The sequence below is a fragment of the Janthinobacterium sp. 1_2014MBL_MicDiv genome, assembly GCF_001865675.1.
Taxonomy (GTDB): Bacteria; Pseudomonadota; Gammaproteobacteria; order Burkholderiales; family Burkholderiaceae_D; genus Janthinobacterium.
On sequence record NZ_CP011319.1, the window covers coordinates 1,540,472 to 1,992,601 of the forward strand.

Below are 452,130 nucleotides of genomic sequence, written 5' to 3' on the forward strand. Positions count from 1 at the left end.
TCGCGCGCCTCCGCCTCGCTGGGCTGGCTGACGAAGGCGCCCTTGTCGGGCACCATGCGTATCAGTTTGTCTTTCGACAGGATCAGCAGGGCGGCGCGGATCTTCGTGCGGCTGACGCCATACAGCCGGCACAGCGCCTCTTCGCGCAGCCGGGTGCCGGGCGGCAGCTGGCGCGCCACGATGGCCGCCGCGATATGCCCGGCGATCTCGGGCGAGCTGTCGCCGCTGCCGGGCTTGTCCATTGCGGGTGCGCTTGATTCGTCGGTCATGTCAGGTGAGAACAGTCGGCCAGGGACAAGGATGAACCTTGCAAGCGCATGCCAGCGCGGCAGCGTGGATCAGGCCCCAGCCGCCGGCATGCCGTTCAGCGCCTTCCGTGCTGCGAAGGCCAGGCTATTCTACTATCTTGCGTCGCGGTGCGCAGACGACCCCGGCAGTGGCCCGGCCGTGTTGCGCACGCTTGCTCCGATGCTTGCTCCGTATGGCGTAAGCGTGCCGCGCCAGCACACCGTGCAGGCGCAGCTTGAGGGCGGGTGCGGATATGCCGGCCACCGTTTTTCCGCCGTTTTTCAACTCCTTTTCGGCTGCTTTTCAGCTGTTTTCCCGCAGCTGCCTCGCCGCCGTCACTTTTCCGCAGCCCTTATCCAGCCGTTGATCCTGGCGCCCCTGACGCTTTACCTCACCGTCATTTTGCCGATCCGCCGCCTTCCAGCCGCATTCTGGCCTTTGCCCGCTGCGGGGGTATTTGCTTGCCTGGGGCTGGGTCTTCGCCGCCAGAGTCCGATGGCTGCTCGCTGCCGGACGCGCTGCCGCCATGCCCGGCGTGCGGCGGGCGTGGCGGAACCTGCCGTGCTCTGGGCGCCGCTGGCGCCATGTTTTTTGCCAGCATGCCGATTGCAACTAGACATGGGAAATTTTGACGTATATAATTCGGCCTCCTTTCCCTGATAGCTCAGTTGGTAGAGCGACGGACTGTTAATCCGCAGGTCCCTGGTTCGAGTCCAGGTCGGGGAGCCAGAACAAGCAGTAGCAAAGGGCCACGTGGCAACACGTGGCCCTTTTGTCATGTGCGCACGGTTTCCCGTTCACGCAGTCCATCCCTTCAATGCATGACGACTACGCGATGCCTGTCTGCCTGCCGGCGGCCGGGACTCGCTGCATGCTTCCCGGATCAGGGATCGACAAACACGTCGAAACGGATCTTGAGCGGGCTGCCCCACGAGATATCCACCCAGGCACGGAAGCCGCCGTTATACGGGGCGATGTTGTACACGGCCATGCGGGCTGCACCGATAAAACGGTCTTGCGCATTCGCTGCATACTCGCTGATATTGAGGAAGACGCGCGAATTGGCCTTCACGTTGGCATTGGCGAAGTTGACCGAAGGATGCACGCCATTGGCGGTCCACGTGTAGTAGGTGGTGAAGGCGGCGGGGCTCAGGTTGAGATCCTGTGCTGCCGCGCCTTTTGCACTCTTGCCTTCCTGCTCCGTCGGCGCATCGGTTTCTTCCAGTGCCAGGTTGCTGCCGGTGCGGTGTTCTACTTTCATTTCCATGATGTACTCCTGATCGATAGTTTGGACGCCGCGCCTGTCGTTGCGCGGCCGGACGCCGTATCTGCTGCCGTGACGGCCAGTGTCACGTCCTGGCTGATAAGGTAGCCGCCTGCTCCATGCTGTTGGAGTTATCCATTTTAGGCGTGCGCACAGAGACTAAGGGCTGCTGGCGACGAGAAAAACAGCGTGAACTTGTGCTGGCGCAAAGACCTTGCAGGCAGTTCCCGATGTCTTTTCTTGCAGGCTATTTTTATGCGGGCCGCAGGCGTGCCGGACAGGACGATGGCACAATAGTCCAGCTTGTCCTGTCATGCGTAAACCGTTGCGAGCCTAGCCTATGCCGATACTGAACCTGAACACCGAAGACGATGTCTACTATGAGCTGATCGATGGCGACCCTGCCAAGCCCTGCCTGGTCTTCCTGCACGAGGGACTCGGTTGCTGCGCGATGTGGAAGGATTTTCCGGCGCAGCTGTGCCAGGCCACGGGCTGCCGCGGCTTGCTGTATGACCGCCTCGGCTACGGACAGTCGTCGCCGCTGACCTTGCGCCGCCAGATCCATTATTTGCACGACTATGCGCTGCGCGAGTTGCCGCAGGTGCTGGCCGCCCTGATTCCGGGACAGGATCATTTCCTCATCGGCCACTCCGATGGCGGCAGCATCGCCCTGATCTATGCGGCGCAGCAGCCGCCACGCTTGCGCGGCATCATCACCGAGGCGGCGCACGTGTTCGTCGAAGGCATGACGCTCGACGGTATCCGCACGGCCGACGCGGCGTTCGGCGCCGGCAAGCTGCGCGCGCTGGCGAAATACCACGGGGACAAGACGGAGACCATCTTCAAGGCCTGGTCCGAGACTTGGCTCAGCTATGGTTTCCAGTTCTGGAACATCGAATACCTGCTGCCGTCCGTCGAGTGCCCGGCGCTGGTGGTACAGGGCAGTGAAGACCAGTATGGCAGCGCGGCCCAGGTCGACGCCATCGTGGCGCAGGCGCTGAACGCCATGCCGGCCATGGTCGAGCAGTGCGGCCACACGCCGCACCAGGAGCAGCCGCAAGCGCTGCTGGCGCTGATGGAAGGCTTTTTGCGTGGCCGCCTGGAGGCGTCCCATCACCCGAGGACATGATGATTTCCCACCTGGACCACCTGGTACTGACGACCCGCGACAAGGCGGCGTGCATCGATTTCTATACGCGCGTGCTGGGCATGCGGCTGGAAACCTTTGGCGCCGGGCGCCACGCGTTCAAGTTCGGCGCGCAGAAAATCAACCTGCACGAAGCGGGCAGGGAATTCCTGCCCAAGGCGGAACTGCCGACGCCCGGCGCGCTGGACCTGTGCTTCATCGCCGCCGTGCCGCTCGATGCCTTCATCGCCCACCTGGCCAGCCTGGGCGTGGCCATCGAGGAGGGCCCGGTGGCCCGCACGGGCGCCAACTGGCCCATCCGTTCCGTCTACCTGCGCGACCCCGACGGCAACCTGATCGAAGTGTCCGAACGCGCCTGAGAGCGCCTGTGCGACGGCTGGCGCGGCGACAGCGCCATCGCCGTCAATGGCAGGCGGGATCGCTGTCCCAGCGCCCCGAGCAGATGCGCGAGCGGCACAGCATGCCCTCGATCATGCCCAGCTGCTTGCAGCGCTGCAGCAAGCCTGCCGTTCCCCCGTCCTCGCCACGCAGCACCACGTCGCGCGCCGCCGTTGGCGTGCCTGCCTGCCGGTGCGCATGGGCCACCATGGCCGTCAGCAAGGCGACATCGCTGTCGCCCGGTGCGGTTGCCGCAGGCCGGGACGCTGGCTGGCGCGTGGCGGCCGGCGCCTTGCGCGGCGCGCTCGCGGCAGGGGACGCCGCCACGGCCAGCGGCGGTATCGTCGGCAGCGTCAGCATCGCTTCATTGACGATGGTGGCGGCCTGCGGCGCGGCCGCTTGCTGCACCGCAGGCGGGGGCAGGGAAGGCGCGCCGGCGACCGCCGTCGCCACGGCCGGCGCGGACACCGGGCGTACGGGCGGACTGACGGGCTCATGCGCGAGCGCGGCCAGGAGGAGGAGCGTCGCGCCGGCGCCGGCACCGGCCCAGTAGCGCCAGCCGGGATGCCAGCGCGCAGCGGGCACGGTCGTGGCGGCACCCCCATGTTCGAGCCGGGACAGGATGCGGTTGTCTCCGGCTTGCGTGGCGGGCGTACCGCCCTCGGCCAGCAGCCTGGGTCCGCGCGCCGTGCCGTCCCCGGTTTTCAGTAAAGACAAAATATCACCTCCGAATTGGATCGAACTTGATGTAAACCGCGCTCATGCGGGCCGCGGGCGCATACGATCTAGCGATACCGCCGGGCAATGCTGTCCGGTCCCTCGCCGATGCCTGTCACGGAGCGCCCCATGTTCGTCGCCCTGGTCCTGATGTATTTCCTGCTGGCTTGCTTCGCCTGCTGGCTGCTGCTGTTTCCCGGCGGCCGCGCTATCGTGCTGCACGCCGTGGTCAACCTGGGCTGGCGCGTGCAGCGACGCGCGCAACGCCTGAACCGTGGTGGCGGGGCGCAATGGCAGCGCCTGCAGCGGCACACGGGGTCCGGGCTGGCCGGTGGCTGGCAGCTGCTGTCGCGCCACCGCTGGCTGTCGCTGGCGGGCGGCCTGCTGATCGTCGCGCCGCCGCTGCTGGCCTGGCTGTCCAGCGAGCGCATCGTCCTGCGCGGCTATGCGGACAGGCAACACGCCATCAACGACCAGGTCAGCGACTTGCTCAGGGGCGAGCAGCTGGTGCCGCCGCCCACCTTGCCGCCGCTGCTGTTTTCCACGGCGGAGGTGACGCAGCTGCGTCCGCTGCTCGGCGGCGCCAGCCGCAACTGGCAGCTGCTCGACCACGACTATGCGCAGCGCCTGCTGCTGGTCTTCAAGATCATGAAGGACGTGCATGGCTACGATATGGTCTTGCTGGAAGGCTACCGCAGCCCGGCGCGCCAGGACCAGCTGGCGGCGGCCGGCCCGCACGTGACGAATGCCCGTGCGTTTCAAAGCTATCACCAGTACGGCCTGGCTGCCGATTGCGCGTTCATGCATGAAGGAAAGCTCATCATTTCTGAAAAAAATGCCTGGGCCATGCGCGGCTATCGCCTGTATGGCGTGACGGCCGAATCGGTGGGCCTGCGCTGGGGCGGGCGCTGGACCATGATGGATTTCGGTCATACGGAATTACCGCAGCCCCGCGTGCTGGGCAAGTAGGCGGCGCAGCCATTCTAGCGCCGCGCGCAGGCCGAGATTTCACAGGCGTAAGCATGCTTGCGCAGCATCAAGGGCGCCGCGCCATGCACCGCTGGCGGCCTGCCGATACTTGTCCTTTATCAACAAAGTCCGGCACCATTGCTGTCAGCATGGTTCGGGTCCGCCTGGTTTCGCGGCGGCGCCATTTCCGCTGTGCGACCTCACCCTGGGCTCACCATGCCGCGACGCATCTGGTATTTCCTCACCGACAGCCGCAATCTGACCATCCTCGGTTTCGTGGCGCTGGCCGCCTTCCTGTACCTGGGCGCCGAGGTACTGGAAGTGGCGCTGGTCTGGGCCCTGGCCTTGCTGTTGCTGACGGCGCTGGCCTGGCTGGGCGCCTGGCTGTGGCGCCGCCGGCGCGCGCGGCGCGATGCGCAGGCGCTGGGCCAGGCCATCCTCAACCAGGCCGAGATCGCCGCCGCCGAGGCTGCTACGGCGACCAGTCCGCAAAATGGCGAACTCGACGCCGTGCGCACGGGCATGCTGGCCGCCATCGACACCATCAAGAGTTCCAGGCTGGGGCTCAAGTCGGGCGCCGCCGCCCTGTATGAATTGCCGTGGTACATGATCATCGGCAATCCGGCCGCCGGCAAGAGCAGCGCCATCCTGCATTCGGGCCTGCAATTTCCTTTCGCCGACGGCAAGATCGTGCAAGGCGTGGGCGGCACCCGCAACTGCGACTGGTTTTTCACCACCGATGGCATCGTGCTCGACACGGCCGGCCGCTACTCTGTCGTCGACGAGCACCGCGGCGAGTGGTTCGGCTTTCTCGACCTGCTGAAAAAATACCGGCGCAAGGCGCCCGTCAACGGCATCCTCATCGCCGTCAGCATCGCCGAGCTGGGCGGCGATCCCGATGTCGGCATGCAGCTGGCGCGCAGCCTGCGCAAGCGCGTGCAGGACGTCATCGAGCGCCTGGAAGTATTCGCGCCCCTGTACATCGTGTTTACCAAGGCGGACCTGATCGCCGGCTTCGGCGAATTTTTCGCCGAAGCCGAACGCAGCGAGCGCGAGCGCGTCTGGGGCGCCACCATGCCCTACCGGCGCAAGTTGCCGACCTCGGAATTGCTGAGCTTTTTCGACCAGAGTTTCGATGAATTGCACGATGGCTTGACGGAACTGAGCCTGGCCAACATGGCGCACCGGCAGCGCAAGGCGATGGCGCCCGGGGTGTTTACTTTTCCGCTCGAGTTCGCCGCCATCAAGCCGGCCTTGCGCGCCTTCATCGCCACCCTGTTCGAGGAAAATCCCTTCCAGTTCCAGCCCGTGTTCCGCGGCTTTTATTTGACCAGCGCGCTGCAGGAGGGCGAACCCGTCAGCGCCTCGCGGCAGCGGGTGGCGCGCCGCTTCGACCTGGCCTTCACGCCGGCCCCGGCCGCGGCGCCATCGGGCGCGCGCCAGCATGGCTATTTCCTGCTCGACCTGTTCCGCAAGGTGATCTTTGCCGACAAGCACCTGGTGGCCAACTATGCGAGCCGCGCCAGGCTGCGTTTCAAGTATGCCGTGTTCTTCACGGCCACCGTCACCCTGGGTGCCTGCCTGGGGGGCTGGAGCTGGTCTTACCTGGGCAACCGGCAACTGGTGGTCAATGTCGAGGCCGATTTAAACAAAGTGCTGAAGCTGCAGGAGCAGCGGCTGGACCTGCAATCGCGCCTCGAGGCGCTCGACATCTTGCAGGACCGCATCGAGCAGCTGGAAGCATACCGCACGCAGCGGCCGTGGTCCCTGCGCATGGGCCTGTACCAGGGCGAGCTGCTCGAGCGCAAGCTGCGCGAAGAGTATTTCGCCGGCGCGCGCCACGTCATGCTGGCGCCGGTGACGGCCGGCCTGGAAGCCTTGCTGGCGGAGATGAACGCCAGCGCCGACCAGCTGCAGCCGGCCGCGCGCACGCCGCAAACGCCGGCCGCCATGCCGCCGGCCGCAACGGCTGCCGCGCCGCGCGGCGTCCAGTACCAGGCGGCCAGCGCGACGAACGTGGAAGACGCCTATAACGCGCTGAAAACCTATCTGATGCTGGCCGATAAGACGCATGCGGAAAGCAGTCACCTGAACGACCAGATGACGCGCTTCTGGCGCGGCTGGCTGGAAGGCAACCGGGGCGCCATGCCGCGCGAGCAGATGATACGCAGCGCCGAGCGGCTGCTGACGTTTTACCTGGCGCAGATCGGCGACCCGTCGTGGCCGCGCATCGAGCAAAAGCTGGCGCTGGTTGACCAGGCGCGCGAGAACCTGCGCCGCGTCGTGCGCGGCATGCCGGCGCGCGAGCGCGTGTATGCCGACATTCGCGCACGCGCCGCGACGCGCTTTCCCGGCATGACGGTGGCGCGCATCGTCGGCGAGCAGGACCAGGCGCTGCTGGCTGGCAGCCATGCGGTGTCGGGCGCCTACACGCGCCAGGCGTGGGAAAAGTTCGTCGAGGGCGCGTTCCGCGACGCCGCCAACCGTGAGCTGCAAAGCGCGGACTGGGTGCTGAAGAGCGCCTCCACCGACGACCTGACGCTGGAAGGCAGTCCGGAACAGATCGAGAAAAACCTCGTGGCGCTGTACAAGGCCGACTACGCGCGCGAGTGGCAAAAGTTCGTGCAGGGCGTGGCCGTCGCCGACCTGAAAGGCTTCGATGGCGCCGTGCAGGCCATGAACCGCCTGGGCGACCCGCAGGCGTCGCCGATCGCCAGGCTGCTGACGACCATTTACGATGAAACCTCGTGGGACAATCCGACCCTGCAGAATGCGCAGCTGCGCACGGCCGAGCGGGGCATCATCGCCTGGTTCAAGGAGACCGTGCTGCGCCGCGCGCCATCGCAGCTGACGTCGAACCCTGGCCTGAACGCGCAGGCTGACCCGGCCCGCCTGGACAAGCCGATGGGGCCCGTGGGGCGCGAATTTGCCGGCGTCGCCAAGCTTGTGGCGGCCAGGGACAGCAATGCCTCGCTGATGCGCGCCTACCTGGAGGCGCTGTCGAAACTGCGCAGCCGCTTGAACCTGCTGAAGAACCAGGGCGACGCCGGGCCGGGCGCGCGCCAGTTCATGCAGCAGACGCTCGAGGGCGGCGGCTCCGAGCTGGCCGACGCGCTGAAACTGGTCGACGAGCAGATGCTCACGGGGATGAGCGATGCGCAAAAGCAGGCCATCCGCCCCATCCTCGTGCACCCGCTGATGCAGACCTTCGCCGTCATCGTGGCGCCGGCCGAACTGGACCTCAACAAGACCTGGGTGGCGCAGGTGTATGAACCGTTCCAGAAGTCGCTGGCCCACAAGTATCCATTCGCGCCCGCCGCGCGCATCGAGGCGAGCAGCCTGGAGATCGGCCAGTTCTTCGGCCCGGAAGGGCTGGTGGCGAAATTCGTCACGACTTCCATGGGGCCGCTGGTGGTGCGGCGCGGCGACGTGCTGGCGCCGCGCACCTGGGCCGACATGGGCATCAGCCTGTCGCCGCAGGTGGTGGCGCGCTTCCCCGGCTGGATCGCGCCGCTGGGCGCGGGCGGCGTGGCGGCCACGTCGACGGCGGCGCAGACCGTGTTCCAGATCCAGCCGTCGCCGGCGCCGGGCACGCTGGAATACACGCTGGAGATCGACGGCCAGCAGCTGCGCTACCGCAATACGCCGGCGCAGTGGACCAACATGGTGCATCCCGGCCCGCAGGGCGCGGCGGGCACGCAGGGAGCGCGCATCACGGCCGTCACCTTCGACGGGCGCACGGTGGAACTGTTCAACGAGCCGGGCCAGTTCGGCCTGAAGCGCATGATCGACGCGGCAGCCAAGAAGCGCAAGGACGGCGGCGTGTTCGAGCTGCGCTGGACGCGCGGCGACGTCGCCGTGGCGCTCGACCTGAAAATCACCAGCAGCGCCGAGACGACAGGGGCGGGCGCGAACAGCGGGCCGCAGGAGCAGGGCTTTCGCGGCATGCAGCTGCCCGAGACCATCGTCGGGGCTGCGGCCCCTCCGGTAGTCCTTCCTGTGGCCCCGCCTGTGGCGGCGCAGGCCATCGCCGCGGCCGACGTGCCCGCGGTGGCAAGCGGGGTGGCGCCATGAGGCGCGGGCCGCAGCAGGTGCGCCTCGGCTACTTTGGCAAGATCCCCGCGCGCGGCGACTTTATCAAGGCCTGCGACAACCACGCGCTGGTGCAGCTGCTCGACGACTGGCTGGCGCAGGTGATGAACGCGCTGACGGCCGCGCCGCGCTGGAAGCTCAATTACGACGCCTTGCCGCCGCTGCGCTTTGCCTTTGTCGGCACGCGCAGCCGGCGCGCCATCGCCGGGCGCCTGGAAGCGAGCAGCGACCAGTCGCAGCGGCGCTTTCCCTTCATGGCCATGGGCGCGCTGGAGGTCGACGACGCCGACGCCTTCGTCGCCTGCAGTCCGCTGGTGCTGGCGCCGTTGTGGCAGCGCGTCGAGCAGCTGTCGCAGGGCATCGTGGCCAGCGCCGAACCGGCATCGGCGCTGCTGGCGCTGGCCGGCGATGTGGTGGATGTCGAGACGGCCGCCGCCGGTCATGCGGCGCAATTGTCGGCCTTCCTGCAGGCGCAGACCCTGCACGGGCTGCAAGCCATGCTGGCCTCGCCCGCGTTTCCCGTGACGGTGCGCGAACTGCTGCTGGGCCTGGGCCTGCTGCTGCAGCCGGTACGACACAGCAGCGGGCCGCGCCTGGAAAAAAGCCTGGTGCTGCCGCTGCCGCAGGCGGTGCGTGAGCGCGAACTGGTGGCCAGCTTCTGGCTGCACCTGGTCGCCCCCTTCCTGCGCCACGGCGACTTCGAACTGGCGCTGTTCTTCGCCCATCTCGACGAGGTGCCCGTGCTGGTGATCGGTTTTGGCGGCGCCGACCCGCATGGCTTGCATGCACTGATCGACCCGCAGGCGGCCAGCGAGCGGCTGGTGGTGTTCGACCAGCTGGACTGGGTCGAGGAGCAGCTGGAGCAGGACCCGGCGCTGCGCCAGCTATCCGCCTGCCTGCAGCAGGAGCAGCTGTCGCTGCGCTCGGCCTGCGCCCTGTTTGCCGGCACCTTTGCCTGAAGGATTGCGATGAAACCAACGCTGCTCTTCCTCGTGCTGCTGGCCGCCGCCGCTCCCTGCCGCGCCCAGGTACAGGCGCAGGCTCCTGTCACGCCCATGCCGGGGCAGGTCCTGGTGACGGGCACCCTCGCCGACGAAGCGGCCAAGGCGGCCGTGCTGGGCCGTTTGCGCGAGCTGTATGGCGCCGGGCGGGTGGTTGACCAGATCGCCGTCGGCAACGTGGCCGTGCCGGCCAACTGGAACGCCCATGTGCACAAGCTGATCGCGCCGCATCTGAAGCTGATTTCGCGCGGGCAGATCAGCATCGACGGCAACAACGTCAGCGTGCGCGGCGAAGTGGCGAACGAGGCGCAGCGCCAGCAGATCGCCAGCGACATCGCCACCAGCCTCAATCCCACGTATGTCGTCAACAATGGCTTGCGCGTCAGCGCGGCCGAGCAGGGCATGCTCGACGCCACGCTCGACAAGCGCATCGTCGAATTCGACAGCGGCCAGGCCTCCATCACGCCGGCGGGCCTGGCCATCCTCGACGAAATGGCGGCCGTCATGCGCAAGCTCAGGGAGCGCAAGGTGGAAGTGATCGGGCACACGGACAACACGGGCCTGCGCGCCAGCAACGTGGCCCTGAGCCAGGCGCGCGCCGACGCCGTGCGCAGCTACCTGGCGACCAAGGGCATCGCGCCGGATGCGGTGCTGGCCTCGGGCCAGGGACCGGACCGTCCCGTGGCTGCCAACACGACGGCCGACGGCCGCGCGCGCAACCGGCGTATCGAATTCAGGATTGCGCAATAGCTTGGGTTGACACCTCGCAAAACCGTCGCGAGCGGATGAGAGGCCAGGCGTCCCCGTTTGCCCGAGAAGCGCAGATGTGCGAATGCACGGGGACGCCCAGTCATTGAGCATCGCAGGCCGCACATCGCGACGCGCAGCAGGTTTTGTGACGTCTTCAGGGCAGGGTGATGGTCAGGTGTGCAGGCCGTGGCGCCAGTTTCACCAGGTCCGCATACGCGGCCAGCGTCGCTTGCGTGCCATGCGTCAGATGCGTCTTCAGGCCCAGGTAGGCGCAGATGGCCAGCAGGGCGAAAACGCTCGTCAAGGCCCACAGCGGCACGTCGCTGCGGTGCTTGTGGACCACCTGGTCGGGACGCTCGGCGCGCGGCGCGAAGCCGCGGCTCTTGCCCTTGATGTGGGCGATCTCGTCGCCCAGGCGCCCCGTCAGGTAGCTGAGTTTTTCGCCGCCGTCGAGCGCGTACTTGCCCTGGAAGCCCAGCAACAGGCACATGTGGAACACCTGCAGCGCCTGCACGCGCATGGCGCCCTTGCCGCGCAGCGCGTCGAGGCGGTCGAAGAAGTGCTCGCCGGCCAGCTGGTCGCCAAAGATCAGCAGCTGCAGCGGGCGCCGCTCCCACTGCTTGCGCAGGACGAATGGCGAAGCGAGGATGATTTCATCGACAGCCGCGCAGAACGCATACTTGGCCGCCTCGATGTCGTCGCCATCGGCGCGCAGCCTTTTCGCTTCGCGTTCGAAGTCGTCGAGGAAGGCCGTGATGCGGTCCATGAAGCTTTGCTCGTCGCCGGGCAGCGAGCCATGCTTGAGCAGGAACAGCATGTAGAAACCTTCGTGCATCAGGTCCAGCAGGGCGCTGCCCGCATGGCGGCCGGCACCGGCAGGGGCGGGGCCGCGTGCTCCCAGCAACGATGGTGCCGCGCGTCGTTCGATGAGCTGGCTCATGCCGTCACCGCGATCAGCTCGAGCTGCAGCTCGCGCATGCCGGCCGGCACAGACACGGAAATCGACTGCGCCTTGAACATCTGTTCATGCAGCACGCCGCGGCTGCCCAGCGCACAATAACAGGTGTCGGGCCGCACGGGGATGCCCGACAGCGCCTGCAGGCGCAGGGTGCCCGTCTTCAGCGCCGCCAGATCCCATTCCATCTGCGCCACGCCCCACAAGACTTTCGCTGTCATGCCCATGTCGTCCTCCTTCTCGGTATGCCCTAGTGGTGGAATGCCTTACTGGCAGCGCAGCGCGGACAGCGACGCCATGGCGCCGTCCGCGCCGCCGTCCACGCTCAGGGCGCAGGCATGCAGGCCGACGGTGATGCCGCCGCGCTCCGCATCGGCGGCGGCAAAGGTGGCGCGCCAGCGCTGCGCGGCCGGCGCGCGGAACAGCGCCACGATGCCGATGAAATACGCTTCCTTGCTGACTTTTTCCTGTACTTCGTAGCGCTGGCCGGGCACCAGCAGCACTTCCTTCACGTCCATCAGGTCGGCGCCCAGCGCGGCCTTTTCACGCTGGGCGTCGAGGAAGCTGTCATACGGCGCCTGCTCGAACGTGGCGTTCTGGCGCAGCTTGTAGATGCGCGCCACCAGCGCCAGCGGCCGGCCTTGCGCATCCGTGTTCAGGCGCTGCGCCGCGTGCAGGCGGATGCTGACATTGCGCGGCGGCTTTTGCGCGTCGGGCAGTTCCGGTGCCGGCCTGGCCATGCCCGTCATCTGCAGCGCCGCGTTGGCCAGCGTGCCGATGGCGCCGCCCGCGCAGCCGGCCAGCGGCAGCAGAACAATGACTGGCCACAGTGCCAGGCGCCACGATGGCAGGCGTAATGGATGAGGAGATCGCATGGGCCGGCCTTCGCAGAATATGACGTGTGGAAAGAAGGTGTTGCCGCCATTTAATCGCATGCGCCAGCGACCCGCTTGCGTTGGCGCAAAGTCCGTCCGCGATCGACGCAGATGCTGCGTCAGATCAGCATAGATGCAGCTGCCGGCAAGCGCTGCGCGGAACTTCTTCTTTGCTGATTAATCTCAATTTGGCAAAAATTCTGGCGATCAATAATGGCCTCCACCAAGGCGCCGCCCATCGTTCCCAGCGGTAGCGTCCTCCACGTGAAGGAGTGCCCAGATGAAGCCAGCCACCACGATGTGCCGAATTGCCTGCCTCGCCAGCGCCCTGCTGCTGGCCGCCTGCGCCACGCCGGAGCAGCCGGCGCCCAAACAGACCGTGGCGCCGACCCTGGCGCAAGTCATGGGCGACGCCGATGCGGCCGCGCGTGCGGGCCAGTATGAGCGGGCCATGACCTTGCTCAGAAAAGGCGGCGTCAGCTTCCCGGCCGACAAGGCGCCGTGGCTGCAAATGGCGCAGATGACATTCGACCGCGGCCAGTACGGCAACGCCATCGGCCATGCGCTCGAGGCGCTCGAGCGCGACCCGGAGGACAAGGTCGCCAACAGCATCGTTGCCGTCAGCGGCTTGCGCCTGTCGGGCAAGGCCCTGGCCGACCTGTCGCGGCAAAACAACCTGAATGGCTCGCTGCGTTCGGAAGCGCAGGACCTGGCCAAGCTGCTGCGCGTGAGCATCGGCGAGGAAGTGCTGGTGCCGCCGGCCAGGCGTCCCGCGGCGGGCAAGCGCGGCGCGGGCGGCTCCGGCGCGCCGGCAGCGGCGAAAAACACGGCGCCGCAGGGCGGCAGCACGGCCGACCCGTTCAGCGGCCTGAAATAAGCGCTTCCCGCACTTCCCGCCTGCCCGGCGCGCATCCGGCGCCGTCCCTACACTTTGCAAAGGAAATGACATGGCCAAGTCCGACAGTGTGCAGAAGCGCCTGCAGGAAGTGCGCGCGCCGCGCGTGCAGATGACCTATGACGTCGAGATCGGCGACGCGATCGAGAACAAGGAACTGCCTTTCGTGGTGGGCGTGCTGGGCGACTTCGGCGGCAATGCCGAGAGTGAAAAGAAGCGCCTGAAGGACCGCAAGTTCGTCGCCATCGACATGGATAACTTCGACGAGGTGCTGGGCAGCGTGGCGCCGGCGGCGCGCTTCGACGTGGAAAACCGCCTCAGCGAGGAAAGCGGCACCTTCCCCGTCGAATTGCACTTCCGCTCGATGGCCGACTTTCGCCCGGAATCGGTGGTGCGCCAGGTCGAACCCTTGCGCAAGCTGCTCGAGGCGCGCACCAAGCTGGCCGACCTGCGCAACAAGCTGGCCGGCAACGACAAGCTGGAAGACTTGCTGACGGAGGTGTTGAACAATACCGACAGCCTGGCGGCCCTGGCGCCGCAACGCCGCGGCCAGGAGGATTGAGATGAGCGCACAGGCAGAAATGCAGGCGGGCGCCCCGGCGGCGTGCGCGGAAGCGGACTTGCTGGACCAGATCGTCGAGCAGAGCCGGGTCGCCAAGTCCGGCGCCGAGCATGCGCGCGCGCGCGACCTGATCTCGGAACTGGTGGCGCAGGTGCTCGATGGCACGGTGCTGGTGTCGCACAGTTTGTCGGCCACGCTGGACGCGCGCGTGGCCGAGATCGACCGCCTGGTTTCCGCGCAGCTCAGCGAAATCATGCACACGGCGCCGTTCCAGCAGCTCGAGCAAAGCTGGACCGGCCTGCACTACCTGGTCGGCAATTCCGACACGGGCGCGCGCCTGCAGATCCGCATGTTCAACGCCACCCGGCGCGAGCTGGTGAAGGATTTCCAGTCGGCGCTGGAATTCGACCAGAGCAGCATGTTCAAGAAGATCTACGAGGAGGAATTCGGCACCTTCGGCGGCGCGCCGTTTGCGGCGCTGCTGGGCGACTACGCCATTTCGCGCCAGCCGGAAGACATGTATTTCATCGAGCAGATGTCGCACATCGCGGCGGCCGCGCATGCGCCATTCATCGCTTCGGCCGCGCCGGAACTGTTTGGCCTGGAAACCTACGGCGACCTGGGCAAGCCGCGCGACCTGGCGAAAGTGTTCGACACCATCGAATACGCGAAATGGAAAGCCTTCCGTGCATCCGAGGATGCGCGCTATGTCGGCCTGACCTTGCCCCGGTTCCTCGGACGCCTGCCGTTCAACCCCGTCGACGGCACCACCGTCGAAGGCTTCAACTATATCGAGGAAGTCGACGGCAGCGACCACCAGAAATACCTGTGGTGTAACGCGGCGTATGCGTTCGGCAGCAAGCTGACGCGCGCCTTCGCCGACTTCGGCTGGTGCGCCGCCATCCGCGGCGTCGAGGGCGGCGGCCTGGTGGACGACCTGCCGACGCACACCTTCAGGACGGACGAAGGCGACGTCGCCCTGAAGTGCCCGGCCGAAGTGGCGATTACCGACCGCCGCGAAAAGGAATTGAGCGACCTCGGTTTCATCTCGCTCGTGCACTGCAAGAACACAGCGTACGCCGCCTTCTTCGGCGCGCAGTCGGCGCAGAAAAGCCGCAAGTACGGCAGCGACGCGGCCAATGCGAACGCCGTGCTGTCCTCGCAGCTGCAGTACATCTTCGCCGTCTCGCGCATCGCCCACTACATGAAGGCCATGATGCGTGACAAGATCGGCAGCTTCACGGCCGCGGCCAATGTGGAAGACTTTTTGAACCGCTGGCTGATGACGTATGTGCTGCTCGACGATAACGCCAGCCAGGAGCAGAAGGCCCAGTTCCCGCTGCGCGAGGCGTCCGTGAAGGTGCACGAAGTGCCGGGCCGCCCGGGCGTGTACCGCGCCGTGTCCTTTTTGCGGCCGCACTTCCAGCTCGATGAATTATCCGTTTCGCTCCGACTGGTCGCGGAGTTGCCGAAGTCGACCAATTCCTGATTCCAGGATCACCTTTCAACCAGAGGAGCACACCATGGCAATCGATGTATATCTGCAGATAGACGGCATCAAGGGCGAGTCCACCGACGACAAGCACAAGGAATGGATCGAGTGCAAATCGGTCAGCTGGAGCGTGGAGCAGCCGAAATCGGCCACCGCCTCGACAGGCGGCGGGCATACGGCCGAACGCTGCGAGCACAAGGACATCGTCATCTCGAAGCTGGCCGACCTGTCCTCGCCGGTGCTGCTGCAGACCTGCTCGGCCGGCAAGACCATCCCCAAGGCGCGCTTCGAATTCATGCGCGCCGACGGCCAGGGCGAGCGCGTCAAGTACTTCGAGATCGAGATCGAGAATGTGCTGATCGGCGCCGTCACGCCCAACGTGGAAGAGGGCGATATCCTGGGCGAGCACGTGGGCTTCAAGTTCTCGAAAGTGAAGTGGAAATACACGCAGCAAAAAGTGACGGGCGGCGCCGGCGGCAATACCTCGGGCGGCTGGGACCTGGCCGCGAACCGCGTGGCCTGATCCATCCGGCGCGGCGCGCGGCGGACGTGTGTCGCCGCGCGCCGCGCCGACTTTTCGGGAGCATGCATGGACAGTTATGCAGCGGGCCTGTTCGACCGCCTGATGGGCGATGGCGCGGCGGGGCGCCTGTCGCTCGAGCAGATCAAGGACGCGGTGGCGCGCGACCTGGAAGACTTGCTCAACACGCGCGTGGCCCTGCCGCCCGGCGCGCTCGACGCGTATCCGGAATGCGCGGCCTCCATCGTCAGTTATGGCCTGATCGACTTTGCCGGCATGTGCCTGTCGAGCAGCGAAGACCGCGCGCGCATCTGCGCCGCCCTGAAGGCGGCCATCGAGCGCCATGAGCCGCGCCTGCGCAACGTGCGCGCGCGCCTGGAACGCGAGGCGGGCGCCATCAATCGCGTCGGCTTCGTCATCAGCGCCACCCTGGCCGTGGCGTCCGGCGGCGAGATGGTCAATTTCGACGCCGTGCTGCAGCCGTCGTCGCTGCGCTATTCGATCCACCGCAAGGGAGCCGCCGCATGAGCAATCACCTGAAAACCCTGATCGCCAAGCTGAATGCCACGGCGCGCACGGCCGCCACGCGCGCCGCAAGTATCTGCGTGGATCTGGGCCAGTACGAGGTCGATATCGAGCACCTGTTCCTGGCCCTGCTGGAGCAGGAACGCAGCGATTTCGTCACCATCGCACGGCGCAGCGAGATCAGCCTGTCCGCGCTGGAGGCGGACCTGCGGCGCGAGATCGGCGGCTTCCGCACGGGCAGCGCGCGCACGCCCGTGTTCTCGCCCCATCTTCCGCTGCTGTTCGAACACGCCTGGCTGATCGCTTCGCTGGACACGGCGCAGCCGGGCCCCATCCGCAGCCGCCACCTGCTGCTGGCGCTGCTGACGGAACCGGAACTGGCGCAGCTTGCGTACCGCGGTTCGAAACTGTTCGCCCGCTTCAGCGTGGAACAGCTGAAGCACCATGCGGACAGACTCACGGCCGGCTCCGGCGAGGAGGAAGGCCCGGCGGCACATCCGCTGTCCGTGGCGCCCGCCGACCCCGTCGCCGTCCTGGCGGCGAAAACCCCGGCACTGGACCAGTACACCACCGACCTGACGCAGCTGGCGCGCGACGGCAAGCTCGATCCCGTGGTCGGCCGCGAAGCGGAGATACGCCAGGCGGTCGATATCCTGCTGCGCCGCCGGCAGAACAATCCCATCCTCACCGGCGAGGCGGGCGTGGGCAAGACGGCCGTGGTGGAAGGCCTGGCCCTGCGCATCGCCACGGGCGACGTGCCAGCTGTGCTGCAGGGGGCGCATATCCACGCGCTCGACATGGGGCTGCTGCAGGCCGGCGCCAGCGTGAAAGGCGAATTCGAGAGCCGTTTAAAAAATGTCATCGACGAGGTGGCGCAAAGCCCGCACCCGGTCATCCTTTTCATCGACGAAGCGCATACCATGATCGGCGCCGGCGGCCAGGCGGGGCAGAACGATGCAGCCAACTTGCTGAAGCCGGCGCTGGCGCGGGGCGCCCTGCGCACCATCGCCGCCACCACCTGGAGCGAGTACAAGAAATACTTCGAGAAGGATGCGGCCCTGGCGCGGCGCTTCCAGGTGGTGAAGGTGGAGGAGCCGGGCGAGGAGATCGCCTGCGCCATGCTGCGCGCCATGGCGCCGCTGATGGAGCGCCATTTCGGCATCCGCGTGCGCGATGCGGCCATCGTCGACGCCGTGCGCCTGTCGCACCGCTACATCAGCGGGCGCCAGCTGCCCGACAAGGCCATCAGCGTGCTCGATACGGCGTGCGCCAAGGTGGCGCTGGGCCAGAGCGCCACGCCGGCGCAGCTGGAAAACGCCGGCCGGCGGCAGGAGCGCATCGGCGTCGAGATCGCCGCGCTGGAGCGCGAGGCCGGTGATGGCGAAGTCGCCGGCAAGGCGGGTACCGCGCGGCTGGCGCAGCTGCGCCGCGAGCACGAGGATGGGCAGGCGGCGGTCAAGGCGCTGGCGCAGCGCTGGGAGCGCGAAAAGGCGCTGGTGGCGCAGATCGGCGACTTGCGCCTGCAACTGCGCGGCGAACGTCCGGGCGAGGACGGCGCCGCCACCCTGCTGGCATTGAAGGAGGAGCTGGCGGCGCTGCAGGGCGAAGCGCCGCTGGCGCCGCTGGAAGTCGACGCGCAGGTGGTGGCGGGCATCGTCGCCGGCTGGACCGGCATCCCGCTGGGCAAGATGGTCAAGGACGACATCCGCAGCGTGCTGGCGCTGGATGCGGCGCTGCGCGAACGGGTGCTGGGGCAGGAGCACGTCATCGACGCGGTGGCGCAGCGCGTGCGCACGGCGCGCGCCAACCTAGACGACCCGCACAAGCCGCAAGCCGTGTTTTTGTTCACCGGGCCGTCCGGCACGGGCAAGACGGAAACGGCGCTGGCGCTGGCCGACTTGCTGTACGGCGGCGAGCGCAAGCTCATTACCCTGAACATGAGCGAGTACCAGGAGGCGCACAGCGTGGCCGGCCTGAAAGGCTCGCCGCCCGGCTATGTCGGCTATGGCGAAGGCGGCGTGCTGACGGAAGCCGTGCGGCGCCAGCCCTACAGCGTGGTGCTGCTCGATGAGGCGGAAAAGGCCCACCCGGACGTGCTGGAACTGTTCTTCCAGGTGTTCGACAAGGGCGTGCTCGATGACGCGGAAGGGCGCGAAGTCGATTTCAGGAACACCATCATCATCGCCACCTCGAACCTGGGCTCGGGCGCCATGATGGCCGCTTGCCTGAACCGCGCGGACGACGCCTTGCCCACGCCGGCCGCGCTGGAAGCACTGGTGCGCCCGCAGCTGGTGGCGCATTTCAAGCCGGCGTTCCTGGGCCGGCTGAAGGTGCTGCCGTTCTATCCCTTGAGCGATGCCGTGCTGGCCGAGATCATCCACCTGAAGCTGGCGAGGATAGGCGCGCGCATCGCGCGCAACCACCAGGCGCAGTTCAGCCACGACGCGGCGCTGGTCGAAGCCGTGCTGGCGCGCTGCACCGAGGTCGATTCGGGCGCGCGCAATGTCGACCATATCCTCAACGGCAGCGTGCTGCCGGCGATTGCCGACGCGGTGCTGGCGCGCATGGCGGAAGGCGAACCGCTGGCCAGCATCCGCGTCAGCGCCAGCAAGCAGGGGCAGTTCAAATACACGATCAAGTAGTCCAGGCCTAGCTGACGGAGCGTGCCATGTTCAATCTCGACCAGTTGCTGCAACCCGTGAATGCCGTGCAGCCGTGCGGCGACGACCTCACGTTCAGCCAGGAGCTCGACGCCATCGCGCGGGCGCGCCAGCACGACGACCCGAGCCTGGACCAGGGCGAGTGGGTGGTGGCCCTGAAGGAGGCGGACTGGCCGTTCGTGGCGACGCGCTGCGAGCAGCTGATCGCCTCGCACAGCAAGGACTTGCGCGTGGCCGTGTGGCTGGCAGAGGCGCACGCCAAGACGCGCCATTTCCGCGGCCTGGGCGATGGCTATGCGCTGCTGGCCGGGCTGTGCGAACGCTATTGGGACGGCCTGTACCCGCTGGCAGAAGAAGGCGAGCATGAACAGCGCATCGGCAACCTGTTCTGGCTGTTGTCGCGCACGCCGCAGCTGGTGCGCGAAATGCCCCTCACTACCGGCGCCGACGGCCTGTTTTCCCTGCAGGATTTCGACGCGGCGCGCCAGCGCGCAGCCGCTGCGGCCGTGCCCGAGCAGGGCTGGGGCGACCTGCGCCAAGACGAGGGGCCGACCTTGGCACAGATGGAGGCGGCGCGGCAGAAAAACACGCGCGCCTTTGCTGATGCCTTGCTGGCCGATGCACAGTACTGCATGCAGTCGCTGCTGGCGCTCGAGCGCAGCGTCGATGCGCGCTTCGGCACGGACGGCCCGAGCTTTCGCGCCGCCCGCGAAGCGCTGGAAAACGCCATCCACTTCATCGCGCCGCTGGCGCCCGAGGCACACTTCTCCGGCGCGCCGTCGGCTACTGCGCCAGGCGCCGTCGCCGCCAGCGGCACCGGCGGCGACGTCATCGCGCAGCGCCAGCAGGCGCTGGCCCAGCTGCGCCAGGTGGCCGAGTTCTTTCGCCGTACGGAGCCGCACAGCCCCGTCGCCTACCTGGCCGACAAGGCGGCCAGCTGGGGCGAGCTGCCCCTGCACCTGTGGCTGCGCGCGGTCGTCAAGGACCAGGGCACGCTGGCGCAGCTCGACGACATGCTGGGCACGGGCAGCGCAAACGGATGATGGTCCCGGCGCCTTCCATGCTACCCTGCCGGCATGCCCAGACTGCCCTTCCGACGATACTTTTTAGCTGCCGCGTGCTGCCTGTGCGCCGCTGCCGGCCCCGTGGCGTGGGCCGCCGCGCCGCAGCCCGTGGTGCTGTATGGCGACGACGACTATCCGCCGTATTCGTATGTCGAAAACGGCCAGCTGAAAGGCATTTATACGGACATCGTGCGCGAAGCCGTGCAAGCCATGCCGCAGTACCGCGTGCAGCTGCGCCCCGTGCCCTGGAAGCGCGGCGTGCTGATGCTGCAGACGGGCGACGCGTTTGGCCTGTATCCGCCGTATTCGTGGCGCAGCGAGCGGCCGTATGTGCGCTATTCCGTACCCCTGCTGATGGAGCAGCTGGTGGTGTTCTGCAATCAGGACGTGGTGGCGAAACGTGCGCTGCGCCAGTGGCCCGCCGATTACGCCGGCCTGCACATCGGCGTCAACGCCGGTTTTCTGCTGGGCGACGCGGGGCTGACGGCGGCCTTGCGCTCGGGGCAAATCGTGCTCGACGCGGCCAAGGGCACGCGCACGAATTTGCTCAAGCTGATGCGCGGACGCATCGATTGCTATGTCAGCGACCGCCTCTCGGCGCAGTGGGAGTTGCAGCGCATCCGGCGCGCTGGCCAGGCCGGCACGCCGATGCAGGCGATCCATGAAACGGCGCAGCTGGCCGGCCAGCAAGGCCACCTGGGTTTTACGCAGCGCCAGCCGGGCGCCTATCCCTATCGCGATGACTTTATCGACCAGTTCAATGCCGCCATCGCGCGCATGCAGGACAGTGGGGCGATCCGCCGCATCGTCGAGCGCGCGCTGCAACCCTGATGCACCATGACGGAGAAAACCATGAAAAAATTGCTGTTCCTGAGCGTGCTCGTGCTGGCCGGCTGCGTGGGCCGGCCCGAGAATGTTGTGCCGGTTAGCCACTTCGACACGAGCAAGTATCTGGGGAAATGGTATGAGATCGCACGCCTCGACCACTCGTTCGAGCGCGGACTCAGCCACGTGACGGCCGATTACAGCCTGCGCCAGGATGGCGGCCTGAAAGTGGTCAACCGTGGCTACAAGGATACGGACGCGGCGTGGAAGGAAGCGGAAGGCAAGGCCTATTTCGTCGACAGGAAGGACGTGGGCTACCTGAAAGTGTCGTTTTTTGGCCCCTTCTACGGTGCTTACGTGGTGTTCGACCTGGACCAGGACGGCTACACCTATTCCATGATCAGCGGTCCCGATAAATCGTACTTGTGGTTGCTCTCGCGCACGCCCACCATGGACCCCGCCTTGCAACGGCGCCTGATCGAGAAGGCTAGGGGCCTGGGTTTCGACACGCCAAAATTGATTTATGTAAAGCAAAACTGAGTATTCTTGCCTGCCGCTCATACGCGGCGGCATCCCGCCTTCTGGTTGTTGCTTTTCTGCATGTTATTTCTTGCAATGCCACCCTGATTCACTCACAATCAGCACCAAAGTAGTGCGTGTGCGGCGCCATGGCGCCGGGCAGAACTGCGTCCCCCAGTCCCATTCGCGATTGTCTGGCGGCAAATGCTTGCTATAGTGAGTTGTAGCGGTATCTGACCGGCGGCATCCGTGCATTGTTCTTTCAGATAGGAATCTCGTAATGAAAAACCTCAAGATTGGCGTGCGTCTCGGTGGTGGCTTTGCCGCCGTATTGCTGCTGCTGACTTCCTTGACCGTGGTGGGCATCGTGCAGATGCAAAGCGCCAGCAAGGAAACCGATCAGCTGGTCAACGTGAAGGTGCGCAACGAGCGCCTGATCGGTGAGTGGACCAAGGTCATCGAGGTCAATGCGGCGCGCACGGCCGCCGCCTGGAAGGTCAGCGACCCCGAGCACCAGAAACAGTTCGAGAAGGAAATGGCAGCTTCGTCCGCGCGCGCCACGGAAATTCAGAACGATATCGGCAAGAGCCAGCTGAGCGCCGAAGAGCAGGCGCTGTACCAGGAAGTGTTGAGTACGCGCAAGGCATACACGGAAGTGCGCAAGGACGTGTTCAAGGCCAAGAACGCAGGCGACCTGGAACTGGGCAAGCGCCTGTACGAAGGCGACATGGCCGTCAAGCGCGACATTTACCTGGCGTCGCTGAAGAAACTGGAAGTGCTGGAAGCCAAATTGCTCGACGAAACGGCCGCGCAGATCCGCTCGCGCTATGAAAACGGCCGCATGCTGCTGATCTCGCTTGGCGTGGCCGCCATCCTGCTGGGCATCGCCTGCGCCTACTGGATTACGCGTTCGATCACGCGTCCCATCACGCGCGCCGTGGAAGTGGCTGAAGCCGTCTCGGCCGGCGACCTGACCAGCCATATCGTGGTGGAAAGCCGCGATGAGACAGGGCAATTGATGCATGCGCTGAAGAACATGAATGACAAGCTGGTCGGCATCGTCGGCCAGGTGCGCGCCGGCACGGATTCCATCAGCACGGCGTCGAGCGAAATCGCCGCCGGCAACCTCGACCTGTCCTCGCGCACGGAAGAGCAGGCCAGCTCGCTGGAAGAGACGGCCTCATCCATGGAAGAGCTGACCTCGACCGTGAAACTCAATGCCGACAATGCGCGCAGCGCCAACCAGCTGGCCATCGACGCCTCGCAAATCGCCAGCAAGGGCGGCGTGGTGGTGTCGGAAGTGGTCAGCACCATGGGCTCGATCAATGATTCCTCGCGCAAGATCGTCGACATCATCAGCGTCATCGACGCCATCGCCTTCCAGACGAATATCCTGGCCCTGAACGCGGCCGTCGAAGCTGCCAGGGCCGGCGAGCAGGGCCGGGGCTTTGCCGTGGTGGCCAGCGAAGTGCGCAACCTGGCGCAGCGCTCGGCGGCGGCGGCCAAGGAAATCAAGGGCTTGATCGACGATTCCGTGCAAAAGGTCGAGGCTGGTTCGCAACTGGTGGACAAGGCGGGCCGCACGATGGATGAAATCGTGCAAAGCATCAGCCATGTGACGCAAATCATGAACCAGATCACGGACGCCAGCGACGAGCAGCGCGCCGGCATCGAGCAAGTCAACCAGGCTATCGGCCAGATGGACCAGGTGACGCAGCAGAACGCGGCGCTGGTGGAGCAGGCGGCCGCGGCGGCCGAATCCATGCAGGAGCAGGCCGCCAAGCTGGCCGACGTGGTGGGCCTGTTCAAGCTCGATGCTACGCAGCAATATGTGTCGGCGAGCGTGTCCCCGAACGTGTCCGCCCGTCCTGCCGCCAAGCCTGTTGCCCGTCCTGCCGTCAAGCCCGCCGCGCGACGGGCCGTGACCGGTGGCGCCGCGGGTTCCGCCGCCACTTTCGTCGCCCACTCCGCTGGCGGCCCGGCAAAGGTAGCAAGGCCGGACGCGGCGCGCACCAGCACCCCGCGCGCGCCGGTCGCTTCGGGCGCCGATGAGTGGGAAGAGTTTTAAGCGGTTTTAAGTGTTTAAGTGTTGTTTTAAGTGTTTAAGTGTTTTAACCGGTGCTAAGCCGTTGACTTGAATCGAGTTGGCGCGCGTCGCCTGCTGGTAGTTTCCAGCGGTTGCTAGCAGTTACTGGCAGTGCTTGTTGCCAGTGCTTGTTAGCAGTTGTTTGGTTAGCAGTTGTTTTAAGCTGTACCTCGCGCCAACATTTCCGCCGGCATGGCGTGGGCGCTACAATCGCGGCTTGAAGAACCCCGCGAACGCGCTCCGCCATGACCACCAGCAGCAACCATCCATCCTCCCAGACGCCGGCCGCCACGCAAGTGGGCGCCGCCAAACCAGCGGACGTCAGCAAACTGGCGTCTCCCCTGGCGCAAGCCGTGGCGCCATCCCCGACGCAAGCTGCCAGACCAGCTGACGTCACCAGACCAGTTGACGCCACCAGGCAAACCGACCCCGCCAAACGCGCACGCTGTCCGGTCTGCCTGCGCGCCGCAGCCAGCTGTATCTGCCGCTGGACTTCCCCCGTTGCCCACGTGGTGGAAGTGCTGATTCTCCAGCACCCGCTGGAGGTACACAATGCCAAGGGCAGCGCCCGCCTGCTGCACCTGAGCCTGCCCAACAGCCGCCTGCTGACCGGAGAGCAGTTCGCCCCCGGCACCCTCGCCACATTGCTCGCTGGCAAACAAAACGTATTACTGTATCCAGACACGCCCGGCGACCGTTCGCTGGGCATCGCACCGCCGCCCGCACTGGATCCGGCTACCTTGCTGGACCCGTTACAGCTGCGGCTGGTGGTACTCGATGGCACATGGCGCAAGAGCCGCAAGATGCTGTACCTGAATCCCCTGTTGCAACAAATGTCGCGCCTACCGTTGCGCGATACGCCAGCCTCCCACTACCTGATCCGCAAGGCGCACGCACCAGACCAGTTGTCGACCCTGGAAGCGACTTGCTATGCCCTGATGCAGTTGGAGCAGGACGCGCCGCGTTTTGTTCCTTTGATCACGGCATTTGACGGTTTTGTCGCGCAGCAGTTGAGTTATGTCATACCGCACGGTGAAAAAGCTTGAAAGAGCATCACGGCAGCCCTTGATCTTGCCCCGCGAGCGGCATAGTATACTGTACGTATATACAGTTGATGGGGCCGTTCATGAAAGCAATCATTCCACAGCATGATGACAGTTTCGCCGGGCAAGCCATGTTGCCGCCCCAGTCGCTGAAAGCCCTGAAGGGGCGTGGCGCCGTATCAAATTTGCAAGGACGCTACGAAGTGCATGCGCGCGACGGCTTCGATGACGGCTGGGGCGTGGCTGGCGCGGACGCGGACGCTGAAGGGGAGGGTGTCGCGCCATGGAAGACGCAGGTCAGCGACGAGCAGGCGCGCACCATCCTCACGCGCAACGCTTCGCCAGATTTGCCGTTCAATGTGTCCCTGAACCCGTACCGGGGCTGTGAACATGGCTGCATCTATTGCTTTGCCCGTCCCACGCACAGCTACCTGGGCCTGTCGCCGGGTCTCGACTTCGAAAGCCGCATCTATGCCAAGGTGAATGCGCCGGAATTGCTGCGGCGCGAACTGGCCAGGCCGTCCTATGTGCCGGAGCCGATCGCGCTGGGTGTGAACACGGATGCCTATCAGCCGTGCGAGCGCGAGCGGCAACTGACGCGGCGCGTGCTGGAAGTGCTGCACGAATGCGGGCATCCGGTGGCGCTGATCACCAAATCCTCGCTGATCGAGCGCGACATCGACTTGCTGGCGCCGATGGCGGCCAAGCGCCTGGCTGCCGTGGCCGTCACCGTCACCACGCTCGACCCGGCCATCGCGCGCACGCTGGAACCGCGCGCTGCCGCTCCCGCGCGGCGCTTGCGCACGATCCGCACCTTGACGGACGCGGGCATTCCCGTGGGCGTCAGCATCGCCCCCATCATTCCTTTCGTGACGGAACCGGAAATCGAGCAATTGCTCGAAGCCGTGCGCGACGCGGGCGCCATCCACGCCCATTACGTCGTGCTGCGCCTGCCGTGGGAAGTGAGTCCCCTGTTTCAGCAATGGCTGGAAGCGCACTTCCCGGAACGGGCCCAGCGCGTGATGAATAGGGTGCGCGAAATGCGTGGTGGCAAGGATTACGACAGCGCCTTCGGCACGCGCATGCAAGGCGAAGGCGTATGGGCCGACCTCATCCGCCAGCGCTTCGAGAAGGCCGTGCACCGCCTGGGTCTGCATGGCAGGGGAGGCCGCTTCAAGCAGCTTGACTGCACCCAGTTCCGCCGTCCGCTGGTGGTGCCGCCGCTGGGCGCCAAGGCGAAAGGGAGCAATGCGGGGCAGCTGGATTTGTTTTAGATCAGGCTTGAGGTCGGGCAGTCATGGCGGCCTATGCCGGCCGGGCGCGGCTCCGCTGACAGCGCATGAGACGCGGCGAGGATGCGAGGAGGTGGCGTGGCGGCCACGCGCGAAGGCCGATGCCCGACGACATAGTCCGTGGCCCATAGTCGGGCATAGTCTCCATCGTCGCGCATAGTCCGCGCTGCGGCGGCGGGGGGAACGGGCAATCGCTGGCCGGAGCGCGGAGCGTGCCGGACGTGGACAGGGGCTGCGTGCCGGGATGGGCGGTGGCGCCGGGCTGCATGGGGAGTACTTGCTGGCATTCACCGATGCCGCCGCCGGGCCGGGCTTGCGGATGCCTGGCGGCCGGCCGTGCGAGCGCGGGCGCGAGCGGAAAGAGGGGCGACGCGCGTCGGAGGTGCTGTTGGGAGTACTGTACGCGGGCGGGCATCTGGTGGTGCTGATTGCCACCGCCTTGGCGATCGCCTGGCCGCCGGGGTTGGTGCTGCCGCTGGCGCTGGCATCGCAGTTCTTGCCGGCCCACTGCCCGCCCGAAGCGGTCAGCTCGCCGTGCCGTCCTTGATCTGCGCCAAATGCTGCTCGATGGCGAAGACGTGCGGGTCGCTCTTGCCCAGTTCGCGCAGGGCGCTGGCCAGGTGCAGCAGGTAGTCGCTGTTCGGGCCGCTGGGGCCGGCCGAACGGGCGATCTGGCGCGCGATGTCGAGTTCGGGCGCGGCGCCCAGGAAGGCGGCGTTTTCTTCATTGGCGATGTAGACGAGGCCGTCGACCTTGCTGCCATCGTCGAAGGTGATCTCGGTGGCCAGGCGCAAATAGCCGTTCTTTTCGCGGTGGTCGAGGTGGGCGAAGACTTCGGGCGTGATCAGGTAAGCCATGCCGTCGCACACGGCGCCCGCCTGCGGCACGATGGTGGCGACCCGGCCCGGCGCCATCGGCGTGCCGCGGTGGTCGTGCGAACCTTGCCAGAAGCGCCGCGTCCAGCCCTTGATGCTGGCGGGACGCCGCTCGAGGTAGGGAAAATCGGCCTTGTAGATCAGCGAGCCATAGCCGAACAGCCAGACTTGTGCATGGCCGTCGAAGGTGTTCATGCGCTGGTTGATGGCGATGGTGGCGGCGTCGATGGGCGACAGGTCGTTGTGCGCAGGCTGGGTCATGGCGTAAGCGGTGAAAGGGCGATGGTGGATTATAAAGGTGCGCCGGCCGCGCCGCCCGCAGGCAGGGCGTCGCGTGTGCCGCCGTTCGCTCCCACATTCCACTCGTGCGTCTCGACGAACTGGAACAGGAAGGCCATGAAGCTTTCGGCCGCCGGCGACAGCGAACGTGCCGTCTTCGTGTACACGAAAAAGCGCCGCGTCAGTTCCGGCTCGTGCAGCGCGCGCATGTGCAGTTGATACAGCTTGACCATCGGTTCCGCGTACGGCAGGCAGACCGTGATACCCAGGTTGGCGCTGACCATGGCCAGCGCCGTCGTCATGAAGGTCACTTCGTTGTAGGGATTGAGCGACAGGTCGCGGAAGCTGCCGTGCATGTCGCGCAGCAGGCGCTCCGTGAACTGGCCCTGCAGCGAGATGAACGGGTAGTCGCCCACATCGGCCCAGGTGACCCGCTCTTTCTGCCGCAGCGGATGCTGCTCGGGGAAAACCAGCACGAAGGGCATCTCGAACAGCACTTGGGCGCCGATTTCCGCCGTCGGGTCGCGTTCGGGGCCGATGCCGAAATCGACTTCGCCGCTGAAGACGCGCGCCGACACATTCTCCACCGGACAGTCGACCAGGCGCAGCTGCACGTCAGGGTGCGCCTCGCGGTAGGCGGCGATTACTTCCGGCAGCAGGGTGCACGCCATCATCTGCGGCGCGGCGATGCGCACCAGGCCCGTCTTCAGGGCCTTGCGCTGGGCGATGCCGGCCATGGCGCCGTCGAGGTCCTCGATCATCTTTTCAAACAGCGGATACAGCTCGCGGCCGATTTCCGACAGCTGCGTCCTGCGCGTGCTGCGCTCGACGACGCGCACGCCCAGCACGCTTTCGAGTTCCTTGATCAAGCCGCTCAGGGCGGACTGCGTCACGTGCAGGTATTCGGCGGCCAGGGTAAAGCTGCCGGTCTTGGCGAGCGCGACGAAAGCGCGCATCTGTCGCAGGCTGGGACTCATAAGATAATCCGATAAATCAATGGTTAAATATTGTTTGTATGATAGCTGGAACTCGATTCTAATGGTGAAAACTGAAAAAACCGCCAGCCATCGCGCCGCGCGCGCATCCATTGGAGACAGACAGCATGAAGATCAAGCAAATCCACCACGTCGCCTACCGCTGCATCGACGCGAAGAAAACCGTCGAGTGGTACGTCAAGCATTTGAACATGAATTTCGTCCTCGCCATCGCCGAAGACCTGGTGCCGTCGACCAAGGCGCCGGACCCGTACATGCACGTCTTCCTCGACGCCGGCCAGGGCAATGTGCTGGCCTTCTTTGAATTGCCGACGCAGCCGCCGATGGACCGCGACCGCAATACGCCGGCCTGGGTGCAGCACCTGGCGCTGGAAGTGGCCAGCATGGACGAACTGCTGGCCGCCAAGGCGCGCCTGGTGGCCGGCGGCGTGGAAGTGCTGGGTCCCGTCAACCACGCCATCTTCCAGTCGATCTACTTCTTCGACCCGAACGGCCACCGCCTGGAGCTGGCGGCCAATGTGGGCACGCCCGAGATGATGGCCAAACTGGACGCCGTCAAATGGGAAATGCTGGAAGAATGGTCGCAGACGCGCCGCGCGCCCAAGCACGCCGCCTGGATGCACGCGCCGGCCGACGCCTGAGCGCCGCCTGCCTGCTCCATCCGACACCTGAACACTACGCCACACAAGGAAAACCATGAAACTCGCAACCCTGAAAAACGGCAGCCGCGACGGCGCCCTGATCCTCGTCAGCCGCGACCTGCGCCAGTACCAGCGCGTGGCCGCCATCGCGCCGACCCTGCAGGCGGCGCTCGACAACTGGGACGCCGTCGCGCCCCGGCTGGAACAGGCTTACGCCGCCCTGAACGCGGGCCAGGCGCCGGACGCCCAGCCGTTTGACGCAACGCTATGCCACTCGCCGCTGCCGCGCGCCTACCAGTGGGCCGACGGTTCGGCCTACATCAACCATGTGGAACTGGTGCGCAAGGCGCGCAACGCAGAAGTACCGGCCTCGTTCTACACGGATCCGCTGATGTACCAGGGCGGCTCGGACAGTTTCATCGGTCCGCGCGACCCGATCTTCGCCCTGTCGGAAGAGTGGGGCATCGACCTGGAGGCGGAAGTGGCGGTTGTCACGGGCGACGTCGCCATGGGCGCCGGCGTGGCGCAGGCGGCGAAAGCTATCCGCCTGGTGATGCTGGTCAACGACGTCTCGCTGCGCAACCTGATTCCGGGCGAACTGGCGAAAGGTTTCGGCTTCTTCCAGTCGAAGGCGGCCAGCGCGTTTTCGCCGGTCGCCGTCACGCCGGACGAACTGGGCGCCGACTGGGCTGACAGCAAGCTGCACCTGCCGCTGCTGGTGGACCTCAACGACAAGCCCTTCGGCAAGCCGAATGCGGGCGAAGACATGACGTTCAACTTTGCGCAGCTGGTGGCGCATGCGGCCAAAACGCGCGAACTGGGCGCCGGCAGCATCGTTGGCTCGGGCACCGTGTCGAACAAGCAGGGCAGCCTGTTCGGTTCCAGCATCGACAACGGCGGCGTGGGCTACTGCTGCCTGGCCGAGGTGCGCATGTATGAAACCATCGAACATGGCGCGCCGAAGACGGCCTACCTGCAATTCGGCGACACGGTGCGCATCGAGATGCGCGACGCGGCCGGCGCCAGCATTTTCGGCAGCATCGAGCAGACCGTGGCCCTGTACGCCGGTGCCGCGCGCGCCTGAGGGGAGGGTCTGCCATGAAGCTGTACACCTATTTCCGCAGTTCGGCCGCCTACCGCGTGCGCATCGCCCTGAACCTGAAGGGCGTGGCCTATGACAGCATCCCCGTGCACTTGCTGCGCGACGGCGGCCAGCAGCTGCTGCCGGCCTACCGCGCCGTCAATCCGTCGGCGCTGGTGCCGGCGCTCGACGACGATGGCGCCATCCTGACGCAGTCGCTGGCGATCCTCGAATACCTCGATGAAACGCGCCCTGGCGTGCCGCTGCTGCCGGCGGATGCGCCTGGGCGGGCCCGCGTGCGCGCGCTGGCGCTGGCGATCGCCTGCGACGCGCATCCGCTGACGAATCTGCGGGTCCTGAAATACCTGAAAAATACGCTGGGCCTGTCCGAGGAAGCCAAGCAGGAATGGTACCGCCACTGGATGGCCGAGGGACTGGCGGCCGTGGAAGCGCTGCTGGTCCAGGGCGATGCGGCCGGAACGAAGCTGTTCTGCCATGGCGACGCCGCCAGCATCGCCGACTGCTGCCTGGTGCCGCAAGTGTTCAATGCGCAGCGCTTCGGCATCGACCTGGCGCCATACCCGCGCGTGGCGCGCATCCACGCGCACTGCAGCGGCTTGCCCGCGTTTGCCGCCGCCCATCCGTCGCAGCAGCCGGACGCCGAATAGCGCCGAACAGGCGGGGTGCCGCCCTTTGAACCATGGGCTTGATTCAAAGCAAGCGCAAGCGAAAGCAAGTCCCGGCCCGGCAACAGGCCGGGACTTTTTTATTCTGCGAGTGACATGCTTCATGGGCGTAACTTTGTGTTTTCGTTAAGGTTGGCCTGGCGGTGCGCTACAATTTGCGTTTGCGCAATCGACTACGAGTTCCATGACCGTTCCCACACTCCCCGCCAGCATCGCCGACGCCCTGTCCCTGGCGCATGCTTCCTGGCGCCCCATCCTGCTGCGCGGCCTGCACGCCGTGATGGCGGCCGATCCCGCCTACCTGCCGGCGCTGGCCGTCGACGATTACCTGCCCACGCAGGGCCGGCTGTTCGCCGCCTTTGCCCTGCCGCTGGCGCAGGTGCGCCATGTGCTGGTGGGCGAGGGGCCGTATCCGCGCGCCGAGAGCGCCACGGGCGTGTGTTTCATGGATGGCGCCGTCGGCAGCCTGTGGTCGGCCACGGGCCTGTCGAAGCCCGTCAACCGCGCCACCTCGCTGCGCAACTTCATGAAGATGCTGCTGGTGGCCGATGGCCAGCTGCAGGGCGGCGACACGTCCGGCGTCGCCATGGCGCCCGTGGCCGCCGCCGCGCTGCTGCCCGGCAGCGGCGTGATCCAGACCTTGCCCGACCTGCAGCGCAAGATGACGGAGCAGGGCTTTTTGCTGCTCAACGCGGCCCTCGTGTTCCGCGCCCATGTGCCGCCCGTGCAGGATGCGCGCGGCTGGCTGCCCTTCCTGCAGGTGGTGCTCGAGGCGCTGGCGCGGCAGGGTGGCGCGGATCTGCCGCAGCTGGTGCTGTGGGGCAAGATTGCCGAACTCGTCAAGCGCCTGCCGGTGGCCGCATCCTTGCCGCAGGTGACGGCCGAACATCCGTATAATCTGTCCTTTATCGGCAATGGCGAAATGCAGGCCCTGTTTGGCCCGATGCAGCTATTGCGTGCTTGAGCTTGAATTAGCGCCTGTCTGGCGGAAGTCCGGGGAATATGCAAATTAGTAACGTTGAAGAATTGAAGGCATGGATAGGCGCCGGCGGCGTGCCCGACTATCTGTATTTCTGGGGCCACACGCCGGCGCAGCCGCAGGTGGCCGATAAAAGCTGTTTCAGCCAGTGGTTTCCCTCGCCGTTCAGTCTGGCGGGCGTGACGTATGCGACGGCCGAGCATTACATGATGGCGCAAAAGGCGGCCCTGTTCGGCGATACGGCCGTGCAGGCGCGCATCGTGGCGGCCGGGCGGCCGTCGGAAGTGAAAAAGCTGGGGCGCGAGGTGGCCAATTTCGACGCCAAGGTGTGGGAGGCGGCGCGCGCCGGCATCGTCTTCGATGGCAATTTTGCCAAATTCTCGCAAAAGCCCGCCTTGCGCAAGTTTTTGCTGGGCACGGGCGAGCGCATCATCGTCGAAGCGAGCCCCGTCGACCGCATCTGGGGCGTGGGCCTGGCGGCGGACAATCCGCGCATCGCTGATCCGTCCCGCTGGGACGGCTTGAATCTGCTGGGTTTCGAACTGATGAAAGTGCGCGCCGCCCTGCGCGGCTGATGACGCCTGGCCAAACCTGCTGCGCGTCGGCATGGGTGGCCGGCGATGCCCGCCACGTCGGCGCCCGTGCCGGCCTGCGCTTCTTGGTCGCCGTTCCCTTCCGCCCGCGACGGTTTTGCCCGGTGCCGTGACGCCGGCGATTTTCCGATTGTTGTTTTCCTGATGCCGCCGCGCCTGGCGCGGCCTGCCATGCCCCTGCCAGCCCTGTGGTCATCGAGGGGCGCTCTGACAAACCCCGCCGAATTTGTTATACTTGACTAAATCATTCAACTACTCGGGGTTAGGGAAGTTGAAAAACCGCAATATTTTAAACTAGTTGAACCGAGGATGTATGCGTCTGACTACAAAAGGCCGTTTTGCCGTGACAGCGATGATCGATCTTGCCCTGCGCCAGGGCAAGGGTCCGGTCACCTTGTCCGGCATCAGCCAGCGCCAGTCGATTTCCCTGTCCTACCTGGAACAGCTGTTCGGCAAGCTGCGCCGGCATGAGATCGTCGAATCGATCCGTGGTCCCGGCGGCGGCTACAGCCTGGCGCGCCGCGCCGACAAGGTGACGGTGGCCGACATCATCATCGCCGTCGACGAACCGCTGGATGCGACGCAGTGCGGCGGCAAGGAACATTGCCATGGCGCCGACGCGGCCACGGGCGCGCGCTGCATGACGCATGAATTGTGGTCCACACTCAACGAAAAAATGGTCGATTATCTGGATTCTGTGTCGCTGCAGGACCTGGTCGACCAGCAGAGACAAAAGAATGCCGAGCAAAGCGTGATGGTGATGCACCGTAACCACGCCGCCCTCGGTTGATAAATACAAAATACTAAGTTGCTGATTGCATTGGAGTTATTGATGAACGCCCCTGAAAAAAACGTAGGCCAAGTGCACTTTGAAACCGCACCGCATTTCCCGATCTACATGGATTACTCGGCCACCACGCCGATCGATCCACGCGTCGCCGACAAGATGATTCCTTACCTGCGCGAGCAGTTCGGCAATCCGGCATCGCGCAGCCACATGTATGGCTGGACGGCGGAAAAAGCCGTGGAAGAGGCACGCGGCCACGTGGCGGCACTGGTAAACGCCGATCCGCGCGAAATCATCTGGACTTCCGGCGCAACGGAAAGCAACAACCTGGCCATCAAGGGCGCGGCACAGTTCTACAAGACCAAGGGCAAGCACATCATCACCGTCAAGACCGAGCACAAATCGGTGCTGGATACGGTGCGCGAACTGGAACGCATCGGCTTTGAAGCCACCTACCTGGAACCGCAGGACAATGGCCTGATCACCGTCGAGCAACTGGCTGCGGCCGTGCGCCCGGACACCATCCTCGTGTCGGTCATGCTGGTGAACAATGAAATCGGCGTGATCCAGCCTATCGACGAGATCGGCGTATTCTGCCGCTCGAAAGGCATCATCTTCCATTGCGACGCCGCGCAGGCGACGGGCAAGGTCGTCATCGACCTGCAAAAAACCAAGGTCGACCTGATGACCTTCACGGCGCACAAGACCTACGGCCCGAAAGGCGTGGGCGCGCTGTACGTCTGCCGCAAGCCGCGCGTGCGCCTGGAAGCGCAGATGCACGGCGGCGGCCACGAGCGCGGCCTGCGTTCGGGCACCCTGCCGACGCACCAGATCGTCGGCATGGGCGAAGCGTTCCGCATCGCCAAGGAAGAAATGGACAGCGAAATCGGCCGCATCCAGGCCCTGCGCGACCGCCTGGCGAAAGGCTTGCAGGAGATCGAAGAAGTCTACATCAACGGCGACATGGAACACCGCGTGCCGCATAACCTGAACGTCAGCTTCAACTACGTCGAAGGTGAGTCGCTGATCATGGCGATCAAGGATATCGCCGTGTCGTCCGGTTCGGCCTGCACCTCGGCCAGCCTGGAGCCATCGTACGTGCTGCGCGCCCTGGGCCGCAGCGACGAACTGGCGCACAGCTCGATCCGCTTCACCATCGGCCGTTTCTCGACCGAGGAAGACATCGACTTCGCCGTCAACCTGCTGAAATCGAAAGTGCACAAGCTGCGCGACCTGTCGCCGCTGTGGGACATGTTCAAGGAAGGTATCGATATCAACTCGATCCAATGGGCTGCCCACTAACCAACACCCTGGCCTCAATCGGGGCCGGCAAGAATATTTAAGGAGCATCAAAATGGCTTACTCGGACAAAGTACTCGATCACTACGAAAACCCGCGCAACGTGGGCGCTTTCGACAAGGGTGATGAAACCATCGGCACCGGCATGGTGGGCGCGCCCGCTTGCGGCGACGTCATGAAACTGCAGATCAAGGTCGGCGCCGACGGCCTGATCGAAGATGCGAAATTCAAGACCTACGGCTGCGGTTCGGCCATCGCCTCGAGCTCGCTGGTGACCGAATGGGTCAAGGGCAAGACGCTGGATCAAGCCTTGTCGATCAAGAATACGCAGATCGCGGAAGAGCTGGCCCTGCCGCCAGTGAAAATCCACTGCTCGATTCTGGCGGAAGATGCCATCAAGGCGGCAGTGCTTGACTACAAGACCCGTCACCCGGCAGCAGCTTAAACGTTGGCAGCCCGCCCCAGCCGCAAGGCCGGGGCAGTTGCGGAGAAATACATGATCACACTGACCGAAAAAGCGGCGAAGCACATCAACCGTTATATCGAACGGCGCGGCAAGGGCGTGGGCCTGCGCTTTGGCGTGCGTACCACGGGCTGCTCGGGCCTGGCCTACAAGCTGGAATACGTCGATGAAGCGGCTGCCGAAGACAGCGTCTTCGAATCGCACGGCGTGAAAGTCTTCGTCGACCCGAAAAGCCTGCCGTACATCGACGGCACGGAACTCGATTTCGCGCGCGAAGGCTTGAACGAAGGCTTCAAGTTCCACAATCCGAACGAAAAAGACGCCTGCGGCTGCGGCGAAAGTTTCCGCATCTAAGACGCAAGTATCACCCCGGTCGGTGCGCTGTACCCATCGATTGAGGTACAGCGACCACCGACAGACTATGCAAAACCACTTCGAATTATTCCAGTTGCCGGCCCAGTTCGCGCTCGACATGCCCGCGCTCGACGCGGCCTACCGCGACGTGCAGGGCAAGGTCCATCCCGACCGTTTCATCAATGCCAGCAGCGCCGAAAAGCGCGTCGCCATGCAGTGGGCGACACGCGCCAATGAAGCCTACCAGACCCTGAAAAGCCCGCAAAAGCGCGCGCAGTACCTGTGCGAACTCAATGGCGTCGATTTGCAGACGGAGTCGAACACGGCCATGCCGGTCAGCTTCCTGATGCAGCAGATGGAATGGCGCGAGGAACTGGGCGACGCGCGCGCCGGCAAGGATGCCGACGCGCTCGACGCGCTGGACCGCCAGCTGCGCGGTGAACGCAAGGCCCTGCTGGCCCAGGTGGCGGCCCAGCTCGACGGTGGCGATTATGTGAACGCGGCGCAAAGCGTGCGCGCCCTGATGTTCCTCGACAAATTCGGCGAGGAAGTCCGTTTTGCCTATGAGGCCATCGAGGCCTGACCGGCCGATAGCTTGACCTGCGTGCCAAGCGCCAGTCTGGCGCGCGTCTTATAATGCACGCCATGCATCAGCTGCACTACGCACAAAATTAATCGAGGCACGAATACAATGGCACTTCTGCAAATTTCCGAACCAGGCATGTCGACCGCGCCGCACCAGCACCGCCTGGCCGTCGGCATCGATCTTGGCACCACCAATTCCCTGGTCGCGACGGTCCGCAACAGCATTCCCGAGGTGCTCAACGATGAAGAAGGGCACTCGCTGCTGCCATCCGTCGTGCGCTACCTGCCGAACGGCCATGCGAACATCGGCTACAAGGCCCTGGCCGCGCAAACCACCGACCCGAAAAACACCATCGTCTCCGTGAAGCGCTTCATGGGCCGCGGCCTGGCCGATATCGCCTACGCGGAAAACCTGCCCTACGACTTCCAGGACACGCCTGGCATGGTGCAGCTGAAAACCGTGGCCGGCGTGAAAAGCCCGGTCGAGGTGTCGGCGCAAATCCTCGCCACCCTGCGCCAGCGCGCCGAGGATTCGCTGGGCGATGACCTGGTGGGCGCCGTCATTACCGTACCGGCGTATTTCGACGATGCCCAGCGCCAGGCCACGAAAGATGCCGCCCAATTGGCCGGCATCAATGTGCTGCGCCTCTTGAGCGAGCCGACGGCCGCCGCCATCGCGTATGGCCTCGATAACGCCTCCGAAGGCGTGTACGCCGTGTACGACCTCGGTGGCGGCACTTTCGACATCTCGATCCTGAAACTGAGCAAGGGCGTCTTCGAAGTGCTGTCCACGGGCGGCGACTCGGCCCTGGGCGGCGACGATTTCGACCGCCGCCTGTTCTGCTGGATCAGCGAGCAGGCCAAGCTGGCGCCGCTGTCGGACGAAGACACGGCCATCCTGATGGTCAAGGCGCGCGAAATCAAGGAATTGCTGTCGAGCAAGCCGGAAACGCTGATCGACGCGGCCCTGAACTCGGGCGAGGAAATCCACCTGCGCATCACGGCGGCCGATTTTGCCGCCATGACGCAGCACCTGGTGGGCAAGACCATGAACGCCATCAAGAAGGCCTTGCGCGACGCGAACGTGGATGCGGACGACGTCGACGGCGTGGTGATGGTGGGCGGCGCCACGCGCATGCCGCACGTGCAGCGCGCCGTCAGCGAATTCTTCCACACGACGCCGCACGCGAACATCGACCCGGACAAAGTGGTGGCGCTGGGCGCCGCCATCCAGGCCAACTTGCTGGCGGGCAACCGCGCCGCCGGCGACGACTGGCTGCTGCTGGACGTGATCCCGCTGTCGCTGGGCATCGAAACCATGGGCGGCCTGGTGGAAAAGATCATCCCGCGCAATTCGACGATCCCATGCGCGCGTGCGCAGGAATTCACGACCTTCAAGGATGGCCAGACGGCGCTGGCCGTGCACGTGCTGCAGGGCGAGCGCGAACTGGTCAGCGACTGCCGTTCGCTGGCGCGCTTTGAACTGCGCGGCATTCCGCCGATGGTGGCGGGCGCCGCGCGCATCCGCATCACGTATCAAGTCGATGCGGACGGCTTGCTGTCCGTCTCGGCGCGCGAACTGCGCTCGGGCGTGGAAGCGTCGATCAGCGTCAAGCCGGCCTACGGCCTGGGCGACGACGACATCGCGCGCATGCTGCAGGATTCCTACACCTCGGCCGACGTCGACATGGTGGCGCGCGCCCTGCGCGAAGAGCAGGTGGAAGCGGAACGCATCGTGCTGGCCACGCAGTCGGCGCTGGACGAGGACGGCGGCTTGCTGGACGCCGCCGAACGGTCCGCCGTCGACGGCCTGATGCAGCAGGTGCGCGACGCCATTGCCCAGTCGCAAAGCGGCGCCATCGACCACCAGGCCTTGAAGCTGGCGATCGAGGCGCTGGCCGACGGCACCGAGGATTTCGCCTCGCGCCGCATGGACCGCAGCGTGCGCACGGCCCTGACCGGTAAATCGCTCGACCAGGTCGTGTGAGGACACTTGGCCAAACCTGCTGCGCGTCGCGCTTTGCGGCCGGCGATGCCCACCGTACTGGAGTACGGTTGCGCTTCTCGGCCACAAATCACTGCCGCTCGCTACGGTTTTGTCAGGTGTTGTAATAGTGTTGACATGCGCGCCGTGTGCCATTGCTGCGGCAGCGCCCCAAATCATTGAAATTGTAGAGGTAATATGCCCCAAATCGTCATTCTGCCGCACGCCAAGCTTTGCCCGGACGGCGCCGTCATCGAAGCCCCTGCCGGCAAGTCCATCTGCGACATCCTGCTGGAAAACGACATCGACATCGAGCACGCCTGCGAAAAATCGTGCGCCTGCACCACTTGCCACGTGCTGGTGCGCGAGGGCATCGAATCGCTGAACGAGGCGACGGAACTGGAAGAAGACATGCTGGACAAGGCCTGGGGCCTGGAAGCCGTGTCGCGCCTGTCGTGCCAGTCCATCGTGGCCGAGGCCGACCTCGTCGTCGAAATCCCGAAATACACGATCAACCAGGTCAGCGAAGGCAGCCACTAACATGAAATGGTCCGACATTCACGTGATCGCCGAGGCGCTGTACGACGCGCATCCGGACATCGATCCCCTGACCGTGCGTTTCACCGACCTGCATAACTGGGTGGTGGAGCTGGACGGCTTCGACGATGACCACACGCGCGGCGGCGAAAAGGTGCTCGAGGCGATACAGATGGCGTGGATCGATGAAGCGCGCTAAGGACGCGGTGCCCGCCGCCGCGGCTCCTGCGCCGAAAGACATCATCACGGCCGCCAGCAACATGCCCGAGATCAAGGATGGCCAGTCGGTCGCCTTGCTGCAGGAATTGCACATCCTGACGCGCGACGGCAAGATGAACCAGGACAGCCGCCGCAAGCTCAAGCAGGTGTACCACCTGACGCAGTTCATCGAGCCGCTGCTGCGCGAAGTGCAGCTCGACCATCCCGGCGTGTCGCTGGTCGACCATGGCGCCGGCAAGTCCTACCTGGGCTTCATCCTGTACGACCTGTTCTTCAAGAATGGCAACGACGGTTCGCACATCTACGGCATCGAGACGCGCGAAGAGCTGGTGCAGCGCTCGCAGGAATTGGCGAAGAAATTCAAGTTCCCCGGCATGTCCTTCCTGCCCCTTTCCGTGGCCGAATCGACGGAATCGAAGCTGCTGCCCAGGCAGATCGACATCGTCACGGCCCTGCATGCGTGCAACACGGCCACCGATGACGCGATTCACTTTGCCCTGAAGAAAAAGGCGAAATTCATGGTGCTGGTGCCATGTTGCCAGGCCGAAGTGGCTTCCGTCTTGAAGAAGAACAAGGGTAAGAGCCTGGGCAAGAATGTCTTGACGGAACTGTGGCGCCATCCGCTGCATACGCGCGAGTTCGGCAGCCAGATCACCAACGTGCTGCGCTGCCTGCAGCTGGAAGCCCATGGCTACCAGGTCAGCGTGACGGAGCTGGTGGGCTGGGAGCATTCGATGAAGAATGAACTGATCATCGCCAGCTACAAGAACCTGCCGCGCCAGCGTCCGACCGAGCGCCTGCAGGAAGTGCTGCAGACCCTGGGCCTGGAAGAGATGGGCCACCGTTTCTTTGCCGAGGAACTGGCGAAGGCGCAAGCCTGATTGTTGGCTTACGCGGCAAGCCGCTAAGCCAACCTACAGCGCCGCACATGGTCGGGTAGATCGGATTAGCGCAGCGTAATCCGACAATCAGCAGCGTAAGCCGACAGTCATCAGCGCAAGTCGTAAAAGGGGAGGAGCGAGTCGGTTACAATACCGGCTTTCTCCTCCTCTTGCTTTTTGCGCATCCCCCCATGACCACACCAATTGCAATGCCCACCGTCCGCCTGGCCAAGCGCCTGTCTGAAGACGTGCCCTGTTCGCGCCGCGAGGCCGAGCTGTATATCGAGGGCGGCTGGGTGACGGTCGACGGCGTGCTGGTGGAAGAGGCGGGCGCGCGCGTGGCCGACAACCAGACCGTGGTGCTGCTGCCGAACGCCACCCTGGAAGAAATGCCGCCCGTGACGATCTTGCTGCACAAGCCGGCCGGCATCAATGGCGGCGTGGGCGCGGAAGGCAAGCCGGCCCTGAGCTGCCTGCGTCCCGAAGAGATTTTCACGCCCGAGAACGTTGCGCCCAGCTCCGTCACGCGCTTCCTGAAACGCCACCTGATCGGCCTGACCATCACCAATCCGCTGGAAACCATGGCTTCCGGCCTGCTGGTGTTCACGCAGGATTTCCGCGTCGCCCGCAAGCTGGTCGACGAAGCGAAAACGGTGGAGCAGGAATTCATCGTGGAAGTGACCGGCGACATCATGGAAAACGGCCTGGCGCTGCTGAACCATGGCTTGCCCTTCAATGGCAAGCCTTTGCCGCCGATCAAGGTCAGCTGGCAGAACGAGACGCGCTTGCGTTTCGCCCTGAAAAACGTGCAGCCAGGCCAGATCGCCCACATGTGCAAGATGGTGGGCCTGGACGTGGTGGCCATGAAGCGCTTGCGCATCGGCCGCATTTCGATGGGCGCCATGCCTGTCGGGCAATGGCGCTATCTGCAGGGCTACGAGAGATTCTAAAGCTGCGGCGCCACGATGGAATGGCTTTCTGCAAAGCTTTTCCATAGCCGTTCGGCAATATTCAAGGCGATGGTGTCGGCCTTCTCTTGCAGGGCCGGGTTGCCCATGGCTTCCGTGGTGGCAAAGAACAGGGTCAGCCAGCGGCGGAACATGCATGGCGTCAGGTGTTCCATCTGCGCGTGCTGGGCCAGCGGCTTGCCGTGGTAGCGCATGGTGCCGCGCAGCAATCCGGACCAGAAATCAACGAGGGTGGCCAGGTGGGCGTCCCAATCCTTGACCTCGGCGGCAAAGATGGGGCCGAGCATGGCGTCATCGCGCGCGGCTGCATAAAAGGTATGCACGAGCTGCTTGACTTCGTCTTCGCTGCAGACTTCCGCGCGGTATTTGGCAAAACGGGTGTGGGGGAGGGGGGCTGTATTATTCATGGCATGCCATGATCGCAGAGCCCCTGTGGCGCTTCAATGACCCAGGTCAAGCCGCCTGAAAACTCAGGCGGCGACTTTCTTCGACTTCTTCGCGGGCGCCGGCAATTGCACGATCTGCGTGCCGAGCAGCTTGTCGTGCAGGAACTGGCCATTGCCCGTGAACAGGGCCGTGGCCGACCAGGCCAGCATGCCGATGCCGATGGCGCCCAGGGCCGCCCAGTGCTGCAAGTCCAGCGCATACGACAGCACGAGCGCCGGCAGCAGCCACATCCAGGCCAGCAGGTAGCGGCAGGCGGCCACGCGCAGCGGCACATGGGCGTGGCCCGGCAGCACCACTTTCAGGCGCCACGTCTTCATGGCCAGCGTCTGCCCTTCGCGGCTCCACTGGTGGATGAAATACGCGCCCATGACGAGGAAGGCCAGGCATTGGCGCATGTGTTCCGTCAACGGCGTGTGCGCGCCCTGCACGGCCAGCTCGAACACGAGGAATGGCAGAAACAGCACGGCCAGGGCCAGCAGCGACTCATACACCATGGAAATCAGGCGGCGCTTGATACTCGGGAGGGAAGTGTTGCTGGCAGCAGGCGTGCTATTTGGCATTGGTTGGCAGTGGGGCAGGCGTGGTGGGTGGCGTGACGGGCACGGCGTTCGGTAGCGGGCTGGCGGCAGGCGGCAGCGCGGCTGGCGCAGTGGCGGGCAAGGCCGCCGCCGGCAATGCGGGCGCCACGCTTGCCGGCGCTGCGGGTGCCGCCGGTGCGACGGTCACGGGCGTGGCGGGCGCCATGATCACGGCCGGCTTGGTGGTAGTCGAATTGAGCGCGGGGACTTTGCCCAGCGGCTTTTTCGGCACGGGTTCGGCCGCCAGTTTTTTCTTTTGATCTTCCGGCAACTGCTGGTATTGCTCCCACTGTGCGGACTTTTGACCTGGATCAATCTTCTTGGTGCGCGTGTAATTTTCACGCACGAGTCGGCGCTGCTCGGGCGTCAGCTTGATCCACTCGCGCATGCGCTCGTGCACGCGCGCCTGTTCGTCCGGCTTCATCGAGGCGTAGCGGTTGGCGATGTCCAGCCATTTCTGGCGGCGCAAGGCGTCGAGCTTGTTCCATTCGCCGGCCAGCGGCTGCAAGGCTTCCTGCTGCGCGCGCGACAGCCTGTTCCACTGCAGTTTGTCGGTGCTCTGCGGTGCGCCAGCCTTGCTGCCGGCGCGTGGCGCGGCCGGCTTGGCGGCAGGGTCGCCCGCCTTGGCTGCCGGTGCGGCGACGACGGCGGCTGCGGGCGGCGCCGCATGTTGCTGCGCGCCAACCCAGGAAGCGCCGGCCAGGGCGCAGGCGCCCAGGCCGATGCCTGCGGCGATCCAGCCGTTGCGTACGCTGATGCGTGCCATGCTTATTGCTCGCGTTTCGTCAGGTAGGCATTGAAGCCATGGTCCATATACGCCGACAGCGGCAATTCGTCCGACAGCACGGCCGCATCGATTTCTGCCAATTCGGCAACATGTTGTTCTTGCTCAAACTGGTAAATGCCGGCCAGGCCGCCGACAAGCAGCAGCAGGGGGATGATGACGCTCATGCGGCCCAGCCAGGACAGCGGCTCGACGAACAGGCTGCTGGCGATGCCGGCGAACACGTTCTGGCGCGCGGTGACGGCGGCGGGCGCGTCCGCCTTCTTGCGCGACAGGGCCAGCTTGCGTGCCGCTGCCAGGCGATCGGTGGCCGATGCGGGCAGGTCGTCGAGTTTTTCGTTCAGTGCATGGCGCACTTTGTAAGCGAAATTGAGATCGTCGGTGTTCATAATTTTATTCCCTTGGCTTTCAGCGATTCGGCGAGCGTGTGGGTAGCTCTAGAGCAATGTGTTTTCACGCTACCTTCGGAGCAACCCATCGCTTCCGCTGTTTCAGCCACATCCATGTCCTGCCAATAACGCATGAGGAAGGCTTCGCGTTGACGTGCGGGCAGTTTTTGTACCTCTGCATCAATCAAATCAAGGATTTGCGCGCGTTCGACCTGGTCGGCCGAGGATTCGGCGGCGCTGGAACCCTGTTCCGATTCATAAGTATCAAGTATATCAAAATCATCATGCTCGTCGCCCGAAGACTTCATGCCGGAAAACAGGCTGACCCAGGTGTTGCGCACCTTTTCGCGGCGGAAATAATCGAGGATGGTGTTTTGCAAGATGCGCTGGAACAGCATCGGCAATTCGGCGGCCGGCTTGTCGCCGTATTTCTCGGCCAGCTTGATCATCGCATCCTGCACGATGTCGAGGGCTGATTCTTCCTTGCGGACCGCGTAGGCGGCCTGCTTGAAAGCGCGCCGCTCGACATTTTCTAGAAAGTCGGATAATTCTTTGTCTGTTGCCATGCGGTATGGGGCGAGCTAGCGGCTACGTGGGCTGTGGGCTGAAGGGAGGCTGGTATGCTTTTTGCAAACTGAGCGCATGCTAGCAAAAAATGTGCGTTTCCGCAGGGTTTTTGCACGTCGTGTGAGCAAAAAGGCAGCGAGGCCGACATTTTCCTTGACCATAATGGTGCAACGCGATAACGTATGGGACGCTTTGAACACCCCAAAGCTCTATGGTCAGGTCGCGACCGGCACACAACGCCATCCGCGGCACGACGCGCTTTCATTTGTAGGCAGTTTGTTCTAACCCGCGCCACAAGCGCGAGCGGTTCGTACAGGCGCCACAGAAACTCCGGCCAAACGAGTTGCGTTAAGCGTTGTTTTGTAAGGTATCTATGGGTGCCCAAAGAAATGTCGTGACCGCATGAAAAGGGAAGCAGGAGCACTGTTGCGTTAGGCGTACCTCGTCAGGAAAGAACATCCGATCAATCTCCAATGGACCTTGAAAGGAATGTTTCATGAATACCGAAGCAACAGGACCTGCAACAGGTTCCGCAACAGGACCGATCACCGGCGCAGAAATTGTCGTGCGCTGTCTGGCTGAAGAGGGCGTCGAGCACGTCTTTGGATATCCGGGCGGAGCCGTACTCTACATCTACGACGCCATCTTCCAGCAAAACAAATTCCAGCATATCCTGGTACGCCACGAGCAGGCCGCGATCCACGCCGCCGATGCCTATTCGCGCAGCTCGAACAAAGTCGGTGTCGCCATCGTCACGTCCGGTCCGGGCGTCACGAATGCCGTCACGGGCCTGTCGACCGCGTACATGGACTCGATTCCGATGGTGGTCATCTCCGGCCAGGTGCCGAGCCACGCCATCGGCCAGGATGCGTTCCAGGAATGCGACACCGTGGGCATCACGCGCCCCGTCGTCAAGCATAACTTCCTCGTCAAGGACGTCAAGGACCTGGCGGCGACGATCAAGAAAGCCTTCTTTATCGCCCGCACCGGCCGTCCCGGCCCCGTGCTGGTCGATATCCCGAAGGATATCAGCATGCACAAATGCCATTTCGACTATCCGAAGGAAGTCGAGATGCGTTCCTACCGTCCCGTCGACAAGGGCCACTCGGGCCAGATCCGCAAGGCCGTGCAACTGCTGCTGCAGGCGGAGCGTCCGATGATCTACACGGGCGGCGGCGTGATCCTGGCGCATGCGGCCCCCGAGCTGAACAAGCTGGTCGACCGCCTGGGTTTCCCTTGCACCAACACCTTGATGGGCCTGGGCGGCTACCGCGCCTCGAGCGAGCAGTATGTCGGCATGCCCGGCATGCACGGCACCTATGAAGCGAACATGGCGATGCAGAACTGCGACGTGCTGATCGCCATCGGCGCCCGTTTCGATGACCGCGTGATCGGCAACCCGAAACACTTCGCCTCGCATCCGCGCAAGATCATCCACGTGGACATCGATCCATCGTCGATTTCCAAGCGCGTGAAGGTCGATATTCCCATCGTCGGCAACGTCAAGGATGTGCTGATCGAATTCCTCGCGCAACTGGACGCGGCCGAAGCCAAGCCGAACGTCAACGCGCTCTCGAACTGGTGGAAGCAGATTGCCGAATGGCGTGGCCGCGAATGCCTGAAATACCCGACGTCCGACCTGGTCATCAAGCCGCAATCGGTGGTCGAGAAAGTCTTCCAGATCACCAAGGGCGATGCCTTCATCACGTCCGACGTGGGCCAGCACCAGATGTGGGCGGCGCAATACTATGGCTTCGACAAGCCGCGTCGCTGGATCAATTCCGGCGGCCTGGGCACCATGGGTGTCGGCTTGCCGTACGCCATGGGCGTGCAGATGGCCAATCCGGACGCCACCGTTGCCTGCATTACCGGCGAGGGGTCGATCCAGATGTGCATCCAGGAACTTGCCACGTGCAAGCAGTATCACCTGACGCCGAAGATCATCATGCTCAACAACCGTTTCCTCGGCATGGTGCGCCAGTGGCAGGAGATCGACTACGGTTCGCGCTATTCCGAGTCGTACATGGATTCGCTGCCCGACTTCGAGAAGCTGGCCGAGGCATATGGCCACGTGGGCATGAAAATTGAAAAACCGGGCGACGTCGACGGCGCCCTGAAAGAGGCGTTTGGCATGAAAGACAGGCTGGTGTTCATGAACTTCATTACCGACCAGTCCGAAAACGTGTGGCCAATGGTGAAAGCCGGCAAGGGCCTGTCCGAAATGATGCTCGGCTCGGAGGATCTCTAATCATGCGCCATATTATTTCTGTCTTGCTGGAAAACGAAGCGGGCGCCCTGTCGCGCGTGGTGGGCCTGTTCTCGGCACGCGGCTACAACATTGAAACGCTGACCGTGGCACCGACCGAAGACTCGACCCTGTCGCGCATGACCATCGTCACCAGCGGCTCGGACGACATCATCGAGCAGATCACCAAGCATTTGAACCGCCTGATCGAGGTGGTGAAGGTGGTCGATCTGACCGAGGGCCAGCATATCGAACGCGAGTTGATGCTGATCAAGGTTCGTGCCGTGGGCAAGGAACGCGAGGAAATGAAGCGCACCGCCGACATCTTCCGCGGCCGCATCATCGACGTCACGGAAAAGACGTACACGATCGAGCTCACCGGCAACAAGGTCAAGCTCGACGCGTTCATCGATTCGATCGACCGCGCCTCGATCCTGGAAACCGTCCGCACGGGCGGCTCCGGCATCGGCCGCGGCGAACGCATCCTCAAAGTATAAAAAATATCAGTTGCAGCAGGCGGCCACGGCCGCACCCCCATACAACGCATCATCAAATTATAGGAAATACCATGAAAGTTTTTTACGACAAAGACGCTGACCTCTCCTTGATCAAAGGCAAAAACGTTGCCATCATCGGCTACGGTTCGCAAGGCCATGCACACGCACAAAACCTGAACGATTCGGGCGTCAACGTCACCGTCGGCCTGCGCAAGGGCGGCGCTTCGTGGACCAAGGTCGAGCAGGCCGGTCTGAAAGTGGCCGAAGTGAACGACGCCGTGAAAGCGGCCGACGTCATCATGATCTTGCTGCCGGATGAAAACATCGCCCAGGTCTACAACGAAAACATCGCGCCGTTCGCCAAGCAGGGCGCCGTGCTGGCCTTCGCCCACGGCTTCAACGTGCATTACGGCCAAGTCGTGCCGCGCGCCGACCTGGACGTCATCATGGTCGCACCGAAAGCGCCAGGCCACACCGTGCGCGCCACCTACACCCAGGGTGGCGGCGTGCCGCACCTGATCGCCGTGTACCAGGACAAATCGGGCATCGCCCGTGATATCGCCCTGTCGTACGCTTCGGCCAACGGCGGCGGCCGTGCCGGCATCATCGAAACGAATTTCCGTGAAGAAACCGAAACCGACTTGTTCGGCGAACAGGCCGTGCTGTGCGGCGGCGCCGTCGAGCTGATCAAGGCCGGCTTCGAAACCCTGACGGAAGCTGGTTATGCGCCGGAAATGGCTTACTTCGAGTGCTTGCACGAGCTGAAGCTGATCGTCGACCTGATCTATGAAGGCGGCATCGCCAACATGAACTACTCGATCTCGAACAATGCCGAATACGGCGAATACGTGACCGGTCCGAAAGTCGTGACGTCGGCCACCAAGGATGCGATGCGTCAATGCCTGAAAGACATTCAAACGGGCGAATACGCGAAGAGCTTCATCCTGGAAAACAAGGCGGGCGCACCGACCCTGATTTCGCGCCGTCGTTTGACGTCCGAGCACCAGATCGAAGAAGTGGGCGCGAAACTGCGCGCCATGATGCCTTGGATCGCGAAGAACAAGATGGTCGACCAGTCGAAAAACTAAGCAAATTTCCTGATTCACCATGAAAAGCCGGCGCAAGCCGGCTTTTTTTTCGTCAGCAATGGCGGATGCTTCCGGCCTGCCGCGCATTGATGCATATTGGATTGTTATAAATACTGCGCGGTAGCGCCGCCTGCCGGTGTTACCCTGATTGCTGCCGGTTTCGGCATCATCTTGATCAGGAGGCGCACGTGTACACGATAGCCCTGGCTTCGCTCCCAACCCGTCTGTTGGGCCTGTTTCTGAGCACCGTTCTGACAGTATTTTCCAGCGCCGGCGTCCAGGCGGCCGTGCCCGCCTATCCGGGCAGCTTCAAGACCATGGACATCGCCACCGCCGACGGCACGATCCACGTGCGCGTGGGCGGCACCGGCCCGGCCGTGCTGTTGCTGCACGGCTTTGGCGACACGGGCGACATGTGGGCGCCGCTGGCGGCGGCCCTAGCCCGCACGCACACGGTGGTGGCCCCCGATCTGCGCGGCATGGGCCTGTCCTCGCGTCCGGCCGGCGGCTACGACAAGCGCACGCAGGCGGCCGACATGCGCGCCGTGCTCGACAAGCTGGGCATCGACCGCGCCGACGTGGTCGGCCACGATATCGGCACGATGGTGGCCTACGCGTATGCGGCCCGCTATCCGGACAAGACGCGCCGGCTGGTGGTGATGGATGCGCCCGTGCCCGGCATTCCGCCATGGGAACAGATCGTGCGCAGCCCGCAGCTGTGGCACTTCTCGTTTGGCGGTCCTGACGCCGAGCGCCTGGTGGCGGGGCGCGAGCGCATCTACCTGGACCGCTTCTGGAATGAGTTCGCCGGCACGCCTTCCCGGATCGACGAAGAAACGCGGCGCCATTACGCCAAGCTGTACGCGCGCAAGGGCGCCATGCATGCGGCCTTCGCGCAATTTCTGGCGATACCGCAAGATGCCGAAGACAATCTGCGCTCGATGGCGACCAAGCTGACCATGCCCGTGCTGGCGATCGGCGGCGCCAAGTCCTTCGGCGCCAACGAGGCCGTCGTCATGCGCAATGCCGCCACCAACGTCACGGAGCTGGTGGTACCCGATGCGGGACACTGGCTGATGGAAGAGCAGCCCGCCGCGACGGTGGACGCCATCCAGGCTTTCCTGCGCCGAGAGCAATAAGACCGGACTTGCGGCAGCGGATGGCATGGAGGAAAACAGGTTTTCTTGCGGGAACCTGTTTTTTTTCTTGCGCGCACGCAATGTGACGCTCTCCTATACAATACCGCCCTTCCTTTGCAGCGGCATTCGCCGCCGCATCTGTTTCGGTTTCTGCCGACCGCAACGCGCATCACGCTTTTCGTACCACGCCGGGCGCCCATCGCCTGCGCAACCAGAAGGACCCATATGACTGACCGTTTTACCGCGACAGTGCCGCCATCCGGTGCCGTTGAATCTGCCATTCCCAATCGCCTTCCCGTGGCCGCCTTGCTGGCCCTGGCCATGACAAGCTTTATCGCCATCCTGACGGAAACCTTGCCGGCCGGCCTGCTGCCGCAGATCGCCGAGGGCCTCGGCATTTCCGAAGTCATGACGGGCCAGCTGGTCACCGTCTACGCCATCGGCTCCATCCTCACGGCCATCCCGCTGACGGCGCTGACCAGCGGCTGGCGCCGGCGCAATGTGCTGTTGCTGGCCATCGTCGGCTTTTTGATCTTTAACACGGTGACGGCCCTGTCGCCGCATTACATTCTGACCCTGGTGTCGCGTTTCCTGGCCGGCATGGCCGCCGGGCTGGCCTGGGGTCTGATGGCCGGCTATGCGCGGCGCATGGTGAGCGTCGAGCAGCAGGGCAGAGCGATGGCGATCGCCATGATCGGCACGCCGCTGGCCCTGTCGCTGGGCGTGCCGCTGGGCACCCTGATGGGTGGCGTGCTGGGCTGGCGCAGCATCTTCGGCATCATGTCGGGCCTGGCCGTGGTGCTGATCGCCTGGGTGTTCGTGGCCGTGCCCGATTATCCGGGGCAAAAGAATGGCGAGCGCCTGTCGATCCGCCAGGTGTTCATGACGCCCGGCGTGCGGCCCATCCTGGCCGTCATCGTCGTGTGGATGCTCGCGCACAATATTTTGTATACGTATATCGCGCCTTTCCTGGCGCCGTCGGGCTTGCGCCCGCGCGTCGACCTGGTGCTGCTCGTGTATGGCGTGGGATCCCTGGCCGGCATCTGGCTGATCAGCCAGTTGATCGACCGCTGGTTGCGCAAGCTCGTGCTGGGCAGCATCGCCGCCTTTGCCCTGGTGGTGATCGCGCTGGGACTGGCGATGGATTCGCCGGCCGTCATCTATCTCAGCATGGCCATCTGGGGCATCACCTTCGGCGGCGCCGGCACCCTGCTGCAGACGGCGTCGGCGGACGCGGCCGGCGACGGCATGGACGTGGCGCAGGCGATGGTGGCGACCATCTGGAACGTGGCCATCGCGGGCGGCGGCCTGGCGGGCGGCATGTTGCTGGACGGCTATGGCGCGGCCTCGTTCCCATGGGCCATGCTGGCCTTGCTGTTGGCGGCGCTGGCCATCGCCTGGCGCGCCCGCCGCTACAGTTTCAAGCCGGGCCGGCGCAGCGGCGGCGTTGTGGCGGGACATTGATATCAATGTTATATAAAATAACGTTGTTATTAAAATGTGAGCAGATGTGACTGCCCGGCACATTTTGTGACGATTTGTTAATTTGCGCCACAGGAATGGTTGGGGCGTTAGAATGTACTGAGTTTGACAAGTTTCTCAAGGGGAATGCAGCCGATCACAGTGCCGCATCCCTTTTTGTCAGCCACTGTAACCAACTAGGAGTCCCCCATGACCGTGATGAAATCCGTACTTGTTGCCGCCGCAGCCACCGTTGCCCTGAGCGCGCAAGCCCAATCCCTGCCAACTTCCGGCACCCTGGTGGTCGTACCCGCGTTTGGCGAAGTCAAACATGTCAATGACCAGGTGGTCGCTACCCTGGCCGTCGAAGAGCAGGACAAGGACAAGGCTGCCGCCGCCTCGCGCGTCAACCAGAAGATGAACAAGGGTATCGCCATCGTCAAGCAGGCCGACCCATCGGCGGCACTGAAATCGTATGGCTACTATACGTATCCCGTGTATCCGGAAGAGCGTCCGCTGCCGGCCGGCGCCGTGGCCAAGCCACGTTTGCCTACGGCCTGGCGCGTGGGCCAGTACCTGGAAGTGACGACGGCCAATCTGGCTGGCCTGCCAAAGACCGTGTCGGCGGCGCAAGGCGTGCTGACCCTGAACGGCTTGAATTTCGGCCTGAAGCCGGAAACCATCCGCCTGCTGGATGACCAGCGCATCGCCGCCACGTACAAGAACCTGAACGAGCGCGTGGCCGCCATCGCGAAAGCCATGGGCCGCAACGTGTCCGACGCCGTGCTCGATACGGTGGACTTCGAAGGTTCGGGCAATTACGCTGGCGAAAGCCGTCCTGCCGCCGCGCCGATGATGATGCGCAGCGCCAAGATGGCCGACGACAGCGCCGTCGCCGAACCGAGCTTCGAGCCGGGCGAAACCACGCTCGACATGCGTGTCGTCGGCAAGGTGAAATTCAAGTAAGCGATGCGATCCCTCCCGCGCGCCGCACCCTGCGGCCGCGGCAGTGCGGAAGAGCTTGTGGTCCTTGCGACAGAGCAATCTTTTCCGCGCTAGAATATCTTGGTAAAAAGCCATGGGCTTGCCGGTTCAAGCGAACCGACCCATGCGTCTCGTAAAAATTCCCTAGGAGAAATAAATGACCGTCATGAAATCGATGCTGGCTGCGGCCGTCGCTACCGTTGCCCTGTCCGCCCAGGCGCAAAGCCTGCCTACCTCCGGCACGCTGGTGGTGGTGCCCGCGAATGGCGAAGTGGTGCATGCGAACGACCAGGTGACCGTCACCCTGGCCATCGAAGAGCAGGACAAGGACAAGGCCGCCGCCGCCTCGCGCGTGAACCAGAAGATGAACCAGGGCGTGGCCATCGTCAAGAAAGCCGATCCGCAAGCCGTGCTGAAGACCCAGGGCTATTACACGTATGCCGTGTACCCGGAAACGGCGCCATTGCCGCCAGGCAGCGTTGCCAAGCCCAAGGTGCCGACGGGCTGGAGAGTGGGGCAATACCTGCAGGTAACGACGACGAACCTGGCCGCCCTGCCGAAAACCGTGTCCGCGGCGCAAGGCGTGCTGACCCTGAATCGCCTGAACTTCGGCCTGGCGCCCGCCACCGTGCGCAAGCTCGATGACCAGCGCATCGCCGCCGCCTATGCCAACCTGCAGCAGCGCGTGGCGGGCATCGCCGGCGCCATGGGCCGCAACGTCAATGACGCCGTGATCGATACCATCGATTTCGAAGGTTCGGGCAATTACACGCAACGCGTCAACGTGGCCGGTGCGCGCAACATGAGCGCCGATGCCATGCATTACAGCGAGCAAGTGGCCGAACCGAGCTTCGAACCGGGCGAAACGACCCTGAACATGGGGCTGGTGGCCAAGGTCAAGTTCAAATAAGGCTTGATTCGGGATCAATATTGCCAGCTTGACGCCGCCGCGCTTTTCTTTGGCGGCGGCTCCTCTATAATGGCAAGATCGGCGCGCGCATGGTGTAATGGCCGTGCGCCCGTCATTCTGGCACCGAATCCCCGGCAGTACACAAGATATGGAACAACATGGCAAACTTCCCCCGTCGTAGAGGCAAGAACGGCACACCCGCAGTCTCCAAAGCGTCCCGCTTCAGCAAATTCGCGCGCCAGCCGGCCGCCGATGGCACAGGCAAGAAAACCTTGCGCCGCCGCGGCATCTACCTGTTGCCGAACGCCTTCACGACGGCAGCCCTGTTCTGCGGCTTCTACGCCATCGTCATGGCCATGAACCAGAAATTCGAACACGCGGCCTGGGCCATCTTCATCGCCATGATCCTCGACGGCCTCGATGGCCGCATCGCGCGCCTGACGAATACGCAGAGCGAATTTGGCGCCCAGTACGACAGCCTGTCCGACATGGTCTCGTTCGGCGCCGCGCCGGCGCTGGTGATCTACGAATGGTCGCTGCGCGGCATGGGCAAACTGGGCTGGCTGGCCGCCTTCGTGTATTGCGCCGGCGCCGCCTTGCGCCTGGCCCGCTTCAACACGAATATCCAGGTGGTCGACAAGCGCTTCTTCCAGGGCTTGCCCAGCCCGGCGGCGGCGGCCATGGTGGCCGGTTTCATCCTGCTCATGAACGACCTCGAATTCGCCGGCAACCAGCTGGCCTGGGTATCGTGGACCATCGCCCTGTTCGCGGGCCTGACCATGGTCACCAACGTGCCGTTCTACAGCTTCAAGGATGTCAATTTCCGCAAGTCCGTGCCCTTCATCGTGGTGTTCTTGCTGGCATTGTTCTTTGCGCTCATTTCCATCGATCCGCCGAAAGTGCTGTTCCCGATTTTCGTTGCCTATGGCTTGTCCGGCTACGCCGTATTCTTCTGGCGCATGGCGAAGGGCAAGCCCGTCAGCATCATCCAGACCGACCCGGAGCACTGATACGGCCGTGGGTCGGTAGCCACTTCTTTCCCTCAGCGAGGAGCAGCCATGAGCACCAGCAACCGACTCATCATCTTTGACACCACCTTGCGCGACGGCGAACAATCGCCGGGCGCCTCCATGACGCGCGAGGAAAAGCTGCGCATCGCCAAGCAGCTCGAACGCATGAAGGTCGACGTGATCGAAGCAGGCTTCGCCGCTGCCTCGCAGGGCGATTTCGAGTCGATACGGGCGATTGCCGGCGCCGTGCGCGAGTCCACCATCTGCTCGTTGTCGCGCGCGAACGACCGCGACATCGCCCGCGCCGCCGAAGCGCTGGCCCCCGCCGAGCGCAAGCGCATCCACACCTTCATCGCCACCTCGCCGCTGCACATGCAGATGAAGCTGCGCATGACGCCCGAGCAAGTGCTGCTGCAGGCGCAAAATGCCGTGCGCTACGCGCGCCAGTTCACGGACGATATCGAATTCAGTCCCGAAGACGGCAGCCGCTCGGACGAGGATTTCCTCTGCAAGGTGCTCGAAGCCGTGATCGCCGAGGGCGCCACCACCATCAACTTCCCCGATACGGTGGGCTACGCCGTGCCGGAAATCTTCGGCAATACCATCAAGCGCTTGCGCGAACGCATCCCGAATTCCGATAAGGCCGTCTGGTCTGTCCATTGTCATAACGACCTCGGCCTGGCCGTGGCCAATTCGCTGGCCGGCGCCATGATAGGCGGCGCGCGCCAGATCGAATGCACGATCAATGGCCTGGGCGAGCGGGCCGGCAATACGGCGCTGGAAGAGGTGGTGATGGCGCTGCGCACGCGCGCCGCCTATTACAACTTGACGGTGGGCATCGACACGACGCAGATCGTCGCCGCGTCAAAAATGGTGTCGCAGATCACGGGCTTTGCCGTGCAGCCGAACAAGGCCGTCGTCGGCGCGAATGCCTTCGCCCACGCATCCGGCATCCACCAGGATGGCATCCTGAAGGCGCGCGAAACGTATGAAATCATGCGCGCCGAAGACGTGGGCTGGACGGCCAACAAGATCGTCCTCGGTAAATTATCGGGCCGCAATGCCTTCAAGCAGCGCCTGCACGAGCTGGGCATCGCCCTGGAATCGGAAGCGGAAGTCAATGCGGCCTTCCTTCGCTTCAAGGAGCTGGCCGACCGCAAATCCGAGATTTTCGACGAAGACATCATGGCCCTCGTCAGCGAGGAGCAGCAGGCGCAGGAGAGTGAGCACTACCGTTTTATTTCCTTGACGCAGCAATCGACGACGGGCGCCGTGCCGCAGGCGCGCGTGGAATTCCTCGTCGGCGGCGAACAGCGCTGCTGCGAGGGCAGGGGCGACGGGCCTGTCGACGCCACCGTCAACGCCATCGAAAGCGCGGCCGCCAGCGGCGCCGAGCTGGTCTTGTTCTCCGTCAATGCCATCAGCACGGGCACGCAGTCGCAGGGCGAAGTGACGATGCGATTGTCCCGCGACGGGCGCATCGTCAATGGCGTGGGCGCCGACCCCGACATCATCGTCGCCTCGGCCAAGGCGTATTTGTCGGCCTTGAACAAGCTGCATGCGAAGGATGAGCGCATCGATCCCCAGCCGTAAGAGGGGCGCTGGCAAGCGTCACCAGAAGAAGCGCCGCTCTTCCTTGGCCGGATCCGGGCCGTTCATCATCATGCGCACGATGCCGTCGTGGTCGAAATGCACGTGCATCATGGAATCCCACACGCCCGATTCCTTGTAGCGGTAAGACCAGACGTGCAGTTTCGGCAGCGACAGATACGATGTTTCCGTCGGGCGGCCGAGGATGTGCAGCACGTCTTGCTGCGTCGACACGCCCACCTTGATGCGGACGAAGCCCGGCGTGTCGAGAACTTGCTCGTAAGAAATGAGCTTGTCGTCGGGGCCGAAGCGGGCCATATACGTGTATTGGCCGTACGGACCCGTGGCGTATTCGAGTTCCGCGCCCGTGGGCAGCTGGTAGATGGCTGTCGGCCGGCCCAGGCGGGCCTCGACGGCGGCGCGCGGCTCGCCCGGCTGCGGCGGCGGGACGTTCCAGCTGGCGCAGCCGGCCAGCGCGGCAAACAGTAGCGGTGTTGCTAATTTGAGCAGTTTTTTCATGGTCGCGCTCCTGAAATGCAGGAAAACCCTATGATGCACCGAGAAAAGCGCGCACGGCAGGATACAGGCGGGCATTTTTCCGATATACTTGCGCGTCTGGTTGGCAGCATAGGCCAGTATTTTAATAATCGTAGTTCACGGTGGATAGGGTTCAGACTCTGTGCACCGCATGTGAAAGGTTTATCATGACAGTAGAAAACATCAACAAAGCCGCTATCATCGCGGACAACGCACGTGGTCAAAACGACACCGGCTCCCCTGAAGTGCAAGTTGCACTGCTGACGGCTCGCATCAACGAACTGAACGGCCACTTCAAAGCCCACTCGAAAGATCACCACTCCCGCCGCGGCCTGATCATGATGGTCAACCGTCGTAAGAGCCTGTTGTCCTACCTGAAGGCTAAAGACGCTACCCGTTATCGCGACCTGATCGCTAAACTTGGTCTGCGCAAGTAATTTTTGCCGTACAAGGTTTATACAGAAATGCCTGCGCCAGTTCGCTGACGCGGGCATTTTGTCATTTGAATTCCGGATTTATGTCCGTAAGTGAAGTATTCTCTTACCGATATCATGTTTTAGCAGCAATGTAGCAAAGGTGGTAACAAGTAAAGGCAGCATTTTTACGCCGCCTGTGGTGAGGTGAACGACAGCCCCTGAAAATCTGTCGGCAATTAGAAAAGGGATACCCCATGTTTAACAAAGTTACGAAAACCTTCCAGTACGGTCAACATCAAGTGACCCTGGAAACCGGCGAAATCGCACGTCAGGCATCCGGCGCAGTGCTGGTGTCGATCGAAGATACCGTCGTTCTGGCAACGGTGGTGGCACGCAAAGATGCCAAGCCAGGCCAGGATTTCTTCCCTTTGACGGTTGATTATGTTGAAAAAACCTATGCTGCCGGTAAAATCCCGGGCGGTTTTTTCAAGCGCGAAGGCCGTCCTTCCGAAAAAGAAACACTGACATCCCGTCTGATCGACCGTCCTATCCGTCCGCTGTTCCCGGAAGGCTACCTGAATGAAGTGCAAGTCATCATTCACGTGCTGTCGGTCAACCCGGAAATCGATCCGGACATCGCCGCCATGATCGGCGCTTCGGCTGCCCTGTGCGTATCGGGCGTGCCTTTCAACGGTCCTATCGGCGCCGCGCGCGTCGGTTACGCCAACGGCCAGTACATCCTGAACCCAACCGTTCAGCAATTGAAAACGTCGGAAATGGACCTGGTTGTCGCCGGTACCGAAACGGCCGTGCTGATGGTCGAATCGGAAGCGAAACAGTTGTCCGAAGAAATCATGCTGGGCGCCGTGGTCTTCGGCCACGACCAGATGAAAGTCGTCATCGACGCGATTCACGACCTCGTGCGTGACGGCGGCAAGCCGGAAGTGGAATGGGCGCCTGCGCCGAAAAACGAAGCACTGATCGCCCGCGTCGCGCATTTCGCCAACGCCAAGATCAACGATGCATATCAAACCAAGGACAAGCAGGAGCGCACGGCCAAGCTGAAAGCGGCGACGTCGGAAGTGATCGCCGACCTGAGCGCTGAAGCGGCTGCCGCCGGCGGCGCGTCCATCGACAGCGCCGAAGTGAACAACATCCTGTTCGACATCGAAGCGAAAATCGTGCGTACGCAGATCCTGGACGGCGAGCCACGCATCGACGGCCGCGACACGCGCACCGTGCGTCCGATCTCGATCCGCACCAGCGTGCTGCCACGCACCCACGGTTCGGCCCTGTTCACGCGCGGCGAAACGCAGGCGCTGGTCGTGGCGACGTTGGGCACCGCCCGCGACAGCCAGAAGATCGATGCGCTGATGGGCGAGTTCACCGATTCGTTCATGCTGCATTACAACATGCCTCCGTTCGCCACCGGCGAAACGGGCCGTGTCGGTACGCCCAAGCGCCGCGAAATCGGCCACGGCCGCCTGGCCAAGCGCGCGCTGATCGCCGCCCTGCCAGCAGCTGAAGAGTTCAGCTACTCGGTGCGCCTGGTATCGGAAATCACGGAATCGAACGGTTCCTCGTCGATGGCTTCCGTCTGCGGCGGCTGCCTGGCACTGATGGACGCCGGCGTGCCGATGAAAGAACACGTGGCCGGTATCGCCATGGGCCTGATCAAGGAAGGCGGCAAGTTTGCCGTGCTGTCCGACATCCTGGGCGACGAAGATCACCTGGGCGACATGGACTTCAAGGTAGCCGGTACCCGCAACGGTATCACGGCGCTGCAGATGGACATCAAGATCATGGGCATCACCAAGGAAATCATGCAAGTGGCACTGGCGCAAGCCAAGGAAGGCCGCGAGCACATCCTGGGCGAAATGCAAAAAGCCATGCCGCACGTCAAAACCGAACTGTCCGATTTCGCACCGCGTCTGATCACCATCAAGATCAACCCGGAAAAAATCCGTGACGTGATCGGCAAGGGCGGCGCCGTGATCCGCGCGCTGACCGAAGAGACGGGCACCCAGATCGACATCAGCGACGAAGGCGTGGTCACCATCGCTTCCGTTGACGCGCAAGCCGGCCAGGAAGCCAAGCGCCGCATCGAGGAGCTGACCGCTTCCGTCGAAGTGGGCAAGACCTACGAAGGCACCGTGCTGAAACTGCTGGACTTCGGCGCCATCGTGCAAGTCATGCCAGGCAAGGATGGCTTGCTGCACATCAGCCAGATCGCCAACGAGCGCGTCAACGCCGTGGCCGACTACCTGAAAGAAGGCCAGCTGGTCCGCGTCAAGGTTCTGGAAACGGACGACCGCGGCCGCCTGAAGCTGTCGATGAAAGCTGCTGAAGGCAACGAAGCGCCAGCCGCCTAATGTCGTTCAGCTGTGCCTGAAGGCGGCTCCGGCCGCCTGATCAAAAACCGCCAGTGCGCAAGCCTGGCGGTTTTTTTGCATCTTGTTTGCGCTGCATCGAAGGCGCGCACTGGCCGGCGCGGCTATCCGCGCCGGCCTTGATGCAGCTCGCATTGGCCTGTCTTGCTCCTTGTAGATTCGGTACGGTTCTTTCCCCGTTCGCTACTATCAAGGAGATGCAGCATGCTGAAACCTTACTGGCTGGCCGCCGCGGTCCTGATCGCGCTTGCCCCCGGCGCCTGGGCGCAGGCCGACGACAACCCGACGCCGGTGCCGCTGCCGATCCCGCTGGCGGCCGCCACCCCGGCCATGCCGGCGCAGGACATCGACGCCTTGCGCGCCGTGCATGCGCGCGAAATCAATGACCTCAGCACTTTCAAGACGATGGGCTTGCAGCGCCAGGCCATCGATCCCTACCTGGACAGCGCGGAAGGGCGGCAGTTCCTGCGCGAACTGAGCGCGGCCGACCCGGCGGCGCCGGCGGAAACCATCTATGCGCGGGCGCTCGAGCAGCTCGCTTCCGGCGCCACCGTGCCGACCTTGCAGCCGATGGCGGCCGCCCTCGTGAAAATCGTGCCGCAGGGCCAGAACGTATCGCCGTATTCGCCGTATTTCACCACCAGCGCGCAATTGCAGCTCGCTTCGGGCCGCTGCGCCAGCCTGGCGGACTGCTTCGGCTTGCCCTTGAAGAGCGAAGCACCGCTGTATGATGTGTATCAAATCATGCCCAAGGGCACCGTCAACGTGTTCATCAGCGAAGTGGCGCCGACGCAGGAGCTGGGCGGCCTGGTGCGGCGCAAGGGCGGGGCGCAGCAGTACTTGTTGCCCAACCGAAGCCTGTGGTCGGCGCCCGTGCTGATCGGCACCATCAAGAACTGAGGAGGGAATATGGACCAGTCGCGCTTGCAGGTGCTTGCCGCCGAACTCGATCAATTGCTGGCGCGCCTGGCGCCTGCCGATGCGGAGGTGGAGGCGCTGCGCGCTGCGCTGGCCCCGCTGCTGGCGCAGGCGCTGGCTGGCAGCCTGGCCACGCCGCTCGAGTGGGGAGAGATCCCCGGCGGGCGCTGGTTCAGCGAAGGCGGCTTGCGCCGGTATGCCGACCTCGAACAGGCCTTCGCGCGCTTTCGCATCGCGGCGACGGGCGGCGAGTCGCCGGCCCTGCGCAAGCTTCGCGGCGACATTTGATTGATATATGGTATCAATTGTTGTTTATGGGTAATTGAGAGTCGGTATTGCTTGACGACAAAATCTTATTCCCCGACCATGGCGCATCCTTCCCCTTTCCTCTTTCTTATCGGGTGCACCATGTTGTCCTCTCTTAAGGCGCGGCTGATCGCCATCGCCGTTTCCATCGTCGTGCTGGCCATGCTGGCCGTCGCCATCGCCAATTTCTTTACCACGCGTAGCAGTACGCTGGCCGCGCTCGACACGCAGATGCTGCAGCTGTCGCACAGCCATGCGCAGGCGATCGCCGAATGGCTGCGTTCCAAGCAGGCCGTGGTGGCTTCGCTCAAGCAGGGCGCCACCGCCGCCGATCCGCTGCCGGCCCTGAAGGCGGCCGAGCAGGCCGGCACCTTCGACATGGCGTATATCGGCTTTGCCGACAAGCACGCCGTGTTTTCGCAGGAGCGCCAGCGCGCGGCCGACTACGATCCCACGGCGCGTCCGTGGTACAAGCAGGCGGCCGAGGCCGGCAAGCCCGTCATCACGCCGCCGTATATCGGCGCCAGCACGGGCAAGCTGGTGGTGACATTCGCCGAACCGCTGGGCGGCAAGGGCAGCATGACGGGCGTGCTGGCGGCCGATGTGATGATGGATGCGGTGGTGCAAAACGTCGCCTCGATCAAGCCGACGCCGGCCAGCTACGCCTTCCTCGTCGATGGCGGCGGCAAGATCATCGCCCATCCGGACGGCAAGCTGACCTTGAAGCCGCTGGCCGAACTCGATGCCGGCCTCAGCCCGCAGGCGCTGGGCAGTATTGAGCAGAGCGGCGTGGGCGCCGCCATCCGCCTGGGCGAGCGTGACGGTATCTTGCACGTAAGTAAAGTGCCAGGCAGCGACTGGCTGCTGGCCACCGTGCTGGACCGCGCGGAAGCGACGCAGGCACTGAGCTCCATGCTGCGCGCCTCGGCCATGACGGCCTTGCTGGTGCTGGCCCTGGCCGCCACGGTGCTGAGCGCGCTGGTGGCGCGCGCCTTGCGCCGCCTGGGCCTGGTGCGCGACGCGATGGAAGCGATTGCCACGGGCGACGGCGACTTGACGAGCCGCCTCGATGCGCAAGGCACGGATGAGCTGGCGCAGATCGCCAAGGCGTTCAATCTGTTCGTGGAAAAGATCGCCAGCGTGCTGGTGCAGATCCGCAGCATCAGCACCCTGGTGCGCAGCGAGTCGGCCGATATTGCCGCCGGCAACGCCGACCTGTCGTCGCGCACGGAGGCGCAGGCGGGCGCGCTGGAAGAGACGGCCAGTTCGATGGATGAGCTGACCTCGACCGTGAAGCAAAATGCGGAAAACGCGCATGCGGCCAATGAGCTGGCCGTGTCCGCCTCCGAAGTGGCGGCCAAGGGCGGCCGCGTGGTGCAGCAGGTGGTGGGCACCATGGCCGGCATCCAGGAAAGCTCGCGCAAGATCGTCGACATCATCGGCGTGATCGACGGCATCGCCTTCCAGACGAATATCCTGGCCCTGAACGCGGCCGTCGAGGCGGCGCGCGCGGGCGAGCAGGGCCGGGGCTTTGCCGTGGTGGCGTCCGAGGTGCGCAACCTGGCGCAGCGTTCGGCTGGTGCTGCCAAGGAAATCAAGGAGCTGATCGGCGACTCGGTGGAGAAAGTGGGCGCCGGCGGCAGGCTCGTCGATGAGGCGGGCCAGACCATGGACCAGGTGGTGGCCTCGGTGCAGCAATTGACTGCCATCATGAGCGAGATCACGGTGGCCAGCCGCGAACAGAGCGCCGGCATCGGCGAGATCAACACGGCCGTCACGCACATGGATACCATGACGCAGCAAAACGCGGCCCTCGTCGAGCAGGCGGCGGCCGCCGCGGAAAGCTTGCAGGAGCAGGCCGTGGACCTGGCGCAGGCCGTCGGCATGTTCCGTCTCGGCGATGCCGGTGCCGGCGCGGCGCCAGCCCCCGTGGCGCGCCTGAAGGCGAAGCCGGCCGCGCCGGCGCCGCGCGCGCCGGCCCGCGCGCTGCCGCCGGCCAGGGCGGCCAAGGCCGCCAAGTCCGGCGCCGACGAGTGGGAAGAATTTTAAGCGCTCGGCTGGAAACAGACGTTTATCCGCGTTTTTGTCAGGCCAGCCTGCCAAAAGCGCAGTTCGTCGCAATCGGCGTGCCGGCCGGGGGCGGTATGGCTATAGTCACACCATACCGCAAGCCCACTGCCAGACACCCGAGGAGAACAACATGAACATCGCTAACAACATGGAAGTCATCGCCGTTGCCGCCGCCATCCTGCTCGGCGCCAGCTGCTACGCCGTCGCCCCTGCCGCGCCGGCCCTGCAAGTGGCCAGCTCCAGCCACGTCAGCGCCGCCCCGGCCGGCCAGGTCGCCATGCACGTGGTGCAGGTGAAAGCCAAGCGCCTGAGCGCCGCGGAAAAAGCCCGTTTTGCATAAGAGCACCTGTTAAAGTCATTGTCAGCCATTTTTCACGCTGCTACAGTGGCACGGCATGAGGCCATGCAGGCGCCCCCGGCGGGCGCCATGACAGATAAAAACAAGATACCGAGGATGCATTACATGAAAAAGACACTGCAACTGGCGCTGCTGTTCCTGGCAACACTGGGTCTGGTGCGCGGCGTGGCCGCCGAGACCCGCTTGCTGGAAATGCGCACCGTCGATGCCCGCGTGGTACGCGTGAAACTCGATGGCGTGATGGAAGTGCGCATTCGCCAGGGCAATGTGCCCTCGCTGAGCATCACGGCCGACAAGCGCTATATCGCCGACATCAGCACGGCGCAAAGCGGCGACACCCTGCATATCGAAACGGAAGTGCGCGGCTTCAAGATCAATCCCGCCTCGATACGTGCCGACCTGGTCTTGCCGAACTTGCGCGAACTGAGCTCGGAAGGCTTTGGCAGCACCGACATCACGGGTTTCACGGGCGAGGAACTGACCCTGTCGCTGGAGGGGGCGGGCAGCATCAAGCTGGTGGGCGACTACCGCAAGCTCAATGCCAGCCTCGGCGGCGTGGGCAGCATGCAGCTCTGGATCGGCAACAATGAGCGGGCGGAGCTGGACTTGCAGGGCGCCGGTTCCGTCGTGCTGGGCGGGCGCGGACGCGTGCTGAAGGCCACCCTGGGCGGCCTGGGCAGCCTGAACGCGCAGCAGTTCGAGGCGGATGCCGTCAACCTCGAATTGAGCGGACTGGGCAACGCGACAGTCAATGCGCATACGAATGCCAAGCTGAACCTGAGCGGACTCGGTTCGGTGGTGGTGTACGGCAAGCCGGCCAACCGCGATGTCAGCGTCGAGGGCCTGGGCAAAGTTAGCTGGAAGTGAAAGCATCCTGCCGCAAGTGTTCTTGGCAGGACAAGAGAAAACAGTCAGACCACATCCCATTCCGATGAAAAAACTGATCATTACACTACTCATACTGTGCGCCATACAGCTGCCCGCGCGGGCCGGCTTCAGCGAGGGCGCCAGCGCTTACAACAACAAGAATTACGCGCTGGCCTACAAGGAAATCCTGCCGCTGGCCAGGACCGGCAATGCCGATGCCCAGCATTTGCTGGGCCTGATGTATTACATGGGACGGGGCTTGCCGCAGGATTACAAGCAAGCCATGTTCTGGCACCGCAAGGCGGCCGAGCAGGGCAAGGCCGACGCCCAGTACGTGGTGGGCGCCATGTATTACACGGGCAATGCCGTGCTGCAGGACCACAAGCAGGCCGTGGGCTGGTTCCGCAAGGCGGCCGAGCAAAACCACGCCGAGGCGCAGCAGGTGCTGGGCCTGATGTACCGCTACCACATGGGGGGCGTGCAGCAGGATAACGTCATCGCCTACATGCTGTGGAACCTGGCGGCCGCCAACGGCAATGCCAACGCGGCCGACCAGCGCGCCGCTGTCGTGCGCAAGATGACGCATGAGCAAGTCGAGGAAGGCCAGGCCCTGTCGGCGAAATGGAAGCCGGGCACGCCGCTGCCGCGGCAATCGAAGACGGGCGGCGCGTAAGGGGCGGGGCACATCGAGGGGGCCTCTGCAAGGGCTGGCGGCTTGGCGTACAATCGCCGTTTCCCCTTTCAGAGAGTCCCGCCATGCGTGCAGTTGCCATCAGCCAGCCCGGTCCCGCCGACGTTTTGCAAGTTGCCGAGCGTCCCATGCCCGTGTTCAAGACGGGCGAGCTGCTGATCAAGGTGCACGCGGCCGGCATCAACCGTCCCGACGTGCTGCAGCGCCTGGGAAAATACGCGCCGCCTGCCGGCGCGTCGGACTTGCCGGGCCTGGAAGTGGCGGGTGAAGTCGTCGATGGCGATTTCAGCAGCACCGCATTCAAGAAGGGTGACCTGGTCTGCGCGCTGGTGCAGGGCGGCGGCTATGCCGAATACTGTGCCGCGCCCGCCGGCCAGTGCCTGCCCTTGCCGCAAGGCTTGACGGCGCTGGAAGGCGCGTCCCTGCCGGAAAACTTCTTTACCGTCTGGAGCAATGTCTTCGACCGCTGCGCGCTGGCCGATGGCGAAACGCTGTTGGTGCAGGGCGGCACGTCGGGCATCGGCGTGACGGCCATCCAGCTGGCGGCCGCGCTCGGCCACCGCGTCTTCGCCACGGCGGGCAGCGACGACAAGGCGCGCGCCTGCGAAGCGCTGGGCGCCGAACGTGGCATCAATTACCGCACGGAAGATTTCGTTGCCGTCGTCAAGGAGTTGACCGGTGGCAAGGGCGTCGACGTCATCCTCGACATGGTGGGCGGTGACTACCTGCCGCGCGAAATCGATTGCCTGGCCGACGATGGCCGCATCGGCCTGATTGCCGTGCAGGGCGGCACCAAGGCGGAACTGGACCTGGGTAGCTTGCTGCGCCGCCGCCTGACGGTGACGGGTTCCACCCTGCGTCCCCGTTCGGTCGCCTTCAAGGCGGCCATCGCAAACCACCTGCGCACGACCGTCTGGCCGCTGATCGAGGCGGGCAAGATCAAGCCCGTGATCTATCAAACGTTCCCACTGGAAAAAGCCAACGAGGCGCATGCGCTGATGGAAGCGAGCACGCACGTGGGCAAGATCATGTTGCAAGTTGCCTGAAACGGGCCACTGCCTGTTTGACCGGCATCGGTGCTGGAGTTAGAATGACGGGTTATTAGAATTTAGGCTACTATGCGTCGCAAACTCGTCGTCGGAAATTGGAAAATGAACGGCAGTCGCACCTCGAACGCGGTGTTATTGTCTGAAATAGTCGCTGGCCTGGCTGCCTCTGGCGCCGCCAGCGCCGTCTGCGTGCCTGCACCGTACCTGGCGCAGTGCCAGGCGCAATTGGCAGGCTCGGCTCTTGCATGGGGTGGGCAGGATGTTTCCGCCCACGCCGGCGGCGCCTACACGGGCGAAATCTCGACCGCCATGCTGCAGGATTTTGGCTGCAGCTATGTGGTGATCGGGCATTCCGAGCGCCGCGCCTACCATGGCGAGAGCGATGCGCAGGTCGCGGCCAAGACGGTCGCCGCGCTGGCGGCAGGCATCACGCCTATCGTCTGCATCGGCGAAACGCTGGCGCAGCGTGAAGCGGGCCAGACCGACGCGGTCGTGGCGCAGCAGCTGGGCGCCGTGCTGGCGGCGATTGGCGCCGACGACGTGGCCAGGCTGGTGCTGGCGTATGAACCAGTCTGGGCCATCGGCACGGGCAAGACGGCCACGCCGCAGATGGCGCAGGACGTGCATCTGGTGCTGCGCGGCCAGCTGGCAGAAAAGAATGCGGTAGCGGCCGCCGGCGTGCAGATCTTGTACGGCGGCAGCATGAAGCCAGAGAACGCAAAAGAATTGATGGCGATGCCGGATATCGATGGCGGTCTGATCGGTGGAGCAGCATTGAAGGCGGCGGATTTCCTGGCAATTATTCACGCCGCCGATTGAATTAATTTAAACTAAGAATGGAATTGCAATGAACATGATGTTCAATCTGGTAGTGGTGGTACAGGTTATTTCGGCATTGTCGATTATCGCGCTGGTGTTGCTGCAGCACGGCAAGGGCGCCGATATGGGCGCCGCCTTCGGTTCGGGCGCCTCGGGCAGCCTGTTTGGCGCGACCGGTTCGTCGAACTTCATGTCGAAGTCGACGGGCGTTGCCGCCGCGATCTTCTTCGGCGCCACCCTGGCCCTGTCGCTGATGGCCAACCAGCGCGCCACCACGGTGGGCGGCGGCGTGATGGATAAAGTCGTCAAGCCAGTGCCGGTCACCGGCGCGGGCGCGATCCCGACCACGGTGCCTGCGGCGCCAGCGGCCAGCGCTCCGGCAGCGGCGGCTCCGGTTGCCAGCACCCCGGCCGGTGCCATTCCGAAGTAATTCTGCAGTTGCTCGATACCTCATCGAGAGTAATTCTCATTACGGGCAGATTGTTGCTCAATGTTTTAGCAGTGCGGCAGGAAAAATCCCTGGCGCGCTGGAAGATGTAAAAATTTATCGTTTTTATCTGTGTTTTGATGCATTTGTGCATTAACTTTAGCGGCAAAGCAGAGTAGAATACGGGCCTTACCGCCGACGTGGTGAAATTGGTAGACACGCTATCTTGAGGGGGTAGTGGCGCAAGCTGTACGAGTTCGAGTCTCGTCGTCGGCACCAGAAATCAGAAGCCAGCAACGGCGCACGAGCCATGGCTCGTACAAAGTTGCTGGCTTTTTTTACGAGGATGTGTCGTTCGATCCTGGTCTTAGCTTTGATTGGGGTCGTGCGTTAGATACGCTGCAAATGATCGCAGCGTCCTCATTTAACCGATCGTTCAATATAAGCTCATCAATCGTGAACCTCGAAAATTACTTCCCCGTCCTGCTGTTTATTCTTGTCGGCCTCGGTGTCGGCATCGCTCCCCAGCTCTTGGGGCGCCTGTTAGGTCCTAACAAGCCTGACGCAGCAAAACTCTCCCCGTACGAATGTGGCTTTGAAGCATTCGAAGACGCGCGCATGAAATTTGATGTGCGCTACTATCTGGTCGCAATCCTGTTTATTTTGTTCGATCTGGAAACGGCATTCTTTTTCCCATGGGGCGTTGCAATGCGCGACCTGGGCTGGGCCGGTTTCGTCACGATGATGGTGTTCATCGCTGAATTCGTGGTCGGATTTTGGTACATTTGGAAGAAAGGTGCCCTTGACTGGGAATAAGCCATGGCTATTGAAGGCGTATTAAGCGAAGGTTTCATCACCACCTCGGCCGACAAGCTGATCAACTGGGCGCGCACCGGGTCTATGTTCCCGATGACGTTCGGTCTGGCCTGCTGTGCGGTCGAAATGATGCATGTGGGCGCAGCCCGCTACGATATGGACCGTTTCGGCGTCGTGTTCCGTCCGTCGCCGCGTCAGTCCGACGTCATGATCGTTGCCGGTACCCTGTGCAACAAGATGGCGCCGGCACTGCGCAAGGTCTACGACCAGATGGCCGAGCCGCGCTGGGTCATCTCGATGGGTTCCTGCGCCAATGGCGGCGGGTACTACCATTACTCCTACTCCGTGGTGCGCGGTTGCGACCGCATCGTGCCCGTCGACGTGTATGTGCCTGGCTGTCCTCCGACCGCTGAAGCCTTGCTGTACGGCATCATGCAGTTGCAGAACAAGATCAAGCGTACCAGCACGATCGCACGCTAACCGGGCCGCTTCAGATTATGACAACACATTTAGAAGTTTTGCAAAACGCCCTCGGCACTGCCCTGGGCGAACGCGTTAGCACGACCGTCACGCTGGGCGAGGTCACTCTGGTCGTCAAGGCCGAGGACTACCTGGCCGTGATGCAGACCTTGCGCGACGATCCGACCCTGCATTTCGAACAATTGATCGATCTGTGCGGCGTCGACTACTCGACCTACGGCGATGGTAGCTGGGATGGCTTGCGTTACGCGGCCGTTTCGCACTTGCTGTCGGTCAAGCACAACTGGCGCGTGCGCGTGCGCGTGTTCGCGCCGGACGACGACATGCCGCTGCTGCCCTCCGTGGTCGGCATCTGGCGCGCGGTCAACTGGTACGAGCGCGAAGCGTTCGACCTGCTGGGCATCCTCTTCGAAGGCCACAACGACTTGCGCCGCCTGCTGACCGACTACGGTTTCATCGGCCATCCGTTCCGCAAGGACTTCCCCGTCTCCGGCTATGTCGAGATGCGTTACGACCCGGAACAGAGGCGCGTGATTTACCAGCCCGTGACGATCGAGCCGCGGGAAAACGTGCCGCGCGTGATCCGCGAAGAACATTACGGGATGAAATAATGGCTGAGATTAAGAACTACACCCTGAACTTTGGGCCGCAGCATCCGGCCGCGCACGGTGTGCTGCGCCTGGTGCTGGAGATGGATGGCGAAGTCATCCAGCGTGCCGACCCGCATATCGGCCTGCTGCACCGCGCCACCGAAAAGCTGGCCGAACAGAAGACCTACCTGCAATCCGTGCCGTACATGGACCGTCTCGACTATGTGTCGATGATGTGCAATGAACATGCGTACGTGATGGCCATCGAAAAGATGCTGGGCCTGGAAGTGCCGCTGCGCGCGCAATACATCCGCGTCATGTTCGACGAGATGACGCGCATCCTGAACCACCTGATGTGGCTCGGCACCCATGCGCTCGACGTCGGCGCCATGGGCCCGTTCCTGTATTGCTTCCGCGACCGCGAAGACTTGTTCGACGCCTACGAGGCCGTATCGGGCGCACGCATGCACGCGGCCTACTACCGTCCGGGCGGCGTCTACCGCGACCTGCCGGACGCGATGCCGCAGCACAAGGCCTCGATCATCCGCAACGCAAAAGCGATTTCCAAGCTGAATGAAAACCGCCAGGGTTCCCTGCTGGACTTCATCGAAGACTTCGCGCGCCGTTTCCCGAACTCGGTGGACGAGTACGAAACCTTGTTGACCGACAACCGTATCTGGAAACAGCGTACCGTCGGCATCGGCGTGGTCTCGCCCGAAGATGCGCTGGCCATGGGCTTTACGGGCGCCATGCTGCGCGGCTCCGGCGTGCAGTGGGACTTGCGCAAGAAACAGCCGTACGAAGTGTACGACTTGATGGATTTCGACATTCCTATCGGCACCAACGGCGATTGCTACGACCGCTACCTGGTCCGCGTGGAAGAGCTGCGCCAGTCGAACCGCATCATCAAGCAATGCGTGGAGTGGCTGCGCAACAATGAAGGTCCTGTCATGACCAGCAACCGCAAGGTGGCGCCTCCGGGCCGCGTCGACATGAAGACCAACATGGAATCGCTGATTCACCACTTCAAGCTGTTTACGGAAGGTTTCCACGTGCCGCCAGGCGAGGCCTACAGCGCCGTGGAACATCCGAAGGGCGAGTTCGGCGTGTACCTGGTGTCCGATGGCGCCAACAAGCCGTACCGCATGAAACTGCGCGCGCCAGACTACGCCCACTTGCAGTCGCTCGATGAGATGGCGCGTGGGCACATGCTTGCCGACGCCGTGACCATCATCGGTACGCAAGATATCGTGTTCGGCAGTATTGACCGCTAAGAGGCAAAAAGTATGTTGTTATCAGAGCAATGCTATAAGAAAATTGACCGCGAGCTGGCCAAGTACCCGGCCGACCAGCGTCAATCCGCCGTCATGGCCGCGCTGGCCCATGCCCAGGATGAACTGGGCTGGCTGGCGCCGGAAACCATGAAGGAACTGGCCGATTACATCGGCATGCCGGCCATTGCCGTGCAGGAAGTGGCCACGTTCTACAATATGTACAACGTCAAGCCTGTGGGCAAGCACAAGATCACCGTGTGCACCAACCTGCCATGCGCCCTGTCGGGCGGCGTGCGCGCAGCAGACTACCTGAAGCAGAAGCTGGGCATCGATTTCCGCGAAACCACCCCTGACGGCCAGTTCACCCTGGTTGAAGGCGAGTGCATGGGTGCGTGCGGCGATGCGCCTGTCTTGCTGGTCAGCAATAAAACCATGTGCAGCTGGATGTCGAACGAGAAAATCGACGCCATGCTGGAGGAACTCAAGAAATGACGTCACTCCACAACCGCCATATCGATCCATTGATCCTGAAGGATCTGGATGGCAAGAACTGGCATTTGCAAGATTATGTGAACCGCGGCGGCTATAGCGCCCTGCGGCGTATCCTGGAAGAGAAGATCACGCCGGAACAGATCATCGCCGACCTCAAGGCTTCGTCCTTGCGCGGCCGTGGCGGCGCGGGTTTCCCTACCGGCCTGAAGTGGAGCTTCATGCCGCGCCAGTTCCCGGGTCAAAAATACCTCGTCTGCAATACAGATGAAGGCGAACCGGGTACTTTCAAGGACCGCGACATCATTCGTTACAATCCCCATGCGCTGATCGAAGGCATGGCCATTGGCGCTTATGCGATGGGCATCACCGTCGGCTACAACTATATCCACGGTGAAATCTTCCAGGAATACCTGCGTTTCGAAGAAGCGCTGGAAGAGGCGCGCGCCGCCGGCTTCCTGGGTGACAAGATCATGGGCAGCGAGTTCTCGTTCCAGTTGCACGCGCACCATGGTTATGGCGCCTACATCTGCGGCGAAGAAACGGCCCTGCTGGAGTCGCTGGAAGGCAAGAAAGGCCAGCCGCGCTTCAAGCCGCCTTTCCCTGCCTCGTTTGGCCTGTACGGCAAGCCGACGACGATCAACAACACGGAAACCTTCGCGGCCGTGCCATTCGTGCTGAACATCGGTCCAGAGAAATACCTGGCCATGGGCAAGCCGAACAACGGCGGTTCGAAGATCTTCTCGATCTCGGGCGACGTGGAAAAACCGGGCAACTATGAAGTGCCGCTCGGCACCCCGTTTGCGACCCTGCTGGAACTGGCGGGCGGCATGCGCGGTGGCAAAAAGATCAAGGCCGTGATCCCTGGCGGTTCGTCCGCTCCGGTGATCCGCGGCGACATCATGATGCAGACCGACCTGGACTACGACTCGATCGCGAAAGCCGGTTCGATGCTCGGTTCGGGCGCCGTCATCGTGATGGACGAAACACGCTGCATGGTAAAGGCGCTGGAACGCCTGTCCTACTTCTACTTTGAAGAATCGTGCGGCCAGTGTACGCCTTGCCGTGAAGGCACAGGCTGGATGTACCGCATGGTGCATCGCATCGAGCAGGGGCAGGGTCGTCCAGACGACCTGGACATGCTCAACTCGATCGCCGACAACATCCAGGGCCGCACCATTTGCGCGCTGGGCGATGCGGCTGCCATGCCGGTACGGGCCTTCATTAAGAATTTCCGTGAAGAATTTGAATATCATATCGAGCACAAGCATTGCCTAGTGCCCGCATATATCTAAGCTGCGTCAGGTAACGATCACCATGGTTGAAATCGAAATAGACGGCAAAAAAGTCGAAGTCCCTGCTGGTAGCATGGTGATGGACGCCGCCAACAAATTGGGAACCTACATTCCGCACTTCTGCTATCACAAGAAATTGTCGATCGCAGCGAACTGCCGCATGTGCCTGGTCGAAGTGGAAAAGGCGCCCAAGCCTTTGCCCGCTTGTGCGACCCCGGTCAGTGCCGGCATGATCGTGCGCTCCGCCAGCGACAAAGCTGTGCAGGCGCAAAAGTCGGTCATGGAATTCTTGCTGATTAACCACCCGCTCGATTGCCCTATCTGCGATCAGGGCGGCGAATGCCAGTTGCAAGACTTGGCAGTGGGCTACGGCAAGGGCGAATCGCGCTACAAGGAAGACAAGCGCGTGGTACAGCCGAAGGAAGCCGGTCCGCTGGTTTCCATGCAAGAAATGTCGCGCTGCATCCAGTGCACCCGCTGCGTGCGTTTTGGCCAGGAAGTGGCCGGCGTGATGGAGCTGGGCATGATCGGCCGCGGCGAACACTCGGAAATCGTGTCGTTTGTCGGCCAGTCGGTCGATTCCGAACTGTCGGGCAACATGATCGACCTGTGCCCGGTTGGCGCACTGACGTCGAAGCCGTTCCGCTACAGCGCCCGTACGTGGGAACTGTCGCGCCGCAAATCGGTCAGCCCGCATGACGGCCTGGGCGCGAACCTGATCGTGCAAGTGAAAGCTGGCAAGGTCAAGCGCGTATTGCCGCTGGAAAACGAAGCCGTCAACGAGTGCTGGATCTCGGACAAGGACCGTTTCTCGTACGAAGCGCTGGACAGCGCCGAACGCCTGACCACCCCGATGCTGAAGCAGGGCAACGAGTGGAAGGAAGTCGATTGGCAGACGGCGCTGGAATACGTGGCGCACGGTTTGAAAAATATCAAGCACGAGCATGGCGCCGACGCCATTGCCGCGCTGGCAACGCCGCATTCGACCGTCGAAGAGCTGGTTTTGCTGCAAAAAGTGGTTCACGGTCTCGGCAGCGAGAACGTCGACTTCCGCCTGCGCCAGACCGACTTCGCGCTGGACGCCGGCGTGAAGCCATGGCTGGGCATGCCGATCAACGAATTTGGCCAGATCAAGCGCGCCTTCGTCATCGGCTCGTTCCTGCGCAAGGACCACCCATTGCTGGCAACGCGTTTGCGCGCATCCGTCAAGGGCGGCGCCAAGCTGTCGATCCTGCACGCGTCCGACGATGATCAGCTGATCACCATCGCCAACAAGATGATCGTCGCGCCGAGCGACTGGCTGGCAGCCTTGTCGGAAGTGGTCGTCGCTGTTGCCAAAGCGAAAGAAATCGCCGCGCCAGCCGGTTTCGAAGCGATTGCCGCTTCGGACGTGGCCGTTGCGATTGCCGCCAGCCTGATGGCCGGCGACAACGGCGCCGTGCTGCTGGGTAACGCCGCAACGCAACACCCGCAAGCGTCGCAACTGCATGCTGCCGCGCAATGGATCGCCGAACAGACGGGCGCCAAGCTGGGCTACCTGACGGAAGCGGCCAACACGGTAGGCGCGCACCTGGTCGCCAAGCCGCGCGCCAACGTGCAAGCCGCGTTCGCCGCGCCGAAGAAAGCCTACGTGCTGCTGCACGCCGAGCCGGAACTCGACGCCGCCAATCCGCAAGCGGCCCGCGCCGCGCTGGACAAGGCCGAGATGGTCGTGGCGATGTCGGCCTTCAAGCACGGCATGGATTACGCCGATGTCTTGCTGCCGATCGCGCCGTTCGCCGAAACCTCGGGCACCTTCGTCAACTGCGAAGGCCGCGCGCAAAGCTTCAACGGCACCGTGAAACCGCTGGCGGAAACCCGTCCAGCCTGGAAAGTGCTGCGCGTTCTGGGCAACATCCTGGGCCTGGCCGGTTTCGACTACGACACTTCCGAAGCGATCCGCGACGAAGCGTTTGGCGCCGGCGTGACCGACTTGTCGGCACAGCTGAACAACATCGCCAAGAACGCGCCGGAAGCGGCCGTCTACGCACCGGCATCGCCGGCGCTGCAACGCATCGCCGACGTGCCGATCTACTTCGCCGACGCGCTGGTACGCCGCTCCGAACCGCTGCTGCGCACGGTCGACGGCGCCGCGCCGCAAGCGCACCTGTCCCTGGCACTGGCTGAGAAGCTGGGCGTCAAGGCGGGCGACAAGGTCAAGGTAGCGCAAGGCTCCGGCAGCGCCATCCTGGTGGCGGCAATTCATGCCGGCCTGCCAGCCAATGTGGTCAAGGTGTCGGCGGCGCATGCCTCGACGGCTGGCCTGGGCGGCATGTTCGGTGACATCACAGTTGAAACAGCAGAGGGGAAAATCTGATGGCTCTGCCTGAATTTGTAAACGTCATCAACACTACCGGCCAGGATTTGCTGGGCGGCAGCTGGCCTTTCTTCTGGACCTTGATCAAGATCCTGTGCGTGCTGTTGCCGCTGATGGGCCTGGTTGCTTACGCCACCCTGTGGGAGCGCAAGCTGATCGGCTGGATCCAGATCCGCGTGGGCCCGAACCGCGTGGGCCCGCTGGGCTTGCTGCAACCGATCGCCGATGCGCTGAAACTGCTGTTCAAAGAGATCATCATCCCGTCCAAGGCCGCCAAAGGCCTGTTCGTGATCGGCCCGATCATGACCATCATGCCGGCCCTGGCCGCCTGGTCGGTCGTGCCGTTCGGTCCGGAAGCCGTGCTGGCCAACGTCAACGCGGGCTTGCTGCTGCTGCTGGCGATTACCTCGATGGAAGTCTACGGCATCATCATCGCCGGCTGGGCTTCGAACTCGAAGTACTCGTTCATGGGCGCCATGCGCGCTTCGGCACAGATGATTTCGTATGAAATCCCGATGGGCTTCGTGATGGTCATCGTGCTGATGGTCTCGGGCAGCCTGAACTTCATCGACATCGTCGGCGGCCAGCAAATCGGCTACTTCGCCGACAAGGGCGTGAACTTCATGTCGTGGAACTGGCTGCCGCTGCTGCCGATGTTCGTCATCTACCTGGTGTCGGGCCTGGCTGAAGCCAACCGTCACCCGTTCGACGTCGTCGAAGGCGAGTCGGAAATCGTGGCCGGCCACATGGTCGAATACTCGGGCATGGCCTACGCCATGTTCATGCTGGCCGAATACGCCAACATGATCCTGATCGGCGCCCTGGCTTCGATCATGTTCCTCGGCGGCTGGTCCGCACCGTTTGCCTTCCTCGAATTCTGGGGCGGTTTCGGCGGCTTCTTCTGGCTGTTTGCAAAAACCTTCTTCATCGTGTCGGTGTTCATCTGGGTGCGCGGTACTTTCCCTCGCTATCGTTATGACCAGATCATGCGCCTCGGTTGGAAAGTGTTTATCCCGTTGACGCTGGTCTACCTGGTCTTCGTCGCTGCCTGGATGCAGACATCCTGGAATATTTGGAAGTAAGAGAGTGCATACGAATGGATAAGGTAAAAGATTTCTTCAGCAGCCTGTTGTTAGGTGAGCTGATCAAGGGCATGGCGCTGACAGGCAAGTACATGTTTTCGCGCAAGATCACGGTGCAATTCCCGGAAGAGAAGACACCGATCTCGCCGCGTTTCCGTGGCTTGCACGCGCTGCGCCGCTACCCGAACGGCGAGGAACGTTGCATCGCCTGCAAACTGTGCGAAGCGGTTTGCCCGGCGATGGCCATCACGATCGAATCGGAGCAGCGTGACGACGGTTCGCGCCGCACCACGCGCTACGATATCGACTTGACCAAGTGCATCTTCTGCGGTTTCTGCGAAGAGTCCTGCCCGGTCGATTCGATCGTCGAGACGCAAATCCTGGAATACCACGGCGAGAAACGCGGGGATTTGTATTACACGAAAGAGATGTTGCTGGCCGTAGGCGATCGTTATGAAAATGACATCGCCGCTGCGCGCGCCGCCGACGCACCTTATCGCTGATGGATGCGCCGCAGCTGACAAGCTGCGGCGCGCCCCTCGTTCATCTGTACGTCTATTGGGTTTTTTATGGACTTTAAAACAATTTTGTTTTACGCCTTCTCGCTGATTCTGATCATAGCGGCGACGCGCGTCATCACGGCCCGTAATCCGGTCCACGCGGTACTGTTCCTGGTACTGTCCTTCTTTTCCGCAGCGGGCATCTGGATGCTGCTGCAAGCTGAATTCCTGGCCATCGTGCTGGTATTGGTGTATGTCGGCGCCGTGATGGTGCTGTTCCTCTTCGTCGTCATGATGCTCGATATCAATATCGACCGCATGCGCGAAGGCTTCTGGGGCTATCTGCCATTGGCCGCCACGGTCGGCGTGATCATCGTGCTGGAAATGGCTGCCGTGCTGTGGCGTGGTTTCCTCGAGTTCGAGCCGCGCGTGGCACTGGCTGGCGCCAACCTGGGCGGCACCAAGGAACTGGGCATGCTGATCTACACGAAATATGTGTTTGCCTTTGAAATCGCCGCCGTCGTGCTGCTGGTGGCCATCGTTGCCGCCGTCGCATTGACCCTGCGCAAACGCAAGGACACCAAGCATTTTGCTCCGGGCGATGCCGTGCGCGTCAAGCGCAACGACCGTCTGAAGATCATCAAGATGGACGCGGTCGTCGAGCGTCCTGCGGCTGAGCCGGAAGTTAAGGAGGCACCATGACATTATCGCTCACACATTTTTTGGTCCTGGGCGCGATCCTGTTCGCAATCTCGATCGTCGGGATTTTCCTGAACCGCAAGAACATCATCGTATTGCTGATGGCAATCGAATTGATGCTGCTGGCGGTGAATATGAATTTCATCGCGTTTTCCCATTACCTGGGCGACGCGGCCGGTCAGATCTTCGTTTTCTTCATCCTGACGGTTGCCGCCGCTGAGTCGGCTATCGGTCTGGCTATTCTGGTGGTGATGTTCCGTAATCTGGATACCATCAACGTCGAAGACCTGGACAGCCTCAAAGGCTGATGTTTTTCAGACTCGATCTCTCGAATAATAACGATTAAGGTTCATCATGGCGGGGCAACTCCTCAACCCTAACCTCCTTCTTGCCGTACCGCTGGCGCCGCTGGCCGGTGCCGCGATTGCAGGCTTGCTTGGCACCCAGTTCCTGGGTAATTTGGTCGGACGCAAGACGTCGCATACCGCGACGATCCTGGGCGTACTGATCGCGTTCATCCTGTCCTTGCAGACGCTGCTGGCAGTGATGGATGGCGCGACATTCAATGGCACGATCTATAACTGGATGACGATCGGCACCCTGAAGATGGAAGTGGGCTTCCAGATCGATTCGCTGTCGGCGATGATGATGTGCGTGGTCACCTTCGTGTCGCTGATGGTGCATATCTACACGATCGGCTACATGAAGGACGACGAAGGCTACAACCGCTTCTTCGCCTACATCTCGCTGTTCACGTTCTCGATGCTGATGCTGGTCATGGCCAACAACTTCCTGCAACTGTTCTTCGGTTGGGAAGCCGTGGGTCTGGTCTCCTACCTCTTGATCGGTTTCTGGTACCAGCGTCCGACGGCCATCGTGGCCAACATGAAGGCTTTCCTCGTCAACCGCGTGGGCGACTTCGGCTTCATCCTGGGCATCGGCCTGCTGCTGGCGTTTGCCGGCACCATGAACTACCAGGAAGTATTCGCCAAGAAAGACGAACTGGCGCTGCTGACGATGCCGGGCACCGACTGGGCCCTGCTGACCGTGGCCTGCATCTGCCTGTTCATCGGCGCGATGGGCAAGTCGGCCCAGTTCCCGCTGCACGTGTGGCTGCCTGACTCGATGGAAGGTCCTACCCCGATCTCGGCACTGATTCACGCCGCGACGATGGTGACGGCCGGTATCTTCATGGTCTCGCGCATGTCGCCGCTGTTCGAACTGTCCGATACGGCACTGTCCTTCATCCTGGTGATCGGCTCCATCACGGCGCTGTTCATGGGCTTCCTGGGCATCATCCAGAACGACATCAAGCGCGTCGTCGCTTACTCGACCCTGTCGCAGCTGGGCTACATGACGGTGGCGCTGGGTTCGTCCGCGTACTCCGTGGCCGTATTCCACCTGATGACGCACGCATTCTTCAAGGCACTGCTGTTCCTGGGCGCCGGTTCCGTCATCATCGGCATGCACCACGACCAGGATATCCGCAACATGGGCGGCCTGCGCAAGTACATGCCGATCACGTGGATCACTTCCCTGATCGGTTCGCTGGCCCTGATCGGCACGCCGCTGTTCTCCGGCTTCTACTCGAAAGACAGCATCATCGAAGCCGTCGAAGCGACGCACATCTGGGGTGCTGGCTTTGCCCAGTTCGCCGTGCTGGCTGGCGTGTTCGTCACCGCGTTCTACTCGTTCCGCATGTATTTCCTCGTCTTCCACGGCAAGGAACGTTTCGGCCAGGCGCATGCCCACGGTCACGACGACCATCACGCACCGAAAGCGGCCCATGGCGCGCACGGCGATGCGCATGACGACCATCACGAAGAGGAAGAGGACGACCACGGCCACCATGGCCTGGAACCTGGCCAGAAGCCGCATGAATCCCCATTCGTCGTGTGGTTCCCGCTGGTGATGCTGGCGATTCCTTCGTTGATCATCGGCTACCTGACGATCGGCCCGATGCTGCATGGCGATTTCTTCAAGGGCGTGATCTTCGTCGGCGAAAACCATCCAGCAATGGAAGAGTTGTCGCATGAATTCCACGGCGCGATGGCGATGGCGATCCACGGCCTGTCGACCGCACCGTTCTGGCTGGCATTGTCCGGCGTGGTGGCAGCCTACTACTGCTACATGGTCAACCCGCGTGTACCGGCCTGGTTCTTTGCCAAGTTCCACGCGATCCACACCCTGCTGGACAACAAGTACTACATGGACAAGTTCAATGAAGTCGTGTTCGCCGGCGGTGCCCGCTTGCTGGGTAATGGCCTGTGGAACTTCGGTGACAAGAAGCTGATCGATGGCCTGCTGGTCAACGGTAGCGCCAAGGTCGTCGCTTGGCTGTCCTCGCTGTCGCGAGTGCTGCAGACCGGCTACATCTATCACTATGCATTCGTGATGATCCTGGGCGTGCTGGGCTTCCTGATCTATTTCCTGCCATTCTGGCCCGCTAAGTAAGCTGACCTGATAAAAGAATACTGAGAACCATGATGCAGTCTACGATTTCTACACTACCTCCTTACCTGAGTCTGTCGATCTGGGTGCCGATCATTTGCGGCGTCCTGGTCCTGGCTCTCGGCCGTGACAGCAAAGCGGGCTTTACCCGCTGGCTGTCGCTGGCCGGCGCGGTGCTCAGCATGCTGTGCACCTGGCCGCTGATCCAGCATTTCGACAACGCCGCGCACGGCATGCAATTCGTCGAAAAAGCGCCGTGGATCGAAACCTTCAATATCTGGTACTCGCTGGGTATCGATGGCCTGTCGCTGTGGTTCATCCCGCTGACGGCCTTCATCACGGTCATCGTCGTCATTTCGGCCTGGCAAGTGATCGAGAAGCGCATCGCCCAGTACATGGGCTCCTTCCTGATCCTGTCTGGCCTGATGATCGGCGTGTTCTGCGCGCTCGACGGCTTGCTGTTCTACTTCTTCTTTGAAGCAACCCTGATCCCGATGTTCATCATCATCGGTATCTGGGGCGGCTCGAACCGCGTGTACGCGTCGTTCAAGTTCTTCCTGTACACCTTCTTCGGTTCGCTGCTGACCCTGGTTGCGATCATTTACCTGCGCAATGTGTCGGGTACCTTCGACATCCTGGCCTGGCATGCATTCAAGCTGACGATGAACGAGCAGATCTTCATTTTCCTGGCCTTCCTGATGGCGTTTGCCGTCAAGGTGCCGATGTTCCCGGTCCATACGTGGTTGCCGGACGTCCACGTGGAAGCGCCAACGGGCGGTTCCGCCGTGCTGGCCGCCATCATGCTGAAACTGGGCGCCTACGGCTTCCTGCGTTTCTCGCTGCCGATCACGCCGGACGCCAGCCACTACCTGTCGGGTTTCATGATCGCGCTGTCGCTGATCGCCGTGATCTACATCGGTCTGGTTGCCCTGGTGCAAACCGACATGAAAAAACTGGTCGCCTATTCGTCGATCGCGCACATGGGCTTCGTGACCCTGGGCTTCTTCATGTTCAACGACATCTCGGTGCAGGGCGGTATCGTGCAGATGATCTCGCACGGCTTCATCTCCGGCGCGATGTTCCTGTGCATCGGCGTGCTGTATGACCGCATGCATACCCGTAACATCGCCGACTACGGCGGCGTCGTGAACCGCATGCCGAAATTTGCCGCCTTCTTCGTGCTGTTCTCGATGGCCAACTGCGGCTTGCCAGCCACTTCCGGCTTCGTCGGCGAGTTCATGGTGATCCTGGGCGCGGTGAAATACAACTTCTGGATCGGCTTGCTGGCTGCAACGGCACTGATCTGGGGCGCAGCGTACTCGCTGTGGATGGCCAAGCGCGTGGTGTTCGGCAAGATCAAGAACAAGCATGTGGCCGAACTGACCGATATCAACAAACGTGAATTCTTCATGCTTGCTGTACTGGCCATCGCCGTGCTCGTAATGGGTCTGTACCCAGCCCCGTTCACCGACACGATGCAAACTTCGGTTGCCGACCTGCTGCAGCATGTCGCCATCAGCAAGTTGCCTTAAATAGAAGACCGATAACATGACTAATGCACCTAATCTGGTACCGCTGTACGCGGAAATCTTTCTGCTGATCGCCACGTCGGCGCTCTTGCTGATCGATATGTTCTTGCCTGCGGCGAAGCGTTCCATCACCTACGTGCTGGCCCTGCTGACCCTGGCCGGCTGCGCCTTGCTGACCGTGGGCGACTTCAACGCGGGCACCACCGTCTACACGTTCCACAATATGTTCGTGTCGGACCCGATGTCGCAGTTGCTGAAACTGTTCTCGTACGGCGCCGTGGCGCTGACCCTGATCTATTCGCGTGCCTATGCCACCGACCGCAACATGCTGTCGGGTAACCTGGGCGGCGAGTTCTACGTGCTGGCCCTGTTTGCACTGCTGGGCCAGATGATCATGATCTCGGCCAACAACTTCCTGATCATCTACCTGGGTCTGGAACTGATGTCGCTGTCGCTGTACGCGCTGATCGCTCTGCGCCGTGACAATGCCAAGGCCACGGAAGCGGCCATGAAGTACTTCATCCTGGGCGCGCTGGCTTCCGGTTTCATGTTGTACGGTATCTCGATGCTGTACGGCGCCTCCGGCACGCTGGACCTGGGCGAACTGCGCGTGGCGCTGGAAAGCGGCAAGACCAACGGCACCATCATGGTCTTCGGCCTGGTATTCCTCGTTGCCGGCCTGGCCTTCAAACTGGGCGTCGTGCCATTCCACATGTGGGTGCCTGACGTGTATCAAGGTTCGCCGACGGCCGTGACCCTGCTGCTGGGCGGCGCGCCGAAACTGGCCGCGTTCGCCATCACCCTGCGCCTGCTGGCCGAGGGCTTGCTGCCGATGGCGCATGACTGGCAGCAAATGCTGCTGGTGCTGGCCGTGATGTCGCTGGCCATCGGTAACTTCACCGCGATCGCGCAAACCAACCTGAAGCGCATGCTGGCGTACTCGACCATCGCGCAAATGGGCTTCGTGCTGCTGGGCCTGCTGTCGGGCACCGTCGATGCACCGAACAACACCCTGAACGCGGCTGGCGCAGCCACGGCCTACGGCGCTTCGATGTACTACGTCATCACCTATGTGTTCACCACCCTGGGTACCTTCGGCGTGATCATGTTGTTGGCACGTAATGGTTTCGAAGCGGAAGAACTGGCCGACTTCAAGGGCCTGGGCAAACGCAGCCCGATCTTCGCCCTGGTGATGACCCTGTTCATGTTCTCGCTGGCCGGCGTGCCGCCGCTGATGGGCTTCATGGCCAAGTACTCGGTGCTCGCTTCCGTGCTGGCCACGGGCCAGCTGTGGCTGACCATCGCCGCCGTGCTGTTCTCGCTGATCGGCGCCTTCTACTACCTGCGCGTCGTGAAGATGATGTGGTTCGACGAGCCGACGGATTCGAATGCGCTGGTCGTGCATGGCGACATGCGCGTCGTGCTGGCACTGAACGGCGTGTTCGTCCTGGCACTGGGCGTGATGCCGAACAGCATCCTGGCGGCCTGCGCTTCGGCCATCACCAAGACCCTGGCGTCCTGACCGATGGATGTCACCGTCTCGAGCTGGCTGGTGATCGCCCTGGGCATCCTGGGCGCCAACCTGCCATTCTTTAACGAGAAACTGTTTGCCGCCGTGCCCCTGAAGCGCAGCGCGCAGGCGGAAGGCGGCAAAGGCTGGCGCAAGCCGCTGGCGCTGCGCCTGCTGGAGATGGTGATCCTGTATTTCATCGTCGGCGCCGTGGCGTTTGCGCTCGAAGCGCGTATCGGCAACGGTTTCCCGCAGACGTGGGAGTTCTACGCCATCACCGGATGCCTGTTCCTGGTGCTGGCCTTCCCCGGCTTCGTCACCCGCTACCTGCGCAAACGCCGTTAGCAGCAACGACCGAAAGCGGCGCCTCTGGCGCCGTTTTTTTTATTGAGCATAATCAATGTATGGATACTCAACGCATGGATACGAATTTGACTGAAACCAAGGTGGACGGCGAGGTCGTCTACCAGGGCGGCTTCCTGCGCGTGCAGCGCGACCGCGTGACGCTGCCCGATGGCAAGATCACGGCGCGCGAATTCATCCTGCACCCGGGCGCCGTCGTCATCCTGCCGCTGCTCGATGATGGCACGGTGCTGATGGAGCGCCAGTACCGCTACCCGCTGGAACGCGTCTTCATCGAATTCCCGGCTGGCAAGATCGACGCGGGCGAAAGCCACCTGGCCTGCGCCCGGCGCGAGTTGCTGGAAGAGACGGGCTACACGGCGACAAGCTGGCAATTCGTCTCGACCATCCACAACGCCATCGCCTACTCGGACGAGCACCTGGAACTGTTCCTGGCGCGCGGCCTCGTGGCGGGCGAACGCCGGCTCGACGACGGCGAATTCCTGGAAACCTTCACGGCGACGGTTCCCCAGTTGCTGGACTGGGTGAAGGATGGCACGATCACCGACGTGAAGACCGTCATCGGCATCTTCTGGCTCGACAAGATTACCAGTGGCGCCTGGCAAGCGGCTTGATCTTGCGCATGCGCCGGCCCGCTCTCCTGCTGCTTGCCTGTGCCAGTCTGGGTGCGCAGGCCGCGCCGCGCACGCCGTTCCAGGTGCGCTGCGAAGACACGATCAGCAAGACGGTGTCGGTGCTGACGGCGCAGCAGCATGGCTATAGCGTCGACACGCACCTGCCCTACAAGGCCTTGACGGCGATGAAGGGCGTGGCGCGCGGCAATACCTGGGTGCTGGGCCTGACGAAGACGGATTCGCAGGTGCGCATCGCGCTGGCCGGTCCCATGCTGCAGGACCCCGCCAGCGGCTACGAATGCGTGGCGCCGCAGATTACCGTGAGCCTGACGTATGCGCCCGTGGTGATCTACATCGGACGCGAGTTCCCCCCCGGCACCTGCGCGTATGATGAGATACTCGCGCACGAGCTGCGGCACATGAAAACGTATATGGAACATTTGCCGCGCGTGGAAAAGACCGTGCGCGCGGCGCTCGACAAACGCTTCGAGGCGCGTCCCCTGTACGCGCCCAGCGGCACGGCGAAGGCCGCGCTGGCGCGCGAGATCGATACGGGCTGGTTGCCGTATATCAAGGCGGAGATGCGCAAGGTGGAAATCTTGCAGGCTGCCATCGATTCGCCGCAGGAATATGCGCGCCTGGGCAAGGCGTGCAAGGGCGAGATCCAGGCTATCCTGGCAGGCAAGGCGGCGCCGGCGCAACAGAGCAAGTAGTACAGCAAGCCCAAATAAGGAGTGGCATGACAGTAACAACGAATTCCCCGCGTAATTTTGCGCTGATCCCCGCCGCGGGCGTGGGCGCGCGCATGGAGGCGGGCAGTCCCAAGCAATACCTGCCCATCGCGGGCAAGCCCATGCTGCGCCACGCGCTCGACGCCTTTCTCGCCAGCCCCCTGATCGCGCACACCTATGTGGTGGTCAGCGCGGACGATGGCGTGATCGATGCGGTGGTGCCGCAGCAGGGCGTGGACCATGGCGTGACCGTGCTGCGCTGCGGCGGCGCCACGCGCATGGAGACCATCCTGAACGCCTTGCGGGCGTTGCACGCCAGCATAGGCGCGGCCGACCAGGTGCTCGTGCACGATGCGGCGCGTCCCGGCCTGACGCCGGCGCTGATCGAAAAACTCATCCGCGAAGTGGGCGACCATGCGGCCGGCGGCTTGCTGGCCTTGCCCGTGGTCGACACGGTCAAGCGGGCCGGGCCGGCCAACGCATCGGCGCAGACCGTGCCGCGCGACGGCCTGTGGCTGGCGCAGACGCCGCAGATGTTCCGCTATGCCTTGCTGCACCGGGCCTTGTCCGAAGCCCCCGACCCGCTGGCCATCACGGACGACGCCAGCGCCGTCGAAGCGCTGGGCCTGGCGCCCAAACTGATCGAAGGCCACCCGCGCAACCTGAAGGTGACCCTGCCGCGCGACATTCACACGGCCGAGCTGTACCTGGCTAACCCTGGCATTTGAAAGAAATTCACATGAACACAAGCACTCCCGTACTCCCTTTCCGCATCGGCCAGGGCTATGACTGCCACGCGCTGGTGGAAAACCGCGACCTGATCATCGGCGGCGTGAAGATTCCCCATCATCTGGGGCTGCTCGGCCACTCCGACGCCGACGTGCTGCTGCACGCCATCACGGACGCGCTGTTCGGCGCGGCCGCGCTGGGCGATATCGGCCGTCATTTCCCCGACACGGATGCGCAATTCAAGGGCGCCGATTCGCGCACGCTGCTGCGCGAAGCCGTGCGCCGCGTGCAGGCCACCGGCTACAGCATCGGCAATGTCGACGCCACCATCATCGCCCAGCGTCCGAAGATGGCGCCGCATATCGCCGCCATGTGCGCGAACGTGGCCGAAGACCTGGGCGTGAGCGTGAGCCAGGTCAACATCAAGGCCAAGACGAATGAAAAACTGGGCTACCTGGGCCGTGAAGAAGGCATCGCGGCCGAAGCCGTGGCCTTGCTGCTGCGCGCCTGAGCGTACCCGGCAGCCTCTTGTAATGATTTCTGAGGATTAATGTTACCTGCTGTATCACCGATCGTATGAGAACGGCGGCGCGCCCGCCGTGTAATCCATGTTATTTTTAGAGGGCGGCGCGATGGCAGAAACCATCCCGGCCGCCTTTTTTCATTCAGACAGGAGAATACCGGATGCCAACGATCAAGCGCACACACCTTGCCACCGCACTGCTGCTGGGAGTCTTCGCGGCCGGCGCCATGCCCGCCCATGCCGAACTGCAAGCGACGGGCGAACCACCGGCGGCGAAACAGCAATGGAAGGCCGTCACCGTGGCCGAAGGCGTGCGCCAGCCATGGGGCATCGCCTGGCTGGGCGAGGGGCGCGCGCTGGTCACCAGCAAGCAGGGCACCTTGCATCTGCTCAATGGCAAGAGCTTCGCCGACGTGGCGCTGCAAGGCATGCCCAAAGTGTTTACGGGCGGGCAGGGCGGCCTGCTCGATATCGTCATTCATCCGCAGGATGCGGGCAAGCCGAATCCGCGCGTGTACATGACGGTGTCGACGGGCACGAATGACGCGAACCGCACGACCCTCGTGCGCGGCGTGTTCGACGGCAAGAAGGTGACGGGCATCCAGACCCTGTTCCAGGTAGCCACCGACAAGAGCGGCGGCCAGCATTTCGGTTCGCGCCTGCTGTGGCTGCCGGATGGCACTTTGCTGATGAGCGTGGCCGATGGCGGCAATCCGCCGCTGCGCATCGGCGACCGGCTGGCGCGCGAGCAGGCGCAAAACCTGGCCACGCACCAGGGTTCCATCCTGCGCCTGACGGACGAGGGCAAGCCGGCGCCCGGCAATCCCCTGGCCGCCAAGGGCGCGCTGCCGGAAATCTGGTCGTATGGCCACCGCAACGTGCAGGGACTGGCGCTCGATCCCGTTTCGGGCCGCGTGTGGGCCACCGAGCACGGTCCGTATGGCGGTGACGAGCTGAACCTGGTGGTAGCGGGCGGCAACTACGGCTGGCCGCTGCAAAGCTATGGCGCCGACTACCAAACGCATGAGCCGGTCGGCAAGCACGAGGTGGCCGGCATGCTCAATCCGAGCGTGGCCTGGGTGCCGTCGCCGGCGCCGTCGGGGCTGGCCGTCTACACGGGCGACAAGATTCCCGCCTGGCGCGGCAGCATCTTCAGCGGCGGCCTGGCGGCCAAGGATATCCGCCGCATCGCCGTCGATGCCAGCGGCAAGGTGACGGGGCAGGACCGCCTCGCCATCGGCGCGCGCGTGCGCGACGTGCGCCAGGGGCCGGACGGCTATCTGTATGCGCTGACGGATGAAGACAACGGCAAGTTGCTGCGCATCGTGGCGCAGTAACACGGCAGGCGCCGTCTTCGCTTAAGATGGCGCCTTTATTCAAGACAAGGTGGCGGCATGGCCCGTGATACTTATGCATACCGGCACGTTGCCGTCGAATCGCGCGATATCCGCGGCAAGGTGGAAATGCGTCCCGTGCCGGGCCAGGCCTTTTCGCCGGAGCTGGCCGTGCAATGCTCGCGCCGCCTGGCGGACTTGCAGCGCTATCCGCTGGGCAGTCGCTTTTTGTTGTTCGCCAAGCTGACGGACCGCCTGGGCGGCACGCCCTTCCTGTATGCGTATCACGGCGATGCGGATGTCTTGATGACGCCGGCCGAGGTGGCGAAATTCCTCGGCGAATTTCGCCGCGGCCGCATCTGACGCAGTTTGCCGCCTAGGCTTTGCAGGCTGCGGAGCCGGCTGGCGCCTGGGCGCTCGCTGCGGCCTTGCCGAAGATGGCGATCGTCAAGGCGCAGCCGAGCGCGAACAGGCCACCCACCACCATGGCGCTCGTTACGCCCAGCTGATCGACGGCCATGCCGCCGAGCAGGGCGCCGGAGGCCAGCGATACCTGCACGATGGCCACGAAGAGCGCGCTGCTGCCTTCCATCAGGTGCGGCGCCGCCTTGAACATCCACGTCTGCACGGCAATCGGCATGGCGCCGAAACCGAAGCCCCACACGGCCACCAGCAGCATGGCGGTAATGGAGTGGCTGCCGAACGCGGCCAGCGCCAGGGTGGACAGGCCCAGCACGGCGCCCGTCACCACCAGGGTCGGGCGTTCGTGGCGGCCGGCGGCCCAGCCGCCCGCAAGGTTGCCGATGAAGCCAGAGGCGCCATACACGAGCAGCATGGCGCTGACGGTGCCGGCGGCCAGGTGCGACACTTGCGTGAGGAAGGGCGCGATATACGTGTAGGCGGCGAACTGGCCCGTAAAGAGCATGGCCGTGGCGATCAGGCCCAGCCTGGCCTTGCGGATGCCGAAGATCATCGGCAGCTGGCGCAAGCGGATGGCTTGCGTGGGCGGCAGCTTGGGCAGCAACCACAGCTGGCCGATGAAGACGAGCACGGCAATGGCGCTGGCCGCGCCGAAGGCCACCCGCCAGCCCACCAACTCGCCGACCAGCGCGCCGGCCGGCACGCCCGCCACCGTGCCCAGCGAGACGCCGGCAAAGATGATGGACATGGCGCGCGACGCATGCTGCGGCGCCACCAGGCGCGGGCCGATGGCGCTGCCGATGGCCCAGAATCCGCCCACGCCCACGCCCAGCATGGCGCGTCCCAGCAGGATCGCGCCATACGACGGCGCCAGCGCCACCAGCAGGTTCGAAGCGACCAGCAGCGCCGTCAGGGCCAGCAGCACGATGCGGCGGTCAAGGCGGCCCGAGCCGATGGTGACGAAGATGGCGGCAAACGCGGCAACGATGCCGGGCGTGGTGATCATCAGGCCCGCCTGGCCCTTGCTGATGGCCAGTTCGGCCGCCATGGCCGGCAGCAGGCCGACGGGCAGGAATTCGGACGTGACGAGGGCGAAGGCGCCTATGCCGACGGATAATACGGCCAGCCACGGCGCCACGGTGGTATCGTCGCCGGCGGTGGACGTGCTTGCCTGGGCGGAGGAGTTGGGGGATGCTTGCATGATGGGTTCCTGAAAAGCCGAAAGGTTTTTAACCGGTCGGTATATAATAGCGGGAAATGGACATCGTTGTCATAATTTTTTACCGGTCGGTATGAAACTAGAAAAAACAGCTGAGGCAGGCAAGGCAAAAACGGGCCGGCCGCGTACGTTCGACGCGGACGAGGCGCTCGATTGCGCCATGAAAGTGTTCTGGGAAAAAGGCTATGAAGGCAGCTCGCTGCCCGAATTGACGAAAGCCATGGGCATGAACCGGCCCAGCCTGTATGCCGTCTTCGGCAACAAGGAGCAGCTGTTCCACAAGGCGCTCGAGCGCTACAGCGACACGCGCATGCAGTTTTTCGATGCGGCGCTGGAACAGCCGACGGCGCGCCAGGTGGTGGAAGCGTTGCTGACGCAATATGTCGATGCGCAAACCATGCCGGACGGCCCGCACGGCTGCATGGGCGTGAATGCGGCGCTCGCCTGCAGCGACGACGCCTTGCCGATCCGCGATGAATTGTTTGCGCGCCGCCTGCGCGGCGAAATCAAGCTGCGCGACCGCTTGCGGCGCGCCAGGGAAGAGGGAGATTTGCCTGCCGATTCCTGCCCGGAGCAGCAGGCGCGCTTTGTCGTGACCCTGTCGCAGGGCATGGCCATCCAGGCTGCCGCCGGGGTCTCGCGCGAGCAACTGCAGCAGATGGTCGGCTTGTTGTTGCGCAACTGGCCGCTGTAGCCGGCATTCTTACCCGGCCTGGTCGATGGTCTTGGCCAGGTCGCCGGGCGCCTTGCGCCGCCAGGCGGCCGTCAGGGCGGCGGCCAGCATGTCCAGTTCCGCATCCGCCAGGCGTACCGTGATGCCTGCCAGGCGCTCGCCCCACCACAGCTTTTCGCAGCCGGACGGCGTGATGACGGTGGCGATGTGCGCTGCTTCCGCATCGAGCAGTACGTTGATGTGCTCGTCGTCGGGCAGGGTCGCGAAGATCTTCCCGCCCACGCGGAAGGCCGGACGGTCGTGGTGTTCTTCCTCGCTCGTGTCGGGAAACGACAGTGCCAGATAGCGTAGTTCTTCCAGGTCGACCATTTCCTCTTTCCCCCTCATCGGACAGATAGCAGTGTGTATGCATTTTGCCATGCTGTTTCGCCGCGTGGTGCGGCATCATGCGAAAAGAAATGCGCGCGATGCGACAGTATCGGGCTGGTCTGTGGTGTCGCCGCGACACGCCACGCGCCGCCGCCATGGGGGCCTGGCCCTTGCGCCAGAGTGGCGGGCGGCACTTTTTCCATGCCGGGAAGGGGATTGTCAGAAAAATATCTTTCATGGTTAAAAGAAAAATACTTTTCTTCTAGGGAATTTAAGATAGAATACATTCATCGACTTACCTGACCCGTCAACTGTCTGGCCTTGTCCCGGGAACCCGAACCCTTTCCAGGACGCTTGCAGTGCCGCCATGGCACGCTGCAAGTCCGCATGATCACGCGGAAGTTCACGCCCCCGACCGCTCATCCTTGCAATTTAGCGCGCTACGCCGACACGCCTCAATGCAGCGTGTATTCAGCTCCAGCGCTCCCTGCTGCGCCCACTGAATACTTACTTACTGGATACCATCATGAAAAACTTGCCTAAACTCGCCCTGTCCCTGATCGCTGTCGGTGTGTTTGCCCACGCAAACGCCAGCACCATCACCCTGTCCACCGGCTACTCGGGCGCCGGCGCGCAAAGCTCCGCCGCCGACTACCAGTCCGTGGTGAATGCCGCCGTGGCCACGCCAGGCGCCGGCTATGGCTCGACGACGATCGCCAGCTACAATAACGTCAATAACAGCAGCCTGTTCGGCAGCGGCTCGAACATCGCCTTCAAGTCGGTGATCAACTTTGGCGTCAGCGCGGCCGATGCGGGCGCCTGGAGCTTCCGCAGCGGCGTCGACTTCGGCAAGGGCGGCGCCCTGTTCCTCGACGGCGTGGCGCTGGACTTCAAGAACAACGACATGTGGTGGGCCGGTAACTACAATAATGGCAGCCAGTTCCTCAGCGGTTCGGGCACCCTGGCGGCCGGCAACCATACCCTGAGCATTTACGGCCTGGAAGGCTGCTGCGATGGCGGCCAGCAAGTGCAGTTCAAGGCGGGCAACAACAATTTCGCCAGCTTCGGCGCCAATGACGGTTTGATCTCGGCTGTTCCTGAACCAACCACCTACGCCATGCTGCTGATCGGCCTGGGCTTGCTGGGCTTTACGGCGCGCCGCAAGCAGGAAGCCAAGTTCTAAGCTGGTATCGTCGATCTCGCCGCGCCTGACGGCGCGCGATAAAAAAAGCCCGCCGGTCTGCAAGGACACGGCGGGCTTTTTGCATGCTGGCACACCGATGCGCTTACTCGTCGCTGTCGTCCTCGTCGTCGCCCTTGGCGGATTTGCCGCGCTCGGCATCGACGGCGCGCTGCAGGCTGGCCGCATCGCGGAAGAAAGCATCCATCGTGTGATTCGGGCTCAGGCGCAAGGCGGGCGGGTAGATCGCGGACATATAGGGCTCGTCGGCCAGGCGGCCGCTGATCTGCAGGTTGCTCAGCAAAATCAGGGTCGAGCCGATGATGGCCAGCACCACGGCCACGAGGGCGAAGCGGCGCGGGTGCTGCGGCTTGATCGTGCACAAATGGTAGTAGATCATCGCGCAGACAATGACGATGAACATATGCCGTCCGTAGCGCGTCAGCGCTTCGAGCGAGAACGCGTACGCCGCCATGTTGCTGGCCAGTTCCCACACTTCCATGGCCAGCAAGCCGCAGCCGATGATGAACAGGTGGCGGCCGAAGCGCGCCACATGGCCGAACAGGCGGTTCGCCACGGCCCAGACGGATGCCCACACGAGGCCGCCGGCCAGCGCGTAGGCGATGATCATCAGGTAGGTGATCGGGTCGAAGGCTTCCGCGTCGCCGAGCCAGTTGCTGAAGGCGGCCGAGGCGCCGATCATGGCCAGGCCGGCCATGGCGGGGCGCAAGCCTTCCCAGTTGTGCATGGTGGTGTCGCCCAGTTCGGGCGCCACCGGATGGTCGCTGGCGCGCACGCGCAGCCGCGTGTGGCCCAGGCGCACGATGCTGTCGCCCGTCATGGCCACTTGCACTTGCCGCTGGCCGCGGTGGATCACGCCATTCTGGCTGCCCAGGTCGCGCAGCAGCAGGCCGCCCGCGCCGTCGTCCTCGATGACGGCGTGGCGGGCGGCCGTGTGCGCGTCGTCGAGGATGAAGTCATTGTCGTAGCCGCGGCCGATGCGGATCGGCAGGGCGGCCATGCGCTGGCGCTGCTGCACTTCGCCGTTCTCGGCGAGGATTTCGAGGTAATAGGGAGGCATCATGGCTTGCGACCGCCGGTGGTGGAGGGCGCGCGCGACAGCGCCTCGAGGAAGGTGCGCGTGACGCGCATGCCGTTGGCGTAGGACACGCCGCGCGCGTCGATGCGGCTTTGCAGGCTCATCAGTGGTGCATCGGCGCTGGCGGCCAGCAGGGCAAAGTCGTACAGGCCCGTAAACTTGCGATAGGCGCGCACGCACAGGACGGCGCGCAGGGGCAGGGTGGTGTTCTTGACGAATTGTTCGGTGCAATGGGGACCCGTCAGGTGCACGCTCTTGTAGCTGCCGAAACTTTCATTCTTGAACGAGGCGCTGGCCAGCTCGGAAAAACGCAGTGCGCCCAGTTCGTTGCTGCGCAGGAATTCGTGGCGCATCGACACTTGCCCCGTCTGCAGGGCGCCGGAGATGAAGATGGCCGATTCCATGGCGCAGCTGGTGTTGTCGAGCATATACGGCTTGTCGGACTTCACGTTGGAGCGGCCCCAGCAGCGCATCTGGTCGGATTCGCGCACGGGCACGCGGTACGGGCCCATGGCTTTCAGGCTCAAGGGCGTGTCCAGCAGGCGCGCCAGCATGACTTCCTGGTGCGCCAGCAGCTGCGCCGTCACCAGCGGCTTGAAGTCTTTCGGCGGCTTGCCCTGTTTCGCCACCTTGTCCAGCAATTGCTGGGCGTAGCGGGCGGGCACGAGGAAGCTGACCAGTTCGCCATCGAGGCGTTTCGACACGTTTACGCCGGCCACGTCGCCATTCGCGGTGACGCTGGGGCCGCCGCTCATGCCGGAATTGATCGGTCCCGTAAACATCAGCTGGTCATAGAAGCTGCGCGTGACGACGCCGTTGTACGAGCCTTCCGAAATGGCGAAGCCCAGGTCCAGCGGATTGCCCATCGAATACAGGTACTGGCCCTGCGTCAGCGGTGCCAGCTGCTCCGGCATCTTGAAGAAACCCGTGCCGTGGCGGTTTACGCGCAGCACGGCCAGGTCGTGCAGCACGTCGACGGCCAGCAATTCCACGTTGCCGCGCTGGCCGCCGGTATCCACCCATTCGCCCACATAGGTATCGGGGTCGAGCGCGAATTGCGACACGACGTGATAGTTGCTCACCACCAGGTCGCCCGTGCCGATCAAGAAGCCCGAGCCGACGGACGACTGCGTGCGGCCGTTCTTCAGCAGCACGCGCACTTGCAGGATGTCGGCGCGCGCCGCCGTGTACAGCTTTTGCGCGGCCGACGAGGGCGGCGGCAGGGCCGCATGTTCGGTGGCGGCGGGCGCGGCGGTGGCCGGCGGCGGCTTGACGGGGGGCGTGGCGGGAGCTGGGGCGGCGGGAGCCGGGGATGCCGGGGCCGCCTGTGCGCCTGCGGCGGCGCACAGGCCGGCCAGCAAGAAGGCGAAGTTAGATAATTTCATGCATCCTTTGTGCGTGAGCAGGAGCGAAGCTGGCGCGGGCCGGCGCGGCACACACGCTGCGCCGGCCCGGGCGATTACAGGGCGCCGTCTTCCAGCGCCGGCGCCGTTTCCGGCGTCATCATGTGACCGAGCTTGCTTTGCTTGGTATTCAGGTAGTGCTGGTTGAACGCATTGCGGTTGACCAGCAGCGGTACCCGTTCGGCCACCGTGATGCCCAGCGCTTCCATGGCCGCGATCTTGCGCGGGTTGTTGGTCATCAGGCGCAGGCTGTGGATGCCGAATTGCGCAAACATGGGCTTGCACAGGGTGTAGTTGCGCGCATCGGCCTTGAAGCCTAGCTGTTCATTCGCCTGCACCGTGTCGGCGCCCGCTTCCTGCAGGCGGTAGGCGCGGATCTTGTTGATCAGGCCGATGCCACGTCCTTCCTGGCGCAGGTACAGCAGGATGCCGCGGCCTTCCTCGGCGATGCGTTTCAGCGCGCCTTCGAGCTGGGCGCCGCAGTCGCAGCGCTGCGAAAACAGCACGTCGCCCGTCAGGCACTCGGAATGCACGCGCGCCAGCACGGGGTCGCCATTGCCGATATCGCCCAGCACCATGGCCAGGTGTTCCTTGCCCGTGGCGTGCTCGACAAAGGCGTGCAGGGTGAACTGGGCCCACGGCGTCGGCAGTGCGCAGGAAGTCGTGTAATCCAATTCGCCTGTCGCCAGGATGTCTGCGCCGCTTTGCATGGTTGTGCTCATATAAGTAATTGTCAAAAATAAAAGGCGCGCGACACCACTCCGGTGCCGGCGCGCCTTGCCATCATACCAAAAAGCAGGGAAACGTTTTCCCTGGCTGCCATTCGGTGCTTGCAATGTCTGGTGATGGGCCTTACTTAGGGGCACTTCATTGTTTTACAAGGTGGATGGCGGGCCTCGTCCGTCGCCTGCCGCCGCCAGTGCGCGCAAGCGGCAATGGCGGCACAGGCACACGCAAGGCATGGACCATCAGCTGCCGATGCGTCCGCCGTCGTTCTTGGTGATCACGATGGTGGCCGAGCGCGGCCGCTTGCCGGCGCCATAGCCCGCGTTGGCCGGCCACTGGCTCGTGTACTTCGACGGGTCGCCGATATTCGCCAGCGACGTGGTTTCGCCCGGATGCTGGATGTTGATGAACATGGTCTTGCCATCGGGCGTTTCGCTGATGCCCGTGATTTCCGAGCCGACCGGCCCCACCAGGAAGCGCTTGAGCGTGTCGGCCGTGGGTTTCTTGCCGATGAAGGTGTCGACCGCCAGGTTGCCGCCGGCCGCCGTGGCGTAGTTCAGCGTGGACTTGGCGCCATCGCCGACCTTGCCCGGGATGGCCGCCAGCATCATGCAGTTGGTGACGTCCGTGTACGCGCCATCGTCGGTCTGGATCCAGCAGATGCCGGTGTAGGGGCTGAATGCCAGGCCGTCCGGGCTCGAGAAATCCTGGTCGGCCGTCAGGTTCGACAGGTTGATCTTGCTGGCGTCGGCGCCGCTCTCGGCGCCAAACAGGTAGACATCCCAGGTAAAGCTGGTGGCCGCGGCCGCACCCGTGCCTTCCTTGAAGCGGATGATATGGCCGTTCGGATTGCCGTTCTGCGCGCTGCTGCCCTTCATGTCCGTGTAGGCGCGCGGGTTGGCGCTGTCCGGCGCCAGCTGCGACGAGCCGCTCGGATTGACGGTGCGGTTCGAATTGTTGGTCAGCGTGTAGTAGATCTCGCCATTGGCCGGGTTGACCGAGCACCATTCCGGGCGGTCCATCTTCGTCGCGCCCACGGCGTCGGCCGCCAGGCGGGCGTTGACCAGCACGTCGGCCAGGTCGGCGAACTTGTAGGCGCCGTAAGCCTGGATCAGCGCGTTCGACATGGCCAGCTCGATCCACTGGCCCGTGCCGTCGGCGGCCAGCTTGGCCACGTACAGCTTGCCCGAGTCGAGGTATTTGTCGCCGGTGGCGATGCGGTCGGCCGGGTTGGCATCGGCGGCGGCCCAGACGGCCGCCGAGACGAACTTGTAGATGTATTCGTTGCGCGAATCGTCGCCCATGTAGACGGCCAGCTGCTGGCCCACGGCCGGCACGCTGAAGGCGGCGCTTTCGTGCGCGTAGCGGCCCAGCGCCGTGCGCTTGCGGATGGGGCGGGTCTTGTCGTACGGGTCCATCTCGACGATGTAGCCCATGCCGTTCAATTCATTGCGGTAGTCGTCGCTGCCGTTGGCCGAGGCGCCAATCTTGCTCAGGTTCCAGCGCGCGTACTTGTCGTCGCTGCCGCCCGTTTCCCAGCCGTGGCGCGAGGCGCCGCCCTGGCTGCGGCCATAGCGGTTCAGCGAAGCGACGGACTTGTCGCCGCGCGCGGCGTTGTCGCTGGCCGAGCGCGTGAAGTAGCCGGCCCAGTTTTCTTCGCCGGAGAGGTAGCTGCCCCATGGCGATTTGCCCGTGCCGCAGTTGTTGATGGTGCCGCGCGTCTTGGTGCCGGTCGGCGAATACTTGGTCACCATCAGGGCGTTGCCGCGTGCCGGGCCGGAGATCTCGATGTCCGTCAGCGGCGTGACGCGGCGGTTGAACGCGGAATCGTTGACGGTGGCCCAGGTGCTGCCCGTCTTCTTCACTTCGACCACGCTCAGGCCGTGGACGGCCACTTCCTTGTCGACTTCGGCGGCGGGGCGCGGCAGCGAGGTGGTGCCGCCGTTCACGTGCAGGAAGTGCGAGGACAGTTTTTCGTCCGTGGTCGCTTCGTGGTTCATCGCCAGCAAGCCCCGTTCGGCGCCGGACGCCAGCGGCGCGCCGGCGGCGGAGAGGCCGTAGTATTCCATGCCGTCGTGGTGGTCGCCGGCGCGGTTGTCGAAATCGGTGTCGGTGCCGTCGTTCTTGTAGGCCGGGGTGGCCGCGCGCAGCGAGTCGCCCAGCGCATACAGGGCCGTGGCCGTGTAGCCGGCCGGCACCGACACGACGTCGGCCAGGCTTTTCGGCACGGCGGTAAACGCCAGCAGTTTTTCGGGCGTCGGCGTCGGCGTGACGGCGACCGCATCGCTGCCGCCGCCGCAAGCGGACAGGCCCATCGAACCCATGACGGCGGTAGCGGCCGTGACGGCGCTGCCGCGCAGCCAGTTGCGGCGGCTCAGGCGGGCGTTCAGGATGCTGTTGAAGTGGTTGTCGTGGGACGCGTTGCTGTCAATGTCGTTCAGATCGGTGGCGCGGATGGCCAGATCGTTGGGCTTGTTCATGGGCTGCGATGTCCTGTGGTTGCGTGATTAAATGGCAACCGCATGATAGTCAGTGTATGTGACAGCGCCGTGTCAGTTTGATGACGGTAAGGTGACAGGCTGCCGGCCGGGCGGGCCGCGTCCGTGACGGCCCCGTTCGATCCGGCAGCCCGGCGCTTACCTGGCCTGGCGAAAACCGCGTTCCACCAGCAAGAGCATGCCGCCGAAGATGGACAGATTCTTCAGGAAGTTCGTCAGCTGGTCCTGGAAGTGGGCCGCATCGGCGCTCCAGAAGGCGTGGAAGATCACGGTGGTCGGGATCAGGAACAGCGCCAGGGCCAGCGCCGCCCAGCGCGCCTGCCAGCCTGTGATCAGCAGCAAGCCGCCACCCACTTCCAGCGCGATCACGGCGACCAGCAGGATATTTGCCAGCGGCAAGCCCTGGCTGGCCATGTAGCCGGCCACGCCCGCAAAGCCGCCGATTTTCAGCAAGCCCGAGACAAAGAACAGCACGCCAAGGGCGGCGCGGCCGACGGGGTACAGCAGATCGGTGTTATTTTTCATGGTAGTCCAGTTGTTTTTATCACGATGTGAGGTCGATGTGCGGCGCCTGGCCCAACCGTAGCGGGCATCGCAGGGTGCGATGCGCAGCAGGTTTGGCCTGGTACCATCATTTAGGCAAGTCGAACAGCAGGAATTCCGCGTCTTCCGCCTGGGTCACTGTCACGGCCGCTTCCTGCGTCAGCTTCAGCGCATCGCCCGCCTTCAAGGCCACGCCATTGACCGCCAGGCTGCCGCGGATCAGGTGCACATAGGCGCAGCGGCCGTCTTCCAGCGCGTGTTCCAGCTGCTCGCCTTCCTGCAGGATGCTGGCGTAGATGGCCGCGTCCTGGTGGATCAGCACGGAACCCTGGCGGCCGTCGCCCGAGGCGATCAGGCGCAGCTTGCCCCGTTTGCTGTCTGGCGAAAAATGCTTCTCTTCATAGCTGGGGGCAATGCCCGTCATGTTCGGCTGTATCCAGATCTGCAGGAAGTGCAGGCCGTCCGTGTTGGAATGGTTGAACTCGCTGTGACGCACGCCGCTGCCGGCGCTCATGCGCTGCACGTCGCCGTAGTGCAGGACGGAACCGGTGCCCATGCTGTCCTTGTGTTCGAGCGCGCCGTCGAGCACGTACGAAATGATTTCCATGTCGCGGTGGCCGTGCGTGCCGAAACCCTGGCCTGGCGTGACCCGGTCTTCATTGATCACCAGCAGCGGGCCAAATCCCATGTGTTTCGGATCGTGATAGCTGCCGAAGGAAAAGCTGTGGTGGGAATTGAGCCAGCCGTGGTTGGCGGCGCCGCGTTCTTCGCTATGACGAATCTGTAACATGGTGGACTCCGTTTCTATAAGTTAATGTGCGATAATTTCGAAGGTTGCTTGTGCGGTGACTGCCGTGGCACCTTTGCTGCCCTTCGCTGTACGATGGAGAAAGTATAGGCCCGTCAGCCGAGAAAGAAAAACGGAAAATCTACCACCTTATGATCGAAAAAATCGAATGTTAAGACTGAGCCTGGAAGCCCTGCAAATCGTCGACGCCATCGACCGCCGCGGATCGTTCTCGTCGGCCGGCAAGGAGTTGCATAAAGTCCCGTCCACCATTTCCTACACGGTGGCCAAGCTGGAGGATGACCTGGGCGTGCAGGTATTCCAGCGCAATGGCCCGAAAGTCGTGCTGACGGCGGCCGGCCAGGAATTGCTGAAGGAAGGGCGCTACCTGCTGAAGGCGGCGCAGGACCTCGAGCACCGCGTGCGCCGCGTGGCCTCGGGCTGGGAGACGGAACTGGCCATCGGCATCGATTCCATGTTTTCCACCGTGGCCCTGGCCGAGGACGTGCGCGCCTTTTACGGCGTGGCGCAGCAGACGCGCTTGCGCCTGGCGCAAGATACGCTGTCGGGCACGTGGGAAGCGCTGCTGGACCGCCGCGTCGACTTGCTGGTGGGCGCGCCCGGCGACGGGCCGGCCGGTGGCGGCTATATCGCGCAGCCGATCGGCATGCTCGATTTCGTCTTTGCCGTGGCGCCCACGCACCCGCTGGCGCTGCTGCCCGGACCGCTGTCGCGCGGCGACCTGCAGCATCACCGCGCCGTCGTGGTGGCCGATTCGGCGCGCCAGATGGCGCCGCGCACGGTGGGCCTGCTGCTGGGACAAGATGCCTTGAGCGTGCCGAACATGCAGGTCAAGTTCGACTACCAGGTACTGGGGCTGGGCTTCGGCTTCCTGCCGGGACCATGCGCGCGGGCCGCCATCGCGCGCGGCCTGCTGGTGGAAAAAGCCGTGGAAGAGCCGAAACCGTCGGAAACGTTTTACCTGGCCTGGCGCGTCGGCGAGGATGGTGCCGCGCTGCGCTGGTGGATGGCGCGCATGCGCGAACCGGACGTGTTCGCCCGCCTGGCGCAGCATTTGCCGGGGCGTGCCTGAACGGCACGCTGGCGGGCTTGTGTCATTCTGTCATGCTTGCAAAATGTTGACATAAGCCAACATTTTCAGGTTACCATATTCATAGTATAAAGATAGTATTCCTGCCCGACCTCCATGCCCCATAGTGGGATTTTGATGATTACACAGACCGCAGCGCCCCTGATATGTTCCCCCGACCTGGTTCACGCGCGGGGTTGCCGTGCTTGAGGCGAAAGTCGCGCTGTGCCTGCGCCTGGCCCAGGATGCCCGCGAGCAGGCCGGCCCGCAGCAGGCCGCCACCCTGGCGCGCCTGCAGGATGAACTGGAGCGCTTGCGCGGCGCCAGCCGCCCCGTGGTGCGCGTGGCGCCGGCCGATGCCTTGCTGGAAATCGACCCCGACGGTTTCCTGATCGGCTGGAACCATGGCGCCGAACAGATGTTCGGCTATTCCGAGCTGGAGGCGCTGGGCCAGCACATCCTGTTCCTGTACCCGGAAGACGATGCGGAAGCGAGCGTGCTGGAGCTGCATTTCACGCAGGGCGACGTGGCCACCGATGTGCGGCGGCGCAAGAAGTCGGGCATGGTGACGTGGCTGCGCATGCACCGCCACGTGATCCACGACCAGGTGGGCAAGGCCTGCGGCATGGCCGTGCGCCTGTCGGCCATGAGCGAGCCGCTGTCCGACGTCGACAAGGTGAAGCTGCACGCGCGCATCATCGAAGACAGCGAGCAGGGCGTCCTGATCACGGATGCGGAAGAGCGCATCGTCTCGATCAACAGCTCATTTTCCCGCATCACCGGCTATTCGCCGGCCGAAGCCATCGGCCGCACGCCGGACTTGCTGCGCTCGGGCGTGCACGACCCCGATTTCCGCGCCAAGGTGCGCGCCGCCATGCGCGGCCACGGCTCGTGGCGCGGCGAGATCATCGGCAAGCGCAAGAATGGCGAGCTGTTTCCGCAAGACGTCACCATCAGCGTCGTGCGCGACGAGTTCGGCGAAATCAGCCACGTGTTCTCCCTGTTTTCCGATATCTCCGTGCACAAGGATGCCGAGGCGCGCATGCAGCGCATGGCCAACTACGACAGCCTGACGGGCTTGCCCAACCGCTGCCTGCTGAACCAGCTGGTCGACCAGGGCCTGGCCGAAGCGAAGCGCCAGGGCACGCATGGCGCGCTGATGGTCATCGACATCAGCCGCCTCGGCTCCATCAGCGATACCCTCGGCCATGAAGTGGGCGACCAGCTGGTGATCGCCATCGGCCAGCTGTTCCGTGGCGCCCTGCGCGACGCGGACATCCTGGCGCGCGTCGACAACAACAAGTTCGTCGTGGCCCTGCTGCATATCGAAAAGCGCGAGCATGCGGCAAATGTCGCGCAAAAACTGCTGAACCTGCTCGAAGCGCCCATCACCATCGAAACGCACGCCTTGCACGTGGGCGCCAGCATCGGCATCACCGTGTATCCGGAAGACGGCCTGGAAGCGCCGGCCCTGTTCCGCTTTGCCGACGTGGCCGTGGCCAAGGCGGGGCAGACGATCGAATCGACCTTCCTGTTTTACCGCGAAGACATGAACCGGCGCGCCAAGGAACATCTGCGCCTGGAAAGCGAAATGCGGCTGGCGCTGGGCGACAAGGAGCTGGAACTGCATTACCAGCCGAAGGTGAGCCTGGCCAGCGGGCGCATCGTGGGCGCGGAAGCCTTGCTGCGCTGGAAGCATCCGATGCGCGGCATGGTCTCGCCCGGCCTCTTCATTCCCGTCGCCGAGGAAACCAGCTTGATCCTGGAACTGGGCACCTGGGTGCTGGACGAGGCTTGCCGCCAGATCCGCAGCTGGGAAGACCGTGGCCTGCACATGCCGGCCATCGCCGTCAACCTGTCGGCGCGCCAGTTCGACGAGCAGTTGCCGGCGCGCATAGCGGCCGTGCTCGAGCGCTACCAGGTGCGGCCCGACCAGATCATGCTGGAAATCACGGAAAGCCTGCTGATGCGCGGCGCCGACAAGGTCATCGACATCATGAACCAGCTGGTGGCCATGGGCCTGGCGCTGGCGCTCGACGACTTCGGCACCGGCTATTCCAGCCTCGCGTATCTGAAAAAATTCCCGATCAGCACCCTGAAAATCGACCGCTCGTTCGTCATCGGCTTGCCGTTCGAGGAAAACGACTGCGCCATCGCGCGCGCCATCGTCACCATGGCGCAGCAGCTGCGCCAGGAAATCGTCGCGGAAGGCGTGGAAACGGCCGAACAGATGCGCTTCTTGCGCGAACTCGGCTGCGACCAGCTGCAAGGCTATCTGTTCAGCCCGGCGGTGCCGGCGGCCGAATTCGAGCTGATGCTGGGCGAGGGCAGGCAGCTGCGGCTGGAAGCGGTGGCCTAGCGGCGCTCCCTGCCGCCGCCAGGATTTCCGCGGCTAGACGCGCAGCAGGCCGCGAAACCCGCGGGCCGCGTAATACGATTCGGCGCCATTGTGATAGACGAAGACCTGTCCGTAGCGGCGGTCGCAGAACAGGGCGCCGCCCAGCTTCCTGACGCTGGCCGGCGTGGCGATCCAGCTCGACGTTTTCTGGTCGAATGCGCCGAGTTCTTGCAGTTGCCGGTAATGGGCTTCCGTCAGCAGTGCGATGCCCATCGCGTCGGCCATGGCGGCCGCGCTGCCGGCCGGCTTGTTGGCCTTGCGCGCGGCCAATGCCGCTTCGTCGAAGCACAGGCTGCGGCGCCCGGCGGGACTTTCTGCTGAACAATCGCAAAACGTGACGGCGCCCGTCTCGCCGGCATGCCCGATGACGTCGGGTTCGCCGCCCGTGTCTTCCATGTGTTGTAGCGCCGTGAGGCTGGCGGGAGCGGCGTTCAGGCGGGCCAGCACGGCATCCCATGCGAGGCCGGCATGGCGTTCCATGTGCTGGCTGAAGCGGGTTTGCAAGGTGCGGATCAAGTCATCATGCATAAGACGGCTCCCGGGAGGATTCACGATACGGGCGATTATACGGCGCGATGCCGGCAGGCGGCGCTCAGCCCAGCTTGACCTTTTCCAGCAGGTAATCGAGCATCACGCGCACGCGGGCCGGCACTTGCAGGCCCGGCCCCACGAAGACGGCGTGCACCAGTTCCCTGTCGCCCGGATTGTAGTCTTCCAGCACTTCCACTAATTGACCTTGCGCAATGTCGCGCTGCACGTGCTGGCGCGAAAAGCGTCCCAGTCCCATGCCCGCCAACACCAGCTGGCGCATGCTTTCGCCATCGCTGACGCAGGCATTGCCTTGCGGCGCCACGTGCACCGTTCCGCCAGCGCCATCGAGGAAGGGCCAGGTTTCGTTCTGGCAGCGGAAGTTGAACGCCAGCAGATTATGCGATGGCAGGTCCTGCGGCGTGCGCGGCAGGCCGTGGCGCGCCACGTAGGCCGGCGACGCCACCACGACCATCGCATCCTCGCCGAGTTTGCGCGCCACCAGGTTCGATTCCTTCAGCTTGCCCGTGCGGATGGCGATGTCGGTGCGGTCTTCCAGCAAGTCGACGACGGCATCGCTGACGACGACGTCGAGTGTGATATCGGGATAGCGTTGCGCGAACTCGGGCAGGATGGGCAGCAAATGACGCACGCCAAACGGCACGAAGCAGTTGACGCGCAGGCGCCCGCGCGGCGCCGCGCCCTGCGCCGCCTCGCGCTCGGCGCCATCGATATCGTCGAGGATGCGCTTGCACTGCACGAAGAAGGCGTCGCCCTCGGGCGTCGTGTGCAGCTGGCGCGTGCTGCGCTGGAGCAATCGCGCGCCGAGCCGCGCTTCCAGGCGGTTGACGAGCTTGCTGACGGCCGATGGCGTCAGGGCCAGGCGGCGCGCGGCGGCGGAAAAGGCGCCCGTTTCCACCACGGCAACAAACACGGCCATTTCGAATGCGCGGTTGATGTCTTGCCTGGCCATTATTGAATCCATTTCACAGGTGTTTCCATTATGGGAGTCTATATCAAAAGCTGGAAGCCCGATACACTGGCCGGCTTGAACCATATGCCGGAGAATTCCATGCACACCGCAAGCCCTGTTTCCCCTCCCGCCAGCAAGATGCCGCCCGGCGTGCTGGCGCTGGCCGTCGGCGCCTTTGCCATCGGCGTCACCGAATTCATCGTCGTCGGCATCCTGCCCGCCATCGCCAAGGATTTGCGTATCTCCATCGAATCGGCCGGCTCGCTGGTCAGCCTGTATGCGCTGGCGCTGGCCATCGGCACGCCGCTGCTGGTGCTGCTGATGTCGCGCCTGCCGCGCAAGGCAGCCCTGCTGGGGCTGATGAGCGTTTTCCTTGCCGGTAACTTGCTGGCCGCCTTTTCGCACACGTTTGAACTGTTATTGTTCGGCCGGGTCATCACGGCCGTGGCGCACGGCACCTTCTTTGCCATCGGCGCCACTGTGGCGGCCAGCCTGGTCAGCAAGGCGCAGGCGGGCAGGGCGATTTCCGTGATGTTCGCCGGCTTGACGCTGGCCATGGTGATCGGCGTGCCCTTCGGCAGCTTCCTCGGCAACCTGATGGGCTGGCGCCTGCCGTTCTTCGCCGTCGTCGTCCTGGCCGCCTTGGGCTTGGCGGCCATGGCGCGCTGGCTGCCGGCCGGCTTGCAACAGGGCAAGGGCGGCAAGGCCATGACGCAGCTGGCGGCATTGGGCAGCGGCCCGATCCTGACCATGATGGCCGTCACCACGTTCGGCTTCGGCAGCAGCTTTGCCGCGTTTACCTTCATCACGCCCATCCTGACGGATGTGACGGGCTTTTCCGCCACCATGGCCAGCGCCTTGCTGATCGTGTTCGGCGCCGCCACCTTTGCCGGCAACCTGGCGGGCGGCTACCTGACCAGCCACCTGGGCTGGCAAAAAGCGCTGCGATGGATGCTGCTGGTGCTGGCCGCCACGCAAGTGGGCGTGGCCCTGAGCATCAGCTCGCCATGGATGATGACGGTCATGCTGTTTGTCTGGGGCATTTTCTCGTTTGGCCTGTCGCCCGCCTTGCAGGCCGGCATGCTGGCCACGGCCGAGCGCTACACGCCGAAAGCCGTCGATTTCGCTTCGGGCCTGAACATTTCGGCGTTCAACCTCGGCATTTCATTCGGCTCGATGCTCGGCGCGCTGATGGTCTCGCGCCAGCTGATGGCGTCGTCGCCATGGGCCGGCGTGGCCGCCGCGCTGCTGGCCCTGCTGCCGCTGGCCTGGCTGGCGCGCAAAAACCTGGCATCCCACGTGGCGGGCGCGGCGGTGCATTGAGCGTCAGGTATGCACGGCGGCGGCCGGCGCCCGTTTCAGGCGCTGCGCCATATAGGAACTGCCCATCGACGCGGCCATGATCATGGCGATGGCCAGCCATTGCCCGGCGCCGAGGCGCTCGTCGAGCAGGATGAACGCGAGCATGGCGGCCACGGCCGGTTCCATGCTGCTCATGATGCCGAAGGCCTGCGGCGTCAGGCGCTTCAGGGCCACCATTTCCAGCGAGATGGGAACGGCGCTGGAAATGAGGGCCACGCCCAGGCCCACGGCCAGCACGGCCGGCGACAGCAGGGCGGCGCCGCTGTGCGCCACGCCCACGGGCACCACCACCAGCGCGGCCATGGCCAGGCCCAGCGAGACGGAATGTCCCGCATGCAAATGGCTGGCGCGCTTGCCGAAGACGATATACGTGGCCCAGCAGACGGCGGCAGCCAGCGCGAACAGCACGCCGGTCGGGTCGAGGTTGCTGACGTCGTGTCCCAGCGGCAGCAGCAGCGCCAGTCCGGCCACGGCCAGCGCCACCCAGACGAAATCGAGCGGCCGGCGCGAGGCCAGCAGCGCGACGGCCAGCGGGCCGGAAAACTCGATGGCCACGGCGATGCCGAACGGGATCGTGCGCAGCGCCATATAGAAGCACAGGTTGGTCAAGCCCAGCGCCGCGCCGTACAGGGCCACCGTGCGCAGGTCGGCGCGGCTCAGCTGCCAGCGCCACGGGCGCCAGAACAGCAGCAGCAACAGCGCGGAAAAGCCCACGCGCACGGCCGTCGTGCCTTGCGCGCCGACGAGCGGGAACAGGCTGTGCTTGGCCCACGAAGTGCCCAGGCCCAGGCAGGTGACGGAGCCGAGGATGGCCAGCAGGGGAATAAACGAGGAATAGCGGTGTGATGGCATGGTGGGGGCTTGATATCGGAATGATGAAAGTTTATTGTGTCTGTTCTGATATTTGCACTCCATTTTGACCATCATGACGCAACTTTCGCTCGCCAACACTGCCGCAGCCCCCGCCCTCGACAGCTTCGACCTGGCCATCCTCGAGATATTGCAACGTGACAACACGACGTCGCAGCGCGAGATCGCCCAGGCCGTGCACCTGTCGGCGCCGGCCGTGCAGCGGCGCATCCGGCGCCTGCGCGAGAGCGGCGTGATCCGTGCGGAAGTGGCCGTGCTCGACGCCAGCCGGCTGGGCCGCCCCCTGACCCTGACGGTGGAGGTGCACTTGCACGACGAGCATCCGCTGCGCACGGCCGGCATGCGCGCGCGCATCATGGCCGAGCCGGCCATCCAGCAGTGCTACGGCATCACGGGCGAGGCCGACTATCTGCTGGTGATCACGGCTGCCAGCATGGCCGAATACGAAGCGCTGACGGAGCGCCTGTTCGGCGGCGACGACAATATCCGCCGCTATCGCACGTCGGTGGCCTTGACTTGCCTGAAGGTGGGCCTGCACGTGCCGCTGGGCGGCTGATGGCCCGGCACTCGCCTTACAGTGCGAGCAGGCTCATGACGCCAGCCGCCGCCAGCGCCGTGGCGGCCGCGACGAGGGAGAGGGAAAAGCTGTGGCTATGGCGGTACAAGGCGCCGGCGACGAGCGGGCCCGCAATCTGCCCTGCGCCATAGGCCAGCGTCATCCTGGCCGCCAGGTTGGCGTTCGTCAGGCGCGCGATGCGCTGCGCGGCCGGCATGGCGATCGTCACCGTGCCCGTGAACGTGGCGCCCACGAGCGCGGCGCTGAGCAGGTAGCCGGCCGCATTGGCAAGGAATACGGGAACGATGACGCCGATGGCCTGCAGCAGCAAATTCCAGAACAGCGCCCGGCGCGTGCCGATGCGGTGATGCAGGCGATACCACAGGAAGCAGGACGGCGCCGCCCCCGCGCCGAACACGGCCCAGACATGGGCCGGATCCAGGTCCGGCAAGGCGCCCTTGACGAGGGTCGGCAGATACGTGGCCGTGATGATGTAGCCGAAGCCGGCCAGGCCGTACAGCATGACCAGCGGCGCCGGCCTGACAGCCGCCAGCGGCGCGGTATCGACAGGCTGGCTGTCCGATACGGTTTCCGGGCCGCTCGCCGCCAGGCCGCGCGCGGCCAGCAGACCCGCCAGCAGGCTGACGCCGCCGAGCAGCAGCCACAGTCCGCCGCTGCGCAAGCCCGCCCACGCGCCCAGCGCCAGCAGTTCGGCCGAGACGGCGATGCCGACGCCGACGCCCGCATACAGCAGCGGCGCGCTGCGCGCCTGGCGCCGCTGTTCCAGCAGCCACAGCGACGCCGCGATCATGGCCAGCGCGCTGAAGACGCCGGCGACGCCGCGCACCAGTATCAGCACGGGCGCCGATTGCAGGACGCCGAGGATGGCCAGGCAGAACGCCGTGCCCAGCATGGCCCACAGGCACAGGCGGTGCGCGCTGGCCGCCCGGGCGCGCATGCCGAGCAGGGCGCCCAGCAGATAGCCGGCGTAGTTGACGGATGCCGCCCAGCTCCCTTCGGCCAGGCTGATCAGGCCTTCATCGACCATCTGCGGATAGAGGGCCGTGAAGGCGAAGCGGCCGAAGCCCATGCCGATCAGCATGACCAGCGCCGCATCGACGGCCGAGCGCAGCGGCGACGCGGCGTTCATGCGGCCATGTCCCACAGCTGGGCCGTGAAGTGCTGGAACGCGGGCACGTCGAAGCCGTCGCGCCACACCAGGCAGGTGTCCGCCTGCCCCAGCGCGATGGTGCGCAGCGCCCCGGCCGCTGGACTCAGCTGCAGTACGCTGGCCGGCAGCACCGTGACGCAGGCGCCGGCAGCCACGCAGGCGATCATCGCGTGATACGAGCTCATCTCCTGAATCCGCCAGCCGCCGCTGCCGGCCATGCCCAGCCAGTGCTCGGCCAGCTGGCGATAGGCGCAGCCTTGCGGGAAGGCGGCCAGCGAACGCGGCTGGACGTCGCGGGCCGCGTGCACGGCAGGCTGGCCGGCAGGCAATAGCAGCAACAGCTCTTCGGTCCAGACGGGCCTGGCTTGCAAGCCCAGTTCCGCCATGGTGTCGAACTCATCATTGTTGGGCGGCAGCGCGGCGAAGGCGCAGTCGAGCTTGCCCATGCGCACTTGCTCGATCAACTGGCGCGACGGCCCCGTCTGCAATTCGAGGCGGGTGGCCGGATGCTGCCGATGGTAGGCGGCCAGCACGGCCGGCAGGCGGCTGGCGGCCGTGCTCTCCATGCTGCCTATGCGCAACGCGCCGCCGTCGCGCCCGCCCGTCACGACGTGGCGCGCTTCCTCTTCCAGCGCCAGCATGCGCCTGGCATAGTCGAGAAAGCGCTCGCCGGCGGCGGACAGGGCGATGCGCTTGCCCGCGCGCACGAACAGTTCGGCGCCCATCTCCGCTTCCAGCTGCTGGATGCGCGTGGTGACATTCGACGGCACCCGGCCCAGCCGCGTGGCGGCGTTGGTGATGCTCAGTTCAGCGGCGACGGCGCAGAAGATCTTCAGCGATTCGGAATCCATATCATTTCTCCATTGGGAATGATATTATATATTGATTCTTAATTTAAGAATAAATTTCACTGAGAATAACGCTGATCGTCATTGGAAGGAAACGGCCATGTCTTCATCCCTGAATTTCTTTGAACAGTTGTCCGTGCAGCATCCCATCGTGCAGGCGCCGATGGCTGGCGTGTCCACCCCGCAGCTGGCCGCCGCCGTCTCGGACGCCGGTGCGCTCGGTTCGCTGGGCATCGGCGCCAGCACGCCGGCGCAGGCGCGCCAGATGATCGCCGAGACGCAGGCCCTGACCGGCAAGCCCTTCAATGTGAACGTGTTCTGCCATGCGCCGGCGCGCCGCGATGCCGCCCGCGAAGCGGCTTGGCTGGCGCATCTGGCGCCCCTGTTTGCGCAGGCGGGCATCGCCGTGCCGGCGGTCCTCGATGAAGTCTACCCATCCTTCAATGGCGACGACGAGGCGTTCCGGCTGCTGCTGGAACTGCGTCCCGCCGTCGTCAGTTTTCATTTTGGCTTGCCGCCGGCAGGGCAGCTGGCCGCGCTGCGCCAGGCCGGCATACGCACGATGGCGACGGCGACCAATGTGCAGGAAGCCGTGCTGATCGAACAGGCGGGCATCGACGCCATCGTCGCCCAGGGCGTGGAGGCGGGCGGGCACCGCGGCATGTTCGATCCCGAGGCGAGCGACGAGCGCCTCAGCATGGCGGTGCTCGTGCGCCTGCTCGTCAAGCGCTGCACGCTGCCCGTGATTGCCGCCGGCGGCATCATGGACGGGGCCGGCATCCGCGCCGCCCTCGACCTGGGGGCAGCCGGCGCGCAGTTGGGCACGGCCTTTATCCTGTGCCCGGAAACGGCCGCGAATGCCGCCTACCGCGCCAATCTGCAAAGCGAACGGGCAACGCACACGCGCCTGACGGCAGCCCTGTCCGGCCGCCCCGCGCGCGGCATCGTGAACGACCTGATGGCGCACGGCGACGCCGCAGGCGCACCGCTTCCCGCCGCCTATCCGGTGGCCTACGATGCGGCCAAGCAACTGCATGCGGCCGCTGCCCAGGCCGGCAACCATGGTTATGCGGCCCATTGGGCGGGGCAGGGCGCGCCACTGGTCCGCGCCATGCCGGCGGCCGAACTGGTGCGCACCCTGCTCGAGGAAATGCGTATCCCCGGTCGCGCCAGCTGATACGCCCAGACCATGGCTTCCTGCGGAAATGGAGCGGCCAGGAGCGACCGTGAGGCGCGGCCACGGCCGGCGGCGCTGGCCGAGCAGTTGATGACAGAACTGCAGCGCTATCGCGCGCACGGCGGTACGCTGGCGCCGACTATGCGGCGCTTCCTGCGGGCCATCGAGGACAGCGCGGACGCGCCTGACGGCGCACGCCGGCGCGCCGCCGCCATCGCCTACCGCCTCGACCCGGCCATGCTCGATGCGCTGCACGGTGCGGGCACGGCGGACATGCCTCCCGCTGAGTTGTCGCGCATCAAGGCCGCGTTGCCGGACATCGTGCGGCAGGTCGCCAGGATCGCGGCGGGGCTGCCGGTGGCGACGCTGGGCCTGGACGCGCAGGGATAGGCAAGCACATGCGGGGTGCTGGTTGCCGCCGTCATTCCGGCGTAACATGACGCCCGATGCGTTGCAGGCCCGAGCGGCCGGGGCAGCGTCGGCTTTCCGCAAGCAGCCCGGAGCGGACATATCGGGAGACCCATGAAGAGTGCCTTGAATTTACTATTGCCACGCGACAAACACGATACGGATGCGGCCGAAGCCCTGGTGGCGCTGGGCTGGGAAAAGCTGGAGCGTGTCATGCCGCAGATCCTGGAATGGATGCAGGACATCAACTGGCCGGTTGCCGCCATTTTCCGCCCGTTCTTGGTGGCCCAGGGCGCACGCCTCGCGCCCTGCCTCAAGCCGATTTTCGCCGGCGATGACGATATCTGGAAATACAATATCCTGGCGGGGATTGTCCTCCAGTCGCCGGAACTCGCGTCTGCAATCAGTGCGGAACTGGAGCGCCTGGTCCGCAGCCCGACAAGTGGCGAACGGCAGGAATGCGTGACGGAACAAGCCGAGGAAATCTTGGCGAGCTGGACGGGTAGACCTGTCGCGGCCGGTAGCGGCCAGTCGGTTGACCCACGATAAGCTAGGGAATTCCTGGTGAATGTTGCAGATAAAGCAGCCATCGCTCCGGCAGATACGCCAGGCGCCGGGCCCATGCACGCCATTGGTGTCATCGCGGGCATAGACAGCGCGCTCATGTGCGCCTCGATGAGCGCAAACATCATTGCCTTGAATTCTTAGGTGGCCAGTTGAAACAGGCGATTGGCGATATTCTTGACGGCGTCTCTACTTTCCGCCGAGGTGCTCGTGTTGGTGAATACCGCCACGCCGCTGCGCGTGAGCGGATTCAGATACACGGCGGTAAAGACGCCCGGATCGCCGCCCCAATGATTGGGCATCGCCTGTCCTCCCAGCGGGGATGCCATCCAGCCCAGCCCCTGGCCGCTCAGCCAGGCCGGTAGTCCGACCGGCGTCTGCATATCCAGCATCTGCGCCATGGCGGACGCTCCCAGCACGTTAACGCCTGCCGAATGACCGGCGTTTGCCGCCGCGGCGACGAACTTCATGAAATCGCTGATCGATGATCGCAACATGCCAACCGGCCAGTCTGGAAAACCGACAGGTTTCACGGCGACCAGCGCCCCATCCACCAGGTCATATGGCTCGGCGCTGCGCAAGGGCGGGGTGCCTTTGATCGTCCAGCTCGTATCATTCATGGCGAGCGGCGCAAAAATATCCCTGCGGGTCTGTTCGCGCATGTCCACCCCTCCGATGCGGCCAGCAAGATGCCCCAGCAAGGCGAAGCCCACATTGCTGTAGTCCCATGTGGATGCAGGGGGCATGGCTGAGAAGCATTGCGCTGCCGAATAATTGACACCCTCGGGCGTGAGATACTGCTTGAGGAAGTCGGACAAGACTTGCTCGGCATCGCGGCCCTGCTGCCGGAAGTCGATTTCGTAATACCGGGCGTCGGAAATGCTCGATGTGTGCGTCAGCAGCTGTCGGAAGGTGATTGCCGTGTCGCGGAATCGCGGGTTGATAACGGGGAAATCCAGATAGCCCGCGATCGATTCATCGAGGGCGAACTTGCCCCGCTCGGCCAGACGCATGACCATGGTCGCGGTCACCACTTTGGTAACGGACGCAAGATGAAACATCGTGTCGGCGGTCACGACCCTGCGCTGGGCGATGTTGGCCATGCCGTAACCTTGAGCAAATTGCACCACGCCATCGCGGGCAAAACCGGCGGCCAGGCCTGGGATGTTGGCCGTGCGCATTTCGTTCCGGATAAAGGACTCCAGGTCGGCGGCCGGAGGCGCGAGACGCTCTCCCGTCGCGACGGCCGGCAACAACAGCGCTGACAGTCCCGCTCCGAGAAACGCGCGCCGGGAAATCGGGGACACAGGCTTGGGGGTATGGACTGGCATGTTTTGCTCTCTCTACATGGAAGTGGTGCAAACGGGAGGCTGCATGCTATTATGTGTAGGCACCTACATAAATGTCAACTTAAAAACAGAGAGCATGATCATGCACGATTATTCGCGGCTTGCCGGCGGAGCAGCGATCGGCGCCAGGCTGAGGCGCCTGTCGGAAAGCCTCGACGGTGACTCGACGCGGGTGTACGCCGCCTTGGGAATTTCATTCGAGCAGCGCTGGTTTGGCGTGCTGAACCAATTAGCCTTGAGGGAATCCGCTACCGTGGGGGAACTGGCGGCGACGCTGAAAATCACGCATGTTTCCGTGAGTCAGACACGGCAGTCACTTGAAAAAGCGGGCATCGTGACGTCGGAGTCGGACCCCGAGGATGCGCGCAAGAAGAAAATAACGCTCACTGCGGAAGGCAAGCGACTGGTCGCACAGTTGCGGCCAATCTGGCTTGCATGTGACGAAGCGGCCCGTGAGCTGAACGCGGAGGCGGGTGACGTCGTGGCGTCGCTAAACAGGCTCGATGATGCTCTGGAGCGGCAATCCATCTTTGATCGCATCATGGTCCGCATTGCCAGGCGATAAGGTGCATTTTCCGCTGACACTCACGGCGTTCAAGCGGTATGGCAGTGCCTGCTTCGGGGCGCAAGCTGTCCGACAGCCATTGCGACGGCAGGGCAATGAATGCCAGCCGGGGCCTGCGGCATGGCACAATGCGTGACTCGCACCCCGTGTGCCTAGCTGCTTTTCTCTACAGGACTTTCATGACCCGCGCCATTCTCGACGAAACCCAGATCCATCCCGCCGCCCGCCCCCTGATCGGCAGCAGGCACACGGCGATCGTGCGCGAGGTGCAGGCTGCCATTGCCGCGCATCAGGTGGTGGTGGTCGGCATGGCGCTCAATCCGTTTCCGCGCAAGGCGCGCAAGATCCTCGACGTGCTGGGCACGCCGTATCAGTATTTGCAATACGGCAGCTACCTGAACCAGTGGCACCGCCGCAATGCGCTGAAGATGTGGACGGGCTGGCCCACGTTTCCCATGATCTTCGTCAATGGCGTGCTGATCGGTGGCGCCAGCGAGCTGCAACAGCTCGTGGAAAATGGCGAGTTCAGCGCCATGCTGGCAAAGAAAGTGCGCCAGTTCTGACGCATTTCTTGCGCTACCTTATTCCCCCGGCCGCCATGGCGACTTGTGCGTGCGCAAGGGGTCGAGCAGGCTGCGCAAATCATTGTGGTCGAGTTCATACATGAGCGCGATCAGGCTGCCCAGTTCGCCCGAAGGAAAGCCTTCGCGCGCGAACCAGCCCAGGTAGTGGCCGGGCAGGTCGGCCAGCAAGCGCCCCTGATATTTCCCATACGGCATTTCGCGCGTGACCAGCAGCGCCAGTTTTTCTGAATTCATGATGGTGCTCCCCATTTCCTGAGCGGCAGTGTAGCAGATGCATGGCAGCGTTATGGCGGCAGATGGGCGAGAGAGTTCCCTGTCATTTGCCATCATTATGGCTGGATCAAACCAGCGCCACATGAGCGCTGCGCCCGCCCCGATTCAGCGCATACTGCGGCGATGGTTACTGAGGAGTGCGACGATGCGAGCAGCCATCGCCCCGCGCCGCCCGAGGTGGTGGACATCGATCGTGGCGGCATTGTTTGCCCTGCTGGCGGCATGCGACCAGCCGGCGGCCATGAACCGCGAGGATCCCGGCTGGGTAGACCGTGCCGATCCGCAGCACAGGATCGCGCTCGTGTTTGTACATGGCATCTTCGGCAGCACGCGCGGCACGTGGACAGGCGAAAATGGCGAAAGTTTTTTCCGCCTGCTGAAAAAGGATGCGCGGCTGGGGCCGCAAGTCGATACGTATGCCTTCGGTTTCAGCTCCAACATCATGTCCGGCGGTTCGCTCGATATCCGCGAAGCGGCCAACAAACTGCAAAGCTATCTGACCCCGGCTGGCGTGCTCGACTACCAAGCCATCGTGTTTGTCGGGCACAGCATGGGCGGGCTCGTCATCATGCGCTACCTGGCCAACAATCTGGACAAGCATCCGGAGCTGGCGGAAAAAGTACCGCTGATTGTCCTGTTCAGTGCGCCGATGGAGGGGGCCCAGGTGGCGCAGCTGGCAACCCTGGTCTTAAAAAATCCCGCGCTGTCCAACATGCGGCCCGTGGACAGCAACGACATGCTCAAGCAGCTCAGCGACGACTGGGCCAGCCTCGCCGTCAAGCCGCGCGTCAGCTGCGCCTATGAGACGGCGAATGTGAGCGGCATGCGCATCGTGCCCTGGGGCAGCGCCACCCGGGTGTGCATCGGGCGCCCGCTGGCGATCGACAATGCCGACCACATCACGCTCGTCAAGCCGGACCGGCCCACGCATCCCGCGTACATGTTCCTGTCCGGCGAGCTGATCGAACATGTGTTGCCGCTGCAATTGGGGGCGCGCCTGGAATTGCCCGATTTCCAGCGCGACAAGAACGTCTACACGTTTACCCTCGCCTCGCCCGAGGAAAATGCCCGGCTGATGAACACGGGACGGGGCAGGATGAAGTACTGGATCGCGGAGAAATCCAGCAAGGCACTGCTGGTGTCGCCGGGCGCCACGCCACAGCAGATCAATGGGCAATCCACCGAGCTGCTGACGGTGGCGCTGCGCGTGGATGCCGATCAAACTGCCTATGCCTTCACGCTGAAGAGCGACCTGCCTTCCGAGCAAAGGGTGCGCGTGCTCGTGCCCGACCTGCGCCAGCTGCGCGAAGGCCATCGGCGCAATGCCGTCAAGGTCGCGTCGGAACTGGCCGACTACCTGCGCGATGCAGCCAGGGCGGGCGAGCTTGCCGCCTTGCAGAACGATCCCGACCGTCTCAATGCGCAACTGGCGATGGTGGCGCGCAAGGCGCTCGGCGAACAGATCAAGCGCCTGCCCAGCGCCGAGCAATGGCTGCTGACGGCGGACTTGCTGGCCGCCGCCAACCTGACCAGGGTCGCCTCCGCGGCCCTGGCGCAGAGCGCCGGCATCGATGCGTTTTACCAGCCGGCGGCGCAGGAGCTGCACGACAAGCTGCTGGCGCAGGGCCGCGCGGACGCGCTGCTGCGCGAGCGGGCGGAGGCATGGATTGAGCATGGCGGCGCCGGACCACCGCAAGACTTGGCGGGCGACCCCGCGCAGCCGGTACAGGCCAGGCCGGCCATTCCGGCGTGGCTGGATACGGAAGATTACCAGCGGGCTACGCGCCAGCTGGTGCAGGAAATGTCGGCCGTGGCCTCGCTGCGGCGCGACGCGGCCAGCCTTCAGGTGGCCACCATGAAAATGCCGCCCGATCTGGCGACGATGGTGCACAAACGGGCCGTGCTGGAGCAGTCTGTGCTGCCGGGTGACGCCTTGACGCCGAAGCTGTTTACGCCGTCGGCCACGACCGGGCAGGCGCATCCGGTCAAGCCCGGTCTGCAAGGGTTGGACAGCACTTCGCGCGGCGTGGAGGTGAAAGCACGCGAGAAGCTGCAAAAGCCGGAGAAATTCGAGCAGTGGGAAAAGGCGAAGAGGCTGGAAAACAGGGATAGCAGGGAGCAATAGCGAAAGCCAGGCAATAATTCATGGAGGCATGGAAGGAGAAAATGCTGCGGAAATAGCCGAAATAGCCGAAATAGCCGAAATAGAGGAAATAGCGGAAATAGCCGAAATAGCAGAAATAGAGGAAACATCCGCAGAAACATCCGCAGAAACAACTGTAAAAACAACTGCCAAAACAGCTGCCAAAACAGCTGCCTGGCGACCGCATGATGGCGCCAGGCAGCGCGACCATGCCGCTGGCGCTGCTGGGCGGCGCTATGGATCGTGCCGGAGGCGCGATGGTTGATGTTCATATTGTTGATTTATGGGCAAATATCTTCTGTCCGGAGACGTATTTTTCGAAACAAAGAAAGCCCCGATACTGCAAGCCTTGCATTTGCATACCCTTTGCATGCACTTATATCGGAGTCTTTCATGCCCATTGCCTTGCTCGCGCTGACCCTCAGCGCATTTGCCATCGGAACCACCGAGTTTGTCATCGTCGGGCTCTTGCCCACCATCGCCGCGGACCTGGGCGTCAACTTGCCATCGGCCGGCTTGCTGGTCAGCCTGTACGCGCTGGGCGTCGCCGTGGGCGCGCCCGTCCTGACTGCCCTGACGGGCAAGATCCCCCGCAAGACCCTGCTGCTGTCGCTGATGGTCTTGTTTGCCCTGGGAAATTTGCTGGCCTGGAAGTCGCCCGGCTATGAAACCCTGGTGGTGGCCCGCATCCTGACGGGGCTGGCGCACGGCGTGTTCTTCTCGATCGGCTCGACCATCGCCACTTCGCTGGTGCCGAAAGACAAGGCGGCCAGCGCCATCGCCATCATGTTTACGGGCTTGACCGTGGCCCTGGTGACGGGCGTGCCGCTCGGTACCTTCATCGGCCAGCATTTCGGCTGGCGCGAAACTTTCCTGGCCGTCTCGGCCCTGGGCCTGGTCGCCTTCGTCGGCAGCCTGCTGTATGTGCCATCCAATATCGCGCATAGCAAACCGGCGTCCTTGCTGCAGCAAGTGCAGGTGCTGGGCCAGCCCCGTCTGTTGCTGGTGTATGCGATGACGGCCGTTGGCTATGGAGGCTCCTTCATCGCCTTTACCTACCTGGCCCCCATCCTGCAGCAAGTGTCGGGCTTTGGCGCCGGCGCCGTGGGCGTGGTGATGCTCGTGTATGGCGTGTCCGTCGCCTTCGGCAATATCTGGGGTGGCAAGCTGGCCGACAAGCGGGGACCCGTCAGCGCTCTGAAACTGATCTTCCTGTTGCTGGCCGCCGTCTTGCTGCTGCTGACCTTCACGGCGCCGCACCCGGTTCTCGTGGTCATGACCGTGCTGTTGTGGGGCGCCGTGGCCTTCGGTAACGTGGCCGGCTTGCAAGTGTATGTCGTGCAGCAGGCCGAACACTTCACGCCGCGCGCCGTCGACGTGGCTTCCGGCTTGAACATCGCTGCCTTCAACCTGGGCATCGCCGGCGGCGCCTGGGGCGGCGGCCTGATCGTCGAACACCTGGGCCTCGTGCATACGGGCTGGATAGGCGCACTGGTCGTGCTCGGCGCATTTGGCTTGACGGCCCTCAGTGGCCGCCTGGACCGTATCAATCCCATTCCCGTGCGCACCGGCGGCGAGAAATCGATCCATGCGGTAGGGCATTAACGATACGCGGGCCGGCCAGCGGACTGGCCCGCCGCGGCTGTTTCAGCAGCCGGTCGGCTTCACTCTTTCCACCTCCAGGCCGAACCATGGACGCAGGCGCGTGCCGACGACGTTGCCCAGGAAGGCGCAAACCAGCCACAGCCAGCCGTGCAGGCTGCCCGAGACGATGCCGCTGAAATATGCGCCGATATTGCAGCCATACGCGAGGCGCGCGCCATAGCCGAGCAACAGGCCGCCGACCACGGCCGCGATAATCGAGCGCAGCGGGATGCGCCACACGGGCGCATAGCGGCCCGCCAGCGCCGCCGCCAGCATGGCGCCAAGCACGATGCCGATGTCCATCACCGAAGTCTTGTCTTGCGTCAGCGGCGCAGCCAGCGCGGCGGCGTTGGCCTTGGTGGACCAGTAGGCCCAGCTGGCCGTATCGATGCCGACCAGCGAAGCGGCCTTGGCGCCCCACAGCGCGAAGGCGGACGTCACGCCCCACGGCTTGCCCGACAGCGCCAGGGTGGCGAAGTTCAGCACGACGAGCGCGACGGCCCCCGCCACCAGCGGCCACGGGCCGTGCAGCCACGGCGAGGCATGGGCCGGGCGCAGGGGCGTGGCGATCAGGCGGCCGTGGCGGCGTTTTTCAACGAACACCGTGATGGCGGCGATCAGCGCAAAGACTATCCAGTTCAGCGCCAGCGCGGGCGCCAGGCCCAGGGTCGTGACGACGGAGATGGGCTTGAGCTGCGGCAACGATGTCCAGAACGGCATGTGGGCGGTGCCGATCACCGAGCCGATGATGAAGGCGACCAGGGTGATGAGCATGCGCGTGCTGCCGCCGCCGACCGTGTACAGGGTACCGGACGCGCAGCCGCCGCCCAGTTGCATGCCGATGCCGAAGATAAAGGCGCCCACGATGACGGACGTGCCGGCCGGCGAGACGAGGCCCGCGACGGGCGTGCCGAACAAGGTGCCGGCCGACAGCGCGGGAAAGAACAGCGCCACGCCGACGGCCAGCATCAGCATTTGCGCCCGCAGGCCGTCGCCGCGGCCATCGGCAATGAAGACGCGCCAGGCAGACGTGAAGCCGAACGCCGCGTGGTACAAGGTGACGCCGAGCAAGGCTCCCACCACGTACAGCGCGGACTGCGTGACGCCCACCGTCTGCGCCAGATACCACGCGCCGAGCAGGATGAGCAACAGCGCAATGCCCAGCGGTTTCGGATTGATATCGGCGCGCAGGCGCAGGGTGGACGTGGCTGTATCGGACATGGGAGTGGGCGCACAGGGCGCAAGAGGGAGGGAAGCGCTATTCTCGCCCGTTTTATTGTTTTCTGCCAGCAAGTTACCTGCCGCCAGACGTTGCCATCCCTATTCTTTCTACTGGGAAAGATGCTAAAATTATAATTTAAGTGGAGCCGTCATGAAAAAGATGCATTTGCAGTTGCTGGGATTGATATTCGGTGTATCACTGAGCGGCGCGGCCTGCGCCGGTTATGCCATTGCCAAAATCAGTTCCATTCTGGTGTTCGAGGACGCGGACCTGGTATATGTGTATCCCGTGGGCGGCGTGGTGGACGCACCCGCCTGCCATGGTTCGAACGGTAACTATTTTTCCTTCTCCTTCAAGCGGCCGCGTGCCAAGGAATACTATGCAGGCTTGCTCATGGCATTTGCCTCGGGTAAGCCGGTGATGTTGCGCGGCAGCGGCACATGCAAGGATCAGCCGGTCGCGGAAACACTGCAGTTCTTCGAGATCCGCGACAACTAGGCGGCACGCGGGGGAGCGGCGGCAACCGGATCAGGACGCTGCCTGCGGCATGGCGGCGCGCCTTGCTGTATATTCTTGCCCCTGTCCAACCTTGCCGCCAGCGCGTCGCCCATGTCTCCCGCCATCCTGTTCTCCGTCGTCCTCGCGTATTTCCTGATCCTGCTGGGCGTGGCGTGGCGCACTTCGCGCCATGCGACCAACGACAGTTTTTTTATCGGCAACAAGGACAGCAACTGGATGCTGGTGGCCTTCGGCATGGTGGGCACCACGCTGACCGGCGTCACCTTCATCAGCGTGCCCGGCGCCGTGGGGCGCGACGGCTTCGGCTATATCCAGCTGATGATCGGCTATGTGCTGGGCTACCTGGCCATCACGTTTATTTTGCTGCCGCTGTACTACCGGCTGCAGCTGACGTCGATCTACCGCTACCTGGAACTGCGCCTGGGGCGGCGCTCCTACCAGAGCGGCGCGGCGTTTTTCATCCTCTCGCGCCTGCTGGGCGCCACGGCGCGGCTGTATTTGGTGGTCAACATCCTGCAGGCGACCATCCTCGACAGCTTCGGCGTGCCGTTCTGGCTGACGGCGTGCGTCGTGCTGCTGCTGATCCTGCTGTACACGTATGAAGGCGGCGTGAAAACCATCGTCTGGACCGATACCCTGCAAACGGCGTGCATGCTGGCCGGCCTCGTCATCTGCAGCGTGTTCCTGCTGCGCGAGATGGACTTGTCCCTCATCGACAGCCTCGAGCGCATGCGTGCGCAGGGACTCACGCGCATCTTCACCGTCGACCCGGACAGTCCCGCCTATGTGTGGAAGCACATTCTCGCCGGCATGTTCATCACGGTTGCCATGACGGGCATGGACCAGGAAATGATGCAAAAGAACATTTCCGTGCGGACCTTGCGCGATTCGCAAAAGAACATGCTCAGCCTGACCGTCGTGCTGACCGGCGTGCTGCTGCTGTTCCTCTTCCTCGGCGGCTTGCTGCACCTGTATGCGCCGCTGGCGGGCGTGACGGCCACGGGCGACAAGCTGTTCCCTGCCGTGGTGCTTGGACACTTTCCTGCCGTGGTGCAGCTGATCTTCTTCATTGCCCTCATTTCCGCGCTGTTTCCCAGCGTCGATGGGGCGCTGACGGCCCTCACGTCGACCTTCTGCATCGATATCCTCGGCGTGCAGCGGCGTGCCGAGCTGAGCCCGGCGGCGCAGATGCGCTGGCGCCGCCGCGTGCACTTGGGTTTTTCCGCGCTGTTTCTGATCCTGATCATGGCCTTCAAGTGGATGGACAGTCCCAGCATGATAGGCGTGATCCTCAAGCTGGCCAGCTACACCTATGGCCCTCTGCTGGGCCTGTTTGCCTTCGGCTTGCTGAGCCGGCGCGGCGTGCGCGACCGCTGGGTGCCGCTGGTGGCCGTGGCCGGTCCGCTGCTGTGTGCGCTGATCGAGCAAGAGCAGGCGCTGCTGTTTGCGCACTACCGTATCGGCCTGGAATTGCTGATCCTGAATGGCGCCCTCGTGCTGGGCGGCCTGTTCCTCATTTCCACGCCGGCGGGGCAGGGCGCCGAGGGCGCCGCACCCTTGTCAAAATAAGACGATTCCGGGCATTTTCAGTTATATTGGTTTCCTTTAGGTAAATAACCTCACGGAGCATCAATGTCACTCAACCCGTTCCCGCCGCTGCGCCGCGGTTTTGGCGCATTCTGGCGCGCGCTGGACGCCACGCGCCGCGCGGTCTTCAATCTGATTTTCCTGCTGATCGTCATCGCCATCCTGATCGCCATCTTCGGCGGCGGCGTCAAGCCCCTGCCCGAGAAAACCACGCTGGTGCTCGACCTGCAAGGCCCGCTGGTGGAAGAGACGCCGGGCGGCGTGCGCGAAGCGGTGCTGGCCAATGTCAGCGGCGAAGTCAAGAAAAGCGTGCAGCTGCGCGACGTGCTGGCCGTGCTCGACACGGCGGCCAAGGATGGCAATATCGGCTCCATGGTCATCCTGCTCGATGAATTGCAGGGCGGCGGCCTGGCTTCGCTGCGCGAAGTGGCGGCCGGCGTCGAGCGTTTCCGCGCCAGCGGCAAGAAAGTGACGGCCTGGGGTTCCAGCTATAACCAGCGCCAGTACCTGGTGGCGGCCAAGGCCGATGAAGTGTTCGTGCACCCGATGGGCGGCGTCATGCTCGAAGGCTTCGGCCGCTACCGCAATTACTACCGCGATGCGCTCGACAAGGTGGGCGTGACGGTCAACCTGCTGAAAGTGGGCACGTATAAAAGCGCGGCCGAACCCTTCATCGCCAACGGCCCGTCCGAAGCGGCGGCCGAAGCGGATCGCTACCTGAACAATGGCTTGTGGACCACCTACACGACGGACGTGGAAAAGGCGCGCAAGCTGCCGGCCGGCGCCATCATGCAGGCGATCGACGGGCTGCCTGCCTTGCTGACGGCCGCCGACGGCGACCTGGCCAAGGTCTCGCTGAACGCCAGGCTGGTCGACGGCCTGAAAACGCGCGATGAGCTGCGCCAGTTCATGATGGCGCGCGGCGCGAAAAACACGGAAGGCACGAACTTCCGCCAGATCGCCTACACCGACTACCTGGCGCGCCTGCGCCCCGTGCATATCGGCGATGCCGTCGGCGTCGTCATCGCTTCCGGCGAAATCGGCGACGGCATCGCGCCGCCGGGCTCCATCGGCGGCCTGTCCACCTCGCGCTTGATCCGCCAGGCGCGCGAAGACAAGTCTATCAAGGCCGTCGTGCTGCGCGTCGATTCGCCGGGCGGCAGCGCCTTCGGCTCGGAACTGATACGCCGCGAACTGGAACTGACGCGCGCCGCCGGCAAGCCGGTGGTCGTCTCGATGGGCAACGTGGCCGCTTCGGGCGGCTACTGGATCAGCACCTCGTCCGATGAAGTGATCGCCGACGCGGCCACCATCACCGGTTCCATCGGCGTGTTCGCGATCTTGCCGACGGCTGACAAGGTGGTGGAAAAGCTGGGCATCCATACGGCCGGCTCGCCCACCACGTGGCTGGCCGACGCCGGCAACCCGTTGCGTCCGCTCGATCCGCGCTTTGCGCAAGTGATACAGGGCTCGATCAACCACGTGTATGGCGACTTCCTGAACCTGGCCGCCAAGGCGCGCAAGACGACGCCGGAAAAGATCAATGAAGTGGCGCAGGGCCGCGTCTGGACGGGCTTGCAGGCGAAAGAGCGCAACCTGGTCGACCGCATCGGCAGCTATGGCGATGCGCTGGCATCGGCCGCCAAGCGCGCCAATCTGGGCGCCGACTACCGCGTGACTTACCTGGAGCAGGAAACGTCGAACGTGGATCGCCTGATCGGCATGTTCGGCTCCAAGGCCATGGCGTCGCTGGGACTGGGCGAGCACGTGAAACTGGGCCTGGCCACGAGCGGCTTGCCGGCCGACGCGGCGCTGGGCATGGCGCAGGACCTGAGCTGGCTGTCGGGCATCACGCGCGAGCGCAAGCCGTTCATGGCCCTGACGCACTGCCTGTGCGAAGTGCCACTCGGCAGTAAATAACACCTGACCAAATCGACTGCGCTCGATGATTTGCGGCCTGCGATGCTCACTGTGCTCAAGCACAGCTCCGCTTCTCGGTCACAACTCATCTTCGCTCGCTACGATTTTGTCAGGCGTTACACGGCAATATAGATGACATACCCAAGCCGGCTTCGCCCGGCTTGTTTCATATCAGGAGCAAAGCATGGCAAGCGAGATGAGTGGACAAATTGAGCCGGCAATTACCATCCGGCCCTGCGCGAAGGGCGATGAGCAGGCGCTGGCGCTGGTCGGGCAATCGACCTTCCTCGAGGCCTTCGCCGGCATTCTCGATGGCGCCGACGTCATCGCCCACTGCGCGCGCCAGCACGACGCGCAGCTGTACCGCGACTGGCTGGCGCTGCCGGCCATGCGGCTGTGGCTGGCCGAAGCCATGCCGGGCGGCGCGCCCGTCGGCTACCTGGTCCTCAGTCCGGCCAGCCTGCCGGTGGCCGATCCGCATCCGCGCGACCTGGAAATCAAGCGCATCTACCTGCTGCACCGTTTCCAGGGCCAGCGCGTGGGCCAGCGCCTGATGCAGGCGGCACTGGAACAGGCGCGCGCCGGCGGGGCGGGGCGGGTGCTGCTGGGGGTGTACGCGGAAAACCACGATGCGCTGGCATTCTATGTGCGCTGCGGCTTTGCGCAGGTGGGACGGCGCACCTTCCGCGTGGGCCGCACCGACTATCAGGACGTCATCCTCGGCATGACGCTGTAGGGCGCCGCTGTCAATCCAGGTACAGCGGTGCGGGCGCCCGCGGCCGCTTGAAGCGCCGCCTGGCCCCCGGTCAAGCGGATCGGCGGGAGATTTGTAGCGAGTTTGTATCTGCATGCCAGTCGCGCGCGGCGCGCCGGCACCGTGGCGCCCACCCCCGCAAGCCTGATTTTTCCATCGTTCCCCATAGAGGGCAGGCAGGCCGCCGGCACGCGTGGCCTGGCCGCGTGCGTGCCGTCGTGTGGAATTGTTTCAAGTGGAAATGAAACAGATACATGACTATGCTAGAGTCGTTTCACGATGGGGAGCGATGTTTTTTCAGCTGATTTTCAGCTCTTGACTCCCTGTGGCTTTGTAACGATACCAACCCCGAAAAACGGTCGTCCGGCCTGAGTGTGTCCCACCTCGGCCGGCGCCACAGACTCGCCGTGCCAGCGGCCTATACAAGGATAAGCGATGGATTCGCAGACAGCACCCAATACCCCGCGGCGCAGCCGCCGTTCGAAAATCGTCGGCAGCGTCATCGCGCTGGCAGTGATGGCCGCGCTGGGCGGCGGTGCCTGGTATCTGACCCATACGGGCGTCAGCGCGCAGCCAGGCGCCGGCGGCCCTGGCGGGCCAGGCGGACCCGGTGGGCGCCGCGGCGCGCCATCGACCACGGTCGGCGTGGCCACGGCCGTGAAGTCGGACCTGCCCGTGGTGCTCGATGCGCTGGGCACGGTGACGGCGGCATCGACCGTGACGGTGCGCCCGCAGGTGTCGGGCATCCTGAAGGAGCTGAAATTCAAGGAAGGCGGCATGGTCAAGGCGGGCCAGGTGGTGGCGCAGATCGACCCGGCGCAGTTCGAAATGGCGCTGATGCAGGCCACGGGCCAGCGCCAGCGCGACGAGGCGCAGCTGGAAAACGCGCGCCTGACCCTGAAGCGCTATCAAACCCTGCTGGGCCAGGATTCCATCGCGCGCCAGGACGTCGATACGCAGGCGGCCCTGGTCAAGCAGCTGGAAGGCACCGTCATGACGGACCGCGCGGCCGAAGGCACGGCCCGGCTGAACCTCGGCTACACCAAGGTGGTGTCGCCGATCAGCGGCCGCGCCGGCCTGAAAGTGGTCGATATCGGCAACCTGGTGAGCACCAGCGACACGGGCGGCGTGGTGGTGGTGACGCAGCTCTCGCCCATCGACGTGGAATTCTCCGTGCCGCAGGATAAGGTGCAGACCATCCAGGAACGCCTGAATGGCGGCTCCGCCCTGGCCGCGCTGGCGCTGGACCGCACGCGCACGCATACGCTGGACCAGGGCAGCCTGACGGCGCTCGACAACCAGGTCGACGTGCAGACGGGCACCGTGCGCGCCAAGGCCCGCTACACCAACGAGAAGATGGCGCTGTTCCCCAGCCAGTTCGTCAACGTGCGCCTGGAGCTGGGCAATATCACGGGCGCCGTGCTGGTGCCCGTCACGGCTCTGCGCCACAGCAACAACGGCGACTTCGTGTATGTGCTGAAAGCCGACAAGACGGTCACCGTGCGCATGGTCACGCGCGGCCAGGCCACCACCGACATGGTGGAAATCCGCGCCGGCCTGGAGGCGGGCGAACAGGTCATCACGGAAGGCGCCGACCGCCTGAAGGAAGGCGCGAAAGTCATGCTGGCCGGCGACAAGCCAGCCGCCGGCGGCGCGGGCGCCGGCGGTGCAAACGGCGAACGCCGCCACCGCCGCCAGCACGCTGACGGCGCGGCCAGCGCACAGGCTGCCGTGCCAGCCACGGCGCCAGCGAAGGGCGCCGCGCAATGAGTCCATCGACGCCCTTCATCCAGCGCCCCGTCGCCACGGCGCTGCTGATGCTGGCCATCGTGCTGGCGGGGCTGGTCGGCTTCAAGTTCCTGCCGCTGGCCGCCTTGCCGCAGGTGGACTTCCCCACCATCCAGGTGCAGACCCTGTATCCGGGCGCCAGCCCGGAAGTCATGGGGCAGACCGTGACGGCGCCGCTGGAGCGCCAGTTCGGCCAGATGTCGGGCTTGCAGCGCATGAGTTCCACCAGCGCGGCCGGCGTTTCCATCATCACCCTGCAATTCACGCTGGGCCAGACCCTGGACGTCGCCGAGCAGGAAGTGCAGGCCGCCATCAACGCGGGCGGTTCCTTGCTGCCCACCGACTTGCCGGCGCCGCCCGTGTACGCGAAGATCAATCCGGCCGACGCGCCCGTGCTGACCTTGGCCATCACGTCGGACACGATGCCGCTGACGCAGGTGCAGAACATCGTCAACACGCGCCTGGCGCTGAAGATCAGCCAGGTCAACGGCGTGGGCCTGGTGTCGCTGTCCGGCGGCCAGCGTCCCGCCGTGCGCATCCAGGGCGACACCAAATTGCTGGCCTCGTATGGCCTCGGTCTCGACAGCCTGCGCACGGCCATCGCGGCGGCCAACGTCAACAGCGCGAAGGGCAGTTTCGACGGCCCCACGCGCTCGTTCACCATCAACGCCAACGACCAGCTGGTGACGGCGGAAGACTACAAGCGCCTGATCATCACCTATAAAAACGGCGCGCCGGTGCGCCTGTCCGACGTCGCCAACGTCGTCGACAGCGCGGAAAACACGCGCCTGGGCGCCTGGTCGGGCAAGCAGCCGGCCATCATCCTGAACGTGCAGCGCCAGCCCGGCGCCAACGTCATCAAGACGGTCGACGCCATCAAGGCCCTGCTGCCGGACCTGCAGGCCAGCCTGCCGGCGGCCATGAAGCTCGACGTGCTGAGCGACCGCACGACGGGTATCCGCGCCTCGGTCGAACACGTGGAAATGGAGCTGCTGCTGTCCGTGCTGCTGGTGGTGCTGGTGATCTTCGCCTTCCTGCACAGCCTGCGCGCCACGGTGATCGCCAGCCTGTCCGTGCCGATTTCGCTGATCGGCGCCTGCGGCGTCATGTATCTGCTCGGCTACAGCCTGAACAACCTGTCGCTGATGGCGCTGACGATCGCCACCGGCTTCGTCGTCGACGACGCCATCGTCATGATCGAAAACATCGCCCGCTACATCGAGGAGGGCGAAACGCCGATGGCTGCCGCCCTGAAGGGCGCCTCGCAGATCGGCTTTACCATCATCTCGCTGACGGTGTCGCTGATCGCCGTGCTCATTCCGCTGCTGTTCATGGGCGATGTCGTGGGCCGGCTGTTCCGCGAATTTGCCATGACCCTGGCCATCACCATCCTCATTTCCGCCGTGGTGTCCCTGACCCTGGTGCCGATGATGTCGGCGCGCTGGCTGAAAAGCCACGCCGATGAAAAGGTCAGCGCCACGGGGCAGCGCATCCAGGCTTTCCTCGACCGTGTCATCCATCAGTATGACCATGCGCTGGTGTGGGTGCTGAAGCGCCAGGGCCTGACCCTGCTCGTGGCCCTGGCCACCTTGCTGCTGACGGTGATCCTGTACGTCACGATTCCGAAAGGCCTGTTTCCCACGCAGGACACGGGGCAGTTGCAGGCGCGCCTGGAAACCTCGCAAGCCGTCTCGTACGAGCGCATGGCCGTGCTGCAGCAGGCGGCCGCCAGCGCGCTGCTGGAAGACCCCGATGTCGACACCCTGAGCTCCCTCGTCGGCGTCGATGCGGCCAACAATACCATGCTGCACACGGGTAGCATGCTGATCAATCTCAAGCGCTCGCGCAGCGACAGCCAGGAAGACATCATGGAACGCCTGCGCGGCCGCGTGGCCAGGGTGGCCGGCGTGACCCTGTACCTGCAGCCGACGCAGGACCTGACCATCGATGCGGAATCGGGTCCGACGCAGTACCGCGTCTCGCTCGAAGGCGCCGACACGGCCACCGTCACCGAGTGGGCCGGCAAGCTGGCGGCCCGCATGCGCGAAAAATCGCAGCTGCGCAACGTCGTCACGGACGCGGGCGCCACGGGCGCCGCCGTCAGCGTGGCCATCGACCGCGACAGCGCCGCGCGCATGTCGATCACCACGGCCACCGTCGACGACGCGCTGTACAACGCCTTCGGCCAGCGCATCATTTCGACGATTTTCACGGAAACCAACCAGTACCGCGTCATCCTCGAAGCGCAGCCCGGCATCGTCACCACGCCGTCCGACCTGTCGGACCTGCAGGTGCGCACGGGCTCCGGCAAGTCGACGCCGCTGTCCGCCTTTGCCAGCGTCAGCGAAAAACAGGCGCCGCTGCAGATCACGCACGTGGCGCAATACCCGGCCACCACGCTGGGCTTCGACACCACGCACGGCGTGGCGCTGGGCAGCGCCGTCGACGCCATCCGCCAGGCGGCGAAGGATATCGCCTTGCCGCCGTCGGTGACGCTGACCTTCCTCGGCGCGGCCGGCGCGTATGAAAATTCGCTGTCGAACCAGCTGTGGCTCATTCTGGCCGCCGTCGTCTGCGTCTACATCGTGCTCGGCGTGCTGTATGAAAGCTACATCCACCCGCTGACGATCCTGTCGACCCTGCCGTCGGCCGGCGTGGGCGCCTTGCTGGCGCTGATGCTGTCGGGGCAGGACCTGGGCGTGATCGGCATCATCGGCATCATCCTCCTGATCGGCATCGTCAAGAAGAACGCGATCATGATGATCGACTTCGCCATCGAGGCCGAACGCGACGAGGGCAAGAGCCCGCAGGAAGCCATCCACCAGGCGGCCCTGCTGCGCTTCCGTCCGATTCTGATGACGACGCTGGCGGCGCTGTTCGCGGCCGTGCCGCTGATGCTGGGCTGGGGCGAGGGCGCCGAGTTGCGCCGTCCGCTGGGCCTGGCCATCTTCGGCGGGCTGATCGTCAGCCAGGTGCTGACCCTGTTTACCACGCCCGTCATCTACCTGGCCTTTGACCGCCTGGGCCAGCGCTTCGCGCCGAAGACGCGCGGCGTGAACCTGGACAAGCCGGGTGCGGGGAGCGCCGCGTGAACCTGTCCGAACCGTTCGTCAAGCGCCCCATCGCCACCGTGCTGCTGACCATCGGCATCGCGCTGGCGGGCGTCGGCGCCTTCTTCGTGCTGCCCGTCTCGCCGCTGCCGCAAGTCGATTATCCGACCATCTCCGTCAGCGCCAGCCTGCCCGGCGCCAGTCCGGCCACCATGGCCACCTCGGTGGCCACGCCGCTGGAGCGGCGCCTGGGCGTCATCTCCGGCGTGAACGAGATGACGTCGTCCTCGGGCACGGGTTCGACGCGCATCAATTTGCAGTTTGACCTGAACCGCAAGATCGATTCGGCCGCGCGCGAAGTGCAGGCGGCCATTTCCGCCTCGCGCGTGGACTTGCCGGCCACCCTGCGCAGCAACCCCACCTACCGCAAGGCCAATCCGTCCGACGCGCCCGTGATCATCCTGGCGCTGACGTCGAAGACGCGCACGCCGGGCCAGATCTACGACGCCGTCTCGAACCTGGTGCAGCAGAAAGTGGCGCAAGTGAAGGGCGTGGGCGACGTGGAACTGGGCGGCGGCTCGCTGCCGGCCGTGCGCGTGGAACTGCTGCCTTACCAGCTCAATCACTATGCCGTGTCGATGGAAGACGTGCGCGCGGCCATCCAGGCCAGCAACGCCAACCGGCCGAAGGGGGCGATCTCCGGCGATGAGCGCAGCCTGCAGATTTACTCGGGCGCCAACACGGCTTCGGGCGGGCGCAGCGCGGCCGACTACCGCAGCCTGGTGGTGGCCTGGCGCGACGGCGCCGCCATCCGCCTCGACGACGTGGCCGAAGTGGTCGACGGCGTGGAAAACACGAATACCCTGGGCCTGTTCAACGGCGACCCCGCTGTCATCGTGCTGATCACGCGCCAGCCCGGCGCGAACGTCATCGCCACCGTCGACGGCGTGCGCGCGCTGCTGCCGCAACTGCAGGCGCAGCTGCCCGGCGACATCAAGCTGCAGGTGGCGTCCGACAGCACCAATTCCATCCGCTCCTCGCTGCACGAGATCGAATTCACGCTGATCCTGTCCATCGTGCTGGTCGTGCTGGTGGTCAGCGCCTTCCTGCGCAGCGTGCGCGCCACCATCATCCCCGCCGTCGCCACCATCGTCTCGCTGCTGGGCACCTTCGGCGTGATGTACATGCTGGGCTTCAGCCTGAATAACCTTTCCCTGATGGCGCTCACGGTGGCCACCGGCTTTGTCGTCGATGATGCCATCGTGGTGCTGGAAAACACGCAGCGCCACATCGAGGCCGGCATGGACCGCTTCAAGGCGGCCCTGCTGGGCGCGCGCGAGGTGGGCTTCACGGTGCTGTCGATCAGCCTGTCGCTGGTGGCCGTCTTCATCCCGCTGCTGTTCATGGGCGGGCAGGTGGGACGGCTGTTCCGCGAATTTGCCGTGACCCTGTCGGCCGCCGTCATGATTTCGCTGGTGATCTCGCTCACCACGACGCCGATGATGTGCGCCTGGCTGCTGAAAAGCGGCCAGCAGCACAAGCCGCCCGGCGCCGTGGCGCGCTGGTTCGAGCGCGGCTTCGAGCGCATGCTGAACGTCTATGAGCACTGCCTGGACTGGGCCCTGTCCAGCGCCGCGCTGGTGATGACCATCCTCGTGTTCGTCGTCGGCCTGAACGTGTACCTGTTCGCGGCCGCGCCGAAAGGCTTCTTCCCGCAGCAGGACACGGGCCAGATCAATGGCGGCATGCGCGCCGACCAGAGCATCTCGTTCCAGGCCATGCAGGGCAAGCTGCGCCAGCTGGTCAACATCATCAAGGACGATCCCGCCGTCGCCACCGTCGTGGGCTTCACGGGCGGCGGACGGGCGGGCGGCGGCTTCATGTTCATCGATTTGAAACCGGCGTCGCAGCGCACGGACAAGGGCCAGGCCGTGATCGCCCGTCTGCGCCCGCAGCTGGCCAAGGTGACGGGCATTTCGCTGTTCCTCAACCCCGTGCAGGATCTGCGCATGGGCGGGCGCTCGAGCAATTCCACCTACCAGTACACCCTGATCAGCGACAACCAGGCGGACCTGAAGAAGTGGGCGGCGAAGCTGGCCGACCAGATGAAGCTGCAGCCGGCCCTGATCGACGTCGACACGGACCAGGCGGAAAACGGCGTGGAAACCTTCGTCACCATCGACAAGGACCGCGCCACGCAGCTGGGCGTGCAGGTCAGGGATATCGACAATGCGCTGTACAACAGCTTCGGCCAGCGCCAGGTGGCGACCATCTACGATGAGCTGAACCAGTACCATGTGATCATGGAAGTGGCGCCGCGCTATGCGCAAAGCCCGGAAGCGCTGCGTTCCGTCTACGTGCCGGCCTCGAATGCGGCCGCCGCTGCCGCCAGTACTACCGCTACGGCCACGGCCACCGCCACCGCCACCGCGACGGCAAGCGCGGCGACGTCCAACACGACGGCGGCGCGCGACCCGTCCAGCGGCTCGGCCCTGTCCACCACGCTGGCGCACATGGTGCCGCTGTCGTCGTTCAGCAGCTTCGCGGAAAGCTCGACGGCGACGTCGATCAACCACCAGGGCGGCGAACTGGCGACCACCGTGTCGTTCAACCTGGCCGACGGCTATCCGCTCAGCGACGGCCAGGCGGCCGTGGCCCAGGCGGAGTCGGAAATCGGCATGCCGGTCAACGTGCGCGGCAGCTTCCAGGGTTCGGCGAAGAGCGCGCAGGACAGCAACAAGGAGCAGCCGCTCTTGATCCTGGCGGCCATCGTGGTGATCTACATCGTGCTGGGCATCCTGTACGAAAGCCTGATCCACCCCGTCACCGTGTTGTCGACCCTGCCCTCGGCGGGCGTGGGCGCCGTGCTGGCGCTGCTGCTGTTCCGCATGGAGTTTTCCATCATAGCCCTGATCGGCGTGTTCCTATTGATCGGTATCGTGAAGAAAAATGCTATATTGATCATCGACTTCGCGCTGGAGGCCGAGCGTTCGCGCGGCCTGACAGCGGTGGAAGCGGTGCGCGAGGCATGTTTGCTGCGTTTCCGCCCCATCCTGATGACCACCCTGGCGGCGGCGCTTGGCGCCTTGCCGCTGGCGATCGGTTTCGGCGAGGGGTCAGAGCTACGCCAGCCCTTGGGGGTCGCCATCATCGGCGGCCTGATTGCCAGCCAGTTACTCACATTGCTGACCACCCCGGTGGTCTACATCCTGCTCGACAAGCTGCGCACGCGCAGCGCCGACGAGCAGCAATTGAGCCGCATTCCTGGGCCAGATAACCCGAGCACACAATCATGAAGCAAGTAAAACCTATCCAGTCCGCCGTTCCCGCACGCCTGCGCCGGCATGTCCTGTCGCTGGCCACCGCGGCCGCCTTCGTCCTGCTGGCCGGCTGCGCCGTCAGCCCCGCGTATGACGTGCCGACGGCCGCCGCGCCGCAGGCGTTCAAGGAGGCGGCCGGCTGGCAACCCGCCGTGCCGGCCGATACCCTCGAGCGCGGTCCATGGTGGACCCTGTTCGGCGACGCGCAACTGAACCGGCTGGCCGACAGCATCGAAGTGTCGAACCAGAACGTGGCGGAAGCCATCGCCGCGTACGAGCAGGCGCGCGCGCTGGTGCGCGAACAGCGCGCGTCGCTCTTCCCGACCGTGAATCTGACGGGCAGCGGCGCCCGCTCGGGCGGCGGCGGCGAGCAGCAGACGAACAACAACTTCAAGGCCGCCATCGGCGCGTCGTGGGAACCGGACGTGTGGGGCAAGCTGCGCGCCGGCGTGACGGGGGCGGACGCCAGCGCCGCCGCCAGCGCGGCGGACCTGGCCGCGGCGCGCCTGTCGGCGCAGGGCGAGCTGGCCACCAATTATTTTTCGCTGCGCCAGAGCGATGCGCAGATCGCGCTGCTCAATGCCACCATCGACGGCTACAAGCGCGTGCTCGACATCACCAGCAACCGCTTCAATTCCGGCATCGCCGCCAAGTCCGACCTGCTGCAGGCGCAGACGCAGCTGGCCAATGCGCAGATCGACCTGTCGAGCCAGACGCGTCAGCGCGCCCAGCTCGAACACGCGATCGCCATCCTCTTGGGCCGTGCCCCATCGGACTTCAGCCTGGCCGTGGCGCCGTGGACCCTGACCGTGCCCGACGTGCCGCTGGGCGTGCCGTCGACCCTGCTGCAGCGCCGTCCCGACATCGCCGCCGCCGAGCGCCGCGTGGCCGTGGCCAATGAGCAGATCGGCATCGCCCGTTCCGCCTACTATCCGAGCCTGAACCTGACGGGTTCCTACGGCTCGGGCGCCAGCAAGGTGGGCGACCTGTTCAATGCATCGAGCAGCCTGTGGTCGCTGGGCGTGTCGGCCGCGCAGACGCTGTTCAACGCGGGCGCCACGACGGCCAGCGTGGACGCGGCCAGGGCCGGCCACGAGGCGGCCGTGGCGCGCTACCGCCAGACGGTGCTGGCCGCCTTTGGCGCCGTGGAAGACCAGTTGTCGGCCACGCGCGCGCTGGCCGAGCAGCTGGCCTTGCGCCAGCAGGCGTCGGCGGCCGCCGACCAGGTGGAACAGCAGATGCTGAACCGCTACAACGCGGGCCAGGTCGGCTATACGGACGTGGTGACGGCGCAGGTGACGGCCCTGTCGGCGCGCCGTTCCCTGGTGCAGGCACAGGCGGATCGCCAGACGACGGCCGTGGCCCTGATCCAGTCGCTCGGCGGCGGCTGGCATACGCCGCAGGCGCAGTAAACGGCGAGGGCGCGCAGGGTGCAAGCCCAGCGCCAATTTCGGGGATTTCGGCGCGGCTTGAGTGCTAGAATGCAAGATTATCAATTGCCAGCCCCGCAGTCTTGCCGTGGCTGTTTTCTTGCAGACGATGACACGCAGCAAACACAGCACATTGTCCGTCCCCGAGGTGGCCGCCATCGTCTTTCCCGTGGTGGCCATCGGCGCTTCCGCCGGCGGACTCGACCCGATAGTCGCTTTCCTGGCCAATGTGCCGCAGGAAAGCGGCATCGCCTATGTGGTGGTCCAGCACCTCGATCCCACGCAGAAGGCCATGCTGCCGGAACTGCTGCAGCGCGCCACCAGCATACCCGTCGCGGAAATCACGCACCAGGCGGAATTGCGCCCCAACCATATCTATGTGATTCCCTCGAATGCCGACCTGAGCCTGTCCAGGGGGCGTTTCGTGCTCAGCGAGCCGGTGCAGCTGCGCGGGCACCGCTTGCCGATCAACACTTTTTTCGAAAGCCTGGCAAGCGAACTGGGGGAATTGGCCGTGGGCGTGATTTTTTCCGGCATGGGCAGCGACGGCACGCGGGGCCTGCAAGCCATCAAGCACGCGGGCGGCCTGACCCTGGCGCAGTACCCGGACACGGCCAAGTTCGACATGATGCCGCAAAGCGCGATTGCCGCCGAAGTGGTGGACTTGATCGATCTGCCCGAGAAGATGCCGGAAAAGATCATCAACTACCTGTTCCGCAGCAGTTTCCTCAGTTCGCCCGGCCACGAACCGAGCGGGCGCAATTCGCTGCAGGACATCGTCGGCTTGCTGACCGAACATACGGGTAACAGTTTCACGGATTACAAGATCAATACGGTGCTGCGCCGCATCGAGCGCCGCATGAGCTTGTATCAGATGACGTCGATGGACGAATATGCGCCGTACTTGCGCGCCAACCCTACGGAAATCGATTTGCTGTTCAAGGAATTGCTGATCGGCGTGACGAGCTTTTTCCGCGACCAGAAAGTGTGGGAATACCTGAAGATGGTGGCCTTGCCGCAGATGCTGGCAGCCCACCCGGACGGACGCGCCTTCAAGGCCTGGATACCGGCCTGTTCCACGGGAGAGGAAGCGTATTCGCTGGCGATGGTGTTCCACGAAGTGGTGGCCGACATCAATCCGCCGTCGAAGTACAGCCTGCAGATCTTTGCCACCGACCTGTCGGCCGACGCCATCGACCGCGCGCGCCAGGGACGTTTTCCGCAAACCATCCGCAGCGACGTGTCCGCCGAGCGCATCGAGCGTTTCTTTGTGCTGGAGAAGAACGATTACTTTGTGAAGAAAGAGATCCGCAACATGATCATCTTTGCCCAGCAAAACATCATTTCGGACCCGCCGTTTACCAAGCTCGACATCCTGTGCTGCCGCAATCTGTTGATTTATCTCAATGCCAAGCTGCAGCAACGCTTGATTCCGCTGTTTCACTACGCCTTGAACCGCGATGGTATCTTGTTGCTGGGTAGCGCCGATACGCCCGGTCATTTTTCCGACCTGTTTTCGCCGCTGACCACGTCGACCCGGCTGTACCGCCGCCTCGACAATCTGGCGCGCCAGCGCCTGCCCACCTATTTCCCCACCAAGGTTTCGGCGGCCTCGCCGCCGGCACCGAGCGACACGAGAGAAGTCAGCATGACTGGAAAGATCCAAGCCCATGTCGAGCAATTATTGCTCCAGAAATATTCACCGGCCGCCGCGCTGCTGAACCAGGAGGGGGACATCCTGTATATCAATGGCCGCACGGGCGCCTTCCTCGAGCCGGCGGCCGGCAAGGCCAACTGGAATATCCATGCGATGGCGCGCGAAGGCTTGCGCTACGAACTGGCCGACCTCATCAAGCAAGCCCTGCAAAGCGAAAGCATGGTGCGCCTGAAGGGCCTGGTGGTGAAGGACCATCTGGGGCAGTCGCTGGGCGTGGACCTGAGCGCCGAGGCGCTGAGCCAGCCCGAGTCGCTGCGCGGCATGGTCTTCGTCACGTTTTCCAGCGTGCCGCTGGTGGCCGAGGCGCGCCGCGGCCGCTCGCCCAATCCCAAGGTGCTGGAGCTGGAACAGCAGCTGGTGCAGGCGCGCAATGAAATCCAGGCCGTGCGCGACGAGATGCAGACCTCGCGCGAGGAGCTGAAGTCGGCCAACGAGGAATTGCAGTCGACCAACGAGGAATTGCAATCGACGAACGAGGAACTGACCACCTCGAAGGAAGAGATGCAGTCGCTCAACGAAGAGCTGTACACGGTCAATGCGGAACTGCAATCGAAGGTCGATGATTTGTCGCTGGTCAATAGCGACATGAAGAATCTGCTCAATAGTACCGATATCGCCACCATTTTCCTCGACAGCGCCTTGCGCATCCGCCGCTTTACGGCGCCGGCCACGCAAATCTATAAGCTGATCCAGACGGACTTGCGCCGGCCGCTCAGCGACATCGTCAACGACCTCGACTACCCTGGCCTGGAAGCGGATGCGCTGGAAGTCATCCGCAGCCTCGTGTTTTGCGAGCGCCAGGTGCAGACCAAGACGGGGCGCTGGTATAACGTGCGCATCATGCCGTACCGCACGATAGAAAATGTGATCGACGGCGTGGTGGTGACTTTCATCAACATCACGGAATCGAAACTGCTGGAAGCCCAGCTGCGCCAGATCCAGTCCGGCGGCGCGGCTGCAGGCAATGGCGGCGCGAGCGTGCCATGAGCGAGCCATTCGACGGCGGACTCACGCCGGCCAGGCTGAGGGAGCAGGCCGAACAACTGGCGGCGGAGTTGCGCCGGCAGGTGCCGCCGGTGCTGTCGAATGAAGAGGTGATGCGTCAGCTGCATGAGCTGCAGGTGAGCCAGATCGAGCTGGAGATGCAGAGCGCGGCGCTGGCCGAGCTGGAACAGCTGAAGAATGAATTTGAAAGCAGCCGCGACCGTTATGCGCAGCTGTATGAACAGGCGCCCGTCAGTTATTTTTCGCTGGCGCGCGAGGGCGTCATCACGCGCGCCAACGTGGCGGCCTGCGGCTTGTTGCAACGCGACAAGAACCAATTGCTGGGGCGGCGCTTCGAGCAGTTCGTCGCGCCGCATGCGCAGGGCGGCTTCCGGCGCTTCCTCGACACCGTCTTCACCAGCGGCGCGCGGCAAGTGCTCGAAGCGCAGCTGTTCGAAGGCGAAGCGGGCGGCACGGGCGGCATGGTGCGCATCGAAGCCAATTTCGACACCGCCAGCGCCACGGCGCGCATGCTGGTGACGGACCTGGGCGACGAGCATGCGCGCGAGTCGGCGCTGCGGCGCGCCTTCGTCATCCTCGACACCATCCGCGAAGGCGTGCTGGTGACGGACAGCGGCAACCGCATCATTTCCGTCAATCCCGCCTTCACGGCCATCACCGGCTACCAGGCGGAAGAGGCGATCGGGCGCGACCCATCCTTCCTCGGCGGCGGCACGCACCTGCCGCAGTTTTATGAAGCCATGTGGCGCAGCCTGCAGCAGGATGGCAGCTGGTATGGCGAACTGGTCAACCGGCGCAAGAACGGCGAGCGTTTCGTCGAGTCGCTGTCGATCACGCCGATGCGCACGCCGGACGGCGCCATCAGCCACTTTGTCGGCGTGTTTTCCGATATCACGGAACGCAAGCTGGCCGAGGCCGCCTTGCGCGAGCTGCACCGCGAACTGGACCAGCGCGTCATCGACCGCACGGCCGAGCTGCTGCGGGCCAACCAGCACCTGCAGCTGGAAGTGCAGCAGCGCGAGCGGGCGCAGGAAGCCTTGCGCGATGCGGAGCGTTTCTTCCACGCCACCATCGATTCGCTGACGGACCGCGTGCTGGTGCTGGACCAGGCGGGCAGCGTCGTGCATGCGAATCAGGCTTGCCTGGCCTTTGTCGGGCAGATGGAAAGGCCGCTGCATTACCTGGAATTTTGCGAGACGGATGCGCGCTGGCAGCGCAGCGCCGGACGCGAACTGGCTGCCGGCATCCGCTCCGTCATCACGGGCGGCACCGACGCGTATGCGCTGGAATACGAATTCGCCGCGCGCAGCGGGCCGCGCTGGTCGCAGGCCAGGGTCAGCCGTTTCCTCGGCGAAGGCCCGCTGCGCGTGGTGGTGGCGCACACGGATATCACCGAACGCAAGCTGATGGATGGCGCGCTGCGCCAGTCGCACGCCCAGCTGCGCCAGCTGGCGCTGCACCTGGAGACGGCCAAGGAAGACGAGCGCAAGCGCATCTCGCGCGATATCCACGATGAACTGGGACAAAACCTGCTGGCGCTGCGCATCGACATCTCCATGCTCAGCGCGCGCACGGAAGGCTCGCATCCGCGCCTGCACGGCCGCGTCGGCGCCGTACTCAGCAATGTCGACACGACCATCAAGAGCGTGCGCGGCATCATGAACGAATTGCGCCCGATGGCGCTGGACCTGGGCTTGCAGGCCGCCATCGAATGGCAGGTGGGCGACTTCCGCAAGCGCAGCGGCGTCGCTTGCCGCCTGCTGATCCGCGACGAAGCCCTGTTCGCCGCCATCGGCAGCCAGGTCGAGATCGTGCTGTTCCGCATCGTGCAGGAAGCGCTCAGCAATGTCATGCGCCATGCCCAGGCCAGCCAGGTCGAGATCGAGCTCAGTTCGGATGCCTGCGCCGTGTACGTGGCCATCAGCGACAACGGCATCGGCATCACGCCGCAGCAGCAGCGCAAGAAACAGTGCTTTGGCCTGATCGGCATTGCCGAGCGGGTGACGGCGCTGGGCGGGCACTTCGAGGTGGGCACGCCGGCCTCGGGCGACGGTTGCCGGCTGGCCCTGCAGATTCCCTTGCAAGGCGCGGGGCGGCCGGCCGTTTGATGCGGCAATCGATACAGTAATTGCAGCAGGATAATTTTTGCCGACTCATGCAGGCTGGACAGGCTATACTTTCGCCTGCTTTTTATGGAGGGGCATATCTTGTTCAAAACAATCGTTTTACCAGTCGCCTTGCTGGGCGCGTTCGCCGGCGCACACGCCGACGAAGGGCAGTGGCAACCACACCAACTGCCGCAGCTGAAATCCGAATTGAAAAGAGTGGGCATCGAGATTCCTGCCGAGAAACTGGCAGACTTGAGCAAGCACCCGATGAGCGCCATCGTTTCGCTCGGCGGCTGCTCGGCCGCGTTCGTCTCCGACGCGGGCCTGGTGGTGACGAACCACCATTGCGCCTACGGCGCCATCCAGCGCAATTCGACGCCCGAACACAACTACATCACCAACGGCTTCCTGGCCAAGACGCGCGCCGCAGAGCTGCCGGGCGGTCCGAACAGCCTCGTGTATGTGACGGACAAGGTGGAAAACGTCAGCGAGCGCGTCCTGAAAGGCTTGACGGCCGACATGACGGGCCGCGCGCGCCATGAAGCCGTGGAAAAGCGCATCAAGGACCTGATCGCCGAATGCGAGACGGACAAGATGTACCGTTGCTCCGTGCCCGCCTTCCACCGCGGCCTCGAGTACTACCGCATCCGCCAGATGATGATACGCGACGTGCGCCTCGTGTACGCGCCATCGGACAAGATCGGCAACTTCGGCGGCGACATCGACAACTACGAATGGCCGCGCCACACGGGCGACTACTCGTTCCTGCGCGCCTACGTGGGCAAGGATGGCCGTCCGGCCGACCCGTCGCCGGACAACGTGCCCTACAAATCGAAGGATTTCCTGGTGGTCTCGGCCGAAGGCTTGAAGGCCGGCGACGGCATCTTGCTGGCGGGCTACCCCGGCCGCACGAGCCGCTACAAGCTGCCGTCGGAAATCCGCTTCGCGCGCGATACCGCCTTCCCGCTGAAAGTGTCGGAACTGCAAGCCGACCTGGCCGTGATGGCCGACGCCACGAATGGCGACGCGGCGGCCGCCGTGCGCTACGCCAGCGTGGTGAAAAGCATCAACAACGTGCTGAAGAAAACCCAGGGCTTGCTCGACGGCTTCGCGCGCAAGGATATCGCCGCCATCAAGGATGGCCAGGATGCCGAGTTCCGCGCCTGGTACGCCAAGCAGCCGAATGTCTCGTCGACCCTGCTGGCCGAACTGGACGCGGCGATCGCCAGCGACATGGCCCTCAGCGAAGAAGAGTTCGCCTGGTCCGTGGCCACCAACAGCGACCTGCTGAAGAGCGCGCGCTCGCTGTACCGCTTGTCGCAGGAGCGCCAGAAGCCGGACGCCGAGCGCGAATCGGGCTTCCAGCAGCGCGACCTGGCGTTCATCAAGGCCCGCCTGGCGCGCCTGGAGCAGTCGTACGTCAACAAGGTCGACCAGGCGCGTTTTGAGGCGGGCCTGAAGCGCTACGCCCAGCTGGCGGCGAAGAGCCATCCGCAAGGCCTGGACGCGCTGCTGCCGGCGCCGGCGGCCGTGGCGGCCCTGTACCAGCAGACGCAACTGGCCGACACGGCCAAGCGCCTGGCCTGGCTGGACAAGGACCAGGCTGCGATTGCCCAGTCCGACGACGCCTTCATGCAACTGGCCATCAAGCTGCAGCCGGTGGAAATGGCGCTGGAAGAGCGCCGCAAGGAAATCGACGGCAACCTGGAGCGCGTGATTCCGCAATACATGCAAGCTGTGATTGCCTGGAAGAAATCGCAAGGCAAGCCGGTGTATCCTGACGCCAACTCGACCCTGCGCGTGACGTACGGCACCGTTTCGGCCTTCTCGCCGCGCGACGGCATCACCAAGGGGCCGTTCACGACCGTGGAAGGCATCGTCGAGAAAGTCACGGGCAAGGCCCCGTTCGAAGCGCCGCAAGCGCTGCTCGACGCCGTCAAGGCAAAACGCTATGGCCAGTTCCGCGACCCGGTGCTGGGCACCGTGCCCGTCAACTTCTTGACCAGCGCCGACACCACGGGCGGCAATTCCGGCTCGGCCGTGATGAACAAGCGTGGCGAACTGATCGGCCTGAACTTCGATTCGACGTATGAATCGATCACCAAGGACTGGTACTTCGACACGGCCATCACGCGCGCCATCCACCTCGACATCCGCTATCTGCTGTGGGTGATGAAGGAAGTGGACCACGCGGATAATCTGCTGCAGGAAATGACGGTCAAGTATCCGCAGGCGGCCAAGGCTGCGAAGAAGTAAGCTGTCACTTGCGCTAGCGCAAAGCCGCATCCGCCTGATCGGGGGATGCGGCTTTTTTTATGCGGGGCGCAGGGCGCGCAGGCGCCTTTATTTGCCGGGTGGCGGTCGCTGCACCGCACACCGCAGAGCCGCCTGTCGCCTTGAAGGGGCATCGTATAATTGCCCTCACTTTCCACCACCATTTTTCCGACAGGCCCCGCCATGCCCATGACTCCCGATTCGCCGCTTGACTGGCACACGTTTGAAACGGCATACGACGTTGAAGAGACGTGGTTCCAATTGGCCCGCGCGTCGCTGGCGGCGCTTGGCGCGTCCGCTTTCAAGGATCAGACATTTTCAGCATTTGCCTTCAACGCCGTATCGTTCCCATCCATTTCGCTGAGCCTGGATACCGATCCCGATAGCCGGAAGCGCGACTATTACCCTCCCGACTGGTCGAACGAATGCATGGAGGTCGATGTGCCGGAAATGGGACAACTCTGGACGGATGGCTGCGCAAGGATCGACGGCGCGCTGATCGAGCTGATCGACGCCGCCGATGACGAGCAGCTGGGCGCCATCGAGGAAGGCTATCTGCACAGCCTCAGGAAAACCATGGTGCGGCTGGAAACGAGCCAGGCCTTCGACCAGATCAAGACATGCGCGGGTTTCTGGACCGTGGTCACGCAAGTCGATGCCGATACCGATGCAGAGGAGCGGCTGCTCGAGCAGGTGCGGCTGGCGGCAGCGAACAGCGACGCATGACGGGGCGGTGCGGGCAGGGACACCTGCAAGGCGGCGCCGCCGGCAGCCCCTGAAAATGGCCTCCGCTGCAACGGCGGCTTGCATGCCATATCAGGACTCGCCATAGCCTGATTCCTCCATCCCCGAGCGCAGGATCCCGGCCGCCACGCAGGGCGGCATCCTGCCGCACATACGCTGCTTCTCCGGCGCAGCGGCATCATGCCTGCCGCAGAGGTGCTGGCGCGACAGCCGCCACGCAGGGCGGCACATGACAGCAGGTGCGGCCGGCAACGCGATTGCCTGTCATCATTGCTATTGTTGTTCTCCCGCTTGCGGCTGCGCGGGCCGCAACGCTTCCACCGGCAACTGAAAGAAGCGCGGCACCATGGCCGGCGACAGATCGTCGCCGCCGTCCGTCATGGCCAGGCGGCCGCTCAGGAGCAGCATCACGTAGCCGTGGCCCAGCGACCAGCCGGCGCTGGCGGCGGCCTTGTCCCAGCGCGCATCGAGGCCCGCCTCGCGCACGGCCGCGCCCGCCGTCTGCAGCACGTACTGGAAACACGCCTGCGCCGCCTCCTGCAGGGCGGGGAACTGGCGCACGTCCTGGTGTTCGAACATCAGCCGGTAGTGGGCGGGCGCGGCCAGGGCGAATTCGATGTATTGCTGGCCCAGCAGCTGAAAGCGCTGTTCGGCGGGCAGGCTGCCCGGCGGCGGCAATTCGGCCTCCCATGTGGCGATCAGGCTGGCGAAGCCGGCCGCCGCCACCTCGGCCAGCAGGGCTTCCTTGCTGGGGAAGTGGCGGTACACGGCGGCGATCGACACGCCTACCGTGCGCGCCAGTTCGCGCAGCGACAGGGCGGCGTCGCTCTGCTGCGCCAGCTGGGCGATGGTGGCGGCGACCAGGGTGTCGCGCAGGTTGCCGTGATGGTAAGTACTGGTGTTGCTCATCGCTGTTTCCATTGCATGTTATCGCTGTTCACATTGTCGTGTATGATGTTCATGTTATCACTGAAAACATGGAGATCGCATGCAAGAGATGCACATCGCCGTCCGCACCGTGGCCCTGCCGACCGGCGCCGGCATCGCCCCCCTGTACCCGGGCAGCCACCTGGCCGACGCGTATGCCGTCGATTTGCCGAACGCGCGCGCGCGGGAGCTGGACATGGAAAGCCTGGCGCGCATGCTGCTGGGCAGCCAGCCGGGCTGGGCGCAAAAGCTGATGGTGCTGCGCGACGCCATCGTGGCGCTGTTCGGCATCAAGACGGCGAAGCAGATGGAAGCGAAGCCAGGCAAACGCATCGGCATCTTCCGCATCTTTGCCGTCAGCGACGACGAGATCATCGTGGGCGAGGATGACAGCCACCTCGATTTCCGTTTGTCGGTGCTGCGCAACAGGGAGGCGGGGCGGCATGGCAGCGTGACCCTGGCCAGCGTCGTGCACTGCCATAACCGGGTGGGGCGCGCGTACATCCTGCTGATCCGCCCGTTTCACAAGCTGATCGTGCGGCGTTCGCTGGCGCGCACGGCCAGGATGGGCTTCGTCTGAGCGGGGACTGGCGGCGGACGGCAGGGGCAATCTTGCTTATTCATGCCCGGTATTGCATACTGCGCCACCAGCCTCATCACGATTCCCATGAACGATACGCTTCTCCTGCTGGGTTTTGCCACCACGCCGCTTGAACTGATTTCCTTTGTCCTGGCATTGACAACCGTTGCGCTGAACATCCGCCAGAACCACTGGGCGTGGCTGTTCGCCATCATTTCCTCGGCCGCCTACGGTTTCGTGTTTTTCGAGTCGCGCCTGTATGGCGACATGGCCTTGCAGCTGCTGTTCATCACCGTCTCGTTCTGGGGCTGGTACCAGTGGCTGCACCCGGCCAGCGGCGGCAAGACCCTGCCCGTGACGCGCCTGAATGGCCGTGGCTGGCTAGCCTGCGCCGTCGGCTGGCTGGTCGGCTTCCTGCTCATTTCCTGGCTGCTGACGACGACGGACACGGACGTGCCCCACGCGGACGGCTTTCTGACGGCGGGCAGCCTGGTCGGTCAATTCCTGCTGTCGCGCAAGAAACTGGAAAACTGGGTCGCCTGGATCATCGTCGACGTGCTGTATGTGTGGCTGTACCTGCACAAGGGCCTGACCCTGACGGCCGTGCTGTATGCGTTCTTTGTCGTGATGGCCATCATCGGCCTGCTGGCGTGGCGCAAGGCGGCGCCGGCCGCGCCAGACGCCATGGTCCTCAAGTGACCGGGCGTTGCGTGCGCGTGGCCATCCTGGGCGCGGAATCGTCGGGCAAGTCGACCCTGGCGGCCGCCCTGGCCGAGCGTTATGGCAGCGTGTGGGTGCCGGAATACCTGCGTGAGTTTGTGGAAACGCAAGGCAGGGTGCCCGTGGCATCCGACCAGTATGGCATCGCCCGCATGCAGCTGGAGCGGGAAAACGCGGCCGCCGCGCAGGCGCGGCAATTTTTATTTTGCGACACGACGCCGCTGATGACGGCCGTCTACAGCCGCCATTACTTCCATGGCATCGATGCGCCGCTGGCCGCCCTGGCCGACGACTACCACTATGGCCTGACCCTGGTCACGGCGCCCGACAGCCCGTGGGTGGCCGACGGCTTGCAGCGCGAGTCGGAAGCCGTGCGCCAGCTGATCTACCGCTTGCTGCTCGAGGAACTCGACGCACGCGGCATCGCCTACCATGTGCTGCATGACAGCCTGGATGCGCGCCTGGCACAGGCGGCACCCTTGCTGCAGCAGGCGCTCGTTGCAGCGCCTGCCATTCCCCTCAATTAAAAGTCGAACTGCGCCGACACCTTCAATGTCCGGCTGGCGCCCGGGAACAGGTAGCCGCCCGCTTCCGGCGTCACGTCGCGCCAGTAGAACTTGTCCGTCAGGTTGTTGACGCTGGCGCGCAGCACGGCGGGCGTGCCGGCCAGGCGCGTGGCGTAGGCGGCGCCCACGTTGAACACGCTGTACGACGGCACGAAGGTGGTGTTGCTGTACTCAAAGGCTTTCCTGCCCGCATATTCCCAGCTGCCATTGACGTTCAGGCCCGCCACTTGCGGCACGGCGTAGTCGGCGCGCACGGCCGCCTTCAGGGCCGGCACGTTGGGCACGCGCTTGCCGTCCAGGTCCGCATTGCCCGTGTCCGACTGCTGGCTGTTCAGGGCCGTCAGGGACGCGCCCAGCTGCAGGTTGGCGGATGCCTTGCCCTGGGCCGACAGTTCCAGGCCACGGTGCTGGGCCTGGCCGGCACGCACGAAGTTGTACGCGGTTTTGCTGCTGTCGAGGTATTGGTTGAATTCCAGGCCCTTGCGGATCTGGAACAGGCTGGCGGCCACCATGAAGTCCGGCGTCACGTCCATCTTCACGCCGAACTCGATCTGCTTCGAGCGGCTCGGCGTCAGTTCCACGTTGGCGTTTTCCGCATAGCGGTCGGCCGTGCCGCCGTGTTCCATGCCCTGAGAGTAGGACGCATACACGGCGATATTGTCTTGCGGGTTGTACACCAGCGCCACGTTCGGCAGCAGGAAGTCGTGCTTGGCGCGGATTTCCTTGTCGGCCTTCAATACATACTGGTAGCCATCGACATCGATGTGGCGCAAGCCGCCATGCAGTTTCCAGTTCGGCGCCAGGCTGACGATGTCCTGCACGAAGACGGATTTTTCCTTGTCGTTGCGCACCAGGCGCACGGGGCCCGTGACGCCGTCGGACGGGGCGACGATGACGGGACGGTAGATATTGCTGATGCCCACTTCGTCGTACACGTATTTGCCGGCACGGTCCTTGCGGTTGAAATACGACACGCCGGCCGTGAATTCATGGCGCAGGCTGCCCGTGGCGAACTTGCCCTGGATCATGGCTTGCGCGCTCAGCGGCTTTTTCGTCTCGCCCAGGCTGCGGAAATCCCAGACGGAGAAGTCGCCGTTGCTGCAGAACACGGGGTCCCAGCCTTCCGGGCTGCAGCCGTACGGGTAGGCCGTATAGTCGTCGCGCTTGAACGAGTGCTGGTTGGCGGAGACGGTGGCATGCCAGTCGTCGTTGAACGCGTACTGGAAGCGCAGGCCGACGTTGCTGGTGACGGTTTCCACCGGGTGCGTCCACGGCTGCTTGTTGAGCATGGTGTCGGCGCTGACGTTCGACGGCAGGCGGCCGTTGCTCAGCAGCTGGAAGCCGGGCGCCGTCACTTGCGCCTTGTCCTGGTAGTCGGCGTCCAGTTGCAGCAGCGCCTGCGGCGAGATTTGCCAGTCGAAGGCGCCGGAAATGAATTTGCGGTTGCCGTCGGCGCCCTTGATGTAGGAGCGCAGGCGCTCGGCCGCCACGTTGACGCGGTAGCCGAAGCGCGTGTCTTCCAGGCGTCCGCCCACGTCGACGGCGCCGTACAGCGTGCCCCGTTCGCGCGCTTCCAGCGTGACCGTGCGCAGCGGCGCATTCGTCGGGCGCTTGACGATGAAGTCGATCACGCCGCCCGGCGCGGCCATGCCTGCCTGCAAGCCTGCCAGGCCCTTCAGCACTTCGATGCGTTCCTTGTTTTCCAGCGGAATTTGCGTGTCGCCGGGAATGGCGACGCCATCCTTGCGGTAGCTGGAATTGGTGTCGAGCTTGAAGCCGCGTATCGTAAACTGTTCCGCATAGCCGACGGCGTTGTAGGAATCGTTGATGCTGGCGTCGAGCTTGACGGCATCGCTGAGATTGCGGATCTGCAGGTCCTGCAATTCTTTTTGCCCGATGACGGTGACGCTGGCCGGCGTCTGCAGCAGCGGCGCGTCGGAAAAGCCGCCCACGGAGGCGCGCTTGGCGGCCGGCGCCTTGCTGGCCGTGACGATGACTTCGGTCATGCTTTGCGCATCGGCTTCGGCGGTGTCATTGACGGCCAGGGCGGGCGCGGCAAACGCGTGCAGGATGGCCAGGGTCAGTACAGGACGTGAAAAATGCGCAGATAAATTCGGTGTGGACATAGATTGCTCGTGGTTCAAGCCGTCTCTGGGAAAGAGCACGGCAGGCTGCTTGTTCGGCTGGCGCCAACGCAGGAGCTATCAAAGGAGGGAGGTACTTTGCGCTTTCCTTCGCTGGCATTATCCAGATCAGGTACGAAGGGTATCTCTCACCCGGATAACGACTCCAGGACCCCTAGCGAAACGACAGCTTAGCATGAACCACGGCCCGCTGTCCCGCTGGCTGACCGTTTTACAACAGTGTGGGCAGATTCTAAAACCAGGCTACAGGCTCAGCTCCAGCACCTTGCGGCTGACGGCGGGCGTCACTTCGCGCTGCTCGCCCAGCGCCGTCATGCCGTGCGCTTCCAGTGCCGCCACGACGGCGTCCACGCTGGCATGGTTCAGGCCATAGTCGGCCAGGCGCGTCTTGACGCCCATGTGGCGGAAGAAGAATTCCGTGCGCGCGATGGCCGCCTCGATGCGGCCATCCTCGTCGCCGCCGTCGAGGCCCCACACGCGGGCCGCGTACTGCAGCAGCTTGGCGCGCTTGGCCTGCTTGCGCACGCGCAACATGCTGGGCAGGATGATGGCCAGCGTCTGCGCGTGATCGAGCTCGTACAGGGCCGTCAATTCATGGCCGATGGCGTGCGTGGACCAGTCCTGCGGCACGCCCACGCCGATCAGGCCATTCAAGGCCAGGGTGGCGCTCCACATCACGTTGGCGCGCACGTCGTAGTCGTCCGGGTGGGACAGGGCCTTCGGGCCTTCCTCGATCAGGGTCAGCAGGATGCCTTCGGCGAAGCGGTCTTGCACGGACGCGTTGACGGGGTAGGTCAGGTATTGCTCCATCACATGCGCGAAGGCATCGACGACGCCATTGCCCACCTGGCGCAGCGGCAGGGTGAACGTCTTCGTGGGATCCAGCACCGAGAATTTAGGATAGACCTTGCGGCTCATGAACGAGCGCTTTTCCTGCGTGGCCTTGCGCGTGATCACGGCCGAGCCATTCATTTCGGAACCCGTGGCCGGCAGGGTCAGCACGGTGCCGAAGGGCAGGGCGGCGTCGACGATCTTGCCGCCTTTCGCCAGGATGTCCCAGGCCTCGCCTTCATGCAGCGCGGCCGCGGCGATGAACTTGGTGCCGTCGACCACGGAACCGCCGCCGACGGCCAGCAGGAAATCGATGCGCTCGCTTTTCACGAGGGCCACGGCCTGCATCAGGGTTTCATAGCTGGGATTCGGTTCGATGCCGGCAAATTCCAGCACCGTGTGGCCGGCCAGCGCCGCGCGCACCTCATCGTAGACGCCGTTCTGCTTGATGCTGCCGCCGCCATACGTCATCAGCACCCTCGCCTGCGGCGGGATCAGCGCCGTGATGGCGGCGATCTGGCCCTGGCCGAAGAGGATTTGCGTCGGATTGTAGAAATCGAAATTGAACATGGGGCTCCCGCTGCGATGTGTAGGCTAATGCCGAGCCATGATTATGGCCGAACGGGGCGAAACGTGTCGTGGGCGCTTGAGCTTTTCGCCCGCGCGGCGGAGAATGCAGCGCAGGCCATATCACCCACTACGCGAAAAGGAAGCCGCATGACCACCGTCCCACTGGAAGAATCCGATTTGCCCGCCACCGCGCTCGACATGCACCGCGCCATCGGCGCCGCCATCGCCGCGCTGCAAGCGCTGGACCTGAACAGCCAGCGCTTCGAGGCGTGCACCGACCCGGAACTGCGCCGCGTGCTCGCGCATGCGGGCGATACCAGCCGCAAGGAAGTCGCCATGCTGCTCGAATGGATGCGCCGCCGCGACGCGCGCCTGGACAAGGAAATGAAGGAAGCGCTGTTCAAGGCGGGCCCCATCGTGGCCCAGTATCATTATGATGAAAAAGTATCGTAACTATTGGTTTGTTGCCGTGGCGTACCATGCGCCACACCGGCCTTGCTTCGCGTAGACTGTGGCCCTAATTGAATTTAACGTCGGCGAGCGGCGTTGCGAGCGGATGCGCGTTGTGGCCGAGGAGCGGAACTGTACTGAGGTACAGCGAGCACCGGAGGCCGCAAATCGCGCCGCGCAGTCGCCGTTGCCCGGCGTCTTCCTGAGGGTTTTATATGAAGTCATTACCATACCGAGAAGGCAGCTGGTTTGCCGTGCCCTTGCCGGGCGGCGGCTATGCCGTCGGCGTGGTGGCGCGCACGGCGCCTGCCGGACGCATCATGCTGGCGTATATGTTCGGGCCGAAGCGCGACAGCCTGCCCGCGCTGGATGAACTGGAAGCCTTGCAGCCGGAGCAGGCCGTGCGCCGCCTGCGCACGGGCGACATGGCCCTGCTCAACGAACGCTGGCCCCTGCTGGGCGACAGCCGCCATTGGAACCGCGCCGCCTGGCCCATGCCGGCGTTTATCCGCCGTAACGAATCGCTGCAGCGCGCGTGGCGCGCCAGCTATGCGGACGCCGATCCGGCCAAGCTGGACCGCGAGGAATCGATACCCTTCGATACGCCGGGCATGGAAAGCGATTCCCTGTACGGTTACGGGGCCACGGAATTGTTGATGAATAAATTGCTGGCGCAGGAGCAGGCGTCCGCTTGACCGTTGTCGGGCGGCGGAGACGCCGGAGCCGGCAGCGTAGGCGGATTGGCGCCTGGCGCGCAATCCGACAGGAATAGCCAACAATGTTGTCGGATTACGCGAGGCAAGACCTCGCCGATCCGACCTACGCCGCTTATACCGCCGGCAAGCTGATCTGAAACGCCAGGCCGCCGCCTTCGCGGTTGCGCACCTGCAGTTCGGCGCCGTGGCGCAGCAGCACGCGGTCGACGATGGCCAGGCCCAGCCCGGCACCGTTTGCCTGGCCGCGCGCCGTGTCGAGGCGGGTGAAGGGTTTCAGCAGCTGCTCGATCTTTTCCGCCGGCACGCCGGTGCCATGGTCCTGCACTTCGATGATGACTTTTTTCGCGCCATGGCTGGTGCGCACCTGGCAGGCGATGTCGATTTCCGTCACGTCGCTGCCCGGCGTCTTGCCATAGCGGCGCGCATTCTCGATCAGGTTGTTCAGCACGCGGCGCAGGTCCGTGGCATTGCCCATCGCCTGCGCGCCATCGGCGATCGTCGCATTGATCTTCACGTCGGGCAGGCGCATCGCTTCGCGCGCCATGTCGCTGAGCAAGCCGCTCAAGTCCACATTCGTAAAACTCGACGCTTCCGTCGGCCTGGCGTAGTCGAGGAACTGGCCGATGATGGCGTCCATCTGCCCGATATCGGACTGGATGCCTTCGCGCGCCTCGTCCGACAGGTTCGCCATTTCCACTTCCAGCTGCATGCGCGCCAGCGGCGTGCGCAAATCGTGCGAGATGCCGGCCAGGATCACGGCGCGGTCCGATTCCACCTGCTGCAGGTCGTCGACCATCTGGTTGAAGCTGCGGTTCGCCTCGATGATCTCGATCGGGCCTTTTTCCGGCAGCGGCGCCGGCTGCTTGCCCTTGGCGATATCGCGCGCGGCCGCCGTCAAACGCGACAGCGGCAGATTGATCAGGCTGGAAATGATGGCCGCGCCCAGCACGGACAGCAAGGATACGAGACTGGCCCAGCCCAGCCACTGGAAGCCCGTCAGGCCGCGCAGGCGCTCGCGCTCGAGCATCAGCCAGTATTCGTCGTCGTCGATCTTGAAGCTGACCCAGAAGCCGGCCACGCCGTTGACGCGCGCGGAAAAGCGCGTGTCCTCGCCCAGCTTGGCCTTCACCAGCGCCTCGATGTCGGGCATCAGGTAATTGTCGGGCGGCGGCTCGATGCGGTCATCCTCTTCCAGCGGGAAGATGCGGATGCCTTCGTTGCTGACGAGGTCGAACAGCAGTTCGCGCCGCAGCTCGGGCGCCGAGTGCGTCAGGGCCGCATGCGTGATGGTGACGACGGAAATGACCTGGGCGGAAATCTGCTGCGCCTGCGGCTCGCGCTGGATGACGGAAATCATGCCGATCCAGGCGATCATGCTGACGGTGGTCAACGTACCCAGCAGCAAAAAGGTGCGCCAGAACAGGCCGCTTTTCAGCCGTGCCAGGCTGATATCGGGAACAAGCTTCATCATGCCTCGCCAGCGATCAGCGCGGCTGTCCGTCCGGGATGAAGACGTAGCCGAGGCCCCACACGGTCTGGATGAACAGCGGGCTCGACGGATCAGGCTCGATCAGCTTGCGCAGGCGCGAGATTTGCACGTCCAGGCTGCGGTCGAAGACTTCGTATTCGCGTCCGCGCGCCAGTTCCATCAGCTTTTCGCGCGACAGCGGCTGGCGCGCATGGCGGGCAAATACTTTCAACACGGAAAACTCACCGGTTGTCAGCGGCACCGTTTCGCCATTCTTTTTCAAGGTGCGCGTGCCCAGGTCCAGCACGAAATCGCCGAATTCGAAGGTTTGCGGCGTTTCCGACGGCGCGCCCGGGATTTCATCGGGACCCTTGCGGCGCAGCACGGCGCCGATGCGGGCCACCAGTTCGCGCGGATTGAACGGTTTCGGCAGGTAGTCGTCGGCACCCATTTCCAGGCCGACGATGCGGTCCACGTCTTCGCCCTTGGCCGTCAGCATGATGATCGGCGTCTGGTCGCCCGCGCCGCGCAGGCGGCGGCAGATCGACAGGCCGTCTTCGCCGGGCAGCATCAGGTCGAGCACGAGCAGGTCGTAGCGCTCGCGCAGCCACAGCTTGTTCATCGCAGTGGCGCTCTCGGCCGTGAAGACATTGAAACCTTGCTCGGTCAGGTAGCGGCGCAGCAGGTCGCGCAGGCGCACATCGTCGTCCACCACCATGATTTTCGCCTGGTGGCCATGGATCGATTGCGTATTTGCATTGCTGCCGGTTGTGGAGGTTGTGGTCATTTAGGGTGTCGTGTTATCTTATATTAGTTGCTATAGTAACGCCTCGCGCGGCGTCGGCAAGGGGCTGTGGCGACCCATTACAAACTGTTACAAACTTTACCCAATTACTCTTACTGCACCGTGTAAAGCATCATACACTGGGGCCACAGTGGAAATCAGCTTTAAGTTTATACGGCATCGCGGAAGAGGAACTCAATGAATATCGTTACCCCAAAAATTCACGCCGCTCCCAGCGCATCAGCCTTCGCACGTGCCGTGCTGTCCACGTTCGCCGTTTGTTCCGTGTTGGCGGCCAGCCTGGCGCACGCGCAAAACCAACCGCCACGCCGCGACGACCAGCAGCAGCAACAGCAGCAAATGCAGGCCCAGCGTTACGAACAGGTGCAACGCAGTAATGATACGCGACTGCGCGAACAACGTGACGCACGCAGCTTCGACACGCGTGCCGAAGAGCAGCGCCGCGCCAACGACGGCGCCGAGGCATCGCGCCGCACGGGCCGCATGACGCCCGACGAGCGCCGCGACCTGCGCCGCCAGATCAATGAAGTGGGCCAGGACATCTATTCCAACCCGCCACGCCGATAACTATTTTCGGCAATCCATCCGACAGGGCCATCTCGAAAGACTTGGCCCTGTTTGCATTTGGTGGCCCGATTTTTTGCTGAGTCAGGCACGCCGCCACGCCCCGTGATATTGTTCAAGTGTACTGAGTAAGTGCAATTTGGCAAGTTTTCTGTTTTGGGGGAGGCAAGTGGTGAGCGACGACGACACGCCCGTTCCAGATGCGGCCCACGCGGCCAGCTTGCCGCATGGCCTCGTCCAGCGCCACGACGGCGCGTTCTTTGACCTTTCCCTGGCGCCCGCCCAGTTGCGCGCCGCCGTTGGCCAGCTGTTCCTGTCCGGCCAGCTGCTGGCCGGCCTCGACTACCCCTTGTTCCTGCTGACACTATTCCATGCGCCGGTGCCGCGCGCCGCGCCCAAGGGAGACGCCTTGCTGCGCGTCGCCGCCCGCGTGGCGCCATTCCCGGCCGCGCGGCGGGCCCTGTATAAACAGGTCAAGATCCGCGGCGACGTGGCCGAGTTTTACTTTGAGGCGCTGGCGGCCGATGCGGATGGCCAGGTGCCGGCGCGCCGCGAATTTGACGAGCTGGTGGCCGACCTGTGGGGCAAGGGCGTGCTCTACGGCCTCGACAGCGTTGCCGTGCGCGCCATCCTCGATACTGGCAAGGCCGAGCGCATCACGGTGGCGCGCGCGCTGCCGCCGCAGCCGGGGCGCGACGCCCAGTTGGTCGAGGTGTCGCAGGGCATCCACCGCGACGATGCGCCGCGCGAGCGTCCCGACGGCCGGCTCGATTTGCTCAGCTTCAAGAACCGCTTCCCGCAAGTGAAAAAACATGCACGCCTGCTGCGCCTGCTGCCGGGGGCGCCCGGCCAGCCCGGCTACGACCTGGCCGGCAACGTGCTGCCGCCGCCCGCGCCGCTGGAGCTGGACCTGGCGGCGGCAGCGGGCGTGGGCACGGTGGCCGAGCATTTCAGCGATGGCGACTTCATCGTGGCCACGCTAGATGGCTACGTGAATGTCGATGAGCAGGGCAAGATTTCCGTCGAGAACAAGATCGTCAGCCGCGAAGGCGTCAGCAGCCGCACCACGGGCAACCTGAAGCTGCGCGCCGCGTACGAGGAATATGGCGAGGTGCAGGAGCAGCGCCAGCTCGACGGCAGCGACATCACCATCCACGGCGACGTGTATGGCCATCTGCACTCGCATGGCGGCTTGATCTTGCTCCATCGCAACTTGGTGGGCGGCACGGCCTTCAACGAGCACGGCGACGTGCGCATCGAGGGCGTGGCGTCCGGCTCCGTGGTGCAGTCGCTGAGCGGCGAGGTGCACTTGCGGCGCGCGGAAAGCTGCGTCATCGCCGGCACGCGCGTGGTGATCGACCACGCCAGCAATTGCGAGATCATCGCCGACGACGTCGTCATCGAGCTGGCCGAAGGCTGCGCCGTGGCGGCCCGCACCATCAAGGTCGGCAGCGCCGGGCCGCGCAAGCAGGTGGAAATGCTGCTGTTTCCGCTGGTGCCCGATTTGAGCAGCCTGGAGCAGAAGATCGCCGACAGCCTGGCCAGGGGCGCGCAATACCTGCAGATGCGCGACAAGCGCCAGCAGGAAATCGATGCCATCGCGCAGCTGCCCGAGGTGCGCAACTACCTGACCCTGGCGGGCCAGCTGCGGCGCGGCGAACTGCAGCTGCAGCCGGCACAGCAGTTACAGTACGACAAGCTGGCCGCGCGCATCGCGCCCGTGCTGAAGGAAGTGGCGCGCCTGCGCGTGGAAGTGAAACAGTCTGAAATCCTGCAGGCGCAGATGCTGGCGCTGGTGGCGCAATTGCGCCAGGAGCGCCAGGCCATGGCCGGCCAGTCGCGCTGCACGCTGGGTCTGGTCGATGGCGAGACGACGGTGCGCGCCATGGTCGTGCCGCGCGGGCCGGCCAAGGTCTACGACCGGCCGCCGAAGGAAATCAAGGCCTTGCTGCGCAGCGCCACGCCGGCCACCCAGCTGGTGTTTGCCGACAGCACGGGAACCCTGGACTGGACGTATGCGCCGCCGCCGGGCGGCTAGTCGGTGACCTTGCCACGCGACTGTTTCAAGATGCTGTGCGTGCTCTTGCTGTCGAGGCGGCGCCGCTGCGAGCTGCGCGTGGGCTTGGTGGCGCGCCGCACGGCGGGCAGGAAAGTCACGCTGTCGATGATTTCCTGCAAGCGGCGCAGGGCTTCTTCCTTGTTCTGTTCCTGGCTGCGCGACTGCTGCGCCTTGAGCACCAGCACGCCATCCTTGCTGATGCGGCTGTCGCGCAGGGCCAGCAGGCGTTCCTTGTACGCGTCCGGCAGCGACGAGGCGGCGATGGGGAAGCGCAGGTGGATGGCGCTGGAGACCTTGTTGACATTCTGCCCGCCCGGGCCCTGGGCGCGGATGGCGGAAAATTCGACTTCAGCGGGATTGACGAGGTGTTGCATGGCCTGCCTGTGGGGAAACGGTGCGGCTATTGTAAGGGAAGATGGCTGCGCCGGCGCAAGGGCGGGCTTGCCGGCCGATGATGTCTTCCGGGAAAGTTGATGTTTCTCAACGCCGGCTGCGGCGATGCTGGTTAGCATGGGCCAACGTTGCGCCACTGCGCATCCTGGCAGCGCTTACCGGATGAAAGGATCATCATGCAGCCCACGACGACCGCTGGCGCCGCAGGAGCGGCGGAACGTAGCACCGTGCAATACCTGAGTTTCCGGCTGGGCGGCCTCGAATATGGCCTCGATTACCGCTGCGTGCGGGAATTGCGTCCGCTCAAGGAGCTCGACCGTTTTTCCTCGGAAGGGGAAGTCTTGCAAAGCGTGGCCGTGTCGCGCGGCGTGATCATTCCCATCGTCGACATGCGCGCCGCGTTCGGCAGCATGCAGGGCACGCCCGACCCCGCCACCGACGTGATCATCCTGCAGCTGAGCAATGGCGTGATGGGCATGGTGGTCGATGGCGTCACCGATATCGTCAGCCTGGCGCCCGGCGACATTGCTCCCGTGCCCGGCCTGGGCGACACCGAGGCCGATTATCTGCTGGGCGTGGGCAAGGTGGCGGGGCGCCGCCTGATCCTCGTCGACATCGACCGCCTGATGGCCATCCGCAGCGCCAGCCCCATGCAGGTGGCATAAAAAAAGACGACCCGTCGAGTCGTCTTTTGTCGTCGCTTGATCAGCCGAGCTTTTCGAGTTCATCCTGCAAGTCCAGCCATTCCGCTTCCAGCTGCGCCAGGTCCTTGGTGAAGAAGGTCTGATCCGCCAGCAGCTGTTTCAGCTTGGCCTTGTTGGCCGCGTCATAGATGGTCGGCTCGCCCAGCTTGGCTTCCGTTTCCGCCTTTTGCGCATTGCGCTTGGCGATCTGCTCTTCCTGGCGCTTGATCTTGTTTTCGATCGGCTTGCGCAGGGCGGCCGCCTTCTGGCGGTCTTCCGCTTCCTGGCGCTTGTCGCGCACGGGGGCGGCAGGGGCGGCGGCCGGCGCAGGGACGGACGAGGTTACCGGAAAGTCGGTCTTGTTGGCCTTGCCGGCGGCCGGCAGCACGTCCGTGCCCTTGCCCAGCTTGGTCTTGAACAGCCAGTCCTTGTAGTCGTCCAGGTCGCCGTCGAACGGCTGCAGCTTGCCGTCGGCAACGATGATGAATTCGTCCGTGGTGGCGCGCAGCAAATGGCGATCATGGGAGACGACGACGAGCGTGCCTTCGAACTGCGCCAGCGCTTCCGTCAGCGCTTCGCGCGTTTCCAGATCCAGATGGTTGGTCGGTTCATCGAGCAACAGCAAGTTCGGACGCTGCCAGACGATCAGGGCCAGCGCCAGGCGGGCTTTTTCGCCGCCCGAGAACGGCGCGATCGAGGCCGTGACCATGTTGCCGGGGAAGTTGAAGCCGCCGAGGAAGTTGCGCAGCTCCTGTTCGCGCACGGTCGGCGCGATCTTGGCCAGATGCCACAGCGGCGATTCGTCATGGCGCAGCATTTCCACCTGGTGCTGGGCGAAGTAGCCGATGTTGAGGCCCTTGCCCATGGTGGCGTCGCCGTTCAAAGGCATCAGCTCGCCGGCGATGGTCTTGATCAGGGTCGACTTGCCGGCGCCGTTCTGGCCCAAGAGGCCGATGCGCTGGCCGATCTGCAGCGAAAACTTGATGCCGTTGACGATGGTCTTGTGCGTGATTTCGCCCGTCGCTTCGTTTTCGATCTTGTAGCCCGCATCGACGTCTTCCATCACCAGCAGCGGGTTCGGCGCGCTCAGCGGCTCGCGGAATTCGAACGAGAATTCGGCGGCGGCGCGCAATGGCGCCAGCTCTTCCATCTTCGCCAGCGCCTTCATGCGGCTTTGCGCCTGGCGCGCCTTCGAGGCTTGCGCCTTGAAGCGGTTGACGAACGATTCCAGGTGGGCGCGCTTGCGCTGCTGCTTTTCCAGCGCGCCGGCGGCCAGGATCATCTGCGCCGCGCGCTGGCGCTCGAAGCTCGAGTAGTTGCCCGAGTAGCGTTTCAGCTTGCGCTCGTCGATATGCACGACCACGTTGACCACTTCGTCGAGGAAGTCGCGGTCATGGGAAATGATCAGCAGGGTGCCGGCGTAGCGTTTCAGCCAGTCTTCCAGCCAGATGATGGCGTCCAGGTCCAGATGGTTGGTCGGTTCATCGAGCAGCAGCAGGTCGGACGGGCACATCAGCGCCTGCGCCAGGTTCAAGCGCATGCGCCAGCCGCCGGAGAAGCTGGCCACCGGTTGCTGCATCTGGTCCAGGGTAAAGCCCAGGCCCAGCAGCAACTGCTCGCCGCGCGACTGCACCGTGTAGGCGTCGGCATCGGCCATCGCGCTGTAGATTTCGCCGATGGCGATGCCGTTTTCCGACGTTGCCGGTTCCGATTCCAGGCGCGCCAGCTCCGCTTCCAGCTTGCGCAGGGTGACGTCGCCGTCGATCGCGTAGTCGAGCGCGGCGCGGTCCAGCGGCGGCGTTTCCTGCGCCACGTAAGCCACGCGCCACTTGGCCGGGAAATCGATCTCGCCCTGGTCAGGGTGCAGCTCGCCGCGCATCATCGCGAACAGGCTCGATTTGCCCGCGCCATTGGCGCCGATCAGGCCGATCTTGTCGCCCGGGTTGAGGGTGACGTCGACTTGTTCGAGCAACGGTTTGATGCCGCGCATCAGGCTTACTTGTAGGAAACGTATCATTTTTTTCTTTGTAAAGGCTGGGCTTTGACCCCCGCCGTAAAAACATCGTGTAGGTCGGATTAGTCCGCAGGGCGTAATCCGACGGGTGCCGCACAGGCATGTCGGATTACGCTACGCTAATCCGACCTACCAATTCCATTAAACCAGCTTCAACTGCTCGGCCGTCAGCAGGAAGACCATGTCGTCGCCGGCGCTCGTCGTCAGCCAGGTCAGGCCCAGCTCGCCGAAGGCCGCTTCCGCGTATGCGCGTTCGTTGCCGATTTCAATCATCAGGATGCCGTCGTCCGTCAGGCGCTCGGCCGCGCCGGCGATGATCTTGCGCACCAGGTCCATGCCGTCGCTGCCGCCGTCGAGGGCGATCTGCGGTTCGGCCAGGTATTCCTGCGGCAGGGCGCCCATCGAGGCGGAATTCACGTACGGCGGGTTGCTGATGATCAAGTCGTATTTCTTGGCCGGCACGTTCGCGTACAGGTCCGATTCGATCAAGGTGACGCGGTCCTGCAGCTTGTAGGTGTCGACGTTGCGCTTGGCCACGGCCAGCGCGTCGGCGGAAATGTCCACGGCGTCGACCTGGGCGTTCGGGAAGGCGTCGGCCATCATGATCGACAGGCAGCCCGAGCCGGTGCACAGTTCCAGGATGTTTTCCACGGCTTCCGGTTCCGCCACCCACGGTGAGAAGTATTCAGGGATCAGTTCGGCGATGAAGGAGCGGGGCACGATCACGCGCTCGTCGACGTAGAAGTTGTAGGTGCCCAGCCAGCCTTCCTTGGTGATGTAGGCGGCCGGCACGCGGTCAATGCTGCGGCGGTCGATGACGCTCATCACGCTGGCCACTTCCGACGGCAGCAGTTTGGCGTCGAGGAAGGGTTCGAGTTTGTCGAGCGGCAACTTCAAGGTGTGCAGGATCAGATAGGCCGCTTCGTCGAACGCTTCGGCGCTGCCGTGGCCGAAAAACAGCTTGGCGGTGTTGAAACGGGTGACGGCGTAGCGCAGCAGGTCGCGTGGCGTGGAAAACGGGTTCGGGGTCATGGCATTCTCGAAAAGACGGTGTTCTGGCCCGCCGTGACGGGCCTCGGTATTCATTCAGACGGGCAGCAAATGCTCCAGCGTACGCCGGTAAATATTTTTCAGGGGATCGATGTGGCGCAGTTCGATGTGCTCGTCGATCTTGTGAATACTGGCATTGGGCGGCCCGAATTCTATCACTTGGGGGCAGATCTGCGCGATAAACCGGCCATCCGAGGTGCCGCCCGTGGTCGACAGCTCCGTCGTGATGCCCGTTTCCGCGTGGATCGCGGACGACAGCGCGTCGGAGAGGGTGCCGCGCGGCGTGAGGAAGGGCTGGCCGCTCAGGGTCCATTGCAAATCGTATTGCAAGTCATGCTTGTCGAGGATGGCGTGGACGCGCTCCTGCAGGCTTTCCGCCGTGCTGGCCGTGGAAAAGCGGAAGTTGAAATCGATCACCATGTCGCCCGGAATCACGTTGTTGGCGCCCGTGCCCGCGTTGATGTTGGACATTTGCCATGACGTCGGCAGGTAATATTCGTTGCCTGCGTCCCATTTTTCCTCGACCAGGTCGGCCAGCGCCTGCGCCGCTTCGTGGATGGGGTTCTGCGCCAGGTGCGGGTAGGCGATATGGCCTTGCACGCCCTTGATCGTCAGCCGGCCCGACAGCGAACCGCGGCGGCCATTCTTGATCATGTCGCCCAGCTGCGCGCTCGACGTCGGTTCGCCCACCAGGCAATAGTCGATCCGTTCGCCACGTTCCTTGAGCTTGTCGCAGACGATGACGGTGCCGTCCGTGGCCGGGCCTTCCTCGTCGCTCGTGATCAGAAAGGCGATCGAGCCCGTGTGCTCGGGCGTGGCGGCGATGAATTCCTCGCAGGCAACTACCATCGCGGCGATCGAAGTCTTCATGTCGGCCGCGCCACGGCCGTACAGCTTGCCGTCGCGGTGGGTGGGAATGAATGGCAGCGAGCGCCATTGCTCGACGGGGCCGGTCGGCACCACGTCCGTATGGCCGGCAAAGACGAACACGGGCGACGTCGTGCCGCGGCGCGCCCACAGGTTGGTGACGTCGTTCGACTGTATCGTCTCGCAGGCAAAGCCCAGCGGCGTGAGGATATCGATCAGGTGCTGCTGGCAGCCCTTGTCATCGGGCGTGACCGAGGACAGGGCGATCAGTTTTTCGGTCAGGGCGAGGGTTTTGGAGGTGGTCATGGTGTAGAGCGGGGTCGTACCCTTGGGGGCGCCCCAGCCTTGCAGGTGGCGGGTTTAAACTGAAAAAATGGTCTTGTACTGCGTATCGGAAAACGCCACGCTGAACTGGCCATCCTTGTCCAGCACGGGGCGCTTGATGATGGACGGGTTTTCCAGCATCAGCTCGAGGGCGCTGGCCGCGTCGGTGATCGATGCCTTGCGCTCGTCGGACAGGGCGCGCCAGGTCGTGCCTTTCCTGTTGACCAGCACATCCCACGGCAGCTGCTGCAGCCACGCTTCCACGGTGGCCCGTTCCAGGCCCTGTTTCTTGAAGTCGTGGAAGGCGAAGTCGAGTTGCTGCGCGGCCAGCCAGGTGCGGGCCTTTTTGACGGTATCGCAGTTGGGGATACCGTAGAGTGTAATGGTCATAGTGATAGTGCTAACGGGGAATGAATGCGGTTCGCTTGATCGCGGCGCTTGCGCCAGCACGATATGCGATGTTAGCCGTCATTATACAGTCGATGTGCAGCCGATGCGGCGCTGCAACATGTTCCGGGGATTCCCCTACACGGGCCGCGGCGCCGCCTTGCCCATCTCTGGCGCACCGAAATGCAGGCCCAGGCGCAAGGCCAGGGCGCGCAGGGCGCCGCTTTCCTGCAGGTGCAGGGCCAGCGCGATATGGCCGTCGGGGCGCACCAGGTAGGCGGCGTCGCGGCCCAGTCCGGCCAGCTTGGCGGCCACGTTGAAGGTATAGCAATGCACGGGCAGTTTGAGCACACGCGCCTCGTCCAGCAGTTCGGGCGCCGGCTCGCCATAGATATGCAATTGCCAATCCATGCTGCGCAGGGCCGTGAAATTGTCTTGCGTGCCATCGGAGAACCACGGCAGGCGGTCGCCGCCGCGCAAGTGTTCCGCGTAGCCGGCGGACAGGGCGCTGTCTTCATAGCTGATCTGGATTTGCGATACCGTCTTGAACAGCAAACGGCGCGCGCGCTCGAAGCCGGACAGGAAGGGCAGCGCGTGCGGCACCAGCCAGCGCCGCAGGAATTGCCCGGCCATGCCTTGCGCGACGATGGCCTGGAAGGCGCGGTCGGTGGTGGCGACGAGGCGGCGCGCGAAGACGATGCGCTCGCTTTCATAGGTGTCGAGCAGGGCGTCGTTGCTCTGGCCGTGCAGCTTTTGCGCCAGTTTCCACGCCAGGTTGACGGCGTCGCCCAGGCCCGTGTTCATGCCCTGGCCGCCGACGGGGCTGTGCAAGTGCGCCGCGTCGCCGAGGAGGAAGCAGCGCCGCTGGCGAAATTGCCCGGCCACCCGGTGATGCACTTTATACGTGGAAAACCAGTTGACGTGCTCGACCTGGGCTCCCAGCAGGGTTTCCACGTCGGCGCGCACGTCGTCGAAGACGGGCGCGGGCGCGCCTTCCGGGCGGTCGGGCAGGATGCCGATCAGGCGTTGCATGCCGCTGGTGCGCACGGGCAGCATCAGGGCGAAGGAATTCGCGCCCAGGTGGGCGTGCAAATCCGTGTTGCCGCCGGCCACCTGCGCATCGGCCACGTAATACAGGTGGTCATAGGTGCCGCCGGAAAAGTCCACGCCGGCGATCGTGCGCACGGCGCTGCGGGCGCCGTCGCAGCCGCAGATATAGTCAAACGTGCAATATTGGCGTTCGCCATCTTTCAATAGAATGGCTTGCACTTCGCTATCGTCCTGCGTCCACAGGTCCAGCGTGAGGTTCCATTCCACGTGCACGCCGGCCGCCGCCAGCTTGCTGATAAGAAAACGTTCATGTTCGTCCTGGGGCAGGCTCAGCACGAAGGGATAGGGGCTCAGGCCTTCGCCGATCTCGCCCAGCGTCAGTTTCACCAGTTCCTCGCCGCCTTCGTGGATGTGCGCCGCATTGATCTTGATGCCGAGGCTGACCAGCTCGTCGGCAAAGCCCAGCTGCTGGTAAAACTCCAGGGTGCGCGCATGCACGGCCATGGCCCGCGACGCCTGGCCCGGTCCGCTATTTTTGTCGATGATGCGGCAATCGACGCCATGGCGCGCCAGGCGCAAGGCAAGCATGAGGCCGGTAGGGCCGGCGCCGACGATCAATACGGGAGGTGTATTCATGCCATCCAGTATAGGACAGGATGGAAGGCGGGGGCGGGACGATTGAAGTTGCGTACCGGAAATGAAAATGTCCCGCCAGAGCGGGACATCCGGGGTATGGCGTGCGCCTTGCGGCGCAGTGATTAAATTCCGCGCAGCAACTCGTTGATGCCGGTCTTGGCGCGGGTCTTCGCATCCACGCGCTTGACGATCACAGCGCAGTACAGCGAGTACTTGCCGTCTTCCGATGGCAGGTTGCCCGACACCACGACGGAGCCGGCTGGCACGCGGCCGTAGGTGACTTCGCCCGTGGCGCGGTCGTAGATCTTGGTCGACTGGCCGATGTAGACGCCCATCGAGATGACCGAGTTTTCCTCGACGATCACGCCTTCGACGATTTCCGAGCGGGCGCCGATGAAGCAATTGTCTTCGATGATGGTCGGGTTCGCTTGCATGGGCTCGAGCACGCCGCCGATGCCGACGCCGCCGGACAGGTGGACATTCTTGCCGATCTGCGCGCAGGAACCGACGGTGGCCCAGGTGTCGACCATGGCGCCTTCATCGACGTAGGCGCCGATGTTGACGTAGGACGGCATCAGCACGACGTTCTTGGCGATGAAGCTGCCGCGGCGGGCGACGGCTGGCGGCACCACGCGGAAACCGCCCTTGGCGAAGTCTTCCTTCGTGTAGTTGGCGAACTTGGTCGGCACCTTGTCGTAGAACTGCATCGTGCCATCCGATGGCAGGACGACGTTGTCTTCCAGGCGGAACGACAGCAGCACGGCTTTCTTGACCCACTGGTTGACGACCCAGTCGCCCGTGGTTTTTTCCGCTACGCGGATGCTGCCGTTGTCCAGGCCATTGATGACGTGGGCGACGGCGTCGCGCAGTTCGGCAGTGCCGTTGCCCGGATTGATCTCGGCGCGGTTTTCCCAGGCCTGGTCGATGATGTTTTGCAGTTGTTGGCTCATGATGATGTCTTGTTTAGTTGATTGATGCGGATGCGGAAAGCTGCTGGCAGAATTTTACTATGCGCAGCGCCGCTTCCAGCCCTTCGGCCGTTTCGGCCACGAGGGCCATGCGGATGCGGTTGCGGCCCGGATTGATGCCGTGCGCGTCGCGCGCCAGGTAACTGCCAGGCAATACCGTGACATTATATTCGGCGTACAGGCGTTGCGCGAATTGCGTGTCGGACAGTCCCGTGCGGCTGACGTCGGCCCACAGGTAGAAGCCGGCGTCCGGCAGTTGCACGTCCATCACCGTTTGCAGCAGCGGCGTGATGGCGTCGAACTTGGCGCGGTACTTGGCGCGATTTTCCTCGACATGGGTTTCGTCGTTCCAGGCCGCGACGGAGGCCGCCTGCACGGCGGGGCTCATGGCGCCGCCGTGGTAGGTTCGGTACAGCAGGAATTTTTTCAGCACTTCCGCGTCGCCGGCGACAAAGCCCGAGCGCATGCCCGGCACGTTCGAGCGCTTCGACAGGCTGGAAAACACCACCAGGCGCGCATATGGACGCTCGATGGTGGACAGGCCCAGCATGTGCGCCGCCTGCAGCGCGCCCAGCGGGGGCGTGTCGCCGTGGTAAATCTCGGAATAGCACTCGTCGGCGGCGATGACGAAGTCGTGGCGCTCGGACAGGGCGAACAGGTGTTCCCAGTCCGTCAGGCTCAGGACGGCGCCCGTCGGGTTGCCCGGCGAACACAGGAACAGCAGCTTGACCTTTTCCCACACGGACGCGGGCACGCTGTCGTAATCGCAGCCGAAATTGCGCGCCGGGTCGGAATTGACGAAATACGGTTCGGCGCCGGCCAGGTAGGCCGCGCCTTCATAGATCTGGTAAAACGGATTCGGGCTGATCACGAGCGAGCCGGCCGACGGATCGATCACCGTTTGCGCCAGCGCAAACAGCGCTTCGCGCGAACCGTTCACGGGCAGGATTTGCGTGGCAGGATTGAGCTTGGGGATGCCATAGCGGCGCTCGAGCCAGCCGGCAATGGCGGTACGCAAGGCTTCCGAACCGATGGTGGTCGGATAGCTGGCCAGGCCATGGATATTGTCCGTCAATGCCTGCTCGATGAAGGCTGGCGTCGGATGCTTGGGCTCGCCCATGCCCAGGCTGATGGGCGCGTAGTCGGGATTGACCGTCACGCCGGCAAACAGCTGGCGCAGCTTTTCAAACGGATATGGTTGCAGTTTAGCAAGAAGTGGATTCACGGAGCGGACCAGGGCAAGAGTGGAATGATGGTGTCGCCGATCATGGCCGGCACGGCGCAATGACGCAGGTCAAATAAATCGGCTCAGCCTTTTATTATAGCCGTCCTCGCGCATGGGCTGTGCAAGCGGGGCCTGGCAGGGCGATGCCTTGGCCTTGGCTGCGGCTGGTGCCGGCCTCGTGGCCATGGCTGGCGCCGGGCCCGGTTCATGCCAGGTCCTGCCAGCCCCGGCGCGCCGCCTGCCCATCACGGCCTTGCCGCGCCGGGGAGTGCCGCGCCATGGCGCGGCAGGGTAAAATACGCTATGTCTACCTTACTTCCCACCCTGCTTGCTATTGAAACTTCGTCGGAACTCGCGTCTTGCGCCCTGCTGCGCGGCGATGCCGTCCTGTCCCGCTCTTCCTCGGGCGTGCGCACCCATTCCCAGTCCATCTTGCCGATGGTGCAAGAACTGCTGGCCGAAGCGGGCGTGACCCTGGCCGAGGTCGATGCCATCGCCTATGGCTCCGGCCCCGGCTCGTTTACGGGCGTGCGCACGGCATGCGGCATCGCGCAAGGCCTGGCCTATGGCGCCAGCCTGCCCGTCGTGCCCGTCGTCACCCTTGATGCGATGGCGCTCGCGTGCCATCAGCAGCATGGCGCGCAACGCATCGTAACCGTGCTCGACGCCCGCATGGGTGAAGTGTACTGGGCGCAATACGATTGCCAGGATGGCTTGCAAGCCATCTTGCCGCCGGCCCTGAGCGCGCCGGCCGGCGTGGCGCCGCAGGGCGACGTCGCCGGCTGCGGCAATGGCTTCACGGCGTATGCCGAGGCATTGGCCGCGCTGCCCTGCGCCGCCACTGCCGATGCCGCCATCATGCCGCACGCCGTGCAGGTGGCGCAGCTGGCGCGCATTGCTTTTGCCGCCGGCCACGTCGTGAAGGCGGCCGATGCCCAGCCTTTGTACTTGCGCAACAAGATCGCCTACACGAGCGCCGAACGCCTGGACATGCAGGCCGCCAAGGCGGCCGCGGAGTCCGTGCAATGAGGGAGGCGGGCAAGGACGCGGTAACGCAGGCCGACAGCGCAGCCGGCTGGGACTTGCTGCGCCTCGACTATCAGCCGATGGGCGAAGCGGACCTGGCCGAAGTGCTGGCGCTGGAGCAGCGCGTATATCCGCATCCCTGGACGCATGGCAACTTTGTCGATTCGCTGCAGAGCGGTTACCCGGCCTGGGTCTTGCGCGACGTGGATGGCACCTTGCTCGGCTACTTCCTGCTGATGCTGGTCGTCGACGAGGCGCATTTGCTCAACGTGGCCGTCGACGGCGCCATTCAGGGCCAGGGGCTGGGCCGTTTCCTGCTGAACCAGGCCTGCGCCTGCGCGCGCCAGCTGGGCATGGAATCGATGCTGCTGGAAGTGCGCCCGTCGAATGTGCGCGCGCTCGATATTTACCAGCGCTATGGATTTGCACAGATAGGCCGGCGCAAGGGATACTATCCGGCCAGTAACTCGCAACGTGAGGACGCCATCGTGATGCGTTATACCTTATGAGCCGCAGCGCCGTTTTCCTCGATGAAATGGGCGTCGGCCCCCTGTGGCGCCTGCGCCAGGGCGCCGCGCCCGAGGCCGCCGAAGCAGCGCTGGCGGACATCGTTGCCACAGTGGAGGTTGCCGCGCCCGTGACGGTGCCGGCACCCGTCCCCGTCCCCGTGCCGGTGGCCGCAACGCCGCCAGCCGAAGCGCCTGCGCCCGTGGCTGCGGTGCCTGCCGAGGTGGCCGTCGTGGCGGATGTGGCAGAGATGGCACCGGTCGCCGTTGCCGTCGTGCCCGTTCCAGCCGCCGCGCCGGACGACACGGCCTGGTTCGACGACGCGCCCGCGCCGCCGCCCGCCAGGCAGCTGAGCGACGCCGACATCGCCGCCCTCGACTGGGAAGGCTTGACGGCGGCCGTGGCCAAATGCGCGCGCTGCGACCTGTGCAAGACGCGCAAGGGCGTCGTCATGGGCCGTGGCGACCGCCAGGGCGATTGGCTGATGCTGGCCAGCAGCCCCTCGCGTGCGGAAGAGCGGGAAGGGCGCGCCTTGCCGGGCGAACAAGGCCAGTTGCTCGACAATATGCTGAAAGCCATCGCCGTCGATGCGGGGCGCGATGTGTATATTACCCACTTGCTGAAATGCCGTCCGCTCGATGATGCGGGACAGGAACGCTTGCCGACAGAGGCCGAGTCTGCCGCTTGCCGGCCGTATTTCGAGCGCGAACTGGCCCTGCTGCAACCGCGCACCATCGTCACGCTCGGTTCGATGGCTGCCGCCGGCATCACGCCGGGCGAAAAACCCGTGCGCGGCAAGGTGCGCCAGCTGGGCAATGCTGCCGTCGTGGCGACCTTCCATCCGGAAATGCTGTTGCAGGACGAGACGGGCAAGGCCAAGGCGCGCGCCTGGGCCGACCTGTGCCTGGCGAAAAGCACGCATGCCCGCGGCTGACACGGCCAGCGACAGCTTCCAGGCCCGTTTCGAGCAGCGCTGGGGGCACCTGACCCGCCCCCACGTGCGGGCGCTGGCCTGGCTGCTCGACTCGCCCGACTTGCTGGCCCCGGCCAGCGCCCACTGGGGCGGGCGCATCGCCAGCCTGGGGCCGCTCACGCCCGCCGTGGCCGCATGGCTGGACGCACTGCAGGTGGAGCCGGCGCCGCTCGAAGCGGCGCTGGGGCCGCGATTCTATTCCCGCCTGGGCCTGTATGCTGAAAAGCTGCTGGCCTTTTATTTTGAGCAACATGGCGTATTGCAAGCCCACGGCTTGCAAGTGCAGGTCAACCGCAACGACACCGTGGGCGAGTTCGACTTCCTGCTGAAAAACATGGATGGCGACGGCAATTCCTTGCTGCACTGGGAATTTGCCACCAAGTTCTACCTGCTCGAAGGCGCGCCCGATCCCGGTATTTTCAACCACTTGATCGGCCCCAACCTGGCCGATACCTTGGGCTTGAAGATGCGCAAGATACTCGACAAGCAGCTGGCCCTGTCCCGCCATCCGGCCGCGCAAAGCTTGCTGGCGCAACCGGTGCGCGCGGCGCAGGCGCTCGTCAAGGGCTGGCTGTTCTACGCTCCCGGCACGGCGCCCCGCATCGACGGCATTTCCCTGGAGCATGGTCATGGCTTCTGGTGCACGCCGGCACAGCTGGCGGGACAGCGCTATGTCGTCCTGCCGCGCCTGCAGTGGCTGGCACCGTTCAAGGGCCGCGACGTGGCGGTGCTCGATGCGGCCGCCTTGCAAGCGCAGTTGTTTGATCTGGCGCAACCGGTGATGGTGGCGCAGGTGGATAATATCGAAGGTTGGGAAGTGGAGCGCGCGAGGGGCTTTGTCGTGCCCGAGGATTGGACGGCGCAGGCTGCCGCGCGACGGCTGGCAGGTGGCTTACCGATTTAAAACTCTGAATCCAATACGAAATCCGGGGTTCGACCCTGATGGTCTGACCCCATCCTTGGCTTGGGTTGAGTGTTTCAGTGTTTCTGCTTGCCAATCAACGACAGATTATGGTGCTCAGTTACGTAGGTCGGATTAGCGCGGTAGGTCGGATTAGCGCGTAGCGCGTAATCCGACGCCACATTGCTTAATGTTTTTGCTCGCCAATCAGCGACAGATTGTCGTGTTCGGCCTGGTTCAGCTTGTGCTTGCGCATGATCATGTACATGGTGCCGGCGACGAACAGGCCGAACAGGGTGATGATGATGTTCAGCGGCAGGTGCAGGCGGATCATGATGGAATACACGGCCAGCATGGTCAAAATGGACAGGTTTTCATTGAAGTTCTGCACGGCGATCGAATGGCCTGCGCTCATCAGCACGTGGCCGCGGTGTTGCAGCAGGGCGTTCATCGGCACGACGAAGAAGCCGGACAGGGCGCCGATCAGTATCAGCAGCGGGTAGGCGATCCACACGGAATGCACTTGCGTCATCATCATGACGATCACGCCCATGGCGATGCCGAGCGGAATGACGGTCAGCGATTTGCGCAGCGGAATGAAGCGGGCCGACAGCACGGCGCCGGCCGCCACGCCGATGGCGACCACGCCCACCAGGCTGGTCGCCTTGTCGAACGGCATATTCAAGGATTGCTTGGCCCATTCCAGCACGATCAGCTGCAAGGTGGCGCCGGCGCCCCAGAACAGGGTCGTCACGGCCAGGGTGATCTGGCCCAGCTTGTCTTTCCACAGGATGGAATAGCAATTGGCAAAATCGGTAATCAGTTTGATAGGATTGCGTTCCTGGTGCGGATACACGCAGCCCGTGTCGGGAATCTTCAGGTTGGCCAGCGTGGCGAGGATGTAGATGCCAACCACCACGCACAGGGCCGCTTCCGTCTTGTTGGTGATGCCCGTGTCGATCAGCGGGAAGTCGAAGGACAGCAGCATGTCGGACACGTGGCCGCTGACGAGCGCGCCGCCCATGACGGTGCCGAGGATGATGGAGGTGACGGTCAAGCCTTCGATCCAGCCATTCGCCGCCACCAGCTTTTCCGGCGGCAGCAATTCCGTCAGGATGCCGTACTTGGCGGGCGAGTACACGGCCGCGCCAAAGCCGACGACGGCGTAGGCCAGCAGCGGGTGCACGTGGAAAAAGACGAGGGCGCAGCCAAAGATCTTGACCATGTTGGCGATGAACATGACCTTGCCTTTAGGCAGGGCGTCGGCGAAGGCGCCGACGAAGGCGGCCAGCAGCACGTAGAACAGCACGAACGACAGTTTGAGCAGCGGCGTGATCCACGCCGGGGATTTCATGGACACCAATAAATCGACGGCGACAAAAAAGAGGGCGTTATCTGCCAGCGAGGAAAAGAACTGCGCCGCCATGATGGTATAAAAACCACGATTCATTCTGGAATGCCTGAAATCATATCTGGCTTGCTTTATACCACGAAAAAACGGCAAACCCCAAGTTTGGACGGGCCCGCTTTGCATCGTCTTGCCTAAGCGAAGCTTAATTTTTCTGCCGTAGAAAAATACACATACATATGAGCATTTTATAAATACTGTCGTGTGCGACCATCGTGCACGCCTGCCGACCCGCGTCCGGCCCATCCGGTAAAATACGGCTTTCCCACCTGCCGTGAACGACGCATATGCCCAGGCCCCTGATCGCCACCATCCATCTCGATGCCATGCAACATAATCTGGCGCGTGCCCGCGCCTGCGCGCAAGGCGCGAAGGTCTGGGCCGTGGTGAAGGCGAATGCCTATGGCCATGGCCTGGAGCGGGCGATGCGGGGCTTTGCGCACGCCGATGGCCTGGCGCTGGTCGAGGTCGATTACGCCGTGCGCTTGCGCGAACTGGGCTGGACCAAGCCCATCTTGCTGCTGGAAGGATTTTTCGACGCCAGCGACTTGCCTGTCATGGCGCAGTACGGCTTGAGCGGCAGCGTGCACTGTGTTGAACAGATCGCCATGCTGGAAGCGGCGCGCCTGCCGCGGCCCATCGACGTGCAGCTGAAAATGAATACGGGCATGAACCGCCTGGGTTTCACCCCGCAGGCCGTGGCCGCCGCGTATGCGCGCCTGCGCGCCATGCCGCATGTCGGCACGATCACCCTGATGACGCATTTCGCCAATGCGGACGAAGCGGCGCCCACGCGCATGCCGCTGGCGCAGCAGATGCTGCGCTTCGAGGCGGGCGCGGCCAGCATAGGCACGCCCTTGCCGCGCAGCCTGTGCAATTCGGCCGGCTTGCTGCTGCACCGGCTCGACAGCGACTGGGTGCGCCCCGGCATCATGCTGTACGGCGGCACGCCCAGCGGCGCCCCCGGCGGCACGTCGGCGCAGGCATTCGGCTTGCTGCCCACCATGACCTTGCGCAGTAGCATCATCGGCATCCAGGATATCGCCGCGGGCGAGGTGGTCGGCTATGGCAGCCGCTACGAGGCGGCCGGCAACGTCAAGGTGGGCGTGGTGGCCTGCGGCTACGCGGACGGCTATCCGCGCCACGCGCCCGAGGGCACGCCCGTGCTGGTCGACGGCGTGCGCACCGTGCTCATCGGCAGGGTGTCGATGGACATGCTGATGGTCGACCTCACGCCCGTGCCCGGCGCACGGGTGGGCAGCAGCGTGACCTTATGGGGGCAGGGCATGCCGATCGACGAGGTGGCGCTGGCCGCCGGCACCATCGGCTACGAGCTGATGTGCGCACTGGCGCCGCGCGTGCCCGTGACCGAAGGGTGAGGCAACAGTGACGCGAAGGCGCTGTTTGTATATACTGTATATATAGACAGCAGTTTCACCTTACCGGGCAAAGTACACCATGGCAAAAGTCAAGACCATCTACACCTGCAGCGATTGCGGCGCCATCAGCAATAAATGGATGGGGCAATGCACCTCGTGCAACCAGTGGAATACCATGGTGGAAACCGTGCCCGAGACGGGCGGCAACAACCGCTATTCGAATCCGCAGCACATGTCGCTGGCGCAGACGGCGCCCGTGCTGTCGCTCGACGATATCGACGCCATCGACGTACCCCGTTTCGGCACGGGCATCGAGGAATTCGACCGCGTGCTGGGGGGCGGCATGGTGGCGGGCGGCGTCGTGCTGATCGGCGGCGATCCCGGCATCGGCAAGTCGACCCTGCTGCTGCAGGCGCTGGCGAACATGTCGCACCACAAGCGCGTGCTGTATGTGAGCGGCGAGGAATCGGGCGCGCAGATCGCCCTGCGCGCCAAGCGCCTCGTCATCGACGCCAAGGAACTCAAGCTGCAGGCCGAGATCCAACTCGAGAAGATCCTCGCCACGCTGGCCGACCTGAAGCCGGAAGTGGTGGTCATCGACTCGATCCAGACCGTGTATTCGGACGCCCTCAGCTCGGCGCCCGGTTCCGTGGCGCAGGTGCGCGAGTGTGCCGCGCAGCTCACGCGCGCGGCCAAGCAGACGGGCGTGACCATCATTCTGGTGGGCCACGTGACGAAGGAGGGCGCGCTGGCCGGCCCGCGCGTGCTCGAGCACATCGTCGACACGGTGCTGTATTTCGAGGGCGACGCCCATTCCAGCTTCCGCCTCGTGCGCGCCATCAAGAACCGTTTCGGCGCCGTCAATGAGCTGGGCGTGTTCGCCATGACGGAAAAGGGCTTGAAGGGCGTGTCGAACCCGTCCGCCCTGTTCCTGTCGCAGCACGACAACCAGGTGCCGGGTTCGTGCGTGATGGTGACGCAGGAAGGCACGCGTCCACTGCTGGTGGAAATCCAGGCCCTCGTCGACACCAGCCACTTGCCGAATGCGCGCCGCCTGTCCGTCGGCCTCGAACAAAACCGCCTGGCCATGTTGCTGGCCGTGGCGCACCGCCATGCGGGCATCGCCGCCTTCGACCAGGATGTCTTCATCAACGCAGTCGGTGGCGTCAAGATCACGGAACCGGCGGCCGACCTGGCGGTGTTGCTGGCGATTAACTCGTCGATGCGCAACAAGCCGCTGCCGCGCGGGCTCGTCGTGTTTGGCGAAGTGGGCCTGGCCGGCGAAATCCGTCCCGCGCCGCGGGGCCAGGAGCGCTTGCGCGAAGCGGCCAAGCTGGGCTTTACCCTGGCCGTGGTGCCCAAGTCGAACTTGCCGAAGCAAGCCATCGACGGCATCAAGGTCATCGGCGTGGAGCGCATCGACGAAGCGTTCAACAAGCTGCGCGACCACGAGTAAAAGTTGGTATGGTTTAAATGCCAAGCTTGAGACAAGTCAAACTAAATTTCCGTTTAGAACTATAATATTTGTCCGATGGATTCACCTCGTGAATCCGCGTCGACCATGAATTGATAGAGAAGCGGAATACAGTGTCAGTTGAGCAAAGGCAGGGCGCACGCAAGATATTGCGTGCCAAGGCAATGTTGGTGATGGATGGCGCGGGCCCCGTGGCGGCGCGCACGCTCGACGTGGGGCCGGGCGGCATGTCGGCCGTCGTGGCCGACCCGGTGCCGACAGGCAAGCAGGGCAAGGTGCTGTTCGAGCTGTTTTACGATGGCAAGGCGCATATCATCGAGGCGCGCACGTCCGTGTCGCATTGCATTTTCAGCAGTGCCGGTTTCAAGGTGGGACTCACTTTCCAGCACCTGGACATGGCCGTCAGCAGCGCCATTTCCAAGTTCATGCGCTAGCCGCGCCATCGGCCTGCGCACAAGCGGCGGCGCTGTAGAAATGCGCTAAAATGGTGCAAAGGCAATGCACTGCGGTAAACATGGCTCTGCTCGCTGTTTTGATCTTTTGGCCATGCTGCATAATTATCAATCAGTAGAGACGACGCTGCCGCGCATGAGCGTTTGCCGCCTCATCTCTTGTCGACGCCGCGCACGGTCATGCCGATCCGTGGGCGCACCCCCTCACCGGATGAAAAGCCACCATGTTTAATTCGACTATCAACAGCAGGGCCTACACCAACAATACGCAGCAGACCACGCAGGGCAATATTTCGGCCGACGTGTATGCCAAGGTCGAGCGCCAGATGCAGTCGCAGAACACGGGCGTGGTCAAGCTCAACGCCTCGCTGGCGCGCGACCAGGCCAAGTTCTCGGGCCTGGGCCAGCTGCAGTCGGCGCTGGCGAAATTCCAGACCGTGGCCAAGAACATGTCCGGCAGCGGCTTGGCCACCTCGGCCACGCCGAGCGCCAAGGATGTGCTCAGCGCCACCACCACCGACAAGGCCGCCAGCGGCAGCCACGAGCTGAACGTCAAGCAGCTGGCGCAGGGCCAGACCCTGCTCAGCGGGGCGCAGAAGTCGTCGACGACGCCGATCGGCACGGGCGCGCCGGCATTGGTCAAGATCGAACTGGGCACGGTCGACGGCAAGCAATTCACGCCCGGCGGCGGCAAGATCATTTCGCTCACCATCGACAGCAGCAACAATAGCCTGGACGGCATCGCCGCCGCGCTCAAGCAGCAGGGCATCGACGCCAGCGTCGTCAAGGGACCGGATGGCTATTCGCTGGCGCTGAACGGCAAGAGCGGCGCCGACAGCAGCATGCGCATCAGCGTGGCCGGCGACGCGGCCGTCAGCAACCTGCTCGCGTATGCGCCGGGCTCGGCCAAGGGCATGCAGCAGACGGTGGCCGCGCAAGACGCGCTGCTGACCGTCGATGGCAAGGAAGTCAAGAGCGCCACGAACACCCTGACGACGGCCATCGAAGGCGCCACCATCGAACTGAAGAAGAAGGGCACGACGGACCTTGTCATTGCCAAGGACAGCAGCCAGATCGCCAGCAACGTGGCCAGTTTCGTCACCGCCTACAATGAACTCAACAGCAAGCTGCAGAGCCTGCAGCAGGGCGACTTGAAATCCGATACGGCGCTGGGCCAGGTGCGTTCGCAGATGGAACAGGTGCTGCGCACGGCCAGCACGGGCGTGCCCGCCTCCGTTCTCGGCAGCGCTGGCGTGACCCTGGGCAAGAGCGGCGAGCTGGTGCTCGACGAGAAAAAGCTGAAGGCGGCCATCGCGGCCGATCCCGATGCCGTCAGCAAGCTGTTTACGAATAACGGCAAGGGCGTGGCCGACCAGTTCGCGAGCAAGATCGGCGAGCTGACGGGCGAAACGAGCATCATCCGCAAGGAAGTGCAAACGGTGGGCAAGGAAATCACCACCCTCACCAACAAGAAAGCCGTGCTGGCGAAGGCGTTGACGGCGCAGGCGCAGGCACTGGTGAAAGCGTATTCGGCGCAGGAACAGATGGGCTTGAATTCGGCCTTGCCCGGTTATACCGGCAAGAATTCGCTCTTCGACTTCATGGCCTGAGCGCGCGCTGGCCGGCCTGGGGTGCGGCTAAAATCACCATGGCCGCGCACGCCGCCTTGCGTGCCAGGCTAAGGACTGCGGCGACGCGCCTTGCCCTGAGCGCCGTATCGGCGCGCTGCTGCGCTACTCATATCCTGTCGCCCTGGGCAAAGAAGGCCGACGGCGAACTGCCGAAAGTCTTCTTGAACATGGCGGAAAAGGCCGACTGGCTGGCGTAGCCCAGCTCTTCGGCCACCTGCGACAGCGGCACGCCGCGCGCGATCAGCGGCGCCGCGTGCGCCAGGCGCACCTGCTGGCGCCACTGGCCGAAACTCATGCCCAATTCCCGTTCGAACAGCCGCGCCAGGGTGCGCTCCGAGGCGCCCACCAGCTGCGCCCAGTGTTCCAGCGTCTGGTTCAGGCCAGGCTTGTCGATCAGGCTGTCGCACAGGGTCTTCAGGCGCTTGTCGCTGGGCAAGGGAACGCGGATGGGACGCGTGCCCGAGCGCTTCAATTCATCGAGTATCAGTTCGGCCAGCAGCGCTTCGCGCGCCGGTTCCTGGCCCGGATCCAGTTGTTCCAGCGCCATGATCAGCTGGCGCAGCAGGCTCGACACTTCCAGTACCTTGCAGTCGCTGCCCGTGAACGGGGCGCGCGCGGCATGGATGCACAGCGGGCGCAAGCGGGTTTTTTCCAGTATCGTGACGGCATGTTCCACATTCGGCGCGATCCAGATGGCGCGCATGGGCGGCAGCACCCAGCTGCTGTTGTTGGCCGTGATGCGCAGCACGCCTTCCAGCGCCATGGTGACCTGGCCCCAGGGGTGGGTGTGCGGCAAGAGAAATTCATCGGGCTGCAGGTCGCGCGCGATCATGGTCACGGGGATGGTCGCGCTGGGCGCCTCCCGTGGCGGACACATGCGAGTATGGTGGAGGATAGGTATACCCATCAGCTTGGCCTTAATTCGATAAATTATGTCGTTCTGTCGGAAAACAGACGATGGTATTTTGCATACACTTGAGCTTCACCAGTATAAGACAGGGTATGACATGATAACAACAAACTCGGCAACGCACCTGCCGCCGCATGTGCCACCATCGTTGCGCAGCGACGCGCGCGTCATCGCCCTGGTGGGCCTGGCGCATGGCGTGTCGCACTTCTACCATTTGATCCTTGCGGCCCTGTTCGTCTGGCTGAAACCCGCATTCGGCCTGTCGTATGCGGAGCTGGGCTTGCTGATGACGGTGTTTTTCATCATCTCGGGCGTGGGGCAGGCGCTGGCCGGCTTCGTCGTCGACCGTTTCGGCGCGCGCGCCGTGTTGTTTTCCGGCGTCTTCCTGCTGGGCGTGTCGGCGCTGGCCCTGTCCACGGCCCACAGCTATGCGGCCCTGATGCTGGGCGCCATGCTGGCCGGCATGGGCAACAGCGTGTTCCACCCGGCCGACTACACGATCCTCAACCAGCGCGTCTCGGCGGCCCGCGTGGCTTACGGCTTTTCCGTGCATGGCATCAGCGGCAACATCGGCTGGGCCCTGGCGCCCCTGTTCATGACGTATGTCGCTACAAATTATGACTGGCGGGTGGCGCTGCAATGCGCGGCCGTGCTGCCGTTCGCCGTGCTGCTGGTCCTGTTCCTGAACCGCCACGCCATCCGCCCCGAGCCGCTGAAGAAGGCCGCGCCGGGCCAGCCGGCCGGTGGCGAAGGCACGCTGGACTTCTTACGCCTGCCCGCCGTGTGGATGTGCTTTGCCTTCTTCTTCATTACCGCCATCGCCCTGGGCGGCATCCAGAGCTTTGCCAGCGTGGCCCTCGTCAAGCTGTATGGCATGAGCCTGGCGCTGGCCACCAGCGCCTATACGGCCTACATGTTGGCTTCGGCCGTGGGCATGCTGGCCGGCGGCATCGTCGGCGCGCGCAGCAAGCAGCCGGACCGCAACGTGGCGATCGCCTTTTCCGCCGCCGCGCTGCTGGCCGTGCTGCTGGCCATGGCCGTCGTGCCGGCCTGGGGCGCCGTCGTGCTGATGGGCGCCATCGGCTTGACCTCGGGCGTGGCGGGGCCGTCGCGCGACCTGATGATACGCGCGGCGGCGCCGAAGAATGCCACGGGGCGCGTGTATGGCGTCGTGTATTCGGGTCTCGACAGCGGCCTGGCCGTCGGCCCCCTGTTCTTTGGCGCGCTGATGGATGGCAACCATCCGGCCCTGCTGTTCGTCTTCATCGGCGTGTTCCAGGCGCTGGCCATTGCCACGGCCGTCGGCGTGGGCGGTAAAACGCGTGCCGCGGCGCTGCAAAAGGCATAGAATCGTTGTCATCTGTCACTGAGGGAGTAAGCATGACTTTTGCCACCACCGACCTGTGCGACGACCATGCTGCCATGCTGGACGACGGCACCCTGGCCGTGTTGCCGCCCGTCTACCGCGCCTTCGGCCAGCGCGTGCGTTTCAGCGGCCCCGCCACCACCTTGCAAGTGTTCGAGGACAACGCCCTCGTGCGCAGCACCCTGGAAACGCCGGGCCAGGGCCACGTGCTGGTGATCGACGGCGGCGGCAGCCTGCGCCGAGCGCTGGTGGGCGGCCAGCTGGCCGTGCTGGCCGACAGCAATGGCTGGGCCGGCATCGTCGTCGACGGCTGCATCCGCGACAGCGAGGAAATCCAGGTCTGCCAGATCGGCGTGCGGGCCCTGGCCACGCATCCGCGCAAGAGCAACAAGACGGGCGCCGGCCAGCGCGACGTGCGCGTGCAAGTCAGCGGCGTGACCGTGCAACCGGGCGACTGGATCTATGCCGATGCGGACGGCATCCTCGTGGCGCGCCAGCAACTCGATTAAGCGGGACACATCTTGTCATCCGCCATGCGCGCCTTCGGGCGCGTTTTTTTTGCGCCGCTTGTCGCCGCACAAATCCACTGGCGAGCTGGACGCTATGCTGGTGGCAGGCGCCGCTTTTCATCACCGTGGATGGCATTCCACATGGCGCAATGGCGTGACTGGCGGGACGCCCGTGGCTGTCCCATGCAGAGAAATACTCTTCCGCATCCTGAAAAATCATCATTAAGCAATTGATTTCATATGTAAAATTTTAAGTTATATGTCTTATATAAGACTGTTGCTGCGGCGCGCAAAGCAGCCTATGATTTACTCAACGGACGTCCTTCCAACCTGGCATGTCGATAGGAGAAACACCATGGCAACGCGTGAAGAGCAGGCAGCAGCCTTGCAGGCAGACTGGGACGGCAATCCGCGCTGGCAAGGCGTGGTACGCAATTACACGGCCGGGGACGTGGTGCGCCTGCGCGGCTCCGTGCAGGTCGAGCACACGCTGGCGCGGCGCGGCGCGGACAAGCTGTGGCAGCTGCTGCAGCATGAACCGTTCGTCAATGCGCTGGGCGCGCTGACGGGCAACCAGGCCATGCAGCAGGTCAAGGCGGGCTTGAAAGCCGTGTATCTGTCCGGCTGGCAAGTGGCGGGCGACGCCAACAATGCCGGTGAAATGTATCCGGACCAGTCGCTGTACCCGGCCAATTCCGTGCCCACTGTCGTCAAGCGCATCAACAACACTTTCCTGCGCGCCGACCAGATTCAATGGTCGGAAGGCAAGGACGACGTCGACTTCTTCGCGCCCATCGTGGCCGATGCGGAAGCGGGCTTTGGCGGCGTGCTGAACGCCTATGAATTGATGAAGGCCATGATAGACGCGGGTGCGGCTGGCGTGCACTTTGAAGACCAGCTCGCTTCCGTGAAGAAATGCGGCCACATGGGTGGCAAGGTGCTGGTGCCGACGCGCGAAGCGGTGGAAAAACTCACGGCGGCGCGCCTGGCGGCCGACGTGATGGGCACCTCGACCCTCGTCATCGCCCGCACGGATGCGGAGGCGGCCGATTTGCTGACATCCGACGTGGACGACAACGACAGCCCCTTCTGCACGGGCGAGCGCACGGTGGAAGGCTTTTACAAGACCCGCGCGGGCCTCGACCAGGCCGTCGCGCGCGCGCTCGCGTATGCGCCGTACGCCGACCTCGTCTGGTGCGAAACGGGCAAGCCCGACCTGGCGTTTGCGAAGAAGTTCGCCGACGCCGTGCATGCTAAGTTCCCCGGCAAGATGCTGGCCTACAACTGTTCGCCTTCGTTCAACTGGAAGAAAAACCTTGACGACGCCACCATCGCCAAATTCCAGAAGGAACTGGGCGCCATGGGCTACAAGTTCCAGTTCATCACGCTGGCCGGCTTCCACGCCTTGAATTACGGCATGTTCAACCTGGCCCACGGCTATGCGCGCCGGCAGATGTCGGCCTTCGTGGAATTGCAGGAAGCGGAATTCGCGGCGGCCGACAAGGGTTTTACGGCCGTCAAGCACCAGCGCGAAGTGGGCACCGGCTACTTCGACGCCGTGACGCAGGCCATCCAGCAGGGGCAAAGTTCGACGACGGCCCTGCACGGCTCGACGGAAGACGAGCAGTTTTTCGAGGCCAAGCAGGTGGCCTGACCGTTATCGCAGGCAGGAGGAGACGGGCAGGGGAGGCACATCTCCGCCCACGGGAAAGCCACGGCGGACGATGGACGCCGTGGCTTTTTTTCGTCCGCGGCTTGAAACGAGTGTTGCAATTTGGATAAATTCAATATTCTTTTGCAAAGTTCTTTGATTTTCATCAAAGCTGAGATATGATTTCACTTAAGGTAACTTAATTATCAAAAAGGCAAGGAAATCACACCATGAAAATCACCGCCATCGCCGCCGTCCTTGCCCTGTTTGCAGCCGGCACCGCCAGCGCCAGCCCCATCAACCTGATCACGAATGGCGACTTCGAAACCGTCGCGCCCGGCTACACGTTTGCCAGCGGCTTCCAGGTCGTCAACAGCGGCTCGTCCGCGATTACGGGCTGGAACGTGGGCGCTTCCTCGGTCGACCTGATCCGCAATGCCTACAACGCCATCGACGGCTACAGCATCGACTTGCTGGGCACGCCAGGCCCCGGTTTTCTGTCGCAAAGCTTCAGCGTCGTGGCCGGCCAGACATATAACCTGAGCTTTGACATGGCGCGCAATCCGAACGGTCCGGCAGGCCAGGGCGTGGCCGTCAGCTTTGGCGGCGTGGCGCAGGATTTCTACTCGACGGCAGGCGCCTCGAATACCTTGTACAGCAACAGCCTGAGCTTCACTGCCGCCTCCACGGGCCTGGCGACGCTGTCGTTTGCCAGCGCGGCCAAGGCCGGCACGCCGTTCGACAATTACTCGGGCGCCGTGATCGACAATGTGGCCGTGATGGCCGCCGTGCCGGAACCGGAAACCTACGCCATGCTGCTGGCTGGCCTGGGCCTGATGGGCTTCCTGCGCCGCCGCAAGGCCGCCAACTAATCCCGGCTTTGCCCCACGTCAACACCGCCTGTCGCATCGCGCAGGCGGTTTTTGTCTTTCAGGGGCCTTGCGCGTAGCCGTCGGCCCGCACGACAACGTTCCCGATCCGCGGCCAGGCGGCGCGCGTCCTGACCGGCGTTTCGCCCGTAGCCATGAGCAGCACGTAGCCGTAGCCCGTGCGGCGGTCGCGCCAGGAATGGGGCGTGCTGTCCCACATGCAGCAATAGCGCTGGAGCTTGGGCAAGCCATGGGCGCGCCGCAGATACGCTTCCGCCTGCAGCGCATGCTGGTCCTCCACCTGGCAGCGCACCTCGAACGGCTGGTCCTGGCGTTGCCTATTCTGCTGGCAACCCTGGCAGACGAGATGCGCGGGCTTCCGGCCCGGCCAGGCCAGCACGTCGCCGCAGGCCGGTTCGGCGTCCTGCGCACCGCCCGCGCCCGATAGCAACAGCGAGGGCGGCAGCCCGGCAGCCTATTTAATTCCCGCCAAGATCGCCTCCCCGCAATGGACATGCGGCCGCCTGCGGCTCCAGGCGCCGCGCCAGTTCGCCGCGCAACTGCGTCAATCCCGCGATGCGCGCGTCGATATCGTCCAGCTTGCGCGCCAGCGCCGCGCGCAGCAGCTTGGCCGTGGCGGGGTCGCCGCTGGCCGCCAGCAGCGGCATGTCGGCCTCGATTTCCGCCAGGGTAAAGCCCAGTTGCTGCGCCGTGCGCAGGTAGCGCAGCCAGTCGGCCGCCTCGGGCGGATAGTCGCGGTAGCCATTCGCGCCGCGCCGCGCGCGCAGCAGGCCGCGCTTCTCATAGAAGCGCAGGGTGTCGCGGCTCAAGCCCGTCGCCTGCGCCATCTCGCCGATCTGCATGGGATGTTCTTTCATAAAATGCTTGACCATGGAGTGTACTCCAGCCCTGATCATGGGCGCTTTACACTGACAGGAGTGCCCCATGTTGTCCCTTTCCGCCTTCCGCCGCCTGGTGCGCGCCAGCGCCATCTACGACGTATTCATGACGGCCGCGTTTGCCACACCGTGGACGTTCCTGCTCTTGCACGAGCACCTGAGCACCGTCAATGTGCGCCTGGGCGGCGTGCCCTTGCCTGTCTTCGAGCCGTTCCATTTGCTCATCAGCAGCTTGCTGAGCAGCGTCGTGATGGTCTGGTCCATGCTGCGCATCGTCGATCCGCAGCCGCGCCTGGGCCGCTATGACGCGGCGGCGCGCTACCTGTTTTCCCTGTGGATGGCGTGGGCGCTGCTGGTGACGGGACAGCCCGTGCTGTGGCTGTTCATCGTGCCGGAACTGGCCTGGGGCCTCGCGCAGAGCCTGCCGCTGCACCGTCGCGGGGCCACGCGGGGAGGGGCGGCGCACGAATCGTTGTTGAGATGACGATAACGAAATGCAATAATGCGTCGTGAAATATGGCAATGAACGACTGATAAAGGATGCACTATGCAGCAGGACGCCGCTGGAAAAAACATGGCTTTGCTCGATCCGGTGGTGGCGCCGCGCATCGCGGTGACGCGCCTGGTGACGGGCCTGCTGCAAGGCTTGCTGCTGTACTGGCTGTACAGCACGGCGCAGGACAAGGTGTGGCCCGCCACGGAAGCCTACCTGCTGGGGCCGCTGATGCTGATCAGCTTGCTATTGCCCGTGCTGCTGGTGTCCAGCCTGGGCCACATGTCGCTCAAGCGCATCGTGCTGTGGATGGTGGGCGCGGCCGCCGTGCTGGCCGTGCTGGCCTGGCACGACGTGGCGCGCGGCGCCGAACACGTGATCTGGGGCAATTACAAGCCCGGTGCGCCGCTGCGCGTGATTTCCGCCCAGCTGTTCGGCTTTTGCGTGGTGGGCTTTTATATCGCCCATGCGCTGGTGCTGGCCAGCGCCCAGGATGGCCAGCGCATCGCCCGCTATCCCACGTATTTCGAGATCGCCTGGAAGCTGGGCATCCAGCTGCTGTTTTCCCTGCTGTTCGTGCTGGGTCTGTGGCTGGTGCTGTGGCTGGGCGGGCAGTTGTTCCTGTTGATCAAGCTGAGCTTCCTGAAAAAGTTGCTGGGCCAGGCGTGGTTCGTGATTCCCGTCATCTGTTTCGCCTTTTCCTTCGCCATCCACATCACCGACGTGCGCCCGTCCATCGTGCGCGGCATCCGCACCCTGCTGCTGGTGCTGCTGTCGTGGCTGGTGCCAATCGCCGCCGTGCTCGTCTCCGGCTTCCTCCTGACCTTGCCCTTCATCGGCTTCGAACGGCTGTGGGCCACGCGCCATGCGGCGTCCGTGCTGCTGGGCATGGCCGGCGTGCTGGTGGTGCTGATCAATGCCGCTTTCCAGAATGGCGAAGTGGGCCATGGCGTGGCGCGCGGCATCCGCCTCGGCACGCGCCTGGCCTGTTTGCTGCTGCCGTGGGTGGTGGGCATCGCCATCTATGCGCTGACCCTGCGCGTGATGTCGCATGGCTGGACGGCCGACCGCCTGATCGCCGCCGCCTGCCTCTTGATCGCCAGCTGCTATGCCGTCGGCTACGCCTGGGCCGCCAGCAAGTATGGCGACTGGCTGCACCTGATCGCCAACGTCAACGTCGCCACCGCCTGCGTCACCCTGCTGGTGCTGTTCGCGCTGTTCTCGCCGCTGGCCGACCCGGCCCGCATTTCCGTGGCCAGCCAGATGGCGCGGCTGGACAGCGGCAAGGTGAGCGTGGACAAGTTCGACTTCGAATACCTGCGCTTCCAGGGCGCCCGCTATGGCCAGGCGGCCTTGCAGGAACTCAAGACGCGCACGACGGGCGCCGATGCTGCCGTCGTGCGGGCCCGCGCCGACGCCATGCTCAAACGCCAGAACCGGCTCGACGAGACGGGCGCCCTGAGCGACGTGTCGATCAACCTGACGCTGCGCCCGGCGACGGCGAAATTGCCGGAGAGTTTCCTGCGCCAGGACTGGACGCAAGTGGGCCCGGCCTGGCGCCTGCCCGCCTGCTTGAAGCGGGCAGGGCCGCAGTGCGACGCCTACCTGCTCGATTTCGACGGCGATGGCAAGCAGGATGTGCTGCTGATCAGCAATGACCCGCGCGCCTCGTCGGTCTTGCTGGCGGAGAAGGACGACGGCAGCTGGCATGCGCGCGGGCAAATCCCCACGGACGCCCTGCGCTGCAAGCCCCTGCGCGAGAAGCTGCAGGCCGGCCAATTCCAGCTGGTGCCGCCGAAGGTGCGCGAGCTGGAAGTCGACGGCCAGCGCGTGCCGATGACCTTATATACGCAGGAAGACGAGGTCAGCTGCCCGGATGAGACGGCGCCGGGCCTGTAAATGGCAGCGAGGGGAGGTGGCGCGACTGGCAGAACTGCTTGCTTGTCATGAAGGAAATAACTTCGTGCATCGGGCCGTTCCGGCCGTCCGTTATCGGCCAGGAGCGGACGATCACGGCAAGCGCATTGGAAACACGATGACTCAAACAGAGCAGTTCGAATTGACAATTAATGGAAGCGTGCCAGATTGGACGGAATCGATATGTGAGGGCTTCGTCTGTGAGTCTTTGCATATCAAAGGTGAACCGCCTGTGCCCGCGAATGTAAGTTACTTAAAATTCAACGGAGCTTGGTTTCGTCTTTATTTTGAATTTCGATGCGTATTCTGGCGCAGCTTTGAAGGGCAATTTCTTCCGTGGAATGCAGAGGCGCCGTGGACTGAGTACGTGGATCTGGCTGATGAACTCAAGATTGTTGGGCAACGTCTTGTGTCATGCGTAGCTAGCGCGACCGCCAAAGGTAGTGTGGTAGCGTTTGTCTTCGAAAGCGGATTGACAGTACTCATCCAGGATAGAGATGATCGGACTTCCTTTGAAATCACTGACCCTCTGCAGGCAGGATCGTTCGACTAGAGAGGCTGCCGCCGGCCAGAAGCGGACGGACGAAAGATAATGAAACCGCGTCGAGTAGCGATAGGCATGGTAAAAATAGACACAACAGGAACAATCATAAATTCTGAGCATCCAGTTCTGAATCGCCACGAGTTCACTAGACGCTTTCACCGTCGCTTTTTACACTGTCATTATTTATTGATATTCTAGAGGAGCTATTTTTTCGTCAGCGTGTCGATTTTGTGTGCCGTCACCCGTCGCAGCGATGACGCGCCGATTGCCCATTCCACCTTGATCAGGGAAGCGCCATGAACAAACAGATCATCCTCAACCTGCCCGTGAAGGACCTGGACAAATCCAGGGCCTTTTTTTCCGCTCTCGGCTTTGCCTTCGATCCCCGCTTCAGCGGCGAGAATGCGGCGTTCATGAACATCGTCGACGGCGCCATCCAGGCCATGCTGACGACCGAACCCTTCTTCCAGTCCCTGATCGACAAGCCGGTCGCGAACGCCAAGGAAGCCAATGAAGTCGTCATATGTCTCAGTTGCGAAAGCCGGGAAGAGGTGGACAGCCTGATCGCCAAGGCCGCGGCCGCCGGTGGCCGCATACCGCATCCGCCCGAAGACCATGGCTTCATGTATGACCAGGGCTTCGAGGATATCGATGGCCACCTGTGGAACCTGGTCTGGACGGCGCCGGAAGCCTGAGGCGAACCGGCCGGGTCAGTTCTTCGTGCGCACCTGGCGCACGTGGTTTTCCAGTTCGCTGAACGAGGGACGTTCCGTGGCGGAAATGACCTTGCGGCCGAATTCCACGGCCAGCGCCGGCGCGTAGCCGTTCAGGCTGGCCAGCAGGGTCACTTTCACGCACTGGTACATCTTGGCCGTTTCATGGTGTTTGCGGCGCAGCAGGCTGGCCAGCGGCGCGATGAAGCCGTAAGCCAGCAGGATGCCGATGAAGGTGCCCACCAGCGCCTGCGCGATCAGCACGCCCAGCTCGGCCGGCGGCAAGCCGACGGACGCCATCGTGTGCACCACGCCCATCACGGCGGCGACGATGCCGAAGGCGGGCATGGCGTCGGCCAGCTGCGAAATCGTCTGGATCGGCATTTCCGCATCTTCATGGTGCGTCTCGATCTCGTTATCCATCAGGTTTTCGATCTGGTAGGCGTCCATGTTGCCCGACACCATCAGGCGCAGGTAATCGGTGATGAATTCCAGGATGTGCTCGTCACCGAGCGTGTACGGATATTTCACGAAGATGGGACTGCGGTAGGGGTCGTCGATATCGTCCTCGACCGACATCAAGCCTTCCTTGCGGATCTTGCTGAGGATTTCGTACATCAGGCCCATCAGCTCCATATAGCGCGCTTTCGTGTATTGCGCACCATGGAACAGGGTGGGCAGGGCGGCGAACGTGGCGCGGATGGCCTTGGCGTCGTTGCCGACAAAGAAAGTGCCGAGTGCGGCGCCGCCGATCATCAGCAGCTCCAGCGGCTGGAACAGGGCCGCCAGATGGCCGCCCTGCATGGCAAAGCCGCCGAAGACGGAAAACAGCACGACGAGAAATCCGAGTATGACTAGCAAAACCTACTCCTTCATAATATTGCCATATCGCAATATTGTAGTTTAACCCGATTTGCCTGCATTGGCCGAGTCCGGCTGCAACTGCTGGCTGAGAAAATTGATAAAAGCGCGCACTTTGGCGGGCCGGTGCCGGCCTCGGTGCCGGGCCGGCGCGGGCGGCAAGCTTAAGCCGTCCTTTGCCAGAAGCGCAGCCTGTTGCCGAACGGGTCGGCCACTTCCAGGATGCGGCCCCAGTCCTCGTCGCGGATGCCGGGCCGCGCATACGGATAATCGTTCGCCTGCAGCTCCGCGTGCAGGGCGGCGATGTCGTCGACGGGAATCAGGAGCGCCGACCCTGGCGTGGCGTCGCCGTAATGCTCGCTGAGGTGCAGCACGAGGTCGCCGCGCGTCACCTGCAGGTACAGCGGCGCCGTGGGGTCGAAGCGGTGCTGCCAGTCCTGCGTGAAACCGAGGAAATCGAGGTAGAACTCGCGCGCTTTTTCTTCGGAAAAGATGCGCAGGATGGGAATGGCAGCTTGCATGGCGGGGCTTTCAACAAGGGGGTGATGCCGCCATTCTAAGTAATCCCCAGGAAATGATTGTGAATTCATGAAGAGCAGAAGCGGATGGCGCAGCAGGGATTGCGCGGCACAAGTCCCGCGCCTGCGTAACGGTACTGCCCCGGTATGAACAGTACTCCCGCCAAGGCGCCCGCTGCCAGCAGCAGGCAAGCCTGGTCGGCCACCTTGCACAGCGCCGCTGATGCAAGTCAGCAATCGCCATAATGTATTGGGCGTTACCTGGCGTCAGGCCGGCGCCTGGCGTTTCAGCTGCGCGGCGGCGCTGGTCTTCTCCCAGCGGAACAGCCACATGATAATGAGCTTGGTCGCGGCGCTGACGCAGGCCAGCAGCAGCAAGGGCCAGCCCGTCGACAGTCCCATGACGCAGGCGAAGAAGATGGTGCTGACATCCATCGCCAGGATGAACTGGCTCATTTTGAGCGATACGGCGCCCGTCTTGCCCGAGCGCCAGATCAGGCCGATCTGGTGCGCGTAGCCCTGCGCCAGCAGCACGGTGACGGCGACGATCAGGCTTTGCGACATCACGCGTTTTTCATCGGTGAAGGTGGGACCGAACAGCAGGCCCGCCACGCCGGCGCACAGCAGCAGGGCGCAGGCCAGCAGCGCACGGCGCGACGCCGCGCTGCGCCGGTCGCGCTCGATTTCATACAGGATGCCCAGCGCGATCAGCGAGGCGATCAGGCGCGGCCAGACGATGTAGTGGTTGAAGGGCGTAATCGAATAGCCGTACACGAAGAAGGCGCAGTAGGCGAGGAAGCTGACGGTGAACTGGTTGAGCGACAGGATGTCCGTCGTCTTGCCGGCGCCGATGCTGGCGTCGTGCTTGCGCCGCCAGATTTTTTGCAGCTGCGACCACAGCCCATACAGGCTGACGACGATGAAGAGGGAGTTGAGGCTGCCGGCAAGGGCGTAGAGCGCTGGATGCTGCAAGGTGTCACCTGAATGTTGTCGCGGTTATTGTGTTGGTAGCTGCCTGATGCCCTGCTCGGCGATGCGACAGTCGATATGCGTGCAGCCGTAGTCGTTGTGCAGCTCGAGTTCCGGCCCTTCGCGGAGGGGACGGCTCCGACCCTCGACGATGGAAAGGCCATGGAGTTGCATGCGCAGGTGCAATTGATTGTAAAAGAAATCATTATGCCATCGAAATAATATGGCATGGCTGTCCCAAGGCAGGCCGGGCACGCCCGAAATCATGCATGGCTTCACTTGCCCCTATAATGAGAGCATGACTTTCTTATCACAAGGTGCCAGCTCCGTGCTGGGCACCGTCGGCAAAATGGCCGTTACCCTGATTCTCCTGTTGACCGCACTGTGGGGCGCGCTGGCGCTGTGGTATCAGCTGTCCGGCGGCGTGGCCGCGCAAGGCATCGGTGCGCTGCTGTGGGGCGCGCTGGGCGTGGCCAGCGTGGCCCTGTGGTGGTTGCGCGGCGACGCGCGCGTGCTGCTGCCGTATGCGGCCGGCTTCGTGCTGCTGCTCGTCTGGTGGAGCCTGATCGCGCCGAAGCAGGAGCGGGTCTGGGCCGACGACGTGGCGCGCAACGTGACGGGCACGCTGAAGGGCAATATGGTCACGCTGGAAAACGTGCGCAACTTCGACTGGCGCAGCGACGACGACTACACGGTCAAGTGGGAGCAGCGCAGCTATGACCTCGACCAGCTGCGCACGGTCGACGCGGCGCTGTCGTACTGGACCGGGCCCTATATCGCGCATACGCTGATCTCGTTCGGCTTTGCCGATGGACGCTTCCTGACGTTTTCCATCGAAATCCGCAAGGAAAAGGGCGAGAGCTTTTCCGCCATCGGCGGCTTCTTCAAGCATTTCGAGATGAGCCTGGTGGCGGCCGACGAGCGCGACATCCTGCGCGTGCGCACGAATGCACGGGGCGAGGACATGCAGTTGTACCGCGTGATGATGCCGAAGGCGGCCATGCGCTCGCTGTTTCTCGCCTACCTGGCCGAGGCGGAGTCGCTCAAGCGCCAGCCGCAGTTCTACAACACCCTGACGGCCAACTGCACCACCATCGTCTTCGAGATGGTGCGCCGCATCGTGCCTGGCCTGCCGCTCGACTACCGCCTGCTGGCTTCCGGCTACCTGGACCGCTACCTGTTCGACGTGAAGGGCCTGGTGCCGGGCCTGAGCTTCCAGCAGCTGCGCATAGGGGGCCACGTCACGGCGCGCGCGCGGGCGGCGAATGACGATCCCGACTTTTCGCACTCGATCCGGCGCGGCATGCCGGGCTACGATGACGCTGGTTATCCGAAGCTGCAAATGCCCAGGCAGTAGGCGACAAAATGCCCAGGGCGTCGTTGCCCATGCCTTGCCGTCCTAGCGTACTGTCTGCGGCATGGCGCCTGGCCCCGAGCATTTTGTCAGCTTAGGCCTACCCTTGCTTTATACTGTCGCCATATCCCGACCGGCCGCCTTTCGCGGCCGGTCTCACTTTACGAATAGACAAGAAGGCCCGCTATGCCATTTTCCTCACTGGGTCTGATTCCCGCCCTGGTCCGTGCCGTCGACAAGGCCGGCTATGCCGCGCCGACGGCCATCCAGGCGGCCGCCATTCCCGCCATCCTGCGCGGCAGCGACGTGCTGGGCGCGGCCCAGACGGGTTCCGGCAAGACGGCCGCCTACGCGCTGCCGCTGCTGCAGGCGCTGATGGCGCCCGTTTCCGGCCCGCGCCAGGTGCGCGCGCTGATCCTCGTGCCGACGCGCGAGCTGGCGGCGCAGGTGGGGCAGACCGTGCATGCGCTGGCCAAGCCGCTGCCCGTCAAGCTGAAGATTTCCGTGCTGTTCGGCGGCGTCTCGATCAACCCGCAGATGATGGACCTGCGCGGCGGTGCCGATATCGTCGTCGCCACGCCGGGCCGTTTGCTGGACCTGGTGCGGCAAAATGCCGTGAAACTGGGCGGCGTGTCGCTGTTCGTGCTCGACGAGGCCGACCGCCTGCTCGACATGGGTTTTGCCGAGGAAATCAACGCGATTCTGGCGCTGCTGCCCCTGCAGCGGCAAAACCTGTTCTTCTCGGCCACCTTCCCCGACAGCGTGCAGGCGCTGGCCGACAGCCTGCTGACGGCGCCCGTGCGCATCGAAGTGGCGTCCGAACCGCAGGACAAGCCCGACATCGTGCAGCGCGCCATCACGGTCGACGTGCCGCGCCGCACGCAGCTGCTGCGCTACCTGATCCTGCAGCAGCAGTGGGAGCGCGTGCTGGTATTCGTCGCCACCAAGTATGCGGCCGAACACGTGGCCGACAAGCTGCAGCGCGCGGGCCTGCACGTGGGCGCCTTCCACGGCGAATTCAGCCAGGGCACGCGCAGCCAGCTGCTGGCCGACTTCAAGGCGGGCCGCCTGCAGGTGCTGGTGGCCACCGACGTGGCCGCGCGTGGCATCGACATCGCCGGGCTGCCGGCCGTCGTCAACTACGACTTGCCCCGTTCCGCCGTCGACTACACGCACCGCATCGGCCGCACGGGCCGCGCCGGCGAGAGCGGCACGGCCGTCAGTTTCATCACGGCCGATACGGAAGCGCATTTCCGCCTGATCGAAAACCGCAACGACTTGCGCATCGTGCGCGAAGTGGTGGCCGGCTTCGAGCCGACGGAGCTGCCCACGCCCGTCAGCGCCGTGACGGACACGGTCAACGGCGGCGTGAAGGGCGCGCGCAAAAGCAAGAAGGATAAATTGCGCGAAGCGGCGGCCAAGGCAGCGGCAGGCGACAACTAAATCATCGTTATGTGCGCTAGCCGCTTGAACGGCTGGCCATCCCGGACTAAGATGGTCGTTCCATACGGCAATGAAACGGGATGAACATGCAACGCAAGACTATCACCATGGCGGGACCGCTGGCGGCGCTGGCGCTGTTGGCAGGCTGTGCCGGCATGTCCGGCAAGGACGGGGCCGCTTCCGGGCCAGCCATGCCGGGCGTCGTGGGCAAGGGCGAGGTGGTCGCCACCTGGTACAACCCGCCCAGCGAATTTCCCGGCATATGCATGACCCAGCTCAAGGATGGCCGCCTGCGCTTCGATGGCGGCTTCGCCTTCTACAATCCGGGCCGCTGGTCGTATGATGCCGCCACGGCCGAGCTCAGCCTGCAACTGGCGCCCACGCCCTCGCTGGAGCTGTCCCACTCGCAAATCGTCTTGCACAAGAATCTGCTGCGCATCGACGGGCCGAAAAACACGCTCGTCTACGGCGTCAAGGCCGACACGCAGGCCATCGGCCTGGGCGGCTTCGTGTTTTACCGCAATATGCCGTGTCCGGCCCGCGCATGAGGGCTGGCACCGCTGCCAAGGAAGGTGCCGTAAGGGAATATTTAGTCGTATAATTTCAGGCAAGTAAGCTTGCCACGCAAGGCTGCGCCGCGTGGCGTTTTTCCTCCAGGCATGCTCCGATGTCGCCACGGCGACGACAGGATGGTCCGATGGATTTGCACGACGAGCACGCGCTGCCAGCCAGCGACCCCGCGCGGCCTGTGGCGCCGCCGCGCACCCTGCTGTTGGTCGACGACGAACAGAATATCCTCGCGTCGCTCAAGCGCCTGCTGCGGCGCGACCAATACCATATCTTGACTGCCGGCAGCGGCCAGGAAGGGCTGGCGGTGCTGGCCAGCCATGCCGTCGACGTGATCGTCTCGGACCAGCGCATGCCGGGCATGCTGGGCGCCGATTTCCTGCGCAAGGCCAAGCTGCTGTATCCGCAGACCATACGCATCATGCTGTCGGGCTATACGGAGCTGCAAGCCGTCACGGACGCCGTCAACGAGGGCGCCATCTTCAAGTTCCTCACCAAACCGTGGGAAGACCACCAGTTGCGCGAGCATATTGCCGAAGCGTTCCGCCTGAAGGGCATCGACGACGACAATGTGCGCCTCAATGCCCAGCTGCGCGAGGCCAACCTGGCCCTGGCGGCGGCGAATGCATCGATGCAGGCGCTGGTGCGCCAGCAGCGGCACCAGATCAGCCGCGACGAGGTCAGCCTGGGCATCGCGCGCGAACTGCTGCAATTCCTGCCGCTACCCGTGATCGGGCTCGACGAGGATGGCATGATCGCCTTCATCAACGCGGCGGCGGCCAGCCTGTTCGAGCGTGGCGCTGCGCTGCTGGGCAACGAGGCGGCGCTGGTCCTGCCGCAGCTGTTCGACGACATGGCGGGGACGAGGGACGCCGGCGGCCAGCATCTGGCCCCCATCAACGGCCAGCCGTATGCGGTGGCGATTCATTCGATGGGCGTGCATTCGCAGTCGCGCGGCAGCCTGGTCACGCTGACGCGCCAAGGAGCGCCGGCATGAGCGCCGTCAGCCACGCCGGCAGCCGCGACATCGCGCTCGAGCAGGCGCAGGAAGGAATGGTGCTGGCGCTGGCGCTCAGCGACGCCAGCGGCGCCGTGCTGCTGGCGCAGGGCGCCGCCCTGACGGCGGCCAACCTGGCGGCCCTGCGCCGGCGCGGCGTGGAGCGCTGTGTTATCGTCGCCGAGGATGAGGCAGAGCCGGACCCGGCCGCGCAGGAGAATGCCGAGCGCGAGCGCGAACGCCAGCTGGCGCGCCTGCAGCGCCTGTTCCGCGCCACGCCGCCAGAAAGCCCCGGCGCGCAGCTGCTGGCCTTGCTGCAGCGCTACCGGCAAGGGGGCAGCGCATGAGCCAGCCCACCTTTGACCAGCTGCTGCGGCAGATACAGGAGCTGCCGGCGCTGCCGGCCGTCGTGCTGGAATTGCTGTCGAGCATAGACCAGGAAGACACGGACGTGCATGTGCTGGCGCAAAAGATCGAGCTGGACCAGGCGCTGGCGGCGAAGACCTTGCGCATCGCCAATTCCTCGTTTTACGGCATGCAGTCGAAGGTCACCAGCATCCCGCAAGCCGTTTCCGTGCTGGGCTTTCACAGCATCCGCACCCTGGTCACGGCGTGCGCGTTGACGGGCAGCTTCGCGCCGGCCGGCGGCGGCTTCGATTTTGCGGCCTTCTGGCGCCATTCGCTGGCCACGGCCGTGGCGGCGCGCATGCTGGCGCCGCACCTGCAAGTCAATCCGGAGACGGCGTTTACGGCCGGCCTGCTGCACGACCTGGGCACGCTGGTGCTGGCGACGCGCTTTACCGCCGAACACGCGCTGATCCGCAGCTACCGCCAGACGCACGATTGCCAGATGGCCGAGGCCGAGCTGGCTGTCATGGGTATCGACCATGCGCAGGTGGGCAGCGCCCTGGCCGCGTACTGGAAATTTCCCGCCGCCATACAGCAAGCCGTGGCCGACCACCACGCCATCGAACGCCTCGACGGCGGCGGCTTGCCGCTGGTGGTGCACGTGGCCAATGCCGTCGCCCATGCGCTGGACTTGTCCGGCCAGGACGACGCCCTCGTGCCGCCGCTGTCGGCCTCCGGCTGGGCGCGTTTCGCGCTCGCCGATGCGGCCTGGTTCGCCCTGTTCCGGCAGACCGAGCGCACCTTCGATGAAATGTCGCGGATCATGCTGGCATGAGCAAGCACACGGAGAGCGCCTTGCCGCCCGACGCGGTCGCGCTGTCGGCATTCTTCGATGGCCACCCCGTGGCCACCTTCGCCATCGATACGCAGCACGTGGTGACGCACTGGAACAGCGCCTGCGAGCAGCTGCTCGGCTATTCGGCCGCCGACATGGTGGGCACGCGCAACCACTGGAAGGCGTTTTACCGCCAGCCGCGCGCCTGCCTGGCCGACTTGCTGGTGGCCGACGATATCGCGCTGGGCGAAAACGAGTTGTACCAGGGAAAGCTGAAGCGCTCGCCCGTGATCCCGGGCGCCTACGAGGCCGAGGACTTCTTCGCGAATATCGGCCTCGACGGGCACTGGCTGCACTTCACGGCCGCGCCGCTGCGCGACCGCCACGGCCGCCTCGTGGGCGCCATCGAAACCTTGCGCGACGTGACGGAACGCCATCACGCGGAAAGCGCGCTGCGCAAGGCCCACGCCAACCTCGAGCACCTGGTGGCCAGGCGCACGGCGCAGCTGGCCGAAATGAATGAACGCCTGGCCGACGATATCCGCCAGCGCGAGCGCGCCGACACGGAATTGCGCGAGCGCAACCTGGCGCTGACGGAACTGAACAACAAGCTGTCGCTGGCCCAGCAAAAGCTGCTGCAGTCGGAAAAGCTCGCCTCGATCGGCCAGCTGGCCGCCGGCGTGGCGCACGAGATCAACAATCCCATCGGCTACGTCTTTTCCAATGTCGGCACCCTGGAAGGCTACCTGGACGACCTGTTCACCATGCTCGACGCCTATGAAGAAGCCGAGCCGGCCGTCGCCGACGCGGTGGTCGCCGCGCGCCTGCGCGCCTTGCGCGAGCAGATCGACCTGGACTTCCTGCGCACCGACATTCCCCAGCTGATGGGCGAGTCGAAGGAAGGCATCGTGCGCGTGCGCCGCATCGTGCAGGACCTGAAGGATTTCTCGCGCACGGACGCGCACCAGGAATGGGTGTGGGCCGACTTGCGCCAGGGCATAGACACGACGCTCAATATCGTGAACAACGAGGTCAAGTACAAGGCCGACGTCATCCGGCAGTATGGCGACATTCCCGACATCGAGTGCCAGCCCTCCGAACTGAACCAGGTGATCATGAACCTCGTCGTCAACGCGGCCCACGCCATGGGCGAGGGGCGGGGGCGCATCACCTTGCGCACGGGCAGCGACAGCGCGGAGGAGGTGTGGATCGAGGTCGAGGATACGGGCGCCGGCATCGCGCCCGAGCACCTGTCGCGCATCTTCGACCCCTTCTTCACCACCAAGGCCGTCGGCAAGGGCACGGGGCTGGGGCTGTCGCTGGCCTACAGCACGGTGCAGAAGCACCACGGCCGCATCGACGTGCGCAGCGCGCCCGGCAGCGGCACCACTTTCCGCATCACCTTGCCCGTGCGCCAGGCGCAGGCCGCCGCACCATGACTGAACAGGACAACATGAGCACCAGCACCGCGCCAGCGCCGCCCACCATCCTCTGCGTCGACGACGAGCCGAATATCCTGTCCGCGCTGCGGCGCCTGTTCCGCCCGCACGGCTACCGCGTGCTGACGGCCGACGGCGGCGCGGCCGGCCTGGCGCTGCTGGAAAGCGAGGCGGTGGACCTGGTCATTTCCGACATGCGCATGCCGCACATGGACGGCGCGCAGTTCCTGGCCCAGGTGCGCCGGCGCTGGCCCGCCACCATGCGCTTGCTGCTGACGGGCTACGCGGATATCCAGTCCATCCTCGACGCCATCAACGAGGGCGAAATCTATCGCTACGTGACCAAGCCGTGGGACGAGAACGACATCGTGCTGGTGGTGCGCCACGCGCTGGAACGGCGCGCGCTGGAACAGGAAAAACTGCGCCTGGAGGCGCTCACGGCCAGCCAGAACGGGCAGCTGAAGGCGCTCAACGCCAGCCTGGAAGAGAAGGTGGCGCAGCGCACGCAGCAGCTGAAGCTGTCGCACGACGACTTGCAGGCGGCGAACGACAAGCTGAAGGCCACGTTCGTGACGACGATCAAGGTGTTTTCCAATCTGATCGAAATGCGCGGCGGCAAGCTGGCTGGCCACGCGCGCCGGGTGGCGGAACTGGCGCGCAAGCTGGCGCAGGCGCTGGGCCTGGAAGCGCAGGAGGCGCGCGACGTCTTCATCGCGGCCCTGCTCAAGGATATCGGCAAGCTCAGTCTGAGCGATGCGCTGCTGGAATTGCCGGCCAGCGCCTGGACGGGCGAGCAGCTGGCCGCCTTCCGCAAGCATCCGCTGCGCGCCGAGCAGCTGCTGATGGCGCTCGAGGAATTGCGCGGCGTGGCCGTGATCCTGCGCTCGCAGCTCGAGCGCTTCGACGGCGCCGGCTTCCCCGATGGCATGACGGGCCTGGCCATCCCGCAGGGCGCGCGCATCCTGGCGCTGGCGTCCGACTATGACGGCTTGCAGATCGGCGCCATGGTGCAGCGCAGCCTGCGCGCGGACGAGGCGCGCACCCTGATCTACGACAGCAGCGGCAAGCGCTACGATCCCGCCGTGGTGGCCGCCTTCCGCGCCATCATGGACGAGACGGAAGCGCCGCCGCGCGACCTGGCCGTGCTGTCGGGCCAGCTGGAGCCGGGCATGGTGCTGTCGCGCGACCTGATCAGCCGCGACGGCCTGATGCTGCTGGCGGCCGAGCATGTGCTGACGGCGCGCGTGATTGCCCAGCTGCTCGATTTCGAGGGCAAGAATGGCGGCAGGCTCAACATTCGCGTGTATCCGCCGGCCAGGGACGGCTAGTTCCGTCAGGCCTTGGGCCGTGCCGCCGGCGGCGCCACGGGCAGGTGGATGGTGAAGCGCGTGCCCCGGCCCGGCTCGGACGCCACCTCGATGCGCCCCCCATGCTTCATGACGATGCCGTACGAGAGCGACAGGCCCAGGCCCGTGCCGCTGCCCACGGCCTTGGTGGTGAAGAACGGTTCGAAGATGCGGTGCAGGTGTTCGGGCGCGATGCCGGCGCCCGTGTCGCCGATCTCCACCCACACCCAGCCATCGGCATGGCCCGTGCGGATGCTGATCACGCCTTCGCCGCTGATGGCCTGGCCCGCGTTGACCAGCAGGTTCATGAATACCTGGTTCAGCTGCGAAGCGAGGCAGGTAATCGACGGCAACTCGCCATATTGCTTGTCGATGCGCGCCTTGTACTTGAGTTCGTTACTGACGATGTTCAGAGTACTGTCCAGGCCGGCATGCAGGCTGGCTACCTGCCAGTCCGTCTCGCCGACATGGGAAAAATCCTTCAGCGCCTGCACGATGTCGCGCACGCGCTTCAAGCCATCCATCGATTCGCCGATTAGCTCGACCACGTCCGTCTGCAGGTACGCCAGGTCGGCCTGTTCGCGCACCTGGGCCACGCGCGCGGCCAGCGCGGCGGGCATGGCCGCCTCATATTGCCCGATCACGTCGAACAGGGTGCCGACATAGGCTTGAAGCGAGCTCATGTTGGAATTGACGAAGCCGATCGGATTGTTGATCTCGTGCGCGATACCGGCCGCCAGCTGGCCGATGGACGCCATTTTTTCCGCCTGCAGCAGCTGGTCGTGCGCTTCCTGCAACTTGCTGATCAATAGTTGCTGCTCTTCGCCGCGCGCCTGCAGCATCGCTTCCATGCGCTTGCGCTCGGTGATATCCGTCAGCGAGCCGATCACCTCGAACGGCACGCCGTGCTCGTCGCGCACGAGGCGCAGGCTGTCGTGCATCCACAGATAACTGCCGTCGCGCACGCGAAAGCGGTATTCATAGGCGCGCGCACCCTCGACGAAGATTTGCGCCAGGCTGGAAAAAATGCCGGGCGCATCATCGGGGTGGATATGGTCGAACCAGAAATTCGGGTCGGCCACCATCTCGTCCGGATGGTAGCCCAGCACGTTCAAGGCGTTATTGCTGACAAAGGTCATCTTGAAGTCGCCGCTGGGCACGGTGCAATAGATGATGGAGGGGGTATTGTCGAGCAGGTATTGCAGGCGGTCGGCCGTGGCGGCCGGCGCCGCGTCGCCCGCCGGCCTGGCGTCGGAAGAAAAGAATTCGAAGTCCTCGAACTGCATCGTCACACCTCGCTGCCTGGCTGTCGGCCTGCTGCGATTATGCCTGAAGCCGGCGCGGCCGGCACGCCGCGCGCGTTCAGGGGGCGGGCGGCTGGCCGACGATGGCCATGCGGCGGGCGATGCGCCCGGCTTCCTGCGCATCGCCCGCCTGTTCGGCGCGCAGGCGCTGCACGCCCAGCCACGCCAGCAGCGGACGGCGCCAGCCCTGGTCCGAGGCCGTGGCGACGGCCGTGTCCAGCAGGGCGGGGGTGGCGCGGCTGGCGCGCAGCAGCACGCCGGCCGCCACCAGCTGCGACAGCGGGTCCTTGATGGCGGCCACGGCGTCGGCCGCCGCCGTGTCCGAGCCGGCGCCCGCCACGCCGCGCTGCGCCTCGGGCAGCAGGGCGATGTCGGCCGCCTGCGGCGTGCCGGCCAGGTAGGCCGCATACGCGCGGTCGGCGGCGCTGGCGTCGGCGCGCAGCGCGTCGAAGCCCGTGCAGTCTTCGAAGACGAGGCTGGCGACGCGCGTGGCACAGCGCAGCAGTTCGACCCTGGCCACCAGGTCGATCTTGCCCGTGCCGCCCACCTGGCTGCGGGCGCGCTGGAATTCCGTCTGTTCGACCAGGGTCTGGCCATTCAGGTAGGCCGCCTCGTAACGCTCGATCGAGCTTTGCGCGTTCATCTTCCAGTCCGGCACGGGCGGGCCGCTGGAACAGGCGGCGAGTGCCGCCATGGCCAGCGCGGACAACGCTACATTGATATTTCTCATGGCAGTTTGATCTCCGGATTGCGCTTGAACGGCCATTTGCGGTTGATTTCATTGACCAGCTGCTCGACCTTGCGCAGATTGCTTTCCACGTCGGCGCGCAGCGGACCCAGGTCGGCCGTGGCCGCCCTGGCGTTGGCGCCCACGGCTTGCGCCTCGACCAGCACGGCGTCGACCTTTTTCAGGCTGGCGCGCGTGTCGGCCAGCAGCGCGTTCAGCTGCACGATGGTTGCCTGCGCATCCGTCATCACGCCCTTGTCGCCAAACACGCGCGTGTCGGCATTGGCCACCAGGCCGTCCGTGCGGCGCGCCAGCTGGTCCGCCGTGACGAGCAGGGCGTTGGCGCGCTCGACCAGCAGGCGCGACTGCTTATCGTCGCCCGTCAGCAAGCCCATGGCGCCGCCCGGACCGCTGAGCTTGCCCGTGACGGCCTGCACATTGCGCAGGGTGCCGTCGAGCGCGGAATCGGTGCCCGTCAGGCTGGCCACGTTGTTCAGCAAGTCCTTCGCGGCCGACAGCAGGCGCGGGATTTCCGCCGCCATGTCGCCCACCAGCAAGTCGCGCGTGGCATCGTCCGGCAGCGGCGGATCCGTCAGGATGCCGCTGTAGGCGCGCAGCTTGGCGCCGCCGACGATGCCCCGTTCCAGCGTGAAGATGGAGCTGGTGCGCAGCCAGTGCGCGTCTTTGCGCGGCACGTCGATGATGACGCGGGCCTTGCCGTCCGGCGCCAGCTCGATGCGCTGCACGCGGCCGATGGGGAAGCCGGAAAAGGTCAGGTCGGCGCCCACGCCCACGCCGTCGGAATCGTCGGTCGTCAGCACCAGCGTCTGCGTGGCTTCGAAGGCGCCGCGCGCATACATCAGGTAGACGACGGAGCCGACCACCAGCACGAACATGAAGACGAGCAGGATGGCCGCCTTCAGTTCGGCGTGGCGCACGGGCGGCGGCGCGGGCAGCACGGCGTCTGGCGCCGTGACGTCGGTCTGGTCGGGAGTGGGTGTCTGGCTCATGGCGTCGGGCTCTCGTATGGATGGTGTGGGGATCGCTGGCGGCTGGCGGGCATCAATAGTAATTGCCCATCAGCGAGGCCACTTCGATCAGCAGGATGACGGAAAACAGGCGCAGCATTTCGGACAGGCCGTGCGCGGCCCACATGCGCCCGCGCCGGCTGCGCGGGTCTTCCGGGTAGTACGAGGAGGCAAGCGGAATCAGCGCCACGGCAAAGCTGAAGAAGACCACCTTCAGCATGAGGATCAGGGCCACGGCCGGATTGAAGATCTGTCCCACGACGCGCGTGTAGCCCTGCAGCGCCCACGGCGTGAAGCCATAGATGGTGAGGTAGGCGAGCACCAGCGAGGTGACGCAGCTGACGATGGCCAGCATCCACACGGCGAAGATGCCGGACATGACGCGCGGAAAGTATTCGCGGCGCAGCAGGTCGACGCCCTGGCGCTGCATGGTGTCGAGCACGCCGGTCGAGCGCATTTGCGCAAACGCAATACCATCGGGCAAGGTCAGGCGCAGCGCGACGAACAGGGCGGCCGTCAGCGGTATCAGTTCCAGCACCAGCACGCGCACCACCATTTCCAGCGCATAGCGCGACAGGCCGTAGCTTTGCGCGCTGACGACGACGATGCGGATCAGTACCAGGCTGACCAGCGCGCAGGCGACGCTGAACCACACCAGGTTGGGCGCCGTGTTCGTCACCAGGCGGTGCGCGAGGATGGGGCGGTTGGCGCGGTTGTAGCTCGACGGCGACAGGGCCAGCGAAAACACGAGGATGGCGAAATGCACGAGGCGCCACCAGCTGCCCAGCCAGGCAATGGTGGCCCGGTGCAGGCGGCGCAGGCCGATGATGAGGGAGACGGAAACGGTCATCATGGCATCTTAACATCAGCCCGGCCCGGCAGGTACGGCTGGCGTGCGCGCGGCGTCTATTTGTCGGCCACGCTGGCGATGATGGCGTCGGCCGCCGCCCGCACCCTGGCAGAGCGGTTCAGGTCTGCATGCATGACGAGCCACACGTCATACGGCTCGGCCCGCTCTGGCCAGATGCGCACGAGCAATGGATCGATATCGCCCAGGTGGGTGGCCAGCTCGGCCACGCCCAGGCCCGCGCGCGCCGCTTGCTGCAGCATCATGGCCGAATTCACTTCCATGGCCACCCTGGCGTTGGCGACAGGCTCGCCGGCGATCTTCTCCGCGTGGCGCGGCGTCACGGTATGGTGGTAGATGACGATGTCGTGGCCGGCCAGCGCCGTACCGCGCACGGGTTCGCCCCGTTCGGCCAGGTAGGCGGGCGACGCGTACAGGCCCAGGCTGCGCTTGACGAGGTGGCGCGAGATCAGGTCCGGATCGGTGGGGCGCACGCCGCGCACGGCCAGGTCCGCCTCGCGCCGCGTCAGGCTGGCCAGCGCCGGCGCCACGTTGAGCACGATGCGGATGTCCGGGTGGGCCGCATGCAGCCGCTGCATGGCACGGATGACGAAATGGCTGGCCATGGTGTCCGTGGTGGCCACGCGCACGAGGCCGGACAGGCGGTTGTCGACGCCCAGCATTTCCCTCTGCAATTTGTCGGCCGCCCGCTCCATCGCCTCGGCGGCCGAAAGCGCCAATTCGCCGGCCGGCGTGGGCACGTAGCCGGACGGCGTGCGCAGGAACAGGGTGGCGCCCAGCGATGCCTCCAGCGCGGCCAGGCGGCGCCCGCACGTGGCCTGGTCGATGCACAGCAGGGCGGCCGCGCCGCGCAGGGTGCCGGCCCGGCCGATGGCCAGAAAAATGCGCGCGTTATCCCAGTCCATGCGTTTCCTCTATGCTGACGTCTTTTTTTTGATGCATTTTTGCATCATAGCGCCGATTTTATGCCTGTTTACTGCATTGTGCAACGCTCCTACAATGGCTGCCCCGCCGTCCCTGCAAGGAAAAACCATGTCTGCCATTCCACCGCGCCGTGCCAACGGCTTGATCCTGCTGACCCTGGCGTTCGGCTTCGTCATGGCCATGATCGACGTCACGGCCGTCAACGTGGCGCTGTCCGATATCGCGCGCGACCTGGCCATTCCGCTGACGGGCCTGGTCTGGGTGGTCGACGGCTACACCCTGACGTTTGCCGCGCTGCTGCTGGCCGGCGGCGCGCTGGCCGACTGCTATGGCCCCAAAGCCGTGTACCAGGGCGGACTCGGCGTCTTCATCCTCGGCTCGATCCTGTGCGGCGCTGCGCCCGACGGCCATTTCCTCACGGCGGCGCGCCTGCTGCAAGGGGCGGGCGCGGCCCTGTTCATGCCCAGCTCGCTCAGCCTGCTGACGCACAGCTTCGACGACGAGCGCGAACGCACGCGCATGCTCGGTGCCTGGTCGGCGCTGGTGGGCGTGGCGGGCGCGTCCGGTCCCCTGATCGGCGGCATCCTCGTGCACCAGTTCGGCTGGCGCAGCGTCTTCTGGGTGAACGTGCCGCTGGGCGTGCTGGCCATCGTCATGGCGCAGGTGCTGCTGGCCGCGCCGGCCCGCCAGCCGCGCGACCTGTCGCTGTTCAGCCATGCGCTGGGCGTGGCGGCGCTGGCGGGCCTGAGTTTCGTGCTGATCGAAGGTCCCGTGCTGGGCTGGCTGTCGCTGGGCGTGCTGGCGGCAGGGGCATGGACGGTATTGGCCGCCTGGCAATTGCTGCGGCGCGAGCGCAGCGGCAGCCATCCGCTGTTGCCGCGCGCACTGTTTCACAGCAGCAGTTTTGGCGCGGCCAATGGCGTGGGATTTTTGATTAACTTTTGCGTCTTCGGCCAGCTGTTTTTATTGAGCCTGTTCCTGCAGCAAGCGGGCGGCGCCGACGCCTTGCAGTCGGGCCTGCGCCTGCTGCCCATGATGGCGGCCTACACGGTGGGCAATTTCATGGCTGGGAGTATTGCGGCGCGGCATGGCACGCGCCTGCCGATGCTGTTCGGTTTGCTGGTGGGCGCCGTCATGGCGCTGCTGTTGATGGCCTTGCGCCCCGGCACGCCGTTTGCGCTGCTGGCGCTGGGCACGGCCGTCATGAACGTGGCCATCGGCATCGCCATTCCCGCCATGACGGCCACCGTGATGCGGGTGGCCGGCAAGCAGCATGCGAACAGCGCGGCGGCGGCCCTGAATGCGAACCGGCAGATCGGCGCCCTGGTGGGCGTGGCCCTGATCGGCAGCATCCTGCACATGGTGCCCGACTGGTCGCTGCGCCTGCCGCTGGCCTACGCGACGATTGCCGCCGCGTATGGCCTGGCGGCGGCACTCGTCCACCGCCACGTGCACATGCCGCAGGCCGTGGCGGCCTGAAGGTTTATTGCTCGCGCGTGCTGCGCCACTCGACCAGTTCCTCGATGGTGAGGATGGGCATGCCATGCAGTTCCGCGAAGCGTTCGATATCGTCGCCGCGCATCATGGTGCCGTCCGGATTCATCAGCTCGCACAGCACGGCGGCCGGGTTCAGGCCCGCCATGCGCGACAGGTCGACGGAACCCTCCGTGTGGCCACGACGCTCGAGCACGCCACCGGGCGCGGCGCGCAGGGGGAAGACGTGGCCCGGACGCACCAGGTCGGCCGGCTTGGCGTCCTTGGCGATGGCGGCGCGGATGGTGGTGACCCTGTCGGCGGCCGACACGCCCGTCGTGACGCCATCGCGCGCCTCGATGGAGACGGTAAACGGCGTGCCGTAGCGGCTGCCGTTGTCGGACGACATGGGCGGCAATTCCAGCGCGCTGACGACGTCCGTCGGCAGGCACAGGCAGACGATGCCGCTGCATTCGCGGATCAGCAGGGCCATGGTTTCATTCGTCAGTTTTTCCGCCGACAGGATCAGGTCGGCTTCGTTTTCACGGTCGAAATCGTCGAGCAGGATGACGGGGATGCCGGCGCGCATGGCGGCCAGGGCGGACTGGATGCGACCTTCGAGGTCGTTGGAAAGCAGGGTATAGCTGTTGACTAACATGGTGAAACGCTCCTCGCATAGGCGAAAAACGCTGCAGGGCAAGCGAATAGACGCAACTGGCCGCATCGCCGTGGCGATGGGACATCACACTACTGCACATCTTCTTTCATCCGGACTATACCGTCGGCTCTAGGTTTGCACTAGATCTGCTGACCCTGCCAAAAGGAATTTGACAGGCGCTCGCGGGCTTGACCGTTGCCGGTCTTACCGCCGGTGGGGAATCGCACCCCGCCCCGAAGACGTATTGTTGTGCCGGTCCACATGACCGGCGGCAATACTGTAGCACAATTGAAAAAACCTGGCAGGGCACGGTCGAGTTTGTTATTCGACAAAGTTCCCTTGGGAAAGTCGTTTCCCCTAAGCTGTTTTTAATCGCGGAAAGTCGATTTCGGTGTAAGGTATGCTTACTGAATCTTACGCAAGGCACTACATGAAGCTGAGTAAATTACGCCTGATTTCGGGCGCCGTCCTGCTGGCATGCGCCTGCATGGCCCAGGCTGAAATCCGTTTGAGCGACCCCTTGCCGCTGGCACCAGAAGTTACCGTAGGTACATTGCCGAATGGCTTGACCTACTACATCAAGAAAAATGCCCGTCCGGCACAGAAAGTCGAGCTGCGCCTCGTGGTGAAGGCCGGCTCCATCCTGGAAGACGACGACCAGCAAGGGCTGGCGCATTTCACGGAACACATGGCTTTCAACGGTTCCACGCATTTCAAGCGCAATGAACTGATTTCTTACCTGCAATCGATCGGCGTGAAATTCGGCGCCGACCTGAATGCCTACACGAGCTTTGATGAAACGGTGTACGTGTTGCCGATCCCGACGAACAGGAAAGGCAACCTGGAAAAGGGTTTCCTCGTGCTGGAAGACTGGGCGCATGGCTTGAAGTTCAATCCGGCCGACATCAACAGCGAGCGCGGCATCGTGCTGGAAGAGGCGCGCCTGGGCAAGGGCGCCAGCGACCGCATGAACAAGGTGCTGTATCCGAAATTGCTGAACGGTTCGCGCTATGCGGAACGCATGCCGATCGGCAAGGAATCCGTGCTGAAGACCTTCAAGCCGGAAGCCATCAAGCGTTTCTACCAGGACTGGTACCGTCCCGACCTGATGGCCGTGATGGTGGTGGGCGACGTCGAGCCGAAGCAGGCCGAAGCGATGATACGCGCGCATTTCGGCAAGCTGAAAAATCCCGCGAAACCGCGTCCGCGCGTGTATGCGGAAGTGCCGCAGCGCTCGCAGACGGAAGCGCTGGTGATCACGGACAAGGAGGCGGCCGACAATTCCGTCTTCATCCGCTACCCGATCCGCGCCGCGCAGGAACCCGTCACCATTGCCGACTACCGGCGCCAGATGATCGAAAACCTGTACGGCCAGATGCTCAGTGCTCGCATGCAGGAATTGTCGCAGCAGGCCAATCCGCCTTTCATCCAGGGCGGCAGCAGCATGGGCAAGCTGGTGCGCGGCTATGAATCGTTCAGCGCGTATGCCTTGCTGGGCAAGGGCGGCGTGCAGCCCGCCATCGATGCGCTGGTGCAAGAAGATGAACGGGCGCGCCGTTTCGGTTTCAGCCAGGATGAGCTGGACCGCGCGCGCAAGGACATGTTGCGCAACTACGAACGGGCCTACAACGAGCGCGACAAGTCCGATTCGGCCGGTTTCGTGGCCGAGTATTCGCGCAACTTCCTCGAACAGGAAGCCATCCCCGGCATCGCCAACGAGCTGCTGTATGCACGGGAACTCTTGCCGCAAGTGACCTTGCAGGAAATCAACGAGACGGTGGCCAAGGTAATCCCCGACCAGCAAAAGAAACTGGTGGTCTACATGGGCGCCGAGCCGAAGGCGGGCGATACGGCGTCCGCCGTGCCGACGCAGCAGCAATTGCTCGATGCGGTCGCCAGTGCCGAGCAGCAAAAGGTTGAGCCGCGCACGGAAAAAGTCCTCGCCAGCGAACTGATGGCAGGTCCGCCGGCCGGCGGCAGCATCGTCAGCGAAACCCTCAACCGCGCCATCGGCGTGACGGAACTCAAACTGGGCAACGGCGTGCGCGTGCTGCTGAAACCGACGGACTTCAAGAATGACCAGGTGCTGATGGGGTCGACGCGTTTCGGCGGCCAGTCGCTGTTCGGCGACGCCGATATCTACAACGCCCGTTACGCCAGCGCCGTCGTCGGCAGCATGGGCTTGAAGGACCTGGCGCCGCTGGACCTGCAAAAAGTGCTGGCCGGCAAAACGGTCAACGTGGGCGCCTCGCTGGGCGAGCTGAGCGAAGGCTTTGGCGGCTCGTCCAGCAGCGCCGACGTGGAAGCCATGCTGCAGCTGGTGTACCTGTATTTCCACGACGTCCGCAAGGATGACGGCCTGTACCAGTCCTTCATCGGCAAGCAGCAGGACCTGGCGAAGAACAGCATGGCGCAGCCGGAAGCCGTGTTCTACGACGCCATCCAGCATGCCATGTTTGGCGACGGCCCCCGCGTGGAAGGCGTGCCGCGCGCCGAGGATTTCGATCGTGTGGGCCTGGAGCGGTCGCTGGAGATTTTCCGCCAGCGTTTTTCCAGCGCGCGCGACATGACCTTCATCTTCACCGGCAGCTTCGAGGTCGACAAGATCAAGCCGCTGATCGCCAGCTACCTGGGCACCTTGCCCGTGGCCGAGCTGCCGCATGCCTACCGCGACGTCGGCTTGCGCCCCGTGGCCGGGGTGGTCAAGAAGGATGTCTATATGGGGAGCGAGCCGAAAAGCAATATCTCGATCACCTTCAATGGCGACGTGGCGTATTCGGATGAGCAAAAGCTGACCTTGCAGGCGCTGGGCGAGGTGCTGAACCTGAAAGTCATCGAAGTGCTGCGCGAAAAGATGGGCATGATCTATGGCGGCGGCTTTGAAACGACGATGGGCCAGCATCCGTACGGCCACTATTCGGTGGCGCTGAGCTTGCCGACGGGGCCGGAAAACGTCGACAAGGTGATCGCCGCCGCGTTTGCCGAGATCAGCAAGATGAAGACGGACGGGCCATCCGCGTCCGACCTGGAAAAGGTCAAGCTGAACTGGATCACGCGCCAGCAGAAATCGCTGCGCGAAAACCGCTACTGGATGAACCAGTTGATGGGCTCGGTGACGCAGGGACGCGACCCCGCGCAAATCCTGCGCTTCGAGCAGCGCGTGCGCGCCATCACGCCGCAAGCCGTGAAGCAGGCGGCGCAGCGTTACCTGGACATGCGCAATTATGTGCAGGTGGTGCTGTATCCGGAACGTAAAAATATTGCATCAAAGTAATCTTCATTGTTGACGTGCAGGGGCGGCAGGGCGACGAAGCTGTTAAACTGCTGCTTATTGATGTGATATTGCAATTTAACAAGTAAGGAATGCACGATGGCGAAGAAAGAAGAACTCGATCCGGAAACCCTGGAACTGATCAACTGGTGCATCGAGGTCGAAGGCTTCCTCGTCGCCGGTGGCGCCACCGTGGCACAGGCGCAAGATCATATCGAAGAGCAGGTCGAGTGGTTTACCGACCAGTTCTATGACGGCTTGACGCCGGAAGAGGCAGCCAAGGAAGCCTTGGCCTGACCTTCAGCTTCACACTCACAGCGGGCGGTGCCTGCCGGGCACAGCCCGGTAGCGCCGCCCGTTTTGCTTTTCTGAAAAGATTTCCATAGGGCAACTTCAAGGCGTTTTCACGCATAGCGCATTTTTTGTATATTATTTTTCCAGGCTCCCATGACTCTCCGTTCGCGCATTCTCCTGTTGTGCTTTAGTACCTTGCTGGGCATCGTCCTCATCGCCTCCTTTTCCCTGTATTCGCTGCGCCAGACCATGATGGCCGAGCGCGTCGAGCAATTGACGGTGCTGGTCGAACTGGCCAATGCTTCGGTGGAAAAGGCGTATGCGCTGGAACAGTCGGGCAAGCTCACGCGTGAGCAGGCGCAGCAGCAGGCCAAGCTGGCCATCGGCAGCTTCGTCAAGGACGAGATGTATTATTTCGTGCGCGATTTCAGCACGGACTTGCTGTACGTGCATCCGAATGCGTCGCGCATCGGCACGCCGCAAAAGAATATGAAGCAGTCGGGCGACCGTTACCGCGCGGCGCTGGCAAACAGCCGCATCGGCTTCGTGCAGGCCGACGGCACGCGCCCCGGCGTCAAGGATCCGGTGGCGAAGATGTATGCGGTGATGAAATTTGCGCCGTGGGACTGGCTGGTCGGCACGGGCACGTATATCGATGACATCAACCACAAGTTCTGGGCCCAGGCGGGCGTGCTGCTGGCCATCGGCGGCGCGCTGATGCTGGTGGTGGGCGGTTTGGCGGCGCTGATGCTGCGCCGCATCCTCGGCCAGCTCGGTGGCGAACCCGACTACGCAGCGGCCATCGTCGCGCAAATCGCCAAGGGCGACCTGACCACGCATATCGAGACGCGCCCTGGCGATACGTCCAGCCTGTTGATGGCGATCAAGGCCATGCGCGATAACCTGGCGCACCTGGTGAGCCAGGTGCGCAACGATGCGGACGCCATTTCCACGGCGTCCGGCGAGATCGCTTCGGGCAACCACGACTTGTCGGCGCGCACGGAGCAGCAGGCGGGATCGCTGGAAGAAACGGCGTCGACGATGGAAGAGATGACGTCGACCGTGCGCCAGAATGCGGACAACGCGCGCCAGGCCAACCAGCTGGCCATTTCTGCCTCGCAAGTGGCGACGCAGGCCGGCGGCGTGGTGGGCCAGGTGGTCGATACCATGGGCGCCATCAATGCCTCGTCGAAGAAGATCGGCGACATCATCGCCGTCATCGACGGCATCGCCTTCCAGACGAATATCCTGGCCTTGAACGCGGCCGTGGAAGCGGCCCGCGCGGGCGAGCAGGGCCGTGGTTTCGCCGTCGTGGCGACAGAGGTGCGCAACCTGGCGCAACGCTCGGCCGCCGCTGCCAAGGAGATCAAGCAATTGATCGACAGTTCCGCCGAGCAAGTAGGCGCCGGCGAAAAACTGGTGGCGCTGGCCGGCGAGACGATGGAAAAAGTCGTTTCCAGCGTGCAGCATGTGACCGATATCGTGGCCGAGATTTCCTCGGCCAGCGCCGAACAGAGCGCCGGCATCGAACAGATCAACCAGGCCATCGTCGAGATGGATAACATGACGCAGCAAAACTCGGCGCTGGTGGAACAGGCGTCGGCGGCGGCGCAGGCGATGAACGAGCAGGCGGCCGGGCTGGCGCAGATCGTCAGCGTATTCAAGGTGGGAACGGCGACAGCGGCGCCGCGCCGGATCCGGTAAGGGCGGCAGCTTTCCCCTCAGTCAAGGGAACTTTCTGATTGCTCGCCTGTCCAAAATTCTTGGTCCGCAATGGACGTAGAGCAGAGGTGAGCATGACAGACGGTTTTTCCTATCACGCGGCGTTCGCCCGCAACCTGGGCTGGGTCACGCAGGCGGAGCAGGACAGCCTGCGCGGCAAGCGCGTGGCCATCGCCGGCATGGGGGGCGTGGGCGGCGTGCATTTGCTGACCCTGGCGCGGCTGGGCATCGGCGCCTTCCACATCGCCGATTTCGACACTTTCGACATCGCCAATTTCAACCGCCAGGCCGGCGCCATGGTGTCCACCCTGGGCCAGCCCAAGGTGGCCGTGCTGGCGCAGATGGCGCGTGATATCAACCCCGAACTGGACATCAAGTCATTTCCTGATGGCGTGCATGAGAGCAACCTGGCGGAGTTCTTCGCCGGCGTCGACCTGTACGTGGATGGCCTGGATTTCTTCGCCTTCCCCGCGCGGCAAGCCACCTTCGCCATGTGCGCGCGCCTGGGCATCCCCGCCATCACGGCCGCGCCGCTGGGCATGGGCACGGCCGTGCTCAGCTTCATGCCGGGCAAGATGACGTTCGAGCAGTATTTTGGCTGGGGCGACTTGCCCGAGGAAGAAAAAGCCCTGCGTTTCCTCGTCGGCCTGGCGCCGGCCGGCCTGCATGCTCCCTATCTGGTCGACCCGTCCGCCATCAACCTGAAGGAGCGGCGCGGGCCATCGACCATCATGGGTTGCCAGCTGTGCGCGGGCGCCGCCGCCACCGAGGCGCTGAAGATCTTGTTGAAGCGCGGCAAGGTGGTGGCGGCGCCGCACGGCATGCATTTCGATGCCTACCGCAACAAGCTCGTGCATACCTGGCGTCCGGGCGGCAACCGCCATCCCTTGCAACGGCTGACGATGGCCATCATCAAGCGGCGCCGCGCGGCGCGGGGAGGCTAGATGGCGCCGGCATCGCAGCTCGATACCATCCTGGAAAACATCCTCGACCAGGCCCGCTGGGCGCCCAGCGGCGACAATACGCAGCCATGGCGCTTCGAGATCGTCGAGGCCCGGCACGTCGTCGTGCATGGCTTCGATACGCGCAGCCATTGCGTGTATGACCTCGACGGCCATCCCAGCCAGCTGTCGCTGGGCGCCTTGCTGGAAAGCCTGGCGCTGGCGGCCAGCAGCCACGGCTTGCGCATGGAGGCGCGCCGGCGCCTGTCCATGCCCGATACCCTGCCCACGTTTGACGTGCACCTGCTCGACAGTCCCGGCATGCTGCCCGATCCGCTGGCGGCCTTCTTGCCACGCCGCAGCGTGCAGCGGCGCCGGCTCGGCACGCGCCGCCTGCGCGCCAGCGAAAAGGCCGCGCTGGCGGCCAGCCTGCCGCCCGGCTATGGCGTACAGTGGCATGAAGGCTGGCGCGCGCGCCTGGCCTGCGCGCGCCTGATGTTCGACAATGCGAAGCTGCGCCTGACCATGCCCGAGGCGCACAGGGTGCACCGCGACGTGATCGAGTGGGGCGCGCGCTTCAGCAACGACCGCATCCCGGACCAGGCGCTCGGCGTCGACCCGGTGACGGCGCGGCTGATGCGCTGGATCATGCAAAGCTGGCGCCGCGTGGATTTCTTCAATACCTGGCTGGCGGGCACGCTGGCGCCCCGGCTGCAGATGGACTTGCTGCCCGGCCTGTATTGCGCCGCGCATGGCGTGCTGCTGGCCGATGCGCCGCCGCGCCATATCGATGACTACGTGGCGGCCGGCCGCGCCATGCAGCGCTTCTGGCTGACGGCCACGCAGCTGGGCCTGCAATTGCAGCCGGAACTGACGCCGCTGATTTTTTCCCGCTATGTGCGGGAACGGCGGGCTTTTTCGCGCACCGAGGGCATGCAGGAGCTGGCGCAGGAACTGGCGGGACAATGCCAGTCCGTGCTGGGCGCGGCGGCGTTCGATCGGGCCGTCTTCCTGTGCCGCATCGGCGCCGGGCCGGCTGCCCGCGCGCGCTCCCTGCGCCGTCCGCTGTCCGAGCTGCTCGTGACACCGGCCACGGCGCCATGAGGCGGCGCCGTCCATGCCGGCGGCGCCCGTCAGCGCCGGCGCCTGCCCAAGCCGGTTGCGCCAGTCGCGCCGGCGACGGCGGCCAGCGCGGCCAGGCCTGCAGCCAGCAAGGGCAGGGTGCCCGGTAGCGGCATCGGCGTGGCGTGGCGCACATACGCCAGTTCGGAACTGTTGAGCATGTTCAATACCAGCGTGTAGCTGCCTGCCGCCAGCAGATTCGTGACGGCGCCAAACTGGCCGCCGCAGCTGGTGCCGATGCCCGTGCCGGTGGGCGTGCCGCAGCCGGTCGGATCGTAGGTGAACACGTTGCCGCTGGTCAGCGGCGCCTGGGCGTAGCCCGTATTCAGGCTGGCATCGTCGGCCAGTTCGGTGCCGCCGAGGATGCCCGAGCCGAGGCTGCCGTCGGGCGCCCAGTTGAAGACGATCTGGCCATTGCCGTCGATGATGCTGAAGGTGAGCGCCATATTCGTGCTGGCGGCCGATCCCGTGCCGGCCAGGGCATCCAGGTACAGCTGCATGAAGGGCAGGGCCTGGAAGTTGAAGGCCAAGGTCGCGCCCGGTTCGCCGACGACGAAGTTGACGGCCATGGCCGTGGTGGAGCCATTGCGCCCCGACGCGTCGGCGTTGCCGCTGCCCGTCAGGAAGGTTTCCGCCGCATTGACCGTATGCGTGCTTGTCGACCCCGGTGGAAAGGGTGGGATCTGCGACGTGACGATCTGCGCATCGCCGCGCGCATACGAGGCGTTGCCCATGCCTTGCTGCGTGAAATCGTTTTGCCCTTTGCTGACGGCGCCGCGCGCCGCTTGCGGTGCGTCAATCTCGTTGCTGCCGCCGTGGATGACGCTGCTGCCATTCAGGGTGGCCGTGGTGCGCGACAGGTCGATGTTGCTCAGCAAGGTGGTGGAACCCGTGGGATTGCTGATCACCAGGCCAAAGACGCTCGTGTACGCATAGCCATATGCCGCGGCGTGGGCTGCGTCGCTAGCCGCCAGCAACAGCATGGCCAGCAGCGCCGCGGGAAGGCGGTTACAAGAAAAAATGCTCATGAAAAATCCTCATCTCCTGCTCGGACGGCGGCATGGCGGCGGCTGTGCAGGCGGCGCCAGGCTGTAAGGAAAACCGACAGGCTTGCCGCATAAAAAAGGCGAGGAGACTACCCTCGCCTGTGAGTCCCCCTGTTAGCTGCTTCAGGCGCTGACCTTGCGGCGGCTGGCATAGCCCAATCCAGCCAGGCCCAGGCCCAGCAGGGCCAAGGTGCCCGGTTCCGGTGCCGCTTGCTGTTTCACGAGGTCCACGCTTTCCACCGCGTTCAGGGTCAGCGTGTAGTTGCCGGCGCTTAAGGCATTGCTGACGGCGCTGAAGTTGCCGCCGCAGCCCGTGCCTACGCCCGTGCCCGTGGGTGTGCCGCAGCCGGTGGGGTCATAGGTGAACAGATTGCCGCGCGTCAGGAAGTTGGTCGCCAGGCTGGTGTTCAGGTTGGCATCGTCGGCCGATTCCGTGCCGCCCGAGATGCCCGAGCCGACCACGCCGTCGGGTGTCCAGTTGAAGACCGTCGCGCCAGTCGAGTCGGTGATGGTGAAGGTGACCACCAGGTTGGCCGTCGCCGTGGACAGGGGGCCGACATTGTTTTGCAAGAAGACCTGCATGAAGGGCGAGGACAGGAAGTCAAAGCTCAGGGTTGCCGTTGGCGAGCCGACGACGAAGTTGACCGAGAAACCTGTGGTCGAGCCGTTGCGCCCGGAAGCGTCGGCCGTTCCGGAGGGGTCGTCCAGGTGGACTTCGGCCACGTTGACGGCTTGCGTGGAAGTGGAGCCGGGCGGGAACGAGGGGAATTGCGTGCTGACGATTTGCGCATCGCCGCGCGAATAGTTGCCCGACGGGCCTTGCTGCGTGAAGTCGTTCTCGCCCTTGGTGACGGCGCCGACCGTGGCGCGCGGCGAATCGAGTGTGCCGGGACCGCCCTGGATGACGCTCACGCCATTCAGGGTGGCCGTGCTGCGCGAGATGGTGGTGCTGTTCAGGGCCGTGATCGAGCCCGTGGCGGCGGCGATCTGCAGGCCGAAGATGTTGTTGTAGGAGTAGCCGTAGCCGCCCGCCTGGGCGCTACCGGCGGCGCACAGCATGGCCAGTGCCGCCGCGGCCGGGAGCAGTTTCAGTTGGGATAATTTCATTTGGATCACCTCACATCATGTGGTTGGGGAAGTCTTGCCTGAGCCCTGTCGGCAGGTGCTCATGGCCAGTACCAAGCGACTTCCATGCCAATGCATGAGATTCTTTTAAAATCAATGACTTGGCCGGCTTTTGTTGACGTGGTGCAGGTGTTGGCGCAGGCGCTGTAAGAAAAGCCGACGGCGGCCGTCAGGGCTGGCCGCCGTGGGGAGCCGGGGCCAGCAGGGCCCGGATGTTGGCCAGCAGGCGCGGCGCCGGCGGGCAAGCCTGGAAGGCGGCCGCCAGTTGCCGCGCCGCCAGCCTGGCCTGGGCATCGTCCAGCATCCGCGTGGCCGCATGGCGCAAGGCCGTTTCCTGGAAGCGGTCGGCGCGCAGCAGCAGGCCGGCGCCGGCGCCGACGATGCCATGCATGTTCAGGAACTGGTCGAGATTGCCGGCGATGCCGATCACGGGCACGCCCGCCGTCAGCGCCTGCTGGCTGGTGGGGCTGCCGCCGTTGCAAATGACCAGGCTGGCGCGGCGGGCGGCCGCATCGCCGGGCAGGAAGGGGGCGACAAAGGCGTTGGGCGGCACGGCATCGACGCGGATGGTGCCGGCCGTGGCCGCCAGCACGGTGACGGGCAGGGGGGCCAGCGCGCGCAGCACGCGCGGCAGCAGCTGGCCCTGGCCGGAACTGCCCAGGGTGACGTAGATGATGGGGCGTCCACTGCTCAGCTCCGCGCGCTGCCACCAGTCCGGCAGCTCGAGCGGCGGGGCCCAGATGACGGCGCCCAGGTAGTCGTGCGTGGGCGGCATGGCCTGCGGCGCAAACAGTTGCGGGATGTCCGCGTACAAGGTGCGGTCGGCATCCGTATAGGTGCGGCGCAGGTCGCTGCCCAGCGATGGCAGGCCGTGGTGGCGGCGCACGCGGTTCAGGGGCACGGCGTGCGAGGCGAAGGCCAGCGGGCGGATCAGGCGGAACAGGGGGTTGGCCAGCCAGATGGGCAGCACGCTGGTGAGGGGCAGGCTGGGCACCGTGTAATGCTGGCGCACGTGGGGACTCCAGTAGGCATTGCTGACGGTCATGTAGGGAATGCGCTGCAGGCGCGCACTGACGGACAGCGACAGGCGAAAGTCGCCGATGACGAGGTCGGGCTGCACGGTGTCGAGCAGGCGCAGATCGTCTGCCACGTATTGCAGCAGCGTGCTTTCTGTATAGACGGGCTTGCCTTTGGCCAGCGCCTGCAGAAATTGCTGTGAAGGTATGCTGTCGATGCGCCAGCGTCGCAACGCGGCTTGCCTGAAGCAGAAGTCATATCCGTCCGCGCAGGCAAAGTGCACGTCGTACGCATCCTCGTCCAAGCCTTGCGCCAGGCTCAGTGGGCGGCCGATATGGGCCAGGGTCACTGCCTCGGCCATGAAAAGAATTTTTGTGCGCGTCATTGGATGGGCTCTTGCGTCGTCTCCCGTGATGCAGTTTTGCCTGCCGGATGCCTGCAAGGTTGGAGTGGCGAACCGGCGTTTGGTTCCCGCCGCGCGTGGCCAGGCGTGGCTGCTGGGCGCCAGGCTTTCCCGTCATCGGCTAGAGTGAGCGTAAAGGAGGTCCGCCATGCACCCACTATCCCGCGATATTCCGCGGCGCGCGCACAGCACGCCAGAACCCGATATGCCGCCGCCGCCCGAAGGCGATCCGCTTACGCCGCCGCTGGAGCCGCCGCCGCACATCGATCCCGTGCCGGTCGAGGAGCCGACGCCGCCAGCGCCACCCGTCAAGATGGGGTGAGCGACAGGCGGCGTGCCGGCGCACCTGCCGCCACGCCCTTTATTTCCAGTCGGAAATGGAATGCGCGCGCGGCGGTATCGCCACGCCATTTAAACAACAAAAAAGCCAATAAATGTTGCCGAGTGGATACAAAATGCGTGCTAACTGCTGTGTGTCATGCGGCCGTCACGATTCTGTTCTTATAATGAGACATCATAAAAATTCTTGTACAGGAGACCATCATGGGCAATTCCTTGCATAACAAAATTTACCTGGGCAGGCGGCCCGCGATTACCGGCAAGAACCTGATGGCGCTCGCGGTGGCAGGCGCCGTGGCCGGTTGCGGCCTGGCGTGGTTGCTGCTGCGCACCTACAAATAAGCGTCAGCCAGCCCGTGTTTCAGCCATCCGTTCGCTGCGCGGGCGGTGGCAGATTCACGTTGCCTGTTGCCGATGCGCAGCGGGGCGCGTACCATGGGGGCCGAACACCTGGCCTTTTATGGAAAAGTAATGAAGAACGAGAAATTAACGACCGATGAATATGACGCGCTGGAGCAAGTTGCACGCGGCATCAAGACCGAGCGCCCGAGCGCTTGCGTTGCCCGCAATGCCAAGCGCCTGTCCGGCCTGAAGCTGCTCAGCTATGCGCGCGATGGCCGCCTGTCCATCACCGAGAAGGCGCAACAACTGCTGTTCCTGCGTCGCTGCATCATGGGCTTGCGCGCCGTGGCCGTCGACCCGTTGACCAAGCTGGACACGGACGTGGCCTATTTCCTGGGCAAGAAAGCCCACATCGTGGCGCGCGCCGAGGGCGAGGGCCACGACATTTCCGACAAGGGCCGCGACTCGCTGGCCGACATCGACACCCTGGGCCTGTAAGGCTCACCAACCGGCCCCTGCGGCCGGTTTTCGCATCCCCCCACCTATTGACAACCATCCCCTTTGGAGAACACTTTGGACAGCGCGATGAACTGGTCGGCCCACGAATTGACGATGACGGTCCTGATGACGCCCGATATGGCCAACTTTTCCGGCAACGTGCACGGCGGCACCATCCTGAAATACCTCGACAGCGTCGCCTACGCCTGCGCCAGCCGCTATTCGGGCAGCTACGTGGTGACCCTGTCGGTGGACCAGGTGATGTTCTTGCAACCGATCCACGTGGGCGAGCTGGTGACCTTCCTCGCCTCGATCAATTACACGGGCACGACTTCGATGGAAGTGGGTATCCGCGTGGTGACGGAAAATATCCAGCAGCGCCTGGTGCGCCATGCCAACAGCTGCTATTTCACCATGGTGGCCGTGGACGCCAACCGCAAGCCCGTGGCCGTGCCGCCGCTGGCGCTGGAGACGCCGGAGCAGCAGGTGCGCTTCGAGCAGGCCAAGCTGCGCAAGCTGTCGCGCCAGAAGGTGTCGAAGAAATAGGCATCGAGCATAAGCTGTTGCAGATGCAAAAACGGCCACCAGAGCGATCTGGTGGCCGTTTTTTATTGCCTGCCGCCGGGTGGCGGCATGGCGCCGTGATTAACGGTCGCCGTAGCTGCGGCGTGCGCCGTCGGTGCTGCGCGGGTTGGAACCCTTGTAGCCGCCGCCGGTGCTTGGTGCGCCGTCTTTACGTGGTGCGCCCGGCTTGCTGAACGTGCGTTGGCCTGGTTTTGCGCCGCCGCGGTTGTCGCCTGGTTTCCAGCCGCCTGGACGGGCGCTCGAACGTGGTGCCGACGCCGTTTTCTTTGGCTCGAAACCTTCGATGACATTGACCGGGATCAATTGCTTGGTGAAGCGTTCGATGCGCTTGACGTTCATGCCTTCAGCGTGGTTCACCAGCGAGATGGCCAGGCCATTGCGGCCAGCGCGGCCGGTACGGCCGATGCGGTGGACGTAGTCTTCCGGGAACTTCGGCAGGTCGTAGTTGAACACGTGGGTGATCGTTGGCACGTCGATACCGCGGGCGGCAACGTCGGTGGCAACCAGCACCTTGACCTGGCCGCGGCGCATGCCGTCCAGGGTGCGGTTGCGCGCGCCCTGATGCATGTCGCCGTGCAAGGCGGCAGCCGAGAAACCGGCGATGTTCAGACGGTCGGCGATGGTGTCGGCGTCACGCTTGGTGGCGGTAAACACAACAGCCTGGTCCAGCGTTTCGTCGCGCAGCAGGTGGTCCAGCAGGCGATTCTTGTGCGACAGGTCGTCGACGAAGTGGACGCGCTGGGTGATGTTTTCATGCTTGTTGCTCGAGCTTGCCACCTGGATGACCAGCGGGTTTTTCGTGATGCGGCGCGCCATGTTGCCGACGACGCCATCGAGCGTGGCCGAGAACAGCATGGTTTGACGGCCTTCCGGCGTCGCTTCGACGATCTTTTCGATGTCGTCGATGAAACCCATGTCCAGCATGCGGTCGGCTTCGTCCAGCACCAGGATTTCCAGTTGCGAGAAGTCGATCTTGCCCGAATCCATGTGGTCGATCAAACGGCCAGGAGTGGCGACCAGAATCTCGGGATTCTTGGCCAGCAACTGCATCTGTTTAGGATAAGGCATGCCGCCCAGGATCGACACAGCCTTGATGCGGCGGATGCCGGTGCTGTACTTGTCGGTATTGGTCGTCACTTGCAGGGCCAGTTCGCGGGTCGGGGTCAGCACCAGCATTTTTGGCTGGGCAGCCTTGAAGCGTGGACGCTCGCCGCGGGCGCGCGATGCTTGCATTTCCTGGTTTGGCGTCTTGCCGGCGGCGCTTTGTTCGGCGCTGGCCAGTTTGTGCAGCGACGGCAGCATAAATGCCGCGGTCTTGCCCGAACCGGTCTGCGACGAGACCAGCAGGTCACGGCCTTCGATCGCGGCTGGAATCGCTTGCGACTGTACCGCGGTTGGCGCGGTGTAGCCCGATTCGGTCAGAGCGGCGAGGATGGACGGATGCAGGCCTAAGGATTCAAATGTCATTCTTTTTCTTTCGTGAAAATCAGCGTTCTTGCAAAAAGCAGAACGCAAAATAGCAACGCCAACCAAAACGAAATGACTCAACTAGAAAGAAATTTCGGCACAAAAGCTTTGCGCCGGGACGGTGTCAGGTGCGACACACAAGGCGGGAGGGCTTTATAAGCGGCATCCTGTGGATGCGCTAAGGCTTGCGAAGCTGCTAAGTTTGTAGTGCATATAACTGCGGTGTTGCCATCGCTTCAAGGGAACATATTGCAGCGCACAACGACACTATACCGTATTTGCCGCCGTTTTGCACTGCCTAAATGGGAAGAAGCGCGAGTCCTACCACGTTTTTCGCATGTTTCCTATGTGAAATCAGTAGAAATACGTAGTTTTTGGCGGATGGGCGGCGCAGGGCCGCGATGCTGGCGGGACCGACCTCGCCATGCCCCTTCCGGTCCGGCCTGATGGGGCGCGCGGCTGGCGCCGGGCCGGCCAGGCACGAGCGGCAGGCCAGGCCTGTCCGCCCCTGCCGCATCACTCCACTTCCGGATTGACCGCCATCACTTGCGAAAAGCCGCCATCGACGTAGGTAATCTCGCCCGTAATGCCCGAGGCCAGGTCGGACAGCAGGAAAGCGGCCGTATTGCCGACTTCCTCGATGGTGACGTTGCGGCGCAGCGGGGCGTGCTCGGCGACAAAGCCCAGCAGCTTGCTGAAGTCCTTGATGCCGGTCGCGGCCAGGGTCTTGATGGGGCCGGCCGAGATGCCGTTGGCGCGGATGCCGCGCGGACCCAGCGATTCGGCCAGGTAGCGCACGGACGCTTCCAGCGACGCCTTGGCCAGGCCCATGGTGTTGTAGTAGGGCACGGCGCGCACGGCGCCCAGGTATGTCAGCGTCAATACCGAGGCGCCCGGATGCAGCAGCGGCAGGGCGGCCTTGGCCATGGCGGGGAAGCTGTAGGCGGAAATGTCGTGCGCGATGCGGAAACTGTCGCGCGACAGGCCGTCGAGGAAGTCGCCGGCGATCGCTTCGCGCGGGGCGAAGCCGATGGCGTGCACCAGACCGTCCAATTGTTCCCAGTGCTGCGCCAGGTCGCCGAAGACGGCGCTGATCTGCTCGTCGCTGGACACGTCGCAGTCGAACACCAGTTCGCTGCCGAATTCGGCCGCAAATTCCGTGATGCGCTCCTTGAAGCGTTCGCCCACATAGGTGAAGGCCAGGGTGGCGCCTTCGCGGTGGCAAGCCTTGGCGATGCCATAGGCAATCGAGCGATTCGACAGCAGGCCCGTGATAAGAATTTTTTTGCCTTGCAAGAAAGCCATGACGACTCCTGTCTCGGTGGGTGGGCGGGTAGGGCGGATGTACAACCGGCCGCGACAGCTAAGCTGTGGCGGCCGGTGGCGTGTTTCCAGTACGAATCAGGCGTAGCGCAGCTTAGTGGCGCGCTTTTGCTCGGCTATTGCCGCCACCGCGCTGGATGCGCGGTTTCACCAGTGAAATTGGCGCTGCCTGCACCTTGCCGCCCTTGGCGACGCGGCGCACGGCCTTGGCGGCGCGTTCCGGACGGTCCGCTTCCAGCAGCATGGTGGCGCTGTCGGCGATTTCCTGCGTGATGTCCTTGTTCATCGTGGCCGAGGTTTTCGGCACGAGGATGGTGGAGCCGGCGCGCAGGCGGGTGCGCTGGGGAATGTTGTTGGCCTGGCGCAGGACGTCGGCCGTGGTGCCGAATTTCGATGCCAGCGTTTCGATGCGTTCGCGCGCATTGGTGATCTTGTGCGTGGTCCAGCTCGACAAGGCGTGGCCCCATTGCGCCAGGTTGGTGGTGAACTTGGCGGCGTTTTCCTGCGGCAACAGAATCTTGGTCTTTTCGCCGCCGATGATGACGGGGCGGTTAAATTGCGGATTCAAGGCCTTGAATTCATCCATCGACAGCTCGGCCAGCTGGGCGGCCACGGTGATGTCGATGTCGCTGGTCTTGTCGATGGCCGTGAAGTACGGCTGGTTGTCGACGACGGGCAGGGTCAGGCCGAACTGGGCCGGATTGGCGATGATGTTTTTCACCGCCTGCAGCTTGGGCACGTAGTTGCGCGTTTCGGCCGGCATCAGGTCGGCCAGGCTTTCGAAGTCGGTGGGCTTGCCCAGCGCCTGGTTTTTCTTGATGGCGCGCTGCACCGAGCCTTCGCCCCAGTTATAGGCGGCCAGGGCCAGCTGCCAGTCGCCAAACATGTCATACAGGCGCTGCAGGTAGGTCAGGGCCGCATCGGTCGAGGCCAGCACGCCGCGGCGCTCGTCCTTGAACATGTTTTGCTTGAGGTTGAAGTCGCGTCCGGTGGCGGGCACGAATTGCCACATGCCGGCCGCATTGGCGCTCGAGAACGCCTGCGGGTTGAAGGCGGATTCGATAAACGGCAGCAAGGCCAGTTCCGTCGGCATGCCGCGCTTTTCCAGTTCCTGCACCACGTGGAAGATGTAGCGCGAGGCGCGCGCCGTCGTGCGGGCGATGTAGTCGGGGCGCGTGGCATACCAGTTGACGTGGTTGGCCACCAGCTGGTTGTTAATGTCGGGAATCGCATAGCCGCTGCGGATGCGGCCCCAGACGTCGGCTTCGCGCAGCGGATCGGAACTGTCGCTGAGGTTTTTCAGCAGGCGGTCGGTCTTTTGCAGGCGGTTGTCGAGGGTGGGGAGTTTCGCCGTGACCTGGGCGGTCATCGGGATCAGGGCGGGTGTGGTGGCGGCGACTGGCGCGTTATCGCTCTCAACACCGGCTTCGTACGCCTGGCTGAGGGCGGGCGCAAGCGCCAGGGCCAACGCCGCCAGGACGGTAGATTTAAAGGAGTTTTCGTGCATAGTGTTCCATTGTTGTCGTCGGAGAAACATCGGACAGACCCATGATTAAGCAGCGAGTGTACGTATATCCCCATGCCGGAGTCAAGAATTATGTCAGCATGATGACAGCACATACGGGGAAATAGCTAAGTTTCCATTCGCTAATAATGCAATTATTGCAAATTTAATTTGCCATTTGCGTGATTCGGCCGCTGTTATAGCATACATGGGCAGGGGCACGGCGCAAGCCTGGACGGCGCCGGGTATGAGGCTGCGCAAAAGTGCGTACAATTTGGCTTTGGCCGGCCATTCAGCCGCCGGCCGCCTTATTGATAGAGAGTCATGCATATGAACACCCCGCCGCGCCACGACGACGACAACGCCGTCATCATCGCCAATACCGTCGCCTGGCTGGAAAAGGCCGTGATCGGCCTGAACCTGTGCCCGTTCGCCAAGGCCGTGCACGTCAAGAAACAGATCCGCTACGTGGTGTGCGAGTCGGAAAATCCGGAAGATTTGCTGGCGCTGCTGATGGACGAGCTGCAAATCCTGGCCGACACGGACCCCGAGCAGATCGACACGACCCTGCTGATCCACCCGTACACGCTCAACGATTTCCTCGACTACAACGAATTCCTCGACGTGGCCGATGCGGCCGTGGAAGACATGCACCTGGCTGGCGAGCTGCAGGTGGCCAGTTTCCACCCGCACTACCAGTTCGCGGAAACGTTCGAGGACGATATCAGCAACTACACCAACCGCTCGCCGTATCCGACCCTGCACCTGCTGCGCGAAGACAGCATCGAGCGGGCCGTCGAGGCCTTCCCGGAAGCGTCCGAGATTTTCGACAAGAATATCGCCACCCTGGAAAAGCTGGGCATCGAAGGCTGGGAGCAACTCGGCTTGCCGAAGGTGTCCTGATGGCCGACAAGGACTTGCCGCTCCGCCCCGACACGCCGTGCGTGGCCGTGTGCTCGACGACGTTCGATGAAATCTGCCGCGGCTGCGGCCGCAGCGTGGTGGAAGTGGCCCACTGGGTGTCGATGACGGATGAAGAGAAGGAAGTGGTGTGGGTGCGCATCCTGGCGCAAGGCTATCCGCGCCGGAATACTTGAACAGCGACGCAACAGGGAAGTATCCCTATTGCGTCGGCGCTTGAGCAAATCGTCGCCGCTCGCGACGATTTGCTTGGGCGTCTCAGAAACTGCCGATGAAGTCTTTCTTGCCGACTTCGATGCCATTGTGGCGCAGGATGTCGTACGCCGTCGTCGCGTGGAAGAAGAAGTGCGGCAGCGCGTAGTGGAACAGATATGTCTGGCCCGTGAAATGCTTGGTCTTTTCGCCGCTGCCGGTGGTGATGGCACGCGTTTCGCTGCCGTCGATGTCCGCTTGCGGCAGGCTTTCCAGGAAGGCGATGGTTTTCACGATGCGCGCCTTCAGTTCCGCAAAACTCTGTTCGCTGTCTTCATACGGCGGCACGGCCACGCCGGCCAGGCGCGCGCCGCAGCCCTTGGCGAAGTCGGTGGCGATCTGGATCTGGCGCACGAACGGCAGCATGTCCGGGAACAAACGGAATTGCAGCAGGGCGTTCGGGTCGATTTTCTTGTCTTGCGCGTGCGTTTCCGCCTTGTCGAGGATGGCGGCCAGGCTGCCCAGGATCTGTTTGAAGACGGGAATCGATGCGGAATAGATGGAGAAGGTCATGGTGGTTCCTCTAGGTGAAGTGGCGCGATGATAGCAAGCCGCGCGCTTTTCTGCTGGCGCCCGCTCTGCGCGCTGGCCGGCGTGTGGTTTTTCAGTCCTGTCTATATGGCATGACGTCACTGCCTGCGCGTGTTTATTGGTGACTTTTCCCGCTTTTTCCATGCATAATTGCTTCTGAAAAAGTTTCTTCCCGCCCTATCACCCACGCTCCCCTGTAAAGTTCGATGATCGCTCGCCTGATCCCTGTTGCCCTGTTCCTGCATGTCTAATTCTCCCTATCAACGCCTGCGTTCCAGCCTGAGCGCCCTGTACGGCTCGTCGATCTATGGCGCCCTGCTGCTGGTGGTGTTTGGCGGCCTCGTGCTTCCCGCCATCATCGGCAGCTACCTGCTGGTGGGCGTGCACGAGCGCCAGTCGGCGCGCACCAGCCTGAACGAGGCGCTGCAGCGCAATGCCGACATCCTCGCGCTGGGCATGCAGGAGTCCCTGTGGAACATGAACGCGGAATCGGCCCACTCGCTGGTCGAGTCGGTGATGCGCGACCGCGCCGTGCTGCTGGTGAAGGTGGTGGGGCAGGGCGATACGGAATTCATCCGCCTGCAGGCGCCGCAGCGCCCCGTCGGCAATCTGTACCGGGCCGAGCGCGATATCCTCGTGCGCGGCGAGCGCATCGGACACGTGGTGGTCGAGATGGACGATGCGCGCAGCCAGCAGGAACTGCGCGAAAAGCAGATGTCGTATATTTTCGTGCTCGGCGCGCAGCTGGCCATCTCGATGGCGCTGATCGTGCTGTTCCTGAACCGCCGGCTGCTGAAGCCGCTGCGCCGCCTGATGCGTTTTTCCGACCGCCTGTCGCATGGCGATTTCGACACGCGCCTGGCGTCGGGCAGCAATGACGAGCTGGGACGCCTGATGGCCCAGCTCGAGCAGATGCGCGCGGCCATCCGCCAGCTGTTCGAGGACGTGGGCCAGCGGGAGGAGCGTTTCCGCACCATCGTCACGCAGGTGCCGGGCGCCGTCTTCCGCTACCGTCCCGACGGCCCCATCGACTTCGTCAGCGACGCCATCGAGGAAATCGCCGGCTATTCGGCGCGCCAGTTCATGCGCGGCAGCACGCATGCCTGGGCCGACCTGATCTGTCCGGAAGACCGCCGCGAACACCGCCGCGCCGTCAGGCAGGCCATCGCCGAAGGCCAGCCGTATGCGCTCGAATACCGCATCGTCGACGCCTACGGCACCGAGCGCTGGGTGGCCGAGAATGGCCAGCCGCAGGCGGGCGAGCCGGGCGTGACCTGGGTTGACGGCATCATCGCCGACATCAGCCAGCGCAAGCACCACGAGATGCGCATCGAGGCCCTGCTGACGGAGCAGAGCGCCATTCTCGATAACGTGATGTTCGGCGTGATGTTCGTGCGCCACCGCCGCATCATCTCCGTCAACCGCCGCTGCGAGGAGCTGTTTGGCTATGATGCCGGTCAAATGACGGGCAATTCGACGGCCATCGTGTTCGCCACCACCTACGACTTCGAGGAGGCGGGCGAGCGCCAGTACCCGGCGCTGGCGGCCGGCGGCGACTTCAGCGAGGAGCGCCAGTACCAGCGCCGCGACGGCAGCCTGTTCTGGGCGCTGGTGAGCGGCTGCGCGCTCGACCCGCTGCGCCCGACGGAAGGCAGCATCTGGGTGTATGCCGACATCACGGCGCGCAAGGAGGCGGAGGAAAAGCTGCGCCTGTCGGCCACCGTGCTCGAGCACATCGCCGACGGCGTGATGGTGGTCGATGCCAGCGGCATCATCGTCACCGTCAATCCCGCCTTCACGCAGATCACCGGTTACAGCGAAGCCGAGGCGCTGGGCCGGCACTCGTCGCTGAACCGCTCGGCGCGCCACGACGCGGGCTTTTACGAAGCCATGTGGAGCGAGCTGAAGGCCAGCGGTTTCTGGCGCGGCGAAATCTGGCACCAGCGCAAGAACGGCGAGGTGTACCTGGAATGGCTGACCATCAGCGCCGTGCGCGACACGCGCGCGGCCACCACCCATTACGTGGGCGTGTTCAGCGACATCACCCTGATCAAGGAGTCGCAGGAAAAGCTCGACCACATGGCGCACCACGACCCGCTGACGGCGCTGCCGAACCGCCTGCTGTTCCACGACCGCCTGCAGCACGCGCTGCTGCGCGCCGCGCGCGACCAGGAGCAGCTGGCCATCCTGTTCATCGACCTGGACCGCTTCAAGAATGTCAATGACACCCTGGGCCACCATGTGGGCGACGAATTGCTGCAAAAGGTGGCCGGCCAGCTGTCGAAACGCCTGCGCGAAGGCGATACGCTGGCGCGCCTGGGCGGCGACGAATTCATCGTGTTGCTCGAACGCATAGATGGCGAATATGGCGCCACGCAGGTGGCGGAAAAGCTGATGACCATGTTCGAGCAGCCGTTCACGGTGGCCGGCCACGAATTGTTCGTCACCTGCAGCGTGGGCATCAGCCTGTATCCGGACGATGCGCTGGACTTGAACATGCTGATCCGTAACGCCGACGTGGCCATGTACCAGGCCAAGGCGCGCGGGCGCAACGGCTACCGCTTCTATGCGCCGTCGATGACGGGCGAGGGCGTCGAGCGCCTGCGCCTGGAAACCTTCTTGCGCCGCTCGCTCGACAAGAACGAGATGTTCCTCAATTACCAGCCGCAGGTGGAAATCGACACGGGCCGCCTGGTCGGCGTCGAAGCGCTGGTGCGCTGGAACCATCCGGAGCTGGGCCTGGTGCCGCCGGCCCGCTTCATTCCGCTGGCCGAGGACAGCGGCTTCATCAACCAGTTGGGCAAATGGGTGCTCGACGAGGCGTGCCGCCAGATGATGCGCTGGCAGGCGCAGGGCTTGCGCGTGCCGAAGATGGCCGTGAACCTGTCGGTAAAACAGTTCGAGCGGGGCAGCATCGCCGGCATGGTGGCCGATATCCTCAAGGAAACGGGCCTCGAGCCGCAGCGGCTGCAGCTGGAAGTGACGGAGTCCGTGATCATGAACACGGGCGACGCGCTGGGCTTCATCAACGACTTGCACGCCATCGGCGTGGGCCTGGCCATCGACGATTTCGGCACCGGCTATTCCTCGCTGGCGTACTTGAAACAGCTGCCCGTGCAAACCCTGAAGATCGACCGCTCCTTCATCAAGGATATCTCGACGGACGTGAACGACGAAGCCATCGCCATCGCCATCATCCAGCTGGGCAAGAGCATGCAGTTGTCCGTGATCGCCGAAGGCGTGGAGACGGAAGAGCAGGCGGCGTTCCTGCTGCGCCACGGCTGCAAGCTGGCGCAAGGTTATTTTTATAGCCGCCCGGTGCTGGCACAGGATATGCTGGAGCGCTGGCGTGATGATTAACTAATTCGATAGAGAGAGATCCCATGAGCAGAGAAAAAGCCACGTCGCGCCGCCGTTTCCTGCTTGGCGGCCTGGGATTGGGCGTGGCCGGCGTCGGCGCCCTGGTGCTGGGCTGGGGCGTGCTGCCGCCGCGCCAGCGCCTGAACGGCAGCGCGCCGCTGCCGGTGCAGGATGGCGCCGTTGCCCTGAACGGCTGGCTGGCCATCCAGACGGATGGCACGGTGATCCTGGCCATGCCGCGCAGCGAAATGGGGCAGGGCGTGCACACGGCCCTGCCCATGCTGGTGGCCGAGGAACTCGACGTGCCCTTGTCCAGCGTCAGGCTGATCCAGGCGCCTATGGATAAAATCTTCGGCAATGTCGCCATGCTCACGGATGGCTTGCCGTTTCACCCGGACGACCGGGGGCGCCTGAAGGCGCTGGCGCAGTGGACGGTGGCCAAGGCCGCGCGCGAACTGGGCGTGATCGTCACGGGCGGCTCGTCGAGCGTGAAGGATGGCTGGGGCCCCATGCGCGAGGCGGGCGCGGCGGCGCGCGCCATGCTAGTTGGCGCTGCCGCCGCGCTATGGCAGGTGCCGGCCGCGCAATGCCGCACGCAGAACGGCGAAGTGCTGCACCCGGATGGCCGGCGCGCCAGCTACGCCAGCCTGGCGCGGCATGCCGCCAGCATCGATCCGGGCACGCCCGCCTTGAAGCTGCCCGCGGATTTCAAGCTGATCGGCCAGCCCGCGCCGCGCCGCGACACGCCGTCGAAAGTCAATGGCAGCGCGCGTTTCGGCATCGATGCGCGCCCGCCCGGCATGCTGTATGCGGCCCTGCAGCTGCCGCCGCGCCTCGGCGATACGCTCGCATCGTTCGACGCGGCGCCCGTGCTGGCGCTGCCCGGCGTCAGGAAGGTGGCGGACTTGACGGCGGCGCTGGGCCGGCGTGGCGTGTCCTGCGTGGCCGTCGTGGCCGACACCTACTGGCGCGCGAAGACGGCCGCCGCCGCCTTGCCCGTGCGCTGGGAGGCCGGGCCGCAGGCGGGCTTGTCCAGCGAAAGCGTGTTGGCCGACTTTGGCCGCCTGCTCGATAGTGAAGCGGGCTTTGCGTATTACAGCAGCGGCGAGGTCGAGGGCAAGGCCGTGCAGGCCATGCGCCAGGTCAGCGCCGAGTACCGCGCGCCGTTCCTCGCTCACGCCGCGATGGAGCCCGTCAACTGCACCGCCCAGGTGAAAAATGGCAAGGTGACCTTGTGGGTCTCGACGCAGGCGCCCGGCATCGCCGTCGACGTGGCGGCGAAAGTTGCCGGCGTCGACGCAAAAGACGTGGCGATCGAGGTGCTGCTGCTCGGCGGCGGTTTCGGCCGCCGGCTGGAAGTGGACATGGTGGCGCAAGCCGTGGCCATCGCGCTGCAGTGCGATGGCGCGCCCGTGCAGCTGGTGTGGACGCGCGAGCAGGATACGCAGCACGATATGTACCGTCCCGCCGCGCTGGCGCGCTTTACGGCCCGCCTCGACGAGCACGGCCGCATCGCGTCCTGGGACAACAAATCCGTCAGCGGCTCCATCACGCACCAGTTTTTGCAGCGCAATTTTGGCTTGCCGGGCGCGGGGCCGGACAAGACCACGGCCGAAGGCGAATTCGACATGCCGTATGAAATCGCCAACCAGCGCATCGCCCACGTGATTGCCGACAGTCCCGTGCCGATCGGCTACTGGCGCTCGGTCGGGCACTCGCACAACGCCTTCTTCAAGGAAAGTTTTATCGACGAACTGGCCCATGCGGCGGGGCAGGATGGCATCGCCTTCCGCCGCGCCATGCTGGTCCGGCATCCGCGCCACCTGGCCGTGCTCGATGCTGCCGTGGCGAAGGCGGGCAGTCCGCCACCGGGCCATGCGCATGGCGTGGCCCTGCACCAGTCGTTCGGCAGCATCGTCGCGCAAGTGGCGCAGGTGTCCGTGGAAAATGGCGACATCCGCGTGCAGCGCGTCGTCTGCGCCATCGATTGCGGCATCGCCGTCAATCCGAACATCATCGCCCAGCAGATGGAATCGGCCGTGCTGTTCGGCCTGTCGGCGGCCTTGGGCGGCGAGATCACGTTCAAGGCGGGGACCGTGCAGCAAAGCAATTTCCACGACTATCCCGTGCTGCGCATGGGCCAGACCCCGGAAGTGGAAACCATCATCATCGCCAGCGCCGAGCCGCCCGAAGGCGTGGGCGAGCCGGGCACGCCGCCGATCGCGCCGGCCGTGGCCAACGCCGTGTTCAGCCTGACGGGGAAACGGCTGCGCAGCCTGCCGCTGCGCCTCGCTTGATGGCTGTCAGGCCAGGGTGGCGGCCAGCAGCGTGCGCAGATTGCAGTCGCGCTGCCAGTCGCGCCGCTCCTGCGTGCTGGCCGCCAGCGCCGCCAGCTCGGTAGCGCTGAGCGCCTGCTGCGCCTGCACCATGCGGTGCGCCAGGCCGCCATCGGGCAGCACGGTGCCGAAGAAGGCCACGTTGTCCTCGTGCTGGATCAGCAGGGTGGGGAAGTTTTCGATGTCGAGGTCGCCTACGACGTCGGCCTGGTCTTCGATGTCGATCCAGACGAAGACCTTGTCCGGGTGGCGCGCGGCCAGTTCCTCGAACGTGGCGCGGTAGGTGCCGCACGTCCCGCACCATAGCGCGCACAGGCAGGCCACGGTCCAGCGCGGGCCGGCCAGGGCTGCCGCGACGTCGCCGCGGTTATCGGTAGTGAGGGTCAGGCTGTGCATGGCTTGTCTGATTAATTAGTGGGGCGGGAGCGAATCCGCGTATTCTACCGCGCCCGGCCACGCCAGTCCCGGGAATGCATGAGCTTGTTTATCGGCGTTTTTTGATGCAAGACACCTTTCTAGTGGATAATGCTGGTAATTGCGCGCTGATTACGCTGGTCCATGCTGTTCCTGGCCCCGCAGCCTGACTCCTCCAGTCTGTTCTCAATGCCCTGCCCGGTGTCAGCGCAGCCCCGCCTTTGTTTATATTTTATTATGGAATTAGCCAGCTTATGTTGAGTTACCGCCACGCCTTTCACGCGGGTAATCACGCCGATGTGTTGAAGCATTATGTGCAGATTCAGTTGTTGCAATACCTGAATCAAAAAGATACCGCCTATAGTTATATCGATACCCACTCCGGCGCGGGCGTGTATGCGCTCGACGGCGGCTATGCCTCGAAAAATGCCGAGTACGAAACGGGCATCGCCCCGCTGTGGGACCGCACGGACTTGCCGGCCTCGCTGGCCGAGTACATGAAGCTGATCAAGGAAATGAATCCGAGCGGCAAGATGCGCTACTACCCGGGTTCGCCGTACTGCGCCGACAAGGTCGGCCGTGAGCAAGACCGTCTGCGCCTGTTCGAACTGCATCCTGCCGATGCGAAAATTCTGGCCGACAACTTCCGCAAGGTCGAGGCGCATGCGCTGGCCCAGGGCGAGCGTCCTACCGTGCGCGGCAAGCGCGTCATCATCACCAAGGCCGACGGTTTCCAGAGCCTGAAGGCGCTGCTGCCGCCGCCATCGCGCCGCGCGCTGGTACTGATCGACCCGCCGTATGAAGACAAGATGGATTACCGCAAGGTCAAGGACACCCTGGCCGACGCCCTCGTGCGCTTCCCGTCGGGCATCTACGCCGTCTGGTATCCGGTGCTGCAGCGCATGGAATCACGCCAGTTCGCCGACAAGCTCAAGCAATTGCCATGCTCGGACTGGCTGCATGTGACCCTGACGGTGAACACGCCGTCACCCGATGGCTTTGGCCTGCACAGCAGCGGCATGTTCATTTTGAACCCGCCGTACACGCTCGAACCGATGTTGCGCGAAGTCATGCCTTACCTGGTCAAGGTGCTGGGCCGCGACGATGGCGCCAAGTTTGTCCTGGAAACGGGCAAGGGCGGCATGAAAAACACGGGCACCCGCCGCGTGTAAACGCGCGTCCTGCCTGTCCATCGGCGCGGCGCCCTGCCGCGCGGTGGTCGTGCCGCCTTTCCTGCGGCACAGCCGGCACCCCGCTTATGGGGGCGCTGGCGCTGGCGCCAGCGGCGCACGCTGTAAAACACGGCCCCAAAAGAGATGGCGTTATACTGCTTGCCAGGTGCCGGATTTACCCGGCGCCAGGCCCGCCGCGGCCCCAGTGCGGCACCGCTGTCTCCTTGAATGTGCTTATTCGTATGAATATGTCGCCGCTATCCCCTGTTTCTCCGCAGCACGATTTTTTCCTGGTCCGCCAGCCCATCCTGAACCGCGAGCAGCGCCTGGTCGCCTATGAGCTATTGCTGCGTGGTACGGCGCAGCAGCAGGCCGCAGCCGACGGCGACGCCGTGGCCGCCACGGCCAGCGTGATCGCCCACGCATCCGATGTGGGCATGGAGCAGGTGGTGGGCTTGCAGCTGGCCTTCATCGGCGTCGATGCGGTGGCGTTGATGAGCGACTTCATCCGTTTCCTGCCGCACCACCGCGTGGTGCTGGAAATCCTCAGCACGGTGCGCGCCACGCCGGCCTTGCTGGCGCGCATCAGCGCGCTGCGCCAGGAAGGTTTTCGTTTTGCCCTCGACAATGCGGCTTGCGACACGCCGGAAGTGCAGCCCTTGCTGCCCTTGATCGACGTCATCAAGGTCGATATTTCCCTGCTGGCCGCGGAAGCGTTGCCGGGCCTGGCGCAGACGCTGGCCGTCTCGCGCAAGAAGTTGCTTGCGGGAAAGGTGGAGACGCCGGCCCAGTTCGAGCAATGCCTGGCGCTGGGCTTTGATTTTTTCCAGGGCTATTACTTTGCGCGGCCGATCATCCTCAGTGGCAAGAAAATGTCGGTCTCCGAGCTGGCCATCCTGCATTTGCTCGAGTTGATCCAGGGCGAGGCCGACAACCGCGAGATCGAGCGCCGGATCAAGCATGACGCGATGCTGGGCCTGAACCTCTTGCGCTTGGTCAATACACCCGCCATCGGTGCCGGCGCGCGCGTGGAAACGCTGGGGCAGGCCCTGCTGGTGCTGGGGCGACGCCAGCTGCGGCGCTGGCTGCAGATCTTGTTGTATGTCAAGCCGGGTGCGGGCGCGCAAGGCACGTCGCCGCTGTTGCAGCTGGCCACCACGCGCGGCAAGCTGCTCGAGCTGATGGTGGAAAGGCTGCGCCCGGGCCAGCAGCACGAGGCCGATATCGGCTTTACGGTCGGCATCATGTCGCTGATGGACGCGCTGTTTTCCATGCGGATGAGCGAAGTCGTCAGCAGCGTGCGCGTCAGTAGCAAGGTCGGTGACGCGCTGCTGCTGCGCCATGGCGAACTGGGCCAGATGCTGGCGCTTGTGGAGCGGCTCGAGCAGGCGGACGACGGTCCCGCCACGCATGCCATGCTGGCGCAGCTGCGGCTATCCGATGCCGAGCTGCGCGCGATCCAGCTCGAGGCCTACGAATGGGTCAACGGCTATGTGCAGGGGCTGTCGCACGCCACCCATTGACGCGCGCGCTTACTGGCCCAGCAGCAGGAAAACGGTCGGCTTCTTGTGGAAGTCCGGTGCTTTGCCTGCCGCCAATTGTTTCTTCCACTGCCCGCCGTTCCACGTTTGCACGCTTTCCGTGTCCAGGCTCAGGTCGGTGGCGACGCAGATCAGCGTCGAGGGCGCGCATTGGGCCACCAGCGCCTCGAGCATGGCGGCGTTGCGGTACGGCGTCTCGATAAACAGCTGGGTTTGCTTTTCATGGCGCGAACGGCTTTCCAGCTCCTTGATGCGCTTGGCGCGCAGGGTGGCGTCGGTGGGCAGGTAGCCATTGAAGGCAAAGCTCTGGCCATTCAGGCCGCTGGCCATCACGGCCAGCAGGATCGACGACGGCCCCACCAGCGGGCGCACCTTGATGCCGTGCTGGTGCGCCAGGCGCACCAGGTCGGCGCCGGGATCGGCCACGGCCGGCACGCCCGCTTCCGACACGAGGCCCGCGTCGCGCCCCGCCAGCAGCGGCGCCAGCAAGCCGGCCAGCGCCTGCGCCGGGGTATTCACGTTGAGCTCGGAAATGGTGATTTCCTGCAGCGGCCTGGCCAGCGGATGCTCGATGCCGATCAGTTTCAGGAAGGCGCGCGCCGTCTTGGCGTTTTCCGCGACGAAATAATCAAGCTGCGAGGTGATCTGGCGCACCTGGCTTGGAATGATGTGGGCCAGCGCATCGGCCGGACTGTTGTCGGACAGGCCGAGGTGGTTGGGGATCAGGTACAGGGTGCCGGTCATATTCTTGTTGTCGATGTATTAAAGGGTGAAGAACGCCACGCCGGCGCGGCGCAGCATGCCCGTCAGGGCGATCAGCGGCAAGCCGGTGAGGGCGGTGGGGTCGGTGCTGTCGATGCGCTCGAGGATGGCGATGCCCAGCCCCTCGTTCTTGGCGCTGCCGGCGCAGTCGTACGGTTGCTCGAGGCGCAGGTAGGCGTCCAGTTCGGCATCGGGCAGGTCGCGCACGGTGACGCGGGTCTGGATGTCTTCCACCTGCGCCACGGCGGGCATGTGGCGGCCGTCGAGCAGGCACAGGGCCGTGTGGAACACGGTCTGGCGCCCGCGCATGGCTTGCAGCTGCAGCAGGGCGTGGTCATGGTTGCCCGGCTTGCCGATTTGCGCGCCGTCCAGCGTGGCGACCTGGTCGGAGCCGATGACGAGGCTGCCGGGGAAGCGGTCGAGGACGGCTTGCGCCTTGGCCTGTGCCAGGCGCAGGGCCGTGGCGCTGGGGCTTTCGCCGGGCAGGGGGCTTTCATCGAGATCGGGCACGGCCACCTCGAAAGGCAGGCGCAGGCGGCTCAGCAATTCCTTGCGGTAGGTGGAACTCGATGCAAGAATCAAGCGCGATGGGGCGGAAGTTGGTATCATTCGGTAGCGGATGGCGGCCGGCATGGCCGCGATAGTAGGTGTCGTGATATGGGCCATGGCGATTCCAGCGGAATCCCGGGCACGGAGCTCGTCAATGAGGCTCCAGGCGGCATGGCGGTGTTGATAAATGCATCAAAAAAGATGCTTAGCCTTTGACTCGGCGCTCAAAACCCTGTTATTATCGCAGGTTTTCCGGGGAAATTTTCTACCAATGAATGCTTTTGTGATCGACGCCTTTGATTTTTGTCGTATCAGCGGGAGCCGCGAGGGTGTAACTCCTGTCGCTGAAATGACCCGGTTGACCAAGGATTGTGCAGATGCTTCCGGCGAGATCGCCTGGAAGGTCGTCGGCGGCACCAGCAAGCTGGGCTACCCACAACTGACCTTGTCGGTCAACGGCACCGTTCAGCTGGTTTGCCAGCGCTGCCTGACCCCGTATGCATATACGATAGATTCTTCGACTGTTCTGATGCTGGGCAAGGATGACGAGCACGCGGACGAGATCGAAGAAATCATCAACGATGAAACGATCGACGTGATTGTTGGCAGCCGCACCATGGATGCCACGGCCCTGATCGAAGATGAAGCCTTGCTGGCCCTGCCGCAGGTACCCAAACATGACGTCTGCCCCGATACGGCGCAGCTCGATGCTCTCAAGACTGAAAAGAAGTCGCCGTTCGCGGCACTGAAAGACTTGAAGCCAGAATAAGTAGTGCAAGAAAGGAAGCCTTAAAAACCGTAGCGAGCGGCCCGATATCGTCTTGAGTGGCGCAGGCGTACGAAGGTATGCTGAGCAACGCCGAGGCGAGAGCGGGAAGCGCAGTAGGTTTTTTATGCTTCCAGTAAAGAACGTGTCAAACGCGTGTAGTAATCGAGTATGGCAAGTGTAGTGAAATGTAATTGTAATAAACGATGTCGGTACGGACTGTTTTCGGGTAGTCTTTGCCGCTGGGATACTCGATTCGCATGTATTTGCTAATCGATTGTGCTAAAATTTTAGAACTTATGTATTAGGAGTCATCATGGCAGTTCAACAGAACAAGAAAACCCCTTCCAAGCGCGGCATGCACCGTTCGCACGACTTCCTGGTCGCGCCGCAATTGAGCGTCGAGCCAGTTACCGGCGAAACCCACATGCGTCACCATATCAGCCCTAACGGCTTCTATCGTGGCCGTAAAGTGCTGAAGACCAAAAACGACGAGTAATCGACGTTTTTGTTGGGTAAGATGAAAGCGGTGTTGCGTGGTTATTCGGCGTGGCGCCGCTTCTTCTTTTTTATCGGCTGCAATTCATCTTGCACACCGTCATTTTGAATCAAGCTGCCCAGGTCTATGCATGATATGCTGCGCCCTGCATATGCTCCAGTCCGATTCACATCTTGCCGCACGCCCGCAGCGGTACTGAATCAACACAAATGACAATCAAAATTTCTATCGACTGCATGGGCGGAGATCACGGTCCCTCAGTCACTATCCCCGCAGCAATTTCCTTCGTAAAACATGAGCCTGAAGCCGAACTGATCCTTGTTGGATTGGAAGACGTGATCCGTGCCGAACTGAAAAAACATAAAGCCGACACGCATCCGCGCCTGTCGGTACTGCATGCCTCCGAACAAGTTACCATGGATGATCCGCTCGAAGTGGCCCTGCGCCGCAAGAAGGATTCCTCCATGCGCGTGGCCATCGAACAGGTCAAGAGCGGCGTGGCGCAAGCCTCCGTCTCCGCCGGTAATACGGCAGCCCTGATGGCCGTGTCGCGCTATGTATTGAAAACCATGTCGGGCGTCGACCGCCCGGCCATCTGCAGCATCTTGCCGAATCAAAAGAATGGTCCCACCTACATGCTGGACCTGGGCGCCAACGTCGATTGCGAGCCGCATCACTTGCACCAGTTCGCCATCATGGGTTCCGTGCTCGTGTCCGCCATGGAAGGCATCGCCCGTCCCACGATCGGCTTGCTGAACGTGGGCACGGAAGATATCAAGGGCAATGAAGTGGTGAAACTCACTTCCAAGCTGCTGCAGGCTGACCACGAGCGTGGCGCGCTGAACTTCTACGGCAACGTGGAAGGCAACGATATCTTCAAGGGCACCACCGACATCGTCGTCTGCGATGGCTTCGTCGGCAATGTCACCTTGAAAGCCATCGAAGGCCTGGCGCGCTTCATGAAAGACGTGCTGACGTCCGAATTCAAGCGCAATCCGATTACCATGCTGGGCGCGCTGATCGCCCGCGGCGCCCTGAAAGCCATCGGTAACCGCCTGAATCCTTCGCGTTACAACGGCGCCAGCCTGCTGGGCTTGCGTGGCCTCGTCTTCAAGAGCCACGGCAGCGCCGATGCCTATTCGTTCGAATGGGCCTTGCGCCGCGCCTTTGATGCGGCAAAAAATGACGTGCAAGCGCACCTGGCCAGCATGATTGCCGAGCTGATGCCGCGCACGCCAGTACCGGACGAACCTACATCAACAAGCTCTACCATTTAGTGGACGGGTACTTGCATGACTGTTTTTAGCAAAATCTACAGCAAAATTATCGGTACCGGCAGCTACCTGCCGGAGAAGCGCGTCACCAACCAGGATTTGACCGAACAGCTCGCCGCCAAGGGCATCGAGACATCGGATGAGTGGATCGTGTCGCGCAGCGGCATCTCGGCGCGCCATTACGCGGCGCCGTCGCAAAATTCCTCGGACCTGGGCGTGGAAGCGGCCAAAAAGGCCCTGGAAATGGCTGGCCTGAACGGCAACGACCTGGACCTGATCATCGTCGCCAGCTCGACTCCCGATTTCTTCGGCAGCTTCCCCAGCACCGCCTGCATCGTGCAAAACAAGCTGGGCATCACCAACAACTGCGCCGCCGTCGACGTGCAAGCCGTCTGCAGCGGCTTCGTGTATGCGGTCGCCACGGCTGACAGCTTCATCCAGTCAGGCATGCACAAGAATGTGCTGGTGATCGGCGCCGAGGTGTTTTCGCGCATCCTCAATTTCGACGACCGCGGCACCTGCGTGCTGTTCGGCGACGGCGCCGGCGCCATCGTCATGACGGCCTCGACCGAGCCGGGCATCCTCGCCACCAAGCTGCACGCGGACGGCCGCCACTCGGACATCCTCAGCGTGCCGGGCAGCCTGGCCGGCGGCGCGCTGGCCGGCAGCGCCTTCCTGTACATGGATGGCCCGGCCGTGTTCAAGCTGGCCGTCTCCGTGCTGGAAAAAGTCGCGCACGAAGCGCTGGCGCACGCCAACATGACTTCGGACCAGATCGACTGGCTGATCCCGCACCAGGCGAACATCCGCATCATGAACAGCACGGCCAAGAAGCTCGGCTTGCCGCTGGAAAAGATGGTCGTCACGGTCGACCAGCATGGCAATACCTCGGCCGCCTCGATCCCGCTGGCGCTCGACATCGCCGTGCGCGATGGCCGCGTGAAGAAGGGCGACAACGTCATGATGGAAGGCGTGGGCGGCGGCTTTACCTGGGGCGCCGTGCTGGCGCGCATGTAATACCGCAACACTATTAAAAAAACGGAGTCGACATGACACAATTTGCATTTGTTTTCCCAGGCCAAGGCTCGCAAGCGATCGCGATGCTCGACGGTTTCGCCGGCAATCCGGTCGTGGCCCAGACCGTGGCCGAAGCGTCGGACGCGCTGCAATTCGACCTGGGCAAGCTGATTGCCGAAGGTCCGAAGGAAGAGCTGGACCTGACGACGAATACCCAGCCCGTGATGCTGACGGCCGCCGTGGCCGTCTACCGCGCCTGGCTGGCGGCGGGCGGCGCCGTGCCGACCGTCGTTGCCGGCCATAGCCTGGGTGAATACTCGGCGCTGGTCGCCGCCGGCGTCATCGCGTTCAAGGATGCCGTGCCGCTGGTGCGCTTCCGCGCGCAGGCCATGCAGGAAGCCGTGCCGGTCGGCCAGGGCACGATGGCTGTCGTGCTGGGCCTGTCGGACGACGACGTGCGCGCCGCCTGCGCGGAAGCGGCGGCGGAAAACCCGGCCCTGGTGGTCGAGCCTGTCAATTTCAATGCGCCAGCGCAAGTCGTCATCGCCGGCCATACGGCCGCTGTCGAGCGCGCCTGCGAACTGGCCAAGGCCAAGGGCGCCAAGCGCGCCATGAAGCTGCCCGTTTCGGCGCCGTTCCACTCGTCGCTGCTGAAGCCGGCGTCGGACCGTTTGCGCGAATACATGGCCGGCCTGACGTTCTCGGCGCCGCAAATCGCCCTGATCAACAACGTCGACGTGGCCATCGTCAATGACCCGGCCGGCATCAAGGAGGCGCTCGTGCGCCAGGCCGCCAGCCCCGTGCGCTGGGTAGAAACCATGCAAAAAGTCGCGCTTGACGGCATCACGCAAGTGATCGAGTGCGGTCCGGGCAAGGTCCTGATGGGCCTGGCCAAGCGCATCGATCCGGTGCTGGTGGGCGATGCGATCGTCGACCAGGCGTCGCTGGAACGCATTTTGACGCAGCTCAAGTAAACAATAGATCGCGGCAGCCTGCCTGCCGCGCTTGCTTTTAAGGATACTCATGAATTTAGCAAATCAAGTCGTGCTGGTCACGGGCGCCTCGCGCGGCATCGGCCGCGCCATCGCCACCGAACTGGGCAAGCAGGGCGCCACCGTCGTCGGCACCGCCACCTCGGAAAGCGGCGCACAGGCCATCACCGATTACCTGGCCGCCGAAGGCGTGACGGGCAAGGGCCTGGTCCTGAACGTGACGGATGCGGCGCGCTGTGCCGCCGTCGTCGACGAAGTGCAGAAAACCTATGGCAGCCTGTCGATCCTCGTCAACAATGCGGGCATCACGCAAGACCAGCTGGCCATGCGCATGAAGGATGAGGAGTGGGACAGCGTCATTTCCACCAACCTGTCGGCCGTTGGCCGCCTGTCGCGCGCGGTTCTGCGCGGCATGATGAAAGCCAAAACTGGGCGTATCATTAACATCACGTCGGTGGTGGCCTCGTCGGGCAATCCGGGACAGATGAATTACGCGGCGGCCAAGGCTGGCGTGGAAGGCATGAGCCGCGCGCTGGCGCGCGAAATCGGCAGCCGCAACATTACCGTGAATTGCATCGCCCCGGGCTTCATCGATACCGACATGACCAAGGCGCTGAGCGAAGAGCAGCACGCGGCGCTGCTGACGCAAATTCCGCTGTCACGCCTGGGCAAGCCGGAAGATGTGGCGGCCGCCGTGGCCTTCCTGGCCTCGCCGCAAGCGGCCTATATCACGGGCACGACCCTGCACGTGAATGGCGGAATGTACATGAATTGATGCGAAAGCAAGGCGGGGCGGCTGTTTGTGGCATGATTCAACGGTCGTTTTTGTCTATAATCGCATCTTTTAGCAGCAGCTTCGGTCGAATTAGCAGCAGACACCGAAATTAGTATTCGGACGCGCAAACCTGATAAAATGCGCGCACTTTCCGTAACACACACTTTGGAGCCATAACATGTCGGATATCGAACAACGCGTTAAGAAAATCGTCGCTGAGCAACTGGGCGTTGCAGAAGCAGACATCAAAATCGAATCCTCCTTCGTCGACGATCTCGGCGCCGATTCCCTGGACACCGTGGAACTGGTCATGGCCCTGGAAGACGAATTCGAAATGGAAATCCCTGACGAACAAGCTGAAAAAATCACCACCGTGCAACAGGCGATCGACTACGCCACCGCACACGTCAAGGCCTAAGCCTGTCTGACCGACTTCAGGAGAATCGCTTGAGCCGTTCTAAAAACCGTCGTGTTGTTGTCACCGGCCTGGGCTGCGTTTCACCTGTCGGCAATACTATTGCCGAGGCGTGGGGCGCAATCATTGAAGGTAAATCCGGCATTGCCACGATTACCAAGTTTGATGCACAGCCATTCACCACGCATTTTGCCGGTGAAGTCAAAGGCTTCAATATCGAAGATTACATCTCCGGTAAGGAAGCCCGCCACATGGATACCTTTATCCATTACGGCATGGCTGCGGGCATCCAGGCGATCCAGGACTCCGGTCTGGAAGTGACCGAGGAAAACGCCGAGCGTATCGGCGTCATCATCGGTTCCGGTATCGGTGGCTTGCCGCTGATCGAGGAAACCAAATCCGAGTACGAAAAGCGCGGTCCGCGCCGTATCTCGCCATTTTTCGTGCCTGCCTCGATCATTAACATGATCTCTGGCAACCTTTCGATCAAATATGGTCTGAAGGGCCCGAACCTGGCGATCGTTACGGCGTGTACCACCGGTTTGCACAGCATCGGCGCGGCAGCGCGCATGATCGAGTACGGCGATGCCGACGTCATGATCGCCGGCGGTGCCGAGTCGACCGTGTCGCCGCTGGGCCTGGGCGGTTTCGCCTCGGCGCGTGCCTTGTCGACCCGCAACGACGATCCGGCAACGGCATCGCGTCCGTGGGATACCGACCGCGACGGCTTCGTGCTGGGCGAGGGCGCTGGCGTCATGGTGCTGGAAGAGTACGAGCACGCGGTGGCCCGTGGTGCCAAGATCTATGCCGAAGTGCATGGTTTCGGGATGAGCGCAGATGCTTATCACATGACCTCGCCGCTGGAAGATGGCAGCGGCGGCAGCAAATCGGTGATCGCGGCCCTCAACAACGCAGGCTTGAACCCGGATCAGATTCAGTACCTGAACGCGCACGGCACGTCGACCCCGCAAGGCGACGTGGCGGAAGTGATGGGCATCAAACGCACCTTCGGCGAGCATGCCAAGAATCTGGTCGTCAACTCGACAAAGTCGATGACGGGCCATTTGCTGGGCGGCGCGGGCGGTCTGGAAGCGGTGTTTACGGTCCTGGCAGTACACCATCAGGTGTCGCCACCGACCATCAACATCTTCAACCAGGATCCGGCTTGCGATCTCGATTTCTGTGCCAACACGGCGCGTGAAATGAAGATCGATTATGCAGTGAAAAATTCGTTCGGCTTCGGCGGTACGAATGGCACGCTGATTTTCGGTAAAGCGAAATAAGCAGGAACTTTCAAGCGCTCACTGCGGTCAAACCGTAGTGAGCGCTGATTCGGCGCCAACGTTCGTTGGTGCCTGAATTTGCCCGACATGGTGTCGGCGCGCCTGATGTTTTTCCCACGTATATGTCGATCGCGGTAGCGGCTGTCATTCGCACGCCTGTCTGTTTGCGCTGGCTGCAAGCCATGCTTGCCTGCTGCGCGCTATTGGCTGCCTGGCCGCTTTCGGGCGCCTGGCGGGCCGCGGCCGTGCCCGGCGTGACAGTCGGCGGCCATGCCCTGGGCTGGCCTATGGCAATGCTGAGTGCGCTTGGCGGGGTGGTATTGCTGCTTTTGCTGCGCAGGCGCAGAAAGCCGCAGGCGCTTGATATTTCGCCGGTCGGCCAGTTGCGCCTGGCGGTATATCTGGAGCATGGCGCGGCGCCAGGCGCCTGGGGCGGCGAGACGCAGGCGGGGCAGGGTGCGGAGGCGGCGTCAACGCTGCTGCGCCTGCTGCCCGGCTCCACCCTGTGGCCGGCGCTGCTGGTGCTCTGCCTGGCGGACGGGCAGGGGCGCGGCGTGACCGTGCTGGCGCAGCGCGGACGCGGTTGCCCGGCATTTCGCCAGCTGGCCGTGGCTTGCCGGGCCATCGCGGTGCGGGGAAAGGAAGAATAAAAGTGGGGCGAACACTGAACTTCTTGCAGCGGGCCAACTCTATATCCATACAGGCGCCCACGCTGCATGCCAACGGGGACATTGGGCGTGAGGACAGAGCGCGAGTATGATCAGTTGCTGGTCGAGCGGGTACAGGCCGGCGACAAACGGGCATTTGACGTCCTGGTATCGAAATATCAGCGTCGCCTGATGCGTCTGGTGTCGCGCCTCGTGCATGACCCGGCGGAGGCTGAAGATGTGGTGCAGGAAACCTTTATCAAGGCATACCGGGCGCTGCGCCATTTTCGCGGCGACGCCGCCTTCTACACCTGGTTGTACCGCATCGGCATCAATACGGCCAAGAATTATCTCGTCACCCAGGGGCGCCGCGCCGCCACGTCCAGCGACGCCGATGCCGAGCAGGCGGAGTCCTTCGATGACGGCAATAAATTGCGTGACAACAATACGCCAGAATCTGTGCTGGCCAGCAAGCAGATCGCCGCGACCGTCAATGCCGCCATGGATGTGCTGCCCATCGAGTTGCGCACGGCCATCGTGCTGCGCGAGATCGAGGGGCTGAGCTATGAAGAAATATCGGAGATCATGGCCTGTCCCATCGGCACCGTGCGCAGCCGGATTTTCCGCGCGCGCGAAGTGATCGCGGAGAAATTGAAGCCATTGTTGGACATGCCGATTGACAAGCGCTGGTAATGTGACGAGGATGGCATGGCTGCGCCCGGTTTTCGCACCGATACTCTTGAAATGGCAGGGCCTATCATGGACACGCACGCACGATTGCACGAGACTATTTCCGCCCTCGCCGATGGCGAACTGGCGGCCAGCGAACTCGAACTGGCCTTTGCCGCCCTCGATACGGAAGAGGGTCGCCTGGCCTGGGAGGCGTATCGCCGCATCGGCGATGTCTTGCGCTCGGACCGGCGCGGCCACGAACTGAGCGCCGATTTCGACGCGCGGCTGGCGGCGTGCCTGGCCGGCGAAGCGGCGTCCGTCCCTGCGCCGCTATCGTCCGTCTCCGCGCCAGGCGTGCCGCCGGGCCTGGCCGAGCCGCTGGAAGCGGGGCCGCTGGTGCAGCGATAGCGTTCGCCGCGCGTCTTACGCGAGGCTTAATGCCGGCCTCTCCCTCTTGACATTGCCCTTCTGCACGATTGACACTATGAGCAGGCAATATCTTGCTTTTGCGATATATTGTTGCATGGTTTGCCATGCGTGCTGTCAGGTGTGTTTATCCCTGGGATGGCGTCATGACGGCCTATCCCGCACGCAGGCAATCGCCTGATCCGTTTTAATATTCGAAAAGATCCATTCCATGAAAAAAAACATGTGTGCCGCCAGCAAGTCGTTTTCAGTGAAGACGCTTTCCGCCTTATTGTTCGGTACGGCTGGCGTCTTTTTTGCCCCGGCCATGCTGGGCCTGGCGCCGCAAGCGCATGCGGCCGTGTCGGCCGTCAAGCTGCCTGATTTCTCGGACCTGGTCGACGCCGTCGGTCCCGCCGTGGTGAATATCCGCACCACCGAGCGGCTGAAAATGGGCGGCCCGGGCGCGGGTGGCCAGGATGAGCAGGAAATGCAGGAATTCCTGCGCCGCTTCTTTGGCGGCGCCATGCCGACGCCGCGCCAGCAGGCACCGCGCGGCGGCCGCCGTGCCGTGCCGCAGGAGCAGGAAGTGCAGCGCGGCGTCGGTTCCGGTTTCATCATCTCGGCCGATGGCTACGTGCTGAGCAACGCGCACGTGGTCGATGGCGCTGACGAGGTGTACGTGACCCTGACGGACAAGCGCGAATTCAAGGCCAAGGTGATCGGCGCCGATGCGCGCACCGACGTGGCCCTGCTGAAAATCGAGGGCGGCAACCTGCCGCGCCTGACCATCGGCGATTCGAACAAGATCCGCGTGGGCGAATGGGTGATCGCCATCGGTTCGCCGTTCAACCTGGAAAACACCGTGACGGCCGGCATCATTTCCGCGAAGTCGCGCGATACGGGCGACTACTTGCCGCTGATCCAGAGCGACGTGGCCGTCAATCCCGGCAACTCCGGCGGCCCGCTGATCAATATGCGCGGCGAGGTGATCGGTATCAATTCGCAGATCGCCACCCTGTCCGGCGCCTACAACGGCATTTCGTTTGCCGTGCCCATCGATGAAGCCATGCGCGTCGGCGAGCAACTGAAAAAGACGGGCAAGGTCGTGCGCGGCCGCATCGGCGTGCAGATCGGCGAAGTGAGCAAGGAAGTGGCCGAATCGCTGGGCTTGCCGAACGCCAAGGGGGCGCAAGTGTCGATGGTGGAGCCGGGCGGTCCGGCCGACAAGGCGGGCATCAAGCCGGGCGACATCATCCTGAAATTCAATGGCACGCCGATCGAGCGTTCGTCCGACCTGCCGCGCCTGGTAGGCGGCGCCGCCGTCAATGGCAAGTCCAGCATCACCGTCTGGCGCAAGGGCGCGCAGCAGGAGATTCCGGTCACCGTCGTCGAACTCGAAAGCGAGAAGACGGCCAAGAAGGGCGCCAAGGAGCCGGAAGCGCAAGCCGTCAATGCGCTGGGCCTGAAGGTCAGCGACGTGCCGGCCGCCAAGAAACAGGAGCTGAAGATCGATGCCGGCGTGCAGGTTGACGATGCCGATGGCGTGGCGGCCCTGGCCGGCTTGCAGCCTGGCGACGTGATCTTGCAATTGAACAACGTTGCCGTGAAAGACGCCAAGCAATTCAACGCGCTGGTGGCCAAGCTCGATCCGAAGAAGCCCTCGGCCGTGCTGGTGCGCCGTGGCGACGTGGCGCAGTTCGTTTCGTTGCGCCCGTCGGCCAAGTAAGCCTCTGATTCACCGTGCATCCCGGCCGCGGCCGGGATGCCTTCTTTCCTTTTTCATGCACTTCACCCTCTATTCCCGCAGTTATTGCCACCTTTGCCAGGATATGCTGGACGCCTTGCAGCGGTTGCAGACGCCAGAAAGGCCGTTTACCGTCGAGGTGATCGACATCGACGCGTCGCCCGATGCCACCTTGCTGGCGCGTTTCGACGAGCTGGTGCCGGTGTTGTTTGCCGACCTGGCGCAGCCGGAACTGTGCCACTATTTCCTCGACGAAGCTGCCGTGCGTCGCAGGCTCGCATGGTACAAATAACAATATTGACATCGCATTGCACCATTCTGGTGCCAAAAAGCGGCGAAATTGCAGCGTTGCCCTTGCGCCGGCCTCATAAGACGGGCTTTCTACTCTGAAATCCGGTAAAATGGGGAGGTCGAAAAAGCTACTGTCCGAGGCAGCAGCTTCTGTCGCTTCAAAAGCGCTCGCCTGGGCATGCAGATGTCCTGCTCGGAGCGCTTTTTTCATCATGAGTGGGGCGCCCGTCTGGCCCTGTTTGGCCCGGACATGATCCCCTTGATTCCTGTTAAAGCAGTGTTGTCACTCGCACATATATTAGTTAATGAATAACATACGCAACTTCTCCATCATCGCCCATATTGACCACGGTAAATCGACCCTGGCTGACCGCATCATTCAATTGTGCGGCGGCTTGTCCGACCGCGAGATGGAGGCGCAGGTGCTCGATTCGATGGATCTGGAGCGCGAGCGCGGCATTACCATCAAGGCGCAAACGGCGGCCCTGCACTACAAGGCGCGCGATGGCCAGATCTACAACCTGAACCTGATCGACACGCCGGGCCACGTCGACTTCAGCTATGAAGTGTCGCGCTCGCTGTCGGCGTGCGAAGGCGCATTGCTGGTGGTTGACGCGTCGCAAGGCGTGGAAGCGCAAACCGTGGCCAACTGCTATACGGCGCTGGACCTGGGCGTGGAAGTGGTGCCCGTCCTGAACAAGATCGACTTGCCGAACGCGGACCCGCCGAACGCCATTGCCGAGATCGAGGACGTGATCGGCATTGACGCGGCCGACGCCGTGCACTGTTCGGCCAAGACGGGCCTGGGCGTGCAGGACGTGCTCGAATCCCTGATCGCCAAGGTGCCGCCGCCGAAGGGCGACCCGGATGCGCCGCTGCAGGCCCTGATCGTCGACTCGTGGTACGACTCGTACGTGGGCGTGGTGATGCTCGTGCGTGTCGTCAACGGCACCTTGAAGCCGAAGGACAAGATCCGCCTGATGGCCACCGATTCGGTGCAGCTGGTGGAAGATATCGGCGTGTTTTCGCCCCGTTCGCAATCGTTGCCGCAGTTGTCGGCAGGCCAGGTGGGTTTCATCATCGCCGGCATCAAGGAATTGAAGGCGGCGAAAGTGGGCGACACCGTCACCCTGGCCAATCGTCCTGCCGCCGAACCATTGCCCGGTTTCAAGGAAGTGCAGCCGCAAGTGTTTGCCGGCCTGTTCCCCGTCGAGGCGAACCAGTACGATGCGCTGCGCGACTCGCTGGAAAAACTGAAACTGAACGACGCGGCCCTGATGTACGAGCCGGAAGTGTCGCAGGCGCTGGGCTTCGGCTTCCGCTGCGGCTTCCTGGGCTTGCTGCACATGGAAATCGTGCAGGAGCGCCTCGAGCGCGAATTCGACATGGACCTGATCACGACGGCGCCGACCGTCGTGTATGAAGTGATCCAGCGCGATGGCAGCCTGATCAACGTCGACAATCCGTCGAAAATGCCCGATCCGTCGCGCATCGAGGAAGTGCGCGAGCCTATCGTCACGGTCAACCTGTACATGCCGCAGGAATACGTGGGCTCCGTGATCACCCTGTGTATCGCCAAGCGCGGCATCCAGCTGGACATGAGCTACCACGGCCGCCAGGTCAAGCTCGTGTATGAAATGCCGATGGCCGAGATCGTGCTGGACTTCTTCGACCGCCTGAAATCGACGTCGCGCGGCTATGCCTCGATGGACTACGAGTTCAAGGAATACCGTGCGGCCGACGTGGTCAAGGTCGATATGCTGATCAACAGCGAAAAAGTCGATGCGCTGGCCATCATCGTCCACCGCTCGAACAGCCAGTACCGTGGCCGCCAGGTGGCTGCCAAGATGCGCGAACTGATCCCGCGCCAGATGTTCGACGTGGCCATCCAGGCCACCATCGGCGCCAACATCATATCGCGCGAGAACGTGAAAGCCCTGCGCAAGAACGTGCTGGCGAAGTGCTATGGCGGCGATATCAGCCGCAAGAAAAAATTGCTGGAAAAACAAAAAGCGGGTAAGAAGCGCATGAAGCAAGTGGGTTCCGTGGAGATCCCGCAAGAGGCATTCCTGGCAATTTTACAAGTGGACGATAAATGAACCTGCAAGTGATCTTAGGAAATTTCGCTTTAATCCTGTTCGTGCTGATGGTGTTGACGGGCTTTGTCTGGTGCCTGGATGTGTTTTACCTGTCCAAGCAGCGGCGCAAGGCGGCCGACCGCGCCCTGGCCGAGTTCGATGCACGCCAGTCCAAGCTGGCCGCCGAAGGCATCAAGTCCGATGCGGGCGGCAGCCGCGCCGCCATCGAGGCGGCCCTGTTGCGCCAGCCGACCTGGGTCGAGTATTCGGGCAGCTTCTTCCCCGTCATCGCCCTCGTGTTCTGCCTGCGTTCCTTCCTGTACGAGCCATTCAAGATCCCGTCGAGCTCGATGGTGCCGACCTTGCTGGTGGGCGACCTGATCCTCGTGAACAAGTTCACCTACGGTATCCGTTTGCCTATCGTCAACAAGCGCATCATCGAAGTGAACGACCCGCAGCGCGGCGACGTGATGGTGTTCAAGTACCCGAAAGACATGTCGCAAGACTACATCAAGCGCGTGATCGGTGTGCCCGGTGATAAAATCACCTATGAAAACAAGCGCTTGACGGTCAACGGCAAGGAAGTGCAGTACACGCCGCTCGATGACTATCTGGACGACGAAAGCACGGTTTACCACAAGCAGCTGGAAGAAAACCTGACGGGCGTCAGCCACCGCATCCTCAATGACGAGCCGGCGCCGACGTTGAACTTGCGCGAAGTCAAGGATTTCCCGCACAAGGAAGCATGCGAGTACAACGACGACGGTTTCACGTGTGTGGTACCGGCGGGCAACTACTTCATGATGGGCGATAACCGCGACAATAGTGCGGACAGCCGCTACTGGGGCTTCGTGCCTAACGAGAACATCGTCGGCAAGGCTTTCCTGGTGTGGATGAACTTCAGCAATCCGAAACGCGTGGGCGGCATACACTAAGCAACAAGCCGGCCTGGCCCTTACAAGGCCAGTCCATGGCTGCCGCGCCGATTCCCCGCGCGGCGGCCAGCCGAATTACTCAGATGACACAGAAACAACAATGAATCTTCAGCTATTGCAAACCCGTTTAGGCTATACGTTCCAGGATGCTGGCCTGTTGCAGCAAGCCTTGACGCATCGTAGCCACAGCAGTTTGCATAATGAGCGGCTGGAATTCCTCGGCGACTCCATCCTCAACTGCGTGGTCGCTTCCATCCTGTACGAACGCTTCAAGGCCATCGACGAGGGCGACCTGTCGCGCCTGCGCGCCAACCTGGTGAAGCAGCAGTCGTTGTATGAAATCGCGCAAAAGCTGGAATTGTCGCAATTCCTGCGCCTGGGCGAAGGCGAGCTGAAGTCGGGCGGTTTCCGCCGTCCGTCCATCCTCGCCGACACCCTGGAAGCCTTGCTGGGCGCCATCTTCCTCGATACGGGCTTCGATGCGGCCAGCACGGTGATACGCGCCTTCTACATTCCCATCCTCGACTCGGTCGATCCGCAAACGCTGGGCAAGGATGCCAAGACCTTGCTGCAGGAGTTTTTGCAAAGCAAGAAAATTTCGCTGCCACAATATAATGTGGTGGCGACCCACGGCGCCGCCCACAGCCAGGAATTCGAGATCGAATGCCTGGTGCCGAAATTGAATATCCAGGTCTACGGCCGTGGCGGAAGCCGCCGCGCCGGTGAGCAAGCCGCCGCCAAACTGGCGCTGGACGTGGCCGAGCAGGCGCTCGTGAAGTCGCCAGCCGCCAGCCGCAAGCCCAAACCGCGCGCCGCCCAGCTCAAGCTGGCTGGTATTGCCACCATCCAGAGCGACGACGCGGGCGCCCCGGCGGCCCCGGCCATCGCCGCTCACACTAAACAGAATCGACACTAGCATGACAGCCACCAAAATGCCCGACAACTTCCGCTGTGGCTATATCGCCATCGTGGGCCGCCCCAACGTGGGCAAATCGACCCTGATGAACGTGCTGATCGGCGCGAAGGTCAGCATCACTTCGCGCAAGGCGCAAACGACGCGCCACCGCATCACGGGCATCCAGACGGTGCCTGACGCGCAATTCATCTACGTCGACACGCCCGGTTTCCAGACGCGCCATTCGAATGCGCTGAACAAGACGCTGAACAAGACCGTCACCAACACGCTGATTTCCTCGGACGTCATCCTGTACGTGATCGAGGCGGGCACGTTCGGCCCGGCCGACCAGCAAGTGATGGACTTGCTGCCGAAGGAAGTGCCATGCATCCTCGTCATCAATAAATCGGACCGCGTGAAGGACAAGGCCGTCCTGCTGCCATTCGCGCAAAAGATCGCCGCCATGCGCGACTTCGCCGCCATCGTGCCCGTGTCCGCCAAGCTGCATTTCCAGCTGGAAGGCTTGCAGAACGAGATCAAGCGTTTCTTGCCGGAAAACCAGCCGATCTTTGGCCCGGACGACATCACGGACCGCAGCGAGAAATTCCTCGCCTCGGAAATCGTGCGCGAAAAGCTGTTCCGCTTTGTCGGCGACGAACTGCCGTACACGAGCACCGTGCTGATCGAGAAATTCGAGCAGGAAGGCGATCTGCGCCGCGTGTTCGCCGCCATCCTGGTCGAGCGCGATACGCACAAGTCCATGATTATCGGCAACAAGGGCGCGCGCCTGAAGGAAGTCTCCACCCAGGCCCGCCTGGACATGGAAAAACTGTTCGGCGGTCCCGTGTACCTGGAAATCTGGGTCAAGGTTAAATCGGGCTGGGCCGATAACGAGGCGGGCTTGCGCGCCTACGGCTACGAGTAATCCGCAACCCGGGGGCGACGCCACACGCATGAGCACCACCACGCCAGCGCAGCCTGACATCGCGCCAGCTTCACTCGCCGTCCCTGCGCCGGCGGCCATTGCGCCGCCGGCCGCACCTTCCGCACCGCCACCAAGGCGCAGCCGTCCGCCCGCGCGCGACGGCCGCATCACGGGCCAGCCAGCCTTCGTGCTGCACAGCTACCCGCATAAGGAAACCAGCCTCATCGTCGACGTGTTTACGCGCGAATACGGCCGCATCGCGCTCGTCGCCAAGGGCGCCAAGCGGCCCCATTCGCAGTTGCGCGGCGTGCTGCAGACTTTCCAGCCGCTGCAAGCGGGTTGGACCGGTAAATCCGAGCTGCGCATCCTCACGGGCGCCGAGTGGGTGGGCGGCATGTTGCCACTGGAAAAGACAGCGCTGCTGTGCGGTTTTTACCTGAACGAATTGCTGGTGAAACTGCTGGCGCGCGACGACCCGCACCCCGTCCTGTTCGACCACTACGTTGCCACCTTGAATCAACTGGCGCACAATGAGCCGGCGCCCATCGTGCTGCGCAAGTTCGAGCGCGCCTTGCTCAAGGAAACGGGCGTGGCGGCCGACCTCACGCGCTGCACGGGCACGCGCCAGGCCGTGCAGGCGGGACAGGTGTACGTGGTGGACCCGGAGCGGGGGCCGCGTCCGGCGCGCGCCGCCGACGCCTGGCCTAAGATCACGGGCAAGACCCTGCTCGACATGGAGCGCGAAGATTATGGCGATGTGGCCACGCAGGCGCAAAGCAAGCTGCTGATGCGCTTCCTGCTGGCCCATCAACTGGGTGGCGCCACCTTGAATACGCGCCAGATACTGATCGATTTAATGCAACTGTAGTGGCTTTGCGGCACGACAGCACTTTACGGATACCATCTTATGAGCTTTTTGCAGCCTTCCGGCCCCGTCATCGACCTGGGCGTCAACATCGACCACGTGGCCACCCTGCGCAATGCGCGCGGCACCGCCTATCCTGACCCGATCCGCGCGGCCCTGCTGGCCGAGCAGGCCGGCGCCGACGCCATCACCCTGCACCTGCGCGAAGACCGCCGTCACATCAAGGATGCGGACGTGATCGCCATCGCGCCGCAATTGCTCACACGCATGAACCTGGAAGCGGCCGTGACCCAGGAAATGCTCGATTTCGCCTGCCGCATCCAGCCGGCGGACGTCTGCCTGGTGCCGGAAAAACGCACGGAAGTGACCACCGAAGGGGGCCTCGACGTGGTGCGCTATTTCAAGGAAGTGCAGGCGGCCGTCAAGCAGCTGCAAGGCGAGGGCATCCGCGTGAGCCTGTTCATCGACGCCGACGAGCAGCAGATCGCCGCTGCCGCCGAGCTCGGTGCGCCCGTGATCGAGCTGCACACGGGCCGCTATGCGGATACGGACGGCGCCGAGCAGCTGGCCGAGCTCGAACGCATCAAGGCGGGCGTGCTGTTCGGCGTGGGCCGCGGCTTGAAGGTCAACGCGGGCCACGGCTTGCATTACACCAACGTGCAAGCGATCGCCGCCATTCCCGAGATTGCCGAGCTGAACATTGGCCACGCCATCGTCGCGCACGCCGTGTTTGTCGGCTGGGAAAATGCCGTGCGCGAAATGAAGGCCATCATGGTGGCCACCCGCCTCGGCAGCAAGGCATAAGCGCGCACACAAAGGACGCAGCATGATCTACGGCATCGGCACCGACATCTGCAAGATTCCCCGCATCGAGGCGGCGCTGGCGCGCCATGGCGAGCGTTTCGCGAAAAAGATACTGGGGCCGCAGGAGCTGGAAAAGTTCCGCGCCCGCAGCGCGAAGAACGCCGTGCGCGGTGTGCGTTTCCTGGCCACCCGCTTTGCCGCCAAGGAAGCGTTTTCCAAGGCCATCGGCCTGGGCTTGCGCATGCCGATGACGTGGCCCGCCGCGCAGATGCTGAACCATCCGAGCGGCAAGCCGATGATCGTCTGCAGCGGCGTGCTGGCCGAGTTCATGGAGCAACACCGCCTGAGCGCGCAAGTGACCATCAGCGATGAAGAAGAGTATGCCGTGGCGTTCGTGATTGTCGAGCAAGCCGCGTAACAATGAGCCAGAAATGACCGAAGCAAGCCCCGAACCGATCCCTGGATCGATCCCAGCATCGACCTTGGCGGAAACGCCGCCCGACCCGCGCGCGCACGTGCTGGCGACCGTCGCCAAGCTGCCGAACCTGCCCGGCGTGTACCGTTATTTCGACGCCGCCGACAAGGTGCTGTACGTCGGCAAGGCGCGTGACCTGAAAAAGCGCGTCTCCAGCTATTTCCAGAAGAACCTGGCCAGTCCCCGCATCGCCATGATGGTCGAGCGCATCGCGCGCCTGGAAACCACCGTCACGCACAGCGAGGCCGAAGCGCTGATCCTGGAAAACAACCTGATCAAGGCGCTGCAGCCGCGCTACAACATCCTGTTCCGCGACGACAAGTCGTATCCGTATTTGAAGATCACGGGTGGCGAGGCGCCGCGCATGGTGTATTACCGGGGCGCGGTAGACAAGAAAAACCAGTATTTCGGGCCGTTTCCCAGTTCCTGGGCCGTCAAGGAATCGATGCAGATCCTGCAAAAGGTGTTTCTGATCCGCACCTGCGAAGATAGCGTGTATGCGAACCGCACGCGGCCGTGCCTGCTGCACCAGATCGGGCGCTGCAGCGCGCCCTGCGTGGACCTGATCAGCAAGGAAGACTATAGGCACGACGTGGAAAACGCGGCGCGCTTCCTGCGCGGGCGCCAGAGCGAAGTGATGGCCGACCTGGAAAAGAAGATGCACGCCTTTGCGGCCGAGCTGAAATTCGAGCAGGCCGTGGTGGTGCGCAACCAGATCGCCTCGCTGTCGCGCGTGCTGCACCAGCAGAGCATGGAAACGACGGGCGACGCCGATGTCGACATCATCGCCGTGCTGGTGCAGGGCGGGCGCGCCTGCGTCAACCTGGCCATGGTGCGCGGCGGGCGCCACCTGGGCGACCGCGCCTATTTTCCCAGCCAGCTCAGCGACGCGGCGGCCATCGCCGAGGAAGCCATCGAGGTGGAAGTGCTCGCCGCTTTCCTGGCCCAGCATTACACGGAGAAATTCATCCCCGGCACCCTGATCCTGAATATCGAATTCGACCAGCCGGCCCTGATGGTGGCGCTGATGGAGCAGTGCGGCCACCGCATCAACCTGATCTTCCAGCCGCAGGGGCAGCGCCGCCAGTGGCTGGAGATGGCGCAGAAGGGCGCCGAGATTTCGCTGGCGCGCCTGCTGTCCGAGCAGGGCTCGCAGCAGTCGCGCACGCGCGCGCTGGCCGAGGCGCTGCGCCTGGAAACGGAAGACCTCGACAGCTTGCGCGTCGAGTGTTTCGACATCAGCCACACGCAGGGCGAGGCGACGCAGGCGTCGTGCGTGGTATTCCACCATCACGCCATGCAGAATGGCGAATACCGGCGCTACAACATCAACGACATCACGCCCGGCGACGATTACGCGGCCATGCGCCAGGTCTTGATGCGCCGCTATGAAAAAGTGGCCAATGGCGATGGCGTGATGCCCGACGTGGTGCTGATCGACGGCGGCAAGGGCCAGATCGAAATGGCGCGCCAGGTGTTCGCCGAGCTGGGACTCGATATCAGCTTGATTGTCGGCGTTGCCAAGGGGGAGGGGCGCAAGGTGGGCCTGGAAACCCTGCTGTTCGTCGATGGCCGCCCGGCGCAGGAACTGGGCAAGGAGTCGGCCGCGCTGATGCTGATCGCGCAGATCCGCGACGAGGCGCACCGCTTCGCCATTACCGGCATGCGCGCCAAGCGCGCCAAGACGCGCCAGACGTCGCGCCTGGAGGAAATCGAAGGCATCGGCGCCAAGCGCCGGCAGAAACTGCTGTCGCGCTTTGGCGGCTTGCGCGGCGTGGTCGACGCCAGCGTCGAGGATCTGATGTCGGTGGAGGGGATTTCGACCCAGCTGGCGGAAGAGATTTACAAGCAGTTGCACTGATGAATCGATGGCCTGGTCCGGCGCTGCCGCAACCGGACTAGGCTAATGTTGCCGGGCCATGTAGACTAGTGGCGCTTTCTTCACGCTTTCTTCATGTTCAATTTACCCGTCGGCCAATTGCTTCCTTATGCCTTTTAATATTCCCATCCTCCTGACCTGGCTGCGCGTGGCCCTGATTCCGCTCGTCGTCGGCGTGTTTTACCTGCCGCCGTCGATGCTGCTGCATGGCGACCAGAACCTGGTTGCCACCCTGGTCTTCATCGTTGCCGCCGTCACCGACTGGTTCGATGGCTTCCTCGCGCGGCGCTGGAACCAGACGTCGGCCTTCGGCGCCTTTCTCGACCCTGTGGCCGACAAGCTGATGGTGGCGGGCGCCTTGCTGGTGCTGGTGCAACTGGACCGCGTCAATGCCGTGCTGGCCTTCATCATCATCGGCCGCGAAATCACGATTTCCGCGCTGCGCGAATGGATGGCGCAGATCGGCGCGTCGAAATCGGTGGCCGTCAGCTCGATCGGCAAGATCAAGACGGCCGCGCAAATGACGGCCATTCCCTTGCTGCTGTACCACGAAGTGATCTTCGGCGCGATCGACACCCATGTGTGGGGCGAACGCCTGCTGTGGATCGCCTGCGTGCTGACGGTGTGGTCGATGTTCTATTATTTGCGCCTGGCATGGCCCCTCATCAAGGAAAAAGCGGGAAATCTGCACTGAGGCCACTCCGCCTAGCTACTGCGCAGCTCACTCTCGCGTCTCCGTTGCTCGCTGTACCTTCGTACAGCTGCGCTACTCAACACGATATTGAGCTTGCTCGCTACGCTATTCGGAGGACCTCAAGCCGGTATCGACGGCTTTCTTCGGAATATTTTGCAAAAGACCAGATATTGCCCGTTGACAGCCCCTGTAATCCCTCTATAATGCTGGCCTGTTGTTGATGACGCGGGAGTAGCTCAGTTGGTAGAGCGCAACCTTGCCAAGGTTGAGGTCGAGAGTTCGAGACTCTTCTCCCGCTCCAGTTTTCTGGATCGTGTCATAGGTAAAAACAGCGAATGCAGTAAAAAGTAGTACTGGCGATGTAGTAGAGCTTCTGATACAATGTTGTCCACTGCGGGAGTAGCTCAGTTGGTAGAGCGCAACCTTGCCAAGGTTGAGGTCGAGAGTTCGAGACTCTTCTCCCGCTCCAGTGAAAACTGGATCAGCAGTCAAGCAGCACTAGTAAACAGTAACAAAAGGCAGTAAAATAGCGGTTCGTATGCGGGAGTAGCTCAGTTGGTAGAGCGCAACCTTGCCAAGGTTGAGGTCGAGAGTTCGAGACTCTTCTCCCGCTCCAGCGATAGCTGTAGCAGTAAAGTAAGAATAGTAGTGTAGTGGCAGAAAATAGAAGCTCCAATGCGGGAGTAGCTCAGTTGGTAGAGCGCAACCTTGCCAAGGTTGAGGTCGAGAGTTCGAGACTCTTCTCCCGCTCCAGAATTCTAAGGGGAAGCTAAGCTGGCTTCCTTTTTTTATCCGCCGCCATGCGCGGCGCGATTAGGCGGTAACCAAGCTCCAATGCGGGAGTAGCTCAGTTGGTAGAGCGCAACCTTGCCAAGGTTGAGGTCGAGAGTTCGAGACTCTTCTCCCGCTCCAGAATTCTAAGGGGAAGCTAAGCTGGCTTCCTTTTTTTATCCGCCGCCATGCGCGGCGCGATTAGGCGGTAACCAAGCTCCAATGCGGGAGTAGCTCAGTTGGTAGAGCGCAACCTTGCCAAGGTTGAGGTCGAGAGTTCGAGACTCTTCTCCCGCTCCAGTTTTCAAGGTGTGCCGGAAGGCGCATCCAAGCAGTTCCTCTGGCGAGGTAGCAAAGAGGTTATGCAGCGGCCTGCAAAGCCGTTTAGACGGGTTCGATTCCCGTCCTCGCCTCCAGATGCAGCGCATAAAAACCATGCGCAGGTAAAAAAAGCCCACTTCGGTGGGCTTTTTTTTTGCCTGTAGCACAGGGCGGTTATCGGCGTCTGTTTCCCGCCTGGCCGCTTTTCGCGGCCAGGTCCATGCAATGCAGGGAATTTCATGTCCCGATTAATTGCAAGGGCAGCCTTAATTAAATAAATGGTTTATGTTTATTTAATTTGCGGGAAATGACTAGCTGACAGTAATCTGTGGATCCCAATAAAAATAACCGTACAGGCTTTGCGTCTGGCCATCGTCATTCAGGCTATATAAGGCAATATAAACGTAGAAATTTTCCGTGCCGGATCTGGATACCTGGGCCGTGAAATTGGAAAAATTGCGCGATTGCTGAATGGCCGGCAAACCATTCGACGAATCCGTATTCGGCACGGCCGCATTTCTCCGGGTGATGGTGTTGGAGACAAAGTTATTGAAGACCTTGTCGCCATTCCAGTAATTGATGCCATAGACAATGACGGCCGAATCGGCGTTGTCATAGATGGAGGCGCCGGTGAACGAGACGAAGTCGCCCACATTGGCCCTGAAACTCAGGTCGGCGGTGCCTTGCCCTTTATTGATGCCGCGCGGATCGGTGGCAATCATGTACTGGCTGGTATGCACCAGGCCCACAGGCTTGGTCTGGTCGGGACTCGTCTGACGCGGATGCTGGGCCATGATCAGATCGGTGTCTATTACAACGAGAATGTTGATTGTAATATTACTGGCATTCAATTGCACGTCGGACATAAATCCTCCTGAGTTTTCCTACTCGTCTGGCTTTTCGGATGCGCCCCGTTTTTTAATGTGGTAAGCAGTCTCCACCACTGCTGTGTAGAGTAGTGGGAAAAAATGCATAAAAACTCTCCAATTGAAACGGCGGGATAATATTTAAAATATTCCATTTATAATATTTTCATTTTGAAAATGCGGTGGCTGGAAACATCATCTGTTACCGCTTCCCGTCCGGCGCCTCCCGATCTGGCGGCGCGCGGGCGCCGGGACGGCGATACGCGTATTTGTCCAGGGCGACGAGATTGCTCCTCGAGCTGTCGCGGGCAGGGCAGGAGATGGCGCCACGATCCGCCCTGCCGCATCTTGTATAATGCCCGCAGGCTCAGCCGCGTCGCCAGGCGCGCTGATGGATTTTCCCCTTTCCCCCATACCCATGTAGTCACTGACGATTTCCCTTTTCGTTGGACCCCGGCGCGGCTTCCTTGCGCAGTCCGCCAGCATGGCTGCGCCTGCTGACTCCCCTTCAGCAGCGTATTTCTCTGTTCCGACCCTGGATTTGAATCAATGATCAACGCAACTTTTCGGGATGAGTGGTTCTCGAACATACAAAAAAATATGCTGGCGGGTCTGACCACCTCGTTTGCCCTGGTGCCCGAATGCATCGCCTTTGCCCTGGTGGCGCAGCTCAATCCCTTGATGGGCCTGTACGGCGCCTTCATCATCTGCGCGCTGACGGCCATCTTTGGCGGACGCCCTGGCATGATTTCGGGCGCCGCCGGTTCCATGGCCGTCGTCATCGTGGCGCTGGTGGCGCAGCACGGCGTGCAATATTTGCTGGCGACGGTGGTGCTCGGCGGCATCCTGATGGCGCTGTTCGGTATCTTGCGCCTGGGTAAACTGATCCGCATGGTGCCGCACCCGGTGATGCTGGGCTTTGTGAACGGCCTGGCCATCATCATCGCCATGGCCCAGCTGGAACACTTTCGCCAGGCCACGCCGCAAGGCGAGCAATGGCTGCACGGCGCGTCCTTGTTCGTGATGGGCGCGCTGGTGGCGCTGACCATGGCCATCGTGTACGTGCTGCCGCGCCTGACAAAAGCCGTGCCGCCGGCGCTGGTGGCCATCCTCGGCGTTGGCGTGCTCAGCTATAGTTTGCATCTGCCGACGCGCACCCTGGGCGACCTCGCGCATATCGCCGGCGGCTTGCCGGCCCTGCATTTCCCCACCGTGCCGCTGGACATGGCTACCTTGCACGTGATCTTCCCGTACGCGGCCCTGATGGCCCTGGTGGGCTTGCTGGAAACCTTGCTCACCTTTAACCTGACCGACGACATCACGCAAACGAAGGGCCAGCCGAACCGCGAATGCATCGCGCTGGGCGCGTCGAACGTCGTCTCGGGCCTGTTTGGCGGCATGGGCGGCTGCGCCATGATCGGGCAGACGATGATCAACCTGAGTTCCGGCGGCCGTTCGCGCCTGTCGGGCGTCACGGCCGGCGTGATGATTTTATTGTTCATCCTGTTCCTGTCGCCGCTGATCGAACGCATTCCGCTGGCCGCCCTAGTGGGCGTGATGTTCGTCGTGGCGCAGCAGACGTTTGCCTGGGGTTCGCTGCGCGTGCTGGGCAAGGTGCCGCGGCACGATGCGCTGGTGATCGTCGCCGTCACCATCATCACGGTGTTGACGGACCTGGCGACGGCCGTGCTGTGCGGCATCGTCATTGCCGCCTTGAGTTTTGCCTGGCAACATGCACGCGAGATGCGCGCCGACATCGATGACAGCACGCCGGGTGTGCGCGTGTACGCACCGCATGGCACCCTGTTTTTCGCTTCGACGACGCATTTCCAGGAGCTGTTCCAGAGTGCGACGGACCCGCTGCGCATCATCCTCGACTGCCGCCACCTGCACATGGCCGATCATTCGGCCATCGCCGCCATCGAGGCCCTGTACGAGCGCTACGGGAAGGCGGGCAAGCATGTGCAGGTCACGCACTTGTCCGGACGCAACCAGGCCTTGCTGCAGCGCGCGGGCGTCGACGTGAGCGTGGCGTAAAATAGTGGATCGCCGTTTCGCGCCATGTCGCGGAAGGCGGGGATTTTTGAATGGATGGAGTATTGATGCTGTCGTACGAACAAGAACAACAGTTGCAACAAAGCCAGGCGGGTTTCGACGCCTATTATGACGCGCTGGGCGCGTCGCTGGTCAATTTCGTCGAGCGCCTGGGCATCCAGCCGGCGCACGAAGTGTTGACGAACGCGGCCGAATACCTGCCGTATATCGATGCGGCCATGCGCAGCATCGTCATCCGCGACGAAAGCTGGCAATGGGTGAAAACCATGCTCGGCTATTTTATCGGCGAATACTTCGTGCAAGGCCATGCCGGCTGCTGGTATGTGGAAACGCGGGCCGAATCGCCGCATTTCTGCCGCTACATGGTGGGCGGCTTCGAGCATGGCTTGCCGCTGGACGCCGCCATTGATCCGGATGCGCTGGCGCTGGCGTTTCTCGAGCAATCCGTGCCGCGTGAGCTGGCCACGCTGATGACGGATGCCCAGGCCCGGTTGAGCTGAGCTGAGCTGAGCTGGGTCAGGCTGGTATCCGGCGTGGCAGCGGCTGCCACGCCTATTCCATCTGATACTTACTGCTTAGAACTCTTCCCACTCGCCTTCGGCAGGCGCCGTTGCCTTGGCGCTCTTGCGCAGCACCGGCAGGCGCAGGGCAGGGGCGCTGGCCTTGCGGGCGGGCGCCGCCGGCGCCGGGACGCTGCGCTGCGCCGGTTTCGCGCCGAAACGCTCGCTCGTCGCCGCGTTCGCATCGAGGCGGAACACGCTGACCACTTGCGCCAGTTCGCTCGCCTGCTCCTGCATCGCCTCGGCCGCTGCCGACGCTTCTTCCACGAGGGCCGCATTTTGCTGGGTCACCTGGTCCATTTCGGAAATGGCCTGGTTGACTTGCTCGATGCCCGCGCTTTGTTCTTCGCTGGCATTGCTGATCTCGCTCATGATGGAGGTGACGAAGCCGATGCTTTGCACGATCTCTTCCATCGTCTTGCCCGCCTTGTCGACCAGGTCCGTGCCCACGTCGACCTTTTGCACGGAATCGTCGATCAAGCCCTTGATCTCTTTCGCCGCTGCCGCCGAGCGCTGTGCCAGGTTGCGCACCTCGGTGGCGACGACGGCAAAGCCACGGCCCTGCTCGCCGGCGCGCGCCGCTTCCACGGCCGCGTTCAAGGCCAGGATGTTGGTCTGGAAGGCGATGCCGTCAATCACCGAGATAATGTCGACGATTTTCTTCGACGACGTATTGATCTCGCTCATGGTGGCCACCACTTCAGCCACGACGGCGCCGCCACGGCTGGCGATGCCGGCCGCGTCGCCAGCCAGTTTATTTGCCTGGCGCGCATTGTCGGCGTTCTGCTTCACGGTACTGGTCAGCTCTTCCATCGACGACGCCGTCTCTTCCAGCGAGCTGGCTTGCTGCTCCGTGCGCGACGACAAGTCCTGGTTGCCGGCCGCGATTTCGCTGGATGCCGTGGCGATGGTGTCGGTGCCGCTGCGCACCTGGCCGACGATGCCCACGAGGCTGTCGTTCATGGTTTTCAGGGCGTGCATCAGCTGGCCTGTTTCATCGCGGCCCTGTGCCGTGATGACGCTGCTGAGGTCGCCTGCTGCCACGGTTTCCGCCACTTTCACGGCGGCGCGGATGGGGCCGGTGATCGAACGCGTGATCCACCAGGCGAAGCCGATGCCCATCAGCACGGCCAGCACGCCCATGGTGATCAGGAAGATGCGGGTGCCGCTGTAGGCATCGATGATGCTGGCGCCGACGCCGTCGGCGGCCTTGATCTGCATGTTGGCAAAGCGCTTCACTTCGGCCAGGTAGGCCACGGTGATCGGCGCGACTTCCTTGTCGAACACTTGCTTGGCGCCTGCCACATCGCCGTCGGCCTTCATCTTGAAGGCGCGTGCGCGCGTCGTCACGTAGTCGGTGCGCACCTTGCGCACGACCTTGAACTGTTCGATCACGCCAGGGTTGAGCAGCGAAGCGACGATGTCGTCCTGCAGCTTGCTGGAACGCTCGGCATCGACCTTCAGGTCTTCCTCGATTTTGGCGCGCACGACGGGATCGGTGATCTCGAACGAGGCCACGCCGCGTACGCTGTTGAGTTCGATGATTTTCGACCATTCGGCCACCATGCGCTGGTTCTTGATGCTGGTATTGATGAGACGGTAGGTCAGGTCGCTGGCCGTTTGCATGCGCACGAGGGCGGTGACGGTCAAGGCGGCCAGCAACAGCAATACGACAGCAAAGCCGACGCCAAGGCGGCTGCCGATGTTCAGGTTTTTCATGTAATTCCTAACAGTTTAATAGTCATGATCGCCGCCGCCAGCAGGGGCGGACAGGCGCCGCAAGGCGCAGGGGATCGGGGTCTTCGGGTGCCGCAGATTGCATCGCGGCGCGCCGCGCTGGGCGCGGCGATGGAGGTAAAGCAAGGGGTGTGGCGGCTTGGGATGCCGCTAACCAGCAAGGCGCAAGTATAGCATTGACGCACGGAAATAGTTTTTCAAAGCAATTTTAATTGTTTTTTGCTATTGATTTCCTGTTGCATTTTTACATCAAGTCGCCTGACTATAAGTACTATCACTTACAGTAAGCCTTACTTTTCACCGGGCGCACTGATAAAATACTAATGATAATCATTCGTATTAAAACATCGACCAGGGAATTGTATGCAGCAACAGCGCAAGCCAGGATTCAAACCGATCACCATCGCCGTACTGGGCGCCCTGACCTTGGGCGCCAGCCCACTGGCCAGCTGGGCGCAGGAAAGCTTGCCCGCCGTGACCGTCACGGCATCGAAGGACAAGGATGGCTATGTCGCCGCCAGCTCCGCCAGCGGCACCAAGACGGAAATGGCCCTGCGCGACGTGCCGCAGACGATCAACGTGGTGCCTGCCGCCGTCATCAAGGACCAGCACGCGATGTCGATCCAGGACATCATGAAAAACATCCCCGGCGTGGGCCTGTCCACGGGCGACGGCCAGCGCGACCAGGTATTCATCCGCGGCTTCACGGCCATCGGCGACCAGTTCGTCGACGGCTTCCGCGACGATGCGCTGTATTTCCGCGACCTGTCGAACGTGGAACGGCTGGAAGTGATCAAGGGACCGGCCGCCGTGCTGTACGGCCGTGGCTCCTCGGGTGGCCTGGTGAACCGCATCACCAAGAAGCCGGGCGTGGATATCACGGACGTGGCGCTGAGCCTGACCAACACGGCGGGCCGTCGCGGCGAAGTCGACGTCGGCCGGGTGGGCGAGACGGTGGACTGGCGTTTCACGGGCGCGCGCGAATTGTCCGACAGTTATCGCGACCAGCAATTCATCAACCGCACGGCGCTGGCGCCATCGGTGGCGATCCGCCTGTCGGGCGCCACCAAATTGCTGCTGCAGGGCGAATACCTGGAAGACCGCCGCCTGACGGACTTCGGCATCCCGTCTTACCAGGGTCGCCCCGTGGCCGTCGATGCGCGCACTTACTACGGCGCCGCCAATGCCCGCGATGCCGACTTCAGCCAGTCGCGCGTGGTATCCACGGCCGCCACCCTGACGCACAAGTTCAGCGACACCTTGTCGCTGCGCAATGCCTTCCGTTACTACGATTACCACCTGGACCGCAACAACACGAATATTTCCGGCAACGTCAATGAAGTCAAGGGCACGATGAGCCTCGGCCATGCCAAGCTGAACCGCGACGAGAGCGGCTGGTTCAACCAGACGGAACTGACGCAAAAGCTGGTCACGGGCACCTTGCGCCATGAAGTGCTGTACGGCGCCGAGTTCGGCAAGCAAAACAAGGATGCGTCGAGCTGGGCCTCGACCGTGGTGGCGACGAATGTGTCGATCTTCCATCCCGTCCTGCCCGTCGTCGACCGCAGCAAGCTGGGCGTGCGCGGCGATACTTTCGGCACCTATGACACGGCCGCCGCCTACGTGCAGGACGCCATCAGCTTCAGCGACGAATGGAAGGCGCTGGCCGGCCTGCGCTACGACAGCTACAAGCAGCAGTCGCGCCTGGCCAATGCGGCCGGCGTGACGACGGCGAACCTGTCGCGCACGGATTCGGCCTACAGCCCCCGCGCCGGCCTCGTCTGGCAACCGAGCGCCGCACAATCGTATTACGCGTCGTGGAGCCGCTCGTTCCAGCCGAGCGGCGAGAACTTCGCCCTGGCCGCCAACAATGCCGACCTGGCGCCGGAAACGACGCGCAATACGGAAGTGGGCGCCAAGTACGACCTGTGGGGCGGCCGCGCCAACGCCACCGTGTCGCTGTTCCGCCTGGAGCGCGACAACATCAAGACCAGCGACCCGATCACGAACCGCATCGTGCCTGTCGGTACGCAGCGCACGGACGGCCTGGAGCTGACCTTCAACGCGGATCTGCACGATGGCTGGAAAATGATGGCCGGCTACGCCTATCTTGACGCCACCATCACCGATTCCATCGCCGTCGACCGCAGCGTGAATGCGCCGGGCACGACGACGGCCAGTTCCGTTGCCATCAAGGGCAAGCGCGCCACCTTGACGGCACGCAATACTGCCAACCTGTGGCTGACGAAAGACCTGGGCCACGGCTTTACGGTGGGCGGCGGCGCGAATGCCGTCGGCAGCCGTTTCGCCAATCCGGGCAACACGGTGGTCTTGCCCGGCTACGTGACGGCCGACGCCATGGCCGCGTACCGCACGGGCCGCTATGAAGTACAGCTGAACGTCAACAATATCGGCGACACGCGCTACATCGTTTCCGGCCACGGTTCCAGCCCGAACCTGAGCCTGCCGGGCGCGCCGCGCAACGTGGCGCTGACCTTGCGCTACAGCCTGTAATTCACGCCGCACTTGCCGCTGCACCAAAAACCCGCTCGCGAGCGGGTTTTTTTATGGCTGCCGTCGCTGGAGAGGATTTCCTGGCCCAGGCTAGCGAGATGCAAGTGGGGGCCATGCTCGCCATGGCCGACGGCGCTGTTGCCTGCCGGCCAATTAGCGCGCACACTGGCCCTGCGGGCTGGCGATGCCATTTAGAAGTACTGTTCGGTACTGATAAATTAATGTTGACTATATGAAACTTTTTCCGGCGAACTCTTCCTTGTCCGTGTTTGAGGGGTAAAATACGCCTCATATGGCACAGGCATGGTGCTTATAGCTTATCGATATGACACCGCCATGACGTTGTATGACTTTTTATTTACTCACATCATAGAGGTCTGATATGGTTCAGATATCCAGGCGCCAGTTCCTTCGGGTGACAGGCGCCACGATTGCTGGCTCCAGCCTCGCCTTGCTCGGTTTCGCACCGGGACAGGCGTTGGCCGAGGTAAGGCAATACAAGCTGGCTCGCACGACCGAGACCCGCAATACCTGTCCTTACTGCTCCGTAGGCTGCGGCGTGCTGCTGTATGGCCTGGGCGATGGCGCGAAAAACGCCGTTTCCAGCATCATCCACGTGGAAGGCGATGCCGATCACCCGGTGAACCGCGGCACCCTGTGCCCGAAAGGCGCCAGCCTGGTCGACTTCATCCACAGTCCGAACCGCCTGAAAGTGCCGGAATACCGCGCACCCGGTGGCACGGAATGGCAACCGATTTCCTGGGATGTGGCGCTCGACAAGATCGCGCGCCTGATGAAGGACGATCGCGACGCCAACCTGATCGAAAAGAATGCCGACGGCAAGACCGTCAACCGCTGGCTCTCCACCGGCATGCTGGCCGCGTCCGCCGGCAGCAACGAGGTGGGGTATCTGACCCACAAGACAGTGCGCAGCATGGGGATGCTGACCTTCGATAATCAGGCGCGTGTATGACACGGACCGACGGTGGCAGGTCTTGCCCCGACGTTTGGCCGTGGCGCGATGACGAATCATTGGGTCGATATCAAGAATGCCGATGTGATTTTGGTCATGGGCGGCAATGCAGCAGAAGCACATCCTTGCGGATTCAAATGGGTAACGGAAGCGAAGGCGCATAACAAGGCCAAGCTGATCGTTGTCGATCCGCGTTTTACCCGCACCGCATCCGTGGCAGATTACTACTGCGCCACGCGGACCGGCACGGACATCGTCTTCCTCGGCGCGATCATCAATTATCTGCTGACGAACGACAAGATCCAGCATGAGTACGTGCGCAACTACACGGACATGCCCTTCATCGTGCGCGAAGACTATGCGTTCGAGGACGGCCTGTTCTCGGGTTTCGACAAGGAAAAAGGCAAGTACACCAACAAGAGCACCTGGGATTACGAGATCGGCGACGATGGCTATGCCAAGGTCGACCCGACCATGGAGCACCCGCGCTGCGTCTACCAGATGATGAAGAAGCACTACGCGCGCTACACGACCGAGATGGTCGAGCGTACGTGCGGCGTGTCGCCCGACAAGTTCCACAAGGTGGCCGAGGCGCTGGCCTCGACGGCCGTGCCGGGACGCGCCGGTACCATCCTGTACGCACTGGGCTGGACGCACCACTCGACGGGCGCGCAAACCATCCGCACGGGCGCCATGGTGCAGCTGTTGCTGGGCAATATGGGCATCGCCGGCGGCGGCATGAACGCCTTGCGCGGCCACTCGAACATCCAGGGTCTGACCGACCTGGGCCTGATGTCGAACCTGTTGCCGGGCTACATGACCCTGCCGAACGAGGGCGAGCAGGACTTCGACGCCTACATCGCCGCGCGCGCCACCAAGCCGCTGCGGCCGAACCAGCTCAGCTACTGGAGCAACTACCGCAAGTTCCACGTCAGCTTCATGAAGACGTGGTGGGGCGATTTCGCCACGGCCGAAAACAATTATGCGTTCGACTACCTGCCCAAGCTGGACAAGCCGTATGACTTGATGCAAGCGATCGAGAACATGCACCAAGGCAAGATGACGGGCTATATCTGCCAGGGCTTCAACGTCATCGCGTCCGCGCCGAACAAGCAAAAGGTCACGGAAGCGTTGTCGAAGCTGAAGTTCCTCGTCGTGATGGACCCGCTGGCCGTGGAAACGGGCGAATTCTGGCGTCCGCATGGCGAGTTCCACGAAGTCGATCCGACCAAGATCATGACGGAAGTGTTCCGCCTGCCGACCAGCTGCTTCGCCGAAGAGCGCGGTTCACTGGTCAGTTCCTCGCGCGTGCTGCAGTGGCACTGGCAAGCGGCCGAACCGCCGGGCCAGGCGCGCAGCGACCTCGAGATCATGTCGTGCCTGTTCCTGCGCATGCGTACCATGTACCAGAAAGAGGGCGGCAAGTTCCCCGATCCGATTCTCAACCTGACGTGGAACTATGCGCAGCCGCATAATCCGCAGCCGGAAGAGATCGCCCGTGAATTCAACGGCAAGGCGCTGGCCGACCTGTACGATCCCAAGGATCCGACCAAGCTGCTGGTGAAAAAGGGTGAACAGCTGGCCTCGTTCGCGCAATTGCGCGATGATGGCACGACCACCAGCGGTTGCTGGATCTTCGCCGGCAGCTGGACGCAGGCGGGCAACCAGATGGGCCGCCGCGACAACAGCGACCCGACCGGCATCGGCCAGACCCTGGGCTGGGCCTGGGCATGGCCGGCCAACCGCCGCGTGCTGTACAACCGCGCCTCGTGCGACTTGAAGGGCAAGCCTTTCGATCCGACCCGCAAGCTCATCGAATGGAACGGCACGAACTGGACGGGCGCCGATATTCCCGACTTCAAGGTCGACGAACCGCCGGAAAACGGCATGGGGCCGTTCATCATGCTGGGCGAGGGGGTGGCGCGCTTCTTTGCGCGCGGCGCCATGGCCGAAGGGCCGTTCCCCGAGCATTACGAGCCGTTTGAAAATCCGCTCGGCTACAACCCCATGCATCCGAAAAACCCGCAGGCGACCAGCAATCCGGGTGCGCGCGTGTTTGCCGATGACCGCAAGCTGTTCGGCACGCATGAGGAATACCCGCATGTGGCCACCAGCTACCGCCTGACCGAGCATTTCCATTACTGGACCAAGCATGCACGGTTGAACGCCATCATCCAGCCGGAGCAATTCGTTGAAATCGGCGAAGAGCTGGCGGCCAGCATCGGCGTGGTGGCCGGCGGCAAGGTCAGGGTCAGTTCCAAACGGGGCCACATCATCGCCAAGGCCGTCGTCACCAAGCGCATCAAGGCCTTGAAGATCGAAGGCAAGCAGGTGCATACCGTGGGCCTGCCGCTGCACTGGGGCTTCACCGGGGTGGCCAAGCCGGGGTATCTGATCAACTCCCTGACACCGGGCGTGGGGGATGCGAATTCGCAGACACCGGAATTCAAGTCCTTCCTCGTGAAGGTGGAAAAAGCATGATGGGAGATCGATAATGGCACTGCAATCCTTAGATATCCGGCGCCTGTCCGCCACCACGGTGACGCCGCCGCAAGCGCGCAGCCCGGTGACGGGCACCGTGGCCAAGCTGATCGATGTATCGAAATGCATCGGCTGCAAGGCTTGCCAGACGGCGTGCATGGAATGGAACGACCTGCGTGACGAGGTCGGCGAAAACCATGGCACCTACGACAACCCGACGGACCTGACGCCGCAATCGTGGACGGTGATGCGTTTTGCCGAACACGAAAGCAATGACGGCAACCTCGAGTGGCTGATCCGCAAGGATGGCTGCATGCACTGCGAGGACCCGGGCTGCCTGAAGGCCTGCCCGGCGCCGGGCGCCATCGTGCAATACACGAACGGCATCGTCGATTTCCACCAGGAAAACTGCATCGGCTGCGGCTACTGCGTGGCCGGCTGTCCCTTCGACGTGCCGCGCATTTCGAAGAAGGACGACCGCGCCTACAAGTGCACGCTCTGTTCGGACCGCGTCGCCGTGGGCCAGGAACCGGCCTGCGTGAAGACCTGTCCGACGGGCGCCATCGTCTTCGGTACCAAGGAAGACATGAAGGTGCATGCGGAAGAGCGCATCGTCGACCTGAAATCGCGCGGTTTCGAGAACGCGGGCCTGTACGATCCGCTGGGCGTGGGCGGCACGCACGTGATGTACGTGCTGCACCATGCCGACAAGCCGCGCCTGTACTCGAACCTGCCCGACAAGCCGAGCATCAGCCTGATGGTGGGCTTCTGGAAGGGCTGGGCCAAGCCATTGGCCGTGGCCGGTATGGCGGCCACGGCGCTGGCCGGCCTGTTCCACTACACGCGTGTCGGTCCGAACGAAGTGAGCAAGGATGAAGAGCGCGAAGCCCTGGACGAGGCCAAGCGCATCAAGGAGGGGCAGCATGAATCATCATGAACAGCACAGTGAACTGCACAATGGCAAGCTGTACGACAAGGATGGCAATCCGCTGATCCAGCGCTACAACCCCAACGAGCGCACGAATCACTGGGTGACCGCCATTACCTTCGTCATGCTGGCCCTGTCCGGCCTGGCCATGTTCCATCCGTCGATGGCGTGGCTGGCCAACCTGTTCGGCGGCGGCCAATGGACGCGCATTTTGCATCCGTTTGCCGGCCTCGTGATGTTTGTCTCGTTCGCGATCCTCGTGGTGCGCTTCTGGCACCACAACAAGTTCGAGGACGGCGACAAACAGTGGCTGAAACAGATGGACGATGTGCTCAACAACCGCGAGGAAAAGCTCCCGAAGATCGGCAAATACAATGCCGGCCAGAAGATGCTGTTCTTCGCGCTGCTGGCATGCATGCTGGGCCTGCTGTTGTCGGGCATCGTGATCTGGCGCGCGTATTTCGCGTTCTATTTCCCGATTCCCGTCATCCGCGCGGCCGCCTTGCTGCATGCCGTGTGCGCGTTCGGCATCATCTGCGCCATCATCGTGCACATTTACGCGGCCCTGTGGGTCAAGGGCTCGATCGGCGCCATGGTGCGCGGCACCGTCACCTACGGCTGGGCGCGCAAGCACCATCCGAAGTGGTTTGAAGCGGTGATCCGCGACAGCAAGGATTAAGCTGTCGTAAGTGCCGCCCAGCTGCAAGAGCCGGGGCCGGTCCCACAGGATCGGCCCCTTTCTCTTTCTGGTTTAAAATACTTTTACAGCATGGCCAACTCCGCTGGCTGTGCTTTGCTTTTTTTGATGGGGAAACTCCATTGGTACAACGCATACTCCAGCCAGGCGAAATCGAAGGCCTGGACCATAACGCGATTCCGCGCCTGCTGCTGCCGCAGCCGGACAGCCTGTTTACGGCGCGCGCCTTGCGCTTGCGCGAACTGGCGCAGGGCAAGATCAAGGGCATCCCCGTCGACGCGGGCATGCAGGGCTACCTGGTGCTGATGGCCGCGCTGGCCGATGCGCAGGCCGCCGTGGTCGCCAAACTGGCGCCCGGCGCCGTGCCCGTGGCCGACGCCGAGGTGCTGCGCCGCGCCATCGCCCACCGCATGCCGGTACTGCCTGTCAACGGCGCCCGCCCACCGGTCTGGCGCGACATCTTTGCCAGCCTGCTCGACGAGCTGGCCGTCACGGCAGCTAGCCAGCCGGCCCTGTCCGGTGGCCTGACCCAGGTGCTGGCGCAGCTGCGCGCGCTCGATGAAGCGGCGCTCGATGCCTGCGCCGACGCCGTGCTCGACGAGAACGGCGATCATCTGAACCCCATGCACGCGCCGTTTGTCGCCGCCGCCCTGCAGGTGCTGTGGTCGACGTCGGCCAGCCAGCTGCGCGCCACGCGCGTGCCGGATCTGGAAACGGGCACCCTGTGCCCCGTCTGCGGTTCGCACCCTGTCGCCAGCGTGATCCGCATCGGCGGCCAGTCGCAAGGCTACCGCTACCTGCACTGCGGCATCTGCGAAAGCGAATGGCATATGGTGCGCGTGAAGTGCTCGACGTGCGAACAGAATGGCAAGATCGCCTACCAGGGCCTGGACGCGGCCGACGCGGCGCCGTTCGACCCGGTGACGGCGAAGGACGACAAATTGCCCAACAAGGCCAACGATCCGAAAAAAGTGGCGCGCGCGGAAACCTGCGAGGATTGCCATACCTACCGCAAGGTCTTCAACCAGGAACACGATTACAACGTCGAGCCCCTGGCCGACGACCTGGCCAGCCTGATGCTCGACCTGCTGGTGGGCGAAGCCGGCTACCAGCGCGCCAGCGGCAATCCGCTGCTGTGGCTTGGCAAAGGCGAAGCTTGATGAAGACGGAGCAGACCGTGCGCCTGCCGTCGGTGGACCGCATCCTCGGCGATGCGGCTTGCCAGGTCCTGATCGCCGAATACGGCCGCGTGCAAACCGTGGCGTGCGCCCGCGGCGTGCTGGCCGAGCTGCGCGCGGCCATGCTGGCTGGCGCAGGTGGCGACGAGGATACCTCGCTGGACGCCATCGTCGCCCTGCTCGGACAGCGCCTGCAGGCGCAATCGCGCCCGCAGCTGCGCGCCGTCTTCAACCTGACAGGCACGGTGCTGCATACCAACCTGGGGCGGGCGCTGTTGCCCGACGCGGCCGTGCAAGCCGTGGTGGAAGCGCTGCAATGGCCGATGAACCTGGAATTCGACCTGGAGACGGGCAAGCGGGGCGACCGCGACGACCTGGTCGAGGAATTGCTGCGCGAACTGACGGGTGCCGAAGCGGCCACCATCGTCAACAACAACGCGGCCGCCGTGCTGTTGATGCTGAATACCTTGGCGCAGGGCAAGGAAGTGGTGGTGTCGCGCGGCGAGCTGGTGGAAATCGGCGGCGCCTTCCGCATTCCCGACGTGATGACGCGCGCCGGCGCCGTGCTGCGCGAAGTGGGCAGCACCAACCGCACCCACCTGGCCGATTACGCGCATGGCGTGAACGAACAGACGGCGCTGCTGATGAAGGTCCATTGCAGCAATTACGCGATCACGGGCTTCACGAAAAGCGTGGAACTCGATGCGCTGGTGCCGCTGGCGGCGCAGCACGCCATTCCCACGGCCGTGGACCTGGGCAGCGGCACGCTGGTCGACCTGGCGCAATACGGCTTGCCGCATGAAACGACGGTGCGCGAAACGATAGAGGCGGGCGCCGACCTGGTGACCTTCAGCGGCGATAAATTGCTGGGTGGCCCGCAGTGCGGCGTGATCGTCGGCCGCGCCGACCTGATCGCGAAAATCAAGCGCAACCCGCTGAAGCGCGCGCTGCGCGTGGGCAAACTGACCCTGGCCGCGCTGGCGCCCGTGCTGCAGCTGTACCGCGCGCCGGACTTGCTGGCCGAACGCCTGACCACCTTGCGCCTGCTGACGCGACCGGCCGCCGCCATGCGCGAGCAGGCCGAGGAAGTGCTGCCGCTGCTGCAGCGCGCCTTAGGCACTTCCTACGCCGTCACGGCCGAAGCGATGAGCAGCCAGATCGGCAGCGGCGCCTTGCCCGTCGACCAGCTGCCCAGTTTTGGCCTGGCCATCCGCAGCGCGCCCGGCTCGCGCCTGAGCAACCCGCTGGGCGTGCTGGAGCAGCGCTTGCGCGCCTTGCCGCGGCCCGTGATCGGCCGCATCGGCCAGGATACCCTGTGGCTCGATTTGCGTTGCCTGGAAGCGGCGCACGAGACGGCATTCATCGCGCAGCTCGACGCGCTGGCCACATGATCGTCGGCACGGCAGGCCATATCGACCATGGCAAGACGACCCTCACGCGCGCGCTCACGGGCGTGCACACGGACCGCCTGAAGGAAGAGCAGGCGCGCGGCATCTCGATAGAACTCGGTTACGCCTACCTGCCGCTGGCCGATGGCACGGTGCTGGGCGTGATCGACGTGCCGGGCCACGAAAAATTCATCCGCACCATGGCCTCCGGCGTGACGGGCATCGACTTCGCCCTGCTGGTGGTGGCGGCCGACGATGGCGTCATGCCGCAGACGCACGAGCACCTGGCGATTTTGCGGCTGCTGGGCGTGACGCGCGGCGCCGTGGCGCTGACCAAGATCGACCGCGCCGACGCGGCCCGCGTGGCGCAGGTGGAGGCGGACATCGAGGCGCTGCTGCAAGGCACGCCGCTGGCCGGCAGCCCCATCTTCCCCACCGCCGCCAGCGTGGACAACGATCCCGGCGTGGCCGCCCTGCTGGCGCACCTGGCGCAGGTGGCGCGCAGCCTGCCGCGGCGCGACGAGCGGCGCCTGTTCCGCCTCGGCGTGGACCGCGTGTTTACCCTGTCGGGGCAGGGCACCGTCGTCACAGGCACGGCGCTGGCGGGCATGGCCAGCGTGGGCGACACCTTGCAACTGGCGCCGGGCGGCGTCGAGGCGCGCGTGCGCAGCATCCATGCGCAAAACCGCGCCGCTGAGACGGGCATGGCGGGCCAGCGCCTGGCGCTGAACCTGGCCGGCATCGCCCGCGAACGCATCGAACGCGGCAACTGGATCGTCGCGCCCGAGCTGGCGCAGTGCTCCGAACGCCTCGACGTGGAATTGACCCTGCTGCCCGACGCCGGCGTGCACTTGAAAGCCTGGTCGCCGCTGCACGTGCACCTGGGCGCGGCGCACCAGCTGGCGCGCGCCGTCATGCTCGATGGCGAGACCCTGTCGCCAGGGCAGACGGGCAGGGTACAACTGGTGTTCGACGCGCCGATGCACGGCGTGCCGGGCGACCGTTTCGTCGTGCGCAATGCGCAAGCCACGCAGACGGTGGGCGGCGGCATGGTGCTCGACCCGTTCGGCCCCGCGCGCAAGCGGCGTAGCCCGGCGCGACTGGCCTGGCTCGATGCGCTGGCCGCCTTTGTCGCGCACGGCGATTACGCGGCCTTGCTGGCGCAAAGCCCTGTGGGCTTGCGCGAGTCGCTGCTGGTGCGCCTGTCCTTGCTGCCGGCGGCGGCCATCGCTCTGCCGTCCGACACGCGGCGCATCGCCTTGCGCGCCGGCGACGCCTTGCTGCTGGCGCCGGCGGCCTTGGCGGCGCTGGAGCAGCGCGTGCTGGCCGCGCTGGCCGCGTTCCATGCGCGCGCCCCCGACGAGGCGGGGCCGGAACTGTGGCGCCTGAAGCGCATCGTCGACGCCGAGATGGAAGATGCGCTGTGGAGCCACCTGGTCGAGGGCTTGCTGGCGCGTGGCGAGGTGCAGGCGCGCGGCGCCAGCCTGCATCTGCCGACGCACAGCGTGGAACTGACACCGCAGGAGCAGGCGGTGGCCGAGCCGATGCTGGCGGCCCTGCTGCAGGGCCGCTTCGAGCCGCCGTGGACGCGCGACCTGGCGCGCGACTTCAGCCTGGCCGAGGATGAGGCGCGCCGGCTGTTGCGCAAACTGGCCAAGGCAGGGCAAATCAGCCAGGTGGTGCACGACCTGTTCTACCACCCGGCCGCGCTGGCCGAACTGGCGCAGCTGGTGGGGGAACTGGCGCGCAAGGCGGAAGAGGAAGCGGGCTTGCCGCCCGGTTCCGGCGCGGTAGGCGCTGCCGCCTTCCGCGACGCCAGCGGCCTGGGCCGCAAGCGGGCGATCCAGGTCTTGGAATTTTTTGACCGCGTCGGTTATACTCGGCGTGTTGGCAATGGGCATCTATTGCGCCCGCAAGCGCTGTGGTCCTACACCTTGCCCAACGGCTAGCTCAGGCACCGCGGAAAGCACACTCATCCGGTGATGTGGCCGGGCTTCAAACCCGGTGGAGGGCGTCAGACGTTCTCCCGTAGGTTCGACTCCTACTGTTTTCCGCCAGTTATCCCCCCATCTATCTCTCCCGCGTTGGCCGCTTGCCACGTTGCGTAAAAATTATGGCGTAAAAGGCAACATTCATCGATGGCTGACGGGGCCGATGGTAACATCGTGCCGAAGGCAGGGATGCGGATACCCTGTGGCAGATGAAGGCAAGCATGAAACAACGAGGGATGGCATGGCTGCTGGCCGCGCTGCTGCTGGCGCCGGCCGCAGCCGGGGCAGCGGATGTGCGCGGCGTGCGCATCGTCGGTGAGCATTTGCCGCCGTCGAGCATGATGGAAGGCAATACCGTGGTGGGACGCGAAACGGTCAAGGTGCGCGAGATCATGGCGCGCGCCGGCATCGCCTACAGCATCGAATTGCTGCCGTGGAAACGCGCGTATGCGCAGGCGCTGCGCGAAACCGATACCTGCATATTTTCCACCACGCGCACGCAGGAGCGCGAAGCGCGGTTTCGCTGGATCGGGCCGCTCAACGAAGCGGAGTGGGTGCTGTATGGCCTGGCCGAGCGGCATTTGACGCTGCGCACGCTCGATGACGCGCGCGGCCTGGTCATCGGCACGGTGCTGGGCGACGCGCGCGACGATTATCTGCGCCAGCGCGGCCTGAGCGTGGCGCCCGTGACGCAGGAGTGGCTCAATCCGCAAAAGCTGCTGCTGGGGCGTATCGACCTGTGGGCAGTCGGCATGGCGGTGGGCAGCAAGCCCTTTCTCGGCAAGGAATGGGAAGGCAAGGTGGTGCCGCTGCTGACGTTCAACCGCGTGCAGACTTACCTGGCCTGCAACAAGCTGCTGCCCGAGGCGCAGGCGGCCGCCATGCAGCGGGCCGCCGCCGCCATGCGCCGCGACGGCAGCATGGCGCGCGAACAAGTCCGTTAAGGTCCCGGCCTCAGCTTTCCAGCCACTGGCGCACGCAGTTGCGCCCTTCGCGCTTGGCCTGGTACAGGGCCTGGTCGGCATGGCTGTAGGCCGTCTCGAAGGCCGTGCCGGCGCGGTTCCAGCTCAGGCCCACGCTGACGGTGATGGCGCGCGTGATGGGTGCCGCGTGGCGCTGGCGGCCGACCGTGTCGCAGATGCGCTGGGCCACCTTTGCCGCTTCGTCGCGCGAGGTGGTGGGCCAGACGACGGAAAACTCTTCGCCGCCGACGCGGCCGATGGCCGTTTCCTCTCCCAATAGTCCCTTCAGGCAGTCGACCACGGCCTGGATCACGCCATCGCCGGCCGGGTGGCCGAAATCGTCGTTGACCTGCTTGAACAGGTCGATATCGAGCACGATCAGGGCCATGTCGCCCTGCGCCAGGCAGCGCGAAGCGTGATCGATCACGGCGCCGCGGTTCAGGGCGCCCGTTAGCGGGTCGTGCGTGGCGCGGTATTCGAGCTGGCCGGCCAGGGTTTGCAGCTGGCGGTTCAGCAGGTGCATGTCGCGTTCGGCGCGGTCGCTGCGGCCGATCAGGCGCCGCGTCTCGCGCATCAGCCGTTCGTAGTGGACAATCAGTTCGCCGAGCACGCGCCGCTGTTCCGCGCCCGAGGCGCCGGCATCGGCGTGCATGCGGCGCGCGGCGGCCAGCGCTGCCGCCTCCACCGTGAACAGGTCGGGCTCCAGTTCGGCCTCGGACATGGTCGCGCGCATGCCCTAGCTGCCCTGCACGGGATGGTCGCGGAAGTCCAGCGCCGTGAAATCCTGCTGCAGCTCCTGGCCGAATTCCAGGATGGTGTCGTCGTCCTCGTCGTGGTACCAGTTCAGGCGTACCTGGTTGCCGTCCACGGCCGCCTGGTTCAGGGTGTCGAACAGGGTAAACAGCATCTTCGTGCTGGAGCTGTTGAAGTAGGCCAGCGAGACATTCACGGTAATGCTGGCGTCGCGGCAGCCTTCCAGGTAGGCGCGCACGGCGGCGATCAGCGGGCCATAGAAGGCGGCCGCATTTTCCGGATACGACTCGCCCTTGATCGACAGGCTGTGCTGCTCGAAACGGAAGTCGATTTCGGGCGAACTCGGGGTCGCGGCGATGAACAGTGGTGACGGTAATTGCATATGCTTTCCTGAGTCGGCTCTTTCAAATGATGGCTTTGATGCAGAAGATGGTGTGGCCCGGTTCCTGCGGGTCCTGGACGAATTCGAATTCCAGCGGCTCGCTGGCGTCGCGCGCCATGGTGAGGAAGCCCAGGCCCGCGCCCTTGCTGTCGGCGGGCGTCTCCTCGCGCAGCGCCTTCTTGTAGGCCAGGCGGATTTCTTCCATCGTCATCGTGTGCAGTGGCTCCAGGCGGGCGCGGATCTGCGCCACGTTGTCCGTCGAGACGGGATTGGCGCACAGGAGGAAGAAGCTGTCGCCGCGCGTGCCGATGCAGAACGAGCCGCGCCGCATCTGCTGGTCCAGCTGCGCATCGGGCGTCAGGCTGTCGGCCGAATAGTGCATGATGTTTTGCGACATCTCGATGAACGAGGAAAAGATGCGCCGCCGCGTGGGACCGGCCGCGCCGGCCGTATCGAGGCGCGCCTTGATGGTCTCGGAAATGGCGCTGACCACGTGCTGCGAGAAATAGCCCACGTAAAAAAAGATGATGTTGCGCTTGCGCGCCACATCCCAAAACTCGTTGAATTCTTCGTACAGCACGTCAGTGCTCCTGGCTAGCCGGTGACCCGGTTTCTTGTGGATGGGCGGTGGGGGACATCGATGGATAGGTCAAGCTACAGGCGGAAACAGAAAAAGGTCAGGTCGTCGCGGCGCGGCTGCTCTCCCTGCCACGCGGCGCTGTCCTGCAGCAGGGCCGCGGCCACGTCGCCGGCCGGCGCGGTGCCTTGCGCCAGCAGCAGCTCGCGCATGCGCCGCTTGCCGTAGGCGATGTCGCGCGCGCCGCCGATCTGGTCGAGCAGGCCGTCGGTGGTGATGAACAGCAGGCTGCCCGCCGGCGCGTCCAGCGTCTCGTTGTGCCAGCAGTAGCCGGCCGGCGTGTCGACATAGCCGACGCCCATGCGCGCGCCGTCGATGGCGCGCACGCTGTCCTCGCCGGGCGCGACCACGTGCAGCGCCAGTTTCGCGCCCGCGAACCGCAGGCTGGCGCTGGCGTCGTCGTAGCAGAGGAAGGCGCAATCCATGCCGTCGTTCGAGCCGGCGTGATGGCTGGTGCTGGCGCCATCCTGGCCCAGCAGGGTCTTGATGGCGCGGCTGACGGCGCCGATCAGGGCGGCCGGATCGTGCGGCCCCAGCTCGCGCAGGGCCTGGCTCAGGGCAGACGAGGCGATCAGGGTCATGAAGGCGCCGGGCACGCCGTGGCCCGTGCAGTCGGCGATGGCGGCGAACCAGCCGCCCGCATGGCGCTCGAAAAAGTAGAAGTCGCCGCCGACCACATCGCGCGGCTGCCATTCCAGGTGCGCGTCGGGCAGGGTGGCGCGCAATTCCGCATCGGAGGTGCGCAGCAGCGCGCGCTGGATCACGCTGGCGTAGTCGATGCTGTGCATGATCTGGCGGTTTTTTTCCGCCTGCATGGTGGCCACCACGTTCATCAGCTGCAAGCCGAAGCCCACGCCGGCCAGCGCGCCGTCCGCGGTGATGATGAAACCGTCGGCCAGCGCCTTTTCGCCCGCTTCCACGGCGCGGAAGGTGAGGTCCTCGATGCTCATGGCGCCGTCGACGATCAGCGGCTCCTTGTCCATGAAGGCGATGCAGCTCTTCTTGCCGTACACCTCGTGGTAAAAAGGCTTGGACATCTGCGACATGAAGATATTGCGGCTGATCAAGCCGATGGGGCGCTGCTGTTCCGTGACGGGCAGGCTCATCATGTCGCGCCGCTCCGTGAACAGCTCGAGCACGGCGAAATTGCTGGCGTCGGCCTGCACGGATTCCGTGGGAATGCACAGATCAAACGCCACGGACGTCCGATAACGGGGAAGATGCAATCGAGAAGCGTTGAACTCCACAGGCGGCTACCTTTAGATGACGATCGGACCTGGCTTGTCGCAACGGCAAGGCGACTGACAAACAGGCAATATCATCATGGTAGCCTTCGATTGTGACGGCTTGATTACTCGGCTTGTCAAAACCGTATCTAAGATGGCTGCATGGCAAGCGCCGCCCACGGATTCAGGCGCGCCGGGCGAGGCTGCGGGCCTGTTCCAGCCAGCGTGCGCGCTGCGCATCGGTGGAATTGAGGATGGGGCCGAAGCTGGCCACGCTGACGGGCTTGATGCCGCAAAACTCCAGCGTCGTCTTGCGCAGCTGGTGGATGCCGGGCATGCGGTAGACCCAGCGGAAATACCAGGGCGGCGTGTCCATCGTCACCAGCAGCTGCGCCGTGCGACCCAGCAGCAGCTGCGCCGGAAAGGCCTTGCCGGGGCGGTACTTGAAGGCGTAGCCGGGCAGGAAGACGCGGTCGATGAAGCCCTTCAGCAGGGCCGGCGCGCCGCCCCACCAGATCGGGTAGGCAAACACCAGGTGTCCGGCCCAGGTGATGGCTTCCTGCGCGGCCAGCAAGTCCGCTTCCAGCGGCTGCACCTGGCGATAGCCTTCATGCAGGACGGGATCGAAGTCCAGCTGGCCCAGGCGCAGTTCGCGCACGGTATGGCCGGCGTCGCGCGCCGTGGCGGCGTAGGCGTCGGCCAGGGCGGCGCAGAAACTGTCGCTGGACGGGTGGCCGAGGATGATTAATATGCGCTTGGGTGCAATCGTGCTCATGCTGCGGGCTTTCTAAACGAGAGGAGCCTGCATGCTAAAGCCTGCCCCTAGTGGCAGAGTCAAGCGGCAGTCATGCTTGAGCGTTCAGGCAGCCTGCTGGCGCTGGCGCGCCAGGCAATCGTGGATTTCCGCGTCGATGTCGCCCAGTTGCGCGTCGAGCTGGCGCAGGCGGGCGATATCCTGCCGCACTTGCGCGCGCTTGGCGGCGATGTGCTGCGACAGGGCGGCCCAGTCGGTGTCGTCGCCGGCCAGGATGGGCAGCAGTTCGGCCAGGCGGAAGCCCAGCGCCTGCGCCTGGCGTATCAGCCTGACTTGCGCCAGGTCCTGCTGCGTGTAGACGCGGTAGGCGCCCGAGCGGCGCACGTCGCCCAGCAAGCCCAGCGCTTCATAGTGGCGCAAGGCCTTGGGCGAGGTGCCCGCCAGGCGGGCGATTTCTCCGATGTACATGTTTGTCCTTTGTCGAGCTGCGGCGCACGCAGTGTAGCGCAGGCGGTGCGCCAGGCGCTACGCTGCGCGTTGCCTCAGGATGGCTTGCGCGGCGGGACTTTCTTCGCCGTGCACTCGGCGCAGGTGCCGTACAGCGACAGCGCGTGTTCATGCAGCACGAAGCCGCGCTCGGCGGCGATCTCGTTCTGGCGCAGTTCGATGCCTTCGTCGACGAATTCATCGACCTTGCCGCAACCGGTGCAGACCAGGTGGTCGTGGTGCTGGCCTTCGTTCAATTCGAAGACGGCGTGACCCGATTCGAAGTGGCGGCGGAACAAAATGCCCGCTTCGGCAAACTGCATCAGCACGCGGTAGATGGTGGCCAGGCCCACGTCGATTTTTTCCGCCAGCAAGAGTTTGTAGACATCGTCCGCACTCAGGTGCTTGATCGTGCCTTCTTGAAACAGCTGCAGAATCCGCAAGCGGGGGATGGTTACTTTCAAGCCCGATTCACGCAGTTCCCTCAATATATCCATGTCTCCCATTCCTTTTTGTGATCGCCTTGGCGTGCGCCTATGTATGATTTTGCATTATATCGCAAATGATAATCATTACTATTCTCATTTGTATTGTGCGAGGTAGAAATATTATGCTGTCTGGCCCGGCGGCAGACCAGTGACATCGGCGCAAGGCTGGCTTGCGTTCCACGCACCGTGCCGCTCCGCGTCATGGCTTGCGATGGAAAAATGACGCCGATATCGCTACACTGTGCAGCACGAAATAACAATGGAGTAGGCATGGACCGATTTGATGCGATGCGCATTTTCACGCGTATCGTCGAACTGCGCAGTTTTACGCAGGCGGCGCATGACCTCGGCTATCCGAAAGCCACCGTCACGCATGCGATCAAGCAGCTCGAAGCGCGGCTGCGCGTGCGCCTGCTGCAGCGTACCACGCGGCAGGTAACGCCCACGCCCGACGGCGACGCGTATTACCAGCGCTGCGTGCGCCTGCTGGCCGACCTCGAGGAAACGGAAGCCGTCTTTTCCTCGGCGGCGCAGCAGCCGGCCGGCAAGCTGCGCATCGACCTGCACGCGACCCTGGCCCTGCATTTCGTCATGCCCGTGCTCGACCAGTTCTGCGCCCGCTATCCGCTGATCGAAATGGAAATCGGCATGGGCGACCGCCTCGTCGACCTCGTGCGCGAAGGCGTCGATTGCGTGCTGCGCGTGGGCGAACTGAGCGATTCGTCGATGGTGGCGCGTCGCGTGGCGCTGCTCGAGCAAGTGACGTGCGCCAGCCCTGCCTACCTGGCCGCGCACGGCACGCCGCACACCCTGGCGGACCTGGCGCACCATCGCGCAGTGAATTTCTTTTCCGCCCAGACGGGCAAGACCTGGCCCTTCGATTTCCGGGCGGGCGGCCAGCTGCACAGCGTGAGCCTGCCGGGCACGGTGTCCGTCAACAATGCCGACGCCTACCACGCCTGCTGCCGCGCCGGCATGGGCCTGATCCAGGCGCCCCGGTACCACCTGGCGCAGGCGCTGGCGGCGGGAGCGCTGGTGGAAGTGCTGGCGTCCATGCGGCCCGACCCGCTGCCCGTGTCCGTGATGTATCCGCACCACCGCCAGCTGTCGCCGCGCGTGCGCGTGTTCGCCGACTGGGTGGCCGGCCTGTTTGACGGCGTGCGCTAAGGAGCGGTAGCGCGCTGCAATGCCGCAATTTTTGACCTGGGAAAAGGAAAAATTCCGTCTGTTGATGCCATCCAGCACTATTTGATGTGGATCAAAGTTTTTGTTGCACTGCACTCTTAGACTTCACAGCGTTACTTAACGACAGAGGGAACTATAATGAAAAAGTCCGCAACCGCAGCAGCAATCGTTTTGGCCGCCATCGGCGCAGTCGCCGGCAACGCCATGGCACAGGAAGGCCCTTGGCTGGTCCGTGCGCGCGCCGTGCATATCGACCCGGCCGACAAATCTGCTCCTATCGGCGGCGTCGGCGCATCCGACCGTTTGCATGTCAGCAGCAAGACGATTCCGGAAATCGATATTTCGTATTTCTTCACCCCCAACATCGCTGCCGAGCTGATCCTGACTTACCCGCAAAAGCATGACGTCAAGCTCGACGGCAACAAGATCGGCACCTTCAAGCACCTGCCGCCGACGCTGTCGCTGCAATACCACTTCATGCCGGAAAAACAGTTCAGCCCTTATGTGGGGGCGGGCGTGAACTACACGAATATTTCCGACGTGAAATTGCTGAACGGCGCCGGCCGCCTCGAGCACGACAGCTGGGGTTTCTCGCTGCAAGCGGGCGTCGACTACAAGCTCGATAAAAACTGGTCGCTGAACTTCGACATCAAGAAAGTGCAGATCCGCAGCGACGTCTTCATCGGCGGCGCCAAGGCCAGCGAAGTCAAGGTCGATCCGCTGCTGATCGGCGTCGGCGTCGGCTACCGCTTCTAGGAACACCGAGCAAAACCTGCTGCGCGTCGTCATCTGCGGTCTGCGATGCTCGCTGTGCCTTCGTACAGTTGCGCTTCTCAAGCACAGTGACTGCCGCTCGCGTCGGTTTTGTCAGGCGTGGCAAGTATTGAAGATGCCCGTGCAGCGCGGGCAAAAAAAGACGGCCAGGTGTGAACCTGGCCGTCTTTTTGCGTGCAGCGCCTTGCTTGCGCTTTATTTTTTCAGTGTCTTTTCCAGCGCCAGCTGGTAATCCGTCTTTTCGTAGCCGGCCAGGTATTTATTCGTCGCGTCGAGGAAGGCGCGCGAGCGGTAGGCCGCTTCCAGGTCCTTCACCCACGGCTTGCCCTTGTCGGCCGTGCGGATCGCCACCAGGTTGATGTAGCTGTCCGAGATCTTTTCCACGGCCAGGGCGGTGGTCAGCTTCATGCCGGCGGCCAGGGCAAAGTTGCCGTTGACGAAGGCGAAATCGGCGTCCGCCAGCGAACGCGGCAGCTGCGCCGCTTCCAGCGGCACCAGTTTCAGCTTCTTCGGGTTTTCCAGCACGTCGCGCTCGGAAGCGCGCAGCGGGTCGACGTTCGGTTTCAGCTTAATCCAGCCCATCTTGGCCAGCACCACCAGCGCGCGCGCCTGGTTGGTCGGGTCGTTCGGCATGGTGATGGTGGCGCCGTTCTTGACTTCCGCCAGCGACTTGTGCTTGCTGCTGTACAGCGCGATCGGCGTCGTCGGCACGGTGATCAATGGGCTCAGCGGCAGCTTGTTATCGGTGGCGAACTTGGTCAGGTAGACGATGTGCTGGAACACGTTGGCGTCCAGCGAGCCTTCGGCCAGCGCGTAGTTCGGCTGCACGTAGTCGTTGAATTCCACGATCTTGACCTTGTAGCCCTGTTTTTCCAGGATCGGCTTGATGCCCAGCTTCAGCTGGTCCGAGTACGGGCCGGAGCTGGTGCCGATGACGAGTTCCTTCGGGTCCTTGGCGTGGGCGGCGGTGGCGAAGGCCAGGCTGGCGGCGGCCAGCAGCAGGTTGCGGCGAAGATGGTTCATGTATGTCCTTGTTCTGAATATGAATTAACGTTTGTCGAGGCGCTTGGCGATGCGCGTGCCGGCCAGCTGGATGATCTGCACCAGCACGATCAGGATGGCCACGGTGACGACCATGATGTCCGTCTCGAAGCGGTAGTAGCCGTAGCGGATGGCCAGGTCGCCGATGCCGCCGCCGCCTACCACGCCGGCCACGGCCGAATAGGACAGGAAGCTGATCGACAGCACGGTCAGGGCCAGCACCAGGCCGGAGCGCGCTTCCACCAGCAGCACGCGGAAGATGATCTGCATTTCCGAGGCGCCCATGGCGTGCGCCGCCTCGATCACGCCGCGCGGCACTTCGCGCAGGTTCTGTTCCACCAGGCGCGCCAGGTAGGGTATGGCGGCGAACGACAGCGGCACGGCGGCGGCCAGCGGGCCGATCGAGGTGCCGGCGATGATGCGCGTAAACGGCGTCAGGGCCACCAGCAAAATGATGAACGGGAAGCTGCGCACGGTATTCACCAGCCAGCCGAGGATCATCGACAGCGGGCGGTTTTCCAGCGACTGGCCTTCCGAGACGAGGAACAGCAAAATGCCCAGCGGGCCGCCGATCAGGATGGCGGCGGTAAGACCGATGCCCAGCATGGTCATGGTCTGGCCCAGCGCCACCCAGATTTCCGGCAGCAGGTTGATGACGTTATTGATCGATTCTTCAAACATGTGTTGCATCCTTCCATGCGGTGGCTTCAAAGGCCTCGGTGCCGTAGTAAGCCAGCTCGCGTCCCAGCGCCGTCTTGCGCGGCGTGGCCGTGTCGCTCAGGTCGAACTGTTCCGCGATGGCGCCGTTTTCCACGACGGCGACGCGGTTGCAGATGGCGCCCAGCACCGACAGCTCATGGCTGACGATGACGATGGTCACTTTCAAGCGCGCATTGATGTCGCGCAGGGTGTCGAGCAGGGCGCGCGTGGTTTCCGCGTCGAGCGCGGACGTCGGCTCGTCGCACAGCAGCACGTCCGGGTGGCTGGCCAGCGCGCGGGCAATCGCCACGCGCTGTTTCTGCCCGCCCGACAGTTGCGCCGGATAGCTGTGCAGCTTGTCGGACAGGCCCACCAGCGCCAGGCATTCCTCGACCCTGGCGGCGATCTGCTCGCCCTTGGCCGTGCCATGGATTTTCAGGGGGAAGGCGACGTTGTCGAAGACGCTGGCGTTTTGCAGCAGGTTGAACTGCTGGAAAATCATGCCGATGTTCTGGCGCGCGTCGCGCAAGTCGCTCTTGCTCAGGCTCGTCAATTCGCGGCCGGCCACGGTGATGGTGCCGCTGTCGGGACGCTCGAGCAGGTTAATCAGGCGCAGCAAGGTCGATTTGCCGGCGCCGCTCTTGCCGATCAGGCCGAAAATATCACCGGGATAGACTTCCAGCGTGACCGATTTGACCGCGTGGAATTGTTCGCCCTTGGGCAGCGCGAAGGTCTTGTTCGCGCCATCGATGCGAATCACCGGCGTACGGTGTGGTGTGGTCATGCAGTGTTTCCTTTTTTATTGGACCGTGACAGGCGGGTAACGGGGCCGGATCGGGAGTGGATCGGGCCGGCCTGAAACGTCGGTTGCGTAGTATACCTCCGATCGTGTTATTACTCCTACGACAGAATCTTGCTTTGAATATGCAAATAATGTCTATATGAAGGTTTTGCAAGAGCAAAACCGGATTTTTGCCGCTCAGCCGATAGAAAATTCGACGGGAATCGATAATTCGAGCGGATCGGGCCGTTCCTGGGGGATGCGCGGCAGCGGCGCGGCCCGTTGCAAAGTGTCGAGCGCGGCCTGGTCCAGCGCCGCGGAACCGGAACTGCGCTCGATGGCGGCGGCCAGCACCTGGCCCTCGCGGTCGATGCGGCAGCGCAGGTACACCACGCCCTGTTCCTGCTTCGCCCGCGACGCCGTCGGGTAGCGGCGGAAGCGCTCCATGCGCGCCAGCACCTTGCCTTCCCAGCTAGATACGCCGCTGCGCTGCTCCTGCGGGGCGGGTAGCAGGGCGGGCGAGGGCGGCGCCGCCGCGATGGACGCCGTGGCCGCCGGCGCCGGCGAAACGGGCGCGTGGCGCACCTCGGCGACGGCGTCCATGGCCTGCGCCTGCAGCGGCAGGGGCGCCGAGTCGGGCTGCGGCAGCACGAACTGGCGGATGGCTGGCGCTGCTTTTTTCGCAACGCTGCGCGACGGCGCGGCGGCCGCGCTGACCTGTTCAGCAAGATTCTGCTCCAACGGCCGCGGCGGGGCCGCCGCCGGCAGATACAGCAGCATGGCCGGCTGCGCCGCGTCAGGCACGATGGCCAGCACGGGCGCCGCCGGCGCGCGGTGGTACAGCGCCCAGCCGAGCAGGGCGCCATGCATGGCGAAGACGGTGGCGATCGTCAGCGGACGGCGCCAGTCCGTGGAAGGCGCGGCGTTTTGTGCGGCATCCTGCGTGGTTACTTCCCCGGACACGGGCAGCGGGGACGCCGGCGTTTGCACCGGCGCCGGCCCTTCCGGGCGGCGCAGCAGGTAGATGATGACGGCGATTTCCAGTGTGCCCACCAGGGCGATGACCCACCACGGCGGATGGCCAAGGCACATGGCGACAAAGCCGATGGCCATGCCGAGGCAGGCGAGGGCCTTGCCGCGCCGCGATACGGCGCGGTGCTCGCGCCACTGGCGCAGCGGCGCGCCGAAGCGCGGATGGTGCAGCAGCCAGTGCTCGAGGCGCGGCGAGGCGCGGCTGAAGCAGGCCAGCGCCAGGATCAGGAAGATCGTCGTCGGCATGACGGGCAGCAGGGCGCCGATCACGCCCAGCGCCACCATCAGCATGCCGGCCGCCGTCCACGCCCAGCGGCGCAGCCGCGCCGTGTGTGCTTCCGCGCCGGCCCGGGTCACTGGCTCCTCCATCAGGCGCAGGCCTCCACGTGGCCGTGCATGCGCAGGAAGGCGGCACGCGCGCCGTCGATGACGCGCGCTTCGCCTGCCTCATCGAGGACGGCCGTATCGAGCACGGAGGTAAATTCGCGCCAGTGGCGCGCGCGCCCGTCAGGATGGCCGGCCAGGTGGCGCGCGCCGTGGTGTTCATCGAGGCCGATCTTGCCGGCCAGCTTGTACAGGATGGCCGCGCCCAGCTTCGAGCCTTCGCTCACATACAGCCAGCCCAGCGCCGTGGCCAGGTCCAGCTGCGCGTCGAATGGCGCGCTGGCCGCGTCGGCCGGCAGGGCGGTCTCGAGGTCATCGAGGTCGGCGGCGATGCTGGCATAGCGGCGGCGCTGTTCCAGGTCGGGCAGCAGGGCGGCCAGCTGGGCGTTGTCGTACAGGGCGTCGACGTCGCGCAGGAACGCATATTGCGCCTGCAGGAAGCGCGCGTAGTTCTCGCGGCTGGAGAAGGGCGCGCTGGCCATGATGCGCTGGTCCAGCAAGTCGTGGGTGGCCATGGTATCGGCTTTCAGGCGCTGGCTGCGGCTAGGCGCCGCGTTAATCGGAACGGCGGTGGCGGTATTCGTGTTGCTCGTGGTGTTGCTTGCTGTCTGCATGGTCTTGCTGCTCTCTATTATAAGGATGAATCGAATCAGAAACGTACGCCGAGGGTGACGCGCGCCGTGCGGCCCGGTCCCGGCATCAGGCTCAGGGTCAGCGGATCGAGGTAGTAACGATCCGTCAGGTTGTCCACCGCCACGTCGACGGTGGCGTTGGGCGTGATCTTGTAGCTGGCAAACAGGTCGGCCAGGGTATAGGCCTGCGTCAGCACCTGCGGCGAGGTGCCCGTCCATGACTGCCACACGGCCTTGTCGTCCTGGCGCGCCAGCGGATGGCCGACGTGCGTCAGGCGCGTGCCCAGCGTGAGCTTTTCCTGCAGCCAGCGCGTGCCCAGGGTCAGGTTGGCGCTCAGCTTGGGCTGGATGTGGTTGCTTACGTAGGAACTGCTAAAGCCGATGGGTGAGCAGTCGGGCGTGTTCCAGATATCGGATTTCCAGCTGCTGGCCTTGCGTAAATAGGCCGCCGTGGCGGCGTCGCAGATCAGCGTCTTGCGGTTCCAGGTGCCGGAAAAATCGGCGAACACGGCGCCGCGGTCGTACGACGACTGCAGTTCGACGCCCGAGACGCTGTACTTGTCCGTGTTCGCCATCGAGAAGTTCTGCGCATAGGCCGGCAGGTCGGGTATCGGGCGGCGCGTGATGTAGCCATGCGTGACGTTGTCGAAGTAGGACAGGCGCAGGCGCAGCTTGTCGGCGGCGCTCCACACGCCATCCTTGACCAGGCTCACGCCGATTTCACGGTTGTGGCTGCGTTCGGCCCGCAGCGGCGACGAATACGTGGCCGAAAAGCCCATCGTCGATTCGTACAGGCTGGGCATGCGCAAGCCGCGCGCGTCGCGCAGGAACAGGCTGACGCTGTCGGACAGGCGCGCCGTCAGGGCGACAGTGGGCGAAAAGCCGTGATCCTGGCGGCGGATCGGCTTGCTGTACTTGAACAGGCCGGGAATCGCGTCGCGGTAGACATAGCCGTTGCCGCTCCATTGATCCACCTGCGAGATGTCCAGAGGGGCCGGCTCGACGCCATAGTTTTCCACCATGCCGCCCACCAGCGCGGGATTGGTGGCGGGCGTGAACTGGCCCTGCGCATCCTGGTACCATTTCGCGGCGCCAATCTGATCGCCTTGCTTGTCCCACATGGTGACCCATTGCCAGCCCTGCGGCTGGTATTGCTGTTCGGCGCGGCGGTTGCGGTCGCGCGTATCGAAGCGCTGGAAGCGTCCGCCCGCGTCGATGGTCAGCCAGTCGCGCGCCTGCCACTGCAGCGAGGCGAACGCGCTTTGCTCGTGGCGCTTGCCGTTGCGCAGCGTGTGATTGGCGTTCAGGTCGTCATCGAGGATGCGCACGCTGTCGGCCGGACCGATATCCTCGTTCTGCAGCGACAGGCCGTAGTCCAGCTTGAGCGCGCCCATGGCGGTGGCGAAGCGCGAGGTATTCGTCAGGTCCGCGCCGACGCGGCGCGCCTGGTTCTTCGCCAGGTACAGCACTTCCACGCATTCCTTGCATTCGTGGTCGCCCGGATTGGGCTTGCCTTCGAGCGGATTGCTGAAGATGTCGCCGTTGCGCGACTTGCTCTGCATGTCCGTCAGCCACAGGTTGGCCTTCAGGTCGAGCCACTGCTGGCCCTCGGGTTTCCACTCGTAGCGCGCCGTCAGCGCGTTGGTGCGCACCTGGCTCGGGTCCCACTGCGGGATGCTGCCGGTGCTGTTGCGGTAGATTTGCGACGGCATGATCTCGCCATAGCTGCTGTCGAAATAGCGGTAGCCCAGCTCCAGTTTCTGTTCATGCGGCAGGCGCAGATTGGCCTTCAGCAGGGCTGAAGTGGTGCGATTGGCCGTATTGAGCACTTCGTCGCCCTTCTTGAAGAACTGCGTCACGCCATCGTCGCCACCCCATGCATTGGGCAGCTGGTAGCGCTTGAAACCGCGCGTGCCGGAAAAATAATTGCCGATGCTGCGGTGGCTGATGGCCGCCACCAGGTCGTAATCGTCCTGGCGCGTGGCCACGGCGATGCTGCCAAAGCCACTGCGCGGGTCGCCCAGCTTGTTGCGGTGCGTGCGCGGCGCGCTGCCGAAATCCGTGGGCGCCGTGACGCTGTTGTCCTGGATGCCGCCGCGCAGGCGCACGCCCGTGCGCTGGCCCGCCAGCAAGATGTCTTCCGGACGCAGGGTCTGCATGCTGACCATGCCGCCGATGGCGCCCGCGCCCTGCGCCGACAGGTTCGGACCCTTGTCGATGCGGATGGCGCTGATCAGGTCAGGGTCGATGTAGCTGCGGTCGGCGATGCCCGCGTAGCCGCGGTAAACGGTCGACGATTGCAGGCTGCCGTCGATCAGCACGGGCACGCGGCCCTGGCCCTGCATGCCGCGCACGTTGACGTCGACGGCGCCGCTGTTGCGGCTGTCGCCCACCTGCACGCCGGCCACGCCCTTGAAGATGTCGGCCGGCGAAGTGCCGCGGAAGCGCTCGATCTGCTCGCGCCCGATGTACACGGAGGCGGCCGGCGTGGTGTAGGGCAGGTCGGCCGGATCCGTATCGTCCGCCTCGAACATGCTGCTGCCGCCCTGGCCATTCACGCGCAGGGTGCCGATCTGCACTGCGCCGGCGGCGATGGGCGCGGGTGCGCTGATGATGATGGTGGTGCCGCCTTGCAGCTGCGCCTGCAGGCCGCTGCCGGCCAGCAGCTGGCGCAGCGCATCGGGCAGCGAATGGCGGCCCTGCAGCGGCGCGCTTTGCCGGCCCTGCGTGAGGCGGGCGTCGGCCAGCAGCACCATGCCGGCCTGGCGCGCCAGTTCATTCAGCGCGCGGTTCAACGGTTGCGCGGGAATCTGCCACTCCACGGCCGCGGCGGGAGCCGCCGTGGCGGCGTGGCTGGCGGGCATGGCGAAGGCCAGGCCGATGGCCAGGAACAGGGGAGACAGGCGGGCGTGCAAGGGAGGGCGTGGCATAGTCGTGTGCATGTTTTTCCTATGGTGACGTGGTGAATCATTCATAGTTAAAACGAATGAGTATCATTTACCCTGACGTGCGCCATGCTTTTATTTCGCGGCATATGGAAAATCAGCGGGCGACGATATGCAGCTTGCCGCCATCACGCCGCAGGCGCACGGGCAGGGCCAGCGGCAGGGCGGCGGCAAATTGCGCCGGCTGCAGCGCGTCGAAGCTGCCATTCAGGCGCAGGTCCGCCAGCGCCGGGTCGTCGAGCACGAGGCCCGAATCGCCATAGCGCTCGAATTCGGCCAGTGCCTCGGCCAGGGTGGCGTCCTCGAAATCGAGGCGCCCTGTACGCCAGTTGCCCACGGCTTGCGCGCTGACCCTGGCCAGCGCTTTCATGCCCTGCGGCGTGACGGTGACCGTGTCGCCCGCCTGCAGCACGGCGGCTGGCGCGCCGCTGTCACCTTCCACGCGCACGCTGCCCTGCGCCACGCTGACCTGCGTGTCGGCACCCACGTGGCGCACGGAAAAATGCGTGCCCAGTACGGTCGCCGTGGCGGTGCCGGCCAGCACCTGGAACGGGCGCGCCGCATCGGCGTGCACATGGAACATGGCCTGGCCGCGCAGCAGGCGCACGCTGCGCCGGTCGCGGTACAGGGCCACGTCGACGGCGCTGCCGCTATCGAGTTCGATGCGGCTGCCGTCGGGCAGGATTTGCGTGGCGAACTGGCCGCGCGCCGTGCTGTAGTCATGCTGGAAACCGGGCCGCTGCAAATGGCCGGCCAGCGGCCACGCCAGCAAGCCGCACAGCAGCAGGCAGCCGCCGGCCAGCGCGCCGCGCGGCAGGCTGCTGGCGGCCAGGCGCAAGCCGGTGAGGCGCCGCAGCAGAGATGCCGGCGCCGGCGCGGGCCGGGCGGGCTGGCTGAAGGCGGCCACGCGCTGTGCGGGCAGGCCGGCCAGCAGGGCATCGGTGCGGACCAGGGCGTCCCAGGCCTGCTGGTGGCGCGCGTCGGCCTGCAGCCATTGCCGCAGCGCCGCCAGTTCGTGCGCGGCCAGGCCGTCATCGTGGCGCAGCAGCCATTGGGCGGCCTGGAAGTCGATTTCGTCTGCCGTGGGAGTGGTCTGTGTCATGCGCTGTCTTTTCCAGTCACGCGGTCGGGCAAGCCTTTTTTACAGGCGAGCATGCCGTTGATAATATGTTTTTCCACCATGTTGACGGAGATGCCCATCTGGGCGGCGATCTCGATCTGGCTCAGGCCATCGAATTTGTACAGCGCGAAGGCCTGGCGGCAGCGCGGCGGCAAGGCATCGATGATGGCCAGCAGACGCTCCATGGTTTGCCGGTCGTGCAGCCGTTGCTCGGGCTCGTCGGCGCGCGGCGCGCGCAGCTGCAAGTGGTCTGCGTCGATATCGTCATGCGGCCGGCGCTGGTGCAGGCGCTGCTCGTCGATGGCGATGTTTTTTGCCGTCACGTAGAGCAGGGCGCGCTGGCCGCTGTCGGGCGCCATGCCGGCGCGCAGCGCCGGTGCGCCCGGGGCCGTCTTGCGCGCCAGGATGCGGGCATAGGCTTCCTGCACCACGTCCTGCGCCTTGTCGCGGCAGCCCGTGGAGCGCGAAATCAGGCGCAGCAATTCCTGGTAATAGCGTTCAAGCACCGCGCGTTTCCCCGTGATCAAAGCGCGCCATGATAGCAAGCCCATCAAATAATAACAAGAATCATTCTCATCTGATGATTTGGATAACGCTGGATATTTTTGCCAATGCGGACAATAATCGGCAGCAGAAGGCGCTGTCGCGGACACAATGGCCGTTATTATCGATTTTTTCGATACTAACTAGGCAAATTTTCCGTTTTACATCGATCTTCATGCCATGCATAATCTGTTGCAACTGAAGCCAGACAACTCGCCGCATGCATCGCTTGCCTGCAGCCGGTTGCGGTTTTGACATCCACCACTCCCTATCAGGAATTCACAATGAAAAAACTGCTCGCTTTTATCGCCGCCGCCGGCTTCTCGCTGTCCGCCTTTGCCGCTCCGGAAGTCTATGTCATCGATGGCAGCCACACCTTCCCCCGTTTCGAGTACACCCACATGGGCTTCTCGACGCAGCAAAGCCGCTTCAACAACACCACCGGCAAGGTCACGCTGGACCGTGACGCCAAGACGGGCGCCGTCGAAGTGCTGATCGACACCAAGTCCGTGGACACGGGTTCGACCTTGTTCAACTCGCACATCCAGGGCGAGGACTTCCTCGATACGGCCAAATACCCCGTCGCCACCTACAAGTCGACCAAGTTCAATTTCGACGGCGACAAACTGGCTTCCGTCGAAGGCAACCTGACCCTGAAAGGCGTGACCAAGCCAGTGACCCTGACCGTCACCTCGTTTACCTGCGCACCGCACCCGATGCTGAAAAAAGACGCCTGCGGCGCCAACGCCACGGCCAAGATCAAGCGCTCGGAATTCAATGCCGGCAAATATGCGCCAGCCGTCAGCGATGACGTGACCCTGACGTTTGCCATCGAAGCGATCAAACAGTAAGACGTGTGACAAAATCTGCCGGGCGTCGCGCTTTGCGGCCTGCGATGCTCACCGTGCTTAAGCACGGTTGCGCTTCTCGGCCACAAATCATCGCCGCTCGCTACGATTTTGTCAGACGTTACTCTGGTGGTGATTGATCGCCACTACCGATCAGTAATGGTAAAAGGCGGCGGACTTCGGTCCGCCGCCTTTTTTTTCGATAGCAGGTCAAATCAGCGCGGCAAAGCCACGCGTACTCCGACATGCGCCGCCAACAATGTGTCGGATTACGCGCGTCCCGCGCTAATCCGACCTACGCGGTTTGGCGGGTATCACAAGTGGCGGCGGTCCAGGGCCCGCCGCTTTTTTTGTCCGGGTAGGTCGGATCAGCGCGGCAAGGCCACGCGTGATCCGACATGCGCTGCCAACAATGTGTCGGATTACGCGCGTCCCGCGCTAATCCGACCTACGCGGTTGGGCAGGTATCACAAGTGGCGGCGGTCCAGGGCCCGCCGCTTTTTTTGTCCGGGTAGGTCGGATTAGCGCGGCAAAGCCACGCGTGATCCGACATGCGCCGCCAACAATGTGTCGGATTACGCGCGTCCCGCGCTAATCCGACCTACGCGGTTGGGCAGGTATCACAAGTGGCGGCGGTCCAGGGCCCGCCGCTTTTTTTGTCCGGGTAGGTCGGATTAGCGCGGCAAGGCCACGCGTGATCCGACATGCGCCGACATGCGCCAGGCATGCAAGATGATCACGCCAGGTGATGCACCTCCTGCTGCCCGTACACGGGCGTATCCAGACCTTCCATGCGCGCCTTCAGCTGCAGCGACAGGTATTGCGAATAGTGGCGCGACTGATGCAGGTTGCCACCGTGGAACCACAGCGCCTGCTGCTGCGTGGGTTTCCACATATTGCGCTGCTCGCCCTCCCACGGGCCCGGGTCCTTCGTCGTGGCCGAGCCGAGGCCCCACACCTTGCCCACCTTGTTCGCCACTGCGGGCGAGATCAGGTCGGCCGCCCAGCCATTCATGGAGCCGTAGCCGGTGGCGTACACCACCAGGTCGGCGGGCAGCTCCGTGCCGTCGGACAGCACGATGGAGTGCGCTTTCAGTTCCTGCACGCCGACGCCGCTTTTCAGCTTGATCTTGCCCTCGGCGACCAGTTCCGAGGCGCCCACGTCGATGTAGTAGCCGGAGCCGCGCCGCAGGTATTTCATGAACAGGCCCGAATCGTCGTCGCCGAAATCGAGCATGAATCCCCGTTCCGCCAGGCGCGCATAGAAGTCCGCATCGCGCTCGCGGATGGCCTGGAAGACGGGCTTCTGGAAGTCGGCCAGCAGCTTGTACGGGATCGAGGCAAACGTCAGGTCGGCCTTGGCCGTCGTCATGCCGGCCGCCAGCGCGCGTTCCGAATACAGCTCGCCCAGGGCCAGCTCCATCAGCGAGTCGGACTTGACGATGTGCGTCGACGAGCGCTGCACCATGGTCACGTCCACGCCCGCTTCCCACAGGGCGGCGCAGATGTCGTGCGCGGAATTGTTCGCGCCGACCACCACCACCCTCTTGCCCACGTACGCGTCCGGCCCCGGATGCTGCGACGAATGCTGCTGCTCGCCCTGGAACACGTCCATGCCCTTGAATGTCGGCATATTCGCCTTGCCCGACATGCCCGTGGCCAGCACCAGCTGCTTCGGCTTCAGGGTGACGGGCTGGCCGTCGCGCAGCACCTGCACCGTCCACTCGCCGGCAGCTTCGTCGAAGCTGGCCGATTCGCATGAAGTCGAGCCCCAGTAATTGAGCTCCATCACCTTGGTGTACATTTCCAGCCAGTCGCCGACCTTGTCCTTCGGCGTGAAGACGGGCCAGTTGTCGGGGAAGGGGATGTAGGGCATGTGGTCGTACCAAACGGGGTCGTGCAGGCACAGCGACTTGTAGCGCTTGCGCCAGCTGTCGCCGGGACGGGCGTTTTTCTCGATGATGATGGTGGGGACATTGAGCTGGCGCAGGCGCGCGCCGAGCGCGATGCCGCCCTGGCCGCCGCCGATGATGACGCAGTAGGGCTGGCGTGCGTAACCGAGTTCCTTCGCCTCCTGCTCGCGGTGCTCCAGCCAGCTGCTGCGGTTCGTGCGCGCGCCATGTTCGGCGCCCATGGGGCGGCGGCCGCCCCTGGCTTCCTCAAAGCCCTTCAATTCGCTCATGGTGGTGAGCAGGGTCCAGACCTTGCCGTCGCGGATGCGGATGAAGCCCGTGCCGCGTCCCACGCCCGTTTCCACCGTGATCCAGCATTGCAGCACGCCGCCGGCCTCCACCGCATGTTCGCCGTCGGCGATGCGGATGTTCACGGGCTGTACGGCGCCCAGCTGCGCGGCCAGCATGGCGGCGATCTGCTCGCGGCCTTCCAGGGTCTTCAGGTTCCAGGTAAATAGCACCAGGTCGCGCCAGTAGCCGTCTTCCTCGAACAGCCGGGCGGCACCCGTGCTGTCGCTGGCGCGCAGCGCGCCTTCGAATTGCTCCAGGATGCCGGCCACGGCCAGGTCGTGCGGGGTGTTATTGGTATGCATCGTGTCTCCTCCAAGTCTGCTGACTTTATGATGGGATGCGGCTGTGCTGCCGCTGACGATGTTGTAACACTGGCGTTTTGGCGCCGCATCCTGCAGCGCAGCATGGCGGCGCCTGAGACGGAAATCTCAGCTGTTATTGAGCTGCTATTGCCGGTGCGGCGGCACGATTTTCAGCTGCTTGATGCGCCGGTACAGGGTGGCGCGCGAGACGCCCAGCATGGCCGCCGCCTGCAGCGGGCGCCATTTGGCGGCGCTCATGGCGTTGACGATGCGCGTGCGCTCGGCCAGTTCCAGCGCCGTGTGCGCCACCACGTCTTGCGTTGCCGGCGCCTCGCGTCTGGCGCGCGTGCGCAGGCTGCCCTGGCGCAGCGGCGCGCGCACGCGCGCATGCAGCCATGCACTGCCGCCAGCCAGGCGCAGCGACAGCAGGTTGTGTCCCGCGCGTGCGTCGAACAGGCGCTCGGCGCGCACTTCGAGCACCTCGCCGACGGGACGGGGCAGGGTGTCCAGGCCGGCGATGAGGTCGCGCGCGCAGCGGTTGGCGGCAACGATGTCGCCATGCTCATCGACGGCGATCAGCATCTCGGGCTGCACTTCCACGAAGTGGCGGTTGCGGTGCGCCAGCAGGATGCAGCAATGGGCGTAGGACTTGATGAAAAAACCGTCCTCGATCAGGGTGGCGCTCTGGCGCACCAGCTGCTTGACCAGGCGCTGGCTGTCGCGCGCGTCGGGGGAAGTCAGCGCCGAGGCATCGAGCACGCCGATCAATTCCCCGTGCGGCGAAAAGATCGGTGCGGCGCTGCAGGTCAGTCCCGTGAACGCGGCGCGGAAATGGTCGGTCTTGTGCACGGTGATGGCTTCGCGGTCGAGCAGCACGGACGCGATGCCGCACGTGCCTTCCTCGTCTTCCGACCAGCATGAGCCGGGATACAGGCCCGCCTTCTTGAAATCCTTGCGCTGGTGCGTGTCGACCACGTAATCGATCGTCACGCCGCGCGCATTGGCCAGGATGACGCAGTAGCCGGCTTCGCGCACCATGGCGTGCAGGCGCGGCAGGCAGTGGCCCGTGGAGCGCAGGAAGCCTTCCTCGGATTGCTGGATGGCGCGCAGTTCGGCGGCCGTCAGGATGCGCGGCCCCGTCGTCGAGGCGGGATCGAGCCGGTACTCGTCGAGCGAACGGCGGTACGAGGAGGCCAGCCTGGCCGTGTCAGCGCCAGGATTGACGATCCGGCCGGCGATCAGGTCGCGCACCCGCTCGATATGACTGGTCTGGCGGACGTAAGGCATGGCGTTCTCCCGTGTCTCTGCTGCTGTTTTGATGGCGATGGGAGTTTGTAGCACGAAGCGCAGGCGCATGCATGCCGCATTGCAGCATGGGAGCGCCGCGAGACGTTCGTCTCAGCGGCGCCGCGCCGCACGATAGGATGCTTTACAACAATAAAAAAGAGCATCTCTGATAACATCCGCAGCAATAGACAGTCAGCTATCGCAAGGGATCTTTATGGCAACGCAAGCGATGTGCGGGAGGCGGCGTGCTGTCGCCGTGGCCCTGCTGGGATGGAGCGCTGCCTGCGGCGCCGCCGGCCAGCTCGATCCCGATGGCCTGAGCAGCATGGAAAAGGAAGTGGCCCGGCGCGCCGCCGTCGAACCGGCCATCGGCGCCGACTGGCAAGTGACGCGTTCCGTGGAAGCGGGCGTGCAGATCGCTGGCGAAAGCAATTTGTTCTGGAAGCTGTCGAACACGCCGGCGCGCAATCCGGACTTCGATTTCCATCCCTACTGGTACGAGTTCTATGCCAAGCCGGCGCTCGGCTTCAAGCGCAACCTTGGCGACGGCAAGCAGCTGTATGCGCGCGTCTCGGCCGTCGGCTCAGGCACTCTGCGCCACGATCCTTTCGGCGCCGGCGATACGGGCCGCATCTCGATCGAGGAATTCGTCGCCGGCATCCGGATGCCGCTCGGCGGCGCCGGCGCGCTCATCGACCTGTCGGCCGGCGCGCAGAATTTCACGCTCGGCACCGGCATGCTGATCGCCAATGGCGGCTCGAACGGCTTTGACCGCGGGGCGCTGAAACTGGGGCCGCGCAAGGCCTTCCAGAATTCCGTGGTGGCCAAGGTGAGCCAGGATGCCTACAGCGCCCAGGCGTTTTATCTCGACCCGAATGAAAACCCCGACAACGATTCGGGCACGCGCGTGGTGGGCGTCGACCTCAGTTACGCCCCCGCGAACGACCGCAAGGCCGGCATCGCGTATGGCAAGGTGCCGCATTCGCGCGCCGCGTATCCGCAGGCGGCGCCGGGCGGCATCGGCGCGCCGCTGGCGGTGCCTGACGGCCGCAAGGACCTGCAATTCGTGTATGGCTACGCGCGCGTTCCCGTGCTGCCCGCCGTGCTGTCGAAAGGCTGGTTCGGCATCGACGCCGCGCGCGAATGGAATACGCGCGAACCGCTGCGGGCCTGGGGCTGGCGCACGGAAGGGGGCTTTTCGCTGCCCGACGTGGCATGGACACCGAAGTTCACCCTGGGCTACCAGAGCTTTTCCGGCGACGATCCGCACACGGCGCGCAACGAGCGCTTCGATCCGCTGTTCTTCGAAGGCACGCCTGGCGCCTGGGCCTCGGGCAGCAAGGCCACCTGGGTCTTCGTCAACTCCAACGTGAATGCCTTGCAGGCGACGATCGAGTTGCACCCGACACCGAAGGACACCGTGACCGCTTACCTGGCCCAGGTGCGCGCCAACCGGATGGGCAGTCCGCTGCAGTTCGGCCAGGCCACGCGCCTCGACGTGCCGGGTGATGCGCCGGTGGTGATAGCGGGCGTGCTGCGTCCCATGCTGGCCAACGATGTCTTCGTCAAGTACGTGCGCGTCGTCAATCCGAATACCTACCTGACCCTGGGTTTCAGCGCCTCGTTCGCGCAGTCCGGCGTCAAGCAGCTGGTGAACGGCCAGGCCAGGACCTGGACGGGCTGGCTGGCGAATGTCGTATGGGTGTATTAAGTATTGTCTATCAAGGAGAGCATCACATGAACGATTTTCCCAGCATGAAACGCCTGGCCCTGGCCGCAGCCTGCCTGGCGCTGGCAGCCGGCGTCCAGGCGGCCGAGACGGCGGGAGCGCCGCTGTCGGCCGCCGCCAGCGATCCGGCAGCGTTGAAATGGATGGTGGGTTCGCCGCCGCCGGCCGACAAGATCATCCGCTTCGACGACGGCAGCTATTTCACTTTCCCGCAGCTGCGCTGGAGCGTCTCGCACTTCCGCCAGCTGATGCCGACGGTGGAGGTGTCGCGCGGCCTGGGCGCGCCGCAGCCCCTGCAGCGCGCGTTGCGCAGCGATATCGACAGCCTGCGCTTCACGCCCCTGGGGGCGAAGGACACGATGACGTGGGAGCAGTCGCTGGGCGCCAATTACACGGATGGCATCGTGGTGCTGCACCGCGGCCGCATCGTGTATGAACGCTACCTGGGCGTGTTGAAGGACAGCGGCCAGCATGGCGCCATGTCGGTGACGAAATCCGTGATGGGCACCATGGGCGCCGCGCTGGTGGCCGAAGGCAAGCTCGATCCCGGCAAGAAAGTGGCCGACTACATACCGGAATTGGGCAAGTCGGCGTTTGGCGACGCCACCGTGCGCCAGGTGCTGGACATGACCACGGGCCTGAAATTCAGCGAAGACTATGCCGATCCGAACGCCGAGGTATGGAAGCATGCGGCGGCCGGCAACCCGCTGCCCAAGCCGAAGGACTACACGGGGCCGCGCAGCTATTTCGAGTACCTGCAAACCGTGCAGCACGAGGGCAGGCATGGCGAGGGCTTCGGCTACCGCACCGTCAATTCCGACGTGCTGGGCTGGATCATCGCGCGCGTCACGGGACAGAACGTCAACGACTACCTGTCCGAACATATCTGGAAGAAGCTGGGTGCCGAGCAGGATGCCTACATGTCTGTCGATTCGACCGGTACGCCGTTCGCCGGTGGCGGCTTGAGCGCGGGCTTGCGCGACCTGGCGCGCTTTGGCGAAATGCTGCGCAACGATGGCCGCTACAACGGCCAGCAAATCATCCCGAAGGCGGCGGTTGCCGACATCCGCCGTGGCGGCGACAAGCGGCTGTTCGCCAAGGGCGGCTACGACTTGCTGAAAGGCTGGAGCTACCGCGACATGTGGTGGGTCACGCATAATGACCACGGCGCCTACATGGCGCGCGGCGTGTATGGACAGCGCATCTACATCGACCCGAAAGCGGAAATGGTGATCGTGCGTTTCGCCTCCACGCCGACGGCGGCCAACGCGGCCAACGACCCGACCACCACGCCGGCCTTCGAAGCGCTGGGCAGGCTGCTGCTGGCCAAGCCGAAATAAGGTTGGCCGCCATGCCGGGTGGCCCGCGCGCGCGGGCCGCTGCACCGGCAGCGCGCCAGCCGTGCGGCAGCCTGGACATAATTGCCATACTATATTCCTTTTGTTATCAATTGTTGCCTGAAATATATGCTGGCGGCGATAGACGGGGGAGCGCATCGTGGAAACCAGCCAGCCAGACCACCCGCGCCCGCCGCTCCGGCGGCGCCTGCTGTGGCCATTTTCCCAGCTCGGTTCGGCGTTCAAGCTGACGGGCACGCACTTGCTGCACCACGTGATCGGCGCCAGCCTGATCGCCTCGCTGATGCTGGCGCTGGAAGGCTTCCACGTGCTCGAATGGCTCGATGCGGCCATGCTGCGCGCCAGCGCGGAACAGGCGCCGCTGCTGCACAAGGGCCGCGATCCCGGCGCCGCCTACCGGCCCGGCATCATCGAAATCGACCAGCCCGCGTTTGAACAGGTATTCGACGAGCGCGAACCGCTGGAGCGGGCGCGCCTGGAGCAGTTGCTGGCCAGCGTGGCGCAGCGCGGCGCGCGCGTGCTGGCCATCGACCTGGACCTGGCGCCGGCCGTCTACGAGCAGCACAAGGCAGGCGAGCGGCCGCTGGACCGCCTGCTCGACCGGCTGGCCGCCGATGGCCGGCAGCTGGTGCTGATCCTGCCCGAGCAATCGGACCAGAATGCGAACCTGCCGTGGATACGCGCGCGCTGCGCGGCCGGCGTGCATTTCGCCAGTCCGCGTATCCGCGAACGCATGGGCGCCGTCACGCGCATCGAACTGAAAAGTCCCGTGCTGGCGGCTGTGGCCTTCGAACTGGCGCACGGCATGCGCCAGCAGGAGCAGAACCAGCCCATGCCGGCCGCGCTGTCCGAGCAAAAGGAAGGCTACCGCCTGGCCGGCCGCGTGTGCCAGCTGGCGCGGCGCACGGGCAGCGAAAAGGAGTTGGCGCGCTGGGCCTTCGAACCGGTCATCCACGGCGACGCCAAGGATGCGGCCGAACAGAATGCCGTCACCGCGCCATTCCATCCGACCGCCATGGCGCCCGCGTTCCTCGACCCCACGCGCGCCGGCGTGCGGCTCGTCGACGGCAAGGCCGGCGTGGCGCGGGACGCGCCGCGCAAGCAGGTGCTGTTCATCGGCGCCAGCTACGACGTGCGCGACCGCTATACGACTGCGGAAGGCGAGCAGGCCGGCCTGCACCTGCACGCGGCCGCCTACACCTCGCTGGGCATCGGCACGGCCGACGTGAACAAATACGTGGTGTTCGCGGCCGACATCGTGATCGGCGTGCTGCTGGGCTGCCTGTTCGGCGGCTTGTGGACCCTGTATGGCCGGGCCGAACTGGCCATCGACGAGCGCATGGCCGACCACGACTTCAGCCGCCTGCACCGCATGGGCACCTTGCTGGAATTTTATGGCATCCGCCTGATACTGGTGCTGGTGTGGGCTTCGCCGTTTGCCATCGGCGCGCTGGCAATCTATCTGTCGCGCGGCTTGCTCGAGCAGGGCTGGTGGGTCAACCCCGGGCCGCTCATCGCCGGCATGTTCCTGCACGCGATGTCGCTGCGCGACGAAGCGCACCACCCGCACGAGGAAGTGCCGGGCCTGTCCGTCTGGGCCCAGCTGCGCCGCACGCACCCCGGCATCGTGCTGGTGCAGGCGCCGCTGGCGGTGCTGCTGTTGGTGGTGGCCGTGATCTAGCGCAAACCGTATGGCGTCGCAGCGACGCTAAACTGGATGCTTTTCCAGCTTGCCGGAGGATGCCATGCTGAGCGGAGGATGTTTATGCGGCGACGTGCGCTACGAAGCGGGCACGGGCGCCTTCCATGAAAGTGCCTGCCATTGCTCGATGTGCCGCCGCGCCTCGGGCGCGCCGTTTGTCGCCTGGTTCAGCGTGCCGCGCGCGAACTTGCGCTGGCTGCAGGGGCAGGCCCAGTCGTATGCTTCCAGCGTGCATGGCAAGCGCAGCTTCTGTCCGCGCTGCGGCACGCAGCTGACGTTCGAAGATAAGCGCTACCCGGACGAGGTCGACCTGACCACTTGCAGCCTCGACGAACCGGAGCGGCTGCCGCCGCAAAGCCATATCCATACCGCCTCGCAAGTGGCGTGGGTCAGGCTGGCCGATGGATTGCCGCGCTATCAGGCGTCGCGCGACGCCGGCTAAGCCGCTTTGATCCCGGCACGGTGCATGAAGCGTGTTCAGGCGATCAGCTTCAAGCCCGGCGGCAGCGCCTCGCCCAGCATGCGTTTGGTATTCGCTTCATCGAGCTGCGTGACTTCGCTGACCATCGCCTGCCACAGGGGCGGGGCGCCGACGGCTTTCAGACGGGCGAGGATGGTGGCGCGCAGCCCGTCGGCGATGTCGCGCGAGCGGTCGCCCGTCATGCGCGCCAGGTGGGTGGCGGCAAAGGCAGCCGGCTCGGTCTTTTTCCAGTCCAGTGCCAGCAGCGCGGCCAGCCAGTCGGCCACGGTGGCGCTGTCGACCACTTCGTGCGCGCTGCCATGGAAGGGCTGGCGCGCGCCGACCCTGGCCAGCGCCCACAGGGTGTTCGTGTCGGCTGTGCCGGCCTTGTCCAGGCGTTTCAGCAGCCAGGCGCCCACTTCCGCCTTGTAGGCGCCGGGGATGCGCTCGAGCGACGCGCCCAGGCGCAGCATATCGTCGTCGCTGCCGTTCACCAGGGTGACGGGGCGGCTGCCGCGCTGGGCCGCATCGGCTTGCAGGTTGAAGGCGAAATCGTCGAGCAGGCGCAGTTGCTGCTCCGTGCTCAAGCCGCCGGCCACGCGGCGCCACAGTGTCCACCATTCGGCGCACACCTGGTTATCCTTGTGGTGCTGCACGCCCGTGTCGAACATGGCCCACAGCTGCTCGATGCGCCATGGGTCGAGCGCATCGCCATAGCCGGGACGCAGGCAGTAGCCGGCCAGGTTCAGCCAGACCCGCTCATGTTCGGCGGAGCGCCGCCGGCCACGCGCGCGTTGCAGCATGGCGTCGAACAGCTGGCGCAGCAGCGGCGTGTCCCAGCTTTCGCGTCCGCCGAGTCCCTGTTCCAGGTGCTGGCGCAGCTGGCGCACTTCCTTGCTCTCGACCTTTTGCGCCTTGCCGCCAAAGATGCGCTCGATCTTTTCGATGGCTTCCTTGATGCGCGGCGAAACCGTGGATGCTTCCGTTTCCGGACCATCGCCGCCGCGCAACTGGAATTCCAGCAGCCAGCGGTCGCTGGCATCGGCTGCGGCCACGCAATGGACTTCCAGCGTGCCCACCTCCGTCATGACGGTGGCCAGTTGCACGGTGATTTCGCGCTTGTCATTGCTGCCGTCTTTGGCATGCAGCACGCTGGCCAGCGGCGGCAGGCGCAGGTAGTCGCCTTCGCCCAGGTCGACGATGTCGCCCAGCCTGGGCGGCGTACCCGCTTCGGCGATCGAGGACGCCAGGTGGAAGCGCACGGGGCGGCCCAGGCGCAGCGCGAACAGGCGCTGCGTCAGGCGGATTTCCTCGCCGCTGGCGCTGCCGCGCGGCAGGATGCAGACGGCGCGGTGGTCCTTGTCCGCCTCGCCCAGCACAAGGAAGTAGCTGCGCGGCGAACCGCCGCCGATGCGCGGCGCCTGGCCGCGGCGGGCCAGCGCGTAGGCGACGGCGCCGCGCGCCACGGCCACGTCGGGGTTGTCGTTGTGCAGCAGGGTGAGGGGCGCGCCGCGCCAGTGCGCCAGCGTCTCGGCCAGGCGGCGCGCCAGCGCATCGGCGCGGAACACGCCGCCGTTCAGCAGCAGGGTATCGGGCAGTGCGCCCGCATGCTGCTGTAAAAAGCTGGCCAGGTGGCGCGTGATGGCCGCATCCTGCGCGTAGGGCAGGCCGAATTCGACGATGCCGGCGCGGCCCTTTTTCGCGACGTCGCCCGCATCGACGAGCGGGAAGAAGCCGTCGACCACCATGGCCGCCACTTCTTCGCGCGTGACGTCGGCGGAGCGGCTGCCGCCGATCAGGCGCGAGCCGGCGCCCAGCAGGGTGACGGTGGCGCTGCCGGGCGCATCGTTCGAGAGCAGCAGCTCCTTGGCGGCGCGGCAGCGCTCCATCAGCTGCGACAGGCGCGCGGCGGACAGCTTCATGCCGCCTTCCATGCCGGCCGCCATGCGCGTTTCCACCAGGTGGGCCAGCGCCAGGTCCATATTGTCGCCGCCGAGGATCAGATGGTTGCCCACGCTGCTGCGCGTGAGCTGCGGCGCGCCATCGTCGCCGAAGGCCACGTCGATCAGGCTGAAATCCGTGGTGCCGCCGCCCACGTCGCAGACTAAAATGCGGCGCGTATCGGCCAGGTCCTCGCGCAGGGTGGCGCGCCGGCGCTGCAGGAAATCATAGAAGGCCGCCTGCGGTTCTTCCACCAGGCGCAGGGTCGGCAGCCCCGCCATGCGCGCAGCTTCCAGGGTGAGTGCGCGCGCACCCTCGTCGAACGAGGCGGGGATGGTCAGCACCAGTTCCTGCCCTTCCAGCGGAGCGTGCGGGAAGCGGTGATTCCACGCGGCGCGCACGTAGGCCAGGTAGCTGGCGCTGGCGGCCACGGGTGAGATTTTCGGCACATCGGCTTGCGCGCCCCACGGCAGGATGGGCGCCTGGCGGTCGACATTCGCATGCGACAGCCAGCTCTTGGCGCTGGTGACCAGCCGGCCCGGTACCTGCGCGCCGAGCTGGCGCGCCAGGGCGCCCAGCACGGGCTGCACAGCGTCGGCGACATCGTCCTGCGGCCACGGCAGCGGCAAGTCGCCCGCCGCCAGTTCGCCGGCGGCAGGGTGGTAGCGCACGGAGGGCAGCAGGGGGCGTGCGCCCACTTCGCCGGGGGCCAGCAGCTGTTCGATGGCGAACAGGTGGATGCCTGCCTGCGCATCGCCGGCTTCGGCCGCAGCGGCATAGGCGACCACCGTATTGGTGGTGCCCAGGTCGATGCCGACCAGGAAGGCCGGCTTGCCCGCAGCGCTGCCCATGGCGCTTATTGCGGCGTGCCGCGCACGTCGAATTCCACCTTCCAGCGCTCGGCGCCGTCAAGGGAGACGGCCAGCAGTTCCAGGGTGCCCGCTTCCGTCACGCGTGCGTGCAGCCTGACCTGCACCACGTCGCCGGCCGACCGGCCTTCGGCGGACAGGGTGGCCTGGATTTCGCTCAGCTCCTGCAATTCATCGGGACCCCAGAAGTCCAGCAAGTCGCCGATCTGGTCGTTGCGCCGCGTGGAGGAGGCGAAGAAGCGGAAGTGCACGGGCTCGCCCACCACCAGGCCGAATTGCTGGCCCGGCAGTTCCAGCTCGCTGCCTTCTTCCATGCCGAACGGCGCCACGCACAGGGCCTGGATCGGCGGTTCCATGCCGGGGATGGCCGGCATGGCCGATTCGATGGCCACGTAGAACGCGCTGGCCGTGCCGCCGCGGATGCGCACGCCATGGCCGCGCCGCACGTAGCTGTAATACGCGGCGCCGCGCGCCACGGCCAGGTCCAGGTCGGCGCCGGCCAGCATGCGTGCCGGTTCCGCGCCCTCCATGTACAGCCAGTCGTTGACGGTGGCCATGATGCGCTGCGCCAGCAGGTCGGACTTGAAGACGCCGCCGTTGAACAGCACGGCCGTCGGGTGCAGGAAGCTGGCGTCCTGCGTCTGGCGGCCGGCGAAGCCTTCCAGCTCGCTGGTGGCCGCCACTTGCCGGCCCAGGAAGGCGGCCAGGTGGCGCGTGATGGCCGCGTCCTGGGCATACGGCAGACCCAGTTGCGTCAGGCCGGCGCGCGTGCGCACGGCAGGGCGGCTCGACGCCTCCACCTGCGGGAAGAAGCCGTCGAGGATGAAGGTGGACACTTCGGCGCGCGTCAGCTCCGTGCGGATGGAGCCGCCGATCAGTTTCGAGCCGCGGCTCGGCACGACGATGGGCGCCGTTTCCATGCCGCTGTCGGCCAGCAGGCTTTCCTTGGCGCTGCGGCAGCCATAGGTCAGCGCGCGCATTTGCCAGGCGTCGAGCTGGGTGCCGTTGGCGGCGAGCTTGCGCGCCACCAGGTGGGCCAGGGCCAGGTCCATATTGTCGCCGCCGAGCAGGATATGCTCGCCGACGGCGACGCGGTGCGGTTCCAGCACGCCGTCGCGCTCCAGTACGGCGATCAGCGAAAAGTCGCTGGTGCCGCCTCCCACGTCGACGACCAGAATGATGTCGCCCGGCTTGACTTCCTTGCGCCAGCGGCCTTCGCTGGTCTGGATCCAGCTGTACAGGGCCGCCTGCGGCTCTTCCAGCAGGGTCAATGCCGTGTAGCCGGCCGCCTGCGCCGCTTCCATCGTCAGCTCGCGCGCGGCCGGATCGAACGATGCCGGAATCGTCACGGTGATTTCCTGCTCGGCGAACGGCGCTTGCGGGTGGGCCGTGTCCCAGGCCTGGCGCAAGTGCGCCAGGTAGCGCGTGGCGGCCGTGATCGGCGAGATGCGCGCCACTTCGGCCGGCGCGTCGTTCGGCAAAATCGCCGCGCGGCGGTCTACGCCCGGGTGGCACAGCCAGCTCTTCGCGCTCGAGACCAGACGGATCGGCGTGGTGGCGCCGCGGCTGCGGGCCATTTCACCGACGACGAACGGCGCTTCCGCTGCCTCGGTGACCCAGGGCAGTGCCAGGTCGCCGGCCGCCACTTCCTCGGCGTGCGGCAGGTAGACGAACGACGGCAGCAGCGACAGCTCTTCGACGGTGCCCGGCGCCGACAATTGCGGCACTTTCAGCACGCCGTGGCTGGACTGCTCGCCGTCGCTCTCATCCAGGTTCACGTACGACAGGGCGCTGTGGGTGGTGCCCAGGTCGATGCCGATGGCGTAGCGCGGGGTGTTGTTGGCTTGATCGCTCACAGTTCCACCTCGGCCGGGGCCAGGATGGCGGCGTCGTGCTGCTCGCTCAGTTTCGGCAGGCGCACGCTGGACGCGCGCCAGCCGCGATGGCTGAGGGTGCCCGTAAACGGCGCCGAACCGACGACATTGCCCGTCAGGCGCACGCTGGCCGAGTCAAAGCCTTCCTGCAGCACGATGCGGCTGCCTTCGGCTTCCTGGCGCACGGCGTCGATGGTGAAATATTCGCGCATGACCTTGGCGCAGCCTTCGTGCACCACGCGCGCGGCCGCGCCGATGTCGGCGTCGGCATGGCTGCCCAGGTTTTCCTGGGTGAAGTCGATCAGGCGCGCTTCGCGTTGCAGCAGGGCCAGCAGCTGCAGGGCGGCGTCCGGCGTCGCTTCTTTTAATATGACGGGGGCGGCCGCTGGCGTCGGCACGGGAGCCGGGGCGGGCGCAGGGGGCACCGGCGCGACAGGCGCAGCCTCGGGCAAGGACAGCTTTTCCACGCGGGCCGCATAGGCGGCGTCCGACAGGGTGCTGAAGAAGGCGCCGAAAGCCAGCGGGACTCTGCGCCAGAACGATGGGTGGGACGATGATGCGCTCATAGGAACTCGTTTCTCTGATCTGTAGGGGAGGCGTCGGCGGCGCGGGGCCGCTTCGCAAGGTGTTGCATGCGCCGGCCCATCTTGCGTGTCGGACCGGCTGGCGTTTGCCCGCATGATACCAGCTACGGCGCCGGCGCCAAAGTCGCCGGCCCCCGCAAAGCCGGCCGATGGCGTGCCTTTCCTTTGTTTTTGCGCAAGGAAACGGCAGATTCGGCACGGCTTCGACTAAAATCGCGCATTCTCTCGGCTTACCTTGTATATACGATGGCCATGCATTCCGACTTTTCCCTGTATCTGGCGAGCAGCACGCAGATCGACAGCGACCACCCCGCCGTGCGCGCCAGGGCGGCCGCGCTGGCCGCCGGCGCGACAGGCGACGCCGCCATCGCGCGCCGCTGCTTTGAATTCGTGCGCGACGAGATAGCCCACAGCTGGGATTACCAGCGCAATCCCGTCACCTGCCGCGCTTCCGACGTCTTGCAGCATGGCACCGGCTATTGTTATGCGAAGAGCCACCTGCTGGCCGCGCTGCTGCGCGCCAATGGCATTCCTGCCGGCCTGTGCTACCAGCGCCTGGCCGTCGGCGAGGTGGGGCCGCCGTTTTGCCTGCATGGCTTGAACGCCGTGTATCTGCAGGATTTCGGCTGGTACCGCATCGATGCGCGCGGCAACAAGCCGGGCGTCGACGCCGCCTTCGTGCCGCCGCGCGAGCAGCTGGCTTTTCCCGTGCTGGCGGCCGAGGAGCGCGACTTGCCCGAAATCTGGCCGGAACCGTTGCCGCAAGTGGTGGCCGCGCTGACACGGCACGCCACCGTGCACGACGTGGCCGCGCACTTGCCCGATCTGCAGATGCTGCCCAAATAATGCAAAAGTAAAAATAATCTAAAGAAAGCAATAATGAAAATAGTCTATATGAGTCTGATGGGCGTCCTGCTGCTGGCCGGTTGCGGCAGCAAGGGCGAGAGCGGCGGGCAATCGAGCGCCGCGCGCCTCGATGGCAAGGAAAAGGGCAGCGAGTTTCTTGCCTATGAGCACAACGTCAGCGTCGATACGCATGAGGCCCAGGTGCGGCCCCTGTATGAAAAAGTGGTCGCCGCCTGCAAGGCCGATACGGACAATGGCTGCCTGCTGCTCGATTCAGGCATCGACAGCGGCCGTTACGTGCACGCGCGCATCAGCATGCGGGCCAAGCCGGCCGGTATCAGGAAGCTCGTCGCGCTCGTTGCCGCCGAAGGCGACGTCATCAGCCAGGGCACCAAGGTGGAAGACCTGGGCCGCCCCGTGCTCGACAGCAAGAAGCGCCTGGACATGCTCAAGCAATACCAGGCGCAGCTGCAAGACCTGGAAAAGCGTTCGGGCGCGAATGTCGACGCCCTGATCAAGGTGACCAAGGAACTGGCCACCGTGCAGGTGGAGCTGGAGCAGGCGACGGCGGCCAACGCGCTGTTGATGCAGCGCATCGACACTGACTTGCTGAACGTGGCCATCAGCGCCGAAGGCCGCCAGTCGTTCTGGACGCCCGTCAAGCGCGCGCTGGGCAATTTCACGGAGAACCTGTCGGAAGGCGTGGCCAACGCCATCACGGCCATGGCCTACATCCTGCCATGGCTGCTCGCCTTCGTGCTGCTGTTCCCGCTGGGGCGCAAGGGCTGGCGCCGCCTGCGCGGCGCGCCGCGCAAGGCTTGACGCGCCCGGCGCACCGTTTTACGGCAAGTTGAAACCTGGCTGCACAGTCCTTGTGCAGCCAGGTTTTTTTTCGTGCGGGATTGTCTCGGGTGCACCATGGCGTGGCGCGCGCCCCGTGCCGCACGCCTGCCGGCGCTGGCATGCATTCTGCTTTAACAACAGCGTATGCCCCAGTCCGACAACCACGCACCCACCACAGGAGTCTTCATGTCACGACGCATCATCTTGAAAGCGGCAGCAGCAGGCGCACTGGCCCTGGCCGCCTCGGCATTCACGCAGGCGGCGCTGGCCGCCGACACGATCAAGGTGGGCATCTTGCACTCCTTGTCGGGCACCATGGCCATTTCCGAAACGTCGCTGAAAGACGTGGCCTTGATGACGATTGCGGAAATCAATGCCAAGGGCGGCGTGCTGGGCAGGAAGCTGGAAGCCGTCGTCGTCGACCCGGCATCGAACTGGCCGCTGTTCGCGGAAAAGGCGCGCCAGCTGGTGGCGCAGGACAAGGTGGCTGTCGTGTTCGGCTGCTGGACGTCCGTGTCGCGCAAGTCGGTCTTGCCGGTGTTCAAGGAACTCAACAGCCTGCTGTTCTATCCCGTGCAATACGAGGGCGAGGAACTGGAAAAGAATGTGTTTTATACGGGCGCCGCACCGAACCAGCAGGCGATCCCGGCCGTGGAATACCTGATGAGCAAGGATGGCGGCGGCGCCAGGCGCTTCGTGCTGCTGGGCACGGATTATGTGTATCCGCGCACCACCAACAAGATCCTGCGCGCCTTCCTGAAAAGCAAAGGCGTCAAGGACAGCGATATCAGCGAGGTCTACACGCCATTCGGCCACGCCGACTATCAAACGATCGTCGCCAACATCAAGAAGTTTTCCGCGGGCGGCAAGACGGCCGTCATTTCCACCATCAATGGCGATTCCAACGTGCCGTTCTACAAGGAGCTGGGCAATGCGGGCTTGAAAGCCACCGACGTGCCCGTCGTCGCGTTTTCCGTGGGCGAGGAAGAGCTGCGCGGCATCGATGCCAGGCCGCTGCTGGGGCATCTGGCGGCGTGGAATTATTTCGAATCCGTCAAGAATCCCGTCAACACGGCCTTCATCAAGCAGTGGAAGGCGTACGCCGTGGCACAAAAGTTGCCGAACGCGGCTTCGGTCGTGACGAACGACCCGATGGAAGCGACCTATGTCGGCATCCACATGTGGGCACAAGCCGTGGAAAAGGCGAAATCGACGGACACGGACAAGGTGATCGCCGCCATGGCGGGCCAGAGCGTGAAAGCGCCATCGGGCTTTACCCTGACCATGGATGCGACGAATCACCACTTGCACAAGCCCGCGATGATAGGCGAGATCAAGGCCGATGGGCAATTCAATGTCGTGTGGAAAACCAGGGAGCCGATACGCGCCCAGCCGTGGAGTCCATTTATCAAGGGCAATGAGGGCAAGCAGAAGCTGTAGGCGCTATTTACCCACCAGCAAATGCCGGGGTCGGATCCTGAGGGGCCAACCCCAGTCCTCGCCTTTGGGGTAAGCGCTCGCCCCGTGCAGTTTTTCCATGGAACTTACAATGAGGTTCATCCCCAAACTGCTGCTCCTTGCCTGTCTATTGATATCCCCGCTCGCGCAGGCCGCCATCCCTCCCGACCTGCTCAAGCCGCTGGCCGGCGACGATGCCGACACGAGGGTCGCCGCCGTCGCGCAGATCGCCGCCCTCGCCACGCCCGAGGCCATCCGCGTCCTGCAAGCCTTGCAGGACGACGCCTTGCATGCGGCGCCCGACGGCCAGGTGTATATCGTCGATGGCGAGCAAGCGTATGACCCGGCAAGCGGCAAGAGCGTGCCGCTGCCCGATGGCATCGATGGCGTGATGGTCAACAACCGCTTGCGCGCGGCCGTGGCGGGCGCCCTGTCGGGGCTGAAGCTGCTGGCGCCGGAACGGGCCACGCGCCTGGCTGCCGCGCAGGCGCTGCAACAGGCCGTCGACCCCGCGCAGCTCCCCCTGATCCGCACGGCGCTGGCGCAGGAAAACGATGCTGACATCAAACAGGTATTGCAGGTGCTGATCGCCAGCGCCAACCTGCAGGCGCCGGACGCGGCCACGCGCAGGCAAGCCGTGCAGGCGCTGGCGGGCAGCAGCGATGCGCGCCTGCTGCCCGTGCTGCACGCCATGCTGGAGCGCGGTGCCGATGGCAAGGCCAGCGAGCCCGATGAAGCCGTGCAGCTGGCGGCCATCGACACCATGCGCCAGATCAAGGGACGAGTGTCGCGCATGGAGATCGCCGGCAATGTGTTTTACGGCATCTCGCTGGGCAGCGTGCTGCTGCTGGCGGCGCTGGGCCTGGCCATCACATTCGGCTTGATGGGCATCATCAACATGGCGCATGGCGAACTGCTGATGATAGGCGCTTACACGACGTATCTGTGCCAGCTGTTTTTCCGCACCTACTTGCCCGCCATGCAGGATGCGTATTTGCTGGCCGCCTTGCCGGCCGCCTTTCTCGTGGCCGGCCTGGTCGGCGTGGCGCTCGAGCGCACGGTGATCCGCTGGCTGTACGGGCGGCCGCTGGAAACCCTGCTGGCCACCTCGGGCATCAGCCTGATCCTCATGCAGCTGGTGCGCACGATCTTTGGCGCGCAGAACGTGGAAGTGGCCAACCCGGCCTGGATGTCGGGCGGCGTCACCGTGCTGGGCGGCCTCGTGCTGCCGTACAACCGCCTGGCCATCATCGGCTTTGCCATCGTCGTCGTGGCGGCCGTGTGGCTGATCCTGAACAGGACGCGGCTGGGCCTGTTCGTGCGCGCCGTCACGCAAAACCGCCGCATGGCCGACTGCGTGGGCGTGGCCACGGGCAAGGTCGACATGCTGACCTTTGGCCTCGGTTCCGGCATCGCCGGGCTGGGCGGCGTGGCGCTGTCGCAGCTGGGCAATGTGGGGCCGGACCTTGGGCAAAGCTATATCGTCGATTCCTTCATGGTGGTGGTGCTGGGCGGCGTGGGCCAGCTGGCCGGCACGGTCATCGCCGCGCTGGGCCTGGGCGAAGTGAATAAATTCCTCGAGCCGGTGGCGGGCGCCGTGCTGGCGAAGATCGCCATTTTGATATTCATCATCATTTTTATCCAGCGCCGGCCGCAGGGCCTGTTTGCCATGAAGGGACGCAGCGTCGAATGATTACCTCCTATCGAGTCCAGGCTGGCCTGTTCACGCTGCCGATGTGGATGGCGATTGCCGCCTGCACGGTGCTGGCGGCCATGCTGCCAGTTTTCAATCTGCTCTTTCCTGACGGGCATGCGCTGCATGTGTCCGCCTACACGGTGGCGCTGGTGGGCAAGTTCCTGTGCTACGCGCTGGCCGCGCTGGCGCTGGACCTCGTGTGGGGCTACACGGGCATCCTGTCGCTGGGGCACGGCGTGTTCTTTGCGCTGGGCGCGTATGCGCACGGCATGTATCTGATGCGCGCCATCGGCGCGCAGGGCCAGTACCGCAGCAGCTTGCCCGACTTCATGGTCTTTCTCGACTGGAAAACCTACCCGTGGTACTGGGCGTTTACCGACCATTTCTGGTACTGCATGGCGCTGGTCGTGCTGGTGCCGGGCGTGCTGGCCTTTGTGTTTGGCTACTTTGCCTTCCGTTCGCGCATCAAGGGCGTGTATTTTTCCATCATCACGCAGGCCATGACGTATGCCTTCATGCTCCTGTTCTTCCGCAATGACACCGGCTTTGGCGGCAACAACGGTTTCACGGACTTCAAGACGATATTGGGCCACAGCGTCACGGCGCCCGCCACCCGCGCCGTGCTGTTCCTGCTGACCCTGGCCATCCTGCTGGCCGCGCTGGTGGGCGCGCGCGCCATCGTGACATCCAAGCTGGGCAGGGTCTTGCAGGGCGTGCGCGACAGCGAGGCGCGGCTGATGTTCCTCGGCTACAACCCGCTTTGGTTCAAGCTATTTGTCTGGACCCTGTCCGCCATGCTGTGCGGCATCGCCGGCGCCCTGTACGTGCCGCAGGTGGGCATCATCAACCCGTCCGAAATGTCGCCGGCCAATTCCATCGAAATGGTGGTGTGGGTGGCCGTGGGCGGGCGCGGCACCCTGATCGGCCCCATCCTGGGCGCCTTTACCGTGAACGGCTTGAAGAGCTGGTTCACGGCGGCCATGCCGGAACTGTGGCTGTTCGCGCTGGGCTTGCTGTTCATCGTCGTCACCCTGTTCATGCAGCAGGGCATGCTCGGTGTATTGCGCAAGCTCAAGCGCAACAAGACTGCCGTCGTGGCGGAGGAGGCCGCATGAGCATCCGCATGTTGCCCGGCATGGCCAGCGCTGAAGCTGGCCCGACCTACTCGCGCGTGAAAGGCGAGGGCGTCGACACGACGCATGGCGCCATTCTTTACCTGGAAGACATCACCGTTTCATTCGACGGCTTCAAGGCCATCAACAAGCTCAGTCTCGATATTTCCGTGGGCGAGTTGCGCTGCATTATCGGCCCGAACGGGGCGGGCAAGACGACGATGATGGATGTGATCACCGGCAAGACGCGGCCCACGTCCGGCACGGCCTGGTTCGGCCAGACCATGAACCTGGCCGCCATGACGGAGGTGGAGATCGCCCACGCGGGCATCGGCCGCAAGTTCCAGCGTCCCACCGTGTTCGAGCAGCACACGGTGTTCGACAACCTGGAGCTGGCCATGAAGATGGACAAGCGCGTGGCACCCACCTTGTTTGCCCGGATCACGTCCGAGCAGGAAGGCAAGATCGCATCCATATTGCGCTTGATCCGCCTCAATGGCCACGAGGCGCGGCTGGCCGGCTTGCTGTCGCATGGGCAAAAGCAGTGGCTGGAAATCGGCATGCTGCTGATGCAGGAGCCGCAGCTGATCCTGCTGGACGAGCCCGTGGCCGGCATGTCGGATGCGGAAACGGCGCGCACGGCCGAGCTGCTCAATGAATTGCGCGGCAAACATTCCATCATGGTGGTCGAGCATGACATGGGTTTCGTCACGGACATCGCGCAGCAGGGCATCGTCACCGTGCTGCACGAAGGGTCCGTGCTGGCGCAGGGCCGCATGGAGCAGGTGCAAGCCGACGAGCGCGTCATCGAAGTCTACTTGGGAAGGTAAGCCATGCTGGAAGTCGAACAACTGAACCAATATTATGGCTCCTCGCACACTTTGCGCGGTGTCAATCTCACGGCGCGCCAGGGCCAATGCCTGGCCTTGCTGGGCAGGAATGGCGTGGGCAAGACGACGCTCCTGAAATGCCTGATGGGCGTGTTGCCCGTGGCGCAGGGCAAGGTGATATTCAATGGCCGCGACATCACGCGGCTGGCGCCGCATGCGCGCGCCAGGCTGGGCATCGCCTACGTGCCGCAGGGGCGCGACATCTTTGCGCGACTGACGGTCGAGGAAAACCTGCTGATGGGCATGGCGGCCAGGAAGGGCAGGCAGGCTTCGCGCATCGATCCGCACGTGTATGAACTGTTTCCGGTATTAAAAGAGATGCTGCAGCGGCGCGGCGGCGACCTGTCCGGCGGGCAACAGCAGCAACTGGCCATCGCGCGCGCCTTGCTGGCCGAGCCGCAATTGATCATCTTCGACGAGCCGACGGAAGGCATTCAGCCCTCCGTCATCAAGGATATCGGCCGCGTGATCGCGCTGCTGAAACAGCGTGGCGACATGGCCATCGTGCTGTGCGAACAGTATTTCGATTTCGCCCGTGAACTGGCTGACGAGTTTATCGTACTCTCGCGCGGCAGTGTCGTCGCCAGCGGCACGGCGGCGCAGATGGCGGGCGACGAGGTGAAGCGGCACCTGGCCGTGTGAGGTCAGACGAGCTGGAACCAGCCCAGCACGGCGCCGGCCGCCAGCAGCCACAGCAAATGCATCTTCGTGCGCCAGATGAGGATGCCCGCGACGATGGACAGGCTCCACAGGGGCCAGTCGGTGGCCAGGGTATGGTTGGCGCCGCCCAGTATCATGCCGGTGGAAATGAGCAGGGCGACGACGATGGGCGCCATGCCTTGCTTGAAGGCGCGCACGGGGCGCAGGTCGCGGTTGCGGTAGGCCCAGCGGGCCGCCACGTAGGTGAGGGTGGTGCTGGGCAACATGATGCCGACCATGGTCACGAATACGCCGAAATAGGCGGCCGCGTAGCTGCCCGCGTTCATGCCCACGTTCCAGCCCATCAGGGCGACGAACAGTACGTTGGGGCCCGGTGCGGCCTGGGCGATGGCGATCGACTCATTGAACTGGACCTGCGTCAGCCAGCCGTGCTGTTCGACGAGGAAGCGGTGCATTTCCGCCGTGGTGGAAATGGCGCCGCCGATCGACATCATGGACAGCATCAGATAGTGGCCGAACAGGTTCAGCCAGTCCGCCGTGCTCAACACCAGTTGCACGGGCGGGTTCATGGCGACAGCTTGCGGTAGGTCAAACAGCAGCCGATGCCACCGAGCCCCAGCAGGATGTACAGCAGGGGCCAGCGCAGCACGGCCACCATCAGCACGCCCAGCCCGGCGAGGGGCAAGGTCAGCCACAGGGGCAGCGGGTGCTTGCCCAGCGCGGCAGCCAGTTTCACGCCCGTGGCGGCGATCATGCCGGCCGAGACGGCGGCCATGCCGCGCAAGGCGCCCGCCACCTGCGGGTTGGCGCCGAGGCGCGTGTACAGCACGCCGAGCACGAGCACGATGACGAGCGGCACGGCCAGCATGCCGGCCATGGCCGTGAGCGCGCCTTTCAAGCCGAAATAGCGCCCACCCACCATCAATGACAGGTTGATCACGTTCGGGCCGGGCATGATTTGCGCCACGGCCCAGTCCTCGAGGAATTCCTCCTGCGTCAGCCAGCGCTTGCGTTCCACCATCTCGCGCTGGATCACGGCCAGCACGCCGCCGAAACCCTGCAGGGCCAGCCAGGTGAACGAGAAAAACAGGTCGGCAAGCGAGGCGGGCTGCGGGCGGGGGAGGTCGGACGGGGCGGGGGAGGGCGAGGACATGGCTGATTATCACCGTGGCCGAGCGCGCTTGTCCATCGCTTTCAGGAAGGACTGTGGCGGCAGGAAAAAAACCGTGGCTCATGTTCGCCTGCCATTGACATCGAGAATTTATCGGCAATACTTTATCGGCAATACTGCCGCTGTCCATGTCCGTACGGGCGCCGGGCTTCCACCCGCTGCGCCTTTCCCGCCCCCATGTCCCCCTTCGCAGGAGTTGTCTACCATGCTTAATTCCCAAGAAACGCTGCATATGCCCGACAAGACAGTGGCGCGCCATGCCAGGGTCGACCAGAAGATGTGCGATATCGTCAACCTGGGTATCGCCGTGCAGGCTGCCTTCAGCACCTTGTGCGCTCTGGAATACCTGAAGTCATACAATATCGACCCTGTACTGATCGAGCGCGTGCTGCTGCATCCGGAGCAGCGGCGCCAGACCGTGCATTGAGTATCTGTGCAGCAACTGTGTTGCCGGTAGCGCCGACCCCGGCGTTATCGAATTGATCATTACGGCTCAGTTATGCACAAATGATGGGTTGGCGAAATTGCCGAAATAATTTTCATGTGATTATGTGTGAGTTTCTAAGTGTTTGATTTTATTCTGTTTTATTTTTGCTGTTTGATTGAGCAGTTTATTGAAAGCCGCACTGGCTGCGGCTTTGAGGGCTGTCAATAGGCGCTTATCCACAAAGATATCCACAGTCCGTGTGGATATCTGAAAAAGCGCTTAACAATCCGCCACTTAGGATATTGAGGCAAATCAGCGTGCGCGATTTGCCGCCGCGAGCGGGGAAAAGCGGCCGTGGACAAGGGCTGTATGCCTATCCAGTGCTCTTGTTTTTTGACTAAAAGTAGCGCGCGCCGCCTACGGCTTGCCGCCGGATGGCAAGGCGGCCTGGTCGCCGCGCCGGGCCAGGGCCGCGGCCAGGTCGCTCACCTGCTGCTGCGCTTCGCGCAGCGTGGCGTAGGTGCGCAGCGAAGCGATCACGGTGGTAAACAGCTTGCGCGTCGTTAAGTCGGTCTTGCACCAGAAATCGTTGATGTCGTAGTCGATGATGATGCGGTGTTCGAGTGCCTGGCCGGGCTGGCCCGTGCGCAGGATGATGCGCACGGCGCTGTTGTGCAACTCCTCGCGGATCTGGCGCGCCACTTGCAGGCCGGCATCCTGGGTTTCCATGATGACGTCGAGCAGCACGACGGCGATGTCGGGCGTGCCGCGCAGCACGGTGAGCGCCTCGGCGCCCGAATACGCGTGCAGAAAACTCAGCCTGCGCCCCTGGAAGCTGGCCTGGCTCAGGGCGAACTTGGTCACCACGTGCACGTCGACATCGTCGTCGACGATCAGCACGCGCCAGGGCGGGGCGCTGGCCGCTTCGGGCGCGGTGTCGCTGTGCAGCGGCTCGTCCACCAACCAGTCCGGTTCGCCTGCCGTCTTGCTGTCGCTATCCATATCCATGCATTTATCCAACGTTGATCGTGCCCGCCTACTCCACACTATGCCAGTCCGCGGGGTTTGTCAAAACAATGCTGTTCAGGCAAGCTCGTGCCAGCCGCTGCCCGCCTTCGCGGCAAAAATATATTTTCATGGTGGCAAAGAAACTTTGATCAAGCGCAAAAACCTGACTGCAAGTCATTGATTTCATTGGGGTAAAAAAATGCCTGTGAAATCAGCAAATTGTTGAAACCCGCATCAATACTGGCGTTGCGGCTTGTCAAGAGGGGCTTATCAACAACTTTATCCACAGTTGCTGTGGATATCTAAAAAAGCCGTGCAAAAACCGGGGCTTAGGGGCCGATGGCGAGCCTGCTTCACGCGGCCTGGCCAGACGCTGTCAGCGCGGCAAACGCATGCAGGAAGCGTTGCTTGGCTTCGGCCGGTCCCATGGCTTCGATTATACCGGGCAAGGGGGCGATGCCGTCAAGGTAGGCCCAGCGTTCGGCCGAGTGGGGCATCAGGTCGCGCTTTTCCGTGGCCAGCGCGATCAGGTCGGCCCGCTTGATGGGCGCGTAATCGGAGAAATCCAGGCCGTAGGTGGCGGCGATGATGGCGCTGACCTTGTCTTCCAGCGCGGCAAATTCCGGCAGCAGCACCTTCAGCGGCTTGACCATGTCGCCCAGGTAGGCTTCGGCCGCGTCGTGCAGCAGGGCGGCCAGGCGCAGCGGTGGCGGCACGAGGCTGGCAACGATCAGGCTGTGCTGGGCCACGGAATAAAACACTTGCGTCTGGCCATTGAAGCGGCACTGGTAGGCGAGGCCGTGGGCGATATCCTCGATGGCAACCTTGTCGATATGCGGGCGCAAGGGATAAAAACGGTTGCCGGAAAAGGTGGAAACGTAGTCGGTGGTAATCATTGCTGGATCGCTTAGCCTGCTGTGCATGGATGATCCATCGTACACCGGATGACGGCGATCCGCCTTCCCGCAGGGCGCCGCCAGCCGCTTCTGCGAAGCCTATGCATGTTGGCATTTCCTTTAATTAATTTCATATCATTCATTGATATTTCTCAAATACACTATGAGAATCTTGTTTGTCTGAAACTTACATTAGGGGCAGAGCAATGGCGGCGATACCTTCGGCAAGACCTTCGTACATCTATCAGGGCGGCTCGGTGATGATGCATTCGCCGCTGCAGTTGAAGCAGTCGGAAATGTTCGGTTATTTCGTCAAGGGCGAGCTGGCGAAGCTGCAGGCCACCGTCAATACCACCTTGAACCAGGTGGCGGGCCAGCGCATGACCCTGAAAGCCCTGTCGCCGTATGTGATGCTGACCTTTACGCGCGTCAACCATGCGGACTCGGCCAATCCCGTCGACCAGGCCAAGGGCTGGATCACGGAAGTCGACATCGTCACCTGGATCATGGTGGGACAGATGGATGCGGCGGGTAAGCTGGCGCACATCTACTGGTACCCGTGCCATATTTTCGTGGATGACGCCATGGCCCTGATCAACGGGCGCGAACTGTTCGGCTATCCGAAATACCTGTGCGACTACGAGATTCCCGCGGCCGGCAGCGAGCCGCTGCGCTGTTCCGTGGCCGCCAAGGGTTTCCAGCATTTTTCGCCGGAAACGAAGCTGGCCCTGCACCCGCTGCTGGAAGTCAACGCCACCGTGCAGACGGGGCCGCACAAGAGCGTCAACAGTTTCCTCGAGCTCATCGAGCAGGCTTTCCAGCTCTTCCTGTCCATTCCCGACTTCTTTGACATGGATCAAGCCGGCTGGGCCGATATTCTGTCGCTGTTGCGCAACCCCCGCATCGACCAGATCTTCCTCAAGCAGTTTCCCGACAGCGCGGGCGTGAAGGCCGTGTACCAGGCCCTGGTGGCCGCGCCGGCCGAGGTCAACCGTCTGCACAGTGCGCGCCTGCTCGGCTATGAATACGAATGCACGGTGCACGCGTTCGACAGCTTCCCGCTGGACCAGACCCTGGGCCTGAAGCTGGGGCCGCAGGCGGCGATCCTGCCGTTCAACGTGAACTTCGACTTCACGGCCATGCCGGGCGAGGAGCTGGTCGACAATTCGAGCATCGCGCCGGAAAAGATCGCCATCCTCGGCGGCGGCGTGGCGGCCATGACCACCGCGTATTATCTGACGAACCAGCCGGGCTGGCAAAACCAGCACGACATCACCGTCTACCAGCTGGGCTGGCGCCTGGGCGGCAAGGGCGCCAGCGGGCGCAATGCGCAAGTGGGCCAGCGCATCGAGGAGCATGGCCTGCACATCTGGTTCGGCTTTTATGCGAACGCCTTCAAGATGATCAAGGAAGCGTATGCCAGCCTGGAGCGCCCGCCCGGCGCGCCGCTGGCCACCTGGCGCGACGCCTTCAAGCAGCACGATTACGTGGCCCTGTCGGAAGACGTCAAGGGGCAGTGGCGCAACTGGTCCATCGTCTTTCCCACCCTGCCGGGCGAGCCGGGCGAGGGCGGCGAGGACATCACCCTGTGGCAGATGGCCATCGCCATGGTGGGCTGGATCGAGCAGTGGATACGCCAGATCCGGCAGGTGGCGGACGCGGACGCGCGCATCGTCCGTGCCAGCGCCTCGCAGGGCGAGGGCGTGTGGCCGGGCTGGCTGCGCCGCCTGGCCGACGAAGTGGTGGGGCAGGCCGACGAGCTGGGGCTGGACGTGGGCCTGTCCGTGGGCGCCCTGGCGGCGCTGGTGGCCGACCTGGCGCCCGATTCCGCGCGCCACGACCAGGCCCGCCACCAGCTGCTGGCCAGCACCCTGAACGGCATCCGCGCCTGGCTGCGCCTGCGCTACCGCGCGCTGATCGACGGCGACGACGAATTGCGCCGCCTGTTCATTTGCCTGGACCTGGGCATCACGGTGATGAAGGGCATGTTCGAGGATGGCGTGTTCAAGAACGGCTTCGACGTCATCAACGACATCGATTTCCGCGACTGGCTGCGCAAGCATGGCGGCGACGAGCAGTTCAGCGTCAATTCGGCGCCCGTGCGCGGCTTCTACGACCTGGTCTTCGCCTACGAGGGCGGCGACTTTGCAAAGCCGAACATCGAGGCGGGTACCTTGCTGCGGGCGATGGCGCGCATCGGCCTGGCCTACAAGGGCGGCATCATGTTCAAGATGCAGGCCGGCATGGGCGACACGATCTTCACGCCGCTGTACGAGGTGCTGGAAAAGCGCGGCGTGAAATTCAAGTTCTTCCAGCGCGTCGAGGAACTGGTGCCGGGCGCGGGCGACATCGACAGCATCCGCATCACCGAGCAGGCGCAGTTGCGCGACCCGGCCGCCGGCTATGCGCCGCTGGTCGACGTGAAAGGCCTGGCTTGCTGGCCCAGCGCACCCGATTACGCCCAGCTCGACCCGGCGCAGGCGGCCCTGCTGCAGGAGCAGGAGGTCAACCTGGAGTCGTACTGGAGCGACTGGCCGCAGAAGTACCAGCAGGCGTTCGGCCGCGCGCTGCCCGCCACGGTATTGAAGAAGGGCGTCGATTTCGACAAGGTGGTGTTCGGCATCTCGATCGGTTCGCTGCCGGCCCTGTGCCCGCAGCTGCTGGCGCAAAGCCCGGCCTTGAAGCTGAGCGTCGAGAAGGTGAAGACGGTGGCCACGCAGGCGTACCAGGTATGGCTGAACAAGAACCTGGCGCAGATGGGCTGGACCACGCAGCCGAAGGGCCAGCAGCCGGTGCTGTCGGCCTTTACGGAACCCTACGACACGTGGGCCCCGATGGACCAGTTGCTGGCGCATGAAGACTGGCCGGCGGGGCTGGCGCCGAAGAATGTGTCCTACTTTTGCAGCGCCTTCCCCGTCGACAGCTATCCGCCCGTGACGGATACGGGTTTCCCGGCGCGCTGCGCCGAGCGGGCGAAACAGGGCGCGCTGCACCAGCTGGAGCGCGACATCGGCGCGCTGTGGCCCGAGGCGGGCGGACCCGGCGGCTTTCCCTGGCAGTGGCTGGTCGATGCGAAGGCGGGCACGGGACCGGCCCGCTTCGACAGCCAGTACTGGCGCGCGAACGTCGATCCGTCCGAGCGCTACGTGATGTCGGTGGTGAACAGCACGCAGTACCGGCTGGCCACCGACCAGTCGGGCTTCAGCAACCTGTTCCTGACGGGCGACTGGATCAGGACCGGCATCAACGCGGGCTGCGTGGAGGCGGCCGTGATGGCGGGCATGCAGACGTCGCGCGCCATGAGCGGGTATCCGGCCGTGATCCAGGGCGAGACGGATTTCTAGGCTTGCTATGATGGCGTTTCATTGTCCCCTGCGCGAGGATGTCCATGCGACGCCTGCTATTGCTGTGCCTGATCTGTATCAACCTGCATGCCGGCGCCGCGCCGCCCGGCGCGATCGTGCTGTGGCCGGGCGCGCCGCCTGGCGGCGCGGCGGCGGGCCCGCAGCGCGACAGCGCCAGGGGTTCCATCACGCAGGTGAGCCAGCCCTATCTGATCGCGCACCGCCCGGCGCGGCCGAATGGCCTGGCCATCCTGCTGGTCAGCGGCGGCGGCTATGCGCATATCGAGGCGGGCAAGGAAAGCGGCCCGGCCGCCGCCTGGCTGCAGGCGCAGGGTGTCACGGCGTTTGAACTCGTGTACCGGCTGCCGCAGGAGGGCGGCGGGACGGCCGCGCCATTCCAGGATGCGCAGCGCGCCATGCGTTTGATACGCTCGCGCGCCGCCGAGTGGAGCCTCGACCCGGCGCGCATCGGCATCCTCGGCTTTTCCGCCGGCGCGCACCTGGCCGGCATGACGGCGGCCACGCCGGACGCCAGCCTGTATGCGCCCGTCGATGCGCAAGATGCGGCGTCGGCGCGGCCCGTCTTTGCCGTATTGCTGTATCCGGTGCTGACCATGCAGCCGCCGTTCGACACGACGCACGCGAAGAAGCAGTTGCTGGGCGCCCATCCCGCGCAGGGCGCGCGCGACGCGCTGTCGGTGGAGCGGCAGGTCGATGCGCGCACGCCGCCCGTGTTCCTGGCGCAGGCGCTGGACGACCCCATCGCCGCACCCGACAACAGCCTGCTGATGGCCGCCGCCCTGCGCCGCGCCGGCGTGCCCGTCGAGCTGCACCTGTTCCAGCACGGCGGCCATGGCTGGGGACTGGGCAAGCCGGGCAGCGAGCCGGCCGCCTGGCCGCCCTTGCTGCTGGCGTGGCTGCGGGCGAACGGCTGGCTCGATTAGCCGGCGGCGACCCTGCCTGGCTGGTCGCCCAGGTCGCGCCGCGCCTCGGCCAGCGCCGCTTCGATATGCGGCAGGAATTGCTCCACGTTGTCGAGCTGGCCGTTCGATGCCAGCGTTTCCATCTGGTGGCACAGGCCGTGCAGGGTGGGGCGGCTCAGGTAGCCGGCGCTGCCCTTCAAGGCGTGGAAGGCGGCCGCCGCCGCGCTGGCGTTGCCGTTGCGCACGGCGTGGCAGGCCAGGTCCAGGCGCCGCGGCGCCTCCACCAGGAAGGCTTGCGCGATGCGCTGCAAGTGCTGCGGCGACAGGCCTGCCAGCGGCAGGATATGCACGGGCGCCGTCATGGGATCGGCGGGCGCCGGCGCGTCTGCCTTGGCGCCGGCGTCGGCGCCGTCCAGGCCGAACTGGCGCGCCAGCATGTCGTCGTCGACGGGCAGGGCGGGCGGCAGCGCCTGGCCGCGCGCCAGCAGCAGGTCGATGACGGTGTCGATTTTTTCAAACAGCAGCGCTTCGTCGACCGGCTTGCTGAGGAAGTCGTCCATGCCGGCCTCCAGGTAGCGTTGCCGGTCATGTTCGCTGGCGTTGGCCGTCAGCGCGATGATGGGGATGTGCGCGTCGGGAATCGGGAAACTGGCATTGCCGCCGTCGCGGATCAGGCGCGCGGCCTGCTCGCCATCCATCAGCGGCATGCGGCCATCCATCAGCACGCAATCGTAGGTGCCCGTGCCCAGCGCCTGCAGCGCCTGCTCGCCGTTTTCCACGATGGTCACGGCATGTCCCATGGCCTCGAGCAAGGTACCGATGATGATCTGGTTGGTGCGCACATCCTCGGCGCACAGGATGCGCAGGCGGCAGGCGTGGTGCGCATGGCGCGGCGCCAGGCGGGCGTCGGCCGCCGGCGCGCTGCCCTCCTGCAGCGGCAGCGTGAAATGGAAGCGCGAGCCGATGCCGACGCGGCTTTCCACGCCGATGCTGCCCTGCATCAGTTCGACCAGCTCCTTGCAGATGGCCAGGCCGAGGCCCGTGCCGCCGTAGCGGCGCGTGGTGGAGTGGTCGGCTTGCTCGAATTTCTGAAACAGGCGCGGCAAGGTGTCGGCGTCGATGCCGGGGCCCGTGTCGCTGATGATGAATTCGATCTCGCTGCGGCCATCGCGGCGCGGCGGCGTGCGGGCGCGCCGCACTTCCAGCAGCACCTCGCCATTCGCCGTGAACTTCAGCGCATTGCCCAGCAGGTTGATGAGGATCTGGCGCAAACGGGTGGGGTCGGCGCGCACATAGCGGGGCAGGTCCAGCGCCAGTTCGCGGCGCAGCAGCAGGCTCTTGGCGTCGGCCTGGCCCTGCACGATGCCGGCCGCGTCGCCGATCAGGGCCAGCAAGTCGAAGTCCAGCGTTTCCAGGGTCAGCTTGCCGGCGTCGATCTTCGAGAAATCGAGGATGTCATTGAGGATGGTCAGCAGCGACTCGCCATTGTGCAGGCCGATGCGCAGGTATTCCTGTGTGCGCCCGCGGATGGACTGGTCGCGCAGGGCGAATTTCAGCATGCCGATGACGCCGGCCAGCGGCGTGCGGATGTCGTGGCTCATGGCCGACAGGAAATCGATGCGGTGACGGCTGACCACTTCCGCATGTTCCTTGGCCGTCAGCAGGGCGTCGTTGCTGAGGGTGAGCGCCAGCGTGCGTTCGCGCACGCGCTGCTCGAGGTTGTTGCGCAGCAGGCGGATCTGGTCGGCCAGGGCAAAGGCCAGCAGCAGGCCGTCGAGGGTGCCGCCGAGCAGGGTCACCAGCTGGGCGTTGGCCACCATGGCCGGCATCAGGCCCAGGTTGGCCGGCAGGATCAGAAAGCCGGGCAGCATCAGGGCGACGAAGGCGAGCACGAAGAAGCGCGCCGGCTGGTAGCCGCGGCACCAGACGACGATGCCGCAGGTGAGCGCCAGCAGCATCCAGATGGTGATGACGATGGTGGCCAGCGTGTGCGCATATTGCAGGGCGAAGAAACAGCTGGGCAGCAGCAGCAGGGGCAGCACCAGGTTGACCTTGCTGATGCGGTCGAGCAGCGGCGAGTATTCGCGCAGGCGCAGGAAATGTGTGTAGAACAGGGTGCTGAAGACGGGCAGCAGGAAGAAGGGCACGTAATGCAGCTGCAGCATGTGCCAGTCGAACAGGTCGGCGAAGACGTGGAAGGTCATGGCCCAGGCCAGGCCATACGTGAGCACGTACAGCGCGTAGTATGCCGAGGCCTTTTCCAGCGTGATGGAAAAGATGAAGAAATTGAACAGGCCCAGCGCCAGCAGGGCGCCGATCGAGGCCACCATCAGGAAGTTTTCCTTGCCCACCAGCTTGCGGTAATCCGCTTGCGTCCGCACGCCGAACATGGGCGCGCGCGCATAGTAGGGACTGGAAAAATGGATCAGGACGGCGTAGGTGGCGCCCGGATCCAGCTGCACGTTCTTGCCGTAATGCAGCAAATATTCGTGCGGGCGCTGGTAGCCCGTCAGCAGGGTCTGCGGCGGGCTGTGCGGACCGGGGCCATACACATGGATGTCGACCAGGTCGATCAGGGTGTCGTTCGGGTCGATGACCCAGGCGCTCTGGGCGCTGTCGTTGTGCACCTGCGCGACCAGCCAGTAGGCGCCGCCGAACAGGTCGACGCCGGTGGCCGGACGCTGGCGCGCCAGCCAGGCGGGCAGGGCGGCCGCATCGGCGGGCGCCACATCGTCGCTGGCGAGAAACAGCTGGCCGCCGCTGCCCAGGTGATGGATGCCTTGCGGCGTCAGGGCCAGCGGCGCGGCCTGGCCGGCGCCGCCCAGGATCAGCAGGCCCAACATGAGCAGCCAGCGCCATAGCCAGGCGCTGATGCGGGAATGGGAAGCGCTGTGGCTGGATGGTGGCGGGTGGGCTGGCATCGGTCGGTGTGGTGATGGTCGCGCGGGATAGGCGGCAAAGCCCTGTGCTCATGGAGTGCCCATTTTAATCGACTCTCGGTGATGCACGCGCAATTTCATGTCGTGCAAGCATCTTTCCGATGGCTGCGGCGGCGGGCTCCGGTATCATGTCGCCTTTTGCCTGCGAGTCATTATGCTCAGTCCCGACCAGTTCCTGGCCTTCCTGGCCGCCGCCGTCCTCATCACCGCCAGTCCAGGCCCCGACAACCTGATGGTGCTGGGCGTGGGCATGTCGCGCGGGCGGCGCCAGGGCATGGCGTTCGGCCTCGGCTGCGCCCTCGGTTGCCTTACGCATACCGTGCTGGCGACCATCGGCGTGTCGGCCCTGCTGGCCGCTTCGCCCACGGCGTTTACGGCGCTGAAAGTGGCTGGCGGCCTGTACCTGGTGTGGCTCGGTATCGGCGCCCTGCGCAGCCGTGGCGGCGCGCACGTCGATGGCGCGGCCGCGCTGCCGGACGAGTCGCTGCTGCGCCTGTTCGGCAAGGGCCTGTTCGCCAACAGTATCAATCCGAAAGTCGTGCTGTTCTTCCTGTCGTTCCTGCCGCAATTCATCGTCACGGGGCAGGGCAGCGCCAGCTGGCAGACGGCGCAGCTGGGCCTCGTGTTTACGGCCCAGGCTTGCGTGCTGTTCGGTTTGCTCGGCTATTTCTCCGGCGCCGTCGGCACGTGGCTGAACCGCCGCCCGCGCGCCGGCCTGTGGCTCGACCGCGTGGCCGGCACCATCTTCATCGCCCTGGGACTGCGCCTGATCCTGGCCCGCTAGGGCCGGCGGCGGCCGCATCGTCCGTGGCGGTGATGCGGAACGCCAGTTCCATCTGGTCCTGCACGGCCATGGCGCCGCCCAGGATGGCGAACGGCACGATGCCGAAATCGCTCTGTTTCAACAGCAGGCTGCCGCTGGCCTGCAGCCGGCGTCCGTCGGCCGCCTCCGTGATTTGCACCGGCACCCGCACGCTGCGCGTCACGCCATGCAGGGTGATGTCGGCGTCGAGCACCTCGCTGCCGCTCTCGCGCCGCGCCTCGACACGCACCCATGGATAGCGCTCGGCGTCGAGCACGCGCGCCAGCATGTTGTGCCGCGTGCCGGCGATGGCGTCGGCCGACGGCATCGTCGTCAAGCCTGCCGCCTGGCGCAATTCCTCTTCATCCACGCTCATCTCGTCCAGCCTGAACTGGAATTGCGCGCGTCCCAGCGCGGGCGCCACCGTGCCCTGCAAGGTGCGGCTGGCCACCACGTGGTCGTGCCCGAGCCGCGCCAGCGCGCCGCCACGCCGCACGGTGATGGTCAGCAGCGATTCTTGCGGCGCGAGGTACAGCATGCGTACGCCCGATTGCTGCCAGGAAGGGAGGGGCGCGGCCGGCGCGGGCGGGCCGGGGAGCTGGGCGGCGGGCGGCGGCGCAAATGGCGAACAGGCTGCCAGCAGCAAGGCGCAGGCGCCGGCCAGCAGCGCGCGGCGACGAATCGGGGGCAGTAACGGAAATTCCTGGCAAGGCATGGGCAGAGACCGGTATTGGCGCTAGGTTGGCGCAAGGCGCGATGAGGCGATAGTAAGCGATCCGGCCTGCCACGGGAAAGTCCTGCGTGCATGCGCGCACTGCCGCGTGGCGCTGCGGCAAGCGCAATGCGCCGCGCGGCATGGGCAGTACATGCGGCGTTGGCATGGCCGCCATGGCGAAAATGAAACGGCATGACGGATTAACTGCCGGCCATGCCTGAATTGAAATGGAGATTATTGAAAATAATTATTATTAATTAACAATAATAATTTCTTTGAAAAAACAAGCTATGTATTTGATAGTTTCTCATCATTAGGTAAATGATAAGTTAAATATTATGTCGAGCTGGCCAGTATGAAGTAGAAAAAGAATGGCGTCAGCACTACACGGTTAATTCGATCAATGTGTTGTGAAATATCAACGAAATAATTTAATTTCCTTATTGAAAACAAAAAAATCACTGTTGACGTACGCTTGAACTGTTACTTGGTCATATGATCATGACAATTAAATGTCATTTTTATATGCATCTTTGTCTTGCAGAGATAGATTTTTTAGCGAACAACATGATAAAAACACCACAGGAAACGGCAGGCCATTCCGGCCGCCATACAGTCTCTTCATCGGCCGCGCGCATCGCCCGGGCGTTCGCCGCGATTGGGCGCCGCGTCCGCCGTTCGCCGTCTCCTGCGTCTCCTGTTGCGCCGCTGCTGGCGCTGGCCGCCGCGCTGCTGGGCGCCGCCGCGCCCGCCACTGCGCAGGTGTTGTGGGAGGACTACCGCGGCATCGAGCGGGTGCCGGCCAATCCGGCCACGCCCAATTACAACAACGGTTTCAACGCGGGCAGCACGGGCCGCCTGGCCAGCCTGATGGCGCTGGCCGCCAATCCTGGCGTCAACGCGGCCCGCACGGGGTCTTCGCCGCAGCTGGACTGGGCCAACGGCACGGCCGCCAATCCAGCGCAGTTGTGCAACCTCGATACGCAGCAGACGTCGGCGTCCTGCCGGGCCTGGATCATGGGCCGTGCCATGTACACCCTGGTGGTGTTTCCGCAGGCGGGCAATTACAAATTCAGCGTCGCGCACGACGATGACGTGAAAGTCGATTTTTCGACCCAGTATTCGACCAATTACCGCAATACCGTGTACAACGTGGCCGTGGGCAGCGTGGCCGAATATTCGAATAATGAAACGGATTTCCAGAATCTGGCCGGTAATTTCAATAGCGCCACGCCGGGCGGCTGTTATCTGGCCCGCGTGCTGTGGAATAACGTGGGCGGCATCAATTACCTGCACATGCGCTGGACGCGTCCCGACAATGTGACGGAAATTATCCCCGCGGCGCAATTGCGCGATCCCAGCCTGGCCAGTTCGTATGCCAGCTGCACCAACAGCAAGACCGACCTGGCCGTCGGCAAGGTGGGCCCGGCGCAGTTCTCCGTCGGCAAGCCATTGAGCTATACCATGAAGGTGTGGAACCGCGGCCCGGCCCTCAGCACGGGCGCCACTTTCAGCGACGTGCTGCCCGCCAGCTTGAGCAACGTCAGCTGGACGTGCGCCGCCAGCGGCAGCGCTTCCTGCGGCACGAAAACGTCGGGCTCGGGCAGCAACAACGTCAGCATCACCATGGGCAACCTGCCCCTGAATGCGGCCGTCAGCGATCCCACCACGGGTTCCTACCTTACGGTGACGATCACGGCCACGCCGGGCGACGCCGCCAGCATCGTGAATACGGCCAATGTGACCGTCTCGCCCAACGAAACGGACACGGACCTGAGCAACAACAGCAGCAGCACCACGGCCACGGTCAAAACGAATACCTTGACGGTGGTCAAGGCGCTGGCGCCCACCGGCGACAGCGGCCTGTTCATCATGAATGCCAACGGCACGGCTGGCGTGCAGGGTGGCAATGGCGCCACGGCCAGCGCCGTCGTGCGCGTGGGCAATCTCGTGACGTTCGCGGAAAGCGCGGGCACGGCCACCATCCTGGCGCAGTACCAGAGCAGCTACAGCTGCGTGCGCACGGATACGGCCGCCGTCATCGGCGCCGGCGCGGCCACCACGGGCAACTTCACCATGCCCGAAGCGCCCGTCACCTGCACCATCAGCAACCGGCGCCTGCAGGCGGACATGCAAGCCGTCACCACGGTGCCCGCCGGCCCCTACAATGCCGGGTCCCCCGTGACGGTCACGGGCGTGTGCACGAATAACGGTCCCGACAACCCGGCCGCGCCCACCTGCGTGATGAGCGGCTTGCCGGCCGGCGCCACCGCCACCTGCAGCGCGCCCGTGTCGCCGTTCATTCCCGGTTCGCGCATCAATTGCAGCGCGACCTTCAATCTGCCCGCCAGCGGCAGCCTGACGATCACGACGACGGCCGGTTCGACGACGCTCGATCCGATTCCCGCAAATAACGTCGACAGCGACACGCTGGGCATCGTCAGCCCGCTCGTGCGCGTGCAAAAGAGCGTCGACAGGACCAGCGCCTACGTGGGCGAGACCGTGCAGTGGACTGTGACGGCCAGCAATACCGGCACGGGCGCCACGACGGCCGCGCTGACCCTGACCGACACCCTGCCGGCCAACCTGGCCAGCATCGTCGTCACGCCCACGGCGCCCGTCACCTGCGCGCCGCTGGCCGGCAACACCCTCGTTTGCAGCGTGCCGGCCGGCCTGGCGCCTGGCGCCAGCGCCCAGGTCGGCATCAGCGCCGCGCCGACGGTCGCCGGCAGTTTCGTCAACAGCGTGACGCCGTCGGGCGGCAATGGCGCCAGCTGCGTCACGCCCGGCGCCTGCCAGACCACCACCACCGTGCAAAAGCCGCTGGTCGACGTGACCACCACCTTGAACGGCTTTCCCGGTTCGACGAATGCCGGCGACGCCATCAACGGCAGCGTCACCTACCGCAACGTGGGGCCAGGCACGGCCGAGAACCTGACGTACACGCTGCAATTGCCGCCAGGGTTGACGGGCGTCTCCGTCGGCGGCGTGACGGGCGTGTACAACGCGGGCACGGGCTTCATCGTCCTCTCGGGCCTGCCCCCGAACCTGGCGGCAGGGCAGGGCGTGACCTTTAGCCTCAGCTACACGCAACCGGCCTCGAACAGCTCCTTCGTCACCAGCGTGATCGCCACCACTTCGGTCGAGGTGGCCAACGACTTGCCGAATATGGCCACCGTCATGGTACCGGGGCCGAACGTGCGCGTCACCAAGGTGGCCGACAAGCTGACGGCCAACGTGGGCGAGAACATCACGTGGACGATCACGGCCAGCAATACGGGCAATATCGCCAACCAGGGCGTGGTTGCCCTGGCCGATCTGTTGCCGCCCAACCTGGTGGTGACGAACGTGGTGGCCGCGCCGGGCGTGACGTGCCCGCCGCTGGCCAGCTGGGTGGCGTCGAGCACCCAGACCTGCACCGTGGCCGCCGGCCAGCTGGCGGCCATCAACGGCAGCCGCAGCGTCACCATCACGGCGCATGCGACGGCGGGCGGCAGCCTGGCCAACCGCATCATGCCGAGCGGGACAGACAATCCGGCCTGCGCCACGGCCGAAAATTGCAGCACGGTGACCAGCATCACCAGCCCGAAAGTGGCCGTGCAGAAGAGCGTCGACCATGCCACGATCAATATCGGCGCCACCCTGACCTGGAGCGTCACGGCGACCAATAGCGGCGACGGCGTCAGCACGGCGCCCATCACCCTGACCGATACGCTGCCGGCCAACCTGACGGGCATAAACGTGGCGCTGGTCGGCAGCGCCACCTGCGCCGCACCGGTGGGCAATATCCTCACGTGCACGGTGCCGGCCGGCCTGGCCGCGAACGGCGGCGTCGCCGGTTTCACCGTCACGGGCCAGCCTGCCGTGGCGGGTACCTACGCCAACAGCGTCGTGCCTTCGGGCGCCGACAACCCTGCCTGCGCCACGCCAGCCGCCTGCGCCACCACCAGCACGGTGACCAGTCCCAGCGTGGCCGTGACGAAAGGCGTCGACAGGACCACCGTCAATCTGGGCGATACCATCACCTGGACCCTGAAAGCCATCAACAGCGGCAGCGGCCCGACGAATGGTCCGATCACGCTGACCGATACCTTGCCGGCAAACGTGGGCGCGCTGCAGATCCTGCCCGTGGCGCCCGCCAGTTGCGGCGTGCCCGCCGGCACCACGCTGACCTGCACCGTGCCCCCTGGCCTGGCCAGCGGCATGCAGGCGACGGTGATCATCAAGGCTGTGGCGAATGCGTCCGGCACGGTGGCCAACAGCCTCGTGCCGGGCGGCGTCGACAATCCTGCCTGCGCCACGCCGGGCGATTGCCAGACGACGACCACCGTCACCAGCCCGAACGTGACGGTGAAGAAGACCGTCGACAAGGCCAGCGTCAACGTGGGCGACACGATCACGTGGACCTTGACGGTGAGTAATAGCGGCACGGGCGCCAGCACGGGCCTCGTCACGCTGGCCGACACCTTGCCGGCCGGCCTGGCGAATGTCGTCGTCAGCCCGCAGGCACCCGCCAGCTGCGCGCCAGTGGCGGGCCAGAACCTGACCTGCAGCGTGCCGGCCGGCCTGGCTCCCGGCGCCTCGGCGAAGGTCATCGTCAGCGCCACGGCCACGCTGGCCGGCTCCGCCGTCAACAGCGTGCTGCCGTCCGGTCCCGACAATCCAGCCTGCGTGCTGCCCGGCGATTGCGGCACCACCACGACGGTGGTCAAGCTGCTCGTCGACGTCACCACCACCCTGAACAATTTCCCGCCGAATACCCTGGCGGGCGACACGATCTCCGGCACCGTCACCTACGCCAACGTGGGACCGGGCCCGGCCGAAGGCGTGAGCTACACCCTGCAGCTGACGCCGGGCCTGAGCAACGTCACCCTGACGGGCGCCGTCGGCAGCTACAATCCCGCCACGGGCGTCGTCACCCTCAGCGGCTTGCCCGTGACCCTGGCGAATGGCCAGAGCACCAGCTTTAACGTCAGCTACACGCAGCCGGCCGACAACCTGTCGATGGTGACGTCGACCATCGCCACCACGTCCGTGGAAGTGGCGAACCACTTGCCGAACACGGCCACGGCAACCGTGCCCGGCCCCATCATCCGCGTGACCAAACTGGCCGACAAGTCCACGGCCAACGTGGGCGAGACGATCACGTGGACCATCACGGCGACGAATACGGGCAGCCTGGCCAACCTGGGCGTGGTGACCCTGACCGACATCCTGCCCGCCAACGTGGCCGTGCTGTCCGTCGCGCCGGGCGCGGGCGTCAGCTGTCCGCCGCTGGCCAGCTGGCTGGCCAACAGCGCCCAGGCATGTACCGTCGCGGCAGGCCAGCTGGCTGCCGTGAATGGCAGCCGCAGCATCGTCATCACGGCCAGGGGCACGGCCGGTGGCAGCCTGGGCAACAAGGTCTTGCCGAGCGGGCCAGACAATCCCGCCTGCGCCCAGGCCGCTTCCTGCCAGACCACCACCACCATCCTCAGCCCGCAAGTGGCCGTGCATAAGACTGTCGACAAGAGCAATATCAACGTGGGCGACGCGCTGACGTGGACGCTCGCCGTGGCCAATACGGGCACGGGTGCGACCATGGGCGTGCTCACCCTGACCGATACCTTGCCGGCCAACCTGACCCTGTGGCAAGTGCTGCCCGCGTCGCCCGCCACGTGCGCGGTGCCCAGCGGCAATCAGCTTGTCTGTTCCATTCCTGCCGGCATGGCGGCGGGTGCCACGCTGAATATCGTCGTCAAGGGCGTGGCCAATGCGGCCGGCGCCTACGTCAATACCGTCGTGCCGAGCGGCCCCGACAATCCCGTCTGCCCGCAACCCGGCGATTGCAGCACGACCAGCACGGCCGTGAAGCTGCTGGTCGACGTTACCACCACCCTGAACGGCTTCCCCGGCAGCACGCATGCGGGCGACACGATTACCGGCACGGTCAATTTCAGCAATATCGGCCCCGGTCCCGCCGAAGGCGTGACGTACAGCCTGCAGCTGGCGCCCGGCCTGACCGGCGTCAACATCAGCGGCGTGGCGGGCAGCTACAACGCGGGTTCCGGCCTGGTGACCTTCAGCGGCGTGCCGGCCACCCTGGCGCTGGGGCAGGGCTTCAGCTTCCAGCTCAGCTATATCCAGCCGGCCAGCAACCTGTCGACCGTGGTCAGCCGCATCGCCACGACATCGACGGAAGTGCCGAACGACCAGCCGAACGTGGCCACCGTCACCATGCCGGGCTCCATCATCCGCGTCAGCAAGACGGCCAACAAGGCCGTGGCAAATGTCGGCGAGGAAATTATCTGGACGATTACGGCCAGCAACACGGGCAGCCTGGCCAACCAGGGCGCCGTCATCTTGACGGACTTGCTGCCAGCCAATATCGTCGTGACGAATGTGGCGCCCGACAGCGGCGTCACGTGTCCGCCGCTGGCCAGCTGGGTGGCCAACAGCAGCCAGAGCTGCAGCGTGGCCATCGGCCAGCTGGCGGCAGGCAATGGCCAGCGCCAGATCGTGCTGACCGGCAAGGCCAGTGCGGGCGGCACCCTGGCCAACCAGGTCATGCCGAGCGGCCCGGACAATCCAGCCTGCTTCCAGGCCAACAGCTGCCAGACGCAGACCACCATCACCAGCCCCAGCCTGGCGCTGAGCAAGAGCGTCGACAAGCTGGCCTTGAACATCGGCGACAGCCTGACGTGGACGGTCACCCTGGCCAACAGCGGCACGGGCGCCAGCACGGCCGTCGCCACCATCACCGACACCTTGCCGGCCGGCCTGGCGAATATCGTCGTCACGCCCGCCGCGCCCGTCACCTGCGCGCCGCTGGCTGGCAATGTGCTCACGTGCAGCGTGCCGGCCGGCCTGGCCGGCGGCGCCAATGCCACGCTGCAAGTGACGGCGCGCGCCGTCGTCGCAGGCAGCCTCGTCAATGGCGTCAGCGCCAGCGGCACGGATAACCCGGCCTGCCTGCAGGCGGGCGACTGCAGCACCACCAGCACCGTCAGTTCGCCCTTGCTGAACGCCAGCAAGAGCGTCGACAAGACGGCGGCCAATGTGGGCGATACCCTGACGTGGACCTTGACCTTGCGCAATACCGGCACGGGACCGAGCACGGCCATCGCCACCCTGAGCGATACCCTGCCTGCGGGCCTGGCGAATGTGCTGGTCACGCCGACGGCGCCCGTCACCTGCGCCGCGCCGGCGGGCAGTGTCGTCAGCTGCAGCGTGCCGGCCGGCCTGGCCGCCGGCGCCAGCGCCACCGTCAAGCTGAGCGCCACGGCCACCGTGTCGGGCAGCCTCGTCAATGCGCTCGTGCCGGGCGGAGCGGACAACCCCGTCTGCGCCGTCCCCGGCGATTGCCAGACCACCACGGTGGTGTCGAAACTGCTGGTCGATGTGACCACCACCCTCAACGGGTTCCCTGCCAGCAGCAATGCGGGCGACGCCATCCGTGGCGTGGTGACGTTTGCCAACGTGGGGCCGGGCGTGGCGGAAACGGTGACCTACAGCCTGCAACTGGAAGCGGGCTTGAGCGGCGTCTCCGTCAGCCCCGTCAGCGGCGCGCCCGGCATCAGCGGCGTCTACAACAGCGGCACGGGCCTGTATGTGCTGAGCGGCTTGCCGGCCACCCTGATCAGCGGGCAAAGCGCCAGCTTCAACCTGTTCTACACCCAGCCGGCCAGCAACAGTTCGCGCATCACCAGCGTGGTGGGCACCAGTTCCACGGAAATCGCCAACGACTTGCCGAACACGGCGACGACGAACTTGCCTGGCCCCGTGATCCGCGCCAGCAAGACGGTCGACAAGGTGAACGCGGCCGTGGGCGATATCCTGACCTGGACCATAACGGCGACGAATACGGGCAACTTGCCGAATCAAAACCCGGTCGTCGTCAGCGATGTGCTGCCGGCCAATATCGTCGTGCTCAGCGTGACGCCCGATGCGGGCGTGAGCTGCCCGCCGGCCGCCAACTGGACGGCGGGCAGCGTGCAGGCCTGCACGATTGCGGTAGGTCAATTAGCGGCCACGAATGGCAGCCGCAAGGTCGTCATCACGGGCCGGGGTTCATTGGGCGGCAACCTGTCGAACCGTGTCGTGCCCAGCGGTGGCGACAATCCCGCCTGCGATACGGCCAGCGCCTGCCAGGCCACGACGACGCTGGTTGCGCCGCAGGTGACGGTGCGCAAGAGCGTCGACAAGAGCAATGTCAGCGTGGGCGACTTGCTGACCTGGACCATTACCGCCAGCAATGGCGGCACGGGCGCGACCAAGTCCGCCATCGTGCTGACCGATAACCTGCCAGCCGGGGTCAGCGGCGTGCAAGTGCTGTCGACGCAACTGGCCACTTGCGCGCCCGTGGCCGGCAATATCGTCACGTGCAGCGTGACGGCCGGCCTGGCGCCGGGCGGACAGGCGCAAGTGGTGCTGCGCGCCACGGCCAGCGTGGCCGGCGTGCTGCAGAACACGGTGTTGCCAAGCGGCCCGGACAATCCTGTCTGCGTGCAGCCGGCGGACTGCACCACCAGCACCACGGCCATCAAGCTGCTGGTCGACGTGACGACCACCCTGAACGGTTTTCCCGGCATCACCAGCGCCGGCGACCAGATCAACGGCATCGTCAGCTACAGCAATGTGGGTCCAGGCACGGCCGAGAACGTGACATACAGCCTGAAACTGGCGCAGGGCCTGATGGGCGTGACCCTGAGCGGCGCGGCCGGCAGCTATGACGCCGTCAGCGGCATGCTGACGGTGACGGGCTTGCCAACGACGCTGGCGCCCGGCGAGCTGCACAGCTTTGGCCTGTCGTATATCCAGCCGGCCAGCAATGTCTCGACCATCGTCAGCATCATCGCCACCAGCTCGACGGAAGTGCAGTACGACTTGCCGAACACGGCCACGGTGACCATGCCTGGCCCCGTGATTCGCGTCAGCAAGACGGCCAATCTCGGCAGCGCCAACGTGGGCGACAGCATCATCTGGACGATTACCGCCGTCAACAGCGGCGGCGTGGCCAACCAGGGCGTGGTGACCCTGGCGGATATCCTGCCGCCGAACCTGACGGTGCTGGCGGTCAGTGCCGATGCCGGCGTGACGTGCCCGCCGCTGGCGAGCTGGGTGGCGAACAGCGTGCAAAGCTGCAGCATTGCCGCAGGTCAATTGGCTATCGGCAATGGCACGCGCAGCGTGCGCGTGACGGCCACGGGCTTGCTGGAAGGAACGCTGTCGAACCGCGTCATGCCTAGCGGATCCGATAATCCAGCCTGCGCGCAGGCGAGCAATTGCGAGTCCAGCATCGTGCTGACGGGACCCAAGGTGGCGGTGCGCAAAAGCGTCAACCGCGCGGCGGCGAACGTGGGCGACACCGTCGTGTGGACCATCACGGCCAGCAACACGGGCAGCGGTCCCACGCGTGCGGCGATGACCCTGGTCGACACCTTGCCGCCCGGTTTGACGAATGTGCAAGTGACGCCGCTGCGCGCCACCTGCGCACCAGTGGCCGGTAATGTGCTCAATTGCAGCGTGCAGGCCGGCCTGATCGGCAATGGCGGCGAGGCCAGCGTGGAAGTGTCGGCCACCGTCACCCAGGCCGGCACGGCGCTCAACCGCGTCGTGCCGTCGGGTCCCGATGCGCCGCTGTGCCTGGCGCCGGCCGATTGCCAGACCAGCACCAATGTCACCAGTCCCAGCGTGATGGTGAAGAAAGTGGCGGACAAGGCCAATGCCAGCATCGGCGATACCGTCAGCTGGACGATTACCGCCACCAACGGCGGCAGCGGTGCCACCACGGCGGCCATCACCCTGACGGACGACCTGGCCGCCAGTCTGGCCGAGATCGTCGTCACGCCCGCCGCGCCCACCACTTGCGCGCCGCTGGCGGCGAACAAGCTGGTGTGCACGGTGCCGGCCGGCCTGGCGCCCAATGCCGTGGCCGCCGTCACGGTGAGCGCGAAAGTGGCCGCCAGCGGCACACTGAGCAATACCATCGTGCCGACCGGCACGGATCTGCCGCGTTGCGCGCAAGCAGCCGACTGCACGGCCGTCACGGAAGTGGCCAATCCCGCCGTCGGCGCGGCGCTGGGCGTGGGCAAGGTGACCCAGCTGTCGGCCAAGGTCTTCAGCGTGCCGTACACGGTGGTGCTCAGGAACGTGGGCAAGGGCGCGGCGCAGAATGTGCAGGCGCTCGACAGCCTGCGCGCCGCCTTCCCCGAACCGGTGACGTGCCGCATCGCCACGCCACCTGCTGCGCCCGCCATTGGCGGCAGCAGGCAGCTGGCCGTCAACCCCGGCTTCGGCGGCGGTTGCGGCGGCAGCGACCTGCGTCTGCTCAGCGGCGACGCGGCCCTGGGCGAGGGCGAGTTCAGCGTCATCACCTTCACCGTGGAAATCACGGTGCAGGATGTGACCTTGCCGCAGTACAACAACAGCGTGTTTGCCAGCGCACTGGCTGGCAATGTCGCCAATGCGGGCGGCAGCATCAGCGTGCCGCCGGCTCCGGCCGCCGGCGTCATCGCCGCCAATCCCGTCTATACTCCGCCCGTGGGCAGCCTCGTGTTTGACGCCTCCAACAATGGCGGCAGCCATGCGGGCGTGGTGGCGACGGCGGCCGAAGTGGCCGCGCTGGTGGAAAAAGTCGACCCCAACCGCAACGGCAACGCTTCGGACACCGTCGGCGGCGTCGCTTTCACGGGCGAAGACACGCCCACGCCCGTGGTCTTGCTGCGGCAGGTGGTGGACGTCATCAAGGCGGTGTCGGCGCAACAGCAGGTCGACGCCAGCAAGTTCGAGATCAGCTACACCGTGCAGGCGGCCAACCGCTATCCTGCCGGTTACCCGACCTCGACCATGGTGCAGGTGGCGGAAAACCTGAAGGCGGTCTTCCCCACGGCCACCAGCGTCACCTTCAAGCCGGGCAGCCTGGCTGTCACGGCCCGGCCCGCCAGTGCCACGGCCTGCGTCGCGAATGCCGACTTCAACGGCGCCACCGTCTATGGCTTGTTGAACGGCAAGGGTGACTTGCAGCCGCAGGAAAGCTGCAACATCGTCTTCACGGTGCTGGTCGACTTTGGCAGCGTGGCGGCGATTCCCACCGTGCCGCAGCTGAACCAGGTATATGCGAGCACCATGCTGGGCACGGAAACGGGTGGCCGCAATATCGGCCACAGCTATAGCGGCACGGACGGCGGCAACACGCCGGTGGCGCCTGTCAGCGTGCTGGCCCTGGCCAGCTCGGCCGACACCTTGCTGCTGCCGGCCACGCCAGGCGCCACGCCGCCGAGCTTTACGCCCGTGGTGTTCAATACGACGGACAAGCCGATGTTGTTGATCAGCAAGAGCGTCAACAAGACCCAGGCCGAGATCGGCGACAGCCTGCAATACACGATCGAGGTGAAGAACACGGGCGTGGCGACGGCGTTCGGCGTCAGCGTGCTCGATAAGCTGCCGGCTGGCTTCCGCTACATCGACGGCACCACCACGCGCAACAATGTGGTGCAGCCCGACCCGGGCGGCAAGCCGGGTCCGCACCTGAGCTTCAAGCTCGAGTCGCTGGCGCCGAACGCCAGCGCCAGCTTCCGCTACCGCCTGCGCGTGGGCGTCGGCTCGCTGCAGGGCGACGGCATCAACCGCGCCCAGGCATCGACCACCAACGGCCCGCCCTCGAACGAGGCGCGCGCGAAAGTCAAGGTGACGGGCGGCGTGTTCACGACGGATGCATGCATCGCCGGCAAGGTGTTTGTCGATTGCAACAACAATCACGTGCAGGACGCCGAGGAGCTGGGCATTCCGGGCGTGCGCCTGTACATGGAAGATGGCACGAACTTCACCACGGATGTGGAAGGCAAGTACAGCTATTGCGGCATCACGCCGAACAGCCATGTCATCAAGGTCGATGGCGCAACGCTGCCGCGCGCCAGCCGCATGATGGAAGCGTCGAACCGCAACCTGGGCGACCCGCACAGCCTGTTCCTCGATACCAAGAATGGCGAGCTGCTGCGCGCCGACTTCATCGAGGGCTCGTGCTCGAATCCCGTGCTCGAGCAAGTCAAGGCGCGCCGCGCGCAGGGCGAGGTGCGCAGCGTGGAAAGGGAGGGCGGCAAGGGAGGAGGGGGTCTGAGTTTCAGCAGCCAGCCCGCCGCCGCCCCGGCGCAGGCGACGGACAGCGCGAACCAGCCCGTCGTCGCGCCGCGCGCCCCCGCCGCCACGCCAGCCACGGGAGGCAGCCATGCGCCATAAGCATCTTTCCCATCACTTGCCGCTTGCCAATGCTGCTAAAGAGAAACAGGCCATGAAGAGAACCCTCCCCGCGCCCCGGCGCATGGCCGCCGCGCTGGCCCTGCTGGCCTTCCCGGCGTTCGGCCACGCGCAGCTGCCCTTGCCGGACAATGCGGCAGGCTCCGCCGTGGCGGCGCCATCCTTCCTTGCCGGCAAGGTGGGTGGCACCGACTATGCGCTCAACCGCGGCGTGGCGCGCATCGCCGTCGAGACGGACCGCAACGACGTGCCGGCCGATGGCCAGAGTCCCGTCACGGTGACGGTCAGGCTGTACGACGAGCACGGCAAGCCCCTGGCGGGCACGGCCTTGCTCACCATCGAGGCCAGCGGCGGGCGCATCCTGCTGCCCGGCGCGCGTACGGACGAGCTGGGCCCCGAGCGGCGCGATGTCGACAGGGTCACGCCCGGCACCCAGCTGACGGTGGAGAACGGCGAAGCGAGCTTCAGCCTGCTGGCCCCTGCCACGCCGCAGGACGTGCTGCTGCGCGTGTCGGCCGGCAGCGTGGCGGCGCAGGGCACCATCAGTTTCCTGCCGGAACTGCGCGACATGCTGGCCGTGGGTTTGATCGACGGCATCATCAGCAAGCGCAGCCTGTCGAGCAGCGACATTGCGCCGTCGCGCTTCAATGACGGTTTCGAACGCGACATCGTGCGCTGGAGCCGCGCCTTCAACAATGGCAAGGCCAACGTCGCGGGCCGCGCGGCCATGTTCCTGAAAGGCACGATACGTGGCGACGCCTTGCTGACGGCCGCCTACGATTCGGACAAGGATACGCGCGCGCGGCTCTTGCGCGATGTCAATCCGGAAGAGTTTTATCCCGTGTACGGGGACAGTTCCGTGCGCAACTTCGACGCCCGCTCCAGCGACCGCCTGTACGTGCGCATCGACAAGCAGAAAAGCTATGTGCTGTACGGCGACTTTGCCACCGGCGACGGCTTCAGCCAGATGACGGGCGGCGGCGCCGTGGCCAACTTGCAGCAGAGAAAATTGGGCCAGTACAACCGCACGGCCACGGGCGGGCGCGGCCATTACGAACACGATGGCATCGTCGCCAATGCCTTCGCCATCAACGATAGCCTGAAGCAGGTGGTCGAGGAATACCGCGCGAACGGCACCTCGGGACCGTTTGCCGTGCGCAACAACAACGCCATCGAAAACTCGGAAAAGATCGAGATCGTCGTGCGCGACAAGAACCAGAACGGCAATATCGTGCAGGTGACGCAGCTGCGCCGTTTCGAGGATTACAGTTTCGAACCGTTCAGCGGGCGCATCCTGTTCAAGCAGGCGATCCCCGCACTGACGCCGAATGGCGATCCGCAATCGATACGCGTCAGCTATGAGGTGGACCAGGGCGGCGAGAAATTCTGGACCCTGGGCGTCGATGGGCAGGTGCAGTTGGGCAAGATGGTCTCGCTTGGCGGCTCGGCCGTGGAAGACAGGAACCCCTTGTCGCCGTACAAATTGCACAGCGTCAACGCGGGCCTGCGCTTCGGTGAGCACAGCCTGCTGGTAATCGAGGTGGCGCGCACCACGTCCACCAGCTACAGTGCGGGCGGCAATATCTACACGACGCCGTCGGGCCAGGCGGGCGAGCTGCGCGATGAAGTGAGCGGCAATGCGGCGCGGGTCGAGCTGCAGCACAAGGATGAGAAGCTGGAAGCGAAAGCGTACTGGAGCCGCTCGGACCGGGACTTCAACAATACGGCGGCCGGCATCACGGGCGGGCGGGGCGAGGCGGGCGTGAAGGCTGGCTACAAGCTCAGTCCCGCCGTCACCGTGTATGGCGAGGCCATCCGCAGCGACGAGCGCAGCACGGACGCGCGCCGCGATGCGCAACGCCTGGGCGTGGCGTGGAACGCCAGCGAACGCTGGCTGCTCGACGTGTCCGTCCAGCACATGAAGGAGAGCGGCGGCATGCCGTCGACGGCCGGCATCGCGCCGAATACGTCGCCGCTGGGCACGGGCCTCAATCCCACGGGCGGCTTCTTCGGCAACGGTACGGCGAACACGGCCATCGACCCCGTGACGGGCGGCAGCATCACCACGTTTGCGCCGATCAATCCCGGCGCGGGCACGGGCACGACGGTGCCGCTGGACGCCACCACCGTGCGCCTGGGCGTGCAATACAAGGCCACCGAGCGCTGGACCCTGAATGGCGACGTGGAAAAAAGCGTCTCCGACACGGACCAGCACCGCTATGGCCTGGGCGCGCAATACCAGCTGGCCGAACGCAGCCGCCTGTACGCGCGCTATGAAAACCAGACGGGACTGGCGTCCGCCTACTCGCTCAATCCGGCCGACCGCAGCACCAGCTTCGTCGCCGGCGCGGACACCGGTTACATGCCAGGCGGCACCGTGTTTGGCGAGTACCGCATGCGCGACGCCATGGATTACAGCCTCAGCAATCAGCGCGACCTGCAGCTGGCGTCCGGCTTGCGCAACACGTGGAACCTGGGCGAAGGGCTGGCGGCAAACACGAATATCGAATACCTGAAAGTCATGAACGGCCAGCAACAGCAAGCCGTGGCCGTGGCGGCGGGCTTCGACTACTCGGCCAATCCGCTGTGGCGCGCCTCCGTCAAGCTCGAATACCGGCGCCTGTTCGACAGCGAGATCGCGCCGGGCGACCAGCGCCAGGATCAATGGCTCAACACCATTGCCTGGGCGCGCAAGCTGAGCCGCGACTGGACTTTCCTCGCCCGCAACTACCTGCTGTACACGCGCAACAACGACGACGCCAGCGGCGCGCCCGTCGGCAACGTGCTGCAGGACCGGGCACAGCTGGGCTTTGCCTGGCGCCCCGTGGACGACAACCGTTTCAACGGCCTGGCCCGCTACGAGTACAAGACGGTGCGCGACCAGTCGCAGATCGATGGCGACAATTACCGCGCGCATATCGTTTCCACCCACTTCGACTACCACCCCAGCCGGCCATGGTGGTTCACGGGCAGGGTCGCCGCCAAGCACAACAACGACAAGAACTTGCCTGTCGGGCAGGAAAAGTACACGGCGTGGCTGTTTTCCGGGCGCACCGTGTATGACATCAGCAAGAACTGGGACATCGGCGTGCTGGCGGCCGTGATGGGCAGTCCGCAGGGCGGCAGCCGCCAGTGGGCCAACGGCGTCGAAGTCGGTTATCTGCTGGCGCAAAACCTGTGGCTGTCGGCCGGCCACAACTGGTCGGGCTTTTCCGACCGCGACCTGACGGGCGCCGACTACACGGCGCGCGGCCCCTACCTGCGCCTGCGCTTCAAGTTCGATGAAAACCTGTTCAAAGGCAAAGACGCCACCATCAACCGTACCCTGGCCCGGCCATGACCTATACCATGCGAAAACTCTCCAATATGAAACTGACCCCGATACCGACGATGCTGCTGCCGCTCGCCAGCCTGCTGGCCATGGGCCTGGCCCAGGCGGCCACGCCCACCTTGCCGGCGGCGCCGCTGGCCATGCCCGAGCTGCGCATCAGCGACCGGGCCGTCTCGGCCGACCAGCAGGCGTACCGCGTGCTGCAGGAACGCATCAAAAAGCTCAACGACGGCGGCGTGCGCGTGGGCGATTATTACCTGTCCAAGGCGCAATGCTGGCTCGACGTGTCGTTCCACGAATACACGCGTAACGACCGCTCGGCCTTCCCCCTGCAGGCGCTGCAGGAATCGGCAAAGATCGTTGCCGCGCTGGAAGACGGCAGCACGCCCAATCCCGGCGACGCCACGCCGCTGGTGAACGAGGCCACGCGCTTGCGCGACGATTTGTGGCACAGCTTTACGCAGCTGCGCCAGTCGCCCGGTTTCGCCTGTGCGGCGCAGAAGGTGGCGTGCGGCGAAGTGGAGCTGGTGCATGCGGGCAATGAGTACAAGCAGCAGGGCTGGCGCCACGCGAACCCGTACGTGCAGCTGGCCGAGGATGCGCAGGCCGCCGCCCAGTCCGCTGCAGCCGCGTGCCCGGCCGACAAGCCGAAGCCGGAACCGCAGCCGGACATTTTGCCGCCGCGCATCGAGCATGAGCGCATCACGCTGGACATGGATGCCCTGTTCCGTTTCGACAAGGCGGGTGCGGCCGACATGCTGCCGCAGGGCATTGATAAAATCCGCGAACTGGCGGCGCGCCTGAAGCAGGGCTATGTGCAGATCGATACCCTGAGCGTGACGGGCCACACGGACCGCCTGGGTACGGACAGCTACAACCAGGCCCTGTCGGAGCGGCGCGCGCTGACGGTGAAGCAATTGCTGCGCGAGCAAGGTATCGCCAATGTCATCAGCGCATATGGCAAGGGCAAGGCGGAACCGCTCGTATCCTGCGAGAAGGTGGCGCCGCGCGCGGCCCTGATCGCCTGCCTGCAGCCGAACCGCAGGGTGGAGATCGAGTTGACGGGTATCAAGAGCGCGCGCAAGGACTGAACTTAACGCGTTTGCCCGTCGACAAACATCAGGATGGCGCCCGCCACGGCCTGCGGCGCTTCGCGCTGCGGGAAGTGGCCTATGCCTTCGAGCAACACGCGCTGGTAGGGGCCGCTGAAATGGCGTTCGCGTCCAGCCGAACTGTCCGGCTGGTTGCAGGCGTCGGCCGCGCCGTGCAGCACCAGGGTGGGCAGGCTGAGCACGGGCGCCGGCTGCAGCAGCGCTTCGTCGGCCGCATACGCGGGGTCGCCTTCGGCAAAGGCCCAGCGGTGGCGGTAGGAATGCAGCACCACCTCGGCCCAGTCGGGGCCGTCGAAGGCCTGGCTGGCCCGGGCGAAAGCGGCTTCGCTATACCAGCCGGCGGGCGACCAGCTATCCCACATCATGCGGGCAAAGGCGTGGCGGTCATGCTCGACCGCATGCCGGCCCCGGGGCGTGGCCATGAACCAGTGGTACCAGTAATTGCGCGCCTGCTGGTAGGACAGCGCTTGCCGCGGATCGTTCGTGCCATAGCCGACGGACAGCATGACCAGGCCGCAGGCCGCATCGTGGCGCAAGCCGCAGGCGTTGGCCACGGCGCGCGCGCCCCAGTCGTGTCCCACCAGCAAGGGCTGCTCCAGTCGCATGGCGTCGATAAAATCGAGCAAGTCGCGTCCCAGCGCGGCCAGCTGGCCGCTGCGCGGCGTGTCCGCATGGCGGAAGCGCGTGGGCGCGAAGCCGCGCAGGGCGGGCGCCAGCACGCGGTAGCCGGCGGCCGCCAGTACCGTGGCCGTGCCGGCCCAGCTTTCCGGACTGTCGGGCCAGCCGTGCACGAGCACGGCGCAGCGCTGCCCGGCCGGGTTCCATTCCAGGTAAGCCACGTCCAGCAGCGGCGTGGCGATGTGTTGATAGTCTTGCATGGCATTTACTGATGAAGGGTGAGCAGGTCTTCATCGTAGCGCCAGCAAACAATTTGATTCGTGATGAATTCGTCGATATTATGTTCATATCTTGATGAATTGGAGCAGCCATGCCTGGCTCGGAATCACTGACACTCGATATCGTTCTGCTGCGCAGCCTGCTTGAAGTGGTGGACGCCGGCGGTTTCGCGCTGGCCGCGCAAAACCTGGCACTGACGCCGTCGGCCGTCAGCGGCCATATCAAGCGCCTGGAACGTAGCGCCGGTAAACAATTGCTGGTACGCACGACGCGCAGCCTGGAACTGACGGCCGCCGGCGAACTGCTGTATATGTACGCGCGCAATATCGTCGACCTGGAACGCGAGGCCCGTGCCAGGCTTGGCGGTGCATCGCTGCAGGGCCGGCTGGTCCTGGGGGCGTCGGAGGATTTCGCTGGCGCCTGGCTGCCGCAGGTGCTGCACACCTTCCAGCGCTGGCATCCGCAAGCGTCGATCGAATTGAAGGTGGGCATCACGGCCGACCTGCTGCGGCGCCAGGCGCACGAGCAGATCGATGTCATCTTCGGCAAGCAATGCAGCCGCACGGAAGGAGAAGGCGAGCTGTTGTGGTCTGAACCGCTGGTGTGGGCGTATGCGGCCGGCCGCCTGCCCGATGCCGCGCAGGCCTTGCCATTGGCATTGTTTCCCGCACCGTGCGTCTACCGCGAGGCGGCCCTTGCCGCGCTGGCCCAGGCGGAGCATCGCTGGCGGCTGGCGTTTGACAGCGCCAGCATGGCCGGTTGCCTGGCGGCGGCGCAGTCCGGCTTTGCCGTGACGCCGGTGGCCCGTAGCCAGATGCGCGACGGCTTGCGCATCCTGGGTGCGGCGGAAGGCTTGCCGGCGCTGCCGGACGCCCGCTTTTATGCGTTTCCTCGGAATAAGACGCCCGCCGTGCTGGCGCTGGTCGAGGCCGTGCGCGGCGCCGGGCAGCGGCACCAGTTTCATGCCGCGTGAACACACCATTGTTTAGCCTGCGTCATGGGGCGGTCATATGCCGCTGTTATGATGTTCTTGTTGGCACACAGCATGCGTTGCGCAGATCACTACGCTCCGGGAGCGATAGGATGCAGGCATGACTCAACAGCTTAGCCGGTGAGCTCAACCATCGGCACCAGACAGGTCGGCGCGGCAAGAAATATTGCCGCGCCGACAAGCAAAGCAGGGCAGGGCGGGGAAAAGACAGGAAACGGCCGGGGATTTAATGAAGTCCTAAGCCTGCTGCAGGGAAGGACTGGCATAGTGGATACATGGCGCACGGAAACCCCGGGCCCAAGGTTGCCGGACACCTCAATGACCGGCACGATTTCCACTTTTCAAGTGTTTTCCGTTTTATCCCTGCGCTCTGAAACAGCGTTTCAACCGGCTGCCGCGACTTGCGAAGCCGGTTTTTTTTTGCCTGGATTTTCGTATGGGGAGGGAAAACGCCCGGCGTCGCTGGAGTGCGGTGCCGGGCATGGGGCCTTAGCCCGCCTGTTGCGCCAGCCACGCATCGACGGCCGGCAGGCGCTCGGCGCGCACCTTGATGCGGTACTTGATGCCGGCCACGGAGCTGTCGGCGTCGCCGCGCGCGCCTTCCGGCAGGTTCGCCTGCGCATACGCTTCCAGCTTGGCGATCATCTGCGGTTGCGCCGAGCCGGCGGCCAGGCGCGGGAAGTAGCGGCTGCGCGAGCTGGCGTCGACGCGCGCATTGACTTGCTCCAGGTGCGCCAGCGCAAAGTCGAAGGCCAGTTCCGGATGCGTGCGCGAGACGCGCGAGATCATGGCCGGGCTGTTGGTCACGCCCGGTTCATCCGTCAGCGCCAGCGCCAGCGCGCGCTGCGCCAGGGCCGTGTCGTCGCTGGAAGCGAGCAGGTCGTACAGCTGGTTCTTGATCAGCGGCGTCTTTTCCTGCTGCGCCTTGGCGCGCAGCTGCTCCCAGGTGGCGCTGTCGGCATGCTGCGCCACCACGCCCAGGATGGTGCGGCGCAACGGCGCGGGCATGGCGGCCGGATCCTGTTCGCTGGCCGCATAGCGGCGGCGCGCTTCGGCGATCACGCCCGGCTCGCCCATGTCGCCGAGGATGGCGATCAGGCGCCCGCGCAGGGTCGCCACGCTCGATGCTTCGCCGGCACGCGCTTCCCAGCCCGTCTGCGCCATCATCGGCGCCAGGCGCGCCATGGCGAAGCGGCCGAAAGCCTGCTGGCGCGCGGGGTCGCCCGCATACTGCTCATACAGGCCGTTCAGCGATCCGGCCACGCGGCCCAGCACCTGCGGGTCGGCCGACAGCGGCGTGGCTTTCACCAGTTCCAGGAAATCGGCCGGGTTTTGCACGCCCGCCATGCCCAGCGACTGGCTGTCGGCCAGCAGGCCCAGCTGGTCGATGGGCGCCAGGCGCGCGAAGCTGCCGGCCAGCGCGCGCGTGTTGGCCGGGGCGTACACGGTGCGGTAGTAGCCGCTCTGGCCAGCATTGACCAGCAGCGCGCCGCAGCCGGGCACGTTCAGGGTCGCCTTGCCATCCTTGAGCACCACCTTGGCCAGCTTGCCGTTGCCGACCGTCGAGGCGATGACGGGCACGCGCCACGACAGCGGCTTCTTGTCCGGCTGGTCCTTGGAAAATTCCGTCTGCGTCAGGCTCACGCGCGTGCTGCCCTTCCTGCAGACGGCTTCGCCCACGGTGATCATCGGCACGCCCGGCTGCAGGGTGAAGTCGTGGGCGATGGCGCTGACCGGCTTGCCGGCGGCCGCGTCGACTTCGCGCCACAGGTCGTCGGACACCGTATTGCCGTAGGCATGCTTGCGCATGTAGCTGCGCACGGCCGTGCGCCACGTGTCGGCGCCCACATAGGCTTCGAGCATGCGGATCACCGCTTCGCCCTTCTGGTAGGTGATGCCGTCGAAGGCCTGGCTGGCCTGTTCCACGGTGGCGATGCGCTGCACCACCGGGTGCGTGGTGCGCAGCGCGTCCTGGCTCATGGCCGATTCGCGGCCGGCCACGTTGGACAGGGCCGTGTTCCACTCCGGATGCAAACGCTCCGTGGTGCGGCTCTCCATCCACGAGGCGAAGCCTTCGTTGAGCCACAGGTCGTCCCACCAGCGCATGGTGACCAGGTCGCCGAACCACTGGTGCGCCATTTCATGCGACAGCGTGGTGTAGATGTTTTCCTTGTCGGCCTGGGTCGAGATGGCCGGGTCGAGCAGCAGCCCGTATTCGAAGGTGAACACGGCGCCCCAGTTTTCCATGGCGCCGAAGAACTGGCTGCGCCCCGGCGCGGCGATGTTGTCGAGCTTGGGCAGCGGGTAGCGCACGCCGAAATAATCGTTGTATTCGCGCAGCAGGGCGGCCGATTCGTCGAGCGCGAAGCGGCTTTGCGCCAGCGCGCCTTTCTTCGTGATGACGCCCACTTCCGTGCCGTCGGAGATCGCCGTGGCGCGCTCGAAGTCGCCCAGGCCGAAGAACAGCAGGTACGTCGACATGCGCGGCGTGGTGGCGAAGCGCACGTGCTTGGTGCCATTGCCCAGCTCTTCGCTGCTGGCGATCGGCATGTTGCCGACGGCCATCTGATTGCTCGGCACGATCACGTCCAGCGCGAAGGTGGCCTTGTAGTCCGGCTCATCCCACGACGGCAGCATGCTGCGCGCGTCCGAATTCTCGAACTGCGTGTACAGCGCGCGCCGGCGGCCTTCGGGGGTGTCGTAGTCGAGCGAGAACAGGCCCGTGGCCTGCGTGCCGATCTTGCCGCTGTAGTCGATGCGCAGCAGGTACTCGCCCTTGGCCAGCGGCTCGGCGAAATGCACGGTGGCCGTCTGCTTGTCCGCATCGATATCGATCTTGCGCGTCACCTGCTTGCTGCCGCCCGCGCCTTCGATGGCGGCGGCGGTAAACGCCAGGTTCAAGGCATTGAAGGTGATGCTGCTCGTCGGCGCCTCGACGGCCACCTTGATGGCGGCTGCGCCCTTGAAGGTGGAGGCGGCGGCGTCCGGCGTGATCGACAGGATATAGTGCAAGGGCGTGACGCCGCGCGGCAGCTGCGTGGTGGTCGTGCTGGCGTGGCTGGCCGAGGCGTACCTGGCGGCGGGAGCGGCGTGGCCCGAGTTGAAGGCGGTGACGGCGGTCAGTGCGAGGACGGCGGCGGCCAGTTGGCTGCGGCGGAAGCGCGGAGTCGTTGTGCGATGCATGGTATGCCCTAGGTTCATGAGTAAAACGCCCGCCAGCCGGGTAGGCTGCGAGCGTCATGGCGGTTGGGGGACATCGCTGGAACTGAAAGCCAGCGTTCCCGTACAGCAATCTAAGACGAAATCCGGGCAAAGTCAACGCACTGTGGCCGGCGCGCCGCATCCTGGCGCTGGTATGATGGGCGCCTGACTTCATTCATGGGGGACGCATGACCGAACCGATGATCGACCTGTACACGGCCGCCACGCCGAACGGCCACAAGGTTTCCGTGGCGCTGGAAGAACTGGCGCTGCCCTATGCGCTGCACGTGCTGGAGCTGTCGCAGCACCAGCAAAAGGCGCCGTGGTTCCTGGCCATCAATCCGAACGGCCGCATCCCGGCCATCGTCGACCGCGCGAACGACGATTTTGCCGTCTTCGAGTCGGGCGCCATCCTCGTTTACCTGGCGGAAAAGACGGGCCGGCTGATGCCGCAGGACGCCAAGGGGCGTTCGCGCGTGATGCAGTGGCTGATGTTCCAGATGGGCGGCGTCGGTCCCATGATGGGCCAGGCGAACGTGTTTTACCGCTATTTCCCCGAGAAGATCCAGCCGGCCATCGACCGCTACCAGGGCGAGAGCCGGCGCTTGCTGCGCGTGCTCGACACGCACCTGGCAAGCCACGAATACCTGGCGGGCGACTATTCGATCGCCGATATCGCCAACTGGGCCTGGGCGCGCACCTATAAATGGTCGGGCCTGGCCATCGACGACATGCCGCACCTGCGGCGCTGGATGGCCGCCATCTACGCGCGCCCGGCGGCGCAGCGCGGCATCCTGCTGCCACCGTCGCCCATCGACAGCGACGCCGATGCGCAAGCCACGGCCGCTTTTTCCGCGCGCGCCCGCGGCATGGTCGAAATGGGCAAGCCGCACTCCTGATTTTTCAACCACCATAACGATACCGAGACCAGCACATGAAACTGTATATCAGCCCCCGCACGCCGAATCCACGCCGCGTCACCATGTTCATCGCCGAAAAAGGCATCGCCGGCATCGAGGAAGTGGCGCTCGACCTGATGGCGGGCCAGCACCGCGATCCCGCCTTCCTGGAAAAGAACCCGATGGGCCGCGTGCCGGCGCTGGAATTGCCGGACGGACGCGTGCTGGCCGAGACGCGCGCCATCTGCACCTACCTGGAAGGCCTGCAGCCGCAGCCCAACCTGATGGGAGAAGGTTTTGAAGAACGCGCCTTCATCGAAATGGCCGACCGCAGGGTGGAACTGCACCTGTTCATGGGCATCGCCAACTGCATCCGCCACAGCCATCCGGCCCTGGTGGCGCTGGAAAACCCGCAGTTCCCCGACTTCGGCGCGGCGCAGGGCGCGAAAATGCGCGAGACGGCGCAGTGGCTCGACCAGCTGCTGGCCAGCCAGCCATATATCGCCGGCGACCGCTTCACCATCGCCGATATCACGGCCTTCTGCGCGCTGGAGTTTGCGCGCGGCCTGATGAAATACAAGCCGGGTGCGGAAGGCTTGCAGCATCTGCAGGCTTACCGCGACCGCATCGCCGAGCGTCCCAGCGCGCAGGCCAAATAAACGATTCCAGCAGAAAAAAACGCCTGCGCCGGAGGCTCCGGCGCAGGCGTTTGCGCGTACGGGCGGCGCGTCAGGCCGCGCGCGCCGGGCTTACTTCAGCTGCTTGAGCAGGAAGGTGTAGGTCAGCGCCCACATCTGCGCCTGCTGGTCGTTGTTGGCGGCGCCCGCATGGCCGCCTTCCGTGTTTTCCCAGTACAGCACGTCGTGACCCTGCTCTTCCATCTTCGCCACCATCTTGCGCGCATGGCCGGGGTGGACGCGGTCGTCGCGCGTCGAGGTGGTCAACAGCACGCGTGGATATTTCTTGTCCTTGAAGACGTTCTGGTAGGGCGAGTACTTGCTGATGTAAGCCCATTGTTCGGCCACATCCGGGTCGCCGTATTCTCCCATCCACGAGGCGCCCGCCAGCATCTTGTGGTAGCGACGCATGTCGAGCAAGGGCACCTGGCTGACGACGGCGTTGAACAGGTCAGGCCGCTGCACCAGGACGGCGCCCGTCAGCAGGCCGCCATTGCTGCCGCCCATGATGCCCAGGTGGCGCGGGCTGCTGACTTTGCGCTTGATCAAGTCCTGCGCCACCGAGATGAAATCGTCGTAGGCGCGCTGGCGGTTTTCCTTCAGCGCCGCCTGGTGCCAGCGCGGGCCGAATTCGCCGCCGCCGCGGATATTCGCCAGCACGTACACGCCGCCCTTGTTCAGCCATGCTTCGCCGATGATGCCGCTGTAACTCGGTTTCAGCGACACTTCGAAGCCGCCATAGCCATACAGCACGGTGGGGTTGCTGCCGTTGAATTTCGTCGCCTTGTTCATGATGACGAAGTAGGGCACTTTCGTGCCATCCTTCGACGTCGATTCGAACTGCTCGACTTTGTACGGCGCGGCGTCGAAGAAGGCGGGCAGCGACTTGATTTTCGTGCGCTGGTCGCTTTGCGCGGTGCCCAGGTACAGCGTGGTCGGATTGAGGAAGTCAGTCACCGTCAGGAAGTACTGGTCGGAGTCGACCGGGTCGAGCGCGCTGACGGCCAGGGTGCCCAGCGCGGGCGCGTCGACGGCGCGGCGCAGCCACTTGCCATCCACATGGCGCAATTCCGTCAGGCGGTTCTTGACCTTGTCCAGGGTCGTCACGAGGATGGCCGATTTGGTCGCCGTGACATTGTCCAGCGAGGACGTGGCGCTCGGCGCATACAGCACTTCCAGGTCCTGCTTGCCCTGCATGAAGGCATGGAAATCCGTGGCCAGCAGCGCGCCCTGCGGATAGGTCTTGCCGTTGACCTTCCAGTCCGAGCGCAGGGTGATGACCAGCTGGTCGCGCACGGTGAAGGCCGTGGCGTCGTCCGGCTTCGGCACTTTCTTCAGGTTCGCGCCCTCGCGCAGGAACATTTCGCCGCTATAGAAATCGATCTGGCGCTCGACGAACTGGTGTTCGTAGCCGGGCGTGAAATCCTTGTAGGCGCCGGCGCTCAGGTCATCGGGTTTGGCTTCATACACCATCTGCGCCTGCGCCAGCGGCGTGCCGCGCCGCCACTGCTTGATGATGCGCGGGTAGCCGGAACTGGTCATCGAGCCGGGGCCGAAGTCGGTGGAGACGAACAGCGTGTTCTCGTCGATCCAGCTGGCGCTGCCCTTCGCTTCCGGCAGGTTGAAGCCGCCGTCGACAAACGCGCGCTTGGCCACATCGTATTCGCGGATGACCTTGGCGTCGCCGCCGCCGCGCGACAGGGAAATGAGGCAGCGCTCGCCCTTCGGATACAGGCAGGAGGCGCCGCCCCACACCCAGTTTTCCTGCTCGCCGGCAGCCAGCTGGTCGAGGTCGATCACGGTTTCCCACACGGGTTCCGCCTGCTGGTACTGCGCCAGCGTGGTGCGGCGCCAGATGCCGCGCACGTGCTGGGCGTCGCGCCAGAAATTATAGTAATACGCGCCTTCCTTGCTGACGTAGGGGATGCGCTCCTTGGAATTGAGGATGGTTTTCAGGCGCGCCTGCAGGGCAGGGAAGCCGGGCTGGCTTTCCAGTTCCTTGACGCTGACGGCATTGTGCTGCTTGACCCAGGCCAGCGGCTTGTCGCCGAGGACTTCTTCCAGCCACAGGTAGGGATCGGCGGGGGCGGCAGCAGGGGCGGGCGCCTGTGCATGGGCGATGCCCGCTGCGGCCAGGCCGAACAGCATGCTGCCGGCGAAGGTGCGATATGACGACATATGGGGGTTCCTTGTTGGTCCGATGGAGGCCGCGTTGCAGGCAAAACGGCGCACCCATGGTGCCACGGATTGCTGCGGGGAACCAGTATGTCGAGGATATTAGTAAAGAGACGGCATGTTTTTCCTATAATATTTTCCGCTCGCCCGCCCAGCCGTATATTCTGCGGCTATTCTGCGGCGCGTATTTCCCGGCCTGCCGCGCTAGCTGGGCAACTTCGCCACCACCTTGATCTCGAACTGGAAACCGTACAGCCACGTGACGCCCACGGCCGTGACGGTGGGATGGGGGGCGTCACCCCAGTACTCGGCCTGTACGATGTCCCAGATGCGCTGGAACGTCGCTTGCGGATCGACGATGAAGACGGTCACGTCGACCACGTCGTCGAAGGTGCAGCGGGCGGCGTGCAGGATGGCGTTCAGGTTGTCGAACGCCAGCCTGACCTGGGCTTCCAGTCCGGGTTCCGGCGTGCCGTCCGCGCGGCTGCCCACCTGGCCGGAGACGAACAACAAGCCATTGGCCCGCACGGCGGGTGAATAGCGGTTTTTGTCGTACAGCGCCTGGCGTCCGGGCGGAAAGACGACGTCGCGTGTGGTCATTGCATTACTCATGGCATGGCTCCCTGAAGGTTGCCGCCCGACGGCGGCCTGGATAGAACTTTAGCGGCGGCAGCCGTACAGATAAAGGGGGAAACTCCCTCATGACTGTTTGTATAATCCAAACAATCGGGATGCGGAGGTGATGATGGACAAGTTGGATACGATGCGGGCCTTCGTGCGGGTGGTCGAGACGGGCAGTTTTACCCGTGCGGCCCATACCTTGCACATGAGCCGCACGAGCGTGACGCAGCTGGTGCAGCAGCTCGAGGCGCGGCTGCGCTTGAAGTTGCTGAACCGCACGACGCGCAAGGTCAATGTCACGGCCGATGGCGCCGCTTATTACGAGCGCATCGTGCAGGTGCTGGCCACCCTGGACGAACTTGAAGCCAGCTTGCCCGGCGCCGCCGCGCTGCCCCGCGGCCAGCTGCGGGTGGACGTGCCCAGTCCGCTTGCCAGCCTGCTGCTGGTGCCGGCGCTGCCGCAGTTTCACGCCCGCTACCCGGACATCCAGCTGGACATGGGCGCCAGCGACCGCATGGTCGACGTGATAGGCGATAACGTCGATTGCGTCATCCGCGGTGGCGAGCTGCGCGACCAGTCCCTGATGGCGCGCAAGATCGGCGACTTGCAGCTGGCCGTGTACGCCGCGCCCGCGTATCTGCGGCGCGCCGGCACGCCCAGCCATCCGCAGGAACTGGACGGCGCGCAGCACCGTATCGTGCGCTTTCGCTGGGGGCATGGCGGCAATGCTTACTGCGCCGTGATGCGGCAGGGTGGCAAGAGCGTGACGATCCGGGGCCAGTACGTGCTGTCGATAGACGATGGCAACGCTTACCTGGCGGCAGGGCTGGCGGGGCTGGGCGCCTTGTGGCTGCCGGACTACATGGCCAGGGCGCATGTGGCGACCGGGGCCCTGATTCCCCTGTTTGCCGGCTGGCAGATCGCTCCCATGCCACTGTACCTCGCCTATCCGCCGAATCGCCATGTCAGCATGAAGCTGCGCGTCTTCATCGACTGGGTGGTCGGGTTGATGGCGCGGCATGCGCCGCCGCAGTTCCATGAAACGGTGTCGGTGACGACATCAGGTACTCATTCGGGCAGTTGATTGACCCACACGGGCGCCGACCAGACGATATTGCCATCGTCCTGCGTCAGCCGCGCGTAATAGAAGTGGGGGCCGGACGCGGGCGTGACGGTGAGCTCGGCCTGCTCCGATATTTGTGTGACGGAGCCATTGCTGCCTGGCACGCCGTGGAAAATGGCAACGACAGCCGCTTGCCGCCCGGCGCTGTTGCTGAAACTGGTGGCCAGGTGCAGCGGCCCGCGATTGTCGAAGCGCTCTCCCATCAGCTTGCCATTGGCCGTAAACAGCAGTTGCGCGTGCTTGTCCATGGTGGCAAACACGCGGCGCGCGCGCAGCGCCTCGAGGAAACTGTCGCGTGACAGGGGCGTGCCGGCAGCCGGGCTGGCCACCAGCACGGCCGTGCGGTTGCCATATGCCGCGCCCCAGTTGGCGCAGTGGTTATCCTGGTTGCTGCTGAAGGCCACGTGGTAGCCGGCCGCCAGGGCCCGGTTGCAGGCCGCCTCGTAATTGCTGCGCCGGTTTTCCGTTTCCTGCTCATTCGTGGAAAACGCGGACGTGTTCATCACCTCGCACAACACCATGGCGGCATCGCCATCGGGCGTATAGCCGAGCGGCTGGCCGTTGACGAGAAACTGGCCAGCGTAGGCAGGGTGGTTGAACTGGCCCAGCCAGCCGCGCTCGCGCATCAGCGCGTACAGGGCCGCGTAGTCGCCCTTGGGCGTCTCCACGTCGGCCAGCAGTTCGCCGCGGGCATTTTTTTCCCAGCCCAGCAGCTGGTCGCTGTTGAAGAGATTCAGGTGGCCGCCCTTGTTGATGACGCCCCATTCCATGCCGTACAGGGCCAGGAAGCCGGGGTGGGCGGCCGTATAGGCCGCCGCTTCGGCCAGGCCCGTCTGGTACAGGGCTTTCGCTTCGGCAGGATTGGCGAGTGGATTCGTGCCGTCCGAACCGTCATACATATGATTGTGCTCGGACGCCAGCAGCACGTCCAGCCCATGGTGTTGCGCATACAGATAGGCATCGATGGGGCCGAAGGGCGCCGTCTGCGGCTCCTGCGCGCCGCGGCAGGCGTCGAGTGCCGCGCCGCCATCGCTGTGGCGCGTCTGGCTGTGCAGGTTGGCGTAGGCGATGCGGTAGTCCGCCTGGCCATCGAGGCTGGGCAACTGTTGCAGTCCGGTATGGAAGGCGGGCACGCGCGGTGCCGCGCTGCGTCCCCGCTGCACCAGGATTTGCCATTGCTGCTCCACCTGCGCTTCCTGCGGCGTGCCGGGGTCCGCCACGGCCAGCAGGCGCAGCTGGTACAAGCCGTCGGCGACCTGCGCGCGCCGCCCGCGCGCATCGGCGTCGGCGCGGCCATCCCAGGGCAGCGCCAGGCTCACGGTGCGGGCGCCGACGCTTGCGCGTCCCGACCACTGGCGCCGCACCGCCCCCTGCGGGCCGGGTCCCGACAGGGTCAGGCGCCAGGCGACCGGGTGTGCCATGTGTGCCGGAAGGGCGCCCGCGCTGCCCACGCTGCCGGCAGCGCCGGCGCTGCCGACGGCGCCCACGCCCGCCGCGCCCGCCGTGTCGCCAGAACCGGCAGCGCGGCCAGTGCCCCCTGTGTCGCCACTTTCAGCAGTGCGGCCTATGCCGCCAGGATAGGCGAGGCGCACGATGAAGGTGCGCGCCTGCGTGGCGCGGGCGCCGGGCGCGGCGTGGAAGGGCGCTTGCACCGTCGCATCGAGCTCGCTATGCTCGCCGGGCTCGACGCTGCCAGCAAGCGGTACCGGCGCCAGCGCCGCTTGCGCTGCGGCGCTATTGCTCCAGACAAGCATGAAGACGCCGATGCACGCGCACGCCACCCATTTGGCTTGCCGCCAGAGTTGCCCGCAGAGTTGGCCACGCATTTGGCCCTCCCGCTTCTTGCTGTTGATAATATTTAGACAAGCGTGATCCCTGGCGGTTCCCCGCATGCACCAACAAGTGGCGTGTTTGCACCGCCATCGGCCATGATCTGGCGCAAAGCCCGTGCAGTTTGGGGCCAGAGCGCCTGGTTGCCCCGGAACCGGTCTGGCACGGCGCTTGCTAAACAGGAGATACGGATCAACGGCGATCCCCTGAACACAACGGTCCAACGACGGACCACATGGACAACGGCGTCCGCCCAGGCTGATTCTCATCGGCAGGGGCGGGCGCCGTTTTGTATTTTTGTGATTAACGGGATACTTCGGGAACCATCATGGCCAGCCAAAAAGCAACGCGCATCGCGCTCTTCTCCCTCGCCACGCCGCCCATGCGCGCATTCCACCTGACGTGGATGGCATTTTTCGTGTGTTTCTTCGCCTGGTTCGCCTGCGCGCCCCTGATGCCCGTCATCAAGGGCGAATTTGGCCTGTCCCTGGCGCAAGTGGCGAATATCAATATCGCGGCCGTCGCCATCACCATCCTCGTGCGCCTGATCGTCGGGCCATTGTGCGACCGCTACGGCCCGCGCAAGACGTATACGGGCTTGCTGCTGCTGGGCGCCATTCCCGTGCTGGGCGTGGCCGCTTCGCAAAGCTATGAAAGCTTTCTGTTCTTCCGCCTGGGCATCGGCGCCGTGGGCGCCAGTTTTGTCATCACGCAATATCACACCTCCGTGATGTTCGCGCCCAGGGTCGTCGGCACGGCGAATGCGGCCGCCGCCGGCTGGGGCAATGCGGGCGGGGGCGCGGCGCAGGCGCTGATGCCGCTGCTGCTCGGTGCCGTGCTGATGCTGGGCGTGTCCGAATCGCTGGGCTGGCGCGTGGCCTTGCTGGTGCCGGGCGTCTTGATGCTGGTCATGGCCGCGCTGTACTGGCGCTATACACAGGATTGCCCGGAAGGAAATTATTCGGATTTGCGCGCGGCCGGCGCGGCCATCGAGGGTGGAAAAAAGGGCGGCTGGGACAGCTTCAAGGCGGCCAGCAGCAACTATCGCGTGTGGCTGCTGTTCGTCACCTACGGCGCCTGCTTCGGCATCGAGATCTTCATCCACAACATCGCCGCCGTCTATTACGTCGACCATTTCGGCCTGTCGCTCAAGTCCGCCGGCCTGGCCGCCGGCAGCTTCGGCCTGCTGGCCCTGTTTGCCCGCGCCCTGGGCGGCTGGCTGTCGGATAAATTGGCCCTGCGCGGCAACCTGAACAGCCGCGTGACCCTGCTGTTCATGCTGATGATAGGCGAAGGCGTGGGCTTGCTGTGGTTTGCCAAGGTCGACAGCGTCACCTGGGCCGTCATCGCCATGCTGGTCTTCGGCCTGTTCACCCACATGGCGTGCGGCGCCACCTACGCGCTGGTGCCCTTCATCGACAGCCGCGCCCTGGGCGGCGTGGCCGGCATCATCGGCGCGGGCGGCAATGTGGGCGCCGTGGCGGCCGGCTTCCTGATGAAGGGCACGGGCGACATCCGCCAGACCCTGATCATCCTCAGCGTGCTGGTGGTGCTCTCTGCCCTGTGCGCCATCGCCGTGCGCTTTACCCGCGAGGCGGCCGAACCAAACATGGCCGCGGCCTGAGGAGACAGCGATGAACCACCCCCTGAAGATCGTCGTCCTCGGCCATGGCATGGTCGGACACAAATTCCTCGAGCGCCTGGCGCTGGAGCATGCGCCGCAGCTGCAAGTCACCGTGCTGTGCGAAGAGCCGCGCCCCGCCTACGACAGGGTGCACCTGTCCGAATTTTTCAGCGGCAAATCGGCCGACGAGCTGTCGCTGGTGGCGCCCGGCTTCTTCGACAAGGCTAACCTGGTGCTGAAACTCAATGCGCGCGCCATCGGCATCGACCGCGCGGCAAAGACCGTCACCGCCAGCACGGGCGAGGTGCTCCCCTACGACAAGCTGGTATTTGCCACCGGCTCGACGCCGTTCGTGCCGCCGCTGCCGGGCAAGGATCGCGACGGCTGCTTCGTCTACCGCACCATCGAAGACCTGCAAGCCATGCTGGCCTGGGGCGCCAAGTCCGCCACGGGCGTGGTGATCGGCGGCGGGCTGCTGGGCCTCGAATGCGCGAAGGCGCTGCGCGATTTGAAACTCGACACCCACGTGGTGGAATTCGCGCCGCGCCTGATGGCCGTGCAGGTCGACGAGGGCGGCGCGCGCGTCCTGCGCCGCAAGATCGAGGAACTGGGCGTGACCGTGCACACGCAAAAGAACACGCTGGCCATCGTCGACGGCGAATCCGCCACGCACCGCATGCAGTTTGCCGACGGCAGCCACCTGGAAGCGGACATGATCGTCTTTTCGGCCGGCATCCGCCCGCGCGACGAACTGGCGCGCGCCTGCGGCCTGGAAGTGGGGCCGCGCGGCGGCATCGCCATCGACGACAGCTGCGTCACCTCCGATCCCGACATTTACGCCATCGGCGAATGCGCGCTGTGGGGCGGCCTGGTCTTCGGCCTGGTGGCGCCCGGCTATGAAATGGCGCGCATTTGCGCGCGCCACGTGCTGCAGGAGGAGGGCGAGGCATCGTTCAAGGGCGCCGACATGAGCACCAAGCTCAAACTGATGGGCGTGGACGTGGCCAGCCTGGGCGACCCGCACGGCAATGCGCCGGGCAGCCGCTCCTACCAGTTCATGGACGAGCGCAAGCAGATCTACAAGAAGATCGTCGTCTCCGATTGCGGCAAATACCTGCTGGGCGGCGTGATGGTGGGTGACGCCAGCGAATACGGCACCTTGCTGCAGATGATGCTGAACAAGATCGAGCTGCCGGCGTCGCCGGAATTCCTCATCCTGCCGCAAGCCGATGGACAGCAAAAAGTCGGCCTAGGCGTGGACGCCTTGCCCGAGTCGGCGCAAATCTGCTCCTGCAACGACGTGTCGAAAGGCGCGCTGTGCGCGGCCGTCGCCGGCGGCGCCACTACGATCGGCGCCCTGAAAAGCTGCACCAAGGCGGGCACGGCCTGCGGCGGCTGCGTGCCCCTGGTGACGCAGATCATGAAGGCGGAAATGCAGAAGCAGGGCCTGGCCGTCAATAACCATGTGTGCGAGCACTTTGCGTATTCGCGCCAGGAGCTGCACCACCTGGTGCGCGTCGGCAAGCTCCGCAGCTTCGGTGCACTGCTGGCCGCACATGGCCAGGGACTCGGTTGCGACGTGTGCAAGCCCGTGGCGGCGAATATCCTCGCCTCTTGCTGGAACGATTTCGTGCTGTCTCCCGTGCACGCCAGCCTGCAGGACAGCAACGATTACTTCCTCGGCAATATCCAGAAGGATGGCACGTATTCCGTCGTGCCGCGCATGCCCGGCGGCGAGGTGACGGCCGACGGCTTGATCGCCGTGGGCACGGTGGCGAAAAAATACGGCCTGTACACCAAGATCACGGGCGGCCAGCGCGTCGACCTGTTCGGCGCGCGCGTCGACCAGCTGCCGGCCATCTGGGAAGAGCTGATCGCGGCCGGCTTCGAATCGGGCCACGCCTACGGCAAGTCGCTGCGTACGGTGAAATCGTGCGTCGGCTCCACCTGGTGCCGTTACGGCGTGGCCGACAGCGTGGGTTTTGCGATTCAACTGGAAAACCGCTACAAGGGCTTGCGCACGCCGCACAAGATCAAATTCGGCGTCTCCGGCTGCACGCGCGAATGCGCCGAGGCGCAGGGCAAGGACATCGGCCTGATCGCCACGGAAAAGGGCTGGAATCTGTACGTGTGCGGCAATGGCGGCATGAAGCCGCGCCACGCGGAACTGCTGGCGTCCGACCTCGATGAGGCGACCCTGGTGCGCTATGTCGACCGCTTCCTGATGTTCTACGTGCGCACGGCCGACCGCCTGCAGCGCACCAGCGTGTGGCGCGACAACCTCGAAGGGGGGCTCGATTACCTGAAGCGTGTCGTCATCGACGACAGCCTGGGCGTGGCCCACGAACTGGAGGCGGACATGCAGCACGTGGTCGACACCTATGCCTGCGAGTGGCAAGCGGCCGTCACGGACCCCGCCGTGCGCCAGCGCTTCCGCCATTTCGTCAACAGCGACAAGAACGACGAGAACGTGGTGTTTGTCGAGGAGCGGGGCCAGATCCGTCCCGCCACGCCGGGCGAGCGCCGCAACGGCGTGATCCCCATCCTTGCCGTGGAGGCTTGAGCCATGAACGCGATTAACGAACTTTCCGGCGTCACCGCCGACAACTGGATGGCGATCTGCCCGCTGGCCGACATCGTGCCCGATACGGGCGTGTGCGCCTTGCTGAACGGGCGCCATGTGGCCGTGTTCCGCGTCGGCGATGCCGCGCCGCGCGTGTACGCCATCGACAATGTGGACCCGAACGCGGGCGCCTCGGTGCTGTCGCGGGGGCTGGTGGGCAGCATCGGCGAACGCATCGTCGTCGCCTCGCCCATCTACAAGCAGCATTTCGACCTGGCCAGCGGCGAGTGCCTGGAAGCGCCCGAGCATTCCGTCGCCACCTGGCCCGCGCGCGTGTTTGCCGACATGGTGTGGGTGGCGCTGTGAACGCGCCCGCGCGGCCGTCCCTGGTCGTCGTCGGCAACGGCATGGCCGGCATGCGCACGGTCGAGGAATTGCTGAAACTCGCGCCCGAGCTGTACGACATCACCGTGTTCGGCGCCGAACCGCACGGCAATTACAACCGCATCTTGCTGTCCCCGGTGCTGGCCGGCGAAAAGACGGTGGACGACATCATGCTGCACACGCGCGACTGGTATGCGCAGCACGGCATCACCCTGCACGCGGGCGACCCGGTGGTGCGCATCGACCGCCAGGCGCGCACGGTACAGGCCCTGTCCGGCATCGAGGTGCGCTACGACCGCCTGCTGCTGGCCACGGGATCGACGCCGTTCATCGTGCCCGTGCCGGGCCACCAGCTGCCGGGCGTGATCGGCTTTCGCGATATCGACGATGTCGACACCATGCTGCGCGCGGCGCGCCAGCACCGGCATGCGGTGGTGATCGGCGGCGGCTTGCTGGGGCTGGAGGCGGCCAACGGCTTGCAGCGCCAGGGGATGGACGTCACGGTGGTGCACATGAGCGGCAGCCTGATGAACCAGCAGTTGGATGCGCCCGCATCGATGCTGCTGAAAACGGCGCTGGAAGCGCGCGGCCTACGTTTCCTGATGCACGCGAGCACCAGCGCGATCACGGGCACGCGGCGCGTCGAGGGCGTGCAGTTCGCGGACGGCAGCAGCATTCCCGCCGACCTGGTGGTGATGACGGCCGGCGTGCGGCCGAACATCGCGCTGGCGCAGGCGGCAGGCCTGCACTGCGAACGCGCCATCGTCGTCGACGACTGCCTGCAAAGCTACGATCCGCGCGTCTACGCCGTTGGCGAATGCGTGCAGCACCGGCGCGCCACCTTCGGCCTGGTGGCGCCCATCTGGGAGCAGGCGCGCGTCTGCGGCGCGCACCTGGCCGGCGCGGGCCACCGGCGCTATGTGCAGCAGGCCAGCGCCACCAAATTGAAAGTGACGGGCATCGACCTGTATTCGGCGGGCGACATCATCGGCGGCGAGGGCAGCGAAGACCTGGTGCTGCGCGATCCGCACCGCGGCGTCTACAAGCGCCTGGTGGTGCAGGGCAGCCGCCTGGCCGGCGCCGTGCTGTATGGCGACGTGCAGGACGGCCCCTGGTATTTCGACCTGATCCAGCAGCGCCGCGACATCAGCAAGCTGCGCGCCCATTTATTGTTTGGCCAGGCCTTGTGCGCCCAGGCCGCATGACAGGAAACCCCATGACCAGCTGCATGCCCGTGAAAACCACCTGCCCGTATTGCGGCGTCGGCTGCGGCGTGGAAGCGACACGCCTGCCCGACGGCGCCATCCGCATCGCCGGCGACGGCAGCCACCCGGCCAACCAGGGTCGCCTGTGCGTGAAAGGCTCGGCGCTGGGCGATACCCTGGGGCTGGAGAACCGTTTGCTGCAGCCGCAGGTGCGCGTCGATGGCGAGTTGCGGCGCGTGTCCTGGGATGCCGCGCTCGACAAGGTGGCCGGCGGCCTGCGCGCCATCATCGACGCCCACGGGCCCGATGCGGTGGCCCTGTATGTCTCGGGTCAGCTGCTGACGGAAGATTATTACGTGGCCAATAAATTCATGAAAGGCTACGTGGGCAGCGCGAATATCGACACCAATTCGCGCCTGTGCATGTCGTCGGCCGTGGCCGGCCACAAGCGCGCATTCGGCGAAGACATCGTGCCAGGCTGCTACGACGACCTGGAGCTGGCCGACATGATCGTGCTGGTGGGGTCGAACACGGCCTGGTGCCACCCGATCCTGTTCCAGCGTATCGCGCGCCTGAAGGAACGCCGGCCCGAAGTCAAACTGGTGGTGATCGACCCGCGCCGCACGGCCACCTGCGAGCTGGCCGATGTGCACCTGCCGGTGAAGCCCGGCACGGACGTGTGGCTGTTCAACGGCTTGCTGTGCCATCTGGCGCGCGAAGGCATGGTCGACGATGCTTTCGTCACCCAGCACAGCCGCGGCCTGGACGAGGCGCTGGCGGCCGCGCACGTGGACTGCGGCGATCCGCTGCAGGTGGCGAAGATATGCAAGGTCGATCCGCACGCCTTGCTGGCGTTCTACCGCGACTTCGCCGCCACGCGCAAGGTCGTCACCGCCTTTTCGCAGGGCGTGAACCAGTCTTCCAGCGGCACGGACAAGGTCAACAGCATCATCAACTGCCACCTGGCCACGGGCCGTATCGGCCAGCCCGGCATGGGGCCATTCTCGCTGACGGGCCAGCCGAACGCCATGGGCGGGCGCGAAGCGGGCGGTCTGGCCAACATGCTGGCGGCGCACCTGGAGCTGGACAACCCGCTGCACCGCGACACCGTGCAAACGTTCTGGGATGCGCCGCGCATCGCCAGCAAGCCAGGCCTGAAGGCGGTGGACCTGTTCCACGCCATCGAGGCGGGCACGGTGAAGGCCGTGTGGATCATCGCCACCAATCCGCTGGTGAGCATGCCGGACGCCGACCAGGTGCGCCGCGCGCTGGCCCAATGCGAGCTGGTGGTGGTGTCCGACATCAGCGCGCAGGCGGACACGAATGCCCACGCCGACGTGCTGCTGCCCGCCCTGGGCTGGGGCGAGAAGGATGGCACGGTGACCAATTCCGAGCGGCGCATCTCGCGCCAGCGGGCCTTCTTGCCGGCGCCGGGCGAGGCGCGCGCCGACTGGCAGGTGCTGTGCGCCGTGGCCACGCGCATGGGCTATGTCGGTTTCGATTTCGCGGCGCCGCAGGCCATTTTCGACGAGCATGCGCGCCTGTCCGCCTTCCGCAACGAGGCGGAAACGGCGCGCCTGTTCAACTTGTCGCATCTGGTGGGGCTGAGTGACGCGCAGTACGATGGCTTGTTGCCGCAGCAGTGGCCGCAGGGCCGGGCGCGCCTGTTCGGCGATGGCCGCTTCGCGCATGCGGACGGCCGTGCGCGTTTCGTGCCGACGGCGCCGCGCGCGCCGCGCCATGCGCCGGACGAAGACTATCCGCTGATCCTGAACACGGGCAGGGTGCGCGACCAGTGGCATACCATGACGCGCACGGGCAAGGCGGCCAGGCTGTCGGACCATGTGGCCGAGGCGTTCATCGACATCCACCCGCAGGATGCGCTGCTGTACAGCGTGCGCGAAGGCGAGCTGGCGCGCGTTTCCAGTGCCTGGGGCGCGATGGTGGCCAGGGTCGTGCATGGCGGCGGCATCGCGCGCGGGCAGGTCTTCGTGCCGATCCACTGGAGCGATGCGAATGCCTCCGACGCGCGCGTGGGCGCCGTCGTCAACCCGGTGGTCGATCCGGTATCGGGCGAGCCGGAATTCAAGCATACGCCCGTGCGCATCGAGCAGTTCCGCGTGCACTGGCATGCGTTTGTCCTGAGCCGCACGCCGCTGAACCTCGACGGCGTGGCGCACTGGACGCGCATCCAGGGCGAGCAGTTCCTGCGCTACGAGCTGGCCGGGCGCCAGCGCGTCGATGACCTGGGCGCCTGGGCGCGTTCCCTGCTCGGCGTGGCGGACCCCGACGCCGACTGGCTCGATTATGCCGACGCCAGCGCCGGCGTGTATCGCGCCGTGCACCTGGAGGCGGGGCGCATCGAACAGTGCGTGTTCATTTCGCCGCGGCCCGACCTGCCGTCGCGCGCCTGGCTGGCGGGCCTGTTTGCGCATCCGCTCATGGATGCGGCCGACCGCGCCGGCGTGCTGCTGGGCCAGCCGATCGGCAAGGGAGTGGACGCCGGTCCCACCGTCTGCTCGTGCTTTGGCGTGGGGCGCAACACCATCTGCGCCGCCATCCGCGAAAAAGGACTGACGACCGCGGCGCAGGTGACGGCTTGCGTAAAGGCGGGCGGCAACTGCGGTTCCTGCGTGCCGGAGATACGCCAGCTGCTGGCCGTCACCCTGGCCGAAACGCTGGCGCAGAGCGCGCCGTAGCCTTGCCGTAGGCTGCATGCGTCGCGCTGCTCCCCGCGACTGTCTTTTTCCGGCTGCCTTTGTTATATTCGCCCTCACAGAGTCGGGGAGACAAGATGAGGGATTACACAGGGATGGCGCCGGCCACTGTCTGGCTGACGGGCCTGAGCGGCGCCGGCAAGACCAGTATCGCCCATGCGCTGGCACACCGCTTGCAAGCCGAGGGGCGCGCCGTCGCCGTGCTCGATGGCGACCAGCTGCGCCATGGCCTGAACCGCGACCTGGGTTTCACGCCGGCCGACCGGCATGAAAATATCCGCCGCACGGCCGAAGTGGCCCGCCTGATGAACATGGCGGGCGTGCATGTCATCGCGGCCTTCATTTCGCCGTACCGCGCCGACCGTGCCATGGCCGCGAGCATCATCGGCGCAGGCAATTTCATCGAAGTGCATGTCAGCACGCCACTCGACGTGTGCGAGGCGCGCGATGCCAAGGGCCTGTATGCGAAGGCGCGCGCGGGGCAGATTGCGCAATTTACGGGCATATCCGCGCCCTATGAAGCGCCGTTGTCGGCCGCGCTGACGCTCGATACGCAGGCGCTGGCGCTGGACGAATCGGTCGAGCGGATTTGCCGGCACCTGCAGCGGCAATCGTGACGACCTGGCGAAAATGGCTGCGCCGGCGCCTGCCCGCCAGCCTGAAGGCGCGCATGAGCGTGGTCGTCTTCCTGCTGGTGCTGGGCGCCGTGGCGCTGCTGGCGCTGGCCACGCTGGCCGTGGCCGAACGCGGCATGCGCGACGTGACGGGACGGCAGCAGTACGTGTCGCTGGCCAGCGCCGCCGTTTTCATCGACGAGGAACTCAATGCCAAGCGCAACGTGCTGCGCGTGATCGCCGACAGCCTGGCGGCCAGCGGCGTGCATGACGGCGCCGGCCTGCAGCGCTTCCTGGCCGCGCAAACGGTGCTGGGGACGGAGTTTTTCACGGCCGGCGTGGTCGCCGCCGATGGTTCCCTGCTGGCCAGCCTGAGCCCCTTCAAGCCGCAGGCGGGGCTGAACCTGAAAGGCCGTTCTTATTTCGAGCAGACGCTGGCGACCAGGCGTTCCGTCATTTCCGCGCCGCTCAATGGCAGCATTTCCGGCATGCCCATCGTGGTCGTGACGCAGCCCGTGTTCGATGCGCAGGGCGCCGTGCGCTACGTGCTGGCGGCCAGCGTCAACCTGCGCCAGCCCGATTTCCTGGGCCGCCTCGAAGCACTCAAGCCGGGCACGGGCGGCTACCTGTACATCATGACGGATGCCGGCATCATCGTCGAGCATCCCGACAAGTCGCGCATCATGCAGCATATCGAGGCGCATGGCCCGATCAGCATACCCACGCGGCGCGCCATGCAGGGCTACGAGGGCTGGCTGACCGGCACCACGACGAGCGGCGTCGACGCCCTGTTTGCCTACCAGCGCATCGCCTCGACGGGCTGGATACTGGCTTCCGTCTACCCCATGCGCGACGCCTTCGCGCCGCTGCATGCGATCCGCAGCAAGATCCTGCTGGCCGCCGTGCTGCTGGCGGCGCTGGCGGGGCTGGCCGGCTGGCGCGTGGTGCTGCGCCTGTTGCAGCCGCTGGAGCGCTTGCGCCGCCAGGTGCACCAGATCCGCCGCCAGCGCCTCGGCATCGAGGTGCTGCAAATCGAGCGGCGCGACGAAATCGGCGACTTGAGCCGCGATTTTTACTCGCTGGTGGCCGAGCGCGAAATCGCCGAGGCGCAGACGCGCGACAGCGAACGGCGATTGAAGCTGCTGACGGACCACGTGCCCGTGGTGATCGTGTACATCGACCGCGAGCACCGCTACCAGTTCATCAATGCGACGTTTGAAAAATGGTTCGGCCGCTCGCAGCAGGAAAGCCTGATGCAGTCGATCCGCGAGGTGCTGGGCGAAGAAGCCTACCAGCTGCGCGAGCAGTACCTGCAGCGCGCCTTTGCGGGCGAAGAGGTCGAATATGAATTCACCATCGATGGCGAGGGGGACGGGGGGCGGCGCGCCTTCCAGACCAGCTATGTACCCGATGTGGGCGAGAGCGGCGCGGTGGAGGGCGTGTATGGGCTGATCCACGAGATCACCAAGGTCAAGGCGGCGCACACGGCGCTGCAGTTTGCCGCCGCCACCGATACCCTGACGGGCATCGCCAACCGGCGCCGCTTCGATGAACAGCTTGCGCAAAGCATGCAGCGCACGCGCGCCACGCGCGCGCCGATGGCGCTGGCCTACCTGGACATCGACCGTTTCAAGGCCATCAATGACAGCCTCGGACACCATGCGGGCGACGAGGTGCTGAAGGAATTCGCGGCCCGCCTGGCGCGCAGCGTGCGCGCCAGCGACCTGGTGGCGCGCCTGGCCGGCGATGAATTCGTGATCGTCCTGGAAGGCGTGAAAAGCGCGGCCGAAGTGCGCCAGATCGGCGCCAAGATCATCGACGCCATCCGCCTGCCGTTCGCGCTGGGCAGCGGCGGGCTGCCGGTGACGACCAGCATCGGCATCGCCATCTTCCGCGACGGCGCGCTGACGCCGGCGCAGCTGCTGGACCTGGCCGACCAGGCCCTGTACGAGGCCAAGGGGCAGGGCCGCGACAGCGTGGCGCTGATCGAGGCGGCCGCGCCGCCGTGATTGCCTACAGGCTGGCAGCCCAGTGGTCGAGCTGCTGCGCGGTGGCCGTCACGCCGCCGCAGACGATGACGAGCACATTGCGGTAGGGCGCCAGCTGCGGCGCCTTGCCGTAGACGGCCGCCAGGGCCGCGCCGCAGGCCGGCTCCACCACCAGGCGCTGGTCGCCGATGAAGCGCTGGCAGGCGTCGACGGCTGCCTTGTCCGACACCACCACGCTGTGCAGCGGGCGCGTCTGGCTGATGGCGAACGCCTGGGCGCACACCTGGCGCGCGCCCAGCGAGGTGGCGATGCTGGTCACGGCCGGCAAGGCCACGTGTTCGCGCGCGGCCACGGCCGCGGCCAGCGAGGCCGCGCCTGCGGTTTCCACGGCCACCAGCGCCACGTCGTCCCAGCCATTGCGCCGCAAGCCCTCGGCCACGCCGGCCAGCAGGCCGCCGCCGCCCACCGACAGCACGACGGCGTCCGGCTTCAGGCCCGTGCGGGCCACTTCGTCGATCATGCCGGCATGGCCTTGCCACAGCAGCGGGTCGTCGAACGGGTGCAAAAAGGCGTCCTGCGGCGTGAGCATTGATTGCGCCAGCGCGTTCGCTTCCTGCCAGGCAGCGCCATGCACGATCACTTGCGCGCCTTCCTGCACGATCAGCGCCTTCGCCCGCTCGCTGGTCGTTTCCGGCACCACCACGATGACGGGGATGCCCAGCTGGCGTCCCGCGTAGGCGACGGCGATGCCGGCATTGCCGCCCGACGAGGAAATGAAGCGGCTGGCGCCGCGCCGCGCGTATTCTTCGCAGGCCAGGCCGATGCCGCGGATCTTGAACGAGCCAGGCGGCTGCAGCGCTTCGAGCTTGAGCCAGATGGCGCGTTCGCTGAGCAGGCTCAGCGCGCGGGAGTTGAGCAAAGGGGTTTCGATGTGCAGGGCCATGCTTTTTCCGGAAAAAGAGTCAGGCCGGCATCTTAGCGCAGATGGAGCGGCAGGCGGATTCGGCTGCCAGCCGGAAAAACCGTGTCGCCCAGAAAAATTTCCACACGGAAATATGTGAAAGTTGATAAAATAGAATTGGAATTTTTTCTACTTCAAAAAACAAAGGAACAGTAATGGCAACTCGTATTGCAATGAAGCACAAGGACACGGGCTTGATGAAAGACGGCTTTTACGGCTTTTCGTGGACCACGTTCTTCTTCGGCTTTTTCCCGGCCCTGTTTCGCGGCGACTTCATTACTTTTATCGGCGCCTTCGTCGTGACGGTGATCATCGGCCTGTTCACGGCCGGCTTCGGCATGTTCATCGTCGGCGTCGTGTGGGCCTTCCTGTACAATAAATACTACACGGGCAAACTGCTCGAGCGCGGCTATGTGCTGGCCGGCTCGCCCAGCGAGAACGCGGAAGCGGCGGCCGCCATCGGCATCGCCCTGCCGTCGCCCGCCGCCTGAGGCGCAGGTCCGGACAGTCCAAAGGACGCTGCGGCGTCCTTTTTTATTACTGTTCTCTTGCCGGCGATCAGTTCAGCGGGGCGCTTTTCAGCTGGTGCGTGCGCGCCACTTCCTTCATCGCTTCGAGCAGGTCGTCGCGCAGCTGGCGCGGCAGCTTGCCGAAGAATTCCTCGTCGTTCTGGTCGGCCATGTCGGCCAGCACGGGCACCAGGGCCTCGCCTTCCGTGGTCAGCTCGATCGAATGCTGGCGGCGGTCGGCCAGCAGGATCGATTTGCTGACCATGCCCTTGCTTTCCAGGCGGTCGATCAGTTTCGATACGGCGCCCTTGCTCATGCCGGCCACTTGCGCCAGCACCGTGGGCGAGGTGCAGCCGAGGCGGAACATTTCGCGCAGCACCACCCACTCGGACACCGTCACGCCATTGGCTTCGGCTTTCTTCTGGAAGCTGTGGGAGACGTGGTTGGAGACGAAGCGCAGCCAGTAACCCAGGTGTGCTTCCAGTTCGCTGACGGCGACGCTGTTGGGATGGGAGATTTGCGGCGTAGCGGCCGCTTCAAAATTATGGCTCATTTCTTTTCCTTCACTGGGCGGCGCATCCGGCATGGTTAAGGCCTTCGCACTTGCTGTCGAGTGGTTTGTTTAGGGACGCAGCTTGCTTTGAGGTAGTTCTAACACTGATTTCACAGGAAATCATTTACGCTCAATGCGTGTTTCTTCATTTCCTTGCTCTGGATATATAAAAAGCAATATCAAGCAAATAATCGTATTACCAGAGAGGAAGATTAAAAAAATAACGCATGTTGCCTCAATGGTAACAGCATTTTTGCCGAATTGATAAATATTTCATATCATTCAGTGAAGTCGCCCACATATGGCGTATTGCCTGCGCGACAGGGCGTCTCCCATGCCGTCAGGCTACCACCACCTTCACGCCCGCGTCGCGCAAGACCTGGGCAAAGCGGGGCGGCGGCGGCGCATCCGTAAACAGCATGTCGACCTGGGCCAGGTCGGCCAGGCGCACGAGGGCCTTGCGGCCGAACTTGTGCTGGTCGGCCACCAGCCACACTTCGCGCGACTGTTCGATGATGGCTTGCGCCACCTTCACTTCGCGCGCGTCGAAGTCGCGCAGGCTGCCATCCTCGTCGATGCTGGAAATGCCGATGATGCCGATGTCGACCTTGAACTGGCGGATGAAGTCGATGGTGGCTTCGCCGACGATGCCGCGGTCGCGCCCGCGCACCACGCCGCCGGCCACGATCACTTCGCAGGCGGCATTGTCGGCCAGGATGGCGGCCACGTTCAGGTTGTTCGTCACCACGTGCAAGCCCGTGTGCTGGCCCAGCGCGCGCGCCACTTCCTCGGTGGTGGTGCCGATATTGATCAACAGCGAACAGCCATGCGGCACCTGCGCGGCGACGGCGGCCGCGATGCGCCGCTTGGCCCCGCTGTTGAACACCTGCCGCTGGCTGTAATCGATGTTTTCCACGGACGAGGGCAAGCCGACGCCGCCGTGATAGCGGGCCAGCAGGCGCGCCTCTTCCATCTGCTTGACGTCGCGGCGCACGGTCTGCGGCGTCACGTCCAGCTGCTGGGCCAGTTCTTCGACCGACATGGTGACTTTCTGGCGCACCACTTCGAGCAGGCGGCGCTGGCGGGGATTCAAGATCATGGTTGTCTCTTTAAAAGTCAAAAACGAACAGAAACGAACAAATAGTATTAAAAATATGTTGCTATGAGTTCGAATTATGGCGTATCTTATTCATATTGCATTCGTATTAGCTATATATCGATCTTAACGACAGTCGCCGGCGATGCCTAGTCTTTCCTCGCCAGCGCGTCCCCGACAAGCACGGAGTTCCGATGGCGGCAGCACAGCAGGACGTGGAAGCGGCAACAGGCACGATCGCATGCGACGTGCTGGTGGTGGGCGGCGGCATCAACGGCGCCGGCATCGCGCGCGACGCGGCCGGACGGGGCCTGTCTGTGCTGCTGTGCGAAAAAGACGACCTCGCTTCCCACACCTCGTCGGCCTCCACCAAGCTGATACACGGCGGCTTGCGCTACCTCGAATACTATGAATTCGGCCTCGTGCGCAAGGCGCTGATCGAGCGCGAAGTGCTGCTGCGCTCGGCGCCGCACATCATGCGGCCCTTGCGCTTCGTCATGCCGCACGCCCAGGGTCAGCGTCCCGCGTGGCTGATACGCGCCGGCCTGTTTCTCTACGATATGCTGGCGCGCCGCGAAATCCTGCCCGCCTCGAGCGGCATCGACTTGCGCCGCCACGTGGCGGGCCAGCCCTTGAAGCCCGAGTTCAAGCGCGGCTTCGTGTATTCCGATGGCTGGGTCGACGATGCGCGCCTGGTGGTCCTGAACGCCGTCGATGCGGCGCAGAAGGGCGCGCGCATCCTCACGCGCACGCGCTGCACGGCCCTGCGGCGCGATGGCGACGGCTGGCTGGCTACCTTGCTGCAAGGCGACGGACATGCGCTGTCCGTGCGCGCGCGCAGCGTCGTCAATGCGGCCGGGCCGTGGACGGCCGAGTTCCTGCAGCAGGCGGCACCCGGCGGACAGGGCCGGCATTTGCGATTGATCAAGGGCAGCCATATCGTCGTCAAGCGCCTGTTCGCGCATGATCATGCCTACATCTTCCAGCATCCGGACGGCCGCATCGTGTTTGCCATTCCGTACGAGCACGATTTCACCCTGATCGGCACCACCGATCTCGACTATCACGGCGACAGCGGCAAGGTGGAAATCGACGACGAGGAAATTCGTTACTTGTGCGAGCTTTCCAGTTACTATTTCAGCAAGCCCGTCAAGCCTGCCGACGTGGTGTGGACGTATGCGGGCGTGCGCCCGCTGGTGGAGGACGCGGCGGCCGACGCCAAGGCCGTCACGCGCGATTACCGCTTCGAGCTGGACCAGGATGGTGCGCCGCTGCTGAGCATTTTCGGCGGCAAGATCACGACGTTTCGCAAGCTGGCCGAGGAGGCGCTCGATTTGCTGGCGCCGGTGCTTGGCAATGTGCGGCCGGCGTGGACGGAACAGGCCTGCCTGCCCGGCGGCGACGTGTTCGGCAGCATGCCGCAGAACCGCGCGGTGCGCGAGTTTGGCCAGTTCGTGCAAGGCTTGCAGCGCGACTATGCGTGGCTGCCGGCGGCGCTCGTGGCCCGCTATGCGCGCGCTTACGGCACCCGCATCCACCTGCTGCTCGAGGGGCGGCGCGAGATGGCGGCCATGGGCGAGGAGCTCGCCGCCGGCCTGTACGCGGCGGAGGTCGATTACCTGCGGCGCCATGAATGGGCCGTGAGCGCCGCCGATATCCTGTGGCGGCGCTCCAAGCTGGGCTTGCACCTGCCGCGAGAGACGGCGGGCAGGCTCGACGCCTGGCTGTTGCAGCATCCGTTGTAACCTGGAACAAGATGACGCTGGCGACCGTGCTCCGCAGAGGGCGCGGCGAAGAATAAGAACACATCACTGGAGGAGAAGCGCGTGCAACTGGTACTGGACAAGATCAGCAGGAAGCAGGGGGCTGACGACTATTTATATCCGATGTCGCTGGCGCTGGTGCCGGGCGCCATCAATGTCTTGCTGGGCACGACGCGTGCCGGCAAGACGACCCTGATGCGCGTCATGGCGGGCCTGGACAAGCCCAGCGGCGGCAGCGTCACGGCCGATGGCGTCGATGTGACGGGCGTGCCCGTCAGCCGCCGCAACCTGGCCATGGTGTACCAGCAATTCATCAACTATCCGGCCTTCACCGTCTACGACAATATCGCTTCGCCCCTGCGCTTGCGCAAGGTGCCGGAAGAGCGCATACGCGAGAAAGTGCTGGCGCTGGCCGAGCGCCTGCACATCACGCCCTACCTGCAGCGCACGCCGGGCGAACTGTCGGGCGGCCAGCAGCAGCGCACGGCGCTGGGACGCGCGCTGATCAAGGATGCGTCCTTGCTGCTGCTCGACGAGCCGCTCGTCAACCTCGACTATAAATTGCGCGAGGAATTGCGCCGCGAATTGACGGAATTGTTTTCCAGCGGCAGCACGACCGTCGTGTACGCCACCACGGAACCACTGGAAGCGCTGCAGCTGGGCGGTCACGTGGCCGTCCTGCACGAAGGCCGCCTGCTGCAGCAGGGACCGACGCTCGACGTCTTCAACGCCCCCAATTCCATCGATGTGGCGCGCACCTTCAGCGACCCGCCCATCAACCTGATCCCCGCCCGCATCGATGCGCACGGCGTGGCGCAGGCGGGCGATGGCCTGGCCATCCACCTGAGCGGCGAACAGCGCGCGCGCCTCGGCGCGCAGAGCAGCGTGATCCTCGGCGTGCGCGCCCACAGCCTGCACCTGGCGCCGCAATCCGATGGCGACGTGCCCATCGCCGCGCAGGTGGACCTGGCGGAAATCAGCGGCTCGGAAACCTATGTGCATGCGCGCCGCGGCGAACTGGCCCTGGTGGCGCAGCTCGGCGGCGTGCACAACCTGGAAATCGGCAGCGCCTGCACCGTGTATTGCCAGCCGCATGCCTTGCTGATCTTCGCGGAAGACGGCGGCCTGCTGTTCGCTCCGGGACAAGCCACGGCAGGGGGAGCCTGACATGGCGCGCATCGAACTGGTCGACCTGGCCCACGCCTATAAACCGAACCCGGCGGCTGCCGCCGACTACGCGCTGCGGCCCATGAGCATGGCGTGGCATGACGGCGGCGCGTATGCCTTGCTGGGACCGTCCGGCTGCGGCAAGACGACCTTGCTCAATATCATCTCCGGCCTCGTGAAACCGTCGCATGGCAAGGTGCTGTTCGACGGCAAGGATGTCACGCAGTTGCCGACGGAAGCCCGCAATATCGCGCAAGTGTTCCAGTTTCCCGTCATCTACGACACCATGACCGTGCACGACAACCTGGCGTTCCCGTTGCGTAATCGCGGCTGGAAAGAGATCGAGGTGAAAAAGCGCGTGCAGCAGGTGGCGCAGATGCTGGAATTGACGGGCGACCTGAAGTTGCGCGCCAGCGGCCTGTCCGTGGACGCCAAGCAAAAGATTTCGCTGGGACGGGGGCTCGTGCGCCCCGACGTGGCCGCCGTGCTGTTCGACGAACCGCTGACGGTGATCGACCCGCATTTGAAATGGCTGCTGCGCAGAAAATTGAAGGAAATCCACCACGAACTGAAATTGTCCTTGATCTACGTCACGCACGACCAGGTGGAAGCGCTGACCTTTGCCGACCAGGTGGTCGTCATGACGCAGGGCGAAGTGGTGCAGACGGGCAGCGCGCAAGCGCTGTTCGAGGAACCCGAGCACACGTTCGTCGGCTATTTCATCGGCAACCCGGGCATGAACTTGCTCGATTGCACGGTCGAGGATGGCGTGGCGCGGGTGGCGGGCCAGCCTTTGGCGCTCGCTGACGCGGCGCGCGCGGCCCTGCTGGGCGCGCAGGGAAAGATCACGGTGGGCGTGCGGCCCGAATTCGTCGAGTGTCTGACGGAAAGCGATAGCGGCGAAGCGGGCGGCGGCGATACCGTGGCCGCCACGGTCACGGCCGTGCGCAACATGGGCACGCACTACCTGGCCGAATTTCGCCTCGGCAGCGCCACGGTGGCGGCCAAGCTGCGCGTCATCGACGCCGTCGCCGGCGACGCTGTACGGCTGCGCTTTCCCCAGCAACGCACTTTGTTCTACGTCAACGACAAGCGGGTGGCCTGATGATCAATACTGGTAAAACCGATAATAACCGCCGCGCTTGGCTGCTGATCCTGCCCGTGCTGCTGTGCGTGGCCTTTTCCGCCATCCTGCCCCTCATGACGGTGGTTAATTATTCCGTGCAAGATATCTTGAGCCCCACGCAAAAGGTGTTCGTCGGCACCGAGTGGTTCCGCATGGTCATGCTCGACGGCGACCTGCACAGCGCGCTGTTGCGCCAGCTGCTGTTTTCCGGCTCCGTGCTGGCCATCCAGATTCCGCTGGGCATCCTGATCGCCCTGTGCATGCCGGCCGACGGCTGGAAGGCGTCGCTGGCGCTGGTGCTCATCGCGCTGCCCCTGCTGATTCCCTGGAACGTGGTCGGCACCATCTGGCAAATCTTTGGCCGCGGCGACATCGGCCTGATGGGCTATACCTTGAACCAGCTGGGCTTTGACTACAATTACAACGGCAATTCGCTCGATGCGTGGCTGACCGTGATGGTGATGGATATCTGGCACTGGACGCCCCTGGTCGTGCTGCTGTGCTATGCGGGCTTGCGCGCCATTCCCGACGCCTATTACCAGGCGGCGCGCATCGACGGCGCCTCGCGCCTGGCCGTGTTCCGCTACATCCAGCTGCCGAAGCTGCGCAATGTGCTGATGATCGCCGTCCTGCTGCGCTTCATGGACAGTTTCATGATCTACACGGAACCGTTCGTGCTGACCGGTGGCGGGCCGGGCAATGCCACCACCTTTTTGTCGCAATACCTGACGCAAAAGGCCGTGGGCCAGTTCGACCTGGGGCCGGCCTCGGCCTTCTCACTGATCTATTTCCTCATCATCCTGCTGTTCTGCTTTGTACTGTACACGTGGATGCAGCGCGTCGGCACGGGAGACCAGAAATGATGAACCGTAAAATCAGCGGCGCCATCCTCGCCGTCTTCCTGCTGGGCTCGCTGTTGCCCATCTACTGGATGCTCAACATGTCGCTCAAGACGAACGAGGAAATCGTCGGCGTGCTGAGCCTGTGGCCCGAGCAGCTGACGTTCGCCAACTACCAGACCATCTTCACGGACCCGTCGTGGTACAGCGGCTACATCAATTCCATGATCTACGTGGCGCTGAACATGGTGATGTCGGTGACGGTGGCCTTGCCGGCCGCGTATGCGTTTTCGCGTTACAACTTTGTCGGCGACAAGCATTTGTTCTTCTGGCTGCTGACCAACCGCATGACGCCGCCCGCCGTCTTCCTCGTGCCCTTCTTCCAGCTGTATTCGACGGTGGGACTGATGGATACGCACCTGGCCGTGGCGCTGGCGCACATGGTCTTCAACGTGCCGCTGGCCGTGTGGATACTCGAAGGCTTCATGTCCGGCGTGCCCAAGGAAATCGACGAGACGGCGTATATCGATGGCTACAGCTTCCCCCGCTTCTTCATCCGCATCTTCTTGCCGATGATCAAGTCGGGCGTGGGCGTGACGGCGTTCTTCTGCTTCATGTTCAGCTGGGTGGAACTGTTATTGGCGCGTACCTTGACCTCGGTCAATGCCAAGCCCATCGCCGCCACCATGACGCGCACGGTGTCGGCGGCCGGCATGGACTGGGGCGTGCTGGCGGCGGCCGGCGTGCTGACCATCGTGCCCGGCGCGCTGGTGATCTGGTTCGTCCGCCATTACATTGCCAAGGGCTTCGCCATGGGGAGGGTGTGAGATGGAAAACAATATCGACAGCACCGCCAGCCTGTTCGGCTGGATGGCGTGGACGCCGGAAGTGGCCGTCTTTTTCATCGGCATCGGCCTGATGCTGGCCGGCATGACGATCTGGCAAATCCGTTCGCCCAGCATCGAGCGCAAGGGCTTTTTGCCCATGCCCACCACGCGCGGCGACCGGCTGTTCATCGGCCTCCTGCTGGCCGCGTATGTCAACCTGGCCTGGGCGGGATTCACGGAAATGCAGCAGGCGATCGGGGCTGCCATCAGTTTTGTGTTGTTGTTAATTGTAATGCGTTGGGGGTGAGGGCACCTGGCACAAGCTGCGCTTGCGTCAGGTGCTACAAGTTAGGTGTATGACGTCGTAGATGAAAAACCGGCCCGCCCATGGCAGGCCGGATGACAACTAAAAAGGAGATTCACGATGAAATTGAAGTTCACGGTCTTCGCGGCCGCGGCCATGCTCGTGTCGAATGCGGCCCTGGCCGACGCCAAGCAGGCGCAAACCTGGATCGACAAGGAGTTCCAGCCCTCCAGCCTGAGCAAGCAGCAGCAGCTTGCTGAAATGAAATGGTTCATCGATGCGGCCGCCAAGCTGAAAGCCAAAGGCATCAAGGAAATTTCCGTGGTCTCGGAAACCATCGACACCCACGTCTACGAATCGAAGACCCTGGCCAAGGCCTTCGAGGACATCACGGGCATCAAGGTGCGCCACGACATCATCCAGGAAGGCGACGTGGTGGAAAAGCTGCAGACGTCCATGCAGTCGGGCAAGAGCATCTATGACGGCTGGATTTCCGATTCCGACCTGATCGGCACTCACTACCGCTATGGCGCCGTGGAGCCGCTGTCCGACTACATGGCCGGCAAGGGCAAGGATTACACGAATCCTGGCCTCGACTTGAAGGATTTCATCGGCATCAGCTTCACCACGGCGCCCGATGGCAAGGTGTACCAGCTGCCCGACCAGCAATTTGCCAACCTGTACTGGTTCCGCGCCGACTGGTTCGCGCGCAAGGATTTGCAGGCCAAGTTCAAGGCCAAGTATGGCTACGAACTGGGCGTGCCGCAGAACTGGTCCGCGTATGAAGACATTGCCGACTTCTTCACGAATGACGTGAAGGAACTGGACGGCAAGAAAGTCTATGGCCACATGGATTACGGCAAGAAGGATCCCTCGCTGGGCTGGCGCTTCACCGATGCGTGGCTGTCGATGGCTGGCGCGGCCGACAAGGGCATTCCAAACGGCATGCCCGTCGACGAGTGGGGCATCAAGGTGGCGGCCGACAAGTGCACGCCCGTGGGCGCGTCGATGTCGCGCGGCGGCGCCACCAATTCGCCGGCCGCCGTATTTGCGCTGACGAAATATATCGACTGGATGAAGAAATACGCGCCGCCGCAGGCGAACGGCATGAATTTCTCGGAATCGGGCCCCGTGCCGGCGCAGGGCGAAATCGCCCAGCAAATCTTCTGGTACACGGCGTTTACGGCCGGCATGACGAAACCGGGCTTGCCAGTGGTCAACAAGGACGGCACGCCGAAATGGCGCATGGCGCCGTCGCCGCACGGCCCGTACTGGAAGGAGGGCATGCAGAACGGCTACCAGGACGTCGGTTCCTGGTTCCTGTTCAAGTCCACGCCGGACGACCGCAAGGCCGCCGCCTGGCTGTACGCGCAATTCGTCACGTCGAAAACCGTGTCGCTGAAGAAATCGATCGTCGGCCTGACCTTCATCCGCGATTCGGACATCCGCCACGATTACTTCACGAAACATGCGAACGAATACGGCGGCTTGATCGAGTTCTACCGCAGCCCGGCCCGCGTGGCGTGGACGCCGACGGGCAACAACGTGCCCGACTATCCGAAACTGGCGCAGCTGTGGTGGAAGAACGTGGCCACGGCCATCACGGCGGAAAAAACGCCGCAGGCCGCCATGGATAACCTGGCCGAGGAAATGGACCAGGTCATGGCGCGCCTGCAGCGGGCCGGCATGAAGGCGTGCGCGCCCAAGCTCAATCCGAAAGGCGACCCGAACCAGTACCTGTCGGACCAGCACGCCCCATGGAAAAAGCTGGCGAATGAAAAGCCGAAGGGTGAAACGATTGCCTACGACAAGCTGCTGCAAGCCTGGAAAGAAGGCAAGGTAAGGTAGTCGTGTAAACTCCTGCCGCCGTTGTTCCGGGGCACGGGCGTTTGCCCGTGCCTTTTTTACTGTATAGCCGTAGTAGCGACCATGACCAAATACATACTTGCTTTAGACCAGGGCACCACCAGTTCGCGCGCCATCCTGTTCGACCACGCTGGCCGGCCGCACGCCAGCGCGCAGCGCGAGTTCCGCCAGATTTTCCCCCAGCCGGGCTGGGTCGAGCATGACGCCGGTGAAATCTGGGCCTCGCAGGAAGGCGTGCTGCAGCAGGTGCTGCGCGACAGCGGCGTGGCGGCGTCCGACGTGGCCGCCATCGGCGTGACCAACCAGCGCGAAACGACGGTGCTGTGGGACCGCGCCACGGGCGAGCCTGTCGCCAACGCCATCGTCTGGCAAGACCGGCGCAATGCGGCCTTTTGCGAGCAGCTGGTCGAACAGGGCAAGGCGGACATGATCCAGCGCAAGACGGGTCTCGTGCTGGACGCGTATTTTTCCGCCACCAAACTGAAATGGCTGCTCGACAATGTGCCGGGCGCCCGCGCGCGCGCCGAGCGGGGCGAGCTGGCCTTCGGCACGGTCGACAGCTGGCTGATCTACAAGATGAGCGGCGCCCACATCACGGACACGAGCAACGCTTCGCGCACCATGCTGTTCAACATCCACACCTTGCAGTGGGACACGGACTTGCTGGCGCTGCTCGATATTCCCGCTTCCTTGCTGCCCGACGTCGCGCCATCGAGCGGCGTGGCCGCGCACACGCATGCGGCCTTGCTGGGCGTGCCCGTGCCCATCGCCGGCATCGCGGGCGACCAGCAGGCGGCCACGTTTGGCCAGGCCTGCCTGAAGCCGGGCATGGCGAAGAATACCTACGGCACGGGCTGCTTCATGCTGATGAACGTGGGGAAACGGCCGCTGCAATCGAAAAACCGGCTGTTGATGACGGTGGGCTGGAGCCTGGGAGCGGGCCCTGACAACACGGATTACCTGTTGGAAGGCAGCGCCTTCATCGCGGGCGCGGCCGTGCAGTGGATGCGCGACGGCATCGGCATCATCCGCGACTCGTCCGAAGTGGAAGCGCTGGCCACCAGCGTGCCCGATTCGGGCGGCCTGGTCTTCGTGCCCGCGTTCGCCGGCCTCGGCGCGCCGTACTGGGACCCGTATGCGCGCGGCACCCTGATCGGCATCACGCGCGGCACGGGCAAGGCGCACATCGCGCGCGCGGCGCTCGAAGGCGTGGCGTACCAGAACGTCGACGTCTTGTCCGCCATGCAGGATGATGCCGGCATTGCGCTGTCCGAGTTGCGCGTCGACGGCGGCGCGGCCCGCAACGACATGCTGATGCAGTTCCAGGCCGATATCTTGAATGTGCCCGTGGTGCGTCCCGTGGTGACGGAAACGACGGCCCTGGGCGCCGCCTACCTGGCGGGCCTGGCCGTGGGCTTCTGGACTTCCGAGGAAGAAATCGCCGCCCAGTGGCAGGTGGGACGCCGTTTCGAACCGGCCATGGCGGCCGACGAGCGCCTGACGCGGCTGCACAAATGGCAGCGGGCCGTGGAGCGTTCGCGCGACTGGAGCGAGTGACGGCTTACTGGCCTGGCCTTGCCACGCGTTTTAGCAGGCCCGGCGTTGCGCCAGCGCGCCAACGGCGGCGATGCAGACGCCCAGCATCAGGGCGCCAGACAGGGCCAGGCAGGCAGCGGCGCCCAGCGGCTCCGCATCGGCGGCACGGCACAGGCGGCCACCAGGATAAAACTGGCCGTAAAGGCGAGTATTGTCGTGCTCAGGATTTCACGTAATACACAAGGTAGCCCACCGTTTCACGGGGGATGGAATACAGGTCGCGCAGCTCGAAGTAGGGCGCGTGCACGTTGCCGCTGACATCGATGCCGCTGCGCTCCAGCGCCAGCCGGAAGCGGGGCACGTGAAAATATTGCGTGGCGACCATGGCCGTGCGCCAGCCATGCGCGCGCATGAGCAGCGCCGCGTTGCGGGCCGTGGCGTCCGTGGTCCAGCCTTGATTATCCTCAAGAATGGCGCCGGCCGGCATGCCGCGCGCTTGCAGGTAGCGCGCCATGGAAGCGGCCTCGTCGAAGCCTTCCTTGCCCGTGGCGCCGCTGACGAGGATGCGCGGCGCCCGGCCCGCCTGGAATTGCGCCAGGGCCGCATCGAGGCGCGCCCGCAGGCGGGGGCTGGGCGTGCCGTCCGGGGCGATGGTATTGCCCGGCACTACGATCACGTCGGCGGGCGCCAGCTTGTCGTCGAGTCCCGTCAATACCAGTGCTGTCGTGGCCAGCAGGAAAGTGATCAGCGCCAGCAGGGCGGTCCATCGTATTGTTCGCATCGCTATACATCCAGCAGGTTTTTCGTGAGCGCGACTGTAGCAGATGGCGGATGACTTGCGCGTTCTCAAGCCAGCGCAAAGGGATGTTCGTCTATGCTAAGCTTGGTGATCTGGCAACTCTGGACCACCTACCCTGTATTGGAGAAGCAGCATGACAGCCGTATCCAGCATCCTGATCGCCATGGCCTTCGCCGCACAAACGGGCCAGTCCGACCCTTCGAACCAGTATGACCGCGCCGGATCCGCCGGGCGCGGCGACGATATCCAGCTCGTGTGTTATGGCGAAGCGGAAAAAATTGTCATGGAAAACCGTTCCGGCATGGAATGGGACAACGACAGGCACAAGTATGTGCAGAAATCCACCCTGGAGACGGGCAAGAGCAATTTCGATACGGCCGTCAATGTGTCCATCCACGGCGGCGCGGCGCAAATCCGCTTGCCGAAGCAGCTGATTCCACCGATCCATGCCGACAGCAGCGATGGCTGGTGGGACGTGATGGACCTGGTCGTCGGCCACGATGAAATCCGCGGCCGTTTCCAGCTGAACGCCTTGAACCGTCCCACCGTCGTCATCAACCGCCGCAGCGGCGTCATCACGGTCGATGGCATGATCAAGTTCAGCGGCCGCTGCGACGCCGATGACGGGCACCGGCGCTTTTAACATCTACGCTCAGACGATGCCGCCCACGCCCCGCGCGCGCTGGTTCGACAGATAAATATTATCCTTGTCCAGCGGCTTGCCTGCGCGCACGGCATCGAGCCAGTCGCGCGTGCTGACGACGGCGGCGAAATTCGAATGGAATACGGCGCTGAACACGCGGTGGATTTCCTCGGCGCTGGCCGCGCCGCCCGCATTGGCGTAGGGCAGGGTGCCGGTGGCGTCCTGCAGGAACTCGACCTGCAAGCCGTCGTGCGCGGCCTGGTAGATGGTGGCGGCGTCGCAGTTGTGCGTCATGTAGCCGATCACGCTCAGGGTATCGATGCCGTGGCTGCTTAGCCAGGCGCTTAAGTCCGTGCCCGCAAATGCGCTGCCCATGTTCTTGTTGATGCGGTGGTCGGCGGCAAAGGCGGCCACCTGCGGGTGCAGCTGCCAGCCGTCGCTGCCTGTGGCGAAGATGGGCGAGGCTTCCGGCGCATCGTGCTGGACGACGATGACGGGCACGCCGGCGGCGCGGGCGGCATCCATGGCCTGGACGATGTTCGGCAGGGAAATGTCGACGGATGGGTATTCGATGGGCATCTGGCCCGTGAAGTATTCATTCTGTACATCAATGACGAGCAGGGCACGGCGTGGTGCGGTGGCGGCTTGGGTGGACATGGGTTCTCCTGGAAGGGGTGACAGAGGAAATGGCTCCTCGATAAGGCCATTGTCAGGCCGCGCACTGCAAACAAAAAGTGGCCCGAAGGCCTATCTGCGATAAAATCGGGCCATGTCTATTTCCATCTCCCATTGCGCCCCCTTGACGGTGGCCGTGATTGCCTTCGACGGCATGACGCCTTTCCACCTGTCCGTGCCTTGCCTCGTGTTTGGCGCCCAGACGGACGAGATCGACCTGCCGCGCTTCCACGTGCGCGTCTGCGCCGCCGACCCCGCGCCCCTGCGCACGGCGGCTGGCTTTGCCATCACGCCCGAGTTCGGCCTGGAAGGCCTGGACGGCGCCGATATCGTCATCATGCCGGCCTGGCACGACGATTGCCGCGAGGCGCCGGCGCCATTGATCAACGCGCTGCAAACGGCCCATCGGCGCGGCGCACGCATGGTGGGCCTGTGCCTGGGCGCGTTTCCCCTGGCGCAGGCCGGCTTGTTGGATGGCAAGAGCGCCGCCACGCACTGGGGCATGGCCGATCAACTGGCGGCGCGCTACCCGGCGGTGCGGGTCGCGCGCGACATGCTGTACGTGGACGATGGCGGCATGCTGACGTCGGCCGGCGTGGCGGCCGGCCTCGATTGCTGTCTGCACCTGCTGCGCCAGCTGGCGGGCGCCGAGGTGGCCAACCGGGTGGCGCGCCGGCTGCTGGTGGCGCCGCACCGCCAGGGCGGCCAGGCCCAGTTCATCGAGCGCCCGCTGCCCGTGTCCGGCAGCGAGGGGCGCTTTGCCGACGTGCTTGCCTGCGTGACGGCCAATCTGTCCATGGTCCACAGCATCGATGCGCTGGCCGAGCGGGCCGCCATGAGCCGGCGCAACTTCACGCGCCACTTCCGCCAGGCGACGGGCACGTCTTTTAAACAATGGCTGCTGAACCAGCGCCTTGCGCATGCGCAAGGCATGCTCGAGAAAAGCGCGGCGTCGATCGACGTGGTGGCGCAGCAAGCGGGCTTCGGCACGGCCCTGTCGCTGCGCCAGCATTTCCGCGCGCACTTGCAGACGTCGCCGTCGGCCTATCGCAAGCTGTTCCGCGAGAAACTGGCGCTACAGGCTTAAGTGTCGCGGGTGGCCGATAGCCTTGCCGTGTCGCGGCTGCCGTCGGGCAGCTTCGCGCTGACGACGATCTGCCGCGCGATGAAGGCGGCCGTGTCGAAACCGTGACGCTCCCGGAACGACACGGTTTCGGCGCTCATGAGTTCCGCATACGTCTGCATCAGGGTCGAGGCGGCAATCACCTTGCCTTGGGCCAGGTAGTCGTCGATGGCCCCCAGCAGCACGGGGTAATCCGCATTGTCCTTGCTGCCGCCGAACTGCAGCGACAGCTGCCCGCATGCGCGCCAGATGGGGTCGGCCGCGCCGGAGGCGGGAGCGGGCTGCGCGCGCAGCCACTGCAAGGCTTTCAGCGGCCTGGCGCCGAAGCAGGGCGGCGAGATGATGGCCTGGATGGCCACCTTGCGCGCCTCCTCGCTTCTGCCTGCGCGCACGTATAGTCCATGCAGCAGCGCCAGCGCGTCCGTGTATTCGGGCAAGATGGCCAGCGCCGCTTCCAGCAGGTCGATGGCGGCGGCCGGCTCGCGCTGCGCGACGTGCTGCTTTGCCGCCAGGAAAGCGGCGCGCGGCGAGGCGGGGTCGTCGGCTAGCGCAGGCATTTCCACGATGCCGTCCTCTTCCGACGCGGCGTAGGCGCGCAGGAAAGCGGCAAGGCTGGAAAAGTTCGGCTGCAGGCGCCATTCGTCGTGCCACGTATCAACCACGATGGGTTCGCTCGCTTCGCGTCCGATGGGCCAGTACAGGCCGAAAGTGTCGCCGTTGCCGAGCGCGCCTTCGAAGAAAGGGCTGAAGCCGAGCGGCGGGTAGGGCGTGGCGTGCCGCCAGTCGTGGTCAGTGGAAATGTGCGCGAGGTGTGCGGGTAATTGCATGGAGGTAGCGGAGGATAAAACGCCAGTGTAGAGCAAGAGCGTGCCGTGGGGCGCCCTGCATCGGCGCCTGCCGCTGCAGGCGGGCCTGGCGCGCCTTGCTCAGCGCCCGCTCGATGGGCTGGTCAGCGAGCGCAGGGTATTGATGGTGGTCACCAGATCGGAGAAGGAATCGGCGTGCATCTTGCGCATGACGCTGGCGCGGTGCAATTTGATCGTGTGTTCCACCGTGCCCAGTTCGGCCGCGATCTGTTTGTTCAGCCGGCCTGAGACGACGAGATCCATGACTTGATGTTCGCGTTTCGTCAGGCTGCCCAGGCGCAGTTCTATCGAGTGCAGCAGGGCCCGGTCCGCGATCAGCCTGCGGTTCAGCGCCAGCGCCAGTTGCACGGCCTCGAGCAGGCAGTGGGCATCGACGGGCTTGGTCAGGAAATCAAACGCGCCCAGCTTCATGGCCTTGACGCTGCTGGCCACGTCGCCATTGCCCGTCAAAAATATGACCGGCAGCAACGACTTGTTGCGCAGCAGGTGCTCCTGCAGCAGGGAACCGGACATGGCGGGCATGGACAGGTCGAGCACGAGGCAACCCGCTTGCTGCAGGTCGGCCGTGGCCAGGAAATCCTCGGCGGAAGAAAATGTCTGGACAGAATAACTACTGCTGGAAAAGATTCTTTCCAGCGCACGCAGGATGGACAGGTCGTCATCGACGAGGAAAACGCGGGGTGCGGCGGCGCTGGATTTACTCATCGGTGGGCAGGGTAAATTCGATGATGGAGCCGAAGGGGTAGGAGGAGCGGGCCCAGATTTCACCATAGTGGGCCACGATGATTTTCTTGCAAATATTCAGGCCCAGTCCCATGCCGCCTTCCTTGGTGGTAAAGAACGCGTCGAATATCCTGTCGTGTTGATCGGGAGGCAAGCCCACGCCCGTATCGCTGATGGTAAATAGCGCGTATTTCCCCAGATAGGCGCGTACCGACAGGTACACGCATTTGCGCTCGTCGGGCAAGTCCTTGACCGCTTCGATCGCATTGGCCAGCAGATTGATCATCACTTGCTGGATCTGTACCAGGTCGCCGCTCACATGCAGCGCATGGTCGCCATATTCCGTCAGGCGGATATTCTTGAGCGTCAAGTCGTGCTGGAGAAATAACCGGGCGCTGGCCAGTACGTCATTGACGCGGATGCGGTCGGTACTTCGTTTGCCGGGATAAAGCAGCTTCCTGATTTTCGCGATGACCGTGGCGGCCAGCTTGGCCTGGTCGATGATGTCGCGCGTGATGGCCAGTTGTGCCGATTCATTGAAATGCCGGTTGCGTATCATGAATTCGGCAGCCTGGGCATTGCTGAGGATGGAGGTGAGCGGCTGGCTTAATTCGTGGGCGATCGCCCCGCTTAACTCGCCTGCCAGGGTGACGCGCGACAGATGCAGCAGCTTGAGTTCATTGTCTTGCAGCGCGATTGTCGATTCCAGTTCGCGCGACCTGGCTTTTTCCATCGCCAGCCGCATGATTTTCATGGAATGGGCAATGGAGAAACTCAGGGCCACCACGGAAAAAATCGTGCTTTCCGCCAGGTAGAAATTATTTTCAATCAGATGCTGAACGGTGATGAAATTGTCCAGGCTAAGCAGTTTCAAGGAAAGGGATGTTCCAAGTGGAAAGAACGCGATAAATAAAAAAATGGCATTCATATTTTTTTTCCAGCATAGGCGAATGGTCAATAGCAGAAGAATCAATATGTTGCATAGCACGAGAGTGGCATTGGCGGCATAGGCGATGGCATAGCCAAGAAGAAATGCCAGGGGCGATATCAGTAACAGCAGCGTGATGATGACATTGTAGGTTTCGATGAGAATATTGGGCGGCAGGTCCGGTATTTTCAGATAGGTTCTGGCGAAAATGAAAAAGAAGAACATGCACAGAGAAAAAAAGAAGGGCAGCAGTGCATTGTTGAAATCGGCATTGATGGAATGAAGGAGTCCGGTGCTGGCGCCATAATAGATGAAAGTGGTAAGGCTCAGCAGGAGAAGAAATGCCGCATAGGTGATATGAATATTTTCTTTGGTTGAAATAAAAAGAAAGATACTGTAAATGCAGAATGCCAGCAGGCAGCCAAAATACATGCCTGTTAATAACAGCTCCCTGGATTTTGCGAGGGAAAAGGCATCGCTGCTGCGCACGGCAAGGGCCAGCGGTTCCTGAAAGCCGTCAAAGGTGGCCAGCCTGGCGTACACGGCCAGTTGTTGTCCGGCAGCCATGGCCAGCGGCAATGCCAAGGTCAGCGATTGTTGATAGCGGAAATTGAAGTCGCGCCGGTCGCCGCTGCGGACGCTCGTCAGGAGGCGGCCATCGCTCCTGTCAAGCACATGCCAGTCAACAAAATCCTGCAAGGGCGTGCCCAGGTCGACCGTCACTTGCGCCGGTTGCCGGCCGGAATTGTCGAGATTGAACCTGATCCACCAGCAGGCGCTGGTGAAGCCGAAATTGGGTGACCGATCCGCCACGGCGATCCAGTGCTGGCTAGACCTTGCCGCCTCGAGGTGCAGTGCACAGCCGCTGTCTTCCAGCGCCTGATAGCGCTGGACCACGCCCAGGCCCGCCGCTTGCCCGGCATCCATCGCAGCCCCTTCCTGCGGCCCGGCATGCGCCGCAAACCCAACGATACCGATAAGTGTTGAAAAGATGATGTAGGTAATGAAGAGGCAGTAATTTCGCTTGAAAATAATTTTCTCATATTCCCCAAAAAGCAACATTGTAATTATTCCCATGAATGAAGCGATTGAGTTGAAATTGCCGAGCGCGATGCTACGGGTTTCGGGTGCCACTATCAATAGAACCAAAGTGTAGTACCGCTTGTTTAAGGATAAATGTACCGTGTCCAGGTTGGCTTTCCAAGAAGAAATATTTTAAATATGTGGCAAATAAGAAAATATTAATGAATTTTAATTTATCAAAAACACACTCTTGCTTGAATGGGAAGTGGATTTTTGCCGATAGCGGCCAGGTGGGGGGGCAGCGATGCATGCATTACACAGGAAAATGGCGGAGATATGCAGGGTGGTGGTCCATGCCGGGGTACATGAGATCTCGCAGCAGCGATATTTTCATCGGGAATTAAAGGCGCCGAGCCTGGCGTTGCAGGGCATGGCCTTTGTGGGCGTGCTGGCGTCATATTTTCTGGCAAGGAAATTGTTTTATGTGGTGGGGCGCGAGTATTTAATCTGTATTGCCGGTGTCTTTCTTGGAATTGTCATCAGCTACAAGGCATGCAATTTACGCTATTTGAATATTGGCGGCCTGGTGACCACGATTTTTTCATGTGTCGGCTTTCGCCTGCTGCTGTCGGCGAGCGGCATAGGCGAATACTGGCTGTTTCCGCTGGGCGTCCTGATGACGGTTTCCATTTCGGCCATCGCCAGCGATCCGTTGACCTACCTGGTCCTGATACTGGTGGTGTGGCTGTTATTGGGGCTGGGCGGTTTCGAGCAGGCGCTGCTGGCCAGTGGTGACTGGTCGGCGATGTATGTGGTGGCGGCCGTGCTGATCGGCCTGCTCTTCAGCGGTTATTTTTTCCGCCTGCGCTATTCGAATCATGTCGCCACGGCGCGCCTGGAAGACATGGCTTACCGCGATTATCTGACCGGCATACCCAACCGCCGCTGTTTTCTCGACGCGCTGCATGCGGCGGCCAACGATGGCAAGCCATCGCCTGGTTATCTGCTGATGGCCGATGTCGATGATTTTAAAAAAATCAATGATGAATTGGGACACGATGCCGGCGATATGGTCCTGCGCGAACTGGGGCGGATTATTGCCGCGTCGGCGGCCGGCTGTCCGCACGGGCGCATCGGTGGCGAGGAATTTGCCATGCTGATCGATGCCGACCTGGCCTGCGTGGCGTTCATGGCGGATCAGTTACTGGACGCGGTACGGTGTTCAACGGTGGTCAGGCGGGGCGTGACGATCAGCGTCGGCATTGCGCGCGTGCAGGGAAAGGCAGTGGCGGAGAGCTTGCGCCAGGCCGATGAGGCGCTCTATGGCGCGAAACTGTCCGGCAAGGATTGCGTGGTCTTTTTTTCCAATGCGCCTGGCAGGATGGACGCCAGCCTGGATACATGAACGCAAAAGAATGTGCAGGCAGGTGCGCGGGTCGCCGCAGCCAGCTTGCTTAGCTTCATTACGGGGAGAATGAGATGAATATCAAGACGATCAAGGGTAAATTGGCCATGGCGTTCGCCGCACTGGCGCTGATGGTATTAGTCGTTTCCGGCATTTCCATCAAATCGCTGCACGATGCGAATGCGCGTTTCGATACCTATCTGTCCGAAACGAATACCCGCCTGGTACTGGTGAATAAATTCATCGACGCCGTGAATAACCGGGCCATTGCAGCGCGCAATTTGCTGTTGTTTACAAAGGCGGAGGCGCTTGCATTGGAAGCCGAACGGGCAAAGCAGGCACATGCTGACGTAGGCTCGTATCTGCGCCAGTTACAGCGCAGCTTTGCACAGTCGGGTGGCCGCGGCGATGCCGGCCTGGCGCTGTTCAAGGAAATGGAGCGCATCGAGGCCATTTACGGCCCTGTTGCGCTCGATATCGTTGCCATGGCGTCCGCCGGCCAGAATGCGGCCGCCATTCAAAAGCTCAATGATGAATGCCAGCCTTTGCTGCTGGGGCTGGGCAAGGCGACAAATGCCTATTCTCAATATGCCCAGGCGCGGGCCGGCGAGCAGGTGGCGGCCGGCACGGCCGCCTTTCTCGCGCAGCGCGCGCTGCTCGTGGGCGTTTGCATGGCCGCCTTTTGCGCCGCCGCCGCCGCCGGGATCTGGATTGCGCGTACGCTGTTTCGTGCGCTGGGCAGTGAGCCTGCGTTGCTCGGTGCAGCCGCGACAAAAGTCGCCAGCGGCGACTTGAGCCGGGTGCGCGGCCTGGCATCGCCGCCGCCGGACAGTGTCATGGATTCCTTGCTGGCAATGCAGGGGGCACTGGCGCAGATGGTGGGACAGGTGCGCGAGGCGTCGCAGGCGATTTCCACGGGATCGGCGGAAATCGCCACGGCAAATACCAGCCTGAGCCTGCGTACCGAAGAGCAGGCATCCAGCCTGGAGCAGACGGCGGCCTCGATGGAGGAATTGACTGGCGCGGTCAGCAATACAGCCAGCGTGGCCAGGAAGGCCAGCGAGCTGGCCACGTCCGCCTCGCAGGTCGCCTGCCGGGGCGCCGACGTCGTCTCCCGCGTCGTCGAGACCATGACGGCAATTAATGCCGGCTCTCAACGAATTGCCGATATTCTCGGCACCATCGACGGCATTGCCTTCCAGACCAATATCCTGGCCTTGAATGCGGCGGTCGAGGCGGCGCGCGCGGGGGAAGAAGGACGGGGCTTTGCCGTGGTGGCCAGTGAAGTGCGCAACCTGGCGCAGCGCAGCGCGGTGGCCGCCAAGGAAATCAAGGTGCTGATCGACGCCTCCGTGGCCAGCGTGGCCTCGGGCAGCCGCCTGGTGCAGGATGCGGGCGTGACCATGGGGGAAATCGTCGACAGCGTCGGCCATGTGGTGGCCATGATAGGCGAAATCAGTACTGCGGCCCGGGAGCAGAGTGAAGGGATCGGGCAGGTCAACGTGGTGGTGAGCCAGCTCGACCGCATGACGCAGGAAAACGCGGCGATGGTGGAGCAAACGGCGGCCGCGGCCGAGCAGCTGAAGGAGCAGGCCACCCAGATGGCGGCGCTGGTCGGCACGTTCAGGCTCGGGGACGAGCGCGATGGGGCGGGCAGTGCGGGCCCGGCGCTGGCCAGGAATCCTGGCGCGCGCAGGGTTGCCCTGGGCGCAGTGGGCGCGTCATAGGCGGGCTGAGCCGCTCGCCGAACCGCTTACTTGCGCGGCTCGTGGATGCGGTACTTGCTGACCACGCCCGCCTGGTCGAACACGACGGCTACTTCGCGCGTGCCTTTCTGGCCCAGCAGGGGCAGCAGGCGCGCCACGCTCGGTGTCTGCAGCTGGTTCTTGTAGACCCACACTTCATAGCCGGGATCGAAGCTGACGACGGTGGCGTTGCCCAGGGCCGCGTCGAGGTCGAGGCGGGTGGTCTTGCCGACGGTAATGCTTTGATAGATGGCGCCGTTGGCTGGCGCGCGGTTGACTTTGTATTCACTGGCGGTGCACATGGCCACGGCCAGGCCCGCGAGGCAGGAAAATGCCAGTTTCATCAATGTGTTCATAAGGACTCCCGGTGTGCATCACTGCTTCCAATCTCAGAGGGGACGGGCGTGATGTCATGACAGGAGTGTGCTTGCGAAGCGGCTAATGTGCTACCAGATTATACAAAGTCGCAAAATTCGATGCTGTCGGTACCGGTAGCCGGTACCTTTACCGGTTCTGCAGCACCTCGGTCGAGAGGGCCAGGGTTTCCTTGATTTCTTCCATCACCACGTAGCTTTTCGACTGGGCGGCGCCGGGCAGCTGCAGCAGCATGTCGCCGAGCAATTTGCGGTACTCGGCCATTTCATGGATGCGCGCCTTGATCAGGTAATCGAAGTCGCCCGACACCAGGTGGCATTCCTGCACTTCGGGAATTTGCAACACTTCGCGGCGAAATTGCTCGAAGGCGGACGCCGATTTCTGATTCAGCGTAATCTCCACAAAGACGAGCAGCTTGGCGCCCAGCGCGGCCGGGTTCACCTTGGCGTGATAGCCGGTGATGACGCCGTCGCGCTCCATGCGCTTGACCCGCTCGATGCAGGGCGTGATGGACAGGCCCACCTGTTCGCCGAGGTCCTTCATCGAGATACGGCCATCCTGCTGCAGGATGCGCAGGATGTGGCGGTCCAGCTTATCCAGTCCGCGTGCCGATTCTTTAAGTATTCTCATGATTTATTGCTGAAATTCTCGATTTATACGTGAACAAATACTGGGTCATTCCCAATATGATAGCGGTAAATCTGGCACTAGCCTAAAAAATATAATGAGGAAACTATGCGTATCGTGATTCTGGGTAGCGGCGTCATCGGCGTCACCAGTGCTTACTATCTGGCCAAGGCAGGACATGAGGTCACCGTCATCGACCGCCAGCCGGGCCCGGCACTGGAAACCAGCTTCGCCAACGCGGGGCAAATCTCGCCCGGCTACGCGTCGCCCTGGGCCGCGCCCGGCATTCCGCTGAAGGCCGTGAAGTGGATGATGCAGCGCCACGCGCCGCTGGCCATCTCGCTCGACGGCAGCGCCGCCCAGCTGAAATGGATGTGGCAGATGTTGCGTAATTGCACACCGGAAGCGTATGCCGTCAACAAGGAACGCATGGTGCGCCTGGCCGAGTACAGCCGCGATTGCTTCAAGGTGCTGCGCGCCGAAGCCGGCATCACGTATGAAGGCCGTCAGCAAGGCACGATGCAATTGTTCCGTACTGAAAAGCAATACAACGACGCGGCCAAGGATATCGAAGTGCTCAAGGATGCGGGCGTGCCGTATGAAGTGCTGCAGCGCGATGAACTGTCGCGCGCCGAGCCGGCCCTGGAAGCCGTGAAAGGCAAGCTGTTCGGCGGCCTGCGCCTGCCCAACGATGAAACGGGCGATTGCCAGCTGTTTACCACGCGCCTGTCCGAGATGGCCGTGGCGCTGGGCGTGAAGTTCCGCTATGGCGTGGCGATCGACGCGCTGCTGACGCAGGGCGATGAAATTGTCGGCGTGCAATGTGGCGCGGAAATCGTCAAGGCCGATTCCTACGTGGTGGCGCTCGGTTCCTACTCGACGGGCTTCATGAAGCCGCTGCTGGACATCCCCGTGTATCCGCTGAAGGGCTATTCGATCACCGTGCCTATCGTCAACGCGGCCAAGGCGCCCGTGTCGACCATCCTCGATGAAACCTACAAGATCGCCGTGACCCGTTTCGACGACCGCATCCGCGTCGGCGGCATGGCAGAAATCGCCGGCTACAACCTGGGCTTGAACCCGCGCCGCCGCGAAACGCTGGAAATGGTCGTCAACGACCTGTTCCCCGGCGGCGGCAACACGGCCGAGGCCACGTTCTGGACGGGCTTGCGCCCGATGACGCCGGACGGCACGCCCATCGTCGGCCGCACGCCGCTGCGCAACCTGTTCCTGAACACGGGCCACGGCACCCTGGGCTGGACCATGTCCTGCGGTTCGGCACAATTGCTGGCCGACCTGATGTCGTCGAAAAAGCCGGCCATTCTGGCCGACGACCTGTCCGTCAGCCGCTACAGCGGCGCGCAGGGCAATGGCAAACTGCAACACGCGGTGGCCTGAGATGGCGGCCAGCATGCCCCCTAAGGAGCGTAGCGGCGCTATTTTGACGGTGGACCTCGACGCCGTGCGCGCCAACTACCGCTTGCTGCGCGACAAGGCCCATCCGGCAGCCTGCTCGGCCGTCGTGAAGTCCGACGCGTACGGCCTGGGTGCCGCGCAAGTGGGCGCGGCCCTGTATGAAGAGGGTTGCCGCCACTTTTTCGTGGCCCACCTGGAAGAGGGCATCAGCCTGCGTCCGCACGTGGCGCCGGACGCCGACATCTTCGTGCTGCACGGCCCGCCCGTCGGCACGGAAGGCGAGTTCACGGCCCATGGCTTGACGCCCGTCCTCAACAGCGAACCGCAGGTGGCCGGCTGGCGTGCCCACGCAAAAGCGCTGGGCACCACCCTGAACGCCATCGTGCAGGTCGACAGCGGCATGTCGCGCATGGGCCTGTCCCCGCAGGAAATCGACGGCTGGCTGGCCGATGAACACTTTCTTGACGGCATCAAGGTGCGCTACATCATGAGCCACCTCGCTTGCGCCGACGAGCGCAGTAACCCGATGAATGGCGAGCAGCTGGCGCGCTTCATCGCCATCCGCGCCCGTTTGCCGCAGTACCGCGCCAGCCTGGCCAATTCCTCGGGCATCTTTTTGTCGCCCGATTTTCATTTTGACCTCGTGCGGCCCGGTGCCGCCCTGTACGGCATCGCCCCGCACCCGGACGCGCCGAACCCGCTGCGGCCCGTGGTGCGCCTGCAAGGCAAGGTCATGCAGACGCGCACGATCGCCGCCGGCGACCACGTGGGCTACAGCCGCCGCTACACGGCCAGCGAGCCGCGCCAGGTGGCCACCGTGTCCGTCGGCTACGCCGATGGCTGGCTGCGCAGCATGAGCAACCAGGGCCTGGCCATCGTCGACGGCGTGAAAGTGCCGCAGATCGGCGCTATCTCGATGGATTCCATCACCCTGGACGTCAGCGCCATCGCCCGGGAGCGCGTCGCGCCGGGCAGCCTGGTCGACCTGATCTGCGCCGAACACCCGGTCGACGCCGTGGCAGCCATGGCCAATACCATCGGCTATGAAGTGCTGACCAACCTGGGCGGGCGTTATTACCGCGAATACAGGGGCCTGGCCCAGAGCGCACGCTAGGCAGCGCGAAACCGATGATTGTGTGGCAAGATAGCCCCGGTGTGAGCTTCACTCCGGGGCTTTTCTTTAACCATCAGCGGGGATTTCTATGAGTCAATATAACGTTGCGATCATCGTCGGCAGCCTGCGCAAGGATTCCTTCAACCGCAAGCTGGCCGACGCCATCATCAAGCTGGCGCCGCCCGAGTTTTCTTTCAAGCATATCGAGATTGGCGACTTGCCGCTGTATGACCAGGACGACGACGGCGCGCAGGCCGAGCAGGTGCTGCGCCTGAAAACGGAAATTTCCGACGCGCAAGCCTTGCTCTTCCTTACTCCCGAATACAACCGTTCGATTCCCGGCGTGCTGAAAAACGCCCTCGACCATGGCTCGCGGCCGTATGGCCAGAGCGTGTGGGGCGGCAAGCCGGGCGCCGTGCTCGGCGTCTCCGTGGGCGCCACGGGCACGGCGCTGGCGCAGCAGCATTTGCGCAATGTGCTGGCCTACCTCGACGTGCCGCTGCTGGGCCAGCCCGAGATGTTTATCCAGGCCAAGGACGGCCTGTTCGACGAGCATGGCGGCATCGGCCCCGCCAGCCTGGGCTTCTTCCAGGGCTGGATGCAGCGCTATGTGGACTGGGTCCGCAAGCACGCGATCCACGCCTGAGGCGGCGTGCTGGAAGGTGCGGGCTCGATGCCTGGCCTTTGACGCAGATCAAGGCGGCAGCGCATGTCGTTGCCGCCTGTACACATTCCCCGCTGATTGATGCCAAGATTTCAATGTTGGCACGGCTGTCTCGGTATAATGCGCCCTTTCTTTAGCGCAACACCACCCGTACACTACCTACTTCCCGCTGACGCCATGTGGACTAAACCTGTTCTGCGCATGAACTTGCGCCGCCTGATCGTGCTCGTGGCCTTTGCCAGCGCCCTGGTTGCGCTGGCCAATACGTTTTACGCCAGCTACCGCGTGCAGCGCCAGTTGCTGATCGACACCACGCTGGAAGCGAACCATGCGTATGCGAGCAAGCTGGCCAGCACGGCCGAGGATTTCCTGCAGTCGGCGCGCCAGCAGCTGGCCTACAGCGCCGGCGGCCTGCCGTCGCGCATGGCCGACGACGCCTGGCTGACGGCCGAGGCGCAGCGGCTGCGCCTGCAAACGAACAGCTTCAATTCCGTGCTCATCGTCGACGCCCATGGCAAGGTGCTGGGCGTGTCGCCGGAAACGCTGGCCCTCAAGCACCGCCAGCTCGATTCGGCGGGCGCCGTGCAGGCGCTGCGCGAACGCCGGCCCCTCGTCACGCAGCCGTACGTGTCCTCGGCAGGCAACCTGGTCGTGTTCGTCTCGCATCCCATCGTCGGCAAGGACGGGCGCTACCTCGGCTATGTGGGCGGCAGCATCTACCTGAAACAGAAAAACATCCTGTACACCATGCTGGGCCAGCACTACTACCGCGACGGCTCCTACCTGTACGTGGTGGACCAGAAGCGGCGCCTGCTGTACCACCCGGATCCCGAACGCCTGGGCGACCTGGCGGGCCGCAATGAGGTGATCGACGCCATCATCGCGCAGCAGGGCGGCGGCAACCGGCGCATGGACAACAGCCTGGGCGTGGACATGCTGGCCGGCTACGCCGTCATGCCGTCGACGGGCTGGGGCATCGTCGCGCAGCGCCCGACGGCCATGACCCTGGCGCCGCTGAACCAGCTGATGCTCAACACGCTGTGGCATTCGCTGCCGATCGCCTTGCTGAGCCTGCCATTCATCTGGTGGCTGGCCAGCCTGATTTCGCGGCCGCTGGTGCAGCTGGCCGACGGCGCGCGGCGCATGGATGCAGCGGGTACGGCCGAGCACATCGCGGCCATCCGCTCCTGGTATGTGGAGGCGGCGCAGATCAAGAAAGCCTTGCTGAAGGGCTTGGCCTTGTTGCAGAACAAGATCGGCAAGCTGAAGTCCGACGTGCAGACGGACCCGCTGACGGGCTTGTCCAACCGGCGCGGCATGGCGGCGGCGCTGGACGTCTGGCAGACGCAGGCGCGGCCGTTTTCCGTGATCGCCATCGATATCGACCATTTCAAGCAAGTCAACGACCGCTGGGGCCATGGCGTGGGCGACGACGTCATCCTGCGCCTGGCGCAGCTGATGCGCGCCTGTTCGCGCGATGCCGACGTGCTGTGCCGCAACGGCGGCGACGAATTCATCATGCTCTTGCCCGACGCCGACCTCGACGTGGCCATGCAGGTGGCCGAGCGCCTGCGCGCCAGGGTGGCCGACGCCGTCATTCCCGGCGCGGGAGCCGTGACGGTATCGCTGGGCGTCGTCTCGTCCGAGCAGGCGGCCGGCGATGCGGATGCCGTGCTGCGCGCCGCCGATGCGGCCCTGTATGTCGCCAAGGAAAACGGGCGCAATTGCGTGGGCATCACGGAGCCAGCCTGACAGGCGTGCCGTGCGGCATAAACTGATCCGCTGTTTTTCGCTGCATCTGAGCCTGTCCGGTTTGTCCGCCAGCACTTACCATGTGGCCCTGAGACGCACAATGAGGATGACGGGCATGGCAGGGTTGGATATCGATGACGTTTAAGCAAAAATTTGGCATCCGCTGCGATGTCAATGGGCGGCCACATCCGCTGGCCTTCCTCGACTGCCGCGAACTCAACTATGGCCAGCACAGCGTGCTGCCGCTGCACCCGTTTCGCCTGAGCGTGCCGGAAACGGCGCTGGCGGGCCTGCTCGACGGGCCGTTCAACAGCTTCATCCAGACTTGCCGCGAAGATGACCTGCGGTACGAGGAAAGCGACTTGCCCCAGCTGATGCAGGCCGGCTATCCCGACATCACGGCCATGCTGGCGGGCCACCGGCCACTGCTGGCCGAGATGCTGGACGACTTCATGATCGGCGACCTGATGGGGGCCATCGGGCGCGCCAGCGGCTACTGCCGGCCCCGCGCCCGCTACTGGGGCGACGTCGAGGCGGCCGATGGCCGCGCGTATTTCACCGTCAATCAAGTGGAGAAAATCCATTTTGCCGATGGCCAGGTTCTATTCGAAGGGCAGGGCTACTACGGCGTGTACCTGATCTGGCTGACGCATGGCAAACGAACTGAAATTGGGGCTTGACCTTCCTCGTGTGGGAAGGTTTATAGTCATGCCATGAACCGTGCCTTTTTCCGCTTTCTCGCCCGCTCGCTGCTCTGGCTGCTGGCCGTCACGCTGCCCCTGCAGGGCTTTGCGTCGGCCATGCGCAGCTGCTGCGTGGACGAGCTTGCGGTGGCCGTCAGCGTCGCCGCCATGCAGGCGCCGGCGCAGGCGCAGGCCCCCGAGTGCCACGACATGGGCGATATGGCCGGCATGCACATGCAGGACCAGCCGATGAAAATGGCCATGGACGATGGCGGCGCCACGCACCATGGCCACGATTGCAGCAACCATGGCGCCTGCACGGCGGGTGCCACGGCCCCGCCCGGCATGCCGCCGCTGCAAGCCTTGACCCTGCGCGCGCCGCCTCCGGCGCTGGCGCCCGATTCCCTGTTCGCCGGGCACATACCGTCCGGTCCCGAACGTCCCCCGAGAAGCACGCACTCCGCCTGACCGCCCGTTGAACCTGGCGGCGCCGCCGTCGCACGTCCCTGCACGTCGCGGCGGCCGCCCCGGCGTTCCTCCGGCGCGCTTGCCGCGCCATACCCTGTCATTCTAGGAATATCATGAAACACCTGTTCAGCCTTGCGCTGGCCACCGGCGTTGCGCTTGCGGCGCTACCGCTGGCCGCCAGTGCCGCCAGCCCTGCCGCCGCAACGCCCGGCCCCGCCGCCCCGCAAGCGGCGCAAGCAGCCGTGCCGGCCACCACTTATCGCTCCGCCTTCGCCGGCTACCGTCCCGCCGTCGAAGACGAGGCCACGCCGGACCAGTCCTGGCGCGCCCTGAACCGGAAGGTTGGCGACGCCGGCGGCCACATGGGCATGATGAAGATGGACGGCCACAAGATGGACGGCCATGCCATGCCGGGTCACAAGATACCGATGGGGCACGCCATGCCCAAGCCCGATGCCAAGCCGGCCGACCAGCCGGCCCCGCAACACCACCATGAGGGGCATTGAGATGAGCCGTTTCAAGACATCGTATTGCCTGACGCCGCTGGCCCTGGCCGCCGCCCTGCTGCTCGGCGGCTGCGCCAGTTTCAGCCAGGATGGCGGCATGCAGGCCGTCGCCGCGCTGGCCGATGCCCGCACGGGCGCTCCCGCCGCGCTGGCGGACAAGGGTGGCGAGGACAAGCTGGCGCAGCTGCTGGCCCAGCCGCTGGATGCCGACAGCGCCGTGCGCATCGCCCTGATGAACAACCATGGCATGAAAGCGGCACTGGCCCAGCTGGGCGCGTCCGAGGCCGACCTCGTGCAGGCGGGGCGCTTGCGCAACCCGGGCCTGTCGTTCGGCCGCTCGCACGGCAGCCACGGCAATGAAATCGACCGCGGCGTCAGTTTCGACCTGGCCGGCTTGCTGACCATGCCCCTGCGCGTGAACATCGAGCGGGGCCGCTTCGAGCAAGCCAAGCTGCAGGCGGCATCGTCTGCCGTGCAACTGGCGGCGGACACGCGCCGCGCCTACTTCACCGCCGTCGCGGCCGTGCAGACGGAAGCGTTCATGCAGCGGGCGCTGGTGTCGGCCGAGGCGGGCGCGCAGCTGGCCACGCGCCTGCAGCAGGCGGGCAACTGGAGCCGCCTCGACCAGGCGCGCCAGCAAGTGTTTTACGCGGACGCCGTCGGCGACCTGGCGCGCGCGCGCCACCAGGCGACGGCGACGCGCGAGCACCTGACGCGTTTGCTGGGCCTGTGGGGCAAGCAGACCAGCTTCACCTTGCCGTCGCGCCTGCCCGACTTGCCGGCCACCCCGGCCGACGCCGGCAATATCGAGGCGCAGGCCATGGAGCAGCGCCTCGACGTGCAGATGAGCAAACTCGACGCGCACGCGACGGCCGACGCGCTGGGCCTGTCGAAGGTGACGGGCTTCATCAACGTGCTCGACGTGGGTTATACCAACAAGAGCAGCAGCGAAGCGCCGCGCGAGAATGGCTACGAGGTCTCGCTGGAACTGCCCCTGTTCGACTGGGGCACGGCGCGCAACGCCAGGGCGCAAGCCTTGTACGAGCAGTCGCTGCAGCGCACGGCGGGCACGGCCGTGCGGGCCCGCTCGGAAGTGCGTGAGGCCTACTCCAGTTACCGCACGGCTTACGACCTGGCGCGCCACTACCGCGATGAAGTCGTGCCGCTGCGCAAGACGATCTCGCACGAAGTATTGCTGCGCTACAACGGCATGCTGGCCAGCGTGTTCGAGCTGCTGGCGGACGCCCGCGAGCAGGTGAGCAGCGTGAATGGCGCCATCGAGACCCAGCGCGATTTCTGGATCGCCCAAACGGCATTGCAATCGGCCATCAATGGCAGCGGCCCTGCCGACAAGGAATAATGATGATTACACGTAGAAACTTTTTCATGAATGCGGGCGCCGTCGCCCTGAGTGCGGCTGCCGTCAGCCGCGTCGGCGCGGCGTCGCTGCCGGAAGCCGTCAGCATGGCCGGTGCGGCAACGACAGCGCCGCCACCGCCGCCGAACGGCCGCCCCTTCCATCCCGTCGTCACCCTGAATGGCTGGTCCTTGCCCTGGCGCATGAACAACAACGTCAAGGAATTCCACCTCGTGGCCGAGCCCGTCGTGCGCGAACTGGCGCCCGGCATGCAGGCCAACCTGTGGGGCTACAACGGCCAGTCGCCGGGGCCCACCATCGAAGTGGTGGAGGGCGACCGGGTGCGCATTTTCGTCACCAACAAATTGCCGGAGCACACGAGCGTGCACTGGCATGGACAGCGCTTGCCGAACGGCATGGATGGCGTCACGGGGCTGACGCAGCCAGGCATTCCGCCTGGCAAGACCTTCGTCTATGAATTCGTTGCCAAGCGGCCCGGCACCTTCATGTACCACCCGCATGCCGATGAAATGACGCAGATGGCGATGGGCATGATGGGCTTCTGGGTGACGCACCCGAAAGACCCGAATTTCATGAAGGTGGACCGCGATTTCGTCTTCTTGCTCAGCAACTACGACATCGACCCCGGCAGCTACACGCCGAAGATCATGACCATGACGGATTTCAACCTGTTCACCTTCAACAGCCGCGTTTTCCCCGGCATCGACCCGATGGTGGTGCGCCAGGGCGACAAGGTGCGCGTGCGCGTGGGCAACCTCACCATGACGAACCACCCGATCCACATGCATGGCCATGAATTCGAGGTGACGGGCACGGATGGGGGCTGGACGCGCCCCGAATCGCGCTGGCCCGAAGTGACGACGGATATTGCCGTGGGCCAGATGCGCGCCGTGGAATTCACGGCCACGGACCTGGGCGACTGGGCTTTCCACTGCCACAAGTCGCACCACACGATGAATGCCATGGGGCATGACGTGCCGACCATGATCGGCGTCGACCACCAGGGCGTGGCGGCAAAGATCAACCAGCTGGTGCCCGGTTACATGGTGATGGGCGAGCGCGGCATGGCCGACATGGGCGAGATGCAGATGCCGATTCCCGACAACACCTTGCCGATGATGGCCGGCGACGGCCCGTTCGGCGCCATCGGCATGGGCGGCATGTTTACCACGGTAAAGGTGCGCAAGGACCAGAAGCCCGGCGATTACCGCGACCCTGGCTGGTACAAGCATCCGGCCGGCAGCGTGGCCCATGAATGGACGGGCGCCTTGCCGGAACCGGTGCGCGCCCAGGGGACGGGCAAGCCGGCGGCCAGGCGTGGCGTCGAGATGACGGTACGCAAGCCGGGCGGGCACGCGGGACATTAATCCGCAGGAACGGCTTGCCTAGCATGGCAAGCCGTTTTGCATGTTGCCCTAAATCAAGGAATTGTCGTTTGGTGACAATCCGAGCATTTTTTCTGCCCTTTTTTCTTTATATTCAAGCTATTACGTTTCTTGTAAACGCTGATCGTCCCCGTTGTGCCGCCGTATCAGGCGGTGGCGCCGGGCAAGGTGAAAAGGGGAAATCATGCTGAATCAGATGAAGGTGGGAACGCGCTTGCTGGCGGCATTTTTCTGTGTCGCCCTGATGGGGGCCATCGTGGCCGGCATCGGTATCTTCAACATGGGCAAGATCGACACCATGGCTGGCCAGATGTACAACAATGAATTGCTGGGTTTGTCGTATATCAAGGAAGCCAATATCGCCTTGATCAAGGTGGGCCGGGCGCGCAGCAATTTCCTGCTGGCTACCACGGCCGAAGAGCGCAGCCGGCGCCAGGCCGATATCGCCAAATTTCTCGAAACCAATAAAAGCAACCTGGCCAAGGCCCAGCCCCTGTTCGTCACGGCGGCCGCCAAGGAGCTGTTTGCCCGCTTTGCCACCGTCGAAGCCGAGTACACGGCGACCATGCAGCAGGCGCTGACCCTGGCGGCAGCCGAGCCGCTGGCCCAGCGCAGCACCGCATTGACGGAGCTGCTGAACAAGACGCGCCAGCATGCCGACGAACTCGATGGCGTGCTGGAAAAACTGTCCTTGCAGAAAGAGGAGCGGGCCAAGGCGGCGGCCGACCAGGCGTCCAGCGTGTACCAGGCCAGCCGTACTTTCATGATCGCGCTGGTGCTGGGCAGCATGGCCGCCGGGCTGGCCCTGGGCGCGCTGATCACGCGCGCCCTGACGCGCCAGCTGGGCGGCGAACCCGCGTATGCCGTCCGGATCGCGGGCGCCATCGCCGAGGGCGACCTCACCGTGGATATCCGCACGGCAAGCCACGACAGCGCCAGCCTGCTGTACGCCATGAAAACCATGCGCGACAAGCTGGTGGGCATCGTCAGCCAGGTGCGCTCGGGCACGGATACCATCAATACGGCGTCCGGCGAAATCGCCCAGGGCAACCTCGACCTGTCGTCGCGCACGGAAGAGCAGGCCAGCTCGCTGGAAGAAACGGCTTCGTCGATGGAGGAACTGACGTCGGCCGTGCGCCAGAACGCGGACAATGCGCGCCAGGCCAATGTGCTGGCCGGCGCCGCCTCGGACGTGGCCGGCAAGGGTGGCGCCGTGGTGGGGCAGGTGGTGCAGACGATGGAATCGATCAACGCCTCCTCGCGCAAGATCGTCGACATCATCAGCGTCATCGACGGCATCGCCTTCCAGACGAATATCCTCGCCTTGAACGCAGCGGTGGAAGCGGCCAGGGCGGGCGAGGAAGGGCGCGGCTTCGCCGTCGTGGCGGCCGAAGTGCGCAACCTGGCGCAGCGCTCGGCCAGTGCCGCCAAGGAAATCAAGATCCTGATCGGCGACTCCGTCGAACAGGTGGAAATCGGCTCCAGGCTCGTGCATGACGCGGGCAAGACGATGGATGAGGTCGTCACCAGCGTGCGCCAGGTGGCCGACATCATGCAGGAAATCACGGCCGCCAGCGCCGAGCAGAGCGCCGGCATCGAGCAAGTCAACCAGGCCGTGCTGCAAATGGACCAGGTGACGCAGCAAAACGCGGCCCTCGTGGAAGAGGCGGCGGCCGCCGCCGAATCGCTGCAGGATCAGGCGCAAACCTTGACGGAGCTGGTGGGCGTGTTCCGCCTGCATGCCCAGGCCGAACGCATCGCCGTGCCGCCGGCCAGCAATGTGACGCCGCTGCGCCGGCCGGCGCCAGCGTTCAGGCACGGCGAGCGCCGGCTGGCCTGACGGCCGTTGGCCAGGCATAAGTGGCGCAGCGGTGGTAGGCTGTCGCCATCGCCTACTCTTGCCGGGACTCGTATGCCGCCGCTGTCACGCCTCTTGCCGCTGTTGAGCCCGCTATTCATGCTTTCCCTGCTGCTGGCGCCGCCGGCGCAGGCGCAGGACGGCGATCCCATCCTGCCTTACCGTCCTTCCGTCGCCAGTCCCGCCCAGCTGCCCGTGCCGGGCCAGCTGGAATTCGAGGCCGGCGGCCTGCTGTCGAAAACGGACGGCGCGCGCCGCGCCAGCCTGCCATACACCTTCAAACTGGCGTTCAGCCCCGAGTGGGGCATCTTGCTCGAAGGCGAGGCTTTCGTCCGCGCGCGCGATGAAACGGGGCGGCGCGAAACGGGCGTGGGCGACACGACCGTCGTGCTCAAGCGGGCATTCGTGCTCGACAGCGCCACGGCGCTGGGCCTGGAACTGGGCTGGAAGGCGCCGACGGCCAAGGACGCCATCGGCAGCGGCAAGAGCGACGTGTCGCTCAATGGCATTTTCAGCCGCGACCTGGGCGCCGTGCACATGGATATGAACCTGAACGCCACGCGCCTGGGCGCATCGGAGCCCGGCACGGGCACCGTGCAAACGGGCTGGGCGGCGTCGTTTTCCACGCCCGTCAGTGCGCGCTGGGGCGCCACGGCGGAAGTGTCGGGCACGCGCTTGCGCGGCGCGCCAGCCACGGCACAGCTCTTGCTGGCCGCCACCTACAGTCCCACGCCGCGGCTGGCCATCGATCTCGGCGTGGCGCGCGGCCTGACGGGGGCGTCGCCGGACTGGTCGCTGTTCAGTGGCTTGGTCGTACCCCTGGGCAAGTTGTGGTGAAATGGACACGGCTATCCCTATGTGTCCTTGCGAACAAACGGCATGCTGCACAAGGTCTACAATTGAGACATAACTGATAAAAGGAGTGTCTCCATGAAAACCCTCATTCTCGCCGCCGTCCTGCTGTCGGCAGCCACCGCAGCCGTTGCCCAGGTCGGCGTCTCCGTCACCGTGGGCCAGCCCGGCTTTTACGGACGCCTCGACATAGGCGACTATCCCGCGCCGCAATTGATCTATGCCCAGCCTGTCATCGTGCAGCGCCCGCAATACTATTCGGCCCGCCCCATCTATTTGCGCGTGCCGCCCGGCCATGCGAAAAACTGGTCCAAGCACTGCCGCAAGTATAATGCCTGTAACCAAGAAGTATATTTCGTCCAGGATAGTTGGTATAACAACCAGTATGTGCCCCGTTACCGCCAGCAGCATGGTGACCATGGCCGTCCCGACTACGGCGACCGCGGCCGTCATGACGACAGGCACGACAAGCATGACAAGCACTTTGACAAGCATGATGACAAGCGCGATAAACATGAAGGCAAGCGCGACAAGCATGATGACAATCCGGGCAGAGGCCATGGCAACGGTAACGGGCGCAGGGACTAAACAAGCAAGCAGGAGGATCTTTGCATAGTAAAATCGTAATCGTAGGTGGCGGAGCAGGCGGCCTGGAGCTGGCCTGCAAACTCAGCCGCAAGCTCGGCGCCGGTCAGGTAACCCTGGTCGACAGCCGCCTGTACCATATCTGGAAACCGTCGCTGCATGAAGTGGCGGCGGGTACGCTGGACATCCACCAGGAAGGCCTGTCGTACCAGATGCTGGCGCACGACAATGGCTTTACCTATGTGTATGGTCCCCTGATCGCGCTCGACGCGGCATCGAACAGCCTCACCGTGGGCGCCATCGCCACCGACAAGGATGAACAATTGTTGCCGCAGCGCCAGGTCAGCTACGACCAGCTGGTGCTGGCCGTGGGCAGCACGTCGAATTATTTTGGCGTTCCCGGCGCCCAGGAAAACACGATTTCCCTGAATGCGACGGAAGACGCCGAGCGTTTCCGTCTGACCCTGCTCAAGCTGCTGGCCATGGCCGAGCAGCGCCAGGGCGACGCCGGCCATCCCGGTGTCGACATCGTCATCATCGGCGGCGGCGCCACGGGCGTGGAGCTGGCCGCCGAGCTGCGCGAAGCGAGCGGCGTGTACGCGGCCTACGGTTTCCAGAATCTGAACGCCATCAAGGATGTGCGCATCACCCTGCTCGAAGGGGCGCCGCGCATCCTGGCGCCGCTGCCCGAGCGCGTCTCCATCGCCGCCTCGAAGCTGCTGCACAAGCATGGCATCACGGTGGTGACGGACACGCGCGTGACGGCGATCGAAGCCGACCAGGTGACGGTGGCCAGCGGCACCAGCTATGCGGCCGATATCTGCGTGTGGGCCGCCGGCATCCGCGCGCCCGAATTTCTCTCGACCCTGGGCTTGCCGACGAACCGCGCCGGCCAGCTGGAAGTGACGGGCATGCTCAATGTGCAGGGCCATGCGAATATCTACGCGCTCGGCGATTGCGCCGCCTGTGCCGGCGCCGATGGCAAGCTGGTGCCGCCGCGCGCCCAGGCCGCCCACCAGCAGGCCGATTACCTGCTGAAGACTTTCGTGTTGCAGGCGAAGGGCAAGCCGCCGCAAACCAAGCCATATGAATACCTGGACTACGGTTCGCTCGTGTCGTTCGGCCGCACCACCTCGGTCGGCACCCTGATGGGGTCGCTCAAGGGCTTGAGCTGGTTCGTCGAAGGCTTTGTCGCGCGCATGATGTATGTCAGCCTGCACCTGATGCACCACAATGCCGTGCTGGGCAGCGTGCGCACGGCCGTCATGGCCATGGGACGCTTCCTGATCAAGCGCAGCACGCCGCAGGTCAAGCTGCATTAAACCGTTTATGTCAGATCAAAAAAAGGGCCGCAAGGCCCTTTTTTATTGGTTATGTCACCGTCAAATATTTCCCCTATTTACCGATGACAGAACCTTTTTATTTGCCGCGCGCGACTGGCGCCGCCTCGCAGCGGCCCCGCGTCATGGGGAAGTCGATGGTGGCGGGCTTGCCCTTCAAGCTGCCGGTGATGCTGGCGTGCAAGATGCGCTCGCTGTCGCGGCGGTAGATGATGCGGCTGGGGAAGTCGTTGTCCAGGTTGGCGAAGATGAATTCATTCGGTTTGTCCTGGCGCAACAGATTGAAGACGACGGGCGGCTGGCCCGACGGTTGCACGATGTAGGCCAGCTGGCCCGGCTCGGTGAGGCGGATCTGCACGAATTCAAAGGCCGTCGTCTTGCCGCCCTTGACGGTGCGGCTGGTGCCGAGGATGGTGCCGCCGGCGGCCGTACTCCATTGTTCGCCGGAACCGGGTTCGGCGCCGTCGACCAGCCAGCAGCCGGCCAGCCACGCCAGCTTGTCGACCGTGTCCGGCGGCGGTGCGGCTTTTTCGGCGGCCTGGGCGGCGCCCATGCCCATCAGGGCTGCCAGCAAGGTTGTGATGAGTCGTTGCATGTCATCTCCTGTCGTTGATTGCTTGATGTCCCAAGGGCGCGCCGGCGGCGCACCTGCCCAGTGTAGCCGATGCTGGGTTGCACACTGCAAACACTTTATACTCAGGCAAGATGCCAGCCTTCCCCACCACCATGCAGAGGACAACCATGCAAGACACTTCCACGCAGCCGTCCGGCGCCGCCATGCCGGCCCCGTTCGATTACCGCTTCATCAGCCTGGCCAGCCTGGGCCTGGAGCCGGCGCAGCTCGACTTTTACCAGTTGCTGCTGTCCTGCGCGGGCGAGGATCATGCGGAAGAGAAAATGCGGCAGGTATTGCGTTTCCGCATGGATGGCTATGGCAGGGCCAGCTTCATCGGGCGCCTGGATGCGCTGCCGGCGCCGCTGGCGAGCTTCCCCCAGTGGCGCGCCGAGCTCGAAGGCTGGCTTGGCGAACTGGCGCGCGAAGACTTGCTGGCACGCGCGGGTGTGCTGCTGGGTCAGCCTGCCGGCGCCTTCCTCGCCTCGGCCGGCTGGCGGCAGGCGCTGCCTGATGTCTGGCAAAGCTTGCTGGCGCTGGCCTGGACGCAGGCGGGCAATCCTGCCGATGCCGCCCTGGCGGCGCCATTGACGGAGGTGCTACGTGTTGGACATTTTTTGCACGTGCTGGCGGGCGACCGGGCCAGCCTGGCAAGTCAGGGCCAACGCCGCGCCGCGCTCGCCGCGCAGCTGGTGCTGCCGGACATGGTGACGCCGCCGCGCTGAGGCGGCGGGGGATTATGCTTTTGGCGTGATGCGCGGCAAGACCACGGTCAGGGCCGTGCCGCCTTGCGGGTTGGCCGCCAGGCTGAGGCTGCCGCCCAGGTAATGCACGCGCTCGCGCACGGAACGCAGGCCGTGCTTGCTCATTTCGACCGCTTCGCTGGCCGGCAAGCCCACGCCGTTATCCTTGATGGTCATCATCAGCGCTTCCTCGTTGTCGTCAATGATGATGTCCACTTCCGTTGCCTGGGAATGGGTGGCGATGTTGCTGAGTGCCTCTTCCAGGGTGCGCAGCAGGGCCACGCCCACGTTGCGCGGACAAATCAGTTCATCTTCGGGCAAGCTGCAGCGCACGGTGATCTTGTGCTGTTCGGCAAATTGCGCGGCCAGTTCGCCCAGCGCCACATTCACGCCCAGAAACTCCAGCTTGTCGTTCCACAGCTTCATCTGCATCTGGCGGTTGGTCTCGATCACATTCAGCAGCAATTGCTTCATGGTCGCCGCGCGGTCGAGCAGGGCCGCTTCCTGCGGCATCTTTTGCGTCAGCAGCGACAGGTGCATGGTCAGCGCCGTCAGTGAGGAGCCGAGGCTGTCGTGCAGCTGGCGCGACAGGGCGCGCCGCTCATTGTCCCAGCTGGTGTTGACATGTCCCAGCAACTCGCTGAGATCGGCGGCGCGTTCCGCATCGGCCTGGGCCGCTTCCTTGTTCGGATCTGTGTGTGCGGACATAGCGCCCCGTGAATGGTGAGAGGAGAGGACCAAATTCAAGTTGTGGATCATACATGAGGATTTCATCGCAGGGCGCATGGATGGAAAATTTCTGTCTTTTCGGCAATTTTAATCTCTTTCCATCATTTTTATGCTAAGCACAACATTATGTTACATGCACGGCGGCAAATTTTCATCGGCTCCTTGCGTACGGCTCCGCACATACCGGCCCGCACGCTGCTGCCATAGTGTGGCTGTGCGTCATCTCAGTGCAGCATCGCCGCCATCGTGGCGCAGGGCGCGGTACCGGCCCTTTTACCGTAATGAAAGGATATGCCATGAATATCGATACCATCGTAGACCAGGACTATGCCGGCAAAAGCTTCCGCGACATCGTCAATGCCCCCATCAGCGCCTTGCGCGGCGTCAGCGCGAAGGACGCCAAGGCCTTGCAGCAGGCGTTCGGCGTGACCACCGTGCGCGAATTGTCCAACCTCAATTTCGTCAAGTGGGCCAGCGCGCTGGCCATCCTGGCCGATGAGGAAGGCATGAGCGGCGAGGAGCGGGCCAAGGAGGCATTGCTCGACGATGCCGTGGAAATGACGTTTCCCGCCAGCGACCCGATCTCCGTCGATGCCGGCATCACGCGCATCGAAGTGTCGCCGGACACCGTGAACGCGCAGACGGACCACCAGCATGCGGGCAAGCATGAAGTGACGGCTGGCAAAAAGTAAGGCGCTGCGGCGTGAAAAAAACCGGGTCGCCGCAGGGCTGCCCGGTTTTTTGACGTGCGCCATGGCAACGTGGCTCAGGCGATCGAGGGAATGCTGCTTTTTTGCATGTTGACTTGCGGCACAATCACCTCGTGCGGCGAGCAGCAAAAGCGGTTCTTGCCGGCGCGCTTGGCTTCATACAGGGCCGTGTCGGCCGCGCCCAGCAGCGATTCGACGGAGCTGGCGTCGTCCGGATAGATGGCGATGCCGATGCTGGTCGACAGGCGCAAGGTCAGGTCGTTGATGAAATACGGCTCGGAAATGACTTCGATCAGCTTGGCGGCCGGTTCGCGCGCGTCGCCCTTGCCGGCCAGGTTGCCCAGCACGATGACGAATTCGTCGCCGCCGATGCGCGCCACCGTGTCTTCCTTGCGCGAGGCGCCGACCAGGCGCGTTGCCACCATTTTCAGGATTTCATCGCCATAGCCGTGGCCGTAGCTGTCGTTGATGGCCTTGAAGCCGTCCAGGTCCAGGTACAGGATGGCCGACTTGCCGCGGTTGCGGGCCGAATGCTGCAAGGTATGCTCGATGCGGTCTTCCAGCAGGCGCCGGTTGGGCAGGCCCGTCAGCGGGTCATGCAGGGCCAGTTCCTGCTGCTGCTTGCTGTATTGCGCCAGTTCCTTGTACAGCAGGCGCACTTCCAGCATGTTGTGGATGCGCTTGTGCACTTCCATCAGGTCGAAGGGCTTGCTGATGAAGTCGCGCGCGCCCGCTTCCAGGGCGGCGATCTTGAAGCTTGGCTGTGCCGTCAGCGCCAGCACGGGCAGGTAGCCGCCATGCTCGATTTCTTTCAAGCCTTTCATGACCTGGAAACCGTTCAGTTCAGGCATTTGCAAGTCCAGCAGGATCAGGTCGTAGCAATGCTCCAGGTGCAGCGGGCAGACCTGGGCTGGCCGCATGGTGGCCGTGACGTTGGTATAACCGGCATCGCGCAGGATTTCCAGCATCAGGTCGACATTGTCGGGTGAATCGTCGACGACCAAAATTTTGGCTTTCAAAATCTCATCTTGGCTGGGCATGTGTGGTCTCGGTTAATACGGTCAATGCAACGCTGGCTTTCACCGCAGCGTATGGGCTGGCGGCGCGGCTGACGGCGGGTCGGAAAGATAGTAGCGCCTTGCAACAAGATAGGGCGCACAACAGCGCATGAACTCGCCGTCGCCGCTCTTGGCAGCCAAGGTCGCCTGTCTCCAGCCTGCCGTACAGGTGTACTTCTACGTTTCAGTGTAGCAAAGTTGACGTAAGTTGCTTGTAGGACAGTGCCGCGTGTGCAAGTAGGAAGGCTAACCCATAGCAATGATCATTTTGTTCTGGGTAATTTATTTCTTTGCATCATCTTTGTGGGCGGTTTCAGGACTGGGCGTCGGCCAGGCGGGATGCCGCCAGCTGCGCCACGGCCGCCAGCAGCTCGAGCGGGTCCAGCGGTTTGGAAATGTAGGCCTGGAAGCCGCTGTCGTGCGCCTGCTGGCGGTCTTGCGGCCGCGCAAATGCCGTCAGCGCCAGCGCGGGCAGGGCGTCCGCGGGCACGCAGGCGCGTAGCTGCGCCAGCAAGTCGAAGCCGTCGACGCCTGGCATGCCGATGTCGCTGACCAGCACATGCGGCTGCACGCTGGCCAGCAGTTGCAGCGCTTGTGCGGCGCTGTCGGCGCTGTGTACGTCAGCATGGCTGTCGCGCAAGATGCGCTCCGTCAGCTCGCGCGCATCGTCCTCGTCATCGACCAGCAGCACCGTGACGCCGCGCAAGTCGCGCAAGGCGGGCGCGCCGCCGTCGGGCCTGCGTACCGCCGCGGCTGGCGGATTCACGGGCAGGCGCACGGTGAAGCTGGCGCCCTGCATGTCGCCGGCGCTGCTGGCCGTGGCCGTGCCGCCGTGCAGCTCCACCAGATGCTTGACGATGGCCAGTCCCAGCCCCAGCCCGCCATGCTTGCGCGTGGTCGAGGCGTCGGCCTGGCGGAAGCGGTCGAACACATGGGGCAGGAACTCTTTCTTGATGCCGATGCCGTTGTCGGCCACCGTGATGGCCAGGCGCGCGCCATCGCGGCGCACGCCGATGTCGACCTGACCCCCTTGCGGCGTGAATTTCAGGGCATTCGACAGCAGGTTCCAGATCACCTGCTGCATGCGGCTGGGGTCGGCCGTGATGGTGCCGGCATCGCTGGCGATGTCGCTGTGGATGGCGATGTGCTTGGCGTCCGCTGCCGGGCGCAGGGTTTCGACGGCCGAGGCGATGATGTTGGCGGGCACGAGGGTTTGCAGGTCGAGCAATACCTTGTCGGAAGTGATGCGGCTCATGTCGAGCAAGTCTTCGATCAGTTGCGCCTGCGCGCGCGCATTGCGTTCGATGCTTTGCAAGCCGCGGTGCAGGTCGGCCTGGTCGCGCGTGCCGCGCCGCAGCACCTGGGCCCAGCCGAGGATGGCCGACAGGGGCGTGCGCAGTTCGTGCGACAGGGTGGCCAGGAAATCGTCTTTCAGCTGATTCGTGCGCTCGGCCTCGGCGCGCGCCTCGCGTTCGCTGTCGAGCAGTGCCTTGCGTTCCTCGGCGGCGCGCGTGGCGGCCGCATACAGGCGCGTGTTGTCGAGCGCGACGGCGGCCTGGGCCGCGATGGCCGAGACGATGCGTTCGCTGCGGGCGCTGAACATGCCTGGCTGCGGGTGGCCCAGCAGCAAGCGCCCCAGCAGCTGGCCCGAGCGCGAGCTGACGGGCAGGCTCAGGCAGCTGCGCAGCGGTGGCGCGCCGTCACCGTTGCCGTCCGGCGCCGTCTGCAAGTCATTCTGGCGCGTTGCCGGCCCCAGGCGCAGTTCGGCGGCGATGGCGTCGGCCTGGGCCAGGCTGATGCCGCTCACGGCGCGCGCCGCCGGCAAGGCTGGCGTCTGGGCGCCGCGCGCCGCGTGGTGGCGGTGTATGGCGTGCTCGTCGCCATGGTAATAAAAGGCGCCGAAGCGCGCGCCGCTGATGTGCGTGGCCGCATCGACGGTTTCCTGCAGCAGGGCGGGCAGGTCGAGCGTGCCGGCCAGCGCTGCGCCCGTGTTATTGAGCAATTCCAGCACGCGCGTCTCGTCGCGCAACGCTTCCTGCGCCCGCTTGACCTGGTCGACGTCGGTACTCGTGCCAAACCAGCGCAGCAGCTGGCCGCCGCGGTCGTGCACGGGATTGGCGCGCGTCAGGAACCAGCGGTACTGGCCGTCGCGGCCGCGGATGGGGAATTCCATCTCGAACGGCGTGCCGTCGCGCAGGGCGGCCTTCCAGCCCAGCAGCATTTGCGGCAGGTACTGCGCGTCATAGGCGATGCTCCAGCCGTCGCCCGCCATCTGTTCGGCGCTGGTGCCCGTATAGTCGTGCCAGCGCTGGTTGTACCAGGAAAGCGTGCCATCGAAGCTGGCGATCCATGCCAGCTGCGGTATGGAGTTGGCCAGCACGCGCAAGTTTTCCTCGCTCTGGCGCAGGCTTTCCTCGGCCGCCTTGCGCTGGCTGATATCCTGGATATACGCGGTCAGTCCTTCACTGGAGGGGAAGATGCGCATTTCCAGCCAGCGCCCCAGCGGCGGGTAAAACAGTTCGAAGCTGCCGCCGTGCTGCTGCGCCATGGCGTGCCGGTACTGCGTTTCCACTTCCGTGCCCGGCAGCCCGGGACAGGCATGCCACAGGCTGCTGCCGGCCAGGCTGGCGCCCAGCGGCCGCTGTGGCGCCAGCATGTCGGCGCCGCGCGTGTTGATGTAGCGGATGGTCCAGTCGCGGTCGAGCAGGCAAAAACCGTCGGTGATGCCTTCAAGCAAGTTGCTCAGGTGCTCGTCCGATAGGCTCGGCAGCGCCGATGGCGGTAGCAGATCTTGCTTGCGTTCATGCTTGGCCATCGGAAATCCTGCAACAGTTAGTCTGCCGCACAAGCTGCCTTGCCCTGCCGGGCCGCCGTTTCCCGGCGGGCCGGCACGCCGCGCTGCCGTCGCTGAGCTCAGTTAAATGGGTCATGATGGGAAGTGCCCGCCGTCATGTCAGTGTGTAAGTGCAAGCGCCCTTATCTGGCTGGTATTGTAGCCCCAAGCGGCGCGCCGCCACCACACGCTTGCGCGCCCGGGGCCCGGCCCGTGGCGACCGATGCTGGGCCCACATCGCGGCGGCGTGCAGATAGCACTGGACAGGCTGGAAAGCAGTCCCTATAATCCCGCTTCTTTCGAGACAGCAACTTCTCGATTCGCTGGATGCCCCTGTGAAAGCAGAAGTGTCCAGCGATAAAAAGGCGCAAGCTTTTTGGCGGTGAAAAGGTAGTCGATCGTGCGGGGCGGTATTCTGCAAAATCAGCTAAGCGATTGAAAAATCGAACTTTTCAAAGCGAAATGAATACGCTATAATGTTTGCCTGCGCGGCTGTAGCTCAGCTGGATAGAGTACTTGGCTACGAACCAAGGGGTCGTGGGTTCAATTCCTGCCAGCCGCACCAGAATACTGAAAATCAGACTTAGCCTGGTTTTGTTGTAACAAGTTTGACCTCCATGTTGTTATATGGAATGTTGTAGAAGTTTTGCGGCTGTAGCTCAGCTGGATAGAGTACTTGGCTACGAACCAAGGGGTCGTGGGTTCAATTCCTGCCAGCCGCACCAGTATTGCCAGAGCCGGATTTCCCCGGTTGTGATGAAAGTTTCAAGCTTCGCGCCGTCCGGCGAAGTGTGTCAGAGTTTGCGGCTGTAGCTCAGCTGGATAGAGTACTTGGCTACGAACCAAGGGGTCGTGGGTTCAATTCCTGCCAGCCGCACCAGTATCAGTAGTAAAGAAAAGCCCGGAGAGTCCGCTCTCCGGGCTTTTTGCATTGCCGCCCGCGTGCCGTCGTTACGGCACGACATTGACCAGGTTGGACAGGCTCAGGATTTTGCCCAGCGTTTCGCCATTGGCGCTGTGGCTGGGGTCTCTGTTGACGGAAAGAAATTTCCCTTCCTGATTCGAGATGCTGAGCGCCCCCGACATCATGCCGCCGGCCGTCAGCAAGGTGCCCAAGACCGTCGTGTACTTTCCTGCATTGCCCGCCACGCCGCCGCCCACGAAGCTGCCTTCGTAAATGCTGCTGCTGATGAAGGTATTGCTGTAGGTATTCGATTTCATATTGATGCCATGCTGCACCTGCTCGAAGCGGGGCGCAATGATCGTGTTGTGGCTGAAATGGTCGACGTCGATGCCGTTGACGAGGCTTTCGAAGCCGATGTTATAGAACTTGTTGCCGTTGAAGTAGTCCGTCTGGTTCGGTCCTTTCTCCGCCCGCAAGCCGGTTTCGCCCGCGATGCGGCCACCCGTGAAGGTATTTTCATTCACCCAGTTCAGGCTGCCCGTGCTTTCCGTCGTCAGGTAGATGCCCACCGCATTCTGGTACAGGAAATTGAACTGCACCTTGTTGTACTGCGAACCCTTGGCCGTGCCGTCGCCCGTGACCTTGATGCCATTCCTGAAGCCCTCGACCCAGCGCGCGTTGAGATTGGTATTGCTGGCATTGAGCAGGGTGACGCCCGATCCGCTGTAGCTGCTGTAATCGGGCGTGGCGCTGGTCCAGCTCAGGCCCACGACTTTTTCCAGGTACACATCGTGTGTATTTTCAATGATGATGCCGTCGCCCGGTCCGAAAAACAGGGTGCCCAGCGCAGTCAGGCGGATGCGTTTGTTCGCGGGCAGGTGCAGTGCGCCCTGGAATCGGTACTGGCCCGTGTCGATCACCAGTTCCTGGCCCGCTTTCAGCCTGCCGATGGCGGCGGTGACGGCAGGCGTATTGTTGTTCGACGCTTCCGACAGGCCGAACCACTTGGCATGCAGGGCGCCGCTGTACGAACGCCGGTACAGTTTGTTGCCGCTGAGGATGGCCGTGGCGCCGTCCGCATCGGCGGCGGAGCCCGTGCCGGACAGGTAAAACAGGCCTTCGCGGCCCGGATCGGAAATGAATACCACGGGCGGCGGCGCCGCATCGCCTTGCAGGGCGCTGATGCTCATCATGGTCTGCGCGTGCAGGGCCGGTGTCAGGGTGATCGCGGCGAAGGCGAATGTCGATAGGGTCAGGCGCATTGTTTCCTCTGGTGCTAGGGTGGATGGTGGTACGGGCGTTTAATCATTGCAAATATAACATTTTAAAATAACAATGTTATATTTTAATGTCAAAAAAGAACATTTCAATTGTGCCGGCCAGGCTGCGTGTCCATGCGATGCGGGCACGCTGGCCCAATTGTGAAATTCTCGCGCCACGCCCTTTGCCATTCTGCAAAGCCCTGCTATAATCTTGTCTTAGGCGGCTGTAGCTCAGCTGGATAGAGTACTTGGCTACGAACCAAGGGGTCGTGGGTTCAATTCCTGCCAGCCGCACCAGAATATTGGGGATCAGATTGTAAAATCTGATCCCCTTTTTCGTTTCTGCTCCCTTTATGCCGTGGTTTTGCCCGCGCGCCGGTATTGACGGCGAAACGCGCGCGGCGTGGCCTGTTTGGCGGCGCGGAACTGGCGGTTGAAATGCGCGAGGTTGCGGTAACCGGCCTCCTGCGCGATGACGGCGATGGCCAGATCGCTTTCGATCAGCTGTTGGCAGGCGCGGCCGATACGCAGCCGCGCCAGGTAGTCGCCCGGCGTGCAATGCGCGTGGCGCTTGAAAAAGCGGTGAAACGCGCCCAGCGACAAGGCTGCCTTGCGCGCCAGCGTGTCCAGCGCAATGTCTTCCCTGAAATGCGCATGCATGAAATCGAGCACGCTTTCCATGCGCTTTTGCGGCCCGTCGGCATGCCTCGGCGCCTGTGCCATCGACGCCAGCGGCCGTGCCTCCCCATCCGCCGCCAGTTCCAGCAGCACGTCGAGCAGCAGCGGCAGCCGTTGCGGCACGGGCAGCCCGTTCAATTGCAGCAGCCTGGCCGCGCTGCGCGCGCTCGTTGCCGGTGAAAAATGCAGGGCAGGGCCGGCGCGGGCCGCCAGGTGCCGCAGGCTGTGCAGCTCGGGAAAGCTGGCCGCCAGCCGCTCCACCCACTCGAGCGAAAACCACACGACGACGGCCAGCATGGGCCGGCTGCTATCGATGCGTTCGCTGGCCGACCAGGTGTGCGGCAGGTTCGGCCCCAGCAGCACCAGGTCGCCCGGCTCGAAATCGCCCAGGTGGTCGCCGATGTAGCGTTGTCCCCGGGCATTGACGGTGAGGGTCAGCTCGAACTGCGGGTGGTAATGCCAGATGAAGGGAATGGTGTCGAGTTCGCGCCACAGCAAGCCCCAGGAGTGGCCGGCCGGTAGGGTGACTTGTTCGAATAAAGGCGTCATTGTGACGTTTTGAGCGTATGGATAGTCATGATAGTATCAGTATTGGTCGCTCCGCACGTATTTCCCCGCAATCTTCCATCGCACAATCTGTCCATACCAACACAGGAGACAGCGATGCAAGACCAGGTTCAGTATGTCAACCCGCAGTACGGCGAAGACCGTCCCGGCAATCCGTCCGTGGCCTACACGGCACAGACCCAATTGCGCGATATCAAGAAACAGCTGCCGCTGCGCGTGCTGTCCGACAGCGATTTCTTGCACTGGCAAACCTGCGGCTACGTCATCGTCAAGGATGCGGTTACTCCCGAACAGGTGCGCCGCACAACCGATTTCCTGTGGGAATTTCAGGGGCTGGACCAGCACGACCCTGCCACCTGGAACCAGGACCAGTTGCGCGACCACGCGATGAAGGAGCTCAACGGTTCCGGCATGGTCGAGGCTTATCACAACCAGACCCTGTGGGATAACCGCCAGACGCCGCGCGTCTACGACGCCTTTGTCGACATCTGGGACCGCGAAGACCTGTGGGTGACCATCGACCGCGCCAACCTGAACACGCCGAACAATGGCAAGCGCAAGTTTGGCGGCTTCATCCACTGGGATGCCGACACCTCGCTCGATCCGCTGCCCGTCAACGTGCAGGGCGTGCTGGCCCTGTCCGATACCTCGCCCGCGAGCGGCGGCTTTCAATGCTATCCGCAACTGTTCAATCATTTGCTGGCATGGCGCAAGACGGCGCCGCAAGACCGCAATCCGTGGCAGCCGGATCTGGCGACGGTGCCGTACCCGATGGAATTCATCGCCATGAAGAAAGGGGAGTTGTTGATCTTTAACAGCCTGCTGGCGCACGGCATCCGCCCGAACACGTCGACGGACCAGGTGCGCCTGGCGCAATACATTTCCTTCACGCCGGCGCAGCAAGATAATCACGCCCTGCGCGACTGGCGCGTGCAAAGCTGGCGCGAACGCAGCGCGCCGCAGGGCTATGCGTTTCCCGGCGACCCCGAGGAAAAGGAAAGCCGGCGCTATCCGCAGGCGCAGTTGAGCGAACTGGGCGAGAAAATCCTCGGCGCGCGCGACTGGCAAGCCACGTTCCCGGCGGCGGACTTGCCTGTCGGATAGACAATTGCGGGCAAATGCACGATCATGGTTCGACTTGCCATCGACCGAGGAAACGCATGAGTATCATCACCTGCATCGAAGACTTGCGCGTGCTGGCCCAGAAACGGGTGCCGCGCATGTTTTACGACTATGCCGATTCCGGCTCCTGGACGGAATCGACATATCGCGCCAACAACAGCGATTTCGCCAAGATCAAATTCCGCCAGCGCGTCGCCGTCAACCTGGAAAACCGCAGCCTGGCCTCGACCATGGTGGGCCAGTACGTGTCGATGCCGGTGGCCCTGTCGCCGACGGGCTTGACGGGCATGCAGCATGCGGATGGCGAAATCCTCGCGGCCCAGGCCGCTGAAAAATTCGGCGTGCCGTTCACTTTGTCGACCATGAGCATCTGCTCGATCGAGGACGTGGCGGCGAACACGACAAAACCGTTCTGGTTCCAGCTGTACGTGATGAAGGACCGCGAATTCATCAACCGCCTGATCGACCGCGCCAAGGCGGCGAAATGCGGCGCGCTGGTGCTGACCCTGGACTTGCAGGTGCTGGGCCAGCGCCACAAGGACTTGCGCAACGGCCTGTCGGCGCCGCCCAAGCTGACCATTCCCAACATCATCAACATGGCCACCAAGCCGCGCTGGGTGGCGGGCATGCTGGGCACGCAGCGGCGCGGCTTCGGCAACATCGTCGGCCACGCCACGTCCGTGTCCGACATGTCGTCGCTGTCGGCCTGGACGCAGCAGCAATTCGACCTGAGCCTGTCGTGGGCCGACGTGGAATGGATCAAGCAGCGCTGGGGCGGCAAGCTCATCATCAAGGGCATCATGGACCCCGAAGACGCGCGCCTGGCCGTGGAAAGCGGCGCCGACGCGCTGATCGTCTCCAACCACGGCGGGCGCCAGCTCGATGGCGCGCAATCGTCGATCGAAGCCTTGCCGGCCATCGTCGACGCCGTCGGCAGCCAGATCGAGGTGCACATGGATGGCGGCATCCGCTCGGGCCAGGACGTGATCAAGGCCGTGGCCCTGGGCGCGAAGGGCGTGTACATCGGCCGCCCCTTCCTGTACGGCCTGGGTGCCATGGGCGGGCCGGGCGTCACCAAGTGCCTGGACATCATCCGCAACGAGCTGGACCTGACGATGGCGTTTTGCGGCTTGCGCGACTTGCAGCAGGTGGACAAGAAGATCTTGCTGCCGGGGACGTTTTAAGCTGCTATCCGCACGACGTGAAAGCCTTCTGAAGCCTCGGGCGGCACGAAGTGGCGCGTGATGTCGTCAAATTGCGCATCGCTGGTGGAGAACGGGTGCAGTCCGCTTGCATTGCGCTGGCGCAAGCGCGCCTTGCATTGTTCGTCCGGCACGTCGAGGTAATGCAGCACGTGCGGCGTGCCCGCCTGCTGGAACAGTTCGCGCATCCAGGCGCGGCTGGCCGGCGTGTTCGCGGGAAAATCGAGGACAACGGACACGCCCGCCTGCAGCATCTGCAGGGCCAGAGGCGCGATGGCCGCGCGCAGCCGCGCCGCGCACGCCACATAGTCGGCCAGGCTGGCGATCTGGCCCGGATACAGCTGCGCCAGCAAGCTGTCTTCGCTGATGCGCACCGTGTGCGGCGCGCTGGCCAGCCGGGCGCTCAGGGTGGATTTGCCCGAGGCGATCTTGCCGCACACGAGGTGCAGGGTAGGGGCGGGGGAAACGGCAGTACTGGACGTGGCATGCATGGGCGCTCGCTAGAAAGGGAAATCAAGCCTGCGAGACGTTTTGACCAGTGACTGCAAATCAAAGCCGCCTCTCAGGCGGCTTTGGCAATGACTATCCTGCTAAGCCACCATGGTTCGAATGGCGGCAATAATGGAGGGCAGGGGGCTGTAGGTCGATTGCATGGCACAACGATGCCATGTGATGCATCGTGCTGTCAAGCTTGCCCGATGCGCGTCCATGGCTCGCGGAACGCCTGCGCATCGAGCGGATGCGCGTGCGGGTCGTCTTGCCGGAACAGGCCGCCGATCAGCATATCCTGGACGGCATCCGTGAAGCCGCCGTGAGCGGCGCGGCCCCACTGGCGCCGCGTGCGGGCGAAGACGACGGCCTCTTGCCGCGCGGCCAGCTGCGCCAGCGATGTTTGCAGGGCGGCGGCCGCATCGGATCCCATGTCCGCGGCGATGGCGCAGACCAGGCGCTGGCCGAATTGCAGGGTCTTGCCTGCGCGGCCCAGCAGCGATTCGTTGGCCAGGGCGAGGAAGAGGTCGGGCGCCTGGTCGTCTTTCTCGCACGTCGTCCAGGCGGGCGCCCACGCTTCCAGGCTCATGAAGCGGGCTTCGGTGGTCACCGGCGTGTGCATCCACTTCGCGTGCGACTTGTCGTCCCAGCCCAGGCGGCCAAAGGCAAGCGGCTTGCCCTTGGGATTGTATTGCAGGCTGCGCATGCCGGCCTTGCCCCGCGTTCCCGCCTGCGCCACGAGGCCATCGAGGCTGGCGGCAAACGGCGTCCATTGCGCCGCCTCCCATAGCGGCGCAGCGCCGGGCGCGGCCAGCAGCAGGAACACTTCATAATCACGTGAAAAAAACGCCATGCACACCTCTTAACAGGTCGACTGGAAAATTTGCCACAGGATTATAGTTGCATGAAAGCATAATCCCTGTTCCTGCTGCTCTACGCGGCGGCATCGGCAGGCGCCAGGGCCGCGCGCTGGCTGGGGCGCAGCAGGTAGACGCCGTACAGGCACAGGGGCAGCACCGCCAGCAGGGCGATATAGGGCAGGATCGATACGCCGTCTTCGGCCGGGTGCGGCAAGGTCGCCGTCACCAGCGCGTAGTCCCACAGCCCATGCACGAGGACCATGGGCCATATCGAGCGCGTGCGCAGGCGGATGGCCGCATACGCGATTCCCTGCAGGAAGGCGGCCACGGCTTGCCAGAGGGCGCCGCTGACGTCGCCCGTGGCCGGGCCGTTGGCGGTGTGGGACAGGCCGAACAGCGCCGACGACATCAGGACGGCCGGCCAGACGGCGTAGCGATCCAGCATGCCCTGCAGTAAGATGGCGCGGAACATCAGCTCTTCCGAGATGGCCACCAGCGCCGTATTGCAGGCCACGATCAGCAGCACGCGCGGCTGCGGCCAGCCGCCGGCCCAGGCCAGCAACAGCATCAGCAGCGCATACAGCAGGGGCGGCCAGACCAGCCACAGCGTTTTCCACGGCTGCGGCGCGCACAGGCCCGCCGCGCGCCGCCGGTCCGATGCCCGCAGCAGCGCCAGCGCGAACACGGCGGCCAGCGCCCACGACAGGCCGATGCCGCCGGTGACCGTGGCGGCCACGGGCGCGCGGATGGCGGACTCGAGCCAGCGGCCGCCCACGGTCAAGCCCAGCCAGACGGCCAGTGCGATGATGGCCAGCGGCATGCCGAGATGGAGGCCCTGCCTGGATGCGGTCGGCATCATGCTGCTGGCGCCTCCGTGCTGACGCGGTTGCGGCCGCTGTTTTTCGACTGGTACAGCAATGCATCGGCTTCGCGTATCAATTCACTGCTGTCGGTACGCCGCTCCTGCCCGGGCCGCAGCGTGGCCGCGCCCAGGCTGACGGTGACGACGCCGTTGGCGCTGGCCGCGTGGGGGAGTTGCAGCGCTTCCACGGCCGCGCGGATGGCTTCGGCAACGTCCCGCGCGCCCGCGGCGCCGGTGCCGGGCATGATCACGGCGAACTCTTCGCCGCCGTAGCGCGCCGCCAGGTCTTCGGCCCGGCCGACGCTGCGGGCCACGGCGCCCGCAACGGCTTGCAGGCAAGCGTCGCCGGCCACGTGGCCATACTGGTCGTTAAATTTCTTGAAGAAATCCACGTCGAGCATGATCAGCGACACCGCGTGCCCGCTGCGCTGGGCGCGGTTCAGTTCATGCGCCAGCGTTTCATCGAAACAGCGGCGGTTGGCCAGCCCCGTCAAGCCATCCTGCGAAGCGCGCGCCGCCAGGTCCGCATTGGCGCGCTGCAACTGCGTGCTGGCCTGGCGCAGGCTGGCCTCGATGCGGTCGCGTACCGCAATCTGCCGCATCACCTTGCGGAACAGATAAATCAGCGCCGCCCCAGCCGCCAGCGACGCCAGCACGATTTGCGTGCTCAGCCATCGCCACTCGGCAAAGATGTCTTCCTTCGATAGCCCCGCTGCAACGATGACGGGAAAGCGCTGCAGATGGCGATAGCTGTACAGCCGTTCGGTCTCGTCCACTTTCGCCGTCATCATGGCCGTGCCGACCGGGCCTGTTTCGCGGTAGGCGCGCAAGATGGCGCCCGACGAAATATCCATGCCGATGAGCTCGGCCTGGAACGGCCGCCGGTAGATCAAGGTGCCGTCATCGAGGGCAAAGAATGCCGTGCCCAATTTGCCAAGATTGAGGCTGTCGTAGATGCGTTCGAAGGAAGCGAGCCCCAGGGTGACGAGCACCACGCCGGCAAACGAGCCGTCCGCCGATGCCACCCGGCGCGACACGGGCAAGACCCATTGCCCGCTCGATTTGCTGAGCACCGGCGCGCCGATATGGCTGCCCGGCTGCGCATGTGTCTTGTGATAGGTAAAGTAATCGCGGTCGGAGTTGTTGCCGTCCCGCCCCGCGCCGGACGAGCTGGCAAGCCACTCTCCCTGCCTGTCAAAGATGAAGACGCCCGTGATTTCCGCTATATTCCTGGGCAACTGTTCCAGCCGGGATTGCAGCCGCTCGCCGCTAGCGTCCATATTGCCGTCGTGGCGTATTTGTTCGACAATATCGTCCAGCATCACATCGGCGATTTCCAGCTCCATGTACGCTTGTGCGGCCAGGGTGCGCGCCATGTTTTCCGTCGTCGCCTTCGCTTCGCGCAAGCGCACCTCGCGCGAAGACCAGACGATCCAGACGGTCATGCTCAGCAGCATGGCGCACATGACGAAAAAGGCGATGCTGGCCAAGGCGGTCACCGGCCGCTTATGTTGGCGCAAGACCTCGGGCTGCGCCGGGACGGCGTCGGTATTGGCTGCTTCCTTGTCTGCTGCGTCCTTTACTGCGTGCATAAGCGAAGTTGCATCAATGATATGGTGGAAAATGTTGCCATACTACATTAAACCGCGCTGCTTCATGCGCCATGTACCCGCGAAAGGTCGACTGGCAAAGTCGATTCGCCTGGCGGCATTGCCCCCGCAACATGGCAACATGCGCTGATCCGCCTGCAAACCGGCGTCATCGGCAAATGGCAGCGGCGTCTTGCCCGCAACGGCGGCGCTCCTGGCGCCGTCCTTGCGGCCGATGTGCCGGCGAATGTAATGGCAGGCAATCCTGCAATGGTACTCAGGTTTCCGTGCCCGCCCCTGATGCCAATATCATCGACTTTTTGCAATCACGCCACTCATGTACTGGTTCAAATCGCGGAAATCCTGCACCCTCCAGGCATACGGCGCTACTTTTACGCCGTTCTCTTTCAGCGTTTTTGGAATCAAGTCGCCATTGGGACGCAGTATTACCGATGACACGATAACGCCCGGATAATCCTTCAGGCGTTTTCTGAAAGCCGATGTTGTCAGATCAGGTGTCGGAGGATTGCTTTTATTCGCCAATGGCCCGGTTCCCTTGATATCTGCGCCGTGGCACATGGAACAGCGCTGTATGAAGAGATTTTTCCCGTTGATATTTTCCGCGAAGGCGGGCGACGTTTGAACCAGCGATAACATTCCCAGTGCGGCGATGAATACTATTTTCATTTTCATTTGTTATATGGACTTGTTGTATAAATCAGATCTGAAACGAGAGAAAACCCCGCAGGCGCCGCTGCAATACTGAATTGTCTCGAAACATGTGCGCCGAGATGCGCCATGTATCCGCGTCACGCGAGAGGTAGACTTGCTCGCCGGCATTGTCCCACAAGCCCCCATATCATGGCCTTCGTTTTCGTGCGATGCCCAGGCGCAAGCTGAAAGCACGCTTACAAAGTTGCCACATCATTACAGTTGCATGGAATAATAAGAGTCGTTTTTTGAACCATCGATTGGAGTTGCATGGCCTACACGAAAACCATCACCACCGAGCGCCTGATCCTGCGCAAACCGCAACCATCGGATGAGGCGGACCTGTTCGCCATGCATTCCGACCCTGAAGTGATGCGCTATTTCAGCGAACCGCCCTGGCAAGATGCCAGCATCGCCGCCAGCAAGCTGGCCGAGGATATCGCCGCCTTCGAGAGGGAAGACTACTTCCGCTTCGCCGTCACGCTGAAGGCGACGGGCGAATACATCGGCAGCTGCAGCCTGTTCTCCGAGCACCGCCAGAACCGCCGCGCTGAAATCGGCTACGCGCTGGCCCGTCCGCACTGGGGCAAGGGCTATATGCAGGAAGCGCTGACGGGGCTGCTGGAATACGCGTTCGTCGAGCGCGACCTGAACCGCCTGGAAGCCGATATCGACCCGCTCAATACGGGGTCGGCCAGCGCCCTGGAGCGCCAGGGTTTTAACCAGGAAGGCTTCTTGCCCGAGCGGTGGATCGTCGCCGGCCAGGTCAGCGATACGGCCCTGTACGGCTTGCTGCGGCGCACATGGGAAGCGCGCCGCAAGGGCGCCGCGTGAGCGTGCAAGACATCGACGCGGTTCAGCGGGCGCTGGGCTGCGCCTTGCCGGCGCACTATCTGCACTTTCTCCAGGGCTGGCAAGAGCGCCTGCTCGGCGCACAAGTGCTGCTGTATGGCGCGGACAGTTTGATGGAGCGCAATGCCACCTACGAGACGCCACTGTCATGCCCCGGCTACATCGCCATCGGCGACGACAGCGGCGGGCGCGCCGTCATGCTGGCGCTCGATGGCGAGGATCGCGCCGTCTACCTGGTGGGGCATGGCTCCATGCAGCGCGACGATTTCGAGCTGGCCGCCGCCGATTTCGCCGCCTGGCTGGCGGCCGATTGTCCCGTCGACTGAGGAGGCAAGGCGATGCAAGCTGCCGATCTGCCCATGTCCGAGCATCCGCTGGTGACCTTCCGCCACCTGGTGCGCGACGATGCGCGCGCCTGGCATGCATACCTGGACGATCCCGCCGTCATCGAGCACACGAGCTGGGACTTGCGTTCCATCGATGACCTGCTGCCCAATTTCGACGGCTACGAATCGGCCGACCCGTGCTCGCCGGTGCGGCTGGCCGTGGTGCTGCGCGAGGGGGGCCAGCTGGTCGGTACCATCGGCTTCAATGCCGTTTCCCCGCAGCACCGCACGGCGGAAATCGCCTACGACCTGGCGCCCGCGATATGGGGGCAGGGCGTGGCCACGGCCATCGTCGCCTCGCTCGTGGACTGGGGTTTCCGGCGTCTCGGCTTCCTGCGCATCCAGGCGACCGTGCTGGAGAGCAATAGCCGCTCGCTGCGCGTGCTGGAACGCTGCGATTTTGCCCGCGAAGGCTATCTGCGCAGCTACCGGCAGATTCGTGGAAGATCCGGCAATTTCTGGCTGTACGCGCGCATCGCCGAAGCTCGATGAACAAGCCAGCCCTGAGCATCCTGCTGGTGGAAGACCACCTGGCCATCGCGCGCCAGGTGCTCGACTTCCTCGAAGGCTTGCGCTGGCAGACCGACCACGCGGGCACGGGTGCGCTGGCCGCGCAGCTGGCGACGCGCAACCGCTATGACGTGGTGCTGCTGGACCTGAACCTGCCCGATATGGATGGCTTGCAAGTGTGCCGCGCCATCAAGGCTGCCGCGCCCAGCAATGTGCCCATCCTGATGCTGACGGCGCGCGATGCCTACGAAGACAAGGCGCGCGGCTTTCGCGACGGCGCCGACGATTACCTGACCAAGCCCTTCGACTTGCGCGAACTGGCCTTGCGCTGCGAGGCGCTGGCGCGCCGGCAGCAGCTGCATGTGCAGCAGGAAATGCGCGTCGGTCCCTTCACCTTGCTGACGCGCGAAGGCCGCGCCCTGTACCGCGACGCCCCGCTGCCGCTGACGCAGACGGGCTTCAGGATATTGCTGCTGCTGTGCCGCGAACATCCGCATGCCGTATCGCGCTCGGCCTTGCTGCAGCACTTGTGGGGCAGCCAGCCGCCCGACAGCGACGCGCTGAAGTCGCACGTATACGCGCTGCGCAAGCAGCTGGAACAGGCCGGCGACGCGCACCTGCTCGTCACGATCCCGCAACTGGGTTACCGCCTCGCGTTCGATACCCGAGCAGAGCATGGCTAAGTCGATACGGCGCCGCCTGTTCGCCGCGCTGGCCGGCTTCGCCGTGCTGCTGTGCGTCTGCTACACGGGGCTGGCGCTGGTGATCGCGTATGTGACGGAAGACATGCTCGTGCAGCGCCTGCTCGAGCGCGAAGCGGCGGCCATCATCCAGCGCTTGCAGCAACAAGGTGATCTGTCGCCAAGCGGTAGCGACCTCATCACGGTTTATGGCCGCTATCTTGATCTGCCGCAAGTGGTGCGCGAGCAGGTGCCGCCGACCGCCCCGCGCGCGGAAGTGTTTACGACGACGGGCCAGCATTATCATGTGCTGGCGCTCGATATCGTTGCCGATGGCCAGCGGCAGCGCTGCTATCTGCTGGCCGACGTGGCGCCCGTGCTCGTCGTCTCGCGCCTGGCGCAGGAAGTGGGCGGCGTCGTGCTGGGCGTGGCGCTGGCGCTGATCGGCCTGGCGCTGCTGCTGGCCTATTGGCTGGCGCGCCGCCTCGTGCTGCCCTTGCAGCGGCTGGCGCGCGAGGCACGGGCGCTCACGGCCGGCAGCGCCGTGCATTTCAGCGAACGCGACCGGCCTGACGAGATCGGTTTCCTGGCGCGCCGCCTGGAAACCACGTTCGCCGAACTGCAGGCGGTCTTGCGGCGCGAGCACGCGTTTGCGCGCGACGTCAGCCACGAGCTGCGCACGCCGCTGACCTTGATGCACAACACGCTGGCGCTGGCCGAGGCGCAACCCCTGACGGCGCAAGGGCAGGCGCAGTTGCGGCACGGCGTCGACGACATGCGCGCCACCATCGAATTGCTGTTCGCGCTGGCGCAGGCCGAGCAGCTGCCCGGTGACCTGGTGGAGTTGCGCGGCTGCATGGAACAATGCCTGCTGCGCCTGCTCGAGGAATGGGCATGGGATGCCAGCCTGCTGGCGCTGGACTTGCCCGAGCGGCTGGAGGTGGCCGGCAACCCGCAGCTGGTGATGTTGCTCATCAATAATTGCCTGGCGAATGCGCTGTTCCACGGCGGCCCCGTTTGCCGCATCAGCATTGCGTTTGCGCAAGGCAGTCTGCACATCGTCAACACCGTGCCGGCGGGACAGCCGAGACGCGTGCAGGGCTTCGCCCATGGGCAGAACCTGCTGCTGCGCCTGGCCCAGGCCATGGCCTGGGAGATCGCCTTCCATCCGGGCGAAAGCGCATATCGCGTGGTCATCGTGCCCGTCCCGGCGCAATAAAGAGGCCGGATTTCACCGCGATTTCACCTGTCCCTGCTTATGCTGGCGGCTCTTTTACTTGAAGGGAAGCCCATGAAAATCGCCATCAGCCTGCTGATCCTGTCCTGCCTGTGCACGTCCGCGCTGGCCCAGGTGCAATCGTTGCAGCACAAGGACGACAAGCGCCGCTACATCGTCTACACGCCCGCCGCCTACCACAGCCAGCCGCAGCAGGCGTTTCCCGTCGTCTTCAATTTCCATGGCGGCGGCATGAGCATGGCCGAGCAGATGCTGTACACGCAGATGAACAAGACGGCCGAGCAGCAGCAGTTCATCGTCGTCTATCCGCAAGGCATCAAGCAGGACTGGAACGTGGGCTTCGGCATGGATTACCTGGCAGGCACGGACGACATCGGCTTCACGCAGGCGATGTTGAGCAAGCTCAAGCAGGACTACCGCATCGACGACAAGCGCATCTATGCCACGGGCCTGTCGCGCGGCGGTTTCTTTGCCCTGCGCCTGGCGGCCGAGCTGCCCCAGCATTTCGCGGCCGTCGCCTCGGTGGGCGCGCCGATGCCGGAGCCCGTGGTGCAGCACCACCGGAAGGCGGACAAGGTCGGCATGCTGCTGATACAGGGCACGGCCGACAAGGTGGTGCTGTACGAGGGCAAGGCGGCCAGTTATCTGTCGGCCGAGGACACGTTTCGCTACTGGCGCAAGCACAACGGCATCGACGGCGCCACGCCGCAGCCGCGCCTGATCGCTGGCGCGGCCGGCGATGCCACGCAGGTGAGCTGGCTGGAGCAGGGCGCGGGCGCCGCGGGCGCCAGCGTGGCATTGGTCACGGTCAAGGATGGCGGCCATACGTGGGCCGGCGCCGATGCCTTCAATATCGGCCTGCCCATCGGCAAGACGACGCGCGCCATCGATGCGAACGAGGTCATCTGGGAGTTTTTCAGGCGCCATCGCCGCTGAGGCGCATGCCCGCGCGCGCGGGCGAGCCGCCATGCTAGGATGGCGGCCATCGCCGCAGGCGGCAAATCAAGGGAAGGGGGCACGGTGGGAATGTCAGAAGCAGGTATCGCGGCCATGGCCGAGGCGATCTTTGCCAAGCCCGGCGCGGCCGTGGCGCAGGCGTATTCGGCGCCGGAACGGGAAACGCTGCATTTCCACACGCCCGCCGAGCTGTGCGCGCATGCGGCCAGGCTGGAGGCCGAAGGGGCAAGCGAGGTTTTCCTGGCCGTCCATTACCCCGACATGGCCGGGCAGTTCGCGCCGCGCCGCATCGCGCTCGACCCGGCCAAGTGCGGCGGCCTCACCTACCGTCATGTTTGCGAAGGCTGGGGCGTCATCCGCGTGTATCTGCGCTTGTCCGGCGGCAAGGGGCTGGACTCGAACGTGGGCGCCAATTCGCAGAAGCGCGCGGAAAAATGGCAACCCCATTACCCGGAATTCGGCCCCACCGATGCCTGGGACTGGGCTGCCGTGGGCCGCCATGAACGCCGGCTGATCCGCGTGCTGAAGAAGGTCGCCGCGCAGGATGCGGCGGCGCAGGGGAGCCTGGCATGACGGAGGTGATGCAGATCAATCCGGCCACCGTGTTTTGCCGCGCCCTGCGCCAGTTGTCGGCCATGCTCGACAAGCTGGACGGATGCGGCAGCGAGCCGCCGATCCTGGCGGCGCGCTTGCACCCGGAGATGCTGCCGTTCGCCCAGCAGGTGCGCGCGGCCGTGAGCTTTTCGCTGCGCGGCTGCTGTCCGCTGGCGGATCTGGCCGTGGCCGATTTCAGCGCCGCCGCCAGCCTGCAGGAACAGATCGCGCAGACCGTATGCTATCTTGAAGCCATCGCGCCTGAGCGCTTCGCGGGCGCGCCCGAACGGATCTGCCGCGACCGCGCCGGCTTTGCCGACCTCGCGCTGCCGGCCGATGAATTCCTGCACCTGTATATCCTGCCGAATTTCTACTTTCATTTCGGCATGGCGTATGCGATCGCGCGCAGCCGTGGCGCGGCCATCGGCAAGGGCGATTTCGATGGCTATCACGCGTATGCGCCGGGTTTTTCCTTCGAACGGCCGGCCGCGGCCTAAGACGCTACAGTCCCGCTTCCTTCCACGACGCCAGGCCCAGCCGCTTCAGCAGCCGGCCCGACAGGCCGCAGCTCCAGCAGCTCATCTGGATTTGCCGGTGCTGCGCCGGTGTCGCCGCCTGCCAGGCTTGCTCGGCAAAGTCCAGCAGGGCGTCGCTGAGCGGGGAAGCATCGGCCACGGGCGGCAACCGGCCCATCAGCGTCAACACGCCATGTCCCGCGTGCGGGATCTGCAGCAAGCCGGCCAGCAGGGCGCGCAGGACGGCGCCGTCGATGGAGCCGCTGGCCTGCGCAAGCCGCTGCTGCCAGGATGGCCCGCGTGCCTGCCACAGGGCCAGCAGCGCCGGCACGTCGGCGGGCTGGAGTTGCCCGATCAGCTCGTCCGCCTCGAGGAACAGGTCGAGACGGTCATACTCGCCGTCGTCCAGGCCCAGCAGTTCGTCCAGCTCGTCCAATATGGCCACGCTCATGCCACCACGTTGGTCGGCGCCCCGCGCTCGAACGCTTCGATGTTGTCGATCAGCATGTCGGCCAGTGTCTGCATGGCTTCGCCGCTGGCCCAGGCCGTGTGCGGCGTGAGGATGAAGTTGGGCAGGCGCAAATTGAGCAGCGGATTGTCGGGCAGCGGCGGCTCCTTGCTCAACACGTCGAAGCCGGCGCCGGCGATCACGCCCTTGCGCAATGCCTCGGCCAGCGCCGCTTCATCGACGAGGCCGCCCCGCGCTGTGTTGATCAGCAGCGACGTCTGCTGCATGCGCGCCAGTTCCTGCGCGCCGATGATGTTGCGCGTGGCCTCCGTCAAGGGCAGGTGCAGGCTCAGCACGTCGGAAGTGGCCAGCAGCGCGTCGAACGTCACTTCCGTCACGCCGTCTTCGTCGATGGGCGAACGGTTGTGCACCTGCACCTGCATGCCGAAGGCGCGCCCCAGCTGCGCCACGGACTTGCCCAGCTTGCCGTAGCCGAGCAAGCCCAGACGGCTGCCGGCCAGGTCGCGGACCGGATGGCCGAACAGGCAGAAACGCTCCGAGGCCTGCCACAGGCCCGCTTCCACGTCGGCGCGGTAGGCGATCAATTGCCGGCGCAGGGCCAGCATCAGCGCCAGCGTATGTTCGGGCACGGTGGCGCGCGCATAGTCGCGGATGTTGGCGACGACGATGCCCCGTTCGCGGCAGGCAGCCAGGTCGAGGATGTCCGTGCCGGTGGCGGCCACGGCGATCATCTTCAGGTCCGGCAGCTGCGCCAGTTCGGCCGCGCGCAGCGGCACCTTGTTCGTGATGGCGATGGTGGCGCCTTGCAGGCGGGCCACCGTCTGTTCGCTGCCCTTGGTATGCGCATGTTCCTGCCAGCTGTGCGCGAAGGCGGGCGGGCGCACGCTGGCGATCAGGCTGTCGCGGTCGAGAAAGACGATGCGGTGCGGGTGCGGCGATGTGCTTGCTGCTGTCATGGCTGGGCCTCGGTCAGGTTGGCGCGCGCGCTGGCGGGACTGCTCTTGCCCTTGAGCTGCGTGGCCGGGTGATTGGTAAACATGTCGGCGACCCATTCGACAAACACGCGCACCTTGGCGGACAAATGGCGGTTGGGCGGATAGATCACGTGGATGGGCAGCGGGTCGGATTCCCATTCGTCGAGCAATTCCACCATTTTGCCCTGTTCTATCAGCGGCGCAAGCATGAAATGCGTCATTTGCACGATGCCCAGGCCCGCCAGGCCGGCGGCCGTGTAGGCGTTCGAATCGTTCAGGGCGATATGGCTGGGCATGACGATCTGGATGCGTTCGCCGTCGCGCGTGAAATCCCAGTCGAAGGTCTTGCCCGTCTTGGCGGAGAAAAAATTCACGCCACGGTGCTGCGCCAGGTCGCTCGGGTGCAGCGGCGTGCCGTGGCGCGCCAGGTAGGCGGGCGAGGCGCACGTCATGAAGTGCAGTACGCCGACGCGGCGCGCGATCAGGTTCAGGTCGCCCAATTCGCCGCCGCGCACGGCGCAGTCGACGCCTTCCTCGATCAGGTCGACGGGGCGGTCGCTGCAGCCGAGTTCGAGCACGATGTCGGGGTAGCGGGCGAAGAAGTCGGGCAGGGCGGGGATGATCAGTTCGCTGGCCAGGGCCGTGGGGGCGTCCACGCGCAGCCGTCCGCTGGGGCTCAGTCGCGTGCGCGACAGCGATTCCTCGGCTTCGCGCACGTCCGACAGGATGCGCACGCAGCGCTCGTAGTAGGCGGCGCCGTCGGACGTGATGCTGACGTGGCGCGTGGTGCGGTTCAGCAACTTAACCGACAGGCTCGCTTCCAGCGACTGGATCAGGGTCGACACGGTCGCTTTCGGCAGCTGCATGTTTTCCGCCGCGCGCGTAAAGCCGCCCGCATCGACGACCTGGATGAAAACTTCCATTGCTTGCAGCTTGTTCACTTGATTCCTTATCATGTTGCGCCAGATTGTTCGTAATTCTGAACAATCAATTCGTCATTGCACTCTTTATCAGATTGTAGATCAAGTCTATAGTTGTTGTACTGCAGCATAAATGTGAATGCCGCAGGAAGTTCACAGGAGAAAAATCATGGGTCATCGGAATGGAATCTTTGCAGTGCTCGCTCTCGCTATGAGCTCGCTCGCTCTGGCCGCGATGGTATCGACGGATGCATACTCGATGGCGGCGCAAAGCGAAGCCAGCGGTTATAGCGCCCTGACCCATGAAGTGGGCGGCGTCGCCCTGTTGTGCCTGAACGACACGGTGCTCGATGCTGCGGTGCAGCCGGTGGTGGCGCAATGAGCGTTGCCGACACGGCGGTCGAACTGGCGCCTGAACAGTCGCTGAAGATACGCGACATCCAGGTGCAGGGCGCGCAGGATGCGCTTGCCGCGCGGGTCTACACGGCCGGCGTGCCGGGCGCCAGGCAGCCGAACCTGATGGTCTTCTTCCACGGCGGCGGTTTCGTCGATGGCGACCTGGACGACGCGGACGATTTCCTGCGCTGCCTCGTGCTGAGCAATCCCGACCACGTGGTGCTGGCCTCGAACTACACGCTGGCCAAGGTGCGGCCTTTCCCCGCCGCCGTGGAAGACGCGCACGCCGTGCTGCTGTGGGCAAAAAAGAACAAGTCCAAGCTGGGCTGGACGGGCAAGCAGATGGTGGTGTCCGGCATCGAAGCGGGCGCCAACCTGGCTGCCGTGTGCGCCATGATGTCGCGCGACCGCGGCGGGCCGCCGCTCGCGGGCCAGGTGCTGATCATGCCCATGCTCGACCCGGGCCTGTCGACCTGTTCGATGCGCACCCTGCCGACCTGCCCGGACCTGGCGGAAGTGGCCGACCAATGCGCCGCCGCCTACCGTGGCTACCTGCCGAATGCCGCCGACCGCAGCCATCCTTACGCGTCGCCATTGCAGTCGAGCCGCCTGAAGAACCTGCCGCCGGCGCTGATACTGTCCAGCGAAGATGACCCATTGCGCGATGAGGCTGAACAATACGGTAGCAAGCTGATCGCCTGCGGCATCAAGACCACCGTGCGGCGCATGGCCGCCGCGCCGCTGCAGGATGCGGGCGCCCGCAATGAATGTGCCTGCAAAGTCCAGGTATTGGGCGAGATCGCCAGCTTTGTCGCCGGATTGGGGCAAGAGCCCGAATCGTGACGCCGCCATGTGCGGCACCAAAAAAAACTTACACTAATCAGTTTACTTTTTAAGTTTTGGTTGTTACACTGCCGAGTGTAGATTCTCATTGTAACGCCATTCCTGTCTGCGCTGTGCACTCGCACAGCCGGTTTCGTCGTCCCCGTCTGCTTTTAACCAGCTGGCGGCCTGTTTACCTTTGATCGAGCGCCGTCGGGCGCCATGGCAACACCGTTCACTGCAGTTTCCACCTTTTAGCTGGGTTGCTTCCTGCCGCCCATACCATTAGAAATTTTCATAAAACAGGGAAATAAAATGAAAAACGCTCAACAATTTTCCACTTTGGGAACTTTACTCAAGCCCCTGGCCGCCTCGCTCGCGCTGGCCGGACTGGTGGCCGTGAGCCTGGCCGGATGCGATTCCGCCAACAGCAAGGTGCCCGACGCGCCAGCGGCCGGTGGCCCGCCCATCTCGGCTGCCGCCGTGGTGGAAAAACAGATCACGGAAACGCAGGAATTCTCGGGCCGCCTGGAAGCGATCGAGCGCGTGGAAATCCGTTCGCGCGTCGGCGGCTTCATCACGGCCGTCAATTTCAAGCCGGGCAGCGAAGTGAAGAAGGGCGATGTGCTGTTCGTCATCGACCCGCGTCCCTTCCAGGCGGAAGTGTCGCGCGCCGAAGGCACGGCGGCCTCGGCCCGCGCCAAGGCGGAACTGGCCAAGCTGGAACTGTCGCGCGCTGAAAAGCTGCTGGCTGAAAAAGCCATCGCCCAGCGCGAATTCGATGAAAAAGCCTCGGGCCTGAAAGAGCTGGACGCCAATGCCCGCTCGGCGCAAGCCGCGTATGAAGCGGCCAAGCTGAACCTGTCGTACACGCAGGTGCAGGCGCCGATCAGCGGCCGCGTCAGCAAGGCGGAAATCACCGTCGGCAACCTGATCGACGCGTCCGCCATCCTCACCTCGGTGGTGTCGACGGACCGCATCTACGCCAGCTTCGACGGCGATGAAGATACCTATCTGCGCGTGGCCGGCACGGCGCAAAAGGGCACGCCCGTCACCGTCAAGGTGGGCCTGGCCAACGAAACGGGCTTCCCGCATGAAGGCAAGCTGGAATTCGTCGACAACCAGCTCGACCCTGCGACGGGCAGCGTGCGCATGCGCGCCACCTTCGCCAATGCCGAGCGCCAGCTGGTGCCGGGCCTGTTCGCGCGCATCCAGCTCGACGGCGGCAACGGCCCGCAGGCGCAAAGCACGGCGCTGTTGATCTCCGACCGCGCCGTCGGTACGGACCAGAGCCGCAAATACGTCTACGTGGTGGGCGCCGACAACAAGGCCGAGTACCGCGCCGTCAAGCTGGGCCCGAATTCGGACGGCTTGCGCGTGGTGCGCGAGGGCTTGAAGGTGGGCGAAAAAATCGTCGTCAACGGCTTGCAGCGCGTGCGCCCCGGCGCACCGGTGACGCCGCAGATGGTGGCCATGGATTTCGACCCGACCGCGCCTGTCGCCCCCGCAAAACCTGAAGCAAAAGACGCCAAGATCGCCGCGAAAGCAGCATCGACTTCCAAGGAATAAACATGAACTTTTCCCGCTTTTTCATCGACAAGCCGATTTTCGCGGCGGTGCTGTCGATAGTCATATTCGTGGCCGGGCTGCTGTCGATTTTCGGCCTGCCCATCTCCGAGTATCCCGACGTCGTGCCGCCGTCCGTGGTGGTGCGCGCGCAGTACCCGGGCGCCAACCCGAAAGTGATCGCCGAAACCGTCGCCGCGCCGCTCGAGGAGCAGATCAACGGCGTCGAGAACATGCTCTACATGTCCTCGCAAAACACGTCCGACGGCGCCATGATGCTGACCGTGACCTTCAAGATCGGCACCAACGTCGAGCAGGCCGAGACGCAGGTGCAGAACCGCGTGCAGCGCGCCTTGCCGCGCCTGCCCGAGGAAGTGCGCCAGATCGGCGTGACGACCGTCAAGTCGTCGCCCAACCTGACCATGGTGGTGCATCTGGTCTCGCCGAACAAGCGCTATGACGACATGTATCTGCGTAACTACGCCGTGCTGAACGTCAAGGACCAGCTGGCCCGCCTGCCCGGCATGGGCGACATCCAGATCTTCGGCGCCGGCGACTACGCCATGCGCATCTGGCTCGACCCGCAAAAAGTGGCGGCGCGCGGCATGACGGCCAATGACGTCGTCGACGCCATCCGCGAGCAGAACGTGCAGGTGGCTGCAGGTGTCATCGGCGCTTCGCCGGCGAAGAACTCGGACTTCCAGCTGACCGTCAATACCCAGGGCCGGCTGCAGACGCCCGAGGAATTTGGCGCCATCATCGTGCGCACCAATGCCGACGGCGCCGTGACGCACCTGAAGGACGTGGCGCGCGTGGAAATGGGCGCCAACAGCTACTCGCTGCGTTCGCTGCTGAACAATAATCCGGCCGTCGGCATGGGTATTTTCGAAGCGCCGAACGCCAACGCGCTGCAACTGTCTTCCGACGTGCGCGCCAAGATGGACGAACTGAAAAAAGACTTCCCGCAAGGCGTGGAATACCGCATCGAGTACGACCCGACGCAGTTCGTGCGCTCGTCCATCGAAGCCGTGATCCATACCCTGCTGGAGGCCATCGCCCTGGTGGTGCTGGTGGTGATCATCTTCCTGCAAACCTGGCGCGCATCGATCATCCCGCTGCTGGCCGTGCCCGTCTCCATCGTCGGCACCTTTGCCGTGATGCTGGGCTTTGGCTTCTCGATCAACACCCTGTCGCTGTTCGGCCTCGTGCTGGCCATCGGTATCGTCGTCGATGACGCCATCGTCGTGGTGGAAAACGTCGAGCGCAACATCGAGGAAGGCTTGTCGCCGCGCGACGCCACCATCCAGGCCATGAAAGAGGTCAGCGGTCCTATCGTCGCCATCGCCCTGGTGCTGTGCGCCGTGTTCGTGCCGATCGCCTTCGTGCCCGGCCTGTCGGGCGAGTTCTATCGCCAGTTCGCGCTGACCATCGCCATTTCGACCGTGATCTCCGCTTTCAGCTCGCTGACCCTGGCACCGGCCCTGTCGGCAGCGCTGCTGCGTCCGCACGATGCACCGAAAGACGCGCTGACGCGCGGCATGGACAAGGTCTTCGGCCGCTTCTTCGCCTGGTTCAACCGCTTCTTCGGCCGCGCTTCGCACCGCTATGAAGCGGGCGTGAAGGGCGTATTGGGCCGCAAGAGCGCCTCGCTGGGCGTGTACGCGCTGCTGGTGGTGGCCGCCATCTTCACCTTCAAGGCCGTGCCGGCCGGCTTCGTGCCGGCGCAGGACAAGCAATACCTGGTGGGCTTTGCGCAATTGCCTGATGCCGCCTCGCTGGACCGCACGGAAGATGTCGTGCGCCGCATGTCCGACGTCATCAAGTCGGTGCCTGGCGTCGAGTCGACCATCGCCTTCCCGGGCCTGTCGATCAACGATTTCACCAATGCGCCGAACGCCGGTATCGTCTTCGCCACCCTGAAACCGTTCGACGAACGCACCAGCAAGGAATTGTCGGGCGGCGCCATCGCGGCCGAGATCAACAAGCGCCTGGGCGGCATCCAGGATGCCTTCATCATGGTCTTCCCGCCGCCGCCCGTCAACGGCCTCGGTACCATCGGCGGCTTCAAGATGATGATCGAAGACCGCGGCAACCTCGGTTACGACGCGCTGTACAACGCCACCCAGGCGCTGGCCGCGAAAGCGTACCAGACGCCGGAACTGGCGGGCGTGTTCTCGGGTTACCAGATCAACGTGCCGCAGCTGTTTGCCGACGTCGATCGCGTGAAAGCCAAGCAGATGGGCGTGCAGCTGCAAACGATTTACCAGACCTTGCAGATCAATCTCGGCTCGCTGTACGTGAACGACTTCAACCAGTTTGGCCGCACCTACCAGGTGCGCGTGCAGGCCGACGCCGCGTTCCGTTCGCATGCCCAGGATATCGCGCAGCTGAAGGTACGCAATGACAAGGGCGAAATGATCCCGCTGTCGTCGCTGATGCGTGTCAAGGATAGCTATGGTCCTGACCGCGTGCAGCGCTACAACGCCTATGCCGCAGCCGACTTCAACGGCGGCGCCGCGCCTGGCGTGTCGAGCGGCCAGGCGCAAGCCGCGCTGGAACGCATCGCCAAGGAGGTGCTGCCGCAGGGGATTTCGTACGAGTGGACGGAACTGACCTACCAGGACATCTTGTCCGGCAATACGATGATCTATGTGTTCCCGCTGTGCGTGCTGCTGGTGTTCCTCGTGCTCGCCGCCCAGTACGAAAGCTGGACCCTGCCGCTGGCCGTGATCCTGATCGTGCCGATGTCCATCCTGTGCGCCTTGCTGGGCGTCAAACTGACCGGTGGCGACAACAATGTGTTCACCCAGATCGCGCTGTTCGTGCTGGTGGGGCTGGCATCGAAGAATGCGATCCTGATCGTGGAATTTGCGCGCGAACTGGAAGACCATGGCCGCAGCGTCGTGCAGGCGGCGCTGGAAGCGTGCCGTCTGCGCCTGCGTCCGATCCTGATGACGTCGATCGCCTTCATCATGGGCGTGGTGCCACTCGTGTTCTCGCACGGTGCCGGTTCGGAAATGCGCCATGCCATGGGCGTGGCGGTGTTCGCCGGCATGCTGGGCGTGACCTTCTTCGGCCTGTTCCTGACGCCCGTGTTCTATGTATTGCTGCGCACCCTGGCGCAGCGTTTTGAGAAAAAACCAGCCGCCGCTGCCGCCAAGCCTTCCGCCGCGCCAGTGCTGGACCTGGAAGGAGATATATATTGAAAACCAACGCAACTACACGGGTAACCGTCCTGCGCACGGCCTTGACGGCCATGGCCGCCGCCGTGCTGCTGGCCGCCTGCGCGGCGCCCGAGTTCAAGCAGCCGCAGATCGAGACGCCGGCCGCGTTCAAGGAAGCGCAAAGCCTGCCCGCCGTGCAGACGGCGGCCGACGGCACGCGCTGGAAGCAAGGCGTGCCGGCCGAACGCCAGGCGCGCGGCGAGTGGTGGCTGGCCTTCAATGATCCGGCCCTGACCAGCCTGATCAATGAGGCCACGCAGGCGAACGCCAACCTGGCCGTGGCCGCCGCCCGCGTCAAGCAGGCGAGGGCCATTGCCGGCATCGCCGAAGCGGACCGCATCCCGCAAGTGGGCGTCAACGTGGGCGGCCAGCGCAACCGCGCCTCCGCCGTGTCGCTGGGCTTGCCGAACGGCGCGCCCGTCGCCGCCGGCAACGTCTACCAGGCCAACCTGACGGCCAGCTACGAAGTCGACCTGTTCGGCCGCGTGGCATCGAATGTCAGCGCCTCGCGCAGCGATGCGCTGGCCGTGGAAGCGACTTACCGCTCCGTGCTGCTGTCCCTGCAGGCCGACGTGGCGCAAACCTACTTCCAGCTGCGCGCCACGGACGCGGAACTGGCGACCCTGGAGCAGACGGTGCGCCTGCGCGAGGAAAGCGTGCATGTGAACCAGCGCCGCTATGACCTGGGCGACATCGGCGAATTCGATTTGTCGCGTGCCCGCACGGAGCTGTCGACGACGCGCGCCGAGGCCATCGGCCTGCAGCGCCAGCGCGCCACCAGCGAGCATGCGCTGGCCGTCCTGCTGGGCAAACCGGCCGCCAGCTTCACGGCGACCGTCAACCCGCTGCAGGATAGCGGCTTCCTGCCCGTGATCCCGGCCGGCATGCCGTCCTCGCTGCTGGAGCGCCGCCCCGACATCGCGTCGGCGCAGCGCACCATGGAAGCGTCGAATGCGCGCATCGGCGTGGCGAAATCGGCGATGTTCCCCGCGCTGACCCTGAACGCGTCCGGCGGCGGCGCGTCCGACACGTTCTCGGACATCTTCAAGTGGAGCAGCCGCTCCTGGCTGCTGGGCGCCCTGATGTCGATGCCGATCATCGACGGCGGTCGCAACAAGGCTGCCGTGACGCGCAGCGAGGCGCAGCTGGAAGAGTCGGTGGCGACGTATCGCCAGAGCGTGCTGGTGGCGTTCGCCGAGGTGGAAGACAACCTGGCCGGCCTGCGCATCCTGTCTGGCCAGACGCAGCAGATCGACGAAGCCGTCGTCTCGGCGCGCCGCTCGGCCGACCTGGCGCAAAAGCTGTACGACGCGGGCCGTTCCAGCTACCTGGACCTGCTCGACGCGCAGCGCAACCTGGCCTCCATCGAGCGCAATGCCGTGCAGCTGCGCGGCAACCGCGCCGTTACCACGGTGGCGCTGATCCGCGCCCTCGGCGGCGGCTGGGGCGAGACGGAGCCGCAAGTGGCGGCCAACTAGATTCCCGGCACCGCGGGCTGGGGAATCCGGCCCGCGGCAAGGGAGGCAGATCGGGAACGGCGTCGTGCGCTTGCACGGCGCCGTTTTTTTGTGCTCCGCAAGTTGAATCCGTTTGCGGCAAGGCCGCGTAAGTAGTCCTGCAATCATGCAAACGCAGTCATCCAGGAGATATCATCATGCGCACCTTCGTTCCCGCAGCACTGTTTGTCGCTTCCATGCTGGCCGCCAGCGCCCCTTTTGCCGCCGACATGACGACCATGGTGGGCGGCCAGAGCATGTATCCGAGCAAGGATATCGTCGACAACGCCGTCAATTCGGCCGACCACACGACCCTGGTGGCCGCCGTCAAGGCCGCCGGCCTGGTCGATACCCTGAAAGGCAAGGGACCGTTTACCGTGTTCGCGCCGACGAATGCGGCGTTCGGCAAGCTGCCGGCAGGCACGGTCGACACCCTGGTCAAGCCCGAGAACAAGGCGACCCTGACGAAAATCCTCACCTATCACGTGGTACCTGGCAAATACGACTTCAAGGCGCTGGCCAGGGAAATCAAGATGCATGACGGCAAGGCGACCCTGCCCACGGCCAGCGGCGGCAAGCTGATGTTCGCCATGAACGGCATGCACAATATCGTCGTGATGGATGAAGGCGGCAACAGCGCCAACATCAGCACCTATGACGTGTATCAATCGAATGGCGTGATCAATGTCATCGACACGGTGCTGATGCCGAAATAAGTGGACGAAGAAGTGGACGAAGAAGCGGACGAAAAAAAAGACAGGGAAAACCCTGTCTTTTTTGCCTGCATGCTGCCGATTACTTGGCTGGCGCTGGAGCCGCCGCAGCTTCCGCAGGGGCTGCCGGCGCGGCCTTGTCTGCAGGCGCCGCTTTCTTTGCCTTGTGGTGCTTGGCTTTCTTGTGCGCGGCCGGCTTGACGGCGGCTGGCGCTTCGGCCTTGGCTGCCGGCGCTGCGGCGGCTGCGGGAGCGGCCGGTGCAACTGGTGCTGGCTGGGCGGCTGGCGTCTGGGCGAAAGCGGCGGTGGCGAACAGGCTGGCGATCAGGGTGGCGATAACTTTTTTCATGGCGAGATCCTTGGTTGTTTGTCGGGGTGATGCAGTGATAGGGAATTACTTCGCTGGCGCGGCTTCGGCGGTGGCCGATGCCAGTTTTTCGTCAGCCTTGGCCTTGGTTTTCTTGGCCTTGTGGTGCGCCTTGGCCTTGGCGGCGGTCGCTTCCGTTTTCGCGCTGGCTACTTCCGTTTTTGCGGCGACGACAGCCTTGGCTTCTTTCGCATCGGCTTTGACGACGGCTTGCGCTTCCTTGGCATCGGCCTTCACGACGGCCTTGGTGTGGGCCGCTTCCACTTTGGCGGGTACCGAGGCTGCCGCAGCGGCAGGCGCTGCTGGCGTCTGGGCAAAGGCAGCGGTTGCGAACAGGCCGGCGATCAGGGTAGCGATTACGTTTTTCATGGTGCAGTCCTCAGTGGTGGTTTGTCTGGTATGTCTGTTGGTGCCGGGATGATTCCCGTGTCACTGAGCATAAAACGCGTGCCCGAATGCTTGCGTTGACGACCATTACAAACGCTTACATCTGCTTGCCATCGGCCGTCAGGATGGCTTTCAGGATGTCTTCCGAACGGCGCTGTCCATAGCCCTTGCCGTACGCGCTGGAAGCCACGCTCACCACCATGCGGCGCGTGGGGATCACATAGATCTTGTTGCCGCCATTGCCGGAGGCGAAGAACACGGGAATCTTCTGGCCGGCGATGTCCTGCGTCTTCGCATACCAGAAATAGCCGTAGCTGTCGGCGTAGCGGTCCACCGCGCCGATGGCCACGCGCGGCGCCAGCGCGGCCTTGAGCCAGCTGACGTCGATCACGCGCCGGCCGTCGAACATGCCGTCGTCCAGCACCATCTGTCCGATTCGTGCCGTGTCGCGCGCGCGCAGCGACAAATTGCCCTGGCCTTTAGGATGGTTTGCCACGTCGCGGCCCCAGCTCCAGCGCGTGATGCCCAGCGGCGCGAACAAGGCCTTGGCGGCATAGTCTTCCAGGTCGGCGCCGCCGGCGTTTTCCACCACGCGCCCGGCGATATACGAGCCCAGCGAGTTGTAGCGGTATATGCCGCCCGGTGCGGCGGCTGCGGGCACGCCGCGCACGAAGGCGGCGGGATCCGGCGCTTCATCGAGCTTGTCTTCATTGCCTGGCGAGGCTGCGTCTTCGTCGAAGGCGGCCAGGCCGGAACGCATGGTCAGCAAATCGTCGAGGACGACCTTGCCCGCGGGGCTGTCGGCCACCTCGGGCCAGTAGTGGCCCACTGTTTTGCTTGTTGTCAGCTGGCCGCGCGCCACGGCCGCACCCACCAGCAAGGCGGTGATGCTCTTGCCGGCCGAACGGATGTCGTGCAGGGTGTCGGCCGTTTCGCCGTTGTAATAGCGCTCGGCCACGATGGCGCCGTCGCGCAGCACCACCACGGCGCGCAGGTCGCCATGGCTGTCGCGGTCCTGGGCTTGCAGTACCTGGTTCAGGGTGGGCTGGGGCGCGTCTTGCGCCACAGCGGCGCAGGACAGGAGTAGGGTGCTCAGAAGTGACAGGGACAGGCGGCGCATGCGAGGAACTCCGTATGATAGCGGGAGTGTCAGTGTCTCGCATGCGCGCCGCTTTGTCGCGCGCTATCTGGCCTGCTCGATGAAGTTCGCATGAAGGCCATGCGGAAAAGGCGGCACATGGCCGTCGCGCCATGCAAAAGGACAGCCGAGGCTGTCCTTGTTATTACCGCGGTCGAAGTCACGCAAGCACCGACCCGGCGGAGGCGCTCCCGTGACAACTGCCTCGATTACTTCGCTGGTGCCGCAGGAGCAATCGCTTCCGCCGCTTTCGCTTCGCCTGCCGCCAGCTTGGCTTTATTGGCCTTGTGGTGGGCCTTGGCCTTGCTGACCTTGGCGTCGGCCTTGGCGCTGGCGACATCGGCTTTCGCATCGGCGACGACGGCCGCTTCTTTCGCTTCGGCTTTCACGACGGCCTTGGTTTCCTTGGCATCGGCCTTGGCGACGGCTTTCGTGTGGGCCGCTTCCACTTTCGCTGGAACCGGGGCTGCCGGAGCAGCAGGGGTTTGGGCGAAGGCGGCGGTGGCGAACAGGCTGGCGATCAGGGTGGCGATAATTTTTTGCATGATGAGGTCCTTGGTGTTTTGTCTAGGTAATAAAGTGAAAGGGGATTACTTCGCTGGAACGGCTTCGGCGGTGGCCGATGCCAGTTTTTCGTCAGCCTTGGCCTTGGTTTTCTTGGCCTTATGGTGCGCCTTGGCCTTGGTGGCGGTCGCTTCCGTTTTCGCGCTGGCGACTTCCGTCTTTGCGGCGACGACAGCCTTGGCTTCTTTCGCATCGGCTTTGACGACGGCTTGCGCTTCCTTGGCGTCGGCTTTCACGACGGCCTTGGTGTGGGCCGCTTCCACTTTCGCGGGAACCGAGGCTGCTGGAGCGGCAGGCGTTTGGGCGAAGGCTGCGGTAGCGAACAGGCCGGCGATCAGGGTAGCAATTACTTTTTTCATGGTGCAGTCCTCGGTGGTGGTTTGTCTGGTGTGCCGGGATGATTCCCGTGTCACTGAGCATAAAACGCGGCCAGGAAGCATACAGTTGACCTCGTTTACACTTTCTTACAATCGCGTGAATTAAGCACCGTTGATGCAAAATATGGGCATGAAAATGCAAAAAGACAGCCGAAGCTGTCTTTTTGCGTGGCGCGGAACGTGCGCGGATTACTTGGCTGCTGCGGTCGCTTCAGCTTTTTCTTCGGCGGCTTTCGCTTTCGCTTTTTTGGCTTTGTGATGGGCCTTGGCCTTGGCGGCGCCGGCGTCAGCCTTGGCGCTGGCTACATCGGCCTTGGCGTCGGCGGCAACAGCGGCTTCCTTGGCGTCGGCCTTGACGACGGCTTTGGTTTCCTTGGCTTCTGCTTTAGCCACTTCCTTGGTGTGCTTGGCTTCGGCCTTGGCAGGCACGGCTGGCGTTTGAGCAAAGGCTGCGGTAGCGAACAAGCCGGCGATCAGAGTAGCGATTACTTTTTTCATGGTGCAGTTCCTCGAGAAGTGGGGTTGTAGTTCAGGAGATCAATCCCCTGTCACTGAGGCAAAAACGCGCCGCAGGGCAATAGCGTTGACAGCTATTTCAGGTAATTACAAACACTTACATTTGCCGCCCCGGGCACTCTGTTAGCTGGCGCACCGCGCCGCCGCCCTCTGCGGCCTAGACTCGGGACCATCATCATTGCATGGGTTCGCCATGAAAGCCGCCTTGAAGACCTACCGCTCCAAGCGCAACTTCGCCGTCACGCCGGAACCGGCCGGCGGCGATGAGGAAGCGGGCGCGGCGCTCGCTTTCGTGATCCAGAAGCACTGGGCCAGCCGCTTGCATTACGATTTCCGGCTGGAACTGGACGGCACCATGAAAAGCTGGGCCGTGCCGAAAGGCCCCAGCTACGACACGCACGACAAGCGCATGGCGGTGCAGGTGGAAGACCATCCCGTTTCGTACGCGCGCTTTGAAGGCACGATTCCCGCAAAACAGTATGGCGCTGGCAAGGTCATCATATGGGACAAGGGCACGTGGCAGCCGCAAGCGGCCACGCCGGACGCGCGCAAGGCGCTGGCGGCCGGCGAGCTGAAATTCACCCTGCACGGCCACAAGATGCATGGTAACTGGGTGCTCGTGCGCATGAAGGGCAAGGGCGACCAGCGCAGCGAAAAGCAGCCGGCCTGGCTGCTGATCAAGGAAAGAGATGCATACGCGCGGCCGGCTGTCGAATTTTCCGTCGTCGACGAGTTCCCCGACAGCGTCAGGAACAAGGCCATGCCCAGGCCACGGAAGGCCGCCGCTCCGCCTGCGGCGCCGCTGCCCGCCACCTTGGCGCCGCAGCTCGCCACCCTGGCCGATGCGCCGCCGCCCGATGCGCAGGACTGGATCTTCGAGCTGAAATTCGACGGCTACCGCATGCTGGCCCGCTGCGATGGAAAGCATGTTGATTTGATCACGCGCAACGGCAATGACTGGACGGCCAAATTGCCGGCATTGCGGCAGGCGCTGGAAAAGCTGGGCTTGCCGCCGGGCTGGTATGACGGCGAAATCGTCGTCAACGGGGTGGATGGCCAATCCGATTTCGGTGCCCTGCAGCGCGCTTTCGACGCGGCAGCCACCAGCGCTATCGTGTATTACCTGTTCGACGTGCCGTACTTCGACGGCCACGACTTGCGCGGCCAGCCCGTCGAGGCGCGTCGCGCGCTGCTGGAGCAGTTGCTCGGGCAATTGCCGGCCTCGCCCCTGGTGCGCTTCAGCGCGGCGCTCGACGCCGGGCCGCGGGAGTTGCTGGCCCATGCCTGCAAGCTGGGGCTCGAGGGCGTGATCGGCAAGCGGCGCGGCTCGCCGTACGCGGCGCGCCGTTCCGGCGACTGGATCAAGCTCAAGTGCGGACTGCGCCAGGAATTCGTCATCGGCGGCTATACGGCGCCGCAGGGTGCGCGCGAAGGCATCGGCTCGCTGTTGCTGGGCGTGTACGACGCCCACGGCCAGTTGCGCTACGCGGGCAATGTGGGCAGCGGCTTTGACGATGCCACTTTGCGAGAGGTGCGGCGCCGGCTCGACGCGCTGGCCGTCGATGCCAGCCCGTTCGCGGGCAGGGCGGGCGGCGTGCGCCAGCCGCTGTGGGTACGGCCGCAACTGGTGGCCGAGGTCGGTTTTGCGCAATGGACCAGCGCTGGCGCCGTTCGCCATGCCGTGTTTCACGGTTTGCGCCTGGACAAGAAGCCGGCCGACATCGTGCGCGAGCGGGCGCAGCGGATCAAAAAGGAGGCGGCGATGCAGGAGAAACAGGAGAAACAGGAGAAACAGGATATCGAACCGGACGGCATGCTGCCGGCCAGCTTCAAGGTCAGCCATGCCGGGCGCGTGATCGACAGGGACAGCGGCGCCACCAAGATCGACCTGGTGCGCTATTACGCGCTGGTCAGCAAGCTGATGCTCGTGCATTTGCGCGGGCGGCCCGTGTCGCTGGTGCGCGCGCCGGCCGGCGTCGGCGGCGAGCTGTTTTTCCAGAAGCATGCGGATGCGTCCAGCATGCCCGGCGTCAAACAGCTCGATGCGCGGCTGGACCCGGCACATGCGCCCATGCTGGAAGTGGCGACCATGCAAGGCCTATTGTCGGCGGCGCAATGGAATGTGGTGGAATTCCACACGCAAAACGCGCTGGCCAGCGCCTACGACACGCCGAACCGCCTGGTGTTCGACCTCGACCCGGGCAAGGGCGTGGCCTGGCCCGCCATCCGGGAAGCGGCCGTGCTGCTGCACGCCTTCCTGACGGAGCTGGGCTTGCCCGCGTTCCTGAAGACCAGCGGCGGCAAGGGCTTGCACGTGGTCGTGCCGATCCGGCCGAAACACGATTGGGACACGGTGAAACGGTTTTCACAAGCGATCGTCGAACACATGGCGCAGCTGATACCGCAGCGCTTCGTCGTGAAAAGCGGTCCGGCTAACCGCGTCGGCAAGATTTTCATCGATTACCTGCGCAATGGGCGCGGCGCCACCACCGTGTGCGCGTGGTCGGCCCGCACGCGCTCGGGCCTGGGCATTTCCGTGCCGCTGGCCTGGGAGGAACTCGATGCATTAACAGCGGGCGACGCGTGGAATGTCGGTAACGTGCACGGCCGTCTGGACGTCGGCAATGCGCCGTGGGCCGGCTATGCGCGCAGCGCGAAAGGCCTCGACGCGGCCATGAAAAAACTCGGCGTCGACGCTTGACCCGGCGCGGATGGCAATAAATGCAGTTTACTTGCGTTTAATTTTATTCGTAACTATACTTGTTACATGAAGACACCGAGCCGCCTCTCCACCGTCCTGCATGGCCTGCTGCACATGGCCGGGCAGGTGGAACCCATGACGTCCGAAACCCTGGCGCAATGCCTGCACACGCATCCCGTGGTGGTGCGGCGCAGCATGGCCAGCCTGCGCCAGGCCGGCCTCGTGCACTCGCTGCGCGGCCATGGCGGTGGCTGGTCGCTGGCGCGGCCCCTGTCGGCCATCAGCCTGCGCGACGTGTACGCGGCCCTGCAGGAAACGCTCAGCGTGAAGGTCGACATCGGCGCACCCCATGCGCAATGCCTGGTCGAGCAAGCCGTCACGCGCGTGCTGGCCGACGCCTACCTCGAAGCGGAAGCCCTGCTGGTGGCGCGCCTGGGCGAGATCAGCCTGCAAGCTCTGCTGCTCGACATAGGCAATGGCGCGCCGTTCACCGCCGGCGGGCCGCCGCCGGCAGGCTTGCTGGCCCATCCCCCCACCCCATCCTGAGGAATCGACCATGTTTGACGTCATCATCATCGGCGGCAGCTTTGCCGGCCTGTCGGCCGCGCTGCAACTGGCGCGCACGCGCCGTCCCATCCTTGTCATCGACGCGGACGCGCCGCGCAACCGTTTTGCCGCCCACGCGCACGGCGTGCTGGCGCAGGACGGCAAGCCCGGCGGCGTCATCCTGGCCGAAGCGCGCGTGCAGCTGGCCGCCTACCCGAACGTGACGCAGTTATCGGGCACGGTGCGGCAGGCAGAAGCTCTTGCTTCCGGCAAGATCGCCTTCGCCGTCACGCTGGACGATGGCAAGCGCGTCGAAGGCCGGCGCCTGATCCTGGCCACGGGCATGCGCGACGTGCTACCCGAACTGCCGGGCGTGGCCGAACGCTGGGGCCGGACGGTCTTGCATTGCCCGTATTGCCATGGCTATGAAATCGGCGGCGGCCCCATCGGCGTGCTGGGCCGGCTGCCCGCGTCCGTGCACCAGGCCAGCCTGATCGCGGACTGGGGCGACGTGACCTTGTTTACGGCCGGCATGCCGCCGCTCGACGGGGAAGCGCTGCAATTGCTGGCGCGGCGCAAGGTGGCGATAGAGAGCGTGGCCGTCACGGCCATCGAGGGGGCGGCGCCGGCCATCGACGGCCTGCGCCTGGCCGACGGCCGGCTGGTGCCCTTGCGCGCGCTGTTCCTCGCCGCACCCGTGCAGCAAGCCAGTCCCCTGGCGCAGCAGCTGGGTTGCGTGCTGGAAGAGGGCATGATGGGGCCCCTCGTGCAAGTGGACGCCATGAAGATGACGTCCGTGCCGGGCGTGCATGCGGCCGGCGACGCGGCGCGCGCCATGGCCAATATCACGTTTGCCATGGCCGATGGCGTGATGGCGGCCGTGGGCGCCCACCATGCGCTGATCACGGAGGAGGGGCAGGCTTGATGCCGGTCAGGCGGCCTTGCGGCGGGACGCGGCCGGCTTGCGCGCGGCGGGCTTGGCCACGGTGTGCGCCGCCCGTTTCCCGCTAATGCCGGCAGCGCTTTTGCGCGCAGCGGCGGGGGCTTTCCTGCCCAGGCTTTGCTGCAGCAGGGCCACCAGGTCGATCACATTGCTGCCGCGGTCTTCCTCCGGATCGGGTGCGGGCGGCGTGATGGTCTTGGTCTGCTTCGCCTTGATTTTCTTTTTGACCAGCGCCAGCACGTCTTCGCGGTAGCTGTCGTGGTATTGCTCCGGGTCCCAGGCTTCGCTCATGCCATCGACGAGGGATAGCGCCATCTTGAGTTCCTTGTCGCTGATGCCGGCCGCTTTCAGGGTGCTGCCGGGCAAGTCCAGGTCGTCCGTGGGACGCAGCTCGTCGGCATAGCGCAGGGTGTTGAGCACGATGGCGTCCTTGACGCACACGAGCGCGCACAGGTGCTGCTTGGTGCGCATGACCACGCTGGCGATGCCCACTTTGTTGGCTTTGCGCAAGGTTTCGCGCAGCAGCGCGTAGACTTTCTCGCCCCCTTTCGCGGGCAGCAGATAGTACGGGTGTTCATAAAACGTCAGCGGCACTTCGGCCGCATCGACAAAGGTGAGGATGTCGATGGTTTGCGTGGCTTTCACGTTGGCCTGCTTCAAGTCTTCCTCGGACAGCACCACGTATTCATCCGTCTTGTATTCATAACCCTTGATGATGTCGTCCCATTCGACTTCCTTGCCCGTCTGCTTGTTGTAGCGCTTGTAGCCGATGGGCGCGAAGTCGCGCCGGTCCAGCATGGACAGATCCAGTTCATGGTCGAGACTGGCTGAAATCAGCTCGACGGGGATATGCACGAGGCCAAAGCTGATGGCGCCTTTCCACAGTGCGCGCGCCATCGCCTATTCCCCCACGCTGCCGGTGACGGGCAGGACGATGCCCGTGATGTAGCTGGAACAGGCGGGCGAGGCCAGGAAGACGTAGGCGGGCGACAGTTCCTCGGGCTGGGCCGGGCGGCGCATGTCCGTGTCCGCGCCGAATGTCTGGATCTCTTCCGGCGATTTGTCGGCCGGATTGAGCGGCGTCCACACGGGGCCGGGCGCGATGGCGTTGACGCGGATGCCTTTTTCCAGCAGGTTGCCGGCCAGCGCCATGGTAAACGCATGGATGGCGCCCTTGGTGGTGGAATAGTCGAGCAAGTGTTTCGAGCCTTGCAAGCCCGTCACGGAACCCGTGTTGATGATGGCCGCGCCCCGCTGCAAGTGGGGCAGCACGGCCTTGGCCATGTGGAAGTAGCCGTAGACATTGGTCTTCATGGTCAGGTCGAAGCGCTCCTCGCTCAGGTCGAGCAGGGATTCCGCGTGTTCCTGGAAGGCGGCGTTGTTCACCAGCACGTCGATATGGTTGAACTTTTCCATCACCTGACTGACGGCTTGCTGGCAAAAACCGTGGTCGCGCACGTCGCCGGGGAGCAGCAGGCAGCTCTGGCCTTCCGCTTCCACATAGCGCTTCGTTTCGTTGGCGTCTGCGTGCTCGTTCAGGTAGATGATGGCCACGTCGGCCCCTTCGCGCGCGTACAGCACGGCCACGGCGCGGCCGATGCCCGAGTCGCCGCCCGTGATGATGGCCACCATGCCGGCCAGCTTGCCGCTGCCGCAATAATCGGGCGCCAGGAAACGGGGCTTGAGCTGCATGGCCGCTTCGGTGCCGGGCTTGGCCAGGTGCTGGGCGGGCAGGGGCGCGCCGGGCTGGCTGCGGCTGCTCGTCTGCACGGGCTGCTTATTGTCCACGTTGGCCGCCCTGGGTGGCCTGGCGGCGTCGCGCTGGTCCTGCTCGTGCTGTATCGTGCGCTGCAAGTTGCCCGCGGACTGGTCCTTGTTCTCGTTCATGCTGGCCTCCCTCAAAACGAAGGTCCAGTATCGGCGCGGCAGGGGCGCCATACGGTGCGCTTGTTAACAGAGTGGCGCAAACAGGCGTAAAATTATATGATGATTGACCTTATTGTGGGAGGCAGCATGAAAGTGAGCAGGGAACAGGCGGCGCTGAACCGCGAGCGCATCGTTGAAACGGCGGCCAGGTTGTTTCGCGAAAAGGGCTACGATGGCATCGGCGTGGCCGACCTGATGAAGAATGCGGGCCTCACGCATGGCGGCTTCTATGGCCATTTTGCCTCCAAGGAAGATCTGATGGTCGAGGCATGCCAGCATGCGCTGGATAAATCCTTGCAAGGGTGGCAAGCCAAGGTCGAGCATGACCCCAAACAGGCGCTGCCGGCCATCATCGACAACTATTTGACGACGAAGCACCGCGACCAGCCCGGCACGGGCTGCCCGGCGGCGGCCATGGGCGTGGACGTGGCGCGCATGTCGCCCGGCGCGCGTCCCGCGTTTACCAGGGCGACGCAGCGGCAGTTCGCGCTGCTGGAAGGATTGTTGCCGGAAGGCGATCCCACGCAGCGGCGCCAGCAGGCGATCGCCACGTTTGCCGCCATGGTGGGTGCCATGGTGCTGGCCCGTTCCGTCGATGACGACGGCCTGTCGGCGGAAATCCTCGCGGCCGTGAAGGCGCAATTGCTGCCGGACTGATCACGCGCCCCTGTCAGCCGGCCGCGCCGCATGATAGGCTTCGGTTTTCAGATTTCGGGATCATTCATGCTGCTCTGGCTCAGGCAATACCGGCGTCCTCTGTTGGCCGGAGACATCACCGCTGGTATCGTGGTGGCCATGATGATGGTGCCGCAAGGCATGGCTTACGCGCTGGTGGCCGGCTTGCCGCCCGTGGTGGGCATCTATGCCAGCATCTTGCCGCCCGTGCTGTACGCGTTTTTCGGCAGCAGCATGACGCAATCGGTCGGCCCCATGGCCATCGTCTCGCTGATGACGGCCGCCGCCCTGGCGCCTTTGGCCGATCCCGGTTCCTCCCTGTACATCGTGCTGGCCGCCCAGCTGGCCTTCATCAGCGGCCTCGTCCTGCTGCTGTGCGGCGTGCTGCGCCTGGGCTTCATGGCCAGCTTCTTATCGCGTCCCGTGATCAGCGGTTTCAGCAATGGCGCCGCCATCCTGATCATCTGGGGCCAGATCACGCCCTTGCTCGGCGCGAGCCTGCCGCACTGGCATGCGCCCAGCCTCGTGCTGGGGCTGGCCAGCCTGGTGTTCCTGTGGCTGGCCAAACGTTATCTGTCGCGCCTGCTGCAACGCTGCGGCCTGAATAGAGTCGCCGCCGACGTGGGCGCGCGCCTGGCGCCGATGCTGCTGGTCATCAGCGGCATCGTGCTGGTCACGTATTGCGGCCTGGACCGCATGGGCGTGCAGACGACGGGCCACGTACCGAGCGGCTTGCCGGGCCTGAACTTGGCCACCTCGGGCGCCCATTGGCGCACCTTGCTGTCGCCGGCGCTCTTGATCGCCTTCATCGTCTTTTTGATGAGCATGTCCGCCGCGCAGACGCTGGCGCAAAAGCGCGGCGAAAAGCTGCACACGAACCGGGAACTGCTGGGCCTGGGCGCGGCCAACGTGGCCAGCGCACTGTCGGGTGGCTTTCCCGTTACGGGGTCCATTTCGCGCTCGGCCGTCAATTTCCAGGCGGGCGCCAACACGCCGCTGGCCAGCATCATCACGGCCGGCCTGCTGGCGCTGGCGCTGGTGGCGCCCACAGGCTGGCTGGCCCTGCTGCCGTTGCCCGTGCTGGCGGCCACCATCATCTTTGCCGTGTCCAGCCTGCTGGACTGGGATACCTTGAAGTTGTCGTGGCGCTATGACCGCAGCGATGCGCTGGCCCTGCTGGCGACGACGGCCGGGGTGCTGGTGCTGGGCGTGGAAGCGGGCGTCGTGATCGGCGTGCTGCTGTCGATGGGCACCCTGATCTGGCGTGCCAGCCGCCCCCATATCGCCGTGCTGGGCCGCATTCCTAATAGCGAGCATTTCCGTAACGTCGAGCGCTACGAGGCGCAAACCCTGCCCGACGTCTTGCTGCTGCGCATAGACGCGGGCTTGTTCTTCGGCAATGTCGAAGCCGTCACGGAGCGCGTGGAGGACGAGTTGCGCGGCCATCCGACGGCACGCCACCTGGTGCTGGTCTTGTCAGCCGTCAACCAGATCGACAGCACGGCCTTGCTGGGCTTGATCGAGCTCAACAGCGCGCTGAGCAAGCGTGGCATCAGCCTGAACCTGGCCGAAGTGAAAGGCCCCGTGATGGACCGCCTGCGCCAGAGCAGTCTGCTGCAAGACCTGAGCGGAAAACTGTATCTGAGCACGGCGCTGGCGACGGCCGACCTGAGTGGAGGAAACGCATGACGATGGAACTGAATCTGCACGGCGATGCGCGCGCCGTCGACACCGTCCTGGCGCTGGAACAGGCGCTGACGGAAGCGCGCGCCCTGGCCCAGTGCGAACTGTGGCTGACCCAGGCGGCGGACGCGGAGCAGGGCCCGGCCCTGTGCATGCTGCGCAATGGCGGCAACGCCTGGCTGATGTACCTGTCGGGCCAGGACGACCTGAGCTTTCATTCGCTGGGCGACGAAGAGGCCGACGGCGCGTGCAGCTATCTGCTGGCGAATGGCCAGGTGGACGAGTATCCGGAAGCCTGGTGCGTGGACGTGGCGCTATGCCATCGGGCGCTGGCCGAGTTTGTCGCGACGGGCGGTGCGCGTCCCGCCAGCATCGCGTGGCAGGCGGATTGACATGCCGCAAACCATCATCGCCGACATCGACAGGGACTTGTACGCCGCGCTGGACGCCAGGGCAGGCTTGCTCACGCTGCGCGCCATCCTGCTGCGCTACAAGGCCAGTGGCGTGACGGCCGCGCCAGTGGCCGGCCTGCTGCAGGAACTGCGCCCCGCCACGCAGGAGGGGCCGCTGGAAGACGCGATACTGGACGCCCTCGACATGGTGACGGGCTGGTGCGGGCCGGCGTTAAGGGTCTGGGACGACCATGCATCCTGAAAAAGTCAAACAGGTGGCACGGTTGCCGGCGCAGCAGCGCTACGGTTATTTCGTGCGCAAGGCGGCCGATACGCAAGAAGTCTGGGGTTTGTATCACGATGGCTGGGCCACGGCGCACGCACACGGCAAGGTGGCGATACCGTTCTGGCCCGAAGCCGCGTTTGCGCAGGCGTGCGCCAGCGGCGACTGGGCCGCTTACCAGCCGCGCGCCATCGCGTTCGCTGATTTTCTGAACAAATGGTTGCCCGGCATGCAGGAAAATGAGCAGCTGGCTTTCCTCTTTCCCGTGCCGCAAGGCAGCGCCAGCGTCGCGGCGCCTTGCGATTTGCTGGCGGACTTGCAGCAGGAGGCAGAACAATATGAGTGAGCGCAATGAACGCCTGGATGCCTGGTATGACGGCTCGGCCGTCTGCCTGATCGCCGTCGGCGCGCACGGCGCCCCGCTGGACCTGGGCGACGATGAAGTGCGCGCCCTGATCGCGAAGCTGCAGCGCTGTCTGGCCGAGTCCGAAGCAGCTTCGGCGGCGAGCGAAGACTGACGGCTCAGGCCGCCGCCAGCGCCTTTTCCATCGCCATGCTGGCCAGGCTGATGCCGCTCGGGTGCGCATACGCTTCTTCGCGCAAGGCGATAAAACCGGCAGCAGCGTAAAACGGCACGGCGTTCAGCGAGGCGGACAGGTGCAGGCGGCCGATGCCGCGCTGGCGCGCCAGCTGCTCCAGCGCCGCCAGCAGCCGCTTGCCGATACCCAGCCCCGCGCGGGCGGGATCGACGAAGACGGCATCGACTTCATGTTTATTGATGTCCAGCATGGCATAGCCGGCGATGACCTCGTCCTGCATCGCGACGATGCCGCCGCCCTCGGCCAGCATGGCTGCATACGCGTCCGGCACGGGCGAAGCCGTCCACACGGCAATTTTCCCGGGCGCATAGTGCGCGGCGCAACCGACGCGCACTGCCACGGTGCGCAGGGCCCACAGGGCGGCCATGTCGGCGGGCAGGGCGGGACGCAGGGCGATGGTCATGGACGCTTTCCAGGCAAAGGCCCATGCTAGCGCAATCGGATGCAGGTGGCCAGCACTGCCGCCCCGCAAGAAAAGATTGCCCGAAGGAATAGACTTGCCCATCCAGTTGACGTTATCATGTTTTTGTAAGTGTCGGTGGCTGGCAAGCCGGCGCATTGGTGAAACATGGTGACAGGCGAAAGCGGGCGTGGGCATGGCGAATGATGCGTGATGTGCCGGGCGGCGTGAGGTCTGGTGGTGGAATGGGCAGGGCAGCGGCGCGCCGCTGCTGCCGCGCATTGCTGCTGGCGCTGTGCCTTGCCACCGGCGTCGCCGCGGCCGCTGCGCCCCTTCCCGCTCCCGCTCCCGCCCATGGCCAGCGCATCCTCTTCCTCAATGCTTACGATTACGGCCGCGCCGGCGTGGAATCGTACACGCGCACCTATGTGGCCGCCATGACGGCGGCCGGCCTGGCCAGCGAAGATATCATGGTCGAGCACCTGAACCTGAATACCCAGGGCGACCCCGCATTGCGCAATGAGATGCGCGATTTGTTGCTTTTAAGATACACCCAGATGATGGGACGCAAGGTCGACCTGATCGTCGCCATGCAGCAGCCGGCGCTCGATTATCTGGTGTCGGACCTGGCGCCGCTGGCGCGCGGCGTGCCCGTGCTGGCGATCAATACCTCGGGCAAGGCCTTGCCTGCGGGCAGTCCTGCCGTCATCTGGCAGCAAAAGGCGAATGTCGATTTCCCCGGCACCCTGGCGCAGGCGATGGCGCTGTTTCCTGATACCCGGACCATCGTCATGGCCGTCGGCGCCAGCGAGGCCGACCAGGTCCTGAAGCGCAGCATGCAGCAGGCGGCGCAGGCGTGGCGGGGCAAGGTGGCCATGCAGTATCTGGACGGCCTGACCCTGGCGCAGATGCGCGCGGCCGTCGCGCAGCTGCCCGCCGATACCGTATTGGTGGTGAGCAACGTCAACCGCGACGCGGCCGGCGCGATCGCCACGCCCGTGCAGTTTGCCGGGGAACTGGCGCGGCTGGCGAACGTGCCGGCCTTCGGCATGTACAACGCGAATGTGGGCAAGGGCATCCTCGGCGGCTCCATCCTGCATATCGAACGGGCCGCGCAGCAGGTGGCGCAGATGTCGCTGGCGCTGCTGGCGGGCAAGGCGCCTGCCGCGCCGGGCGCCTTGCTGCCGCCCGCGCATCCCGTGCCCATGTATGACTGGGAGCAGCTGCAGCGCTGGGATGCCGACATCAGCCGCCTGCCGCCGCACGCGCTGTTCGTCAACCGTCCGCCCGAACTGTGGCATGAGCACCGCGCCGCCGTGCTGGCCGTGGGCGCCGTGTTCATCGTGATGGCGGGCCTGCTGAGCGCCTTGCTGCTGCAGCGCCGGCGCTTGCGCCGCGCCGAGAGCGAGGCGCGCGAAAGCGAGCAGCGCTTCCGCATCCTGGTGGAGCACGCGCCCGAAGCCATCGTCGTGTATGACCTGGACCTGGACCGTTTCATCGACGCCAACAGCAGCGCGCAGCGCATGCTGGGCATGTCTCGCGCAGAGCTGCTGGCGAAGGGGCCGTTCGACCTGTACAGCGCGGAGCAGCCCGATGGCCTGCCTTTGGGCCTGATGGTGGAAGAGCATTTGCGGCGCGCCATGCTGGGCGAACCCATCCACGTGGAGCGCCATGTACGGCGCGCCGACGGTTCCGTCTTTCCCTGCGAAGTGCGGCTGGTGAAATTGCCGATGGAAGGGCGGCGCCTGGTGCGCAGCGGCATCGTCGACATTTCCGAGCGCAAGCACAGCGAACAGGAGCTGCTCGGCTACCGCGACCACCTGGAAGAACTGGTGCAGCAGCGCACGGCGGCGCTGTCCGTCGCCGTCACCGAGGCCGAATCGGCCAACCGCGCGAAGAGCGTGTTCCTGGCCAACATGAGCCATGAGCTGCGCACGCCCCTGAATTCCGTGATCGGCTTTTCGCAGATGATGGCCGATTCAAGCAGCATGTTCGAGGAAGAAAAGCACAACCTGGCCATCATCAACCGCGCCGGCCACCATTTGCTGACCTTGATCAATGACATCCTCGAACTGTCGAAGATCGAGGCGGGCCGCATGCAGCTGCAGGCGGGGCCCGTGGACTTGAACGGCTTGCTCGACGAGGTGCTCGAGATGGTGCGCATGCGTTCGGGCAGCCAGGGCATCGCGCTGCGGCTCGAGCGTTCCAACGTGCCGCCGCTGGTGCATCTCGATGGCGCCAAGCTGCGCCAGGTGCTCCTCAATTTGCTGTCGAACGCGCTCAAGTTCATCGAGCAGGGCAGCGTGACCCTGTCGCTCGCGTGCCAGCCGGCCGGCGACGATGGGCAGGTGGCGCTGGCGTTCGCCGTGCGCGATACGGGCAGCGGCATCGCCGAGCAAGACCTCGAGCGCATCTTCGAGCCGTTCGTGCAGGCCGACAGCGCCGTGGCGCAGGCCGGCACGGGGCTGGGCCTGACCATTTCGCGCGAATTCGCGCGCCTGATGGGCGGCGACCTGCGCGTCGAATCGACGCTGGGCGAAGGCTCCATCTTCCATTTCGACCTGCGCGCGCCGCTCGTGCTGCGTCCCGCCGCCGCGCCGCTGGCGCCGGGACGGGTGGCGCGCCTGCCGCCGGCCCAGCGCGGGCGCACGGTGCTGCTGGTCGACGATGACGAGAATTGCCGCAAGCTGCTGGCCGGGCTGATGGCGCCGCTGGGCTTCCTGCTGCAGGAGGCGGCGGGCGGCACGCAGGCGCAGGCGCTGCTGGCCATGCAGCGCTACGACCTGGTGCTCAGCGACTGGCGCATGCCGGACATGGATGGCCTGGCCCTGACGCGCTGGCTGCGCGGGCAGGCGGGACTGGCGCAGCCGCGCCTGGTGATCATGACGGCTTCCGCTTTCGAGGAAGAAAAGCAGGAGGCGCTGGCGGCCGGCGCCGACGGTTTCCTGCGCAAGCCGATCGAGCAGGAGCACCTGTTTGCCATGCTGGAGCAGCAGCTGGGCCTGCGCTTCCAGCGTGCCGCCGCCCAGGTGCCGGGCATGCAGGGAGCGCCGGCGGCGGCCTTTGATTTTCAGCAGGCGCTGGATCAGCTGGGCGCGGCCGAACGGCAGGCATTGCTCGAATCGGTGCAGGCGCTCGACTTGCGCCGCAGCGCCATCGTGCTGGCCGGCGTGGCCACGCGCTGGCCGCAGCTGGCCGCGCATGTCGCCGTCATGCTGGAGCAGCACGAGTATCAGCAGCTGTGCGCGGCGCTGGCGCCGTGCGCCGACCTGCCGGCCATGGACGCCACCCTGCGCCAGGGGGCCGACGCATGACGCGGTCCCCTCCCGAGAATACGCGCCTGGGCGGCGTCTCCATCGTGCTGGCCGTGAGCGTGGCGCTGACCTTTGTCGTCACCGCGCTGCTGCTGGTGTTTGCCGTGCTGTTTTACCAGTCCGAACGCGAGGAGCGCTGGCAGCAGCTGTACCGCAGCCTCTCCGTCAGCGCCGACCAGCTGGCCGTGGCCATCGAACTGCCGCTGTGGAACCTCGATGAAAAGCAGATGCTGGCCATCATGCGCAGCACGCTGGGCAAGCGCGACCTGGTGGCCAGCGCGCTCACGCCCGGCATCGGCAGGGAGGCGCTGGCCCTGCGCCGCAATGCGCACGGCGGCTTCGACAGCCTGTCCGTGCTGCCCGACGATGCCGGCCTGCTGGTGGCGAGGCGTCCGGTGACGATGGCCGGACAGGTCATCGGCGGCGTCGCCGTGTATGCCACGCCGGCCCTGCTGCACGCGCAGCTGCGCCAGCGCGCGCTGGCCATCGGCGCCATGATCGTGGCGCTCGACGTGATCCTCGTGGCCAGCATCTGGCTCGTGCTGTGGTGCCTGATGCTCAAGCCCCTGCGCGCCATCGGCCAGTACGCGGCCGGCGTCAGCGCGGGGCAGAGCGAGGCCTTCGGCACGCCGCCGCAAGCGTGGTTCGCGGGCGAGCTGCGCACCCTGTACCGCTCGATCCGCGACATGGTGGCGCTGCTCGACAGCCGCTACCGCGCCTTGCAGCGCAGCGAGGAGCGCGTGCAGATGGCCACGGGCGCGGCCAGCATCGGCATCTGGGACTGGAACGTGATCGGCGATGAACTGCAGTGGGACGAGCAGATGTACGCGCAGTTCAAGGCCGATGCGGGCAGCGGCACGCCGCCGGCGGCCATCTGGCGCGCGGCGCTGGTGCCGCAGGATGTGGCGGCGACCAAGGCGGCCCTGCGCGCCGCGCTGGCGTCCGGTCACGCGTTTTCGCACGAGTACCGCATCCTGTGGCCCGATGGCGGCATCCGCTACATCAAGGCCGACGCCGTGATCTTCCGCGACGGCGCGGGCCAGCCCATGCGCCTGGTCGGCTCGAACTACGACATCACGGCGCACCGCGAGGCGGAGCTGGAACTGCTGCGCCACCGCCACCACCTGGAGGAGCTGGTGGACGAGCGCACGGGTGCGCTGTCGGTGGCGGTCAGCCAGGCGCAGGCGGCCAACCGTGCGAAGAGTACCTTCCTCGCCAACATGAGCCACGAGCTGCGCACGCCCCTGAATTCCGTGATCGGTTTTTCACGCCTGATGGCCGCCTCGCCCAACATGCAGCCCGATGAAAAGCGCAACCTGGCCATCATCCACCGCTCGGGCAATCACTTATTGACCTTGATTAATGAAATCCTCGAGCTGTCGAAGGGCGAGGCGGGACGGCTGCAGCCGCAGGCGGAAGTGGTGGCGCTGGCGCCGCTGCTGCAGGAAGTGATGGACATGCTGGGCATGCGCGCCGAGCAGCAGGGCCTGGCGCTGCGCCTCGATTGCGTGGCCGTGCCGCAGGCGGCCGTGCTCGATGCGACGCGCCTGCGCCAGGTCTTGCTGAACCTGATGTCGAACGCCGTCAAGTTCGCGGGCGGCGGCAGCGTGACCTTGCGCGTGCGCGGCGAGCGGCTCGACGGCGATGCATGGCGGCTGTCGTTCGCCGTCAGCGACACGGGCGTCGGCATCGCCCTCGACGACCAGCAGCGCATCTTCGAGCCCTTCGTGCAGGCCGACAGCGCGGGCGCCAAGGATGGCACGGGCCTGGGGCTGGCCATCTCGCGCGAATTCGTGCAGCTGATGCAGGGCGAGCTGACGGTGGAGTCGGTGCCGGGGCAGGGCGCCACTTTCCGTTTCAGCATACCCGTGCAGGCGGCTCCGGCGCCATCGGTCGCGCTGGCCCCAGCGCCGGCGCCATTGCCGCAGCCGCCAGCGCCCGACATGCGGCCGGCGCTGCGGGCGCAGGACCTGGCGCCGCTGGCGCAGGACGAGCGCGCCGCCTTGCTGGCGGCGCTGCGTGCATTGAACCTGGCCCGCGTGGCGCAGCTGCTGGCCGCCTTGCCGGCGGCGGCGGGGCCGTTGCTGGCGCCATTGCAGGCGATGCTGGAGCGGCACGAGTATCGCCAGCTGTGCGCGCTGCTCGAGGCGGAGGACGCGCCGGCGCAGCCGTGAAAGTGTGGACTGACAACATCGAATTGTTTGAAAAGACGGCCAAAGTGCCGCTGGTGGATGGTGCTAAATTGCAATAAAGATTATGATGATGGTATGTAGTTCACCGCAAAGAAATGTCTTGTCCAGTGTGGCGCCAGTGCGCCGCGCCTCATCCAAAGCTGAGAGAACTGCTACATGCACCGCGATTTTTCGGAAGTGAACGCCAAGGGCGAAGTACTGATCGTTGAAGACACGCCGGCTTCGCTGAAACTGTTGAGCGACTTGCTGGGCGGCGCCGGGTATGCGGTGCGCCAGGCGCCGAATGGCGAACTGGCCCTGTGGACGGCGCAGGCGCGCCCGCCGGAGCTGATCCTGCTCGACGTGCGCATGCCCGGCCTCGACGGCTTTGAAGTGTGCCGCCGCCTGAAGGAGATTCCCTCGCTGCGCCAGGTGCCCGTGATCTTCCTGTCGGCGCAGTACGATACGGATGACAAGGTGCGCGGCTTCGCGCTGGGCGCCGTCGACTTCATCGCCAAGCCGTTCCAGGCCGAGGAAATCCTCGCCCGCACCGACGCCCACGTGCGCCTGGGACGGGCGCAGCTGCAGCTGGCGCAGGAGCGCGCCAACCTGGAACGCCGCGTGGCCGAACGCACGGCGGAGCTGGAACAGGTGGCCAGCACGCTGGCGCGCGAAGTGCAGATCCGCCGCGCCAACGAGGAATTGCTGCGCCTGTCCGGCCAGGTCTTCGAAGCCACCCAGGACGCCATCCTGATCACCGATCCGGCCGGCGTCATCGTCACCTCGAATCCCGCGTTTACGCGCATCACCGGCTATACGGCGCAGGAAGTGCTGGGCACCGACATCATGCGCCTGCACGCGCAGTACACGGGCGAAGCCGTGCTGCTGGCCATGCGCCAGGGACTGCGCAGCAGCGGCTGCTGGTCGGGCGAGGTGCAGACGCGGCGCAAGAGCGGCGACACCTATCCCTGCCTGCTCAGCGTCTCCACCGTGCATGGCCCGGACGGCGCCGTCGTCAATTACGTGGGCGTCTTCCTCGACATCAGCGAGCGCAAGGCCGAGCAGCACCTGATCGATTTCCTGTCCTACCACGACGCGCTGACGGGCTTGCCGAACCGCGTGCTGATGCGCGAGCGCTTCGAACAGGCGCGCGTGAACGCCGTGCGCGACGGCCAGCAGGTGGTGCTGATGTGCCTGGACCTGGACCGCTTCAAGAACATCAACGACTCGCACGGCCAGGCCGTGGGCGACAAGGCGCTGCAGGTGGTGGCGCGCTTCCTGACGGGCTGCGTGCGCGAAGGCGACACGGTGGCGCGCCAGGGCGGCGACGAATTCCAGATCCTGCTGCAGGACGACGCCCTGCTGGGGCGTACGCTTGCGCTGGCGCAAACCATCCTGGCCGGCCTGCGCGGGGAGCTCAGCGTCGACGGCGAGCGCCTGGCCCTGACCACCAGCATCGGCATCGCCCTGTGTCCGGCCGACGGCGACAGCCTCGACGACCTGCTGCGCCACGCCGACACGGCGCTGGTGCGCGCCAAGGAAATGGGGCGCGACCACTACGCCTTCTTCACGGAGCGCATGGGCAGCGATATCCGCGCCCGCCTGGCCATGCAGCAGCAGCTGCGCGGCGCCATCGGCCGCGATGAATTCGAGGTGCACTACCAGCCGCAGATGTGTCTGCGCACGGGCGCCATGCTGGGCGCGGAAGCGCTGCTGCGCTGGGACAATCCGGTATTGGGCAAGGTGCCGCCCGGCCTGTTCATCGCGCTGGCCGAGGAATACGGCTCGATCACGGCCATCGGCGAATGGGTGCTGGAAAGCGTCTGCGCGCAGATCCGCAGCTGGCACGACGCGGGCCTGGGCAGCATCAAGGTGGCCGTCAACCTGTCCGGCAAGCAGTTTGCGCAGGACCGCACGGTGCCGTTCGTCGAGGCGACCCTGCGCAAGTACGGCATCGCGCCGGCCTGCCTGGGCATCGAAATCACGGAAAGCACGGTGATGGGCGATCCGGACAAGGCCGTGGCGGCCCTCACGCGCCTGAAGGATATCGGCGTCGGCATTTCGCTCGACGATTTCGGCACCGGCTATTCCAGCCTGGGCTACCTGAAGCGCTTTCCCATTGACGTGCTGAAAATCGACAAATCCTTCGTCGACGACGTCACCACCAGCAGCAGCGACGCGGCCATCGCCCGCTCCGTCATCTCGCTGGCGCACAACCTCGACATGCGCGTCATCGCCGAAGGCGTGGAAACGCGCGCGCAGGTCGATTTCCTGACGGAGCACGGCTGCGACGAAATGCAGGGCTATTATTTCAGCCGCCCGCTGGCCGCCGCGCCCTTCACGGCGCTGCTGCGCGAACGGCGCGTGCTCGACGTGGCGTAAGCACGCCGCCGCGCCCTGCATGCGCCGCGGTGCGCCGGCCGCACCATTGCGGTGCGGCTGCCGCAGGACGGTGCAGCATTCTCACCATTCCTTCTCTTGAAGCTGGCACATATCCTGCTTAGGTCATTGCTTATTTACGCGATCGCCCCGCATGCCAGACAGCACCTCTCCAGCCACGCCCCATGAGGCCAGCGCGCACAGCGCCTGGCAGGCACGTTTGCGCCTGGGCTTTGCGCTGGACGCCGGCGTCAGCCGCCTCGTCGAGCGCACCCACAGCGGCCCCCTACGCGTGCAAAAGCCGCTGTATCCGGAAGGCGAAGGCGTCTGCCACGCCATCATCATCCATCCGCCCGGCGGCGTCGTGGGCGGCGACCAGCTGGCCGTGAACGCCACGGTGGGCGACGGCGCGCATGCCTTCCTGACGTCGCCGGGCGCCGCCAAATGGTACCGCGCCAACGGCCACGTCTCGGGCCAGCACGTCGCGCTGCGCGTCGGCGCCGGCGCGGCCATCGAGTGGCTGCCGCAGGAAAGCATCTTCTTCGACCAGGCTTGCGTGCGCCTGCGCCATGAAGTGGAGCTGGCGACGGACGCCAGCTACATCGGCTGCGACATCGTCTGCCTGGGCCGCAGCGCCTCGGGCGAAACGTTCAACACCGGCAGCATCGCCCAGCACGTGCAGATACGCCGCGGCGGCAAGCTGCTGTGGTGGGAGCAGGGCGTGCTGGCCGCCGGCGGCGCGCTGATGGCCAGCCCGCTGGGCCTGGCCGGCCACAGCGTGTGCGCCACCCTGATCGGCGTCGGCCCGCCGCTTGTCCCCGCTGTGCTGGCCGCCTTGCGCGAGATCAAGGTGCCGGCCGGCGCCGCGTTTGGCGCCACGCAGATGAAATCGCTGGTGGTGGTGCGCCTGCTGTGCGACGACAGCGAGGCGGCGCGCCACATCATGCTGGCCGCCTGGCAGCTGCTGCGGCCCGCCTTGCTGGGGCGCGACGCTGTTGTTCCGCGCAGCTGGAATACCTGACGATGAAAGGAAAGACATGGACCTGACTCCCCGCGAAAAGGACAAGCTGCTGATCTTCACGGCCGCATTGCTGGCCGAGCGGCGCCTGGCGCGCGGCCTGAAGCTCAATTACCCGGAAGCGGTGGCGCTGATCAGCGCCGCCATCATGGAGGGCGCGCGCGATGGCAAGTCGGTGGCGCAGCTGATGTCGGACGGCACAAGGATACTCGCGCGCGCCGACGTCATGGACGGCATCGCCGAGATGATCCCCGACATCCAGGTGGAAGCGACTTTCCCCGACGGCAGCAAGCTGGTGACCGTGCATCACCCGATACCGTAGTTTTCTGACCGGCCAGGGCGCCATCCGCGCCATGGCTGTTTTGCGCCGGCGACCGGCCGGCAAGCGTTGCGATCTTTGAAGGAGTCCCACATGACCCCAGGCGAGTACAGATTGGAAGAGGGCGAAATCAGCCTGAATGCGGGCCGCGCCACGGCCACCGTGGTGGTGGCCAACCGGGGCGACCGGCCGATCCAGGTCGGCTCGCATTTTCACTTTTTCGAAGTCAACCCGGCGCTGTCGTTCGAGCGCTGGCGCGCGTATGGCATGCGCCTCAATATCACGGCCGGTACCGCCGTGCGCTTCGAGCCGGGCCAGCAGCGCACGGTGGAGCTGGTGGCGCTGGCGGGCGAGCGCAAGGTCTTCGGCTTCAATGGCGAAGTGATGGGCGAACTGCAGGACACCCCACCGGGAAAGGATTGAGATGGCCAGCATTCCCCGCAGCGCGTATGCCGAGATGTTCGGCCCCACCACAGGCGACCGCATCCGCCTGGCCGATACGGAGCTGTTCATCGAGATCGAGCATGACTACGCCATCTACGGCGAAGAAGTGAAGTTCGGTGGCGGCAAGGTGATCCGCGACGGCATGGGCCAGTCGCAGCGCTGCGCGGCCGAGGTGATGGACACCGTCATCACGAATGCCGTCATCCTCGACCACTGGGGCATCGTGAAAGCCGACATCGGCCTGAAAAATGGCCTGATCTTCGGCATCGGCAAGGCGGGCAATCCGGACATCCAGCCCGGCGTCACCCTGGCCATCGGCGGCGCCACGGAGATCATCGCCGGCGAAGGCATGATCGTCACGGCCGGCGGCGTCGACACGCACATCCACTTCATCTGCCCGCAGCAGATCGAGGAGGCGCTGATGAGCGGCGTCACCACCATGCTCGGTGGCGGCACGGGACCGGCCGTCGGCACGGCCGCCACCACCTGCACGCCGGGGCCATGGCATCTGCACGCCATGCTGGCGGCCGCCGACGCCTTTCCGATGAACCTGGGCTTCATGGGCAAGGGCAATGTCAGCCTGCCGCTGCCCCTGGAAGAGCAGGTGCGCGCGGGCGCCATCGGCCTCAAACTGCACGAGGACTGGGGCAGCACGCCGGCCGCCATCGACAACTGCCTGTCGGTGGCCGAGCGCATGGATATCCAGGTGGCGCTGCACAGCGACACGTTGAACGAAGGCGGCTTCCTCGAGCACACGCTGGCCGCCTTCAAGGACCGCACCATCCACACCTTCCACACGGAAGGGGCGGGCGGCGGCCATGCGCCCGACATCATCGCCGCCGTCGGCCAGGCCAACGTGCTGCCTTCGTCGACCAATCCCACGCGCCCGTTCACCGTCAACACGCTCGACGAGCACCTGGACATGCTGATGGTGTGCCACCACCTGGATCCGGCCATTGCGGAAGACGTGGCGTTTGCCGAGTCGCGCATCCGCCGCGAAACCATCGCCGCCGAAGACATCCTGCACGATATCGGCGCCATTTCGATGATGTCGTCCGATTCGCAAGCCATGGGCAGGGTGGGCGAAGTGATCCTGCGTACCTGGCAGACGGCGCACAAGATGAAGGTGCAGCGTGGCGCCCTGGCGCCCGACACGGCGCGCAGCGACAACTTCCGCGCCAAGCGCTACATCGCCAAGTACACGATCAACCCGGCCATCACGCATGGGATTTCGCACGTGGTGGGCTCGATCGAGGCGGGCAAGATCGCCGACATCGTGCTGTGGAAGCCGGCCTTCTTCGGCGTCAAGCCGTCGATGATACTCAAGGGCGGCATGATCGCCGCCGCGCAGATGGGCGACCCGAACGCCTCGATTCCCACGCCGCAGCCCGTGCACTACCGGATGATGTTCGGCGCCTTCGGCGGCGGCCTGAAAAAGTCGTTTACCTTTGTCTCGCAGGCGGCCTACGAGCTCGATATCGGCCACCAGCTCAAACTCAATAAATCCGTCATCGCCGTGAAAAACATGCGCGGCTTGCGCAAGCACGACATGGTCCACAACAGCGCCACGCCGCACATGGAAGTGGACCCGGAAACCTATGCCGTGCGCGCCGACGGCCAGCTGCTGGTGTGCGAAGCGGCCGCCGTGCTGCCCATGGCGCAGCGCTATTTTCTATTTTAAGGGGGAGACATCATGCTGACTTTGCATACCAAACTGGGGCCGGATGATACGCGCGAACCCGGCGCGCAACTGGTGCTGCCCTACGACCAGCGCGAAAAATGCCGGCTGCGCGCCGTGCTGTCGAACGGCGACGACGTGGCCGTGTTCACCGTGCGCGGCACGGTGCTGCGCGACGGCGAGCGCATGACGGGACCCGGCGGGCAGGTGGTGCGCATCGTCGCCGCGCGCGAACCGACCTACCTGGTGCGGTGCGCCGACGCGCACACCTTGCTGCGCTGCGCCTTTCACCTGGGGAACCGCCACACGCAGGCGCAGGTGGGCGACGGTTTCTTGCGCATCCGCAAGGACGTGGTGCTGAAGGAGATGCTGGAAGGCTTGCAGGCGACCGTCACGGAAGAAAGCGCGCCATTCGAGCCGGAGGCGGGCGCGTATGGCGGCGGCCATGGCCACCACGATGGCCATGGCCAGCACTTGCTGGCGCCCGTGCCGCTGCGGCAGAAAATCCACCGTCCCGGCGATGCGCCTGGCGCCGCCTGATGCAGGCCTCGGCCCTGCTGCATCTGCTGCAATTTGCCAGCCCGGCCCTGCCGATCGGCGCCTACAGCTATTCGCAGGGGCTGGAAGCGGCGCTGGAATCGGGCCTGGTGCATGACGCGGCCTCGGCGCGCGGCTGGATCGCCCGGCATCTGGCGCAGGTGGTGGCGCGCTGGGAGGCGCCATTGTGCTGGCGGCTGATGCAGGCGTTCGAGCAGCAGGATCTGTGCGCCGTGCAGCGCTGGAGCGAGCGTTTCATCGCTTCGCGCGACACGGCGGAGTTTCGCGCCGAAACCATCCAGATGGGCTATTCGCTGACC

Annotated in this window: 409 protein-coding genes, 14 tRNA genes and 2 riboswitches (2 of these 425 only partly in view); of the genes, 289 read left to right on the plus strand and 134 right to left on the minus strand. The window is 64.4% G+C overall.

Annotated features, from left to right (window positions below; translation table 11 throughout):
* Positions 1–242: the 5' end (the start) of a GntR family transcriptional regulator gene (locus YQ44_RS06795; RefSeq protein WP_071322733.1), read on the minus strand. The gene continues 442 nt to the left of window position 1, outside the view; only the first 242 of its 684 coding nucleotides appear in the window; it begins with the start codon at positions 240–242; its stop codon lies off the left edge, out of view.
* A gap of 699 nt (positions 243–941) precedes the next feature.
* Between YQ44_RS06795 and YQ44_RS06800 the strand changes: the two genes are divergently transcribed.
* Positions 942–1,017 (plus strand) — tRNA-Asn (locus YQ44_RS06800).
* A 154-nt stretch (positions 1,018–1,171) separates the two neighbouring features.
* On the opposite strand, the gene YQ44_RS06805 is transcribed toward YQ44_RS06800, so the two are convergent.
* On the minus strand, positions 1,172–1,555 hold the full coding sequence (locus YQ44_RS06805) for a hypothetical protein (RefSeq protein ID WP_232251098.1): 384 nt from the start codon (positions 1,553–1,555) through the stop codon (positions 1,172–1,174).
* A gap of 337 nt (positions 1,556–1,892) precedes the next feature.
* Here YQ44_RS06805 and YQ44_RS06810 point away from each other — a divergent pair, with 337 nt between their 5' ends.
* Both YQ44_RS06810 and YQ44_RS06815 read left to right on the plus strand, forming a co-directional pair.
* Complete coding sequence (locus YQ44_RS06810; RefSeq protein ID WP_071322734.1) at positions 1,893–2,681, plus strand: alpha/beta fold hydrolase; 789 nt, start codon at positions 1,893–1,895, stop codon at positions 2,679–2,681.
* Complete coding sequence (locus YQ44_RS06815) at positions 2,681–3,058, plus strand: VOC family protein (protein WP_071326307.1); 378 nt, start codon at positions 2,681–2,683, stop codon at positions 3,056–3,058. The genes YQ44_RS06810 and YQ44_RS06815 overlap by 1 nt, the downstream gene beginning before the upstream one ends.
* Before the next feature lie 43 nt (positions 3,059–3,101).
* Here the strand turns inward: YQ44_RS06815 and YQ44_RS06820 are convergent, their stop codons facing one another.
* Complete coding sequence (locus YQ44_RS06820; protein ID WP_083411682.1) at positions 3,102–3,794, minus strand: hypothetical protein; 693 nt, start codon at positions 3,792–3,794, stop codon at positions 3,102–3,104.
* 129 nt (positions 3,795–3,923) lie between these two features.
* Here YQ44_RS06820 and YQ44_RS06825 point away from each other — a divergent pair, with 129 nt between their 5' ends.
* From YQ44_RS06825 to YQ44_RS06840, 4 genes are all read left to right on the plus strand, one after another.
* The gene (locus YQ44_RS06825) at positions 3,924–4,763 is read left to right on the plus strand and encodes a M15 family metallopeptidase (RefSeq protein ID WP_071322735.1); all 840 of its coding nucleotides are present in this window, start codon (positions 3,924–3,926) and stop codon (positions 4,761–4,763) included.
* Positions 4,764–4,979: 216 nt separating this feature from the next.
* Positions 4,980–8,837, plus strand: a complete 3,858-nt coding sequence (gene tssM, locus YQ44_RS06830) for a type VI secretion system membrane subunit TssM (RefSeq protein WP_071322736.1) — start codon at positions 4,980–4,982, stop codon at positions 8,835–8,837.
* Positions 8,834–9,814 carry a type VI secretion system-associated protein TagF gene (tagF, locus tag YQ44_RS06835; RefSeq protein ID WP_071322737.1) on the plus strand — a complete coding sequence of 327 codons (981 nt, stop codon included), beginning with the start codon at positions 8,834–8,836 and terminating at the stop codon, positions 9,812–9,814. The genes tssM and tagF overlap by 4 nt, the downstream gene beginning before the upstream one ends.
* Positions 9,815–9,823: 9 nt before the next feature.
* Positions 9,824–10,606, plus strand: a complete 783-nt coding sequence (locus YQ44_RS06840; protein ID WP_071322738.1) for an OmpA family protein — start codon at positions 9,824–9,826, stop codon at positions 10,604–10,606.
* A gap of 154 nt (positions 10,607–10,760) precedes the next feature.
* Here YQ44_RS06840 and icmH read toward each other — a convergent pair whose 3' ends face one another.
* From icmH to tssJ, 3 genes are read right to left on the minus strand one after another with little or no spacing between them, the layout of a single operon-like run.
* Positions 10,761–11,546, minus strand: a complete 786-nt coding sequence (gene icmH / locus YQ44_RS06845) for a type IVB secretion system protein IcmH/DotU (protein ID WP_071322739.1) — start codon at positions 11,544–11,546, stop codon at positions 10,761–10,763.
* Positions 11,543–11,782, minus strand: a complete 240-nt coding sequence (gene tssK, locus YQ44_RS29705; protein WP_335589262.1) for a type VI secretion system baseplate subunit TssK — start codon at positions 11,780–11,782, stop codon at positions 11,543–11,545. The genes icmH and tssK overlap by 4 nt, the downstream gene beginning before the upstream one ends.
* Before the next feature lie 45 nt (positions 11,783–11,827).
* A complete protein-coding gene (gene tssJ / locus YQ44_RS06855; RefSeq protein WP_071322741.1) occupies positions 11,828–12,436 on the minus strand; it encodes a type VI secretion system lipoprotein TssJ in 609 nt (202 codons plus the stop codon).
* A gap of 280 nt (positions 12,437–12,716) precedes the next feature.
* Here tssJ and YQ44_RS06860 point away from each other — a divergent pair, with 280 nt between their 5' ends.
* From YQ44_RS06860 to YQ44_RS06920, 13 genes are all read left to right on the plus strand, one after another.
* A complete protein-coding gene (locus YQ44_RS06860; RefSeq protein WP_071322742.1) occupies positions 12,717–13,313 on the plus strand; it encodes a hypothetical protein in 597 nt (198 codons plus the stop codon).
* 70 nt (positions 13,314–13,383) lie between these two features.
* Complete coding sequence (gene tssB, locus YQ44_RS06865) at positions 13,384–13,893, plus strand: type VI secretion system contractile sheath small subunit (protein ID WP_071322743.1); 510 nt, start codon at positions 13,384–13,386, stop codon at positions 13,891–13,893.
* 1 nt (position 13,894) lies between these two features.
* On the plus strand, positions 13,895–15,382 hold the full coding sequence (gene tssC / locus YQ44_RS06870; protein ID WP_071322744.1) for a type VI secretion system contractile sheath large subunit: 1,488 nt from the start codon (positions 13,895–13,897) through the stop codon (positions 15,380–15,382).
* Between the two features lie 34 nt (positions 15,383–15,416).
* Entirely contained in the window at positions 15,417–15,908 is a 492-nt protein-coding gene (locus tag YQ44_RS06875; protein WP_071322745.1) for an Hcp family type VI secretion system effector, read from the plus strand.
* Positions 15,909–15,974: 66 nt separating this feature from the next.
* Positions 15,975–16,433 (plus strand): type VI secretion system baseplate subunit TssE, encoded by a 459-nt coding sequence (gene tssE / locus YQ44_RS06880; protein WP_071322746.1) that lies wholly within the window; start codon positions 15,975–15,977, stop codon positions 16,431–16,433.
* Positions 16,430–19,072 (plus strand): type VI secretion system ATPase TssH, encoded by a 2,643-nt coding sequence (tssH, locus tag YQ44_RS06885; protein ID WP_071322747.1) that lies wholly within the window; start codon positions 16,430–16,432, stop codon positions 19,070–19,072. Before tssE ends, tssH begins: the two co-directional genes overlap by 4 nt.
* Before the next feature lie 26 nt (positions 19,073–19,098).
* A complete protein-coding gene (gene tssA, locus YQ44_RS06890; RefSeq protein WP_071322748.1) occupies positions 19,099–20,133 on the plus strand; it encodes a type VI secretion system protein TssA in 1,035 nt (344 codons plus the stop codon).
* A 33-nt stretch (positions 20,134–20,166) separates the two neighbouring features.
* Entirely contained in the window at positions 20,167–20,985 is an 819-nt protein-coding gene (locus tag YQ44_RS06895; RefSeq protein WP_083411683.1) for a substrate-binding periplasmic protein, read from the plus strand.
* A 21-nt stretch (positions 20,986–21,006) separates the two neighbouring features.
* A complete protein-coding gene (locus YQ44_RS06900) occupies positions 21,007–21,519 on the plus strand; it encodes a lipocalin family protein (protein WP_071326309.1) in 513 nt (170 codons plus the stop codon).
* Positions 21,520–21,778: 259 nt separating this feature from the next.
* On the plus strand, positions 21,779–23,566 hold the full coding sequence (locus YQ44_RS06905) for a methyl-accepting chemotaxis protein (protein WP_071322750.1): 1,788 nt from the start codon (positions 21,779–21,781) through the stop codon (positions 23,564–23,566).
* Between the two features lie 476 nt (positions 23,567–24,042).
* The gene (locus tag YQ44_RS06910) at positions 24,043–24,630 is read left to right on the plus strand and encodes a tRNA-uridine aminocarboxypropyltransferase (RefSeq protein ID WP_071326310.1); all 588 of its coding nucleotides are present in this window, start codon (positions 24,043–24,045) and stop codon (positions 24,628–24,630) included.
* Positions 24,631–24,758: 128 nt separating this feature from the next.
* Positions 24,759–25,901 (plus strand): PA0069 family radical SAM protein, encoded by a 1,143-nt coding sequence (locus YQ44_RS06915; RefSeq protein ID WP_071326311.1) that lies wholly within the window; start codon positions 24,759–24,761, stop codon positions 25,899–25,901.
* Between the two features lie 295 nt (positions 25,902–26,196).
* Positions 26,197–26,466, plus strand: coding sequence for a hypothetical protein (locus YQ44_RS06920; protein ID WP_156894718.1), 270 nt, complete (start codon positions 26,197–26,199; stop codon positions 26,464–26,466).
* Here the strand turns inward: YQ44_RS06920 and YQ44_RS06925 are convergent.
* Both YQ44_RS06925 and YQ44_RS06930 read right to left on the minus strand, forming a co-directional pair.
* Entirely contained in the window at positions 26,444–27,022 is a 579-nt protein-coding gene (locus YQ44_RS06925) for a gamma-glutamylcyclotransferase (RefSeq protein ID WP_156895018.1), read from the minus strand. The genes YQ44_RS06920 and YQ44_RS06925 overlap by 23 nt on opposite strands.
* 62 nt (positions 27,023–27,084) lie before the next feature.
* Complete coding sequence (locus YQ44_RS06930; protein WP_071322753.1) at positions 27,085–28,050, minus strand: LysR family transcriptional regulator; 966 nt, start codon at positions 28,048–28,050, stop codon at positions 27,085–27,087.
* A gap of 125 nt (positions 28,051–28,175) precedes the next feature.
* Here YQ44_RS06930 and YQ44_RS06935 point away from each other — a divergent pair, with 125 nt between their 5' ends.
* The 15 genes from YQ44_RS06935 (at position 28,176) to YQ44_RS07005 (ending at position 40,107) form a co-directional block, all read left to right on the plus strand.
* On the plus strand, positions 28,176–28,709 hold the full coding sequence (locus tag YQ44_RS06935; protein WP_071322754.1) for a VOC family protein: 534 nt from the start codon (positions 28,176–28,178) through the stop codon (positions 28,707–28,709).
* Positions 28,710–28,764: 55 nt separating this feature from the next.
* Entirely contained in the window at positions 28,765–29,793 is a 1,029-nt protein-coding gene (locus tag YQ44_RS06940; RefSeq protein WP_071322755.1) for a fumarylacetoacetate hydrolase family protein, read from the plus strand.
* A gap of 14 nt (positions 29,794–29,807) precedes the next feature.
* Positions 29,808–30,458, plus strand: a complete 651-nt coding sequence (gene maiA, locus YQ44_RS06945) for a maleylacetoacetate isomerase (RefSeq protein WP_071322756.1) — start codon at positions 29,808–29,810, stop codon at positions 30,456–30,458.
* Positions 30,459–30,660: 202 nt separating this feature from the next.
* Entirely contained in the window at positions 30,661–31,440 is a 780-nt protein-coding gene (locus YQ44_RS06950; protein ID WP_071322757.1) for a uracil-DNA glycosylase, read from the plus strand.
* Between the two features lie 38 nt (positions 31,441–31,478).
* Positions 31,479–32,030 (plus strand): NADAR family protein, encoded by a 552-nt coding sequence (locus tag YQ44_RS06955; protein ID WP_071322758.1) that lies wholly within the window; start codon positions 31,479–31,481, stop codon positions 32,028–32,030.
* Between the two features lie 331 nt (positions 32,031–32,361).
* Complete coding sequence (iscR, locus tag YQ44_RS06960; RefSeq protein WP_065310626.1) at positions 32,362–32,838, plus strand: Fe-S cluster assembly transcriptional regulator IscR; 477 nt, start codon at positions 32,362–32,364, stop codon at positions 32,836–32,838.
* A gap of 42 nt (positions 32,839–32,880) precedes the next feature.
* Positions 32,881–34,137: an IscS subfamily cysteine desulfurase gene (locus YQ44_RS06965; protein ID WP_071322759.1), complete on the plus strand. Its 1,257-nt coding sequence runs from the start codon at positions 32,881–32,883 to the stop codon at positions 34,135–34,137.
* Positions 34,138–34,189: 52 nt separating this feature from the next.
* Entirely contained in the window at positions 34,190–34,579 is a 390-nt protein-coding gene (iscU, locus tag YQ44_RS06970) for a Fe-S cluster assembly scaffold IscU (RefSeq protein WP_038493869.1), read from the plus strand.
* 51 nt (positions 34,580–34,630) lie between these two features.
* A complete protein-coding gene (gene iscA, locus YQ44_RS06975) occupies positions 34,631–34,951 on the plus strand; it encodes an iron-sulfur cluster assembly protein IscA (protein WP_071322760.1) in 321 nt (106 codons plus the stop codon).
* A 67-nt stretch (positions 34,952–35,018) separates the two neighbouring features.
* Positions 35,019–35,534 (plus strand): Fe-S protein assembly co-chaperone HscB, encoded by a 516-nt coding sequence (hscB, locus tag YQ44_RS06980; protein ID WP_071322761.1) that lies wholly within the window; start codon positions 35,019–35,021, stop codon positions 35,532–35,534.
* A 108-nt stretch (positions 35,535–35,642) separates the two neighbouring features.
* A complete protein-coding gene (gene hscA, locus YQ44_RS06985) occupies positions 35,643–37,523 on the plus strand; it encodes a Fe-S protein assembly chaperone HscA (protein ID WP_071322762.1) in 1,881 nt (626 codons plus the stop codon).
* A 195-nt stretch (positions 37,524–37,718) separates the two neighbouring features.
* Positions 37,719–38,060 carry an ISC system 2Fe-2S type ferredoxin gene (gene fdx / locus YQ44_RS06990; RefSeq protein ID WP_034750070.1) on the plus strand — a complete coding sequence of 114 codons (342 nt, stop codon included), beginning with the start codon at positions 37,719–37,721 and terminating at the stop codon, positions 38,058–38,060.
* A 1-nt stretch (position 38,061) separates the two neighbouring features.
* The gene (gene iscX / locus YQ44_RS06995; RefSeq protein ID WP_071322763.1) at positions 38,062–38,256 is read left to right on the plus strand and encodes a Fe-S cluster assembly protein IscX; all 195 of its coding nucleotides are present in this window, start codon (positions 38,062–38,064) and stop codon (positions 38,254–38,256) included.
* Positions 38,243–39,157 (plus strand): class I SAM-dependent methyltransferase, encoded by a 915-nt coding sequence (locus tag YQ44_RS07000; protein WP_071322764.1) that lies wholly within the window; start codon positions 38,243–38,245, stop codon positions 39,155–39,157. The genes iscX and YQ44_RS07000 overlap by 14 nt, the downstream gene beginning before the upstream one ends.
* Before the next feature lie 191 nt (positions 39,158–39,348).
* Positions 39,349–40,107, plus strand: a complete 759-nt coding sequence (locus YQ44_RS07005; protein ID WP_071322765.1) for an rRNA pseudouridine synthase — start codon at positions 39,349–39,351, stop codon at positions 40,105–40,107.
* Here YQ44_RS07005 and YQ44_RS07010 read toward each other — a convergent pair.
* From YQ44_RS07010 to YQ44_RS07030, 5 genes are all read right to left on the minus strand, one after another.
* On the minus strand, positions 40,104–40,532 hold the full coding sequence (locus YQ44_RS07010; protein WP_071322766.1) for a group III truncated hemoglobin: 429 nt from the start codon (positions 40,530–40,532) through the stop codon (positions 40,104–40,106). The two genes, YQ44_RS07005 and YQ44_RS07010, sit on opposite strands and share 4 nt — an antisense overlap.
* Positions 40,533–40,595: 63 nt before the next feature.
* Complete coding sequence (locus YQ44_RS07015) at positions 40,596–41,132, minus strand: RDD family protein (protein WP_071322767.1); 537 nt, start codon at positions 41,130–41,132, stop codon at positions 40,596–40,598.
* The gene (locus tag YQ44_RS07020; RefSeq protein WP_071322768.1) at positions 41,122–41,916 is read right to left on the minus strand and encodes a DUF3106 domain-containing protein; all 795 of its coding nucleotides are present in this window, start codon (positions 41,914–41,916) and stop codon (positions 41,122–41,124) included. Before YQ44_RS07020 ends, YQ44_RS07015 begins: the two co-directional genes overlap by 11 nt.
* Positions 41,917–41,918: 2 nt before the next feature.
* A complete protein-coding gene (locus YQ44_RS07025; RefSeq protein ID WP_071322769.1) occupies positions 41,919–42,323 on the minus strand; it encodes a DUF3619 family protein in 405 nt (134 codons plus the stop codon).
* Complete coding sequence (locus YQ44_RS07030; RefSeq protein ID WP_071322770.1) at positions 42,320–42,889, minus strand: RNA polymerase sigma factor; 570 nt, start codon at positions 42,887–42,889, stop codon at positions 42,320–42,322. Before YQ44_RS07030 ends, YQ44_RS07025 begins: the two co-directional genes overlap by 4 nt.
* A gap of 497 nt (positions 42,890–43,386) precedes the next feature.
* Here YQ44_RS07030 and YQ44_RS07035 point away from each other — a divergent pair, with 497 nt between their 5' ends.
* The 9 genes from YQ44_RS07035 to YQ44_RS07075 all read left to right on the plus strand — a co-directional run bounded on the left by YQ44_RS07035 (position 43,387) and on the right by YQ44_RS07075 (position 53,817).
* Positions 43,387–45,138, plus strand: coding sequence for an acetolactate synthase 3 catalytic subunit (locus YQ44_RS07035; RefSeq protein WP_083411684.1), 1,752 nt, complete (start codon positions 43,387–43,389; stop codon positions 45,136–45,138).
* Between the two features lie 2 nt (positions 45,139–45,140).
* Positions 45,141–45,632: an acetolactate synthase small subunit gene (gene ilvN, locus YQ44_RS07040; protein WP_071076341.1), complete on the plus strand. Its 492-nt coding sequence runs from the start codon at positions 45,141–45,143 to the stop codon at positions 45,630–45,632.
* A 71-nt stretch (positions 45,633–45,703) separates the two neighbouring features.
* The gene (gene ilvC / locus YQ44_RS07045; protein WP_034750044.1) at positions 45,704–46,720 is read left to right on the plus strand and encodes a ketol-acid reductoisomerase; all 1,017 of its coding nucleotides are present in this window, start codon (positions 45,704–45,706) and stop codon (positions 46,718–46,720) included.
* A 317-nt stretch (positions 46,721–47,037) separates the two neighbouring features.
* The gene (locus YQ44_RS07050; RefSeq protein WP_083412110.1) at positions 47,038–47,859 is read left to right on the plus strand and encodes an alpha/beta fold hydrolase; all 822 of its coding nucleotides are present in this window, start codon (positions 47,038–47,040) and stop codon (positions 47,857–47,859) included.
* Positions 47,860–48,084: 225 nt separating this feature from the next.
* Positions 48,085–49,323, plus strand: a complete 1,239-nt coding sequence (locus YQ44_RS07055; protein WP_071322771.1) for an MFS transporter — start codon at positions 48,085–48,087, stop codon at positions 49,321–49,323.
* 207 nt (positions 49,324–49,530) lie between these two features.
* A complete protein-coding gene (locus tag YQ44_RS07060; protein WP_071322772.1) occupies positions 49,531–50,286 on the plus strand; it encodes an SIMPL domain-containing protein in 756 nt (251 codons plus the stop codon).
* A 175-nt stretch (positions 50,287–50,461) separates the two neighbouring features.
* The gene (locus tag YQ44_RS07065) at positions 50,462–51,214 is read left to right on the plus strand and encodes an SIMPL domain-containing protein (RefSeq protein ID WP_071322773.1); all 753 of its coding nucleotides are present in this window, start codon (positions 50,462–50,464) and stop codon (positions 51,212–51,214) included.
* A gap of 158 nt (positions 51,215–51,372) precedes the next feature.
* A complete protein-coding gene (pssA, locus tag YQ44_RS07070; protein WP_071322774.1) occupies positions 51,373–52,224 on the plus strand; it encodes a CDP-diacylglycerol--serine O-phosphatidyltransferase in 852 nt (283 codons plus the stop codon).
* A gap of 48 nt (positions 52,225–52,272) precedes the next feature.
* Complete coding sequence (locus tag YQ44_RS07075) at positions 52,273–53,817, plus strand: 2-isopropylmalate synthase (RefSeq protein ID WP_071322775.1); 1,545 nt, start codon at positions 52,273–52,275, stop codon at positions 53,815–53,817.
* Between the two features lie 18 nt (positions 53,818–53,835).
* Here the strand turns inward: YQ44_RS07075 and bamE are convergent, their stop codons facing one another.
* Positions 53,836–54,333 (minus strand): outer membrane protein assembly factor BamE domain-containing protein, encoded by a 498-nt coding sequence (gene bamE / locus YQ44_RS07080; RefSeq protein ID WP_071322776.1) that lies wholly within the window; start codon positions 54,331–54,333, stop codon positions 53,836–53,838.
* Positions 54,334–54,518: 185 nt separating this feature from the next.
* On the opposite strand from bamE, the gene rpsO reads away from it, so the two are divergent.
* The 33 genes from rpsO (at position 54,519) to YQ44_RS07245 (ending at position 84,390) form a co-directional block, all read left to right on the plus strand.
* The gene (gene rpsO / locus YQ44_RS07085) at positions 54,519–54,788 is read left to right on the plus strand and encodes a 30S ribosomal protein S15 (protein WP_010399743.1); all 270 of its coding nucleotides are present in this window, start codon (positions 54,519–54,521) and stop codon (positions 54,786–54,788) included.
* A 233-nt stretch (positions 54,789–55,021) separates the two neighbouring features.
* Positions 55,022–57,139, plus strand: a complete 2,118-nt coding sequence (gene pnp, locus YQ44_RS07090) for a polyribonucleotide nucleotidyltransferase (protein WP_071322777.1) — start codon at positions 55,022–55,024, stop codon at positions 57,137–57,139.
* Between the two features lie 222 nt (positions 57,140–57,361).
* A complete protein-coding gene (locus YQ44_RS07095; RefSeq protein WP_071322778.1) occupies positions 57,362–58,057 on the plus strand; it encodes a hypothetical protein in 696 nt (231 codons plus the stop codon).
* 9 nt (positions 58,058–58,066) lie between these two features.
* A complete protein-coding gene (locus tag YQ44_RS07100; protein WP_071322779.1) occupies positions 58,067–58,363 on the plus strand; it encodes a hypothetical protein in 297 nt (98 codons plus the stop codon).
* Positions 58,364–58,483: 120 nt separating this feature from the next.
* Positions 58,484–60,430 carry a methyl-accepting chemotaxis protein gene (locus YQ44_RS07105; RefSeq protein ID WP_071322780.1) on the plus strand — a complete coding sequence of 649 codons (1,947 nt, stop codon included), beginning with the start codon at positions 58,484–58,486 and terminating at the stop codon, positions 60,428–60,430.
* 151 nt (positions 60,431–60,581) lie between these two features.
* Positions 60,582–60,791 carry a hypothetical protein gene (locus tag YQ44_RS07110; RefSeq protein ID WP_071322781.1) on the plus strand — a complete coding sequence of 70 codons (210 nt, stop codon included), beginning with the start codon at positions 60,582–60,584 and terminating at the stop codon, positions 60,789–60,791.
* Between the two features lie 123 nt (positions 60,792–60,914).
* A complete protein-coding gene (locus YQ44_RS07115; RefSeq protein ID WP_071326313.1) occupies positions 60,915–61,676 on the plus strand; it encodes a GIN domain-containing protein in 762 nt (253 codons plus the stop codon).
* Positions 61,677–61,740: 64 nt separating this feature from the next.
* On the plus strand, positions 61,741–62,349 hold the full coding sequence (locus YQ44_RS07120) for a tetratricopeptide repeat protein (protein WP_071322782.1): 609 nt from the start codon (positions 61,741–61,743) through the stop codon (positions 62,347–62,349).
* A gap of 83 nt (positions 62,350–62,432) precedes the next feature.
* Positions 62,433–63,413, plus strand: coding sequence for an NAD(P)H-quinone oxidoreductase (locus YQ44_RS07125; RefSeq protein WP_071322783.1), 981 nt, complete (start codon positions 62,433–62,435; stop codon positions 63,411–63,413).
* A gap of 72 nt (positions 63,414–63,485) precedes the next feature.
* On the plus strand, positions 63,486–64,235 hold the full coding sequence (gene tpiA / locus YQ44_RS07130) for a triose-phosphate isomerase (protein ID WP_083411685.1): 750 nt from the start codon (positions 63,486–63,488) through the stop codon (positions 64,233–64,235).
* Between the two features lie 28 nt (positions 64,236–64,263).
* The gene (gene secG / locus YQ44_RS07135; protein ID WP_035820525.1) at positions 64,264–64,665 is read left to right on the plus strand and encodes a preprotein translocase subunit SecG; all 402 of its coding nucleotides are present in this window, start codon (positions 64,264–64,266) and stop codon (positions 64,663–64,665) included.
* Between the two features lie 191 nt (positions 64,666–64,856).
* Positions 64,857–64,941 (plus strand) — tRNA-Leu (locus tag YQ44_RS07140).
* A 177-nt stretch (positions 64,942–65,118) separates the two neighbouring features.
* Positions 65,119–65,478: an NADH-quinone oxidoreductase subunit A gene (locus YQ44_RS07145; protein WP_071326314.1), complete on the plus strand. Its 360-nt coding sequence runs from the start codon at positions 65,119–65,121 to the stop codon at positions 65,476–65,478.
* Between the two features lie 3 nt (positions 65,479–65,481).
* Entirely contained in the window at positions 65,482–65,958 is a 477-nt protein-coding gene (locus tag YQ44_RS07150; RefSeq protein ID WP_010399733.1) for a NuoB/complex I 20 kDa subunit family protein, read from the plus strand.
* Positions 65,959–65,975: 17 nt separating this feature from the next.
* Positions 65,976–66,569, plus strand: a complete 594-nt coding sequence (locus YQ44_RS07155) for an NADH-quinone oxidoreductase subunit C (RefSeq protein ID WP_071322785.1) — start codon at positions 65,976–65,978, stop codon at positions 66,567–66,569.
* On the plus strand, positions 66,569–67,822 hold the full coding sequence (locus YQ44_RS07160; RefSeq protein ID WP_010399731.1) for an NADH-quinone oxidoreductase subunit D: 1,254 nt from the start codon (positions 66,569–66,571) through the stop codon (positions 67,820–67,822). The genes YQ44_RS07155 and YQ44_RS07160 overlap by 1 nt, the downstream gene beginning before the upstream one ends.
* Positions 67,823–67,834: 12 nt before the next feature.
* Positions 67,835–68,314 carry an NADH-quinone oxidoreductase subunit NuoE gene (gene nuoE, locus YQ44_RS07165; protein ID WP_034779513.1) on the plus strand — a complete coding sequence of 160 codons (480 nt, stop codon included), beginning with the start codon at positions 67,835–67,837 and terminating at the stop codon, positions 68,312–68,314.
* Complete coding sequence (gene nuoF, locus YQ44_RS07170) at positions 68,311–69,606, plus strand: NADH-quinone oxidoreductase subunit NuoF (RefSeq protein ID WP_010399729.1); 1,296 nt, start codon at positions 68,311–68,313, stop codon at positions 69,604–69,606. Before nuoE ends, nuoF begins: the two co-directional genes overlap by 4 nt.
* Positions 69,607–69,628: 22 nt before the next feature.
* Entirely contained in the window at positions 69,629–71,962 is a 2,334-nt protein-coding gene (nuoG, locus tag YQ44_RS07175; protein ID WP_071322786.1) for an NADH-quinone oxidoreductase subunit NuoG, read from the plus strand.
* Complete coding sequence (gene nuoH, locus YQ44_RS07180; RefSeq protein ID WP_071322787.1) at positions 71,962–73,044, plus strand: NADH-quinone oxidoreductase subunit NuoH; 1,083 nt, start codon at positions 71,962–71,964, stop codon at positions 73,042–73,044. Before nuoG ends, nuoH begins: the two co-directional genes overlap by 1 nt.
* Positions 73,045–73,058: 14 nt before the next feature.
* A complete protein-coding gene (nuoI, locus tag YQ44_RS07185; RefSeq protein WP_010399726.1) occupies positions 73,059–73,547 on the plus strand; it encodes an NADH-quinone oxidoreductase subunit NuoI in 489 nt (162 codons plus the stop codon).
* A gap of 66 nt (positions 73,548–73,613) precedes the next feature.
* Positions 73,614–74,246, plus strand: coding sequence for an NADH-quinone oxidoreductase subunit J (locus YQ44_RS07190; RefSeq protein WP_071322788.1), 633 nt, complete (start codon positions 73,614–73,616; stop codon positions 74,244–74,246).
* Entirely contained in the window at positions 74,243–74,551 is a 309-nt protein-coding gene (gene nuoK, locus YQ44_RS07195; RefSeq protein ID WP_071322789.1) for an NADH-quinone oxidoreductase subunit NuoK, read from the plus strand. Before YQ44_RS07190 ends, nuoK begins: the two co-directional genes overlap by 4 nt.
* A 46-nt stretch (positions 74,552–74,597) precedes the next feature.
* Complete coding sequence (gene nuoL, locus YQ44_RS07200; RefSeq protein WP_071322790.1) at positions 74,598–76,697, plus strand: NADH-quinone oxidoreductase subunit L; 2,100 nt, start codon at positions 74,598–74,600, stop codon at positions 76,695–76,697.
* Positions 76,698–76,726: 29 nt separating this feature from the next.
* The gene (locus YQ44_RS07205) at positions 76,727–78,226 is read left to right on the plus strand and encodes an NADH-quinone oxidoreductase subunit M (RefSeq protein WP_071322791.1); all 1,500 of its coding nucleotides are present in this window, start codon (positions 76,727–76,729) and stop codon (positions 78,224–78,226) included.
* A 16-nt stretch (positions 78,227–78,242) separates the two neighbouring features.
* On the plus strand, positions 78,243–79,745 hold the full coding sequence (gene nuoN / locus YQ44_RS07210) for an NADH-quinone oxidoreductase subunit NuoN (protein WP_071322792.1): 1,503 nt from the start codon (positions 78,243–78,245) through the stop codon (positions 79,743–79,745).
* Between the two features lie 3 nt (positions 79,746–79,748).
* A complete protein-coding gene (locus YQ44_RS07215; RefSeq protein ID WP_071322793.1) occupies positions 79,749–80,078 on the plus strand; it encodes a DUF2818 family protein in 330 nt (109 codons plus the stop codon).
* A gap of 74 nt (positions 80,079–80,152) precedes the next feature.
* Positions 80,153–80,710, plus strand: coding sequence for an NUDIX domain-containing protein (locus YQ44_RS07220; protein ID WP_071322794.1), 558 nt, complete (start codon positions 80,153–80,155; stop codon positions 80,708–80,710).
* 8 nt (positions 80,711–80,718) lie between these two features.
* A complete protein-coding gene (locus tag YQ44_RS07225) occupies positions 80,719–81,423 on the plus strand; it encodes a hypothetical protein (protein ID WP_071326315.1) in 705 nt (234 codons plus the stop codon).
* Between the two features lie 26 nt (positions 81,424–81,449).
* On the plus strand, positions 81,450–82,169 hold the full coding sequence (gene ispD / locus YQ44_RS07230; RefSeq protein ID WP_071322795.1) for a 2-C-methyl-D-erythritol 4-phosphate cytidylyltransferase: 720 nt from the start codon (positions 81,450–81,452) through the stop codon (positions 82,167–82,169).
* An 11-nt stretch (positions 82,170–82,180) separates the two neighbouring features.
* Entirely contained in the window at positions 82,181–82,681 is a 501-nt protein-coding gene (gene ispF / locus YQ44_RS07235; RefSeq protein ID WP_071322796.1) for a 2-C-methyl-D-erythritol 2,4-cyclodiphosphate synthase, read from the plus strand.
* 173 nt (positions 82,682–82,854) lie between these two features.
* The gene (locus YQ44_RS07240) at positions 82,855–84,030 is read left to right on the plus strand and encodes a PQQ-dependent sugar dehydrogenase (protein ID WP_071322797.1); all 1,176 of its coding nucleotides are present in this window, start codon (positions 82,855–82,857) and stop codon (positions 84,028–84,030) included.
* A gap of 57 nt (positions 84,031–84,087) precedes the next feature.
* Entirely contained in the window at positions 84,088–84,390 is a 303-nt protein-coding gene (locus YQ44_RS07245; RefSeq protein ID WP_071322798.1) for a hypothetical protein, read from the plus strand.
* A 13-nt stretch (positions 84,391–84,403) separates the two neighbouring features.
* Here YQ44_RS07245 and YQ44_RS07250 read toward each other — a convergent pair whose 3' ends face one another.
* The gene (locus YQ44_RS07250; protein ID WP_071322799.1) at positions 84,404–85,648 is read right to left on the minus strand and encodes an MFS transporter; all 1,245 of its coding nucleotides are present in this window, start codon (positions 85,646–85,648) and stop codon (positions 84,404–84,406) included.
* 91 nt (positions 85,649–85,739) lie between these two features.
* Between YQ44_RS07250 and YQ44_RS07255 the strand changes: the two genes are divergently transcribed.
* A complete protein-coding gene (locus tag YQ44_RS07255) occupies positions 85,740–86,360 on the plus strand; it encodes a TetR/AcrR family transcriptional regulator (RefSeq protein ID WP_071322800.1) in 621 nt (206 codons plus the stop codon).
* 9 nt (positions 86,361–86,369) lie between these two features.
* Here the strand turns inward: YQ44_RS07255 and YQ44_RS07260 are convergent, their stop codons facing one another.
* Both YQ44_RS07260 and YQ44_RS28715 read right to left on the minus strand, forming a co-directional pair.
* Positions 86,370–86,708, minus strand: coding sequence for an MmcQ/YjbR family DNA-binding protein (locus tag YQ44_RS07260; protein ID WP_071322801.1), 339 nt, complete (start codon positions 86,706–86,708; stop codon positions 86,370–86,372).
* Between the two features lie 14 nt (positions 86,709–86,722).
* A complete protein-coding gene (locus YQ44_RS28715; protein ID WP_156894719.1) occupies positions 86,723–86,995 on the minus strand; it encodes a hypothetical protein in 273 nt (90 codons plus the stop codon).
* 239 nt (positions 86,996–87,234) lie between these two features.
* Between YQ44_RS28715 and YQ44_RS07265 the strand changes: the two genes are divergently transcribed.
* Positions 87,235–87,891: a CCXG family PEP-CTERM protein gene (locus YQ44_RS07265; RefSeq protein ID WP_071322802.1), complete on the plus strand. Its 657-nt coding sequence runs from the start codon at positions 87,235–87,237 to the stop codon at positions 87,889–87,891.
* 103 nt (positions 87,892–87,994) lie between these two features.
* Here YQ44_RS07265 and YQ44_RS07270 read toward each other — a convergent pair whose 3' ends face one another.
* The 6 genes from YQ44_RS07270 to YQ44_RS07295 all read right to left on the minus strand — a co-directional run bounded on the left by YQ44_RS07270 (position 87,995) and on the right by YQ44_RS07295 (position 94,947).
* Complete coding sequence (locus YQ44_RS07270; protein WP_071322803.1) at positions 87,995–88,972, minus strand: FHA domain-containing protein; 978 nt, start codon at positions 88,970–88,972, stop codon at positions 87,995–87,997.
* The gene (locus tag YQ44_RS07275) at positions 88,969–90,372 is read right to left on the minus strand and encodes a S1 family peptidase (RefSeq protein WP_071322804.1); all 1,404 of its coding nucleotides are present in this window, start codon (positions 90,370–90,372) and stop codon (positions 88,969–88,971) included. The genes YQ44_RS07270 and YQ44_RS07275 overlap by 4 nt, the downstream gene beginning before the upstream one ends.
* A 74-nt stretch (positions 90,373–90,446) precedes the next feature.
* Positions 90,447–91,100 carry a GTP cyclohydrolase II gene (gene ribA, locus YQ44_RS07280; RefSeq protein WP_071322805.1) on the minus strand — a complete coding sequence of 218 codons (654 nt, stop codon included), beginning with the start codon at positions 91,098–91,100 and terminating at the stop codon, positions 90,447–90,449.
* Positions 91,101–91,358: 258 nt separating this feature from the next.
* On the minus strand, positions 91,359–93,596 hold the full coding sequence (locus tag YQ44_RS07285; RefSeq protein WP_071322806.1) for a PhoX family protein: 2,238 nt from the start codon (positions 93,594–93,596) through the stop codon (positions 91,359–91,361).
* A gap of 156 nt (positions 93,597–93,752) precedes the next feature.
* Positions 93,753–94,139, minus strand: a complete 387-nt coding sequence (locus tag YQ44_RS07290; protein ID WP_071322807.1) for a DoxX family protein — start codon at positions 94,137–94,139, stop codon at positions 93,753–93,755.
* A 106-nt stretch (positions 94,140–94,245) separates the two neighbouring features.
* Positions 94,246–94,947: a pirin family protein gene (locus tag YQ44_RS07295; RefSeq protein ID WP_071322808.1), complete on the minus strand. Its 702-nt coding sequence runs from the start codon at positions 94,945–94,947 to the stop codon at positions 94,246–94,248.
* Positions 94,948–95,113: 166 nt separating this feature from the next.
* Here YQ44_RS07295 and YQ44_RS07300 point away from each other — a divergent pair, with 166 nt between their 5' ends.
* Entirely contained in the window at positions 95,114–96,037 is a 924-nt protein-coding gene (locus YQ44_RS07300) for a LysR family transcriptional regulator (RefSeq protein WP_071322809.1), read from the plus strand.
* Between the two features lie 199 nt (positions 96,038–96,236).
* Positions 96,237–98,393, plus strand: a complete 2,157-nt coding sequence (locus YQ44_RS07305) for a putative bifunctional diguanylate cyclase/phosphodiesterase (RefSeq protein ID WP_071322810.1) — start codon at positions 96,237–96,239, stop codon at positions 98,391–98,393.
* 33 nt (positions 98,394–98,426) lie between these two features.
* Here the strand turns inward: YQ44_RS07305 and YQ44_RS07310 are convergent, their stop codons facing one another.
* Both YQ44_RS07310 and YQ44_RS07315 read right to left on the minus strand, forming a co-directional pair.
* Positions 98,427–98,960, minus strand: a complete 534-nt coding sequence (locus YQ44_RS07310; protein WP_071322811.1) for a DUF4256 domain-containing protein — start codon at positions 98,958–98,960, stop codon at positions 98,427–98,429.
* A 64-nt stretch (positions 98,961–99,024) separates the two neighbouring features.
* Positions 99,025–99,933 carry a LysR family transcriptional regulator gene (locus tag YQ44_RS07315; RefSeq protein ID WP_071322812.1) on the minus strand — a complete coding sequence of 303 codons (909 nt, stop codon included), beginning with the start codon at positions 99,931–99,933 and terminating at the stop codon, positions 99,025–99,027.
* A gap of 99 nt (positions 99,934–100,032) precedes the next feature.
* On the opposite strand from YQ44_RS07315, the gene YQ44_RS07320 reads away from it, so the two are divergent.
* Positions 100,033–101,256 carry an MFS transporter gene (locus YQ44_RS07320; protein ID WP_071326316.1) on the plus strand — a complete coding sequence of 408 codons (1,224 nt, stop codon included), beginning with the start codon at positions 100,033–100,035 and terminating at the stop codon, positions 101,254–101,256.
* A 3-nt stretch (positions 101,257–101,259) separates the two neighbouring features.
* Here the strand turns inward: YQ44_RS07320 and YQ44_RS07325 are convergent, their stop codons facing one another.
* The gene (locus YQ44_RS07325) at positions 101,260–102,147 is read right to left on the minus strand and encodes an EamA family transporter (protein WP_071322813.1); all 888 of its coding nucleotides are present in this window, start codon (positions 102,145–102,147) and stop codon (positions 101,260–101,262) included.
* 73 nt (positions 102,148–102,220) lie between these two features.
* On the opposite strand from YQ44_RS07325, the gene YQ44_RS07330 reads away from it, so the two are divergent.
* A complete protein-coding gene (locus YQ44_RS07330; RefSeq protein ID WP_071326317.1) occupies positions 102,221–102,721 on the plus strand; it encodes an Lrp/AsnC family transcriptional regulator in 501 nt (166 codons plus the stop codon).
* 16 nt (positions 102,722–102,737) lie between these two features.
* On the opposite strand, the gene YQ44_RS07335 is transcribed toward YQ44_RS07330, so the two are convergent.
* Entirely contained in the window at positions 102,738–103,871 is a 1,134-nt protein-coding gene (locus YQ44_RS07335; RefSeq protein WP_071322814.1) for a YbfB/YjiJ family MFS transporter, read from the minus strand.
* Entirely contained in the window at positions 103,868–104,743 is an 876-nt protein-coding gene (locus YQ44_RS07340; RefSeq protein WP_071322815.1) for a LysR family transcriptional regulator, read from the minus strand. The genes YQ44_RS07335 and YQ44_RS07340 overlap by 4 nt, the downstream gene beginning before the upstream one ends.
* 97 nt (positions 104,744–104,840) lie before the next feature.
* Here YQ44_RS07340 and YQ44_RS07345 point away from each other — a divergent pair, with 97 nt between their 5' ends.
* From YQ44_RS07345 to YQ44_RS07355, 3 genes are all read left to right on the plus strand, one after another.
* The gene (locus YQ44_RS07345; protein WP_071322816.1) at positions 104,841–105,917 is read left to right on the plus strand and encodes an NAD(P)H-dependent flavin oxidoreductase; all 1,077 of its coding nucleotides are present in this window, start codon (positions 104,841–104,843) and stop codon (positions 105,915–105,917) included.
* Between the two features lie 90 nt (positions 105,918–106,007).
* Entirely contained in the window at positions 106,008–106,307 is a 300-nt protein-coding gene (locus tag YQ44_RS07350) for a hypothetical protein (RefSeq protein ID WP_071322817.1), read from the plus strand.
* 132 nt (positions 106,308–106,439) lie between these two features.
* Positions 106,440–106,874: a DUF5071 domain-containing protein gene (locus YQ44_RS07355; protein WP_071322818.1), complete on the plus strand. Its 435-nt coding sequence runs from the start codon at positions 106,440–106,442 to the stop codon at positions 106,872–106,874.
* A 155-nt stretch (positions 106,875–107,029) separates the two neighbouring features.
* On the opposite strand, the gene YQ44_RS07360 is transcribed toward YQ44_RS07355, so the two are convergent.
* Positions 107,030–108,220, minus strand: coding sequence for a serine hydrolase domain-containing protein (locus tag YQ44_RS07360; protein ID WP_071322819.1), 1,191 nt, complete (start codon positions 108,218–108,220; stop codon positions 107,030–107,032).
* Positions 108,221–108,314: 94 nt separating this feature from the next.
* Between YQ44_RS07360 and YQ44_RS07365 the strand changes: the two genes are divergently transcribed.
* Both YQ44_RS07365 and YQ44_RS07370 read left to right on the plus strand, forming a co-directional pair.
* Positions 108,315–108,803, plus strand: a complete 489-nt coding sequence (locus YQ44_RS07365) for a MarR family winged helix-turn-helix transcriptional regulator (protein WP_071326318.1) — start codon at positions 108,315–108,317, stop codon at positions 108,801–108,803.
* Between the two features lie 179 nt (positions 108,804–108,982).
* Positions 108,983–109,366, plus strand: a complete 384-nt coding sequence (locus YQ44_RS07370) for a glutaredoxin domain-containing protein (RefSeq protein WP_071322820.1) — start codon at positions 108,983–108,985, stop codon at positions 109,364–109,366.
* An 18-nt stretch (positions 109,367–109,384) separates the two neighbouring features.
* On the opposite strand, the gene YQ44_RS07375 is transcribed toward YQ44_RS07370, so the two are convergent.
* A complete protein-coding gene (locus YQ44_RS07375) occupies positions 109,385–109,621 on the minus strand; it encodes a DUF3820 family protein (RefSeq protein WP_071322821.1) in 237 nt (78 codons plus the stop codon).
* A 232-nt stretch (positions 109,622–109,853) separates the two neighbouring features.
* On the opposite strand from YQ44_RS07375, the gene YQ44_RS07380 reads away from it, so the two are divergent.
* The 3 genes from YQ44_RS07380 (at position 109,854) to YQ44_RS07385 (ending at position 113,408) form a co-directional block, all read left to right on the plus strand.
* Entirely contained in the window at positions 109,854–111,785 is a 1,932-nt protein-coding gene (locus YQ44_RS07380; protein ID WP_198043883.1) for an alpha/beta fold hydrolase, read from the plus strand.
* Positions 111,786–111,813: 28 nt separating this feature from the next.
* A complete protein-coding gene (locus tag YQ44_RS28720; protein WP_156894721.1) occupies positions 111,814–112,068 on the plus strand; it encodes a hypothetical protein in 255 nt (84 codons plus the stop codon).
* A 128-nt stretch (positions 112,069–112,196) separates the two neighbouring features.
* Positions 112,197–113,408 carry an MFS transporter gene (locus tag YQ44_RS07385; RefSeq protein WP_071322823.1) on the plus strand — a complete coding sequence of 404 codons (1,212 nt, stop codon included), beginning with the start codon at positions 112,197–112,199 and terminating at the stop codon, positions 113,406–113,408.
* Positions 113,409–113,450: 42 nt separating this feature from the next.
* Here the strand turns inward: YQ44_RS07385 and YQ44_RS07390 are convergent, their stop codons facing one another.
* Complete coding sequence (locus YQ44_RS07390; RefSeq protein ID WP_071322824.1) at positions 113,451–114,668, minus strand: YeeE/YedE family protein; 1,218 nt, start codon at positions 114,666–114,668, stop codon at positions 113,451–113,453.
* Positions 114,669–114,819: 151 nt separating this feature from the next.
* Between YQ44_RS07390 and YQ44_RS07395 the strand changes: the two genes are divergently transcribed.
* The 12 genes from YQ44_RS07395 (at position 114,820) to YQ44_RS07450 (ending at position 136,867) form a co-directional block, all read left to right on the plus strand.
* Positions 114,820–115,167, plus strand: coding sequence for a hypothetical protein (locus tag YQ44_RS07395; RefSeq protein ID WP_083411687.1), 348 nt, complete (start codon positions 114,820–114,822; stop codon positions 115,165–115,167).
* Between the two features lie 111 nt (positions 115,168–115,278).
* Positions 115,279–116,757 carry a sodium:solute symporter gene (locus YQ44_RS07400; RefSeq protein ID WP_071326320.1) on the plus strand — a complete coding sequence of 493 codons (1,479 nt, stop codon included), beginning with the start codon at positions 115,279–115,281 and terminating at the stop codon, positions 116,755–116,757.
* Positions 116,758–116,820: 63 nt separating this feature from the next.
* Complete coding sequence (gene sppA, locus YQ44_RS07405; protein ID WP_071322825.1) at positions 116,821–118,695, plus strand: signal peptide peptidase SppA; 1,875 nt, start codon at positions 116,821–116,823, stop codon at positions 118,693–118,695.
* Between the two features lie 196 nt (positions 118,696–118,891).
* Positions 118,892–119,431 (plus strand): GNAT family N-acetyltransferase, encoded by a 540-nt coding sequence (locus YQ44_RS07410; RefSeq protein WP_071322826.1) that lies wholly within the window; start codon positions 118,892–118,894, stop codon positions 119,429–119,431.
* Between the two features lie 453 nt (positions 119,432–119,884).
* Positions 119,885–121,219 carry an efflux RND transporter periplasmic adaptor subunit gene (locus tag YQ44_RS07415; protein ID WP_071322827.1) on the plus strand — a complete coding sequence of 445 codons (1,335 nt, stop codon included), beginning with the start codon at positions 119,885–119,887 and terminating at the stop codon, positions 121,217–121,219.
* Positions 121,216–124,329: an efflux RND transporter permease subunit gene (locus YQ44_RS07420; protein WP_071322828.1), complete on the plus strand. Its 3,114-nt coding sequence runs from the start codon at positions 121,216–121,218 to the stop codon at positions 124,327–124,329. Before YQ44_RS07415 ends, YQ44_RS07420 begins: the two co-directional genes overlap by 4 nt.
* Entirely contained in the window at positions 124,326–127,583 is a 3,258-nt protein-coding gene (locus tag YQ44_RS07425) for an efflux RND transporter permease subunit (RefSeq protein WP_071322829.1), read from the plus strand. Before YQ44_RS07420 ends, YQ44_RS07425 begins: the two co-directional genes overlap by 4 nt.
* Entirely contained in the window at positions 127,580–129,019 is a 1,440-nt protein-coding gene (locus YQ44_RS07430; protein WP_071322830.1) for an efflux transporter outer membrane subunit, read from the plus strand. The genes YQ44_RS07425 and YQ44_RS07430 overlap by 4 nt, the downstream gene beginning before the upstream one ends.
* Positions 129,020–129,146: 127 nt before the next feature.
* Positions 129,147–131,741 carry a chemotaxis protein CheB gene (locus YQ44_RS07435; protein ID WP_071322831.1) on the plus strand — a complete coding sequence of 865 codons (2,595 nt, stop codon included), beginning with the start codon at positions 129,147–129,149 and terminating at the stop codon, positions 131,739–131,741.
* Entirely contained in the window at positions 131,738–133,867 is a 2,130-nt protein-coding gene (locus tag YQ44_RS07440) for a PAS domain-containing sensor histidine kinase (protein ID WP_232251108.1), read from the plus strand. The genes YQ44_RS07435 and YQ44_RS07440 overlap by 4 nt, the downstream gene beginning before the upstream one ends.
* 99 nt (positions 133,868–133,966) lie before the next feature.
* Positions 133,967–136,123 (plus strand): S46 family peptidase, encoded by a 2,157-nt coding sequence (locus YQ44_RS07445; RefSeq protein WP_442905897.1) that lies wholly within the window; start codon positions 133,967–133,969, stop codon positions 136,121–136,123.
* Positions 136,124–136,324: 201 nt separating this feature from the next.
* Positions 136,325–136,867 (plus strand): DUF4303 domain-containing protein, encoded by a 543-nt coding sequence (locus YQ44_RS07450; protein ID WP_156894722.1) that lies wholly within the window; start codon positions 136,325–136,327, stop codon positions 136,865–136,867.
* Positions 136,868–137,158: 291 nt separating this feature from the next.
* Here the strand turns inward: YQ44_RS07450 and YQ44_RS07455 are convergent, their stop codons facing one another.
* Positions 137,159–137,794, minus strand: coding sequence for a TetR/AcrR family transcriptional regulator (locus YQ44_RS07455; RefSeq protein WP_071322833.1), 636 nt, complete (start codon positions 137,792–137,794; stop codon positions 137,159–137,161).
* Between the two features lie 79 nt (positions 137,795–137,873).
* Here YQ44_RS07455 and YQ44_RS07460 point away from each other — a divergent pair, with 79 nt between their 5' ends.
* The 3 genes from YQ44_RS07460 (at position 137,874) to YQ44_RS07470 (ending at position 139,639) form a co-directional block, all read left to right on the plus strand.
* A complete protein-coding gene (locus YQ44_RS07460) occupies positions 137,874–138,392 on the plus strand; it encodes a DUF2867 domain-containing protein (protein WP_071322834.1) in 519 nt (172 codons plus the stop codon).
* Positions 138,393–138,479: 87 nt separating this feature from the next.
* Positions 138,480–139,091, plus strand: a complete 612-nt coding sequence (gene pnuC / locus YQ44_RS07465; protein ID WP_071322835.1) for a nicotinamide riboside transporter PnuC — start codon at positions 138,480–138,482, stop codon at positions 139,089–139,091.
* Positions 139,088–139,639 (plus strand): AAA family ATPase, encoded by a 552-nt coding sequence (locus tag YQ44_RS07470; RefSeq protein ID WP_232251110.1) that lies wholly within the window; start codon positions 139,088–139,090, stop codon positions 139,637–139,639. The genes pnuC and YQ44_RS07470 overlap by 4 nt, the downstream gene beginning before the upstream one ends.
* On the opposite strand, the gene YQ44_RS07475 is transcribed toward YQ44_RS07470, so the two are convergent.
* Together YQ44_RS07475 and YQ44_RS07480 are read right to left on the minus strand one after the other, a co-directional pair.
* Entirely contained in the window at positions 139,636–141,804 is a 2,169-nt protein-coding gene (locus tag YQ44_RS07475) for a TonB-dependent siderophore receptor (RefSeq protein WP_071322837.1), read from the minus strand. The two genes, YQ44_RS07470 and YQ44_RS07475, sit on opposite strands and share 4 nt — an antisense overlap.
* Before the next feature lie 86 nt (positions 141,805–141,890).
* Positions 141,891–141,988: riboswitch (TPP riboswitch) on the minus strand.
* A gap of 77 nt (positions 141,989–142,065) precedes the next feature.
* A complete protein-coding gene (locus YQ44_RS07480; protein ID WP_071322838.1) occupies positions 142,066–143,223 on the minus strand; it encodes an iron-containing alcohol dehydrogenase in 1,158 nt (385 codons plus the stop codon).
* A 147-nt stretch (positions 143,224–143,370) separates the two neighbouring features.
* Here YQ44_RS07480 and YQ44_RS07485 point away from each other — a divergent pair, with 147 nt between their 5' ends.
* Positions 143,371–143,676 (plus strand): ferritin family protein, encoded by a 306-nt coding sequence (locus tag YQ44_RS07485; RefSeq protein WP_071322839.1) that lies wholly within the window; start codon positions 143,371–143,373, stop codon positions 143,674–143,676.
* Between the two features lie 212 nt (positions 143,677–143,888).
* Entirely contained in the window at positions 143,889–144,368 is a 480-nt protein-coding gene (locus YQ44_RS07490; protein WP_071322840.1) for an Imm26 family immunity protein, read from the plus strand.
* 133 nt (positions 144,369–144,501) lie between these two features.
* Here YQ44_RS07490 and YQ44_RS07495 read toward each other — a convergent pair whose 3' ends face one another.
* The gene (locus YQ44_RS07495) at positions 144,502–145,860 is read right to left on the minus strand and encodes a sensor histidine kinase (protein WP_071322841.1); all 1,359 of its coding nucleotides are present in this window, start codon (positions 145,858–145,860) and stop codon (positions 144,502–144,504) included.
* A 13-nt stretch (positions 145,861–145,873) separates the two neighbouring features.
* Positions 145,874–146,575 (minus strand): osmolarity response regulator transcription factor OmpR, encoded by a 702-nt coding sequence (gene ompR, locus YQ44_RS07500; RefSeq protein ID WP_223278807.1) that lies wholly within the window; start codon positions 146,573–146,575, stop codon positions 145,874–145,876.
* A gap of 264 nt (positions 146,576–146,839) precedes the next feature.
* On the opposite strand from ompR, the gene YQ44_RS07505 reads away from it, so the two are divergent.
* On the plus strand, positions 146,840–147,229 hold the full coding sequence (locus YQ44_RS07505) for a hypothetical protein (RefSeq protein WP_156894723.1): 390 nt from the start codon (positions 146,840–146,842) through the stop codon (positions 147,227–147,229).
* Between the two features lie 169 nt (positions 147,230–147,398).
* Entirely contained in the window at positions 147,399–149,264 is a 1,866-nt protein-coding gene (locus tag YQ44_RS07510) for a flagellar assembly protein A (RefSeq protein WP_198043884.1), read from the plus strand.
* On the opposite strand, the gene arfB is transcribed toward YQ44_RS07510, so the two are convergent.
* Positions 149,261–149,659, minus strand: a complete 399-nt coding sequence (gene arfB / locus YQ44_RS07515; RefSeq protein ID WP_071322843.1) for an alternative ribosome rescue aminoacyl-tRNA hydrolase ArfB — start codon at positions 149,657–149,659, stop codon at positions 149,261–149,263. The two genes, YQ44_RS07510 and arfB, sit on opposite strands and share 4 nt — an antisense overlap.
* Before the next feature lie 195 nt (positions 149,660–149,854).
* Between arfB and YQ44_RS07520 the strand changes: the two genes are divergently transcribed.
* Positions 149,855–150,343: a chemotaxis protein CheW gene (locus YQ44_RS07520; RefSeq protein WP_071322844.1), complete on the plus strand. Its 489-nt coding sequence runs from the start codon at positions 149,855–149,857 to the stop codon at positions 150,341–150,343.
* A 40-nt stretch (positions 150,344–150,383) separates the two neighbouring features.
* On the opposite strand, the gene YQ44_RS07525 is transcribed toward YQ44_RS07520, so the two are convergent.
* The 7 genes from YQ44_RS07525 to dapC form a co-directional block, all read right to left on the minus strand.
* Complete coding sequence (locus YQ44_RS07525; protein WP_071322845.1) at positions 150,384–152,378, minus strand: ATP-binding cassette domain-containing protein; 1,995 nt, start codon at positions 152,376–152,378, stop codon at positions 150,384–150,386.
* A gap of 138 nt (positions 152,379–152,516) precedes the next feature.
* Positions 152,517–153,407 carry a 50S ribosomal protein L3 N(5)-glutamine methyltransferase gene (prmB, locus tag YQ44_RS07530; RefSeq protein WP_071326325.1) on the minus strand — a complete coding sequence of 297 codons (891 nt, stop codon included), beginning with the start codon at positions 153,405–153,407 and terminating at the stop codon, positions 152,517–152,519.
* A gap of 54 nt (positions 153,408–153,461) precedes the next feature.
* Positions 153,462–154,598 carry a succinyl-diaminopimelate desuccinylase gene (gene dapE / locus YQ44_RS07535; RefSeq protein WP_071322846.1) on the minus strand — a complete coding sequence of 379 codons (1,137 nt, stop codon included), beginning with the start codon at positions 154,596–154,598 and terminating at the stop codon, positions 153,462–153,464.
* A gap of 54 nt (positions 154,599–154,652) precedes the next feature.
* A complete protein-coding gene (locus YQ44_RS07540) occupies positions 154,653–155,006 on the minus strand; it encodes an ArsC family reductase (protein WP_071322847.1) in 354 nt (117 codons plus the stop codon).
* Positions 155,007–155,141: 135 nt separating this feature from the next.
* The gene (locus YQ44_RS07545) at positions 155,142–156,689 is read right to left on the minus strand and encodes an FAD-dependent oxidoreductase (RefSeq protein ID WP_071322848.1); all 1,548 of its coding nucleotides are present in this window, start codon (positions 156,687–156,689) and stop codon (positions 155,142–155,144) included.
* A 122-nt stretch (positions 156,690–156,811) separates the two neighbouring features.
* Positions 156,812–157,639 carry a 2,3,4,5-tetrahydropyridine-2,6-dicarboxylate N-succinyltransferase gene (gene dapD / locus YQ44_RS07550; RefSeq protein ID WP_071322849.1) on the minus strand — a complete coding sequence of 276 codons (828 nt, stop codon included), beginning with the start codon at positions 157,637–157,639 and terminating at the stop codon, positions 156,812–156,814.
* A gap of 13 nt (positions 157,640–157,652) precedes the next feature.
* Positions 157,653–158,882 (minus strand): succinyldiaminopimelate transaminase, encoded by a 1,230-nt coding sequence (dapC, locus tag YQ44_RS07555; protein WP_071322850.1) that lies wholly within the window; start codon positions 158,880–158,882, stop codon positions 157,653–157,655.
* Between the two features lie 303 nt (positions 158,883–159,185).
* On the opposite strand from dapC, the gene tsaB reads away from it, so the two are divergent.
* Genes tsaB through YQ44_RS07575 form a run of 4 tightly spaced genes read left to right on the plus strand, consistent with a single transcriptional unit; the run spans position 159,186 to position 162,292 of the window.
* On the plus strand, positions 159,186–159,911 hold the full coding sequence (gene tsaB, locus YQ44_RS07560) for a tRNA (adenosine(37)-N6)-threonylcarbamoyltransferase complex dimerization subunit type 1 TsaB (protein ID WP_071322851.1): 726 nt from the start codon (positions 159,186–159,188) through the stop codon (positions 159,909–159,911).
* On the plus strand, positions 159,908–160,417 hold the full coding sequence (rimI, locus tag YQ44_RS07565) for a ribosomal protein S18-alanine N-acetyltransferase (protein ID WP_071322852.1): 510 nt from the start codon (positions 159,908–159,910) through the stop codon (positions 160,415–160,417). Before tsaB ends, rimI begins: the two co-directional genes overlap by 4 nt.
* Positions 160,414–161,349, plus strand: a complete 936-nt coding sequence (locus YQ44_RS07570; protein ID WP_071322853.1) for a uracil-DNA glycosylase — start codon at positions 160,414–160,416, stop codon at positions 161,347–161,349. Before rimI ends, YQ44_RS07570 begins: the two co-directional genes overlap by 4 nt.
* Positions 161,336–162,292, plus strand: coding sequence for a DUF1853 family protein (locus YQ44_RS07575; protein WP_071322854.1), 957 nt, complete (start codon positions 161,336–161,338; stop codon positions 162,290–162,292). Before YQ44_RS07570 ends, YQ44_RS07575 begins: the two co-directional genes overlap by 14 nt.
* A 184-nt stretch (positions 162,293–162,476) precedes the next feature.
* On the opposite strand, the gene lplT is transcribed toward YQ44_RS07575, so the two are convergent.
* Positions 162,477–163,739, minus strand: a complete 1,263-nt coding sequence (gene lplT / locus YQ44_RS07580) for a lysophospholipid transporter LplT (RefSeq protein WP_071322855.1) — start codon at positions 163,737–163,739, stop codon at positions 162,477–162,479.
* Between the two features lie 245 nt (positions 163,740–163,984).
* Between lplT and alr (YQ44_RS07585) the strand changes: the two genes are divergently transcribed.
* The 4 genes from alr (YQ44_RS07585) (at position 163,985) to fliD (ending at position 168,612) form a co-directional block, all read left to right on the plus strand.
* Positions 163,985–165,076 (plus strand): alanine racemase, encoded by a 1,092-nt coding sequence (alr, locus tag YQ44_RS07585; protein ID WP_071322856.1) that lies wholly within the window; start codon positions 163,985–163,987, stop codon positions 165,074–165,076.
* Between the two features lie 79 nt (positions 165,077–165,155).
* Positions 165,156–166,532, plus strand: a complete 1,377-nt coding sequence (gene radA, locus YQ44_RS07590; RefSeq protein WP_071322857.1) for a DNA repair protein RadA — start codon at positions 165,156–165,158, stop codon at positions 166,530–166,532.
* Positions 166,533–166,723: 191 nt separating this feature from the next.
* A complete protein-coding gene (locus YQ44_RS07595; RefSeq protein ID WP_232251300.1) occupies positions 166,724–166,984 on the plus strand; it encodes a PilZ domain-containing protein in 261 nt (86 codons plus the stop codon).
* A gap of 242 nt (positions 166,985–167,226) precedes the next feature.
* Positions 167,227–168,612, plus strand: a complete 1,386-nt coding sequence (fliD, locus tag YQ44_RS07600) for a flagellar filament capping protein FliD (protein WP_071322859.1) — start codon at positions 167,227–167,229, stop codon at positions 168,610–168,612.
* A 127-nt stretch (positions 168,613–168,739) separates the two neighbouring features.
* Here the strand turns inward: fliD and YQ44_RS07605 are convergent, their stop codons facing one another.
* Positions 168,740–169,510 carry an AraC family transcriptional regulator gene (locus YQ44_RS07605; RefSeq protein WP_083411692.1) on the minus strand — a complete coding sequence of 257 codons (771 nt, stop codon included), beginning with the start codon at positions 169,508–169,510 and terminating at the stop codon, positions 168,740–168,742.
* A 130-nt stretch (positions 169,511–169,640) separates the two neighbouring features.
* Between YQ44_RS07605 and YQ44_RS07610 the strand changes: the two genes are divergently transcribed.
* From YQ44_RS07610 to YQ44_RS07625, 4 genes are all read left to right on the plus strand, one after another.
* Positions 169,641–170,891, plus strand: a complete 1,251-nt coding sequence (locus YQ44_RS07610) for an MFS transporter (RefSeq protein WP_071322861.1) — start codon at positions 169,641–169,643, stop codon at positions 170,889–170,891.
* A gap of 32 nt (positions 170,892–170,923) precedes the next feature.
* The gene (gene rraA, locus YQ44_RS07615; RefSeq protein ID WP_071322862.1) at positions 170,924–171,418 is read left to right on the plus strand and encodes a ribonuclease E activity regulator RraA; all 495 of its coding nucleotides are present in this window, start codon (positions 170,924–170,926) and stop codon (positions 171,416–171,418) included.
* Between the two features lie 355 nt (positions 171,419–171,773).
* Positions 171,774–173,072 carry an isocitrate lyase gene (gene aceA / locus YQ44_RS07620; RefSeq protein WP_071322863.1) on the plus strand — a complete coding sequence of 433 codons (1,299 nt, stop codon included), beginning with the start codon at positions 171,774–171,776 and terminating at the stop codon, positions 173,070–173,072.
* 227 nt (positions 173,073–173,299) lie between these two features.
* Positions 173,300–173,941 (plus strand): choice-of-anchor C family PEP-CTERM protein, encoded by a 642-nt coding sequence (locus tag YQ44_RS07625; RefSeq protein ID WP_071322864.1) that lies wholly within the window; start codon positions 173,300–173,302, stop codon positions 173,939–173,941.
* Between the two features lie 58 nt (positions 173,942–173,999).
* Here the strand turns inward: YQ44_RS07625 and YQ44_RS07630 are convergent, their stop codons facing one another.
* Both YQ44_RS07630 and YQ44_RS07635 read right to left on the minus strand, forming a co-directional pair.
* Positions 174,000–174,389: a DUF4952 domain-containing protein gene (locus YQ44_RS07630; protein ID WP_071322865.1), complete on the minus strand. Its 390-nt coding sequence runs from the start codon at positions 174,387–174,389 to the stop codon at positions 174,000–174,002.
* Between the two features lie 28 nt (positions 174,390–174,417).
* Positions 174,418–174,801, minus strand: a complete 384-nt coding sequence (locus tag YQ44_RS07635) for a MerR family transcriptional regulator (protein ID WP_071326326.1) — start codon at positions 174,799–174,801, stop codon at positions 174,418–174,420.
* 82 nt (positions 174,802–174,883) lie between these two features.
* Here YQ44_RS07635 and YQ44_RS07640 point away from each other — a divergent pair, with 82 nt between their 5' ends.
* The 4 genes from YQ44_RS07640 (at position 174,884) to YQ44_RS07650 (ending at position 178,486) form a co-directional block, all read left to right on the plus strand.
* The gene (locus YQ44_RS07640) at positions 174,884–175,321 is read left to right on the plus strand and encodes a hypothetical protein (RefSeq protein ID WP_071322866.1); all 438 of its coding nucleotides are present in this window, start codon (positions 174,884–174,886) and stop codon (positions 175,319–175,321) included.
* A gap of 90 nt (positions 175,322–175,411) precedes the next feature.
* Positions 175,412–177,229, plus strand: a complete 1,818-nt coding sequence (locus YQ44_RS07645) for a DUF4153 domain-containing protein (RefSeq protein WP_156894724.1) — start codon at positions 175,412–175,414, stop codon at positions 177,227–177,229.
* A gap of 136 nt (positions 177,230–177,365) precedes the next feature.
* Entirely contained in the window at positions 177,366–177,800 is a 435-nt protein-coding gene (locus YQ44_RS28725; protein ID WP_156894725.1) for a hypothetical protein, read from the plus strand.
* A 287-nt stretch (positions 177,801–178,087) separates the two neighbouring features.
* Complete coding sequence (locus YQ44_RS07650; RefSeq protein WP_071322868.1) at positions 178,088–178,486, plus strand: VOC family protein; 399 nt, start codon at positions 178,088–178,090, stop codon at positions 178,484–178,486.
* Positions 178,487–178,501: 15 nt separating this feature from the next.
* Here the strand turns inward: YQ44_RS07650 and motA are convergent, their stop codons facing one another.
* The 4 genes from motA to YQ44_RS28730 form a co-directional block, all read right to left on the minus strand.
* Positions 178,502–179,365 (minus strand): flagellar motor stator protein MotA, encoded by an 864-nt coding sequence (gene motA, locus YQ44_RS07655; RefSeq protein WP_071322869.1) that lies wholly within the window; start codon positions 179,363–179,365, stop codon positions 178,502–178,504.
* Between the two features lie 164 nt (positions 179,366–179,529).
* The gene (locus tag YQ44_RS07660) at positions 179,530–179,886 is read right to left on the minus strand and encodes a glyoxalase superfamily protein (RefSeq protein ID WP_071322870.1); all 357 of its coding nucleotides are present in this window, start codon (positions 179,884–179,886) and stop codon (positions 179,530–179,532) included.
* 264 nt (positions 179,887–180,150) lie between these two features.
* Positions 180,151–180,855 (minus strand): hypothetical protein, encoded by a 705-nt coding sequence (locus YQ44_RS07665; protein ID WP_071322871.1) that lies wholly within the window; start codon positions 180,853–180,855, stop codon positions 180,151–180,153.
* 24 nt (positions 180,856–180,879) lie between these two features.
* Positions 180,880–181,119 (minus strand): hypothetical protein, encoded by a 240-nt coding sequence (locus tag YQ44_RS28730; RefSeq protein WP_156894726.1) that lies wholly within the window; start codon positions 181,117–181,119, stop codon positions 180,880–180,882.
* 31 nt (positions 181,120–181,150) lie between these two features.
* Here YQ44_RS28730 and YQ44_RS07670 point away from each other — a divergent pair, with 31 nt between their 5' ends.
* The 8 genes from YQ44_RS07670 (at position 181,151) to YQ44_RS07705 (ending at position 189,163) form a co-directional block, all read left to right on the plus strand.
* On the plus strand, positions 181,151–182,209 hold the full coding sequence (locus YQ44_RS07670) for an Lnb N-terminal periplasmic domain-containing protein (RefSeq protein ID WP_198043885.1): 1,059 nt from the start codon (positions 181,151–181,153) through the stop codon (positions 182,207–182,209).
* 183 nt (positions 182,210–182,392) lie between these two features.
* On the plus strand, positions 182,393–183,649 hold the full coding sequence (locus YQ44_RS07675; protein ID WP_071322872.1) for a DEAD/DEAH box helicase: 1,257 nt from the start codon (positions 182,393–182,395) through the stop codon (positions 183,647–183,649).
* An 86-nt stretch (positions 183,650–183,735) separates the two neighbouring features.
* Positions 183,736–184,197, plus strand: coding sequence for a hypothetical protein (locus YQ44_RS07680; RefSeq protein ID WP_156894727.1), 462 nt, complete (start codon positions 183,736–183,738; stop codon positions 184,195–184,197).
* Between the two features lie 149 nt (positions 184,198–184,346).
* Positions 184,347–185,213 (plus strand): ATP-binding response regulator, encoded by an 867-nt coding sequence (locus YQ44_RS07685; RefSeq protein WP_083411694.1) that lies wholly within the window; start codon positions 184,347–184,349, stop codon positions 185,211–185,213.
* The gene (locus tag YQ44_RS07690; protein ID WP_071322874.1) at positions 185,210–185,560 is read left to right on the plus strand and encodes a hypothetical protein; all 351 of its coding nucleotides are present in this window, start codon (positions 185,210–185,212) and stop codon (positions 185,558–185,560) included. Before YQ44_RS07685 ends, YQ44_RS07690 begins: the two co-directional genes overlap by 4 nt.
* On the plus strand, positions 185,557–186,396 hold the full coding sequence (locus YQ44_RS07695) for an HDOD domain-containing protein (RefSeq protein WP_071322875.1): 840 nt from the start codon (positions 185,557–185,559) through the stop codon (positions 186,394–186,396). The genes YQ44_RS07690 and YQ44_RS07695 overlap by 4 nt, the downstream gene beginning before the upstream one ends.
* Entirely contained in the window at positions 186,393–187,835 is a 1,443-nt protein-coding gene (locus tag YQ44_RS07700) for an ATP-binding protein (protein ID WP_071322876.1), read from the plus strand. Before YQ44_RS07695 ends, YQ44_RS07700 begins: the two co-directional genes overlap by 4 nt.
* Positions 187,836–187,849: 14 nt before the next feature.
* Positions 187,850–189,163, plus strand: coding sequence for an HD domain-containing phosphohydrolase (locus tag YQ44_RS07705; RefSeq protein ID WP_232251118.1), 1,314 nt, complete (start codon positions 187,850–187,852; stop codon positions 189,161–189,163).
* Positions 189,164–189,168: 5 nt separating this feature from the next.
* Here YQ44_RS07705 and YQ44_RS07710 read toward each other — a convergent pair whose 3' ends face one another.
* The 5 genes from YQ44_RS07710 to YQ44_RS07730 form a co-directional block, all read right to left on the minus strand.
* Positions 189,169–190,467 carry an ATP-binding protein gene (locus tag YQ44_RS07710; protein WP_071322878.1) on the minus strand — a complete coding sequence of 433 codons (1,299 nt, stop codon included), beginning with the start codon at positions 190,465–190,467 and terminating at the stop codon, positions 189,169–189,171.
* 76 nt (positions 190,468–190,543) lie between these two features.
* On the minus strand, positions 190,544–191,215 hold the full coding sequence (locus tag YQ44_RS07715) for a hypothetical protein (RefSeq protein WP_071322879.1): 672 nt from the start codon (positions 191,213–191,215) through the stop codon (positions 190,544–190,546).
* Entirely contained in the window at positions 191,212–192,222 is a 1,011-nt protein-coding gene (locus tag YQ44_RS07720) for an MlaD family protein (RefSeq protein WP_071322880.1), read from the minus strand. The genes YQ44_RS07715 and YQ44_RS07720 overlap by 4 nt, the downstream gene beginning before the upstream one ends.
* A 52-nt stretch (positions 192,223–192,274) precedes the next feature.
* Entirely contained in the window at positions 192,275–193,090 is an 816-nt protein-coding gene (locus tag YQ44_RS07725) for an MlaE family ABC transporter permease (RefSeq protein WP_071326329.1), read from the minus strand.
* Positions 193,091–193,146: 56 nt separating this feature from the next.
* Entirely contained in the window at positions 193,147–194,013 is an 867-nt protein-coding gene (locus YQ44_RS07730) for a LysR family transcriptional regulator (protein WP_071322881.1), read from the minus strand.
* Positions 194,014–194,140: 127 nt separating this feature from the next.
* Here YQ44_RS07730 and YQ44_RS07735 point away from each other — a divergent pair, with 127 nt between their 5' ends.
* Positions 194,141–195,511, plus strand: a complete 1,371-nt coding sequence (locus tag YQ44_RS07735) for an MFS transporter (RefSeq protein WP_083411695.1) — start codon at positions 194,141–194,143, stop codon at positions 195,509–195,511.
* 4 nt (positions 195,512–195,515) lie between these two features.
* Here YQ44_RS07735 and ribB read toward each other — a convergent pair whose 3' ends face one another.
* Complete coding sequence (gene ribB / locus YQ44_RS07740; protein WP_071322882.1) at positions 195,516–196,163, minus strand: 3,4-dihydroxy-2-butanone-4-phosphate synthase; 648 nt, start codon at positions 196,161–196,163, stop codon at positions 195,516–195,518.
* 94 nt (positions 196,164–196,257) lie between these two features.
* Positions 196,258–196,408: riboswitch (FMN riboswitch) on the minus strand.
* Positions 196,409–196,593: 185 nt separating this feature from the next.
* On the opposite strand from ribB, the gene YQ44_RS07745 reads away from it, so the two are divergent.
* The 5 genes from YQ44_RS07745 to YQ44_RS07765 all read left to right on the plus strand — a co-directional run bounded on the left by YQ44_RS07745 (position 196,594) and on the right by YQ44_RS07765 (position 203,495).
* Positions 196,594–199,437 (plus strand): M16 family metallopeptidase, encoded by a 2,844-nt coding sequence (locus YQ44_RS07745; protein ID WP_071322883.1) that lies wholly within the window; start codon positions 196,594–196,596, stop codon positions 199,435–199,437.
* Between the two features lie 96 nt (positions 199,438–199,533).
* The gene (locus tag YQ44_RS07750) at positions 199,534–199,731 is read left to right on the plus strand and encodes a hypothetical protein (protein WP_010399555.1); all 198 of its coding nucleotides are present in this window, start codon (positions 199,534–199,536) and stop codon (positions 199,729–199,731) included.
* 150 nt (positions 199,732–199,881) lie between these two features.
* A complete protein-coding gene (locus YQ44_RS07755) occupies positions 199,882–201,432 on the plus strand; it encodes a methyl-accepting chemotaxis protein (RefSeq protein WP_071322884.1) in 1,551 nt (516 codons plus the stop codon).
* A 92-nt stretch (positions 201,433–201,524) separates the two neighbouring features.
* Positions 201,525–202,394 carry a ThiF family adenylyltransferase gene (locus YQ44_RS07760; RefSeq protein ID WP_071322885.1) on the plus strand — a complete coding sequence of 290 codons (870 nt, stop codon included), beginning with the start codon at positions 201,525–201,527 and terminating at the stop codon, positions 202,392–202,394.
* On the plus strand, positions 202,395–203,495 hold the full coding sequence (locus tag YQ44_RS07765) for a nitroreductase family protein (RefSeq protein ID WP_071322886.1): 1,101 nt from the start codon (positions 202,395–202,397) through the stop codon (positions 203,493–203,495).
* 29 nt (positions 203,496–203,524) lie between these two features.
* Here the strand turns inward: YQ44_RS07765 and YQ44_RS07770 are convergent, their stop codons facing one another.
* The 3 genes from YQ44_RS07770 to YQ44_RS07780 all read right to left on the minus strand — a co-directional run bounded on the left by YQ44_RS07770 (position 203,525) and on the right by YQ44_RS07780 (position 207,086).
* A complete protein-coding gene (locus YQ44_RS07770; protein ID WP_071322887.1) occupies positions 203,525–204,541 on the minus strand; it encodes an EDSAP-1 family PEP-CTERM protein in 1,017 nt (338 codons plus the stop codon).
* A gap of 141 nt (positions 204,542–204,682) precedes the next feature.
* Positions 204,683–205,666 (minus strand): EDSAP-1 family PEP-CTERM protein, encoded by a 984-nt coding sequence (locus tag YQ44_RS07775; protein ID WP_071322888.1) that lies wholly within the window; start codon positions 205,664–205,666, stop codon positions 204,683–204,685.
* 187 nt (positions 205,667–205,853) lie between these two features.
* Positions 205,854–207,086, minus strand: coding sequence for a glycosyltransferase (locus YQ44_RS07780; RefSeq protein WP_156894729.1), 1,233 nt, complete (start codon positions 207,084–207,086; stop codon positions 205,854–205,856).
* A 166-nt stretch (positions 207,087–207,252) separates the two neighbouring features.
* Between YQ44_RS07780 and YQ44_RS28735 the strand changes: the two genes are divergently transcribed.
* From YQ44_RS28735 to YQ44_RS07790, 4 genes are all read left to right on the plus strand, one after another.
* A complete protein-coding gene (locus YQ44_RS28735; RefSeq protein WP_156894730.1) occupies positions 207,253–207,426 on the plus strand; it encodes a hypothetical protein in 174 nt (57 codons plus the stop codon).
* A 221-nt stretch (positions 207,427–207,647) separates the two neighbouring features.
* Entirely contained in the window at positions 207,648–207,785 is a 138-nt protein-coding gene (locus YQ44_RS28740; protein WP_156894731.1) for a hypothetical protein, read from the plus strand.
* A gap of 129 nt (positions 207,786–207,914) precedes the next feature.
* Positions 207,915–208,283 carry a hypothetical protein gene (locus YQ44_RS07785; RefSeq protein ID WP_071322890.1) on the plus strand — a complete coding sequence of 123 codons (369 nt, stop codon included), beginning with the start codon at positions 207,915–207,917 and terminating at the stop codon, positions 208,281–208,283.
* An 87-nt stretch (positions 208,284–208,370) separates the two neighbouring features.
* Positions 208,371–208,829 carry an acyl-CoA thioesterase gene (locus YQ44_RS07790; protein WP_071326331.1) on the plus strand — a complete coding sequence of 153 codons (459 nt, stop codon included), beginning with the start codon at positions 208,371–208,373 and terminating at the stop codon, positions 208,827–208,829.
* A gap of 99 nt (positions 208,830–208,928) precedes the next feature.
* Here YQ44_RS07790 and YQ44_RS07795 read toward each other — a convergent pair whose 3' ends face one another.
* The 3 genes from YQ44_RS07795 to YQ44_RS07805 all read right to left on the minus strand — a co-directional run bounded on the left by YQ44_RS07795 (position 208,929) and on the right by YQ44_RS07805 (position 213,165).
* A complete protein-coding gene (locus tag YQ44_RS07795) occupies positions 208,929–210,335 on the minus strand; it encodes a DEAD/DEAH box helicase (protein WP_071322891.1) in 1,407 nt (468 codons plus the stop codon).
* Positions 210,336–210,851: 516 nt separating this feature from the next.
* Positions 210,852–211,640 (minus strand): enoyl-ACP reductase FabI, encoded by a 789-nt coding sequence (gene fabI / locus YQ44_RS07800; protein WP_071322892.1) that lies wholly within the window; start codon positions 211,638–211,640, stop codon positions 210,852–210,854.
* A gap of 112 nt (positions 211,641–211,752) precedes the next feature.
* Entirely contained in the window at positions 211,753–213,165 is a 1,413-nt protein-coding gene (locus YQ44_RS07805) for a transglycosylase SLT domain-containing protein (RefSeq protein WP_071322893.1), read from the minus strand.
* Positions 213,166–213,486: 321 nt separating this feature from the next.
* On the opposite strand from YQ44_RS07805, the gene YQ44_RS07810 reads away from it, so the two are divergent.
* Both YQ44_RS07810 and YQ44_RS07815 read left to right on the plus strand, forming a co-directional pair.
* Positions 213,487–214,065, plus strand: coding sequence for a DUF1415 domain-containing protein (locus tag YQ44_RS07810; RefSeq protein ID WP_442905898.1), 579 nt, complete (start codon positions 213,487–213,489; stop codon positions 214,063–214,065).
* Positions 214,065–214,259 (plus strand): DUF1289 domain-containing protein, encoded by a 195-nt coding sequence (locus YQ44_RS07815; protein WP_071322894.1) that lies wholly within the window; start codon positions 214,065–214,067, stop codon positions 214,257–214,259. Before YQ44_RS07810 ends, YQ44_RS07815 begins: the two co-directional genes overlap by 1 nt.
* An 82-nt stretch (positions 214,260–214,341) precedes the next feature.
* Here the strand turns inward: YQ44_RS07815 and YQ44_RS07820 are convergent, their stop codons facing one another.
* The gene (locus YQ44_RS07820) at positions 214,342–214,848 is read right to left on the minus strand and encodes a DUF1993 domain-containing protein (protein ID WP_071322895.1); all 507 of its coding nucleotides are present in this window, start codon (positions 214,846–214,848) and stop codon (positions 214,342–214,344) included.
* 261 nt (positions 214,849–215,109) lie between these two features.
* Between YQ44_RS07820 and YQ44_RS07825 the strand changes: the two genes are divergently transcribed.
* Positions 215,110–218,226: an EAL domain-containing protein gene (locus YQ44_RS07825; protein ID WP_071322896.1), complete on the plus strand. Its 3,117-nt coding sequence runs from the start codon at positions 215,110–215,112 to the stop codon at positions 218,224–218,226.
* A gap of 23 nt (positions 218,227–218,249) precedes the next feature.
* The gene (locus YQ44_RS07830; protein WP_071322897.1) at positions 218,250–220,523 is read left to right on the plus strand and encodes a xanthine dehydrogenase family protein molybdopterin-binding subunit; all 2,274 of its coding nucleotides are present in this window, start codon (positions 218,250–218,252) and stop codon (positions 220,521–220,523) included.
* Between the two features lie 6 nt (positions 220,524–220,529).
* Here the strand turns inward: YQ44_RS07830 and YQ44_RS07835 are convergent, their stop codons facing one another.
* Complete coding sequence (locus tag YQ44_RS07835) at positions 220,530–220,958, minus strand: thioredoxin family protein (RefSeq protein WP_071322898.1); 429 nt, start codon at positions 220,956–220,958, stop codon at positions 220,530–220,532.
* A gap of 272 nt (positions 220,959–221,230) precedes the next feature.
* Here YQ44_RS07835 and YQ44_RS07840 point away from each other — a divergent pair, with 272 nt between their 5' ends.
* The gene (locus YQ44_RS07840) at positions 221,231–222,148 is read left to right on the plus strand and encodes a 23S rRNA (adenine(2030)-N(6))-methyltransferase RlmJ (protein ID WP_071322899.1); all 918 of its coding nucleotides are present in this window, start codon (positions 221,231–221,233) and stop codon (positions 222,146–222,148) included.
* 242 nt (positions 222,149–222,390) lie between these two features.
* Positions 222,391–223,671, plus strand: coding sequence for an EAL and HDOD domain-containing protein (locus YQ44_RS07845; protein WP_071322900.1), 1,281 nt, complete (start codon positions 222,391–222,393; stop codon positions 223,669–223,671).
* 9 nt (positions 223,672–223,680) lie between these two features.
* Here YQ44_RS07845 and YQ44_RS07850 read toward each other — a convergent pair whose 3' ends face one another.
* Both YQ44_RS07850 and YQ44_RS07855 read right to left on the minus strand, forming a co-directional pair.
* Complete coding sequence (locus tag YQ44_RS07850) at positions 223,681–224,433, minus strand: SAM-dependent methyltransferase (RefSeq protein WP_071322901.1); 753 nt, start codon at positions 224,431–224,433, stop codon at positions 223,681–223,683.
* Positions 224,434–224,451: 18 nt separating this feature from the next.
* Positions 224,452–225,060, minus strand: a complete 609-nt coding sequence (locus tag YQ44_RS07855; protein ID WP_071326333.1) for a Maf-like protein — start codon at positions 225,058–225,060, stop codon at positions 224,452–224,454.
* A 211-nt stretch (positions 225,061–225,271) separates the two neighbouring features.
* Here YQ44_RS07855 and YQ44_RS07860 point away from each other — a divergent pair, with 211 nt between their 5' ends.
* The 29 genes from YQ44_RS07860 (at position 225,272) to YQ44_RS08000 (ending at position 246,520) form a co-directional block, all read left to right on the plus strand.
* Complete coding sequence (locus YQ44_RS07860; protein ID WP_071322902.1) at positions 225,272–225,769, plus strand: YceD family protein; 498 nt, start codon at positions 225,272–225,274, stop codon at positions 225,767–225,769.
* A gap of 313 nt (positions 225,770–226,082) precedes the next feature.
* Entirely contained in the window at positions 226,083–226,265 is a 183-nt protein-coding gene (gene rpmF / locus YQ44_RS07865) for a 50S ribosomal protein L32 (RefSeq protein WP_034749653.1), read from the plus strand.
* A gap of 209 nt (positions 226,266–226,474) precedes the next feature.
* Complete coding sequence (plsX, locus tag YQ44_RS07870; RefSeq protein ID WP_071322903.1) at positions 226,475–227,542, plus strand: phosphate acyltransferase PlsX; 1,068 nt, start codon at positions 226,475–226,477, stop codon at positions 227,540–227,542.
* 15 nt (positions 227,543–227,557) lie between these two features.
* Positions 227,558–228,556 carry a beta-ketoacyl-ACP synthase III gene (locus YQ44_RS07875; RefSeq protein ID WP_071322904.1) on the plus strand — a complete coding sequence of 333 codons (999 nt, stop codon included), beginning with the start codon at positions 227,558–227,560 and terminating at the stop codon, positions 228,554–228,556.
* 32 nt (positions 228,557–228,588) lie between these two features.
* Complete coding sequence (gene fabD / locus YQ44_RS07880; protein ID WP_071322905.1) at positions 228,589–229,530, plus strand: ACP S-malonyltransferase; 942 nt, start codon at positions 228,589–228,591, stop codon at positions 229,528–229,530.
* Positions 229,531–229,579: 49 nt separating this feature from the next.
* Positions 229,580–230,323, plus strand: a complete 744-nt coding sequence (gene fabG / locus YQ44_RS07885) for a 3-oxoacyl-ACP reductase FabG (protein ID WP_034749638.1) — start codon at positions 229,580–229,582, stop codon at positions 230,321–230,323.
* Between the two features lie 178 nt (positions 230,324–230,501).
* Positions 230,502–230,741 carry an acyl carrier protein gene (gene acpP, locus YQ44_RS07890; protein WP_008449912.1) on the plus strand — a complete coding sequence of 80 codons (240 nt, stop codon included), beginning with the start codon at positions 230,502–230,504 and terminating at the stop codon, positions 230,739–230,741.
* Between the two features lie 29 nt (positions 230,742–230,770).
* Complete coding sequence (gene fabF, locus YQ44_RS07895) at positions 230,771–232,021, plus strand: beta-ketoacyl-ACP synthase II (protein WP_071322906.1); 1,251 nt, start codon at positions 230,771–230,773, stop codon at positions 232,019–232,021.
* A 122-nt stretch (positions 232,022–232,143) separates the two neighbouring features.
* Entirely contained in the window at positions 232,144–232,671 is a 528-nt protein-coding gene (locus tag YQ44_RS07900; RefSeq protein WP_156894732.1) for a hypothetical protein, read from the plus strand.
* A gap of 66 nt (positions 232,672–232,737) precedes the next feature.
* Complete coding sequence (gene rpoE, locus YQ44_RS07905; RefSeq protein ID WP_071322908.1) at positions 232,738–233,361, plus strand: RNA polymerase sigma factor RpoE; 624 nt, start codon at positions 232,738–232,740, stop codon at positions 233,359–233,361.
* A 66-nt stretch (positions 233,362–233,427) separates the two neighbouring features.
* Complete coding sequence (locus tag YQ44_RS07910) at positions 233,428–233,748, plus strand: RseA family anti-sigma factor (protein WP_071322909.1); 321 nt, start codon at positions 233,428–233,430, stop codon at positions 233,746–233,748.
* A gap of 229 nt (positions 233,749–233,977) precedes the next feature.
* The gene (locus YQ44_RS07915; protein ID WP_071322910.1) at positions 233,978–235,474 is read left to right on the plus strand and encodes a DegQ family serine endoprotease; all 1,497 of its coding nucleotides are present in this window, start codon (positions 233,978–233,980) and stop codon (positions 235,472–235,474) included.
* A 55-nt stretch (positions 235,475–235,529) separates the two neighbouring features.
* Positions 235,530–235,784: a glutaredoxin family protein gene (locus tag YQ44_RS07920; protein ID WP_071322911.1), complete on the plus strand. Its 255-nt coding sequence runs from the start codon at positions 235,530–235,532 to the stop codon at positions 235,782–235,784.
* Between the two features lie 304 nt (positions 235,785–236,088).
* Positions 236,089–237,882, plus strand: a complete 1,794-nt coding sequence (lepA, locus tag YQ44_RS07925) for a translation elongation factor 4 (RefSeq protein ID WP_071322912.1) — start codon at positions 236,089–236,091, stop codon at positions 237,880–237,882.
* Positions 237,879–238,796 carry a signal peptidase I gene (gene lepB / locus YQ44_RS07930; RefSeq protein ID WP_071322913.1) on the plus strand — a complete coding sequence of 306 codons (918 nt, stop codon included), beginning with the start codon at positions 237,879–237,881 and terminating at the stop codon, positions 238,794–238,796. Before lepA ends, lepB begins: the two co-directional genes overlap by 4 nt.
* 100 nt (positions 238,797–238,896) lie before the next feature.
* The gene (gene rnc, locus YQ44_RS07935) at positions 238,897–239,712 is read left to right on the plus strand and encodes a ribonuclease III (RefSeq protein ID WP_071322914.1); all 816 of its coding nucleotides are present in this window, start codon (positions 238,897–238,899) and stop codon (positions 239,710–239,712) included.
* Between the two features lies 1 nt (position 239,713).
* Positions 239,714–240,616 carry a GTPase Era gene (gene era, locus YQ44_RS07940; protein ID WP_034749612.1) on the plus strand — a complete coding sequence of 301 codons (903 nt, stop codon included), beginning with the start codon at positions 239,714–239,716 and terminating at the stop codon, positions 240,614–240,616.
* Positions 240,617–240,644: 28 nt separating this feature from the next.
* Entirely contained in the window at positions 240,645–241,484 is an 840-nt protein-coding gene (recO, locus tag YQ44_RS07945) for a DNA repair protein RecO (protein WP_071322915.1), read from the plus strand.
* A 39-nt stretch (positions 241,485–241,523) separates the two neighbouring features.
* On the plus strand, positions 241,524–242,285 hold the full coding sequence (gene pdxJ / locus YQ44_RS07950) for a pyridoxine 5'-phosphate synthase (RefSeq protein ID WP_071322916.1): 762 nt from the start codon (positions 241,524–241,526) through the stop codon (positions 242,283–242,285).
* A 22-nt stretch (positions 242,286–242,307) separates the two neighbouring features.
* Complete coding sequence (acpS, locus tag YQ44_RS07955; RefSeq protein ID WP_071322917.1) at positions 242,308–242,703, plus strand: holo-ACP synthase; 396 nt, start codon at positions 242,308–242,310, stop codon at positions 242,701–242,703.
* A gap of 13 nt (positions 242,704–242,716) precedes the next feature.
* On the plus strand, positions 242,717–244,621 hold the full coding sequence (gene uvrC, locus YQ44_RS07960; RefSeq protein ID WP_071322918.1) for an excinuclease ABC subunit UvrC: 1,905 nt from the start codon (positions 242,717–242,719) through the stop codon (positions 244,619–244,621).
* A 127-nt stretch (positions 244,622–244,748) separates the two neighbouring features.
* On the plus strand, positions 244,749–245,333 hold the full coding sequence (pgsA, locus tag YQ44_RS07965) for a CDP-diacylglycerol--glycerol-3-phosphate 3-phosphatidyltransferase (protein WP_071322919.1): 585 nt from the start codon (positions 244,749–244,751) through the stop codon (positions 245,331–245,333).
* A 225-nt stretch (positions 245,334–245,558) separates the two neighbouring features.
* A tRNA-Gly gene (locus YQ44_RS07970) sits at positions 245,559–245,634 on the plus strand.
* A 92-nt stretch (positions 245,635–245,726) separates the two neighbouring features.
* A tRNA-Gly gene (locus YQ44_RS07975) sits at positions 245,727–245,802 on the plus strand.
* A gap of 71 nt (positions 245,803–245,873) precedes the next feature.
* Positions 245,874–245,949 (plus strand) — tRNA-Gly (locus tag YQ44_RS07980).
* A 61-nt stretch (positions 245,950–246,010) separates the two neighbouring features.
* Positions 246,011–246,086 (plus strand) — tRNA-Gly (locus YQ44_RS07985).
* Positions 246,087–246,169: 83 nt separating this feature from the next.
* Positions 246,170–246,245, plus strand: a tRNA-Gly gene (locus tag YQ44_RS07990).
* An 83-nt stretch (positions 246,246–246,328) separates the two neighbouring features.
* Positions 246,329–246,404: transfer RNA gene (locus tag YQ44_RS07995), tRNA-Gly, on the plus strand.
* 42 nt (positions 246,405–246,446) lie between these two features.
* Positions 246,447–246,520: transfer RNA gene (locus YQ44_RS08000), tRNA-Cys, on the plus strand.
* A gap of 216 nt (positions 246,521–246,736) precedes the next feature.
* Here YQ44_RS08000 and YQ44_RS08005 read toward each other — a convergent pair.
* Positions 246,737–247,291 carry an inclusion body family protein gene (locus YQ44_RS08005; RefSeq protein WP_071322920.1) on the minus strand — a complete coding sequence of 185 codons (555 nt, stop codon included), beginning with the start codon at positions 247,289–247,291 and terminating at the stop codon, positions 246,737–246,739.
* A 600-nt stretch (positions 247,292–247,891) separates the two neighbouring features.
* On the opposite strand from YQ44_RS08005, the gene YQ44_RS08010 reads away from it, so the two are divergent.
* Together YQ44_RS08010 and YQ44_RS08015 are read left to right on the plus strand one after the other, a co-directional pair.
* Positions 247,892–249,328 (plus strand): SulP family inorganic anion transporter, encoded by a 1,437-nt coding sequence (locus YQ44_RS08010; RefSeq protein ID WP_232251125.1) that lies wholly within the window; start codon positions 247,892–247,894, stop codon positions 249,326–249,328.
* A gap of 50 nt (positions 249,329–249,378) precedes the next feature.
* The gene (locus YQ44_RS08015) at positions 249,379–249,846 is read left to right on the plus strand and encodes a hypothetical protein (RefSeq protein ID WP_156894733.1); all 468 of its coding nucleotides are present in this window, start codon (positions 249,379–249,381) and stop codon (positions 249,844–249,846) included.
* Positions 249,847–249,921: 75 nt separating this feature from the next.
* On the opposite strand, the gene YQ44_RS08020 is transcribed toward YQ44_RS08015, so the two are convergent.
* Complete coding sequence (locus YQ44_RS08020) at positions 249,922–251,625, minus strand: methyl-accepting chemotaxis protein (protein ID WP_071322923.1); 1,704 nt, start codon at positions 251,623–251,625, stop codon at positions 249,922–249,924.
* Positions 251,626–252,006: 381 nt separating this feature from the next.
* Here YQ44_RS08020 and YQ44_RS08025 point away from each other — a divergent pair, with 381 nt between their 5' ends.
* From YQ44_RS08025 to YQ44_RS08070, 9 genes are all read left to right on the plus strand, one after another.
* Positions 252,007–254,157 (plus strand): TonB-dependent receptor, encoded by a 2,151-nt coding sequence (locus YQ44_RS08025; protein WP_071322924.1) that lies wholly within the window; start codon positions 252,007–252,009, stop codon positions 254,155–254,157.
* Positions 254,158–254,539: 382 nt separating this feature from the next.
* Positions 254,540–257,611, plus strand: a complete 3,072-nt coding sequence (gene fdnG / locus YQ44_RS08035) for a formate dehydrogenase-N subunit alpha (protein WP_156894734.1) — start codon at positions 254,540–254,542, stop codon at positions 257,609–257,611.
* A gap of 13 nt (positions 257,612–257,624) precedes the next feature.
* Entirely contained in the window at positions 257,625–258,548 is a 924-nt protein-coding gene (gene fdxH / locus YQ44_RS08040) for a formate dehydrogenase subunit beta (RefSeq protein WP_071322926.1), read from the plus strand.
* Positions 258,535–259,218 carry a formate dehydrogenase subunit gamma gene (locus YQ44_RS08045; protein WP_232251131.1) on the plus strand — a complete coding sequence of 228 codons (684 nt, stop codon included), beginning with the start codon at positions 258,535–258,537 and terminating at the stop codon, positions 259,216–259,218. Before fdxH ends, YQ44_RS08045 begins: the two co-directional genes overlap by 14 nt.
* Positions 259,219–259,358: 140 nt before the next feature.
* Entirely contained in the window at positions 259,359–260,396 is a 1,038-nt protein-coding gene (gene fdhE, locus YQ44_RS08050) for a formate dehydrogenase accessory protein FdhE (protein WP_071322927.1), read from the plus strand.
* Positions 260,396–261,805, plus strand: a complete 1,410-nt coding sequence (gene selA / locus YQ44_RS08055; protein WP_071322928.1) for an L-seryl-tRNA(Sec) selenium transferase — start codon at positions 260,396–260,398, stop codon at positions 261,803–261,805. Before fdhE ends, selA begins: the two co-directional genes overlap by 1 nt.
* The gene (gene selB, locus YQ44_RS08060) at positions 261,802–263,751 is read left to right on the plus strand and encodes a selenocysteine-specific translation elongation factor (protein WP_071322929.1); all 1,950 of its coding nucleotides are present in this window, start codon (positions 261,802–261,804) and stop codon (positions 263,749–263,751) included. The genes selA and selB overlap by 4 nt, the downstream gene beginning before the upstream one ends.
* A 12-nt stretch (positions 263,752–263,763) precedes the next feature.
* Positions 263,764–263,859 (plus strand) — tRNA-Sec (locus tag YQ44_RS08065).
* A 155-nt stretch (positions 263,860–264,014) separates the two neighbouring features.
* Entirely contained in the window at positions 264,015–264,737 is a 723-nt protein-coding gene (locus YQ44_RS08070) for a substrate-binding periplasmic protein (RefSeq protein WP_232251139.1), read from the plus strand.
* A gap of 10 nt (positions 264,738–264,747) precedes the next feature.
* Here YQ44_RS08070 and YQ44_RS08075 read toward each other — a convergent pair whose 3' ends face one another.
* The 7 genes from YQ44_RS08075 to fur form a co-directional block, all read right to left on the minus strand.
* Positions 264,748–265,476: a GGDEF domain-containing protein gene (locus YQ44_RS08075; RefSeq protein WP_232251141.1), complete on the minus strand. Its 729-nt coding sequence runs from the start codon at positions 265,474–265,476 to the stop codon at positions 264,748–264,750.
* A 15-nt stretch (positions 265,477–265,491) separates the two neighbouring features.
* Complete coding sequence (locus YQ44_RS08080) at positions 265,492–265,890, minus strand: DUF1987 domain-containing protein (RefSeq protein WP_071322932.1); 399 nt, start codon at positions 265,888–265,890, stop codon at positions 265,492–265,494.
* Positions 265,891–265,912: 22 nt separating this feature from the next.
* On the minus strand, positions 265,913–266,470 hold the full coding sequence (locus tag YQ44_RS08085; protein ID WP_071322933.1) for a SiaB family protein kinase: 558 nt from the start codon (positions 266,468–266,470) through the stop codon (positions 265,913–265,915).
* Positions 266,471–266,544: 74 nt separating this feature from the next.
* Positions 266,545–267,693 (minus strand): SpoIIE family protein phosphatase, encoded by a 1,149-nt coding sequence (locus YQ44_RS08090; RefSeq protein WP_232251301.1) that lies wholly within the window; start codon positions 267,691–267,693, stop codon positions 266,545–266,547.
* Between the two features lie 244 nt (positions 267,694–267,937).
* Positions 267,938–268,528, minus strand: coding sequence for an NAD(P)H-dependent oxidoreductase (locus YQ44_RS08095; RefSeq protein ID WP_071322935.1), 591 nt, complete (start codon positions 268,526–268,528; stop codon positions 267,938–267,940).
* A gap of 84 nt (positions 268,529–268,612) precedes the next feature.
* A complete protein-coding gene (locus tag YQ44_RS08100) occupies positions 268,613–268,975 on the minus strand; it encodes a MerR family transcriptional regulator (RefSeq protein ID WP_071322936.1) in 363 nt (120 codons plus the stop codon).
* 74 nt (positions 268,976–269,049) lie between these two features.
* Entirely contained in the window at positions 269,050–269,490 is a 441-nt protein-coding gene (gene fur, locus YQ44_RS08105) for a ferric iron uptake transcriptional regulator (RefSeq protein ID WP_035820181.1), read from the minus strand.
* 261 nt (positions 269,491–269,751) lie between these two features.
* Between fur and YQ44_RS08110 the strand changes: the two genes are divergently transcribed.
* The gene (locus YQ44_RS08110) at positions 269,752–270,648 is read left to right on the plus strand and encodes a LysR family transcriptional regulator (RefSeq protein WP_071322937.1); all 897 of its coding nucleotides are present in this window, start codon (positions 269,752–269,754) and stop codon (positions 270,646–270,648) included.
* Positions 270,649–270,804: 156 nt separating this feature from the next.
* Entirely contained in the window at positions 270,805–271,422 is a 618-nt protein-coding gene (locus YQ44_RS08115) for an OmpW/AlkL family protein (RefSeq protein WP_071322938.1), read from the plus strand.
* 213 nt (positions 271,423–271,635) lie between these two features.
* On the opposite strand, the gene YQ44_RS08120 is transcribed toward YQ44_RS08115, so the two are convergent.
* The 8 genes from YQ44_RS08120 to YQ44_RS08155 form a co-directional block, all read right to left on the minus strand.
* On the minus strand, positions 271,636–272,463 hold the full coding sequence (locus YQ44_RS08120; RefSeq protein ID WP_071322939.1) for a MetQ/NlpA family ABC transporter substrate-binding protein: 828 nt from the start codon (positions 272,461–272,463) through the stop codon (positions 271,636–271,638).
* A gap of 24 nt (positions 272,464–272,487) precedes the next feature.
* Positions 272,488–273,162, minus strand: a complete 675-nt coding sequence (locus YQ44_RS08125; RefSeq protein ID WP_071322940.1) for a methionine ABC transporter permease — start codon at positions 273,160–273,162, stop codon at positions 272,488–272,490.
* Positions 273,155–273,964 carry a methionine ABC transporter ATP-binding protein gene (locus tag YQ44_RS08130; RefSeq protein WP_071322941.1) on the minus strand — a complete coding sequence of 270 codons (810 nt, stop codon included), beginning with the start codon at positions 273,962–273,964 and terminating at the stop codon, positions 273,155–273,157. The genes YQ44_RS08125 and YQ44_RS08130 overlap by 8 nt, the downstream gene beginning before the upstream one ends.
* A gap of 195 nt (positions 273,965–274,159) precedes the next feature.
* The gene (locus tag YQ44_RS29745; RefSeq protein WP_083411698.1) at positions 274,160–275,362 is read right to left on the minus strand and encodes a TonB family protein; all 1,203 of its coding nucleotides are present in this window, start codon (positions 275,360–275,362) and stop codon (positions 274,160–274,162) included.
* The gene (locus YQ44_RS08140) at positions 275,362–275,991 is read right to left on the minus strand and encodes a biliverdin-producing heme oxygenase (RefSeq protein WP_198043886.1); all 630 of its coding nucleotides are present in this window, start codon (positions 275,989–275,991) and stop codon (positions 275,362–275,364) included. Before YQ44_RS08140 ends, YQ44_RS29745 begins: the two co-directional genes overlap by 1 nt.
* A 35-nt stretch (positions 275,992–276,026) precedes the next feature.
* Positions 276,027–278,951, minus strand: a complete 2,925-nt coding sequence (locus tag YQ44_RS08145; RefSeq protein ID WP_198043887.1) for a TonB-dependent receptor — start codon at positions 278,949–278,951, stop codon at positions 276,027–276,029.
* 100 nt (positions 278,952–279,051) lie between these two features.
* A complete protein-coding gene (locus tag YQ44_RS08150; protein WP_071322943.1) occupies positions 279,052–280,056 on the minus strand; it encodes a FecR family protein in 1,005 nt (334 codons plus the stop codon).
* Positions 280,053–280,580 carry a sigma-70 family RNA polymerase sigma factor gene (locus tag YQ44_RS08155; protein WP_083412113.1) on the minus strand — a complete coding sequence of 176 codons (528 nt, stop codon included), beginning with the start codon at positions 280,578–280,580 and terminating at the stop codon, positions 280,053–280,055. The genes YQ44_RS08150 and YQ44_RS08155 overlap by 4 nt, the downstream gene beginning before the upstream one ends.
* Before the next feature lie 321 nt (positions 280,581–280,901).
* Between YQ44_RS08155 and YQ44_RS08160 the strand changes: the two genes are divergently transcribed.
* Positions 280,902–281,468: a YceI family protein gene (locus YQ44_RS08160; protein ID WP_071322945.1), complete on the plus strand. Its 567-nt coding sequence runs from the start codon at positions 280,902–280,904 to the stop codon at positions 281,466–281,468.
* 733 nt (positions 281,469–282,201) lie between these two features.
* Here YQ44_RS08160 and YQ44_RS08165 read toward each other — a convergent pair.
* Together YQ44_RS08165 and YQ44_RS08170 are read right to left on the minus strand one after the other, a co-directional pair.
* On the minus strand, positions 282,202–284,010 hold the full coding sequence (locus tag YQ44_RS08165; protein WP_071322946.1) for an NAD(P)/FAD-dependent oxidoreductase: 1,809 nt from the start codon (positions 284,008–284,010) through the stop codon (positions 282,202–282,204).
* 144 nt (positions 284,011–284,154) lie between these two features.
* Complete coding sequence (locus YQ44_RS08170; RefSeq protein WP_071322947.1) at positions 284,155–285,297, minus strand: sigma-54-dependent Fis family transcriptional regulator; 1,143 nt, start codon at positions 285,295–285,297, stop codon at positions 284,155–284,157.
* A gap of 214 nt (positions 285,298–285,511) precedes the next feature.
* On the opposite strand from YQ44_RS08170, the gene YQ44_RS08175 reads away from it, so the two are divergent.
* From YQ44_RS08175 to YQ44_RS08190, 4 genes are all read left to right on the plus strand, one after another.
* A complete protein-coding gene (locus YQ44_RS08175; protein WP_083411700.1) occupies positions 285,512–287,008 on the plus strand; it encodes an alginate export family protein in 1,497 nt (498 codons plus the stop codon).
* A gap of 26 nt (positions 287,009–287,034) precedes the next feature.
* Positions 287,035–288,366: a serine hydrolase domain-containing protein gene (locus tag YQ44_RS08180; protein WP_071322948.1), complete on the plus strand. Its 1,332-nt coding sequence runs from the start codon at positions 287,035–287,037 to the stop codon at positions 288,364–288,366.
* A gap of 157 nt (positions 288,367–288,523) precedes the next feature.
* Positions 288,524–290,065, plus strand: a complete 1,542-nt coding sequence (locus YQ44_RS08185) for a CHASE2 domain-containing protein (RefSeq protein ID WP_071322949.1) — start codon at positions 288,524–288,526, stop codon at positions 290,063–290,065.
* A gap of 64 nt (positions 290,066–290,129) precedes the next feature.
* A complete protein-coding gene (locus tag YQ44_RS08190) occupies positions 290,130–290,528 on the plus strand; it encodes a GFA family protein (protein WP_071326337.1) in 399 nt (132 codons plus the stop codon).
* A 35-nt stretch (positions 290,529–290,563) separates the two neighbouring features.
* On the opposite strand, the gene YQ44_RS08195 is transcribed toward YQ44_RS08190, so the two are convergent.
* The 3 genes from YQ44_RS08195 to YQ44_RS08205 are packed head-to-tail and all read right to left on the minus strand — an operon-like array spanning position 290,564 to position 295,796.
* Positions 290,564–293,338, minus strand: a complete 2,775-nt coding sequence (locus YQ44_RS08195; protein ID WP_071322950.1) for an Hsp70 family protein — start codon at positions 293,336–293,338, stop codon at positions 290,564–290,566.
* 5 nt (positions 293,339–293,343) lie between these two features.
* Complete coding sequence (locus YQ44_RS08200; protein ID WP_071322951.1) at positions 293,344–295,212, minus strand: Hsp70 family protein; 1,869 nt, start codon at positions 295,210–295,212, stop codon at positions 293,344–293,346.
* Positions 295,209–295,796, minus strand: a complete 588-nt coding sequence (locus YQ44_RS08205; RefSeq protein WP_071322952.1) for a DUF2760 domain-containing protein — start codon at positions 295,794–295,796, stop codon at positions 295,209–295,211. The genes YQ44_RS08200 and YQ44_RS08205 overlap by 4 nt, the downstream gene beginning before the upstream one ends.
* A 270-nt stretch (positions 295,797–296,066) precedes the next feature.
* On the opposite strand from YQ44_RS08205, the gene YQ44_RS08210 reads away from it, so the two are divergent.
* The 7 genes from YQ44_RS08210 to urtE all read left to right on the plus strand — a co-directional run bounded on the left by YQ44_RS08210 (position 296,067) and on the right by urtE (position 303,301).
* The gene (locus tag YQ44_RS08210; RefSeq protein ID WP_198043888.1) at positions 296,067–296,660 is read left to right on the plus strand and encodes a transglutaminase-like domain-containing protein; all 594 of its coding nucleotides are present in this window, start codon (positions 296,067–296,069) and stop codon (positions 296,658–296,660) included.
* Between the two features lie 33 nt (positions 296,661–296,693).
* Entirely contained in the window at positions 296,694–297,482 is a 789-nt protein-coding gene (locus YQ44_RS08215) for a DUF4349 domain-containing protein (RefSeq protein ID WP_071322954.1), read from the plus strand.
* A 207-nt stretch (positions 297,483–297,689) separates the two neighbouring features.
* On the plus strand, positions 297,690–298,943 hold the full coding sequence (urtA, locus tag YQ44_RS08220; RefSeq protein ID WP_071322955.1) for an urea ABC transporter substrate-binding protein: 1,254 nt from the start codon (positions 297,690–297,692) through the stop codon (positions 298,941–298,943).
* 109 nt (positions 298,944–299,052) lie between these two features.
* Entirely contained in the window at positions 299,053–300,654 is a 1,602-nt protein-coding gene (urtB, locus tag YQ44_RS08225; RefSeq protein ID WP_071322956.1) for an urea ABC transporter permease subunit UrtB, read from the plus strand.
* A complete protein-coding gene (urtC, locus tag YQ44_RS08230) occupies positions 300,651–301,772 on the plus strand; it encodes an urea ABC transporter permease subunit UrtC (RefSeq protein ID WP_156894735.1) in 1,122 nt (373 codons plus the stop codon). The genes urtB and urtC overlap by 4 nt, the downstream gene beginning before the upstream one ends.
* Positions 301,769–302,599, plus strand: coding sequence for an urea ABC transporter ATP-binding protein UrtD (gene urtD, locus YQ44_RS08235; protein WP_071322957.1), 831 nt, complete (start codon positions 301,769–301,771; stop codon positions 302,597–302,599). Before urtC ends, urtD begins: the two co-directional genes overlap by 4 nt.
* A 3-nt stretch (positions 302,600–302,602) precedes the next feature.
* The gene (urtE, locus tag YQ44_RS08240; RefSeq protein WP_071322958.1) at positions 302,603–303,301 is read left to right on the plus strand and encodes an urea ABC transporter ATP-binding subunit UrtE; all 699 of its coding nucleotides are present in this window, start codon (positions 302,603–302,605) and stop codon (positions 303,299–303,301) included.
* A gap of 2 nt (positions 303,302–303,303) precedes the next feature.
* Here urtE and YQ44_RS08245 read toward each other — a convergent pair whose 3' ends face one another.
* Both YQ44_RS08245 and YQ44_RS08250 read right to left on the minus strand, forming a co-directional pair.
* Positions 303,304–303,888: a chromate transporter gene (locus YQ44_RS08245; protein ID WP_071322959.1), complete on the minus strand. Its 585-nt coding sequence runs from the start codon at positions 303,886–303,888 to the stop codon at positions 303,304–303,306.
* Positions 303,885–304,472: a chromate transporter gene (locus YQ44_RS08250; RefSeq protein ID WP_071322960.1), complete on the minus strand. Its 588-nt coding sequence runs from the start codon at positions 304,470–304,472 to the stop codon at positions 303,885–303,887. The genes YQ44_RS08245 and YQ44_RS08250 overlap by 4 nt, the downstream gene beginning before the upstream one ends.
* A 223-nt stretch (positions 304,473–304,695) precedes the next feature.
* On the opposite strand from YQ44_RS08250, the gene YQ44_RS08255 reads away from it, so the two are divergent.
* Positions 304,696–304,917, plus strand: a complete 222-nt coding sequence (locus YQ44_RS08255; RefSeq protein ID WP_071322961.1) for a hypothetical protein — start codon at positions 304,696–304,698, stop codon at positions 304,915–304,917.
* 417 nt (positions 304,918–305,334) lie between these two features.
* Here the strand turns inward: YQ44_RS08255 and YQ44_RS08260 are convergent, their stop codons facing one another.
* On the minus strand, positions 305,335–305,925 hold the full coding sequence (locus YQ44_RS08260; protein ID WP_232251165.1) for a response regulator: 591 nt from the start codon (positions 305,923–305,925) through the stop codon (positions 305,335–305,337).
* A 353-nt stretch (positions 305,926–306,278) separates the two neighbouring features.
* Positions 306,279–306,821, minus strand: coding sequence for a phosphohydrolase (locus YQ44_RS08265; RefSeq protein WP_071322962.1), 543 nt, complete (start codon positions 306,819–306,821; stop codon positions 306,279–306,281).
* Between the two features lie 260 nt (positions 306,822–307,081).
* Between YQ44_RS08265 and YQ44_RS08270 the strand changes: the two genes are divergently transcribed.
* A complete protein-coding gene (locus YQ44_RS08270) occupies positions 307,082–310,165 on the plus strand; it encodes an NAD(P)-binding protein (RefSeq protein ID WP_083411701.1) in 3,084 nt (1,027 codons plus the stop codon).
* 44 nt (positions 310,166–310,209) lie between these two features.
* Positions 310,210–311,109: an alpha/beta hydrolase gene (locus YQ44_RS08275; RefSeq protein ID WP_442905899.1), complete on the plus strand. Its 900-nt coding sequence runs from the start codon at positions 310,210–310,212 to the stop codon at positions 311,107–311,109.
* Here the strand turns inward: YQ44_RS08275 and YQ44_RS08280 are convergent.
* Positions 311,106–313,931, minus strand: a complete 2,826-nt coding sequence (locus YQ44_RS08280) for a hybrid sensor histidine kinase/response regulator (RefSeq protein ID WP_071322965.1) — start codon at positions 313,929–313,931, stop codon at positions 311,106–311,108. The two genes, YQ44_RS08275 and YQ44_RS08280, sit on opposite strands and share 4 nt — an antisense overlap.
* 250 nt (positions 313,932–314,181) lie before the next feature.
* On the opposite strand from YQ44_RS08280, the gene YQ44_RS08285 reads away from it, so the two are divergent.
* Entirely contained in the window at positions 314,182–314,811 is a 630-nt protein-coding gene (locus YQ44_RS08285) for a LysE family translocator (RefSeq protein WP_198043890.1), read from the plus strand.
* Here YQ44_RS08285 and YQ44_RS08290 read toward each other — a convergent pair.
* On the minus strand, positions 314,774–315,544 hold the full coding sequence (locus YQ44_RS08290) for a YceI family protein (protein WP_232251173.1): 771 nt from the start codon (positions 315,542–315,544) through the stop codon (positions 314,774–314,776). The genes YQ44_RS08285 and YQ44_RS08290 overlap by 38 nt on opposite strands.
* Before the next feature lie 567 nt (positions 315,545–316,111).
* Here YQ44_RS08290 and YQ44_RS28745 point away from each other — a divergent pair.
* The 3 genes from YQ44_RS28745 to YQ44_RS08305 are packed head-to-tail and all read left to right on the plus strand — an operon-like array spanning position 316,112 to position 332,200.
* Positions 316,112–327,760 (plus strand): DUF11 domain-containing protein, encoded by an 11,649-nt coding sequence (locus tag YQ44_RS28745; RefSeq protein WP_071322966.1) that lies wholly within the window; start codon positions 316,112–316,114, stop codon positions 327,758–327,760.
* 52 nt (positions 327,761–327,812) lie between these two features.
* Positions 327,813–331,118, plus strand: a complete 3,306-nt coding sequence (locus YQ44_RS08300) for a hypothetical protein (RefSeq protein ID WP_156894737.1) — start codon at positions 327,813–327,815, stop codon at positions 331,116–331,118.
* Between the two features lie 8 nt (positions 331,119–331,126).
* Positions 331,127–332,200, plus strand: coding sequence for an OmpA family protein (locus tag YQ44_RS08305; protein WP_198043891.1), 1,074 nt, complete (start codon positions 331,127–331,129; stop codon positions 332,198–332,200).
* A 2-nt stretch (positions 332,201–332,202) separates the two neighbouring features.
* Here the strand turns inward: YQ44_RS08305 and YQ44_RS08310 are convergent, their stop codons facing one another.
* On the minus strand, positions 332,203–333,099 hold the full coding sequence (locus YQ44_RS08310) for an alpha/beta fold hydrolase (protein ID WP_071322969.1): 897 nt from the start codon (positions 333,097–333,099) through the stop codon (positions 332,203–332,205).
* Between the two features lie 110 nt (positions 333,100–333,209).
* Here YQ44_RS08310 and YQ44_RS08315 point away from each other — a divergent pair, with 110 nt between their 5' ends.
* Positions 333,210–334,091 (plus strand): LysR substrate-binding domain-containing protein, encoded by an 882-nt coding sequence (locus YQ44_RS08315; protein ID WP_071322970.1) that lies wholly within the window; start codon positions 333,210–333,212, stop codon positions 334,089–334,091.
* Between the two features lie 507 nt (positions 334,092–334,598).
* Here YQ44_RS08315 and YQ44_RS08320 read toward each other — a convergent pair.
* Complete coding sequence (locus tag YQ44_RS08320; protein WP_071322971.1) at positions 334,599–337,292, minus strand: M1 family metallopeptidase; 2,694 nt, start codon at positions 337,290–337,292, stop codon at positions 334,599–334,601.
* A gap of 206 nt (positions 337,293–337,498) precedes the next feature.
* Here YQ44_RS08320 and YQ44_RS08325 point away from each other — a divergent pair, with 206 nt between their 5' ends.
* Both YQ44_RS08325 and YQ44_RS08330 read left to right on the plus strand, forming a co-directional pair.
* Entirely contained in the window at positions 337,499–338,209 is a 711-nt protein-coding gene (locus YQ44_RS08325) for a glutathione S-transferase family protein (RefSeq protein ID WP_232251175.1), read from the plus strand.
* Positions 338,210–338,244: 35 nt separating this feature from the next.
* Positions 338,245–338,868 (plus strand): glutathione S-transferase family protein, encoded by a 624-nt coding sequence (locus YQ44_RS08330; protein WP_071322972.1) that lies wholly within the window; start codon positions 338,245–338,247, stop codon positions 338,866–338,868.
* Positions 338,869–338,958: 90 nt separating this feature from the next.
* Here YQ44_RS08330 and YQ44_RS08335 read toward each other — a convergent pair whose 3' ends face one another.
* A complete protein-coding gene (locus YQ44_RS08335) occupies positions 338,959–341,064 on the minus strand; it encodes a prolyl oligopeptidase family serine peptidase (RefSeq protein WP_083411704.1) in 2,106 nt (701 codons plus the stop codon).
* Between the two features lie 201 nt (positions 341,065–341,265).
* Positions 341,266–341,661 (minus strand): RidA family protein, encoded by a 396-nt coding sequence (locus YQ44_RS08340; protein WP_071322973.1) that lies wholly within the window; start codon positions 341,659–341,661, stop codon positions 341,266–341,268.
* 145 nt (positions 341,662–341,806) lie between these two features.
* Here YQ44_RS08340 and YQ44_RS08345 point away from each other — a divergent pair, with 145 nt between their 5' ends.
* Positions 341,807–342,766: a LysR family transcriptional regulator gene (locus tag YQ44_RS08345; RefSeq protein WP_071326343.1), complete on the plus strand. Its 960-nt coding sequence runs from the start codon at positions 341,807–341,809 to the stop codon at positions 342,764–342,766.
* Here the strand turns inward: YQ44_RS08345 and YQ44_RS08350 are convergent.
* On the minus strand, positions 342,751–344,631 hold the full coding sequence (locus YQ44_RS08350) for a CehA/McbA family metallohydrolase (RefSeq protein WP_232251182.1): 1,881 nt from the start codon (positions 344,629–344,631) through the stop codon (positions 342,751–342,753). The genes YQ44_RS08345 and YQ44_RS08350 overlap by 16 nt on opposite strands.
* 332 nt (positions 344,632–344,963) lie before the next feature.
* On the opposite strand from YQ44_RS08350, the gene YQ44_RS08355 reads away from it, so the two are divergent.
* From YQ44_RS08355 to YQ44_RS08385, 7 genes are all read left to right on the plus strand, one after another.
* A complete protein-coding gene (locus tag YQ44_RS08355; protein ID WP_071322974.1) occupies positions 344,964–346,259 on the plus strand; it encodes an MFS transporter in 1,296 nt (431 codons plus the stop codon).
* Between the two features lie 10 nt (positions 346,260–346,269).
* Positions 346,270–348,822, plus strand: a complete 2,553-nt coding sequence (gene nirB / locus YQ44_RS08360) for a nitrite reductase large subunit NirB (protein WP_071322975.1) — start codon at positions 346,270–346,272, stop codon at positions 348,820–348,822.
* Positions 348,823–348,825: 3 nt separating this feature from the next.
* Positions 348,826–349,188, plus strand: a complete 363-nt coding sequence (gene nirD / locus YQ44_RS08365; RefSeq protein ID WP_071322976.1) for a nitrite reductase small subunit NirD — start codon at positions 348,826–348,828, stop codon at positions 349,186–349,188.
* The gene (locus YQ44_RS08370) at positions 349,185–350,411 is read left to right on the plus strand and encodes an NAD(P)/FAD-dependent oxidoreductase (RefSeq protein WP_071322977.1); all 1,227 of its coding nucleotides are present in this window, start codon (positions 349,185–349,187) and stop codon (positions 350,409–350,411) included. Before nirD ends, YQ44_RS08370 begins: the two co-directional genes overlap by 4 nt.
* 11 nt (positions 350,412–350,422) lie before the next feature.
* A complete protein-coding gene (locus YQ44_RS08375) occupies positions 350,423–353,110 on the plus strand; it encodes a nitrate reductase (protein ID WP_071322978.1) in 2,688 nt (895 codons plus the stop codon).
* Positions 353,111–353,205: 95 nt separating this feature from the next.
* Entirely contained in the window at positions 353,206–353,745 is a 540-nt protein-coding gene (gene cysC, locus YQ44_RS08380; protein WP_071322979.1) for an adenylyl-sulfate kinase, read from the plus strand.
* Positions 353,742–355,751: a diguanylate cyclase domain-containing protein gene (locus YQ44_RS08385; protein ID WP_083411706.1), complete on the plus strand. Its 2,010-nt coding sequence runs from the start codon at positions 353,742–353,744 to the stop codon at positions 355,749–355,751. Before cysC ends, YQ44_RS08385 begins: the two co-directional genes overlap by 4 nt.
* A 4-nt stretch (positions 355,752–355,755) precedes the next feature.
* On the opposite strand, the gene YQ44_RS08390 is transcribed toward YQ44_RS08385, so the two are convergent.
* On the minus strand, positions 355,756–356,673 hold the full coding sequence (locus tag YQ44_RS08390; RefSeq protein ID WP_071322980.1) for a pyridoxal-phosphate dependent enzyme: 918 nt from the start codon (positions 356,671–356,673) through the stop codon (positions 355,756–355,758).
* Between the two features lie 173 nt (positions 356,674–356,846).
* On the opposite strand from YQ44_RS08390, the gene YQ44_RS08395 reads away from it, so the two are divergent.
* Positions 356,847–357,182 (plus strand): hypothetical protein, encoded by a 336-nt coding sequence (locus YQ44_RS08395; RefSeq protein ID WP_071322981.1) that lies wholly within the window; start codon positions 356,847–356,849, stop codon positions 357,180–357,182.
* A 67-nt stretch (positions 357,183–357,249) separates the two neighbouring features.
* Here the strand turns inward: YQ44_RS08395 and YQ44_RS08400 are convergent, their stop codons facing one another.
* The gene (locus YQ44_RS08400) at positions 357,250–357,753 is read right to left on the minus strand and encodes a MarR family winged helix-turn-helix transcriptional regulator (protein WP_071322982.1); all 504 of its coding nucleotides are present in this window, start codon (positions 357,751–357,753) and stop codon (positions 357,250–357,252) included.
* Between the two features lie 340 nt (positions 357,754–358,093).
* Positions 358,094–358,852: a DeoR/GlpR family DNA-binding transcription regulator gene (locus YQ44_RS08405; RefSeq protein WP_198043892.1), complete on the minus strand. Its 759-nt coding sequence runs from the start codon at positions 358,850–358,852 to the stop codon at positions 358,094–358,096.
* Positions 358,853–359,043: 191 nt separating this feature from the next.
* Here YQ44_RS08405 and glpD point away from each other — a divergent pair, with 191 nt between their 5' ends.
* The 8 genes from glpD to glpK all read left to right on the plus strand — a co-directional run bounded on the left by glpD (position 359,044) and on the right by glpK (position 368,298).
* Positions 359,044–360,594, plus strand: a complete 1,551-nt coding sequence (gene glpD, locus YQ44_RS08410; RefSeq protein WP_071322983.1) for a glycerol-3-phosphate dehydrogenase — start codon at positions 359,044–359,046, stop codon at positions 360,592–360,594.
* A gap of 81 nt (positions 360,595–360,675) precedes the next feature.
* Entirely contained in the window at positions 360,676–361,779 is a 1,104-nt protein-coding gene (locus YQ44_RS08415) for an ABC transporter ATP-binding protein (protein WP_071322984.1), read from the plus strand.
* A gap of 1 nt (position 361,780) precedes the next feature.
* Positions 361,781–362,884, plus strand: a complete 1,104-nt coding sequence (locus YQ44_RS08420; RefSeq protein ID WP_071322985.1) for an ABC transporter ATP-binding protein — start codon at positions 361,781–361,783, stop codon at positions 362,882–362,884.
* Positions 362,884–363,768 (plus strand): carbohydrate ABC transporter permease, encoded by an 885-nt coding sequence (locus YQ44_RS08425; protein ID WP_071322986.1) that lies wholly within the window; start codon positions 362,884–362,886, stop codon positions 363,766–363,768. Before YQ44_RS08420 ends, YQ44_RS08425 begins: the two co-directional genes overlap by 1 nt.
* Positions 363,765–364,571 carry a carbohydrate ABC transporter permease gene (locus YQ44_RS08430; protein WP_442905900.1) on the plus strand — a complete coding sequence of 269 codons (807 nt, stop codon included), beginning with the start codon at positions 363,765–363,767 and terminating at the stop codon, positions 364,569–364,571. The genes YQ44_RS08425 and YQ44_RS08430 overlap by 4 nt, the downstream gene beginning before the upstream one ends.
* A gap of 31 nt (positions 364,572–364,602) precedes the next feature.
* Positions 364,603–364,878: a DUF2160 domain-containing protein gene (locus YQ44_RS08435; protein WP_071326346.1), complete on the plus strand. Its 276-nt coding sequence runs from the start codon at positions 364,603–364,605 to the stop codon at positions 364,876–364,878.
* A gap of 117 nt (positions 364,879–364,995) precedes the next feature.
* Positions 364,996–366,723 carry an ABC transporter substrate-binding protein gene (locus YQ44_RS08440; RefSeq protein WP_071322988.1) on the plus strand — a complete coding sequence of 576 codons (1,728 nt, stop codon included), beginning with the start codon at positions 364,996–364,998 and terminating at the stop codon, positions 366,721–366,723.
* Positions 366,724–366,804: 81 nt separating this feature from the next.
* Positions 366,805–368,298 (plus strand): glycerol kinase GlpK, encoded by a 1,494-nt coding sequence (gene glpK / locus YQ44_RS08445; protein ID WP_071322989.1) that lies wholly within the window; start codon positions 366,805–366,807, stop codon positions 368,296–368,298.
* Positions 368,299–368,497: 199 nt separating this feature from the next.
* On the opposite strand, the gene YQ44_RS08450 is transcribed toward glpK, so the two are convergent.
* Positions 368,498–369,058, minus strand: coding sequence for a YdcF family protein (locus YQ44_RS08450; protein WP_071322990.1), 561 nt, complete (start codon positions 369,056–369,058; stop codon positions 368,498–368,500).
* A gap of 151 nt (positions 369,059–369,209) precedes the next feature.
* Here YQ44_RS08450 and YQ44_RS08455 point away from each other — a divergent pair, with 151 nt between their 5' ends.
* Positions 369,210–369,719, plus strand: coding sequence for a hypothetical protein (locus YQ44_RS08455; RefSeq protein ID WP_083411708.1), 510 nt, complete (start codon positions 369,210–369,212; stop codon positions 369,717–369,719).
* 9 nt (positions 369,720–369,728) lie between these two features.
* Here the strand turns inward: YQ44_RS08455 and YQ44_RS08460 are convergent, their stop codons facing one another.
* Positions 369,729–370,376, minus strand: a complete 648-nt coding sequence (locus YQ44_RS08460; protein ID WP_071322991.1) for a cysteine hydrolase family protein — start codon at positions 370,374–370,376, stop codon at positions 369,729–369,731.
* 142 nt (positions 370,377–370,518) lie between these two features.
* Here YQ44_RS08460 and YQ44_RS08465 point away from each other — a divergent pair, with 142 nt between their 5' ends.
* The gene (locus YQ44_RS08465; RefSeq protein ID WP_442905934.1) at positions 370,519–371,481 is read left to right on the plus strand and encodes a GlxA family transcriptional regulator; all 963 of its coding nucleotides are present in this window, start codon (positions 370,519–370,521) and stop codon (positions 371,479–371,481) included.
* Here the strand turns inward: YQ44_RS08465 and YQ44_RS08470 are convergent.
* The 3 genes from YQ44_RS08470 to YQ44_RS08480 form a co-directional block, all read right to left on the minus strand.
* Entirely contained in the window at positions 371,478–372,344 is an 867-nt protein-coding gene (locus YQ44_RS08470) for a tetratricopeptide repeat protein (protein ID WP_071322993.1), read from the minus strand. The genes YQ44_RS08465 and YQ44_RS08470 overlap by 4 nt on opposite strands.
* A 99-nt stretch (positions 372,345–372,443) precedes the next feature.
* Positions 372,444–373,088, minus strand: a complete 645-nt coding sequence (locus tag YQ44_RS08475) for a response regulator transcription factor (RefSeq protein WP_071322994.1) — start codon at positions 373,086–373,088, stop codon at positions 372,444–372,446.
* Positions 373,081–375,168 carry a sensor histidine kinase gene (locus YQ44_RS08480; RefSeq protein ID WP_156894738.1) on the minus strand — a complete coding sequence of 696 codons (2,088 nt, stop codon included), beginning with the start codon at positions 375,166–375,168 and terminating at the stop codon, positions 373,081–373,083. Before YQ44_RS08480 ends, YQ44_RS08475 begins: the two co-directional genes overlap by 8 nt.
* Before the next feature lie 193 nt (positions 375,169–375,361).
* On the opposite strand from YQ44_RS08480, the gene YQ44_RS08485 reads away from it, so the two are divergent.
* Complete coding sequence (locus YQ44_RS08485; protein WP_083411710.1) at positions 375,362–376,462, plus strand: GGDEF domain-containing protein; 1,101 nt, start codon at positions 375,362–375,364, stop codon at positions 376,460–376,462.
* 74 nt (positions 376,463–376,536) lie between these two features.
* A complete protein-coding gene (locus YQ44_RS08490; protein WP_071322997.1) occupies positions 376,537–378,189 on the plus strand; it encodes a methyl-accepting chemotaxis protein in 1,653 nt (550 codons plus the stop codon).
* A gap of 26 nt (positions 378,190–378,215) precedes the next feature.
* On the opposite strand, the gene YQ44_RS08495 is transcribed toward YQ44_RS08490, so the two are convergent.
* Together YQ44_RS08495 and YQ44_RS08500 are read right to left on the minus strand one after the other, a co-directional pair.
* On the minus strand, positions 378,216–378,563 hold the full coding sequence (locus YQ44_RS08495; RefSeq protein ID WP_156894739.1) for a hypothetical protein: 348 nt from the start codon (positions 378,561–378,563) through the stop codon (positions 378,216–378,218).
* Between the two features lie 148 nt (positions 378,564–378,711).
* Positions 378,712–379,212: an Lrp/AsnC ligand binding domain-containing protein gene (locus YQ44_RS08500; protein ID WP_071322999.1), complete on the minus strand. Its 501-nt coding sequence runs from the start codon at positions 379,210–379,212 to the stop codon at positions 378,712–378,714.
* Positions 379,213–379,317: 105 nt separating this feature from the next.
* Between YQ44_RS08500 and YQ44_RS08505 the strand changes: the two genes are divergently transcribed.
* The 13 genes from YQ44_RS08505 (at position 379,318) to YQ44_RS08565 (ending at position 393,192) form a co-directional block, all read left to right on the plus strand.
* Positions 379,318–380,607, plus strand: coding sequence for a D-amino acid dehydrogenase (locus tag YQ44_RS08505; RefSeq protein WP_071323000.1), 1,290 nt, complete (start codon positions 379,318–379,320; stop codon positions 380,605–380,607).
* Positions 380,608–380,620: 13 nt separating this feature from the next.
* Positions 380,621–381,739, plus strand: coding sequence for an alanine racemase (alr, locus tag YQ44_RS08510; protein ID WP_232251193.1), 1,119 nt, complete (start codon positions 380,621–380,623; stop codon positions 381,737–381,739).
* Positions 381,740–381,827: 88 nt separating this feature from the next.
* Entirely contained in the window at positions 381,828–382,385 is a 558-nt protein-coding gene (locus YQ44_RS08515) for an NADPH-dependent FMN reductase (RefSeq protein ID WP_071323002.1), read from the plus strand.
* 195 nt (positions 382,386–382,580) lie between these two features.
* The gene (locus YQ44_RS08520) at positions 382,581–384,155 is read left to right on the plus strand and encodes a sensor domain-containing diguanylate cyclase (protein WP_071323003.1); all 1,575 of its coding nucleotides are present in this window, start codon (positions 382,581–382,583) and stop codon (positions 384,153–384,155) included.
* A gap of 134 nt (positions 384,156–384,289) precedes the next feature.
* Positions 384,290–384,835: a hypothetical protein gene (locus YQ44_RS08525; RefSeq protein WP_071323004.1), complete on the plus strand. Its 546-nt coding sequence runs from the start codon at positions 384,290–384,292 to the stop codon at positions 384,833–384,835.
* 33 nt (positions 384,836–384,868) lie between these two features.
* Complete coding sequence (locus tag YQ44_RS08530; protein WP_071323005.1) at positions 384,869–385,306, plus strand: hypothetical protein; 438 nt, start codon at positions 384,869–384,871, stop codon at positions 385,304–385,306.
* 113 nt (positions 385,307–385,419) lie between these two features.
* The gene (locus YQ44_RS08535) at positions 385,420–385,812 is read left to right on the plus strand and encodes a hypothetical protein (RefSeq protein WP_071323006.1); all 393 of its coding nucleotides are present in this window, start codon (positions 385,420–385,422) and stop codon (positions 385,810–385,812) included.
* A gap of 1 nt (position 385,813) precedes the next feature.
* Positions 385,814–387,172: a TolC family protein gene (locus tag YQ44_RS08540; protein WP_071323007.1), complete on the plus strand. Its 1,359-nt coding sequence runs from the start codon at positions 385,814–385,816 to the stop codon at positions 387,170–387,172.
* A gap of 2 nt (positions 387,173–387,174) precedes the next feature.
* Positions 387,175–388,557, plus strand: coding sequence for a multicopper oxidase family protein (locus YQ44_RS08545; RefSeq protein WP_071323008.1), 1,383 nt, complete (start codon positions 387,175–387,177; stop codon positions 388,555–388,557).
* A 202-nt stretch (positions 388,558–388,759) separates the two neighbouring features.
* The gene (locus YQ44_RS29690; protein ID WP_071323009.1) at positions 388,760–390,415 is read left to right on the plus strand and encodes a methyl-accepting chemotaxis protein; all 1,656 of its coding nucleotides are present in this window, start codon (positions 388,760–388,762) and stop codon (positions 390,413–390,415) included.
* Positions 390,416–390,532: 117 nt separating this feature from the next.
* Positions 390,533–391,270 (plus strand): hypothetical protein, encoded by a 738-nt coding sequence (locus YQ44_RS08555; protein WP_071326348.1) that lies wholly within the window; start codon positions 390,533–390,535, stop codon positions 391,268–391,270.
* 93 nt (positions 391,271–391,363) lie between these two features.
* Positions 391,364–391,873, plus strand: coding sequence for a hypothetical protein (locus YQ44_RS08560; RefSeq protein ID WP_071323010.1), 510 nt, complete (start codon positions 391,364–391,366; stop codon positions 391,871–391,873).
* Positions 391,874–391,893: 20 nt separating this feature from the next.
* Positions 391,894–393,192, plus strand: a complete 1,299-nt coding sequence (locus YQ44_RS08565; RefSeq protein WP_071323011.1) for an NAD(P)/FAD-dependent oxidoreductase — start codon at positions 391,894–391,896, stop codon at positions 393,190–393,192.
* A gap of 97 nt (positions 393,193–393,289) precedes the next feature.
* Here the strand turns inward: YQ44_RS08565 and YQ44_RS08570 are convergent, their stop codons facing one another.
* Positions 393,290–393,805 (minus strand): DUF6265 family protein, encoded by a 516-nt coding sequence (locus YQ44_RS08570; protein WP_071323012.1) that lies wholly within the window; start codon positions 393,803–393,805, stop codon positions 393,290–393,292.
* A 146-nt stretch (positions 393,806–393,951) separates the two neighbouring features.
* Here YQ44_RS08570 and YQ44_RS08575 point away from each other — a divergent pair, with 146 nt between their 5' ends.
* Complete coding sequence (locus tag YQ44_RS08575; RefSeq protein WP_071323013.1) at positions 393,952–394,548, plus strand: hypothetical protein; 597 nt, start codon at positions 393,952–393,954, stop codon at positions 394,546–394,548.
* Positions 394,549–394,560: 12 nt separating this feature from the next.
* Here the strand turns inward: YQ44_RS08575 and YQ44_RS08580 are convergent, their stop codons facing one another.
* Complete coding sequence (locus tag YQ44_RS08580; protein ID WP_071323014.1) at positions 394,561–395,274, minus strand: sensor histidine kinase; 714 nt, start codon at positions 395,272–395,274, stop codon at positions 394,561–394,563.
* A gap of 317 nt (positions 395,275–395,591) precedes the next feature.
* Here YQ44_RS08580 and YQ44_RS08585 point away from each other — a divergent pair, with 317 nt between their 5' ends.
* Entirely contained in the window at positions 395,592–395,987 is a 396-nt protein-coding gene (locus YQ44_RS08585) for a hypothetical protein (protein WP_071323015.1), read from the plus strand.
* A gap of 74 nt (positions 395,988–396,061) precedes the next feature.
* Here YQ44_RS08585 and YQ44_RS08590 read toward each other — a convergent pair whose 3' ends face one another.
* Complete coding sequence (locus YQ44_RS08590) at positions 396,062–397,045, minus strand: GGDEF domain-containing response regulator (RefSeq protein WP_071323016.1); 984 nt, start codon at positions 397,043–397,045, stop codon at positions 396,062–396,064.
* Positions 397,046–397,376: 331 nt separating this feature from the next.
* Positions 397,377–399,878 carry a hybrid sensor histidine kinase/response regulator gene (locus YQ44_RS08595; protein WP_071323017.1) on the minus strand — a complete coding sequence of 834 codons (2,502 nt, stop codon included), beginning with the start codon at positions 399,876–399,878 and terminating at the stop codon, positions 397,377–397,379.
* A 506-nt stretch (positions 399,879–400,384) separates the two neighbouring features.
* Here YQ44_RS08595 and YQ44_RS08600 point away from each other — a divergent pair.
* The 3 genes from YQ44_RS08600 (at position 400,385) to YQ44_RS08610 (ending at position 400,776) form a co-directional block, all read left to right on the plus strand.
* A tRNA-Arg gene (locus YQ44_RS08600) sits at positions 400,385–400,461 on the plus strand.
* A gap of 83 nt (positions 400,462–400,544) precedes the next feature.
* Positions 400,545–400,621 (plus strand) — tRNA-Arg (locus tag YQ44_RS08605).
* Positions 400,622–400,699: 78 nt separating this feature from the next.
* A tRNA-Arg gene (locus tag YQ44_RS08610) sits at positions 400,700–400,776 on the plus strand.
* A gap of 71 nt (positions 400,777–400,847) precedes the next feature.
* Here the strand turns inward: YQ44_RS08610 and YQ44_RS08615 are convergent.
* Positions 400,848–402,062, minus strand: a complete 1,215-nt coding sequence (locus YQ44_RS08615; RefSeq protein WP_071323018.1) for a hypothetical protein — start codon at positions 402,060–402,062, stop codon at positions 400,848–400,850.
* 220 nt (positions 402,063–402,282) lie between these two features.
* Between YQ44_RS08615 and YQ44_RS08620 the strand changes: the two genes are divergently transcribed.
* Positions 402,283–402,359 (plus strand) — tRNA-Arg (locus YQ44_RS08620).
* 54 nt (positions 402,360–402,413) lie between these two features.
* On the opposite strand, the gene YQ44_RS08625 is transcribed toward YQ44_RS08620, so the two are convergent.
* Positions 402,414–403,289, minus strand: coding sequence for a helix-turn-helix domain-containing protein (locus tag YQ44_RS08625; protein ID WP_071323019.1), 876 nt, complete (start codon positions 403,287–403,289; stop codon positions 402,414–402,416).
* Between the two features lie 114 nt (positions 403,290–403,403).
* On the opposite strand from YQ44_RS08625, the gene YQ44_RS08630 reads away from it, so the two are divergent.
* Both YQ44_RS08630 and YQ44_RS08635 read left to right on the plus strand, forming a co-directional pair.
* Positions 403,404–404,411, plus strand: coding sequence for a phytanoyl-CoA dioxygenase family protein (locus YQ44_RS08630; RefSeq protein ID WP_071323020.1), 1,008 nt, complete (start codon positions 403,404–403,406; stop codon positions 404,409–404,411).
* A gap of 56 nt (positions 404,412–404,467) precedes the next feature.
* Positions 404,468–405,613 (plus strand): alpha-hydroxy acid oxidase, encoded by a 1,146-nt coding sequence (locus tag YQ44_RS08635; RefSeq protein ID WP_071323021.1) that lies wholly within the window; start codon positions 404,468–404,470, stop codon positions 405,611–405,613.
* Here YQ44_RS08635 and YQ44_RS08640 read toward each other — a convergent pair.
* The 5 genes from YQ44_RS08640 to YQ44_RS28150 form a co-directional block, all read right to left on the minus strand.
* The gene (locus YQ44_RS08640; RefSeq protein WP_071323022.1) at positions 405,610–406,122 is read right to left on the minus strand and encodes an AAA family ATPase; all 513 of its coding nucleotides are present in this window, start codon (positions 406,120–406,122) and stop codon (positions 405,610–405,612) included. The genes YQ44_RS08635 and YQ44_RS08640 overlap by 4 nt on opposite strands.
* Before the next feature lie 194 nt (positions 406,123–406,316).
* A complete protein-coding gene (locus YQ44_RS08645; RefSeq protein ID WP_071323023.1) occupies positions 406,317–406,973 on the minus strand; it encodes a hypothetical protein in 657 nt (218 codons plus the stop codon).
* 80 nt (positions 406,974–407,053) lie between these two features.
* Positions 407,054–407,839: a CPBP family intramembrane glutamic endopeptidase gene (locus YQ44_RS08650; RefSeq protein WP_083411713.1), complete on the minus strand. Its 786-nt coding sequence runs from the start codon at positions 407,837–407,839 to the stop codon at positions 407,054–407,056.
* Positions 407,836–409,434: a sensor domain-containing diguanylate cyclase gene (locus tag YQ44_RS08655; protein WP_083411714.1), complete on the minus strand. Its 1,599-nt coding sequence runs from the start codon at positions 409,432–409,434 to the stop codon at positions 407,836–407,838. Before YQ44_RS08655 ends, YQ44_RS08650 begins: the two co-directional genes overlap by 4 nt.
* A gap of 306 nt (positions 409,435–409,740) precedes the next feature.
* Positions 409,741–410,118 carry a c-type cytochrome gene (locus tag YQ44_RS28150; protein WP_198043893.1) on the minus strand — a complete coding sequence of 126 codons (378 nt, stop codon included), beginning with the start codon at positions 410,116–410,118 and terminating at the stop codon, positions 409,741–409,743.
* A gap of 294 nt (positions 410,119–410,412) precedes the next feature.
* Here YQ44_RS28150 and YQ44_RS08660 point away from each other — a divergent pair, with 294 nt between their 5' ends.
* The 8 genes from YQ44_RS08660 (at position 410,413) to YQ44_RS08695 (ending at position 415,855) form a co-directional block, all read left to right on the plus strand.
* Positions 410,413–410,976 carry a GNAT family N-acetyltransferase gene (locus YQ44_RS08660; RefSeq protein ID WP_071323025.1) on the plus strand — a complete coding sequence of 188 codons (564 nt, stop codon included), beginning with the start codon at positions 410,413–410,415 and terminating at the stop codon, positions 410,974–410,976.
* Complete coding sequence (locus tag YQ44_RS08665; RefSeq protein WP_198043894.1) at positions 410,973–411,320, plus strand: SMI1/KNR4 family protein; 348 nt, start codon at positions 410,973–410,975, stop codon at positions 411,318–411,320. Before YQ44_RS08660 ends, YQ44_RS08665 begins: the two co-directional genes overlap by 4 nt.
* Before the next feature lie 12 nt (positions 411,321–411,332).
* Positions 411,333–411,872, plus strand: a complete 540-nt coding sequence (locus YQ44_RS08670; RefSeq protein ID WP_071323027.1) for a GNAT family N-acetyltransferase — start codon at positions 411,333–411,335, stop codon at positions 411,870–411,872.
* On the plus strand, positions 411,869–412,573 hold the full coding sequence (locus tag YQ44_RS08675; protein WP_071323028.1) for a response regulator transcription factor: 705 nt from the start codon (positions 411,869–411,871) through the stop codon (positions 412,571–412,573). The genes YQ44_RS08670 and YQ44_RS08675 overlap by 4 nt, the downstream gene beginning before the upstream one ends.
* Positions 412,566–413,789 carry a sensor histidine kinase gene (locus tag YQ44_RS08680; protein ID WP_071323029.1) on the plus strand — a complete coding sequence of 408 codons (1,224 nt, stop codon included), beginning with the start codon at positions 412,566–412,568 and terminating at the stop codon, positions 413,787–413,789. The genes YQ44_RS08675 and YQ44_RS08680 overlap by 8 nt, the downstream gene beginning before the upstream one ends.
* 72 nt (positions 413,790–413,861) lie before the next feature.
* The gene (locus YQ44_RS08685) at positions 413,862–414,743 is read left to right on the plus strand and encodes an alpha/beta hydrolase family esterase (RefSeq protein WP_071323030.1); all 882 of its coding nucleotides are present in this window, start codon (positions 413,862–413,864) and stop codon (positions 414,741–414,743) included.
* Positions 414,744–414,833: 90 nt separating this feature from the next.
* Entirely contained in the window at positions 414,834–415,337 is a 504-nt protein-coding gene (locus YQ44_RS08690) for a hypothetical protein (RefSeq protein ID WP_071323031.1), read from the plus strand.
* A complete protein-coding gene (locus tag YQ44_RS08695) occupies positions 415,334–415,855 on the plus strand; it encodes a DUF1993 family protein (protein ID WP_232251195.1) in 522 nt (173 codons plus the stop codon). The genes YQ44_RS08690 and YQ44_RS08695 overlap by 4 nt, the downstream gene beginning before the upstream one ends.
* A gap of 4 nt (positions 415,856–415,859) precedes the next feature.
* Here YQ44_RS08695 and YQ44_RS08700 read toward each other — a convergent pair whose 3' ends face one another.
* The 3 genes from YQ44_RS08700 to YQ44_RS08710 are packed head-to-tail and all read right to left on the minus strand — an operon-like array spanning position 415,860 to position 418,257.
* A complete protein-coding gene (locus YQ44_RS08700) occupies positions 415,860–416,318 on the minus strand; it encodes a hypothetical protein (RefSeq protein ID WP_071323032.1) in 459 nt (152 codons plus the stop codon).
* Positions 416,319–416,320: 2 nt separating this feature from the next.
* Positions 416,321–417,298, minus strand: a complete 978-nt coding sequence (locus tag YQ44_RS08705; RefSeq protein WP_071323033.1) for a D-2-hydroxyacid dehydrogenase — start codon at positions 417,296–417,298, stop codon at positions 416,321–416,323.
* Positions 417,295–418,257, minus strand: coding sequence for a LysR family transcriptional regulator (locus YQ44_RS08710; RefSeq protein WP_071323034.1), 963 nt, complete (start codon positions 418,255–418,257; stop codon positions 417,295–417,297). Before YQ44_RS08710 ends, YQ44_RS08705 begins: the two co-directional genes overlap by 4 nt.
* A 190-nt stretch (positions 418,258–418,447) precedes the next feature.
* Between YQ44_RS08710 and YQ44_RS28155 the strand changes: the two genes are divergently transcribed.
* The 6 genes from YQ44_RS28155 (at position 418,448) to YQ44_RS08735 (ending at position 426,456) form a co-directional block, all read left to right on the plus strand.
* The gene (locus YQ44_RS28155; protein ID WP_156894740.1) at positions 418,448–418,618 is read left to right on the plus strand and encodes a hypothetical protein; all 171 of its coding nucleotides are present in this window, start codon (positions 418,448–418,450) and stop codon (positions 418,616–418,618) included.
* The gene (locus YQ44_RS08715) at positions 418,615–419,475 is read left to right on the plus strand and encodes an alpha/beta hydrolase (RefSeq protein ID WP_071323035.1); all 861 of its coding nucleotides are present in this window, start codon (positions 418,615–418,617) and stop codon (positions 419,473–419,475) included. The genes YQ44_RS28155 and YQ44_RS08715 overlap by 4 nt, the downstream gene beginning before the upstream one ends.
* A 294-nt stretch (positions 419,476–419,769) precedes the next feature.
* Positions 419,770–421,023, plus strand: coding sequence for an efflux RND transporter periplasmic adaptor subunit (locus YQ44_RS08720; RefSeq protein WP_071323036.1), 1,254 nt, complete (start codon positions 419,770–419,772; stop codon positions 421,021–421,023).
* 2 nt (positions 421,024–421,025) lie between these two features.
* Positions 421,026–424,226: an efflux RND transporter permease subunit gene (locus YQ44_RS08725; RefSeq protein WP_071323037.1), complete on the plus strand. Its 3,201-nt coding sequence runs from the start codon at positions 421,026–421,028 to the stop codon at positions 424,224–424,226.
* 50 nt (positions 424,227–424,276) lie between these two features.
* Positions 424,277–425,722 carry an efflux transporter outer membrane subunit gene (locus tag YQ44_RS08730; protein WP_071323038.1) on the plus strand — a complete coding sequence of 482 codons (1,446 nt, stop codon included), beginning with the start codon at positions 424,277–424,279 and terminating at the stop codon, positions 425,720–425,722.
* A gap of 176 nt (positions 425,723–425,898) precedes the next feature.
* Positions 425,899–426,456, plus strand: a complete 558-nt coding sequence (locus YQ44_RS08735) for a fasciclin domain-containing protein (protein ID WP_071323039.1) — start codon at positions 425,899–425,901, stop codon at positions 426,454–426,456.
* 79 nt (positions 426,457–426,535) lie between these two features.
* Here YQ44_RS08735 and YQ44_RS08740 read toward each other — a convergent pair whose 3' ends face one another.
* From YQ44_RS08740 to YQ44_RS08765, 6 genes are all read right to left on the minus strand, one after another.
* Positions 426,536–426,802, minus strand: a complete 267-nt coding sequence (locus YQ44_RS08740) for a hypothetical protein (protein ID WP_071323040.1) — start codon at positions 426,800–426,802, stop codon at positions 426,536–426,538.
* 45 nt (positions 426,803–426,847) lie between these two features.
* On the minus strand, positions 426,848–427,189 hold the full coding sequence (locus YQ44_RS08745) for a hypothetical protein (protein WP_071323041.1): 342 nt from the start codon (positions 427,187–427,189) through the stop codon (positions 426,848–426,850).
* Positions 427,190–427,304: 115 nt separating this feature from the next.
* On the minus strand, positions 427,305–428,327 hold the full coding sequence (locus YQ44_RS08750; RefSeq protein ID WP_156894741.1) for a serine hydrolase domain-containing protein: 1,023 nt from the start codon (positions 428,325–428,327) through the stop codon (positions 427,305–427,307).
* A gap of 227 nt (positions 428,328–428,554) precedes the next feature.
* Positions 428,555–428,890, minus strand: a complete 336-nt coding sequence (locus tag YQ44_RS08755; protein ID WP_071323042.1) for a hypothetical protein — start codon at positions 428,888–428,890, stop codon at positions 428,555–428,557.
* 45 nt (positions 428,891–428,935) lie between these two features.
* Positions 428,936–429,268 (minus strand): hypothetical protein, encoded by a 333-nt coding sequence (locus tag YQ44_RS08760; RefSeq protein WP_071323043.1) that lies wholly within the window; start codon positions 429,266–429,268, stop codon positions 428,936–428,938.
* A gap of 207 nt (positions 429,269–429,475) precedes the next feature.
* A complete protein-coding gene (locus YQ44_RS08765) occupies positions 429,476–429,784 on the minus strand; it encodes a hypothetical protein (protein ID WP_071323044.1) in 309 nt (102 codons plus the stop codon).
* 211 nt (positions 429,785–429,995) lie between these two features.
* Here YQ44_RS08765 and ligD point away from each other — a divergent pair, with 211 nt between their 5' ends.
* The 3 genes from ligD (at position 429,996) to YQ44_RS08780 (ending at position 433,974) form a co-directional block, all read left to right on the plus strand.
* On the plus strand, positions 429,996–432,503 hold the full coding sequence (gene ligD / locus YQ44_RS08770; RefSeq protein WP_071323045.1) for a DNA ligase D: 2,508 nt from the start codon (positions 429,996–429,998) through the stop codon (positions 432,501–432,503).
* Between the two features lie 66 nt (positions 432,504–432,569).
* A complete protein-coding gene (locus tag YQ44_RS08775) occupies positions 432,570–433,049 on the plus strand; it encodes an Rrf2 family transcriptional regulator (protein WP_071323046.1) in 480 nt (159 codons plus the stop codon).
* Positions 433,050–433,059: 10 nt separating this feature from the next.
* Entirely contained in the window at positions 433,060–433,974 is a 915-nt protein-coding gene (locus tag YQ44_RS08780) for an NAD(P)/FAD-dependent oxidoreductase (RefSeq protein WP_071323047.1), read from the plus strand.
* Between the two features lie 6 nt (positions 433,975–433,980).
* Here the strand turns inward: YQ44_RS08780 and ku are convergent, their stop codons facing one another.
* Together ku and YQ44_RS08790 are read right to left on the minus strand one after the other, a co-directional pair.
* Positions 433,981–434,889: a non-homologous end joining protein Ku gene (gene ku / locus YQ44_RS08785; RefSeq protein ID WP_071323048.1), complete on the minus strand. Its 909-nt coding sequence runs from the start codon at positions 434,887–434,889 to the stop codon at positions 433,981–433,983.
* A 3-nt stretch (positions 434,890–434,892) separates the two neighbouring features.
* On the minus strand, positions 434,893–435,879 hold the full coding sequence (locus tag YQ44_RS08790) for an SDR family oxidoreductase (RefSeq protein WP_071323049.1): 987 nt from the start codon (positions 435,877–435,879) through the stop codon (positions 434,893–434,895).
* Between the two features lie 126 nt (positions 435,880–436,005).
* On the opposite strand from YQ44_RS08790, the gene YQ44_RS08795 reads away from it, so the two are divergent.
* From YQ44_RS08795 to YQ44_RS08820, 6 genes are all read left to right on the plus strand, one after another.
* Positions 436,006–436,575 (plus strand): TetR/AcrR family transcriptional regulator, encoded by a 570-nt coding sequence (locus YQ44_RS08795; RefSeq protein WP_071323050.1) that lies wholly within the window; start codon positions 436,006–436,008, stop codon positions 436,573–436,575.
* Between the two features lie 66 nt (positions 436,576–436,641).
* The gene (locus YQ44_RS08800; RefSeq protein ID WP_071323051.1) at positions 436,642–438,282 is read left to right on the plus strand and encodes a SulP family inorganic anion transporter; all 1,641 of its coding nucleotides are present in this window, start codon (positions 436,642–436,644) and stop codon (positions 438,280–438,282) included.
* Positions 438,279–438,668, plus strand: a complete 390-nt coding sequence (locus YQ44_RS08805) for an Imm1 family immunity protein (protein ID WP_156894742.1) — start codon at positions 438,279–438,281, stop codon at positions 438,666–438,668. The genes YQ44_RS08800 and YQ44_RS08805 overlap by 4 nt, the downstream gene beginning before the upstream one ends.
* A gap of 1 nt (position 438,669) precedes the next feature.
* Positions 438,670–438,930, plus strand: coding sequence for a hypothetical protein (locus YQ44_RS08810; RefSeq protein ID WP_071323053.1), 261 nt, complete (start codon positions 438,670–438,672; stop codon positions 438,928–438,930).
* Entirely contained in the window at positions 438,920–439,297 is a 378-nt protein-coding gene (locus YQ44_RS08815; protein WP_071323054.1) for a DUF2750 domain-containing protein, read from the plus strand. The genes YQ44_RS08810 and YQ44_RS08815 overlap by 11 nt, the downstream gene beginning before the upstream one ends.
* Positions 439,290–439,469 (plus strand): hypothetical protein, encoded by a 180-nt coding sequence (locus tag YQ44_RS08820; RefSeq protein ID WP_071323055.1) that lies wholly within the window; start codon positions 439,290–439,292, stop codon positions 439,467–439,469. The genes YQ44_RS08815 and YQ44_RS08820 overlap by 8 nt, the downstream gene beginning before the upstream one ends.
* A gap of 4 nt (positions 439,470–439,473) precedes the next feature.
* On the opposite strand, the gene YQ44_RS08825 is transcribed toward YQ44_RS08820, so the two are convergent.
* Complete coding sequence (locus tag YQ44_RS08825; RefSeq protein ID WP_071323056.1) at positions 439,474–439,953, minus strand: GNAT family N-acetyltransferase; 480 nt, start codon at positions 439,951–439,953, stop codon at positions 439,474–439,476.
* A gap of 200 nt (positions 439,954–440,153) precedes the next feature.
* On the opposite strand from YQ44_RS08825, the gene YQ44_RS08830 reads away from it, so the two are divergent.
* From YQ44_RS08830 to YQ44_RS08870, 9 genes are all read left to right on the plus strand, one after another.
* Positions 440,154–443,264 (plus strand): sensor histidine kinase, encoded by a 3,111-nt coding sequence (locus YQ44_RS08830; protein ID WP_083411717.1) that lies wholly within the window; start codon positions 440,154–440,156, stop codon positions 443,262–443,264.
* On the plus strand, positions 443,261–445,438 hold the full coding sequence (locus YQ44_RS08835; protein ID WP_071323058.1) for a sensor histidine kinase: 2,178 nt from the start codon (positions 443,261–443,263) through the stop codon (positions 445,436–445,438). The genes YQ44_RS08830 and YQ44_RS08835 overlap by 4 nt, the downstream gene beginning before the upstream one ends.
* 174 nt (positions 445,439–445,612) lie before the next feature.
* Positions 445,613–447,817 (plus strand): EAL domain-containing response regulator, encoded by a 2,205-nt coding sequence (locus YQ44_RS08840; RefSeq protein ID WP_071323059.1) that lies wholly within the window; start codon positions 445,613–445,615, stop codon positions 447,815–447,817.
* Between the two features lie 151 nt (positions 447,818–447,968).
* Positions 447,969–448,835: an urease accessory protein UreD gene (locus YQ44_RS08845; RefSeq protein ID WP_071323060.1), complete on the plus strand. Its 867-nt coding sequence runs from the start codon at positions 447,969–447,971 to the stop codon at positions 448,833–448,835.
* A 16-nt stretch (positions 448,836–448,851) separates the two neighbouring features.
* Positions 448,852–449,154 (plus strand): urease subunit gamma, encoded by a 303-nt coding sequence (locus YQ44_RS08850; protein ID WP_071323061.1) that lies wholly within the window; start codon positions 448,852–448,854, stop codon positions 449,152–449,154.
* Positions 449,155–449,244: 90 nt separating this feature from the next.
* Positions 449,245–449,574, plus strand: a complete 330-nt coding sequence (locus tag YQ44_RS08855) for an urease subunit beta (protein WP_071323062.1) — start codon at positions 449,245–449,247, stop codon at positions 449,572–449,574.
* Between the two features lies 1 nt (position 449,575).
* The gene (gene ureC, locus YQ44_RS08860) at positions 449,576–451,276 is read left to right on the plus strand and encodes an urease subunit alpha (RefSeq protein ID WP_071323063.1); all 1,701 of its coding nucleotides are present in this window, start codon (positions 449,576–449,578) and stop codon (positions 451,274–451,276) included.
* A gap of 12 nt (positions 451,277–451,288) precedes the next feature.
* Positions 451,289–451,813: an urease accessory protein UreE gene (gene ureE, locus YQ44_RS08865; protein WP_071323064.1), complete on the plus strand. Its 525-nt coding sequence runs from the start codon at positions 451,289–451,291 to the stop codon at positions 451,811–451,813.
* Positions 451,813–452,130 carry the beginning of an urease accessory protein UreF gene (locus tag YQ44_RS08870; RefSeq protein ID WP_071323065.1) on the plus strand. It continues 363 nt past the right edge of the window, so 318 of the gene's 681 nt are visible here — the first part of the coding sequence; it begins with the start codon at positions 451,813–451,815; its stop codon lies beyond the right edge, outside the window. The genes ureE and YQ44_RS08870 overlap by 1 nt, the downstream gene beginning before the upstream one ends.

What these genes read in the sequence shown, in the direction of transcription:
- YQ44_RS07760 (WP_071322885.1), top strand. Translation starts at nt 201,525, where the DNA reads ATGACAGACGGTTTTTCCTATCACGCGGCGTTCGCCCGCAACCTGGGC.
- rpsO (WP_010399743.1), top strand. Translation starts at nt 54,519, where the DNA reads ATGACAGTAGAAAACATCAACAAAGCCGCTATCATCGCGGACAACGCA.
- YQ44_RS07435 (WP_071322831.1), top strand. Translation starts at nt 129,147, where the DNA reads ATGACACGCAGCAAACACAGCACATTGTCCGTCCCCGAGGTGGCCGCC.
- YQ44_RS07610 (WP_071322861.1), top strand. Translation starts at nt 169,641, where the DNA reads ATGATAACAACAAACTCGGCAACGCACCTGCCGCCGCATGTGCCACCA.
- uvrC (WP_071322918.1), top strand. Translation starts at nt 242,717, where the DNA reads ATGACCGAAGCAAGCCCCGAACCGATCCCTGGATCGATCCCAGCATCG.
- YQ44_RS06930 (WP_071322753.1), bottom strand. Translation starts at nt 28,050, where the DNA reads ATGAGTCCCAGCCTGCGACAGATGCGCGCTTTCGTCGCGCTCGCCAAG.
- acpP (WP_008449912.1), top strand. Translation starts at nt 230,502, where the DNA reads ATGTCGGATATCGAACAACGCGTTAAGAAAATCGTCGCTGAGCAACTG.
- YQ44_RS08475 (WP_071322994.1), bottom strand. Translation starts at nt 373,088, where the DNA reads ATGAGTAAATCCAGCGCCGCCGCACCCCGCGTTTTCCTCGTCGATGAC.
- YQ44_RS06915 (WP_071326311.1), top strand. Translation starts at nt 24,759, where the DNA reads ATGTTGCCGCCCCAGTCGCTGAAAGCCCTGAAGGGGCGTGGCGCCGTA.
- ilvC (WP_034750044.1), top strand. Translation starts at nt 45,704, where the DNA reads ATGAAAGTTTTTTACGACAAAGACGCTGACCTCTCCTTGATCAAAGGC.
- rraA (WP_071322862.1), top strand. Translation starts at nt 170,924, where the DNA reads ATGACTTTTGCCACCACCGACCTGTGCGACGACCATGCTGCCATGCTG.
- YQ44_RS07745 (WP_071322883.1), top strand. Translation starts at nt 196,594, where the DNA reads ATGAAGCTGAGTAAATTACGCCTGATTTCGGGCGCCGTCCTGCTGGCA.
- tssH (WP_071322747.1), top strand. Translation starts at nt 16,430, where the DNA reads ATGAGCAATCACCTGAAAACCCTGATCGCCAAGCTGAATGCCACGGCG.
- iscR (WP_065310626.1), top strand. Translation starts at nt 32,362, where the DNA reads ATGCGTCTGACTACAAAAGGCCGTTTTGCCGTGACAGCGATGATCGAT.
- YQ44_RS08640 (WP_071323022.1), bottom strand. Translation starts at nt 406,122, where the DNA reads ATGCATGCCACGTCCAGTACTGCCGTTTCCCCCGCCCCTACCCTGCAC.
- YQ44_RS06900 (WP_071326309.1), top strand. Translation starts at nt 21,007, where the DNA reads ATGAAAAAATTGCTGTTCCTGAGCGTGCTCGTGCTGGCCGGCTGCGTG.
- YQ44_RS08690 (WP_071323031.1), top strand. Translation starts at nt 414,834, where the DNA reads ATGTCAGAAGCAGGTATCGCGGCCATGGCCGAGGCGATCTTTGCCAAG.
- ligD (WP_071323045.1), top strand. Translation starts at nt 429,996, where the DNA reads ATGAAAGCCGCCTTGAAGACCTACCGCTCCAAGCGCAACTTCGCCGTC.
- ureC (WP_071323063.1), top strand. Translation starts at nt 449,576, where the DNA reads ATGGCCAGCATTCCCCGCAGCGCGTATGCCGAGATGTTCGGCCCCACC.
- iscX (WP_071322763.1), top strand. Translation starts at nt 38,062, where the DNA reads ATGAAATGGTCCGACATTCACGTGATCGCCGAGGCGCTGTACGACGCG.
- YQ44_RS07830 (WP_071322897.1), top strand. Translation starts at nt 218,250, where the DNA reads ATGAGCAGAGAAAAAGCCACGTCGCGCCGCCGTTTCCTGCTTGGCGGC.
- YQ44_RS08140 (WP_198043886.1), bottom strand. Translation starts at nt 275,991, where the DNA reads ATGCAGACAGCAAGCAACACCACGAGCAACACGAATACCGCCACCGCC.
- YQ44_RS08705 (WP_071323033.1), bottom strand. Translation starts at nt 417,298, where the DNA reads ATGACAGCAGCAAGCACATCGCCGCACCCGCACCGCATCGTCTTTCTC.
- YQ44_RS08145 (WP_198043887.1), bottom strand. Translation starts at nt 278,951, where the DNA reads ATGCACACGACTATGCCACGCCCTCCCTTGCACGCCCGCCTGTCTCCC.
- tssA (WP_071322748.1), top strand. Translation starts at nt 19,099, where the DNA reads ATGTTCAATCTCGACCAGTTGCTGCAACCCGTGAATGCCGTGCAGCCG.
- YQ44_RS08270 (WP_083411701.1), top strand. Translation starts at nt 307,082, where the DNA reads ATGATGCATTCGCCGCTGCAGTTGAAGCAGTCGGAAATGTTCGGTTAT.
- nuoE (WP_034779513.1), top strand. Translation starts at nt 67,835, where the DNA reads ATGTTGTTATCAGAGCAATGCTATAAGAAAATTGACCGCGAGCTGGCC.
- YQ44_RS07485 (WP_071322839.1), top strand. Translation starts at nt 143,371, where the DNA reads ATGACCACCGTCCCACTGGAAGAATCCGATTTGCCCGCCACCGCGCTC.
- YQ44_RS07690 (WP_071322874.1), top strand. Translation starts at nt 185,210, where the DNA reads ATGAGCGCCGTCAGCCACGCCGGCAGCCGCGACATCGCGCTCGAGCAG.
- YQ44_RS07410 (WP_071322826.1), top strand. Translation starts at nt 118,892, where the DNA reads ATGAGTGGACAAATTGAGCCGGCAATTACCATCCGGCCCTGCGCGAAG.
- YQ44_RS08070 (WP_232251139.1), top strand. Translation starts at nt 264,015, where the DNA reads ATGAAACAACGAGGGATGGCATGGCTGCTGGCCGCGCTGCTGCTGGCG.
- YQ44_RS08505 (WP_071323000.1), top strand. Translation starts at nt 379,318, where the DNA reads ATGCGTATCGTGATTCTGGGTAGCGGCGTCATCGGCGTCACCAGTGCT.
- YQ44_RS07755 (WP_071322884.1), top strand. Translation starts at nt 199,882, where the DNA reads ATGACTCTCCGTTCGCGCATTCTCCTGTTGTGCTTTAGTACCTTGCTG.
- YQ44_RS08400 (WP_071322982.1), bottom strand. Translation starts at nt 357,753, where the DNA reads ATGAGCCATAATTTTGAAGCGGCCGCTACGCCGCAAATCTCCCATCCC.
- YQ44_RS08830 (WP_083411717.1), top strand. Translation starts at nt 440,154, where the DNA reads ATGATGCGTGATGTGCCGGGCGGCGTGAGGTCTGGTGGTGGAATGGGC.
- YQ44_RS08080 (WP_071322932.1), bottom strand. Translation starts at nt 265,890, where the DNA reads ATGCAATTACCGTCACCACTGTTCATCGCCGCGACCCCGAGTTCGCCC.
- YQ44_RS08495 (WP_156894739.1), bottom strand. Translation starts at nt 378,563, where the DNA reads ATGAACACATTGATGAAACTGGCATTTTCCTGCCTCGCGGGCCTGGCC.
- YQ44_RS07675 (WP_071322872.1), top strand. Translation starts at nt 182,393, where the DNA reads ATGCCATTTTCCTCACTGGGTCTGATTCCCGCCCTGGTCCGTGCCGTC.
- YQ44_RS08020 (WP_071322923.1), bottom strand. Translation starts at nt 251,625, where the DNA reads ATGAAAAACCTGAACATCGGCAGCCGCCTTGGCGTCGGCTTTGCTGTC.
- YQ44_RS07385 (WP_071322823.1), top strand. Translation starts at nt 112,197, where the DNA reads ATGCCCATTGCCTTGCTCGCGCTGACCCTCAGCGCATTTGCCATCGGA.
- nuoF (WP_010399729.1), top strand. Translation starts at nt 68,311, where the DNA reads ATGACGTCACTCCACAACCGCCATATCGATCCATTGATCCTGAAGGAT.
- YQ44_RS07660 (WP_071322870.1), bottom strand. Translation starts at nt 179,886, where the DNA reads ATGCAAGCTGCCATTCCCATCCTGCGCATCTTTTCCGAAGAAAAAGCG.
- YQ44_RS07285 (WP_071322806.1), bottom strand. Translation starts at nt 93,596, where the DNA reads ATGAACAAGCCCAACGATCTGGCCATCCGCGCCACCGATCTGAACGAC.
- YQ44_RS07710 (WP_071322878.1), bottom strand. Translation starts at nt 190,467, where the DNA reads ATGCAGTTCGAGGACTTCGAATTCTTTTCTTCCGACGCCAGGCCGGCG.
- YQ44_RS08300 (WP_156894737.1), top strand. Translation starts at nt 327,813, where the DNA reads ATGAAGAGAACCCTCCCCGCGCCCCGGCGCATGGCCGCCGCGCTGGCC.
- YQ44_RS07670 (WP_198043885.1), top strand. Translation starts at nt 181,151, where the DNA reads ATGACTTTCTTATCACAAGGTGCCAGCTCCGTGCTGGGCACCGTCGGC.
- YQ44_RS08470 (WP_071322993.1), bottom strand. Translation starts at nt 372,344, where the DNA reads ATGCAATTACCCGCACACCTCGCGCACATTTCCACTGACCACGACTGG.
- YQ44_RS07310 (WP_071322811.1), bottom strand. Translation starts at nt 98,960, where the DNA reads ATGCATGATGACTTGATCCGCACCTTGCAAACCCGCTTCAGCCAGCAC.
- YQ44_RS07270 (WP_071322803.1), bottom strand. Translation starts at nt 88,972, where the DNA reads ATGATGCCTCCCTATTACCTCGAAATCCTCGCCGAGAACGGCGAAGTG.
- fabI (WP_071322892.1), bottom strand. Translation starts at nt 211,640, where the DNA reads ATGGCTTTCTTGCAAGGCAAAAAAATTCTTATCACGGGCCTGCTGTCG.
- nuoN (WP_071322792.1), top strand. Translation starts at nt 78,243, where the DNA reads ATGACTAATGCACCTAATCTGGTACCGCTGTACGCGGAAATCTTTCTG.
- YQ44_RS08290 (WP_232251173.1), bottom strand. Translation starts at nt 315,544, where the DNA reads ATGCCTTGCCAGGAATTTCCGTTACTGCCCCCGATTCGTCGCCGCGCG.
- YQ44_RS08630 (WP_071323020.1), top strand. Translation starts at nt 403,404, where the DNA reads ATGCAAGACCAGGTTCAGTATGTCAACCCGCAGTACGGCGAAGACCGT.
- pnuC (WP_071322835.1), top strand. Translation starts at nt 138,480, where the DNA reads ATGAACGATACGCTTCTCCTGCTGGGTTTTGCCACCACGCCGCTTGAA.
- YQ44_RS06950 (WP_071322757.1), top strand. Translation starts at nt 30,661, where the DNA reads ATGACCGTTCCCACACTCCCCGCCAGCATCGCCGACGCCCTGTCCCTG.
- YQ44_RS08715 (WP_071323035.1), top strand. Translation starts at nt 418,615, where the DNA reads ATGAGCGTTGCCGACACGGCGGTCGAACTGGCGCCTGAACAGTCGCTG.
- YQ44_RS07095 (WP_071322778.1), top strand. Translation starts at nt 57,362, where the DNA reads ATGCTGAAACCTTACTGGCTGGCCGCCGCGGTCCTGATCGCGCTTGCC.
- YQ44_RS28730 (WP_156894726.1), bottom strand. Translation starts at nt 181,119, where the DNA reads ATGATTTCGGGCGTGCCCGGCCTGCCTTGGGACAGCCATGCCATATTA.
- YQ44_RS08165 (WP_071322946.1), bottom strand. Translation starts at nt 284,010, where the DNA reads ATGCATACCAATAACACCCCGCACGACCTGGCCGTGGCCGGCATCCTG.
- YQ44_RS08315 (WP_071322970.1), top strand. Translation starts at nt 333,210, where the DNA reads ATGCCTGGCTCGGAATCACTGACACTCGATATCGTTCTGCTGCGCAGC.
- YQ44_RS07115 (WP_071326313.1), top strand. Translation starts at nt 60,915, where the DNA reads ATGAAAAAGACACTGCAACTGGCGCTGCTGTTCCTGGCAACACTGGGT.
- nirB (WP_071322975.1), top strand. Translation starts at nt 346,270, where the DNA reads ATGAACCACCCCCTGAAGATCGTCGTCCTCGGCCATGGCATGGTCGGA.
- YQ44_RS07735 (WP_083411695.1), top strand. Translation starts at nt 194,141, where the DNA reads ATGTCTGCCATTCCACCGCGCCGTGCCAACGGCTTGATCCTGCTGACC.
- YQ44_RS07240 (WP_071322797.1), top strand. Translation starts at nt 82,855, where the DNA reads ATGCCAACGATCAAGCGCACACACCTTGCCACCGCACTGCTGCTGGGA.
- YQ44_RS07150 (WP_010399733.1), top strand. Translation starts at nt 65,482, where the DNA reads ATGGCTATTGAAGGCGTATTAAGCGAAGGTTTCATCACCACCTCGGCC.
- YQ44_RS08205 (WP_071322952.1), bottom strand. Translation starts at nt 295,796, where the DNA reads ATGAGCGCATCATCGTCCCACCCATCGTTCTGGCGCAGAGTCCCGCTG.
- YQ44_RS08540 (WP_071323007.1), top strand. Translation starts at nt 385,814, where the DNA reads ATGAGCCGTTTCAAGACATCGTATTGCCTGACGCCGCTGGCCCTGGCC.
- YQ44_RS07875 (WP_071322904.1), top strand. Translation starts at nt 227,558, where the DNA reads ATGACTGTTTTTAGCAAAATCTACAGCAAAATTATCGGTACCGGCAGC.
- urtC (WP_156894735.1), top strand. Translation starts at nt 300,651, where the DNA reads ATGATTACCTCCTATCGAGTCCAGGCTGGCCTGTTCACGCTGCCGATG.
- radA (WP_071322857.1), top strand. Translation starts at nt 165,156, where the DNA reads ATGGCAAAAGTCAAGACCATCTACACCTGCAGCGATTGCGGCGCCATC.
- YQ44_RS08755 (WP_071323042.1), bottom strand. Translation starts at nt 428,890, where the DNA reads ATGCAAAAAATTATCGCCACCCTGATCGCCAGCCTGTTCGCCACCGCC.
- YQ44_RS06875 (WP_071322745.1), top strand. Translation starts at nt 15,417, where the DNA reads ATGGCAATCGATGTATATCTGCAGATAGACGGCATCAAGGGCGAGTCC.
- YQ44_RS07795 (WP_071322891.1), bottom strand. Translation starts at nt 210,335, where the DNA reads ATGACATTTGAATCCTTAGGCCTGCATCCGTCCATCCTCGCCGCTCTG.
- ispD (WP_071322795.1), top strand. Translation starts at nt 81,450, where the DNA reads ATGACAGTAACAACGAATTCCCCGCGTAATTTTGCGCTGATCCCCGCC.
- YQ44_RS07820 (WP_071322895.1), bottom strand. Translation starts at nt 214,848, where the DNA reads ATGACCTTCTCCATCTATTCCGCATCGATTCCCGTCTTCAAACAGATC.
- YQ44_RS07840 (WP_071322899.1), top strand. Translation starts at nt 221,231, where the DNA reads ATGTTGAGTTACCGCCACGCCTTTCACGCGGGTAATCACGCCGATGTG.
- YQ44_RS07330 (WP_071326317.1), top strand. Translation starts at nt 102,221, where the DNA reads ATGACGCAACTTTCGCTCGCCAACACTGCCGCAGCCCCCGCCCTCGAC.
- YQ44_RS08025 (WP_071322924.1), top strand. Translation starts at nt 252,007, where the DNA reads ATGCAGCAACAGCGCAAGCCAGGATTCAAACCGATCACCATCGCCGTA.
- YQ44_RS08125 (WP_071322940.1), bottom strand. Translation starts at nt 273,162, where the DNA reads ATGTTTGAAGAATCGATCAATAACGTCATCAACCTGCTGCCGGAAATC.
- iscA (WP_071322760.1), top strand. Translation starts at nt 34,631, where the DNA reads ATGATCACACTGACCGAAAAAGCGGCGAAGCACATCAACCGTTATATC.
- YQ44_RS08190 (WP_071326337.1), top strand. Translation starts at nt 290,130, where the DNA reads ATGCTGAGCGGAGGATGTTTATGCGGCGACGTGCGCTACGAAGCGGGC.
- YQ44_RS08515 (WP_071323002.1), top strand. Translation starts at nt 381,828, where the DNA reads ATGAGTCAATATAACGTTGCGATCATCGTCGGCAGCCTGCGCAAGGAT.
- YQ44_RS08375 (WP_071322978.1), top strand. Translation starts at nt 350,423, where the DNA reads ATGACCAGCTGCATGCCCGTGAAAACCACCTGCCCGTATTGCGGCGTC.
- YQ44_RS08805 (WP_156894742.1), top strand. Translation starts at nt 438,279, where the DNA reads ATGACGATGGAACTGAATCTGCACGGCGATGCGCGCGCCGTCGACACC.
- iscU (WP_038493869.1), top strand. Translation starts at nt 34,190, where the DNA reads ATGGCTTACTCGGACAAAGTACTCGATCACTACGAAAACCCGCGCAAC.
- YQ44_RS07450 (WP_156894722.1), top strand. Translation starts at nt 136,325, where the DNA reads ATGCCCATGACTCCCGATTCGCCGCTTGACTGGCACACGTTTGAAACG.
- YQ44_RS07815 (WP_071322894.1), top strand. Translation starts at nt 214,065, where the DNA reads ATGGCCGACAAGGACTTGCCGCTCCGCCCCGACACGCCGTGCGTGGCC.
- YQ44_RS07340 (WP_071322815.1), bottom strand. Translation starts at nt 104,743, where the DNA reads ATGGATTCCGAATCGCTGAAGATCTTCTGCGCCGTCGCCGCTGAACTG.
- YQ44_RS08685 (WP_071323030.1), top strand. Translation starts at nt 413,862, where the DNA reads ATGAAAATCGCCATCAGCCTGCTGATCCTGTCCTGCCTGTGCACGTCC.
- YQ44_RS06805 (WP_232251098.1), bottom strand. Translation starts at nt 1,555, where the DNA reads ATGGAAATGAAAGTAGAACACCGCACCGGCAGCAACCTGGCACTGGAA.
- YQ44_RS06810 (WP_071322734.1), top strand. Translation starts at nt 1,893, where the DNA reads ATGCCGATACTGAACCTGAACACCGAAGACGATGTCTACTATGAGCTG.
- YQ44_RS07320 (WP_071326316.1), top strand. Translation starts at nt 100,033, where the DNA reads ATGCACACCGCAAGCCCTGTTTCCCCTCCCGCCAGCAAGATGCCGCCC.
- YQ44_RS07835 (WP_071322898.1), bottom strand. Translation starts at nt 220,958, where the DNA reads ATGCACAGCCTGACCCTCACTACCGATAACCGCGGCGACGTCGCGGCA.
- YQ44_RS08450 (WP_071322990.1), bottom strand. Translation starts at nt 369,058, where the DNA reads ATGCGAACAATACGATGGACCGCCCTGCTGGCGCTGATCACTTTCCTG.
- YQ44_RS06815 (WP_071326307.1), top strand. Translation starts at nt 2,681, where the DNA reads ATGATTTCCCACCTGGACCACCTGGTACTGACGACCCGCGACAAGGCG.
- YQ44_RS07345 (WP_071322816.1), top strand. Translation starts at nt 104,841, where the DNA reads ATGTCTTCATCCCTGAATTTCTTTGAACAGTTGTCCGTGCAGCATCCC.
- YQ44_RS07365 (WP_071326318.1), top strand. Translation starts at nt 108,315, where the DNA reads ATGATCATGCACGATTATTCGCGGCTTGCCGGCGGAGCAGCGATCGGC.
- YQ44_RS08430 (WP_442905900.1), top strand. Translation starts at nt 363,765, where the DNA reads ATGATGAACCGTAAAATCAGCGGCGCCATCCTCGCCGTCTTCCTGCTG.
- YQ44_RS08695 (WP_232251195.1), top strand. Translation starts at nt 415,334, where the DNA reads ATGACGGAGGTGATGCAGATCAATCCGGCCACCGTGTTTTGCCGCGCC.
- YQ44_RS07725 (WP_071326329.1), bottom strand. Translation starts at nt 193,090, where the DNA reads ATGACCGTTTCCGTCTCCCTCATCATCGGCCTGCGCCGCCTGCACCGG.
- YQ44_RS08735 (WP_071323039.1), top strand. Translation starts at nt 425,899, where the DNA reads ATGCGCACCTTCGTTCCCGCAGCACTGTTTGTCGCTTCCATGCTGGCC.
- YQ44_RS07430 (WP_071322830.1), top strand. Translation starts at nt 127,580, where the DNA reads ATGAAGCAAGTAAAACCTATCCAGTCCGCCGTTCCCGCACGCCTGCGC.
- ompR (WP_223278807.1), bottom strand. Translation starts at nt 146,575, where the DNA reads ATGGTGGTGGACGACGATGTGCGCCTGCGCGACCTGCTGCGCCGCTAC.
- pssA (WP_071322774.1), top strand. Translation starts at nt 51,373, where the DNA reads ATGGCAAACTTCCCCCGTCGTAGAGGCAAGAACGGCACACCCGCAGTC.
- YQ44_RS07475 (WP_071322837.1), bottom strand. Translation starts at nt 141,804, where the DNA reads ATGTCCACACCGAATTTATCTGCGCATTTTTCACGTCCTGTACTGACC.
- YQ44_RS08095 (WP_071322935.1), bottom strand. Translation starts at nt 268,528, where the DNA reads ATGAGCACGATTGCACCCAAGCGCATATTAATCATCCTCGGCCACCCG.
- dapE (WP_071322846.1), bottom strand. Translation starts at nt 154,598, where the DNA reads ATGACCACCTCCAAAACCCTCGCCCTGACCGAAAAACTGATCGCCCTG.
- fdx (WP_034750070.1), top strand. Translation starts at nt 37,719, where the DNA reads ATGCCCCAAATCGTCATTCTGCCGCACGCCAAGCTTTGCCCGGACGGC.
- YQ44_RS07360 (WP_071322819.1), bottom strand. Translation starts at nt 108,220, where the DNA reads ATGCCAGTCCATACCCCCAAGCCTGTGTCCCCGATTTCCCGGCGCGCG.
- YQ44_RS07220 (WP_071322794.1), top strand. Translation starts at nt 80,153, where the DNA reads ATGGATACGAATTTGACTGAAACCAAGGTGGACGGCGAGGTCGTCTAC.
- YQ44_RS08075 (WP_232251141.1), bottom strand. Translation starts at nt 265,476, where the DNA reads ATGTCCGAGGCCGAACTGGAGCCCGACCTGTTCACGGTGGAGGCGGCA.
- ribA (WP_071322805.1), bottom strand. Translation starts at nt 91,100, where the DNA reads ATGCAAAGCGGCGCAGACATCCTGGCGACAGGCGAATTGGATTACACG.
- tssB (WP_071322743.1), top strand. Translation starts at nt 13,384, where the DNA reads ATGGCCAAGTCCGACAGTGTGCAGAAGCGCCTGCAGGAAGTGCGCGCG.
- YQ44_RS28745 (WP_071322966.1), top strand. Translation starts at nt 316,112, where the DNA reads ATGATAAAAACACCACAGGAAACGGCAGGCCATTCCGGCCGCCATACA.
- YQ44_RS07120 (WP_071322782.1), top strand. Translation starts at nt 61,741, where the DNA reads ATGAAAAAACTGATCATTACACTACTCATACTGTGCGCCATACAGCTG.
- YQ44_RS06840 (WP_071322738.1), top strand. Translation starts at nt 9,824, where the DNA reads ATGAAACCAACGCTGCTCTTCCTCGTGCTGCTGGCCGCCGCCGCTCCC.
- YQ44_RS08795 (WP_071323050.1), top strand. Translation starts at nt 436,006, where the DNA reads ATGAAAGTGAGCAGGGAACAGGCGGCGCTGAACCGCGAGCGCATCGTT.
- cysC (WP_071322979.1), top strand. Translation starts at nt 353,206, where the DNA reads ATGAGGGATTACACAGGGATGGCGCCGGCCACTGTCTGGCTGACGGGC.
- YQ44_RS07910 (WP_071322909.1), top strand. Translation starts at nt 233,428, where the DNA reads ATGGACACGCACGCACGATTGCACGAGACTATTTCCGCCCTCGCCGAT.
- YQ44_RS07920 (WP_071322911.1), top strand. Translation starts at nt 235,530, where the DNA reads ATGCACTTCACCCTCTATTCCCGCAGTTATTGCCACCTTTGCCAGGAT.
- ureE (WP_071323064.1), top strand. Translation starts at nt 451,289, where the DNA reads ATGCTGACTTTGCATACCAAACTGGGGCCGGATGATACGCGCGAACCC.
- YQ44_RS06860 (WP_071322742.1), top strand. Translation starts at nt 12,717, where the DNA reads ATGAAGCCAGCCACCACGATGTGCCGAATTGCCTGCCTCGCCAGCGCC.
- YQ44_RS08485 (WP_083411710.1), top strand. Translation starts at nt 375,362, where the DNA reads ATGCATGCATTACACAGGAAAATGGCGGAGATATGCAGGGTGGTGGTC.
- YQ44_RS07705 (WP_232251118.1), top strand. Translation starts at nt 187,850, where the DNA reads ATGAGCACCAGCACCGCGCCAGCGCCGCCCACCATCCTCTGCGTCGAC.
- YQ44_RS08355 (WP_071322974.1), top strand. Translation starts at nt 344,964, where the DNA reads ATGGCCAGCCAAAAAGCAACGCGCATCGCGCTCTTCTCCCTCGCCACG.
- YQ44_RS07125 (WP_071322783.1), top strand. Translation starts at nt 62,433, where the DNA reads ATGCGTGCAGTTGCCATCAGCCAGCCCGGTCCCGCCGACGTTTTGCAA.
- icmH (WP_071322739.1), bottom strand. Translation starts at nt 11,546, where the DNA reads ATGAGCCAGCTCATCGAACGACGCGCGGCACCATCGTTGCTGGGAGCA.
- YQ44_RS07395 (WP_083411687.1), top strand. Translation starts at nt 114,820, where the DNA reads ATGAAAAAGATGCATTTGCAGTTGCTGGGATTGATATTCGGTGTATCA.
- YQ44_RS07635 (WP_071326326.1), bottom strand. Translation starts at nt 174,801, where the DNA reads ATGCAGATCGGCGAGATGGCGCAGGCGACGGGCTTGAGCCGCGACACC.
- YQ44_RS08635 (WP_071323021.1), top strand. Translation starts at nt 404,468, where the DNA reads ATGAGTATCATCACCTGCATCGAAGACTTGCGCGTGCTGGCCCAGAAA.
- glpK (WP_071322989.1), top strand. Translation starts at nt 366,805, where the DNA reads ATGACCAAATACATACTTGCTTTAGACCAGGGCACCACCAGTTCGCGC.
- YQ44_RS06895 (WP_083411683.1), top strand. Translation starts at nt 20,167, where the DNA reads ATGCCCAGACTGCCCTTCCGACGATACTTTTTAGCTGCCGCGTGCTGC.
- YQ44_RS08650 (WP_083411713.1), bottom strand. Translation starts at nt 407,839, where the DNA reads ATGATGCCGACCGCATCCAGGCAGGGCCTCCATCTCGGCATGCCGCTG.
- YQ44_RS07050 (WP_083412110.1), top strand. Translation starts at nt 47,038, where the DNA reads ATGGACATCGCCACCGCCGACGGCACGATCCACGTGCGCGTGGGCGGC.
- nuoK (WP_071322789.1), top strand. Translation starts at nt 74,243, where the DNA reads ATGACATTATCGCTCACACATTTTTTGGTCCTGGGCGCGATCCTGTTC.
- YQ44_RS07900 (WP_156894732.1), top strand. Translation starts at nt 232,144, where the DNA reads ATGTCGATCGCGGTAGCGGCTGTCATTCGCACGCCTGTCTGTTTGCGC.
- pgsA (WP_071322919.1), top strand. Translation starts at nt 244,749, where the DNA reads ATGCCTTTTAATATTCCCATCCTCCTGACCTGGCTGCGCGTGGCCCTG.
- YQ44_RS07000 (WP_071322764.1), top strand. Translation starts at nt 38,243, where the DNA reads ATGAAGCGCGCTAAGGACGCGGTGCCCGCCGCCGCGGCTCCTGCGCCG.
- rnc (WP_071322914.1), top strand. Translation starts at nt 238,897, where the DNA reads ATGAATCTTCAGCTATTGCAAACCCGTTTAGGCTATACGTTCCAGGAT.
- YQ44_RS08425 (WP_071322986.1), top strand. Translation starts at nt 362,884, where the DNA reads ATGATCAATACTGGTAAAACCGATAATAACCGCCGCGCTTGGCTGCTG.
- fabD (WP_071322905.1), top strand. Translation starts at nt 228,589, where the DNA reads ATGACACAATTTGCATTTGTTTTCCCAGGCCAAGGCTCGCAAGCGATC.
- arfB (WP_071322843.1), bottom strand. Translation starts at nt 149,659, where the DNA reads ATGCAACACCTCGTCAATCCCGCTGAAGTCGAATTTTCCGCCATCCGC.
- YQ44_RS08560 (WP_071323010.1), top strand. Translation starts at nt 391,364, where the DNA reads ATGAAAACCCTCATTCTCGCCGCCGTCCTGCTGTCGGCAGCCACCGCA.
- YQ44_RS08175 (WP_083411700.1), top strand. Translation starts at nt 285,512, where the DNA reads ATGGCAACGCAAGCGATGTGCGGGAGGCGGCGTGCTGTCGCCGTGGCC.
- YQ44_RS08455 (WP_083411708.1), top strand. Translation starts at nt 369,210, where the DNA reads ATGACAGCCGTATCCAGCATCCTGATCGCCATGGCCTTCGCCGCACAA.
- YQ44_RS07490 (WP_071322840.1), top strand. Translation starts at nt 143,889, where the DNA reads ATGAAGTCATTACCATACCGAGAAGGCAGCTGGTTTGCCGTGCCCTTG.
- YQ44_RS08320 (WP_071322971.1), bottom strand. Translation starts at nt 337,292, where the DNA reads ATGCATCGCACAACGACTCCGCGCTTCCGCCGCAGCCAACTGGCCGCC.
- YQ44_RS08800 (WP_071323051.1), top strand. Translation starts at nt 436,642, where the DNA reads ATGCTGCTCTGGCTCAGGCAATACCGGCGTCCTCTGTTGGCCGGAGAC.
- YQ44_RS08825 (WP_071323056.1), bottom strand. Translation starts at nt 439,953, where the DNA reads ATGACCATCGCCCTGCGTCCCGCCCTGCCCGCCGACATGGCCGCCCTG.
- YQ44_RS08335 (WP_083411704.1), bottom strand. Translation starts at nt 341,064, where the DNA reads ATGTCGTCATATCGCACCTTCGCCGGCAGCATGCTGTTCGGCCTGGCC.
- YQ44_RS08460 (WP_071322991.1), bottom strand. Translation starts at nt 370,376, where the DNA reads ATGTCCACCCAAGCCGCCACCGCACCACGCCGTGCCCTGCTCGTCATT.
- tssE (WP_071322746.1), top strand. Translation starts at nt 15,975, where the DNA reads ATGGACAGTTATGCAGCGGGCCTGTTCGACCGCCTGATGGGCGATGGC.
- YQ44_RS07060 (WP_071322772.1), top strand. Translation starts at nt 49,531, where the DNA reads ATGACCGTGATGAAATCCGTACTTGTTGCCGCCGCAGCCACCGTTGCC.
- YQ44_RS08500 (WP_071322999.1), bottom strand. Translation starts at nt 379,212, where the DNA reads ATGAGAATACTTAAAGAATCGGCACGCGGACTGGATAAGCTGGACCGC.
- pdxJ (WP_071322916.1), top strand. Translation starts at nt 241,524, where the DNA reads ATGAGCTTTTTGCAGCCTTCCGGCCCCGTCATCGACCTGGGCGTCAAC.
- YQ44_RS08835 (WP_071323058.1), top strand. Translation starts at nt 443,261, where the DNA reads ATGACGCGGTCCCCTCCCGAGAATACGCGCCTGGGCGGCGTCTCCATC.
- YQ44_RS07400 (WP_071326320.1), top strand. Translation starts at nt 115,279, where the DNA reads ATGTCTCCCGCCATCCTGTTCTCCGTCGTCCTCGCGTATTTCCTGATC.
- YQ44_RS28735 (WP_156894730.1), top strand. Translation starts at nt 207,253, where the DNA reads ATGCACCCACTATCCCGCGATATTCCGCGGCGCGCGCACAGCACGCCA.
- YQ44_RS07855 (WP_071326333.1), bottom strand. Translation starts at nt 225,060, where the DNA reads ATGATACCAACTTCCGCCCCATCGCGCTTGATTCTTGCATCGAGTTCC.
- YQ44_RS08260 (WP_232251165.1), bottom strand. Translation starts at nt 305,925, where the DNA reads ATGGATATGGATAGCGACAGCAAGACGGCAGGCGAACCGGACTGGTTG.
- fliD (WP_071322859.1), top strand. Translation starts at nt 167,227, where the DNA reads ATGTTTAATTCGACTATCAACAGCAGGGCCTACACCAACAATACGCAG.
- YQ44_RS08405 (WP_198043892.1), bottom strand. Translation starts at nt 358,852, where the DNA reads ATGATCTTGAATCCCCGCCAGCGCCGCCTGCTCGAAGTGGTGCGCCAG.
- YQ44_RS07625 (WP_071322864.1), top strand. Translation starts at nt 173,300, where the DNA reads ATGAAAATCACCGCCATCGCCGCCGTCCTTGCCCTGTTTGCAGCCGGC.
- YQ44_RS07015 (WP_071322767.1), bottom strand. Translation starts at nt 41,132, where the DNA reads ATGCCAAATAGCACGCCTGCTGCCAGCAACACTTCCCTCCCGAGTATC.
- YQ44_RS08130 (WP_071322941.1), bottom strand. Translation starts at nt 273,964, where the DNA reads ATGACCACACCACACCGTACGCCGGTGATTCGCATCGATGGCGCGAAC.
- YQ44_RS08625 (WP_071323019.1), bottom strand. Translation starts at nt 403,289, where the DNA reads ATGACGCCTTTATTCGAACAAGTCACCCTACCGGCCGGCCACTCCTGG.
- YQ44_RS08845 (WP_071323060.1), top strand. Translation starts at nt 447,969, where the DNA reads ATGCCAGACAGCACCTCTCCAGCCACGCCCCATGAGGCCAGCGCGCAC.
- YQ44_RS08150 (WP_071322943.1), bottom strand. Translation starts at nt 280,056, where the DNA reads ATGACACAGACCACTCCCACGGCAGACGAAATCGACTTCCAGGCCGCC.
- YQ44_RS07570 (WP_071322853.1), top strand. Translation starts at nt 160,414, where the DNA reads ATGAGCCGCAGCGCCGTTTTCCTCGATGAAATGGGCGTCGGCCCCCTG.
- pnp (WP_071322777.1), top strand. Translation starts at nt 55,022, where the DNA reads ATGTTTAACAAAGTTACGAAAACCTTCCAGTACGGTCAACATCAAGTG.
- YQ44_RS08790 (WP_071323049.1), bottom strand. Translation starts at nt 435,879, where the DNA reads ATGAACGAGAACAAGGACCAGTCCGCGGGCAACTTGCAGCGCACGATA.
- bamE (WP_071322776.1), bottom strand. Translation starts at nt 54,333, where the DNA reads ATGAAAAAACTGCTCAAATTAGCAACACCGCTACTGTTTGCCGCGCTG.
- YQ44_RS08585 (WP_071323015.1), top strand. Translation starts at nt 395,592, where the DNA reads ATGAATATCGATACCATCGTAGACCAGGACTATGCCGGCAAAAGCTTC.
- YQ44_RS07030 (WP_071322770.1), bottom strand. Translation starts at nt 42,889, where the DNA reads ATGGCAACAGACAAAGAATTATCCGACTTTCTAGAAAATGTCGAGCGG.
- YQ44_RS28715 (WP_156894719.1), bottom strand. Translation starts at nt 86,995, where the DNA reads ATGTATTCTATCTTAAATTCCCTAGAAGAAAAGTATTTTTCTTTTAAC.
- YQ44_RS08810 (WP_071323053.1), top strand. Translation starts at nt 438,670, where the DNA reads ATGCCGCAAACCATCATCGCCGACATCGACAGGGACTTGTACGCCGCG.
- YQ44_RS08325 (WP_232251175.1), top strand. Translation starts at nt 337,499, where the DNA reads ATGACCGAACCGATGATCGACCTGTACACGGCCGCCACGCCGAACGGC.
- selA (WP_071322928.1), top strand. Translation starts at nt 260,396, where the DNA reads ATGAAGACGGAGCAGACCGTGCGCCTGCCGTCGGTGGACCGCATCCTC.
- YQ44_RS07440 (WP_232251108.1), top strand. Translation starts at nt 131,738, where the DNA reads ATGAGCGAGCCATTCGACGGCGGACTCACGCCGGCCAGGCTGAGGGAG.
- YQ44_RS08285 (WP_198043890.1), top strand. Translation starts at nt 314,182, where the DNA reads ATGCTCAGTCCCGACCAGTTCCTGGCCTTCCTGGCCGCCGCCGTCCTC.
- YQ44_RS07075 (WP_071322775.1), top strand. Translation starts at nt 52,273, where the DNA reads ATGAGCACCAGCAACCGACTCATCATCTTTGACACCACCTTGCGCGAC.
- dapD (WP_071322849.1), bottom strand. Translation starts at nt 157,639, where the DNA reads ATGAGCCAACAACTGCAAAACATCATCGACCAGGCCTGGGAAAACCGC.
- YQ44_RS07160 (WP_010399731.1), top strand. Translation starts at nt 66,569, where the DNA reads ATGGCTGAGATTAAGAACTACACCCTGAACTTTGGGCCGCAGCATCCG.
- tssJ (WP_071322741.1), bottom strand. Translation starts at nt 12,436, where the DNA reads ATGCGATCTCCTCATCCATTACGCCTGCCATCGTGGCGCCTGGCACTG.
- YQ44_RS07525 (WP_071322845.1), bottom strand. Translation starts at nt 152,378, where the DNA reads ATGATACGTTTCCTACAAGTAAGCCTGATGCGCGGCATCAAACCGTTG.
- YQ44_RS07695 (WP_071322875.1), top strand. Translation starts at nt 185,557, where the DNA reads ATGAGCCAGCCCACCTTTGACCAGCTGCTGCGGCAGATACAGGAGCTG.
- rpmF (WP_034749653.1), top strand. Translation starts at nt 226,083, where the DNA reads ATGGCAGTTCAACAGAACAAGAAAACCCCTTCCAAGCGCGGCATGCAC.
- rpoE (WP_071322908.1), top strand. Translation starts at nt 232,738, where the DNA reads ATGCCAACGGGGACATTGGGCGTGAGGACAGAGCGCGAGTATGATCAG.
- YQ44_RS08420 (WP_071322985.1), top strand. Translation starts at nt 361,781, where the DNA reads ATGGCGCGCATCGAACTGGTCGACCTGGCCCACGCCTATAAACCGAAC.
- acpS (WP_071322917.1), top strand. Translation starts at nt 242,308, where the DNA reads ATGATCTACGGCATCGGCACCGACATCTGCAAGATTCCCCGCATCGAG.
- YQ44_RS07335 (WP_071322814.1), bottom strand. Translation starts at nt 103,871, where the DNA reads ATGAACGCCGCGTCGCCGCTGCGCTCGGCCGTCGATGCGGCGCTGGTC.
- YQ44_RS07805 (WP_071322893.1), bottom strand. Translation starts at nt 213,165, where the DNA reads ATGCACGAAAACTCCTTTAAATCTACCGTCCTGGCGGCGTTGGCCCTG.
- YQ44_RS07545 (WP_071322848.1), bottom strand. Translation starts at nt 156,689, where the DNA reads ATGAATACACCTCCCGTATTGATCGTCGGCGCCGGCCCTACCGGCCTC.
- YQ44_RS08115 (WP_071322938.1), top strand. Translation starts at nt 270,805, where the DNA reads ATGAAAAAGTCCGCAACCGCAGCAGCAATCGTTTTGGCCGCCATCGGC.
- YQ44_RS07860 (WP_071322902.1), top strand. Translation starts at nt 225,272, where the DNA reads ATGAATGCTTTTGTGATCGACGCCTTTGATTTTTGTCGTATCAGCGGG.
- YQ44_RS06955 (WP_071322758.1), top strand. Translation starts at nt 31,479, where the DNA reads ATGCAAATTAGTAACGTTGAAGAATTGAAGGCATGGATAGGCGCCGGC.
- hscA (WP_071322762.1), top strand. Translation starts at nt 35,643, where the DNA reads ATGGCACTTCTGCAAATTTCCGAACCAGGCATGTCGACCGCGCCGCAC.
- YQ44_RS07020 (WP_071322768.1), bottom strand. Translation starts at nt 41,916, where the DNA reads ATGGCACGCATCAGCGTACGCAACGGCTGGATCGCCGCAGGCATCGGC.
- YQ44_RS06940 (WP_071322755.1), top strand. Translation starts at nt 28,765, where the DNA reads ATGAAACTCGCAACCCTGAAAAACGGCAGCCGCGACGGCGCCCTGATC.
- YQ44_RS07785 (WP_071322890.1), top strand. Translation starts at nt 207,915, where the DNA reads ATGAAGAACGAGAAATTAACGACCGATGAATATGACGCGCTGGAGCAA.
- YQ44_RS07495 (WP_071322841.1), bottom strand. Translation starts at nt 145,860, where the DNA reads ATGATGAAGCTTGTTCCCGATATCAGCCTGGCACGGCTGAAAAGCGGC.
- YQ44_RS07105 (WP_071322780.1), top strand. Translation starts at nt 58,484, where the DNA reads ATGTTGTCCTCTCTTAAGGCGCGGCTGATCGCCATCGCCGTTTCCATC.
- glpD (WP_071322983.1), top strand. Translation starts at nt 359,044, where the DNA reads ATGGCGGCAGCACAGCAGGACGTGGAAGCGGCAACAGGCACGATCGCA.
- YQ44_RS07540 (WP_071322847.1), bottom strand. Translation starts at nt 155,006, where the DNA reads ATGACCATTACACTCTACGGTATCCCCAACTGCGATACCGTCAAAAAG.
- tagF (WP_071322737.1), top strand. Translation starts at nt 8,834, where the DNA reads ATGAGGCGCGGGCCGCAGCAGGTGCGCCTCGGCTACTTTGGCAAGATC.
- YQ44_RS08645 (WP_071323023.1), bottom strand. Translation starts at nt 406,973, where the DNA reads ATGGCGTTTTTTTCACGTGATTATGAAGTGTTCCTGCTGCTGGCCGCG.
- YQ44_RS06935 (WP_071322754.1), top strand. Translation starts at nt 28,176, where the DNA reads ATGAAGATCAAGCAAATCCACCACGTCGCCTACCGCTGCATCGACGCG.
- YQ44_RS07575 (WP_071322854.1), top strand. Translation starts at nt 161,336, where the DNA reads ATGCCCGCGGCTGACACGGCCAGCGACAGCTTCCAGGCCCGTTTCGAG.
- tssK (WP_335589262.1), bottom strand. Translation starts at nt 11,782, where the DNA reads ATGACAGCGAAAGTCTTGTGGGGCGTGGCGCAGATGGAATGGGATCTG.
- YQ44_RS07750 (WP_010399555.1), top strand. Translation starts at nt 199,534, where the DNA reads ATGGCGAAGAAAGAAGAACTCGATCCGGAAACCCTGGAACTGATCAAC.
- fur (WP_035820181.1), bottom strand. Translation starts at nt 269,490, where the DNA reads ATGGATATATTGAGGGAACTGCGTGAATCGGGCTTGAAAGTAACCATC.
- YQ44_RS07415 (WP_071322827.1), top strand. Translation starts at nt 119,885, where the DNA reads ATGGATTCGCAGACAGCACCCAATACCCCGCGGCGCAGCCGCCGTTCG.
- YQ44_RS06965 (WP_071322759.1), top strand. Translation starts at nt 32,881, where the DNA reads ATGAACGCCCCTGAAAAAAACGTAGGCCAAGTGCACTTTGAAACCGCA.
- YQ44_RS28725 (WP_156894725.1), top strand. Translation starts at nt 177,366, where the DNA reads ATGACTCAAACAGAGCAGTTCGAATTGACAATTAATGGAAGCGTGCCA.
- YQ44_RS08275 (WP_442905899.1), top strand. Translation starts at nt 310,210, where the DNA reads ATGCGACGCCTGCTATTGCTGTGCCTGATCTGTATCAACCTGCATGCC.
- YQ44_RS07190 (WP_071322788.1), top strand. Translation starts at nt 73,614, where the DNA reads ATGGACTTTAAAACAATTTTGTTTTACGCCTTCTCGCTGATTCTGATC.
- plsX (WP_071322903.1), top strand. Translation starts at nt 226,475, where the DNA reads ATGACAATCAAAATTTCTATCGACTGCATGGGCGGAGATCACGGTCCC.
- YQ44_RS08725 (WP_071323037.1), top strand. Translation starts at nt 421,026, where the DNA reads ATGAACTTTTCCCGCTTTTTCATCGACAAGCCGATTTTCGCGGCGGTG.
- YQ44_RS07645 (WP_156894724.1), top strand. Translation starts at nt 175,412, where the DNA reads ATGGCTTTGCTCGATCCGGTGGTGGCGCCGCGCATCGCGGTGACGCGC.
- YQ44_RS07595 (WP_232251300.1), top strand. Translation starts at nt 166,724, where the DNA reads ATGGATGGCGCGGGCCCCGTGGCGGCGCGCACGCTCGACGTGGGGCCG.
- YQ44_RS07850 (WP_071322901.1), bottom strand. Translation starts at nt 224,433, where the DNA reads ATGACCGGCACCCTGTACCTGATCCCCAACCACCTCGGCCTGTCCGAC.
- YQ44_RS08330 (WP_071322972.1), top strand. Translation starts at nt 338,245, where the DNA reads ATGAAACTGTATATCAGCCCCCGCACGCCGAATCCACGCCGCGTCACC.
- YQ44_RS08350 (WP_232251182.1), bottom strand. Translation starts at nt 344,631, where the DNA reads ATGCGTGGCCAACTCTGCGGGCAACTCTGGCGGCAAGCCAAATGGGTG.
- YQ44_RS08490 (WP_071322997.1), top strand. Translation starts at nt 376,537, where the DNA reads ATGAATATCAAGACGATCAAGGGTAAATTGGCCATGGCGTTCGCCGCA.
- YQ44_RS07770 (WP_071322887.1), bottom strand. Translation starts at nt 204,541, where the DNA reads ATGAGCATTTTTTCTTGTAACCGCCTTCCCGCGGCGCTGCTGGCCATG.
- ku (WP_071323048.1), bottom strand. Translation starts at nt 434,889, where the DNA reads ATGGCGCGCGCACTGTGGAAAGGCGCCATCAGCTTTGGCCTCGTGCAT.
- YQ44_RS08525 (WP_071323004.1), top strand. Translation starts at nt 384,290, where the DNA reads ATGACGTTTAAGCAAAAATTTGGCATCCGCTGCGATGTCAATGGGCGG.
- lepA (WP_071322912.1), top strand. Translation starts at nt 236,089, where the DNA reads ATGAATAACATACGCAACTTCTCCATCATCGCCCATATTGACCACGGT.
- YQ44_RS07065 (WP_071322773.1), top strand. Translation starts at nt 50,462, where the DNA reads ATGACCGTCATGAAATCGATGCTGGCTGCGGCCGTCGCTACCGTTGCC.
- YQ44_RS07260 (WP_071322801.1), bottom strand. Translation starts at nt 86,708, where the DNA reads ATGGTCGACCTGGAAGAACTACGCTATCTGGCACTGTCGTTTCCCGAC.
- YQ44_RS07295 (WP_071322808.1), bottom strand. Translation starts at nt 94,947, where the DNA reads ATGTTACAGATTCGTCATAGCGAAGAACGCGGCGCCGCCAACCACGGC.
- YQ44_RS08820 (WP_071323055.1), top strand. Translation starts at nt 439,290, where the DNA reads ATGAGTGAGCGCAATGAACGCCTGGATGCCTGGTATGACGGCTCGGCC.
- YQ44_RS08045 (WP_232251131.1), top strand. Translation starts at nt 258,535, where the DNA reads ATGAATCATCATGAACAGCACAGTGAACTGCACAATGGCAAGCTGTAC.
- YQ44_RS07375 (WP_071322821.1), bottom strand. Translation starts at nt 109,621, where the DNA reads ATGAATTCAGAAAAACTGGCGCTGCTGGTCACGCGCGAAATGCCGTAT.
- YQ44_RS28150 (WP_198043893.1), bottom strand. Translation starts at nt 410,118, where the DNA reads ATGAAAATAGTATTCATCGCCGCACTGGGAATGTTATCGCTGGTTCAA.
- YQ44_RS08250 (WP_071322960.1), bottom strand. Translation starts at nt 304,472, where the DNA reads ATGTCCTCGCCCTCCCCCGCCCCGTCCGACCTCCCCCGCCCGCAGCCC.
- YQ44_RS07010 (WP_071322766.1), bottom strand. Translation starts at nt 40,532, where the DNA reads ATGAATAATACAGCCCCCCTCCCCCACACCCGTTTTGCCAAATACCGC.
- YQ44_RS07845 (WP_071322900.1), top strand. Translation starts at nt 222,391, where the DNA reads ATGAATATGTCGCCGCTATCCCCTGTTTCTCCGCAGCACGATTTTTTC.
- YQ44_RS08590 (WP_071323016.1), bottom strand. Translation starts at nt 397,045, where the DNA reads ATGCCCAGCCAAGATGAGATTTTGAAAGCCAAAATTTTGGTCGTCGAC.
- YQ44_RS07325 (WP_071322813.1), bottom strand. Translation starts at nt 102,147, where the DNA reads ATGCCATCACACCGCTATTCCTCGTTTATTCCCCTGCTGGCCATCCTC.
- alr (WP_071322856.1), top strand. Translation starts at nt 163,985, where the DNA reads ATGCCCAGGCCCCTGATCGCCACCATCCATCTCGATGCCATGCAACAT.
- YQ44_RS07035 (WP_083411684.1), top strand. Translation starts at nt 43,387, where the DNA reads ATGAATACCGAAGCAACAGGACCTGCAACAGGTTCCGCAACAGGACCG.
- tpiA (WP_083411685.1), top strand. Translation starts at nt 63,486, where the DNA reads ATGCGTCGCAAACTCGTCGTCGGAAATTGGAAAATGAACGGCAGTCGC.
- YQ44_RS28740 (WP_156894731.1), top strand. Translation starts at nt 207,648, where the DNA reads ATGGGCAATTCCTTGCATAACAAAATTTACCTGGGCAGGCGGCCCGCG.
- YQ44_RS08615 (WP_071323018.1), bottom strand. Translation starts at nt 402,062, where the DNA reads ATGCGCCTGACCCTATCGACATTCGCCTTCGCCGCGATCACCCTGACA.
- YQ44_RS08280 (WP_071322965.1), bottom strand. Translation starts at nt 313,931, where the DNA reads ATGTTGGGCCTGCTGATCCTGGGCGGCGCCGGCCAGGCCGCGCCGCTG.
- YQ44_RS08210 (WP_198043888.1), top strand. Translation starts at nt 296,067, where the DNA reads ATGCATTCCGACTTTTCCCTGTATCTGGCGAGCAGCACGCAGATCGAC.
- YQ44_RS29745 (WP_083411698.1), bottom strand. Translation starts at nt 275,362, where the DNA reads ATGGAGGAGCCAGTGACCCGGGCCGGCGCGGAAGCACACACGGCGCGG.
- fabG (WP_034749638.1), top strand. Translation starts at nt 229,580, where the DNA reads ATGAATTTAGCAAATCAAGTCGTGCTGGTCACGGGCGCCTCGCGCGGC.
- YQ44_RS08815 (WP_071323054.1), top strand. Translation starts at nt 438,920, where the DNA reads ATGCATCCTGAAAAAGTCAAACAGGTGGCACGGTTGCCGGCGCAGCAG.
- YQ44_RS07215 (WP_071322793.1), top strand. Translation starts at nt 79,749, where the DNA reads ATGGATGTCACCGTCTCGAGCTGGCTGGTGATCGCCCTGGGCATCCTG.
- alr (WP_232251193.1), top strand. Translation starts at nt 380,621, where the DNA reads ATGCCCCCTAAGGAGCGTAGCGGCGCTATTTTGACGGTGGACCTCGAC.
- YQ44_RS08245 (WP_071322959.1), bottom strand. Translation starts at nt 303,888, where the DNA reads ATGAACCCGCCCGTGCAACTGGTGTTGAGCACGGCGGACTGGCTGAAC.
- recO (WP_071322915.1), top strand. Translation starts at nt 240,645, where the DNA reads ATGAGCACCACCACGCCAGCGCAGCCTGACATCGCGCCAGCTTCACTC.
- YQ44_RS07355 (WP_071322818.1), top strand. Translation starts at nt 106,440, where the DNA reads ATGAAGAGTGCCTTGAATTTACTATTGCCACGCGACAAACACGATACG.
- lepB (WP_071322913.1), top strand. Translation starts at nt 237,879, where the DNA reads ATGAACCTGCAAGTGATCTTAGGAAATTTCGCTTTAATCCTGTTCGTG.
- YQ44_RS08580 (WP_071323014.1), bottom strand. Translation starts at nt 395,274, where the DNA reads ATGTCCGCACACACAGATCCGAACAAGGAAGCGGCCCAGGCCGATGCG.
- YQ44_RS07640 (WP_071322866.1), top strand. Translation starts at nt 174,884, where the DNA reads ATGTTGTCCCTTTCCGCCTTCCGCCGCCTGGTGCGCGCCAGCGCCATC.
- YQ44_RS08340 (WP_071322973.1), bottom strand. Translation starts at nt 341,661, where the DNA reads ATGACCACACGCGACGTCGTCTTTCCGCCCGGACGCCAGGCGCTGTAC.
- YQ44_RS07480 (WP_071322838.1), bottom strand. Translation starts at nt 143,223, where the DNA reads ATGTTCAATTTCGATTTCTACAATCCGACGCAAATCCTCTTCGGCCAG.
- YQ44_RS08215 (WP_071322954.1), top strand. Translation starts at nt 296,694, where the DNA reads ATGAAAATAGTCTATATGAGTCTGATGGGCGTCCTGCTGCTGGCCGGT.
- YQ44_RS08520 (WP_071323003.1), top strand. Translation starts at nt 382,581, where the DNA reads ATGTGGACTAAACCTGTTCTGCGCATGAACTTGCGCCGCCTGATCGTG.
- YQ44_RS07915 (WP_071322910.1), top strand. Translation starts at nt 233,978, where the DNA reads ATGAAAAAAAACATGTGTGCCGCCAGCAAGTCGTTTTCAGTGAAGACG.
- YQ44_RS08110 (WP_071322937.1), top strand. Translation starts at nt 269,752, where the DNA reads ATGGACCGATTTGATGCGATGCGCATTTTCACGCGTATCGTCGAACTG.
- YQ44_RS07455 (WP_071322833.1), bottom strand. Translation starts at nt 137,794, where the DNA reads ATGAGCAACACCAGTACTTACCATCACGGCAACCTGCGCGACACCCTG.
- YQ44_RS07650 (WP_071322868.1), top strand. Translation starts at nt 178,088, where the DNA reads ATGAACAAACAGATCATCCTCAACCTGCCCGTGAAGGACCTGGACAAA.
- YQ44_RS08395 (WP_071322981.1), top strand. Translation starts at nt 356,847, where the DNA reads ATGGCAACTCGTATTGCAATGAAGCACAAGGACACGGGCTTGATGAAA.
- YQ44_RS08305 (WP_198043891.1), top strand. Translation starts at nt 331,127, where the DNA reads ATGCGAAAACTCTCCAATATGAAACTGACCCCGATACCGACGATGCTG.
- YQ44_RS08170 (WP_071322947.1), bottom strand. Translation starts at nt 285,297, where the DNA reads ATGCCTTACGTCCGCCAGACCAGTCATATCGAGCGGGTGCGCGACCTG.
- urtB (WP_071322956.1), top strand. Translation starts at nt 299,053, where the DNA reads ATGAGGTTCATCCCCAAACTGCTGCTCCTTGCCTGTCTATTGATATCC.
- sppA (WP_071322825.1), top strand. Translation starts at nt 116,821, where the DNA reads ATGTCACTCAACCCGTTCCCGCCGCTGCGCCGCGGTTTTGGCGCATTC.
- YQ44_RS08310 (WP_071322969.1), bottom strand. Translation starts at nt 333,099, where the DNA reads ATGCAAGACTATCAACACATCGCCACGCCGCTGCTGGACGTGGCTTAC.
- YQ44_RS07245 (WP_071322798.1), top strand. Translation starts at nt 84,088, where the DNA reads ATGGCCCGTGATACTTATGCATACCGGCACGTTGCCGTCGAATCGCGC.
- YQ44_RS07225 (WP_071326315.1), top strand. Translation starts at nt 80,719, where the DNA reads ATGCGCCGGCCCGCTCTCCTGCTGCTTGCCTGTGCCAGTCTGGGTGCG.
- YQ44_RS07700 (WP_071322876.1), top strand. Translation starts at nt 186,393, where the DNA reads ATGAGCAAGCACACGGAGAGCGCCTTGCCGCCCGACGCGGTCGCGCTG.
- urtD (WP_071322957.1), top strand. Translation starts at nt 301,769, where the DNA reads ATGAGCATCCGCATGTTGCCCGGCATGGCCAGCGCTGAAGCTGGCCCG.
- ribB (WP_071322882.1), bottom strand. Translation starts at nt 196,163, where the DNA reads ATGTTAGTCAACAGCTATACCCTGCTTTCCAACGACCTCGAAGGTCGC.
- urtE (WP_071322958.1), top strand. Translation starts at nt 302,603, where the DNA reads ATGCTGGAAGTCGAACAACTGAACCAATATTATGGCTCCTCGCACACT.
- YQ44_RS08670 (WP_071323027.1), top strand. Translation starts at nt 411,333, where the DNA reads ATGCAAGCTGCCGATCTGCCCATGTCCGAGCATCCGCTGGTGACCTTC.
- YQ44_RS08265 (WP_071322962.1), bottom strand. Translation starts at nt 306,821, where the DNA reads ATGATTACCACCGACTACGTTTCCACCTTTTCCGGCAACCGTTTTTAT.
- YQ44_RS07720 (WP_071322880.1), bottom strand. Translation starts at nt 192,222, where the DNA reads ATGAGCCAGACACCCACTCCCGACCAGACCGACGTCACGGCGCCAGAC.
- YQ44_RS08180 (WP_071322948.1), top strand. Translation starts at nt 287,035, where the DNA reads ATGAACGATTTTCCCAGCATGAAACGCCTGGCCCTGGCCGCAGCCTGC.
- YQ44_RS07290 (WP_071322807.1), bottom strand. Translation starts at nt 94,139, where the DNA reads ATGAAAAATAACACCGATCTGCTGTACCCCGTCGGCCGCGCCGCCCTT.
- YQ44_RS08680 (WP_071323029.1), top strand. Translation starts at nt 412,566, where the DNA reads ATGGCTAAGTCGATACGGCGCCGCCTGTTCGCCGCGCTGGCCGGCTTC.
- YQ44_RS07255 (WP_071322800.1), top strand. Translation starts at nt 85,740, where the DNA reads ATGAAACTAGAAAAAACAGCTGAGGCAGGCAAGGCAAAAACGGGCCGG.
- YQ44_RS08780 (WP_071323047.1), top strand. Translation starts at nt 433,060, where the DNA reads ATGTTTGACGTCATCATCATCGGCGGCAGCTTTGCCGGCCTGTCGGCC.
- ispF (WP_071322796.1), top strand. Translation starts at nt 82,181, where the DNA reads ATGAACACAAGCACTCCCGTACTCCCTTTCCGCATCGGCCAGGGCTAT.
- secG (WP_035820525.1), top strand. Translation starts at nt 64,264, where the DNA reads ATGAACATGATGTTCAATCTGGTAGTGGTGGTACAGGTTATTTCGGCA.
- rimI (WP_071322852.1), top strand. Translation starts at nt 159,908, where the DNA reads ATGAGGGAGGCGGGCAAGGACGCGGTAACGCAGGCCGACAGCGCAGCC.
- selB (WP_071322929.1), top strand. Translation starts at nt 261,802, where the DNA reads ATGATCGTCGGCACGGCAGGCCATATCGACCATGGCAAGACGACCCTC.
- YQ44_RS07110 (WP_071322781.1), top strand. Translation starts at nt 60,582, where the DNA reads ATGAACATCGCTAACAACATGGAAGTCATCGCCGTTGCCGCCGCCATC.
- YQ44_RS08440 (WP_071322988.1), top strand. Translation starts at nt 364,996, where the DNA reads ATGAAATTGAAGTTCACGGTCTTCGCGGCCGCGGCCATGCTCGTGTCG.
- YQ44_RS07780 (WP_156894729.1), bottom strand. Translation starts at nt 207,086, where the DNA reads ATGACGCGCACAAAAATTCTTTTCATGGCCGAGGCAGTGACCCTGGCC.
- maiA (WP_071322756.1), top strand. Translation starts at nt 29,808, where the DNA reads ATGAAGCTGTACACCTATTTCCGCAGTTCGGCCGCCTACCGCGTGCGC.
- YQ44_RS07825 (WP_071322896.1), top strand. Translation starts at nt 215,110, where the DNA reads ATGTCTAATTCTCCCTATCAACGCCTGCGTTCCAGCCTGAGCGCCCTG.
- YQ44_RS29690 (WP_071323009.1), top strand. Translation starts at nt 388,760, where the DNA reads ATGCTGAATCAGATGAAGGTGGGAACGCGCTTGCTGGCGGCATTTTTC.
- fdxH (WP_071322926.1), top strand. Translation starts at nt 257,625, where the DNA reads ATGGCACTGCAATCCTTAGATATCCGGCGCCTGTCCGCCACCACGGTG.
- nirD (WP_071322976.1), top strand. Translation starts at nt 348,826, where the DNA reads ATGAACGCGATTAACGAACTTTCCGGCGTCACCGCCGACAACTGGATG.
- YQ44_RS07790 (WP_071326331.1), top strand. Translation starts at nt 208,371, where the DNA reads ATGAACTGGTCGGCCCACGAATTGACGATGACGGTCCTGATGACGCCC.
- YQ44_RS07055 (WP_071322771.1), top strand. Translation starts at nt 48,085, where the DNA reads ATGACTGACCGTTTTACCGCGACAGTGCCGCCATCCGGTGCCGTTGAA.
- YQ44_RS07300 (WP_071322809.1), top strand. Translation starts at nt 95,114, where the DNA reads ATGTTAAGACTGAGCCTGGAAGCCCTGCAAATCGTCGACGCCATCGAC.
- YQ44_RS07685 (WP_083411694.1), top strand. Translation starts at nt 184,347, where the DNA reads ATGGATTTGCACGACGAGCACGCGCTGCCAGCCAGCGACCCCGCGCGG.
- YQ44_RS08255 (WP_071322961.1), top strand. Translation starts at nt 304,696, where the DNA reads ATGCTTAATTCCCAAGAAACGCTGCATATGCCCGACAAGACAGTGGCG.
- YQ44_RS07250 (WP_071322799.1), bottom strand. Translation starts at nt 85,648, where the DNA reads ATGCAAGCATCCCCCAACTCCTCCGCCCAGGCAAGCACGTCCACCGCC.
- lplT (WP_071322855.1), bottom strand. Translation starts at nt 163,739, where the DNA reads ATGAATCGTGGTTTTTATACCATCATGGCGGCGCAGTTCTTTTCCTCG.
- YQ44_RS06905 (WP_071322750.1), top strand. Translation starts at nt 21,779, where the DNA reads ATGAAAAACCTCAAGATTGGCGTGCGTCTCGGTGGTGGCTTTGCCGCC.
- tssC (WP_071322744.1), top strand. Translation starts at nt 13,895, where the DNA reads ATGAGCGCACAGGCAGAAATGCAGGCGGGCGCCCCGGCGGCGTGCGCG.
- YQ44_RS08530 (WP_071323005.1), top strand. Translation starts at nt 384,869, where the DNA reads ATGAACCGTGCCTTTTTCCGCTTTCTCGCCCGCTCGCTGCTCTGGCTG.
- YQ44_RS08675 (WP_071323028.1), top strand. Translation starts at nt 411,869, where the DNA reads ATGAACAAGCCAGCCCTGAGCATCCTGCTGGTGGAAGACCACCTGGCC.
- YQ44_RS08745 (WP_071323041.1), bottom strand. Translation starts at nt 427,189, where the DNA reads ATGAAAAACGTAATCGCTACCCTGATCGCCGGCCTGTTCGCAACCGCT.
- YQ44_RS08660 (WP_071323025.1), top strand. Translation starts at nt 410,413, where the DNA reads ATGGCCTACACGAAAACCATCACCACCGAGCGCCTGATCCTGCGCAAA.
- YQ44_RS07275 (WP_071322804.1), bottom strand. Translation starts at nt 90,372, where the DNA reads ATGAAATTATCTAACTTCGCCTTCTTGCTGGCCGGCCTGTGCGCCGCC.
- hscB (WP_071322761.1), top strand. Translation starts at nt 35,019, where the DNA reads ATGCAAAACCACTTCGAATTATTCCAGTTGCCGGCCCAGTTCGCGCTC.
- YQ44_RS08595 (WP_071323017.1), bottom strand. Translation starts at nt 399,878, where the DNA reads ATGGCCAAGCATGAACGCAAGCAAGATCTGCTACCGCCATCGGCGCTG.
- YQ44_RS08655 (WP_083411714.1), bottom strand. Translation starts at nt 409,434, where the DNA reads ATGCACGCAGTAAAGGACGCAGCAGACAAGGAAGCAGCCAATACCGAC.
- YQ44_RS08345 (WP_071326343.1), top strand. Translation starts at nt 341,807, where the DNA reads ATGGACAAGTTGGATACGATGCGGGCCTTCGTGCGGGTGGTCGAGACG.
- YQ44_RS08545 (WP_071323008.1), top strand. Translation starts at nt 387,175, where the DNA reads ATGATTACACGTAGAAACTTTTTCATGAATGCGGGCGCCGTCGCCCTG.
- YQ44_RS08575 (WP_071323013.1), top strand. Translation starts at nt 393,952, where the DNA reads ATGCAAGACACTTCCACGCAGCCGTCCGGCGCCGCCATGCCGGCCCCG.
- YQ44_RS07025 (WP_071322769.1), bottom strand. Translation starts at nt 42,323, where the DNA reads ATGAACACCGACGATCTCAATTTCGCTTACAAAGTGCGCCATGCACTG.
- YQ44_RS07265 (WP_071322802.1), top strand. Translation starts at nt 87,235, where the DNA reads ATGAAAAACTTGCCTAAACTCGCCCTGTCCCTGATCGCTGTCGGTGTG.
- YQ44_RS08535 (WP_071323006.1), top strand. Translation starts at nt 385,420, where the DNA reads ATGAAACACCTGTTCAGCCTTGCGCTGGCCACCGGCGTTGCGCTTGCG.
- YQ44_RS08765 (WP_071323044.1), bottom strand. Translation starts at nt 429,784, where the DNA reads ATGAAAAAAGTAATCGCTACTCTGATCGCCGGCTTGTTCGCTACCGCA.
- YQ44_RS08750 (WP_156894741.1), bottom strand. Translation starts at nt 428,327, where the DNA reads ATGCGCCGCCTGTCCCTGTCACTTCTGAGCACCCTACTCCTGTCCTGC.
- YQ44_RS08570 (WP_071323012.1), bottom strand. Translation starts at nt 393,805, where the DNA reads ATGCAACGACTCATCACAACCTTGCTGGCAGCCCTGATGGGCATGGGC.
- YQ44_RS07005 (WP_071322765.1), top strand. Translation starts at nt 39,349, where the DNA reads ATGACCACACCAATTGCAATGCCCACCGTCCGCCTGGCCAAGCGCCTG.
- YQ44_RS08195 (WP_071322950.1), bottom strand. Translation starts at nt 293,338, where the DNA reads ATGGGCAGCGCTGCGGGCAAGCCGGCCTTCCTGGTCGGCATCGACCTG.
- YQ44_RS08760 (WP_071323043.1), bottom strand. Translation starts at nt 429,268, where the DNA reads ATGAAAAAAGTAATTGCTACCCTGATCGCCGGCCTGTTCGCTACCGCA.
- YQ44_RS28155 (WP_156894740.1), top strand. Translation starts at nt 418,448, where the DNA reads ATGAGCTCGCTCGCTCTGGCCGCGATGGTATCGACGGATGCATACTCG.
- YQ44_RS08720 (WP_071323036.1), top strand. Translation starts at nt 419,770, where the DNA reads ATGAAAAACGCTCAACAATTTTCCACTTTGGGAACTTTACTCAAGCCC.
- YQ44_RS08730 (WP_071323038.1), top strand. Translation starts at nt 424,277, where the DNA reads ATGGCCGCCGCCGTGCTGCTGGCCGCCTGCGCGGCGCCCGAGTTCAAG.
- tssM (WP_071322736.1), top strand. Translation starts at nt 4,980, where the DNA reads ATGCCGCGACGCATCTGGTATTTCCTCACCGACAGCCGCAATCTGACC.
- YQ44_RS07775 (WP_071322888.1), bottom strand. Translation starts at nt 205,666, where the DNA reads ATGAAATTATCCCAACTGAAACTGCTCCCGGCCGCGGCGGCACTGGCC.
- nuoI (WP_010399726.1), top strand. Translation starts at nt 73,059, where the DNA reads ATGGATAAGGTAAAAGATTTCTTCAGCAGCCTGTTGTTAGGTGAGCTG.
- YQ44_RS07605 (WP_083411692.1), bottom strand. Translation starts at nt 169,510, where the DNA reads ATGTGTCCGCCACGGGAGGCGCCCAGCGCGACCATCCCCGTGACCATG.
- prmB (WP_071326325.1), bottom strand. Translation starts at nt 153,407, where the DNA reads ATGACCCCGAACCCGTTTTCCACGCCACGCGACCTGCTGCGCTACGCC.
- YQ44_RS08160 (WP_071322945.1), top strand. Translation starts at nt 280,902, where the DNA reads ATGAAAAAACTGCTCGCTTTTATCGCCGCCGCCGGCTTCTCGCTGTCC.
- nuoL (WP_071322790.1), top strand. Translation starts at nt 74,598, where the DNA reads ATGGCGGGGCAACTCCTCAACCCTAACCTCCTTCTTGCCGTACCGCTG.
- YQ44_RS07520 (WP_071322844.1), top strand. Translation starts at nt 149,855, where the DNA reads ATGCAGCCCACGACGACCGCTGGCGCCGCAGGAGCGGCGGAACGTAGC.
- YQ44_RS08555 (WP_071326348.1), top strand. Translation starts at nt 390,533, where the DNA reads ATGCTTTCCCTGCTGCTGGCGCCGCCGGCGCAGGCGCAGGACGGCGAT.
- nuoH (WP_071322787.1), top strand. Translation starts at nt 71,962, where the DNA reads ATGGCTCTGCCTGAATTTGTAAACGTCATCAACACTACCGGCCAGGAT.
- YQ44_RS07155 (WP_071322785.1), top strand. Translation starts at nt 65,976, where the DNA reads ATGACAACACATTTAGAAGTTTTGCAAAACGCCCTCGGCACTGCCCTG.
- YQ44_RS07810 (WP_442905898.1), top strand. Translation starts at nt 213,487, where the DNA reads ATGCATATGAACACCCCGCCGCGCCACGACGACGACAACGCCGTCATC.
- urtA (WP_071322955.1), top strand. Translation starts at nt 297,690, where the DNA reads ATGTCACGACGCATCATCTTGAAAGCGGCAGCAGCAGGCGCACTGGCC.
- YQ44_RS08850 (WP_071323061.1), top strand. Translation starts at nt 448,852, where the DNA reads ATGGACCTGACTCCCCGCGAAAAGGACAAGCTGCTGATCTTCACGGCC.
- YQ44_RS07390 (WP_071322824.1), bottom strand. Translation starts at nt 114,668, where the DNA reads ATGTCCGATACAGCCACGTCCACCCTGCGCCTGCGCGCCGATATCAAT.
- YQ44_RS07680 (WP_156894727.1), top strand. Translation starts at nt 183,736, where the DNA reads ATGCAACGCAAGACTATCACCATGGCGGGACCGCTGGCGGCGCTGGCG.
- YQ44_RS08390 (WP_071322980.1), bottom strand. Translation starts at nt 356,673, where the DNA reads ATGGCCCTGCACATCGAAACCCCTTTGCTCAACTCCCGCGCGCTGAGC.
- YQ44_RS06825 (WP_071322735.1), top strand. Translation starts at nt 3,924, where the DNA reads ATGTTCGTCGCCCTGGTCCTGATGTATTTCCTGCTGGCTTGCTTCGCC.
- YQ44_RS07505 (WP_156894723.1), top strand. Translation starts at nt 146,840, where the DNA reads ATGAATATCGTTACCCCAAAAATTCACGCCGCTCCCAGCGCATCAGCC.
- YQ44_RS07730 (WP_071322881.1), bottom strand. Translation starts at nt 194,013, where the DNA reads ATGGACTGGGATAACGCGCGCATTTTTCTGGCCATCGGCCGGGCCGGC.
- YQ44_RS07205 (WP_071322791.1), top strand. Translation starts at nt 76,727, where the DNA reads ATGATGCAGTCTACGATTTCTACACTACCTCCTTACCTGAGTCTGTCG.
- YQ44_RS08775 (WP_071323046.1), top strand. Translation starts at nt 432,570, where the DNA reads ATGAAGACACCGAGCCGCCTCTCCACCGTCCTGCATGGCCTGCTGCAC.
- YQ44_RS08840 (WP_071323059.1), top strand. Translation starts at nt 445,613, where the DNA reads ATGCACCGCGATTTTTCGGAAGTGAACGCCAAGGGCGAAGTACTGATC.
- YQ44_RS07370 (WP_071322820.1), top strand. Translation starts at nt 108,983, where the DNA reads ATGACCCGCGCCATTCTCGACGAAACCCAGATCCATCCCGCCGCCCGC.
- nuoG (WP_071322786.1), top strand. Translation starts at nt 69,629, where the DNA reads ATGGTTGAAATCGAAATAGACGGCAAAAAAGTCGAAGTCCCTGCTGGT.
- YQ44_RS08015 (WP_156894733.1), top strand. Translation starts at nt 249,379, where the DNA reads ATGGATGGAGTATTGATGCTGTCGTACGAACAAGAACAACAGTTGCAA.
- YQ44_RS07765 (WP_071322886.1), top strand. Translation starts at nt 202,395, where the DNA reads ATGGCGCCGGCATCGCAGCTCGATACCATCCTGGAAAACATCCTCGAC.
- aceA (WP_071322863.1), top strand. Translation starts at nt 171,774, where the DNA reads ATGGCAACGCGTGAAGAGCAGGCAGCAGCCTTGCAGGCAGACTGGGAC.
- YQ44_RS28720 (WP_156894721.1), top strand. Translation starts at nt 111,814, where the DNA reads ATGGAAGGAGAAAATGCTGCGGAAATAGCCGAAATAGCCGAAATAGCC.
- tsaB (WP_071322851.1), top strand. Translation starts at nt 159,186, where the DNA reads ATGTCTACCTTACTTCCCACCCTGCTTGCTATTGAAACTTCGTCGGAA.
- YQ44_RS07100 (WP_071322779.1), top strand. Translation starts at nt 58,067, where the DNA reads ATGGACCAGTCGCGCTTGCAGGTGCTTGCCGCCGAACTCGATCAATTG.
- YQ44_RS08855 (WP_071323062.1), top strand. Translation starts at nt 449,245, where the DNA reads ATGACCCCAGGCGAGTACAGATTGGAAGAGGGCGAAATCAGCCTGAAT.
- era (WP_034749612.1), top strand. Translation starts at nt 239,714, where the DNA reads ATGACAGCCACCAAAATGCCCGACAACTTCCGCTGTGGCTATATCGCC.
- YQ44_RS07460 (WP_071322834.1), top strand. Translation starts at nt 137,874, where the DNA reads ATGCAAGAGATGCACATCGCCGTCCGCACCGTGGCCCTGCCGACCGGC.
- ilvN (WP_071076341.1), top strand. Translation starts at nt 45,141, where the DNA reads ATGCGCCATATTATTTCTGTCTTGCTGGAAAACGAAGCGGGCGCCCTG.
- YQ44_RS08005 (WP_071322920.1), bottom strand. Translation starts at nt 247,291, where the DNA reads ATGTCCGACGTGCAATTGAATGCCAGTAATATTACAATCAACATTCTC.
- YQ44_RS08740 (WP_071323040.1), bottom strand. Translation starts at nt 426,802, where the DNA reads ATGAAAAAAGTTATCGCCACCCTGATCGCCAGCCTGTTCGCCACCGCC.
- YQ44_RS07420 (WP_071322828.1), top strand. Translation starts at nt 121,216, where the DNA reads ATGAGTCCATCGACGCCCTTCATCCAGCGCCCCGTCGCCACGGCGCTG.
- YQ44_RS08010 (WP_232251125.1), top strand. Translation starts at nt 247,892, where the DNA reads ATGCTGGCGGGTCTGACCACCTCGTTTGCCCTGGTGCCCGAATGCATC.
- YQ44_RS07715 (WP_071322879.1), bottom strand. Translation starts at nt 191,215, where the DNA reads ATGAGAAATATCAATGTAGCGTTGTCCGCGCTGGCCATGGCGGCACTC.
- YQ44_RS07350 (WP_071322817.1), top strand. Translation starts at nt 106,008, where the DNA reads ATGACAGAACTGCAGCGCTATCGCGCGCACGGCGGTACGCTGGCGCCG.
- YQ44_RS08100 (WP_071322936.1), bottom strand. Translation starts at nt 268,975, where the DNA reads ATGTACATCGGAGAAATCGCCCGCCTGGCGGGCACCTCGCCCAAGGCC.
- YQ44_RS07315 (WP_071322812.1), bottom strand. Translation starts at nt 99,933, where the DNA reads ATGGCCAGGCAAGACATCAACCGCGCATTCGAAATGGCCGTGTTTGTT.
- YQ44_RS08120 (WP_071322939.1), bottom strand. Translation starts at nt 272,463, where the DNA reads ATGAACCATCTTCGCCGCAACCTGCTGCTGGCCGCCGCCAGCCTGGCC.